Genomic DNA, 461,373 nt, shown 5'->3' with positions numbered 1-461,373 from the left:
TCCTATGTCCTTTCTTCTATCGTCTCGGAGAGCGAGCAAAAGGAGATTTTTGAATACTGGAAGCATGATCCGGTGCTGCTGGAACGCAACCAGTTCATCTCGGACATCTATCAGGAGTTCCGCGATGCGCCGTCCAAGGAGACTTTTTTCCGGGCGATGGTGGCTGATTTGATTCTGGAGGGAATTTTCTTTTATAGTACATTTGCCTTCTTCTATAACCTGGCCCGTGACCAGAAAATGATGGCGACCAGCCAGATGATCTCCTACATTCAGCGTGACGAGAATCAGCACTGCTACTTCTTCGCCGAAGTGTTCAAGCAGCTGCTGGTGGATTTCCCTGAGCTGAACACCAAAGAAAATATGGATTATGTCTACCGCACCATTGACCGCGCTGTAGAGCTCGAAACGAACTGGGGCTATTACACGCTGACCAACGTGCGCGGCATTGATATGAACGAACTGAGCGACTACATCAAATACACAGCCAACAAGCGTCTGACCCTCATGGGCCTGGAAAAAGCCTACAGCGGCGTAGACGTTAACTGCATGCCATGGATCAAGCCCTTCTCCGACGAAGCGCTGAACGCGACCAAAACCGACTTTTTCGAAGCCAAGTCCCGCAACTACGGCAAGGTTGGCGACGACAACGGGTTCGACGATTTGTAAGGTGCTGTGCCGGCATTTTCTGCAGCAGATCCGTCCGGTTTCAGCATAGAAAAGCAATCTGTTGCATTTCCTGCAGCAGATTTTCGCCAAAAGGCACTTTTGAGGCGTATCCGCTACATTCTGCTTCACAGAATGCAATAGAACTAATTAGTGCGGACCCAAGCTGGACCTTGATGTTGACGCTGAAGATCCGCACAGCCTATTTTAGGCTCCTGACTCTTCACTTCACCTCAACACACAACCACATATAAATTCTTACATTTGCAAAAAGCCCCTTACCGCCGGAGTCCCGGCAGTAAAGGGCTTTTCTGATGTTATCGCCAAGCAACCTCAAGCGCGCTTCTTAACTTGCTACTCTGCAGATTTACGCGCTGCCTTATGCGACGTCTCTTCCGCCAGCTCCGCAAGGACGCTGTCCAGGCGCAGCCTGAGTTCGCCGGCAAGTTCGACGGCACCCTGGTCATTGCGCACAGCCTGGGAGTCCACCGCATACACGCCGCCCAGGATATGGCGCGCCCCCAGTACGGACAGCACCGGCTTTAGTGCATATTCAATGGTAAGCAGATGTGCCAGACTGCCGCCCATAAAGAGGGGAAGCAGGATTTTGCCGGCCAGCCCTTTTTCCGGAATCAGATCCAGGAAGGTCTTCAGGACCCCTGTATAAGAAGCTTTGTATACCGGGCTGACCACGATTACTGCATCGGCTTCAGCTACAAGGCCGTTAGCCTTGACGATGGCTTCACTTTCGAACTTGGTATGGATCAGATCCTCCGCCGGGAGTTCGGCCACATTGATCCGCTCCACTTCGAATCCGCGCCCGCGCAGATCGGCCTCGGCATATTCAATGACTGCATTCACCCGCGAGACCAGGGATGGTGTTCCGTTGATGACAACTATTTTAGCCATTTTTCCACCTCTTCCGTTCGTTATCCACAATACGCTCCCGCCGCTTCTACGGCAAAAATCCTTTAAATTAGTAATAATCCTATCAGAGCGCAGGGATTATTGTCAAACGTATCCGGCCCCTTGCGTCCGGCAGCTTCCTAAGCTATAATAAGCGGCAATACTACATCCCGATCAGGCCAATGACCGGCATCCAACCGTGAGGCGTCTGCGACCGGAGCAATTCTGTTGTTCCCTAAGTTTACCGGGTTTCGCCCGTTACCGCGAAGTCCAAAGAGGGCCTGGTCCTGCTGTGATTTCAGAGGATTCGGTCAACCTGGGTGGCACCGCGAGCTGACGCTCCTCGTCCCATGGATGAGGGCGTTTTTTGTATTTTTATAGGACAAAAAGGAGCGAAGCGGCATGCTGGACATGAACTGGATCAGGGACAATGAGGAACTTATGAGAAACACAGCGGCGTGGAAAAAGGTGGACTTCCGGCTGGAGGATCTGCTGGAATGGGACGATAAACGGCGGGAGCTGCGCCGGGAAACCGAGCTGCGGCGTGCGGAGCGCAACGGGCTGACGAAGGAGGTCGAGCGCCTGCTCCGCCAGGGAGAGGCCGCGGCCGGAGAAGCAGCCAAGGCGCAGGTGCGGGAGATCAACGCTCAGCTTACAATGCTGGAAGCGGATCTCAACGAAGCAGAGCAGCGCTGCGGCGAGCTGCTGCTGCTTGCGCCCAATCCGGTATCGGCGGACACGCCAATCGGCGCCGATGACAGCGGGAACGTGGAGCTGCGGCGAAGCGGCACTCTGCCGGACTTCGGCTTCACGCCGCGTGATCATGTGGAGCTTGGCGAGCTCCACAACATCATCGATATTCCGCGCGGCGTCAAAGCCGGAGGACCGCGCAGCTACGTGCTGAAGGGCGCGGGGCTGTACCTGCACCTCGCCGTGCAGCGGCTGGCGCTGGATGTGCTGGCAGAGCGCGGCTTCACCGTGATGGACGTGCCGGTTATTGTCCGCCCGGAGGCGCTGGAGCGGACCGGCTTTTTTCCCGGCGGGATGGATCAGACCTATGAGCTGAACGGAGAAAAGCGCTGGCTGGCCGGAACCTCGGAGGTGTCGCTCGTCTCACTCTACAGCGATGAAATCGTCGAGGCGGATACGCCGCTGCGGCTGGCCGGCATGTCGGCCTGCTTCCGCCGCGAGGTCGGCTCGGCAGGCCGCGATGTGCGCGGCCTGTACCGGGTGCACCAGTTCTCGAAGATCGAACAGGTTGTAATCTGCAAGAGTGATCCGGCAGTCTCGGAGCAGCTGCTGCAGGAGATTCTGGCGAATGCCGAGCAGATTCTCCGGCTGCTGGAGCTGCCCTACCGCGTAGTGGCCGTCTGCAGCGGGGATATGTCGCTGAAGACGCACAAGCAATACGACATTGAGACCTGGATGCCCAGCCGGGGGGCGTATGGGGAGACCCATTCGGCTTCGAATCTGCTGGATTTTCAGGCCCGCCGTTCGGGCATCCGCTTCCGCGATGAGAACGGCCGGCTGCAATATTGCCACACCCTGAACAATACCGCAGTAGCCACACCGCGGATTCTGATTCCGCTGCTGGAGAATCACCAGCAGGAAGATGGTTCGATCTATATTCCGAAGGCGCTGCGCAAATATATGGACGGGCAGGAATTTCTTCACGCTGCGGTGACAGCAGCGGAATAATGGACCGTTTAAGATTAAAACATCTGACACGATAACCTTTCATGTATCCTCACAGAAAGCTATAAAACTATGAATTTGCCTATTCAGCCGCTGCTTCGGCCTGAGCAGGAGAAGTTCATAGTTTTTTTGTGCATTATGACAAATTTCCTTGTAAATTGATGTTAATCAGCCATTGTTTACTATATATTTACGTTAGACAATCTCTCATTTAATCTGCAAATGATAGATTGGGAGAAGGCTACAACAATATCGTATCTAGAGAGGAGAAGATGGTATCAAATGAACATTCCCTCAAGGCGAACAAAATGGTGGTCGGCAGCGCTCTCATTTGTGCTGATTACCGGTATGGCCCTGCCTGCAGCCCGAGCGGCTTCAGCGGCAGCGGATAACAGCGCTCCCGTGATCTCCCAGGTGTACGGCGGCGGAGGCAACTCTGGAGCTAAATACAAAAATGACTTCATCGAGCTGTACAACCCTACGGATACAGATATTGATTTGACCGGCTGGAAAGTAAGGTACGCTTCCGCCTCAGGCTCTTTTGGTGATAACGCCAAATTCTTCACCCCGCTCAGCGGAAGTATTCCTGCTGGCGGATATTTTCTGATTCAGGAAGCCGCCGGCACCGGAGGCAGTGACGCTCTTCCGGCTCCCAATCTAATCGCCGAAGGCGATGCCGTTATTGCTATGGGAGGTACGAACGGCAAGGTCGAACTGCTCGATGCTTCCGGAACCCGGGCCGATCTGGTCGGCTACGGATCAGCCGGCGAATATGAAGGCACCCCGGGTATCGAAGGGTCGGGGCCGGCCCCGGCCCTCTCCAACACTACCGCAGCCGTACGCAAGTCCTCTTCCCTGCTCCCTGACGGCAACCGCGGACTGGATACGGACAGGAACCTGTCCGACTTTGCAGTACAGGCACCGGAACCCCGCAGCTCCGGTACGGACAGCACCAAGGCTCCGGCAGTCTCTGCTTCCATCGCCTCCGGGCAGACGGTGCCTAAGGGCACGAAGCTTTCCCTGAGCACAACCAGTGTAACGGCAAGCGTATATTATAGTGTGTACGTGGACGGCAGCACCAGTGCTGTGGAAGACTTTGCTTTGTACAAGACTCCGATTCTGCTCCAGGACGATACCGTACTGATTAAAGCTTATTCTGCGGAAGAAGGCAAAACGGACAGCGGCATCTCCCAATTCAGCTATACCACCAAGGAAGCCATCAGCGGACTGACGATCCCCAAGATTCAGGGCACCGTCCAATCCTCGACCTATGCAGGGCAGCTTGTGAAGGATGTGGCGGGGATTGTCACATACACGAGCGGCAGCACGTTCTACATTCAGACCGCAACGCCAGACAGCGATCCCCGGACCTCCGAGGCGATTATGGTCTACCTGCCGGGCAACAAGGTGAAAGCAGCCGATTCCGTTCTTGTGGATGGCTGGGTTAAGGAATATAAAGAAAGCGGATATGCAGATGCCACTGATCTGCTGACCACTGAAATTGCGGCGACTCAGGCAACCGTGTTGTCCAGCAATAACCCGCTCCCTGCACCCACGGTTATTGGAACGGGCGGGCGCGCAATTCCGGCCACTACGATTTCTGCAGGGCTGGACAAAGAGCTTGACCCGGCCAAATATGCGCTCGATTTCTATGAGAGTCTGGAGGGCATGCGCGTTCAGCTCAACACCCCGAAGATTATCGGGCCTTTCGATTATGAAATTCCGGTTACTGTGAACAACGGCGCCAGTACAACCGAAGTCTCTTCACCTGCGGGCGGTCTGGTACTCACTGGAGCAGACTTCAATCCCCAGCGTATTCTGATCGCCGCCCAGCCGGGCACGCCGGTTCGAACGGGACAGGTATTTAAAGGAAACATCACTGGTGTCCTCGGGTATGACTACGGCAATTTCAAGGTGCATCCGGAAGGCGCTCTGCCGGAGGTCGACAAAGGAACCTCTATCGAGCGGGAGACGACCCCTTTGAAAGCCGGAGCTGATAAATTGACGGTAGCTTCCTTTAACGTGGAAAACTTCTCTTTAAAAAGCGGTTCCACCAAAATCGAGAATATTGCCAAGGCCATCGTGACTAATCTGAACACACCGGATATCCTCGGCCTTCTGGAAGTTCAGGACAATGACGGTGATACTAACTCTGGAACCGTTGATGCCGCGGACAGCTATAAAGCGCTGATTGATGCCATTAAGAAACAGGGCGGTCCAACCTATGCTTTTACCGATATCGCTCCTGTGAATAATATGGACGGCGGTGCGCCGGGCGGGAATATCCGTGCCGGATTTATCTACAACACTGAACGCGTGCAGCTGGCGGAAGGCACTAAGGGTGATGCCACCACTGCGGTGGCCTATACCAAGGATGGCGGACTCAGCCTGAATCCTGGGCGCATTGATCCAACCAATCCCGCGTTCGCCAATTCCCGCAAACCGCTTGCAGCAGAATTTATTTTCAATAATAAAAAGGTAATGGTCATTGCCAACCACTTCAACTCCAAGACGGGAGACTCCGCACTTTACGGCGGCATCCAGCCTCCGGTTCTGCCAAGTGAAGCCCAGCGGGCGGAAATTGCTACAGTCGTGAAAGGTTTCGTTTCCGATGTGCTGGCCAAGAATCCCGACGCAAATCTTGTTGTGCTTGGCGATCTGAACGATTTCCAGTTCTCCAATACTTTGAAAATACTAAAAGGCAGCGCCCTGACCAACCTGATTGACACCCTGCCCTTGGGAGAGCGTTACTCCTACGTATACCAGGGCAATTCCCAGACGCTGGATCATATGCTGGTCAACAATAAGCTGGCGACAAGATCGGCACTGGACATTGTGCACATCAATGCCGACTTTGATGAGAAAGAAGGACGCGTGAGCGATCATGATCCGCTGCTGACGCAAATTGATTTTGGCACCGAAAATTTCAATCTGCGTGTCCTGCATACCAACGATACGCATGGCCACCTGGAGAATATCACCAAGCGGACCTCCGCCATCAGCAGTGAACGGACAGGCAACACGGTTCTGCTGGATGCAGGCGATGTTTTCTCCGGCACTCTGTATTTTACACAGTTCAAGGGGCAGGCTGACATCGAGTTCATGAACAACATCGGCTATGACGCGATGACGTTCGGCAACCATGAGTTCGATCTGAACGCCAAGGAGCCGGAGGTGCTGAAGAATTTTGTCACCGCTGCAAAGTTCCCGTTCACCAGCGCAAATATTGACTTTACGACAAAGGGAAGCGAACTGGCTGAACTCTATCACGATGCCATCGGCACGCTTGAAACCGACGAGACCAAGAGCACCGCGAAAGACGGCCATATTTATCCTTCTGTTATTAAGGATGTGTATGGTGAAAAGGTCGGCATCTTCGGCCTGACCACTGAGGATACCGTTGGGCTGTCCTCGCCGGGAGATCAAATCAGCTTCAAGGACCATGTGGAAAGCGCCAAAAAAACAGTAGCTATGCTGGAGGCGCAGGGCATCAACAAAATTATCGCCGTCACCCACCTGGGCTACACTGTAGATCAGGATTTGGCAAAGGCTGTGCCGGGAATTGACATCATCGTGGGCGGTCATTCGCATACGAAGATCGATAATCCCCCGGCCCCAATCGTCAATGCCGGCACCGGCAAAAATGTGCTGATCGTACAGACCGGTGAATACAGCCAGTTCCTTGGTGAACTGAATGTAACATTTGACAAAGACGGCGAAATTCTTGCTTACAACGGCAAGCTGCTTGACGTCAATCTGTTCGGCGAGGACAGCACGGCCAAAAAACTGCTTGCTCCCTATGATGCCAAACTTGCCATCGTACGCAACACTGTCGTCGGCTACTCGGACGTCGATCTTTATACTAACCGCATGATCGACGGCAAGTCCGTCCGGGTCGTGCGCCAGGAAGAAACGCCAATCGGCAACATGATTGCCGACAGCATCGCGGAGAAAGTCAGAGAGCTGATGCCAAACTTCGTATCGGCAACAGACCTCGCTTCCATCAAGGGTGTTGTCGCTATCCAGAATGGCGGCGGCATCCGCGCAGCCATCGACAAAGGTGACATTACGATGGGCGAAGTGCTGACCACGCTGCCGTTCGGCAACAGTCTGGCCGCTCTCAAAGTAACCGGTGCGGAAATCATCTCCTCCCTGGAGAACTCGGTCAGCGGACTAAGCTCGGATCAGGGCCGGTTTGCACAGGTTTCCGGGATGAAATATACGTATGATTCCACGAAGAAACCGGAAATTGTAGATTCGCTGACCGGTCAGGTAACCCAGGCCGGAGAACGCATAGTATCTGTGGAGATCCGGCAGACGGACGGTTCTTATCTGCCGATTGATCCGAATGCCTACTATCTCCTGTCCACGAACTCCTTCATGGCCGGGGGCGGTGACTTCTACCGCGCACTGGCCGGAGCTAAAGCAGACGGGCGGTATTATGAGCTGGGTCTTCCGGATTTTGAGGTTCTCTTATCTTATCTGAAGCTGCACCATGCAATTAACAGCAAGGTTGAGGGCCGGATTACCGATCTGAAGGGCACAACTCCTGGCCCTACACCGACACCTTCAACAACACCGACGCCGACTCCGACAGCAACGCCGACTCCGACTCCCACTTCGACTAGCCCATCGGGAGGAGGTGGCGGCACACCGGCAACGGCCGCACCAACGCCAACGCCTGGGGCAACCGCCTCTGCGCTGGCTCCGCCGCAGGTGACGACGATCACCGCAGCAGATCTGACCAGCAAGCTGGCGGCCCTGCCTGGCGGAACCAGTGAGCTGGTGATCCCGCTCAACGCTTCAAGCGGCGGAGCGCAGGTGGTGCTTCCGGGCAGCGTGCTTATGCAGCAGGCAGCTTCGAACCCGGCTGCCGTCCTTACGTTCACGGTACCTGGGGAGCTTCCTACTCACTTCCACTCCGTGTACTGAACGGAACGGCGCTGGCCGCCCAACTCGGCACCAGCGATTTCACTGTAACCGTGTCCCTGCTGCAGGCAAGTGCTTCAACACTCAGCAGCCTGAATCAGGCTCTTGCGGCCCAGGGCGGCCCGCTTACCCTGGCTGCACCCGTGATGGAGTTTACAGTTACAGCACAGGCTGGAAGCAGCAGCGTTTCGCTGAACAATTTCGGCAGCACCTATGTGAAGCGGACCCTTATTGCACCAGGAGTGCTGAACCCGCAGGGTTCGACCGCTGTTTCGTTTGATCCGGCCACCGGCAAGCTGTCCTTCGTACCTTCGGTCTTCACCGGTAAGCCTGACGGAACCACCGAAGTTACGATCAAACGCAACAGCAACAGCTTTTACACCGTTGTGAAATCGGGCAGGACGTTCGGGGATATTACCGGGCACTGGGCCAAAGCCTCCATTGATCTGCTGGCCTCCAAGCTGATTATTACCGGTACGAGCGCTACCGCATTCCAGCCGTCGCAAATGGTGACCCGCGCGGAATTCGCGGCGCTGATTACCCGCTCCCTCGGACTTGCGTCCATGAGCAGCGGAGTCACCTTCAGTGATGTGGGGGCCAGTGCCTGGTATACGGATGCTGTGAAGACAGCCGCCGCCGCAGGCCTCATTACAGGCTATACCGACGGAAGCTTCAAGCCGGCCAGTCCGATTACCCGCCAGGAGATGGCCGCAATTATGGCCAAAGCCATGAAGTTTACGGGCAAATCCCTGAATGCCGGGCCTGCAGCATTGGCCAAATTCAGCGATGCTTCCGTCATTCCGGCCTGGTCCCGGGAGGCCATCGCCGGGATTGCTGCTGAAGGCATCATTCAGGGCAGACCGGACGGCTCGTTCGCACCACAGGCGCTGGCTACCCGGGCGGAAGCAGCAACGATGCTGGAGAAGACCCTAAAGTCGCTTCAATTTATCAATTAACCCTATCGGAGCTTAGAGCCCCTGCGAGGCAGGAAGCTCATCGTTAATGAAACAAAACGGCTGCACCATCCTTCACAGGACAGTGCAGCCGTTTTAGTTTTAAGATCGCTTAAAAATCTTGTAAACTGTGATTGCCAGGGTGAGAAGTCAGGTCCTGTCCCCCATTCCCCGGTCCCCCCTGCTTGGATCTGCCCCGTTTCGGTAACAACCCTAAGTGGAAAAAGTAAACCTAAATCTTCCTTCTACCCTTTCCCCGCAAACGTTAGTTGGAAAAAGGGTACCTAATCCGACCAATTTCCCCGCCCACCCGTGAATAAGCCCAAATTAACTCTACTTTTTCCCACTATTCCTTTTTCAGGAGGTTTTTCCGTTTATTTAAGTGTACTATTTCCACTTCACTTACCTGCGGCTACCTGTGATCCCCCGGCGGCTTATGCGCCAGTGGACCATAGTTTTATTTTTCGGAATATGGTTCGACATCCTTGATATCATCAATTAGTTCGTTTATAATAAAACAAAATTAAGTTCTATATTTATAGAACAAAATATTCAGATCACCGGTAATGGTGGGCTGCTTCGACTAGCACCCGCCGCAGTATATGAATTCCGCCTTTAGCTCCCCTAACGCCTGCATGGCGCAATCATAAGGAAACGAGGAACGCACATGGATTATAAGATAGAAGTGGATTTTGCCCCTATGTATGAATGCTTCACCAGTTTAACTGCTTTCCTGGGCAAGCAGAATCATAACGCTCTGGAGTCCGGCAAGCTCTGGGTTAAGGAGGTTCAGAAGAGATTTACCACGGCCCAGCTTCGGAACATGCAGGAGTTCTCCAGGGAAAATGCCGATTTCACGCTCAACCCATACATTTGGAGCTGCCCTGGTGACCGTTCAGTATCCGGTTTCCTGGATTGGTTCGACGGCCTCTCTCCGGGAGAATTGTTCGAAATTACCGCACGCTTCGGATCAACGGTTCCGTCCAACCTCACCGATATGCGCAGCCAAGCCTCCGGGGTTCTGCGGGAATGGAATGAACGGTACTTCCGGGACATCAATCCTGCTATTTTAGACTCGCTGAGCCGGGAGGCAGACTTCAGACGGGCCGGATTGAACGGCACCAATGCTTTGGAGGTCTACGAACAGGCGACACAGGGAATGCGGCTGCATCCCAGCGAACAATTGAAGCAGATCATACTGATCCCGCAGTACCATGCCCGCCCGCTGGTCACCTCTTCGTTATATGATGAATTTGTGTTTACCAGCTATGCCTGTGACGCGCTGCCTCCGGAGGAGGGGCGGCCCGCTCCTTCGCTGCTGCGGCTAACCCGGGCGCTCTCGGACGAGACACGGCTTTACATTCTCCGTCTGCTGGCCGGGAAGCAGCTGGGGTTCACTGAAATCGTCCGGCAGGTTGGCCTGTCCAAAAGCACGATCCACTACCATCTCATCACGCTGCGCTCGGCTGGATTGGTCATTGTCCATACCAGCGGCAAAAGCGCGTCCTACAGCCTGCGCCTGGATGCCCTGAACAATCTGCCGCAGCAGATTGCAGATTATATGGAGAAGTGAGCAGGAGCAGACGACAAAGCGCTAAAAGAGCAATCCCCCGGATGAGCCGCCGTTTACCACTTAGCCGCTTAGCGGTTATGTCCCCTTTATGGTCTGAGCGCCTGGCGCGGGGATTACGTGAAAAAGGAGTGAATTCCCTATGCTGAAACGCAGCTATTATGGTTTGCTGTCCACGATTTCCCTGAGCGCCTTCGGAGATGCCTTTGGCCTGCTGGCGATGGAGTGGCTGGTCTACGAGCTGACCGGCTCCAAGCTGGCCATGGGCGCGCTGGCACTCAGCTCCGGTATCCCGGAGCTGGCGCTGCGCTTAATCGGCTCGCCGCTGTCGGACCGGCTGCCCCGCGTACGCTTCATGGCCTGCCTGGCCGCCGTCCGGCTGCTGGCCATTGCCCTGCCGCTGGGCATGGGCCTCGCCGGCCAGCTTCAGCTCTGGCATTTGTTCGCCGCAGCCGGGCTTAGCGGCGCCTGCGCCGCGCTGTTCATGCCCACGGCGATGGCCGTGATCCCCGGCGTCGCGGACAGCCGGAAGCTGGTGCGCGCCTTCGCCGTCATCGACGGCTGCAAGGGCGCGGCAGCGCTGCTCGGGCCTGCGCTGGCCGGTGTGATCACTGCGGCCAGCGGAGCGCTGCCGGCCCTCGGCATCAATATGCTGTGCTACACCGCCGCCATTGCCACGCTGCTGTGCCTGCCGAAGCTGCCCAAGCCGGATGCAGCTCCAGGCAGCTTCTCCCTCACCGCATATATGCGTGAAATTGCGGAAGGCTTCACCTTTTACAAGCAGTTCCCGGCAATGTTTACTATTATGCTCATGGCTTCGGTCAGCAATCTGAGCTCCATCGCCGTCTGGACGATGATGGTTCCCTATGTGCGCGAGGTGCTTCACCGCGATGCCGCAGCCATGGGCACGCTCACCACAGCTTCAGCACTGGGAACGCTGGTTGGGCTTGGCGTGATCTCCCTGCTGGGCGAGATTACACACAGGCGCCTGGTCATGCTCGGCAGTCTGGGCACCATCGGAATCATTACATCCATATGGGGGCTGGTCCCCAGCTTCCCCTTCGCGCTTGCCGCCGTATTTGTATCCGGTGCCCTGGGACCCTTCTTCGGATCGTTAAGCTCCTCCCTGCACGGGCGTCTGGTTCCCGGAAATCTCCAGGGACGGGTGAATTCCATCCGGTTTCTGATTGGCGGCAGCCTGACGCCCTTAGGCGCTTTTGCCGGAGGGGCCATTGCCGAGGCCTACGGCATCTCTGCCCTGTTTCTCGCCGCAGGACTGCTGCCGGCTGTATTTGCCGGAACCGCCCTGCTTCTCCCCGGCCTCCGGATGCTCGATGGCGACCTGTCAATGCTTGAAGCCAGACATTTGCCGGACAGCAGGCCGCCCGCCGCAGCTCCAGCCGTTTTAGCCAAAAGGTAACCCCGCCGCCACGGGGCCACAGGATCTGACTTGATCCGCCCAGCATTCGGGACGATCCATATTCCCCACACCAAACAGGCGATACCCGTGTCATTGGAGTATCGCCTAACAGGCTGAGCTTTTTAAGCAACCAGGGTTATTTAGGACTAATCAAATAGTTCGTCTTCCGTGCTTCTCACATAATGGCTTGTGTCCCCGTGCAGCAGGATCTCTGCCATCCCGTCCGTAAAATCAATCCTGCACAAGCAGGTAGGATAAATATAGGGCAAATCCCATAGCTTCTCCATGGCCCTCTCTTCAAAATAAGCCATCAGCACTTTAATAACCACCGTATGGGTAACAATCAGGATGCGCTGCCCCTCATGTGCGGCCACAATTTCCTGCAGCTTATCCAGCGCACGCTTCTGCCACCGGCAAAGCTCTCGCTGCCTTCCACCCTGAATTCCTCCGGGTCCTTCCAAAAATTAAAGTACTGCACCGGGTCCCTGGCTTCGAGCTCGCCGGAGTCGCATCCTTCCCAGACCCCCATGCCGATTTCCTTGAATTCATCGCAGGCAGTTAGCGGGATGTCCCGCTCCCCCCGGATAATCTCCGCCGTCCGGTATGCCCTTGGGCTTGAGCTTGAGTATACGATATCCAGCGGCTCCTTTTGCAGCCCCGCGTTCAGCCACTGTGCCTGCTGCACGCCAAGCGGCGTAAGCGGTGAATCGAGATGCCCCTGCATCCGCTTCTGTACATTCCATTCTGTCTGACCGTGCCGGGTTATAAATACTGTTGTTGCAGTCAAGAGTCCACACTCCTTTTATAGTCCATCCTATAAGGTATCAGTCACATTTGGTCTCCCTAATTTCAAAAAGCTGCCCGTAACTGCGCTGAAGAGCTGCTCTTCCCAGCCGCAGCCTGATTCATTACTCCCGCCTCTGCTCCAGCCACTTCACCGCATAGTCCACGATCTCCCGCTGCGGAATGAGCTGGGCGTCTGCTGCGGCAACTTTTCCATATGTAATCTGTCCCGTCTCTTGTCCAAAGTCCCTGCCAATGGCGGCAAAATCATCCGAATTCCAGTTATAGTCCCTGAACTCTACCCATTGCCTGGCCCCGTCAACCAGCATGGGCGCTCCCGCAGTTACTTCCTGCTTCCCGGCATACTCCGCCCGGTATTCGGCCAGATGCAGCGAGGTATTGCTGAGGCTGTCTATGCCGAGCAGCAGTACGCTTCCTTTCAGATCATAGATCCGGGCCAGAGGCGATTGTTCACCAAAAGCGTACTCCAGCGCATGTCCATCGATAATCTCATCCCTGTGCCTGCCCCAGGCGGCAAAAGAGCTTATCGGATGACTGCTGCGCTTCACACCTTTTTGCTTGCGGAAGGTTTCGGGAATCACGCCCATCCCCCGCAGCAGCGTAAGGTCCGGGTCATAGGCCGGCATATGTTCCCGGATGCCCTGCCACCATGCTTCCGGAACCGGCGGGTTGCTCCAGCCTGACGGATCGGTCAGGTCCGAGGACTGGGTCGGCATCACCAATGTCCCTTCAGCCCCAAGCACCTGCTCCAGCGCCAGAATAACCGCCACCGGCCCGCCTGCCACCCACTGCCCCAGCGATTTGAAGGACGAATGCAGCAGCAGCGTCATCCCCTCCTGCACCCCCAGCTTCCGCAAATCCGCAGCCAGCGACTCTACAGTAATTAAATCCCCTTGAACTTCTTCCACTAGATCGTTTCACCTCAACTTCCATACCTGTGAATCTACTCCTCTGCAATTTGAGAGGATAGGTGGAATTTCTCCCACTAATTCTTCTCATAACAAACTTCATCCGCATTTAGTGGGAATTAGTCCACTTAAATTCTCTGTAATCATTAAAATACCTCCAAATTCGCTGTTCGCAGAAAATTTAAGCTCCCTTTTTCCACCTAATTCAAAAAAAGAGCCTAATTCCGTCAAATTAGTTCTACTAATTCCCACTAACAAAAAGTTACTTAAAGTAACAGCCGATTTCCAGAGGCGAAGCGGACATTATTCCGTGCCAAAGAGGTATCTAGATTCGGCGAGTTCCCCACCGTCAGCAGCGTCCCCCTGGCCTCAACCAAGCCCTGGCGGCCCCGGCTTCTTACAATTCCTTATCTCCCATTCGTCCCGAGTCACGCTCCAGCAGCAGCTTGGCGCGGTATTCGCCGGGGGAGATGCCTTCCAGCTCCTTGAATACACGGGCGAACTGCTTGCTGTTCTCGAAGCCGACTGCTTCGGAGACACCGGCCAGCTTGATGCGGTTCTCGGAGAGCAGCGCTTTGGCGTGGCGGATGCGGACTCTTTTGAGATACAGTACAAAGCTCTCTCCGGTGTAGGCTTTGAAGGCCTCACTGAAATAAGAATAATTAAGCGACACATAGTTGCTGACCATCGCCATATTCAGCGGACGGGCATAATTCGCCTCAATATAGGCCAGCGCTTCCTCCATATCGGTATGCTCGGTGTGAGCGGATCTAATTCCTATAATATATTCGTTCACCGTAATGAGCAAATGCTCAAGTGTCCGGTAATAGTCGTGAAAATGGCGGAAATTATACAGATTGCCGACTGTGCGGTACAGCTTCAGCACCTCTACCGAAGCCTCCCCGTGCAAGCGGAAAACTTCGTCCAGCACCCGTTCATTGATGCTCCGGCCCACATGCTCAAGATACGCCAAATCCAAATGCTGCAAATGCTCCAGCTGAAAAATAGCGCCCAGCAAGCTTTTGATTTCCTTCTCGCGTTCGGTCCCGAGCATGTTCAGCAGCTTGCGCAGCTCCTCCTCCGGCGCCGGAAACTGCAGCCGCCCTTCGCGCAGATCCGCATAGTCTATGAAGCTGGCCTGTGGCGGAAGAAAGGTATACTGCAGTGCGCGGCAAGCTTCCTTGTATCCGGTACGGAAACCGGCCGGATTCAGGACTTCGCCGCCGATGCCAAGAAGCAGCTCCTGCAGGCCCTTTGCCGCAGCCTGCCGGGCCAGCTCCCGGAATGCCTCCTTGCCGCTTCCGACCAGGACCAGCTTTCCTTCCCAGTCCGTCAGAATCTCAGTAAAACGTCCGGAGAGCGGTCCGCTCATCCGCTCAATCAGCCCTTGCACTTCCCCCGGCTTCATCCGCGTCCCGTCGTTATAATAGAAGTTCAACACTCCAACCGTAAAAGGAACCGGCAGCTGTTCCAGTTCCTGCTGCTGCTCCAGCGACGGCTCCACAGGCTCCTGCATCAGCAGACCGCGCAGCCGGGCGGTCCGCAGCTCCCGGCGGTAGCCCTCAGCCTCCTGCGCAAGCCTCCGGGAGCTGGACTCCTGCTCCTTCCACTCCCGGCTGATCTGCTCCAGAACCCCGAACAGCTCCTCGCGCCGGATCGGCTTCAGCAGATAATCCTTAACGCGGTAGCGGATCGCGCTTTTGGCATACTCAAAATCATCGTAGCCGCTTAAGATCACGACCGCCGGCCCTTCACTGCCGGGCTCCGCTTCTGCGGACAGCCGCTCCAGCAGCGTAATGCCATCCATCACCGGCATGCGGATGTCGGTAATAATGATATCTCTGCGTTCCTGCTGATACAGCGCGAGCGCCTCTGCACCATTCCCCGCGAGCGCGATGCTGTAGCGGGACGGGTATTCCCGCTCAATCATGGCCTGCAAGCCCTGGCGGATCATCTTTTCATCATCTATAATCAGCAGCTTCTTCATGTCTGTCTATCCCCTGTCAAAAGAACTTTGGGCAGCGTCATGAACACTGTCGTCCATTCCCCCGCTTGACTCTGCACTTCCAGCCCGTAGGCCTCCCCGTAGAACAGCTGCAGCCGCTGATGCACATTCCGGAGCCCTATGCCTCCCCCTCTGTAACCGCCAGTTGAAGAACCTGAAGCATCTGCCCCCGGCTCCTCCTTGGCATATATGGAGCTGTGCAGCTCCGTCAGCCGTTCCGGAGTCAGCCCGAACCCGTTATCGCGGATAGCGATAAAGATATCCCCATCGGCCTCCGAGATCTGGATGCGGATCGAGCGGTTCTGAAGCTCTTCCTCTCCCGCTGCCCAGGCGTGCTTCACGCTGTTCTCCACCACGGGCTGCAGCGACATCTTCAGCACCTCCAGCTCCAGATAAGGAGCAGCGACCTCCAGTTCCAGTAGAATCGGGTACTCAAACCGGATATTCATCACTTCAATGTAATTCTCGATATGGCGGATCTCATCCCGCAGCTTCACATACTCCCCTGACCATTTAAAGTTATAGCGCATCATGCCGCCAAGCGAAGTCAGCGCATCGGAGATGCCCCGCTGATTCTCGATTTCGGCCAGCATTTTAATATTTTCCAGGGTGTTATAGAGAAAATGGGCATCGATCTGGTTATGCAGCGTCCGCAGCTCGGCCTCCTTGGAGAGAGCCTCCTTGTTCACAGCCTGGGCTACCAGCGTATTAATCGTGTTCATCAGCTTGGAGAAATGATGGGCCAGCTCCCCGACTTCCCCGCCTCCGCGGATGCTGAACCCCGTATACGCTTCCCCTCTCCGCGCTTTTTTCATCGTCTCGGTCAGCCGGCGCAGATTCTTCAGGATAAAGGCATTCAGCACATAGGCAATAGCTGTAACCAGAACAATAAAGCCGATATTGAGTCCGATAATCAGATTCCGGGTATGCGATATATCCTTCATAACCCCTTCCATGGACACCACATTGACCAGTGAAGCACCGATCTCCGTCAGCGGGGTATGAATCAGCAGAAAAGAGTTGCCCTTCTCCTTATAGTGGATATCCCACTCCCCGGTCTCCGCATACTGCCGCAGGCGTCCGGCAATTGCTCCGGTCAGCTGCGGATTCCCCTGCACAAAAGAATTGTCGGCACGGGTAAACAACTGCAGATCTTCGCCCGCGATGAACATCTGCGACTGGTTGTCGCGCACATCGGTATAGGTTTTCGGCGTGAACCGGCTAAGCAGCATATCCACCTGGATCATCCCGACATGATGGCCGGCCGGTATGCTGATCTCGCGCAATAAAGAGACCTTTGGCTGCCCCTTCGGGGATCGCCTGAATAACGCTGCATGAGATCAGGGTCTTCATTTTGAAAAGACCACAGCTCCTGCCCCTCCAGCTTTAGGGCTTCTTGGAACCATGGCTCCATGGATACCCGTTCCTCCCGGAAAATAATCGGCCAGAGCTCGTGAACCTCCCCGCTTCCTGAATAAAGGCGCAAATGCTCAATATTGGGATTGTTGATTTGGATTCTGCTCAGATTCACAAAGGTCGTCGTATTGAAATCAATCAGTTCTCCGAGGGAGGGATCATGCTCATTGAGCAGATAATTCTGGACCGCCTTGTCGGAATAAGCCATCTGCGCCGCCCGCTCCATGGCTTCGATCTGGTTGAGAATATGCAGCTTTTCCATTTGCAGCAAATAGCTGTTTTTGTCCACGGCATCGCGGACATACGTATTGTTGATCGATTTGTAGGAATAGAGGGAGACCAGCAGACACGGGCCCAGAATAATAAAAATATAGGCCGCCACCAGCCGGCTTTGCAGCGATCTTCGTCCCCACCAATAATTGAAGGAGCTCCATAATGCCCCTGTTTGTTTGCGTATGCTCACCTGTGTCCTGTACACCTCACCCGACGTACATCCTTATATTTGAAGAAAATAACCCAAAAGCCCGCGGTCAGCGGGCAATTGGGCATCTGTATAGAAGTTACATTCCGAGTTTCTTTTTGTTCTCTTCATATTTCGTCTGGCGGTAAGCGTCGAAGGTCGCCTGGCCTTCCTTTTCCTTCTTCGCCAGATAGTCGCTCCAGAGCTTATCGAACTCGGCATCGGAGGACGCCATCAGCAGCTTCGGCAGCGTTTTACCGCGCAGGTTTTTGAGCTTGGTGGCAATTATGCCTTCAGGCGAGTTGCCCGTAGGATCAATTTGCTGGAATTCTGAAGTGTTTTTAGTTTTACCGCGGGTCCAGTCTTCCAGCTGTTTGAACGGCTCAACAGACTTCGGCGCCCATTGGTCGGTGATATTCGTATTTTGCAGCATCCAGAACGTGAAGGACGAACCGTATTTCTTGTCAAATGCCGAGCGGTCCTTGTTCATCAGATCAAAGGCTTCCGGAAGAAACTGGTCTTTGCCATCAATTGTATCATAGCTGACCCCTTTTTCGCCCAGGTAAAGATCCTTATTGCCTTCTTCACTGTTCAGGTAGCTGAGGAATTTAATGGCACGGGCTTTGTCCTTAACATCCTTGGAGATCAGGGTTACAGTCCAGCCGGCGATGCTCGGGCCGTTCAGCGCCGGAGGGTCCAGCTTGGTATTCGCAGGTCCGTCTATAGCGATATAGGTTTGTTCAGGATTCTTTTGGAAAATAGTACCGAGCTGGGAAGCAAAGTCCGTCCGTTGATAGAGCATGGCGAAATAACGGCCTTGCGCAATCTTTTCTTCCATTTGGGCACGTTTGTCGATAAAGATATCCTTGGCCAGCAGTCCGTCCTGGTTGGCCTGGCGGAGCGTTTTCATCCAGCGTACATATTCAGGATCGGTTTCGCGGTCATACACTTTGCCGTCCTTTTCCCAAGGAATGTTCAGGAAGTTCTGAATATAGCCTTCCAGCGAGTCGTTGCCGTTCTCAGTGAACTCATGCAGACCGAGCGGAATAATCGGCTGGCCGTTGATCTCAGGGTATTTCTCTTTCGCCATTTTCAGCGCGTTCAGGAAACCCTCTGGTGTGCGCATATCTGGACTTCCAATCGCTTCGTAAATATCCTTGCGGACCACAAAGGTCTGGTTGGAGACATAGTTATCGCCGTATTTTTTATAATCGGCCGGTGAGGAGGAGGAGTTCGGGTAACCGTATACATTGCCGTCCGGCTGCGTATACCAGCCCAGCTTGTCGGCATCCGACACCTTGAAGAAGTAAGGATCATATTCTTCAGCCAGCTTGTTCAGCGGCAGGACCAGCTCGCCTTCGATCATCTTCTTGATCGCGTCTTCCCAGAAGCCCAGCGTAATGAAGTCAGGCAGCTTGCCGGAAGCAATCAGCGTGTTGAGCTTCTCATTCTCATTCCCTGCGGGAACGATGAAGTTGAGATTCACACCGGTCTTTTTCGTTATATATTGGGAGGTAGGATCTACACCCCATTTATTCGGAAACCAGGCGAAGTTCAGATACCAGTCGAACGTAATCGGTGAGGTGTCGCTTTTCCAGCCCGGCTCATCCGCCGAGACTGCTGACGCAGCCGGTTCTGCCGGTGCTTTGGTAGCCTCAGCCGCATTGGTTGCGCCTCCCGTGTTATCCTTGCCATTGTTTCCGGCATTATTGCCGCTTGAACAGCCCGTTGCCGAGAATGCCAGCATCAGCCCCAAGAGCAGCAGCACCATTGCTTTTGGCTTGCGTTTCATGCCCATGCTTATTTACCCCTTTTCTAAGATTGTAGTAAATTATAAGCTCAACTCCGTCACCCGCATGTGTCCGGGCGCCGGAGGAGTTACCTGGTTGTACCTTCGTTTGGCTCCAAGGCCAAACCTCAGCCCTTGATTGAGCCTATCATCATGCCTTTCACGAAATAGCGCTGCAGGAACGGATAAACGAACACAATCGGGAGCGTGGTGACTACCATCGTCGCCAGTTTGATGGACTGCGAGGTCACGCTTTTGGTAAGACTGCTGCCCTGGACGGCCACCATCATCTGGTTGGAGCTGGACTGGGCCACCACCCGGAACAGATAGGTCTGAATCGGCTGCAGATCCGGATTGTTGACGTAGATAATGCCGGCAAAATAATCATTCCACTGATACACCCCATGAAAGAGGGCAATGGTAGCAATAACCGGCATGGATACCGGAAGCACAACCCGGAGGAAGATGGACCAGTCATTGGCTCCGTCAATCCGCGCGGCCTCCTCCAGCCCCTCGGGAATCTCCCGGAAGAAGGTCATGAAGATAATGAGATCGAAGAAGCTGAACATTACCGGAATGATATAGACCAGGAAGTTATCCAGCAGATGCAGGTCCCTGTTCAGCAGAAAGGTCGGGATCAGTCCACCGTTGAAGAATAAGGTAATCGTGCCAAGCAGGATATAAAACTTGCCGCCGATCAGCCCTTTGCGTGAGAGCGCATAAGCCACCATCGCCGTGAAGAACACATGCACGAATACCCCCAGTACCGTCTTGGCTACGGTAACTCCCATGGCCTGCATGATGCCGGGGCTTGCGAACACCGCATCGAAATTCTTCAGGCTGAACACGCGCGGCCACCAGTATATCCCGCCCTGCATGGCGTCATTTCCGTCATTGAAGGCATTGACCAGCACGTACCAGATCGGGTAGAGCGTCAGGAAACAGACACACAGCATAATCAGATTATTGGCGATATCGAACAGGGCCTCGCCCTTCGTCTTGCGTTTGAGAGCAAACATGTTAAGTCCTCCTTGTCTAGAACAGCGACGTGTCGTTGATTTTTTTGGATACCTGATTGGCAATCAGCAGCAGAATCAGTGCAATGACCGCCTTGATCAGAGTGACCGCCGCAGAGTAGGAGAAGCGGTTCGAGACAATCCCTGTATAGTAGATATAGTAGTCGATTACGTTGCTGGCGCTGTCGTTAAGAGAGTTGCGCAGGACCAGAATCTGGTCAAAGTTGGAGTTCAGCACACCGCTGACTGCCAGAATGAACAGGATGCTGATTGTCGATTTAATCGCCGGCAGGGTGACAAACCACATTTTCTGAAAACGTCCGGCTCCGTCGATGGTCGCGGCTTCATACATTTCGGGGAAACCCCGGAGATCGCTGCCAGGTAGATAATTGCAGACCAGCCAAGCTCCTTCCAGATATCGGAGGATATAATGATCGTCCAGAAATAGCTGGGCTCGGCGAGATACGTAATCGGCTGATCGATCAGGTGGAGCGACAGCAGAATATTGTTCACAATCCCCACATCCGCCAGCCAGGTGGCGAGAATTCCGCCCAGCACTACCCACGAGAGGAAATGCGGCAGATATGAGATCGTCTGGATCGCTTTCTTGTACCTTAAGGAACGGATCTCGTTCAGAAAAAGGGCGAAAATAATCGGCAGCGGAAATCCGATCAACAGCTTGATTAAGCTGATGCCCAACGTATTCTTGATAACATTGACCAAATCCTCGTCATCCAGGAACTCCCTGAAATGCTCCAGCCCCACCCACGGTGCTTCGGCAATGGATCTTACGATGTTGTACTCTTTGAAAGAAATAATCAGCCCATACATCGGAATATAGTTGAAAATGATCATCCAGACCACGCCGAGCAGGGCCATCGTCTGTAGATGCCGCTGGGCCAGAAGCCGCCTCCACAGCGGGCTTTTTGGACCTGAACCGGTTTCGATTTTTGGCGAAAGAAGCGGTTTCATCGCCGGATTTGCTTCTGTGCTGCTTTTGTTCTCCATCATATGGCCTCCAAAATCCATCTCTGTTTTTACTTTGAAGCGCTTACAGCTCTATGTGCTTATTGTATAGGCTTTCAGTCGGGGGTGTAAGGTCTGAGATTTCGTATTTGGGGGCTGATTTTTCGGCTATAGGATTTGAAAAAAGGTGCGGCTGGGTCGGTGAATTCCGTGACTCCGGGGAATGTTTGGACTTCCGGCCGCTGTTATGTTTGGATTTCTTGGATTTGGAACCACTACTCGTGGTAGAAATCCAAACATAAAGGCGGACGCATTCGCTCCTCCAGTTCCAAACTTCCCCTCCACCACTCCCACCTTTTCAGCTTGGATTTTAAGTTCAAATGATATAGAAAATCAGGCGGGAGAGTAAGGGGCAAGGGGAGGGCTGTGCAGCCTCCCCTTGCCTTTTGACTTACTCCCTTGGCCATACTCCCTTGACCTTACTCCCCTTGACCCTCCCGCAGCGGTTCTGGTCCCTGACCCACGCATCTTCCTAAGTGGAAAAAGGATCACTAATTCGTGAGATTCAGCTTCCAGATCATCGTATGTGGGAAAAAGTAGACTTAATCCAAGCCCCAAAACAAAAAATTGAGTAAGTAGAGCAAATTAAGCATACTTTTTCCACCTAAATGCCCAAAAACCTCAAAACCGCACAAATTAAGCTCCCTTTTTCCACCTATATAGAGTGAACTTAAGATCTTTACATTAGGGACTTCGTCGGGACTACGGAGAATGTTTGGACTTCCGGCCGCTGCCCATCTGCAGATTTCTTGATTAATCCCGCTGTTCGCGGTGGAAATCCGCAGACAAAGGCGGACGCATTCGCTCCGTAAGTATCCAAACTTCCCCTCCATCCCTTTTCCCTTTTGTTAGTTTTTCAAGTTCACTCTATATAGCTCTGAGATTTAAGGGGTTGGCCGGTTTGAACAAATTGGTTGGTGAAGTTCTGGAGATAATCGAAGGATACCTCATGCCAATCAATTTCCGAGCCACCCGTCAAACGGGTGGCTCGGAAATTGCATAAAGAGGTGCATGTAAGATTAATTTAAGATTCACGAAAGACAGCTGAAAGATTGAAGGAATATCTTTGATTCATACGTCAAACCAAAAAAGAGACAAGATCAGGAGAAGAGGTAAAGAGAAATGAAAGAAACGACTTGCACTAAAATTCAAATCCTAATAATCATACTGTTGATGGTCGCGGGCAGCGTACTGCCCTTGCTGCAACCGGAAAAGGCCCATGCGGAAGCAGCTCCACATGCTGTAGACACGGCCCGGATTGATACTTTTGTTGAATCGATGCTGGAGAAACTGGATTTTCCCGGCATGGCGGTCGGCATTGTGAAGGGAGACCAGATCATTTACACCAAGGGATATGGACATTCGGGTCCGGATGGACAGCCTGTTACACCGCAAACGCCCTTTATTCTGGGCTCCAGCTCTAAATCGTTTACGGCGCTGGCCATCATGCAGCTGGTTGAGCAAGGAAAGATTGATCTAAATGCACCAGTGCAGCGTTATTTGCCGGAATTTGAGCTTGAAGACAAGGAAGCGTCCAAAACCATTCGGGTCCGGCATTTGTTGAATCATAGCAGCGGAATATCCACTTTTCATGGCCGGACAGCTTTTACCAACACGTCATCTACTATTGATGAACTCATACATGGGCTAAAAAACACACCCTTAACCGAGCCGGTTGGAACAAAGCATCAATATTCTAATGCCAATTACGATATACTGGGCGGAATTATTCAGGCCGTTTCCGGCGAGTCTTATGCAGAATATATACAGGACCACGTGTATTCTCCTCTGGACATGAAGAACAGCTATACATCTACACCTGAGGCGAAAAAACACGGATTGGCCACAGGCTACAAGTCCATCTTTGGTTTTATGGCCCCTTTTGAGCAGCCGGATAACCCGTCTATGCTCGCATCCGCTTATCTGATTTCAAGCGCAGAAGATATGAGCCATTATTTAGTTGCTCAACTCAATGGCGGAAAGTTCCACGATATCAGCGTGGCTGCCACGGAAAGTGTTGCACAAATGCATCAGCCGGCCATAAAAGACCCTGCCACCGGCGGTGAATATGGCATGGGCTGGGAAATCGCTCATGGTGTTGTTCAGCATGCGGGTGATGTTGAAAGCTTTCACGCCGATATGAAGCTGGACGGGGACATAGGTGTTGTGGTATTAATGAATGCCCATGATTATGCGGTCCGCGCCTTTAAGCTAGGCATGGTTGCGGACGGAATTCTTGCAATTATGCATGGACGGGAGCCGGTGGATGATGCGGGAAGCATTACCGGCACCTATATTCTGATTGATGTGATTAGTGCGGCAGTGATGATTATGCTGGGAGTGTCGGTTTTTAATCTGTTTAAACGCAAGAAAAGCTTTAGACTTACCCCGCTGCGAATCATCCTGTTCGCGTTCTGTCTGGTTTTGTTTAATGTAGTGCTGCCAATTGCTGTTTTATACGGCTTTAGTCATACCTTTGCTCCATGGAGTGTGGTGTTCTCCTTTTTGCCCGGACTTGGACATCTCGCGTTTGTCCTGAGTATTCTTTCGCTCGTGATTGGGGCTGCCAAGCTGATTGTACTGGTGCATAATCTGCGTCTGCACAGAATGAAGGAGAGCGGGAACACGATGTGAAATTCCACTAAGCATTCCCGCATTACTTCTATTCCAGCACCGCCCGGATTTCGGCAATGTCCCCCCGGCGCAGCGCCTCAGCCTCAGCACCGCGCAGCAGTGCTCCGGATATACGGCTTACGGTGCCGTCACAGTAGGCCAGCGTCAGACTCTGGATTAACGCCCCTCCCTGACCGAAGGTGTCCAGATGGCGGGGGTTGTGGTAAGTTACCTTGGTATGGCCCAGGAAGGTGAAGGACACCTCTCCCTGCTGATCAAACAGCCAGCCTGGGAGCGCCGGTGCTAAGGACACGGCCAATTCTCCGTCAATGACCGAGAACACATGGCTTCCGGCCATCATCGTCCGCCACATGCTCAGGAACTCTGCGGTAGAACCGCTAAGTCTGGCGACGAAACCTCTTCCATGTGTCCCCGGGTCCGGATTGCCGCCTGTAGCGATGAAGGAGGAATTCTCCAGCGTGCTCCGCCCATAGACTGCCGGGTCCAGGAAGGGGATGAGCGAGGTTTTCAGCTCCCCGTAGAATTCCTCATAGAGCCCCGCCTTCAGAAGCTCCAGCAGATATTTGTAGGACATATGCAGAAAGTTCGACTCCCGCTCCAGCCAGCCCGGTGTGAACGCCCGCATCCGCCCAATTTCATTGGATTCTTTGTCCAGGGAGACTGAAGTGCGGTACATCGACGTGACCGGATCATACAGCTCTGTTTGCTTGATCCGGTTATAGATATCCCGCGCCTCGCCCGGGCTGTCGAGCGTTTTCAGCCAGCGGGCCGGCCCTTCCAGGAAGTGCGGCAGCGCAAAGGCTTCGAACTCCTCCACCACCGCTTTGGGCAATCCATAGCCGCTAATTACCGGCTGTCCGTTCTCATCGGTCACCGCCTGAAACCGCGTCGCCTCAAAGCGGAAATAGGTCGGAACCAATCCCCCGCCCATTTCTACAGCAAGGCCGATACCGGTATCAAGCTTGCGCAGGAACCGGCCAAGCGCCTCACGAATCTCCGTAAGGGCTACCGGCTGTTCCTCCCCGTTGATGCCGAAGCGTATACGTTCGCGGTAGAATTCACGTGCGGATGCTACGGTGTGCCAATAGTCAAACTGCGCAATCTCCCCGGCCAGTATGGCGGTTGTGGCGCTATGCACCTGCTCAAGCAGCAGAGACATTTCGACCGGAAGTTTGACGGCTGATTCCGCAGCTTCGGCTCCGTTCCCGCGGTTCTCCAGAACCTCCAGCAGAAAGACAATCATCCGCTTCAGCTCGAACGTCTCGCTCATGCCTGAACCGAATAACCCCGGCAGGCCGTTCATGGCGTCGTTCCAGCCCGGCTTGTTGCCCTCCATTTCCACGCCCATGCCATACGGGTCGAGCGTAGCAAATTTGTTCAGCGTGAGAGACAGCATCTTCACGAACAGACTGGTGCGGTAGATGTCTCCGTGACCGCCTTCCGTACGGAGCCAGTGCGTCTCCGAAGCCTTCCGCTTCAGCCGGTGCAGCTTCTCTTCATCCTCCAGCAGGGCACCATATTGCCGGACCTTGCCGTCACTCAGCACATATTTCTCACTGCGCGGCAGCACATAGGCCGGGCTGTCATAGAACGAATAAGTGTCGTCTCCGAAGAGCAGCTCCTGTCTGCGTTCAGGGAAAATATCCAGATACCCCTCCACCAGATCGAGGTTGTAGGTCCAATGATCAGACCAGAAGCCTTCCCCGAAGGCGGCTTCGATGTTCTGCTGCGACAGGGCCAGCACTCCGCTCAGGAATTCCTGCTCGCCTGCCTTCAGCGTGACACCATGGTCGGCAATGTAATTGATCAGCCGTCCGGGAGTGAACCGGCCTGCACAGAGCTTCACCAGCTCCTCCTGGTGATCGGCAGCCGCCGTGTGAATCCATTCCGCAAGCTGCGGCGCCTTACCCGGCAGGATTTCAAAGGTTGTTCCCTGCACACTCAGCGGATTGTAGCCATCCGCCTGGATCAGGCTGTAGAACATCTTGATATTGAAGCTGCCGACCCGGGGATTGAAGAATACATCATTGCGCCGGTTCTGGTTCATGTCGCGGAAGTTCCCGTTTCCCTGGGAGTAATATTCCGGTGCCAGCGAGAAAAAGTTGTAGTCACGCTCCATGTCCCCATGCTTGCGCGAGAAGAGATGCACGACAAAGCCTTCTCCCCCGTTGTCGAAGATGAATGGATAGCCGCCGCGCAGGAAATTGTCCAGATAGGACTGCCGGCAGTAGGCATCAAATATAGGCGAGGCGGTACGGGTTGCAATGTCATCCGTCAGCCCGTCGGTCAGGCTTGCCGCCTCCAGGGCTTTGGACGTAATATATTCATCACGGCAGAGGGCTTCCGCTTTCCGGTTGATTTTATCGATGTCGTTCACATGCCCGATAATGGTGTTCAGGATAAGCTTGCCGCCCGGAGCGAGGGGCCGCGCCACGCCGCTGAAGCCGCAGGGAACCTTGTTGACGGGGTATTGGGGCTGTGCAAGCAGCTCTGCCAGCTGCAGACCGGCAAAACGCTCCGGAAAACCAAGCGAAGTATTGCCTCCGAACACCGTCTCGAAGTCCACAACCGGAGCCAGCCGCTCGCCTTCTGCCGTAAACGACAGATAGAAATGTCCGCTGCGGATTTCGCTGACCTGCGCATCATCATTCGTGCTGGAGCGCAGCTTGTAGAACGGAATTCCGTTCTCCAGATTGTACACCTCCATCCAGCTGCGCAGCAGATTGCCGATCTCCTTATATCCGCTGTTCTCCACACCGTACGGCAGGATCTCCGGCAGACCGTCCAGCATTTCAAGCTCAAGCTCCCGGCCTCCAATATTCTCAAGCTCCACACGCCGGACCAGTGCCGCATAGTCATCACCAGGCAAATTGAAGTAGTGGACGGTTATCTTAAGTCCATGCCCGGCGTGGGATTCCTCGATGGTCAGCCCGTTCGGCAGAATCGTCATCTTGCGTTTCGCCCCGGGATCAGGCCGCGCCGACTGGAACGGCTCATACATTTCCGGGACACCCTTTATCTTGATAAACGTCCGGAAGCCGGAAGAGGCAACGTTCTTATAGGAGATGTTCGCCGGGGAAAATTCCATGATCGGCGAGTTTTTGTCGCGCACCCCAAAGCTGCAAATCCCCTGGCCCCGGTTGACATAAAAGGTCCACATCGGAATCCCCTTCAGTCCCGCAAGCCCGGGCAAAAAACTGGCAAAGGGCTTCCCCTCATGAAACTGCTCGATCACAAATGTACCGGAATCAAAATAATAATGGCTCATAAACCTGCCTCCTTAATCTTATGGCTGTTCCTATAAAACCCGCATAACCCAGAAGTGCCCTAACGTATTTAAGAAATGACATGTGTTGCAATAGAGTGCGGCGGCAGCTCGCATTCGGCCAGCTCATCCCCCAGTCCCAGAGTTGCGCTGCGCACATTCTCCCCCTCATTCATAAGCACTACAGCGAGACTGCCGTCCGGATTTCGGAAGGCGGTGGACAGCACACCCTCAGCAGCAGATTCCAGTCCGATGCGCACAGCCCCGGGAGCTATAAATTTGCTGAAATGCCCGATGTAGTAATAGGAGCTGTTGTAATGCACCTCATCGGAAGTCGTATCGGCAATCACCGGAGCATCACAGAAATTGCCCACATGGTTCGGCCCTCCGGTCTCGTCAAGCACCAGGTTCCAATCCAGATAGCCTTCCGTCCAGGCGTTTAAATCACCGATCATATTCCGCCCGTAACGTTCACCGGTGAACCATTCGCCCAGCCGCACACCGCCCTCCTGGCAGCCTTCCGTGAACAGCAGATGCTTTTCCGGGAAAACCTCATGCACCCTGGCCACCTTGTCGAACTCCTCGCCGCCATACCAGTGAATGCCTGTGCCCCAGACATACCGGGCCGCCTCGGGATCGGACAACACCGTCGAAGCGCGTTCGACCATGATATCGCGGTTGTGGTCCCAAATAACGATGTTCACATCCGCCATTCCCGCCTCATGCATTACAGGGCCCAGATGGTTTTTGACAAAATCCCGCTCCTCCTCTGCGCTGTACACACAGGAATCCCAGGTCTGAACAGCTGCCGGCTCATTCTGTACCGAGACAGCCCAGACCGGTATGCCCTCCCTGCGGTAAGCTTCAATAAATTTCGTGTAATACCGCGCCCATACATTCGCGTATTCCGGCTTCAGCGAACCGCCATGGTTCATCTCACCGTTGGTCTTCATCCAGGCCGGAGGACTCAGGGGAAGCCAGCATCGTAAGCGGGCCGCCTTTGACGTCCATTGCGTCTTTAATCAGCGGAATCACCCACTGATGGTCATGGGAAATATCAAAGGTCGCCAGCGCTGAATCTCCATCCTGCACATAGGTATAATTGCCGAGCGCGAAATCACAGCTATGGATGTGCACACGTCCCATGCTGTAGTTCAGTCCTTCCTCCGGGTGAAAATAACGCCGGATCACCTCTGCCCGTTTCCCGGGGCTCATCCGTGACAGCGTGTAGGCCGCAGCTTCGGTAAAAGCGCCGCCAAACCCAAGCATTTGCTGGAACTCCCGTTCCGGCAGCAGCTGCACATCGGCCTTCTCCCCGGTGCTGCGGGCTCTGAAAACAATTCCTTCTCTCGGGCTTAGACGCTCCCCCGTATCCTTGGCGGTAATCACTGTACGAGCTTTTGTCATTTCAGCCATCTCCTTTATTCTATATATCATAATCGAAACCGGTTTCGATTATTTCGAAAAAAATGCGCGCCCGGCAGAACCGTCTTATTCTCTGCCCGGCGGCGCGCAGGAGTCCCGCACAACCACTTCAACAGGAAGCATCAGCGCTTCCTTGTCTTGCCCTTTGCCGTCGATGGAGGCGATCAGAATCTCAGCCGCCCGTGTCCCGAGCATCTCCGTATCCTGCCGGATGGTTGTAAGCGCGGGGGATACATACGCAGCAAGCTCGATATCATCATAGCCCATCACCGAAATATCTGACGGAACGGACAATTCTTTGTCTTTGGCTGCCATCACCGCGCCAAGCGCCAGCAGGTCACCCGAAGCAAATACAGCCGTCGGACACTCCGGCAGTTCAAGCAGCTTCAGCATTGCATCATAGCCGCTTTCTCTGGAGAAAAAAGCGCCCTCGGCAATATAGCCGTCCGGCACGTCAAGGCCCAGCTCCTCCATGGCCGTTATGTACCCCAGTTCACGCTCGCTTCCCGGAAAGGAGTTCCCGCCTCCGGAAATGTGGGCGATTTTCCGGTGCCCCAAGGATGCCAGGTAATTGACCGCCAGCAGTGCTCCCGCCCTGTTATCCGAGCAGACTGTATGGGACTGCGGCGTATTATAATCCAGAATAACCGTGGGAATATCACTTTCCAGCAGTTCCAGGAAATAAGGGTCGTTGTAATCGGACAGGAACACTACAACCCCGTCCACCCCGCGAATCCGGCAATTCTCCAGATAACCACTCTGCTTGCCGCCGACATCCTTGGAAATGAACATCAGCGCATAACCTTTGGCTACCGCAACCTGCTTGAAGCTCTCAATCACCGCGCTGAAAAATGGATGGCGGATACCCGCCCCGGTCCCCTCAACAAACAGCACACCGATGGTCCATGACTTCTTGGTCGTCAGGGTACGGGCATGCGCGTTGGGCAGGTACCCCATTTCCTGCGCCGTCCTGAGAATTTCCTGGCGTGTCTTCTCCCGCACATCGGAATAATTGTTGAACGCCTTGGAAACCGTGGTTGGCGAGTAGCCGGTTTTTTTGGCAATATCATAAATCGTTGTCAATCCGGTTCACTCCCGCCGGCCCACAATGAAAGCCCTTTTATATTCACTGCCATTCTAACGCCTTTGGGCGCTGCCGTCCAGCACAAAATATCTCTGCACCGAAGGCAGCAGCGTAACAATCTGTATTAGCATTCCAAGGCTCATATAGCAAATATGGATCAAAGAAACGGTGTTCAGCATATACGTCTGGACCATGACCCAAATAATCTGCCCGAAGCCGATGTACAGGGAGAGGGACCATGCGCTATGCAGCGTTTTGAACGGAGTCAGCGCAGCCGCCCATGTCCACTGCGGTTTCTTGACCAGGCCATACAGCACCAGCAAGGGCAGCAAGCCAAAGATCACCAGCAGCAGCAAGCCCGGGACTACAAAATTCACAAAAGGAGATCTTTCCAGTATAGAAGCTGGCATTCCGATCATTTCTCCGCTGGGATCGGCCAGCAGCGTCAGCCCTCCCGCTATCGCTCCAAACCCCAAAAAAGCCTGAAGAATATACAAACAAATGACGGCCCCCGGCCTCTTCTTATGTTTCTCCATTCCTGCTCCCCCATTCTCGAAAAAAGATAGCATGGAGCGTCCCATGATCCTCATCCGTAAGCCTCATAAGTAAAGTTTACAGGTTTTCCCGCCTGCCTACCAAGACAGATGTCACAAATCAGGAGACAATCTGCTTATGCCGGCCGCTGTGTGAACCCCTGCGCTTTGCGCTATACTAGAGTTACCAAAAAAGAAGGGAATGGACTGGCGTGCTGCATGCGTCCTTCCAAATACGCTTATGACCGATACCAATCTGCCATTATCCAAACAATGTGCTTACTGCAAGCAATATAAACCGCTCACCGAATTCCGCAGACGCACGGGCAAGCGCTCCAAGGGCCAGTCGCGCCGGGGCGCCTGCCGGGAATGCCGCAAGCTGCGCGAGGCCGGGAATGCCCAGATGCAGCTGCAAGTAAAAGGGGCCCCGGCCTTCAAGGAAGCCAAGACGCCACATACCTCAACCGGAAGCAAGGGGAAGACGCGTCCGCGCGCAGCCGATCCCCGGTGGAAGGCTCCGCAGCTGCGGGGTCCGAAGCCTGATCCGCAGGATGCCTCGGCCCTGGTTCCGTCCGCCAAAGGTATGATTCTGATGCGCGGCCACAGCGACAAGGGCCGCCGCTGGCATCAGGAAATTGATCTTGAGCTTGCAGTGACGCTCGTCAAAGAGCATGCCGCGGTGGTGGTGAACCGCCGTACGATCCGCCGCCTGTACAGTAACAAGGATTTCCGGGCCTACATTCTAACGAGGGACAATTATACCTGCCATTTCTGCGGCCTGTACGGCGACACCATTGACCATCTGCTGCCGCGGGCCAAAGGCGGCCACACCACGCCGGACAATTGCGTCTGCGCTTGTAATCTATGCAACCAGACCAAGGCCGACCAGTATGTGGAGGAATTTATGGGCCGGTAACCCGCGGGAAGAGCGGATCAGCCGGCGGCTCTATCAACAACGGCATTTCTGCCGTTGTTTCTGCCTAATTCCTCCGACGGTGCTCCAACAACAGCATTTCTGCCGTTGTCGAAGCCCAAGCAGTAAAAAAGCGCACCCGGTCCGGGAAATGCTGTTCCAGAGACCAGCACCCTGAGCCGGGAGCGCTTTTGAAATTACGTAATATGCTTAACCCGTCCGACTTGACCGTCAGCCAGCCGTACCTTGATCCCGTGCGGATGGCGGGGCGAGTTGGTGAGAATGTCTTTGACAACCCCATGTGTGAGTTTGCCTGTAGCCTGGTCCTGCTTCAGCACAATATCCACCTCAAGTCCGGGGCGGATATCCGCTCTAACTTGCCCGTTCATGATGCACTCCCCCTTTCTTAAGTTATAATGGAGTTACTATTACGGATTACGGATAAGGATGAGACAACAATGGCCTTCGGAATTAACAGAGAAGAATTGACCCGTTGGAAACAGGCGGTTACCGCAGGTGAGATTGCTTTCCTGACCCATTACTGGCTGGACCCCCGCTTCCCGGGGATGACTACAGTAACCAAAGTCGGCTGCAGCAACCTGTCCCGTCTAAAAAGCTGGTGCGAGCAGCATGGGCTGCCTTCCCAGTACATTCATAACCGCAGGCCCTTCCCGCATTTCGATCTTATGGGACCGAAGCAGCCGGAAATCCTCCGGCAGGAAGGGCAGTGGGAGCAGCTTGAAAGATTCCATCTGCTCTAACCCGAGGATCAGCAAAAATATGCCGATGCCCGAAATCATAAAGACTGCGGGCTATTTTTTGCTGCGCAGATCCTTCATAATCTTCCGTCCGGTCGGGGTCTGGGCCAGTCCGCCCCCGGCTGTCTCCCGGTGCTTCTCGGGCATGGCCGAGCCAACCTCCAGCATGACTTTGATAACCTCGTCGGATGGAATCACGCTGCGCACCCCGGCCAGCGCCATATCGGCGGCGGCCAGCGCCGTAACTGCACCGAAGCCGTTGCGCACGATGCAGGGAATTTCCACAAGTCCGCCTACAGGATCACAGATTAGTCCAAGTGTATTTTTGAGCGCGAGGCCAACGGCATGAATGGCCTGTGCCGGCGTGCCGCCGCGCAGCTCGGTGAGTGCTCCCGCCGCCATCCCGATGGCTGAACCGACTTCGGCCTGGCAGCCTCCCTCCGCTCCGGAAACAAATGAATTATTGGCAATAACATACCCTATGGCACCTGCAGCGAAGAGGCCGGATACCATGTAGTCATCCTCCCAGCCGAAACGCTCCTGGCAGCTCAAAAACACGCCGGGAATAATTCCGCAGGAGCCTGCTGTCGGCGTGGCAATAATGCGGCCCATCGATGCATTGACCTCCGATACAGCCAGCGCATAAGCCATGGCCTGGCCGGCAGGTCCGCCCAGACAAGGCTCATCTGCGGCATTATAAGACGCAACCCGCTGGGCATCCAGGCCCGTCAGACCACTGCGCGAGGTCGTATCCTCTGTCATGCCGCGGTGTACAGCTTCCTTCATAACCCCGTAATACTGGCTCATGGTGGCGAATTCCTGTTCCTTGGAACGACCGGACTCCCCGCTCTGCTCCTCCAGCATCAACGCGCCGATGCCCATTCCCCGCTCCTCACATAATACAGCCAGCTGGCTTAAGGTTTGAAAATTCATGGTGTGTTGTCCTTCCCTTTTTGTTCTTGCGCGGATTCATTCAGATCCACCACTTTGACAGATTTGACGGCAGACAGAGCCCTCAGCTCATGCAGCAGCCCCGGCGTTGCCGCCTCATCCAGCTCCAGCACCGTAAGTGCCGCACCGCTGCGGTTTTTACGGTCCAGCGACATGTGTCCAATATTGAACTGGCCTTTGCGCATCACATCTGTAACACTGGCCAGCACCCCAAGGTAGTCCATATGATGAATCAGCACCGTCGGATACATTCCTGTAAGCTTTACTCCAAAGCCGTCAATATCCACAATTTCAATATTTCCGCCGCCGATAGATATTCCTGTAAGTGTCAGTTCGGTCCCTGTCTGCGCACCAACCAGATGCAAGCGTACCGTATTGGGATGAGGAAACAAGCCCGTTCCTTGACCGAAAGAAATCTCCATCCCGGCCTCGGCTGCCAGTTCTATGGAATCAGGCAGACGGGAATCATCCGTAGCGAAATTCAGCAGGCCCCCGGCAATCGCCCGGTCGGTCCCATGCCCTTGATACGTAGCGGCAAAAGAACCGAAGAAAGTCACCTCGGCCTCACGCGCCGGCTCACCCAGCACCTGCCGGGCAGCCCTTCCGATCCTTGCTGCACCTGCTGTATGCGAACTGGAGGGTCCGACCATGGCCGGGCCAATAATTGAGAATACATCTTTGAACCGCATTGTTCAGACCTCCACCTATCAAAATTCGACAACATACTTTTCCATTATATTATACTGCAGCTGCGTAAAAGCTACACCATTACATTGTCTGTTACTTAAAAGGTGTTGCTGGAGAACAGGACAATACCGTCCCGCTCCTCCCAGCCGATGCGTGTCCAGAAGCTGCGGCCGAGGGCATTGCCCTCAATGACCATCAAATGGCATTTTTCGATCCCTTCCTGAAGCAGACTGGCCAAGCAGCGGGATACCAGCTCACGGCCAACGCCTTGGCCGCGGCCGTCTTCGCTGACAGCAACATGATACATATACCCTCTGCGTCCGTCATGCCCGCACATTGCAGTACCGGCAAGCGTCTTGTCCCCGTTCTCCGCTACCTGGCTCATTCCCGGATTGCGCTCCAGATAGCGGAGTATTTCTTCCCGGGAGTCCGCCCCGCTGAGGTTCATCCCCTCGGTATTCTCCCATAACCGGTAGGCGGCTTCGTAATCATCGGCAGTCATTGGTCTGTAATTCATGGTTTTCTCTCCAATTCGGTTGTTTTATATGTAGGGTTGAGCCCGTCTGCACACAGCATTGAATTCCTCCGGATTAAGCCTGCCAAGCGCCAGCATTTCTTCATAAGGGTCACCTTCGAGCTTCAGCAGCTTGGCAAACGCAGGCTCTGTCTTCATTCCGCCCGACTTCAGGGAGCGGACATTCTCTGCGAAGCCGGGTCCAAGCAGCCTCAATATCCGCCCCTCCACCTGCATATGCAGCCAGGCATTCTGTTTCTCCGTGGCCAAGGGCTGGCCAAACAGCTCAATCGGCCAACCGCCCGCCGAAAAATTAATTTTGGTACGGACAACCCCCTCCACTGTACCGGTCACCGCATAAAAGCCCTCCAACTGGCCGAAATGACACCGGGCCGTTTCGATAAAGCGCCGGGGTTCCCGCACCTCACAAATAATATCCAGGTCACTGCCTTCCACCTGAATCCCCAAGGGCACTGTTCCTGCCAGCCGCGGATGATATTCTGCCAGCAGCTCCATGATGCGCAGCTTGCGCAATAACTTCCAGACCTCTTTCAATACTGCATTGCCCGCTTCATCCTCTCCATGGCTCAGACCGCTGTCCATTTCCGGCATACTTCACCTCCTGTCTAAACTAATCGGACTCATCCTGCTTATGGAGTGGCCTACGTTGGAAAAAATATCACTAATCCGGCTTACACAGCTTACAGTGCATCTTATGTTGGAAAAAGTACCACTAATTCGACTAAAAGTGACTCCGTAAGGGATGAATATGCACGAATTAGGGGTACAAAATCCAACTAAAACCTTTTGCAGCCAGGATTTCAGCGAATTAGTTTTACTTTTTCCACTTAGCCCTAGCATCTGATGAGCCTCTTGGTGCTCCCAGGCTTATATGCATATCCGACGCAGACACGGGCTGCGTAACGGGGGGCAGGAGGAGGCGCACGCTTTTCTGGGCGCATGCATAAAAATATACAGAATCACAGAATGCACCTGAGGAGTGTCGCTAATGAATCCTGTATATCCCTATTACGGAGAGCGTACGGTCTGCCGCGTGCAGCCTATTTCCTTTCCCCCGCAGCATCAGGACCGCCAGCCGGGACTGGAGAGTCTGATGCAGCCCCGGCCAATCAGCGAAAACCCCGACAGCCGCGGCAGCGGAAAGCTGAACGGCAAGGTTGCGCTGATTACCGGCGGAGACAGCGGGATCGGGAAAGCCGCTGCGATTGCTTTTGCCAAAGAAGGCGCGGATGTCGCCATTGCCTACCTCTACGAGGCGTCCGATGCCGAAACCACACAGCGGCGTATTGAAGAGCTGGGACAGCGCTGCCTGCGGATTCAGACCGACTTGCGGTGTAAAGCAAACTGTACCCAGGCGGTGGAGCATACCGTGCGGACCTTCGGCAAACTGGATATCCTGGTCAACAATCACGGGGTACAGTATCCGCAGCAGAGCCTCCTGGATATCTCCGAGGAGCAGTTGTACGAGACGTACCGCACGAATATTTTTCCGTTCTTCTTCCTGACGCAGGCCGCGCTGCCGCATCTGCGCACAGGGGCTTCCATCATTAACACCGCATCCATAACCGCATACCAAGGCCATAAGGAGCTCATTGATTATTCATCCACCAAAGGCGCTATTGTCACGTTCACCCGCTCCCTCGCCCTGTCGCTTGCCGACAGCGGAATCCGGGTCAACAGCGTGGCTCCCGGTCCGGTGTGGACCCCGCTGATTCCGTCCAGCTTCTCCGCCGAAGAAGTCAGTGTGTTCGGTACCGATACCCCCTTCAAGCGGGCCGCCCAGCCCTATGAGCTGGCTGGAGCCTACGTCTATTTGGCCGGACCCGATTCCACTTACGTTACCGGAACCTGCATTCATGTTAACGGAGGGGACATGGTGACCAGCTGACCGGCCGCCGTGTTCGCTTCCCTGAAAGGATGTTATTCATGAACAAATTGAAGGATTACGATCTTCCATCCGTGAGGCTTAGTGCAGGGATGTATGCCCTGACGAAGCTGTCTGCTGCCGGGCTGACATTTATGCTGGTCTCCCTTGCTATGCTCGCATTCCCGCATACCGGTGGTGTACCGGAAGGCTGGCCGACCTCGGTGCCTTATGCCATCTATGCCTACGGACTGCCGGCCGCGCTGGTATCCGATGCCCTGCTGCGCATATTCCGCTTCACTTCGCTCCCACCGGCCCTTGTGCTGTACGCGGCCTGCGGTTATGGCGCTGGCGTATGGCTGGCCGCAGAGCAGGGCGGGGACGCTGTGGCCTGCGGGATCGCCGGGATTTTCGCATTGCTGCTGTTCCGGCTTGCGCAGCTGGCCGGAGAACGGCAGCCGCTCCTGCTTCCGGTATTCGCCCTGTTTGTCCCGCTGATCTGCCTGGTGCTGTTCTGACCTGCGCTTATAGCGCAAGAACTGCCGCTTAGCTGCGTTGTGTATTGCGGACCAAGGGTCAGGTAGAATGCAACGTTGCACCTCATAAGTATAACAGCGCCCTGTCCCGCCCGGCTCAGAGCGCCTCAATGATATCTCCGGCGATCAATGCCGACGGATCATGGCGCTGGCGGGCAGCCCGTTCACCGGCCAGGCCGTGCAGATAGACGCCAAAGGCCGCTGCCTGCGCAGCATTGAGCCCTTGTGCAAGCAATCCCGCAATGATGCCGGTCAGCACATCGCCCGCACCGCCGGTTCCCATGCCCGGATGGCCTGTGATATTCACATAAGCCTCTCCTTCAGGCGTTGCGACCACCGTATGGGCCCCCTTCAGTACAAGGGTTACCCCATGCTCCCGGGCATAAGCCAGCGCCAAGCCGATCCGGTCCCGCTGCACCTCAGCCGTGGATATTCCAGCCAGCCGGGCCATTTCCCCCGGATGGGGCGTCAGGATCACCGGATGGCGGCGGCTTGTCCAGGAGCTGTAATCACTGTCGGCCAGAATGTTTAGCGCATCGGCATCGATAACCAGTGGGGCAGCAATGCCTTCCCACAGCGCCCGCAGCCATTCCTGATCGTCCGCAAACCGTCCAAGCCCCGGCCCCACTGCAGTGACATCTCTGCCGGTGCTTAGCCGCAGCACTTCAGCGGCAGTCCCGGCGCTCCAGGTGCCATTCTCCCCGCCGGCCGCTGCCAGCATCAGCTCCGGAACTGCGCCGATGACATGGGGCATCAGCATCGCAGGCAGCGCCCAGGTCACCAGGCCGCAGCCTGCGCGCAGGGCGGCGCGGGCTGCCAGCAGACCCGCCCCGCTCATGCTAAGGCTTCCCGCTGCCAGCAGGACATGCCCGTAGGTGCCCTTGTGGCCCTCGGGCGAACGGCGGCGCGACACGTCGACCTGCAGACGTGTCCGCAGCACCTCCGGCGTCAGCAGGCTGGCCGGGACGCCGCCCTCCCGGGCCAAGGCAGCAGGGATGCCGATGGAGCGGACCACCACCTGCCCGGCGTTGCCCGCGCCGGGATATTGCAGCAGCCCGCGTTTGAGGAACGCGAGGCAGACCGTCACTGCCGCATGAATGCAAGGCTCATGCGCCTGGCCCGTGTCCGCATCCAGCCCGCTGGGGATGTCTGCGGACACAATGGGTTTGCCGCTGCTGTTCGCGGCGGCAATCAGCTCCGCATAGGCACCGCGCGGGCGCCCGCGCTGCCGGTGCCGAGCAGCGCATCCACGATGCCGCTGCATGCGGCAAAGTCCACCCGGTCCCGGCCGTAGACTACGGCGGGCAGGCCCAGGGCTGCAGCGGCATCGCGCTGCAGGGCGGCTTCGCCGGCCAGCGACTCCGGCGCGGCCGCGTACACCAGCGTGACGGCGATGCCCGCCTCACGCAGGTACCGGGCGGCGGCAAGACCGTCGCCGCCGTTATTGCCCTTGCCGGCGAGGACAAGCCAATGCCCCGCGTCGGCATGCCCCAAGGCCAGCGCGCTATCCCCGCTGACCGTGAAGCCCGGCGGCTTGATCCCCGGGCCGCCGCCAATCCCAGCCGTCCCGGCTGCTTCTGTCCCCGTATCCCCCGGGGCCTTCCGGCAGACCCGCTCCGGCTGCGGCACAGCTTAATGATCTCCTCCGCAATGGCCCGTCCGGCATTCTCCATCAGCGCCACCGCCGGAATTCCCAGCCGTTCTATCGTTTCACGGTCCAGCTTCCGCATTTCCTCTGCAGTAACCACGTACATCTCGTTCCCTCCCTGCATGATCAGATTACTATATGAATTGCAGTTCTGTTATGGCAACACGATTAAATCACTCTTCGGTGAGCGCGTCAACACCCGGCTTGCGTCCGTTCCAACCAGAACATCACCTCTATCCGGACTCCTCCAATACCGGGCAGGTATAAGCCCGGTTCAACGGTCATGAACGTATTTCCAGCGAATTCGGATCAAGCCGGTAGCTGATGTAAGGCGCTTATGTTCTCTATAATCAAGGCTTTGCGCATCCCCAATACCCGCTCCGCCAGTTAGCATCCCAGAATCCCAAAATTTCTTGTCGGCAACGCTTTAAGTGGAAAAAGGTACACTAATTTGCCGGAGTACTCTATCCCCAGACAGATGAAGTGGAAAAAGGGGCACTAATTCAGCTCATTTCGCCATTGTTTAAGAAAAGTGGCCCAATTAAGTTTACTTTTTCCACTTAAATCTCAGTATTTATAAATTTTCGAAAAAATAAGTTCCCTTTTTCCAACTAGCACCTGCGAAGAAACCGGCCTTCGCCGCCCCAACAACGGTATTTCTACCGTTGCTCGTTACAAATTCATAAATCATAACCACCCGTCCAACGGGTGGTTTGCTCTGAGGCTATAAGCCTCTGGTGCCGGCTAGCGTCTAAAGGCGCTGGCTTTCACTTCGTTCAAGCCACTATGCCTTTGCCTCTTTTGCCTACCCCTGAAGGGGTGCTTGGACTACCAGCTACCCCTTAAAGGGGTTTTCATACTCTTTCACACTCAGCTTATCCAGTGCAATATCGTGACTTTCCTGCTCCTGGATATACTTTTTAATCGTTGCTTCATTGAGACCTACCGTGCTTACATAGTACCCTTCTGCCCAAAAATGGCGATTCCCGTACTTATACTTCAAGTTTGCATGCTTATCGAAGATCATGAGCGCACTTTTCCCTTTCAGATATCCCATAAAACTCGAGACGCTCATTTTCGGTGGAATACTCACCAACATATGAATATGATCGGGCATGAGGTGTCCTTCGATAATCTCTACTCCTTTGTAGCCACAGAGTTGCTTTAGGATATCTCGGATACTTTCTTTGTATTGATTGTAGATCACCTTTCGTCTATACTTTGGGGTGAATACGATATGGTACTTGCACATCCACTTGGGTTGTGCCATGCCTTCTCTGGCTTGTCCCACAAAAACCACCTTCTCCTTTCGTTAGACATAGTAGCTTGAACACTCCTATTATAACGATCGCATCAGGTGGTTTTTTGCTATAAGCATCACTACACCACCCGCATAGCAGGTGGTTTTTTGTTTCGCACGCTTCGCGTACTCAACTGGCTAAAGCCACTAATAAGGGGTAAGCTTCGCTTCCCCCAAAACATATAAATCCTTATATTCCCAAAAAAACAGCGATTCTCCGGGTAATGGAGAATCGCTGTTTTTTGGTCTTGTTACATTGTTTAGTATCCCACCGTAAACCGGGTCCGGCTGAAGTTTCCTTCCTCCAGCTCATCAATGACGGCTACGGCAAAATCCTCCACGCTGATGCTGCTGTCTCCGTTCTCATCCACCACCAGGCGGTCCAGGCCGATGCGGAACTGTCCGGTCCGGCGGCCGGGGCGGATCACGGCAGGCGGACTGAGATACGTGTAGTCCAATGAAGAAGCGCTATAGATTTCATAGGCATGTCCATGCGCCTCCGCCAGCGGCCGGAACTTCCCGGGGAACCCCGGCGTATCCATCAGCCGCTCGCCTGACTCCGTTTTCAGCGTGCCCGCTCCGCCAATCACCAGCAGCCGCTCCAGGCCTGCAGCCTGCATGCCCTCCAGCAGACTCTCCGCCGCACGCAGCAGGTCGTTCTCCCGCCCGGCTGCGGGACCAAACGCACTGATCACTTCTTCATGCCCGCGTACCGCCTCAGCTACCGTCGCCGGGTCCAAAATATCTGCTGTAGTGACGTGCAGGCGCTCATGTTCCAGCTCCAGTGAAGCCGGATTGCGGACCGCTGCAGTGACCTCATGTTTTCTTTTTAGCGCTTCCTGCACAATGGCTCTGCCGATTGTTCCCGTTGCTCCAAAAACCACAATATCCATACCAGCAACCCTCACTTTCTCCAGTTGTATGTCTATTTCACATTCTCTTCAATAACGTCGTGGGACATTCCTCAGCACCGCGAGAGCATTCTCTGCGAATCAGGCATGCTGCTTTTTCTTGCTACAATATACTGCAATTGTTGCCTGCATTGCTGTTACCAATATATACGACGGCACCGCTGCCAAGCAAGAGAGTTCCAGCCGATACACAACATGATGAAACATTATCCATTGTTGAACGTACAATGACTCAAAGCCGCTGTTCTTTTGCAGCCGGAATATTCTATGCCCTTATTCTGGGGTAAACTGTGGAATAGGATCATAATATTATGCCGAAAGGTTGGGTGAAGTCATCATGACTCCAATAGGGAAGTTGTTCAAATGGGGTACATTTGCTTATGAGGCTTTTCTGGCGCTGCCGTTCATCGGGGGAGCTTTTGTTGTTGCGAATGCCTGGGCGCCGCTGGGTGTTGCGTTCCTGCTGCACGCAGTAGCCGTAGTACTGCTGTTGAGAGAGCGTGGACCTATCGTCGGCAACGTAGTCGGGATTGTCACTTCGGTAGTCGCTTTGATTCCTTTTGTCGGCTGGATTATGCACGCTGTGACCGCAATCATTCTGCTCATTGAGGGAATATCCGCCTCGCGGCGCACACCACGCTACTAGCGGGAAAGCTCAAAAATAACAAAAGAAGGAGTCCCCTCACCAGCCATGATAAAAGGATTATACGAAGCACATTTGCCAGTAAGCAATCTGGAATTTAGAATTAAACGGCTGCGCCGTCCTTCACTGGACAGCGCAGCCGTTTGGGATTTATGGGTTTATGGTTGCCTGTTCCCCATCCTAGCGGGGCAAATTACAGTATCTATCCTGAAATAAGGCATGGATGTCTATTGAATAATCTGCATACTTCCGCGTTTTATTTTATGGCTTCTTTTTAAGCAATTCCAAAGCCCGGTTCATCACCGGGTCCTTGCCGGCATCAATATCGGCTTGCTTGATCATGATCTTTTCGTCCGGCGGCAGGCCGCGCTGCTCGTAATTAGTGCCGTCAGGCGATGTATAACGTTCGTTGCTCAGGGAGAATAACTGTTTGTTCGGCAACAGTCTAAGCAGCATGTCCGAAAAGTATCCGCACGTCTTTTCCCCGATAACCTTTACTTTGTCCAATGCTTTTAAGGCCATCGTCCCTGTCTCGCCGGCGCTTACCGTTAACGGACTGGTCAGCACCACAATATTATCAGCTGAAAACTGCTTTGCTCCCGGTTCGATATATACCTGCGTAGGCTTGGAGAATTGCTCGTATCCGCCTGTTCGGACCTGTTTGGCATACGCCAGCTTGCGTTTCTCGGCAAACAAGCCGGCTATTTTCAACCCGAAGAAGTCCTCGCCCCCCTCATTAAAGCGCATATCGATTATAAAGTTGCGGCAGTTCGCCAGATCCTGCACCATTTCCGCCAGTGCTTGGTCAATTTTCTGCGGATCGGACTCGTCAAAACCAATCAGCTTGATGTAAGCGCCGCCGCTTTTCGTTTGGCCATAAACAATACGCCCGTCGAGCTTGCTCTTTACCGCCCCTTTGATATATCCGTCTTCGACGTTTCGTTGCATCGACTTCGAATTGGCTGAGAAAAATTCCTCCCGCTCAACTTTGGACTTGGAGAAGATCATACCCTTTTTACCGAATATGACGCTGTGTCCGTCGTTCAGCTTTTGGAACATTTGCGTCAAAATATCCTCCAGTTCCTTCTCGGAGGTAGCGGCGCCAACTTTGGGCCGATACTCTTTGTACACCTCTTTCCAATTCACTTTGACGAGCGGAAAGAAACTGAAATTCTCTTCAAAGGATTGCCAGAATACTTCAAAATTTTGCACGGGATCATTGCTGAATCCGTTATACTTCACCTTGGGAAGATTATCAATCCGTTTGAAATGCTGCACGTATCCCAAGCCATCGGTCAAGCTGCCGTTAACGAAGCGGCCCATCGGAAATCGCGGGGCATTAAATTGCTCCTGGGATTTGGTGTTGTCGTAAATTTCATTAATATAAATGTCGCCGTTGTTCTCGATATTTCCTTTCCCGAACGGTACCAAGCTGTCCTTGGTGTAGCTGTAGACCTTAACGGATTGGCCTTCTATTTCGAATATATGGCCATACCCTTCCGATTGCCAAAGCTGGCGCTCGGCGGCTGCGGTTGCGGGGGGCGGCTGCTTCCGGTTCTCCTTCGCCTGGACATAGGTTCCCGACATGCTGAATGTCAGGAGGGTCAAGATGGCAATCAATACTTTCATTTCTGGTCCTCCTTCTGATCAAAAAATACAAAATTGGCTTTTCGAGGATAGTATAAAGCCCGAATTTGTCCTCAGTTTGAACAGAGGATTACAATTCGGGCTTTGTATCTTCGAGGGGAAGTGTGATCGAGAAGGAGGTTCCGCTCCCCAATCTGCTGGACACTTCGATTTTTCCATGATGAAGATCGACAATCCGCTTCACGATGGAAAGACCGATTCCGTTGCCGCTAATATTGCGTTTTCTCGCTGTATCCACTTTGTAGAACGGTTTGAAAATTTGGCTGATTTCCTCCTCAGGCATGCCGATTCCATTGTCCGTCATTCGGACGACTGCGCTTTCGCCTTTCTTGAAGGACTCCACCATTATCTTTCCATGATCGGCGGTAAATTTGATGCAATTGCCAAGCAGGTTGTTCCACACCTGATTCATCCTGTCTTCATCCGCTACAATGGTTATCGGCTCCAGCATAAGCTGCATATCCAGATTGCGGGCAGACCATTGCGGTTCCAGGCGAATGACAGCTTTGCGCAGTTGCTCGTCGAGACGAAACTTTTGCAGGTCGGGCTTTGCATGCTCGTGCTCCAGGCTGGTCAATTCCAGCAGATCGTCGCACAGCCGGGACAGCCTGTCGCTCTCCTCGTCGATAATATTCAGCATCTGCATACGGGTTTTCCCGTCCATGGACTTGATCTTCAGCACACGGGTATATCCTTTGATCGACGTTAGAGGAGATTGGATTTCGTGGGATACATCGGAAACAAACCGCCGACGGAGCATATCCAGCTTTCCCAGCTCAGCCGCCATCGCGTTAAAGCTTAGGGTAAGCTGTCCAATTTCGTCGCGACGTTTGGTAGACAGGCCAACGTTAAAATCGCCCCTGGCCATTCTTTGCGTTGCATGGGTCAGCTTCCGCAGGGGCCTGACCATATACCGCGCAGCGATCAACACCAGAATACTTCCCAAACCGAGAGTAAACAGCTGCTGATACCGGATCAAGGAATCGATTTCGTCGAGGAAAAAAACGGTCTGGGTCGTAACCAACAAGACGTGCGGCGAACCATTCAGCGCAAAAGGCAGGCCAACCGTAATCTCGTCATCCTCGCTGGACCCGTTGCGATAAATTTTGTTTTGCTTGAGCACTTGCTGCAGATACGGTTGATCCTTCTGCCGGTCTGGAGCAGCGCTCCCAGGGTTCAGCAGCGTTCCCGAGCTGTCATAAAACCGTATCTTATAAAAGGGCATAGAATTGCTTACTTCCGCGAAAGCCTTCGCATCCTTCGGAGCCAATTTCTTATATAATTGAATGATCATTTGGGCATTGCCAATCATCTTCTCTTCCACGATCGCTCCAATATGGCTTTTGTAGAAATAGCTTTGAACGAAAAAACCCGAGAGCAGGCTGACTATGACAACCCCCAGAAACGTCAACACGACGCGGGCATAGAGTGAGTTAATCACGATACACCTCCAGACGGTAGCCCATGCCGCGCATCGTTACGATGCGGAAATCTTCGGCATACTGCTCGAACTTGTCGCGCAGACGTTTGACATGCGTGTCCACGGTGCGTTCATCCCCATTGAACGCGTAACCCCAGATGTCGCGGATCAGCATGTCGCGCGTAAAAATTTGCCCGGGATAACTGGCCAGTTTGTAAAGCAGCTCAAATTCTTTTAAAGGAAGAGTCCATTCCCCGCCCGTATCGAAAAAGTGAACCTGGTAGCTCGTTTTATCGAGAATGACTCGACCGAGCTTCACGATATGGGAGGTAGCGATCCGATACCTTTTGAGCAGCGCCTTGACCCGCATGACCATCTCCATCGGATCAAAAGGTTTGGTCAAATAATCGTCCGTCCCCAACCGGAAGCCTTTGACTTTGTCCAGCGACTCCTTTTTGGCCGTGACCATCAGCATCGGCTTGTCCCCGGCCTCCCGCAGCTTTCTGCACAGCTCCCAACCGTCCATGCCGGGCATCATAATATCCAAAATGATTAAATCAACGGAATGATGCAAGTAATAATCCCAGGCTTCGAGACCATCCGTTTTCTCTACGACGTCCATACCTTCGTCTCTTAATAACAGCCCTGCCAGTTGGCGGACAAAGACGTCGTCATCCACTACCATAATCGTCGGCAATGTTCATTCACCTCGCACTAACTTTCCCTGCCATGAGAAAAGCATCTATTCGAAGCCCGCTCCGTGAGGTTTGTTTATTCTAATTTCGACGGTGTGGAAATGAATTCCTTTAGTATATATAGATAAAACAGAGCATGAGAACTAACGGTAAGTGAACTTCATGTACCTTTAGTGTAACTTATTAATATGGAGCCGATATGAAAAAAAAGACGACACTCATTCAAGTTTCGAATGAAATATCGTCTTTTTGCTGGTTATCACTGGACGAGAGGGCGTTACTCCTTCATCAGCTATAATTTTGCATAACTGCTTTGGCTTACAGCGCTTCGTTTCCTTAAGTATTCTATCGGGTTTAATTTCGACTTGAGTCCGATTGCAGATATAAGGGCCGTACGCTTCACCCTCGTCCCGCAGAACGGGAATCGGTCCGCCGGCTTCCGGCCTCTCCACTATAACGTGCATTTGCAGTGCTGTTCTCAAAGCGCTTGCGCTCGGTCCGCTCCATCTGCACAATTTGCCCTTCATGCACCACGATGTGCAGGGAACCGAATTCCATATTGTCCAAAAGCTCCGCAATCCGCGCAAGCCATACCTCATCCACTTTCAGTGGCTTAGCCATTCTCCAGCCTCCCTTTCCCCGGACAGGGGATTCTCCACCAATCCCGTCTTAACCAACCTGTATACTATGGTTTAACTTAGCATGGAATCAAAAGGGCTGTCAATGCGCACTTTTGCGTGTAAGCCAGCTTTTTACGATCATCGTTACCAAAGCGAGCAGCAGCAGCAGCGAAGCAACGCCGAAGGAAGCCGAGAACTGATATTCGTTATACAAAATTTCAACATGCAGCGGCAGCGTGTTCGTCTCCCCGCGAATATGCCCGGATACAACGGATACTGCACCGAACTCTCCCATCGCCCGCGCATTGCAGAGGATAATTCCGTACAACAGCCCCCATTTGATATTCGGCAGCGTTACGCGCCAGAAAATCTGCCAGCCATGAGCCCCGAGGGTAATCGCCGCTTCCTCCTCCTGCGTGCCCTGGTCCTCCATCAGCGGAATCAGCTCGCGGGCCACAAAAGGAAAGGTCACAAACAATGTGGCGAGCACGATGCCCGGAAGGGCAAAAACAATCTTAATGTCATGGGCGCTGAGCCAGGACCCGAACCAGCCGTTCGAGCCGAAGACAAGCACAAAGATCAGCCCGCCGATGACCGGCGATACGGCAAAAGGCAGGTCAATCAGCGTAATCAGAAACCCTTTGCCGCGAAAACGGAACTTGGTCACCACCCAAGCGGCCATCACCCCGAACAGGGTATTCAGCGGCACGGTGATTGCAGCAACCAGCAGCGTCAGCCGCAGTGCTGAAGCGGCATCAGGATCGGTCAGCGCCGCCAGGAAGACATCCCAGCCCCGCTTCAGCGCTTCTGTCAGCACCACGATCAGCGGCAGTGCGATCAGCCCGAACAGCACAAGACCAGCCGCTGCGACCAGCAGCCACTTCACGGCAGAGGATTCCGTGGTTGCAGGGGAAGCTGCACTCCGGCGCGGTCTGGGTGCAGCCATAGGGACAGTACCAGCCATAATTTTACCTCCTGAATTATTGGTCTGCTTACCGCGAAGTCTTGCGGGCCCAGCGCTGCAGCGTGTTAATGACAAGCAGCATCAGGAAAGAGATCAACAGCAGCAGCAGTGCTACTGCGGTCGCCCCGGCATAATCAAACTGCTCCAGCTTCGACATGATAAGCAGCGGAGCAATCTCTGTGCGCATCGGCATATTGCCGGAGATGAATACCACGGACCCGTATTCCCCGATCCCCCGGGCAAACGCCAGCGCAAAGCCGGTAAGCAGCGGCGGGATCAGCTCCGGGATCACGATGCTGCGGAAGGTCCGCCAGCGTCCCGCTCCCAGCGTTGCCGAAGCCTCCTCCATATCCCGGTCCAAGTCCTCCAGCACCGGCTGAACGGTACGGACGACAAAGGGAATGCCGATGAACATCAGCGCAAGCGTAATGCCCAGCGGTGTGAAGGCGATCTTAAGCCCCAACGGCTCCAGCAGCGAGCCGATCCAGCCATTTTGCGAATACAGCGCCGTCAGGGAAACACCTGCTACAGCTGTCGGGAGCGCGAACGGCAGATCGATCAGGGCGTCGAATATCCTTTTGCCCGGAAACTCATAGCGCACCAGCACCCAAGCCAGCAGCAGTCCCAGAAAAGCATCGGCTAAGGCTGCCATTGCCGCAGTGCTCAAGCTGACCCGGTACGAAGCCAGGACGCGCGGGTCCGTCGCGATATCCCAGAATTTGGCCCAGCTCAGTCCCGTCGAATTAAATAACAGTGCCGATAGCGGCAGCAATACGACAAGACTCAGATAGAGCACGCTGTAGCCCATCGTAAGCCCGAAGCCCGGCAGCACCTTGCCCCGCACTGGAGCCGTAATAGTGACATTCATTGACCTGTTCATCCCTTTCCCGCCTTCGGCTAATGGGCCGATCAGCCTCCATACACAAACTGTTTACAGCAAATCCTGCCGCTCTTCTCCGGATGTCAGCCGTTTGGATTATTATTTGGCGCCAGGCACATAAATTTTGTCGAAAATCCCGCCGTCATTGAAATGCTTCTCCTGGGTTTCTTTCCAGGTTCCGAATTTATCTGCGAGTGTGAACAGCTTGATCTCAGGGAATTTGTCCTTATATTCCTCTTTCACGCTCTCCAGGGTCGGACGGTAGTAGTTGTCGGCAGCGATTTTTTGCCCCTCTTCGGTGTAGAGATACTTCAGGTAGGCTTCGGCTGCCTCACGGGTGCCTCTTTTGTCCACGACCTTGTCTACTACAGCCACCGGCGGTTCGGCCAGAATGCTCTCGGACGGGTTGACGATTTCGAATTTGTCGGGGCCCAGCTCCTTGATCGACAGGTAGGCTTCATTCTCCCAGGCAATCAGCACATCGCCGATTCCCCGCTCTACAAAGGTTGTGGTCGCCCCGCGCGCTCCGGTATCCAGCACGGGCACGTGCTTGAACAGCTCCTGGACAAATTCCTGCGCTTTGGCTTCATCATTGTTGTTGTGGTCAAGCGCATAGCCCCAGGCGGCAAGATAGTTCCAGCGTGCCCCTCCGGAGGTTTTCGGATTCGGCGTGATGACTTCCACCCCTTCTTTCAGCAGATCCGGCCAGTCCTTGATGCCTTTGGGGTTGCCTTTGCGTACCAGGAACACAATCGTCGAGGTGTATGGGGAGCTGTTATGCTCGAATTTGCTTTCCCAGCCTTCATTGATCAGCCCCTTGTCCTTCAGTGCGTCAATGTCGTAGCCTAGGGCAAGAGTGACCACATCCGCTTCCAGGCCTTCCTGCACCGCCCGGCTTTCGGCGCCGGAACCGCCATGCGACTGTTTGACCGTAACCTTCTGGCCCGTTTCTTTCTCCCAATAGGCGGAGAACGCCTTGTTATAATTCTCGTACAGCTCGCGTGTCGGGTCGTAGGATACATTCAGCAGCTCTACCGGATCTTTTGCCGGAGCCTTGGCAGCTTCTGCTGTTGCAGCCGCATTGCTTGCTGCCGGTGCATCTGTTGCTGGGGCCGCCCCATTGCCTGAATTGTTATTGCCGCAAGCCGCAAGACCTGCTGTCAATAATAATGCGAATCCCGTGATTAGTCCCTTTTTGATCCCTTTTTTCATCACAGCCACTCCCCTGTTATTGTCTCTTGACACCCCATGAAGTTCCCGTCAGTCAGCATTGTTGTCTTTCAGCAAAAAATAGACGGAGGAAGGCCCACTTGTGGCAGGTCAAACCGGTCCTGTGGACACGTGTCTGCGAGCTATAGCGGGCGTTCCTCCGTCTGTACGGTAAGAACTTATTCAATTATTCCTACCCATTTAGTAGGTTATAAAGATATAATACTGAAACCTCTGCACCCTGTCAAACCTTTTTTTCAAAATAGCGAAAAGTCTTTTTCAGCCGGCGTGACGGCAGCATGTGACGGCTGTTCCTGCAAAAATCACTTGTTATTACGGCGCCAAAGTAATATTATTGCTACATCTTACAGGTCAAAAAATAGGTTAAAAAACAGGTTGAAAACATAGGCTGAAACATGTGAAATCAGCGCAATTACCGGGGGAGACAATCATGGGAATGAATCTGGAATATGTGCCTGTACCTGCACCCGCGCCGCAGCGGCCACGGCTGCACAAGCGTATCCTTTGGGAGCTGGCAAGGCGCATTCTGGACACTTACCGCTACGATACACAACTATGGCGGACGGCGCTTGCCGGCCCCTGGTTGATATGCTTTTTGGTGTTTGCCGCAGCTGTTCTGGGCATCCCTACCGGACTCGGAACTGCCGCCGATGTGATGCTGGCCACCTGTGCGGCAACCCTGGTCCTGGCTTGTGCCGGAAATATTCTGGCCGTACTGCTGGCCCTGTCCGGGCTGCGCATCCCGCGCCTCTATGCGGGCTCTTTATTGAGCGCTTCAGGAGCTGTCCTGCTAGTCTTCTATTATGCCGATCTGGAGCTTGAAGCCGCAGCCGCCGTTGCTGGAATTGCCGCCCTCCTCGGCGGCCTGGGCGGTCTGGCCATCGGGCTGCTGCGCAGGCGCCGGTTCACCATGGGCCTGCTGCTTGCAGCCGTCGTGCTCGCGTCTCCGCTCGCCCTCTCTACCCGGGGCAATGGCGACACCTCACCGGAGGCGAGCGTATCAAACGGAGGCCCGGCTCCCATCGATGCCGAAAATCCGGGGGAGCCGGGGAACTATACTTACCGCAGCTTCACCTATGGCAGCGGCCAGGATCTTCACCGGTCCGAGTATGGCGATGAGGCTGAGCTTACCACTGCTACGGTGGATGCCTCTGCTTACATTACAAGCTGGCCCAAGCTGCGCACCTTATTCTGGGGTTTTGATCACAGCTCCCTTCCTGTAAACGCCCGGGTCTGGATGCCTGACGGTGAAGGACCTTACCCGCTCGTGCTGATGGTGCACGGCAACCATATGATGGAGGATTATTCCGAGGGGGGGTATGCCTACCTGGGCGAACAGCTGGCCAGCCGGGGTTTTATCGCGGTGTCTCTTGATGAGAACTTTCTGAACTATTCCGCCTGGTCGGGCATTCCGGATAATGATTTCAAGGTGCGGACCTGGATGATTCTGAAGCATCTGCAGCAGATCGGCATTTTTGCGGAGCAATCCGGCAACCCTTTCTATCAGAAGGTGGATTATAGCCGGACCGCCCTGCTCGGACACAGCCGGGGCGGGCAGGCCGTAGCTATGGCTGCGGATGCCGGCCGCTGGTTCAAGAATGACCCTGCTCTTGCCGCCGCCGCACAGTTTCACATCGCTTCAGTTATCGCACTCGCCCCTACGGACAAAGCCATTGATAACCAGCAGGCCCGGCTGGAGGATGTCAATTACCTGACCCTTCAGGGTGCCCGCGATGGCGATGTGCATGATTTTTACGGTGACCGGCAGTATATCCGTTCTTCTTTTACAGGAGCTGCTTCGTCCTTCAAAAGCTCGCTTTATATTGCCGATGCCAACCACAGCCAGTTCAATACCAGCTGGGGGCTGTACGACCAGTCGCTGCCGGCGGGATTGTTTCTGGACCGAACGGATATTATGGACGGGGTCGCGCAGCGGCAAATCGCCAAGGTCTATGTCACCGCCTTTCTGGAGGCTACCCTGGACGGGAAGGAAGTCTACCAGGATCTGTTCCGCGATTACCGCAGCGGATTGCAGTGGCTTCCCGGCACCGCATACTATAACCGGTTCCAGAGCGGCGGCGATATCGTTGTAGCCACCTTTGATGAGGACCGCAACAAGAACACCGTCACCGGCGGAACCGCGGAAGCAGCGGGTCTAGCCTGGAGGGAGGAGGTCGCCAAGGACCGGGAATCCAAGAGCAAAGCTACTTATGGGCTGGTGCTGGAGCACAGTACAAAGGGCGGCGGAGAGGGTTATTACAGCATCAAGCTGAAGAATAGCATCACCAGCGGGCTTGCCGAGTCTGGTGCTGCCGGATTAACCTTCTCGATGGCTAACCGCAATGCCGACAGCAAGGATACGCCGGATGCGGTACAAGCGGCGGCCTCCCCCGGTGTGGAAGTCGAACTGAAGGACAGCAATCATGCAACAGCCCGTCTTTCGCTGAATGAAGTGATGGGCATTCTGCCCCTGCCGCAGACCCGGTTCACACTCCTCCCCTGGCTTGAGGAGCGGATGAGCGACGGCAAATACGGCGATCTCTCGGAAGCTGTATTTCAGACCTACGAGCTGCCTTTTGAACGTTTTATTGAAGTAGAGCCCGGGCTTGACCCGGATAAACTGAGTGAAATCACCTTCTACCTGCAGGGAGAGGGCGATAAAATTATGCTGGATGATATCGGCTTCTACCTTAAAGGCATCAGTATGGAAGGGTCCAAGCAAACCGCTATTATACAATGAATAGAAAGATAACTTCATTCGAAAGCAAAAAACGGCTGAGCAGTCCTTAACTGGACCTCAAGCCGTTTTGTTTTTTGGCAGGCGCTCAATAACTTGAACTTGAAGGAGATCAGATTCAGGCCGGGAGATTCTATTGCATTTTCTGCAGCAGATTCCCCCTATAATCCAGCGAACAGAAGGCGCTTCTGGGTTACAACGGCTTCAGGCAGACCGGTGATGTGAGATCCAGCTCATTGCCGGTAGGGATGAGCCTGCCGGTCTCGCTGTCGATTCTGAAGGAGACAATATTATCACTGTTCTGGTTGGCCGCAAGCAGCATCCCCCCGATAATGGCGAAATTGCGCGGCGTCCGGCCTCCGGAGATGACCCAATCCTGCGCTTCCAGCAGACCCGTGGACGGGTCGATATGGAACAGCGCAATGCTGTCATGCCCGCGGTTGGAGGCGTACAGGAAACGGCCGCACGGCGATACATGAATGTCGGCGGCAGTATCATCGCTGCCGGCGGCATAATGCTCCGGAAGGGAGCTGATGCTCTGCAGAATTTTCAGATCAGCGGACTGCTCATCATTCGCGAACACAGTGATTGTACTGTTCAGCTCATTGATCAGGTACAGCCATTGTCCTGACGGGTGTCCGGCCAGATGGCGGGGACCCGAACCTGGCGGAAGCAGAACTTCGCGGCGGGTAGCCAGCTTGCCGTCTTCCACACGGTAGAATACAATCTGATCCAGCCCCAGATCGCAGACAAGCACATGCTGTCCGGACCGGTCAGGAATGACCGAATGGGGATGCGGCGCTTCCTGCCGGTCTTCACGCAGTCCGGACCCCTCATGCTTGACCTGGGCGGACATTTCCTGAAGCGAGCCATCGGCATTCACCGGAAAGATGTTAACGTTGCCTCCCGAATAGTTGGAGACAAATATGTAATCCTCTTGCGGGGAAATCGACACGTAACACGGAGCGCCGCCATCCGTTGGTCTGCTTCCCAGAAGGCGCAGCGCTTTGCTTCCGGGCTCAATGGCGTATGCATAGACCTCGCCTTGATCCTTCTCACTTACGGCATACAGCACAGTCCCTGCGCTGTTCACTGCCAGGTAGGACGGATTCTCAATCCCCTTCGTACTGTTCAGGATTCTCATTTCCCCCGTATCCTTATTCAAAGCCCCCAGGATAATCGCATTTTGATCAACACTGTTGTAGGTACCTGCATAAAATAGAACTTCATTAGGCTGTTGCATGGGCAGCGGCTCCTTCTATTGTATATTGGCGCGTAGTATTACTTACTTCATATATACCCTTAAGTTAAAGGAATACACCTCAGGGTTCCGCACTTTTTTCACTATAACATGTTTATGTACCCGCTACCTCACTAGGTTTAAACAGCATATTTTGGGACATACTTGAATACTAATTATAAGGCTGCCGACAATATTTGACACCTGGTTTAAACGTCCGGCATGAGGTTAATAGTAACCATCGAAGATAACAAAACATAAAGGAGCTGAAGCACAATGAGTTTTCTGTGGATGTTGATTGTTGGTGGCGTCATTGGTTGGTTGGCCGGTCTGATTATGGGCAGAGATATTCCGGGCGGTGTTATCGGCAACATTATCGCCGGTATTCTCGGTTCTTGGCTCGGCGGCATGCTGCTGGGAAGCTGGGGGCCTAAGATCAGCGATTTCTATGTTTTCCCGTCACTTATCGGTGCGATCGTCCTGATCTTTATCGTTAGCCTGATCCTCCGTTCGGTTGGCGGACGCAGCCGTTCTTAAGAACTAACCTTATATACAACCAGACCTGCCCAGCAGGGCTGGCATCTACACCCGCCAAGGCCTTCCTTGGCGGGTTTCTTGCGGCTGGAGCTATGGCTTTCGGAGAAGCAGCTGCGCAATTCCCGCTGAGACGGCTTCAATGTTTTGCCTTCTTTTTTCTGCTATAATGGAAAAATAAGTGACACAAATCACAGAGAGGAAAGTGAATCATGGGCAATATCAACCCTTCACTTTTGCATGTCGGTTCCACTCTGGGGGCTGTATTCATGGCGCTGATGGTCATTTTCATCCGCCTGAAGGCCAGTGCGCGCCCGGTGACGATCCGCAAAATATGGATTCCCCCGCTGGGCATGTCCACCGGTTTTGCCATGTTTGTTGTTCCCGAGGTCAGATTCCCCTGGTGGTGGGCGGTTGCGGCTTTTCTGGTCGGCTGGTTTATTTTTGCCTACCCGCTGATCCGCAGCACCAAGTTTGAAGCAAGGGAAGGCCTGATTTATGCCCGGCGCTCCAAAAGCTTTGCCTTCATCCTGCTTGGGCTGCTGCTGATCCGCACGGTGCTGCATGAGTTTATCAATCAATATGTATCCATTCCGCAGTCAGGCGGGCTTTTTTTCATATTGGCCTTCGGCATGATCCTGCACTGGAGAGTATTTATGTATAAGCGTTACATCCGGATGGTTCCACCGCACGCCCATACCCCTGAGCCCGGGACTGACAATATCATCTAAATGGTACAACAACCCTGCAAAGTGGGGCTATTGCCTGGAAGCTGATTCAGACACTTTGCAGGAACCCCAATCTCATTGTCATCTTATATTCCCCCTTTTCCCCTAATGTGCATATACTACTAGTAATCCGCCTAGTTATTTCTAACCTCCCATGTCACTTTTGACCAAAATTGCACGGATCGGCCAGTTTTTTTGCGTCTGATGTCAGGTAACTTGCGATGAAATCGGTTAGAATATAAGCATACTTTTAGAGAGTGGGGACAAGACAATTGAAAAGTAAATCAAGAAAAGTGGCGATCGTCGGCTCGGGAATGGTCGGTTCCAGCTGTGCCTATTCCATGGTCAATCAGGCTATATGCGACGAAATCATGATGATTGACCGCACTTATGACCGCGCCATGGCACAAGCGCTTGATCTCTCGCACTGCATGGATTTCACCGGAACACGCACCAAGGTATATGCCGGCACCTCCAGCGATTGCGCCGGAATGGACGTTGTCATTCTGACAGCAGGCGCCAATCCCAAGCCGGGACAGAGCAGACTGGATGTTCTTGATGCTGCGGCTGTGATCACCAAGGACATTGTTACCGAAATTATGGCCGGAGGGTTTGACGGCATCTTCGTGATCGCCGCTAATCCTGTTGATATTGTCACCTATATGGTATGGAAAATTTCCGGCCTGCCCCGCCACAGAGTCATCGGCACCGGAACCTCTATTGACTCATCGCGGCTGAAGACGCTGCTGTCAGAGGTCTTTACCATCGATCCCCGCAGTGTCAACGGCTATGCGCTCGGCGAACACGGCGAGTCCCAATTCGTTGCCTGGTCCCATGTGACCATCGGCGGCAAACCGATTCTGCAGATCATGGAGCAGCACCGGGAACGGTTCAGCACACTGGATCTGGAAGACATCGCCCGCAAAACCAAGGATGCCGGCTGGGAGATTTTTACGCGTAAGGGCTCAACGCATTTTGGCATCGGCAGCGCGCTGGCCTACATCACCCGCTCCATCCTGAATGACGAGCACAAAATCATTGCCGTCTCCGCCATATTGGACGGGGAATACGGCCAAAGCGGCGTATGCGCCGGAGCACCGGCAATCATCGGCAGGGGCGGCATACAGGAACTGCTGGAGCTGAACCTGAGTGCAGAGGAATCCAAGAAGCTTGAGGCCTCCTGCAGCATTATCCGCCAGGGCATTGAAAGCCTGCACCTCAAGTAGAAACGGTCTAGCATAATAGAAAACACCCCTCAACTACACACACGGCAGTGTGCAGCGCCCAGGGGTGTTTTTGTATCTTTTAAGTAAGCTTAGCGGAATTTCTCAATCTCGCCTTTCAGCGTGGACATCATCTCATTGAGGGATTTCGCCGAGTCGACCACCTTTTTCATAAGCTCCATTTGTTCTGAAGAGGCGAAGGATACCGCCTGGGCATTCTCCGCCGAATCCTTGGCAATGGTCAGCATATCAGAGACAGAAGCTGTGATTTCCTCAGTTCCCGCAGACATTTCCTCGTTGATGGCGGAAACGTCCTGGATCTGCATTGAAACTTCACGGATAGAGGAACGGATATGTTCAAAGGATATCCCCACATTTTTCATTTTGCCCATGCCGTCGCCAATCTCGGCGATGCTCTTTTCCATGGACTGGGCAGCATTGGTTGTGGAGGCCTGAATCTGCTTGATCAGATCGACAATATCAACAATCGAGGCATTGGTGCGTTCAGCCAGCTTCTTCACTTCATTCGCCACGACGCCGAAGCCCCGTCCATGCTCACCTGCGCGGGCCGCTTCTATTGAAGCGTTGAGCGACAGCAGCCCGGTCTGATTAGCGATCTCGGAGATGACATCGATGATTTGTCCGATATGTTCGGATTGCTGCGTCAGGGTCTGGATCAGATCAGCAGTTTGGCCTGCGGTTGTCGTGATGACCGTCATTTGTTCAAGAGTAGATTGAATCTCCAGATAGCCGTTTTGAACCTCTGCACTTACCGTTTCCGCCTGATCGGACACACTTACGGAGGATTCCGCGATTCGCTGCAGTCCCACAGCCATTTCTTCGGTAGCGCGGGCCGACTGCTCTGATCCCTTGAACTGGTCTTCCATGCCCTGCGCCACCTCCTGGATGACGGTAGCAATTTCAGCAGAGGTATTGGAGGAATGGTTGGCGTATTCCAGCAGCCCTTCAGCGGCGGCAGCTACCTGCAGCACAGTGGCGTCAATCGTACCGACAATTCCGGACAGTGAACTGACTGTATCATTGATGCTTTTGCTCATCTGGCCGATTTCATCCCCCGAACGGACTTCCACCCTTTCACTCAGATGGCCTTCGGCCACTCTTTTCATGACACCGGAGATCGCCACAAGCGGCTTAACCGCCATACGGGTAAGATAGAGTGAAATCAAGGTCACCAGCAGGATGATACCGATGATTAACAGGGTAGCCAAGCGCTGGGCCGCATTCACTTTGGCAAAAATCTCGCTTTTCGGCACATTGATCATCAGCTTCCAATCCGTACCGGGAATGGTCTTGTAATATGTAATAATTGTCTTTCCGTCTTCACCTGTATAGGTCTCCGAACCGCTTTCGCGGCTGAGCATGGCGGTGACAGCCTTCTTCAGTTCCGGCTCCTTGGCATAGTCCGCCATATTCTTACCGATCCGGCTCATATCGGAATACGCGTAATAATCCCCTTTGCCGGAGACTACATAGCCGTAGCCGCTCTCAGCCACATGGATACTTTTACTCATCTCATTTAAGATATCGGGTGTAACCGAAAACGCAATTGCTCCGCTGAATTGCTGCTTCTTGTCCACTACAGGAACGATCAGCGGAATGATGTATTTTTTGAGCGGCTCCAGGTACGACATATCTCCCAATGCCGGCGCCAGGGATTCCTTGGCTTTTAAGAAGTAAGCAGATTTCGCCATATCGGCCGTCAGGTTCATCGTATTGGTCAGCAAACCATCTTTGTTAATGACACTGTAGCCTTCCGATTGGTTATCGCTCTCTTCAAGGATCTTAACCACCGGAAAAATACTTTGCGGCTGCGCGGTGTCGAACTCCGGATGCTGCGCAATAAGCTCCTGCACGGCCGAGGTCCGGCTTTTCAACCACTCATCGATGCGCGAGGTGTTCATCTCTAGTATTTTAGTGGCCAGCTCTTCGCTGTTCGACCGGGTCACACCGCCAAAATACTGCACGAAAAAGATGGTCGTCCCCAGTAAAGGCACAATGGCAATGGCAAGAATCACAAGCGACCATTTGGTCTGAACAGATGCTGATTTTCTTTCTTTTGCTTTCATTTTCATTTTTTCCGGTACATCTGACTTATCCACTATAGTTCCCCCCAGCAAAACTGATAATGATCTTCCATATGCTGTAAATCTATAGTGTTATATCGGCAATAACAGACAAGTAGCATTAGTTCCATCATAAAAAATAAGCCTCAAGACCCACATTATGGGATCACGAGTGCTTATTTTTTTCGTATTATATATTTGCTTGCCGTGACTATTGCCCAAGGTTCACACGGATTTGGGAACCTGCAGGGCCCGGACGCTGTTCAGTACCGCAAGCACGGTCACACCCACATCCGAGAAGACGGCCTCCCACATCGTGGCAATCCCGAAAGCTCCCAGCAGCAGGAATAATGCCTTCACCGCCAGGGCAAAAATAATATTCTGCCAGACGATGGTCCGCGTGCGCTTGGCAATGCTGACCGCTGTGGCGATTTTCGACGGTTCATCCGTCATAATTACGATATCTGCCGCTTCAATCGCCGCATCCGAGCCCAGCCCGCCCATAGCAATGCCGACATCCGCCCGGGCCAGCACCGGAGTATCATTAATCCCGTCGCCGACAAAAATAATCTTCTCCCGCTGTGATTTTTCCCGCTCCAGCTTCTCGATGGCTTCGACCTTGTGCTGCGGCAGCAGTTCAGCGTGAATTTCCTCAATCCCCAGCTGCTGCCCAACGGCTTCCGCAACCGGGGAGGCATCGCCCGTCAGCATGACGGTTCTGTGAATTCCAAGCCGCCCAAGTGCCTGAACCGCCTGAAGGGAATCCTCTTTCACTTCATCAGCAATGACCAGATAACCCGCATACTGCTTATCAATGGCAATATGGACCACTGTTCCGTTCTGCTCCGGGGTCCGGCTGGCAATGCCTTCACGCGCCATCAACCGTGCGTTCCCGGCCAGTACCGCCTTGCCCTCCACCATAACGGCAATGCCGTGGCCGGATATTTCGTTGTAGTCCGCTATAGCACCGCCGGGAATTTCTTTGCCGTAGGCCGCCCGGATCGACTCCGCAATCGGATGGCTGGAGTGGCTCTCGGCATACGCAGCAGTCCGCAGCAGATCGTCCTCTTTAAAGCCCTCTGAAGGGTAGGTCCCCGTTACCTTGAATTCGCCTTTGGTGAGCGTTCCGGTCTTATCAAACACAACCACCTTAACATCGTTCAAGGCCTCCAGGAAGTTGCTGCCTTTGACGAGAATACCGCTTTTGGAGGCTGCGCCAATGCCGCCGAAGAAGCCAAGCGGTATCGAAACGACCAGCGCGCAAGGGCAGGAGATGACGAGAAATACCAGCGCCCGGTAGATCCAGTCCGAGAAAGTGGCTCCGCTCAGCACGAGCGGAGGGATTACAGCCAGCAGGAGCGCGGTGATAACCACTACAGGTGTGTAGCCTCTGGCAAACTTGGTGATAAAATTCTCTGTTTTTGCCTTATTGTTGGAGGCGTTCTGCACCAGCTCCAGGATTTTGGAGACGGCTGATTCCCCAAATGTCTCAGTAACCTCAATCGTAACCACACCATTGCGGTTAATAAATCCGCTCAGCACCTTGCTGCCCGGTTCAGCTGCACGCGGAACCGATTCCCCGGTCAGCGCCGAGGTATCCATCATTGCGCTGCCTTCAAGTATGGTTCCATCCAGCGGCACCTTCTCCCCGGTTTGACCACAATATGATCGCCAATCGCTACTTCTTCCGGCGCAACACGTCTTCAGATTGCCGGCTTCCTTCAAATTAGCAAACTCGGGCGGATATCCATCAGTGCCGTGATGGAGCGGCGGGAACGGTTGACAGCCATCCCCTGGAACAGCTCGCCAACCTGATAGAACAGCATGACGGCTACGCCTTCGGGGTATTCTCCAATAGCGAAGGCCCCTATCGTTGCGAGTGCCATCAGGAAGTTCTCGTCGAAAACCTGGCCCCGGACGATGTTCCGGGCAGCAGACCAGACGACCTCGCCGCCAACAATCAGATAAGCGGCCAGGAAAATCAGCAGCTCCGGGATTCCGCTGACCGGCAGGAACATTCCGGCTGCTGCAAGGATGCCTCCGGCTCCCAGGCGCAGCAGGATGCGGCGGGTTTCACCTTCCCCATGTTCGTGGCTGTGCCCGTGCGCGTCAGCATGAGCATGGACTTCGTGGCTGTGCCCGTGCACATCGGCGAGAGCATGGGCTTCATGGCTGTGCCCGTGCGCATCGGCATGGGCATGGGCTTCATGGCTGTGCCCGTGCGCATCACCGTGAGCATGAGCTTCGTGGCTGTGGCTGTGCCCGTGCGCATCGGCATGAGCATGGGCTTCGCGGCTGTGCCCGTGCTGCGGGCCGGCGCCTGGCTGCGGGTTCCTGCGCAACCCTGCCGGCTTCACTTCCTTAACCTTCACGTGAGGTTCAAGGATGTTCACCGTCCGCCGGGCTTCGGCGGACACTGCCTCGGCATCGGCTGCCGCAGTTTCCAGGGTCATCATCTTCATCGTGAAATTCACCGAGCAGGACGTTACTCCTTCGATTTTCTTGACCTTATTTTCGATTTTCATGGCGCAGTTGGCACAGTCCAGTCCTTCGAGCATCCACTGGCGTCTCACATTTCCTTGAACCACATTCAAAACACCCATCTCCCTTGTTCAAACCTATATATGAGTATTTGTTCATATGTTTACTTACACACATTATATGCCCCCCAATCTTGAAGTGTCAATGCGAAAACAGCATTGTTTTCCAATTTGTTCACAAGCAGGAGCTGCCCTGCCTCGTAACTGGAGTAGAAGCTTTATTGGATCTTCAGGCTGCAGCCCTCCTATACCAGACGCCATCACCGTACACCCGGTGCATATTCATTGGCTCCTGAAGCACCCTGTAGTTATGATGAATAAAAGGCAGCCTCTGTTCGCGCACCGCAGGTTAGCTGGTAAAATATCAACAATTCCTCCCCCTGGTTCCTCAAATAGTAGGTAATATAAACTGAATTTAAGAATGATGTCCGGCTGATGGACAAAAGCCTAGTGAATCAAGAAGTTCGTCCATGCTGCGGGTTGGATTCTTAAGTTCACTCTATATAGTTGGAAAAAGTATCACTAATCCCGCTCGCTTGACCCCTGGATGGGAGTTAGGTGGAAAAAGTACCACTAATCCGGCCGAATATGCCCACATGAAGGCAATTGTCTCGAATTAAGTGAACAAATTCCCACTAAAACCCTTGAAAACCCTAAATTCCGGGAAATTAGTTACACTTTTTCCACTTAGCACCTTCCCCATAACCACAATAAGTTCCATAAACTCACAGCTTGTCCGCTTCAACTCGTACAGGTATACGTTTCCGCGTGAAGGAGAAGGATAATTTACGTCGCAAAGCTTTTACGCCGCAAGACTCTGACTTCATAATTATTGAGAATCGTACAAGAACACCCCTCGGAGCTATAATAACGTACAGTTGCAGATAACTTGTCCCTTGTAATCTGCTTTCATCTCGTTTAATATTAACATATGAGCAATCATTCATATGTTTTTCGCGAAAAGGGGGCATTTTTATGAATAAACACAGCCGTCAAGGGCATATCCACGAGCTTAATGAGCAACATGAGCACCACAAGCATAATGAGCATCATGAACACCATGAGCTTAACGAGCACCATGGAAAGCAGAAGCATAATGAGAAGCATGTACATAATGACGGGCACGGGCACGGACACGGGCACAGCCATTCCGGTCATTCCCACACGCATTCCCACACACACTCCCACGCGCCCAATAACAAAAAAGGACTGCTGATCGCCCTGATCATTACCGGAGGCATTATGTTCCTCGAATTCTTCGGCGGATTAGTTACCGGCAGTCTGGCTCTGCTCTCGGACTCCGGGCATATGCTGAGCGACACTGCCTCATTGGCCTTAAGTCTTGTGGCAATGATTTTTGCCGTCAAACCGCCTTCATTGAAAAATTCCTACGGCTACTACCGGTTCGAAATTATGGCTGCATTATTCAACGGTGTTACGCTGTTTGTGATTGCCGGATTCATCATCTGGGAGGCCTGGCAGCGGTTTTTTGAACCACCGGCAGTGGCAAGCGGCACTATGATGATCATAGCGGCTGTAGGGCTTTTAGCTAATCTGATCAGCGCCTGGTCCCTTATGCGTAAAAGCGATACCAAAGAGAACATCAACATACGCAGCGCCTATCTGCATATCATGGGTGATGCCCTCGGCTCCGTCGGTGCCCTGCTGGCAGGGTTAATCATGAATTTGTTCTCCTGGTATGTTGCCGATCCAATCATTAGCGTACTGGTAGCTTTGCTTATCCTTAGAGGCGCCTGGGGGGTTCTGAAGCAGGCCTTCCATATTCTGATGGAGGGGACGCCGGTTTCCGTCAATACCAATGATATCAAAGCAGCCTTATTAAGCATCGATGGGGTTGAAGGTGTCCATGACCTGCATGTCTGGACCATCACATCCGGATTTGATGCACTTAGCGGACATCTGCTGATCAAGGATCACGCTGACCCCCATAGCATACTCCAGCAGGCGATTAATGTAGTGGAGGATCATTTTGCGATACAGCATACAACGCTGCAGATCGAGAATTCTTCCCTGAAACACGGGGAGCTGCGGGTGTAGGATTAACATAAAAATGGACAACCGGCAAGCTCCGGTTATCCTGTACTGTCAAAGGCTGCCCCTCAAGCAATCGGGGGCAGCCTTTTTTTATCTATTCATGCCGGATATGCTCATGTGTCTGCAGGAAAATCTGCTCCACATGCGCGTCGTTCAGCGAATAATACACGGTTTTGCCTTCCTTGCGGCGTTTCACGATCCGCAGATTGCGCAGATAGCGGAGCTGGTGGGATACCGCCGACTGCCCCATATCCAGGATGGATGACAAATCGTGCACACACAGCTCTCTTTGCGACAGGGCATAAATCATCCGTACCCTTGTCGGATCACCCAAGGCCTTGAACATCTCCGCCATTTTGTCCGTTGTCCCGCGGTCAGGCAGGATCAACGCCATAGATTCCGGTTCAAGCTCTGAACCGTTGCATGTATTGTCGCATTCTTCCAGTGCTGCTGGCTCCATGCTCCCGCCCTCCTCCATCTGTTCACCCGGCTTCACCACCCGGTTAATCGAAGCTTCTACGATTAATTATAACAAAACTTCACCTGATGTCCATGGAACAGCCGGGGATGGGAAGAGTTGCAAGCAGCAGCGTTGTCAGGCTTAGACAGCTTTACGCCGGAAGGAGAGCAGGCCGACGGCCAAAAATAAAATCAAACTGCCCAGTACAACGGTCATCAAGCTCTCCAGCGGTAAATTGAAGGCTCCAAAGCGGTCCTCCCCAAAGGGAGACATGGCCAGCATAGGCTGAAGCCAGGGATAATACGGCCCGTACGTGGCAGAATTGGCAATCAGCATATTCGGCATGGTCAGGCTCACATTCAGCGCGAGCGGAGCCCCGAAGCTGCTCCAGCTCTGGGATATCGCCAGCTGCAGCGCAGCCAGCGGCATGCAGGCCAGCCAGCCGCCGAAGATGCTTGCAAGGAACATCGTCCAGGGAATCGGCACATCTACACCACGCAGCGCGCCCACACCAAGCACCGCAGCAAAAAACAGCAGCTGCACAGCAGCCAGCAGCGCCATAATCATGGAATATTTGGCAAGATATACGGAAGTACGCGTAACCGGCAGGGCCAGCAGCTGCTTCCAGCCGCCGTCGGCATGCTCTGCCCGGCAGATCAGCGCAGCAAAAACCCCTGACAGCACCGGCAGAAAGAACATGGCATGAAACAGCGACATCACACTAAGCAGAACTTCCCAGGTAACCGGCTGCCCCCCTTCCTGCATATTGGCAAGCGCTCCAATGGGTATTGCCACCGCCGGGCTCCCTATAATCAGCACCCAGACATAAGATCTGGACATTTTGAGTCTTTCTGCGGACAAAACTCTCCAGAAGCTCCTCATGATCAGTTCACATCCTTTCGCGCAAAATGCACAGCGCCAGGCAGCAGCATGAGCAGACCCAGCAGCAGTCCCGCGCCGCTGAACAGCCAAGGCCGTGAAGTGCTCCAGGCGAGGGCAGGCCAGGACAAAGGAACCCATTCGGACAGGAACGTCGAGAAGAGGCTCAACAGTGACAAGGTCAGGCCAAGCGATACAGGCAGCGTCTGGTTGCGGCTCGACAGGGAGAGCCACAGCTGCAGAGCGATCACAGGCAGGGCGGCGGCATAAGAAGCAAAGCCAATCCGCAGCACATCCGCATAGGGAACCGGCTGTGAACCAAAACCAAGCAGCAGACCCAAAACTACCGTTCCTGCAGACAAGAGCGCGCAGGAGACGGCGACAAGCAGCAGACAGATCAGCAGCTTGGCCATGAATACTGCGGTCCGGGAGATGGGCAGGGCCAGCAGCTGCTTCCAGGAGCTCGTCTGATGCTCCACATTCGCCAGCAGCGAGCAGACCAGCGTTCCTCCCAGATACAGCGCCACGGGTACAAAGTCGGCCAGGTTAGACAGCAGTCCGCCCCACAGGTCGGATTGATACTCTCCTGTCAGATAATCATAGCGCATGCCGAAGTTCAGCCCCTGCATGGCAAGGAGTCCCACCGGGCCGAGGAAGACCAGGAACCATAAGCCTTTGCCGCGGATTTTCAGCCAATCCGCCGAAAGGGAACGCCACATCATACGGATTGGCCTCCTTCGACGACCTGAAGGAAGAATTCCTCCAGCGATTGTCTGTGTTCCTCCACGCGGTAGATGGCATGGCCGTTTTCGACCAGTTCCTTGATCAATAGCGCCACCCGGACATCGCTCATCCGAGGCAGGGTGATGCGTCCTTCCTGCAATGTGCCTCCGCAGCCCCTCCGGTTGGCCAGAATCAGCGCTTCTTCCGGCTCCGACACGGCAAGGCGCAAATCTCCGGCCGCCTGCTGCTGCAGTTGGGTGATCGTGTCCTGATACACCATCCTGCCGGCACGGATAATGCCGACCGTTCCAGCCATTTGCTCAATTTCACTAAGGAGATGGCTGGATACCAGGACCGTAATCCCCTCTTCCACGGGAAGCCGCTTAATCAGCGAGCGGATCTCCTGAATGCCTGACGGGTCCAGTCCATTGGTAGGCTCGTCCAGAATCAGCAGCTCGGGGCTGCCGAGCAGTGCGGCGGCGATGCCAAGCCGCTGCTTCATACCCAGGGAGAAGCCCTTCACCGGACGCTTTTCTTCACCTGTTAAGGACACAATATCCAGCACTTCAGCGATTCGGGACTTTGGCACATTCAGGATGCGGCGGATCGCCTCCAGATTATCCAAGGCGCTCAAATGCCCGTAATAGGAAGGCGATTCTACAAGCGAACCGACTTTGCGCAGGATTTGCAGCTTATTCCGTTTCAGATCCTGGCCGAAAATGTTAATGCTTCCCGAAGTCGGCTTAATCAGCCCCAGCAGCATGCGGATGGTGGTTGTTTTGCCCGCACCGTTGGGCCCAAGGAAGCCGTAGATTTCCCCTTTGCCTATATTCAGATTCAATTGCTCCACCGCAGCCCGGCCACGGTATTCCTTCAATAAATCTCTCGTTTCTATCACTGTTTGCGTCATTTTCTTCACCTCGGTAACCAGCATATCGTTCCAAGGTTAAAAGCACGGCGCAGCCAAGTTTAAGTTTTGTTTAAATTTCCATGCGGCAAACTTAGGATTACTATAGTAGTGCCTTGCTTGGTGCTGTCCACCTTCCATCCCAGCTCCATCCGCTTCAGCAGCAGATCAACAATCGATAAGCCCAGGCCTGCCCCTTTGGAGTCGGAGCCGCTGCCCAGGCCCTGGCCGCGGTCGCGGATGACGATGACGCGTTCGCCCTCCCTGTCCTCCACGGCCACTCCCACATATAGTCCGCTCCGCGCATGGCGGACTATATTCTGGAACAGATTATCCAGGATGCGGCGGAACCAGCTCTCATCCACGTACCAATGCAGCGGCTCCCCCTCCAGATCAATCTCAATCCGGAACCCTTCCTTCTCCCACAGCGGATACCACGCCGCAGCACTTTCCCTGAGCAGACGCAGGATGTCCTTGCGCTCCGGTTTCAGGGTCATCCGTCCGCTGCTGAGCAGATTGTAGGACAGCAGATTTTCGATCAGCACACCGAGGTTTTCAATCCGTTCATCCATCAGTTTCACGGATTCCCATCCCCGCCCGCTCAGCTGCTCCTTGCCAAGAATATGCAAGTGGCTGCGGATCACAGTGAGGGGGTCCGCAGATCATGCGACAGATCGGAGACAAGACGCTTCCGCAGCCCCTCTTCCTCCGCTTCACGCGCCCGGCTGGCGGCAAGCTCGGTTACCATGGTATTAAAGGCCGTCTCCAAACGGCCAATCTCATCGGGCTTGCCCGGATCAATCAATTGCGGCACACCGTCTTTTCTGGTGAAGGCCATGGCTGTCTCCAGCCGCAGCAGTCTTTTGCGGATTTGGATAAAGAACAGCAGCGAAACAACCATGAAGCCTGTAAAAAGCACAAACATCACCAGCGTAAATCTTAAACTCATACCGTCGAAATAATGCCGCTCTATGAGGGCGTCGGGAATTTGCATGACCATAAAACCTTCTCCGGCTTCAGCACGGTCCCCCACAAAAGCGACAATATTCATTGGCTTTGGATTATACGCCATGCTTTTTTTCATGAAGGAAATCGCCTGTGCAGCAGTCCACACCGGTGGGATAGGGCGCCGTTCATTCTGCTGCCAAAGCTGCGGATCAGCAGACTCCAGCGACAGCCGGGTTCGCCCCTCTCCATCGACCCAAAACATCGCAGCCAGGCTGTAGGCGGAGCTTAACGCCCTTAGCCGGTTATTAATTCTCTCAGGGGAGCTGCCAAGCAAACCTTCCGCTTCCTTATGCCAGATTTCTTCCAGTTCCGAAATGTCTTGATACTTCTCATATTCCTTCGGCACCTCTTCCTGCACCGTATTCAGAGTCAGTGGAATGATCACCAGCACAGCGGGAATGAACAGCAGCGCCGTAATAATAATCAGCAGGTAACGTGAGAGGAGTGAAGCGTGCAGCTTGCGTAAAGAGCCCGGTTGTCTCATGCTCTCACCCGGTAGCCGATTCCCCGGACCGTCTCAATAATCTCAGGAGCAGCCGGATCAAGCTCTAGCTTCTCACGCAGATACCGGATGTGTACCATCAGCGTCTTGTCGCCTTCTATGTAGCTTTCTCCCCAGACCGCCTCATAGATCTGCTCCTTCGTCAGTATTTGGCCGAGATGGCGCAGCAGATAGGAGAAAATCTGAAACTGCTTGCCGGTAAGCAAAATTTCTTTGCCGCTGGCTGCCTCTATAATCCGGTTGTCCCCTTCGTACACCATCAGATGCTTCAGCTTCAACGGGATGGACAGGACAGCACCCGTCCGTCTTAACAGTACTTCGATCCGCGCCGCCAGCTCATCCGGGTGAAAAGGCTTAGTCAGATAATCATCAGCGAACTCCAGGCCCTGAAGCTTGTCATCGATGGAAGTCCGCGCGGACAGCATCAGGACCGGCAGGTTCGGATACGCCCGCTTCAGCCGCTGGCCGACAGTGAAGCCATCCAGCCCGGGCAGCATGACGTCCAGAATGACCAGCTGGCAGCCCGCCGCAGCCTCTACAGCACCCTCCCCGCTCTCCAGCCAGCGGACAGCATATTCCCGCTCCCGCAGATCGGCGGAAACGGCGCTTCCGATCTCCCGGTCATCTTCAATATACAGCAAGGTAACACTCATATAAGTCAAATCCTTTCCGTGATTCTGGAAAAAGCAAAAAATGGCTCCGACGTCCTTTGGGAGCCTCCGATTTTCGCCTACCGGGTACTTATGTTTCTACTAGAAATTTATACTGCTCCTGGCGGTAGGATTCCAGACAGCTTATGCTTACGATGCGGGCTTTCCTGTGGTTAATTTCCTATTCAACAAGTCCAACAAGAAATCCCCGGGACGGCACGGATACCAACTGCGCACCCGGGAATGAATATTCCCGGCTTTATTTAATGTCCACCGGTCAACCGGAGAACCATCAATGCAGCTCATGGATCACCCCAGGCTCATGTTGGGGTCAGTACTGCAGCGCAAGTATACCATGATTTCCCGTAAGCCAGCCACGGCCCAGAAACTAAAATCAGGACATGCGTTGTTGACCACCTAGTCCTCCTGCAGCCTATGTCAGTAGCCTAATTTCCTAAACGCTAAAAAAGCCATCCCGGAACCGTGAGGTCCAAAGATGGCTATAAGGTACCCGAAGAGGGTGTTAACCATAAATAAGGGGTTCGTTCACCTTCTTCCCCTATTTGCCGGAAACGGCGGCCGAACCTTCCCAGACCCCATGCTGCTGGTCCTTGCCCATATACTCAATCCGTGTCGGCTGCAGCTCAAGGATCACATAGTCGGGGTCATCAGGACCCTTGAACCATTTCTCCAGCTCTGTGTTCCATACTTGGGAACGGAGGCCTTCATTTTGGGTCACGGCAACGGTGGCTTCGACTTCAAGCACATCCTTGCCGCCGCCCTGTTCATATCCAAGCAGCAGAAAAGCATTCGGATTATTCCGCAGCTCCTCTACCTTATGCGTTTTGCGGTTGGTAGCCAAATAAATCTGAAGTCCGTCATGAAATACCGCCATATAACGCACCTTAGGTTTGTTGCCGGCTTCTATCGTGCCGAAGGACCCGAACTTGTTGTCATCCAGTGTCTTGATGATCGTCTGCTCCAGCTCTCTGTTATCCATTGACGATATAGCTCCTTTCTAATCTTGTGAATATAAGTTGATATATCCACGCCCGCAGTTTGGATTTATGATAAACACGTTGCTTATAATAGTGTACCCGTACTGAGGGTATTGAATCCCGCGTCCAGCCATAAATCCATAACCGAAAGGAACCCCGGGACTTGGCCGCTTTTGCAGCTCCGCTGTTCCTGCTTAGCGTGGCAGCCTGGAAATTAGGGTAATATAGACCGTGTAATTATCCTGTGTATAAGGGTGGAACCGATAATGCCTGAACTTAACCCGGCAGAGGCCGAACCAACACTACATACCGCGCTGCTGCAGTTTATTTTCCCCTTCTCCCTGAAAGAGGGTGAGGACATGAATCTAATCCGGCAATTGGCGCAGGATGGCTTCACCCGGTTTTTTCTTAATAACAAAGAGCTGGAGGACGCTTATTACGGCGAAGGCTACTGCGTATCCCATGAAAAAATGGAGCGCAGCTACCTCCCGTTTGCCGCCCATGTGCTGTTCCCGCAGGAGAAGGACAGGGATTCCTTCCGCCGTTTTTCCCGGGTCAACGATCTGTCCTGCAGGCTGGATATGCCCGCGCAGTCCGTTCATTTTCAGGTCCTCTCTACAGATGTGTTCATCTGTCCTTTCGAGCTGGGCTTCCTGACCATCAGAATCCGTATAGAGGAAGAGGTTCTCCCCTTCAGTATTGCCCTGGAATTCGCTGACCGCTTCCGCACGCTGGAGGATGTCTCCTACCAGGACAAACAGACCACTATTCATTGCCATGACAGGTCCTTTAAGCAAGTAGAGGATTTTGTGTTCCGGCATCTGGCGCGCGGGCTGGAGCCTTTTCTGGACCCTTCGGAAATCAATGGGGCGTATTTCGAAACCCTGCCGTTTTTTGTGGATGAACGGATGCTGGTTCAAGCCTTTTACGGTTTTGACCGGCGGGAGGAAGCGGAGGGGATCAGCGAGGCGCTGCGTTACCGGGCTTCCCAGCTGGACGGCCTGACTCCGGAAGGCAAGCCCCTCATCAGCGCCAGTGATCCCGGTTATATTGAGGATTACTGCCGTGAGCATTCCTACAGCCGCTGGGGACCGGATACCTACTACATGACGAATGAGCAGACATTCTGCTGCCTGAGCCGGGCTGAACCCGGAATTGCCACCCAGCTTGTGAACCAGATGTATGGGGAATACTATTACGGGCTGCTGCTGAGTATTTTTCACAAAATAGTACTGCTGAAGCTGGCCAACATGCATTCCCGTCTGCGGATCAACCATGATTATGACGAGATTGAGAAGCTGATTTTTCTGATCAACAAGTTTTCGGCCAAATTTTATTTTCTGGAGCTGATTTCGCAGTCCCAGGGGAGGGAGATTTTTTTCAGCTCCGCAAGGTTTACGGCAATGACGCCCTGTTTGAAGAGGTCAAAATGACCCTGAATGACCTGTTTCAATATCAGGAGAAATTCCAGGCCAAACGCCGGGATACGCTGCTGATGATCCTGACGGTGTTCACGGTAGTCAGCGGTATTTATGGCATGAACCAGGTAATCGAAGACCTTAAGGGCAAGATTGAATGGAGCAAGATGCTGGAGTACTCTCCCTTTGAATATCTGGCGCTGTTCGTCGCCTTAACGGGCATTGCCGTCAGTATCGGCCTGAGCCTGAAGCAGCTGTGGAGCGGAATCCGCAGCCGCCGCAGAAAAAGATATCAGGGGCATGACTGACTGTCTAGAACAAAATCACCCTGGCGGGTGAATAGCTACACGGGGCTTATGGCCGCAGGGATTCCCAACCACTCCAAAATCAACGGGGCATGCTGAAGACGGATCGCCCTATTCCTTCACGATCGATCCGCAGCCGTTACGGACAGGAAAGCCGTTATTAATAGAAGATTCGTCTATTCCGCAGGACTACGGACAGAGATGCCTTTATTTGTCCCTTTCCCCTTCATTCCAGGCTCATTCGAACGAAATAACGACTCCTGAGTCCGTAACTGCTGAAAAAGTAAGGGTTTTGGCAAAATAAGGGCTCCTCTGTCCGCTTCAGTCCACGAATGGAGCCCAATCCTCCTGCATCGCTTGTATCCTCTGAGGCTTCCAAGATATCCACATTTCTTTACACTGTATAATTTCCTTTACAATTAAATAAGGGGAAGTCGCTTCCCCCAAAACATATAATTCTTATCTTTCAATAAAAGAGCCGCACACTACAGCAGGCTCTCCAGCTCCCGGCACGCTTCCGCATACGCAGGGGCAAGCTTCGGCAGCACCCGTGCAGCCGGTTCATATTCGCCCTCTCTGGCATGGCGCTCAACCGCCGCGCACAAATGGGCGAAGTACTTCGCTCCAATGCTCAGGCTGCCCGATTTCAGCCCGTGGGCCACGGCCCCCATCTCAGGAAGGTCCCTGGCAGCAAATGCTGTCTCCAGGGCCGCCAGCCGGAGCGGCGTGTCATTCTTGAACATCTCCACCAGCGCCTGAAGCAGCTGCGGCGCCTCTTCCCCGTCCATTTCCCGGATTCCGGAAATCGTATCCGCATCCAGCACCGGGATATAAGGCCCGGGGCTGAACCATCTGCCCAGAAGCTGCCTCAGCCGCTCCAGGTTCAACGGCTTAACCGCCCAGTCATCCAGACCCGCCTGGAAAAACTGTGCCCGGCTCTCCTCCGATCCATCCCCGGTCACCCCGATGATGGGAACTCTCGGCTTTGTCCCGGACGACTCCAGCTGCCGGATTCTGCGGACCGCTTCCCCTCCATTCATGCCGGGAAGCCTGCTGTCCATCAGAATAAGTCCGTACTCGCCCTGCTGCCAGGCTTCGATAGCCTCCTTGCCGCTGCTGACCAGCTGCACATTCGTAATGCCCAGCTTCTTCAACTGAAGCAGCAAAAGGGTGCTGTTCAGTCCGTTGTCTTCTGCAACCAGCACCGGCTGCGCGCTGAAGCGGGGCTCAGGCAATACCGCTTCGTCCGCGGGAGATGATTCCTTCAAACTTAGCGTTTTATCCAGGGCAACCTCAAACCGGAAGGTGGAGCCCCGGCCAGGGGCGCTGTCCACTGTAATCGTTCCGCCCATCAGCTCCACCAGGGACTTGCAGATAGACAAACCAAGCCCCGTGCCCTCCACTGCCATTGCCGGCTCGCTGCTGATCTGTGAATAGGGCCGGAACAGCGCAGCCTGATCCTTCAGTGAAATGCCGATGCCCTCATCCCTGACCGCGAAGCAGAGGTGCTGCCGGGCCGCATCCTCTTGAACCAGGCTCACAGTCACTTCCACTTCGCCGTTCTGTGTGAACTTCAGTCCATTTCCCACCAGATTGATGAGTACCTGAAGAATTTTCGATGAATCCCCGTTTAGGGTATGGTCTACACTGTCCGCAACCTGCCATTTCAGAACATTCCCGCGCTTCGCGGCAGCCGTAGAGAGCAGCCGGACCACGTGCTCAAGCAGGTCACGCAGGTTGAACGGTGTCTTCTCCAGCTCCATTCTGCTGGCTTCAATCTTCGAGATATCCAGCAGGTTGTTGATCATCTGCAGCAGGTATTGCGCGGATTCCCGGATGACTTCCAGATGAGCCCGCTGCCCGTCCGTCGCCCCCTCAGCCTCCAGAAGCTCAGTCATTCCCAGAATGCCGTTCATCGGCGTGCGGATTTCATGGCTAATTGTAGCCAGAAACAGGCTTTTCGCGCGGTTGGCCCGCTCCGCCTCCTCCTTCATCTCCTTAAGGCCGGCGCTCTTCTTCGCAAGCAGCCGGTGCATCGTAATTAATTCATTATTCATCGCGGAGAATTCTGCGAGGGTCTGTTCTTCCCTCTGCTGCCCCTGGATCAATTGATGCGAGAGCTGCTCAATTGTTTCCCTCAGTTTCCTGACTTCCTGCTCGTCGTCGGCCATTTCCATATCCCGCCTTTTGTAAGTTCTCTGGGTGCTAGTTTTGGGAAATCAGCTGTGACGCCACCTCCAGCGCCCCTTTGGCGTCCGGGGCATAGCCGTCGGCTCCAACCTTTTCCCATAATGTTCTGTCAATATTAAACGGCATTCCGCCGACTAGAATTTTTATGCGGTCCAGCCCGGCATGCGTGCGGATCGAGGCAATCAGACGCCGGACCTCCGACACATGATAAGTCATGGTAACCGAGACGGCCAGGAGATCGGCAGGCTGCTCTTTTAAATAGCGGATCAGTCCCTCAGCAGGCATATTGGAGCCCAGATAGCAGGTGTTCCAGCCCTCCATTTCGAAGAAATCAGCGAGCATCCGCAGCCCGATTTCATGCAGCTCCTCGCCCACACCGACCGCTACCAGCGTTTTGCCGCCTTTCTGTGCGGCCTGAATCCAACGCGGATAGAGCTGGGAGATGATGCTCTGGGTACAGGCTGTACAGTAGTGCTCCTGGGCTACAGTGATGCGGCCAAGCTGCCATAGGCGGCCGATCTCATACTGGCTGTTCTGGAAAAGATGCAGATAGAGGTCACGGATAGGCACACCGTCCTCATGCAGCCCCAGCACGAACTCCGAAGCCTTACGGCGCTCCCCGGCCAGAAGCAGCTTCAGGTACTCCTCTGCCTCGCGGTAATAGGGCTTTTCCGGCTGAAGAAAGGTAGGCAGGCTTTCCTCTCCGCGCGTATGGTGAAGCCCCATGTCAAGATAGCTTAAAATCAGCTCTTTTTCCGGCGTTTCCACCTGAGAGCTTATAGCCTCCTTCATCAGATCCAAATTAATCTGCAGATCCTCGGCCGTAATCTTATACTGGGCGAGCAGCACCTTCAGCCATATAATATAGTTTATAAATAAAAGCGGGCTATCCAGCGCCACACTTTGGGCCAGATACCGGAAATGATATAGAGAATCCTGTTTGGTTCTTGCTACTCCCGAAGGGCCGAATCTTTGCCGCAGCTCGGGCTGCCGCTCATACTGACGTAAAGTGACTTCTTCCGCCAACTGCTCTGCTAGCGCCTTCAGCCGTTCCCCGGCATTTTGCTGGTCAGCGAACATAGGGTCACTCCTTTTTCTGAAACGGAATTGTAGAGCCTTGTCCGTATTATAACATAAGGCCAGGTTACCCCGGCGGGCCTGGACGTTCTTGGCAGATTGCCGCCATTTTGGCAGGCGGCTACTGGACAACCCCGCAGGCGACAGCTATAATACACCGTAAGAACACAGCAATACCCATAACTTCATAGTACCAGGGGGGCTGGAATTGGCCGGCTGAGAGTGTATCCCGCGAAGATACTGACCCTTATACCTGATCTGGATAATGCCAGCGTAGGAATCATCACCCGCTATTCAGCCCAATTGGCCTAGGCGGTCACCTAACGCAACTGCAGGCGTCCCGATCTCCGGGGCGCTTTTTTTGGTATGGACATCATCAGAATTTGGAAGACTGGGGAGAGCTGGAAGGAGAGAAGAAATGGGAGTCAAAAAAACACTAATGCTCTGCATCAGCTGCATGCTGGTCATCGTAATGGCCGGCTGCGGCAGCAATAATGCAAATTCCGGGGGAATAGCACTGCTCCATCCGGAGACAGCACCGCCGCGCCTGAGGCTACCGCCTCAGCGACGGACGCTCCAAAAGAGCTGACCAAGATTAAGGTCGCTCTGGACTGGACGCCGAACACCAACCATACCGGCCTCTATGCAGCCAAGGAGCTGGGATATTATGAGGAGGAAGGCCTCGATGTAGAAATTGTGCAGCCCGGTGCAGCCGGAGCCGACACGATGGTCACCTCAGGCGAAGCCGCTTTTGGCATCAGTGCCCAGGAGGCGCTGACACTGGCCCGGCTGCAGGATGTGCCGCTCGTCTCGATTGCTGCCATCATCCAGCATAATACCTCGGGTTTTGCCGCTCCGAAGGACCGCAATATCAAGACGCCCAAAGACTTCGAAGGCAAAACCTACGGCGGCTGGGGCTCTCCCGCAGAAGAAGCGGCGATGAAAGCAATCATGGACCCTGAAGGCGGCGATGTCAAAAAGGTAAAGCTGGTCAATATCGGAGAAGCCGATTTCTTCACCGCCGTGAAACGCGACATCGATTTTGCGTGGATTTTCTACGCATGGACCGGCATCGAAGCCGAACTGCGCGGGGAGCCGGTTGACATGCTGTATTTGAAGGATTACGCGCCGCAGCTGGATTACTACACACCGGTTCTGACCACCAGCGAAAAGGAAATTGCCGAGCATCCGGAACTGGTGAAGGCTTTCCTTGCGGCTACAACCAAAGGCTATCAATATGCAATCGACAAGCCGGAAGAAGCTGCCGCTCTCCTCTCCAAGGCTGTACCGGACCTCGATCCCAAGCTGGTCCTCGCCAGCCAGAAATGGCTGAGCCCGAAATATAAAGACGATGCCGCCCGCTGGGGAGAGCAAAAAGCAGAGGTCTGGAAGAATTACGCCGACTGGATGTACGGCCTGAAGCTGCTGGACAAACCGCTGGATGCCGCTTCAGCGTTCACCAATGATTATTTGCCGCAAGGCCAGTAATTGTACTGTGCAAATCCTACAAACTACAATACCAAACCTGAAAGGATCTGATTGACATGGCCAATACCCTGCTCAGCATTCAAGTCATCCCTAAAACTCCGAACAACGAGGATTCCATTCCTTATGTAGATAAGGCCATTGAGGTGATTCAGCAATCCGGTGTCAAACACCAGGTCAACCCGCTCGAAACCACGATGGAAGGTGAACTGAGCGAACTGCTCGAAGTGGTGCGCCACATGCATGAGGCACTGATCGCATCCGGCAGCCCCAGCGTCATCTCACAGATCAAGATCGCCCATAACCCGAACGGAATCAGCATGGACAAGCTGACGGAAAAATACCGGCCGTGAGATCGTACTGGAACCAAATCTGGCCGCCCCTTGTGGCGGTCATCTTTTTCTGGGAGCCTGGCAATTGGCGGTTTCCGTGTTCCATGTGCCTTCCTGGATGCTGCCAAGCCCCGGCGATATCGCCCGTGAATCCCGGGGCAACGCCTCTGGCATTTGGGCGCATACGGCTGCCACGCTGCGGCTGACCCTGATCGGCTTTCCTGTCGGCACAGGAGTGGGCCTGATTGTGGCTCTGGTGCTGCATTTAGTGCCCTGGCTGAAAAGAGCGCTGTACCCGCTGCTGATTCTCAGCCAGAATGTGCCATCGATTGCCCTCGGGCCGCTGCTGATCATCTGGTTCGGGTTCGGGCTGCTGCCCAAAATCGTACTCATCACACTTGTCTGCTTCTTCCCGGTTGCCGTCGCCGCCATGGGCGGGCTGGCCCAAAGCGACCGGATCATGATGAATTATATGAAAATGGCCGGGGCCAACCAATGGCAGATCTTCACTAAGCTGGAGCTGCCCGGCTCCCTGCCCTCCCTGTTTTCGGGCCTGAAAATCTCCGCGACCTACGCGGTCATGGGCGCGGTGGTCGCGGAGTGGATCGGCGCGGACAAGGGCATCGGCTACTACATGCTGCTGCAGAAGGCCTCCTACCGCACAGACCGGATGTTCGTCGCCATTGTAATTATTGTGCTTCTTAGTCTGGTGCTGTTCGCCCTGATCGCACTGCTGGAAAAGTGGCTGGTCCGCTGGAAGCCGCGCAAGGCCTCTTGATACAGGCTGAACATTACGTTACAGATGCTAAAGATTGAACGATTTAGGCTCTCTGGAAAGGGGTGGATAATCATGACTCGTACTACGGATGCCAGGCGCGAAGGAGCAACCAGCTCAGGTGCTGACGGCAGTCCAGAATGGAACGCCGGGGAACGGATCTCATCCGGGCAATTGGCCGGTGCTGGCGGGGGTCAGGCTGAGGGGGAGCAGGCTGGTGCTGCTCAGGAAGCCGGACCCGGCGGCGGCCGGACTGAGGGGACGGCTGGTGCTGCTTGGAAGGCCGGACCCGGTGGCGGCCAGACTGAGGCAGAGCAGGCTGGAGCGGCCCGCATGGCCGAAGCACCGCCCGCGCTGGAAGTGAACGGCGTAACCAAAGCTTTCTTCCACCGCCGCCGTGAAACCCTGGTGCTGGACCAGGTCTCGCTCAAGGTGGAGCCGCAGGAATTCGTCTCCATCGTCGGCCCCTCCGGCTGCGGCAAAAGTACCCTGTTCCACATTATCGGCGGCCTGGAGCAGCCCGATGCCGGAACCATAAGCATGAACGGCAAGCCGGTCACCGGACAGCGGGGCGAAATCAGCTATATGCCCCAGCAGCCCGCGCTGTTCCCGTGGCGGACCATCGAAGACAACGTCCTGCTCGCGGGTGAGCTGAAGGGCGAGCCGCGGGCTGAAGCGCGGGCCGCCGCCCGCCATTGGCTGGACAAGGTCGGCCTTGGCGGGTTCGAACGCGCCTACCCGCATATGCTGTCTGGCGGCATGCAGCAGCGGGCTGCTTTTCTGCGGGCGCTGCTGGCGCCGCAGGAACTGATGCTGCTGGACGAGCCGTTCAGCGCGCTGGATGCGCTGACGCGCAGCGAAATGCAGCGCTGGCTGCTGGAGCTGTGGGAGGAGAACCGCCGCTCCGTGCTGTTCATTACCCATAATATCGAGGAGGCGCTGCTCCTCTCCAGCCGCATCTACGTCTTTTCCGGACGTCCCGGCTCCGTCCTGCATACCGTCGGGGTTCCCTTCCCGCGTCCGCGCCGCGAGGAAATTACGGAATCCCCCGAATTCCTGCAGCTGAAACGCCAGTTATCCCAATGGATGCGCGAGGAGCAGGCCAAGGTTGCCAAGGCTGTCAAGACTGCCAAGTAAGACTGCGCCATTGCAGGCGGTAGCTCCCGCAGTTTGAAATTGGGCTGCTAGGCACAGCTGCAATAAACAGGCCCGGTTGCCCTTTATATAGGGTAGCCGGGCCTGTTTTTCTATACTTTGTCAGCATTTAGTGGGAAAAAGTATACTTAAATCTGCGCATAACAAGCATAGTTGATCATTAGTGGGAATTAGTATAACTAATTTGGCTCCCGAAGCCCATTCGATGGTCAATAGCCTGAATTAGGTGGAGAAAATCCCACTAAATCCTAAAAACACGCAAATTCCAGCTATTTAAGTGTACAAATTCCAACTAACTTCTCCCACATTCACTTTTCTCCTACTCCCCCGCCGATTTTGAGCCTCCACACTTCCCGACTTTGTGACTCCCAGCTTTACTTGCCTTCCAAGTTCCACACTCCGACTTTCTGACTCCCGGGTTTCCCATTTCTCACACTTCTAGATCCAGCCCTTCTCCTCCGCCAACCGCACGGCTTCAATGCGGCTCTTCACTTCCAGCTTGTTCAGAATCTCGGATATGTAGTTGCGGACCGTACCATAGGAGAGGTGCAGCACAGCTGCGATCTCCCCGGCGCTCTGGCCGCTGCCGGCCAGCTTCAGGATCTCCCGCTCCCGGTCAGACAACGGGTTTTCTTCCCGCAGGCTGCCGAAGACAAGCTCGGGAGACACCTCCCGGTGGCCGTCCATCACCCGGCGGATCGCATCCGCCAGCTTGTCTACCGGCTCGTCCTTCAGCAAATACCCTTGAATCCCGGCCTTCACACCGCGCTCCAAATAGCCCGGACGGGCAAAGGTGGTCAATATAATGACTTTGGTGGCGGAGCCTTTAGCCTTCAAGGTTTCCGCTACCTCCAGCCCGCTTTTATAAGGCATTTCGATGTCCATCAGGCATACATCCGGCTGAAGCCGCTCAATGACAGCCAGCGCCTCCGAGCCGTCTCCGGCTTCTCCTGCCACTTCAATATCATCCTCCAGATCCAGCAGCGAAGCCATCGCCCCGCGCAGCAGGCGCTGATCCTCGGCAATCACGACGCGTATCATGCGGTCACCCCATCCTTTCTTTCCTTGACTACTCTCGGGATGGCTACAGCCAAGACTGTCCCCCCTTTTCGCCTGAACTCAGCTTCAAAGAGCCGTCAATCAATGACAGCCGCTCTGCCATCCCTTTCATTCCGTTGCCTTCGCTCCGGCCATGGCCTTCCTGCTCCTGCGGATGCAGTCCAACCCCGTTGTCCTCAATGGAAATCTGCACTTCTCCCTCTGTCAACGCAAGGGCAATGCGGCACCGGTCCGCTCCACTATGCTTCACAATATTGGTCACAGCCTCCTTGATGCAGAGACTTAGAATATTCTGAGTGAGGTCTGATACACCCTCCAGTGCAGCATCCCCCTCAATCTCCATGGCTATGTCGGCTGTACGCAGCATCTCCCCCACTTCCGCCAGCTCTTCAGCTACGGATACGGCCCGCATCTCCGACACCAGCTCACGGACCTGGCGCAGCGCCGCGCGTGAAATCCGCTGGATCTCCCTGGCCTCGGCCTGCGTGCGTCCGGCATCCTTGGCGGCCAGCTTTTCCACCAGCTGGCTCTTGAGGGTGATCAGCGACAACGTGTGCCCCAGCGTATCATGCAGGTCCCGGGCAATCCGCATCCGCTCCTCACGTTTAACCAGCTCCTTGATGACCTCATTGGCCTGGTCAAGCTCTTTTTCCAGCATTCTCTTGCGCTGCAGTGAGCGTATGCCGAACGGGGAGATCAGCATAATAATCATGAACGGGTACAGGAACAGCAGATCTTCCAGAGCCATTCCCCAGGTAGCCGTAATCAGCAGGACAAGCACCAAGGCCGCAAAAACAGCATAAGCCATTTTAAAATGCTTCTCTCCTGTGTACCAGCCGATGAAATTCGCGGTAAAGAAGCCCATAAACAGGTCATAAGGCGTATAGGCTGCACTTAGAATTACAATAATCAGCATCTGCACAGCCAGCCACAGCGTAAAAGCTCTGCCGGTGGCCCAATACAGCTGCCGGTAGGTCACGGCGAACAGGGCCAGCACCGCTGCGCCAAGCACCAGCTTGATTCCATGCTCCTCTTGCAGATTGATGACCGGGAACAATAAATATATGAGCCACATATAAGGGAAAAAGCCGAATCTTTGCGGAAACAACCGGAACTGCCTGCGCGCCATAGTAGATTACACCGCTTCCTGTTTTTTTCGGATATAGACCGATAGTAACATAAAGACAGCCAAGTATCCGAGTAAAATCAGGATATTGCTCCATTGCGGATAACCCCCGCCAACAATTTTCCAAGCCCCCTCACCGTAATTATAGGAAGGCAGCCAATGGCCGATCTGCTGCATCACCTTTGGCAGAATCTCAAGCGGCATCCACATGCCTCCGGCAACCGCCAGCCCCATATAGAGCACGTTGCTGACACCGCTCGCCGTATCGACCCGTTTCATGAAGCCCACCAATGTGCCAAGCGCGAGAAAAGGCAGAGAGCCCGCCAGAATCCACAATCCGCTCAGCACCCATTGTCCAGGGGTCAGCGCTACACCGTTAATCAGATATCCCGCCACAAAAATGCAGAGCACCGAAAATAGGTGCATAAGGGTCTGGCCGAACATTTTACCGGCAAAATAGACGGAAGACGGCAGCGGGGTAATGCGGATAAATGTGTTCCAGCCCTGTGTCCGCTCCTGGACCAGCCGGATGCCCAGCGTCATTATAGCGGACCCCATTACACTGAAGGCAGCCATGGACATGAGGTAGTGCTCCTGCCACTCTGATACATCATCCGCCCCTGTATTCACTACTCTGGTGAAGATGAAATAGAACAGGATCGGCATCAATAAAGACCAGAATACATAATAGGGATTGCGGAATATCCGCAGCATCTCCGCTTTACACTGCATGGCAATAAGTCTCATCATTTCATATCCTCCTCGTGGTTGCGGGTCAATTGTTCGAACGCCTCATCCAAGCTTCCCTGGTGGATGCGCACATTTTTCACGGCAAGTCCGCCTGTAAAAATCGCCCGGAGCGCCTCGTCCGTATTATCTGTTCCCACATGGATACGGCCGTCCTTGTCATAGCAGTCTATAACGGGCGCCAGCTCAAGCAGCTGTCCGCGCAGCGTCGCCGCATCTCCGTCCGGCAGGAAGGACAGCGACTGCTTAACCATTCTTGCTTTGATCTCTTCCGGGCTGCCATCCGCTACAAGCGACCCCTGGCTGAACAACAGAATCCGGTCGGCAATCTCCTCAGCCTCCTGCAGATAATGGGTGGTGAACAATATGGTTGTTCCCCCGCAGCCAGCTCCCGCACCGTGTCCCAGAAGTGCCGCCGGGCCGTGGTATCCAGGCCGACCGTCGGTTCGTCCAGGAACAGCAGCTGCGGATTTCCCGCCAGCGCCAGCGCAAAGGCCAGGCTGCGCTTCTGGCCGCCCGAGAGCTTCTCGGCGTAGCGGTTCAGATCAGCCGGAGCGAGCCCTGTCGCCCTGACCAGAAATTCCATATCCATCGGCTGCGGGTAGTAACTGCGGATCAGAGCAATGATCTCGCGGACCTTCAGCCGGTCCATTACGCTCACCTCCTGCAGCATGGCCCCGCTGCGCTCCCGTACCTTCACATCCTTTGGAGAAAGTCCGAATACCTTCACCGTGCCTTCCGTGGGCGCAAGCAGCCCCAGCAGCATCGACAGCATGGTTGTCTTGCCGGCGCCGTTTGGCCCGAGTACTGCTGTAATGGAACCTTTGCCGATGGTGAAGCTGATGCCGTCGACCGCCTTTTTATCATTAAAGATCTTGCTGACCCTGTTCATTTCAATCACATGGCTCATGTCTGATTCCTCCGTCACCGTATGTTTTTGCTGTACTTCCATGGTATTAAAGAACGGAAGATGACATCAGTATGGACTGTCATTTTTTTCGGGTGACAACTGTCACCTGAATTTCATTTCCGGACTTTTGCAACCGCGATTCCCTTAAAAGCGCATCAAAAAAAGCCTTCCTGCCGGCGCCCAGCGCTGACAGAAAGGCTTACACCATCCGGCCTTATTTCTGCATAAATCCCTTTTGCAGCAAAAACTCCTTCATCTGCAGGCGTGAAGGCTGGGCAAGACGCCCCGCCATCATCTCGGACCAAGGTGTATCCTTCTGCCCCCTGGTCCGCTCCCGCATGTAATCCCGGGTGACCTCATCATAGACCTTAACCTGCTCTACAGAGGCCTCCGCCTGATAGCCGTTATGATGCAGCACCGCCTGAAGCGGAAGACGCGGGCGGATGCCGTTCACTCCGGCGGGATAACCCAGGCACATGCCGAAAACCGGATAGACCAGCTCAGGCAGGCCCAGCAGCTCCGACAGCTCTGCGATATTATTGCGCACCCCGCCAATATACACGATGCCAAGGCCCAGCGATTCCGCCGCAACCGCCGCATTCTGCGCAGCAAGCGCCACATCGACGGTAGCCACGATCAGATTTTCTGTGGACCCCTCATAGGAAGCAGCCCCCTGCAGGTGCGGGCCGCTGATCTCCCGCAGCCGGTACAGATCGGCACACCAAACCAGGAACACCGGGCACTGTTCAATATAGGCCTGATTCCCGGACAGCTTAGACAGCTGCGCTTTCAGATCCGGCTCCGTCACGGCAATAACCGTGTAGGCCTGGACATTGCTTGAAGTGGACGCCATCTGGCCTGCCCCGATAATAGCTGCCAGCTGCTCATCACTCACGGGCTTGTCCTGAAACTGGCGGACGGAGGTGTGGCGGTTCAACAGCTCAAGGGTTTCGTTATTCGGTTTCACAATAGGTTCGCCTCTCTTTTGTCAGTTATAGGCATATTATGAACATAAATGAGTGTTCAGACAACAGGGACAGCCCGCTCTACCACCCGCTCCCCCGTGCCGTCTCCTGGACAATGGCCCTGACACCTTCATCAATCTGATCCAGCCGGGTGCGGGAAATGCTGATGCGCAGGAACTTTTCCCGGTTCCGGTAACCGGATAGATAGAATCCATTGCCGGACACGGCGCTGATTCCCCGCTCCGCCAGCCGCTTGACCAGCCGTTCCAAATTCACGGTTACCGGCAGCTTGAATTGCAGATACACGCCCGAGCTGGACGCTGACACCTCAATCAGGCCTTCCGAATTGTGGCGCGCAAGTGCCTCATATACCGCTTGGATTCTTTCTGCGTACATAGCTTTTATTTTGTGCCTATGGTGCCCGTACATGCCATTCTTAATGTACACCTCAAGCGCTGCCTGGGATAACAACGAGGTGTCCGTATATCCTTTATAGGCCCGGAAGGCCTCCAGCAGCGGTTCCGGCACCACAGCCGCACCCAGCCGGAGACCCGGAAAAATGATTTTGGAGAAGCTTTTCAGATAAACGGTATGTGAGGTCTGGTCATACGCAAATATAGGATCAAAACGCTGCTCGGCACCCAGATCGGCCATGTAATCATCCTCCACGATGTACACATCGTATTTGCCGGCTAGTCTGGCAATGGCTTTCCGCTCCTCTGTGCTGTAAGACGTTCCAAGCGGGTTATGATATCTGGGCATGGTATAGAAAAATTTAAACCTGCCGCTTGCGAATTGCGCCTCCAGCTCCCGCAGGTCAATGCCGGCTGCCGAACGGGCGATCCCGCTCACGGGCAGTCCCTCCGCCTCCAGATACCGGAGATAAATATCATAGCCCGGCTGTTCAACCAGGATCTCCGTCCGGCCGTTCGGAAACGGCATTCTCGCCAAAATCTCCAGTGCCTGCTGGATACCCGAAGTGATGATGATCCGCTCCACCTTGGCAAAAACCTGATACTCCGCCAGATGCGACACCAGCGTATGCCGCAGCGTATCCAGTCCCAGCGCATCACCATAGGTGAACAGGTGGTACTTGTACCGGTCAATCGCTTTGTTAAGGCAATGCTGGAAGTCCAAATACGGAAATACATTCAAATCCGGTGAAGCCGAGGCAAAATCAACTATTCCGCTGCCCCCGCCAGGTCCCGGCTCTTCTGACTGTTCCACCATGTAATAGCCGCTCTGCGGAATCGTATAAATCGCGTGTGTTCTCTCCAGCTCCCCATAAGCCCGCAAAACGGTGCTGACACTGCAGCCGTAGAATTCTGCGGCACTGCGCACGGAAGGCAGCTTTTGCCCCGGGCTGTACTGTCCTCCCTTGATCCGCTTCTCCATATCGGATAGGACCTCAAGATACTTCTTCACGGCACGCCTCCCCTCGCCTTCCTCACAGGATTTGCTGTATATATTATCATTGTTCTTGTTCAACCATTATACAGGAATCAGCAAACTGTACCGGTACAGTAACGGAAAACTGGTATTGTTGGGCTGCGGATTTCCCTTTAATTTTAAAATAACAGATAAGACGTTTATACGATCCTGTCATGTTCACACAAAGGGGAGATGCACCTATGCAGAAACAAGGGCTTAAAGTAGCTTATATCTTTGCCGTACTCAATGCGGTTATTATCGGATTCTCATTTTTGTTCACCAAAGTGGCGCTTGGCCATGCCGGGCCGCTTGATACGCTAACCTACCGCTTCGCCGCCTCGTTTGCGGTGATGTCGGTCCCGGTCGCCTTCGGCTGGGTCAAAGTCTCCTACCGGGGCAAGCCCATTGGCCGGGCGCTGCTGCTGGCAGCAATGTACCCGCTCGGATTCTTCACCCTTCAGGTCTTCGGACTCCAGCACGCCACCTCTGCCGAGGGAGGGATTCTTTATTCGTTTACTCCGGTCGTGACGATGATCATCGCCTCTGTATTCTTGAAGGAGACAACGACCCTGCTGCAAAAGCTATGTATTTTCCTGTCAGTATTTGGCGTTGTGTTTATCTTTGTGATGAAAGGGAGCAGCATCCAGCTGTCCAATATGACCGGGATCGTGCTGTTGTTCCTGACTTGTCTGGCTTTTGCCGGGTACAGCGTGCTGGCCCGTTCGCTCTCCAGGCACTTCAGCCCCGCTGAGCTTAGCTACCTGTTGATGGGGATTGGCTTCGCCACATTCCTGATCCTTTCGCTCACCGGACATGCGGCCAGCGGAACTCTCGGCGATTTTCTAAGCCCGCTCAAGAGCGGCACCTTTATCCTGTCTGCCGTATACCTCGGGGTCATAGCATCCCTGGTCACCACCCTGACCTCAACCTATATTTTGTCCAAAATCGAAGCTTCCCTCATGAGTGTGTTCAGCAATCTTTCGACCATCGTCTCCATTGCAGCCGGAGCGATCTTCCTCGGTGAAGAGATCACAGTGTATCACTGGTTCGGATCATTCCTGATTATAGCAGGGGTAATCGGCACGAACCGACTGGGCCGGAAAAAGGCAGAAGCCAGACCCGGCGGTGACCGGTCGGTGCCTGTAAGCAGGTGAGGAGCTGCTTCAATCATGGAGTATATACGCTCATGCAGAGCAGAAAAGCCTAAGTCCTGAAACTGCCGGACAGAGGAAGGCCTGTTCTACAGCTCAAGAATCGTTGGTATCCAAAAAAGAGTTGTCCCGCATCCTTCCCGGCTGCAGAACAACTCTTTTTCGATAATTGCGGGTTACGATTGCCCGGTGATGATCTGCTCCGCGAGTGATACCAGAGCTTCCTTCGTAAACTTCCCTCCGAAGACGGAAATTATATAACTAATATTGGTACTGGAGTCTATCCATTCCAGGCGTTGTTCACCCTGACTGTTGTTGACCACCGTAGAGTTAGCTGTCTTATACTTTAGCGCATCCCCAGTCTTGTAGGTCAGCTCCTGCCCCTCCACCGACAGCTTCTCCGGCTCGGCCAGGGATGGGGCATATTCTATACTGGGGTCCGGTGTCCCGGCAGGCGCGGCAATCATGGACAGAAATGCTCCGGCTTGCTGAGAGCCCGGACTTCCCTGGTAAGTCAGAGTGACACTCCAGCGTTTGTCGGTCATTTTTTTAACAAATACCGTTTTGCCGGAAGCTTTGCCCTCCTCTACAATCTGCTTGCTCAGCTTCTGTCCTTCAATTGACCAGGTCTGCGGTGTATACACACCCAGATATGCAGTTTGGAATTGAAAGTCGTCAGGCGCTTGCTCCAGTTGCAGGAAAGGGGTCTTGAGGACTTGCGCCTTCTGTACATATTCCTGGTAATTTTTAAAAGGCAGGCCGTACGTGAATGCCCGATAAGAAAATCCGCCAGGATTATACTTTTTATCGTTCACATACACATAATATATTTCTTCGGGATTCTTCTTCTGAAGCTGAATCGCATCAACCTGGGCCTGGATCTTCTTCGTGGTCTGCTGTGTGCTGGCCGCAGCCGCGGATTTCGTTGAGGACTTGCTGCCGGATGCCGCACTGGCAGAACCGTAAGCAGAACCGAGCAGCAGCCCTAGGCTGGCCAAAGCAATAGCTGACTTTTGAAATCTCATCGTATATTCTCTCCTTCAGGGCGTGAGGCCCGTTCTAAAATAGGATAACGAGTTGTTTCTCGGCCGAGAGATACCTCTTTAGTACCCGTTACATACATATACAACAATTCATCTCTTGTTATCGGGACATCATGCGTCATTATTTTTTTTTTGCAGCATGTCATAATGGAGCGGATTTACGGCACTTCCGGTTGAAGGATTATCGGATAAATCCTTGCCGCCCAGAAAAATCCCCATTTCTCCCGGTAACAGCTGCTGTTCCACCCACTTTGCGCCCTCCTGATATTTCCGGGTTTTCACATCCTCTTTCGGCTGAACTACCCCCGGCTGCACCGGCGTCTCCTTCAGATAAATGCGAAATTGGGTAACCGGGCCTTCAATCTCTTCATAATCCTTCACGGTATAAGGAATATCTGCCGTCTGATTGTGATTATCAGCATAGAGGAGCTGCTTCATAAGCGTATGTGCATGGGAATCAAAAAGGAGTTGTCCCGCATCCTTCCCGGCTGCGGAACAACTCTTTTTCGATAATTGCGGGTTACGATTGCCCGGTGATGATCTGCTCTGCGAGTGATACCAGTGCTTTCTTTGTAATCTTCCCTTTAGAGACATAAATAGTATAACTTATCTTGGTTCGGGAATCTGTCCATTCCAGATACTGCGCATCCTGGCTGTTGTTAACCGCCGGAGAACTGGCTTTTTTATACTTAAGCGCATCTCCGGCCTTGTAAGTCAGGTCCTGCCCCTCCACCGACAGCTTCTCCGGCTCGGCCAGGGATGGGACGTATTCTATACTGGGGTCCGGTGTCCCGGCAGGCGCGGCAATGATGGACAGAAATACCCCGGCTTGCCGGGAACCCTCGCTGCCATGGTAAGTCAAGGTCACACTCCAGCGCTTGTCGGTCATTTTTTTGACAAATACCGTTTTGCCGGATGCTTTTCCTTCCGCTACAATCTGCTTGCTCAGCTTCTGTCCTTCAATAGAATCAGGTTTCGGATTATAAGCGCTCAGATACGCGGACATGAATTGAAAGTCTTCGGGCGCTTGCTCCAGTTGCAGGAAAGGGGTCTTGAGGACCTGTGCCTTCTGTACATATTCCTGGTAATTTTTAAAAGGCAGGCCGTACGAGAACGCCTGATACGAAACTCCGCCAGGATTATACTTTTTATCGTTCACGTACACATAATAAATTTCCCCGGGCTTCTTGGTCTGAAGTCGGATCGCGTCAACCTGGGCCTGGATCTTCTTCGTGGTCTGCCGGGTGCTGGCCGCAGCCGCGGATTTCGTTGAGGACTTGCTGCCGGATGCCGCACTGGCAGAACCGTAAGCAGAACCGAGCAGCAGCCCTAGGCTGGCCAAAGCAATAGCTGACTTTTGAAATTTCATCGTTTTTTCTCTCCTCCCGGGCGTAAGGCCCGTTCTAAAATAGGATAATGAGTTACATACATATACAACAATTTATCTCTTGTTATCGGGACATCATGCGTCATTATTTTTTGCTTTGCAGCATGCTGGCTGCCACATTGATCAATTCCTGCTGGGACAGAGGGCTGTCCCTGCTGTCGGACAGGGAATAATAAGCACCCTGACCCTGTACCGAATCTAACCAGACCAATCGTTGTGTATATTTATGACCGCCCTCCGCCAACGGCTTCATATAAATCATTTCTTTCCCTGCTACCACAACATTCTCGCATTTCTCCAAATCATTTGTGTTGAATTGGACCGTACCCAGCCGAAGAAGAGCCTTGGCCTGGATATTGATGCTCTGGCCTTCTGTGTTGGTGTATGACACCTTGACCGAGCTCGACCCGGCCGCATGGAATCTCTTCCATACCAGCTTATAGCCCTCTCCCAAGTCTTTAGCCTTCATTACTGACATTTCCTCTTTTAGCTGGAGATACGCCTCGGCTCTGCTTCCAGACTTGTCTCCGGAAGTAGTTTTGGACGGATTGGCCAGCAGCAGGGCAATATCCGTTTCAGGAAAAATCTCTCCACCGCTGAATGCATAACCTTTGGGTACATATGTGGGTTCGGGAAGTAACGGAGCCCCCAATTCCGTCTGGTTGGCTCTGAAGTCAGAGTAACTGTCATAATGGAGCGGATTTACGGCATTTCCGGTTGAAGGATTATCGGATAAATCCTTGCCGACCAGAAAAATCCCCGTTTCTCCCGGTAACAGCTGCTGTTCCACCCACTTTTCGGCCTCCTGATATTTCCGGGTTTTCACATCCTCTTCCGGCTGCACCACCCCCGGCTGCACCGGCGTCTCCTTCAGCTGAATGCGAAATTGGGTAACCGGGTCTTCAATCTCTTCATAATCCTTCACGGTGTAAGGAATATCTGCCGTCTGATTGTGAATATCAGCATACCAGTAATATGTGGCTCCCAAGACAAGTACAGCCAGCAGTGAAGCGGATGCTGCCAGTATTCTGCCGTAGGATACCGGCCTTTTGCGGGCGGCGCTGGCCGGGGATTCATTCACGTGCTGCATCATCCCGGGGAATTCCCGGGCGTCCGGAGGAACTGCATCAGCCGCGCCGTTTCCATATTTCTCTGTGATGAGGTTCATCACCCGTTGCCGGACATCAATAGCCTCGACATCACCTGATGCATCGTAGCTTCTCAGATTTTGTTCTTCTGCAGTGTGCTGGCTTTTGTGCATTCCCCTTCCTCCTTTTCTGATAACTCCATGAATGCTTTCAGCTTGTGCCTGATCCGCCCGTACCGTTTCTTGACCGCTTCCATGTTCTTCCCCAGAATCTCACCGATCTCCTCAAAGGATTTATCCTCAAAAATACGCAGAATCAGCAAATTCCGCTCTTCCACCGTTAGCATTTCAAGTGCCGAGGCGAGCGGTTCACTGAACATGGTGTCCTCTGCTGCCCGTTCGGCGCTCTCTGCCGCAACCTCCCGGCCAAACAGGCGGCTGACCTGCTGCTGCAGCTTGCGCCTGCGCAGCAGATTCAGACAATGGTTATAGGCAATTTTGTACAGCCAAGAGGTGAAGCTTCCCTTGGGCTGATAATACCTGACCTTTTCGAACACCTTAAGCATGATATCCTGCACCGCATCCTCGGCTTCTTCCCGGTTGCTTAACAACCGCAGGCAATACTTATAAATCCGGTTCTGATAAGTATCGATAATATCCGCAAATATGTAGACCTCGCCCGCTTGTATCCTTGCGATTTTCGTTTCAATGCTCTCTATAGAATTCACGGATTGCCTCCTTCCACCCCTTCACCAGATATAACACTTACGCTCCTGAAATCGGGACATGGACCGGGCCTAACGCTCATATTCCCTGGAATGCATGGAACATTCAGAACAAAACGGCTGCGCTGTCCTTACAAGGATGGCACCCGCTTCAGCGAGAAATAGAAGTAATTTAGAGCCGAAGCATATAAATTTTATTTGAACAAAATCACCCTAGCGGGTAAATAAGGGTCCTTAAGGTTACGAAATCCGCATTGTTGTATAACATGCAGGATTTTCGTCCATTTGGTGAAGCCGCGCCCACATTTGTTGTACAATTCACAAGATTTTTGTCCGTTTAGCGTACTTAGGACACAGATTGTTGTAGATCGTACAAGATGTCCACCCATTCGGCCTGCTTAAGAGGCACTTTGTTGTATTCCGTGCAGATTTTCGAGAGTTAACCCTTTAGAGGAACACTTTAGGGAACCCTTTATGTATCCTTCAGCAATTCCAAGTGGAAAAAGGATAACTAATTTGCTCAAACACCCTGTTCTCCGCAGGCTAAGTGGAAAAAGGGTAACTAATTTGCCCGAACACCCTGTTCTCCGCAGTTTAAGTGGAAAAAGGGCAACTAATTTAGCACATCTCGCCCTTTATCAGGAAATATGGCCCAATTAAGCTCCCTTTTTCCACTTAAATCTCACAATTGTTGATTTCCGAGAGAAATAAGCTCCCTTTACTGTTCACCTGCTTCTTAGCCAGCGTTAGTTGGAAAAAGGCGATCGAATCCGGCTGATTTCCACCCTTTTGAGTGAATTTGCTTAGCGAACAGTATACAAAATTCTGGCGTAATATTTTCAGAACAAAATCACCCTGGCAGGTAAATAACAACACGGGGCTTACGGCCGCAAAGATTCCCCACCGCTCCAAAATCAACGGGCCATGCTCCTGAAGACGGATCGTTGTACTATAGGCAGGCTTAGCGTCTTTTGGCTTGCTTAGAGCTCATATTGTTATACCACATGCACAACGCCCGCCCAGAAGTCCGTTAAGACATGCATTGTGGGCCGTATGATTATGGTGTGGGTCCTTCTGCGGACACGCTGAGCTCTCTTCACGATTGATCCGCAGCCGTTGCGGACAGGAAAGCCGTTATCGAAAGAAGATTTGTCTATTCCGCAGGACAACGGACGGAGATGCCTCTATTTGTCCCTTTCCCTTTTATTCCAGGCTCCATCGAACGATATAACGGCTCCTGAGTCCATATCCGCTGAAAAAACAAGGTTTTTGGCAAAATAAGGGCTCCTCTGTCTCCACTGTCCGCTTTTGTCCGCTTCAGTCCGCGGATGGAACCCAACCCTCCTGCATCGCTTATATCCTCTGACGCTTCCAAGATCTCCGCATTTTTTGACATTGTATAATTTCCTATACAACAAGTAGAAACGGCTACACCGTCCTAATTAAGTGCTTATGCTTCCGAAGCAGCGATACAGAGTATCGCTTTCAGGTACCCGTTTCAGCGGGAAATAGAAGGATAATTTATAGCGTGAAGCATATAAATGCTTATATTTTAAAAAAAGCCAAGCTCCGTAAAACAGGAGACTTGGCGTGCATATTCCAATTACAGCTTCACCCGCTGCAGCCGCAGCGCGTTCAGGACTACAGAGACAGAGCTGAAGGCCATGGCTGCCCCGGCCAGCCATGGGGCCAGGAAACCCAGAGCGGCGATCGGGATGCCAATCGTATTGTAGGCAAGCGCCCAGAACAGATTCTGCTTGATATTCCGCATCGTTCTGCGGCTCATCATGACCGCATCAGGGATGCTCATGAGGTCACCGCGCATCAGCGTGATGTCCGCCGCTTCCATCGCGACGTCGGTACCGGTGCCGATGGCCATCCCGGTATCTGCTATCGCCAGGGCAGGCGCATCGTTGATGCCGTCGCCGACCATGGCTACCTTGACTCCGCCGCTCTGCAATCTGCGGATTTCCGCAGCCTTGCCCTCCGGCAGCACCTCGGCTAGTACTGTCCGGATACCGGCCTGCTCCGCAATGGCCTGGGCTGTGATCCGGTTGTCTCCGGTGATCATCACCACTTCAATGCCCATGTCATGCAGCTTGGCTACCGCTGCCCGCGAGGTTTCCTTGATGGTGTCGGCAACCGCTACTACCCCGGCGATCACGCCCTCCACAGACACAAGCATCGCAGTTTTGCCTTCCTGCTCCAGCTTCGTCATGAGGGGCGCCCATGGTCCAGGCTCCGCACCGCCTTCCTCCATCATCCTGCGGGTGCCTACACTTACGGTCTGCCCGCCGACAACTGCGGTGATCCCGCGGCCCGGCACGGCCCGGAACTCCCCGGCTTCCGGCAGCTCAAGACCTCTGGCGGCGGCACCGGCAACAATCGCATCAGCCAGCGGATGCTCCGAGAGCTTCTCTGCAGCCGCCGTAAGGGCCAGCAGGCGGTTCTCTGCGGTCTCTTTGCCATGCGCTGCAATGCCGGTGGTCGTCAGAATGTCCGTCAGCACCGGCTTGCCGCTCGTAACGGTACCTGTTTTATCCAGCACGACCACTTGAATCCCCTGCGCCGCTTCCAGATGCTCTCCGCCCTTGAACAAAATCCCGAACTCCGCCGCACGCCCCGATCCGGCCATAATCGAGGTCGGCGTAGCCAGACCAAGTGCGCATGGGCAGGCAATGACCAGCACGGCAATAGCCTTCTCCAGCGCCTCGGCAAACTGGCCGGGAGCGCCCCAGATGAACCAGATCACAAAGGTCACAGCGGCAATCCCAACAACAATCGGCACAAAAATGCCGGAAATCACATCGGCGATCCGCTGAATCGGCGCTTTGGAGCCCTGCGCTTCCTCAACGACTCTAATGATCTGCGCAAGCGCGGTTTCCCGGCCTACCTTGCGCGCTTTAATCCGCAGCATGCCGTTTTTGTTCAATGTCGCCCCGATTACAGAGTCCCCCGGTTTTTTCTCCACCGGAATGCTCTCTCCGGTCAGCATGGATTCATCCACGGAGGACAGCCCTTCGACAACCTCCCCATCGACGGGGACCTTCGTTCCCGGCTTCACCAGCACGATGTCGCCCGGAATGACTTCCTCTACCGGGATGCTAAGCTCGGCACCGTCACGAACGACCAGCGCGGTCTTGGCCTGCAAGCCCATCAGGCTGCGGATGGCATCGGAGGAACGGCCTTTCGCCAGGGCTTCGAACCATTTGCCGACCAGAATCAGCGTAATCAGAATGGCGCTGGTCTCATAATACATGTCTACCGTATGGCTCATTCCGTTCATGCTCAAAGAGTCAATGGTCAGATACAGACTGTAGAAATAGGCTGCTGAGGTGCCGAGCACCACCAGGACGTCCATGTTGGCACTGCCGTTCCTCACTGCTTTATAGGCGCTGATATAGAATTGCCAGCCGATAATGAACTGCACCGGTGTAGCCAGTGCCAGCTGGAACCACGGGTTCATCAGCAGCTCCGGCGTCCAGATCCAGTCCGTAAAGGAGAAATGGCCCGCCATCGCCCAGAGCAGCGGAAACGAGAGGATCGCTGAAATTATCCATTTGTTCCGCTTGTGCCGGATCTCCTGCCCGCGCTGATCGGCTTGCTCCTTGCGGTCCTGCTTCAGCGTTGCCTTATAGCCGATACTGCTGACCTTCTCCATAATCTCGGACACGCCAATGCTCCCTGGCGCGTACTCCACATGCGCCGTTTCCAGCGCCAGATTTACATTCACTGCCGCAATGCCGGGTGTGCGCCCCAGCACCTTCTCAATCCGTGCGGAACAAGCCGCACAGGTCATGCCCGAAATATCAAAATCCGCCGATTCCTTGCGGGTATCATAGCCCAGCGAACGGATCTTCTCCTCGATCTGCGGCACGCCTGCAACAGCAGGGTCATACCCGACGGTCGCCTGCTCCAGCGCCAGATTTACATTGGCCTTCGACACGCCCTCCATGCGGGAGAGCCCTTTTTCAATCCGTGCTGCGCAAGCAGAACAGGTCATCCCTGTAATCTGCAGTGTAGTCTGCTGCAGTGGGGTTTCCGCTGTCTTTTCCATATCCTCCACCTCCATACCCCCTTGGGGTATAATGTTTTGTAAAAGAAAGGGCATTGGCGCCTCTGAAATCACAAGGATTCCCCGCTCCAAGCCCTTATATGCGCAGTTCCAATCAGACTACGTCGTAGCCCTGATCTTCAATGGCCGCTTTGATCGTGCTGAGGCTCACTTTGTTCTCATCATAATCTACAGCTACCGTCTTGGCCTGCAGATCCACCTTCGCTGCGGCACCCACACCGCTTACCGCCTTCTCTACCGCACTGACACAATGACCGCAGGACATTCCTTCTACATTCAACGTTACATTAGACATTGATTAACCCTCCTAAAAGTTTTATGGAGCATCGCTTCGGAAGCATCTGCTTAGTTTAATGGAACACTTCCTTCGGAAGCAGCCCCTTAAGGTTGTCAGCTTAGCTTCCTTGCCTTATTTCATCAGCTTGTTGACCGTGACCAGCAGCTCGTCGATTACCTCATGCTCCCCGGCCTCGATCCGCTCAATAATACAGCTCTTCATGTGCCCTTCCAGCAGCAGCTTGCCGACACTGTTCAGGGCAGCCTGGACCGCCGCCAGCTGGTTGAGCACATCATCGCAGTAGGTATCGCGCTCGATCATCCCCTTAACGCCGCGGATCTGGCCTTCAATCCGGTTGAGCCGGGTGGTAAGCCCGCTCTTGAATTCCGCTGAATGGTGACTTTTGCGTACGCCGGGAGCAGAGGTATGACAATCGTCTCCGCAGGAATGCCCCGCGTGCTCTTTCTCATTGGTAGACACAGGAATCAGCCTCCTCAACATCAATATAATATACCCCCCATGGGTATGTCAATACTTTCGTTCTCTTTTCCGCACTTTCCCGAACATCCACTACATTTGTCATGATTTAGCAGGAGTTTCTTTTCAGAAAGCGAATGTATACCTTAAAGGCTCCTTTGAACCCGCCTAATGAAATTCCAGTAATTTCGGATAAGCAGGCATACTCCATTACGACGCAAAGGAGGGGCAGCGTTGTTCAGACGGATAAACAGCGGCTTCTTGCACAACAGAGGACACTTGTACTCCTTTATCATATGCTTGATCGGGCTAGGCTTGTTTGTTATTTACAGTGAAGATTCTTTTCTGCATTTCTCATCTTCTGCCTGGGGCTGGATTACCGCCATGGCGGGAGCGGCTGTGATCCTGACCGTCTTCACCTTTCAGCTTCCCCCGCAAGGAAACGGGCTGTCACTCGACTCCTCCGTTTATTTAGCCTGCATTTTTATTTTTGGGCTCTCCTTCACCCTTATGGTACTGCTGCTTAGCTCCCTGGTGCTGCTGTTCCTGGAATGGGGCAGTAAGGTGGGGAAGCACATCAATAACTTTGCCATTTATTGCATCATGATTGCTTCGGCTTCATTTATCTTTACCGCCCTGGGCGGGGTGCAGGGACCGCTGCTCAGCAGCCGCCTGGAAGCTTATGTAAGCGCTATGGCTGTATATTTTATCCTCAATACCCTGCTGATCGGCTTCTATGTATTACGTTGTTTTCCACAAAAATCTGTACAATACCCTCAAAGGGATGCTTACTGACACCATCCTCGCCTATGCCTGTACGCTGGTGCTGTCGCTGGTCTTGACGATTCTGCTGTACCATAATCACATGGTTGGCCTGGGCCTGTTCCTGTGCCTCAGCATTCTCATTTCCTATTCCTTCAAGCGGCTGTTCAGCATGTACCGTGATATTGAGGAACGCATCAACCGCGACCCGCGAACGGGCCTGTTCACCCATAGTTATTTTGAGCAGGCGCTGGAAGAGGAGATGAGCAGCTCAAAGATCAGCGGCACCGCCCTCTCCCTGGCGATGATCGATATCGATGATTTCAAAAAGTACAATGATCACTTCGGCCATCTCAAGGGGGACGGGCTGATCGTTTTTTTGGCGGAGCTGCTGAAAAGGGAGACGGAGAACACGAATATTATTGTGTCCCGCTATGGCGGGGAAGAATTCACACTGCTGATGCCGGGCTATGATGCTGCAGCGGCCAGAAACTTCATGGAGTCCCTGCGCAGAACCCTTAACCATTCCCGTTTTGAAGGGAGTGAAATTTTCCCCCAGGGCTGTCTGGCCTTCTCTGCCGGCATCGCCGCGTACCAGCCGGATGTCCATTTCAAATCAGAGCTTGTAGACCATGCCGACCAGGCGCTCTATTATGCCAAAAAACAAGGCAAAAACCTCGTTCATACCTATGGCAGCCAGTCTCTGCTGGAGCAGGATATCGATTTCAGCCAGGATGTGCGCGATATTGAGCAGCAGCTGAACCTGTTTATGTACAAGGACCTGGAGACCTTCAAGCACTCCAAACGCGTCTTCCGCTATGCGATGGACATCAGCGAGCTACTGAATCTGGACACCCTCTCTAAAAGGCAGTTTACACTTGGCGCACTCATTCATGACATCGGCAAGCTGGAGATCCCCTGGGGAATTCTGAATAAAAAGGACAAGCTGTCGCTGGAGGAATGGGAAATGGTCAAATGGCATGTCACCTGGGGCAAGGAAATGGCGCTGACCAACGAAAAATTCAAGGATTTGGCCCCCGATATCGAGCTGCACCACGAGCGCTATGACGGCAAAGGTTATCCCTACGGCTTCAAAGGCGATGAAATCCCCCGGCTATGCCGCATGCTGACCATCATCGACTCCTTCGACGCAATGACCACCGAACGGCCCTATCAGCCGACCAAATCGTTCAAAGAAGCTGTTGTTGAGCTTCGCGCCTGTGCCGGAAGCCAGTTTGACCCTGAGCTAACCGAGCTTTTTATCCGATATATTGAAAAAAGAGAGGTGTGCGGAAGCGAAGCGGCAATCTAAGCGATACAGTGCTTGTATTTACCTCCACATGCACATTTATGATTCAGCTCCTTTTTTGGAGCTCAGTTTAGTAAACCGCAAATGAAACTTATTCTATCACAGCCCCCCATTGAGTGCATTCTTACAAACACTTAAACGGCTGTATATTAGTACTCACAAGGCAAGAAATCTCTCGGAAATAAAATCCATTAATTGGGATAATATGTTATACTTTTTTATAATAAATCCCCCATTGAATGGAGTTCCCCTTAATGGACGAATGGTTATTCTTGCTTCAGCAGAACATAGACGATTTGGATATTGAATTACAGAAGAAGGTGTACCACGAGTTTTATCAAACAGTGTACAAAGATGCATTTTATCTAACCCGCGACCATACTGCGACAGAAGACATTGTTCAAGACGCCTTTATAAAAATAGCTGTACAAGGACATAAAGCAAAATATGATTCCCATCTGTCTGCATGGGTGAAGCAGATCGCAAGAAATACAGCACTAGATTGGCTTAGAAACAATAAAAAATATCTACACTGTATTAGTGATAGTTATATGGAACTAACCAGTAATGAGGTTGCAGTTTCCCAGGTAGTCGAGATTACACAACGCAATCAATTACTCTATCAAAGCATCGAAGAGCTAAAACCCAATTACCGTGCATTACTGTACATGTATTATATTGAGGAAAAAAGCTATAAGGAAATTTGTGATGAACTAAATCTTTCAGAACAAGTTGTCACCCAGCGACTGGCTAGAGCGCGTAAAAAGTTACTCAAACATTTTTCAGGAAAGTGGAACGATCATGATAAATAAATCCAATAAAAAACGAAGCGCTGCCCACCCTATTTTTAGGTTGTAGCAGCGCTTATATTTAGATATAATAGTAACTTTTAAGGGGCGGCAATAATTGTGATTCCCGTGAGATTTAAATCGTTATATGTCGTCCAAATTGGCTCATAAACTTTGTAGGTTCCTGCGGGAATGGGGCTTCCTGTACTCGAAAGAGTTACCACCCCAGTATGAGTTCCTGCCAAATCAAAAGTCCAACCTTGCAAAGAATTATCATAAGCAAAGTCAGTTAGGATGGGTCCCCCACTATCACCTCCCATGGAAGAATATCCAGTAGCTAGAACTTCATTATGTTTATATCCATAACCGTGATCTCCCCAATAAATATCAACATTCGCGTATGAGATTGTACCCGATGTAGTTGTCCCGCTATTTGCGCCCCTTAAATATATAGTGTCGCCAGGTGTGTCACTTGTGTAGACGCCAGTAATCATTGCCATATCTGTAGACGAAGGATAAGGTACCCTTGACCGTCCAGTGTAATTTGAATTTAAAGTTATATATCCAGCATCGGAAGATGCATTCGAACCGTCTCCAGCAGATGTAGTTCTAAAAGTATAATCGCCAATAGTAGCGGTATTCCATGTAGGCTGATACCAAGCACTGACTGTTCCTGAGGGTTGGCAATGACCAGATGTAACTAACACTTCTTGATTACTTTGATTTATGCCAAAATATCCTGCGGTACAAATACTATATTCATATGAATTTTCAGCTACTTCATGATAATTCCCACCAATTTTAGATCCCATTGGGAATTGAGATCCATAGTGAGTATCATCCGTTTCTACAGTAAGAGCTGAATCAGGCAAAGTAGTAAACTCTAACATAGCCGATTGGTTAATAAGCGATGAAACTTTTTCTTCGTCTACAATTGCATCTTCATCAAACGCAATAATTAGCTTGTTATTTTCCACATCGGGAATGAGTGCACGAATCGTCCCTGGTTCAACATTTTTTTCAATAGTTTCTTTTGCATTCTCAATATCAGCCCAAGAAAATTCCACAACTTCAAATTCAACTTTATCCTGACTTTTCACCGATTCTCGAACCAGTTTTTTCAAAGATTCGGATTCCTCAGTAATTTGAACGACTACCGTTCCCTTATCCGCGTCATAGTAATACCCCGAGAATTGAGTAGGGGAATTTTGAATTAGCTTTTTAATGGAGGGAATATCTCGTTTGATCCTTAGTTTTTCAGCATAACTATCCAGAAGAACCGTGTCGCTCAGTTTATCAAGGGATGAATTTACCTGCAAAGGGTACGGCGTTTCATTTACATTGTTTTTTTGAGTAATTTCCGCAATTTCTGAAATGCTGCCTTTAATAATTTTTCTTTGATAGTTATTTTCCAAATTTCCGGCAGCGCTAATACTCGAACTGAAAATTAAGGACGCTGTTATTACAAAGGAACTTATTAAAACTCCGGCTTTCACTTTGTCTTCACCCTTCTCTCATTGAGAATTTTTACCATACCAAAATTTATTAAAGAAAATGAAGAGAAACTTAATCTTTATCCTCCTTTCGTGAATTCACCTCTTGTTTTTGAAACGAACTGCTATTTATATAACGTTGCAACCCACCTTTTTCTAACGCTTTTTTTTCAAAAATATACCAAAATTATTTTTTTCAAAACTAAATGATGGAATTTATACTCTCTTGAAACAAATTCCAATTTACGTCGTCTGATTATTATGGAGGTGTTTATAATTGAAAAAACATTTAGTTCTCGTAGTCCTTATGATTACGCTTGGCTGTCAGCCCTTGTATTCAGACCAATCCACTGCGGAAAGCACAGGAGCAGATTCTACAATGACCAATATTGAGAAAGCGCCTTTTTCTGCCTATATTTCTGTTCCGCAAAAAGTCCAAACCAACAAGGAATTTAAAATTAAAGCTGATTTTAAAGTGAACGCAGAACAAAAACTGACCATTACGAGCAGGGACAAAATGTTTGTTTATTTGATCAAGGATAGCAATGGAAAGCAAATCAACACATATGCTATTTCGGATGTTGGAAAGAATCGGACATTCTCAGGAGAAGCTACTATCTCAGAGACGTACAGCTATAAATTTAAGGAACCTGGCATTTATGAGATATCGGCGATTGCTGAATTCACGGTAAATATAGACAAAGGCAGCAAGGAATATAAAATTGAAACCGATCCCCAAATAATCGAAGTTACAAGAGATTTTAAAGTCGACTAATTAGTTTTCAATTATCAAATCCCTCCTATCTGTATCCAAGAAGCACGAGTGCAACTAGAACCCATTACACTTAGGAGGGTCTAGCTCTATAAATATTGATTATTTCTTCCAACGGGACTCCCCGCTTTATCCACTCCATTGGCTGCCGTAAGGCTTATCGGTAATGTGACACTCTGCTTGTCGATGTTCTGCGAGAAGTGGTGATCTAAATACCTGCCGTATCTGTTCAGTGAAATCCTCAAGCATAAAAAACACCTCGTATCGAATATTAATATCCTTCAGGAATGGTTACGTGCCATATCCGGTAAATCTCCCCCACTTGAATATTCATCAATTCTCTTGTTAAATTCGCTAGAGAATCTTTTAAATATTAGAAAAACAATGCTTGCCACCCTATTCAAATTTGACTATAATGAGGCTCACGAAACTTTTTCAGAAGGAGTCTGCAAACATGCATAGTAAAGAAAGCAACCTTAAGCTTGTAGTTGTCGGCTTGCTGCTGGGTATCCTTATGTCCGCTATGGACAATACCATTGTAGCTTCAGCTATGGGCACCATCGTTTCCGATCTGGGCGGACTCGATAAAATCGTCTGGGTGACCTCGGCCTATATGGTCATGGTTATGGCCGGAACGCCGATCTTCGGCAAACTGTCCGATATGTATGGCCGGAAGCGGTTTTTTATCTTTGGCCTGATTGTATTCCTGGCCGGCTCCGCCCTGTGCGGAACGACAACCAGCATCACCCAGCTCAGTATCTACCGGGCGATTCAAGGGATTGGCGGAGGCGCGCTAATGCCGATTGCCTTCACCATTATGTTCGATATCTATCCCCGGAAAAAAGAGGTAAGCTGACCGGACTCTTCGGCGCGGTCTTTGGCATTTCCAGCGTGGTAGGTCCTCTTCTCGGCGCTTACATTACCGACTATGTTGGCTGGCAGTGGGTGTTCTATATCAACCTGCCCATTGGCGTTATCGCGTTTATTCTGGTCACCCTGTCCTACAAGGAATCCGTCACCCACTCCAAGCAGCGTATTGACTGGGGCGGCGCCTTCACGCTGGTGGGGGCAGTGATCTGCCTTATGTTTGCCCTGGAGCTGGGCGGCAATCAATATGCCTGGGATTCAGCGCAAATTATGGGCTTGTTCGGCGGCTTTGCCGTGCTGCTGATTGTTTTTCTGTTCATTGAACGGGTCGCGCCTGAGGCGGTCATTTCCTTCGCCATGTTCCGCAACCGGCTGTTCGCCACCAGCAGTATTCTGGCGCTGTTCTATGGCTCTGCCTTTATCGTTGCCACCGTTTATATCCCGATTTACGTGCAGGGGGTTTACGGCGGCTCCGCTACCAACTCGGGTCTTGTTCTCATGCCCATGATGATCGGGTCGGTCATCGGCAGCCAGACCGGGGGACTGCTGACCACCAAGACCAGCTTCCGCAATATCATGCTGCTGTCTGCTGTCTGCTTCGTGGCCGGGGTATTCTCTTTGAGCACGCTGGCCCCGGATACCTCCCGGCTGATGCTGAATATGTTCATGGCCCTGACAGGCTTTGGCGTAGGCTTCTCCTTCTCCGTGCTCAGCATGTCCTCGATCCATCATTTCGACATGCGCCAGCGCGGCTCCGCCACTTCAACCAGCACCTTCATGCGGTCGCTGGGCATGACGCTCGGCATTACGATCTTTGGCATTATTCAGCGCAACAGCTTCACAAATGGATTGAGCGACGCCTTCGGCGCAGGTGCCGACACCTCATCGTTCGGTGATCCGCGCGCGGCTCTGACTCCTGAAGCCAGAGCCCAGATTCCGGCTCCTGTGCTGGAGAAAATCACCAATGCATTGTCCGGCTCGATTGCCCATACCTTTCTGTGGGCGCTGGTTCCCGCTGTGCTGGGATTTGTGTTTGTCCTCCTGATGCCGGGCGACCGTCTTACGGTTCACAGCAAAAAACAGCAGCCGGCCGGTGGGCAGAGGTAACAAGCCATGTCCATGAAAATGGTAATTCTCGGCCTGCTGCTGGAACGGAACATGCATCCTTATGAGATTAAGCTGGTGATGAAGGAACGCGCCATGGACCAGATGATGAAGCTGCAAATGGGGTCCTTATACTATGCCGTGGACAAGCTGGCCGGGGAAGGTCACATTGAAGCCGTTGAGGTCATCCACAGCAGCGACCGGCCGGACAAGACCATCTACCGCATTACGGATAAAGGCAAGACCGTGTTCGAGCAGCTCGTGCTGCAGCAGGTCAAAAAACGATCTGATCTTCCATCCGTTCTACACCACACTTGCGTTCTCACGGCATATCGATCAGAGCAAGGTGGAAAAGCTCCTGGAAGAGCGGATTCGCGAAACCGAACACCAGGTGAACTATGCCTATCAGGTCTATGAGGAGCATATTGCCATTGTTCCACGCTCGGTACTGCATGCGATGTACGGCAGATACGAGCATAGCCTGACCGAGTTGAACTGGCTGAAGCGTCTCTACGAGGACGTGTCAGCACGAAAGCTGAATGATATCGGCAAACCGCTTGATCTCTAGCCTAGCGGCATTGCCGTTTTTGACCCGGATGGCATCACTTTACCATAAGAAAAATACACGTATGTATGGAATGGGGCCCCCTGAGGGCCTTTTTCCTGTTTACAGGGGAGAGAATCCGTTTATTAAAGAGCAAACTACCGGAAACCGGCCGGCTTGCCAGTGACCGCACAGCCCAGGTTTCCAGACCTTTTCAGAAAGCGAGGCGAAGACGCATGGACAAAGACAACAAGCTCCAAGGAGACAAGCGGGATCATCCCGAGCAGTACCCTACAGAGAACCCCAGTCTGTTCGATCTGGATGAAAGCGAGCGCAATGTTGATCCCATTCCGATGGAGGATTTGAACCTGGAGAAACAGGAGGAAAAAGACAAGGAGAGCACCAAACACCGCTCCTCCAGTGACAAGAAGTACCATACTGGATTCTAAAAATGTACAATACTCTTTGAGCTGCAATTCTGTTGTCACGCAGGGAATGGTACGACCTATACGTCAGCTCGCGCGGCGAGAAGCTGCCTTAATGTCAAGCATGTCTCTTGACGATGGCCCGGCTCTCTCAATGAGGGCTGGGTTTTCTGTGTTAGTGGCGGATTCCTCTCCATGATGGGGGAGGGATCTAAGGATGTTGTACAACCCAGCGGCTGCACCGTTCCTCACTGGGCAGCGCAGCCGTCTTGGATTATAGATTCAGACGGCCTGGCCACCCTTTTATCGGATGGACTGGTCTTTCGCCCAGACCACACAGTTCGCCTAGTCGCTTAGTTCGCTAAGTTCGTTTAGTCCGCCTAGTTCGCTTAGCTTGCCCAGTCCTCCAAGGCCCCCAGTTCCCCAGGCCCAAGTGGAAAAAGTAAACCTAATTTCCCATCATCCAGCCTTCCCGCAAGTGCTAGGTGGAAAAAGGATAACTAATTTGGAAAATCGGCGCCTTTACCGCCGAATTTGCTTAAATTAACTATACTTTTTCCCACTATTCCCTCGTGGGGAAGCTTTTTCATCCATTTTAAGTGGACTTATTCCACTTCAATCTGTTCGGCTAAGCATTATAGGTTTGGTCTTTTTCTTATACTTGCCCTATTGTCCCGGTTAGCGGCCGTTCATCCCTGGGCCGTGGGACGGATAATAACCTCGCTTACATCAACATCCTCCGGCTGCTCGATGGCATACGCGACCGCCCGGGCAATGGCGTCCGCCGGCATCGCGATCTCATCCCGGGATTCCTCCAGCCTGGCCTTGATTTCCGGATTTGTCATGGATTCCGCAAAGTTCGTCCGGGTCATGCCCGGCGAAATAATGGTCACGCGCAGCTTGTCGCCAGCCTCCTGGCGCAGGCCCTCAGAGATGGCGCGCACAGCAAACTTCGTACCGGCATACACGGCCATGTTCGGCACAACGCGAAATGCTGCGGTAGAAGCCGTGTTGACGAAATGCCCGAAGCCCTGCTTGCGGAACACCGGCAGCGCAGCCGCAATTCCGTACAGTACCCCTTTTACATTGATATCGATCATATCCTCCCAATCCTGAACGCGCAGCTCATCAAGGGGAGAAATCGGCATCACGCCGGCATTGTTAATTAGAACATCGAGCTTGCCGTACCGCTCACAGGCCAGATTAACTAGACCCTGCACGTCGTCACGGAACCTCACATCTGTAACTGTATATGCAGCTTCACCGCCTGAATCCGCGATGCGGGCTGCCAGCGCCTCCAGCCGTCCGGCTCCACGCGCTCCCAGCACAACCTTCGCTCCCCGCTCTGCGAGAAGGAGCGCTGCTGCTTCGCCTATCCCACTGCTTGCCCCCGTAATCGCTATAACCTTGCCTTCGATTCCTGACATTAGATTCTTTTCGCCCCTCTCTGAGATTTGTCCGTTCTGCCCATCCTTGGTTCCCGGTGAACCCGCTGCGTATCCTGCTGTGCCTTCCACATTCATATCCGAATCCCTCTTTCGCTTGCTTATTAACCACAGTCAGTGCTGCAGCTTACTTCTTCATTATGGGGATTTTCCATGGGCCGGAGGTAGATCATTCATGTTCAATCCTTGCCTAATCCTGCCCCTGGTGGTTACACTATGCTCATAGGACTGTACGGAAAGGAGGAGCACAGAACCATGAGCCTATCCATCATCAACCCATCGATTTCAGCGTATCAGCATGAACTGGCGTTACGGATTCAACGTCACACCCCTTCAGATGGGGTACATCCTTCGGCTGTGCCTTCACTTTTTTCAGACGCTCCTCTTATGTGCTGGAGCCAAGGCATTCCATTAACGCCCCCTCCCTATGCATTATCGTGCAAGGTTCCAAAACAGCCACCGTAGGCAATGAAAGCTATACCTATGATCCGGCCAGCTATCTGGTCACTCCTGTTCATCTGCCCATTATCGGTAAAATCACAGAGGCATCGCCGCAAGCGCCTTATCTCAGCCTTCAGTTGAATTTCACCCCGGATATCATTCTGGATATCGTCAAGGGGAACCCGCCGCAATGGGATGGAAAAACAGGCCGTGGGATTATCGTGAGCAAGTCCACTCCTTCGCTGCTGGATGCCGTCCTCCGGCTGGTCAAACTTGCGGATACCCCCGAAGATATTCCGATCCTCGCACCGCTGATCACCCGCGAGGTTCTTTATAGAGTGCTGCAAGGCGAGCAGGGAGCGTCCATCACACAGTTTGCCTTTACCGGCAGCCATGCCTACCGCATCTCCGAGGCAATCCAGCTGATCAACCGCGACTATGCCAAGCCGCTTCTGATTGAAGATCTGGCAAAGGAAGTCCACCTGAGCCCTTCAGCCCTGCACAAGCATTTCAAAAAGGTCACCGCCATGACCCCGCTCCAGTATCAAAAGGCTATACGGCTGCAAGTCGCCCGCCGCTTGCTGCTTGCAGAGTTTTTGGACGCCGCTGATGCGGGCTACCGCGTCGGTTACGAGAGCCCCTCCCAGTTCAGCCGGGAATACGCCCGCATGTTTGGACTCCCGCCCATCCGCGATGTCAAGCATTTGCGCGGCTCCATCAATGGTCCGGCTACTTAAAGCGACTTATGTCTCTCTTTCGGCCCTGCCGCCCATTTCTGGCCAAATCAAAGGTACTTTTACCTCTCATTTGGCCCTGTCGGCCTCCGGCCCCCTGCCTCTCCCTGATTCCATTCCTCCCCCTGCGCCCTCCAGATGTTCCTCATCAGACAGACCTCCTCTCTTCTCCCTCATTCTTAATCAAGAACATTTTTTTAAAAAACAGCGATATTACCAGATATCCGCAGATAACCAATAATATATGATCTTTATTGCGAACATTTAGACGAAATTAGCATTTTTCTTTTCTCTGGTCGGCAGTGTATGATTTCCTTACGAAATCGTTCTTAATTAAGAACGAATATAACGAATATGATTCTTAGGAAGCTATGAGAGGGGGCCCCGCCTCTGTACCCCAGATCCGCCAAACGGCGTAAACGAAAAAACCATAAAAAAGGTCTTCGCATCCTGCAATCCGGAGTGGCCGTATCCGTTCTGCTCCTGTACACCTCCGGCCAGATAGGCAGTACTTACGGAGGGTTTAGCAGTACCGCAGAGACAGCGGGTACCATTGGCTTTTGCAAGGTATTCCCCGAATCCGTCAAGCAGCTGCTCAATGAGCTGAAAGATCATCTCAATGCGGCTGCAGCTCTAAAGGCATCTTTGAAAAGTTACACTCCACAAGCAGGCGTTCCGGGCATTTCCGGAGTGGAGTCCATGTCTTTGGAGGAGCTTGAGATAGCAGAACAGGAGATTTCAAGACAGATGGCGGAGCTTCAGTCAGATCTGAACGCCATCAATGAGCAAACGGCGGCTAACAACGAGATTTGGAATGGAATTCATGCAGAGATCAGTGCGGCGGCTGCAGTCCTGGTGCAGATTGGAGGATATATGATCGATCTGGATCCAAATTGTCTGGAAATCAAGGATGAGCAATTCTTTAACGAGCTGCAGAGCAGTGTAAGCCAAGGCGGCGTGCTCTCCGAATCCTTCAGTGCTTCCATAACCGGAACTGTCAGCTACCTGAGGGCTATTCAGATCAACGCGGCTCCATCCCCGTCAACGGTTAACGAAGCTGTTTACAACCAACTTCATTTTAATGCGGAAGAACCCCTGCAGTCCTTACCGATCCTGACTCCATTTATCCAGCCTCCGGGAGATTTGTCCAATGAGCTGATTTCATCCTACGGGCAGTTGGAGACCGAGCTGAACAGTGCCAGGGAGGCAGTAACCGCAGATATATCAGGGCTTCAGCTCCAGCAGCAGCTTCTCAGCCAGACCCGGAGCAAGCGGCTGGAAGAGCTTGAGAAAGCCCGTCAGGAAGCCTTGGAAAAGGCCAAAAAGGATGAAGAAGCAAAACTCGGCCATGAGAAGCAGCAAAAGGAAATGGAAGAGAAAGCCCAGGCCGAACCAAAAGCCACACCGCAAGCCTCACCTGGGGCCACACCTGCGAGCACACCGGAAGCTGCACCTAAACCAACTCCTATAGCCACACCGGAAGCCTCACCGGAAGCCATTCCTGAGCCTGAGGCAATACATGCCGGAGCTTCTGGAGAACCTGCAGCCAGCACCACTCCGGCACCAGCCGCCGATAACCCAATCACAACTCCGGATGGAGACGTGATCAATACACCTGACCAAGAACCACAGGCAGCAGAGACTCCGGTTCCGGGTCCGGACACGACCGCATTGCCTTCGGAACCATAACTCATTAAAGGTGGAAACTGACATGCTTATCAAAAAAATACTCAGCCATACATTATCCGCAGTGATGGTTTTGATTTTCGTGGTGCTGGCAGCAGCCGTAGTAGTATCCAGAGCCTCGGGGGTGAGCCTGCCCTTTTCGGCTACGAAATCAAAACGGTGCTGTCCGGTTCAATGGAACCTGGCATTCAGACCGGCTCCATAGTCGCCTTAAAGCCTGGAGGAGATATGACCCGCTTCAAAAAGGGCGATGTCATTACCTTCATGAGCGAGGACAACATTCTGATCACTCACCGCATTGTCGATGCTTCTGCAAAAAATGCTGCGGGAGAAGTGGTCTATCGTACAAAAGGCGATAACAATGATGCTGTCGATATGACGCCTGTCAGTTCGGGGAATGTTGTAGCCGAGTATACCGGTGTCACCGTTCCTTATATAGGATATGCCATGAATTTTGCCGCCTCCAAAGCCGGCAGTGTGGTCCTGATGATTGTGCCCGGACTGCTGCTCCTGCTCTATGCACTCTACAGCTCTTGGAAGGCGCTGACCGCCCTTGAGAAAAAAACACCGCGCTCCCCCAAACGCCGCCGGGAACTGACATACAGTCCTGAACAGATTGTCCGCTTCCGCCTACGAAACGGAAGATACAATAATTCATTTATCAACAGCTACACAAATCAGAGGAGGAATTCGAATATGGGTATCAAAAAAACATTGGGTCTTGGCATCGCATCGGCAGCACTCGGTTTGTCCTTGATTGGCGGAGGGACCTTCGCATACTTTAGTGATACTGCAACAAGTACGGCTACCTTCGCAGCAGGCACACTGGATCTGAACTCCGATCCTTCCGTAATCGTGGATATCCAAAACCTGAAACCGGGCGACACCGTAACCAAAACTTTTAAGCTTAAAAATGACGGAACCTTAGATATCGGCTCGATTCTGCTGAAAACCACCACTGAGGTTACAGATACCCTCGGCGACAACAACGGTGTCGATCTCAGCAAATTCATCAAGGTTAAATTTCTGAAGAACAACGATAAAGGAACGATTCTCTCACCGGAAGTTGTGGTGTATGAAACTACACTGGACGCCCTGAAGGGTCAAACCCCGGATCTGGTCAACAATACCGGATGGGATCAAATTCTCACTGAAGCTGACGGCATCAAAGCACAGAGCAGCGACAGCTTTACGGTCAAGTTCGAATTCGTGGATACTGGCGAAGCACAAAACTATTTCCAAAAGGATAAGCTGAAGCTGACCTGGAATTTCGAAGCCAAACAAGGCCCCAAAAAGGATTACTAATTCATAGCGGACTGCATTTTCTGAAGCAGCCTATCCTGATTCCGGATCCGGAAGCAGATTAGGCTGTTTTCCCTTGTACCAATGATTTTTGTCCGTTGTAAGGAAATTTGTTATACTGACAAGTGGAAACGGCTCTGCGTCTTACGGGCGGCACCCGTTTCGGCGAGAAATATGAGGATGATTATTGGCGTTAACCGTAAAATCCTTATATTTTAACAAAAAGTACGGAGGGGCGTTGTAATCGTGCCGGATAATATGGGAAGTCGCATCCACCATCTCCGTCTGGAAAAAGGCTGGTCCTTATCCGAACTGGCGGACAAGGCTGATGTTGCGAAATCATACTTAAGCAATGTAGAAAGAAATATCCAATCCAACCCCTCAATCCAATTTATCGAAAAAATCGCTGACGCGCTCCAGGTTTCCATCCACAGTCTGCTCTATGGCGAACCTTCGGATGCTGATGAATCCTCCCTGGACGGCGAATGGTTCCGGCTTGTTCAGGAAGCCATGGCCTCAGGTATAAGCAAGAGGGAATTCAAAGAGTTTCTCGATTACCAAAAATGGCGGCTGGAGCAGAAGGATCAATAATGGCGGTCGTCCGCAGGCTCCAGCGATACAGAAAAGGGCACAGCTTATGATTGCTGTGCCCTTTTCTGTATGTATTTCCATCATAATAAACGCCTCTACATCGCCTGCAATGCTGTTTTTTCGTTTAAAAACCGGCGGATTTCATCCGCCTCGATCCCTGCCTTCTTGGCCGACATCAGCAAATACACCCATTCTAAATCCAGATCACCCGTCAGCAGTTCTCCGTCATTCCCCTGGTTGGACTTATCCAAGAATATCTCCTCCTAGAAATTATGCGTCCCCAGGCAGTCCGGCCGTCGTAGTAGCTGCAGCATCTCTACAGTAGACCCGAGACTTTGTGTCCCTGCCTTTCGGCAGGTTTACCCTTTACTGGACCCTTTACATGAAAGGATCTGGTTAGAAACCATGAAACCGTTATCCGCAATAACATTATACAAGATCTTACACGAAAAGTGTGTCGTTATTTGGAAAATTTTTTATGCTAAGTAGTGCAAAAGAATAGCTTTTTTTGCTAACCTTTGTCCAAAAAATATGTCTTAAGGAGCTGTTGATGAACATTTCCGGTTTATACATAGGTCATTGTTACTGGTTGAACCGGCTGCAAATCCTGATTCTGCAACCAATATCCGTTCTTCATCATTTCCGGACTGAATCATGCCGTTTTGCGAACGGATTCCCCGAAAGTATGAATTGATTACACGTCTTGAAAGTAGCACAATAAGATGTGAAATGAAACCGTAAACATCGCAGCTCCACTGGGCGCTCAAGCCACATGCGGCCACGTGGAGTTCATCCGTTAGGAGGATGTATTCATGGCAGTTAAAGAGCCCTATAACGAATCCATTTGGAGTAAGTATCACGGCCCCAATCTGGGCTATATTCAAGAGAAATATGAGCAATTCGTTAAAGATCCCTCTTCAGTAGAACATCATTACCGTGATCTATTTACTGTTTCCGGCCCTCCTCCGCTTGCTCCGGATGCCGTACCGGCCCCGCAGCCGGCTCTTTCGGGAGGCACCGAGTGGCTGAGAAAGGCCGTAAGAGCTTCCAAGCTAATCGCCAATATTCGTATATATGGCCATATGGCCGCCAATATTGATCCGCTTGAGCAGGGGAATAACCCTATGGCGAAATGGCTGGATTATGAAACCTATGATCTCACCCGCGAGGACCTGATCGCTATGCCCGCCTCGCTGATCTGGGAGAATGCGCCGGCGGATGTTCATACCGCCTGGGACGCGGTTCACCGGATGCTCCGGGCTTATACGCAGACTATCGCCTACGAATTCGGGCATGTGCACGACGAACAGGAGCTGCGCTGGCTGAACAGCCAGGCAGAGTCCACAAGCTCTCCGGCCCCTCTGAATAATGCCGAGCGCAAGGAGCTGCTGAACCGCCTGATCCAGGTAGAGCAGTTCGAGACCTTCCTGCATAAAACCTTTGTCGGCCAAAAACGCTTCAGCCTGGAAGGCAATGATGCGCTGGTGCCTATGCTGGACGAGATTGTCCGTGCCGCCGCACATGATGGTGCGGAACATATCCTGATGGGTATGGCCCACCGCGGACGCCTGAATGTGCTGGCTCATATTCTCGGAAAGCCCTACGATATTATTTTCTCGGAATTTCATCATTCTCCCAACAAGGAGCTGTTCCCTTCCGAAGGCTCCATGGGCATTAACTACGGCTGGACGGGTGACGTGAAATACCATCTGGGCGCAGACCGTGCCGTGCGCGAAGGCGAGACTGTCCGCACCCGCATTACACTGGCGAACAACCCGAGCCATCTGGAATTCGTCAACCCGGTTGTTGAAGGTTTTGCCCGCGCAGCTCAAGAGGACCGGAATTCTCCGGGACTGCCGCAGCTCGACACGAACAAGGCCATGGCTGTGCTGATGCACGGGGATGCTGCTTTTCCTGGTGAAGGCATTGTCGCAGAAACGCTCAACATCGGCAAACTTAAAGGGTATTCCAATGGCGGTACCGTGCATATTATCGTCAATAACCGGATCGGATTCACCACTGAAAGTGAAGATTCCCGTTCCACCCATTATGCCAGCGATCTGGCCAAAGGCTATGAAATTCCGATCGTCCACGTGAATGCCGATGATCCGGAGGCCTGCATCGCCGCCGTCCGTCTGGCCAGCGCTTACCGCAGCCAGTTCAAGAAGGATTTCGTCATTGACCTGATCGGCTACCGCCGCCACGGCCATAATGAAATGGACGATCCGGAGACTACCCAGCCGATTGTATACGGCAAAGTGCGCAACCACCCTACTGTGTACCGGGTCTATGCAGAACGCCTGCAGCGGGACAATATCATCACGGCAGATGATGTGAAGCAGATGAACCTTGAAGCGGAGAAAGTGCTGCAGCAAGCCTACGAACTGATGAAGGATGGCAAGCACAAAAACGGTGAAACCAAGACCTCCGTTCCGGTACAGAGTGAAGCCTCCCAGCCGCAATCTACGGCAGTGCAGCTGGAACAGCTGCAGAGAATCAACCGCGAGCTCCTGACAGTACCGGACGGCTTCAAGGTCTATCCGAAGCTGGAGCGGATTCTGCAGCGCCGCAAGGATGCGCTGAATGACGGGGAACGGATCGACTGGGCCCTGGCCGAGACACTGGCCTTTGCCACCATCCTGAAGGATGGCACACCGATCCGGTTAAGCGGCCAGGATTCCCAGCGCGGCACCTTTGCGCACCGCCATCTGGTGCTGCACGACAGCGAGACGGGCGGATTGTTCTCCCCGCTGCACCAGCTTAGCGATGCCAAAGCTTCCTTCGGGGTGTACAACAGTCCGCTCTCGGAGGCCTCGGTACTTGGCTACGAATACGGCTACAATGTTTTCGCACCCGAAACCCTCGTGATCTGGGAAGCACAGTATGGCGACTTCGCCAATGCCGCACAGGTAATCTTTGACCAGTTCATTGCTGCCGGGCGCGCCAAATGGACGCAGCGCAGCAATCTGACGATCCTGCTGCCGCATGGCTATGAAGGGCAGGGGCCTGAGCATTCCAGCGCGCGGCTGGAGCGGTATTTGCAGCTCTCCGCAGAGGAGAACTGGACCGTGGCGAACCTAAGCTCCGCCGCACAATATTTCCACCTGCTGCGCCGCCAGGCCGCCTTGTGCGGCAAGAGCGATGCCCGCCCGCTCGTGATCATGGCCCCCAAGAGCCTGATCCGCAACCCGCGCAGCACTTCCTCCGGAGCCGAGCTGGCTTCGGGCGAATTCCAGCCTGTACTGCCAGAACCGCTTCTCGGCGGCAACCCCGGCGGAGTCAAACGGCTGGTGGTGTGCAGCGGCAAGGTGACTCTGGATCTGCAGACCGAGCTGGAGGCTGGCAAAGACCAGGACTGGTCGTGGCTGCATATCCTCCGCCTGGAGCAGCTGTATCCTTTCCCTGAACGGGAACTGGCTGCGCACTTGAGTGCATTGGGCTCGCTTACAGAAATCGTATGGGTGCAGGAAGAACCGAAGAACATGGGCGGCTGGAGTTATGCCGAGCCCCGGCTGCGGGCCATCGCTCCGCAGAACGTCAAGGTGCAGTATATCGGCCGTCCGGAGCGGTCCAGCCCGGCCAGCGGTTATGCTGACGTGCATACTTTTGAACAGCGTCGTATAGTTACAGAAGCCCTGAAATTGAATTCGCAAGTACAAGCGGCTGTACCGTCTTCCCGCTAGAGGGCGGTGTCACGATAATGAAACTATTCTATTTGGGGAGGTAACGGCCTGTGTCCGAAATTAAAGTACCCGATTTGGGCGAATCCATTTCCGAAGGAACCATCTACAAGTGGCTGGTAAAAGAAGGCGACACGGTCGGCCAGGGGGATGTGCTGGCTGAGCTGGAGACCGACAAGGTCAACCTGGAGATCAGTGCGGAGGAGGACGGCGTCATCTCCTCCATCCTGCGCCAGGCCGGCGAGAATGTGGCCGTCGGCGAAGCGATCGGCATCATCGGCAGCGGCGCCGGCACGGCAGGCGCTGCAGCACCGCAGGCCGCTGACGGCGGCAAGCCGGAAGCGGCGGCTGTGGGCAGCGACGCGCCAGCCGCTGCTGCGCCGGTTGTTCCCGCCGCACCGGAAGGAGCGGCGGCAGGCACTGCGGCCCTGGCTTCGCCGGGGGCGCGCAAGCTTGCGCGGGAGCGGGGCATCGACCTCGGCGAGGTCAGCGCCCGCGACCCTATCGGCCGGATTGCTGCGGCCGATGTGAAGGACCACGGCGCAGCCCGGCCGGAGGCCGCTGCGCCAAGCGCTCCGCCGGCGGCAGTGAGGCCGGCTCCGGCGAAGCCTGCGGCGGCGGGCTCTGCGCCGCAGGAGGACGGCAAAGCCGTCGAGCGCAAGCGCATGTCGCGCAGACGGCTGACCATCGCGAGCCGCCTCGTCGAGGCGCAGCAGACTGCGGCGATGCTGACCACCTTCAACGAGGTGGACATGACCGCAATCCTCGACCTCCGCAAGCGCCGCAAGGATGCCTTCAAAGAGAAGCATGATGTCGGACTCGGCTTCATGTCCTTCTTCACCAAGGCCGTGATCGGTGCGCTCAAAGCCTATCCGCTGCTAAACGCTGAGATCGACGGCGAGGATCTCCTGATCAAGAAATACTACGACATCGGCATTGCCGTGTCTGCCAAGGAAGGCCTCGTGGTGCCGGTTGTCCGCGACGCGGACCGCCTGAGCTTCCCGGAAATTGAGCGGCAGATCGGCGAGCTGGCCTCCAAGGCCCGCGCCAACACGCTCAGCCTTCCGGAGCTGCAGGGCGGCACCTTCACCATCACCAATGGCGGGGTATTCGGATCGCTCATGTCGACACCGATCCTCAACACCCCGCAGGTCGGCATTCTCGGCATGCACAAGATCCAGCTCCGTCCTATCGCCCTGGACGAAGAAAGAACCGTCAACCGTCCGATGATGTACATCGCGCTGTCCTATGATCACCGCATTGTAGACGGCTCCGAAGCGGTAAGCTTCCTGGTAAAGGTCAAGGAGCTGCTGGAAGATCCTGAAGCTCTGCTGCTGGAAGGGTAGCTTTGCGACACAAAATATAGGGATAATCTCATCAAAGAGGGATACAAGGACAGTTGTAATGTCCTTGTATCCCTCTCGCTCTATAACAACATTACCTACTGTTTTCGCAGGAACTCCTTATGGCGAAATCTCCCACACAATTATACCGAGCTAAAAGTTAAATGGAATTTCTCTACCTAATTTGCCAAAATCCGCACCGCAGAGAGGATTAGTGGGAATTTCTCCACCTAATCCAGGCAATTTAGCCCCATACGGCCACTTTTAGCTGAATTAGTGGTACTTTTTCCCACTAAATTTATTTTCAGATCGGCTGGGCCCGGATTAGTGATACTTTTTCCACTTAAACGGAGTGAGCTACGTAGCCAAAGTTAGATACATGGACTTCTTGGTTAGGCCAGGCGAATAGTCCCCGAAGCTCTCATGCTCAAGTTCAGCTGGAATAATCCCGCAGCCGCAGTTCTCCACATCCCCATCGATTAAAATAGACACTCCCGACGATCGATCTAGAACCACATGCCAACAGGCGGCTCCTCTTCATTTCCCTACTAGCTCTTCCTCTTTCTCTCCTCTTCCTGCTCCTCCTCTCATTGTCTGCCCTCCATCCTTTTTTATCTCTTATTCCCTTTGCCTCCTCCCTAATCCCTAATTAACGCCTAACGCCATGCTGCCCCTCGCAGATGAATTTATTTAAAATTTGTTCCTTGACTTTGAGCATACTCCAAGTAGTACATTCATGGCAGGTGGCCACCGTAATTTGAAAAAGGAAAAGGGGACATAGGGAATGACACAACCAACAACCATTCTGATCACTGGTGCAAATAAAGGCATTGGCTACGAGACGGCCCGGCAGCTCGGAGTCCTCGGGCATAGAATTCTGATCGGCTCACGGGATGAGCGGCGGGGCGGCGAAGCTGCAGCCGCTTTGGAAAAGGAAGGCATCTCTGCACACTTTGTCCAGCTTGATCTGCAGGATCAAAATAGTATTGCAGCCGCATCGCAGACTATTGCTAAGGATTACTCATGCCTGGATGTTCTAATTAACAATGCGGGCATCTCCCTTGGAGGCGGCGCTGCTCCAAGCCAGTTGCCGATGAATGACCTTAGAGCAACGTTCGAAACCAACTTTTTCGGTACGATTGCCGTAACTAAGGCTATGCTTCCACTGCTCTTGCAATCTCCTGCAGGCCGGATTGTTAACATGTCCAGCGGCCTGGGGTCCTTGACCTTCAACAGCGATCCCGATCACGAGCATGTACAGTTTAATCTGCTTGCCTATAATAGCTCCAAAGCAGCCGTTAACATGGCTACTGTTGCTTTTGCCAAGGAATTCAAGGATACTGCGCTGAAAATCAATTCGGCCGATCCCGGCTTTACCGCAACCGATCTCAATGGCTTCACCGGCCAACGCACCGTACAACAAGGGGCGGGCATTGCCGTACGTCTGGCTACACTGGATGCAGACGGGCCGACAGGAGGATTTTTTGATGAGAATGGAGAAGTTCCTTGGTAACATTACTCAAGGAGGTTTCCATGGATATCACCACGCAGGACATTCCGGAGACCGTCACTTCCATCAGCCAAGCTGCTGAACTGACCGGCCTGACTGAGGATACGATACGTTATTATGAGCGCATTGGTCTGCTGCCCTATGCTGACCGTAAACCTAACGGCCATAGGCAATACAGCAAGGACCAGATTCTCGGCATCCGTTTTCTGCTGCGCCTGAAAGCTACCGGGATGACCCTGGAAGAAATGCGGCATTATCTGGAACTGACCCACCAGGGGGATAGCACCCTATCTGAACGATATACTCTGTTAGAGGCCCACAATGACCAAATCGCCCGCGAGATCGCTAAGCTTCAAGAGACTCAAGAGGTTATCCGCTATAAGCTCCGCCACTTCCGCGAGCTGGCAGAGAATCCGAATACGGATTCTTACGACTGTGAAGTACCGGGAGACAGCGGGCAGTAAGATGCACAGGAGAGGTGTTCCACCGCTGAGTGCAAAAGAAGGTCTAAATAAACGTCCCCGGCTTTCCGCGCTTGTGGAAGTCGGGGATGTTTTATGCTTATATGTCTATAGCTCTATAAGTTTAGGACATTGCTGCGCTCTGTCTCCATGAGGCGATCCATGAGGCGATCCATGAGCCCCCTACAACCCGCCCTTTATCAACTCTCCCGCCAGCTTCAGCAGCTGCTCTTTGGTCAATATCCGGTCCCCATAAGTGGTAAGCCTATAATACGCATCCTGCGCTTCGTTGTACCAGTTCAGATAATGGTAGCTGAAACCCGGCTTGATATCCGGCCTGTCCACATGATTGTAGACTATATCCCGGCCTTCTGCCTTGAGCTTCTCCGGCTTATTTCCCGGCTCCTGATATACCTGCACTTCGCCCCCATGAAGCAGGGTGGCACTAAGATCGATAAAAGCTCCTTGCCTGGTATATTTCACCTGCACACCTCCCGCTTCAGTCCAAGGTACCGCCTTCATGAACAGATTCCGCTTCTGATCCTGTTTCGCCTCGTCAATCAGCCCGCTTAATGTCTGACGGTAGAACGGGCTGCTGTTCAGCTCTGCCTTTGTAGGATATCTGGGATACATTGTGCCATATTTAAAAGCATACTCTCCGGCTGTCCCGGGGAGCACAACAGGCGAGTTCTTCCGTTTCATCTGTTCGAGAAAAGCGGAATAGTCTGTTATCCGCTGCTCCTTGTAGGCAAACTGCAGCAGGCTGCCCGTTCCCTCAGAGAGCGGCTCCCCTCTGAAATAATAGGCAATCTGCTCACCCGGCTTGGCAAAATCCATCAGCTTCCACTCATACTTGTAACGGGCAGCAACCCCCTGCGGCTTCAGGTCGGGCGCAAAATGCTGAACCTTGACCTTACCCGCTTTATTGCGGATCTGAATATATTCTGAGGCCGCGTAAGCTGTGACTGTGATCATCAGCAGCAGAATCAGCATGCTTAAGGTTGCAGCTGTTTTGTTTGCAAACCTCAATGGGCTTCGCTTCGGCACCCGCTCCAGCCCATTTACGCGGGCCATCACCTGCCCGGTCACCTCAATCCTCGGCAGCTGCTCCCCGCAGGCCGCTTCAATCCTTATATCTTGGTACTCATGGCCGATTCCTTCCCGTCCCATGAAATCCCCTCCTCCGCTTCCATGCTAGCTCTTACTTTCCGCTTAATGCGCTCCATCCGCTTGTGCAGCGCATTGGGGCTGCTGTTCAGGATCTCGCCCATCTCCTGAAAGGTCAGCTCCTCGAACACGCGCAGCACAAGAATGTTCCGTTCCTCCAGTGACAGCTGCGCAAGTGCCGCTGATAATGCCGGACTGTACAGCCGCTTGTCCATCAACTGCTCCGGCCCCGCCGATACAGCCTCAGGCCGGAAGAAGCGCATAATCCGCGTTTGCAGCTGCCGCCTGCGCAGCAGATTCAGGCAGTGATTCCAGGCGATACGGTACAGCCAGGCCGAGAAGCTCACGCTAGGCTTATAACGCCGCAAAGACTGGTACGCCTTTACCAGAATGTCCTGCACGGCATCCTCGGCATCCTGCCTGTTCCCCAGAAGGCGGCAGCAATACCGGTAAACCGGCTGCTGAAAAGCAGCAACAATCCATCTGTACTGCTCTGTCTCCCCCTTCTGAACCCTGATAATTACAGCTTCGACTTCCTTCACATCAGGTACATGCTCCTGCAACGTTGCCAGCACCTCCTTTAGCTTGTATATCTCTATAACAATCGGCAGCCGTAAAAAGTGCCTTCGCCGAAACATTTTTTTGGGAACCTATATAGCTGAGTAATTCTGTACGACAATATCTGAATCGTAGGCTTCACCGCCAAACGTATAAGCTTTACCCATCAAAGAAGCTTTGCTTGTGAAAATAGGCTCAGGGCGCTTAACGCACCTAATCATCCAGCATAATTGATAGTTCAATCTATCTAGTTTTCTTCTGTACATCATTTCGCAGGGGCAGCCCCGCTGTCCTTCCATAAGCCTGTATTATATCGGCGCAGGCAGTAAAAAGAGATACCCTCCCCCGTCACGGTGGTCTGGATATCTCTTTTTCGAATACTATTCTCTTTGTCTAGAATGTACTTTCAAGCCGGTATAAATCTATAAGACGAGGCCATAGTTCTTGGCGTGATTGGCAAGGCCGAAGAAATCGCCAACAATCGCCGGGAACGCCATAATGTTGCCCCCGAAACAGAAGGCAATGGTTTGCGATGGCAGTAACCAGAAGTTCCTGCAATTCCTTTTACAATACCCCTCCTTGCAGATTCAGTCTTATAATAAGAGAACCTGGGGAATAAACCCAGATTGTTCTGTAAAACCGATCTATATTATGGAGGTGTTGATTTGCGGATACATCATGAATTGGACCTGCTGCGGGTGGTAAAAGAAGACCGCTGGATGATGAACATCCTGGCCGCTGTGAGGGATTTGCATTTGCCGGACTCCTGGGTCTGCGCCGGTTTTGTGCGTTCCAAAGTGTGGGATGTGCAGCACGGTTTTACCGAAAGAACCCCCTTAGGGGATGTGGATGTAATCTATTACGACCCCGAAGATATCTGTGAGGAAGTGGAAAAATCCTGGGAAGCGCAGCTGCGGAATGCGGCTCCCTCTGTCCCCTGGTCAGTCAAAAATCAAGCAAGAATGCATACAGTTAACGGCCTTGCGCCATACTCCTCATCCACAGACGGCATGTCCAAATTCCCTGAAACGGCAACCGCGCTGGGCCTTGCCATGGATGAGCATGGAGAGCTTAGGCTAGCCGCTCCGCATGGGGTTTCGGATGCGCTGGAGCTGACCGTCCGCCCGTCGCCGCACTTCAGGGCAAATCCGCAGCTGCATCCTATCTATGAGGCACGGGTTGCCGGGAAGAACTGGCAGGCCGTCTGGGATCAGCTGCAGGTGCTTTCCGTACGGGGGAATTAATCCAAAAGACAAGAGCAGCACATCGTTGATAACACTGCTATATAGAGTGAACTTAAGATATTTACATTAGGGACTTCGTCGGGACTACGGAGAATGTTTGGACTTCCGGCCGCTGTTGTCTGCAGATTTCTTGATTATTACCGCTGTTTGCGGTGGAAATCCGCAGACAAAGGCGGACGCTACCGCTCCTCCAGTTCCAAACTTCCCCTCCATCCCTTTTCCCTTTTGTTAATTTTTCATGTTCGCTTTATATAGGTGGAAAAAGGAAACTTATTTCTCCCCAAACAAACATTCGTGAGGTTTTAGTGGAAAAAAGGAACTTAATCAGGCCATATTACCCTGTCAGGAGCGAAATGAGCTGAATTAGTGATACTTTTTCCACTTGGCTACCGGGACGCAGGGATACTCGAGCAAATTAGTGATACTTTTTCCACCTAACGGAGCCGGAAGATACGAACGCTTCTTACACAAACTTCCTGACGCTGCCAACAGACTTTTTAAAAACGGCATTTCTGCCGTTTATTCTTAAAAATCTCTTATCCTAACAATTCCCCTTACATAGAAAGCCCACCGCCGTCCGCGAAAAAAGCCGTCTCATCGTAGATAATTCTACTCTGAGACAGCTCTTCATGTTCCTCACCGTTGCTTAAGCCGCAGGCTTCGTCTTACCCCAGCATTCCCCGCGCAATCCACACTCCGGCCGCTCCGGCCTGGGCCAGGCCGCGGGTGATGCCCGCGCCGTCACCGCCACAGTAGAGGCCTGAAATTTCAGTTTCCAGGTTCTCCGTAAGCTTCGGACGGGCCGAGTAGAATTTGGCCTCCACGCCATAAAACAGCGTATGTTCGGAGGCGATGCCCGGAGTGACTTTTTCCAGGGCCTCCACCATTTCGATCAGGCTCTTCATTGTATTATAAGGCAGCACCAGCCCGAGATCGCCGGGCACCGCTTCCTTCAGCGTAGGCTCCAGAAAGCCTTCTTTAATCCGGGTTTCGGTGGAGCGCCGTCCGCGCAGGATATCCCCGTATTTCTGTACAATGACCCCTCCGCTGGACAAATCATTGGCCCGCTTGCAGATTTCCCGGGCGTATTCATTCGGCTTGTCAAAAGGCTCCGTGAAGGTATGCGAGACCAGCAGCGCAAAGTTGGTATTCATGGAACCCAGCGCAGGGTCCTTGTAGGAATGGCCGTTGGCCGCCATCACGCCGCTGTGGTTCTCAACAACAACATGTCCGGAAGGATTGCTGCAAAAGGTGCGGACTCGCGTGCCTACAGATGTATTAAAAATAAACTTGCCTTCATAGAGATGCTCATTAATCTCTCTCATGACGACATCCGAGGTTTCCACCCTTACACCTACATCGACCTGATTGTTGTACATCTTGAGCCGGCGCTTCTTCAGCACATCCGTCAGCCAAGCAGACCCGTCGCGCCCCGGTGCGATCATCACTTTGTCCGCCGCATAGCTCTCGCCATTCTTCAGTGTAATGCCCGTAACCCGGTGCTTGCCCTCTTCCTTAACCGTAACAATATCCTGAACCTCAGTTTTGAACAGCATATCCATCCGTACCCGCAAATATTCGTATATGGACTTCAGGATTTCCAGGTTTTGCTCTGTGCCGAGATGACGCACCTGCGCCCGCAGCAGCTTAAGCCCGGCGGCGTATCCCCGCTGCTCGATGCCACGGATGCTCTCGGTGGTCGGATCGGTAATTACCGGTGTGGCCCCATGCTCCAGATTGATGGCATCTACATATTGGATCAGCTCCAGCACTTTGGAGGGTGCCAGATAATCTGTCATCCAGCCGCCAAATTCAGTGGTGATATTGAACTTCCCGTCGCTGTATGCGCCCGCTCCCCCAAAACCGGCGGTAATCGAACACGCAGGCAGACAGCCGGCGAATTCCTTGCGTCCCGAGGCCGGAGGGCAGAGTTTGATTTTCTCCTCCAGAATCGGGCAATTGCGCCGATATATATCATGGCCTTTATCTACCAGCAGCACCTTAAGCTCAGGGGCCTTGCGCGTCAATTCATAGCAGGCGAAAATTCCAGCCGGTCCTGCACCCACGACAATCACATCATATTTACTCATTGGTTTCTCTGTTCCTCCCAGGAAGAAACGGTATCGCTGTCCTTTATTTAAGCTGAACTTTAGTTTTACATTGTGGGTATAGACGTCACTGCGGGGAATGTTTGGACTTCCAGCCGCTGTTGTCCCCAGATTTCTTAAATTGAACCGCCTTTAGCGGTTGAAATCCGGTGACAAAGGCGGACGCTACCGCTCTTCCAGTTCCAAACTTCCCCTCCGCACTTCTACCCTTTTATGAATTTTTAAGTTCAACTTATCTAGCAAGGCCTCGTCCGTTTCTGCGATCATAATAGTTCTTGCAGAACGCAGCACAAAAAATCCCGACCACTTCATAGGTATGCCAAATGCACCCTATTCGTAGCCAGGAATTTACGGTTCCCTGTAGAGACCCCCAAACCTTATCTTTGAGGATATACGAACAGCTAATCATTGTTTGTTGAGCCACTTGAAATATTACAGAACATAGACGAATGTGTCAAGGAGGTTCAGCTCCCATAATTCGTGTTTTGCTCGCGTTATACATGATAACTATCTATACAATGCTAAACAATAGCCAAAACACGAACATTTTTCCCGGAGCATACCTTGTGTCATTCTTTGGAGGAAAAGCGTGATTATTGTCGAATATATAGATATATTGCCACTGGAAAAGAGGAACATCTTATGCATATCCCACCGCCTGCTCCTCGCCAAACGTATTGGAACCGCATGATCCTCAATGCTTTCTGGCTGGTACTGCTTGTCCATCTGCTCACTCAGACCGTTATCTGTTTGTCCATGCAGGGGGATTGTCCCGAGTTATCGGGCAAAAGCTACCTGATTGGCAATGTACTGCTTCCCGACATTATGATACTGGGAACCCTGCTTGTACTTGAGGCCATTTATAAACGGCGCCCCCTGTTATCGGAAATTTCCAATGTTGCCGCAAGCCATTTGATCGCGATAGTGATGATCTTAAATTTAAGTGATGTTTTCTATGTGAAGCCGCTTATCATGCTAATCCCTTTGCTGGTATCCATGCTCTATTTGAGAAGCACCTATTTGAAGGCCACTTCCATTTTATGTGTGACGTACATGATCCTGCTGCTGCTGGAACCTTCGGTCTCTGACAATAGCTTGCGCGTCCAGAATATGATCATCGCATTCATCTTGACCGGAACTGCACTTGCGGGTTTTGCCCTCATTGCCCGGGGCGTGATCTGATGCAGTCTCTGGAGAGCTCGCTGAAATCGGAGCAGGATTTGCGCATCCAGAATATCATCATGGACCGCCTGTCGAAGGTTGATCCTTTGACCGAACTGTATAACCACAAGACCTTTCACGAATATCTGGGCTGGCTGATTGAGCATCAGCAGAGCAATCCTTTTCCCATGCAGCTGGCGGTGCTGGACATCGATAACTTCAAAAAAGTAAATGATCAGTACGGGCACTGGGTCGGAGACATTGTGCTGAGACAGGTTGCCGGGATCGTGCTGAAGCATATCGGCGCAGATGATTTCGCCGCCAGGTATGGGGGCGAAGAATTCGTTGTGATTCTCACCGCCAAACCGCTGGAGGATTCCCGCAGGATCATGACGCAAATTCTGCACGGCATTGCCGCATTGCCTGTTGCCGAGATGGATGGAAACTCCGTAACCGTCAGCATTGGCATGCATGACTATGCCGGAACAGACTCCAAAAGCTCTACCTTTCAGCAGGCGGACGATGCGCTGTACGAGGCTAAAAAAACAGGAAAAAATAAAATTGTCGTTGCCTGATCCAGGCCGCTTACAGAGCCGCCAAAACCAAAACAGGCCTCAGAGCGGATATGCTCTGGGGTCTGTTTGGTACGGCAATTTTATTCTGACGGTATTACTGTGAATACCCCGGCCCATGACGTCTCTGCGGCTCCAGCAGTTCAATGACTCCACGCTGCGGTACTGGGCGGCTAATCAGATAGCCCTGCACCTTGTCACAATCCGCTTCCTTAAGGAACGCCAATTGGTCGGCATCCTCCACTCCCTCTGCAACAACCTCCAGTCCCATTTTATGTCCCAGAATAATAATGGTCTGCACAAAGGACTGGCTGTACACCTGGTCTGCCAGAGAGTCGATAAAGATTTTATCCATTTTGAGTGTGGAGATCGGCAGCTGCTGCAAATAGCTTAGGGAAGAGTAGCCTGTCCCAAAATCATCGAGAGCGATGCGGATTCCGCGCGATTTCAGAAATTCCAGCTTGCTTACTGTGTTTTCAAAAGATTCCATAAAGATAGACTCGGTAATTTCAAGCTCCAGGCAATTTGGCGCAAGCCCGCTTTCCTCCAGACTGTCCAGCACAATATCCACAAAGTCATCCTGCAGCAGTTGAATAATGGAGATATTCACTGAAATTTTGTAGGGAAGGCCTGTGCGGTCATTCATGCTTTTCATAAAAGCGGAGGCTTCTCTAAGCACCCACTCCCCGATATAAATGATAAGTCTGGAGTCTTCGGCAATTTTGATAAAGGAAAGCGGAGACACAAAGCCCAGCACCGGACTGTTCCAGCGGATCAGCGCTTCGAAGCCCGTAATGAGCCCCGTCTTGATCTCCACCTGCGGCTGGTAATGCAGCTCAAATTCATTGTTGTTCATTGCACTGCGCAGATGCTTCTCAATGTTCATCCGTTCATTAAATAACATGTGCATGGACTTGTCGTAAACCACAAAGGTGTTTTTCCCTTCCTCCTTGGCCCTGTACATGGCAACATCGGCATTCATCAGGATTTCCTCCGTAGTCTCCCCGTCTTCAGGGTAGAAGGAGATTCCGATACTCACGGAAATATACAGGTTGCTCTCGCCGATCAGAAACGATCTGCGGAAGGAGCGGAGGATACTCTCCGCCAGATTCAGCACCTCTGCGCGGTCTTCCACGTCTTTGATAAACACCACAAATTCATCCCCGCCAAGCCGGGACAGCATGTCCCCCTCGCGCATAACCGACTGCAGCCTTTCACTGGCCTGGCGGATCAGAATATCGCCCGACTTGTGGCCCAGGGTGTCATTGATATATTTGAAATTATCAGTATCCACGAACAGAAGCGCCGCTTTCCCTCCCGGACGGTGGAAATAACTCTCCATAGTGTCCAGCAGAAGGATGCGGTTGGGCAGGCTGCTGAGTGAATCCATATACGCCAAACGGTGCATATTTTTTGATTCTCCAGCAGCATATCGTATTGACCTACAAGCTCCTCCTGCGTGGCTGTCAACTGCTCATAGGTAGCCTCCAGTTCCTGGTAGCTGTTGCCCAGCTGGAACTCAGCCTGCTTGCGTTTGCTGATATCGATTAGGGAACCCAGGAACAGCACAACTTTGTCCTTGGGGTCTACAATCGCCTTGCCGCGCACTTCAAACCAGACATAACGGTCGTCCTTGGTGCGCATGCGGTACTCTATTTCATAGATCGGCGTCAATCCGGCCAGATGCTCCTGGCGCGCCTGGCGGGCCGGTTCTTGATCATCGGGATGAATAATGCTGAGAACACCGCCTTCAAACGAGTTGATCTCCTCCTTCGTATATCCCATCACCTCATACCAGCGTTCCGGCAGATTGTACATGCCGCTCTCCCAATCCAGCTCCCACATGTAGGCGCCGGACCCTTCGGATGCCAGCCGGAAGCGGCGTTCACTGGCTGCCAGCTTGTTGAACTGCTCCTGCAATTCCTCTTCAGTGGCCGCAAGCTCTTCGTAGGTAGCCTCCAGCTCCTGGTAGCTGAGCTGCAGCTTGAGCTCATTCTGCTTGCATTCTTCAACGTCCATCCCGACCAATACGAAGATATCCTCCGCCTGCGTGTCCATCCCCTGAATAAGGGTAGTCCGGAAGGAGAAGTACCGCGCTTCAGGTGAATGGTCCGGAAGCTTCAGCTCCACATTGCTGACATAATCCTGGTAGACGGCTCTGACAAGCAGCTCTCTAAGCGCTGCGGCCCCGCCGGAGAGGCCGGGGATCTCATCGAGGTTTGCACCGAGCACATCCTTCTCTTTCAGTCCTGTCATGCTTGCCGCATACTGGTTGAACCGTATAACCCGCTTATCGGCATGCACCGCCCATACGATCATCCCGCTATGCTCAATCACTTCCCTGAAAAACGCCTGTTCCGAATGAATGGTCCGCCGAAGATGCCTGATGTATATTCTGAGGGCAGCGATCACTGTGACCAAGAGAAATAGACCGATGACAATGCCGGAGATCACCCGGCCGCGGATCATTGATGTGTAATTCTCGGAATGGGTGAAAAAATATTGCTGATACAGCTCTTCAAAAGCCCCCGACCGCTGAAGCCGGTCAAGCCGGGCATTTATGTAAGTGACTAGCTGAGGTTCGGACTTGCTGATGCCGTAGGCCACATCCTGGGGGTACAAATTACTCAATCTGCGGACAATATTGCCGGTCAGGCCCTGTTCAACGATTAAGTAGTCCACCACCTCCTGATTCTCAAAGAGCAGGTCAATCTCGCCCTTCTTCAGGGCTTCCAGCGCTTGCGGTACTGTTGCATACTGTATGTATTGGGAAACATCTGTTTGACTGCGCAGCACGGTCTCGGAATATTGTTTCTTCCCTACGCCGACTTTATAATTTTTCAGGGTGCTTAGCTTGATCTCTTCTTGGAGCGCCTGCCGGGAGTATACGGAGATATAGCTTTTGAACACGGGCTTGGAGAACAGGGTGTCCTTCTTGCGTTCCTCTGTTACGGCCATAAGGCCTGTAGTATCAATCTCTCCCCGGGTCAGCCGTTTGTATGTTCCCTCCCATTCGCCCGTACTGTAATGAATTAAATACGACTGCTTCTCAAAAATCATACTCGTCAGGTCTATATCGAAGCCGGTCAGGTATCCGTTCTGAAGGTACTTGTATGGCGGATAACCCAGTTCAGCCTGATATCGTATTTCCTGTCTTTCGGCGTGAGCGGATGCAGGGGGCGCGAGCATGAACACAATGCTAATCAGAAGCAAGAGTTGACACCGCTTCATCGCAATTCTCCTTTTTCAAGAAATCAGCTAACAGCACTTATAACAAGCTTTATTCGACAAAAAATGGTATGTTTCCTGCAAGCGGTCCCTCTAAGGGTGATAAAATATGCAAAATCTGCCGATAAATATTTATTCAAAAAACGGATATCCTTTTATTTTTTATATTGCTTTTTAGGTAAAAAGTGTGGATAATAACAGTAAAGGTTGATAATGATTATCATTATTGGAGAAATTCAATTCTACCCTTCACTATATTGAAATAAAGGAGACTGAACACCCATGAACGCAGCCACTACCCGGACAGCATTGAAGGTTGACGATTACCTGGATCTGCTCAATCTTGCTGTAAAAGTTGGAGATTTGAAATGGCAAAAGGAAATCAAATCCAGGTTACAATATATACTCTGTCTGCAAACCAGATAGCACTTATGCAGTTACGCCGCACTTCCCGGTCAGGGAAGGCGGCTTTTTTAATGGCGCAGGGCCAGAAATAGGCCTTAGGATGTTTAATGATATAATGTAACAAGCAGCATAATATACAAGCAAATAGTCTACCTGCAGATCGGAGCGTGCCAGCTTGAAAAAAACCTTTGTCTTGTTTCTGATGTTCAGCCTGCTATGGATGCCTGATATGTACGCGGCGGGAATTCCCGCCCGGCAAGGAATAGTTACCGATGAGGCCAGCCTGCTCACGAAGCAGGAGGCAGCCGCTATTGCAGCAATTGCTAAGGGAGACCGTTATACCATCCAGGTGCTGACTGTCGATTCTCTGGATGGGGCCGAGTCCGGGGCCTATGCCACTGACGTCTATGATTCCTGGGGCCTGACTCCGCGGGATGTTCTCCTTCTGATTTCTGCCGGAGACCAGAGGGTTGAACTGAACTTCAACAATCCGGGCCTGCAGGGATATATCAACTCCTGGTCTCAAGCCCAAGGTGGAGCTTTGGATACCGCAGCCATCACGGGGATGCTGGATACGTATTTTAATCCTTATGCCCGGGAAGGGGATTTCGCCGGGGGAATCCGTTCCATGATTCAGAAGCTGCACTCCTTCGGCGGCACTGGCAGCGGTACGGCTTCGGGCGGCGGCACGGCCGGTGCCACAGACAGCGGCGCAGCAGGCAGCAGCAGCTCAGGCCCCGGGCTGCTGAAGATGGCCGGCATTGTCATTGGAATAGCGCTGCTGGCATTCGTGCTGTATGTGCTGTTCACCGGCCTGCGCAGACGGGGGCAGCTCCGCAGCCAGCAGGAGCAGCTGGCTGGCTTGCTGGTCCGGGCGAACCGGGCGCTGGAATCCCTGCAGCCGTTCCAGGGAATTGTCCAAGGCAAGACGGGGGAAATGGTCGAGGGAATCTCCAAGCGGCTGGCTGCACAGCTGGTGGAGATCTCCGCATTGCAGAGCAGCCAAAGCTCGCAGCCTCCCTTCTACCGTCTGAAGGCGCTCCGGGCTGCCAGCTCACAGCTGCAGCAGACTGAGACAGCGTTCCGCTCCACGCTGGAGGAAGAAGAGCAGCGCATTGCCGTAATCAGTGATGCGGACCGCAACGTTAAGCAGCAGATTACCGAACTGAAGAAGGAAGCGCCTGAACTGAACCTCCAGCTTCAGAGTGCAGTCAAGGAGACCGGCTATGAGCTGCAGGAAATTGCTGAGGATCTGAAAGAGCTGGCTGAAGAGACCGCCAAAGCGGATGAGCTGGAGCTGTTCGACCCGATAGCCGCACAGGATATGACCGGGGAGGCGCAGGAGAAGCAGGCGCAGATCGAGCAGGATCTGCAGGATGTCGATACGTATGATGACAAATTGAATGGCTTTCCCGGCGTTCTGGCGGCTGCCCGCAGCACCATTGCGGCATTGATCGAACAGCATTCCCTTCACAATATGAAGGTCAAGCCTTACGAGAATCTGGAGCAGGCCTCCGCAGCTGCGGCAACACTCGAAGCTCCCCTGCGCAGCGGAGACATGGATGAGGTGCGCAAAATCGCCGCCCGCATGGATACCCTGCTGGGCGATGCCATTGCCATGACAGAGCGCCAGGCCCTGATCCGCCAGAACAACCTGAGGGATCTGGATACGGTCCGCAGCGGTTGGAGCGGGCTGTCTCAGCGGCGCAATGAGCTGCACAGCCGGATCGCCGAAGCCCGCAGCCGGTTTGCGGAACACCATCTGGCCCCGCTTGAGGAGGTGCTGGAGACTGCGGGAACACAGCTCCGCCAGGGGGCGGGAGAAGTTCCGCAGATCGAGACCTGGACCAGTGACCAGCGGGGGAATATGACAATGCCCGCAATAGCCTGGACCAGCTGCTCAAGCTTCAGGAGGAAACCGCCCGGAAGTTCGACAATGCCGGGGAGAGCCTCGATATGCTGAGCCAGCGCCTGGCTAACGTCACCCGGCTCCTGTCTGAAGGACAGGAGCGCGTAGACGCGGCCCAGCGGCGGCTGCAGAGCAAGGGAATCGCCTCCAGAAGCCAATTCCAGCTCTCCCTGCTCCCTGAGTATGGTGAACTGGAGCAGCTGCTTTCCCTCCAGCCTTATAACCTGGATGAGCTGGAAGCGGCTGCACATGCCTACGAATCCCAAATTTCCTCCTTCGTGGAGGAAGCGAACCGGCTCATACGCCAGAAGGAAGAAGAGGAGCGCCTGGCACAGCTGGCCATCCTGCGGGAGCAGCAGCGCCGGGAGCAGGCGCGCAAGCGCGCCTCCTCTTCGGGCGGCTTCGGCGGCGGCAGATCATCCGGCGGTTCCTCTTGGGGAGGCGGCGGCCGCTCGTCCGGCGGGTCATCCTGGGGCGGCGGCGGCGGCAAATCCGGCAGAAATTCCTCCGGCGGCTCCAAGTGGTAGACAGCGAAATATATATGCAAAATGCCTCCGGCCCAGAATAACTGGCCGGAGGCATTTTTGCCTTGAACTTTTTTTCTCTTTTTATTCGTCTTTTCAGAAATAACCAGAAATATCCAGAAAAACAAAGAAAATGAAAGAACAACTCCATTATGTGAGTATACAAGGCCTTACACATATTGATATGTAAATTTTTGTATTTATTTGAACATTGAGTAAAATAAACATTAGCCTTACGATTGATCTGTTAATAAATTCCATAAAAGGACGAAGGAAGGCGATCAAACCGTAACGCCCGCTCTCTCATGCACCATGATCTATTACCCGCATGTAAGCATGTAAAGGTTTCTTAAACACAATGAAAGGAATGTGAGATTTTGTGAAAAAAGTTGCATTGGTGAGCCCATTAAGAACTGCTGTGGGTTCTTTTAACAACGGACTTTCAACATTAAACGCTCCAGAATTGGGAGCAAACGTGATGACGGCCTGCCTTCAGCAAAGCCGCTTAGAGCCTGCATTGATTGATCAAATTTATTTAGGAAATGTCCTTCAAGCGGGCACTGGCCAAAACCCTGCCAGACAGGCGGCCCTAAAAGCCGGCATCCCCATTGATGTACCTGCATCAACAATAAACACGGTTTGCGGTTCAGGGCTTCATGCCGTCGCTTTAGCTTACAACTCTATTTTGGCAGAACAAGGCAGCGTCCTCCTGGCTGGAGGCATGGAGAGCATGTCGAACGCCCCTTATGTGCTAAAGAATGCACGAAATGGCTACAAGCTTGGCAACGGTGAATTGATAGACAGCGTGGTAGCCGACGGCCTTACATGTCCCATCAATAAATATCATATGGGAATTACCGCAGAAAACATTGCTGCGAAATATAACATTTCAAGACTTGAGCAGGATGAATTTGCCTATGGAAGCCAGCTCAAGGCCAGGGAAGCCAAAAACAAGCAGGTTTTTGCAGAGCAGATTGTTCCCGTTTTGACCAAAACCAAAAAAGCAGAGATTTGGTTCTCGGAAGACGAACATGTAAGAGCAGATACAAGCAAAGAAAAGCTTTCTAATCTAAAACCTGTATTTAAGGAAAACGGATCAGTTACTGCCGGAAATGCCTCGGGGATCAATGATGGAGCGGCGGCTGTACTTGTTATGTCGGAAGACAAATGCAAGGAGCATGCGGTACAACCGTTGGCCTATATCAAGGGTTATTCCCTTGTTGGCGTTGACCCTGCATATATGGGGATGGGTCCGGTGAAGGCCATTTCGTCACTTCTTAAGGAACAGGGAATTCCTCTTGATGCCATCGATCTGTTTGAGATTAATGAAGCCTTCGCTGCACAAGCATTAGCGGTATTGAAAGAGCTGGGGATCAACCCGGAGAAGGTGAATGTCAATGGCGGCGCTATCGCGATTGGACATCCTGTCGGTGCAAGCGGAGCCAGAATATTGGTTACGCTCGTGCATGAAATGGTACGAAGATCTTCACGTTACGGCATAGCCTCATTATGCATTGGAACGGGTATGGGAATCGCGATGCTGGTTGAGAATGCACTCATCTAATACTCATCTAAAGGAAAGGGAGATTAAGATTGTTATGAATCCAAAAGAGGTTCTTTCACTGCAGTCCATGCCTGCGGCCAGCGCTAGTTACGGTCGCCCCCTTACCGTTTCATCGACCGGGAATTTTTTATAATTACCTATGAATCCGACCCCGCTGCGATTAGACAGGCGGTCCCGGAACCTCTTCAGCCGGATGGAAGCAATACCGTTTCCTATGAATGGATCAAGATGCCTGATTCATCCGGTTTAGGAAGCTATGAGGAGAGCGGTATTGTCATCCCGTGTACCTTTCAGGGGGAACCCTGCAATTTTGTTGCCCAAATGTATTTGGATAACGCGCCTGCTATTCTTGGAGGACGTGAAATTTGGGGGTTCCCCAAAAAATGGGCAAATCCCCGCCTGAGTGTTGAAGGTACGGAGACGCTGACCGGTACATTACATTATAACCATGTCCTCGTGGCCATGGGAACCATGCCTTTCAAACATAACATTCTCGACGAAAAGGACACGGCTGCAGCCATCGCCAAAACCCAAGTGAATTTAAAATTAATTCCCGATGTGGATGGTACCCCTAAAATTGCCCAGCTAGTAGCGTACAATCTCGAGAATATTACAGTAAAAGGCGCCTGGTCAGGGCCGGCCCGGTTAAACCTGATCCCCCATGTCAATGCTCCTGTAGCAGATTTGCCCGTTAAGGCTTATATCGGCGGCAAACATTTTATTGCCGATTTAACGCTGCCATACGCAAGAGTCATTCATGATTATCTCCAATAAACTTAGTTTTTTCAAAAAAAAAAAAAAAAATGTACAAGGAGTCAGAAACCATGAATAACAAATTAATCTCCGCAGAAGACGCCGTTAAGAAGGTCAAAGACGGAGACACGGTGATGGTCGGCGGTTTTCTGGCCGGAGGCCACCCGGAACAGCTCGTGCGGGCGCTTGTCGAGACCCATTCGGCCGGTAATCTCACCATTATTTCCAATGATACAGGCACCACGGAATTATCTATATATAAGCTTGTAAAAAGCGGCAGAGTCAAGCGGATTTATGCATCCTATATCGGCTCCAATCCGGAAACGGGAAGGCTCCTTATGACCAAAGAAGCTGAGGTCAACCTCTTCCCTCAAGGCACGTTAGCTGAAAAAATACGTGCAGGAGGTGCGGGCCTGGGCGGTGTTTTAACACCTGTAGGTGTAGGTACCATTGTAGAGGAAGACAAAAGGAAAGTAGATATTGACGGAAGGGAATATCTGCTCGAACTGCCGCTCAAAGCGGACGTGGCGCTAATCAGAGCCCATAAGGCAGATGAAGCGGGGAATCTTGTGATCAACGGCTCCTCACGCAACTTCAATTTCGTTATGGCTATGGCGGCAGATTATGTAGTTGCCCAGACAGACGAATATGTAAAGCTCGGGGAGATTGATCCCAATCATGTCAACGTACCGGGAATATTTATCGATGCCATTGTAAAGGTAGGGGATATGCATGAATAACCGGGAATTTATTGTCAGAAGAATCGCCCAGGAATTCAAAGACGGCGATGTGGTTAACCTGGGCATTGGCTTGCCTACCATGGCGGTAGACTATATTCCGGATAATGTTCATATTATGCTCCAGGCTGAGAACGGAATCCTCGGTGTTGGCCCCAAAGCCGCAAAGGAACAAGAAAATATCGATTGTATCGATTCTGGCGGAAGTTATGTTACAACAATGAGCGGAGCTTGCTATTTTGACAGTGCGCTTTCCTTCTCCATCATCCGTGGAGGGCATGTGGACATCACCGTTTTGGGTGCCCTGGAGGTGGATAAGAACGGCAACCTTGCTAGCTGGATGATTCCAGGAAAAAAAGTGCCGGGCATGGGGGGAGCCATGGATTTGGTGGTCGGGGCCAAACGTGTTATTGTAGCCATGGACCATGTGAACAAAAATGGGGAACCAAAAATATTAGAAAATTGCAAGCTGCCCCTGACTGCTGTAAATGTGGTGAAAACCATTGTAACCGAAATGGCTGTCATCGATGTGATTCCGGGCACAGGGCTGATGCTGCAGGAAATTGCGCCGGGCTTGTCGGTGGAAGACGTTCAAAAGGCAACCGGGGCAAAACTGTTGGTCTCGCCAAACTTAAAGCCCATTGCCGTCTAAATAAAACGTAACCTCCGGTATAACGCTAATTCCAAACACTGCCGTCCTGCAAAACAAGCCCGCTCTCCCAAATCCGGGGGAGCGGGCTTGTTTTGTCTTCGGTTTAATGCGTATCCTTGGGTTCGTCATGCCGCTCATCCAGAAAGGGCTTGTTCACATAATAATACATCACACCCATCAGCACGCCTCCACCGATCAGATTCCCGAGCGTGACTGGCACCAGATTGTGCACCACACCGCCCCAGGATATCGTACCGGGATGATCCAGCACGAGGGCAATCGCAAACGTACACATATTGGCGATACTGTGCTCATAACCGGAAATAAAAAAGCAGAAGACGAACAGAACCATGGCGAACATTTTGGCTCCATCGCTTTTCATCGACATTGGAACAAAAAAGGCCAGACATACCAGCCAATTACACAGAATCGCGCGGAAGAACAGCTGCATTGCCGGGGCTTCCATCTTGTGGGCCACCACGTTCAACAGGAATCCGTTCACACTGGAGTCATAGAACAATCCTGTTAAAAAAATCAGCAGCGCAAAGGCTGTGGCCCCGAGAATATTGCCGATGTAGCTGATGACCCACATCCGCACCACCTCGGTCCACTGCAGCTTGCGTCTTAAGGCGGCATATGTGTAATAAAAGGTATCTCCGGTGAACAAATCGCCTCCACCGTACGAGATCAAAATGATGGCTGCGCCGAACGTAATGGCAGCCATCGGATACGTCATCGGTGAATGCTCCATGTAGAAGAAATTGCCGGTCTTAAACGCTACAATGACGCCGAATCCAATAAACATACTGGCCAGCATTGCCCGGGCGATGTAACGGAAAATACTTTGCTGATAGATCTTCTGTTTCTTTAGAGCTAATTTCTCAACCTGCAGCAGTGCCTCGTTCTCCATGTGACCTCCGATTCAGCTCATATTTTCAGCGGTGTGAGGCTAAGTGCAGCCTCCGGGTTATTATACCCAATAAACCGCTGGAAATTGCTTGAACCACGGACTGCCTAAAAATTGTGGAGATTTCACTGGAGAACCCCGCCCTTGCCGATTCAGCTGTCATTGCCCGGATCGTTCAGCTTGACAATCGCTTCTGCCTTCTCACTGCTGGCTACGACGATAAGCACCAGTACCAAACACCCCAGAATCATCCCGCTTATCCTCACTTCCTCCATATGCCGTCTCAGTGACAACTTATGTGGAGGACCAGGGGATTATGAGTGGGAAGGCCGGATTCTTAATTCAGGAAGCTGCTAAGCTCGCTGTCGCTGCCGGCCTGCTTCAAGGCCTGCGGCTGCGAGGTTTCATTGAGCCCGAGGCGGTTGTTCAGCTGCGTGTTGATGGCTGTCATTTTGGACGTATAATCCTGGCAGCTCTCAATAATCCGGCGGTTGGACTGTTCGGAAGTATCCAGGGCGCTCAAGAGATCGCCAATGGCCTGATTAACCGCCTCAAGCGACATAGAAGGCTTGGAGAGCAGCTCCGTCGTTTTCTCCGTAGTGGTACGCAGCAGACGCGCATTTTCCTTGAATTGATCCTCGATGGTCTTATTTGTCGCTTCCACCGCAGAGATGACATTCTCCTGATCCGCCAGGGACATGGCAATCATCGCCGAGACGGTAATCAGGTTCGAAGTCTTATCAATCGCGTTGTTTACGGAATCGATCAGCTTGTCGTTGTTGTCATTGATGATATCCGTAGCGGCAATCGCCTGGTTGTAGAGGAGAATCATTTCCGTCATGGACTGGATACGGACCATTACCTTGCGCAGGCCGCGCTCCAGGTACGCCTTGCGGAACTCATTCTCCGGCTTGGCGATTTCAACCTCGAACAGCTCCTTCAGCTTGTTGCCGAAGGCGATTTTGGTCTGCAGGTTGTAAATCTCCTCCATGGAGGTGCGTTTGAGCTGCCGCATATTGACGATGCTTTCTTCCAGTGTATCCCGGCCGTCACGCAGCCCCGTTACGATGGCATCGATGTTGGTGCGGACCGACTGATACTTGTATACATAATTCTTGAGCGGGCTCTTGCGCAGCATTTTGCCAAAAAAGCTGACGTTCTTGCTCTGCTGAAGCGTCTCGCACTCATTGCGCAGCTTCATAATCATGTTCGGCACTTCCACCCGTTTGCCGGACATCAGATCATTCACCGGGCGGTCCAGCAGCTTCAGGGTTTGCCCTGCCTTCTCCTGCGTCTTCACTCCCAGCTTGCCGATATCATCCATCAAGGAATCCAGGGCAACGGTATCCGTTTTGGCGACCTTCTCGATCAGCTGCGAGGCTTCTTCAACAACCTTCTGCTCATCTTCTTTTTTGAGCTCAATCAACTGCGTGGACATGGGTTTCCCTCCTCCTATAATTCGGAACTGCTGTACCGCTGATGAATCAGTTCCGCCTTGGTCTGAAGTTCCATCAGGTCTTTATGCTCGATCGTTGAGGCGATTTCCGATATCTTGGAATCAACATCCCGCAGGCCGTTCAGCAGCATTCTCCGGTTTCTTGTTTTGGCTTCTCCGCCCAGGCGCAGAAACGGATTGATCACACCATTAAGATCCTTAAGCACCAGCCTGCGGACCGTATGGTTAATCTCGCCGTTGCTCAGCTCCTGCAGCAGCGGAATTACGCGCTGGAGCCTGGCGAACAGCGCCAGCGACTTCTCGACAATCTCATTGTCGAGCGTATCCTTCTGCCCTTCGGAGATGATCATATCCTCCAAAATGCTCAAATACTCCACTACCGGAGCGAACTCCGCGCTGACCTCAGCGCTTCCCTGCCCGGCGGGAGCCTGTCCTCCGGCAGCAGCGGCTCCGCTTGCGGAACCGCCCCGCTCCGGGCTGCCCGCTGCGGGAGACAGGGCGGGTGCTTCCTGCTCCTGGCCGGCAGGAAGCACCTCTGCCGGCAGATTGATGCGGTTCCGCCCCCCGCCGATCACCGCTGCACCAGCACCGGCCACCGGCAGCAGCAGAGAGATTAGCTCGGGTACAAAAGCGCTCGTCACCAAAGCAACTACATAACCGGCTCCAGCGTACAACAATACTTTCCATTTCAAATGAATTGTTCTCACCTCTTGTGAGCGGGCCTATGAACTGCTGCCGCTCAGGTTCACGGCATCCGTGACCACGGACTCGCCGTCTATTCTCATAATCAGCGGCTGCTCAACATGGCTGGCCAGCACATTGCCGGCGAATTCCGCTGGCTGCACCTCGCCGCCCAGCGCGCTTTTGACCGCCAGATAAGGGAAATTAATTCCGGACAGGCAGGAGATATGCAGTCCCCGGACATCCGGGGATTAATCTCCAGCAGCTTCGGAACCCCGCCGCTGTATTTCATTTGGATATTGAAATTGAAGGGAATGCGGTAAACCTCGGCCACCCGGGAAGCGATATCCTCCAGCTCCGGGATATGCTCCATCAGCCGCAGGCGCCCGCCCGCCTTGCGGCGCGGCACCGCCGCCAGCAGTCTGCCGTTCTCGTCGGCCAGGCAATCAATGCTGTACTCAAAGCCTTCGAGAAGCTCCATCACCATCAGATTCGGAAAAGAATCCACACTGGAGAGTATGCGGCGGGCTTCCTCAAAAGATATGTACGGCGTAACATGGCCGAAAAGATCCTGCAATGGATTGCGGTCATTATTAATAATACGGAAGCCCAGCCCGCCTTCGGTTTCGGTCGGCTTGAAGCAGACCTGATGTCCCCGGGCTGCAAGATCCTCGTAAGCCGCCTGGAATTGCTCCGCTGTGCTGACCACATGGTAATCCGGGATCGTCATGATTCCGGTTTCTTGGACACTCTCATAGAACTTGCCCTTGTCCATAATCTTCTCCAGCAGGTCCAGATCACGGCAGACCAGCACTTTCGTGCCTACGGCGTCAAACATAGAGACATGTAAGGCAATATCCAGCATGTGCAGATGAGGGATAAAAATATCGATCTCATTGCTGCGGCAGAAGTCTACACAGAATTGCACATATTCAATTCCTTCAAGCTCAGGCTCCGTTCCGGCAACATCAGCGCCCTGCAGCGACATATGCCGGATATCCGGATGGGTGGCAAAGATTTGAACAGGGATGCCATCCTCGTTATTGCGGATGAGGTTCATATAATGAAAAGCCACGGAAAACCAGCGGTTAAAATAGATGTTTACCTTTTTCATTGTGGCCCAACTCCTAGTGCTGCCAAATTATTATACACCCTCTGTACATATTCCATAATCTCATCCCCGGCCAATACACCGGCCTGCTTCGTAAAGGGATACGCTAATTTTACTAGACCTGCCTGCTGTTCGGCAAATATTTCTCCATGGCAAGGAGCGATCGCGTAATCGGCGCTTGCCAGCAGACTCTTGTCCAGCAGAGAGTCGCCTGACGCAACCATTGGCCCGGAATCGACTGTGCGCCGCACATGGAGGATTGCATCGCTTTTATTAACCGCCTCCGGAACCACATACAGCTTGCGGCCTTGAAGTGAAACCTTCCATCCCCATCCGTTCAGCTGCTCTGCCATCCGTGTAATTTCATCCATAGGCAGCAAATCACGATGAACAACAAACGTGTAGAACAGCCCGTCGCAATACCGCTCACTGATAATCCATTCGGTCCGGACCACCGACCGCACCAGTCTCCCGGCTTCCTCAGCCGGAGCAGAGCCCCGTTCCACCAGTCTGCCTATAGAAGCCCGCCACTCCTGATCCACTACTCCATTCACCAGTATATTTCCGCCATTGCTCGTAACTGCGTAATCCGGAATGACTGTCTCCTGGAACAGATTAATTCTCCTGTACTGTGCCACGGTACGTGTAGTTACCGGCATAAAAATAATTTTGGCTGCAAGTTCCTTAAGAAGCTCCAGGGCATGCTGTGAAATATAGGAGGCCGTCTTCCCGTCGATAACCTCCGCCGGAACAAGGCCCGGAGAATCCTCGGGAATACCAAGTGCACCGGGAGAGTAGATCAGTGTCCGGTCCAAATCGCTGGCATAGATCATTCGCCCCCTCCCTTCAGCGGCTTGATAATCCCGCAGCAGGAATACGTAAGGCCAGGGAAAACCTCCACCGGAACGCCACGGTCCTCCGCCAGCAGTAGAATATGGCGCAGATTCGGATTATCCATAGTATCGACAAGAATTTTCCAGGGTACTCTGCGGAGCAGCACGCGGGTGGTCTCGCCGACCCCGGGCTTCACCAGATTAATATCCGCTATGCCGAACGTTTCCTGAATCTTCTGAATATCACGCAGGCCCTGCCAGGTAATCTCAGGGGAGAGACCAGCATTCCCGCAGCGATAGCCACAGCCTCTTCACTGACTGAAGGATAATACGGTGTAATGGCATCGATAAACACATTGGAGAGGTCTGCTTCCAGCCACTTCCTGTAGAACTTTGCCCCATGGAATTCATCAGGCCCGACGAGGTCGTCCCGCAGAACGGTGCGGCTCATCAGGCCGGACACGGTGGAGTTCAAACACGCGCTCGGAATCAGATAATCTTCCCGGGTGCCAAAGGTACCCGAGCAACGACCCGGATCGGCAAGCACTGCCAGATCATCGCTAAGCACAATTCCATATTTCTTATACATGTTGCGGCAAGCTTCAATTAATACCCGACGGATAGCTCCTTTGCCTGTCCAGCCGTCGATAAATTGCAGCTTCGCATCCGTTCCATGCTGCTGCAGTATATAAAGGATAGCGTTCTCATCGATGCCTTTGCCCCGGATAATCGATATGCTGTAATGAGGCAGCTCCACCCCGTAACGTTCAGAGATATAACGTTTAATCAGAACACCAATGGGAGTGCCCGCTCTTGCCAGGGATACAAGCACTGTACTCTCGGTCCCCCGCTGAGCCACAATCATTTCGGAGACAATAGCGACTTCCAGTGCCACCTTCTCCGCCGATTGCTGAAGCGTCTCATGGAACAGCTCAACATACTGCGCGGTCGGCTGATATTCAACAGGAAGCATTTCAGAATAATGCACACCGGACTGGATGGCTGCTTCCCGCTCTGTGGTCCCGCGCTCCAAATGCACATCACTGAGATCCTTAAGCAAAAACGTAACATCAGACGGGGGATAGCTGCCAAGCGCCACAGGCGGGGCAATTTTTTTATTCATGATGTTATCCAGATCTGTTCCCTTCATCCGGTCAACCCTCCCTCTTCCGAATCAGAGGCCAGGACGACGAGATGCACCTTGCTCCCCGCCAGCCGTTTCAGAATGTCCGTCATCGGTTCAATCCTCCGGCGGGGCACGTCACGCTCAAGAAGCACAAAAATCTCATCATACTGGCCGGGTTCGACATTGTAGATATAATTGGTAATCCCCGGGTCCACTGCTGACGGATAGGCAGCCGCGCAGTGGACGCCGTAATCCGAACGCCGATCGGGATGGATCGGGCTGCGGGTGGAGGACTGGTACCTGACCCCTTCGCCCATCTCCGCCGCAATTCTCATCGGCAGATACATGAACTCGCCGACTCCAAGGACGAGTGCTGTTCGCCCTTCACGCAGCCCGCGAAGCTGTGCAGCCGCCTGTGCAATCCCTTGATCCAATTGCTTGTTATCCTGCGACTCTAACCCGAACCGTCCGCTATGCTTCAGATAGGGTGACGGGTTGATCTCCCCAGAGGAATCAGCGGAGGTCACATTCAGCCGTTCCAGGCCATCCTGCACATAGGTGAGGATCACCGGGGCTTCAACGGCAATGGAAGGCTTTCCCCCAGTCTCCACCAGGCTCAGCTGAGGCGTGCCTTTTACTTCAATTGTCCCCTGCAGCAGACTTAAAGCCCTGATGCGGATACCCAGCTCCTGCTCCAGATCACGGTACGCCTGAATGTTGGCGCTGCTGCGCCAATCGAGAAGGGAGGCAACCACATATTCCTTGCGCGGGAACTTGGACTGGATGTCACGAATGGTATTGATCGCTGTATTGCCGGTAGTAATTTCATCATCTACCAATACAACAGGCTCTTCCCCGGACAGCAGCTCAGCATTCAGGGCATAGCATAAATGATCAACCGCATGCGAATGCTCTTCTTCAAAGCTGACCACCGATACAAGCTCCGGTATGTCTTCACGGGTAGTATGAATATAGGATGCATCCTTGGCAAACATGTGGTACATGCTGTGGCCCAGGGCCGTTGCCGTCTCGGCAAAACCGATGAACAGAACACGCTCCGGGAGCACCAGCCGGGCACCCAGCAGATCACGGTAAGCCGCCTCTGCATGCTCCGGATGAATCAGTCCGTGAACGGCTTGATTTAGCAGCTTGTCCATCCGCCCGCCGTCCGCTGCCTCTCCGCCCATCTCTTGATAGAGCAGCAGTGCCAGCGCGGCACCGCTGAGCAGCGGAGTATACGGATGGACAGGGATGTGCTTCCCGAGCACTTTGCTGACAAAAAGAAATGAGCGTTTCTTGTTAATCCGTGCCGCCATCGCGAACAAGGCATGGACCGGAATATGAAAAGGGTTGGAGGTTTCAGTAACCGTAACCTGCAGGTTCTCAACAATATTAAACGTGTGTGTATTCGTTCTCGGGCAATAATCCGACAAAATGCTGTTGTTCATGTAACACCCCGTATATTTGAGATCGTAGTAAGACACGTTTCGCCCAGTTCAAATGGGGCTTAATTTCATTCATCTTGTTGTAATACTCGCTTTTGAACACACCGCGGCTGCCGTCATTGCTCCCGACAATACTTAAGGCGTCCACATATTCCTCATGCATCACCGTATACATGGCCTGCACAGGTCTCAGGTGGGAGGGATGAATGATCGTCTTGCCGACAATCCCGTTCTCCTTATCCAAAAGCACCTCACGGAAGAGCCCGTCCATTGCGCTGGTAATATAGTGGTTGCGGATTTCGCGGCCCTGCTTGCCATAGGTGTCCTCAAAAGGGGTCTGCCGGAGCTGCGGACGCAATACCCGGTGTCCCTTATTAGCGAAATATTCCCATACCGGTCCCGAGATGACATAACCCTCATCCACCCGGCCGAACACATTGATAATATCGGAGATGCAGTCACGGATCGGTGTCAGATCATAAATGCTGATATCCGGACTGCGCCGCAGCCCGAACAGACTGGAGAAATCCGTCGCTCCGATGCGGACATTCAGTACATACTCACGATATTCATTCAACAAATCGCGGATGCCCAGCAGCGTGTCGAGCCGGCTTTCCCGGTAGATGACCGGTGCACTCTCCAGGATCGGCATGCCGTACAGCACAGGAGCCGAATAGCTGCGGGAGCTGTTATAATCCGCTATCGCCTCGAAGTATTCCGCTCCGTTCTCCAAGGTGAATTTGGGAAATACAAAGCCGGTCAGCATGGTAATTAAGGTGCCCAGCCGGAAAATCAGCTGCTGCAGCTGCTCCGGATTGCGCACACGGACAAACAGCAGCGGGAGACTATTCCTTAGATCCGGCTCATTGTCAGCATAGGCCGAGAGGAACGCAAGATGTCTCACAATAGATTCCTCGGCAAAATCAACTTCACCGTCGCCGATGGCATCCTCCAGATCCATGATTACTGTTACCAATCCCGAAGACTTAAGCTTCAAAATATCTTCAGCGACACTGGGACGGGTAGCCGGCATATATAGGGCCGCTCCAACGGCATACGCCAGGAGCTCCTTATCTGTAGCAGGGTTAAATGAGACAGGCGGAGAGTAGAATAAGGACATTTCTTGTTCTTTGGTCAGGTAATCGAAGTATCTCAAGGCCTTTCCCCCTTATCGGTTCACGAAGAAGCACTGCAAAAACGAATAACCTCTCCTTATAGAGAGCAGTAGAACCGGCTGCGCCGTCCTCTCGGGGACGGCATCCGGCTTTCTCAAATACAAGCAAAGGCCATGCTATTATCTATACGATTACCAGGCAGAGGAGATCCACCTTCCCTGTGGACGTCTCCTTTGCCTATAAAACTCCGACTGGCACCGGGACTGCCGCTTCAGTTAAACCTTACGGTTAGCCTCTCTTTTTTCTTGCCGGAGCTGTACAAGATTGTTCCCACAAAGACCGCAATCAGAATAGTGAAGAACACCACATGGGACATTTCATAGCCAAAGGCTCCAGCCAGCATCTTGCCGGCAATAATAGCGATCAGCAGAAACGCCGTCTGCTCCAGTTCAGGGAATCTGGCAATGAGCTTCAGGAACAGCTGGGCCACACCGCGCATCATCAATACGCCGAGTATACCGCCCAGGAAAAGTACCCAGACCTTATCGCTAAGTCCGAAGGCGGCCACCACGCTGTCAATACTGAAGGCAATATCCATTAACTCCACCATCAGCACCGTCCGCCAAAAAGAGGTGCCTTTGTTCTCTGTGTGGTCTTCCTCGCCGCCGCCTTTAAACAATCCTTTGTAAGCGATGTAGAAGAGATAGAGCGCACCCAGAACTTTAACGAGCGTAAACTTAATCAGGAATGTCCCGAGGCCAATAGCCAGGAATCTGAATAAATACGCACCCAGAATCCCGTAGAACAACGCCTTCTTTTGCTGCTCTTTGGGTAAATGCTTGACCATAACCGCCAGTACGAGTGCATTGTCTGCGGAGAGCAGGCCTTCCAGCAGCACCAGACTTCCAATGATTCCCCAGCTTACAGGGTCAGAGAGAGTGCCTGCAATATCGCTCCACGAGAAGAAGTGCCCGTAGTTATCACTTATACTCCTAAAAAAATCGCTGAACCAGTCCATTCCATCTTGCCTCCGGTAAAATAGTTTATTTACTGCCTGCTACCCACTGCAGGCCCCATCCATATGCCTGGTCCATTTCGCGATGCCCGCTGAAATATTGCACGAGCCTTTCAATACTGAACGTTTCATTCCCGACATTCTGAACCATGGCTATGGCGCACATGCCCTTCCGGTTGTTATGCTCGTCCAGATGGACAATAATATCCGGCCCGCCGCCTTGAGTTATGGTAACTACACCATCTGCCTCGGACCAATGGGTAACACCTTTGTAGATAAAAGCAAAAATTAAAATTCTTTGGATTTCCGCAACCTTACTCCCGTTTATACGCAAGTTTTCTCCAGAGGTTACGGAGCCTGTCCGGTCATCTCCATCCAGCATCACAAAGGGCGGCTGCTGAAAATGGCCAAAAGCATTGCCAAGCGCCTGCACAACGCCCTTTTGGCCATTTTTGAGTTCATAGAGACAGGCAAGATCCAGATCCACGCCGCCCTTGCGGCTGAACAGCCCGCCGCCCTGCTTCTGATTCCAGTTAAGGTTGACCAGCACTTCACCCAGACCGGCAGCAGACTTCTTCAAGTTAATGGAATCGCCTTTTTTCTTCAGCTCTATCTTCTTCAGATTAAGATTCAGCGGCGCAGAGGAAGAAATCTCCTGCCGTCCGGAAGAAGACGCAGCAGATTCAGCCGTCGGCTGGATCACCGGTATCACCGGTGCCTCTGTTTGCGCCCCCTTCCGTTCTGTCATCTCCGTCTTAGGTGGAGCCGGGGGCGGCTCCTCTGACACCTCAATTCCATAGTTGCTGCAGAGCGCCTGCAGCCCGCCGTCAAAACCCGCCACAATGGCGCTGAACTTCCATTCACCGCTGTATCTATATAATTCTCCTACTACAACAGCCGTTTCTACGGAGAATTGACTTCCAAGATTACATCGCAGGATTTCCGAGCCTGTCGCCTGATTCAGAATCCGGCAATGAGCTTCACTCATTTGCCCGAAGCTTTGCTTGCGGTTGTCGCCGTCATAAAGTGTAAGCGTAAGTGCGATTCTCATGATGTCCGGGGGAATCTTGTCCAGTTCGATTTCGAACTGCCTGAGGCCCCCTGAAGCCTGGCCCGGCACGTCCTTATACCGGATATAAGATGTAGACGGATTATTATAAAAGATCAGGTCATCATCCCCGCGCACCTTGCCCTCAGAACCGAGCAGGAACGCAGAGGCGTCAATTTCCATCGAAGAAGGGGCATGCCAGGCGATCTCTGCAATCATGCGATGGAGTCCCGGATTGCCTTTGGTCAGGTCTGCTTTCTGCCCTTTAACCACTTGAGTGCTCATTTTTACGCCACCTTTTGAGAAGCATAAATTTTCTAATATTTATAAAAAGGGCAGGATCGCTAAGATCCCGCCTTTGAAGCTACTATTGCGCGTCAAGTCCGTAGTTCCTGCACAAGGCACTAAGGCCGCCGGCAAACCCGCTTCCCACCGCCTGAAACTTCCAATCTGCACCATGGCGGTAGAATTCACAGAATACAACGGCCGTTTCTGTTGAGAAATCCTCACCCAGGTCAAACCGCAGAATCTCACGGTCACTGGAAGCATCCACGACACGCACAAATGCATTGGAGACTTGTCCAAAGTTCTGGACTCTTGCCTCATAATCATAAATGGTTACTGTAATGCCGATACGCTGAATATTTGCGGGAACCTTGCTGAAATCCACAAGGATCTGCTCATCATCCCCATCGCCTTCCCCTGTACGGTTATCCCCCGTATGGGTTACAGATCCGGTGCCGCCGGAAGGATTATTGTAAAAGACAAAGTCATCCTCACCTTTGGCTTTGCCATCCTCATGGAGCAAAAATGCAGATGCATCCAAGTCAAAATCCTTGCCGCCGCTATATTTGTTCGTATCCCAGCCGAGTCCCACAACTACCTTCGTCAGACCCGGATTGGTCTTGGTAAGATCAATCCGCTGTCCTTTGGAAAGACTGATCGTCACTGGTAACAACCTTCTTTCGTGAATAGTTTCATTTATCGGAAGCCGCAGGCTTTATTGCAGCCCGTAATCACGGGTCAAGCCGGCAAGACCGTCCTTGTAGCCGCTGCCGATGGCATTGAATTTCCATTCTGCGCCGTTGCGGTACAGCTCGCCTACCACTACGCCAGTTTCAATGGAGAAGTCTTCACCCAGGTCAAACCGGATCAATTCTTCGCTGTTCGCATCATTTACAATACGCACATAAGAGCGGGAGACTTGTCCAAAGTTCTGGCTTCTCGCCTCAGCTTCATAGATGGTAATGGTAAATGCCACTTTATCAACGTCTGCCGGAATGTTCGACAGATCCACTTGAATTTGCTCATCGTCCCCGTCGCCTTCGCCTGTGCGGTTGTCACCGGTGTGTATAACGGAACCGTTCTCGTTCTGCTTGTTGTTGAAGAAAATGAAGTTGCTCTCTTTATCGACTTTACCGCTGGCATTGGTCAAAAAGACGGAAACGTCCAAGTCGAAATCTTTACCGCCGTCGTATTTATTGGTATCCCAGCCGAGACCGACTGTGATTTTGGACAGACCCGGATTTGTTTTGGTCAGATCGATTTTTTGCCCTTTGGATAAATTAATCGCCATGAATAGAAACCTCTTTTCTTATATTGGAATTAGATGTAGCGTTCAGCCAATTGGTTGATATGTGCTGCGTGTGCTCCCTCACCGATGGCGGCAAATTTCCATTCTTCGCCATGCCGGTAGAGCTCTCCGCAGATCAATGCAGTAAAACCTGTGTAATTGTCCGTCAGGTTGAACTTGACCAGTTCACTGTTGCCTGACGCGTTCACAATCCGGATGTACGCCGATTTAATCATTCCGAAGTCCTGCTTGCGGTTCACGGCATCATAGATATTGACTACGACCAGAACCTTGTGCACATCGGCAGGAATCGCCTTCAGATTTACCTTAATCTGCTCGTCGTCCCCGTCTCCTTCACCTGTCAGGTTATCCCCGGAATGGACAACAGAGCTGTTCGCATTCTGCTTGTTGTGGAAGCAGACCAGATTCAGCTTGTTGGTCAGCTTGCCATTTTCGTTCAAGAGCAATGCCGAGGCATCGCAGTCTACGTTCGCCTGCTTCTTGACACCGAAGAATCCGCGTGCCGGCTCAGCGGGGTCCCAGCCAAGCCCTACAATGACATTGGACAGTCCGGCATTTCCTTTCGTTAAATCAATCTTTTGACCTTTTACCAAATTAATACCAGCCAAATTTACGTACCTCCGTTTCGAAAAGAATCGCAGCTAAAAGTCTAACTTATGGGTGTTATACCAGTGATACGACACAGAAGCAATTACGTTTCATCCGTTTCCCAGTAAATTTCAATCCGGGGTTACAGGCTGAATTCGCTTGGGCTGAGTCCCAGCACGCTGCAAATATTCCGTACCACTGCTTTTTCCTGCTCGTCAAAATCGCCGTCAGCCGCACCGATAGCAGAACATACGCCTACAATAACACGTCCGATTTCCGGTTTGCTGCTGAACTTGGCGATGGCTTTCAGCGCTTCCTGTTTGCCGATCTCCGGAGAAAATTCGAAATTGCTGACATAGAAATTGAACTGGGCAATGACATCTCTCATGTCAAAAACCTTCAATTCGTTGCTGAGATTCATGTACCCGGCCATTTTGTTTTTTTCGGTTTCCTCAATTTTGCCGTCGGCTGCGGCAACCAGGGCGCAGCCCGCGACAACAGCGTTCATGAAATCTTTATTTTTGAACTTTTTCACCTGTTCAGTCAGTCCGTTTTTTGTTGTGTTCAACCAATTTTTAAATGTGCTCATCGTATTCTCCTTCTATCATTGTAAGTTATGATAAACAAAAGATATCCCCGAGCCTCCTCTCAGCCGTTTCGACAAATATTTACTTAATGTTCCATCTCGTAATCCTTCCCCCTCTAATATAACCGATTAATCGCCAAGATTCTACTTTGCCAGGATTTCACAACACCTTGGATAAAAAAGCCCGGGTACGCTCATGCGACGGATGGCCGAACAATTGCTCGGGATGACCCTCCTCGACAACTGTCCCCTGCTCCATAAACAGCACTCGGTCCCCCACTTCGCGGGCAAATCCCATCTCATGGGTAACTACTACCATAGTCATCCCTTCACGGGCCAGTTCCTTCATTACCGCAAGCACCTCACCGACCATTTCCGGATCAAGCGCAGAGGTAGGCTCATCAAACAGCATGATCTTCGGCTCCATCGCCAGCGCACGGGCAATGGCCACCCGCTGGGCTTGACCGCCGGAGAGCGAAGCCGGATACGCCTCGGCTTTTTCGCTTAAACCGACCTTATCCAGCAGCTCCAGCGCCTTCCGGCGCGCCTGCTCCGCCGGCCATTTGCGGACCCGGACCGGGGCGAGCATGATGTTCTCGATCACTTTTTTGTGGGGGAACAGATTGAACTGCTGAAAAACCATGCCAAGCTCTGTGCGGATATCGTTAATCCTGGTGCTTTTGGCCATTAGGGATGTGCCCTCAATCATGATGTCGCCCTCTTGCGGCTGCTCCAGAAGATTCAGGCAGCGCAGAAAGGTTGATTTGCCCGAACCCGAAGGTCCGATCACCACCACAACCTCCCTGGTGTGAATATCGACGTTAATATCGGTCAGCACCTTGTGTGCTCCAAATGATTTATGCAGATGCCGAACTGAGATCATAGGCTCCATGTGCGGTTACACCTTCCGTTCAATATAATTAAGCAGCTTGCTGAGCGAGTAAGTAAGAATGAAATAAATAAGTGCAGCGGTCAAATACGGTTCCCATATCCGCAAATACTGGCCTTTCATCGTGTTGCTCCAGTACATAATCTCCGGGGCGGCAATCAGCGCGAGCAGCGAGGAATCCTTTACCAGAACGATAAATTCATTGCCGAACGCAGGCACCATCCGTTTAACCGCCTGCGGCAGAATGATAAACCGCATCGCCTGAGCTCTGGTCATCCCCAGTGACACCGCTGCCTCCCGCTGCCCCGGGTCAATCGACTGGATACCCGCCCGGAAGATCTCGGCTGAATAGGCCGCTGAGTTCAGAGAGAGCGCAACAAACGAGGTCATCAGAACATTAGTGCTGCCGTAAAAGGCGGGGATCACCCCGAAGTGGACAATCAAAATCTGCACATACAAGGGAGTCCCGCGAAAAAAGTTGATGTAACAATGAAACGGCCAGCGGAAATACGCTTTTGGAGCCATTTTGCCAAAGCCGATACCCAGCCCCAGGATGGAGCCGAAGATAATCGAGACGATAGATACACCGATTGTAAAGGCCGTACCCCTGAGCAATACCGGCAGATAATGAGCTATGATGTCAAACCTGATATCCATAGAACTCTTCCCTTCTCTTCTGCTTGTTTCTGTCTCTCTATTTCATAAAAAGAAGCATGCGCAATAGCAATCATTACGCATGCTTAGTTGTTCCTGCGCTTACTCCGCGTTCAAAAGGGTCTGGGTATCCGGCTCTTCACCGAACCAGGCTTTGTAGATTTCGGTATATTTGCCGTTCTCGATAATTTTTTTGATCGCCGGGTCCAGCTTGGCCTTCCATTCACTGCCCTTCGGATACAGGATGCCGTAATATTCAGAACCGAAGTTCTCTTTGTCGATGATCCCCGTCAGCTTCTCATTCGGGTTGTTCTTGATGTATTCATTCACGATGGCGATATCCGCAACCACCGCATCCGCTCCCCCGCTGTTCAGCTCCATCAGGGCCACCGCATTGCTGTCAAAACGCTTCAGGTTGCCGTTGTCCACCCCCATAATTCCGCTCATCAAATCATCCGCCGTAGTCGCCGCCTGCACGGCAACCTTCTTGTCCTTCAGGTCAAGCGCATTCTTGATATCGCTGCCTTCCTTAACCATAATCATGTTGGTGGATTCAAAATAAGGAATGGAATAATCATAAGTCTCCTTACGTTCATCTGTAATGGACACCGAAGATAACCCGGCCTGGTATTCCGTGCCCTGCTTCACGCTGGACAGCATGGTATCCCAGCCTGTGTTCGTAACCGTGTAATCGATGCCCGCTTCTTCCATAACCGCCTTGATGAAATCAATGTCGAAGCCCTTAATCTTATCGGTATCCATATACTCCATCGGCGCATAACTCGCGTCGCTGGCGAACTTGATCGTCTCCCCGCCGGCACTGCCGCTCCCCGCCTTATTGCTGGAGCCGGAGCCGCAGCCTGCCATTGCAAACACCAAAAACGCCACAAAAGCTGACATCACCCATTTCTTTTTCATCCCCATTTCCAATCCCCCTACTGATTTGTAAGATAACTTAAGGAGATTTTATCAGATTAAAGCAGTGATGACAATTAACTTTTCGTGTATATGTTATGTTATATAACATGTTATTGCTGGATTGTAACAATTAATGTTTCGTCTAAGTACCGCAAAAAAGAACAAAACGGCCGCGCCGCCCCCACGGGACAGTGCAGCCGTTTCAGATTCTAGGATTAGGTTGCCTGATGACCCTGTAATCTGCTCACGCCAGGCGAAGCGCTCTTTTCCCCATTCGCCCGGCCTCCCTACTTGAACCGTAACCAAATCATGTGGAAAAAGTGAACTTAAGTTCCCCCTTCCCGCTTCGCAGGAAGTGCTAGTTGGAAAAAGGTTAACTCGTTTGCCCCAGCACCCTGTTCTCCGCACATTAAGTGGAAAAAGGTACACTAATTCAGCTCATTTCGCCCTTGGCGGGGTAATATAGCCTAAATAAGTTTCTTTTTTCCACTTAAATCTCGAGATTGTTGATTTCCGGGAATAATAAGTTCCCTTTTCCAACTAGAGCTTGCTCACCGGCTCTTCTCAAGCTCTAGTTGGAATTAGGATATCTAGACCGACTGATCCCTCAACTTTATAGTTTCCAAGATAAGGCCAAACCGACCCTTCGACGCTCTAACAACGGTATTTCTGCCGTTGTTCGTTACAAATTCGTCCAAAGGTGTTTATCCCCAACTTTATGCATAATTTACCCGCTAGCGGAAGTAATCATAGTTTCCTATATAACTAAAAAGGCACCGCCGGAAGAGGGGCATCCTCCTGGCGGTGCCTTTGCGGTTCCCAAATGGGTTCTAATGGTCTTGCTGCTTGCTTATTCTTAAAACGTTAAATCTCCGTCATACGATGCGATCATCCGGTACAGCTCCGGCCGCCGGTCGCGGAAGATTCCCCACTCAATCCGGCCAACCTCCAATGCGTCAAGATCGAATTCGCTGACCAGTACAGTCTGCTCATCCCGTCCGGCTTCAACGATCTTGTTGCCCTGCGGGCCAGCGATAAATGAGGAGCCGTAAAAGTTAATGCTGGACTCCTCATCCGTTTCTTCTCCGATCCGGTTCGAGGCTACAACAGGAATCAGATTCGCTGCCGCATGGCCCAGCATGCAGGTCTGCCAGTGGTCTTTGGAATCAATCGAGCCGTCCTGCGGCTCCGAGCCAATGGCCGTAGGGTAGAACAAAATTTCCGCACCCATCAGGCTCATTACCCGCGCTGCCTCCGGATACCATTGATCCCAGCAGACGCCTACGCCGATTTTGGCATACCGGGTGTTCCACACCTTAAATCCGGTATCCCCGGGATTGAAGTAGAACTTCTCTTCATAGCCAGGGCCATCCGGGATATGGCTTTTGCGGTACTTGCCCAGCACCGTGCCATCCGCATCAATCACGGCTAAGGAGTTGTAACGGGCATAGTTTTTCTTTTCATAAAAACTGATCGGCAGCACCACTTGCAGCTCCTTAGCGATGGCTTGGAAGTGGTTCACCGCTTTGTTGTGCTCAAGCTCGGTGGCATAAGCATAATAATCGGATTTCTCCTTCTGGCAGAAATATGGGGTTTCAAACAGCTCCTGCAGCAGAATAATCTGCGCACCTTGGGCTGCAGCTTCTCTAACCAGTGTTTCCGCCTTGCGGATATTTTCATCAATGTCGCCCGAACAGCTCATTTGCGTCGCGGCTACTTTTACGTTTCTCACGGTTCTGTCCTCCTTGCATTAAATAGATGATCTCCCGGCAGGCATCTGCTGGGTGGTGCAGTGTACATTGCCGCCTTCACCAATTACGGCCATTCCGTTCACTGTACGGATTCTGCGGTCCGGGAACAGTGCAGCAAGCTTCTCTTCGGCAAGCGCATCCGTCTCGGCGGCAGCGCCTCCGAACACCGGCAGGATAATCCCGCCGTTCACAAAATAAAAGTTCAAATAGCTGAGCGTCAGACGGCTGCCGTCATAGTCGGTACGAGGCGGCTGCTGGATGGTGACAATCTCCAGCTTCCGGCCTTTGGCATCCACGGCATTCTCCAGAATATGCAGATTCTCCTGCGTAATCTCATAATTCTCGTCCTGCGGATCATCGCAGACCTGGATGATTACCTTCCCGGGCGCAGCGAAGCAGGCAATATTGTCAACATGACCGTCCGTTTCATCCCCGCTTAGGCCGCGCTTCAACCAGATGATGGCCTCTGTGCCTGTATATTTACGCACGTATTCTTCAATTTCTTCCCGGTCCAGCTCCGGGTTGCGGTTTTTGTTCAGCAGACATTCCTCGGTCGTAATGAGCGTTCCATCACCGTCCGTATGGATTGAGCCGCCTTCCATGACCAGCGGAGCATCGTAACGGGTAACCTGGACCTGCTCCAGAATCTGCGGAGCCACCTCATCATCAAGATCCCAAGGCGAATATTTGCCGCCCCAGGCATTGAATTTCCAGTTCACGCCTGCAAGGGCGCCATCCGCACCCTTCACAAAAGTCGGGCCGTTGTCACGCAGCCAGGCATCATTATGCCGGATCGGCAGCAATGTAACGTTGTCTCCCAGAGCCAGCTTCTCTATCTGCTCCAGCTCTTCGGGATTAACTATCACGGTTACCGGCTCGAACTCGGCAATGGCCCGGATAATCTCGGCATAGCCGGCGCTCACCGCTGCATAATTATCCGGAAATACCATGGAAGCCTGGACTGGCCAGGAAATAAATGTGCGTTCATGTTCGCCCCATTCCGGCGGCATTGTATAGTTTAAATCTTTGGGATACATTCTTATAATTACCTCTGCTATTCATATTTGGAGCGGGGAAAGCCGTCCCCGGAAAAGCTCCTTACCCATCATACAATAATATGGAGGTGCGCTCAATTGCCGGACAATCAAAATCCCCCTGGGAAAATCAAGGGGGATTAGGGCCAGGCTATACTTTACAGCCGAATCTGCTTCACTATCTTTCCTGCAAAATCCTTGATGATGAATTCTCCATTCTCCAGGATCGCGTAAGAGTTGGGATTGTTCTCTTTTGGCAGCGAGATCGAGCCGGGATTCAGCACCGTGATGCCTTCTTTGACATCAGCTACCGGGAGATGGGTGTGCCCTTGGATGAAAACATCACCCGGCGCAAGCGGGGGCAGATTGTCGATGCTGAAGCCATGCCCGTGGGTGGCATAGATCTTCCGGCCTTCATGAAGGATCAGCACATAGTCGCCCATCATCGGGAACTGCAGCAGCATCTGATCGACCTCGGCGTCACAGTTGCCGCGCACGGCCACCAGCGATTTGCCATAGGCATTCAGCTTGGCGGCGACTCCCTGGGGATCATAACCATCCGGCAGCGGATTCCTTGGCCCGTGGTACAGGAAGTCGCCGAGCACAACAAGCGTATGCGGCTGCTCCTCCTCCGCCTTTGCCAAAGCCTGCTCCAGCCAATGCAGCGATCCGTGGATATCCGAAATGAACATCAGTTTCATGATCCATTCTCCTTTTATGTGAACTATGTATCTATTTATCTTAACCTGCAAGGGACCGGAAACGCAAAGCGGACGCCCCGTGAGGCGTCCTGAACTACAGGTTCTTATCCAGCATGACTTAAGGCAAATTCGAGGAACCCGTGAGGAACCGGTCCACTTCCCGTGCAGCCTGCCGCCCTTCGTTAATCGCCCATACCACAAGGCTCTGGCCGCGCCGGATATCCCCTGCGGCAAACACACCTTCTACATTAGTAGCCTGTGTTCCGAACTCCGCTTTGGCGTTGGAGCGCTCGTCACGCTCCACTCCAAGCTGGCCGAGCACTGTCTCTTCCGGTCCGGTGAATCCCAGGGCGAGCAATACAAGCTGCGCTTTGATGACTTCTTCACTGCCCGGAACCTCAACCGGCACCATCCGGCCCTGCTCATTCCGGCTCCATTCAATACGCACAGTATGCAGCTCCTGCACATGTCCGCCATCGTCTCCAACAAAACGTTTCGTGTTCACCAGATACCGGCGCGGATCTTCATGATACAGCGAAGCCGCCTCCTGCTGGCCGTAGTCAACCTTCAGCACTTTCGGCCATTCCGGCCAAGGGTTGCCCGCCTGGCGGGTAAGCGGAGACTGCGGCATAATCTCCAGCTGGATCACACTGCGGCAGCCGTGGCGGATGGAAGTCGCCACACAGTCCGTGCCTGTATCCCCGCCGCCAATGACGACCACATCTTTGCCGGCCGCCGAGATATATTCGCCGTCTGCGAGACCCGAGTCGAGCAGGCTCTTCGTATTCAGCGTCAGGAACTCCATCGCCTGATGAATGCCCCGCAGCCCGCGCCCTTCCAGCGCCAGATCACGCGCCTGCGTGGAGCCGCCGCAGAGCACCACTGCATCATGCTCCTCCTTCAGCTGCGATGCGGGAATATCTCTGCCGATTTCGGTACGGGTAACAAAGGTAATGCCTTCTGCCGCCAGCAGATCCACGCGGCGCTGTACAGTCTTTTTGTCGAGCTTCATGTTCGGGATTCCGTAAGTCAGCAGGCCGCCGATGCGGTCCGCACGTTCATATACGGTTACACTGTGTCCCGCCTTGTTCAGCTGTGCGGCACAAGCAAGGCCTGCCGGGCCGGAGCCGACGATGGCGACCTTTTTGCCCGTACGGGTGAGCGGCGGCTGGGGAACAATCCAGCCTTCCTCAAAACCTCTGTCCACTATGGCTTTTTCAATCGATTTGATGGTGACCGGCTTGCCGTTCATTCCCACGGTACATGCGCCTTCGCAAGGCGCAGGACAGACACGTCCGGTAAACTCCGGAAAGTTATTCGTCTTGTGCAGCCGTTTCAGGGCTACCTCCCAGTTGCCGCGGTATACCATATCATTCCATTCCGGAATAAGATTATGCAGCGGACAGCCGGAAGCCATCCCCGAGAGCAGACGCCCTACATGGCAGAACGGCGTACCGCAATCCATGCAGCGTGCGCCCTGCTCCCGTAGCTTCTCCTCATCCATCGGCTGCGCAAATTCATTCCAGTTCTTAATCCGTTCCAAAGGCTCGCACTCCGCAGGAGTCTGCCGCTGATATTCGAGAAATCCTGTTGCTTTACCCATACCTGTCATCCTCCGAGTCTCTCTGATTGGCCGCCGTATATTTAAAGGCGGCATTCTTGCCCCATCCGGCTCCAAAAAGACAGTACTCTCTGTCACCGATTGATCATTTGTCACTGTAAAGCAGCAAAGCAAAAAGCTGTGAGAAGGCGGATTGCCGCCTGAAATGCCTTCATATTATCATCTATCCTCTACAGCCTAAATGAGTAATGTCACATTTTTTAAATAAAATTCCGGGAATGGGCAAAGCTATTCAATACTCTATTTTTCCTTGGCTGCATGACGTATAGAGTGGATCACACTCAGCAGAATCGCGGTTACTGGGAACACGATCCAATAAACACTCCAGATCCCGAAAACAAAACCGCTGATCAGGAAAATGAAAATGGACAGCGGCCGGATAATGGCTCCAGCGCTGCCCATCATGACCCGGTTCTCCTCTTACTTTTCCCGGGTGTATTCCCCCTCTTTAAGCAGAAAGCTGAAGCTCTCCTTGATGTTTCCATAGTATATGAACAGAAAAACAGCCACGGCAATCATTGCGAGTAAAAGGACCGCGCCATAACCGGAAGAATCGTTATTGATGAGAGACTCCGCAATGACCGGAACGGGACTTAATACACACAGGCATACGCCCATCACCAGGGACAAATTATACGTAGAGGCATATGCACTGCTCCGCTGCTGAATCTCGGACCGCAAATGTTGCGGCAGGTTAAAGCCTTTGTTCAAATACTTATATTTCTCCAGCATCATGCCGCTGAATATGAATAGTCCAACCGCCAGAGCCACCAGTATAAGCAAAGCAACCACACCTAGGATTCCTGCAGCGTCTTCCGAAAGGATTCCTTGTAGAAAACCGGTCTCAGCCAGGACAACGAGCAGAATCAGCAGCGCAGGCCCTATGAGGCACAGCATCCCACCAATCCCTATCATGAACCCCGCTTTTTTCTTGGCAACCATGTAGCCCCAGGTATCCTCGGGTGCAAGCGCGGAAAGATTGTTTTCCTCGTCTTCAACCGTAATTTCAAGCTCTTCCATCAGTTCATCAATGTTGCCAAACTCGGAGATCACGATGCCAATGGCTTCATTTTCGGTTTTGCCTTCTTCCTTGAGCTCATGATACTTCTCCTCCATGCTCGCCAGCAGGTCCTGCTTAATCCCCTCCATCTGCACGGTCTTGGGGAGCGCGGCAAACATATTGTTTAAATAACTGTTGATAGTGTCCATTCCTGATCACAGCTCCTTAATAAATTTGTTTACAACTTCCTGGGTAATCAGCCACTCCGCACATTTCTCATGGTAATAGGCCAGCCCCTCCGGAGTGATGCGGTAGTAGGTGCGCCGCTTCCCGAGTGTCCCGTCCTTATAAAAAGAGCTGATGTACCCGTTCTTCTCCAGCCGGGTAAACGCTGAATAAAGGGTGGTTTCCTTCATAATATATTTCTCATCCGACAGCTTCCTGATATTCTTGGCGATCTCGTAACCATAGGATTCTCCGTCCAATAGCATGTATAAAATAAATGTATCGTTGTATCCGCGGATCACATCGCTGCTGATCAATGACCTTCCTCCCTACTTCATCTGTCGTACTACATCTGTCGTAGTAATTGCATTGTAGCATAATTACTACGACAGGTGTAGTATTAATTTTGGAAAAATGAGCCTGTTTTTTACAGTAAAAAAGACTGTCCCGTGGGCAGATGACTCTACCCATAAGACAGTCCTTATATTCTTCGCTCACGTGATTCCGGCCTTAGTTAGGCTAAGCCCGAACAGCCAGTACAACCATTCCTATCCCCTTAACAGTCAGCCGCCCGTCTGTATGGAACTCCGCCAGCTCTTCGCCCAGCAGCGGCTCCCAGCCTCCCAGCGGCGGCAGCGCAAGCGTTGACCCCTCCAGATTGGTATTGTAGACGACGTACAGATGCTGCGCCTCATCGCCGCCGGCATGCTCCCGAAGGGTATAGGCTATGACACCCGCAGGCGCCTTCTCAAAAAACAGCTTCGCGCGGATTTCTTCCGCACTGCGCAGTCGAAAAGCAGGATGTGCCCGGCGCAGCGCGATGAGCTTTTTCATGTAAGTAACATCGTCCGCATACGCTGCACAGCGCTCCCAGTCCAGCCAATTGATGTCGACCGGTGACCTGAAGCTGTTCTCCACCCCATCTTTGGTGCGCAGAAATTCCTGTCCGGCATGAAGGAACGGAATTCCCTGGCTCGTCAGGACCATCGCGGAGGCCAGACGGTGCATCGCCCGGTGCTGTCCGTTGCTGGCTCCTGGGGAGGACAGGACGATTTTATCCCACAGGGTATGGTTGTCGTGGCACTCCATATAGTTCACGCATTGCTGGGGTTCATCGGCAAATTGGCCGGTTGTCTGTCCGTACACCACTCCCCCGGTAATTCCTGTCTTTACCGCCTGCTCCAGTCCCGATCTGCCGCCGATAAAGCCGGGGTCATCCGGCAGGAAAATGTTGCCCTTCACCGCATCCCGGTAACCATCGTTGAATTGTCCGATCCCCGGCAGCGCATCTGCATTGCTCTGATTAGCCAGCCGTTCCATGGCAAGCTCAGTCTCCATAATCCAACCCTCGCCGATAGTCATGATCGAAGGGTCGATTTCGTCCAGCCGTCTGCGGATTTCCGCCATTGTATCAATATCAATCAGGCCCATCAGATCAAAACGGAAGCCATCCAAGTGATATTCCCTGGCCCAGTAGAGCACCGAATCCACAATAAAACGGGACATCATTATACGCTCCGAAGCCGTATCGTTGCCGCAGCCCGAGCCGTTGGAAAGACTGCCATCCCGCTTATAGCGCAGATAGTAGCCGGGAACCAGCTTGGTGAAATTCACACGGTACCCGTCATAGACATGGTTGTAGACCACATCCATGATCACGCGCAGACCCCGGTCATGCAGCGCCTGGATCATGGTTTTGAGCTCGGTAATGCGCAGGCCCGGCAGGTAGGGGTCTGTTGCATAAGAGCCCTCCGGCGCGTTGAAATTCTTCGGATCATACCCCCAGTTAAAATGGGGCTGATCCAGCTTGGTCTCGTCCACGCTCTCTGTGGAGTAGTCGTAGATAGGCAGCAGCTGAATATGCGTCACCCCAAGATCGGCGATATGATCCAGTCCGGTCAGTATCCCCCCGGCCCCCGTGTTCCGCTTTCGGCTAGACCCAGATATTGCCCTTTGTGGGCAATCCCGCTGGCCGGATGAATGGACAAATCCCGCAGGTGAAGCTCATAAATAACCGCGTCTACAGGATGAGCCAGCGGCGGGGCAGCCGACGGCAGCTTATCCTCAGCCCACCGCTCCGGGTCCGTCTTGCGCAGGTCAATAATCGCCGCTCTATCCCCATTTACACCGACAGCCCGGGCATAAGGGTCCGCCGCTTCATTCCACTGCTCCCCGATACGCACGCGGTAGGTGTACAGCTTGCCTTCCAGATCACCGGAAACCGTCAGTCTCCAGGTCCCCCGCACCTCGCGGACCATAGGCAGGCGGCGGCCGGCAGTCTGCTGCCAGGAGTCATACAGCACAACCTCCGCCTCCTGGGCGGTAGGCGCCCACAGACAAAATGCTGAGCAGGCCGGTGTATAAGCGAGGCCAAGGTCATCTCCGTCATAGCTGAACAGCATGTCAAAATCCTGGTCGAATACAGAAACCCCGCTGGTAGCTGCAGGATCTCCAAAGTAGATAGGTTCTTCCATTTCCCTTTGTACTGACATCCAATTATCCCCTTTTCCCCTTATTAATTGGATATTATACCCTGATCAACAAGTTTGCGCAAACGTTTGTACTTAGAGGTCTATATGCAAAGCTACCATGGTGAGAATGCTCCGGTTGGGCAAATAAGGAATCCGGCGTTCCCGGCCGGGGGTAAACCCTCCATTCTTATGGCGCATGCCATTATCCTGGACAATCAGCACAGGTCCCGTTGCCGCATCTGCCACATCGTAACCGCTTCCCAGCACCCAATGATAATCATAGGCATAGCTTCCCCTCCAGCGGAGGCTGAACCATTTGTCGAACTTCACCGCTACCGGGCGCTTCGCGTCAATCTCGGCTTGGTACCTCTGCATATTATTAAAAAGGGATACCGAAAACGGCTTGCGGTTCTCATGCGGAAGAGCAGCTCCCAGGTAATCCTGCAGCCCTTTGACAAAACCGCGCGCACTCATCCCCCATGGAGTCCCTCCGTGATGACTGTATATATAATTGATATGCGCCGCCTTGGATTGGAAATGACCTGCTCCAGGAATTAAGCTGCAGCCTCTCCGCGTGTGCCAATATTCCATTAAGGCGGCCATGGTCGCCGGGCCGCAGGCAGAGCCGGGCGAAAATACGCCCGGCTCCCACTGTGTGTACGGCTCCACATTCAGACGAATTCCCGTTTGTTCCTCTCTCATAACGATATCTTTTCCATCCGCTCCCGGAGTATCCGTTCGATGTCAGAGGAGAGAAACGGCTTGCTCACGAAGTCTTCCATGCCTACAGCCAGGCACCGCTCCCGATCCTCCGGCCTGGCATATGCGGTTACCGCAACGATGAACGGCTGGTGGTTCGGCGGTGCCTGCTCCCTGATGCCCGCAGCCGCTGTCAGCCCGCTCATCACCGGCATTTGCACATCCATGAAGACCAGATCATACGGCTGCCGGAGAACGGCCTGCAGCGCCTGCTGGCCGTTCTCGGCAAGATCCGCCCGATACCCCCGCTTCTCCAGCATCGTCAGTATAAGCTTCTGATTGACGGGATGGTCTTCCGCCACCAGAATCCGCAGGGGCCCATACTTCGCTTCAGGCAGCCCGGGGCTGAGTCCTCCGGCAGGCAATAAACTACCGCTCCCCGCCTGTTGCAAATGATTCCGGACCGCATAGGCAGCAGTATTTCCACCGCTATCCGGCGTATATAAATCTTCTGGCGGCTCATGATCCTCCGCCCCGTTCTCTTCCCATTCCCCACCGGGGTCGATAGGAAGCGTAAAGAAGAATTTTGATCCTTTTCCTTCTACACTCTCTACCCCAATCGCACCGCCCATTAGCTCGACAAGGCGTTTGCAGATCGCAAGTCCCAGGCCTGTCCCCCCATACTTGCGGTTAATCGACGGATGCAGCTGGGAAAAGGATTGGAAGAGCTGCGGCTGCTTTTCGGAGGGAATACCGATTCCGGTATCCTGCACACTGAACTTCAGGCTGAGCTTCTTCGCATTCGGGCAAAATTCTGTTTCTACGCCAATCGAGACTTGTCCTTCCTCGGTAAACTTGACGGCATTGCTCACCAAATTAACGAGCACCTGACGCAAACGGTCCGCGTCGCCCATAATCAGCTCCGGCACATCTTCCGCTATGCGGCTGGACAGCAGGATATTTTTTTCCTTCGCTTTGGGGGAGAACAGTTCGGTAACAATGCCCATCACGGACTCCACACTCACCGGCTCATGCATAAGGGTCATTTTACCGGCTTCGATTTTGCTGAAATCCAGAATCTCATTGAGAATATACAGCAGGGAAGAGCTGCTCTGGCTGATGATCTCCGCATAACCGCGCTGCTCCTCATTAAGGTCCGTTTCAGCCAGTAAATCCGTCATGCCAATAATCCCGTTCATCGGGGTCCGCAACTCGTGGCTCATCACCGCCAGGAACTCCGATTTGGCCTGGTCCGCCTTCTCGGCAGACTCCTTCGCACGGATAATTTCCTGTTCATCGGTAATATCCCGGAATACCACAACCGCACCTTTGCGCTCTCCTTTGTCAAACAGAGGTGTTGCCTGATATTCAGCAAGAAAACTTGAGCCGTCTTTGCGCCACAACACCGCATCCATGCTCCGCTGGGACTCACCTGCCTGAATAACCCGGATCAGAGGGGAAGCTTCCATCCGGTAATGAACAGCGTCAGACGCCGTTTGCCCGATATGGTTCAGATAGGAGCGGCCCATAATTTCGTCCTGCTCAAACCCCAGCATATGTGCACCAGCCGGATTGATGAACGTGATCCTTCCCTCGGTATCCAGTCCGAATATGCCTTCCGACACCGCATTCAGAATCAGCGTGTATTCATTGCTCAGCTTCTCGATTTGCTCGGTATACCTGATGCGCTCGGTGATGTCGCGGGAAATCCCATACACCCCCACTACCTGCTTGTCTACGATGATTGGAATGTTGAGAGTATTGATTTCGACGAGATGGCCATCTTTATGGATCAGTGTCAGATCATAGCTCTGCGGCTCTCCCTGGCTGGCCAGTTTGAAATGATGCAGAGTCTTCTCAATATCCTTCTCATGCACAATGGGTCCAAAATACATTCCGATCAGCTCATCAAGAGTATATCCTGTCAGTTCCTCCAGATTGGCATTGGCCGTCAAATAATCCCCGTTCAGATTCATGGAGTAGACTGCTGACGGATTATACTCGAAAAGGGACTTGTAGCGCTGCTCGCTTTCTCTAAGCTGCTGTTCCATCTGACGCCGCTCGGTAATATCCTGCATCATGCCGATAAGCTGCACCGGCTTGCCGGTAGGGCCGCGCGTAACATCCCATTGAATGTTTACCGTAAGCAGCGTTGCGTCAGGAAGAACCAGACGGTAGGAGGATTCACCGGACTCCCCCTTTTTCACCGCCCGTTCAACTCCCGCTTTCAGCAGCTCCAGGTCGTCCGGATGAACCAGAGACAAAAAGGTTTCGTATTTTACATCCGTCCCCGTGCTATAGTGCAGCATACGCTGCAGTTCCTCCGAAAACACCAATCTGCCTTTGGATAAATCCCACACCCATGAACCAATCTTCGCCACACGCTGGGCAGCAGCCAGAGCCTCCTCATTCTGCTTGCGGCTGGTCACATTGCGCCCGATACCCATGATCCGCACGATTTCATTATTTTCATCATGGATTACATGAAAGGAGGTCTCGAACCACAAATAATGTCCGTCTTTATGGCGCAGGCGGCGGATATAGGTTTTGTTCTCCAGCAGACCTTGGGACTGGTCCATCCCTTCAACATCATCAGGATGGTAGAACTCCAGCCTGTTCCTGCCAACCATCTCCTCTGGCGCAAAGCCGATCTGCAGCTGTGAGGAAGGAGATATGAAGCTCAGCGTTCCATCGGGCAGGGTGAAGGAAATCATCGTCTGGTCATCTTTTATAAATAAATCATACAGATCACGGCTGTCCACAGTCAGCTGATCCGCGATTTTGCGGTCGGTAATATCCTGGGCGTAGACAATAATATGTGAACAAGCTTGTCCCGCCGCAGCCTTCACGAACGTGAGCAGGAGCCACACCGTGCGGCCGGAGCGGGTTAGAAATTTCTTCTCTTTGACCAGAGAACGCTCCGGGGAGGAGGCAAGCTCGCCGATAAGAAGATTGATGTCTATTTGCTGAATCCCCTCCTGCTGGGCAACAGTGTTGTGCAGCAGGCCACCGGCCAGAAACTCCTGTTCGCTGCAGCCGATCGTATAGCAAAAAGCGGGATTCACCTTCAGCCACTTTCCCTCTTGAGACAGTACTCCCGTTCCAAGCGGAGACATCAGGAATGCATAATCCAAAAGCTCCCTGTTATCCTCATCCAATTCAGCCAGGCCTCCTTCACACGAGCCGCTGCTTTTGCAGACTCTCTGTTATCTATTACCCCAGTATACGCTAAGAGAAGTGTGGAAAGAAATGAACAGGCCTGTTTCAGATCAGAAAAATTTAAAATTGAAAATATTGACGGATATAGGAGATTCATCTATAGTCTAGATAAATATTTATTCGTGTCCTGTTGCGCTGGAAGCACCCGTAACGAAGGCTTATTTTGCCTTTGCTGCGGGTGCTTTTTTGTCTTTTCATACAGGCTTGCGGATGTAAAAAAAGGAGGAGAATGATGACTACCCTTAAGACTTCTGTTCTGACACTTCTATCGCTGTTGCTTCTAACGTTGGCCCTGGCAGGCAAAGCGGCTGCTTCCGGGACGGAGCTGACCCCTTCAATCCAGGCCGCTTTTGATTTGACAGCCGCCGTTGCGGATTCATCCTCAAGAAGCAAGCTGAACAGCCAGTATAGCGAGCTATCCGCATTATCAGCACAATATAACAGCAGAGAAGAACAAATCCGGAAGCTTCATGAGAGTAATGCGCAGTCACTCCTGACGGTGAAGGAGAAGATCAAGAACATTGATCAAGACACCGTGACCCGGCTAACCGCAGTCGTTGCCAGCACCAAGGCCCGGTACCAGCCGCTGTTTGACCAATACAGTGCGCTTAACAAGCGTATATCCCTGCTTAGGGGAATGCGGGACAAATCCTTGAATTCCGTGCTGCGCGCCCAGTCTGATGCCATGAAAATTGTCGTCCAGATGGCCCGCCAGGACATCCGCGACCAAGAGGCCCGGCTAAAGGCCGCCAAAGAAACCCGGACCAGGAAAATAGCCGCGGCGCGCAAAACCCTTGCCGGGATCAATAGTCCGCAGACGTCGATCAAATCCCAGAAAAGTGTGATCTCTTCCCTGAACAAGCGCTTGTCTGCAGATTGGAGCGGCTTCAAATCGGCCATCCGCAAGCAAAATCCATCCCTGACCAGCCTGTCCCTGAATTCATTGCTCTCCGGTCACCGGCAAATTGCAGCCAGCAAGCAGAAGATCATCGAACTGGAACAAAAGGTTGCCGGTGTAATCGCCGCGGCTTCGAAGCAAATCACCTGATCCTTCTCATGAATGTGTCTTCCCCTGCCCGGCGGCATATGTTAGGTAAGAGGCTACAGCTATGGGGTGAAGGAGGCATATACCTATGCATATCTGCATGATTGCACCGGAACAGTTTCCGGTGCCGGGAGACGGCTCTGTGGAAATCTGCATCTGGGCGATTGCCAGAAAACTGGCCCGGCGGCATAAAGTAACTATCGTGAGCAGAAAGGCTCCCGGGCTTCCTGACACCGATGAACAAGAGCAGGTGCGTATCGTGCGCCTGGTCTCAGGTACGCCTGCACGTTATCTTGCATCGGTTCTGGACTATCTTGAAACAGAGCATTTCGATGTTATACAAGTCGATAACCGGCCGCTCCTGATGTCCTCCGTCAAGCGCCGGCATCCATACACGCCAGTTGTCCTGTTCCTTCATTCCCTGACTTTTGTCCCTGCTGAATCGAGAATTGCACGCAGCCTGGCGAGAGCCAATCTTATTGCTGTCAACAGCCGCTCCCTGCAGCGCAAGCTCGCCCGCCGCTTTCCCGGCCTGGGCGGAATCATCCGTGTCGTGCCGCTCGGCGCCGATTTAAGCCGGTTCTCTCCGGCAGAGCTGCCGGAGAAGCAGCAAATGCGCCGGCTGTACCGCCTGTCTCCGGTATTCACTGTGCTGTTCGTCGGCCGGGTTATTCCGCGCAAAGGCGTTCCTGTGCTGATTAGAGCCATGCGCCTGCTTCATAAACGCTTGCCGGCCCAGTTGATTATCGCCGGCCACGGCAAGCCGCTGTACATCCGGCAGCTTAAAGCCATGGCCCGGCGCCTGGGAGTCCGGGCTGTTTTTATCGGCAAGATCGCCCATGAGGATATTCACGATCTGTACCATGCAGCCGACGTTTTTGTCTGCCCGTCCCAGCGGCATGAGTCCTTCGGGCTGGTCAATGTAGAAGCCATGGCCTCCGGACTGCCCGTCATCGCCTCGAACAACGGCGGCATCCGGGAGATTATTGTATCGGGCCATAATGGATATCTGGTGCAGCGGTACCGCGAAGCGTCACCGTTCGCCAAAGCCCTGCTGCAGCTCGGCCGCGATCCGCAGCTTACAGCCAGAATCGGACTGCAGGGACGGAGGGACGCGCTGCAGAATTTCGGGTGGCAGCATACGGCAGCGGCATTGGAAGAGCTGTACCGTTTTCTTTTGCTGAATTAACAGAATGCTGTGCTGCCGCCCGCTTCTGTTCTATGCGACACTATGTACAATGGAATTTGTGACCTTATTCGCAGGATGCAGCTATAGTTAATATTATACTCAAATTGTAAGCGTTGCCATTAAGCGAATAGGTCACCACTAAGGCCACCCAGACATTGGCAACCCCCTACAACACATTATTCGCTGTAGAAAGGGTGCATCGTTATGTTAATGATCAAAGCTATAGTTAGACCCGAGAAAGCGGATGCAGTCATGGCTGAACTGCTGCTTGCCGGCTTTCCCTCCATCAGCAAAATGGATTTGCTCGGCCGCGGCAAACAAAAGGGAATTCAGGTCGGAACCAATCATTATAATCAAATCTCCAAGAAGCTGCTGATGATTGTCATCAATGACGATGAGAAAGAAGATGTCATCAGCATTATTATGAGAACAGCAAGAACCGGTGAGCAGGGCTCCTTCGGTGACGGCAAAATCTTCGTGCTGCCTGTGCAGGAAGCCTATACGATCAGCAACGGTAAAAGCCAACTGTAAAGCTCTTAACTATATTCGGTAAGCAACTGACAAACAGAAACGGCTGCGCTATCCTTCCGTGGACAGCGCAGCCGTTTTGAATGTTGGGGTTGAGATGACTCAGAATCTCTGGTCCAAGAGGAACCGCTTGCTGATTCCAGGTTGCCGCCGCTCTTACTGTTCAAAACAACTGGAATACCGTAAGCACCAGACCTACGACAAAACCGCATACCGCACCGTTGACCCGGATCCACTGCAGATCTTTGCCCACTTTATCCTCCAGCATATTCACCAGACTGGCATCATCCATCAAATCCAGGTTCTCCTTGACCAGAAGCCCCACCCGGTAATGGTTGGCTTCGACGAAGCTGATCAGAGAAGCACGGATGCGTTCTTCCCATTCCTGTATCCACTGCTGCTCCTTGCCGATACGGCGGGCCAGCATGGCATACAGCCCAAACAGCTTGCGTCCGCCCGCAGACCGCTCTTCTTCCAGCCAGGCAACCGCCTTGCCCCGGAAATGCTCAAGCTGCTCCCGCAGGAACGACGCAGCAGCTTCGCTCTGAAGCTCGTTCAGCCCCCACTCCTTAATGGCAGCGATCCGCGATTCATCATTCACCATCTGGAAGATGGCCACCCGGATTTCCCGGATAATCTCCTCGCGGTAAGGGCTGTCTTCGCTGCGGAAATCGTTGATCCCGGATTGCACCATGCCTTGCAGCATTCCCCCAGCATCTCGGCGTCCACGAAGCCGACGAAAGCCTGAAAAGCCATCCCCTTCAAGCCGCCAAGCTTCACTTCGGCCAGCTTCTCACTGGCGATCTTGCCCAGCATCGCCCGGGTCTCAGGACGTTCCACCCAGCCAGAGATCCCTTCAAGCGCGAAATCCAGAGCCGCGACATCCTTTCCGTCATTCATAAGCTTGGTGACGATCGTATCCACGGCCGTTCCAAGCTTGGCTTCACGGATATAGCCGGCTGCAACCGACTGGATATAAGGTACCGCCTGTTCCACCGGCAGCTTCTGCACGAAGGCGCTGACCTGCTCCAGCATTTCGGCTCTCGCTTTTTTGCGGGCGAACAGCCGCGTCAGCATGGTGCTGCCCAGCGACACTATGCGGATTTTGCGCAGCTTGTTCTCAATGCTCGCCTTATTCAGGAGCTCGTTCTCCATCGCAGAGATCAGGGACTGAATAATTTTGTCCCGGTTCTTCAAGAGCAGGGAGGTATGCGGGATCGGCAGCCCCAGCGGATGGCGGAACAACGCAGTCACGGCAAACCAGTCCGCGATCCCCCCGACCAGTCCGGCCTCAAAGCCCCCCCTCAGCAGAACAACTGCCAGATTTTCCGGCAAAAATAGTGTAATGAGAAAACCGCAGGCCATCATCGCCAGCGAAATCGTAGCTAAATTTCTGGATTTCATTTCAATCACAGTTCCCCCTAAAAGTATTGTGAGCATTGCTTTCTGATGCTGTAGTCATAATTAGATGCATGCTAAGTGGTCCGCCTTATATTGTACCACGGCGGAACTCTTTTCTGAAAATTCTCCCCTCTCACAGCAAACAGCCTGAAATAAGGGGTGTAAATGGATTTTTAGTTTTCAGAGAATTAATGATAAGATACAAGCAATAATTTCATCGGCCTTGCAGAGACCAGCCCCAAGCTATATAATGATGAACTTAAAAATCCATAAAAGGGTAGAAGTGCGGAGGGGAAGTTTGGAACTGGAAGAGCGAATGCGTCCGCCTTTGTCACCGGATTTCAACCGCGAAAGGCGGTTAATCAAGAAATCTGGGGACAACAGCGGCTGGAAGTCCAAACATTCCCCGCAGTTACGACCATACCACTCAATGTAAAACTAAAGTTTATAGCTTATATTGAAAAGGAGAACTTCAACATGCTGATTGCATTGGATATGGACGGAACACTGCTGAATGAGGAGGGCAAGATCAGCCCGGAAAACCGCGAGGCCATTGTGCACGCCCAGAGCCTGGGCCACATCGTGATTATCGCTACTGGCCGCTCTTACATGGATGCGGAACGGCAGCTCCGGCTGGTGGATCTGGAATGCCCTGTGGTCAGTCTGAACGGAGCGGTAGTGACGCTGCCTGACCGGACGCTGGCAGCAAGCAAGCCGCTGAATAAGGAGGATATCATTCCGGCTCTACGCTGGATGAGCGGGATTCCTGAACTGTATTATGAGGTATACACCGAAGATAACGTATATGTGGAGCTTGACAAACGGGTGCGGCTGGAGAAGCTGTCCGAGCTTAACGATGAAGATGTACCCGGGGAGCTCCGCTGGCTGCTGAAAGCTATGATCGACAAGCAGTTCCAGCAGGCTTCTGTCACCTATGTAGAGAGCATGGAGGAGATTTGGAGCAAAGACAAGTATGTAATTTTTAAAACGCTGGCTTTTTCGCTGAACCGGGAGCTGCTGAAGGAAGCCTCCACACGGTTCGCGGCAATCCCCGGACTGATTATTACTGCCTCGCATGTAAACAATATCGAGATCAACCATAAGGATGCCAATAAAGGCTCGGGTGTGGGAATGCTGGCGGCACATTACGGCATTCCTGCCGAACAGGTCGCTGTGATGGGCGACAGCTATAATGATCTGCCGATGTTTGAAATAGCCGGCTACCGAATTGCCATGGAGAACGCCGCACCGATTCTAAAAGAAGCGGCCGACTTTGTAACGGGGAATCATGCGGAGAATGGTGTAGCTGAGGGTTTGCGGCATCTTTTGGAGAAAAGAAAAGGACAGTGAAGCGAAGTCACTTAACGTTTGCCTGCCCCAAACTTGACAAAGCAATATATTGCGCCTATGTTCACTGCCAGCAGGATCAAAAGGACCCACTGCTGCGTCGTAGTCAGCGTTGTGAGAATTGGAATAAACACAATCTCCCACCCTCCTTATCAAAAGATTAATATACAGATCAACAAACTGTTTTTTGGGAGCTGTACTGATTAAGCAGATGATCCAAAGCAACAGATTGTTCGATAACTTTGGGATGCGTTAAGAAGCCATACTTTTTCAGCGCCTGATGCAGCTTCTCCCTGGCGTTTTCTACATGAAGCAGCACCATCTTCTCATTATTATGCATAGTTCCACCCCCTTCATGTAATATTTTAGTACAAGCTGTCAAAATGCGGAATTTTGCTAAAGTGAAAATAATAGTTAGACCCCGCAATGGTAGGGGCAAAAGAAAAGAACCGATTAACTCCGGTTCTTCTAAATATGTTACTTCCTAATTATCGTGAAATGGATACTCCCTACTTAGCCCCCAGCACCATGAGTCATATAACTTTTTGTACAAACTTGTTTGTTCCTGCAATGCTACCGAGCGGTATTTTTCGAATAACCCTACACACCTAACTATATTGTAATCATTTCTCATTCTAACAGATGATTCCAAACTATCCATTAAGTAATAAAACCCAATCTCAAATCTTTCATGTCCCAAATAATATGTAGCTAATTCAATATGTAAGTGTGTGTATCTGTCATCGGTTATCTGCTGATTAAATTTCCCCAAACGGCTGTGCTGTTCTCTACATGATAGATGGCTGTTAAACTTCAGAAGAATATCATCGACGTTAGCCTCATAGCGGTTAGCAGCCTGCATAATCTTGAATAGCGCGGGGAAAATTTCGTTTTCTCGTGATTCTACATAGTTTACGTATTCCGGTAAAACTTCCAGTTCCCCGGACATTAAGCGATATAAATAGGTATTGGCTGTCCCCCACTCCTTAAATTGTTCTATAACCCGGCTTTCCTCTTCACTCACCGGATTCTCAATCCAATTTATATCCACGTAAAGTGACGCATAGTATATAGCCTTCTGATAATCCCCACATTCATCACAAACTAATGACTTCAATAAATAAGCATATAGAATGTAATAGATAAGTGGTCGCGTTGGTTGCTTTTGGTTTTTATTTTTATTCCAATATTTGTAATAAATATCCGACTTCTGCCCCAGCCGCTCTGCCATCTCATCTACTTTGTCCCAACGATGCCTCGAGGCGAATACATCCGCCAAATGCTTAAGTGCATCTAATTGATCCGCTTCATCCAACCGCTCTACATAAGACTCAAACTGATTGGCTAAGCGTAAATTTTCATCCTGGTCTTCACACAAACCAATTCTAAACAACCGGTATTGGCACAACGCGAGCCGCTCGGAATGCTGATACTTCTCGCTTTCCGCTACACATTCATACAACAGCGCTGCAGCCGCCGAATTTCCTTGGGCATAGAGTTCCTCCGCCGTATCAAACAGTGCGGGCAGATACTGCAGCTTATCTGTAACAATCCGAACCACACGATGAATCGAATCCAGCTTACCTAGTTCCGCACAACGCTGGAGCAGCGGCCCCACACGCCTCCAGTCCGAGGAACCGTCAACGATGTAATTATCTATGTACAGGTCGTAATAATAGCCTTCGGCAAGCCCCATGGCCCTGGTAACCCGGTCCAGTTGCTGCATAGCAATAGGACGGCGTCCGTGGAGCATATTGCTGAGCGTTCCGGAATGAATGCCTGACCGTTCGGCAAATTGTGAAATTGACAGGCCTTCTCTCCTTATATATTCCTCCATCTCCGCCAATATCGTCAGTGCAGGCTCCATTTCGCGACCACCTTTCACACTTAAACCCAGTAACTAGAATAATATTCCTATTATTATACAGAATATAACAGCGGTCAATACTCACTATCGGACTTTTTGAACACTCTGGTGACTCTGCCGGGGGACAATCTATAATATGTTAAAATGTTGGTATATTGAGGATTGTAAACCAGACTAACATAGGGGGAATCACAAGTTGAATATGTATCCTGGGATTGCCCAGTTATATCATAACCGTCTGCTGCGGACGGAGCTGGAATGCGAGGCTTTTGATCAGGCGCTGGAGGGGTTGGCCGGAGACATGGAGGATGCGGTGATCCATCAAATCTTCTACGTTTTTGACGATGACACCGAGCAGGAGGAGGTTATGTTCGGACTTGTCCATTTCGTGGAAAGCTACCAGATGGAGATGTACCTTACCCAGTTGCTGGAGTCGCTGCCGGACATGCTGGAGAATGCACGCAACTGGGCCATTGTGCTGAACCGGAGAATCCTTGAGGATGACCTCTGCCGTAGAGAGTACGCCGATATCGCTGCAGGCATGACGCCAAGGATCAAGAGATCGCTGGCTTTTCTGCTGGAGGAAATCAAAGAGGACAACCCGAGGTTATACGAGCACAAGGTCAATGCTGTCCTTGGACAAATGGAATGAAGACCCCCTCCAGCCTGGTTGAACCAGTCAGCGGAGCTTGAAGGTTTTTACGATTTTTGGCACATCGTCATTCACCATGCTGGACAGGATGCGGATGGGTCTGCCGTATCTTTTGTAATCATAGTCATCGCCTTTGGCATTCAGGAACTCTTCAGGCAGCTCGCTGGGAAGCGCATAGGCATAAATCCGTCCATTGCGCACAGCCATCCGGATGATCGGGGACTCATCATAGCCCTCCTCTATCCACTTCTTCAACGTCATCCGGTACACCAGCAAAGTGAGCGCCGATTCATAAATCTTCCCTTTGTATTTAAAAAGGAAATACACAGCGTACTCCGCATCATCCAGCTGCCGGGAGCTTCTTCTAATCACTGTGTAGCATTTCCATCTGCGGGGGAGCCTGATGCTGAAGCCATACTTGGAGTTACGGTAGAGCAGTGTTCTGGGCGAACCTGCGCGGGGAACGGAACGGTTCCTTTGTACAGCCGGTTTTTTGATCCGGGCAATAGGCTTCATCACAAACACACCTTTCCGGGAATGAATTTCAGTACATACGTATATTAGTCAGAATATTCATACACCCAGGAGTGTGACACCAAAAACATGAATAGTATTGTTTAGATTACGGGACAGCGGCGCGAGCGGGATGGTATAGTATAGATCGGCTAAAATTTAATTTTATCCTGCAACGAAACAAACGAAGGTGAATCCATCCAATGAACAAGCTTTTATTTCACAATATACCGCTCGGGGCTACCGGCGAACGCATTCCGCAGGCGAAGGTCGCTTCTGCCCGGACAAGCCGCGAAATGGTGAAGCCCGGAGACTCCGATGCGGCTTACTTCCGCAGGCTGGAGGAAGGCGGTATTCTGCTCAACTCCCCGCAGATCGCGGCAGTTCGGCATCATCAAGGCCCATTGCTGACACTGGCGGGGGCAGGCTCCGGCAAAACCTCGGTACTGATCTGCAGAACCGGGTATTTGCTGTCCGTCCGGGGCATCTCCCCAAGCCAGCTGCTGCTGCTGACGTTCTCCAACAAAGCGGCGGCGGAGATGCGTGAACGGATTGCCCAGCTGCCAGGCGTCCGCGAGAGCGATGCCGCGCGCCTGCAGGCGCGCACGTTCCATTCTTTTTCTCTATTTCCTGCGCCGTCAGGGTCTTCAGCAGGAAATCTTCAATGAGACGCGCCGCCAGCACATTCTGCTGAAGCAGATTATGCGCGAGCTGGGTCTGCCTAAGGATGCCTATCCGCCGGAAACCCTGCTTGCTCTGCTCTCCACCTGCAAGATGAATCTGGGCGAGCCGGAGAAGCTGCCGGAAACCTCACCCGCCGAGAAGGAAATGAAGGCGGTCCTGCTGCTGTATGAGCAATGGAAGACCGACAATTTCAAAATCGACTTCGACGATGTGCTGCTGATCGCCTACCGCATGCTGCGGGAGAAACCTGCACTTTTGCTGGAGCTGCAGATGAGATTTCTGTACGTGATGGTCGATGAGTTTCAGGATACCAATGCATTGCAGTATGAGCTTGTCAAAATGATCGCCCACCCGCAGCATAATCTGATGGTGGTCGGGGACGATGACCAGACGATCTATTCCTTCAACGGAGCCCGCAGCGAGTTCATTCTGGAGTTCGAGAAGCTGTATCCGGGCGCACGGGTTATCACGCTGGATATCAATTACCGTTCCGGCCCCGCAATTGTCGGCCTCGGCAATGGCATTATCCGCCACAATATGCGGAGGCGGGCCAAAACGCTGCAAGCGGCCCAAGGCAGCGGCCGCCAGCCCCGGTACCTGCGCCCGCAGACGGCGGACGAGGAAGCCGAACAAATCGTAGAGCATATCTTGAGCGAGGTAGCCAGCGGGGCTAGATCATACAGCGATTTCGCCCTGCTCTACCGTGCTTCCAGCAGCAACCGGGCCCTGCTGGAGCGGCTGCTCCTCCGCGATGTCCCCTACGTCGATTACGGAGAAGGCCAACTGCTCTACGAGCATTGGCTGATCTCTCCGGTATTGGATCATCTGCGTTTGTCACTGAACCGGCGGAACTTCGCGGCAATGGAGAATATCCTGCCGACCCTATATCTGAACCGGGAAAAGGGCATGAACCACATCCGCCGGATGGAGGCCGTCCAGCCCAAGCAGGGCCCGCTGATCCACCTGCTGTCTCTGCCGGGAATGGAGGACTTCAAAAGCGGGAAATTGCGTGAACGGCTGGAGCTGATCCGGGGTCTGATCCGGCTGACACCGGTGCAGGCGATCCGCCAGATCCGCTCAAGCTTCTATGACTATTTCATCGAAGCCAATGAACGGCATCAGGCCACTCTCCACCGGGAAATGCTGAAAGAAATGCTTGATGAGCTGGAAGCCTCGGCGGAACGGTTTGACAGCCTCCCGTCGTTTCTGGAGTTCATCGGTAATGTGACCGAACGCAACGAGCTAAGCCGCCAGCCGGGACTAAAAGAACAGGGGAACCGGGTTGCCCTAATGACAATTCATAAGTCGAAGGGGCTGGAGTTCCCGGTTGTTTTTCTGATCGGTGCGTCAGAAGGCATCCTTCCCCACAGTTCCGCACTGGAAGGTGAGCGGTTAAAGGACCGGAAGACATCCCCTCCACCAGGCGCACGGGACAACAAAGTCATTGCAGGCAATACCGCGGGCCTCGCTGCACTTGAAGAGGAGCGGAGGCTGGCTTATGTGGCCGTGACCAGAGCCCGCGAAGAGCTGTTCATCAGCTCCCCGGCACGGCACCGGGGCAAAAAAGCAGAAGTCTCCAGATTTATGCTGTCCGCCTTCCGTTCTGCGGTGCCAGCGGCTCCGGCTTCTATAGCTGCTAACAGAATCCCGGCGGCAGTGCGGCACACTTCCGCCAGTTCCTCCAGGGGAAAACACACACTGTCCCCATCTGGAAGTGCACCGGCGGCAGCTGTCCGGGCTGGACGCGCATGAAGGCAGGGGGAGCCGAGGATCACCTGTCCTCCAAGCCCTGCCCGCTCTGCAGCTCTCCGATGGAGAAGAGCATGCGGGAGGTCCCGGTATGATCTTGCCGGAGGTAAGTGCGGAGGGACACCGGGTCTGATGGACATTACTCTAATAGATATGTCGCTGGGCATGTCATTGGATAGGTTATTGGATAGGTTATTGGAGAGGCATGAGATTAGTTGACCGGGGGTACTCCTAAGTCACTCTGCCAGCACTTTGCAGGTTCATGCACAGCCAACTGTAAATGATGCGGACAGGAGATCCGTTACCTGTGGCGGATCAGGCGGCCCGGCGGTCCGGCAGGCCAGACGGACACAGATTCTGCTAAATAGCCTATCTCCCTATGCCTTGTATTGCATCAGTTCCTAAAAGACAAAAAAGACCGTTGCCATTATGGTCAAGCCCCTATTTTGTAGACACTGAAAAAAGACCCTAGGCTGTAAGCTGCTTCCGGTACTCCACCGGAGGCAGCTTATTTAGTCTTCGTTGCGGTCGATACTGGTTGTAAAATTGAATATAGGCTTCAATTCGTCTTTGTGCCTCGTCCAGATTTCGGATATCATAAGGGTAGAGCCCTTCCGTTTTGAGATGCGAGAAGAAGCTCTCCATGGAGGCATTGTCATAACAATTTCCTCGGCGGGACATGCTGATTCGGGCGCCAACCTTTGGCAGCATGTCATGGTATGCATGAGACGTGTATTGGAATCCCTGGTCGCTGTGAACGATCAGTCCGGTCACGTCTTTTGTCTTGTTAAAGGCTTTCTCAAAGGTCTGTAGAACCAGTGGATTGTCATTTTTCTGACTCATGTGGTAGGCTACAATTTCATTGTTAAACAAATCTTTCACCGCAGAAAGATAGAGCCACGATTCTCCCACCCGGTATTGAGTCACATCGGTAACCCATTTTTGGTTAGGAGCATCCGCCTTGAAATCTCGCTTCAGTAAGTTTTTAGCGACTCGCCCTCCGTCCGAAGATGCGTAATTACAGCGATGTTTTCGCCTTATTCGTGACCGGATTCCAAGTACCTGCATGAGCCGTAGCACCTTCTTATGATTCATCCAGACTCCATGATCCTGCAGCAAGAATAACTGGATCTGTCGGTATCCGTAAACTCCGTTGTAGTGCTCGTAAACCTTCTTCACAAGTTCTCTATCTTCTCGGTCCCGATCGAATGCTTTGCGCTTTAGAAAGGCGTAATATCCGCTTCTGGAGACCCCAAACACTTTGCACAAATGACGAACCGGATATTCACTTGAGGCTCTCTCAATCGTTACATACCGCTCTGTTTCATCTCCTGCATCCAGATTTCCAAGCACTTTTTTAGCATTTCGTTCTCCTGTTTGAGCCATTTGACCTGTCTTTCTTGATCCACATATTGTTCTCGCCGTCCTCGCTGGTCCACAAGTCCGAACTCTCCCAGTTCCCGGTATTTCCTCATCCATGTTTTCAACCGATGTCTGTCTGTAATTTCGAACTTCTCCATAATTTTACGATAGGTCCAACCTTCGACCATATGAAGACGTATTGCCTCCAGCTTTGTTTCATAAGAATACGTTTTAGACTTCTTTCCTTTAATCGCTGGCATAAAAAATGCACCCCCTAGAATTCATCGGATAAACCAGGGGTTTATTCCAATGTCTATTCTAAGGGGTGCACTTCATTATAGCAGCGGTCTTTTTTGTATGGTATAGAAACTGCCCAGGGCGCCCGATCCGGCACCGGCAAAACATACTATACGGGCCTTTTTTTCAGGTCCAGGCCCATAGAAAACCATCGCGGTCCCAGGCGATTCTCCCGCCATGCAGCTTGCGGAAAGCCTTCTTCACATCCTTGGACAAGGAGGCGTTCCCGTTCTCATTTACAAACACAAACTGCTCTCCAAAGTTGGCCTTCACATATTCTATCGCGGCAGTTTGGTACAAGGTTCCCGTAAAACGGATCTCCTTAACCATCCATTCCGCTACCTCTTGTGCGGTTGCTTCCATCCAGGTACTGCTCCTTCCTGTAAATCCCTCTACAATGCCCTCTCATTATATCATGAACACGGCCCGATTCGAGAAACATCCGAATCGGGCCGTATTATGGCTTGTCTGGACTAATGCCGGAGTTTAAGCCTGGTATGTATTATGATTGGATACCTGACGCGGTTTTTGTGCTGCGGTTACCATGAGCAGAATGCCGGTGATCAGATGCAGAATCCATCCCAAGAATGGGATCCACGCCAGCGCGGAAGTCACAATTCCGAGCACTGAACCGTAAAACGGTTCTTTATTCTTGGCCGATAGGACCAACGTTACGGCATGAAGAATAAAAGTTAATCCCAGTACGGTGTACCAGCTTCCGATCACAATTGCAGCACCAAGAATCGGAATAGCTAAAAGAATCTCAAATGCACCTGTAATCCACTTCAAAGCTCTCGAACTACTCACAAGCAAGCCCCCTAATCGTTGATATACTTAAGATTATACAAAATCATCCCGTAGATAGATATACATTTTTTTGTATTAAAACATTAAAATTGCATCTATGCCAAACTATTTGATTCTGTCCCTTTTGCAGCTTCCTCTTGCCTCGGGATCGCCGGAACAATAGGCGGCAACCCCTCTTTAGTCATCGCCGCTGAAGGCTGAATGCCAAGGCAATAGCACATTAACGGAGCAAGCCGCAGCTGAGGCAGCGCCTGGATTTCTTGTTCCGGCGACAGTACCTTTTCCCCAAAGGCATATAAAGGCACATGCCGCTCCGCCGGTGTGACCCCGCCATGGCAGCCGTTCGCATTCATCCCATGATCCGCAGTGACCAGCACCGTATAGCCCTGCTCCATCCACTGCGGAAGCAGCGTGGCGAGCAAGCCGTCTACCCGGCGGACCGCCATCTCATACTCCTTGCTTTCCCCGCCGTGGCGATGCCCGGCATCGTCGATATTCATTGTATGAATATACAGGAAATGCGGATCGTAGGCGGCCCGCAAATATTCAGCATCCGCGAATACATGGCTGTCCGGGTAATGATCCTCGAAATAAAAGCTGCCGTGCTGAATCGGCTTCAGTACATTGTGCTGGTGCCGGTCAGCAACCGGATGAAAAGGAGCCGAGCTGTACAGCTCGCTGACCCAGTGATATGCGGCAGCCGCCGTACGCAAATTAGCGGCAACGGCAAGATGGAACACACTTTGCTCACGGCTCAGTCTGACTATATGATTGGCGGTAATTCCATTTCTCGATACCGGTATGCCTGTCAGCAGCACCTCATAGAGAGGACGTGACAGACTTGGCAGCTCTGACTGCACTTTGTAGCACGACAGTTGTCCCTGCTCCACCAGATGCTCCATGTACCCCAGATACTTGCGGGCAGCGTCATAGCGCAGCCCGTCGAGCACAACCACAATAAGCTTGTTAGCTGTTTCCGTCATGAATATCTCCGCCCTCCATAGCATCTTAGCTCGCTGTAGACCATACGCTTGCAGTGGCTCTTACCCTGAAATTCTCATTCCACAACCAGTAACCGCAAATTGCTCCTGTACACAAAATAGTTATGGACTGGATTCACGGTTTGCCCCACTCTTAGCCTGCCTTAACGCACAAGCTGCTTCTATGCCCCTTCCTGCTCCAGATGCAGCAGATGGGCAGGATCAAGCAGTAGGGTCACACGATCCCCTTCCCGCACCCGCAGCCAGCGGCCGTCATTCAGCAGGTCTACCGTAAGATGAACGCCTTCAGCCACGACAGCAGCGCGGATGATATTCCCCAGGATCGACACGGCCTGGACCTGTCCGCGCACATCCATCATGCCATCCGCATCATCCTGGATCGCTTCACCTTCGGCCAGCAGGGTCACCGCCTCGGGGCGGATGGCGAAACGGTCGGAGCGGCTGTCAATTCTGCGGAACAGCTTGAGCGCCTCCGCCCGGTTGAAGACATTGTAGCTGCCCATGAACCGGGCGGCAAATTCCGTGCGCGGCGCAGTATAGAGCTGCTCCGGCGAGCCTTCCTGAACCATCCGCCCCTGGTTCATGATGCAGATCCGGTCCGAGAGGATCAGCGCTTCCTCCTGGTCGTGGGTGACGAACAGCGTCGTCATGCCGAGCCGCCGCTGGATATCGCGGATTTCCGCGCGCAGATTCTTGCGGATTTTGGCATCGAGCGCGCTGAGCGGTTCGTCCAGCAGCAGCAGCTTGGGCTGGACAGCCAGCGAGCGGGCCAGCGCCACCCGCTGCTGCTGTCCGCCGGACAGCGACTGCGGATAGACATCGCGCTTGTCTTCGAGATCGACCAGCGCCAGCAGCTCTTCGCACCGGCTGCGCCGGGCGGCCGGAGCAACGCCGCGCATACGCATCCCATATTCCACATTCTGACGGACCGTCAGATTGGGGAACAGCGCATAGGACTGGAACACCATGCCTACATCCCTGCTGCGCGGCGGCAGCTTCGTCAGCTCCTTGTCTGCGAGCAGAATGCTGCCGCTGTCCAGCTCGGTCAGTCCGGCGATGCAGCGCAGGAGCGTGCTTTTGCCGCAGCCTGAAGGGCCCAGCAGCGTAACAAGCTCCCCTTCGCCAATATTTAGATCGACGCCAGCCAGCACCGGGACATCGCCAAACCTTTTACGGATGCCTTGCAGCTTCAGATAATCGTTCATTTCCGTAGCCCTCCCTATATAAATTGGACTTTTGATTTTCATATTAGGTCTCCGCACTTTACCTTTTTATATAAGAAGCCTTACTTCGCCTGCCCCTTAATCTTCATCCCCAGCTTCATCAGCACCGCTGACAGCAGCAGAATAAATACAAAATAGGAGATCGCTATCGCACTGGCCAAATGTCCGCTTTCACCGACCCGCCGGAACAAATAGACCTGAATCGTCTGGATGTGCCCCCCGACCAGCATGTTCGTCAGCACGAACTCCCCAAACAGCACGGAGAAGGACAGCAGCGCAGAGACCATAACCCCCGGCCAGATGTTCGGCAGAATCACATTTACAAAAGCGGACCGTCTTCTGGCCCCGAGCAGCTCGGCGGCGTTCAGCAGCTCTACGGCGGATACACTGAGCAGACTGTTGCGGATGCCCTGATACATATAAGGCAGTATGACCACAAAATAGGCCCCGACCAGCAAATAAGCGGTCCCGGAAATGTCGAAGGGGCCGGAGGAATAAGCGCGGATGAGGCCCACTGCCGCCACCACTCCCGGCACCGCATAAGGCAGAACGACAATCCCCTTCATGAAGCTCTCCCAGCGCGGGAAATACACTGTAATTACAAAAACGGCCGGCAGCATAACGGCGAGACTGAGCAGCACGCTGATTATACACAGATATAGTGAAGTCCACAGCGCCTCCAGAAAACGGATATCCTGGAACATGCCGCGGAACCAGCTTAATGTCCAGCTGCGGGGAAGCAGCGTATTCTGCCAATCCTGGGCAAAAGCGTACAGCCCCGTTGCCAGCAGCGGCAGCAGCAGATAAATCATGAGCAGGAGCATGAAGGTACGCGGGGCAACCCCCGCCTTACGTATATTCATTGTCCTGCCTCCTCCCGGACAGCGGGCCAGCGCCGTCTGAATAAACCGCTGCTGCGCTCCCGCCTGGCCGGACTTCTGCCGCCGAACCCTTCCATCCGCCGCACCATCCGCTGATTCAGAAACACCGCCAGCAGCGTGCTCAGTGCCAGCAGAACCGCCAGGGTACTGCCCATCTGCGGCTGGGTCACCACATCACCGGCGACCAGCGAGCCGATGCGGACGGCCAGCAGATTATAGTTGCCGCCAACCAGCGCATAGGCGGTGGCATAGGCTCCCATGGCATTGGCGAAGAGAATGCCGAGCGTTCCGAAGATCGCCGGAGAGAGCACGGGCAGCCCGACCGTTTTCCAGAACTGCCAGGACCCTGCTCCCAGCAAAGCTGCCGCCTCCCTCCATTGCTCCCTGATGCCGTAGAATGCCGGGTACAGCAGCAGTAAAGCCAGCGGAATCTGGAAATAGACATAGACCAGAATCAGCCCGGACCAGCTGTACAGATTGAAGCCGTCAAACACGTTCCAGCCCCACTGCTTGAACAGCAGCGTGAACACGCCATTGTTGCCCAGCAGAATGATATAGGCAAAGGCCAGCGGGACGCCGGCAAAGTTCGAGGTCATATTGGACAGCATCAGCAGCCGGTCCCGCACCGCAGGGGCAAAGCGCGTGATGCAATACGCGCACACAAGCCCCACTGCCAGCCCAATCAGGCTGGAGAAGACGGATATCAGCAGGCTGTTCTTGATCGCCTGCAGATAATAGGCACTGCTCAGGGCATGCCGATAGTTGTCCAGCGTGAAGCCCGCTCCGTCTGCATGGCGGAAGCTGCCCGTCAGCATGGAAAAGACGGGCACTACCTGAAACGCCAGCACCATCAGCACGAATGGAGCCAGGGCCAGGATCAGGCCGCGTTGTCTCTGTTTCATCCTGCATGTTCCTCTCGTATGGAATAGCAAGCGGGCGCCTTTAGGCTACAGCTAAGGCGCCCCTTCATCTCTTCTATAACCCGCTTCCAGAAGCGGTTAGTTCAAATGCACAAGCACGCGCTCCTGCCACAGCTGCGGAAGGCTCTTCGCGGTTTCTTCCCATACTTTATAGTCGCCAACCGGCTTGGCGTTGACATATTCCTCTTTCGGTAGCAGCTTGGCGGCTACATCCTCCGGCAGCTTCACACTGTCACGGATCGGACGGGCGTAGCCTTTGGCCAGATTAATCTGGCCTTCGTCGCTGAGAATGTACTCACGCGTCAGCTTGGCGGCATTCGGGTGTGGAGCCCATTTGTTAATGACCGTCGCATAGCCGCTCACCACGCTGCCTTCCTTCGGAATCGCCACGTCAAATCCACTCTTGTCGATCTGATCCTTATAGTTCAGCGCGTTGAAATCCCACAGCAGCGTTACTTCCACTTCGCCCTTCTCAATGTTCGCGAGTGAAGCCTCGGCATTGGAGAGACGGCCCTTCTTCGCGAGCTCCTCAAAAAACGCAATCCCCGGCTCAATATTCGACTCATCTCCGCCAAAAGCAACCGCTGCAGCAAGCACAGCCATCTGCGCCTGCGCCGCCTTGGTAACATCGCCAACGATGATTTTATAGCTGCCGTTCTTCAGATCCTCCCAGCTTTTTGGCGGGTTAGCCACAAGCTTCGTATTGGTCAGGAAGGCGATGCTTCCCTGATAGCCTACAATCCAGTTGCCGTCCTTATCCTTGGCCCAATCCGGGATCTCGTCCCAGTAGGAGGTTTTATAGGGCTGGGTTACCCCCTTATCCACCGCAACCGGACCAAAGGCAATGCCCACATCGCCGATATCCGCCGTCGGCTTATCTTTTTCCGCTTCGAATTTGGCAATCTCCTCCGCACTCGACATATCGGTATCGGTATGTGTAATTTCGTATTTAGCCGTAATATCATTCCAGGTATCCTTCCAGTTGGCCCAGGAATCCGGCATGCCTACACTGACCACAGCGCCTTCTTTGGTAGCTTCTGCTTCAATTTCGCTTAAGCTCAGCTCCTTGGCCGGGGCATTGCCGTTCCCTTCATCAGCTTTGGCTTCCGAGTTGGCACAAGCGGCAAGCAACAGGACGAGCAAGGACAACAGCAGACCCATGGACAAGAATTGCGTGAATCTCTTTTTCATGATTTCCCTATCACTCCTATTTCTGATTTGCGGGCTTCATCTCTGATCCAAGCTGGTTCTCTGCCCAACTGAAGTATAGGGGGCCACTGTTCGCCAGGCATTAAGTGCAATAGTAACATTTGTAAAATACCCCCACAAAGCGGGGCCTTTATATGGAAGCTGATCCAGGCGCTTTGCGGGAACCCCGATATCTCCTGCTATAAAAAACAACCGCCCGGACGCCGGGCAGTTGCTGTGTATCTTTATATTGAGCTTAGCTGTCCGGGCTGCATGCGCAGCTCCCTCATGAACCAGTCCAGCATTTCCGGAAAAACCTCATCCAGATAATTCATCGTACAGTGCTCCGCATCCTCCATATATTTCAGCGTCTTTTCCCCTTTGGCCCAGCTCATCATTTTATCTGCATGGGTCTTGGGCGCAGGCATCACCTCATCACGGCCCGCATGGTAAAAGAGCAGCGGCGTGCGCAGGGCCGGAGCGTCTTCAATATCATAATTGAACTGGGGAAGCGCCGCTTCCAGCGTTTCACAGCCTGTTATATAGGTAACTCCCCGCTGCCAGATCGGGTTGAGTTCCTTCAACCCCCGGATGCCGCCGATATAAACCAAACCGCTGTTGCCCACCGTACATTTCACCCGGGGATCGCGGGCTGCAGCCTCAGGCGCCAAATATCCGCCCAGGCTGAAGCCGACGAGCCCGATTCTTCCGAGGTCGATCCCGCATGGCGGCTGCTGTTCAAACCAGTCGATGACGGCCGATACCGCCTTATGGTAATCCCGGGCATCGAATTTCAGCGAACTCCACATCTCCCCCTGGCCCGGTCCGTCAAACGTAAAAAAGTTAAAGCCCTGCCGGTTGAACACCGAGCCGAAATGATGCCCTTCCGCTTCCTTAATATTATCCATGCCATTCACAAAAATAATCAGGGGTCTGCCTTCCGTATCTGCTTTTCGCAAATAGCCCGGGATGGAGACTCCACGATACGGAATATCCACCCGGACAGGCTTCTCCGTATCGCTATACAAAGAGATTGCCTGGACATAGCTGTTCCTTGCCTTTTCCTGTCCAGCTTCTTTCTGCCGGCTGTCAATAAAAAAGATATGCTGACCCGCATGGTAGCAGGCCACCGCTTCATGGAACAAGGCTCTGGCCTTACCCTCGCTGCCTTCCGCGAGCGCCTTTTCCGCTTTGCGGTACACTTCATCGCCCTCCGCTGTCCAGACCTCACACCACTTGCGCCAATCACTGACCCTCGCCACTACTCTTCTGAGTCTTCCATAATCTGTCCCAAATAATAGAAACCGGCCATACCAGCGCTGATACACTCTCTTTTCATTAAAAATAAACCGGAATGCGAATCTTTCCTTCACCGTCAGTTCCGTCATGATTGACCATTCCTTTCGCAAATTAGTAGTTATATATATAATAGCTATAACAACCATTTGTATAAAAAAATTTATTGCGCGTTCCGGCAGATTTTCTCCAAGGTATGAATGAATTGGGCTAACTCTTCATCCGGGATGTCCCGCTTAAATTGTTCATTTAACTGCTGCACATGGGGGATAAGATCAGCGAATATTTCTTGTCCCGCTGCCGTCAGATAAATCTGAAAACTCCGGCGGTCCTTGTCATGCGCTTCGCGGGCCACATATCCCTTCTTCGCCAGCACATCCAGAATACGTGTAACATTTGTTTTGTCCTTGAAGGTCCTGGCGGCAATCTCGCTCTGAATGACTCCAGGCTCCGCATACAGCACATTCAGCACGGTCCATTGCTCGAAGGTCAGATCGTAACCCTTTTCCATAAAAATGGCCAGCATCCTGCGCTTGATCAGCACCTCGCCCTTGATAATCTGGAACCCGATCAGCTCTGTATAATCAAATCCGTCAGGCATAACCTCACCGTCCTCAACATGTTGTCACAGCTATAGTAGCTGTAACAACATTTATTTGTCAAGGACCTTTGCCCGCAGATGGCAGAATTGTCACCCGCTTTATCTTCTCCGCGCCGCCACACTCACCACGCCGTAGCGATAAAGTGCCTTCCGGCCAAACCAGCCGAACAGCCGGTCTGTCGCAAAACCCATGAACCCCAGGCAGAACAGCCCGACAAAAATCCAGTCTGTACGGAAGAACAGCCGTGAATTCCAGATCAGATAGCCTACACCTTCGTTCGAAGCAATCATTTCCGCGCCGATGATGGCCATATAGGAGGTTCCCATCGCCAGCCGCACACCTGTAAAGATATAAGGAACCGTAGCCGGAACAATCACATGCAGCAGAATCTGCCACTCATTTGCCCCCATGCTTCGGGCCGAACGGATCTTATCCTCCTCCACCGACATTACACCGGTTAAAGTGTTCAATAGGACGATGAAGAAGGTCGCATACATGATCAATGCAATCTTCGACTGCTCCCCGATGCCGAACCAGACCAGGAACAGCGTAATGAAGGCAATCGGCGGAATGAAGCGGATGAAATTCAGAAACGGCTCGGCAAAAATGCGGATAACGTTCACCTTTCCAATAATCAGCCCCGCCGGAACAGCCAGCAGGCTGCCCAGCACCCAGCCGACAAGCACGCGGTAAAAGCTTATGCCGATGTACTGTATCAAAGTGCCGTCTTCAATCAGCTCCCGTCCTCCTTTTAGCGTGGCCCACGGCCCGGGAATGACATCAGGGCCATATAATAGGGCGCCAAGCTGCCAGATGCAGAATGCGGCAAGCCACAGCAGGGAGACGGACACCCATTTTTTCTCTATCCATTTCATTAATGGTCACACCCCGTTCCTATTCTTCAAAATGGCTCTGAATTTGGTTGTACAGCGCGTAAAATTCCGGTGAAGCCACATCCCGCGGGAAGGGCAGCGCATTGTCGTAGATATCGGTGATATTGGAGGAAGGGCCAACGGACATGATGCCAATGCGCTCGCCCAGCAGCAGCGCTTCCTGAATATCATGAGTCACGAAAATAACGGTCTTATGCGTCTCGCGCCAAATATGGACCAGCTCCCTCTGCATCGTCCGCCGGGTCATCGCATCAAGTGCGCCAAAGGGCTCATCCATCAGCAGAATTGCCGGATCATTCGCCAGTACCCGGGCCAGCTGCACCCGCTGCTTCATGCCGCCGGACAGTTCCTTCGGGAACTTGTCTTCATGCCCGTCCAGCCCGACCAGCCCGATATAGCGGTCCGAGATGGCCCGGCGCTCCGCTCTGGGCGTCTTCTTCATCCGCAGACCAAATTCCACATTCTCACGCACGGTAAGCCAGGGGAACAGGGAAGAGTCCGCCTGCTGAAAAACAACCGCCCGGTCCCGGCCGGGCTTATCCACCTCCACGTTGTCCACCCTCAGGTTGCCGCCGGATTTGGAGACAAAACCGGCAATCATGTTCAGCAGCGTCGATTTTCCGCAGCCGCTCGGACCGAGCAGCACGAAGAACTCACCGCCTTTGATCACCAGATTTACATCCTTGATAATGTAATGAACATCCCCGGCCGCAGATTCGCTGTAGCTTTTGCGGAGCTGCTCGATATGAATGGCATTCTGCCTGGCAGGTAAAGACATGGGGCACCTCCTAAAGTTTGGGTTATTTCGTGTACGTCACTTTATCCGGCAGCGCCTTCCTGAGCGGCTCCAGATCCAGCTTGCTGTCCAGGTCAAAATCCTGTTCGATAATGCCTGTATCGACCATATATTTCTTCTGCCCGGCAAGGCTGTCATATGCAGCCTGCGTAAATCCGACCTTCCAGGGATTGACCGGCAGGTCCTTCAGCGTGGCTTCCTTGGGCTGCTTCACTTCCTTGAACATCAGGTCGGCCACTTCCCCGGGATGCTCCTGGGCATATGCCGAAGCTTCGTCCACCGCCGCCAGAAATTGCCCGATTCCGTCAGGGTTGGCCTGCACAAAGGCATTCCCGGCCACAAGCCCCATGCCCAGCCGCACCGGGGTTTGGGACATGTCGGTCAGCTCATGCACACCTTCAAGCGCGGCCAGCTTGCCGGTCAGCGCCGAGCCGCTGAACCAGGCGGCATCCACATCGCCCTGTTTGAGTGCAATGAACGCTTCGTCGAACGCCCCCTGACCTGTCAGCGTCACATCACTCAGTGCAATGCCCTGCTCCTTCAGGTATTCATCCCACAGGTACGGCAGAAAAGTGCCGCGCATGAAGCTTAGATTCTTGCCCTTTAAATCGGCGGCCGACTTGATATCGTTCTTGACGTACAGTTTCCATACGGCTGCTGCCTGATCCGTAGCCTGGCCGGCCGAAGCAATAATGGAATACTCACCTTTGGCAACGGCGTTCAGCACGGGAAAGTCAGCGCCGAAGGCGACATCCACCTGCTTAATGAAGAGCGCATTCACACCTTCCGCCGGAGTGCCAAAGTTGACGATCTCCGCATCGATGCCATGTTTGGCGAAGATGCCTTTGTCCAGCGCGACCCGGAAGGTCGGGTTGGTATTGATGTCGGCAATTTTTATCTTTAGCGCCTTTGGCTTGCCGCTGTCCGCCCCAGAGGAAGCCGCCGCGTCCCCCCTGGAGCTGCAGCCTGAGAGAACCAGAACCAGAGATATGGATAGGAGCAGAAACGCAGAGCCGTACCATGACTTTTTCAATATTATGCACCTCTTCGTTATGGATTTTCCTGATGGCTCTAACTGGTTCTCCGGCCGCCGCCCTCATCGGCAGTAGCCACACAAGCGGCCCCCTCCATAAAAGGCAGTGTTGTCGCTACACTTACTACAGAATCCGACCCTTTCGGCGCAGCGCCCGGCACTCTGAAGGTGGATACATCAATTGGCTCAATGGCAGTTTCCTGCGGCTTCGCCAGCTGCGGCACCCAGGCGTAAGGCACCCGGTAGGAACGGTAAACCATATTCGTATTTCTGCGGTCAGTGTAAGGCGAAATATACTCCCACACCAGTTCATGCTCCGCCGTCACCTCGAACAGGCGGCCATTGGAGCCTTCGGTAATCAGTGTGTTCCCGTTCGGCAGGCGCTGCGCCGAGCTGATATACGGACTGTAGAACTTATAGGAATCGGTCGGAACAGAGAACCCTGCCTCTGCGGAGGTATACTGCCACTCGACCTCCAGTGTCACCGGATTGATCTCCAGTACCCGCGAGTGATCGCGCAGCGCGTTCTTTTGCCCAAAAGGCGAGGAGGGATTCGGGAGGCCGTATCCGCCCCAGCCGCCGTTGTCGAACACCAGCAGATTGCCTTCCCCCGGCAGTCCCTTCGGAATGATGTGGGCATGATGCTGGCCGATAATCCAGCCGATATGCTGCACTTCCGGCAATGAATAGTCCGGTCCCAGCCGCCAGACGATAGCCCCGGTGCGCTTGTCGGTAATCGCTATAATGTTCGCCTCACGTGCATCCCAGATAATGTTGTCTGGATGGAAGCGCTCATCTCCCTGATCATAGAATTTGTTCGGCCCCACATAGGAAGCCGAGTTGATATGCAGCCAGTCGCCTACGCCGCCGCCCAGATCACCGAAGGAACGCGTGTTGGGGTCCCGGAACAAGACATTGCGTGCAGCCTCGTCAAAACCCAGCTCATCAAAATGGTCACTGGCCGCCCATTCCCAGACAATTTTGCCTTCCCAGTCCACTTCGATAATTGTGTCATCCAGCAGCTGCTTGTCGGAAATCCGGGGGTTATGCAGATTTTTGTGAGCTAAAATCAGCGTTTTTCCGCTTTTAGCCGAAGGTTCAAGACCGGGAGCATAGTAGCCGACCGGATTTCCCTCCCGCTGGTAGTCGTGATGCTGGCGGGCGTACCACAGCGGCTCATAGCCCGGGTCCTCGATATGCTCATAGCTGTTGTATTTCCAGACCACATTACCGTCCCAATCGACCTGGACTAGATCGACATTGTCCTGAATGCCGAATTTCGGATCTCTTCTGCCCGTACTGCCCAGCACGTAGCCTCCGGGGAGGATTTTGGCCGGAAAGCCGATCAGCCCCTGCCACAAATGCACCTCCTTGCCGCTCATATCGATCAGCACAACCCCTTCGTCCCCCGCCTGAAATACGGTGTAACCACTCCATGCCTTGGCGGGATTATATACCGTCGCTCCTGTCGGATATACCGTCGAATGTCCCATGATCATCTCTCCTTAAAGTTTTGTAGTGTATACACCCTTGAGCCGCTTCGTACAAAACCTGCTTCAGAAACATTGGCTTAAGTTTTGTGAGCCGCTGCTTCCGTTTTCAGTGGCTTCAGTAGCTGAGATAATTTTTCTTCGCGGCTGTCCGCGGCTTCTGTTCAGGTGCCCGCAGAAGAGGGGTTTCGGCATTCTGCTGTGCCAGCTTAAGCAGGGTCTCTGAAAATCCCTCCAGATTACGGATGATCCGTTCGTAGAAACGGCTCTGCTGCTCAAGCTCCTCTTCCGTGAACCCTTCGAACAGAAGCGTAATACATCGTTCCCCAATGCTACTGTTGCGCTCCACCATCTCCCGCCCTTTCTCCGTAATGCCCATCAGCACCGTCCGCCGGTCATCCTCCTTGCGTCTGCGCACCGTATATCCGCCTGCCTCCAGCTTGTCGCTTAGCGCCGTGATGGCACCCGAGGTGAAATCCAGCTGCTCCGCAAGATCACCGAGCCGCTGCTCGCCGTCGCGGATGATCTTTTGCAGAATCAGCATGCCTGGCAAAGCAATCCCCTCCACGCTCACGCGGTCGCGTTCCTTCACAAATCTGCGCACCATTTTGCGGAACAGATAGTCGGCCTCCTGCAGCCGCTCCCACTGCTTATCATCCATGCTCTTCCCCTGCCTTCCACTCATAGACCAACTATAAAAGGCCCCCGAAATCCCCCCTGATGCGGGAAGATCCTCGGGAGCCTTTGGCGGTCCAATCAGCTCGGTTATTATTTTCGCGGTTATTATTTCACTGTTCATTTAATTAGCAGTGAAGGATTGCTGTTATCATATACCCCTTTATTCATACCTGTCAAGTGAGAATTTAACTCAGAAAGTTAACATGGTACTTATTTTCCACAGTTCAACGTTTAAGCATGAAATACATACATATACTATAAATGAGGTTCCAAAAGTTCTATTTGTTCCTTTGTTTCTGGAAATTAATATACTAAGATGGGAGTGAGGAGGTTGATTGATATGTCTAATCTTCTAAGAAATGTAAATCTGCCAAAATATACCTAACGCCACCTGCACAGCGAAGCTGAAATTACACTTGTAAAAATAAGGATGCTTATGTCTGAACTGAAGCTTCGGGAAGAGCAAATTGTCTCTCTGCTTTCTGAGGAAGCCCTTAGAAAAGTCGATGCATCGATTCTTTCGGCAGATCAGATAAATTCCTTTGACCCTACGCCCGTAACACCTAGTGTTCCGGAGTATCTTTCAGTTCGGGACGTTAGCAGGCTCACTGGTCTAGTTCCTCAAGTCATACGTCGCCATTGTGCAAACGGTAAATGGGAAGCTGAGCAGGTTGCCGGTGAGAAAAGCACATGGAGAATTAAACCTGAACCTTTCATGAAGCTTTCCAACTGGGGGACTTTTCTAAGGGGATGCAGAGAAGAACTGGAAAGCTCAAAAAAACTAGCGGATCATGCTTTGGCCCTTTGGGATGGCGAAGGTCCTGTCGACTATGGACCAAGTAAGGAGGGAGCCAACGAATAAATGTCGGCGTATCTGTTAGACTCTAATCTTTTTCGCTACACACACGATGACAATAAAGCATATCAGAAAGCGGCAAAGGAATTTTTTGCTGCTGCCAACTAGAAGCTCAGAATGGACAGTCAATCATTTTACTCAGTGCTGAAGTGAAATGCGAACTTGAAGTTCAAATGCATACCCTTAAGGACAGGGACCAGCGTATTATAAGTAGTATGCTCGAGGGATGAATGTCCCATGATCATCTCTCCTTAAATTTTTGTAGTGTATACACCCTTGAGCCGCTTCGTTCAAAACCCGCCTCAAGAACATACAGTTAAGCATTGTTAGCATACGCGTCCTTAATTTCGCATCGTACAGAACTTGCTCTTGAAGCACTGGCTTGAATTTTTTGAGTCGATGCTTCCGTTTTCAGTAGCTGAGATAATTTTTCTTCGCGCCTCCGTGCAGCTTCTACTCAGGTAATCGCGGAACAGAGATTTCGGCATTCTGCTGTGCCAGCCTAAGCAGGATCTCCGGGCCCCCCTCCAGACTGCTGATCATCCGTTCATAGAAACAGCTTTGCTGCTCAAGCTCCTCTTCCGTGAACCCCTCGAACAGCAGCGTAATACATCGTTCCCCAATGTTGCCGTTCGCTCCACCATCTCCCGCTCTTTCTCCGTAATGCCCTTCAGCACCTTCCGCCGGTCATTCTCCTTGCATCTGCACACCGTATAGCCGCCTGCCTCCAGTTTGTCGCTCAGTGCCGTGATGGCCCCCGATGTAAAATCCAGCTGCTCTGCAAGATCACCGAGCCGCTGCTCGCCGTCGCGGATGATCTTTTGCAGAATCAGCATGCCTGGCAAAGCAATCCCCTCCACGCTCACGCGGTCGCGTTCCTTCACAAATCTGCGCACCATTTTGCAGAACAGGTAGTCGGTCTCCTGCAGCCGCTCCCACTGCTTATCATCCGTGCTCTTCCCCTGCTTTCCACTCATTGACCAACTGTAAAAGGCCCCCGAAATTTTCTCTGATGCGGGAGATAATCAGGAGCCTTTTGGCGGTCAAATTAGCTCGGTTATTATTTCACTGTTCATTTAATTAGCAGTGAAGGATTGTTGTTATCTCATACCTCTTTATTCTCACCTGTAAAGCGAGAATTATAAACATCATAACTCCCCTCGGAGGTTTACCGAGCCAAGATTGCTGCATATAAAAAAATTAAACTACTAATGTAGCCAGCTTAGATATAGTTCCATGGTATCCGCTTAGCACGCCATTTATAGTACCCTTTACACTCTTAATCTCAGTGATCAAAGGGACAATCTGCCTCACCATAACAGTTCTCTTCTTTTCAACATCACATTCCAGGATATGCCTAACATTATTATGGATAATCTTTAATTTGGCATGCATCGCGCTGTTTTGTAAGTTCCCTGAACTGTAAGCCACATGTATTCACACAATCTGACTTATGGGTATGCGGCCAGGACCGAAAAAAAGGGGGCATCCTCAAGGATGCCCCAAGACCCGCTTTATCGATGTTACCTTTTAAGTTCTATCATATGCAAAAACAGTAAACATCCCCATTTTTCTGGGCAATTCAGACTATCGCCATTTCCTTCATTATCTTGATAAAACATATTTTCTCAAATCATCAAATTCAGCCTTATTGTCTTTGACCCATTGTATTTCATCTACCGGATTCACTGACTTACTTATATTCGCACTGTCTGTTACTAAGGCTGGAATAGCTGAAAATAATTCAGTTTTTCCAGACTCTATTTGATCAAGGATAAACGGTACGGCCGGAAGTCCAAGCTTTATTAAAGAAGTGATTTTATCATCGTTTGATTGATCCGAATTTGCAATAGTATCAACTTCATTTGGAATAGCATCCAACTTTACTTTCCACTTCTCGGAAAATTCATCGCCCGTAGTCCAAGTCGTTGAATCATTTTCTTTCAAATCAACTTTTGCAATTTCTTCAATCGCAATAGCATAAATATAATCAAAAAGACCACTGCCTTCACTATCATCAATTTTCTTTTCAAGCACAGGGAAAGCCTTGTATCCAATTTTTACTATATCGTTATACTCTGGGCTATCTTTAATATAATCATAAGGATTACTGCTTAAAGACAGCTTTGTCTTATTATTAATTTCTGTTTGTATTTGTTGAGCAAGTATGTTAGTGCTTTCATCAATTTGTTTTTCAACAGATGCATTTGCATTTTTAGGATACAAAGCAAACAGAGCAGTAGCGGTAAAACCAAGAGTAAACATTCCTATAATTAGCTTTTTCATTGTATCACCTCCATACTAAGTTAATTGTATTTTTGCAATGCTGACCCATATACATAATTGCTGTAAGGGTCCCATCCGAGTGACTGTAATCTTTCCCAGCCTCCCCATTTTGCATTTGAATAATTCGCATCCGCTACTCTAGAGAAGTGTGTTATATTACTAGTCGATGTACCGTATGCAATTATTTTTACATTCGATGGTGTTGAAGAATATGGATACGGGTTGTACATTTGTGAGGTCATATAGTTATTCGCTTGTTGTAACGTTGGATTAGATCCTCCCCAAGGCCATACCCAATGGTTAGTATCACCTAATGCATACCCTAAACAATTATACGCGTCTGTAGCAGCCGCCAAATAATAATAGTTTCCAGATGTTTTTACCATGGCCTCATACTCTGATTTTGGTGCATAAAAGTGACTCTCATAACCCGCAAATGCTGTTAAGCTCCCAGCACCAAAAACTGAAATCGCGATAAGTCCAGAAACTATACTTTTATTAATCTTCATTTAATCACCTTCCCTTTCATACAATATTTTTTCTAATAATTGGATTATAAACCATATCGTTAACAAAAAGTGTTGTTTCTTGATTTTATTGTGAATATTTTGTTAAAAAAACCAGAAAATATCCACCCTAAAAGAAGGCTTACGATAAATTTTCATGCCTGCCCGTTAAGACAGCCTTACAACATACGTAATAAACTGATACACATTATCCTTCAGCACTGAAACAGAAGCCAGCAGCTTCTTGCCCGAGGGGCTCCAGCGGAGCTGGTCAGCTACCTCAATGTCATTCAGCACCGGCGTCTGCTCCCCGGTCTCCACTTCAGTAATGAACAGGCCGTCCTGGTCCTCGGCAGCGCTTGCGGCAGTGGTTGCATAAGCCAGCTTGCGGCCGTCCGGCGACCAGCTGGTCCCGAAGATCTGCTGGGCCGCCGCCAGCCGGGACTGCTCGCTGCCTTCACTGTCGCAGAGCAGCAGCACCATTTCTCCAGGTTTCACCCGTTCGACAATCGCCAGCCTGCTGCCGTCCGGTGACGGAATAAGCCACAGCACATTTTTTTCAACACCTTGGTCTGCTTGGTTTCCGTGTCATAAGCACTCAACTGGCTGTCTTCCCCTGTGACATATAGAATCCGGCCGCCGGTTTGAACCACCTCATGGACATAAGGGACCCCGGTCTTCAACACCGTTTCCTGCTTCCCGTTCACGTCCGCTTTTACGATGGTCCCCTCCATATCCGGATAGATCACATGCTCATTGTCCGCCCAGCTCCCTTCCTCGCTTCTGAACTCCGCATCGCTTACCTTCACGGACACTCCCGTGGCCAGATTCATAATGAAGCCAAGACCGGTAGCGTCATAGAGCTCTTTGTAAAAAAGCTGCTTCTTGTCCGGAGACAGCTGGGCGGCGCCGTAATTTTTCTCCCCCTCCTGCAGCGGCGTTTCGTTGCCCGAAGAGAGCGTACGGAGATAGAGATTATGCGGGTAACGATCCTGTCCTTCCACTGTCTGCGGGGAGAGATTGCGGTTTTCCTTATCCACCACGATCGTATCCTCACCGGCAAAATCCGTCCCGCGAACGCCCTCAATCTTGTCGATGCCCTCCAGCTTCAGCTTCGTGTAGACCGATTCGCTGGTGTTGTCTATGACTGTGATTTTCTGGCCGGATTTCTCGACCGTCTGCCGTGTTCCGGTATTCTCCGGACTACAGGCAGCCATGGATAGCAGAACCGCACTGCACAACAGAATCATGCCCGTTTTTCTAAGCCTGAGCCTTTTATTCGAATTCATAGATGGTTCCCCCCAGGTTGTGTTGCTCCCAGCATACCGGATGCTTATTTCCAAACAACTCACCGAATGTTTCCAAGTTGTAAACTTAAGCTCTTCAGGACATGACGGGAAAAGACAGTTGAAACGCTGTTCCCTCACCGTCCGGCTCCAGCAGTTCAATGGTTCCGTTCTGCTTCTCCACCAGATTGCGGACGAGGGACAGCCCCAGTCCCGTACCGCCCGATTGTCTGGAGCGGTCGCGGTTAACCGTATAGAAAGGCTCGAAGATTTTGTCTCTGGACGCTGCCGGAATGCCAATGCCGGAATCTCTGACGGTGATCCAGACCCGGTGATCCCTGACCCTGCCATGAAGATGCACCGTCCCTTGCAGGACGTTATATTTGATCGCATTATCCAGCAGGTTGATGAAGATATGCATGAAGCTTTCTTTATCGATCCAGATATGCGCAGGCTCGGCATCCAGTGTAATCTTCAACCCATACCGCTCCGCCTTGCCCTTCATGCGGCTGCAGATATCCTGCAGTACGTCCGCTACCTCCAGCAGCTCGGCCTGGGACTCAAAATCATATTTTTCCAGCGCCGTCAGCTGCAGCACCTTCTCCACCATTTCATAGAGCCGCTGGGTCTCCTTGGCAATGCTGAGCTTAGCGTCGGACAGCAGCTTGGGATCATCATCGTACATATTCAAGAGGTCGACATAAGCCTTGATCGAAGTCAGCGGCGTCTTAAATTCATGGCTGATATTGCCGATGTACTGCTTCTGCTGCTGCTCCAGCGCCTGCAGCTTCTGCACAGCGAGCTGCAGCTTGCGCTGCTCCTCATCCTTCGCGGCAATGCTGCTGTCGATCTCCCGGCTCATGAAGTAGATGCCTTCGGCCAGCTCGCCCAGCTCATCCTTCCGCTTCACTGGCGGAGCAGAGATGTATTCGGCGCGGCGGATCGATTCCGCCGCCTTCTTCAGCCGCCCGATCGCCGCGGCGGCCTTGTTGAAATACAGGTAGCCGCCAATGAAGCTCAGGACCAGGACAGCGGCGCCTGTGGTCAGGAAGAGATTCAGCAGCGTCCGCTGAAAGCTCCGGGCATCCTGCAGCGGATACTCCAGCTGCACTACCCCCATCTGCTGCTCCGGCCCTTGCAGCGGGGCCAGATAGAGCAGGGTATCGCCTGAGCTCTGGTAGGCGATTTTGTTCTGCAGCGCATAGGCCAGTGCATCAGCAGGATTCCCTGCCGCCGGTCCTTCCCTCTGCAGGGATGTCCCTACCTGCTGTCCTTTGGTGTCGTACAGCGTCACCTGCAGCCCGGTGAATCCGGCCAGCTCTGCGGCCAGCGCTTTCCCGCGCTGCTGCATGAAGGCCTGCGGTGTAAGGCGGGTGCCGGTATAATACGTCTGTTTAACCCGCAAATTGACTGTTTTGACATGCTGGGCAAGTAGGCCCTCGATCTGTGCCTGCTGGTTCAGCCCGACTCCGCGCAGCACAAAATAGCTCAAAATGCCAACCGATAAAATAAGCAACACCGCCAGGAACAGGCTGAATTTCAGCTTGATGCTGATCCTCATGCGAAGCTGCCCGCCGGAACGGCCTTATAGCCGACCCCATAGACGGTCTGGAGGATATTCTGGTAGGGCTCGCCCAGCTTTTTGCGCAGCCGCTGGATGTGGATATCCACCGTGCGGGTACCTCCGGCATAGTCCATCTCCCAGACCTGATCCAGCAGCTCTTCGCGCATATAGACACGCTGCGGATGGGAGAGCAGCAGGAGCAGCAGGTCGAATTCCTTCGGTGTCAGGTCCAATTGCTCCTCCCCAAGCTGGACGGACCGCCGTTCTGCGTGAACCCGCAGCGCACCGTATTCGATCAGCTCGCTTTTGACCTCGGCCGTATTCTTGTCCAGCCTGCGCAGCAGCGCCTTCACCCGGGCCAGCAGCTCGCGGATCTCAAACGGCTTGGTCATGTAATCGTCCGCGCCCAGCTCCAGGCCGACGATTTTATCAACGATGTCATTTTTGACGGTAAGCAGTATGATTCCGATGTCATCACGGTCCTCCAGCTTGCGGCACACATCATAGCCATTCAGCTTCGGCATCATCACATCCAGCACCATCACATTCGGATGAAAAACCTGCGCTTTGGCAAGCGCCTCCTCGCCGTCCCCGGCGGTATCCACCTCATAGCCTTCACGCCGGAGGGCGTAGGCAATCGCATTTACAATCCCCGGCTCATCATCAACTACCAGCACTTTTTTGGTCATTTGAGGTTCACCTCTTCCGCTTGCGGTTATTTATTTCATGGCCCAGAGAATCACCGGTGAACTCATGCTCCCCAAGTTAATCTATGGCCCCAAGAGCCTTTTACCCTGCTTGTTCTTGATAAAAATCATACCGGAAAGCCGTACATTCCAGACGTACCTAGCGCTGAAAAGTTCCCGTTGGCTAAAAATAGTTGAGCCCTTCTCCTGATCATAAACGTAGTAGCGGGGAGAGAGTTATTCTTTAGGTTATCTTAAAGAACCGTTAAGCTTAACCTCAGCTTTGCCGGTTAGAATGAAATTAAGCCTAAAGCTCCTAACTGCCGTAACTAATGACCCTGACCGATATAATATAATTCGAAAAGAGGATGAGTGATGAATATTAAACGAGTGATGATTGTCGGGACAATGATTGTAGCCATCTCCTTTGGAGGGACTGCCTGGGGCAAGCCCGCCGTCAATGCGAGTCCAGTCGCCAAATGGTCTGCTACCAGTGTAGCCGATAAAGATGATTTATTGAAAGCATTGAATCAGTCCTCCGATGAGGAACTGTATGATGCGCTGTATGACGGCAAATCTCTAATGGATATCGCCGAAGAGAGCGGCGGGAATATTGCAAGCGTCATTGATTTGCAGGTGAGCCAGCTCACAGAGCAGTTGGATCAGCGCCTCGCAAGCGGCAGCATTACCCCCCAACAATATGCCGCGCAAAAGGCTGAACTGAAGGAGATCGTAACACAAAGTGTGATGACCTCGTTCGGCTGACAGAGGGTACATACACTCTACACATTATAGTGTCTGGAAAAACAGGCTGTCCTCTCCGCAGAATATCTGCTTCAGGGGACAGCCTGTTTGCTGCCAGCGGCGGGCCTGGGCGGGGGCCGCAGGGCGGGCGGCGGGGTCAACAACGGCATTTTTGCCGTTGTTTCACGCCCGGCGGCCCCGGCGGAGCCAACAACGGCATTTCTGCTGTTGTTTCAAGCCTGACGGCTCGCAACGGCACCTACAACGGCATTTTTGCCGTTGTTTCACGCCCTGCAGCTCGCGACGGAGTCAACAACGGCATTTTTGCCGTTGTTTCACGCCCGACGGCTCGCGACGGAGCCAACAACGGCACTTTTGCCGTTGTTTCACGCCCTGCAGCTCGCGGCGGAGCTAACAACGGCATTTCTGCCGTTGTTCCACGCCCGGCGGCCTGCCGGCGGCGGCGCCATCCCTTTTGCCCGGCTACGGCTTAAAAGTCCGCTTCACTGAACCGCTGCCCTCATCGGCTCTATCTCCACCTCGGCCCCGCATACCACTTGAAGCCCATGGACTCCATGCGGCTAACCGCTTAAGACGGATAACTGATCAACTGAAATCCTCCCATTGTCTTTTGTCTGCCACGATAATTCTTATATCCAGAGGAACTAAAAAAAGCGGCATTCAAACTAGAATCAGCCGGAATGTCACTTTTAATAGTGTACTAAACTAAATTTGCTATGTCTTGGCGGCCTACACTTCCGGCTTCTCCCGGGTAATATCCAGAATATCAAGGAAAAAGACGAAAATGGGAATACCGAGAATCAACCCCCATACGCCGATATAATGCTCGGAGAACAGCAGCACGATAAAGGTGTAGAACATGGGCAGGTTCATTTTGGAGGACATCAGCTTCGGATTCAGGAAGTAGCCTTCCATGAAATGCAGCACGGCAATCAGTCCCAGCACATAGAGCGTCATCGCCAGTCCGCCGATATTGTACGCGATAATACATAGAGGAATCAGTGAAATCACGAACCCTACGACCGGAATCAGGCTGAGCAGGAAGATCATAATCGACAGCGCGAACAGATACGGGAACGGCTCAAAAAAGAGTCCAAGTATCCATAAGCCGATTACTGTAAACATTGTGTTGAACAAGGCAATGAGAATCTGTGCTTCAATAACCTTGCCGAAAGAAGAGATGAATTTCTTGCCGAAGTACTCCAGTTCCACATAGAACCAGGAAATCTTGCTGTCTCTCAGGCGGGAGGTGAAGCTCACAATGCGGTTTTTCTCCAGAATGAAGACAAAGCTCAGAATGGTTGCTAAAACGAAGGTGGTCCCCCAGTTGCTGATTTTGAGCACATACCCAATGCCATGGGTCACATAGGACTCATAGTTCAAATCCTTCAGCTGATTGAATATGTATTGAGTAATTTCGTTCTGCGGGAGATCATCAGGGGTTAGAGTGGTCAGAAAATCAGTTAATTGCTTAATCTGCGTAAACACCTTGGGCAGATATTTGACGAGCGCCAGCACGATCATCGTAATTAGAGCAAGGTATAAAACAACAATAATAACCTTGCTGTTCACCTTGACATATTTGCCGATCCGCTTGGACAGCAGCACCTGAAAGCTGTTCATCACATAAGCAATCAGAAACGTCAGCAGCACCAGATTGAGCATATCCCGGATACTGTACAGCAGCAGTGCAATCAGCGCCAGAATCAAAAAGCGCCGGATTGTTAAATTGGCATAATAACGCTTAAACACATCCATTATTCCTCTGTTCCTCTCTATTCGCTTGCGATTAGGACTTTATATACAGTCTACAGTACCGAAATCACTTATAGCAACTGGAAGCCCCGGCAAATCTGCGAAAATACAAACTTTATGTCGGACATGCCGATGTCTGCCTTATGTGTGCTATAATGTGTGGAAAAAATGGAGGCATCCAGTATGGGCAAAATTATCTGTATCACCGGCGCTTCATCCGGCATCGGCCTCTCCTCGGCCCTGAAATTCGCCAAGGAAGGCTGGACCGTCTATGCCGGAACCCGCAACCTGGAGCGTGATCAGGAGCGGTACCGCGAAGTGGAGCATCTGACATTCGTAGAGCTGGAAGTCACGAAACCTGAGAGCATTCAGCGGGTCATCGGCCAGATTGAGCAGGAGCAAGACAAGCTCGATGTGCTGTTCTGCAACGCCGGATTCGGGTACCTCAGAGCGCTCGGGCAAGCCCCGGTAGAGGATATTCACCGCGTGTTCGACACCAATGTCTATGGCGTCATGCATACGATCCGGGCGGCGCTTCCGCTGCTGCGCAAGACCGGCTGCGGGCATATTGTTGCCACCTCCAGTGTAGGCGGACTAGTGGGCCAGCCCATGAATGAGATCTACTGTGCGAGCAAGTTCGCACTGGAAGGCCTCCTTGAAAGTATGGCTACATATTACAAGCCACAGTTCAATATTGACATCTCCCTGCTTGAGCCAGGCGCTATCGCGACGGAATTCAACAACACCGTGCTTGGGCATGTATCCGAAACCGGAGGAATACTCGATGACGAATACAAACCGGTCATTGAGGCATACACCCAGGCATTCCTCCAGCGCAATGTCGAGCCTCAGACGGCAGATTCTGTAGCCGAAGTCATGTGGAACCTCGTGCATATGGAGCCCAAGCCGCTCCGCATCCGCACTTCGGAACAGGCGGAGAACTTCGTCTCCCGCAAAGTAAGCACAGACCCTACTGGTCTGGAGGGTGTGCTCAGCACCCGCAAAATCCAGTTGAATATGTAAGGGCGGTGCGAACGCAGACGAATCGGGGTATGGATATCCGCAGCGGTGGCAGACGAAGCACGACAGGAAGCCCGGTACCGGGGCTGTAGTCTAACGCTACCCAGGCCGCACGTACTCTTTCGGGCTGGGCCATGAGCACCGATTGCAGAGGATGTCACCGCAACGGTTCCCGAGAGATGGCGGCCTGACCCACTGTAGCGCTGCCTTCGGCAGAGCCGGCAGTTTCACCGGTTCCACAGAGCTCCCGCTCCAGGAGTTCCTGATTGCTGCGGTGAAATTTACGCATATTGCGGGGAAGGCACAGCCCGCTATAAGGCGGTCTGCCGCAGCCTGGTCCCCGGCTGCGACAGCTGCCCGCAGGCTGCGGATGTAGCCCAGTCCCGCTACCCTGCGGCACTCGATCTCCAGCAGACTCTCGGCCGCCTCCCCATGTCCGGGGATCAGCAGCGGAACAGGATGCCGGGCTATGATCTGCTCCACGCTGTCCAGAGTAGCTTCATAGGCAGTGCTGCTGTCATAAATATAAGGAAACTCCACATCCGATAAATAGTCTCCGGCAATGAACAGTCCGTGTGAATCCACCACCGTAAACAAACCGTCATCAGTATGACCGGGTGCAATATAACCCGTAAGCCGCAGCTCCCCAAATACCATCTCCTGACCATCCCGCTCCATAATATGATCCACTATAGGGTAGGCAATGGCATAAGGCCTTCTCAGGTAGTAACCATCATCAAAGGCGCGAATCTCTTCCAGAATCGTTTCCCGCGCTTCCAGGCTTTTGTCTGCAAAACCTCTGCTTGCAATAATCTCCGCCTCCGGGAAGGCCCCATACCCGATAATATGATCAAAATCAGAATGAGTGAACAGCAGCAGCAGACGTTTTCCGCCAAGGATGCCGCTGACATATTGACGAATCTCCTCTACCTCGCGCGGCAGCCAGCAAGGATCAACGACCAGCACATGTTCAGCACTCTCAATAACCAGTGAATTGGTCTCGTAAAGCTCACTCTGGAACAAGGTAATTTCACTGCGCTTCCACTTCAGCACTTCGTTCCCCCCTTGTCTTTTAACTGTTACCCCGAACTGCATCCCCCTATTGAAACTGCGAACCTGAAGTGGAAAAAGGAAACCTAAATCGGGCAACTTCCAGCCGACAAGAGCTATAGTGGGAAAAAGTAGAACTAATTTGCTTCAAATGACCCATATTAGCTGAAATCCCCTGAAATAGGTGGAGAAAATCCCACTCAGAACCTCTGCAACGGCAAATTCAAATGAATTAGTTATACTAATTCCACTTAATCCCGCCCGGCTTCTAACAGTCCTTCCGCTTTTCCGTTTCTTATCATACGTCTATTGTACGGTGTGCGTTTCAGACGGTAACAGATTTACACAGCCAACTTACGGCTAACAACAGAACTAATATACAGCCAATCGCCGAGCCAACATACAGCCACAACAAAATCAACATATAACCAACGGACACAACCTGTTGCCCAAGACTACAACGGAGAAACCGCCAGCGGTAAACCAGTACCAGGAAAGACCTACACTTCCCTGCGCAAAAACTGCCCCGCTGGCGCAAAGCCGGCGGGGCAGTTCATCTTCACATTCAATTATCTCCGGATAGGTTCAATCCGGTATACGCCAGTGCCATCTGTGCCCGAAGGGCCGCCTGTAATCCGCCAGCCGAAGGAGAGCACGGATTCCAGTCTTTTATGCTCAGGCTCAGTCAATGTCACTTCCGCCGCTTCCTTGCCTTCCTCCAGCTCCAGCCCGGCCTCCTTGCCGAGGGCAACGAAAATCCAGCTGCGGATGCCGCGAATCGTATTGTACTTGATCTGGTAGCCTTGCGTCACCGCCTGCCGGAACACTTCCGGCTGCTCACCCGCAAGATGGGTCAGCTGGGCATAATCAAACTGGTATTCACTCTCATCTACCGGCAGCTCGCCTGCCTCTACTCTGCGGAGCAGTTCCTCATCGGACCAGCCGAGGGAGCGGAGTGATTCTACCAGCAGCGCATCCCACTGCGACAGCTTTACCTTGCTTAGCGTCTCTGTCATTTCAAAACCTCCCATTTTACCTTCTCTTTCGTCCCTGTCATCTCAAAACCTCCCACTATGGTTGTGCATGGTGCGGCTATGCTTAGTGACCAGCCACATAGTAACCGGGCTTTACTTCCTTGAGCACTGCCTGGGATTGTACATTGGTGCTGATTAAGCTCAGCCGAGAGCCACACTCAGTCAACAGCCACATAGTGGCCGGGGCTAACTTCCCTGAGCGCTGCCCGGGCATCCGCACCTCCGGAATAACCTTCCAGCCTGATTCTCCGGCTGCCCTTGTGCGGGTCAGTCTCCAGTATAGAGGACAGCAATGTTTTGGTGTAGGGATGAAGCGGATTGTCGTACAATTCATCGCTGTCCGCCACCTCAACCAGGCGTCCGGCATACATGACGCCGATGCGGTCCGAAATATGCCGGACCATCGACAGGTCATGGGCAATGAACAGATAAGTCAGTCCGAACTCCGACTGCAGATCCTCCAGCATATTAACAACCTGGGCCTGAACAGACACATCCAGTGCCGAAATCGGCTCGTCGCAGACGACAAATTCCGGCCGGACCGATAATGCCCGCGCAATGGAGATGCGCTGGCGCTGCCCGCCGCTGAACTCATGGGGAAAACGGTACAGATGCTCTCTCTTCAGTCCTACCCGTTCCAAAAGCGCCGCCGCCGCTTCCTTGCGCTCTTCCCCTGGTAGATGCCGTGGATTTTCATCGGCTCGCTGATCAGCTCCAGCACATTCAGACTCGGATTCAGCGAAGAATACGGGTCCTGAAAGATCGATTGAATGCGGCGGCGGAAAGGCTTCAGCCCCTTCTCCCCAGCTTGCCGAGCGGCTGTCCATCGAAGAACACTTCTCCGCCAGTATAGTCGTACAGCCGGAGCAGGCAGCGCCCGACCGTAGACTTCCCGCTGCCGGATTCGCCCACCAGCCCGAAGGTTTCCCCTTGGCGGATCTGGAAGCTTACGCCATCGACTGCTTTTACTACAGCAGTATCGCGTCCGCGCAGATCCTTGCCTTTGGAGAAGTGCTTCTGGAGGTTATTCACATCCACCAATACTTTGCTCTCACTCACCGGAAGTCCTCCCCTCGGCATATGCCGCCGCCTGATTCTGCGTACCCTCGGCCAGCCAGCACATGGAGCGGTGGCCTGCAGCGTGCTCTACGACAGGCGGGCGTTCACTGCAGCGGCCAAAAGCATGGGGGCAGCGCTCCATGAACGGACAGCCGGGCGGCGGGTCGAGCAGATCGGGCGGTGTGCCTTCAATCGGAATCAGCCGCTCGCGCGAGCCTCCGCCGCGCTTCGGAATGGAGCGCAGCAGGCCTTGGGTATACGGATGCTGAGGCCGGTAGAAGATATCCTCTACCGTACCCTCCTCCATAATCAGCCCGCCGTACATGACAATCACGCGGGTGCAGACCTGCGCCACCACTCCGAGATCATGCGTAATCAGCGCAATCGCCGTTTCGGAATTTTCTTTGAGCTCCTTGAACAGGTCCAGAATCTGTGCCTGTATCGTGGCATCCAGCGCCGTTGTCGGCTCATCGGCAATGAGCAGCTCCGGCTGGCAGGACAGCGCCATGGCGATCATTACCCGCTGCCGCATTCCGCCGCTGAATTCATGCGGATACTGCTTCAGCCGCTGCTCCGGGTGCTGGATGCCTACCTGGCGCAGCAGCCTGGCCGCTTCGGCAAACGCCGCTTCTTTGTTCAGCCCGCGGTGCCTGCGGATGACCTCCGTCAATTGCTGGCCGATTTTTTTTACCGGATTCAGCGAGGTCATCGGGTCTTGAAAAACCATCGCGATCCGGTTGCCGCGCAGACTCCGCCACGCTTTCTCTGAAAGTCCGGTCAGACTCTCGCCGCGAAACCCGATATTCCCGGCTGTTATGCGGCCCGGAGGGGTAATCAGCGACATGATCGCTTTGGCCGTGACGCTTTTGCCGCTGCCGGATTCCCCGACAATACCTACCGTTTCACCGGCATCTATATGAAAGCTGACCCCCGGACGGCCTGGTTCTCCCCATCCCGGGTCGCGAACGAAACCTGTAAATTCTCTACAGACAGCAGCCGCTTTGTCATGATGTCTTCACTCTCCCTATCTCCGCATCAGCTTCGGTTCAAAGCCGACACGCAAAATGTCACCCAGCACATTAAAACTCAGCACAGTCAGCAGGATCAAAAGACCCGGAAACAGCGCCAGATAAGGCGCCTGGGCAATATAGCCCTGGGCGCTGTTCAGCATGCTGCCCCAGGTCGCATCCGGCGGCTGCACCCCGAAGCCGAGAAAGCTCAGCGACGATTCCATCATAATCGCCGAAGCGATATTGTTGGTCGCACCTACGATAATGACCGGCACCAGGCCGGGAAGAATATGCCGCCAGATAATGCCGGAGGCACTTTGGCCTGAGGCTTTGGCGTACAGCACATATTCGCGTTCCTTGATCGTCATGGTCTCGGCCCGGACGACCCGGGCTACGTTCATCCACATCAGGAGGGCAATAATAATGATAATGTTGCCGACGCTTGGCTTCAAATACACGCTGAGCAGCAGCAGAATCAGAAAGGACGGGATCGACAGGACCACATCCACCATCCGCATCAGCAGATTATCCAGCCAGCCGCCAAAGTAGCCGCTGAGTACACCAATCGTTACTCCAATCCCGGTTGCCACGATCATTGAAGCGAAGCCGACCAAGAGGGAGATGCGCCCGCCATACAGCGCCCTCGCCAGATAATCGCGGCCATAGTCGTCCGTTCCGAACCAGTGTCCGGCACCGGGCGGCGTGAGCCGGGCCATGGCGTCCATCGCATTCGGATCATAGCCGGACAGAAAGGCAAACACTGCCCCAAGCGTGAAGACTGCCAGAATCAGCACAGCGGCGGCACCCAGACCGTTGGCAAACAGCTCGTCTTTTACATTTTTCCATTTACTGCGGTTCATGAGGTCACCCCTTAAGTTTGATTCGTGGGTCTACGAAGCTGTAAAGTATATCCGCCGCCATATTGCCAAAAATCAGCATCAGCGAAGAGAACAGGGTAATCCCCATGATCACCGGGTAATCCATTCCCTTGACCGCCGTCATGCCCAGCGAGCCAATGCCCGGCCAGGAAAAAACCGTCTCCGTCACGATGGCGCCCGCCACCAGATCGCCCATGGACATCCCCAGCAGCGTAATGACCGGAAGCAGCACATGCTTCATGACATGGCGGAACAGGATCGTCGACTTTTTGGAGCCGAAGGCATACTGAATCTGCACATACTCCTCCTTCAGCTGCCCAATCGTACTGGAACGGATATAGCGCAGATACCCGGCGAGGAACCCAAAAGCCAGCACCGAGCAGGGCAAAATCCCATGCTTCAGCACATCCGCTGCGGATTCCACACCAATCGTGCGCATTCCCATGCTGGGAAGCAGGTGCAGCTTGATGGCGAACAGATATATCAGCAGAATCGCCAGCCAGAATAAAGGAATGGAGATGCCGACATAGGAAATAAAATTAATCAGCTTGTCGGCCCAGCGGTTGCGGTTCGCACCGGCAATCAGGCCGAGCGGAACCGCCAGCAGTACAGCCAGCGCAATTGCGCTGCCCATCAGACCGGCTGTTGCCGGCAGACGCTCCAGAATTTGCCCGAGCACAGGCTGGTGATTAACCAGGGAATACCCGAAGTTCCCTTTAGCCATTTCTTTCAGCCAGATAAAATATTGAATATAGGCCGGTTTGTCCAGTCCCAGGTTATGACGGATACGCTCAATGTCATCCGCATGCATATTCGGTGTAACAAAAGACAGCACCGGATCTCCCGGCGCCAGCTTGATCATGGTAAAGCACACTACCGACACAAAAAACAGCATCGGCAGTGTTTGCAGCAATCTTCGGACGATGAGTTGTCTCATACGCAGCTTCTCCCGCTCTTGATCGGCAAAAAATAAGCCGGGCGGCCCAGCTTATTTTTTCCCGCACTTATTTTCCCCGCGCTTATTTCTGGTAGATCTTGGACAGGTCTTCGAAAATAACAACAGGCTTCAGCACCGCTTCTTCAAGACCGCCATAGTTCTTGGATACAGCGACAACGGTTTTGGTATAAGCAATTGGATAGATCGGCGCATCCTGGGCGACGAGCTCCTGCGCTTTTTTGTAAATTTCCGCACGTTTGGCTGTGTCGGCTTCACCCGCACCTTCATTCAGCAGCTTGTCGACTTCCGGGTTTGCATAATGCGAATAGTTCGAAGACGCTCCGGAGGTGAACAGAATGCGGTAAGCATCCGGATCATAGCCCATAATATAGCCGGTCAGGGCCAGTTCATAATCGGTGGATTTCAGGTCGATGAACTTCTGCACCCAGGCAGAGGAATCCATATTCTGCAGTTCAACCTCCACGCCGATTGCCTTCAGCTTCTGCTGCACGTACAGCGAGATGGCTTCCTGCGCCTTGTTGCCGCTCTGTACGATAAATCTCAGCTTCAGATTGCTGACTCCTGCCGATTGCAGCAGTTCTTTGGCCTTGGCTGGATCATTATCGTAGGTAGGCACATCGTTAGTGAAGTATAGTGCATCCGGGGTCAGGAAAGACTTGGCCGGATCGGCATATTCGCCCGAAGTGTAGGCGGTCTGAATAATTTCATCACGGCTGAGCGCCAGTGACAGGGCTTGACGGACTTCTTTTTTGGCCAGGGCACCGGTATCACTGTTCGCATTGAACATGAGATAGGACAAGCGCCCTTCGGCGTAAGGCAGGATTTCAAAGTTGTTGGTAGCTTGAATGGTGCTTACATCCTTCGGATCCAGGTACTGCACGTTAATCTCGCCATTCTGCAGGGCCAGGTTCGCGGCATTCGTATCCTTGGCAATCCGGTAAGTGACCGAATCCAGGTGCGGCTTGCCGCCGAAGTAGTTGTCGAAACGTTCCAGCGTCAGATATTCGCCTGCCTTGTATTCTTTGAATTTGAAGGGACCGGAGCCCACCGGAGCAGCATTTTTGGTGCTTTTCTCAATATCAGCCTCGTTCTCAAAAATATGCTTGGGAATCGGAGTTACCTGCACCAGCGTAGCTTCAAAGGCCGGGCTGACCTGCGGCAGCTTGAATTCCACAGTGAGATCGTCCACCTTCGTGGCTGTGACCGGTTTGTCGTTAATCAGGAAGTTGGCCCGCAGGAAGCTGTTCTGCTTCTCATCCAGAATCTTCTCGATCGTGAACACTACGTCATCGGCTGTAAGCTTCTCCCCGTCATGCCAGGTAAGTCCGCTCTTCAGCTTCAATGTATAGGTAAGATTATCGGCAGATGGTGTCAGGCTGTCCGCCAGATAAAAGGTTTTCTTCCCATTGTTGACCTGGAACAGCGGCGCGTACAGCGCCTGGTCAATGGTCAGGCTGACACGGTCGCCCGCATAATTCGGATTGAGCACTACCGGATCGGCTGCAACTCCGATAATCAGGCTTCCTCCATCTTTCGGCCCTTCGCCCGCAGCCGGCTGCTGTGATTCCGCAGGTGTACCGCTTGCTGCCGGTGATGCTGCGTTATTCCCCCGGAGCATGCACTAATCAAAAATGTTAACAATACTATAGCTATAACCCCAGATAACCCTCTACGCATATCTCTCTCCTCCATTGTCTATGAGCAGCTTCACTCTTTGTTTTTGAATTATATATCGGAATACTAGGAATTACAATGGTTTGGAATTAACATAACTGTAACAGGCAGGAAACCGGCCTGCGGGCCCTTAGAGGCCTTCCACTCCCATGGGCGGTGCTAAACAACCTTCCACCCGCAGACCCAATCTTTTACCGGATTCCCGCTAAAATAAGGGTTAGTCCAGTACTTCTGTAAATATATTGAATACATATAAACATTACACCTCTTTGTACTGGAGTGGACCATAATGAGCGAGAGCAAGAAGCGGGTGCTGATCGGCAGCCCGATTCACCAAAAGCCGCAGATTCTGCAGGAGTTCCTGGACTCCCTGCTGCGCTTGCGGCGCGAGGGTCTGGAACTGAATTTCTATCTGATCGATGACAACGACGAGGAAGAATCCAGCCGCCTGCTCGGTACCTTCGCAGCCAGCGGAAATGAAGTCTTCCTCCAATCCTCCGGGCTTCATGATGCCTATATCCGCAACGATACCACCCATTTCTGGAATTCGAACCTGGTCTGGAAGGTGGCGGGCTTCAAAAACCTGATGATCCGGCGGGCCGAAGCCTTCGGCTACGATTACCTGTTCCTGATCGATTCCGATCTGATTCTGCATCCGGACACCCTCCTGCATCTGATCGGAACCGGCAGGGATATTGTTTCCGAGGTGTTCTGGACACAGTGGCAACCGGGAACTATACTGCAGCCTCAGGTCTGGATGCATGATGAATACAATCAATGGGATGCAGAGCCGGGCGAACAGCTCAGCCAGGAAGAGATCAATCGCAGATTCCATGCATTCCTGGCCAAACTGCAGGTGCCGGGCATTTATGAGGTCGGCGGGCTGGGTGCCTGCACCCTGATCAGCAGCCGGGCCATTGCTTCAGGCGCAAGCTATGACCGGATCCGCAATATCTCTTATTGGGGCGAGGACCGCCACTTCTGCATCCGTGCCGCCGCTCTGGGTATCCCGCTGTATGTGGATACCCATTATCCCGCACTGCACCTGTACAGAGACAGCGACCTTGACAAGGTGCCGGATTTCATCCGGCTCACGACGGAGGCTGAGGCCCGGCAGCGCCTGAGCAAGGACCCGCTGCAGCAAGAGGAGACAGGCGGCCAAAAAGCCGGCCGGGCCGCGGCTGAATTTGCCGCAGCTTTTACAGAGCGGGGCACTCCCCCCGGCCGAAGCTGACCTTAACCATGGTGGCCAAAAATGAAGGCCGGCGCTTCCTGCGGCAGGTTCTGCAGATGCACCGCAAGTACATCGACGAGGCCGTTATCATTGACGATGGCAGCACCGATGACACGGCTGATATCTGCCGCGAGGTTCTGCAGGGTATTCCGCTGCGCCTTGTGCGCAACAGCGTCTCCAAGTTCAGCAATGAAGCCGAGCTGCGCAGGCAGCAGTGGGAGGAGGTTGTGAAGAGCGATCCTGAATGGATTCTCAATCTGGATGCGGATGAGATTTTTGAAGACAGGTTTGCCAGTGATATCGACAGCCTGCTTCGTGAAGAGAGCTGTGACCTGTTCTGCTTCCGGCTGTACGATTTCTGGGACGACCGGCATTACCGTGAAGATGAGTACTGGCGCTCCCATCTGCGGTACCGGCCTTTTCTGCTCCGCTACCGTGAAGATTTCAACTTTGCGTGGAATGATCTTCCGCAGCATTGCGGGCGGCTGCCGGAGAATATTTTTGAGCTTCCCCATCTGTTAAGCAATCTGCGGCTGAAGCATCTGGGGTGGTCCAAGGCGGAATACCGGCTGGATAAATATCTGCGCTATATGCTGCATGATCCCGATGGGCAATACGGCTGGAAAGAGCAATATATGTCCATTCTTGATCCGCATCCAAATTTGGTTCCTTGGACAGAGTGAACGGTGGTATAATGAGCCTCATGCGGTTTGACCCTTAATCCGGCGCACTTAAACTTCAGGAGGTACATTTTGAAAGCTGACCTGTCTCTTAATTCCGCTTCATCCAAACGCAATTATACGCTGCAGCTGCTGACCGTATTCATCGGCTTTCTGGTCTTCGGCTTTTCTGAAAATATCAAAGGTCCTGCCATTCCGCGCATCCAGAGCGATCTGCGGCTTGATGAGATGCAGCTGGGCACTCTGCTGTCCCTGAACTCCCTTGGGTATCTGCTGGCGTGCACGTTTACCGCCCTGCTGATCCGCAAGATCGGCATCAAGGCAGTCAGCCTGCTCTCCTTCGGTTCCATGGCCATATCCGGTGTGTTCATCTTCCTCTCCCATAGCTATCCGGCGCTGTCAGGATCTTTTTTCCTGATGTATATCGGCAATGGTATGCTGGAGATCGGGCTCGCCGTGCTCGGGACAAGAATCTTTGTAAAAAATACGGGAACCATGATGAACCTGTCCCATTTTTTCTACGGCCTCAGCTCAACAGTTGCTCCGCTGCTCTCTTCCGGATTGATGACCGTGACGGTATTCGGCCACCTGCTGGATTGGCGCGGCGTGTACCTGCTTATTCTCATGCTGTCGGTGATTCCGATGCTTCCGGCTTTTCTCGGCAAATTTCCGGGGACACCACCCTGTCGGAGCATCGTATCCCCTCTCGTCGATCTCCCGTGATCCCGTAATTTGGCTGATGGTCGCCATACTATCCTTCGGTGTCATTTCGGAACTGGCCGTTGGCGGCTGGCTGGTCAATTTCCTGGAAAAAGCCTACGGCTGGGAAACGCCGGCTGCTGCCGGCATGCTGTCTGCGTTCTTTCTCTGCTTCACGCTCGCCCGGCTTGTGCTCGGCCCTCTGACGGACAAGATCGGTTTTGCATTGTCGCTGATTCTGTTCTCTGCCTTCACGGGCATCTGCACCTTCGCTGCGATCCTGGCAGGAGAACCCGGAGCTGTCCTGTTTGCCGTCGCCGGCCTCGGCATTGCGCCGATCTACCCGACAGTTATGGCGCTGATCGCCGACCGCTACCGCAATGGAAGTGATACGGCAATCACCTTCGTTGTCACCCTTATCGGTGTAGCCAGCGTGCTGGGCAATTACTTCATCGGTGCGATCACTGAGTGGATCAAGCAGGTGTTCTCCTCCGGACAAGAGGACGGCATCGGGCTGCTGCGCGGACTGCAGGCTGGCTACAGCTTCATTGGGCTATGCGCCCTGCTATGTTCCCTTTCGGCTTATCTGCTGTACCGCCATTTGAAGACAAGAGGCCAGCTGATGTAGGCAGTTGATAGCTTAATGGACACAAGTAGAAACGGCTACGCCGTCCTTTTACAGGACGGTATCGTTTCAGCGAGAAATATAAGGATAATTTATTACGTGAAGCATATAAACTCTTATATTTAAATAAATAAGCGCCCCGGCCTTACGGCTTGCGGGCGCTTGTTGGTGTGGAGCATATACCCCTTACGAGAGGGCTTAGTTAGCCGTCTAACTGTCTTCCGTATAATTATTTCGGCTCTGAAAGTGCAGCCTTTTAGGGTGCGTTATTGCACAGAACCAAGTGCCTCCGCAGACTTCGGATGTGTAATCGATACAGAGAGTTCCCCTCCCGCTTCGTTGACCTCCATCACTGAGCCTTCTTCCGCCTCACCGGCGATCAGTGCGCGCGCAACACGGGTCTCCAGACTACGCTGGATGAACCGTTTCAGCGGTCTTGCGCCGTATACCGGATCAAAGCCTTCCCTGGCGATAAAACGTACCGCCGCTTCGCTAAGCGCAAGGCCAACGCCGCGCTCAGCCAGACGCACGCGCAGTCCGTCCACCAATTTGACAACAATCTGTTCAATCTCATCCAGTTGGAGCGGCTTGAACATCACAATGTCGTCCACACGGTTCAGAAACTCCGGCCGGAAATGGCCGCTCAGCTCCTTCATGACCCGGTCCTTGACCGCATTCGTAAGCTCCCCGTTGTCATCGGTCCCCTGGATAAGATGCGGCGAGCCGATGTTCGAGGTCATGATGATAATCGTATTCTTGAAGTCTACCATCCGGCCCTGTGAATCGGTCAGCCGTCCGTCATCCAGCAGTTGCAGGAGGATGTTGAACACATCAGAATGGGCCTTTTCCACCTCGTCCAGCAGCACCACGGTATATGGCTGGCGGCGTACCGCTTCGGTGAGCTGGCCGCCTTCCTCATAGCCGACATAACCAGGAGGCGCACCGACGAGACGGGAAACGCTGTGCTTCTCCATATACTCCGACATATCAATGCGGATCATGCCGTCTTCGCGGTCAAAGAGCGATACGGCCAACGCTTTCGCCAGCTCCGTCTTACCTACCCCGGTCGGGCCCAGGAACAGGAATGAGCCAATCGGCCGGTTCGGGTCCTTGATGCCCGCTCTCGCCCGGAGCACAGCATCGGCTACCAGCCGGACAGCCTCCTCCTGCCCGACTACCCGCTCATGCAGCGTATCCTCCAGCCGCAGCAGCTTATCCCGCTCGCCTTCCACGAGTCTGCTTACAGGCACTCCCGTCCAGCGGGACACGATGTCCGCAATTTCCTCTTCGGTCACAGCTTCTCGCAGCAGCCGGCTCTCCTGATCCTGCGACGCCGCCTCCTCCGCTGCCTTGAGCTGCCGCTCCAGATCGGGGATAATGCCGTAGCTCAGCTCGGCAGATTTATTAAGATCGTAAACCTCCTGGGCATCTACCAGGTCCTTGCGGGCCTGTTCCAGCTTCTTTTTCAGCTCACGCAGACCCTGAATGGCCGACTTTTCCTTCTCCCAGCGCGCCGTCATGCCCAGGTGCTTTTCCTTGAGATCGGCCAGCTCACGCTGCAGGGTTTCCAGCCGGCGCTTGCTGGCGTCGTCGGTTTCTTTTTTGAGCGCCGCTTCTTCGATCTCCATCTGCATCAGGCGGCGGGTCACTTCATCCATCTCGCCCGGCATGGAATCAATCTCCGTACGGATCATCGCACAGGCTTCATCGACCAGGTCAATCGCCTTATCCGGTAAAAACCGGTCCGTAATATACCGGTTCGACAATACACCGGCGGCCACGAGTGCGCTGTCATGGATTTTCACCCCGTGATGGACCTCGAAACGTTCCTTCAATCCGCGCAAAATCGAGATCGTATCCTCCACATCCGGCTCGCTGACCAGCACCTGCTGGAAGCGGCGTTCCAGCGCCGGGTCCTTCTCAATATATTTGCGGTATTCATCCAGCGTCGTCGCACCGATACAGTGCAGCTCGCCGCGCGCCAGCATAGGCTTCAGCATATTGCCTGCATCCATCGCGCCTTCCGTTTTGCCCGCGCCGACAATCGTATGCAGCTCATCGATGAAGAGGATGATCCGTCCGTCGCTTTCGCGGATTTCCTTCAGCACCGCCTGCAGCCGCTCCTCAAATTCACCCCGGTACTTGGCCCCGGCGATCAGCGCGCTCATATCCAGCGAAAAAATCGTCTTATCCTTCAGCCCCTCCGGCACATCCTTGCGGACTATCCGGTGGGCGAGCCCTTCGACAATCGCTGTCTTCCCTACGCCGGGCTCCCCGATCAGCACCGGGTTGTTCTTCGTTTTGCGGGAGAGAATGCGGATCACCCGGCGGATCTCTCCATCGCGCCCAATGACGGGATCAATCTTGCCCGCCCGAACCTCGGCCACCAGATCGCGGCCGTATTTCTCCAGCACCTCATAGGTCACTTCCGGCTCACGGCTGGTCACACGCTGATGCCCGCGGATCTCCGCAAGCACCTCCAGCAGCTTGTCGCGCGTCACGCCACGGCTGGTAAACAGCCCGCGCAGCTCCCGGTTCCCGCTGCTGGAATCGGACACCATCGCCAGCACAGCATGCTCCACCGCCACAAATTCATCCTGCATCTGCGCGGCTTCCTTCTCCGCCTGCTCCAGCACAGCGATCAGCGACGGCGATGCATACCGCCGCATTGTCCCTGCCCCGGAGCCGCTGACGCTAGGCTTCCGCTGCAGCAGTGCCTCCGTACCCTGCAGCAGCTCGGGTACGGGTATATTCATCTTCTGCAGCAAACGCGGCAGAAGACCCTCATGCTGCTGGAGCAGCGCCTTGAGCAGATGGAGATTGTCAATCTCCTGATGCCCGGCGGCCGCTGCCAGCGACTGCGCTGCGGCAACCGCCTCCTGCAGCTTTTGTGTTAATTTGTTGAAGTCCATCTCCTTCATCACCTTTCAGTATTTTGCTTGTTCGCCGGCGCTTGGGCGGCCGCCCGCGCCGATGGCAGGCCTGTTTGGGCGGCTGCCGGGCGCCTAACAACGGCATTTTTGCCGTTGTTTCCGCCGATCACGGCTGCGCCGCGCCTAACAACGGCATTTCTGCCGTTGTTTCCGCCGATCACGGCTGCGCCGCGCCTAACAACGGCATTTCTGCCGTTGTTTCCGCCGATCACGGCTGCGCCGCGCCCAACAACGGCACTTCTGCCGTTGTTTCCGCCGATCACGGCCTCGTTGCGCCTAACAACGGCACTTTTGCCGTTGTTTCGCCGATCACGGCCTCGTTGAGCCTAACAACGGCATTTTTGCCGTTGTTTCCGCCGATTACGGCCTCGTTGAGCCTAACAACGGCACTTTTGCCGTTGTTTCCGCCGATCACGGCCTCGTTGAGCCTAACAACGGCATTTCTGCCGTTGTTTCAACCCATCAATAGCCGCCTGTGGCGAATCAAGGTTACTTTTACCTCTCATTTCCTCCCATCGCCCGCCTACACCGAATTCAAAGGTACTTTTACCTCTGATTTCCTCCTATCGCCCGCCTGCGGGACGCCCAACAACGGCACTTCTGCCGTTGTTTCCGTCAAGTCCCGCCGGGCTCGCGCCCGCCCGGCGCTTAGCCCATCGCGGCTCTGCGCCGCGAAGCTCCCGGGCCCTTCCGTCTGGGCCCGGCCTGGAAACTGCCAGCTTCGGCCAGCTGGCGGTACAGCTTTTTCTCCGCCTCGGTCAGCCCGGCTGGAATCACAATCTCTACCGCGAACAGAATGTCTCCGTTCGCGCCATTCGGGCGCTTCAGCCCCTTGCCGGAGAGGCGCAGCGTTTGACCGCCCGCCATCCCGGCCGGGACCTTCAGCTTCACGCTGCTGCCGTCCGGCAGCGGAACCTTGGCTTCGCCGCCGAGCACGCCCTGCCAAGGCGCAATCTCCACAGTGCCGTACAGATCTCCGCCGTCCGGTTCGTAAATGTTATGCGGCAGCAGATGCAGGGAGATCAGCAGATCACCGTCTTGCCCCGCCCCATTCCCGCTGCTGCCGGGAATCCGGATAACCGTCCCCTCAGCAGAACGCGGCGGAATGCTGACGTTCACATCCTTACCGCCCACCTGGACCCGGATGCTGCCGCCTTTATATGCTTGCTCCAGTGAGATCTCAAGCTGCGCCTGCATCGTGCTGCGGGCCTCGCCGAATGGGCTGCCGCTGCCCGAAAAGAAATCAAATCCCGCCCGGTCCGCCGCACCCCGGCTGCCAAAAAACATTCCAAACAAATCATCATCAGGAATACTCCCGCCGAAGGAGGAGCTTCCGCCCCACCCCGCGCCAAAGGACGAATCCCCATACGCCGACGAAGATGCTCCGCTGCGCCGGGTTCCGCCCCTGGCTGCGCCGCCGAAGCCGTAGCGGAGCTCCTCATCATAGGCTTTTCTTTTCTCATTATTGCCCAGCACCTCATACGCTTCTGCCGCTTCCTTGAACTTGGCCTCCGCCTCCGGTGCTTTATTAACATCGGGATGCCACTTCTTGGCAAGCTTCTGGTAGGCTTTTTTAATTTCCTGTTTAGAGGCCTTTTCCCCTACACCCAAAGCTTCGTAATAGTTTGCCGCCAACGGTATCTCCTCCTTTCATAAGCTGAGCCGTATCATCCATCTGTTCTTTATTATTTATTACCCTGTTTTCCGGCCTGATTAAATCGCTGCTTCCGTGGAATCTGCTGCAATACAGATAAATTTCAATTCCGTAAAAAGGCGCACCATAGCCGGAATCCCCACTACAATGCGCCTGTATGATGGTGCTATATGAAAAGCCCGGTGAATCCGCTGTTCCTGCAGGGATCTTAGAGGGAACGGCGCTGGCCGCCGGCCCGGGAAACCCTTTTACCAGCCGATCCAGCCGGACTTGAACCTCCGCTTCTACACTGCGGCGATGCAGCAACGCGCTCCGCTTCCCCCGGAGGCCTGCCGCATAGCGCCGCATTAGCCAAATTCCTGTTTATTGAAGCTTGTAATGAAGCTTTTATTGAAGCTGCTCTCCGGAAGAACCATTATCCTGAATCTCAATGCGTTTGCCTAACGACTTCTGCTGTTTCGGTACGGAGAGGGTCAGCAAACCGTCCTTCAGCGAAGCGCGGATTCCATCCTCGGCAACATCCTGCACATAGAACCGGCGGACATACTCCCCATACCGGCGTTCTCTGCGCACCACCTGATGGTCCTTGTTTTCCTCACTGTTGTCTTCCTTGCGTACCGCTTTGATCGTCAAATAAGGGCTGGCGTAATCGATGTCGATTTCTTCTTTTTGAAGCCGGGCAGTTCGGCCTCAATCAGATACGCCTGCTCGTTCTCTCGGATATCCGTACGGAAGGACATCGTGGAGCTTTTAATGGGTGCAAAAAAATCATCATTGAACACTTCATTCAGGGACTTGGCCAGCACACCAAAAGCATCATCTCTTCGTTTTCCAAAAGGAACCAAATCAAACATTGTACATTCTCCTCTCATTTGACTTTGACTTTATTTGACCTATGGCTTCATTATAGCCCCCCTCCTGGGGAAGACAAAACCTGTATAAGCCGAAAAACCGGGAAAATCCGGCATTTCAGCTCATTTTTTAAACCAAATTTTAGTGTTTTTCACTTTTTGACCTTATTTGACCTTCGTGGATATGTAGCGCTCCCGGTACTCGTTCTCAAGCATGCTCATCATTATCACATCATGGTACTCATGGTTATAGAAAAGCGTCTGGCGCCGCACACCCTCCCGGACAAAACCAATGGACTCGTACACATGCGCTGCGCGTTTATTATATGCGTAAACCTCGAGTTCAATCCGGTGCAGATTCAGAATTCCGAAGCCGTAATCAAGCAGCAGCAGCAGCGCTTCCCGGCCATAACCTTTTCCCTGATGGGCTTCGTCTCCAATAGCGATCCGCAGATTTGCTGTACGGTTATTGCGGTCCATATCCTGAATGGCGATGTCCCCGATGGTCTCATCGGTGTCCTTAAGGGCGATCAGCAGCAGCACCCCGCTGTCATCTTCCGCTTTGCGCTCAATATATGCCGCGATCTGCTCCTTCGTAATATGCTTCTGCGTTCCCGTAAGCCTGCGGGTCTCCGCATCGTAGAACATATGGTAGTACAGCTCGGCGTCTTCCCCGTTCAGCGGGCGCAGATACACCTTTTCCCCCATAACATGCCGGAGTTCCTGCTCATTCTCTTCATCCCCTGTCGTTAATGTAGCTCTATGATAAGGCAAAATTGTATACTTACAAATAGACAAAACCGTCCTTTTTCGAAGGACAGATAGGAGTTTCTATGCTGCTTGTCCCGAATCTTAGCGACACTGACAGAGTGCCTTACTACATACAGCTATATGACTATTTCAAAAAAGCGATCATCAGCGGCTCGCTCCCAACGGGCACCCGTCTGCCCTCCATCCGGATCCTGGCCGCCCAGCTTCAGCTAAGCACCACTCCGGTAGAACTGGCCTACCAGCAGCTGCTGTCCGAGGGGTTCATCGTGAGCAAGCCGCGCAGCGGATATTATGTACAGCAGGTGCATGGGCTGGGCGGAGCCGCAGCAGAGCCAGACCGCTCACCGCTTACGCTCCGGCCCATTACCCCGCGAGATTCCAGGACCTACCCGTATGATTTCCATATTTCGCGAAACGACTTCTCCCTCTTTCCAGATAAAATATGGCGCAGCCTCTATCAGGAGCAGCTGGCCAATCCCGATCTGCTGCAATATGGCGATCCGCAGGGGGAACCTGCCTTGCGGGAGAGCATCGCCGCCCATTTGCGGCAGTTCCGCGGGCTGCGCTGCACAGCAGAGCAGGTTGTGGTTGGCGGCGACCAGTATACGCTATGCTCGCTTCTGGCACTCCTGCTTCAGGAGAAGGCGATGAAGCTTGCGATTGAAAATCCGGGATACCACCTGCTTCCTGCGGCATTCCAGCGGCATGGCTTTCAGATTTTGCCCCTTCAACTGCAGGAAGACGGGCTTAACGTAACGCAGCTATACGCAAGCGGAGCTAATGCCGTATACCTCTCGCCTTCCCACCAGTTCCCCCGGGGGATGGTGATGCCCATTGCGAAGCGGCTGGCGCTCCTGGATTGGGCCCGGACGAACAGCGGCTATATTATAGAGGATGATTATGACGGTGAGTTCCGCTATCATGGACGGCCGATTCCCGCCCTGCAGGGACTCTTGGAAGACAGTCCGGTGATCTATATGTGCAGCTTCGCCCAATCGCTGGCCCCGGCGCTGTGTGTTCATTACATGGTGCTGCCCAAGCCGCTTGTCCCGGACTATCACCGCCTGAAAAGCGAGCTGTACCTGGAGCATTCCGCCTCCCGTCTGAATCAGATTGCGCTGCATTATTTCATGGAGAGGGGGCACTTTGCGAAGCATTTGCGGAGAATGCGTCTGGTCTACCAGAGGAAACATGATCTGCTTCTGAGCGCGATCCAGCGGAATTTCGGGGAAACCGCAGCGGTACACGGTCAAGGGGCAGGATTCCACATTCTGCTCACCCTTCACAGCGGCGGCAGTGCCCGCCAGCTCGCAGAAAAGGCCGCAGCGGCAGGTATCCGTGTTACGCCCATGTCCTATACATGGTGGAGCAGGCCAGAGCATGATGCGCCGGAATTTATTCTGGGCTTCGGCGGCATTGCCGGGGAGAGGATTGAGGAGGGCATCCGGCGCCTGGCCGGGGTGTGGAATTGTTAACTGCTAAATCTGAAAACCGGTTCTGCAAGAAATCCATAACAATGCAGAACCGGTTGTGTGTATAGATAAATCATTTCAAAATTATTATTGACTGAATGGTCCGAAAATGATAAGATGAACCCGTAAAGCAAAGGAGGTGCACAATAAGGTCCACGGCTTATTAAGAGTAACAATTTAAGGGAAGTATTATTTTTTTGATACTTTCGGACTGAATGGTCCGATAATAAATCCCACAAAATGACTGGAGGAAAATCACAATGAGTATCAGAACTGGATCAAGAAGCAATCATCTTGACTGAACGTCCGCTAAAGATAGTATAGGTGGAGTGAAAGGGGGGCCAACCCAAATGGCAAGAAGCAAGGAATTTGACACGACTCTTGTACTGCATAGGGCGATGGAAGTATTCGGACACTATGGCTACGAGGGGACATCATTGCAGATTTTACTCGATGGACTGGGTATAGCCCGCCAAAGTCTGTACGACACCTACGGTACGAAGCGGGATCTCTTTGTTAAAGCGGTAAGGCATTATGTTGATGAAAAATCTTCTGCTGTCGTCACCTACTTAGAGCGAACAGAATCTGTAAAAAAGTCGATTTCCGATATTTTTCATGAAATTGTTGCGACACTACAAGATGAAGAGCGGCGCAAGGAATGCTTTATTTTATATAGTGCGATTGATCAGGTTCCTCATGATCCCGAGATCGCAGCACTTTTTGAACAAGACCGGGTTCGATTGGAAAATGCGCTATACCAGGCTTTAGTCCGTGCCCAAAATCAAGGCGAGCTGAGTCCAGATCAGGATGTGCGTGCACTTGCGCGATATTTGTATCATGCACGGTATGCGTTGACACAAGCGGCCAAACTGACGAATGATCCTAAGACCTTGGAAGAAATTACAGCGGTAACCTTAACTGTGCTTGAGACCCATTGAAGCGTTAATCCGCTTCATTCATTTTTGTACTTTTCGGACTGAACAGTCAAATATAAGGAGGTAAACTGAATGAATTCTGTCAGATTTAAAGGATTGGCCTTATTTATTCTTGCCATCTCACAGTTAGTCATGGCTCTTGATTATACAATCATTTTTGTGGCAATGCCTTCACTTGGCAACGCACTTGGATTCTCGGCGAACCATTTGCAATGGGTGGTCAGTGCGTATTCACTTGCCTTTGGCGGATTTCTTCTCATTGGCGGCCGTTTATCGGATCTTATGGGCAGAAGGCGGATGTTTATGATTGCTATGGCTCTCTTCGGGCTAGGTTCATTACTTGGAGGCCTGGCTGAATCTCAGCTTATACTGATCCTGGCAAGAGGACTGCAGGGCCTTGGCGGAGCACTGTTATCTCCGGCAACACTGTCGCTGATCATGTCCAATTTTCACGAGGGAAGCGAGCGTAACCGTGCAATGGGAATCTGGGCATCCATGGGCGGTGTGGGGATGTCTCTGGGCTTACTTCTCGGTGGCGTCTTAACCAGCTACGTGGGATGGGAAGCCACATTCTTTGTCAATGTACCCATCGCTCTGATCGTCATTCTTCTTGCACCAGTGGTCCTCACTGAAAGCAAGGTTTCCACCGGGACCAAGCATTATGACGCTGCGGGCACAGTCTCAGTGACGGCAGGCATGCTGCTCATCGTGTATTATCTGATACAGTCTCCGGTAGAAGGCTGGCTAAGCCTTAGTACGCTGCCGTTTGTTCTTATAGGCGCTACCCTTCTTCTGGCCTTTGTTGTCATTGAAAAACGCACCAGGGAACCGCTGCTTTCCTTTCGCTTATTCCGCAATCGCAATCTGACCGGAGCAGCGTTAACCGCCTTTTTATTCTCAGCATCGTTCGGCACGCTGTATTACTTCCTGACGCTGTATACGCAAGGTGTTCTGCATTATTCCGCCATACAATCCGGCTTCAGCTTCCTGCCGCTGACACTCAGCGCCTTCCTGGGTGCCCGGCTGATTAATAAAATGCTGACGCGTGCAGGTGTGGCAGGTACGGTAGCAACCGGGATGGGGCTGGGGATTATCGGTTTCCTGCTGCTTACCCAGCTATCTGAAACCGGCTCTGCCTGGGAAATCATTCCCGGCACGATTATCATTGGCATAGGCCAAGCGCTTGTGTTCACGACGATGTTCATCGCAGGCAGTACAGGAATTGATCCTAAAGAACAGGGTGTAGCTTCCGCGGTCATTTCAACCGGCCAGCAAATTGGCGGTGCCATTGGTCTCGCTGTCATTATGGCGTTCATTACTGCAAGTCTGGGTTCGGACGCTACGTTGGAAACCATGGTTCCTGCAGATCTCAACCAGGCAATCCACACCGCTTTTATCCTCTCGGCTGTTATTACACTGCTGGGGATCATCGTTGCCTTGCTTACCCTCAAGCAAAAAAAACCTGATATGGAAAATATCACTGTAACGGCTTCCCATTAATTATCCGCTTTATTTTTTTCGAAATAAAACAAAGCAACGCTTGACCTAGAGTTCACTCTAGATATTATTCTATTCTTGCTCAAGCAGAACAATATCTAAGAGGAGTGAAGATGGATGAATTACAAGACGTTGGGCGGCACCGGTCTGCTGGTATCCGAATTCTGTCTGGGTACGATGACATTTGGCGGCAAGGACTTTCCGATGAGCGCTGTTATGGGGGCGCTGACGACGGCGCAGCTCAAAAGCTCGTAGATGAAGCGATCGAAGCAGGCATCAATTTCTTTGATACAGCTAATCAGTATGGCTTGGGGGAGTCCGAGGAGATTGTAGGCCGCGCTTTGAAAGGTAAAAGAAATGAGGTCGTACTGTCCACGAAGGTAAGGTTCCGCATGGGACCGGGCATCAATCAGGCCGGCTTATCCAGAGGCCATATCCTGGAACAAGCGGAGGCGAGTTTGCGGCGTCTTGGTACAGACTATATCGACCTGTACCAGATTCACGGATTGGACCCTTTAACCGATTGGGAGGAGACGATGCGTGCACTCGATGATCTAGTCACCAGCGGTAAAGTAAGGTATATCGGATGTTCCAATTTGCAGGGGTGGCAAATCGTAAAGGCGAACAGCATTTCCCGCCAATTGGGACTCCGCAGCTTTCATGCAACCAGTCTTATTATTCGCTTGCAGGCCGTGATATTGAGCGGGACATTATCCCTGTTGTTCAAGATCAGAAGATGGGCTTACTTGTATGGAGTCCGCTTGCAGGCGGTTTTCTCTCCGGCAAGTATTCACGGAACACACAAGGAGGGGAAGACGACCGCCGCACGAAATTCGATTTCCCCCGGTTGACCGGGAGCAGGGCTATGCGATGATTGACGTTCTGCAGGAGATCGCAGAGGAACGGGAGTCCACGGTAGCTGGAATCGCCCTGGCCTGGCTGCTGCAGCAACCGGCTGTTACGAGCATTATCGTAGGCGCCAGACGACCGGAACAGCTGCGGGACAATCTTAGGGCCAGCAATGTGGTTTTGAGTGAAGGAGAAATGACCCGGCTGGACGAAGCCAGCAAATTAAAGCCTGAATATCCACTGTGGGATCCTTAGATGTACATCGCAGACCGATATCCGGTACAACCATAGGGTGTACAGAACAGAACGGGGGCCATTTAATCGGCCTGCTCGGCCTTTTGATTCGCATACATGTTGATTTTGAAATTAATCATCTCTATATAAGACATTAGTGTATCCACCTGTGATTCTATTGCACTGCGCTGCTGACCAAGGAGATGGATGCGCTCATCAATTGTTCCGTCTCCCTCCAGGGAGAGGGCGGCGAATTCTTTCAACTGGGCAATCGACATCCCTGTCTGGCGAAGGCAGCAGATAAATTTGAACCATTCGATATGCTCGTCTTCATAGACGCGCAAGCCGCTGTCGTTCCGTTTCACGAACGGCACAATTCCTTCTTTTTCATAGTACCTTAACGTGTGAATCGATAAGTTTGTCTCTTTGGCTATCTGTCCAATGGTGTAATGCTGCTTGTGGCTCATCGGAATGTCTCCCTTCTTGAACTAATAGACGTTTGATAAAGGAATTGGTGATTTTTAACTGTATTTCACCAGCATTTCAGCAAGCAGCTCCCTAATCCTCCCGGCCAGTTCCTGCGGCTCCTGTACCTCAGCCTCGTTACATAGGCCAATCACGAACCGGGCGAAGAATGGCAGGTCTTCGCGAGGGACATCGCCTTCCAGCCAGCCGGTGCCGTCTTCGCGGATATGCAGCAAGGACGCTGACCAGAGCTCGGCCTCGCATGCCTGAACCCCCTCCTTGGTCAGCTCAATATACAACCGGGACAGTTCCTTGTCATTGGTTGGCACCCGCCCCTGCCTCTCGTCTGCTACCTGCCCAGGTTCCTTCTGCCCTTCTTGTTCAGCTCCCTGCTGGACATGATCGTAAGCTTCCCTGTTCCCCAGATGCACATGCCGCAGATCCAGCGGCGCAAGACCTGCGGTGTCAACCTTCACCGCATGCATCCGGTCGCAGCGGAACACGCGGATGCCGCCCCGCAGGAAACAATAGGCCGGGCAATACCACAGCCCATTGCTGGCATAAATACCGATCGGCTGGATGGCCCGGTCCATACGTTTGCCTTTCGTTTCATAATCAATCTGCAGCACTTTCTGTCCTGTGGCGGCTTCCAGCAGAATAGCGAGATATGGAAACTCTGCCTGTCTGGCGGGGGTTACGAAATCAATCCGGTGCTTCATCTCGTCAATACGGTCGCGGACATCCCCGGACATATAATGATAAAACTTCTGCAATGCGGCTACAGACTCTTCCTTGAAGGGCAGGTAGTTGTAGTGGCGCAAGGCATGGCTGGCAAAAAAGATCGCCACCGCTTCCTCCTCCGTAAACGCAATCGGCGGGAGGATTCTTTCGTTCAACACCTGGTAGCCGCCATGCGGCCCCACTTCGGAATAGAGCGGAACACCCAGCTCCCCAAGCTCCTGCAAATCCCTGAGGATGGTCCGCGGGGACACGCCGAACTCCCCTGCCAGCTCTTTTACAGTGAACTTTCGCTTGCGGTTGACGGTCATCATCAGATCCAGCAGCCGTTTGGATTTTGACATATCATAGCTCCAATAATTTTATTTGTGACAATACTTGTCACTATTATACTCTACAATGAACTCATAGCCCAGCTTTAGCGGGCAAATTCAACAGCAGGGAGAGATTGGAATATGACATTACAGCTGAACCCTTTTATACTGCTCGACGGCCATGCACAGCAGGCGATTGAATTTTATCAGGAGGTGCTGGGAGCGAAGCTGCTCTTCAAGCAAACCGCCGGAGAAGGGCCGCAGAAGCCCGATGCACCGATGTCAGAGGAAGCCAAGGCACGCATTGCCCATTCTGTGCTGCGTGTGGGGGAAACGGATTTCTTTGTGGCTGATCTGGAGGAGGGACAGGCGCTGCTTCCGGGCAATGGCATCAACATCTGCATCACGGCTGACAATACCGCAGAGGCTGAGCAGCTGTACCACTCTTTACAAAAAGGCGGTCAAGTCGAGATCGAGCTGGGTCCCACATACTTCAGCCCCGCTTACGGCATGGTCACCGACAAGTTCGGGGTAGCCTTTCAGGTAGTCGCGAAGCGGGGAAGATGAGTACCTAAAGTGAGGTTTTAGGCTTGATGCAGATTCCGCTGCTCAAGCCTTTTCTCCTGTTCCAGGTTAGTTTAGATCGAGGTCAATAAGGTCATGCTTCATTGGCCCTCGCCTGCTTCAAGTCTGCCAATGCCTGCACATTCCGGGCCGTAATGGAGGCAACGCCAAGATCGGCGTAATGCTCCATAAGCTGCGTTTCGTTCACGGTCCAGACATACACGGGCAGCCCGGAAGCACGGGCGCGCTCCATAAACCAGGGAGTCACAACTTCATGATAAATGTTGATTCCAAAACAGGAAGCCTCCAGTGCCTCCCGGCAGGTCTGTTCCACCGCAAACTCATAAGGCAAGGTTCTGAAAAGCCGGATGTCTGCATTAAGCAGCTTTCTGAGCTGAGGCTGTCTGCGCTGTGCCAACAGGGCACGCTCCCTTTCGCAGCCTGACAGAAAGACCTGTTCCAGCATGCCTAAGCTATGGACCAGTTCTGCAGCAGCGTCCACGGCTTCATCCACTTTCAGATCGAGATTGGCAATGGTTCCGGTCGGCTTGATTAGCCGCAGCATCTCTTCCAGCGTGCTGAAGGTCATGCTGCCCTGCTTGCCGGCATAATCTACTGCGACCTCCACATTTTTCAGCTCGGTAAAATTCGTCTCTGAGATGCTGATGCTCCGCCCCGCTGCCGTGGTCCAGATATCATCATGGGCCAGTATGGCAATTCCGTCTTTCGTCACCCGTACATCGTCCTCAACGATATCCGCTCCAAGCTCAATCCCCATCCGCACGGCGTCCAGGGTATTGTCCAGCGTCTCCATGCAGCCGGTATGCGCTGTTATGAACGGGAAGGGTTTCCTTCCTTCTGCCTCCATTCTGATCCCTCGCCTTCTTGTTGGATAAATTCTTTATTCAATCGAAATATATGGCATTCGTAAACGCAATCAGCGTTCTCACACCCTGAATAACACCCCACAGCTCGGCGCGCATCCACAGCAAGCCTTGAACGGAGATTTCAGCATGAAGCGGAAACTGCTCCGGCATCGCGGCCTGCTCGGACAATACGCCTAAATTGCTCTTCAGACTGACCGTATATGACTGCTCCGGCAAATGCCAATGCTCATGGCGGGAGGTGAAATCTACCAGAACTTTAACAGACGCCCGCCGTTCTCTTTCGTCGGAGCTACTTATTGCATCACCGATTTGATACACTTCCCCGTTCACATCCACTTCGAGATCAAGCCTGGGTCCCAAGGTGACGGAAGCCCGGCCGGAGGACAACGCTGCTATCGCCCGTTCAGTAAAAGGCGCTTCCCCTTCTTGAATCCGCAAGTAGGTCACGGATAAGGGAGCATCCGTCTGCTCCTGGAAATGCCAGTCCCTTCCCGAAGTAGCGGCAAGCCGGAACCCCTCGTTCAATTTGTCCGTCCACAGCCGGTAAGCACGGATGTTGTTCTTCTTCACCGGGGCAAAGGTCGTGGACCAGACCTCGATATAATCGATCTCGTTCCAGTCGCGGATCTCAAACTCCCAGAAACAGCCCGTACACATCGGACCGCCCGGACGGAAAGGATGAGCCATGCCGGCAAGGCCGCCCTGCTCATGAACCCGGGCCAGTCCGGCATGGATATCTCCCGGCCCCACCCTCCGCCAATCCTGGTAATCCTTGACCCCGATTGTAACCATGTGCCCGAAGAACGTGGTCCATTCCATACCCGGGATAATCAACAGGCCGGTTTCACGTTCTATCTGTTCTTTGTGCACCAGTCCTGCCATCGTATTGTGGTCGGTCAGGGCAATACAGTCAAAACCAAGCGCTTTGGCTCCCAAAGCCAGCTCGTTCAAAGACTGCCTGCCATCACTGTGGAACGTATGTGTATGAAGCTCACAGGCTATCCAGGTCATTGCGCCGCCTCCTCTTCCTGCCAGATTTGCAGCGAATATTCACAGTAATCGGTTACGATGGCATGCAGGCTTAAGGTAACCTCCCACATTCCCGCCACGATATCCCCGCAGACAAGACCGGGAGAGGCTTCATGTCTGGAAATATAGAGAAACTGTTCCGGATCATGCCGGTGCGCAGCACCAAGATGCCCATTGGGACTGTCAACCGAGACCGTAATCAGATTGTTTAGCGGCAAATACGATTTAAAGTGCGCTTTGGCCTGTGCTATGGTTTCTTCTTCAAAATAGAGATCAATACTGCGTTCGATCAAAGCCCGCGCTTTCTCCAAATCTTCCAGCTGCTTGGGTCCGTACCAAAAATCGATCCCTAGCCGCCCTCCCGCCGAAGCCAGAAAGAACCGGTGGATAATATGCGATCTCGAGCTTGCAGACGTCACTCTGCCCCGTACATCCACGAATGTCGTTTTCATGACCGCCGCATCCCTTCCTCTTTAATCATGGAAAGGACGTAGAAGTATCCGATAAACGAGCATAACAGGAAGGTGAAGAAGGCCAAGGCTGCAGCAAGCTGACGGTCCTGGAAAACACCGAAGACCTGCTCCATAGACACGCCGAGCATTTGTGGAGCATTGGGACCCACCAGATATGGCGCTGTAAAGGAACCGATCACACCCATAAACACGAAGGTGACCGCCACCAGCAGTGTCTTATAGGTCAATGGAAGAATTAATCTCCAGAAAATCCGGAGCCGTCCTGCGCCTACATCCTTGGCGCTTTCAATAACGGAATCCGGCACGGACGATAACGCGGAGCCCAGCAGCATCGTCGTAAACGGGATATTGAACCATAAATTTGCAATAATGATACCCTTCATGTCGTAAATTATCCGCGGAAGGCTGTCCTGCCCCAGATGGTACAAAATCCGCGCCGCCCAGCCATGATTGCCGAGCAGCTGCATCAGGCCGTAAGTAGTAATCACGGTAGGAATAAAGATCGGAATCATGTACATCCGGCGGATCCAGCGCACAGCAAAGCCGTTATTGAAACGCATATAGACCGCGAGAACATAACTGATAGCCAGTACAAGCAGGGAAGAAATCACGGTGATCTCAAGAGTGAAAATGATGTTGGAGCGCATCAGCTTGTCCGTAAACAAAAATTTATAATTGGACAGGTCGTAGCCGCCCCCATCATTCGTGAGGCTTTCCTTCAAAGAGCCTATAATAGGCAGGACGACGATAAACACCAGAATTAGAAAGGAAGGGAGCACCAGGGAAATCCCCAGCAGCCCCCTTTTTGCCTGTCTGCTCATTGGGCAGCAACTTCACTTTGCCATCTTTGATTGATATCCTTGCCCAGATCCCCAAGGCTGAATGTCCGGTAGCCTTCGGACACGCCTTTGAAGGAGTCCTGGATGTCTTGCGGCATATTGGACAGCTTAATGCCCGGGAAGCCCTGCATTTTATTCACAACCTCTGCCTGCGCTTCAGGCGATAGCGTGAAATCGAGGAATTTGTACACCGCGTCTTTTTTGTCAGAAAGCTTAGGCACCATCAGATAAGTAGGGCCGCCATTAAAGCCTGGCGTCACCTGCTGCATTTTGGTGGAAGCCGGCAGCTGCCCCTTGGCGATCTGGTCCAAAACCATATCCGACCAGGCAGGAATCATGTCTACTTCGCCGCTGGCGAGCAGGTCGAGTGTTCCCTGGTTTTTCTTCGGATAAATTCCTTTTCCGTATACATATTTACCCAGGTCCTTCAGCAGATCAAAGCCTTGCGTCCACTGGCTCTCAATGCTTGGATCGGAGTTGTGGATGGCCTCTTCCGGCAGAAATTTGTAGATTGACGTAATCACAAACGAGCTGCCTGAACCGCCGGTAGACGGATCATTGTAAGCGAACTTCTCCGGATTGGCACGAATCCAGTCGTAAAGCTCGTCCAGTGTTTGCGGAGGCGCAGTAACTTTATCGCTGTTATAAGCGAGGACTACCGCAGACGAACGGTAAGGAACGGCCAGGTTGGATACGTCTTTCATGGTTTGCTGGTCAACGTTATTCAAGTTAGCAATCGGACCGGCACTGAGCGAATCCCACAGATCATCATTTTTGCCTTTAGTTACGTCATCAATTGAACTTTCATAGAGATCAACACCGCCCGAGCCTTTGCCCGCCTGCTTGGCAGCCATGATTTTATCATAGGTAGGCTGAGCGGCTGTACCGGAAGCAACATAGACCGGGTTAACCTTAATATCCGGGTTCTTCGCTTCAAACATCGGAATCAGCGTTTTCCATAAATCATCCACATTTTGCGAACCCGTATAATAAAAAGTGAACTCTGTCGATGAAGCGGCTGGAGCTGAAGTGGAATTTCCGCCCCCGTCCGCAGCGGATTCGGCCTTTTTATCAGAGCCGCAGCCAGCCAGCACAGCACCCGCCAGAACCAGACCTGCCGTCAGGGATAGAGCCTTTTTCTTATTCAACATACACAAATGCCTCCTCAGGATTTATGAATTTATAAAAGTCTTGGAAATGGATTTATACTTGCGGATACGCCAAAATTTTCGAGAACTGGACGGAAATCCCTTGACCCTGCTGCAGTTTCTTAACCTTGTCACGGGCCATGAAGGCCCGGATCACGCCATGATTCCGGATGTCGGCAGAAACCTCGGCATAATGCCCAAGCACCATAATTTGTTTAATGATTCCATGAAGCCCGCTTCCTGCTGAGCTCTCCAATACAATATCCTCGGGCCGAACCGCTACAGTGACTTCGCCTGTAAGGCCTGCGGCATTGGGAAAGTGAAGCGAACCTACTTGAATGCCCTCTTCAGTGATCACCCCCTTCATAAAATTCATTTTCCCGATAAATTGAGCGACGTATAAGGATTTCGGCTCGTCGTAAATTTCCTGCGGTGTTGCAATTTGCTCGATCTGTCCATGGTTCATGACTACGATCCGGTCGGAAATGGATAATGCCTCCTCCTGGTCATGGGTGACAAACACCATCGTCAGTCCAAGCTCAGCCTGGATCTCCCGAAGCTCCTCACGCATCTCGTGACGCAGCTTGGCGTCCAGGGCGGAGAATGGCTCATCGAGCAGCAGGACCGCCGGCTTCAGCAGCAGCGATCTCGCCACCGCAATACGCTGCTGCTGTCCGCCTGACAGCTGCCCGGGATATTTTTTCTCCGAGCCGGGCAGCCGGACCAGCTCAAGCACCTCTGAAATTGCTTTATCGCGTTCGGCCTTCCGGATTTTCCTGATCTTGAGGCCAAAGGCCAAATTCTCATAAACCGTCATATGCGGCCATAAATTATAGCCTTGAAACACCATGGATGTCGGCCGCTTCTCCGGGGGAGCGCTCAAGACGCTTTTTCCCTCGATCATGATGTCGCCGGAGTCCGGGTCCAGGAACCCGCCGACGCTGCGGAGCACCGTCGTTTTACCGCAGCCGGAAGGGCCAAGCAGGGTGATCATCTCTCCTTTCTTCACATCCAGTGAAATATCAGTGACACCGTCGCCAGTTTTGTAACGTTTCGTCAGTTTCTGTATCGATAAATGAGCCTTCATAATGACCTCCTGTCAAAGTGACTGCGGAATTACGCCTGTTATTTCATCTGGAACCCGCTCGACAAAACATCTGCGCTGACGAATTTCTGAGCGGCGAGCAGCAGAATCAAGGTCGGGGCTGTCAAAATAATGGAGAACACTGCGCCGGCATAAGCGGGATAATCCGTGATAATGCCATACATAACCACGGGCATTGTTCTGAAATTAGGCACCCCTACAAGATAGGTCCCCTGCGCTTCATCCAATGAGCTGAGGAAGGTAAAGATTGATGCGACAATGATTCCCGGCATCGCCAGCGGAAGAGTAATGCTGCGGAATACGCGGAACGGGCTTGCTCCCACATCCCTTGCCGATTCTTCCTGGGCCTTATGGACATTCCGGAAGGAAGCGGTGGGAATCCAGGTCATGTACATCAGCACGTTGATAATATGGATGAGCACCACTCCCAGCAGGGTGTTCATCAGACCGATTTTGTAGAACAATACAGCGATCGAAACATATAGACCCATTTTGGGAAAAGCGTGTGTCAGCAGGAATGAGAACAGGAAGAAACGGCTGAGCGGGAACCGGATCCGTGCGAATGCATAAGCTGCAGGAACGCACAACAGGATCGACACGGCGGTGACGATAGCAGCAATGCCGAATGAAAGCCCAATTGACTCGGCAATTCCGTCCCGGGACAGCACAAAGGACCACCATTTCAGCGACCACTCCCGGGGAAGCGGGTCCGGATAACTCCAATTTCCGGTGAACGCCAGGATCGCCAGATTTAACAAAGGCCCCATAAAGAAAATCACGAAGGCGGCCAGCAACAAAAACTCGATGATTTTTTTGGGCCAACAGCTTTTAAATACCATCTCATTCAAGCGTTTCTCCTCTCGGCATCGGCATCACGCCGTTATTAGAAGCGTCGGGTGGAGTCGCGGATCACCAGCTGTGGTTCCAGCTCGACCGCTGTTTCCTCTACCGGCTCATGCCGGATCAGCTTGTCCAGCATCACGCAGGCCAACCTTCCCATCTTCTCGGTATCAACTCTCACCGTAGTCAGTGAGGGTGTGAGAATGGATGCAACATCATTATCATCGAAGCCCATAACAGCCACCTGCCCGGGAACACTAACGGAATGCTCCATAAGAAACTTCATCCCCCCAGTGCGATCATATCGTTGGTGCCAAAAACCGCAGTGTACGCCCGGCTTTGGAAATGCTCCCAATGCTCTTTCATCATCCGATAGCCCTCTTCAAAGGTTGATGACAGCAGATAAGCAATATCGGATTCGCCAAACTCTGCCCTTTGCCCGTTCATATAGGCACGGAAGCCCTCCAGCCGGAGATGATGGCTCCGGTGGGACTGCGGTCCGGCGAGCATGAATATCCGCCGGTGCCCGAGCCCGCACAAATGCCGGGCGGCTTCCAGGCCTCCGTTCTGGTCGCGGTTGACGATATGAATGACACCGGGAACATCCGTAGACCCGTTCACCATGATGTACGGAACGCCAAATTTGCCGATGTGGTCGATTACATTCTGTTCAAGACGGCTGATCAGGATCAGCCCATCCACCCTTTTCTCCAGCATAAAGTCAGCAGAGCGCAGCGACATCTCATGATCGGTAGTCACAAATACCGAATAGTTCATGGAGGAAGCCGACGCAAGGATGGCATCCAGTATTTTTCCGTAAAAAGGATGCGACGCAACAGGATACTCCCGCCGATAGATCAGTACGCCGATATTGTGTGTCCGCTGCGAAACCATCGCCCGCGCAACCGCATTGGGTTTGTACTGAAGCTCCTGAATGACTTTAAGCACTTTGTCTCTTGCTTCCTGGCTTGCATATCCGCTGCCCGAAATTACCCGGGAAACTGTAGATTTGGATACACCAGACAGCTGCGCAATCTCTTTGATATTTCTCACGGATTACCCTCGCTTTCTCTGTGAGACCGTTCCCATATGAGATCGTTCCCACATCAAACAGATTAACTACTGAATGTAAGTCCGGTATTAATAAAAAGGTTCAATTTCGTAAAGCATTTTTTTGGGTTTTACGTAATTCTTAAAGAAATACGCTGAGCTTTTTGCAAAAATAAAAAAGACGACTCTTCATCCGGAATTCAGAATGAACGTCGTCTTTTTGCTGTATTTATTTTTAGCTGCACTACATATCATCAGTAGACATATGCTCATGGATATTTGTAACATTTTGGATACCGAAGTCAAGATTTCTTGTCATGTATCTGTTAAAGAAACCAGGATCAATTCCCGTCATTTGATGAAAGAATGCAACTTCGGCTTTCCAGTCGTCCTCAATCATTTGACGAATATCCACAAGCCCCCGCTTCGAAACGAGATCAATAATGGATTTGACCTTCATTGGTTTCTGAATCGGAATGATTTTATCCAGCGGCTCCCTTTCCAAATATTTCTTCCGATGCATTGCCGCGTAAAAATTCCGGTGATTTCTGGGTTCCATAAGTCCTAGCTGAGTCGCCCTATACCCTAACACCTGCAACGAAGTTTTCCATTTCTTTTTCAGATCCAGATAATCATCCGGATTCGTGAGATGAACAATATCCTTCATATCAACGGCAAATTTATCTTCCGGCAGCAACAATGCTCCGGCAAACAGATTCGCTTCATATTTTTATAGTTTCAAAGGATTTTACTGGGCGAATCCAGAGAAGCACTTAAGAATGCATTCACATCATCGGCTATTTTCTTATAGTGTGTCCAATGCAGATAATGATGCCCTTTTAATACGATAAGTTGGTGGGTGCGTACATTCTTGAGCTGTTCTTCATAGAAGGTGATATTGGACTTGCCGTCTTCAGTTACCTTATCTATCTTGGGCGTAAAGATTATTACAGGCAAATTGGGCGAAAAGGTCATTTCTTTCGTTGCGTTGATGTTATGCTCCATTTCTTTGGCTTCATTAACTACATCTTTATTGTACGCATTCCAGGCGGTAATCATTTTGGTCAGCTTGATGTTCTCATCAGAATACGTGCCTTCGTCCGCCTTCGGCAGGAAATCTGACGGATTGATATAAGTTGCAAGTCTGGCTATACCGCTTGGTGCAATCAGGCTCATATATGCAGGGATCGCCGGTACAGATTCCTTGAAGTACTCCACTGCCTGCGGAAGGGTGATATCAATTCCTGCAATCGCTTCGATTTCATCGGGAAATTTATTGGCATAATATACACTGTAGATGCCGGATGCAGAGTGGGACAAAAGCGTGTATGGGCCCGGGATGTCCGCTTGCTGCAACGCGCTGCGAAGTTCCCCGACGATGTTGTCCACAGTCCGCTTTTCATTGGTCCGATCACTCCAGCCATACCCGAAGGGCTCTACGACTACCACTTTATTTTGTTTGGCCAACTCATTAAGCAAAGGTTCGTAATCCAGCACAGGTGCGGCTGTGCCCAGCCCGGGTACCATTACAATTGTGCGGCCCTTTGTTCCCTTCGTGTACACATGCATTTTTTTGCCCTTCACTTCAACATACTGGCCCCATGCCGGATATTGCTTATGCTCATACATTGTCATTATGCCGTTACCCGACATAACTATAAGCAGGACTGCGACTACAAACAGCATGATGTTCCTGATTATTTTCAGCCACTTGAACTTTTTCTTCATTTTCATAGAATGAATAGCCCCTTTACCCAATGATGGATGAATGAAGATGATTGCTTTCATACCCTCTCTTCATTACTTCATTGTAAGGGGCTTAGTTTAAATGCCGGGGCAGGGGCTGTTTAAATTTTGTTTAAAATAAGTTTGCTTGCGGCAATGCCTATTTCAGAGGAATTTTGATTTCCAGCTGCTTGTAATAATTTTTAATTACGTTTCCCTTGGCATCCAGCTTATATAACCCTTGGTTGCCCTTTTCAAACACCGCTTGATAGGGTCTGATTATTAGAAATTCTGCGTCTGGGCGGATCGCCCCGTACAATAAATCTTCAAAAATAGTATCCTTAATAGTATCCTTGGTATATGCATCAGAATCCCTTGCGATCATGTCCAACTCATTTCCCAGGTTATCATAAATGTCATATCCTATATGATGGGCTTGCTCGGGTACTCCTTTTACCGCCAATGCAATACGCACAGAATTCTCTCCTGCAGCGATTCGGGTGGTTCCGATTTGAAATTGGCTGTCTGCCTTTGGAGCAGGCGGCTGAATGTTGCGCACCACTCCTTCCTGCTTAAAAGGAAGCTTCAGTACGTACGGCTCTTGTACACCTTGAAGCTTGACATTCACGCTGATTTCAGAGCCAGCAGCCAGGCCTGCCTGTTGTTCTTCATTTAACCATCCGATTGGTAATACAACAACCGCTTTGTTGATATCCCCATCCTTGCTCCAGCGCGGGAACTTCAACTCAATCCCTCCCGGTTGAGTTATCTTGGCATCTATATCCACTATTGTCCCTTCTGCAATATAAGGTTTGCCTTTAGCATTTAAGGTTATTCCTGCGAAATTTCCTGAATACAGGGTTCCCTCACGGCTCAGATTGAGTTTAATATAATTTCCGTCAAACTGTGCATTGCCTTTCAAAGTAAGCTCATCGTGTGAATCCGAGGCTTCCGGTGTATTCAGGAAAGCTTCGGCGGCCGGTTGAACCCCGGATGCATAGGTGGCAGCCGGCATTCCCAGCACTCCAAGCCATACAGCAGCACTTACAATTACAGCCAATTTCATTGTCTTTTTTCTCATGATATCCATCTCCTAATTTTTTTATTGAACTGGCACGTTGATCTCCAAACCGTTAATATAATGCTTCACCGGGTTCCCTGAGCTATCTGTTTTGAACAGCCCATGCTTTTTCCCGGGTCCTTTAATTCATTATAATAGGCCCGGATGGTGAGCATATTTGGGTGTTTGCCGAACGGCTCTGTAAGCAAATCCACATTACGCGACCTATCGGAAGACAGGAAACCTGATTGATGTGTACTTTCCAGCACCTGTCCCTGTTCATCCATTACTTCAAAGTCCGTTAGTTCAAAAGCTCTGCGATTTCCGTCTGCCTCTTGTTCAAGCGTGAGTGACAGACGGGTCGTTAACGGACTGTATTCCAGCTTTTGCAGCGTCAGACTCCATCCATCTGCCTGTACGCGTATACCAGGGGTGTCAATTATGTTTTCTGTAACCCTCCGTGCAGGAATTTGGAGAATGAACGGTTCATCAATACCTTCTAAGCCAATGATTAAGGTCAGTACAAACTGGTCAGGAAAGGGTTTGGTCGAGATACCCAAATTCGAAGAATCCACCAGCTCAAAAATAGCTGTATTATCCTCCTCCCCCCTATCCAGCTTAGATACGGCACAGCTTCCCAATGGCCAGCTGCAAACTCCTCCAGCGGAACCCCGTCGATCAATACTTTTGCAGATGAAATTGTGCCTTTCTCCTGAAAAAGCTTCCCATCCGGGCCCACTGTAACTCCGGTCAGCTTATCGCCCAGCCCTTCCCCTTCACGCTTCACTGAGAATGCCAAACGGTTGCCGTCAAATACAGCCTCTTCGGCAGATAAGGTGATCCCTTCATGAGTATCACTGCTGTTTGGACGGGAAATCAGACCCAAACTCTGGGCGGCCTGCAGCCCCAGATCATCTGCCCGTTCAAAAATACCGCCTACCCACGGAAGCTGCTTCAGCGCATTGGCTAACGCTGGCGGATAGATTGCCGTCAGCATAACACTGAGCAATATTGCCGCTGCTACAGCCGCAATTTTTGGATATATTTTTCTTTTCTTTTTCTTCACGCCAGAATCCTGGACGATTGTGGCGAGCGATGCATAAATTGAATCCTGCCGCGTTCGCAGTAAAGGAGGAAGCTCCTGTGTATTAGCTTTTCTTAGCTCCCTGAGCTGCTTTTCTAAATTTTCATTACTCATGAGCAAGACCCTCCTCCCGCACAGGCTGTATCTGTTCGGATAACAATCGGCGTGCGCGGTGAAGCCGTGCCCTGACCGCCCCTTCGGAGATGCCAAGCACACCCGCAATCTGCTTAATGGATAAATCCTCATAGTAGAAAAGCACGATAGCCAGCCGCAGGGATTCGTCCAGCCTATTAATGCAGCTTTGCAAGTCCACGCTCCCTGAATCTTCAAAATGTGCATAGGAAGCGGCCGTTTCCTCGGGAATCTCCGCCACAGCCACAGTTCGCTCACGCATACGGAGCAACTGATTGCATTCATTAATCAGGATGCGGATCACCCAGGTTTTGAAAAACTTGGGCTGCTTAAGGCTCGCGAGTCCTTTATACACCTTCAGTGTCGTTTCCTGAAGCGCATCCGCGCAATCTTCATCTTGTGTCAGAATGGTTTTGGCTAATCGGTACAACTGTGATTCCAGTTGTCTAAAAAGACGGATAAACGCTTCGTGGTCGCCTTTCTGCGCCTTTTTGATATCCAGTTCGTTGTCCAGCAAATGATTCTTCCTCCTTGAGGGCCCTCTATATAATTAGATGGGCAAGACATCCAAAAAGTTATTTTCAAGGAAAAAAAACTGAAAATCGGCAGAAAGTTTAGTCATCCGTCCTGTAAAAACATACAAGCCATGACCCCTGCTGCTGCAGGAACCATGGCTTGTATGCTGATATGGTGTACTCATTCATAAAGCTTTAATACAGCGCCCGCCACAAATAGAATGTGGCGTAAGCCTCCCAGCCGCGCCAAGGCTCTGCCAGCTTCAGCAGCTCTGCCGGGGTAGGCTTCCGGTCCATGCCGGTCAGAAATTTGACCGCATTCTGCAGCCCGACATCTCCCACCGGGAAGGCTGTGGTGTCATCCAGACAGCGCATCCTCACATACTGCGAGGTCCATGGACCGATACCGCGGATCTGCAGCAGACGCTGCTCGGCGGCGTCCGGGGACGGCAGCGCCAGCAGCGCTTCGCGGCTTAAGCCGCCGCTGGCTATAAGCGCGGCCACGTCCAGCACTGTCCGCGCTTTGCTGCGGGTCAGCTGCAGGGCGTACAGCTCCTCCGGCTGCACATCTGCGAACACTTCCGGGCCGGGGAATGCATAATAGACATCCCCTTCCCATTCCAGCGATCCGCCGTAGGCAGCGGTCAGCTGCTGCTTCAGCCTGTAGGCAAAAGCCAGATTCACCTGCTGTCCCAGAATGGCCCAGCATAGCGCCTCGAACAGATCGGGAATGCCGACGATCCGCAGCCCCTTATGCTGCTCAGCAAGCGGTGCCAGCAGCGGGTCAGCTTGCGCCAGATGGTAGAATGGCGCCAGATCGCGGTCCAGATCGAACCATTCCCGGATATAGCGGGCCAGCCATTCTGCCGCCTCTGGACCGGGAATGTCTCCGTGCAGCAGTGTTACGTGCATTCTGTTCCCCGCGGGAACTGTCAGCTTGATAAGCAGCGGCTGGTTATCCAGATTGAAATAACGGGTCACTCCCTCCTGATCCGTCCGGTACAGGCATTCAAGCGGCGAGCGGTTCAGGTACTCCAGGCAGACCCCGAAGTCGAAAAACTCCGGCAGCGGCAGCTCAAAAAGCAAATCGTTCATGGCCCGCCGCCCCCACATGATTAATGCCTTCCAGTGCAAGCAGCTCCTGCTTCAGCTTGAGCCCTCCCCGGTATCCGGTCAATGTGCCATTCGTGCCAATGACCCGGTGACAAGGCAGAATGACCGGCAGCGGATTCTGTCCGTTGGCTGTCCCTACGGCGCGCATGGCTTGCGGTCTGCCAATTCTCCCGGCAAGCTCCCGGTAGGTAATGACTTCACCGTGCGCAATGGTGGCCAGTCCCTTCCAGACCTCCTGCTGAAACGGAGTGCCCCAGATATCCAGCGGGATATCCTTGAAGCTGACCGCTGCTCCCCCGAAATAGCTCTCCATTTCCCGGGTAATTCCAAGCTGCATGAACACCGTCTGATCTTCCTGATAACGGTGCCGTGGAGCATAGGTGTTCAGCCACTTCCCTTCAGGCAGACGCTCTTCTAACCCGAAAGATATACGGACCAGGCCCTTCTCACTGGCCCACAGGGTCCAGTCCCGGTTCCCCAGGTTCAGGGTATGACGATAAATCGTAATTTCACTCATGATAAATCCCTCCTTTGAATTGGGCACGATATTCTGTCGGCGGCAGACCGGTCTTCCGCGTGAACCATGCGGTAAAGTGGGATGGCCCGCGAAAGCTTACCGCTTGTCCCACCTCGGCAACCGCAAGCTCCGTATCTGCGAGCAGCGCACATGCTTTCTCCATGCGCAGCTGATCGAGCCGCCCGGCGGGCGACCGCCCGGTGACCCGCTTATAGGTGCGCTGCAGATGGAACGGGCTGACCCTCAGCCATCCGGCAAGCATCTCCAATGTCACCTTCTGCCCGAACTGCGCCTCCATCAGCCGGTCTGCCTCGGCCGCAAGCACCGCGTCCGGGCGCAGCACGCCGCCTTCCTCCGGGCGGCATCTTTTGCAGGGCCTGAACCCGGCGGCTACCGCCTGCTCCAAGGATTCATAAAAAACCACATTGCCCGCCTTCGGCGTTCTCGCCCGGCAGGAGGGGCGGCAGACAATATGTGTCGTCAGCACCGCAGTATAATATACACCATCATAGGTCGGTTCGCGCCGCACAACGGATTCGTAGATCTGTTCGAATAATGCCTGGTCCATCGGTAATCACCTCATACCGCCAGTATATACGATTCAATATGCCTTATGCAGCCCTTTGGAACAGGAGAGCAAGATTACGACAGTGCAAAAAAATTGCATTCCGCCCGGTCACCAGCCGTCCGGGAGGTGCAATCAGTTGCCCGGCAGAACCAGTGATGCGCCCTGCCTTCCCCTATTAATGAGAAAATTCCTAATTATACTAAAAGCCCCTCCTTCACCGATATGACGGTGGTTAGAGGGGCTAAATTCATGAGGGAATTCTTCTATAAAACGTATAATTTACGTTGTTACACGAATATATTATATTGCAGTTTTCTGAGTTTTAATATCCATGGGTCCGCCCTCTACGGGCGGTTTTTTCTTTTTCATATAGTCTGAATAATACGCTGTAACGACCGGAACCAGGATGGAGGTCACGATTACCGAGGCTGCCACAAGCGCAGTTGCCGATTCGGCGGCTGGCAGGAATTCCGGCTTCATGTTGGCTACCAGCATCGGGTTCGCTACAGCAGCTCCGGCTGTACTCGAGGCGGCAAGTCCGGCAGTTCCGTTGCCCTTTCCAATGAATTTGTCCGCCAGAATCAGCGGCACACCTGTAATAATAATGACAACAACCCCCAGCAGAATACCGAGCAGGCCTGTATCTGCAATTACACCCAGGTCGATCGAGCTGCCCAGTGCGAACCCGAAGAAGGGAATGAGTGTCTGTGTAGCTTTGCCGAAATAAGCGCGCAGATCATGGTCCAGGTTACCCAACAGGAAGCCGATCAGGAAAGGAAGCACAGCGCCTACAAACAGATGCGGTTCGAATACGGCTGCTCCGGTGCTGCCCAGAATCAGCATGGTTACGAGCGGCCCGGATTCCAGTGACATCAGTACAAATGCGCCAGATTCCTCCTTGGTGCCATATTGCTGCATAATGGAAGCGTACAGGCCGCCGTTGGTCATATCCATTGCGGAAATGATCGCCAGAACAGATAATCCGGCAAAAAATCCGCTTTGCACACCGCCCTCAGGCAGAAACTGAATGGCAATCAGGGCTACTACCCAGGCTACGGCAATCTTGGTCAAGACGAGTGTACCGGATTTACGGATGACCGTTCCGGTTGCTCTGACATCAATCGCAGCGCCCATACAGAAGAACCAGACGGCCAGAATAGGTACAGTACCCGTCATAAGGCCTTTGGTGAAGCCGCCAAAGTACTCGCCCGCATTTGGAAAAGCCGTGTGGATGATAGCTCCAAGAAATAATGGAACCAGCATCATACCGCCGGGAATCTTATCTAAGGTCTGTTTGATTTTCATGTGATTGATCATACCTTTCTCCACTTAATTTTTGCATAAAATCAATATTTTGCATATTATAGGCGCAGCAAATCAGCCCCACGAGCCAGGCTGTCCACTACAGTATGCCAACCTGCGGGCAGCTCTCTCTGAGAAAAAATTTGCTTGACTGCGCTTTCACGTCACTTGCGGCTGAGTCCGAGCTCCGGAATCATTTTGGCGAAGGTATCATCGCTTTCTTTCAATTGCCGCGAGAAGGCTTTGCCGTCCTTAACCAGCAGTCCAAGTCCATTTACGTTCATATACTCACGGAAGGCCTTGTCTTCGGTTCCCTTGATAAATGCCCCGGCGAGTATATCCGCAATCGCATCCGGTGTATCCTTTGGTACAGCAAGTCCTCGCCATGTACCCGTGAAATTCACATGTATTCCGGTCTGCTCCTCCAGAGTGGGAACACCCGGCAGCGCATCAGAGCGCTTGTCGGCGTTAACCGCCAGTGTCCGCAGCTTTCCTTCATCCACATACTTTTTCACTTCGGCGGGACTCACAGGCACCGCATCCACAAAACCGTCCATTAAAGCGGAGACGGCAGGCCCTGCACCTTCAAAGGGGATATGTGCAAACTTCACACCTGTTTCCCGTTCCAGCGTTATGGCCGCTAAATGCCAAATGCTCCCCGTTCCTGCGTTTCCCATTTTCAATTCCCCTGGATGCGCTTTCGCAAAGCCGAGAAATTCATTCACAGTCTGCCACGGCGCGCCTTGCCTTACGGTAATGGCGGAAGGATCAAAATTGGTTTGAGCGATGGGTTTGAATTTCTCATAGGTAATCGGCAGCAAGCCCAGATGCGGAAGGATGGTCAATTCGGCCGGCAAAAAGGTTACCGTGTATCCGTCACCCTTGGCGCCCGCGCCTTCCATCAGCCCGACGGAGCCTCCCCCGCCTGTCCGGTTGACAACGATAACCGGCTGTCCCAGAACCTTCTCTGCCGCTTTGGCTAATGCCCTTGCGGTTGCATCGGTTCCTCCGCCTGCAGCGTACGGCACAATTAATGTGATCGGCTTCCCGGGGAAATCAGCGTTATCCCCCTTGTGGCTGCGATCGTCCGTTATGCGGCTTCCAATAAAAAGGAGGATGACCACAGCCAGCAGCGATGCTGTCCAGATTCCTATTCGCATTCCCCGTTTCAAAAGCATCCCTCTTCTCTTTATTAAGAATACCGAGCTGCTGGCCGGAACCTGCAAACCCTGCCGTTAGCTCTTGCGCCCCACCCCGAATTTCTAGACATCAGCTCCTGTGCTTCATTGCTGTGAAAGTTTTCTCAAGTAGAACTTTATCGTATCCGGGGAGGTCCTACAATCATATTATCTTATTCTGAATCCTCAGAAACGCCGGAACGGCGCGGTTTTGGCCGATCTGCATATCCGCTGGCATATTTGCTGCTCTCCCGGAACTTGCCCGGTGTTGTCGATTTGATTTTGCGGAAGGCCCGGATGAAGCTGTTCTCATTCTGGTACCCCACCTGCAGGGCGATGTCGGCAATTTTCAGGCCGCTATCCTGCAAAAGCCCACAGGCTTTATCAATTCTCAGGTTGGTGAGGTAGTCATATACCGTTGATCCAGTCTCTTCCTTGAAGATCGTGCTGACCGAGGATACCCCCATATTGACATGGGCTGCGATATCCTGAAGTCCGATATTCTCCTGCAAGTGGCTCTTCATATACGCAATCAGATTCTGCACAAGCAGATATTCCTTCGACTGCCGGTGCGCTCCCAGCACATCAGCCATATGAATGACAATGCGGCACAGCATATCCTCAATTTCAGCAAGATCCATGGTTGTCACCTGATGCCAGGTGTAATCCGCAAGCTCAGCGGGAAGCGGATAACCTCCGGCTGTAGCAATACTCATAATCTCCTCCAGCAGATCATTGATGGAGCGGAAGACCTTTTGCGGCTGTATGCCCAGTTTGCGTATATCGCCCGTTCCTCTGCGAACCCGCTCCAGGGCTGTCTCGCCATCCGATGACTTCAGCGCGTGCAGCACCTCCTGCCTCCAGGCCTCATCCGCAGCGCCGACGCTTTCGGTATATCTGCTCTCCGCTTCCGGGTAAGCATGAACCAGGCTGTACCCCTCATACAGTCGGCAGGACAAGGCGTGCATGGATTCATCGTAGGAGCGGGCTGCCTGCGCAACGCCTGAAGCCGCACTTCCCGCACCGATGGACACAGAGATCTTCAGCACCTCCTGCAGGAGAACGACCAGTCTGACCGCTTCCTCCTTAAGATCCCTCTCTTCCTGTTCCCGGGGCTGAAGCAGCACGGCCAGACTGTCCCTCTGCGGAGCAGTGGTCACGACTCTCCAGGCGGGCTCGAAATATTCGAGTACAATATTGTTCATCGCATATTTCAGCAGCATCTGATCCTCTTCGACAAAAGACGCTGCCCACTGCGAATAGCGGTCAATGGATATGATCAGCAGCTGGAAGGAACCCTCCCGCCAATCGGAAAAGTAATGCTCCCATTTGGTCCGCATTTCCTGCGTGCCCATGCTCCGGCTGATCAGATCATTTACGTATTTGGACCGCAGCTCCGGCAGACTCCAATCCGCGACCAGCGATTTGCTCTGGAAATCACCCACCAGCTTGCCGATCACCGGCTCCAGATCATACAGATTGCCGTGACCGGCTGCCGCCATATCCGGAGTCAACAGCTTGTTGATCCGTTTCAAAGGCCGGAAGGCCGCGAAATTGTAATAATAAATGGCCGAGCACCCTACAGCGATGGAAATCAGTGACAGCATGAGCATCATATTGCGTGCTGTGGTCACATTTTTGAGCAGCTGCTCCATGGGAACCAGGGAAAGCATACGCCAGCCGGTCACATTGGAGAAGGTCTGGTTGGCCATGTAGGCCTTGCCTTCAATCTTCACGTGGGCAAAAGGGCTTACATCAATCTCCTTCAGCACCTTGTCCATTTCCGCAAGGGGAAACGGGAGGTTCAGTTTGGGATAGATCAATTCGCCTTCCAGATCGTACACAAACTGATAGCTGGACAAATGGCTGTACATTTTGGAGAACAGCATGTCGTAATCCAGATCAATCCATACCGCTCCCGCAACCTCCCCCTTCCGGACGATCGGACGGGCTAATGAGAGCAGCTCCGTAGCGCTGAGCCGGGGGTCGGTGCCGGTATACACTCTTCTTTTAATCAGCAGCGGCTTCTCCTTAATCTGCCCAATCCACGGGGTCCAGGCATGCTCCGGCGCTTTCTCCCAGGAGGCCTTGTAGCCATAACCGCTCGAAATCACGGAATGATCCTTGAATTTGATCACGCTGATGGCATGAATATCCGGCTCTGTAACAAGCGTTTTCAGTACATCCTGCAGCCCGGCGGCGGACCCCGCATCTTCAGTGTCTGCATTAATGTATTTCAGGACAGCCTGGTGAAAGGATAAATCCACCGCTTTATTGTCCGACTCCCGGAATGCCCTGTTGGTGACATCCAGATTGATCTGGAGCAGTTCAATATTCGGTGTGTTCAGCTCCGTATCGAGTGCATTCCGGTACTCTCTGTAGGAGAACAGGCCAATCAGTATAATCAGCAGCGACACACTGACGGTCAGCATCAGGATCAGCCGGTTTTGTTTGTTGTTCAGCAAATATTTCAATTTGAAGCGCAGCATTGGTATTGCTTCATCCTTCCGCAGGGTCTCTGGTTCCAGACCATAGAGTAGCATGTTCCGTCCATACTTCAATATGGAGCATATCATACTCTTTAAGATTTTAAACGTTTAGAGTGAAGAACCTGATAAATGATATAATAGTAGGGTTCAAACAGATCTTTAGTACAGGAGATTAACCCAAATGCAGCCGAGAATAATGATAAACGATGCCGAATGGGATAAGCTCATTTCGGATGTGGCTTACTATTTTGAGGACCTGACCCTCAAGCGGGGATTTCAATATTATAAACAGAACCGTGTCCGGTCGTTTCGGATGATCTCGTCCCGGAGAGTGATGGCGGTTGTCGAGGGCAGAGAGGATTACGCTGTCAGTATGGAGCTGGACAGCTTGACGGATAGCCACTGCGATTGCCCCGTACAGGGACCCTGCAAGCATATGGCGGCTGTGCTGATGAGTGTTGCCGAGGCGCAGGAACGGTCCGTGAATATGCTGGCCAATGCCAAGGCCGTCATCGACCGGAAGAAGGCAGAGGCGCTGGAGGCTTCCTCTGCTGCCGGCGTTTCCGGCAGCCGCCGGGAACAGGCGATGAAGCTCGCCGGGCTGATTCCCGGGGCAACGGTAGCCGAGTGGCGTGACTACATGGCGCTGCTCACCGCGCCGCTGGCGCAGACTGTGCGCAATCCGCAATATGCTGAACGGGCGCTGTCCGCCATTGCGCAGGCGAAGGCCGACCTCCCGCCTGCCGCTGAACTGCTGTTCCAGCTTAATGCCCATCTGTTCATCCTGGAGAGTCTGATTACACCCGGCGGCCAGCATAACGCAGGAGCCCTCTCTTCTCCAGGCTATGCGCTGGGATATTACACGGCTATTGCCGTCTCTGAGCTTCAAGAGGCGATTATCCGCTTGATGAAGCGCAGCCTGCCGCTCGCCTCAGAGCCGGAGGCATGGCCGAGGCTCAAGGATACGCTGGCTTATGTGCAGCTTGAGATGCTGACGGAATCGCGCGACCGTCTGCGGGAGCAGCCTTATTTCTCCTTCTGCTACGATCAGCTCTGGCAGCGCTGGATTGCCCCGAACGCCAGCGATCCGGCGCTCTATCTGGAGGAGCTTGAAGCGCTCCGTGACCGTGCCGGCGGGCTGGGCGCTGCTATTAACCGTTCGGCGCTGCTGCTGGCTGAGAGCCGGATGTACTTCTACCTGAGCGACGACAAAGCCGCCTGGGAACGGCTGGCTGCCGCTTCCGAACGGCCGGGCCTGCATCCGGACGAGCTGCTCGGCTGCCTGGAGCCGCTCGCCGAAGCCGGACACTGGTCCCGTCTTGCGGCCTGGCTTGAAACGACAGGACCTCTGCTGAACAGCCGCTTATATAATCTGCACAGCTATGCCGGATACTGGGAAGAAGTGGTCCGCCGCCTGCCGGAGGCGGAACCCCAAATGTGGAGCACGCTGTCCGCGATGCTTCCGCTCTCAGGCGGCATCTATGAAGACAAGCTGCTGGACCACGGCAAGTGGCGGGACTGGATGGACTATCAGCTGTCCTCCGGCAAGGTGCCTTCAGACTTCCGGGTCAGCGACCTGCAGCCGGTGGAGAAACATGCGCCGGAGCTGCTGCTGCCGTTCTACCATCAGGCAGCGGAACGGTTCGTGCTGGAGAAGAACCGCCACAGCTATAAGGCCGCTGTTAAGCTATTGAAGCGTCTTGCCAAGTTGTATAAGAAGATGAAGCGCGAGGAGCGGTGGGGAGAATTTCTGGACGCCTTCACCACCCGGCACAGCCGGCTTCGCGCGCTGCAGGAGGAGCTGCGGAAAGGAAAGCTGATTCCATGAGTATGCATACGCGAACTATTACCGTCCAGCTGGCCTTGAGCCAATATGGCGATGCCCTGATCTACGGCATCAACGAACGGGATGACTATGTCTCCGGCCTGCTGCTGAAGCAGCAGCTGTTTGCCTGGCATGAAGAATCCTTCTATGGCACGGAATTAACTACCCAGAACGCCGACGGCGTGGAGCTGGTCATTCTGCCCGCCGAGCAGGTGATCCCGTTCTTCGCAGAAATGAAGGTGCTCCAACACATTGGATGGAGCTGGGAGGGCAATGCTGCACTCGTGACCGCACTGGCCCCGGTTCTGGCCGCGCTGCTGGATGAGAAGCAGTATGTTCCCAGCTTCTCCGCGTTCCGCGAAGGCCAGCTGCGGTGGGACTGGGACGGCCAGGCGCTTGCGGGCGCCGCCCGCAGCAGCCGCACCGCTGCGGAAGCGCTGCGCGGGCTGCAGGAGCGCAGCACGCTTGCCGAAGGGCTGCAGGCCGCCTTCTCGGCGGCGGTCTTTCAGCGCTATTACAGCACGGAAGCCGAGGCGGGCGACCTGCGGAGCGAATTTCCGCTGCTGTTCAGCCGCAGCGGGCTGGCGGCCGCCGGGATGGACGCGGACAGCTGGCTGATGTCCATCGGCTGGAAGGCGGACTCCGCGCCGTTCCGCCCCGCGCTGCAGCTGCTGGAGCCGGACGGGGACTCGTCCTGGCGGCTGCAGCTGCTGCTGCAGGACAAGCGCGACGAATCCGCGCTTGTGCCGCTGCGGCTCTCGGACGACGGCGAGCCGCATGGGCGCTGGCCCGCGCCGTGGGCGGAGCACGTCCGCGAGCGGGCGGCCGGGTGGCTGTCGCGCCTGCGGGACAGCCTGCCCGGCGGGCACATTGGCCGCGGGCGCGATGTGCTTGGGGAACCGCTTAGCGACGAGGTCGCGTGGCGGTTCCTTACGGTCGACAGCCGGCGCCTGCTGGAGGCCGGCTGGCAGGTGCTGCTGCCGGCGTGGTGGGAAGCCGCCAGCCGCAAAAAGCCGCGCCTGCGCGCCAAGATCAGCTCCGGCGAGGGCAGCCGCGGAGGCCGGTCGCTGTTCGGGCTGGATGCGCTGGTCGACTTCGACTGGCGCATCTCCATCGGCGACGCCGACCTCTCCGAGGCGGAGTTCGCCGAGCTGGTCGCGCGCGGCGAGCGGCTCGTGAAGTTCAGGGGCCAGTGGATTCCCCTGGACCCCGCCCTCCTGGCCCAGATTCAGCGGGCCATGGCCGGAATGGACAAGTCGCAGGGCTTGTCCTTCCAGGATGTGCTGCAGCTGCATCTGCTGGGCAGCAGCGAAGATGAAGCCGCTGAAGCTGCGGCGGAGCAGGCTGAAGAGGACGCGGCGCGCTTCCGGCTGGAGGTGGAGCTGAACGCGCATCTGGTCAAGCTGATCGGCCAGCTCGGGCAGCGTGACCGGTGGCCGCAGCCCGCTGTGCCAACGGGGCTGCACGCTGAGCTGAGAAGCTACCAGCAGGAGGGCTTTGCCTGGCTGGCCTTCCTGCGCCGTTTCGGCCTGGGGGCCGTACTGGCCGACGACATGGGCCTGGGCAAAACCGTGCAGCTCATTGCCTATCTGCTCCATTTGAAGGAGCTGGAGGAGGCAGCCGAAGCTGACCCCGCTGCCGGCAGGGTGCGGCAGACGGAACCGCCCGGCTGGCCTTCCCTGATCATCTGTCCGACCTCGGTGCTCGGCAACTGGCAGAAGGAGCTGCAGCGGTTTGCCCCTTCCCTGAAGGTGATGCTGCACTATGGAAGCAAACGGCTGGACGCCGGCTACTTCTACGGCGCAGCTTCTCAGGCGGATGTGGTCCTGACCTCGTACGCCACGGCTGCGCTCGACCAGGAGCTGCTCAAGCAATTCACCTGGGCAGCGGTCTGCCTGGATGAAGCACAGAACATCAAAAATGCCGGGACCAAGCAGTCCTCGGCTGTGCGCAGCTTCCCGGCGCTGCACCGGATCGCGCTGACGGGAACACCGATCGAGAACAGGCTCTCGGAGCTGTGGTCGATCTATGACTTCATCACCCCGGGATACCTCGGCAGCGCCAAATCCTTTCAGGACCGGTTCGCAAATGCTATAGAGAAGGAACGGGATGCGAAGCGGACGGCGGATCTGCAGAAGATGGTTAAGCCGTTCATGCTGCGCCGCAAGAAAAAAGACCCGGCGATCCAGCTCGATCTTCCGGACAAAAACGAGATGAAAACCTATGTCCACCTCACGGCTGAACAGGCAGCCCTGTATGACCAGAACGTCAACGGCCTTCTGGAACGGATGCAAAAGCTGGAAGGGATTGAACGCAAAGGGGCTATTCTGGCCGCACTGACCAGTCTTAAGCAGCTCTGTGATCATCCGCTGCTGCTAAGCAAGGATACTTTGCCCGAGGGAGAACCGGAGGGCCGGGTCGATACCGCTGCCCTGATTGAGCGGTCGGCAAAATTGGAGCGGCTGCTCGCCATGGTGCGTGAGCTGCGCGAGGAGAATGAGCGCTGCCTGATCTTCACCCAATATGTCGGCATGGGCAGGATGCTGCAGGCCGTGCTGTCCCAGGAGCTGCAGGAACCCGTGCTGTATCTGAACGGCAGCACGCCCAAAAGCGCACGCGACCGCATGATAGAGCAATTCCAGACCCCTGCGCCTCCACAGGGGGAAGTCCCGCCGGCTGGCGGCCGGACGCAGTCTGGTCAGCCCAATGTGTTCATTCTCTCACTGAAGGCGGGAGGGGTCGGCCTGAACCTGACCGCTGCCAATCATGTCTTCCACTTCGACCGCTGGTGGAATCCGGCTGTAGAGAATCAGGCGACGGACCGCGCGTACCGGATGGGCCAGACCAAGGATGTGCAAGTGCACAAGTTCATCTCCCTGGGGACGCTGGAGGAAAAAATTGACGAAATGCTGGAGAGCAAGCAGCAGCTCAGCGATGATGTGATCGCAAGCTCTGAAAGCTGGATTACCGAGCTGTCCACCGATGCCCTGAAGGATCTGTTCACACTGCGGAGGGAGTGGGTAGGCTGACCGGCTTGATTTCAGCAGCAACAGCCTCCGGAATTACGATCGCAGTGTTTCTGCGGTAGCTGATAAGCGCAAAGTCGGACGCAGTGACGGCGATATTTCCCGGAATTCCGAGGTGATCCTGCTGACCTCAAGCTGCTCCAGCGCAACCTGCGACAAGACACCTGCACTATCCACAAGGAAAATCTGGATCTGCGTCTGCTCCTGGGAGTATACGGCATTGAACTGAAAATAAGTCTGGGTAATATTATAGATTTTGGTTACTACCTCCCGGTAATTCACTTCAAATAATTCCTGGACAGCTTTGGACGATCCGTTGTTGACCGCTTTTATGATTACCTGGCTAATGATGCCCAGCCCCCTGGTGGGTCTGCTGGTTAATGTGTTAGTCGTTAAATAAGGCACAGTTCATCCTCCTTCTAGTAATGTCGTTCTTATATCGTATGCGCCATGATTTAGAAGTTAGTAGATAAAACGGCAGATTGGCGGCATGGCAGCGCATTCGGACGCTCCCTGAAATGGAGCAAGTTGCCAGCTTCCGGCAGATGTGTTAGAATCAACGTAACTTTTGAAGAACGGAGGGTTGCGTGTGATAGACTATATCCGGATTCGCACTTTACGCGGCTAAGCTAATTTTATAGCGCTAAAGCTCTGCCCCGTGCAGAGGACTCAGGATAGGTCTATCTATTTTTGAAGGCAGCCCACAGCTTGAACCAACCGTCCGGCGGACAGATCGTCACGCCGGCATCGCCTTTAGGAATACTTGCAGCTCCATCAGGCAATAACAATGAACCGCTCCGCAGGCAGGTGCAGCAGCTTGCTGTTCTGCCGGGCCGCCGTATTTTTTTGCATACATTCATTGTTGCTATGGAAATGCCGAAGAAGGGACTTGGGGAATGTAGATTCCTCCGGTGGCCCTATTCTGTTGTCCTCTATTGATACTGTTAGCACAGGCAGACGGCCTGTGCTTTTTTATGTCCAATTTTACTCGTGGAGGTTGATTAATATATGGAAACTGTACATCAAAAGGCAGTGATTGTCGGTGTTCAGCTGCAGAGTGACAAGGATTTCGCTTATTCCATGGAAGAGCTGCGCAATCTGGCGGCCGCCTGTGAGCTTGAGGTGGTCGGTGAGCTGAGCCAGAAATCCAGCCGCATTAACCCGGCGCATTATATCGGTACAGGCAAAATCGGGGAGCTGGAAGCCCTGTTGGAAGCGCTGGAGGCACCGATTGTTATTTTTAATGATGAGCTTTCCCCTTCCCAGATCCGCAATCTGGAATCGGCGCTGGACCGTCAGGTCATTGACCGGACCGTGCTGATTCTGAATATATTTGCCGAACGTGCCAAAACGAAGGAGGCTCAGCTCCAGGTGGAGGTGGCACAGCTGCAGTATATGCTCCCCCGGCTGGCCGGAATGCGCGAGTCCCTCGGCAGACAAGGCGGCGGAGCGGGACTGAAAAATCGCGGTGCCGGGGAAACCAAGCTGGAGCTGGACCGGCGCCGAATCGAGGAACGCATCACGGCACTGCAGCTGGAGCTGCAGACTCAAGTAGCCCGGCGGCAGGTCCAGCGCAAGCAGCGGCGCAAAAACGAGGTACCCGTAGTCTGTCTCGTCGGTTATACCAATACCGGCAAGTCCAGCTTAATGAACACCATAATGGAAACCTACCACCCGGATCTCAAAAAGGGGTGTTGGCCAAGGATATGCTGTTCGCCACATTGGAAACCTCAGTGCGCAGCATTGAGCTGCCTGACCGTAAAACCTTTTTGTTGACCGACACAGTCGGTTTTGTCAGCCAGCTGCCCCATCATCTGGTCAAGGCCTTCCGCTCTACGCTCGAAGAGGTTACCGAGGCTGACCTGCTGATTCATGTAGCCGACATTTCCGATCCGCAGGTGGGCCAGCATATCGCTGTTACGGAGGAAACCCTGAAGGCTCTGGGCGCGGACGGAATCCCGGCAATTAAGGCTTATAACAAAGCTGACCTGACGGAATTGCCTTATCCTGTAGTAAAGGAGAATACTGTCACTCTCTCCGCTAAGCAGGAAAGCGGAATCGCCGAGCTGATTGGCCTGGTCCGGCAGCATGTCTTCAATGATTATATCCAGTGCGAAATACTGGTGCCGTTCGACCGCGGCAGCGTGGTTTCCTACTTCAATGATCACGCCGATGTGCAGGAGGTCAGCTATGAAGAACAGGGCACACGCCTGAAGCTGGAATGCCGGGCCGCCGATTATGAGCGGTTCAAAAGCGATTTTGTTGTGATCTCTCAGTAGGTGAGAGCACGCTTGAATTCCCCATTGCCCCGGCCCAACTTGTCCATCTAACCGGAAGCAGCAAAAGAAGGCAGGGTAACTCCCGGCCCTCTTTGCTGCTTTATTTTTTTGCGACGACTGCACCGGCAGCAGTGCTACTCCGCTTGACCAGGGCGCAGACGAAGCGAGAAGGCTTCCGCTTCTTCTCCGCTGGCGCTCACCCGCAACCTGCCCTCTGCCACCTCTATTTGCGGACCGGAGCTTCCCGGGGCCTGCTCCATATCCAAAGAAAAAACCATTGCCGCTTGCTGAAGAGCATGAAGGTCTATGCGTTTGCGCGGGCCGGAGTACAGAATCAGTTCCACCAGAATCCGGTCCCCTGTCTCATGAACCTCCCAGGTCCAGTCGCGGCCCGCACCTGCGTGCCCCGTAAACGCTGCAAACCATGTCGTAAGCACACAGTGCGCCTCACCGATCCGAATGGAAGCCCCTTCTGCCGTGGACTTGGCAACCACTCCCTTAAGCTGTCCTCCGATCTCCAGCCGCAGCCGTAAGTCTTCAGCCTCGATTGCGCCGCCTGTAAGATCCAGATTGGGATGGGTATCCCCTCCGTCTGTGATGAAGTCAATGCCGAACAGCACCTGCCCCTGTTCCTGCTTCGACTTGAAGCGGGCCGAGCAAAAGTCATAGCCATCGTGCAGGCACCGGAGCTGCATATAAACAGGAAGGCCGTTGTTATCCGCATAGACCAGCAGCGGCCGCCTCTGATTCCACAGATCACTATTTGTAAAAGATCCGATGCTGATCCGGGGCGTCATATAAGTAACGGCCCATTTGCCGGTGCCGTCCGTCTCATCGCCTTCATAGAGCTGCCTGATTTCTTGTGTACGCGCAACGCTGAAGGCCTTCAGGCAGGCTGCCGGACACTCGAAGCCGCTTTTGTACCATTCCTCTTCGTACGGCAGCTCTTCCCAACTGAAAAACATCACTGTCCCCCGGGTAGCCACCTGCAAAAAAGCCTTGCTCTGATTATTCAGGAGCGTCTCATAAGAGCGGGAATGCGGGCCGGACCACTGCCCGGTCGCCGGGTGGTAATAGCCCGCCACCGTCCTCCAGGTCAGATCAATCAACTCTCTGGTGAGCCCGCGCACCTGGTCATCCCTGGTTTCGGAATGCAGCTTGGATAACTCCAGGATGGCGATGTACGTATAGACCGGGCTGTTATATTCCTGAAAAGCGCCGCGTTTCATCGTATAGTCATACAACTTCTGCAGACGCTTCAACCCATAGTCCGCGAAATCCCCGCGTCCCAACTGCTCCCCTGCAATTCTGGTGACGAAGGCCCCCAGAATTGCAATATTAGTGTAATCCGGCCCGACGTTCCGCTTGATAATGGCCTCACAGGCATAGCTAACGGAGCCGGCAACGGCCTTGCGCAGGGCCTCCGGGAACCTGCTCCCATGGCGCTTGAGAGCCTGAACCAGGCGGCTGCCGCAGAAGTCCGCCCAGTTCCAGTCGGGCGGCGCCATTTGTGCCAGCGGTTCTTCATAGAACCAGGGCCAGATCCCAAAGGTATCCTGGCTGCGGTCCGTATCCTGAAGAGACACCACCTGGGCGATAATCCCGAAGGCCCGCGGCTCATGCTCGGCAAGCTCTGTATCCAGCAGCCCGAGCGCATACGACAGCGAATCCCGGGTAGAATGGATGAATTCGACACCCCGCAGCGCGGTATGATAACCCGGGCTGCTGAACGGCGACTGAAGCATGCGGAGCTCCGGATTGTAGCGGGACCCGAGTGACTGCATTTTGCGGATCAGCATCCGCTGATGATCTATGGCTTCATGTTTATTTAGCTGTTCGGCCGTTTTCTTCACGATGATCTTCCTTTCCTCAAGGTAAGGGGAATCCAATCCCGCTTTTCATGCCGGACGTGTACCCGATAACAGATCCGGCGCCTGCGTGAACAGCTGCATCACCAGCCCCTGTCCATACAGCGTAGGGTAGGTTTCGATGGTATTGTAAGCATCTGCCGAGGGCATGACGGGCGTCCCGCCGGATACCCCTTGCACTTCTCCGTTCTCCGCGATGAGCGGAAGAATGCCTTGAACGGTCTGCCGGGCACCATCCAGATAAGAGGAATCCAGCAGGCCCTGCTCCACGCCTTTGATGAACCCGCAGGCTATTCCCGCACTGCCTGAAGTCTCCTGAACAAAATCCGGTCTGTTCAAGACCGTATGCCATAACCCATCCTCCGCCTGACAAGACCGCAGCCCTGCGGCGAGCAAGCGGTACCGGCTGTACAGCTCTTCGGGAATCGCAACCACCTCTCTAAGCTCCGCTACAATCTGGGGAACGGCCAGGGTAATCCATGCATTGGCGCGCGCCCAATGGGCTGCCGACATATGATTGCCCGCCCGGCTGTTCCAGCCGTGGTACAGCAGTCCCGACCCGGGGTCCTGCAGCAATTGCAGATGCAGCAGCGTCTGCTGGACTGCAGCATCCGCCAGCCGGGACTCTCCCGTCAGCCCGCCCAGGCGCGCCAGGAACAAAACCGCCATGTAGACTGTATCCGCCCATACCTGCTCCGGGAAATCCACATTTTCCGTTACGGTATGCTCCAACGCGCCCTCACGCGTGACCGGAGCAGCGTCCAGCATCCAATCGGCGGTGGACATGGCCTTTTGCAGAAACCATGGGTCCCCTGTCTGGCGGTACAGCTCCGGAAAGAGCGCAAAGGGGGCCAATGAATTAATAACTTTTGCCCCTTCGGCCTTGCGTTTATTGCGGTTCACCCACTGCAGCAGGTAATCCAGAACTTCCCCCGCCCGCTGGCTGTGGCGTACTCCATCAACGAAATCACGCCGACCCCCGGCACCCAGTCCCAGTGGTCGATGTCCATTCCCCAGTGTCCCTTATGCTCCTCCAAAATCATGTATCGAAACAATAGATCCAGCGTCTCCGCAAGCTTCCGCTCAGTGTTCATGATGATGAAGCCCCCTTAAGTCCGGAGAACCTTCCAGTAGGTCCGCCTTCACCGGAGACTGCCCCTGAAAGGGCACCTCTCCGAACAACGCTTTCACCGTAAGCTCCACCGTCTCTTCATGCAGCGAATAGGCATTAATTAGCGCATCCAGAAACGGCATATCCTGCAGCAAATATGGCGTGGCAAAAGAAATTCCAATCGGACGGATGGTCTCCGCATGCTGCATCGCCCAGATCGCTTTAGCCGCCTCGCCCACCGGCCGGGCTGTATTCATCATGCCGTGCAGAGGCAGAAAATAAGGCGCAAACGCAGCATCCCAGCGAATCCCCGACAGCTCCCATTTGCGCAGCGTGCCCAGCGGCTCAAATTCATCGAGGATATCCACCTGTAACCCTCTCGCCCGTAAAAGCTCCACAAAGACATTCATCCGCTCATACTTGCGGCCTTCCGTCACTTTGTTCAGGAGAACCACCAGCACCCGGCGGGTGGTCTGAGGGTTAAGCGGCAGGATACCGCCACGATTGCGGACAAGCGTAATGCAGCGCTCCGCAATCGTCCGGCTCAGCTGTCTGGCTTCCAGGTCAAGCTTTGGCGGTAGCCGGTCATTCAGCAGCGGAACCGCTTGCGGGTCCCTGCCCTTTTGATCCACCCGGTGTACCCCAAGCAGGGCTTTCAGCTCCAGCACCCGGCGGACACTGGCATCCAGCCGTTCCATACGGACGGTCCCTTCACTGACTGCCCGCTCCATGAGCCCGAAATATTCCACACCCGGCCACAGCAGCACATCCGTACCGCAGTTGAAGCAGTCCACCATCCGTTTCTCATAACTGCCCCAGGCCAGAAATCCGCCCATATCCAGCGCATCCGACAGCACCACGCCTGCAAAGCCCATACGCTCCCGCAGCAGTCCTGTGGTGATGCGTTCCGACACCGTTGCCGGTACAGGCTTCTCTTCCTGCGTACCCCCCTCCAGCCAGGGAAGGGCAATATGCCCGGTCATATACGACAGGACACCCTGATCAATCATATGCTGTGACACTTGCCCGTAAGCCGCGAACCACTCTTCCTCAGACAAGCCGTTGATGGTGGTCACAATATGCTGGTCCCGATAGTCCACCCCGTCTCCCGGAAAATGCTTGGCACATGCTGCCAGGCCATGGTCCTGCATCCCCCGCATGACTGCGCCCGCCAGCCTGGCCGCCCGTTTCGCGTCATCCCCCAGGCAGCGCGTAGTAATTACAGGATTCATCCAGTTCAGCAAAAGGTCCGTCCCGGGTGCCAGCGCCCAGGTAAAACCCGCCGCCCGCCCTTCCAGTGCTGTAAATTTGCCGTATTCGTAGGCCAGGGCCTCATCGTCGGCAGCAGCCAGCCCAAGGAGCGGCGGGAATGCGGTCAGGCTCTTCACCGCCGACCCCGCACCAAACTCCAGATCGCCGGAGAACAGCAACGGATATTTGCTGATCCGCTGCAGCTGCTCCGCCCAATCCCGGTACTCCTCCGCCTTGCCCGCCGCCTTCTGAATCACCTCTCCGCCGATAAAAAAGCTCCCTACTGGATACGTTTTCAAATATGCCGTAAGCGCCTGCTCATCGTTACCCTTGAAGGGCAGCCGCCCCGCATGATCCTGCATCGTTTGCCCAATCTTTTCCCGCAGGCTCATGGACGCGAACGTGCGCTCTACCCAATCCTGCTCTTCCCTTGTCAGCGGCCTTTGCATGTGTGAATTCCTCCTGATAAGTTTTCGATCCCCTAAAGGCGTTTCGATCCCCCTAAATCCCCCTTAGCCAAGGGGGACCCCAAGGGCCCCGGCCCTCTGGACACCCGGATAGCTGGCGGAGGCGGGGGTGTTGTGCTCCCGGGCTGCTGTGTGCGGAGAGCGCTTCACCCCTGCGGGGACGCTTTGGCTGTAACCCGCCTGCTGCAAAAGGCAAGGGAACGCTTCGCTCCCCCCAAACATCCCAAAGCAAAGGGACGCTTCGCTTCCCCCAAACATCCCAAGACAAGGGGACGCTTCGCTCCCCCCAAACATCCCAAGGCAAGGGGACAATTTGCTCCCCCTAAAACTTTCACTGTCTTAAGTGTACCCGGCAGACGGCAGCGACTAAATAAGGTCAGCTATAATAAAAGTTCGAAATCCTATTGGATTTTCGATCCCCCTAAATCCCCCTTAGCCAAGGGGGACCCCAAGGGCCCCAGCCCTCTGGACACCCGGATGGCTGATGTAGGCAGAGGTGTGAGCTCCTGGGCTAATATGTGCAGAGAGCGCTTCACCCCTGCGGGGACGCTTTGGCTGTAACCCGCCTGCCGGAAAGTATGGGTACGCTTCGCTCCCCACCAAACCATAAAAGCATGGGTACGCTCCGCTCCCCACCAAACCGTAAAAGCATGGGTACGCTCCGCTCCCCACCAAACCGCAAAGACATGGGCTAGCTTCGCTCCCCACCAATCGTACAGGCATGGGCCAGCTGCGCTGCCCCAAAACGGCAACAGCAGCACAATTAGCTGCTCAGCTCCATCTATTGCAAAACGTACAGCAGATTTGCTGATTTCGTGTCTGAAATATCAATCTGCTGTATTTTGTGCAATAGAAATTCTGAAAACAGCCTTATCTCAGCTTCCCTGCCATATTCTGCTGCACAAAGTGCAATCAAATCCAATTCCAGCCCCCTGGGATCAAAATTCTGTTGCAGGAAATACATTAGAATGGTGAAACGCCGTCCGTTGACAGCGCCCTTATGTAAATCCCCGCCGCCGCACTTCACAAAGCAGGCGGCGGGATACTGCTGCAGACTATGCGCTCCAATCTCAAGCCCTGTTAGGGCAAGCCGATACTCAATGTCTCACTTAATTTGTTGTTCTCCTTGTTCATTTCCTCATACCGCCAGATATCGTTCACGAAGAAGCCGATGGTGAAATCGCCGATGGTGGGAACTGCCCACCTTGGCGTGCCTTGGGCGCTGCTGTTGGCGGTCAGGGTAATCTCTTCTCCCGGCTGGATCACGGTGTTGTTCGTATCCGTCCAGGAGACCACTCCGCCGTTGACGGAAAAAGCGCCGCCGGTTATTTGCCCAAGCCCCGTAGAGGTGTTCAGCGGCGTTGGACGCACTCCGATGTTTTTTACCTTGGCCCAGAAAATTAAGGAATCACCGAGCTGCGGAGTGGTGTGCGAAGATGGGGTGCCGTCGCTATTAACGATGTTCCAGCCGATATCTGTAACGGTCAGGTCCGGAAGCGGGGCGGGAAGTATGGGTTCATAGCTCTCGAACTCGAACCCATGGACCATCACCAGCCCGTCGGTCCCTCTGACCTCAATCCGGTGCAGGCCATACTCCAGACCGGTAAGCTCATAGACAATTTTGTTGTCTCCCTCCAGACCAGCCTGGGGAATAACTATCGTCTCCCTATACTGCCCGTCGACGTAGACATCGGCGCTGCCCATATCACTTTTGACATCTGATCTCCAGCGGACCCCGATGCCCTTGAAATTGAACACTGCCGTGGCGTCAGGCGCATAGGTCACGTGAGATACACCATTGGAAGCTGTCGTGAAGCCGGTATAGTCGATATAAGGATGATCGTGCTCCACGGTATACCAGGCCGAGACAGGAACATAAGCCCCTTCCTCAAGCTTGAAATAATCAAGATTTGCGCCGTTCCCGGCGGAGGTGAAGCTAATCATGTTATACCCCGGCTGAAGCGTAATGCCGTACTGTCTCGCGGTAAAGTTAGAGTTCCAGCTTCCGGTGGAAGGCAGGGTCACAGTTGTTTGTTTTACGCCGTTGATCAGAATATTTTTCTTCGATTCCTGATTGGAAGCGTATGCAATAGTTAACGTATAGCTTCCGCCGTTCTCCGAATAGAACCCTTGAACGGTCAAACCTCCGGCATGGGTCTGCTCCACCACTCTTCCCCCTGAAGCGATGCTGTAGTGGCCGATTTTGAGCGGCGCGGCAAAAGCGGTGGCTTCCGCCTCGAATTTGGCCGGGTCTCCGGGTACATGCGGCGTGATCGGCATCGGCAGGGTAGTTGCAGATACGGCTGTGCTTAAAGGCGAGATGTTGCCGGAATCATCCACAGCCTGAATCCTATAGCTGTATACAGTTTCAGGCGCTACAGTGTAGTCGTTATAAAAGGTAATCCGGCCCGGAATCGTCATTACCGGTTCTGTTCCACCGTCACGGTATACATTGTAAGTTACAACGCTGTCGTTGTCCGTTGCGGCATTCCAGGTTACTTTGACCTGCTCATGGCTCACCGCCACTGCTGCCGGACTGGTTGGAGCGGAGGGTGCCTCTGTCTCCAGCTCATCCAGAATATACTGGACGGTTTCGCCTGCGCCGAGGGTTACTGTAAGCGTAAGATCCGGCGTTGCCGTAAGCTGGACACTGGAGTGGGCGGCGGCATAGGTATCGCCGGGGCCAAACCGCTCTCCGGTATATTCGCCGCACTCCGGCATCTTGACCCGGACCTGCATCGTCACCGGACCGGTTTCAAAGTTCACAAAATTCAGCAGAATTTTATCTGCAGAAGCTCCTATAGCTGAGGTGCCCAGCGCCGAGGTGTCCACCGCCCGGAAATACGTTTTTTTCCCGTTCAGGTCCGATGGATTCAGAACCTCGTAGCTGAGCGGACGCCCATGGGTGGCGTATGCGGCGGCCAGCCTGCGGAACGTCTTCAGTCTAGTCTCGCCCGGTTCGTTGGTATTGGCTGCTACAGCCGCCGTATCCTCGAAGCGATGGGTATTCCAGTTGATGCCGGAATCGAACAAGCCGAATTCAGTGCCGTCATTGAAGAAGGCCGCATGCTGCATAATATGGTCGACATAGCCGATATTCCCGCGCAGCTCCCGGTCAAAAGCGGAAGCGAACCTGTGGGCATACGTACCATATTTCGTATTGTCGGAATGGTTGTCGTTGCTGCCAGTTTCACTCATCGCCATTTCTTTGCCGAAGCCCTCATCCGCTTCCCCGTACACCTGCAGATTCTCATACAGGCTGCCGCCCGGCAGCGGCTGTACGCCGGTTCCGCCATAGCTGTGTCCGTTCGTCACATCTGAAAGCGCTTCAATCTCTTCGCGCTGGGCAGCATCCCGCTCCCACCCGTCAGGAATTCCGTTATAGGGCCAATAGGCCCAGCCGGGTGCCACAATTTTGAGATAGGGCTGGTTGTTAGTCTGACGTTCCTGATCCATCAGCTCATGGATTGCCAGCACAGATTGCTGGGACCACCTGAACAAGCCAGGCTCGTTGCCCGATTCCGCGTACTGGTACAAATCCCCGAACTTACTGACAAACCCGGAGTAATAGCTCCTTAACGCCGTGCTGACCGTTCCACCCACCAGATCGGCATTGTTCTTCCAGTTGCCCCCGATGATATTCACCATTGGTTCCAGATTCAGATCACGCAGCGTCTCGAGATAGTTCCGGCCCTGCGGGTCCCAGCCTGCGCTCGTATCCGACCAGAAGGAGGCGCGCATCCAGTTGCCGCTGTAGGCGATGCCCATCCATTTGGTCATTGGCGCCAGATGGCGGATCGCATTTTCGTCATATCTGAAGGTTGCTGCAGCCAGCGTGGTTCCCAAATGCACATACCGTCCATGAATCGGCTCCTCCGCCTGTTCTTCGAGGGACTTCAGCTTGAAATAGTCCCACTCGAACCATAAATATTGGTCACCGTCATATCCTGGAGCTTGCGGGTCCGCATACAAGCCGCGGTCAACCACAAGTTCAAGTTCGTTTTGACCAGCCTGCAGTTGTTCTTTCGGGATATACAGCCTGTAGGTTTCCTTCCACGTATTCTCCAGGGCGGCTTCTCCGTTATTCAGACCTGTAATTTGAATGAGTCCGCTCATGAGGCTATTGGTGAATACGGCAAGCTGGGGAATCGCTGTGCTTGCGTCAATTACCTTGAAGCTGAATTCCACTCCATGCTCAGGAACTGCCGCTAAGTCAAAGGTAAGGTTCACCGTTCCATTGACATCGGCCTTCATTCCTTTGGAGACTGAATTCCAGCTGCCAGCGGGCAGAGGCAAGGTAAGATTGCTGTACACATTATTGTAAACTGTAAATTCGGCTGAGCTATTGTCCGCAGTCCCCACCTGCCATAGCAAGCCGGGCGGGTCATAGGTGGCGGTTGCAACCGTCCCGGGCAGCAGAGCTGCGGAAACCGGACGGGTAACCGGACCTTCGGTTTTTGCATGCTTTGAGGTCATTGAAATCTCCTGCTTGACTGCCGCTGTGCCCGGAGGATCAGCGGATACAATACGCCCGCCCGGCATCAGAACCGTCGTACATAACAGGGTAAGCAGTACAGCTGTTTTTTTAATCATTCGCACATTAACACCCTCTTCTATTAGAATAGAAACAGGGCCCCCAATTGCTAATTCGGCGAATAGGAATACCCGACGCCCAGGCAAGCGGCCGCAGCAAGCTGAAGTTAAGAATCAGGGGGTGGCCGAACTTTACCGGGAATCGGGTCTGCTAATCATTCAACATCTTATTTGGCGGCCAAAAACGCATCCATTTGTGACTGAATTTCGCTTATGACAGCATCCAGTCCAGCGGCCTTCAGCTTGCTGTTCATTTCCTTCAGGATGGGCTCAGGGTCTTTTTCCCCGGAATACAGGGTATTCTTATACTGCTTCGTAATGTTGATCAGCGCGCCGATCTGCGACTGCACCTTGGTCGAGTCAAACACAAAGCCGATCACCGGGGACACCTTGGAGTTTTTGTTCCAGTCGGTATAGAGCTGTACCCGTTTCGGGTCTTCGTCCTTGTTCAGATAGTTCAGCAGCACATTCCCGATCATCCAGGAGGATACCGAGTTATACCCGCTGTCCGGAATAAATTCAACCGTATTGTCGCCTACCTTTTTATAATGCTTGCCTTCAATGCCGAAGGTTAACAGGTTATACAGGACCGGATCGGTATGAATCAGGTTCATGAACATCATGGCCCGCTCAGGGTTTTTGGAGGTTCTGGAGATGGCGAGCATGGAGCCCTGCAGGCTTTTGGTGCTGACCTGTACCGGCAGAAGGGTTTTGATGACCATCGGCTTCTCGGCGAGACGGGTCCAGTCATTGGTAGAGGTTGGATTCATATTGCCGTAAGTGAACCAGGCTTTGCCGCTTTTTACCGCATCCTTCAGCTCGGTTTTGTCGGTAGCCCCGTTCTTGTTGATATAACCCGCTTTGTACCATTCGCGGATCAGTTTCAGCCGTGCCAGAATTTCCGGGGTGTCATATTCGTTAAAAACCTTCATCGTCTTATAATCGAGCAGTGTCGGAATTTCATTGCTGCCATCGAGGTCCTCGCTGTCCGGGTACACGGTGAACCAGTTCAGGCTGTCGGTATGATTCATGAACAGCGGTGTGATGGCCGGCTCCTTCTCTTTAATCGTCTTCAGCATTGGTTCAATATCCTCGAGCTTCTTGATGCTGTTCACATCGAACCCATACTTGTCGACAATTGCCTTATCAAAAGCAAACCCTACCGACTGGCCCAGCTCCTTCTCGGTTGGAACCGCATACAAATGTCCATTGACGGTAGCCGCCTGCAGGTAAGCCGGGTTAATCTGTGCCTTGGTCTCTTTGGCATAGGTGTCCAGCAGTTCCTCCAGCGGCAGATAAGCGCCTTTGGCGGCGTTGGTCATAAAGTTCCAGGTGTAGACCATGTCGAATACTTCGCCGGACTGGATCATCAGGTTCACTTTGTCTGCCGGTTTATCCCAGCTGAGCTGGTTGATCTTGATTGTGGCGTTAATCTTATCCTTCAGATATTCATTGATCGCCTGCTCGACGGAGGCCACATCCTTATCCGGTCCGCCGGGCAGATACAGCGACAGCTCCACCTGTTCCAGCTCATTCGTCTTTTCGGTGGCTACTGCCTTATCCGAAGCAGCCGGTGCAGCGGTGCTGTCGGCCTGCGTCCCCGTCGGGGCAACCTCATTATTGCTGTTGTTTCCGCCGCACCCGCTTAACGATAGTCCGATCAATAGCACAAGTGAAAGCAGTAGACCCGTTCCCTTTTTTCCCGCCATATCTTGTTTTCCTCCCCTAGATGAATCAATATATGCTAAACCGGTGGAATCCGAGGTTAGCCTTTAATAGAACCCAGCGTCAGGCCTTTGATAAAATACCGCTGAAAAAACGGATATGCCAGCACTATCGGACCAATGCCGATCAGCGCCATGGCCATGCGGATGGTTTCGCCCGGCAGTTTGGCCAGCTCAGTAGCCGAGCCCTGAATCAAAGCCCTGTTGCGGCTCAGGTAGTCCGCCTGGGAGATCATTTTGTACATCAGGTATTGCAGGGAATAAAGATCAGTATCCGTGATGAAGATCATGCTGTTGAACCAGTCGTTCCAGTAATGCAGGGTGTTGAACAAGCCAATCGTCGCAAATACCGGCAGCGACAACGGGAATACAATCCGGAAGAAGGTCCGCAGCTCACCGGCACCGTCAATTTTGGAGGCCTCAATCAGCGCAGGCGGCACACTCATCTGGAAATAGGTTTTCATAATCAGCACATTGAACGGGGACAGCAGCATCGGAACGATGAGGGCCCATATTGAGTTTTTGAGATCGAGTACCTGGGTGTAGACCATGTACCAGGGCACCAGCCCGCCGCCGAACAGCATCGTGAAAAAAATCAGGAAGGCAAAGAAGCCTCTGTACTTGAAATCAGCCCGCGAAATCGGATACGCATACAGGGAAGAGATAAATACGCTGAGCAGAGTGCCGGCAACGGTGACGAAGATAGACACGCCGTAGGCTTTTACAATGACAGTATAGTCTTTAAAAATATAGGCATATGCCTCCAGACTGAGCTTCTCCGGGATAAACTGATACCCGTTCAACACAATCGAATCGTAGTCGGTAATCGAAATCATGAACACCAGCACAATCGGCAGCAGGCAGGTGATCGACAGGATGATAAAAATAATATGGAGTATAATATTCGTCGGCCGGGATATTTCATTGTTGGTCACTGGTTCCATCCTCCTTTCTTTTTAGAAAACAGCCTGGTCCTTGTCGACCTTGCGCACGATCCAGTTCGAGCCGAGGACAAGGAAGAAGCCGACGATGGATTGGTATAGTCCGGCTGCGGCGGACATGCCAAGATTGCCCATGTTGATCAATGCGTTATAGACGTAGGTGTCAATGACGAGCGTTGTCGGATACAGTGCCCCGGAGTTCAGTGTAGTCTGGTAAAACAGTCCGAAGTCCGAGCGGAAAATGCCGCCGATGGCAAGAATGGTTGTGATGATGATGACCGGACGGATGAGCGGGATCGTAATATGGAGAATCTGCTTCCACTTGCTGGCTCCATCGATTAGCGCCGCTTCATAATACTCGCTGTCAATGCCGATAATTGCCGCAAGATAGATTACGCAGCCATACCCCACCCCTTTCCAGAGGTTGATCAGCGGCAGAATAAACGGCCAATATTTCGGCTCCGAGTACCAGTTCAGCTCATTCAGCCCGAACATCGCCAGGATTCCTTTGTTAATGAAACCGTATTCAACGTTTAGAAAAGCGAATACAAGATAGCTCACTACCACCATCGACAGGAAATACGGAAAGAACATAACGCTCTGATAAAATTTGGCGGCCAGCTTGTTTTTCAGCTCATTCAGGGCAATCGCGATGGACACGGCAATCACCAGATTGAGAATAATAAACACGAAATTGTACAGCACCGTGTTGCGGGTGATGATCCAGGCGTCCGAGGTAGCGAACAGAAATTTGAAATTATCCAGCCCCACCCACGGGCTTCCGAGAATCCCGTCGACATAGTTAATATTTTTGAAGGCAATGATGATCCCGAACATCGGCAGGTAGTTGTTAATGAGCAGGAAAACTACACCCGGCAGCAGCATCAGCAGCAGCACCTTGTGCCTCAGCAAATGCCGCAGCATGGAGCTTCTTTTCGGATGTAACCGCACTGGCAGATGCAGCCTGGTGTCCAGCGCGTTTCTTTTTTCATGAGTGATCATCGCCTACGCCTCCTGATTTCTTCAGCAGTCTCTCTCTTCCATGCTTTAAGTGTAGCCGGAGAACGGCAGATGCTAAATAAGGCCATCTATAATAAAAGTTCGATAATCTACAGAGTTTGGAGACTGCAGCTTTCAGGACCAAAGCGACCTCCGATGCTTGAACAACAGCATTTCTGCCGTTGTTTCCAGGCAAGCCACTTTTTAGCTCTTCAACAACGGCATTTCTGCCGTTATTTCCAGGCAAACCACTACTAAACCGGATAATTTGAGCCTCAAGCAACCCTTAGTGGGAAAAAGTACCACTAATAAGCCCATTTTTCCTCATCTACGCCAGATTTCCCGGAAATAAGTCTACTAATTCCCACTAAACCTCGCTGCAGAGCGATTTTTCTTAGAATAGTTTTACTTTTTCCACCTAATCCTCGCCTGCCCGGACGGTTCGACGATTCGACGATTGCAGTCCAGCGGTTTGACGGTTCAACGATTCACTGATTTAGCAGTTCAGCAGTTCAACAGACCGCTCACCGCTTAGAGTATTCGATTCCAAAGCAAAAAGACCGTTCCTAAACCGTACGGCCTTTAGAAACAGTCCTTTCCTTTAACTAATGCAACGGTTGTTCCCCCTCGCGGCCGCACCTTGCACGAATGGCAATGGTCCAGCCCTCTCCCCTGTTCTTATTCCTGCCCGGCGTTCAAGCGGCTCTTCAGGCTTTTGGCCTTCAGCGGGGAACGGGGATTGAAGTCCGGATAGATGTACTCTTCATGCTTGAACGAATATCCGGTTGCGGCGATGTCCAGCATCTGGTTCAGACGGTCACTTTCCGCACGGAGTCCTTCGCCTGCACCTACCCCGCCGGAAAGGATCTGCAGGTAGAGCTGCATCCGGGGCCGGTCTCCAGAGTCACGCGGCTCAACCGAAACGGTGTTCGGATCGTACTGATCCATAATCTGTGGAGAGAGCGGGTAAATAGATTCCTCTGCAGTAGGGTAAAACTCCTTAAAATGGCCCAGACCGGGAACCTGGCCCGGCAGGTCCGTGATGCCGTCTACCACAGGCAGCGCCAATGCCTGCTGGAACAGAATGTTCAGGAAGGCTTCCGACTGAAGGAACTTCCATACCTTCACTGCCGCTTCCTGATCCGGGGCACTGCTATTCACCGCCAGCGGCGAATGCGGAATCACCATGAGCGCCCCGCTGCCCCGGCTGGCTGAAGATGTCACGGGCGGCAAAGCCACGCCCCAGTCATCCTTTGGCATATATTCCTGCAATTTCACATAATCTTTGCTGGTTGCATACATCATACCGATGTTGCCGTCGGCAAATTGCCTGAGCGCACTGTCCCGCTTCAGCAGGGTCTCCCCGGGATACAGGCTGCTCTCGGCCTTCATGTCCAGCAGCAGCTGCAGCCAGGGAGCGTACACGCTGAGATCATAACGTCCGGTCCGGTAGTTATACAGATAGACCCCGCTGTACGTATTGGACATCTCCAGCCCCGTCTGCAAGCTGTCCTGGCTGTCTCCCGCTGCCAGCGCAAAGCCGTATTTATTCACGCCAACCCCGGCCCGGCTGATCCTGGCAGCAGCCTGCTTCACTTCCGCGAAGGTAACGGGGGGCTGCTCGGGGTCCAGACCGACACTGCGGAACAGCTGCTTGTTATAGATAAGCCGGACCGTCTCAATACTGGAGGGCATGAAGTAGACTCCTCCCTTGAACAGGGAACTGTGGGCATAATCCCGGGCCCACTCCGGAAATCTGTTCAGATCAGCGGGGCCTAAGTAGGAGTTCAAATTGGTCAGATACCCTTTGTTCACATAAGTAGCCAGCCAGCCGTTATCCACGCTGAACACATCCGGCCCCTGACCTGAAGTCATCAGCATGTTGAGCATGTCATTGTAAGTATCCGCAGACAGGTTGACCATTACAATTTCAATATGATCGGGATTGCTTTCGTTGAATTGCCGGATCGCGTTTTTTACCTCCAGGTTCTCCGTCCAGTCGTTTAGCGCAATCCGGACCTGAATCTTGGGGGCAGCCTTAGGTACCGGTTCCGGACTAAACTCCACCAGCAGCGGACGGTCATAAGCCAGGGCATACACAATAAGCCCGCATAGACTCAGGCCAATGATATAGAATAGCAGCCGTTTCATCCTTCACCTCCTGCGTTGACAGCGTGGCGCACCCGTTTTACAATGTATACCATCTATTGATTGATATTTTCCATTAATCCCTAGTAAATGGCAAGCGAATTATCCGCAGAACTGAGGGGGGTTCAGATGAAGAAATTATTTGATACTCTGTCCAAAACCCTCTTCCTGTACAACTTCAGTATTCGCAGCAGGCTTATCCTCTACTTCCTCTTTCTCGTCCTTTTGCCAACCACAATCATCTCCGTAACGGTATATAACAAATCAGCCGATATTATCACCCGCAATGTCCATACATCGATCGAAAACAACCTGAACCTGGTTCAGGACAATCTGGCCCAGCGCTTTGCCGCTGCGGATAACGCCATGATCTCGCTGTATCTCAATACAGAGTTCGCTGACCTGATCTCCTCCAACCGTCCGACGGACAGTACAGGAATCATCAATGAACTGGCCGCGCTGAACAAGATTCTGGAGACCTTCTCCGGCAGCGGAACAGCGGGCGGCAGCTTTGTCCCTATGCTATATATGCTGAACCGCCCGGAATATACACAGTATAATTTCTCCAGACGGGTGTTCAATATCGATCTGATTTCACTGAAGCCGTGGTACCTCGGCATTCCGGCTAGATCCGATTTCACCGTGGTCGGACTCAGTTCCCTGGACGCCAGGTTCACCCTTAAATTTGCGAAGCGCCTGTTCGGCATCCGCCATGCCCAGCTTCCCTATGTCGGGCTGCTGACCATCGATATTCCAGTGACGGAGTTCGATAATCTGCTGGACCATTACAAGCCCACGGCGGGCAGCCGGATTTATATCGCCGACCAGACCGGGACGATTGCAATCAGCCCGGACGCAGCACTTATTGGACAGAATATCAGCACACAGGACTATTACAGCCAAATGAAGACCGCTGAAGGCGGCGGCGGTACCTTCCATTCCTTCCGCCAGGTGATCCAGGGGGACAACATGCTGGTCTCCTACATCAAAATACCTGAAACGGGCTGGACGATCCTCTCTTTCTCACCTGTTAAAGAGCTTAATGGAGAACTGGCTTCATTCCAGCGTGTCATGTATATCGCCATCAGCATCTGTATGCTCATCTCGCTTATGATGGCCCTGCTGCTGTCGGAAAATATCTCGGCCCCCATCCGCAAATTCATCCAGTCGATGTCCCATGCCGAAAGCGGGAACTTCAACATTATTATCCGCTACCGGCGCAAGGACGAATTCTCCTATTTGTTCAACCGCTATAATAAGCTGCTCCAGCAGATCAAAGCACTCATCGACAAACTCTATGTTACGGAGCTGCGCAAAAAAGAAGCCGAGCTCAAAACACTTCAAGCCCAGATCAATCCGCATTTCCTCTATAACACACTGGATTCGATCAACTGGATTGCGATCAATCATGACATTCCCGAGATCAGCAATATGGTTACCTCGCTGTCCGATTTCTTCCGGTACAGCCTGAGCAAAGGCCGGAATATCATCCCGCTGCGCGATGAACTGCGGCAGGTGGACAGCTACCTGCAAATTCAGCAGTTCCGCTTCCAGGATAAGCTGGAATACGAGCTGGAGGAGACAGACCCCAAGGTGCTGGAGGAATGCCTGGTGGTCAAGCTCAGTCTTCAGCCGCTGGTGGAGAATGCCATTATCCACGGAATACAGAAGCGGCGGGGCAAGGGCAAAATCCGAATCCGCGTGAAGCGGTCCCAGGATATCCTCTCTGTGTCGGTGTTTGACGATGGAGTGGGTGCAGATCCGGAGCGGCTGAACCAGCTGCTGACCGATAAGCAGCCAGGCAATGAGTCTTACGGCATACGCAATGTGCATACCAGAATCCAGCAATTTTTTGGCGAGGCCTATGGCATCCGTTATTATGCCAATGCCGAAGACCAGCGCGGCCTCTTGGCCGTGGTCCGGTTTCCGGTCGTGACTACATGGAACGAGGTGATGGAAGATGCTGACGATGATCGTGGCCGATGATGAGCCGTTTATCCGCAGAAGTCTGATCCAGGTGTTCAACTGGCAGGAGGAGTTCGGCATCGAGATTATTGGAGAAGCCTCGGACGGACAGGAGGCCTATGAATTATGTATGGAGCTGCAGCCGGACATTCTTTTTACGGATATTATGATGCCCATGCTGGGGGGCCTGGAAGTGGCCGAGAAGCTGAAGGCCGGGCAATGCCGGACCCGCATCATTATTATCAGCGGAGCCCAGGATTTCTCCTACGCTCAAAGTGCGCTGAAGGTGAATGCCGAGGGGTATATACTGAAGCCCGTCAAATTGCCCGAATTACGGGAGGTCTTTCAGGAAGTCGTCTCCCGGCTCCGCGGGGAGAAAGACCAGCAGATGAATGTGGAACAGCTGCGCAGGCAAGTGCAGACCCATATGCCGCTGATCCGCGAGAAATTTCTTCAGAACTGGGCTGCAGGGCTGTACCGGGATGAAGGGGAGCTGTGGGAGAAGATCGGCTATTTCCAGCTTCCCTTCAAGCCAGGAGATGTCCTGACGGCAGGCGTGCTGCAGTTGGATGATTATCAGAGCGCGGTCGACAAATTTTCGGAGGATGATAAGCAGCTGCTGTATTTTTCCATTCAGAATATCATCAGCGAATGTCTGGAGCACCCGCCCGGGGAGTCTCTTTTGCCGCCAGTGAAAATGAGTTTATGATCATCTTCGGCCCGGACGAGGGCGTTTCCCCCGGCGGCGGCACCATCACAGGCTTCTGTGAAAAGATCATCGGCAGCATTCACAAGTATCTGCGGCTGGATGCTTCCATTGGGGTCGGCAGAGCCTGCACCCGCGTAAGCGAACTGGAGGACTCTTATAAAGATGCGCTGGCTGCGCTGGTGCATACCTTTTATACCGGCAGCCGCTCCATTCTTCACATCAGGGATATCCAGCCCGGTACGGAGACCCTGCAAAGCGCCTTTTTTTACAAATTCCATGCCCGGCTGATGAATGAGCTGAAGGCAGGGCATACCGGGCAGGTGATGGAACTTCTGGAGAAGCTGTTCGACCGGCTGGCCGCCCCCAAGCTGCAAATTGATTATGTGCAGAGCATCTGTGCCGAGATGATTTTCACCTCTGCAAGAGCCCTCTATGAGCTGGATGAGGATATTGAACTGGTGCTGCAGGACCGGCTGACGATTATGGATACACTTTACAGGCATAAGAATTTATCCGGGCTGAAGACTTATGTGCTTTCTCTTTTTTATGATCTTAGCGCCTATATGGCCGGCAAAAACAGCTCCAGGAACAGCAAAACCATCAACAGAATCAGAGCTATTGTCCAGGAAGGCTACGCCCAAGAGCTGTCCATTGCCCGGATCGCCGAGGAGGTTTTTTTGACTCCCAACTACATCAGCCTTATTTTCAAAAAAGAAACCGGCGAAACGCTGACGGACTACATCACCAGAATCCGCATCGACAAGGCCAAGGAGCTGCTCAGCACCACGGATCTTAAGGTCATGGAAATCTCTGAGCTTGTCGGTTACGAGAACCCTCATTATTTCAGCACTGTTTTCAAAAAGTCCGTCGGTGTGCATCCGCTCAAATACCGGTCGGGCAAGTAGCAGACCAGAAGAATGAACCCTTGCACTTCCGGGCAAGTTAAGGCAAAGACAGCAAGGGAGTGAGTCCGCATGGCGAGAAGAAGCAGAAGATATGCAGTGCCAGGGGTAGCGCAGGGAATGCAGACACTTAAGGCCAATGTAATGAAAAATGAAGGCTACAGGGTTGATCCGGACCGGCCGGATGACGTCAAATATGAAGTGGCCAAGGAGCTTGGCATCCCTCTGCAGCCAGGCAACAACGGGGCGCTGACCACAGAATCGGCAGGCCAGGTCGGCGGTAAAATCGGCGGTTCCATGGTCCGGGAAATGATCCGCCTGGCCCAGGAGCAGCTGGCGAATACAGAGCAGCAGTCCAGATAATTCAGGGCGGAGCCAACGCTCCGTCTCCTATTTGATGACGTAGGATTTAACCCCGATTCTGGAGAAAATCTTATTCCTTCCATCATCGTTTCTCTTCAGAGGCACGGCAGACCGGCTGGCCAGAGTCTGTATATAAGCAAAATCCGGGTGCAGCGCTTCATCCGTAAGATAGGCTGATGTCCGGCTGCCCGGAACTCTTTCACGGTTAAGCGATGCAATCATGGCGTTTGCACTTTTGATCCCCAGCCCGTGCCCATAATAGCTGTCATTGCCGAGCATTACCGCATTTTCACCCTGCCATTCCGGCTTATCCGGGTCATGGTCAGGGTTTTTGAAGTATACGACGTCTCCGGGCTCCATTTCCGAGGGATCAAACGTAGTGATCATCCGCAGGTTGCTGTCATAGTTCCAGTCCCACAGGAACAGATCGGTGAAATGCCGGTTAAACGCATCCTCCCCAATCATATCAATCGTTGCCTTGTAGAAAATCATGACCATCGCCATGGCACATTCGAAAGCATACAGCCGCCCATTTACAAAAATATCGTTAATTGCTGCCGAAGGGGTGACGTCGCTCCGCTGCTGGAACCCTCCATTCGCGGTGCGAATCCAATATTTCGGGTTGCAGCGTGAATCTTTAAATGTGGAAAAATCCGTGCCCCCAACACTCATCGCCTTGGCTGTTTCAATGATCCGTTCCCTCATACTCCGTTCGAATCCCGAGTCAGGACTCCCATATCCATAGGCCACTATCCATTTCCCCTTTCTTGTCACAATAGATAGGTTATTGTACGTGTCGGGCCTCCGGTTGGTGCGCAGCAGTTTGGGTACAGTCATTTTCCTTCCTGAAACCAGCCGTTGAGCTGGGCGGTCTCCTCCGTCAGAATATCCAGATAGACCGAGGTGCGGTAATCGGTTTCCTTGAGGCTCCGGCCCGTAATCTCAGCAATCCGGTTCAGCCGGTACATCAAAGTGTTGGTGTGGATATGCAGAAAGGCCGCAGCTTCCTTGAGATTGCCGTTCAGCGTCAGATACACAGCGATGGTTTTGAGAAAATCGCTTTTATGCTCGCGGTCATGCGCTTTCAGCGGATAGAGCAGCCGGCTTTTGCGCGTCCGGCTCCGCTTCTGCTCCATTATAGCCGGAATGTACGCCCAAAAACCGATTTCCTCATACAGCAGCAGGTGGCGGGCATGATAGGGCAGCAGTTTTTTGACCTCCAGGATGGTCAGAGCTTCCCGGTATGCAGCGGCAGCAGAGAGGTATTCCCGGTAGCCGGGACTGCAGCCCGCCGTCAGAACACAGCTTTCGCTTTGGCCAAGCTCTTGAATCAGCTTGTGTACGAACGAAGACAGCAGCTCCGGCTCCTCCACCGGGAACACAAAGGAGAACAGGAGAATCAGCCGGTTATGCTCGGCGGTCAGAAACAGCAGCCGCTGGTTGGCATCCGTTTCCGCCAGCTGGCGGAAACGCTGTATGAAACGTTCGTCGATGGTCTTGTCACTCTCCAGCACCCCGATATAATAGCTCTCCGGCAAAAGGATCGAGAAGCCTTCAGCCTCCTGGCGGATACGCGGCTCCGTTTCGTAGTGGGAGGTCAGCAGCTTCCAGAAAAAATCCTCATGCGCCTTCTCCTGCCTGATCTTCCAGCCGCGCTGCTTCAGCAGGTAGCGGCCGGCAATCCCGGCAGCCTTCTCGACCACGCGCTCGGCATGTCCCTCGGCCAGATTGCCTCTGTCCACGACCCAGATATAGCCGAGGATCTCCTGATGATGCCGGATGCACATCGCCAGCCTTGGACCCAGCCCCACTTCCATGACCGCCGGGATGCGGATGGGATGCGCGGTGTTCTCAAGCTGGTGCATCACACCTTTTTTGCGCAGGCCGATGATGACCGTGTTCGGCACCCGTTTGCCGATAATGGTGGAGATGCGCGCAGGATCGCTCTCGAACTGATGAGAGCTGTATCCGATCACGTGATGATTGCTGTCCTCAATCGTCACCTGCGACTGCAGCGACTCGCTGAGGGTATCCGCCAGGGATTCCATACTGTCAAAAAAACGATCAAATGATGGCTCAGAATCTGTCATTGTCCCCACCCCAACCTGAAAATAGCCGAAATGTTGTACTACTCGTACTATAAGTGATTTCATTATATCCCGCAGCATGGCGGCTGACTATAGGGTGGCGTGTTAGAGGAAGGTTATGACGTCTAATACAAAAAAACAGCCCGGCTGATCGCTCCCGGACTGCTGCAATTATTGTTCCCCTCTGTTCTCTCTGCTTCTGTCTGTGGCCGGCTCGCTTGCTCTAGATCAGGGTGAAGCCCTGCTCTAATGCTTGCTCTACTGTGTAGTACTCTTCCCCAAGAGCCTCTGCCACGGCCCGGCAGGTGATTCTGCCATTGGCTACGTTGACGCCGCTCTTCAGGCCGGCATTGTCTTCAATCGCCTTGAACACGCCCTTATTGGCAATTTGCAGCGCATAAGGTACCGTAACGTTGGTTAGAGCCATGGTCGAGGTCTTCGCTACAGCGCCCGGCATGTTGGCTACCGAGTAATGCAGTACGCCATATTTCTCGAAGACAGGATGGTCATGTGTGGTTACCCGGTCGATGGTTTCCACAATGCCGCCTTGGTCAATCGCTACGTCAACAATAACCGAGCCCGGCTTCATTGTCTTGACCATCTCTTCAGTAACCAGCTTCGGCGCTTTCGCACCGGGGATCAGCACTGCGCCTACCAGCAGATCCGCTTCGGCCACAGCCCTGGCAATGTTGTAAGGATTGGAGATCAGCGTGCTAATCTGTGCGCCAAAAATATCATCCAGCTGGCGGAGTCTGTCCGCGCTGAGATCAACAATCGTCACTTCGGCACCCAATCCGATCGCCATCTTGGCTGCGTTCGTGCCGACTACGCCGCCGCCGATAATGCTGACCTTGCCTCTGCTGACGCCGGGAACACCGGAGAGCAGGATGCCCTGGCCGCCGTAGTTCTTCTGCAGGAACTGGGCGCCGAGCTGCACGGACATCCGTCCTGCCACTTCACTCATGGGTGTGAGCAGCGGGAGTGTCCGTCCGTCCACAACCGTTTCATATCCGATGGCGAAGACGCCGTTGTCCTTCAGTGCGGAAGCCAGCGTTGGCTCCGGTGCCAGGTGCAGGTAGGTGAAGAGGATCAGTCCCGGACGAAAGTAGCTGTATTCGCTTTCCAGCGGCTCTTTGACCTTCATGACCATCTCAGCGGCAGCCCATACCGCAGAGGCTTCAGTGATCAGCTCAGCACCGGCTGCAGCATACTCTTCATTCAGGAATCCGCTGCCCGTTCCGGCTCCGGCTTCCACCAGCACTTGATGTCCATCGGCTACCAGACTTACGACTCCTGCAGGTGTAATGGCGACACGGTTTTCATTATTTTTAATTTCCTTGGGTACTCCAATAATCATGGCTCATCGCTCCTGTCTAATGCGTTTGTCCTTATGTAAAGAATGATAACACATGAATTCCTTTTTCATTTTGGGTAAAAAGAAAAATTTTATCTGCCATGATTGTGTTTTAACACAATGGAGGGTGTGAAAACCCTATGCAACCCTATGTGTAACCGCTCACCCGGCAGGGGGATCTGACAAACCATCATCAAACCAACAAAAAGACACCGTCTCCGGTGTCCTTTTCAGCGGGATCTTACATAACATATGTTAAAATCAACTTCTATATTCACAGGTATAATTCCCCATACACTCAAGGATTAATGTTATGTTTCATGACTTATATTGCTTGGCTAATATACTAAGTACCGTTTCCAGGACAACATTAACCCCCTGCTCGCATTCCTCATCTGAGGTCAGCTCTTCCTCGCAGTGGCTTTTGCCGTTGGCGCTGGGTACAAAGATCATGGCCGATGGCAGAAAACCAGCCACAAACTGGGCGTCATGCCCCGCTCCGCTGGCCATTTTTTTGCTGCTGTAGCCCAGTGCCGAAACCGCCTGTTCCACCAATGCGCAGATTGCGGGATCAAACCACACCGTGTCCCGGCCCCACAGCCTGGTCTTTGCGACGGTACAGCCCAGCATCTCTTCAGGCAGGCCATTTATGATCTCTTCCACCGTGCGCACAATGTCCATATCCTTATGTCTGGCTTCAACAGTGAAAATCACCTTATTCGGGATTACCGTATGAATGTTAGGCAGCACGTTCATGCGGCCCATCGTGAAGACCAGCTCCGAATCCAGCACGCCCAGCTTGCTGCGCAGCTCCGCAATCAGTTCGGTCGCGGCAAAAAGGGCATCCTTCCGCATATCCATCGGCGTCGTTCCGGCGTGGTCTGATTCGCCCGTCACCTCAAGCTCATAGCAGGCCATGCCCACGACGCAATCGACCAGGCCGATGGAGAGGTTTTCTTTTTCCAGCACAGGTCCCTGTTCGATATGCAGCTCCAGATAGGCCGTTGCTTCCTTGATCCGGTTCGCAGCATCCCCCGCATACCCGCTCGCTTCCAGCGCTTCCGCAAAGGTCGTCCCTTCCGGGTCCTTCTTCTTCAGCATCTCTGCCCTGTCGAACTTGCCGGACAACACGCCGGAGGCCATCATTGAAGGCTCGAACCGCGCGCCTTCCTCATTCGTAAAGTTCATCACCGTCACCGGCAGCCGGGGCTTGATGCCATAGTCAACCAGGGTGCGCACCACTTCCAGTCCGGCAATGACTCCAAGCACCCCATCGAAGCGGCCACCCTTTCGGACTGTGTCCAAATGCGAGCCAATCACCACAGGCGGCCCCGCTTCCGTTCCTTCGAGTGTGGCATACATCGTTCCCATGTCATCGACTTTTACCGACATCCCCAGCTCTTCACAACACGCAGCGAAATAATTCCGCACCTTCACATCCTGCTCGGACAGCGACAGCCGGGTTACCCCATTGTTTTCCGTACGCCCAAAACCGGCAAAGGCCTCAATCGTATCCTTCAATCTCCCGCCGTTCACGAATATTTGCTTAACCTGCATGGCCCTATCCCTCCGTTTCGAACGCTCGCTACCGCTCCTACAGTTCCAAACTTCCCCTCCGTCACTCTCACCCATCCGCCCGCTTTAAGTTCGTTTTATATAGAGCTCACTGCTTTCTATATATGTTATACCAATCCCGGGGATTTTCATTTTACACTCTGTAATAATTATTTTTGGGAATTGTTCACGGTATGTTACAACGGTTCCGCTGAAGTCTGTTAGAATATGAGCTGTCAGCAAGGAAAACGGGCTGGCTATATATTGTGAAAGGGGAGTTGTCTTATGAACACGATTTTGCGCAGCGGCTCAGCCCGGGCTGAGATCAGCAGCCTCGGAGCGGAGCTTGTCAGCTTCACCAAAAACGATACTGGCACCGAATATATCTGGAGCGGGGACGCCGCCTATTGGACAGGCCGTTCGCCGGTGCTGTTCCCGATTATTGGCGCTGTCCGAAACGGCGAGATCAAGGTTGACGGACAAACGTATAAGCTTGCCAATCACGGCTTCGCCAGACGCAGCGAATTTACAGTAGCCGAAGCGGACGAGTCCCGTGCGGTCTTCCTGCTCACCAGCAGCGGGCATACCCTGTCCAGCTATCCGTTCCAATTCAACCTGTATATTACATACACGCTGAATGAAAGCACCCTTAAGCTGGAATACCGGGTGGAGAACACCGATGGACAGAACATCTTCTTTCAGCTTGGCACACACCCTGCCTTCAACTGCCCGCTGGATGAGAACGGAAGCTTCAGCGATTATGTACTTGAGTTCTCCGAGAACGAAACGCTGGATCGGGAATTCCTGAATAGTGCCGGACTGCGGATCAGCGGCCGGTCGGAGGCAGTGCTGAGCGGTGAGCGCATTCTTCCGTTAACCCATGAAATGTTCAAGGACGACGCGCTGGTCTTCCAGAATGTAGCCTCCCGGACGATCACACTGAAAAGCAAGCTCACCGAAAAAAGCGTCGCCGTATCCTTCGAAGGCTTCCCCGATCTCGGCATCTGGCAGAAGCCGAATGCGCCTTTTTTGTGCATCGAACCTTGGCAGGGATTTGCAGACAGCGATAGATTCCAGGGTGAGCTTCCGGAAAAAGAAGGTATTGTCTCCCTGGCGCCAGGGGATAATTTCACCAGCTCCTTGACTATAAAAATTGATTAACGGGCGCACCCGCCACCACACTTTTCCAACCTGTGAATAAGACAAAGAAGGCCGTCAGTCACCTGTCAGGGGCTGCGGCCTTCTTTGTCTTCATATAATCTTATTGGCTAAGCGTTTCTCCACCTTCGTTCCTCACTGTGAACGTGTGGTCAATGGAAGCTTCCTCAATTTCATTATAAGCCCAATTTGCCGCCGGTACGTCAGGCCAGCTTGGGGTTGCGGCACCGTATAATGGTCCGCGTCCGAATAGACGATTGACAACCTTTACGGCCTCAGCACGTGTCAGGTTACCGCCTGGACGGTACGTACCATCCTCATATCCGTTAATAATACCCGCCTTGCTTGCAGCTTCAATGTCTTTGGCAGCCCAGTGGCCAGCCGTATCCTTGAATCCGCCGCCGGATGTTGCAGCTGTAATGTCCAACTTCTTATATCTTGATGCAATGGCGGCCATCTCACCGCGGCTGATTGGGGCATCCGGCAGGAACCGGCCTTTTTCGTTGCCCTGCATCAAGCCCGCCTCTTTGACAAATTCAATGGCGCCTTTCGCCCAGTGTCTGTCCCTCACATCCGGATAGGAGGAGACAGCCGGCACTGCGGATGCATCATAGCCGAGGTTTCTTGCCAGTATTGCAGCCATTTCCGCACGGGTAATCGAATGGTTCGGCTTGAAGGTTCCATCTGAATAGCCGGTAATGAAGGCTTTGTGATGGTTCTGGTTCTGCTGCAGCAGCTGTGCTGCCTCTGTTGCCGCCAAATACTGCTCCCAGCCTTCCATGTTCAGAATGGTGAATGTACTGAATTTGTCTACATTGAATTGCAGGCCAAGTTCGCCCGGCTTGTAATCAACAATTTTCGCCTTCTTCAGCTCTTTATCACCATCACTATGCTCGATAAAGATCACCAGATTGGACAGGAAGTCTTCTCTCTCCGGGAGAGTGGCCGGCAGCTGCACGTCACGCAAAGGAAGCGTAATTGTAACCGGTCTGCTCTGCATATTGGTTTCAATAGTCATCGGACGGGCCACAACATCAATTTGTTTGTCTGCTGCTATTTCTCTGACAATCCGCTCAATTCTGGCCCGGTCTTCGACCTCTTTGCGCAGCGACTGGTCTTTAATTGGCACAACATGGAAGAATAGGTCTTCTGTGAAAGTATCCAATGATGACTGTGCTATAAGAATTCTTACGTTATCTGTGAAAATCTCCAGGTTCACATTAGAATCACCGAGTGTCTTAATCGCATCTTTTGGAACATTCACATTAATATCCGCAACCTGATCCTTCTCGTCCGGGATCATGATCCGGGCCGTATTATCCAAGGCTCCGGTGATTTTCCGGACAACCTCATCCACCCGGTCCGTTGTGAAGTTGACCACATCATGCAGAATCCCGCCTGAATCCTTAGTGCGTTGAATGACCGTCTCCGCCAATACAGAGCCTAGACCCAACTGTCCGGATTCCACCTTCACAGTAATTCGCTCGGTCAACGCTGTCGCAGTTGGTGTGACAGGGTCCGGTGTGGCCGGTGCCGGTGTGGCTGGTGTTTCTGTTGGCGTTGCCGTTGGTGTTTCTGTTGGCTTCTCCGTTGGCTTCTCCGTTGGCTTCTCTGTTGGTTTCTCCGTTGGCTTCTCTGTTGGTTTCTCCGTTGGCTTCTCTGTTGGTTTCTCCGTTGGTTTCTCTGTTGGTTTTACCGTCGGTGCCGGTGTAGCCGGTGTAACTGGTGTGGGTGCCGGTGTTTCCGTCGGTTCTGCCGTTGGTACTGGTGTTTCCGTCGGTTCTGCCGTTGGTACTGGTGTTTCTGTTGGTTCCACCGTTGGCGTTGCCGATGGTCCTGCCGTCGGTGTTGCCGATGGATCTGTCGACGGCGTTGCCGATGGTTCTGCCGTCGGCGTTGCCGATGGTTCTGTTGACGGTGTTGCTGTTGGCGTCACGGTCGGTGTTGGTGTTGGTGTTGGTGTTGCCGTTGGCGTTACCGTCGGTGTTGGTGTAGCTGTAGGCTTGGCCTTAATAACCTTAACCGTGTAGATCTTTACCGTCCCGTCCTCCGCAGTGACCAAAATATCAAATACATTATCCCCTTCAACCAGATGGTTCAGAGCGGCTCCGTCTCTGCCAATGATTTGGCTTCCCGCTTTTGTATCAGCCACTACCGGGTTCAGGGCGATAGAATCCACGTCATTTTCTACCTCTACCGTATACTCGGAAACAGCTGGATCAAAGGCGGGGTCCAAAGCTCCGGCATTGACGCTGATATTGTTCAAATCAGCATTGGAAGAGCGTGATTTCCGGGTGATTTCCACCTCATATACACTTTCTGTCTTACCATCCTGAGCTGTAACCTTTAAGTTTACAGTATTTAGCCCTTCTGCTAATTTGACAAGCATCGGGTTATCTACTGTGACACCATTTACAGTTAACCGCGCATTTATGTCTCCTTTTAGCGCATCCAGTTCTACCTGATCCACTCCATAAGGTACGGACAAGGAATACTTGAAGATTCCCGCTGAAAACCCGGGGTCCAGGATCTCCGTTCCAGTCACAGAGCTGACGGTCAAATCCTTAAGAGAGGAATCCTTCGGCAGAATGGCACGATTCACAGTAACTGTATAGGTCATTTGGGTGCTCGCATCAGCAGCCGTAACCTGTACTGTAATTTGATTTGTTCCCTCATCCAGGGCCACAGTGTTTCCAGTGACACCAGTGGAGGCTCCATTCTTTTTCAGGACATAGGTTGCCGCCTCATGATTCGTCACAATTGAAAAATCCATGCTGCTTACACTATTGTCCACATTGACCGAATAATCACTGATCCCTGGCTGGAAACCCGGTGTTAGTTCGCCAGGGGTAATTCTCATCTCTAAAAGCGCAGCATCTGTGCTTGGATTTCGCACGAGATTAATGGTGTATACCTTCATGCTTCCATCTTGGGCCGTGACATTGACTTCAATCACATTTAATCCTGTAGTCAAAGGCACAGCATTCAGATCTTCGATCCAAACTCCATTCACTGATACGGAGGTGCTTGCATTTGCATCGTCAACAACCGCATTCAGCTTAGCTGCTGAAACCGAATCCTCCACAGTGCCATTGTAACTGAGAGTACCCATAACAGGCGTAAGGGAGATCGCATTATCCGATAAATCAGTCATCGTGAGCTCAAGCAAATTCGCATTGGACGAAGCCGCGCGAACGATGGTTACCGTATATTCCTTGATAGTTACTTTGTCAGCGGCCGTAACGGCTATTGTAACTACATTTTCACCTACAGCCAAAGGAACCGGCACACCGCCTGCGGACTGGACTCCGTTGATTGTATAAGTGGCCTGTTCGTCACTTGTAGCCGCCGTAACAGCCATGCTGTCAATATTATTGGCGACATATTCGAAATAGGTCGAAGTTGTGCGGTCAAATCCGCCGGACAGCGGCTTGCCGGACAAGGTGATATTGATTAAATCCGCATCGGAAGATGCCTTGCGGACAATCGTCAGTACGTAATTCTTCGCAGTTACACCATCTTCCGCTTGGACAAGAACATTGAACTCGTTAACCCCTACCTGCAGATCGACCCATCTTGGCTGAGCGTTAGGTGTCACGTTGCCGTTCAGACTAACTGTTGCATGAACGTCCTCGGGTGTTGGAGTTACCGCAAGCTCAGACACTTGGTTGTCCACAGTAACGGCATACCGGGTCTGGTTCTTGTCATAAGCAGGGTCGAGCTGGCCGTCTGAAAGAACCAGGCTGGACAGGTCCGCATTGGATGAAGCTTTTCTGATAATATTTACAAGGGTTGTTTTCTCACGTACGCCACTCTGCGAGACAACAACGATCATAACTGTGTTCATGCCGACATTCAGGTTTTTGGTGTAGGCTGTATCATCGATATGCACATTCCCGTCTACAGACAGGCTTGCCGCAGCATCAAGCAGCTTCGGAGTGATTTCCAGGGACGAAACCTCATTCGGAACCTCAACCGAATACCCGGTAGCATCGTTATTAAACACAGGCGACAATGTCCCTGATGAGACAGTCAAGCCCGAAAGATCGGCCACATCCGAAGGTGCACGCAGAATGAACAGACTGTAAGACTTCTTGGTCACTCCATCCTGTGCCGTTACCTCAATCAGATACTTGTTATTGCCTGCTGCAAGATTGGTTATGGAGAAAGGAGTGCCGCTAGGGTGATCCACACCATTCACCTTAATGCTTGCACCTTCAGCGGCTGTCGGAGTAAATTCCGCAGCCGTTACAGCGTTGGCCACAGCCATCGTATAATCCGGCTGATTGGTGTCAAAGACTGGCGACAGCCCATCCGGCGAAGCGGTCAGATTAGTCAGACTGGCATCACCAGACAGCTTCCTTACAACCGTAATAGTATAGGTTTTTGCCGTCTTTCCGTCTTCTGCAGTAACCACTACCGAAATTACATTTTTTCCATAGGCCAGGCTGACATTCCCTGTAGCTGCGGCGGATTCGGCCGAGCCGATGCCTGTTCCGTTTAGTGTTGCTGCCGCAAACATACTGGACTTGATAACATCCACTTTTATCGAGCTTACATTGTTCTCGATGGTGGCAGTATAATTGCCTGTATTGCTGCTGTAGCCTGGAGACAGGGCTATGGCTTGTCCGGTGTCTGAGCTAAATACGGAAAGCCCATTTGACGCAGCCAGATTGGCATCATTCTCCGGATAGCGGATCACATCCAGCACATATTCCTTGGAGTTGGTTGAATATTTATCGGCTACTTTTATCTTTACCGCCTTATATACACCCACTGGCAGGCCGCTGACCGTAAACGCCGGGTAGGTTCCCGATACGGTTATCCCAGAGCCATTGTCGGCGTAGGCCATCACATTCACATCAGCGGGATTCACCGCCCCTACATTAATATTGATGCTGTTGTTCGGATTGTTTCCGCTTTTGTTGGGAACATGCACTTTATTATAGACAATCCCTCTGCTAAAGGCAGGGGCCATTACCCCTACAGCAGGCGCAATGAATTTCAGATCAAATTTACCGGCCACTACACTCAGCAAAAAGCTGCTGGTACTCGAAGTCATTCCATCACTTACGGTGACTTTGATGGTGGAGGTGCCTGTCATATTTGCCGCCGGGGTCAGATTAATGCTTCTTTCCGGGCCTTCACCTGAAAATGTGATGTTGGCGTTCGGCAAAAGCGACGTATTCGATGAGGTTGCACTAAGCGTCAGCACGTCGCCGGCATCAACATCCGTCACCTTAAACGGCTTGGATACAGGTGTGTTCACGGGTGTCACCACGTTGGAGTTAAAACCTGTCCCGGACAGCCATTTGCCGCTGATGATATTTCCGTTTCTTTGGCCCGCGGAGGAGTCCTTGGCTACAGCCCCATCGTCAGGATTATTGAACTTATAGTTGACCATCAGATTAGTTTCGGTGCCAGTAAGACTTGTGTTCATCTGGCTCTCAATCTCCGCCTGGGTCTTTGCCTTATTCCAGATACGGTAATCTCTCATGCCGCCAACATAATTGGCATCCTGGGACCATGTGCTCTCACCAATAAAATTGTAGGGTCTCGGCATATTGAAATTCGCGGAGCTGCCTTTGGCCATATCTGTGAGATCCATAAAGCCGCTGCCTTTCAAAATCCCGTTCCAATAGATATAGGCCTTTTTCTCCACAGCATTATAAACAGCGGCTACGTGTACCCATTGGTTCAACGGCAGCTGCTCCGAGGTTCTCACCAGATATGACTTCACTCTGGGACCCTTTTGCGGCAAGGCTTCAAGCGCTATTCTTCCTGAGGTTCCTTCAAATGTAAGATGAAGATTAAAATTATCAGGGCCGTACGAGGTATCAAAAATACGGGCCCACGTTGGAGCACTGCTGGCATTTACCCAAGTTTCGATGGTAAGGGAATTGGAGTATATATTCAAATCCGGAATGGTAACATATCCTTTGCCATCAAAATCAAGATAGGTGCTGCCGCTAAGCTCAGAAATATAAGGTTTATCATTAACCGGTGTAACTTCAATCTGCGCAGCTTGTTCCGATTCACTATAACTTGCGGCATCTCCGGCATATTCAGCATTTACATTTACATAATTACTGCTGTACTCCCCTGAAGAAAGCCATCCCCGATACCGGATTTGTGCGGTTCCGTTCCAATCCTTCTTTGGTACAAAACGGATCATCACATCCCTGCCGAACACTGCAATCTTGCCGGGATCCGGTGCCACAATGGACAACCAGAAGTTCCCTCCTGCGCTGTACTGCCATTGTCCGTTGGTATTATCTACTTCGGTAATGCCAATCCCGTTACTGTTAATGACTGAAACCGATTGCCCGGCAGGCTCCAGCGTGTCCTCCATTACTGTATCGAATGGGCCTGATGTCTGTGCTTGCGCAATGTACGGTATACCGTAAAAATTACTAACGATCAGGATCAAAATTAATGCCACGATCAAATGTCTTGAACCCTTTTTGAATTTCACAAATTCAGCCCCATTTTTCTAAGATGTCCATCCTGTTTACCCTTGACTTTTGCGTCCCTCCCTGGATTTGTATGAAAAAATGCCTATATTTACTGTATCGGATTTTTGCGCACTGCAGTTTATGTCGAATTTATAGAATTTTATGTTAATTATCAAAAAAAACTATTACTAATTACTCAAAGAAAACCTCCGCCTGGTCCCAGAACCACTTAATCATCAAAATCCAGGCCTTTGACCCGCCGAACCGTGGCTGCCAATAAGTAAACTAAAGTAGTATATACAACCTTTCTCTGCCAATAGTAAGCTTAAGTTAGCTTATAATCCCAGGTTATCATACCAAATATAGAATGGGAGAAATGGATAAGGGAGTGGAGTATATGCAAGGATTGTCAGTGGTTATCTGCACGAGGAATCGGGTACAGGACCTGACACGGTGCATTCATTCTATCACCAAACAGGACATAGGCCGGACCTCCCCCATCGAGGTTATCATTATAGATGACGGCGACATACCCAAAGAAATTCTAAGCGAATTCGAAACGTTATTGACCGCATGCGGTTATTCTTTTATTTATCACAGCAAGACGGACCGGGGATTATGGCTGTCACGGATCAAGGCGGTGGAACTGTCCACGATGGATAAGATCCTCTTCCTTGACGATGACGTTGAAATCCCCGGACATTATCTGTCCACATTGATCCAAACCTACCTCGACTATCCAAACTGCGCAGGGGTTGGCGGTATTGCCATCGGGATGAGCAACAGCTTCCTTGGCACAATCCGCTGTCTGCTGTCCTTCCAGCAATCTCTATCGAGCGGCAAGCTCTCTCTAAGCGGCCAAGCAGGCTCCATGTACAATTGGCATAAGGCGAGGAAGATCTTCAAGACCGAATTCCAGCACGGCTGCAACATGTCGTTCAAGAAGGAGGCCATTAAGGATCTGGGACCCGTGCCCTGGCTCAAAAGCTACAGCGTCGGCGAAGACATTCTGATGTCACGCATCGCCCAAAAATCCGGCCCCCTCTACATCAATCCCGAACTGAAGCTTCTGCATCACGAGTCACCGGCCTCCAGGGACAACCTTGAAGACGTGGCTTATACCCGGGTGCTGAACCATGTGTATCTGCTGAAGGACAAGAAATCAGGGCCTATCGGATATCTTGCTCTTGTCTGGACCACACTTTATCTCATCCTCCGGGAACAGCCCAAAAAGAATGTCGCGGCCATCAAAGGCTACAAAAAAGGACTGAAAGAAATCTTCTCCAGACAGACTGCGGGATAACCGATCACTACTTCAGGAAGGGAGTGGCCGCATGAGCCTAAGCATTGTAGTTCCCATGTACAATTTAGAACATTATGTCGAGCCCTTGCTGAATTCACTCCTGAATCAGAGCGAGAAACGGTTCGAGCTGATTCTGGTGGATGACGGCTCCAGGGACCGTACGGCCCAGGTTGCGGAAGAGATGCTCGCGCGCCACCCCATTCTGAAGGCGAAGCTGATCCGGACGGCCAATGGCGGGGTGAGTGCCGCCAGAAATACAGGGCTGGCCGCCGCTAGCGGCGACTATGTGCTGTTTCTGGACGGTGATGATTACGCGGACAGCAGTCTGGTGCAGCGGGTAGAGTCCTCTACTGCCGGCGGAAGGACGGACATTCTCTGCTGGGGCTATAATCTGGTCCGTGAGGACGGATCAACGATCGTGAGTTTCACTTCAGCATCTTCCGATACTACGGGAAGTGAAGCGCTGAAGAATATTTTTGTGCATAAAACCTTGCGGATCTGGACCGGCAGCATTGCCTTCAAGCGCACCTTCCTGCTGGAAAACGGCATCTCATATACCGAGCGCTGCGTGAACGGAGAGGACCAGGAGTTCATCTACAAAGCGTTAGCCAGGGCCTCCCGGGTCATTTCCATCCCTGATGTGCTGTCCTATTATCTCCAGCGGACCTCATCGATTACGGGAACGTACAATGTGAACAAATTCGATGTCGTCGCCGCCTTCAAACGGGTGGCTGAGTATTTCAGCGCCCATCCCTTCCATGAGGTTCACACGATATCGGATCTTTTGCTGAACCGCGAAATGACCGAGAACTACTTTTACAATCTCAAGACCTGCCTGAACGGCACGAGCGGCATCAGCACCCGCAGGCTGCTTCATGATATCGAACTCGCCTATCCCGGTGTGAATCAGGAAATGCTGGCGATCATGCGGAATTATCAGGGGGATGACCGGCAGCTCGCCTTTCAGATCAAAGCCTTCTTAATTTCTCCGGCCCTGTACGGGAGGCTGATTCATCTGGACCGCAGCTGGCTGCAGTTCAAACAGAAGCTCAAAGCCGTGATCAGCAGAAAGGAAATTAAGATATGAAGAAAAAAATGATGATCTACGCATACACTGAATTTAATCTCGGCGATGATCTGTTTATCAAGGTCCTGTGCGAACGCTACCCCGATACCCAGTTCCTGCTGATTGCCCCGCGGCTGTATAAAGTGGTCTTCAAGGATCTCGGCAATCTAAAGGTCTATGCCTCCGACTCCGTGCTGTTCCGGGGGATCAACTATTTCTTCCGCAAGCTGAAGCTGCATCCGAATTTCATGCAGAAGTTTCTGGTGGATCAGGGAGACGGCACTGTGCATATTGGCGGGTCGATTTTTATGCAGGGGGAGCAATGGGCCGAATACGTGGCGAATAACGAAAACCTGCGCAACAAAAGCAAACCGTATTATCTGATGGGCGCCAACTTCGGCCCCTTTACCGATAAGGCTTATTATGAGGAACACCGGCGGATCTTCAAGGAATATACCGACATCTCGTTCAGAGAGCAGTATTCCTATGATTTGTTCAAGGATATGGGCAACGTCCGAATGGCCCCGGACATTATTTTTCAGCTCCAGTATGATCAGGCCGCAGGAAAAGCTCCGGAAGGGAAGTATATCGCCATCTCGGTGATCAAGCCTTCCTCCAAAGCCCTGAGCGGTTTTGACAACCTCTATTATGAAAAAATGAAAGATGTTGCAATCCATTTCATTCAGCAGGGCTATGCCGTGCATTTTCTGTCGTTCTGCCAGCATGAAGGGGACCAGGAAGCGATCGGGCAGATTCTCGGCCTCATTCCGGCAGGGCTGCAGCGTGAGACACAGGTCCACTTTTATAAGACGGATATCGCTGAGATTCTCGATGCATTGGCAGGTGCAAGCTTCATTGTTGCTTCCCGCTTCCATGCGATGATTCTCGGCTGGGTGTTCGGCAAGCCGGTGTTTCCGGTAGCGTACAGCAGCAAAATGATCAACGTCATGCAGGATGCACATTTTCACGGGCAATATACGGATTTCGCGCATCTGAACGAGGTGACCCCCGAGCAGGTGTATGAGAGCATGGCTCTGAACAGCCTGGATGTGACGCTGCAGGCGAACCAGGCGGAGAAGCATTTTGAGCAGCTCGATGCCTACCTCTCGCCGGCACCGCTTGTGGAAGGGAGAAGAAGTTATGAAAGCTAAACGCAGTATGCTGAACCTGGGCTTTGGACTTACGAGCCAGGTCATCACCATTATTCTCGGCTTCTTCATCCCCCGGCTGATCATGGTCAATTACGGCTCCGAGGCTAATGGTCTGATCGCGTCGATCGTGCAGATCATCAGCTACTTCGCCCTGTTGGAAGCCGGTGTCGGCGCAGCTTCGCTGCAGGCCCTGTATAAGCCGGTGGCCAAAAATGACTACAATCATATCAATTCGATTCTCGCCGCCACCTCCAGCTACTACAAAAAAACCGGGATCTACTATTTCATCTCGGTCGTTCTGCTGGCGGTCATCTACCCGCTGGTGATCCATTCGGAGATCAACAAGCTGAGCATTATGGCCATTATTCTATTCTCGGGCCTGGGCGGGGCAATCAATTATTACTACCAGGGGAAATTCAGGGTTCTGCTGATCGCCGAGGGCAAAAGCTATATTGAAACCTCTATCGTTACGATTGCGAACATTCTAAACAACGTGGTGCGGATCATTCTGCTGCTGCAGGGTGTAGACATTATTGCCGTACAGGCGTCCTTCTTCGTGCTGACGGTCCTGCAGATCGTCGCCTTCCATATCTATGCAAAGCGGAATTACAAATGGATTGATCTCACCCGGAAACCGGACTTTGAAGCCATCGGACAAAAAAACTCGGTCATGGTGCACGAGATTTCCTATCTGATCTTCCGCAACACCGATGTGCTGATCCTGACGATCTTCACCAACCTGAAGGTGGTCAGCATCTACGTCATGTATAATATGATCTTCACGATTGTCGACAACATTGTCCAGACCGTCAACGGAAGCATCAAGGCGGCACTGGGTCAGAGCTATCATGAGGGCAAAGAGGCTTTTGTCAAATTCTACGATGCGTATGAGGTCTACTTCATGGGCCTGATCTTCTCCATTCTGACGGTGGTGTACATTCTCATTCTGCCGTTCATGCGGCTCTATACAGCCGGGGTCAACGACGTGGACTATATTAACTTCTGGCTGCCGATTCTGTTCGTAGTCATCAAGCTCCTGACCAATGCCCGCACATCGTCCAACAATCTGATCACGATTGCCGGACATTTCCGGAACACCCAGTTCCGTTCGATTATGGAGTCAGCCATCAACCTGGGCGCTTCGATTATCTTCGTCCTGTTCTTCGGGATCTACGGTGTGCTGATGGGGACCATCGCGGCGCTGCTGTACCGCTCTATTGATATTGTGGTTTACGCCAGCCGTGTACTGCTGGAGCGCAGCCCCTGGGTGACCTTCCGCAGATGGCTGATCAATGTCGCCGTGTTCGCGGCTATTGTCTTTATCACCACCAAGCTCGACCTCAGCATCACTTCGTATACCGCCGTCATTCTATGGGGCGTAGTGCTTGGCCTGGTGATACTGCCCATTTACTACATCGTCGGCTCTCTGATGGAACGCGAGGTTTTCCTCTACGCGTGGGGCTACGCCAAACGCTTCAGAACGAAGCTGAAGCTCAAGCGCAGCAAGGTTACAGCGAGCCAGACGTAGGATAGCTGGTTGTGGGGACACCTGCGCCCCATCCTCCTAATCCTCAGTTAAGTGGAAAAAGGGAACTTAATTTTTCGTTTTCAGCGCTTTTTTGAGATTTAAGTGGAAAAAGTAACCTTAATTCCTGCCATATCGCCAAAACTAGCCTATTTGCGCTGATTTAGGTGTACTTTTTCCACTTCGCATTTACAGCCCCCCTGCTCCGGCGAAATTAAGTGTAGAAAATCCCACTAATCCAATCCATAGGCGGAGACAGATTACTCTAAATAAACAGCTGGACGATTGCAGAATTGAAATTTTCAGCGAAAAGGGAGCTTAGCTCCATAAAACTTTGAGGAGGTCTATTTATGGCTCACAGCGAGGAACTGCACCAGGCCGGATACCGCCTGCTGAACCAGCTCAACGAAGATATACAGCATCCGCCCGCCGGGGCGCTGTCCAGCGAAGAGCTTATACGGAGATGCAGGGACAACATTGGCAGCGAAGCCGGCGCCGGGGTCAGGGAGAACCTCGAAAATCTGGCCGGGGTGATTGAGGCCTACCTGTCGCAGCGGGCATCGGAGGACGCACTGGATTATTACTTGTCCCGGCAATTCAACATTCAGGCCGTGAATATTCTTGAATTGATGAAGGGTCTTGCCGGGTTGAGAGCGGACCGCGGAGAGCAGGAAATTCTTTTTCCTTCATCTGCCGACCCTTCTACCCTTCCCAAGGTCAGTGTAATTATCACTACTTATAATAGAAAAGAATTCCTGCACCAGGCCGTTCAGAGCATCCTGCAGCAGGATTACCCCCATAAAGAGATCACGGTGATTGACGACTGCTCCAGCGATGGCACCGCAGAACTCATGAGCCGGAGTTTCGGCGATGATCCGCGTGTGATTTTCATGCAGAACGAGACTAACCAGGGACCGGGCCATAATCGGCGCAAGGCTCTTGAAGCCCATGGCGACGGAGAGTATACGCTTTTCCTGGATGATGATGATTATCTGATTGACCGCAGCTATTTCAGCAAAGCTGTCTATTTTCACCAGCAGCACCCGGAGATCGCTTTTGTGGCCGCGAATGTGTTCCTGGAGTATTCCAAGACGGAACAGCTGAAACCGTCCAGCCTGCGCTTAAGCCGGATTATCCCAAAGGAGGCCTATTTCAAGAATTTTGAACAAAAAGGCTATCCCAAACCAGCTTCTACCCTGACGGCTATCTTCAAAAGAGACACGCTGATGAAAATGGACATCCTGAACATGAACATGGTCAATGACGCCTCCATCTACCTGCGCGCCCTGCTGATCGGGGATGCCGGGTTTATCGACACCTTTGCCGGAGTGTACCGGATTCATGGAAACAATATTACGTTTAACCTCAGCCAGTCCTTCCTGATCGAGAATCTGGAGGAGAAGCGGCTGATCCGCAACATGGCCATCGAACGCTACGGCTACAGCAAGACAGAAATGAACGAATGGTTCAACCACAACGTGTATGACACCATTTCGTACTACCTGATGAATTCCGCCAAAAGCCACACCGACTTCAAGTCCATGTACAGCTGGGCCAGCGACCACTGCCCTAAGGCTTACAGCCAATTGAAGCGCCAGTTCCGCACCAAGCTGATGAAAAAGCAGCTCCTGCGCGTGTCGTTTGTCCGGGCATTGCTGAACCGGTAGATTAATACCCATATCCATCGGATAAAGTAAAAAGACACCTCACAATAGGTGTCTTTTGTTTTACCATCATATTGAAATAGTATATACGTCCACTTGGTGTAATTGAAACATTCGTCGATAAAAAGCTGAACATCCCCAAGGAAAGAACCTTGCGGACCTCAGATTCCTTACGGAAAGTGTATTGAAGCAAGTTATCGAACCTGATAACCAGAAGAATGGTAAATACAGGTCTGCCTTGTGGGACTTAGAGAAGCGATATCCAAAATATGTACTCAAAAAAAACGAAGGGCGAGCTGCAATACTCTCCCCCATAAACAAGCGGCACAGCTAACGTACCGCTTGTTTGCCCCCATCCTCACGCCTCCTTCAGCAGTCGATCCAGCAGCCCGAATGCCGCTTCCAGCTTCGCCTTGGGAATGCTGCTGTACAAATCTCCAATGTTCAATTCGTAAGCACAGGAAAACTCGCCGGTTTCCTTCAGACGCGGGGTAAATCCGACACCGGTCTCTTCGCTGACTGTGATCAGAGCCGGTTCGACCTGCTCCCTGGGCAGGGCAAAATGCACATGGAACATATTCGACACCGGCACTTCCGGCAGGGTGACAACCTTATGGCAGGCGTTGAACCGCTCCGCAAGCTCCTTAGCGTCCGTATAATATTGCCCCATCTTATCCACCCTCTGCTGGTAATAGTACCTGGAAGGAATGATGTATGGATACAGGCTGATCAGGTCGCCGCCATGCCGCCGTTTCCAAATCTTCGATTCCCCGGTAAAATCCGCGCTTCCTGCAAGAACAGCCCCGGCGATTCCGCCAATGCCTTTATAAAAAGAAATATATACGCTGTCGAACAGGCTGCAGACTTCAGCGGCGGTTTTGCCGTAGTACGGCAGCGCTTCAAACAAGCGCGCACCGTCCAGATGCAGCATAATACCCTGCCCGCGGCAATAGGCGGATATCGCTTCAAGCTCCGCATATTCCGGCAGCTGTCCGCCAATCTCGCGCTGGGGCAGCTCCAGCAGGAGGCAGGCGATCCCGGCACCCATGTTTTGTACATCTTCGAGTGTAATCAGACGATCTTTATCCGCGAGCAGCAGCGGCTGCAGGTGATGCAGTTCTTTTAACCCATCCTGCTCATGAATTTCCAAGTGGCACAGCGGATGGTACGCTACGCGTCTGCTACCCTTGCGGTCACTCCAGATTCTAAGCGCAATCTGCTGCGCCATCGTGCCGCTGGGAAAAAACACAGCCGCCTCCTTCCCCAGCACCTCCGCCATCTCCGCCTGAAATTCCTCGATCACTTCCCCTGCACCGTACATATCACTGGCCACATGGTCTCCGGCCCCGGCAAAAGCCTCCTTCAGCACCCGGACCTCCCGTTTGCCGTGGCCCGCCAGCTGCACAGGTGCGGCATTAAAAGCTGCCGATAACGATTTACTCTCATCCCTTAATGTTTTGCTGATATCCATGCTCTACTTCTCCTCCCCAACCTGCCTGCGTCTAACCAATCTGAGAAAATTATATCATTTTCTGCCGCAAATCCTCTTTTTTTCGAAAGTTCACGTTTTGTCCCTGCTGTTCAGATGAAATTAATGCACCGCTGTGCTACAATATTGGAATTGCAAAGGCAATCGCTTAGGGAGGTTTATTATAACACCATGCTCATTATTGGTATCGCCGGCGGGACCGGCTCCGGCAAAACGACGGTAGCGCGCTCCGTCATTGACCGTTTGGGAACAGATAAAGTGACGTTCATATCTCAGGATAACTATTATAAAGACCATTCGTACCTCAGCTTCGAAGAACGCGGAGCGATCAATTATGATCACCCGCTTGCTTTTGACAACGGGCTGCTGATCGAGCATTTGGATTGCCTCAAGGCCGGACAGGCTGCCTATGCCCCGGTGTATGATTTCACTATTCATGCCCGCTCTACCGACAAAACCGTTGAACTGCTGCCGAACAACATCGTCATCGTGGAAGGGCTGCATGTCCTCTCCGACGAGCAGCTCCGCGAGCAGCTTAATATTAAGGTTTTTGTCGATACGGACCCGGATGTGCGCATCCTCCGCCGTGTGCTGCGGGATATCGAAGAGCGCGGACGGACCATCCGTTCCATTCATACCCAGTATTTAACCACGGTCAAACCGATGCATGAGGCTTTTATTGAGCCATCCAAGAAATACGCCGACCTGATTATCCCCGAAGGCGGGCAGAATGAAGTGGGCATCCAACTGCTGTCCGTGCTCACCGAGAAATATCTGTCGGGCGACCATCAGTGGACTGGCAAATAAGGGGACAAGTTTAGTCAAGGCTGCCGGGAGCTCCCGGCGGCTTTTTTGGTGTGAACCAAGAGCCGTTAACTTTGATATAATTGGGATAAACATCACAGAGGGAAAGTGGTTTCATCATGACGCTGATGGACGAGCTTGTTGTCGTATATTTGAGTCATTCCTCCGAACATTTGCATATCAAACGGAACCGGACCCGGAGGGGAAGCTGGTTGATGCACTCAATGGATACAAGCCTTTCCGGAGCTTTAAAGATGTGCTCTATGAACTTGATCTCTGGGATGAATGGAACGCCTTTGAGGAGGAACATGCAGTGAAAGCCACCCAAGAATGGCTGGCGGAAGAGAACTTGGATTACAGCACTTTAGACAAAAAGTATTCTTCCCTGCATCTATAAACCCCGCTTGAATAGGAGTGAACGGTACATGAACCTGGCTGATCTGAACAGAAACATTAGCAGTGTGATTATGGCAAGAGGAGAGCACTGCCTCCGCTCCGGGTATGTGGAGTCCGTACGTGAGCTGAAGCCCGGTCTCTACCGGGCACGAGTCGCCGGAACCGAGCTTTACGAAGTGCTGGTGCAGCTTGGAGAACAGGATAAGGTGCTTTCATCCTCATGCAGTTGTCCATATGATATGGATGCAATCTGCAAACATCAGGCCGCAGTGCTGATGTATCTGAGGGACCATTTGCAGGAAAATGCCAGCCCCGCCGGATTCGAATCAGCCCCGGCTGCAAGTCTGCAGCAGATGCTGGAAATGAAGGACAAAAGCGAGCTGGTCTCCCTGCTCTTATCCCTGGCACTGGCTTCGGAACAGACTGAGCAGATAATCCGGATCTACTTATCCGATGCTCAGAACAGTGATGGAATTGGAGACTATCGGGATTTGATCCGCTCTTATATTGACCTGTATGCGGACAAGCATGGGTTTGTGGGCTGGGGAAAAGTGGACAAGGCTCTGCAGGGCGCCGAACTGGTCGCTGCCAAAGCAGTTCAGGTCTTTGAAGAAAATAATCCGCTCCAGGCGGTGCGAATCAACCTGTGCATCCTTGAAGAAATGCTGGAACTTCTTCAAGCCTCCGATGATTCGGACGGCACCGTGGGCGGCATGATTGAGGACAGTCTGGATCGTATCTTTGAGGTTGCACAGCTAGGAGAGCAGTTGCCGCCAGAGACTGTAGAGACGCTGTTTCATCTGGTGCTGGACATGACGCAGCATCCGGAGATTGACGGATGGCCGGACTGGCAGCTTGATTTGCTCCGATGTGCTAACGAGCTGGCCGTTTCAGAGGAATTGCAAGCGTTGTGGGATGAACAAGCTGAGCTGTTAGGTCAAAGCTCCGATTCAGGCTCCTGGAGCAGTCAGTACTTCGCGTCGGGCGTGGCTGAAATCCGTCTGGAACAGCTAAATAAGCAGGACAGTGGTGAAGAATTGCAGGATTATCTGTACAACAACCTGCAATACTCCTCCTTCCGCGAGCAAGCTATCCGTCTTGCGCTCGACGCCGCCCGGTATGATGAAGCGATTCGCTTAGCTGAAGAAGGGGAAGCGCTGGATAATGCGAACCATTTGCCAGGGCTTGTTAAGAAATGGAAGGAGCTGCGGTATGAAGCCTATAAGTTGTCGGGGGATGCACTGGCTCAGCGGGATCTCGGCATGGAGCTGCTATGTGATGGAGATTTGTCCTACTATCCTGCCGTTAAATCTGCATATCCGGCTGCGGAGTGGCCGCCAATCTATAACGTGATATTGGACAGACTGGAGCAGGACTGGTCGTGGGATAATGTATATACGAAGCTCTTGATACAGGAGAAAGAATTCGACCGGCTGCTGAAGTATGTGCACAAGCATCCAAGGGAGATTGAAGCATATTATCCGCATCTTCTGGCCGACCACCTTCAGGAGGTGGTCGCCATTTTCCAGTCTTATATCAAGCAGTCAGCTGCTGAATCTTCTACGCGCAACCACTACCGGCAGGTCTGCGGGACCATCCGGAAGCTCCGCAAAGCCGCCGGTTCCGCGACTGCTGAGCTGGCCGCGCATTCACTCCTGGCCGCTTACCCCAACCGGCCGGCCTTTAAGGATGAGCTGACCAAGCTGCTGGAGAGCTTTTGAGCAAACTTCAATCTGGGCGAAACGCGTTGAAGCAGCTATCCGGCGCACCCGGAGGCTCCAGTGCTGAAACAACGGCATTTTTGCCGTTATTTTCTCCTGCTTCAGCCTCGACGCTCCTAACAACGGCATTTCTGCCGTTGTTTCCTCCTGCTTCGGCCTCGGCGCTCCTAACAACGGCATTTCTGCCGTTGTTTCCCCTGCTTCGGCCTCGGCGTACCCAACAACGGCATTTCTGCCGTTGTTTCCTCCAGCAGACCGTTCACGGCGGAATCAGAGGTACTTTTACCTCTCATTTCATCCAGCAGCCCATTTGTAACCAAATCAGAGGTACTTTTACCTCTCATTTCCTGCTCCAACATCGGCGCACCCAACAACGGTATTTCCCCGTTGTTTCCCCCTGCTTCAGCCTAAGCAGATACATGTAACTCCCCAACTCCCCGTTCCATCCTACAACAGCATATTAAACACAGCACACAGCCCATCAAATGTAATATTAACTAACACGAAAGATTAAATTTCCACCTTAAAAACCCAAAATTAACCTATAAATTTTATAATACGTCACATTTCTTTACTGATAGCGCTTTATAATTTAAATTGGGGGTTGATTATTTTCAGGCCATCCTCTATGATATTCTCATCAGGTTGATTACAAAGTTTAAACGATTAAACTTTTAAATCTGATTATAAATTATATCCCCTTGTTTACTCCATATTACAATGTTTATTTATCATAAAAGTTAAAGCGCTTATACTTTATAACATGAAGGGCTGGTGTGTAAGTGATTAAGAGTGAGAGCAGGCGGCAGACGTTCTATATGTATATGTTCATCTCTCCGTGGCTAGTCGGTTTTCTGGTATTCGCCTTGTATCCTATCCTTTCGTCGCTGTATTACAGCTTCACCGATTATGACATCATTCACCCGCCAAAGTTCATCGGACTCGCCAATTACACAGAGATGTTCCAGGGCGAGCTGTTCTGGAAATCGGTCACGGTTACCCTGAGGTACACCCTCCTCAGTGTGCCGATACAGCTGCTGCTGGGTCTTGGCTTCGCCCTGCTGCTGCATCAGACGATCCCGCTGCGCGGATTTTTCCGCACGGCGATGTATTTTCCGAGCATGGTGTCCGGGGTAGCCATGTCGCTCCTCTGGTACTGGATCTTCAACCCGCAGATCGGCCTCTTCAACTACATGCTCTCCTGGTTCGGCATCCATGGCCCTTCCTGGCTGATGAACCCGGACACAGCGCTGTATGCCTTGATCATCATGTCCTTTTGGACCGCCGGTTCAGGCATGATCCTTTTCCTGGCCGGACTGCAGGGTGTGCCCGCCAGCCTGATCGAAGCCGCCAACCTTGACGGAGCCGGGCGGTTCAGGATTTTCCTGAATATCACCCTGCCGATGATCTCGCCGGTGCTGCTGTTCCAGCTCATTATGGGTCTGATTGATTCGTTTCAGGTGTTCACCCAGGCCTTCGTCATGACGCAAGGCGGTCCGAACTACTCTACCTGGTTCTATGTCTACAATCTTTACACCAGTGCCTTCAAGGAATACCGGGCGGGTTACTCCTCTGCTCTGGCGTGGGTGCTGCTGATCGTCGTCATGATATTCACGGCCATTATTATGAAGCTGTCGAACCGTTATGTGCACTATGAAGGAGGCGGACGCCGATGAGCATTGTCCGAACAGCCAACCACCGCCCTGCCGCTTCCGCACACCGCCGGAGAATCGATCCCGTGAAGGCAGCCAGCTTCATCACACTGCTGATCACCACCTTTCTAATGCTGCTGCCGCTGTTCTTCATGGTCTCCACTTCGCTGAAATCGAAGAAGGAGATGCTGAAGTTTCCGCCGACCTTTCTGCCTGAGAGCTGGGCGTGGAGCAACTACCGGGATATCTTTGATACGTTGCAGTTCGGCACACTCTACAAGAACAGCCTCATCATCGCCGTGCTGACGGTCATCGGTACCCTGATCTCCTCGGGGCTGGTCGCTTACGGATTCGCCCGGTTCAGAGGCAGAGGCAATCAGTTCCTGTTCGTCCTGGTGCTCAGCACTATGATGCTGCCGTATCCGGCGATTATGATTCCGCAGTTCGTGCTCTTCTCCCACATGAACTGGATTGATACTTTCCTGCCGCTGATCGTGCCCGCGTTCTTCGGCTCGGCGTACAACATTTTCCTGCTGCGGCAGTTCTTCTCCACCCTGCCCGAGGAATTGTTCGATGCCGGGCGGATCGACGGCTGCGGCGAGCTGCGGATGTGGTGGAAGATCGCCCTGCCGCTGTCGGCCCCGGCACTGGCAACTGTTGCGATTTTTGCTTTTATCTACAGCTGGAATGACCTGCTTACGCCTGTGCTCTACTTAAGCTCGTCGGAGAAGTTCACGCTGCCGGTCGGCATGGCTTCCCTTACCTCGTCGCGGTTCCGCATTCCGCCCTGGCATCTCCTGATGGTTGCTTCCGTGCTGGCGATGCTGCCTATCGTTACCTTGTTCGCGCTTGCCCAGAAGCAATTCGTTGAAGGCATTGTACTAACCGGCATCAAGTAATTACCGCCCTAATCCGGCGGTTCAATACGACTTGAAATCATGGAGGGAATAGCTGATGAACAACCGTAACCGAAAAACAACCGCCCTGCTGCTTGCAGCCGGTCTTACCGCAATGGCGGCCTTATCCGGCTGCAGCGGAGGCAAATCGGCGGGCAATGTGGCTGAAGGAACTAATGGTGCAGCAAATAACGGCGGCTCCGGGGAACAAGTAACGATCACACACTACACTATCGATTCCGAGGACCGCACGTTTATTGAGAAGCTGATTCCCGACTTTGAGAAGGAACATCCGAACATCCAGGTCAAGGTAGAAAAAGCGCCCTACGAGCAGTTTGACAGCAAGCTGCAGACACTGATCGCCGGAGGCAAATCGCCGGATGTCACGAGCCATTACGGATATGGCGGTTTTGCCGAATATTACAATAAAGACATGCTGCTTGATTTGACCGATCTGATTAAGGAAGACGGGTTCAAGCCGGAGGATTACCACATTCCTGACAACCTCATGAAAATCTATACCGTCAAGGACCGTACCTACGGCATTCCGGTCAACATGTATGTCACCTTGATGCTCTACAACAAAGACATGTTCGATGCGGCGAAGCTCTCCTACCCGCCAAGCGATTACGAGGACAAAAGCTGGACCTTTGACAAGATGGTCGAAGAAGCTAAGAAAATGACCCTGGTCTCTGATGATATTGCCAAAACCCAGTACGGTGTGGACTTCACCTGGGCCGAACGCGATATGCGGCCGCTTTATTTTGGAGCTGAGCCTTATTCTGAAGACACCTGGTCGAACGGGGGCGTGCCTTCCGAAACTCATTTCGACTCTCCCGAGGTGATTGCAGCTTATCACAAGCTGTTCGATCTGATATTCAAGGATAAAGTCTCACCGACCTCCGAGTGGAGCAAAAGCGTAGCCGGTCAGAACGGAGATCCCTTTGTCGCAGGTAAAATCGGCATGTCCATCGGCGGCTCATGGAACCTGGCGGGAGCGAATGATTTTCCATTCAAAATTGGTGTAGCCGCTGTTCCCTGGGGAGGCAATGACAAGGTGCGCAGCACGCTGTTCGTCGATCCGCTGATGATTCTGAAGGACTCCAAGCATCCGAAGGAAGCGTTTGAATGGATTAAATATCTGGTAACCACCGAGGTCCAGGAGAAGTCCATCGAGCTGAGCGGCGGCAATCCGCCGGTCAATACCGAAGCCGCGGAAGCGTATTATAAGCATTTTGAAGGCATTGATCCGCAGGATGTGAAAAAGGTCTACGAGGGCGCGGTTAAATACGGCTTCGAATCCTACAACCATCTGATCACCAACTACTCGCAGATCAACGACATGTTCATCAACGAGCTGCAGCCGGTCGAAACCGGGCATAAGACACTGGAAGAGGTTATGCCGGTGATCCAGAAGAAAGTGACCGAGATTATTAAAAGATAAGTCCCTGCGTTTAGCGGATATCCGGCAAGCCCTGTATACTGAAGGTAAGGTTAGATTCGGAAAATCCGCTGTAAGGAGCGTTTGAGATGAAAGTAAGTATTTTTGATGTAGCCAAAAAATCCGGGTTATCCGTGGTCACGGTATCCCGGGTCATCAACGGCGCAGGTTCGGTCCGCGAGAAAAACCGCCAGAAGGTGCTGGAGGCCATCAAAGAGCTGGATTACCGCCCCAATGCGGCGGCCCGCAGCCTGGCCAGCGGCAAGACCGGCATCATTGGCCTGATCGTTACTACGCTGCAGGACTCCTTTTTCGATGCGGTGGTCAAAGAGCTGAATGAGGTGCTGGCGCTGCATGGATATTTTCTGGCCATTTCCATTTCTACCGGCATCGATTCCGACGAGAACCACTACCTGATCCAGGAGGACCGGGTGGATGGTCTAATTCTGCTCTCGCCGATGCAGGAGGACAATTATATTGTAGAGCTGAAACGGCGGGGCATCCCCTATGTGCTGATCGATAACCAGCAGCCGGAGAATGACAGCTATTCGATCACCATTGACAATGTAAAAGGCGGGTATGCCGCAGCCTGCCACCTGCTGGAGCTGGGGCATACCTCTATCGCCCATCTCTGCGGACAGGAGATGTTCCGCAGTACCCGGGAACGGCGCACGGGATTTCTGAAGGCGCTTGAGGAACAAGGGCTGGCTCCCTTCGAAGTTGTTCATGGCGATTTCGAAATCGCCCAAGGCTACAATACGGCAAAACGCTGGCTGGCCGAGGGTAAACTGCCCACGGCCGTATTTACCGGCGATGACAATATCGCCCTTGGGGTGATCAATGCCCTGATGGAGGCCGGTGTCCGCATCCCGGAAGAGGTATCCATCGTCGGCTATGACGATCACTACATCGCCTCGCAGCTTCGCCCGCATCTGACGACCCTGCGCCAGCCGGCGGACAAGATAGGGATGGCCGCTGCCGATATGCTGCTGAAGCGCATAGGCGGGACCATGAAGCGCGGTGCCAACGTAAAGATCGACCCTGAGCTGATTGTGCGGGAATCTACCTCGTCCAGGTAGACCTTTGCTCCACAAGAAGTAATTCAGGATGTGAATGCTAACAAAACTTAGCGTGTGCTTTGGAAGCGGGTTTAGCGAAGTATATTAAGGAAACGTGGACTACAAAACTTTAGGAGTGACGACCATTGGCTTACTATATGGGCATCGATGGCGGAGGAAGCAAAACCTACGCCCTGCTCTGCGATGAGCACGGCAATGTGCTCGGCAAAGGCAGGAGCGGCAACGGCAACCACCAGACGGGAGCCCGCCGGGCCGCAGCCAGCATCAGCGCGGCGGCCTTCGCGGCGCTTGCGGAAGCCGGACTTCAGCTCAGCGATATAAGACACGCTTACCTGGGACTTGCCGGTGCTGACCGCAAGACCGATTACGATATCCTCCATCCGATGATCCGCAGCATCGGATTTATGCATTATACGATCAGCGGCGACCCGATGATCGGCCTGCGGGCGGGCACGAGCCGCCCCTACGGGGTTGCCCTGATCTGCGGCACCGGCACGAACGCCGCCGGGCGCAGCCGCGAGGGCCGGCATTATCAATGCGGCGGCTTTGATTACATGTACGGCGATTTCGGCGGCGGCGGAGCGCTGAACATCGAAGTATTCCGCACCGTGCTCCGGGCCTGGGACGGGCGCGAGGCGCCCACTCTGCTAACAGAACCGCTCCTGAAGCTGCTCGGCTATGCACAGGTGGAGGATATGTTCAATGACTTCCTCGATCACGGGAAGTCTGTGCCGCTGGATGCCGCCCGCCTGCTGTTCCCGGCAGCGGCTGAAGGCGATGCCGCCGCGCTGGCCATTCTGCACCGCCAGGGCGTGGAGCTGGGCAAAGCTGCTGCTGCCGTCATCCATCGGCTGGGCATGGAAACCGATGTGTTTGATGTGGTCCTGGCCGGAAGCCTGCTCACCCGGGGCGACCGGGGCTGGATCCGCGGCCCGATTGAGCAGGCGGTTCACCATGCGGCCCCGAACGCTTCGGTAGTCACCTTAACCACGGAGCCTGTCGTCGGTGCCGTATGGTCGGCACTGGAGGAAGACGGCCTTATCGTAACTAACGAGATTCATGAGAAAATGCGTGTGTTTCAGGATTTCGAAGCAATTCCCACCACAACCAGACAGGAGTGATTTATCTTGGCAGCTAACCAAGGTCTCAAAATCGCCGTCATCGGCGGCGGCTCTTCCTATACCCCCGAACTTGTCGAAGGCTTCATTCTTCATCACAAAGAGCTTCCCGTCCGCGAGCTATGGCTTGCAGACATTGAGCCGGGCCTGCGCAAGCTGAATATTGTCGGCAGTCTCGCGAAGCGCATGGTAGAAAAATCCGGACTTCCGATCGAGGTCCACCTGACCACGGACCGCCGCAAGGCGATTGAGGGCGCCGATTTCGTCAGCACCCAGATTCGGGTCGGCATGCTGGATGCCCGTGGCCGTGATGAGTCGATCCCGCTGAAATACGGTGTGATCGGTCAGGAAACGACCGGCCCGGGCGGAATGCTGAAGGCGCTGCGCACGATCCCTGTCATCCTGGATATCTGCCGGGATATCGAAGAGCTGGCCCCGAATGCCTGGCTGCTCAATTTCACCAATCCGGCGGGTATGGTTACCGAGGCCGTACTGCGGTATTCGAACGTCAAAAGTATAGGGCTGTGCAACGCCCCGATCGGACTGATCAAGCAGGTATCCGCCAAATACAATGCTACGCCTGACCGGATCTATGCCGAATTCGTCGGCCTGAACCATCTGCATTGGATTACCCGCATTGATGTAGAGGGCGAAGACAAACTGGATGAGATGCTGGCGGATACTGCAGGCTACAGCGCAAAGAATGTTCCGGCCCGGGAATGGAATCCCGAGTTCCTGCAATCCTTACGCGCTCTACCCTCCTACTACCTGAAATACTTCTACATGACCGATGCCATGCTCGCAGAGCAAACGGAATCCTTCAAGCAAGGCGGCAACCGCGCCGAGGTCGTCAAACGCGTAGAGGAAGAACTGTTCGAAATCTACGGCAACCCGGAGCTGAGCGAGAAGCCGAAGCAGCTGGAACAGCGCGGGGGAGCTTTTTATTCCGAGGCCGCAGTCAATCTGATGCGTTCCCTGCACAATGGCACGAACGATATCCAGACGCTGAATGTCGCGAACCGCGGAATCCTTGATTTTCTGCCGGAGGATGCCAGCATAGAAGTCAATTGTGTCGTGACCAAGACCGGACCGCTCCCGCTGCCGCTGACCAAGATCCCGCCTATGGCCAAAGGCCTGATCCATGCCGTCAAAACCTATGAGCAGCTCGCGATTGACGCCGCCGTGACCGGGGACCGCAGTCTGGCCATCCAGGCGCTGGCGCATCATCCGCTGGTGCCTTCCGTGGAAGTGACCATCGCCATGCTGGACGAAATGCTGGAAGCCAACAGGGAGTATTTGCCGAACTTTTTTGCCAAGGAAACCGCCGGGACACCGGCACAATAAATTTCAGCAAGCAGAACCGGCTTCGCTATATTAACGCGGTTTTTGAATTGAAGAATCGTCATCTTTTGAAAAATATGTTTTAGACTGATCCATTAAAAGAAATAGCGGCGGACCAAGACTTGAAAAATAAAGTCTTAGACTGCCGCTGTTGTCATTCAACTAACGTTCCTCGTAGCTTAATATCGCGGCACATAAATATGGCCAGTATCAATATCAATCACGTAATCTGACCTTACCCCCTCCTCATATTTTGAGGGTAGTCTCTCAAAGCTAAAAAGCCTACAAAAGATATCTGAAAATCCAACTATGTTAGTGCAATGGGTTTTGGTAACTTTAACCTATTGAATTAGTTCCTCAATAGAACATTTCTTGCCAACAACAAGTGCATTCTCGAAATAACCATCAATTTCAACTATCACTTTCACCACCGCCGGTTGCTAACCAGCATCTGAGCTCAAGGGTAACTGGCACATAAAATTATGGACAGCCTTCGACTTGTTTAACTAAGGTTTCCCGATAGCCTTAACCGTTATTTACGGTACGGTTCACCGCGCTGCCTGTAACGGCAAGTTTTAAGGCCATCCTTGCTAGGATGGCCTTTTTGGGTCTAACTTTGTTCAGCTATCGTACCCGTTAGCCAACCCATCAAAATGACTCCTCAGGTACCTTCAACTTTATTAGATAGCACCTGCATCTCTTGCCGAATAAAATGACGGGTAAATCGGCCGATAATTTAATTCTTCTCTGATCCGTGTGGTATCAACGACCATATCCCATGGATCATAAGCCTGCTGCAGTGCGTCTGGCGTAAATTCACTATGATGAAGCATGGCCAATTCCGCAGCGGAGATCGGCGCATCGTCAGCAACATTGTAGATCCGGCCATCAATTCCTGGTGTGGAAGCGGCGAGCATCAGGGCTTGAGCTACATCCGCATGGTGTGCCATATGCATTCGTTTGGCTGGATTCCAATTGCGCATATACGGAAGAAATTCCTGGATATGAGGGTCCTGATCACCATAGACAAAAGGAAGCCGTACTATACGCAGTCCCAGTCCCTGTTCGCGATGAAGCTGCAGCAGAGCCGTTTCGGCAGCGGCTTTGGTTTGAGGATATGCAAAGACAGGACTAAGCTCGTCATCTTCACGGTTGGGTCTTGAACGATTCCCGGAGCCGTATACATTATTGGTACTGGCAAAAACAAATTTTGGCACTTCCGCCTGCAACGCAGCGCGTGCTAGGGCTATACTGCCATCGAGGTTTGAGATTTTGGCGGTATTCTCGTCCACCCCACGGAACTGAGCTGCCAAGTGAATCACAGCAGCAGTGCCCTGGAGAGCGTCAACATAATCCTCCGGCTGCAAAAGATCGCATTCAATAAGTTCAGCTCCCTGCTGATGAAGCCAATCCGCCTTTGCAGCGTCCCTAACCAACACTTTAACGTGATGACCCCGCTGTAACATACGCGGAACAAAACGGCTTCCTACTTTTCCTGTGGCACCTGTTACAAAAATGTTCATTGTTCAAATCCTCCTAAGTTTTTAGAAGCTATAATGGCAGTATAATAGAACGCGCAAGTAGCAACCTTCCTGCGTTTATCGTATGATTGAAAGTGTCAGGATAAGGAGGAGTTTGAATGGAAGAAATTCCTTCCAGAAAGTCGTTAGGTGAATTTTTGCGCTCGCGCCGGGAACGTCCTCTTCCTGATGGACAACAAGCTGGGATCAGGCATAAAGGATTGGGAAGCCAAAAGACAAATCATGATCGCACGCTTTCGTGCGGATTACGGACACTTCCCGAATGATCCGGGGTTCAAGGAGCTTATTGAGGAATTTATGCAGAAAAGCCGGCTGTTTCGCGAGAGCTGGCCGATGCATGACGTTCAGGTCGTAACCGATTGCCACAAACGGTGGTACGATCCTCGTATCGGAGAGATGGAGTTTGAACATGTGACCCTGCAGCCGCCGACCCATCCGGATCTGAAGATCATGATTTATACAGCTTCAGCAGATACTGCTTTACGTCTGGGAAGTTTAGTGAGCAATCAGGAGTGTTGATCAGTCACTTGAGACTTGCATTCACTCTAGAACCGTAGAACCAAGACCCCTTTCGAGGGGTCATTTTCTTTTTTGGTGGTCTGTAGATTGAGAATCAACAAAACGGAGCAGGAAGTGAACACCGCACGATTAGCTTGGTTAAGAGCTAATCGTGCCTTTTCGGTGAAGACTCTTACGGAGAGTAGTTGGTTACGACTAACCACAGTGGCTTGCAAAAACTATAGTTTACCGGAGTATGAAGGCCATTATATGAATGAACTTCCTGACTTAGCTGTTGACTATATTGAATCAGTGCACGATAAATTTTACTCGATGGTCTCTTTCATAACCTCTGCACCGCGATTTACACGAGCTTGAATCTCAGGAGTGAGATGCTCTGGAAGGAAATCGGCTATCCAAAGGAGCTTAGTGCCGCTATCGCCATGAGGAAATTCTTGAAATATTTGTAAACATTACAATATTTACAATCGCTATTACTATTCTATTATATCCTTGAGTTCTTTTAAATCTATATTTATCCGATCATCTATTGGGTTAAAAACATTGAATTGATTTAGTTTTCCACATCGCTTATCTTGTAATACAAAAAACTTGCCCCTACTTATGATACGGTTCACCGTACTAGCTGAAGGGGCAAGTTATTGATCCTGATCGGACTAATGTATACTCTCCTGGACACCCTAGATAGGGACCCTGATTTGAAAGCTTTCACCTGGATGGACCATTGTCCTCGGTGATTAACTCCAGGTACGCCCGGACCGGAAGGAAGATGTGATTCGTTTTGTGCGAGGGGGATGGTTCTCTGAAAGCACAAAAATTCCGGGCTTTAAGTAGTCCTGTTTGATTTACGCACTACTCACCGCCATCTTCTCCCCCTGCCTTCTTCCGCCACTCCCGCGGGGTCATGCCCGTTAGCTTGCTGAAGATTTTACTGAAATAGCGGCTGTCCGGGTATCCAACCATTTCAGCGATGAAAGCGATCTTGTACTGTTGGTTCGTAAGCAGGATTTTGGCGTTCTCAATGCGGACCCGTTCCAGATATTCGGACTGATTCTCGTGAAATACCTGTTTGAAGCGGCGGGAGACATATTCACGGCTCAGGAAGAACTGGCTTGCGATTTCCTGGAGCGACAGATCGTGCATATAGTTAAGGTCAATGTACTGCTTGATCGAATGGATGACGTTGTATTCCCGGATTCGGGAATCTTTCAGAACCTCGGCGATTTCCAGACAAGCATTCGTCCACTCCCTCTGCCATTCCTCCAACGATAGACGGCCGTCTGTGCCGATCGGAAACAGCCACTGGGAGGGGGTCCGGGCGGATTCGCCTGCGGCCCGGTCCGTATCCTGCAGCAAATGGCTGCGGAGCAGTTCAAATTCATACCGCCAGTACTTCAACTGTTCCCAGGTCACGGCATGCAGTTGTCCAATCGCCTGTATCCAATTGGCGACGGCGCCCTTGATCTGCCGTTGCTCCGCTTTGTGAATAGCGGCCGAAATCGAGCTGCTGTAATCGGCCAAGACGATTCTTTTGTCGGAGGTGGGGGCAGGAATGTTGTCATAACTGTGAATCCAGGTGCTCGGTCCCAGAAAGGAAACGGAAAGAGCTGTCTGCAGCATCTGCTGAAATCCGGTGTGAATGTCCTGCGGGAAGGAGACCCTGGAGCTGCAGGCAAAATGAAAGCGTGCTCCAAGCACACGGTACAGCGCCTCATTGATGGCTGTCAGCTTCCTGCTGTTGCCCCCAAAATCACCAGTCAGCAGCAGAAGGATGCCATAATTGGGATCTGCATGCTTGAAGGCATATCCATTCCTGGAAGGACCGATAACCTCATTACAGATGTTAAGCATTAAGAAATACAGCAGGTCAATATTCCTTCCGAATTTCTCCAGTACAATGCGCGGCAGCGGATCAGAGATCAGCATCACGAGCTGGCATTCCCGAACGGCGGACCACTCGAAGGATGCCTGAAGCTCATCAGCGACGATAGAGTAGCCCTCCTGCTGTGAGACAACGCCTGACAGCATTTTGTCCCAATACATAGGCAGTGTTTTGTTGATCTCGACATCCCTGCGGATATTCAGCCGCCGCGCTTCATCATCTTTCAGCCACGTATCCACCGCATTGCGGAGTGCTTCGAGCAGTTCATTACGGTTAATCGGCTTAAGCAAGTAGTCAAGTCCGCCGTGCCTCATCGTCTTGCGGATATAGGTGTAGTCGTCATAGCCGCTGATCACAATCCTCTTCGATTCAGGCGCATGTTCCCCGATCCATTGCAGAAGCGTCAGGCCGTCCACATTGGGCATTTTCATATCCGTAAAAATAATCTCCGGCTGCTCACTCCGAATCAGTTCCATAGCCGCTGCCCCGTCGCAAGCTTCAATCACATCGGTGATCTGAAAATCTTCCCACTGGACCAGAAGCCGGATTGAATCTCTTACATCGGTCTCATCATCCACGATCAGTACTTTCATAGAGCCTGCCGTCCTTTCGTTGCGGGATTCTGATAACTACATAAAAGCCCGAAGGCTGGACCTGTCCTATGGATACCCCGGCCTCGTCGTTAAAGAACAAAGAGAGTCTTGAGATCACATTGATCAGACCGATACTGCCCCCACCGTACCTCCGGAAGCTTCTCGCTTCATGCGCTGCTTCAACCGCTCCAGGTTCTCCGGTGTAATGCCAAGCCCGTTATCTCGGATTGAAAGAGTCAGCCCATCTTCGCCGCTTTCCAGCTTAATCTCTATTTCGGCATTTTGCATCGTTTCAAAACCATGCTTGAAGCAGTTTTCTACAAGAGGCTGCAGGATCATTTTGGGTACAAGCAGTTCCAGAGCGGAAGGTTCGGCAATGTCAATGGAGCAGTGCAGGCGTTCCTTGAACCGCTGCTTCTGCAGTTCCAGATAGGCCTCCACATGAGCAATCTCTTTGGCAAGAGGGACAACGGACTCCTCGGTATTCATAGTGTAGTGCATCATTAGCCCGAGCGAGGAGGTCAGCTCATAAATCTTGGGCACCTTGTTGTGCAAGGCCACAGATCCGATGGACTGCAATGTATTAAAGATAAAATGCGGATTGATCTGAGCCTGAAGCGCCTTCAGCTGGTTATCCTTGTTGGCAAGCTCCAGCCGGAGTTCTCGCATGATCAGATTGTCGATCGTATCGACCATATTCTTGATCGCGCTGCCAAGAACACCGACCTCATCGCTGCGTTCCGAATCCACATCAAACTGCAGTTTCCCCAATTTGATCCGCCGGATCGACTCGGTCAATTTCTTGATCGGGGTGGTTAGCTTAAGCGACACGTACAGCGTTGCCGCAATCGAAATGACCAGAAAGCTTATCAGGACAAGCACATTCATACGAAGCACGCGTGACGCGTTGTTGTATAGATAGCTGTCTGGAATCTGCTTGGCTACAATCCAGGTCCGCCCGAACAGCTCAAATCTCTCGAATACGACAATCCCTTGGAAGCCGCCGTTCTCATGCCAGTAAAAATGGCCGGAGCCATAGCTGTAGCGGGCATGCTCCAGCCAGGCATAGGACGGTTTTTGCCCAATCCGGCTTTCCTCGGAGGCATAAATGACGGTACCGGTATCATCCAGCAGATAGATGTTTTCTTCTCCCTTGTCATAAAGCATGTTCATGATATTACGAAAGCCGTCAAGCTTGAAGTCGATGGATACTATGCCGACCCTCTCTTTAAGCGGCGCGCGATAGATCGGACGATGAATGGTAAAAACCGTGTTGGACGGGCTGTAGGGGAATTCCTCCATGCCGTAATTATGCGATTGGTGGGTCGGCTCCAGATAGGGATCATTTTTGTCCACGGGCTGAAGGAAGTGGCCGTCAAGACCGGCGTTGCCCGCCGCCCGCTTCAGATAGCCGTTGATCAGCAGCCAGGATTGATCGGTCAGGTCGGAGTAGAGATATACCTGCTGAATATCCTTGGCCGACTGTTCAATGGCATGAAGACCGGAGTAAATATTAATCTCGACCAAAAAATCGCTATAGCCCCGAATCAGGATATTATAGAGGCTATTTGGCATTTGAATATTGTTATATACGTACAGGGAAATGCTGTTCATCCCGCTGAGCAGATTGCTCAAGCTCGTAGTCCCTTGTCGTACCGTGCTTGAATTTTCCCGGATAGCGTCTTCTCTTAACGAGTGCTTGGTATAGAAGTAGGAAATCAGGATAGATGCGGTGATCGGCAGGAGGATAGCGACCATCAGAAACATGCTCAACTTATAGCGGATGCTGCGGCGGAATTTCATGGCGGTCCCCCTCGCTCTACGAATTGGTTAACAGTCTAGCACCGCCTTGCAGTAAGGTCAATAGGAGGACTCGGTGCTGAAATGGATATATGACCCATATCACGATTTTACACATTTTTGATCAATTACGGCTGTTTTTCGCTTGTATAGCTGCAGCTATACTGATAGTGTAAAGCGCTTACAAGAAAAACAAAACAGGGAGGTTATGGTATGAAACGATTTTGGTCCTTATTCTTGACCGGCTCCTTAACCATCGCGGTTGCACTGTCTGGTTGCTCCGGTAATGGCTCCAGGGCAAACGAGACGACGTCCGGAACCAAGGATGCCGGCAACGCAGGAAAGGATGAGATTACCCTCTACACCATTCAATCCACGAATCCTAAATTTCAGGATTGGCTCAAAGAAGCCGAGGAAAAGAGTGGTGTGAAGATCAACTGGGTCGCCGCGCCGACCGATTCGGATACCCGCCAGCAGAAGGTATCGACGATACTTTCCTCGGGTGACAATACCGTTGACATTCTTGAGATCAATGATGAAATGGCAACCTCTTTTAAAAATGCCGGTTGGCTGGAGCCGCTGCAGGATACGGTCCTGACCGATGATGTCCTGAATCAGCTGCCGCAGGGCTATATGAAGGATATGCTCACCTCAAGCAAAGGTGATCTGATCGGCGTCCCAAGCTATACCGGTTATCTTGGCCTATGGGTCGATCAGAAGAAGCTCGAAGCCGCAGGCATGACTTCCATTAACAACGAAGAAGACTTTGTGAAATTTCTGAAAGCGACGACCAAAGACGGTCAGTATGGATACGGCGGCTCCTGGGAAAAGACGTATGTCTTCAACGAAATCGCGACCTTTGTCAATCTGTTCGGGGGCGATTACTTTGACTGGAGCAATGAAGGCAGCCGCAAGGCGGTCAAATTCATGTACGACATGGCCAATACCTGGAAGGTCACGCCGGTGGATCAAATTGCAGACAAATATGAACAGATGAACCAGAAGTTCATCGACGGCAAATATGCTTCCGTCTTCATGTGGGGAACCGGTACGGATTACAAGCAGGCGAACCGCTACGGTGAAGATCAGATCCATATGATCAATATGCCGGAATTTGCGAAACGGAGCATCTTCACGGATTCCTGGAGCTATGTTCTGAACTCAGCTTCCAAGAACAAGGATGCTGCCATCAAGTTCCTGAAATATGCCGCCAGCGAAGACGGTGAATTAAACGGCTGGAAGAACTTTGACCGCTATCCGGCCAGAGCGGATGTCGCGGCCAAAGAAGAGGTTGCCGGAGACATCAAGACTATTTACAACGAGATCCAATCGACCAACGAAGTGCATGGGCGTCCGATGCTGCCGCAAACGATGGAGTTTATCTCCGAGATGGGAACGCTTTTTCAGAACTACATCCAAGACAAAATTACGCTGGACGATTTCTGCAAAAAGGCACAGGAAGCCGTTGAACGTTACAAATAATCAGGGCCATTTCCCGGCAGCACAAGCAGGTGGATCTGTAGTTTCCTGCTTGTGCCGCCCGTATTCTACGGATATGGCCATCCTGCGAGGAAGGTGCGTTTTATGTATGCCAGCAAAAAATATTGGATGATTGCCTGGATTCTTGTACTGCCGGCGCTGCTGATCCGGATCTTCACGACCATATATCCCATTATCGAAACCTTCCATATCAGTTTGTTTGAGGTCAAACTGCTGCAGGGCATCCGAAAGTTTGTCGGCTTGGATAACTATCTTCAGCTTTTCCACGATTCAAAAATGATTACCTCTATCCGGTTTACGGCCATTTTCGTCGTGGGATCGATGATTGGCCATATTGTGCTTGGAATCATCCTGGCGTTAATTCTCAATATGAAATTCAGAGGACAAAAAGCGCTCCGAACCATCGTACTGCTTCCCTGGGCCATGCCGATGGTCGTGATCGCGATGGCGTCCAAATGGGCATTCAACAACGAGTATGGCCTGATCAATGACTTTATCCGTCGGTTCGCCCCTTCCTTCAATCTGGATTGGTTAATCTATACCAATACAGCCCGAAGCGCCGTAATCGCCGTGGACCTATGGAAGGACCTGCCCTTTTTCGCCATTCTGGTGTTAGCCGGTCTGCAATTCATCTCTTCGGACATGTATGAGGCCGCCAAAATTGACGGGGCCGGAAGCATCCGCTCCTTTTTCAGCATCACACTTCCGCTTATTTCCAGAAACATTCTGATGCTCAGCATATTCTTCACCATGTGGCGCATTACTTCCTTTGATGTTGTATACGCGATGACAAGCGGCGGCCCGGGTGAGAGCACCGCACTTATTGCCTACCGGGTAACCACCGAAGCGTTTACGAATCTGAATACCGGCTACGCCGCTTCGATTGCCGTCGTGCTATTCCTGGTGATGGCTGTACTCAGCGGGCTCAGTATGTCGGCAGCCAAACGCGTAGACTATTAAGGAGCGATATCCTATGATCCCCAAAAATTCCAGATCTGTGCCGCTGACCCTGATCATATGGGGATTGGCTGCCATTGTCGCATTTCTTATTCTTTTTCCGCTGTGGTGGATCTTTATATCATCCATTACACCGGCCGGAGAGCTATTCTCCAAACCGGTCAAGTACTGGCCGGCCCATCCGACCTTGGACAGCTACCGTTATCTGATCAAGAATGTGGGCCTATTACCCAAAATAGGGAATACCGCAATTATTGTGGGGCTCTCCATCCTGATTGGTATGATAATCTCCGTCATGGCTGCCTTCAGTTTTGCCCGTTTCCGCACCAGAGGATTATCCATTGCCGTCGGTTTCCTGCTGGCCTCCATGCTTATTCCCGATGTGGTGACCGCGCGGCCGCTGTATGACTTTCTGCGCAGTGTTCATTTATACGACACGTATACGGGCCTGATTATCCTGTATATCAGCGGTATTCTTCCATTCACCGTCCTGATTCTGCAAAACTATCTGAATGATATTCCGGTCTCCATAGAGGAATCCGCCTCCATTGACGGCTGCGGTTTTTTTCAGTCGATGTTCTATGTTACGATTCCGCTCCTGAGACCAGCGCTTGCAACAGTATGTATCGTCAACTTTATTACCTGCCTGAACAACTTTTTTACACCGCTGTTCTATTCCAATGGCATCTCTGTGCTCTCAACAGCAATTACACAGCTGCCTCTTAGAGACAATATGTACGCGGTGCCCTGGGATCTGGTTAGTGCTATGGGCTGGATCATCATTCTGCCCATCATTATATTCGTCGCCATCTTCCAGAGACAGATCATGGAAGGCATTATGGCCGGCGGCGTCAAAGGCTGATTATCGAGAGGAGAAGAACAAATGAATATGAACCCGTTTCAGGGAGGACTCGCGTCGCTCCCTCTGATCAAGACCGGCAGAAGCCGGGCCATCAACGCAGAGAATCCGCACGGTGAAAAAGGAAAAGGAGGGATGGCCTCCGGCCCTCTTGGCCCCTCCCGCAAAGGCTCACCCTGTATCCGGGACGTGGCGCCCGGAACGACGGTAACGCTGGCCGAGATCAGCGGCCCTGGCATTATCGAACACATCTGGATTACGGTGACCGATCATACCGAGGCGGATACGTTTGTTCTGCGCGATCTGGTGCTGCGCATGTATTGGGACGGTGAAACGGAGCCTTCCGTTGAGAGCCCCCTGGGCGATTTCTTCTGCAATGGCTTCGGGAGAGGCTGTACCGTCAACTCCCAGCCGATGGTGGTAAATCCGACAAGAGGATTCAACTGTTATTTTCCGATGCCGTTCCGGAGCCAAGCAAGAATTGAAATCGAGAACCAGCACGAAGCGTCAATTCCTGCCTTCTTCTATCAGATTGATTATTGCCTGCATGACGAGCTGCCTGATGATACGGCCTACTTTCACGCGCAATGGAAGCGGCAGCGGATCACGGATAAAGCGGAGGATTATATCCTTCTCGACAACGTCAAAGGCCGCGGCCAATACGTCGGAACCTACATGGCACTTACCACACTGGAACGCTATTGGTGGGGAGAGGGCGAGGTCAAGATGTATATCGACGGCGACCGGGAGTATCCGACCATCTGCGGCACCGGCACTGAAGATTATTTCGGCGGTGCCTGGAGCTTTGCGACTCAAAGGGACGGGAAGACGATCGAGAACACGTACTGCACGCCATACATGGGCTATCCCTACTATTCCAGCCATGACGAGGCCGTCCATAATCTGTACCACAATGACGATGTGCCGCCCATGCGGGGATTTTACCGTTGGCATATTCTGGATCCCATCCGGTTTCAGGAGGATCTGAAAGTTACAATTCAGCAGATCGGGGTATACAAGAAGGGGCTTTTCGAACGCCAGGATGACGTGGCAACGGTCGCCTATTGGTATCAAACCGAGCCGCATCAGCCTTTCACCCCGCTGATGGGCAAGGAGGAACGCTGGCCGCGCTAATAAGCGTGATGGCAGGAACAACGGCTTATTTCCTCTTTGGAAGATGGAGTTTATACTGGATGTGCAGCCATCTTGATTGACGAAGGGATATGCCATGAAGCTTAAATACATGACCTTGACTGCCCTTTTGCTGGTCCTGGCCGTTATTGGCACGGCGTGCCGGGGGAGCAATAACCAAATTGTGAATGGCTCCGGCCCGGCAAGTGCCACCGCAGAGCCGGCCCCTGCTCTAAAGATCTTCAATTTCAAGGTCGAAATGGCCGAACAGCTGGACACCCTGGTCAAACGGTATCAGGAAGAGACCGGCGTGAACATTGAAGTTGATACATGCGGCGGCGGCTGTGATTATAGTGCGGGACTCAAAACAAAGTTCAACTCCGGTGACAAGCCCGACATTTTTTTGTGGCAGGCTATACCGATCTCGAGTTGTGGCAGGAGTATTTGGAAGATCTGTCCGATCAGCCATGGGTGGGCGATATGCTTGATTTGGCCAAGCCGGCTATTACAAAGGACGGAAAGATTTACGGTATGCCGCTCGCCCTGGAGGGCTGGGGCTTCATTTATAACAAGGACCTGTTCCGCCAAGCCGGCATCAATTCCACACCAGCCACGCTGACGCAGCTGCGGGAAGCGGCCGACAAGCTTAGGGCGGCCGGCATCCGTCCTTTTGAGAATGGCTATGCAGAGTGGTGGATTCTGGGGAATCATCTGCTCAACACCGCATTCTCCCAGCAGCCAGAGCCGGTCGCATTTATTGAACGGTTGAAGAATGGCCGCGCCAGTCTGACGGACAATATGATATTTAAGGAATGGACGAGCCTGATAGATTTGACCGTCGAGTACGGCCAGCCCAATCCGCTGCAGACGGATTATTACACACAGGTTGCCAACTTTGCGAACGGACGTGCCGCCATGATGCAGCAGGGAACCTGGACGCAGCTTCAGATCGACAAGCTCCACCCGAACCTCAATATCGGATTCCTGCCGATGCCTATCAACGATGATGCCAAGGCCATGAACAAGCTTCCTGTTGGCGTTGCGAATTATTGGGTGGTGCTGAAGAACTCAAGAACAGAGGAAGAAGCCAAAGCCTTTCTACGGTGGCTCGTTTCTTCCGGCACCGGCCAGGCGTTCATCGTGGATGATGCCAAGCTCATTCCGGCGTTCCGAAGCATTCCGGCAACCGAAGCTCAGCTTGGTCCCTTGTCTGGGGAGATTCTGTCCTATATCAAGGAAGGTAAGACACTCCCCTGGTTATGGCAGCTGTACCCCGGCTACGAAGCGAACACCTGGCAAATGGCCACGCAGATCCAGTCTTATATCGGCAAGAAGATCGGGAAAGAAAAAATGCTTCAGGAATTCCAGAACATCTGGGACGACATGTCGGCAAAAGAAGCAAGCGAATAGCAGGGCTGCAGAAGGGAGATTAACAGTTGTTCATAGCTGCTAATTTCCCTTTTTGTACCTTTTTAATACTTTTCCGAGCAAGAACTTGGGGTCATGTTCTTTTATGTTAAGCTGAACGATTAGCAAGGAAGACAGCGATATACGGGTCAGCAATACGAAAATCATTTCCACGATTCTTTCAAATCCTGAAAATAGCCACCAAGCTTAACCGGGGCATTATCAAAGAAATACTTTTCACCATAACACTCTGTACGCGGAATACCCCAATCGCAGAGTCTGCCGTCCGGGCATTTATGTACGCCCTAATCTGACCGTTGCCGCTGTTGGTTTCGTTCCCGCTATCCTATCGCCAGAACCATCCCTTTGGCTACCTACACAATCTCTTTATTAAAATGTCCTCTTGTGTCTGTTTCCTGATTGAAGACAGCATTATTCATTGAGCCATTTAATTTGCCTGAGGCCATATGAATGACTTTCACAACCTGTTCTTTAGATTCAACTGTGAAGTTTAATCTGAGCGCCTCGATTCCTTTGATGTTTGGTAGCTCATCTATAAGATTAAGTGTCTTCCCATTAAGGAGAGTCGTTGTACAATCCTCATGGGAAAGGATAGGGAACGTCCCGTGCTCATCTTTTAACTCATAGCTCTTCGTTTTGCAAACTCTGCATTGATTCATTCTTCTCATCGGACAATATTTGGTGAACATCAAAGGAGTCTTTCCATATACAATCATTCCCAGTGCAGGATAGCCGTCATTTTCTTTATAATAGGCAATCATTAAATCTTCAATTTGGCTCTTATTCAATTCATAGGATAAAGTGACTCGTTTTGCACCTAATTTATATAATTCATAGCAACTAAGAAGCCCAAGTCTTCACTTTATGATGATGATGCGGCGAGAAGTTATCGAGGATGATATACAGTCGCTCCGTGCGGGGAAATCGCCGACGAAGCACATCAAAAAAACGAAGAATATCTTGGTGTTTCTTCGTTTTTGAGGCATGCCCGTAAAGTTTGTCAGTCTTCAGATCGAAAGCAGCGAGCAAGTGCTTAACCCCATGAGGACGGGTATAGGTTGCACGTAACCGAGACGGTTTGCGCTGCTGGAACCAGCCTTTTCCTCGATAAGGTTGAAGCGACAAAGGGCCAAACTCATCGACACAAATCACACGCCCGTCTACCGGAGGACTGTCGTATAGCTCTTCGATTCGGTTTTTTTAGATTCAAATTCCAGATCGTTTGAAGCTTTCCAGGTTTTCGTATTTTGGTAGGTGATTTTGGCTTCGTTCAAGATGACCCGAAGCGTTTCAATGGAAATGGAAGCTACGATTTTTCGTTCTTCTACCGCTTGCTTGAGCTTAGAAAGGGACCAGTTCGTAAATGGGTAGCCTGCAACTTTGGGCGGGATTTGGGCAGGCTCAATGATGTTCGCACGTATTCGGCATACCATTCATCGGTTTAATCAGGAAGGAATGGCTTCACTTAAGCCCAAATATGGAGGAGGACGACCGCCTATATTTACGGAAGACGTATCTGTTGTCTTATCCATTAGTTCATACTCCTTACGGCACGAACCCACACATCTTCCGCGATTTGCGCATCGATAGCCGATTAGCTACACAAACGGATGGATCGCAAATTTATACTTCACTGCTTAACCAGAACGGTTAATTCACCTTCAAACACCTTCTCATCCCTCTGGTTGAACGTTGACAGCCATACAGTAACGCTCCCTGTTCCGTTCTTTTTTTCTTTTAGCCCAGTCACTTCAACAACGGTATGCAATTCATCCTCTGGATACACGGGTTTTATAAATTTCAGATGATTCATAGCCGTTCCGGCAATGATATCCTCCCCATAACTCCCGGTTTCAACCCAGAGCTTAAAGGTGACCGCCATCGTTTGTATTCCTGAAGCGATAATTCCACTAAATCTCCCTTGCTTCGCCTTTTCCTCATCCAAATGCATATACTGCGGGTCAAACTCTGCTGCAAAACTCGTAATGCTCTCTTTAGTTATGGTTATAGACTTGGTTGTAAACACCTGTCCGGCATAAAATTCATGAAACCTCATTAAAACACCTCTTAGCTGATTTGATATGTTCGGTTACCGGCTTTGGATTACACCTCCGGGACTATCCCCGGTTCTGCTTCCGGTATTGCAGCGGCGAACGTCCGGTGATTCCCTTGAATACCCGCCCGAAATGGGCGATGCTGTCGAACCCCGTCTCCCGGGCGATCCGGGTCATTCTCCAATCCGTTGTCCGGAGCAGGGCTTTCGTCTCGCGGATGCGGACATAATTCAGATACTCGATCACTGTAAACCCTGTCGTCTGCTTGAACGTCCGGCACAAATACGTAGAGCTGATGAAAAAATGCTCGGCAATGCCTCCAAGTGTCAGCCTGTCGCCATAATGGGCATCCATATATTCAATAATGCCGTAGACCCGGTGCTGCGCCTCACTTTGCTCGGGAATCACCACCGCCGGCTTCGCTTTACGGATGCGGTCCAGCCGGATCAGCAGTTGAAGCAGCAGCGTCTGCAGATACGGCCTGCTCCACAGCGCTTCCTCCCGCTGCTCCTGCAGCATCGCCTGGAACAGATCCGCAATCCCCCCTGCTCATGGGCGTTGGGCCGGAGCAAAAAGCTCTCTCCCTGGAACATCTCCGCCAAGTCCGGCACAATATCTGCCGCAGGCTTCAGGAACAGGTCATCAAAATTGACCAGAATCCGCTCATGCCGCGAGCGGTTGCGGCTGGTTGTACGGTGCAGCTGATTTTTGTTGATGAAGACCAGATCGCCTGCCTGCAGGGCATAAATCCGGTTATGGATATAATAATGCCGCTCCCCGGACAGCAAATAATAGATTTCATAGGAATCATGGAAATGATCAGTATCCATATTGAAATTACCGGACCGCCTAAGCTGCTCCACCTGAAAAAAAGGCTCCACACCGCACCACCCATCGAGGATAAAATATGCATACTTTGATCTATATCGGACTAAATAACGCTCACTTTTCGCATTTTCTATACTATAAAATAGAATCAAATCCAAGTAAATGGAGTGATCCCCTTGTCCAAAAAGAAATATGCCATCGTCGGCACCGGCGGCCGGGCCGAGTTTTTTTACGGCGCGCTTGTTACCGTTTACAACGAAACCTCCGAGCTGGCAGCCTTCTGTGATGTCAATCAGACGCGGATGAATTTCGCTAACCATATGCTGGCAGACAAATACGGCTACCATGAGGTGCCTACCTACAAGGCTGAGAATTTCGACCTGATGATTGAAGAGACCCGGCCTGACTTCGTACTGGTAACGACCATTGACCGCACGCATCACAAATATATTATCCGGGCTATGGAGCTGGGCTGTGATGTCATTTCCGAGAAGCCCATGACCATTGACGAGGAGAAATGCCAGCAGATTTTTGATGCCATTGAACGCACCGGCAAAAACCTGCGGGTAACCTTCAACTACCGTTACGCACCGCATAACACAAAAATCCGCGAGATTATAATGGACGGCGTGCTGGGCGAAATCCTGTCCGTCAATTTCGAGTGGCTGCTGAACACCCAGCATGGAGCGGATTATTTCCGCAGATGGCACCGGGACAAACGGAACAGCGGCGGCCTGCTGGTGCATAAATCGACGCATCACTTCGACCTGATGAACTTCTGGCTGGCTTCGCAGCCGGATACAGTCTTCGCCATGGGCGATCTGCGGTTCTACGGTAAGGAAAATGCAGAGAAAAGAGGTATCACCGAATTCTATCAGCGTGCTTATGGCAGCAAGGCTGCCGAGAATGACCCCTTCGCACTCCATCTGGACCGCAACGAGCACCTGAAAAGCATGTATCTGGACGCCGAGCATGAAGACGGGTATCAGCGCGACCAAAGTGTGTTCGGCGACAATATCAGCATCGAGGATACCATGAATGTAATGGTCAAATACAAGAATAAGACCGTTATGAACTATTCGCTGAACGCTTATATGCCTTGGGAAGGCTTCATTATCGTCTTCAACGGTACCGAAGGCCGTATGGAGGTTCGCATCACCGAACAATCCTACGTCAATTCCGGCGGCAAAAAAGAAAATGAAGGCGCACTGGAGGGGGTCAACATTACCATCTACCCGCACTTCAAGGAGCCTTATCGCGTCCAGTTCGAAAGCAGTGCAGGCGGCCATGGGGGCGGTGACCCGGTGCTGCTGCGCGACATTTTCGACAAGAAACAGGAGGACCGCTTTGGCCGTGCAGCCTCGCACAAGGATGGGGCCATGTCGATTATGACCGGGATTGCGGCCAACCGCTCCATGCGTACCGGCCAGCCGGTAAAGGTGGATGACATCTGGAAAAGGTAACAGGCAAAAACGGTCTTAAAAAACAAAAAAAGACGTGCCTTCCTGCCAGGAGCGGAGAGCACGCCTTTTTTTATGAAGCATACAGATTACCGCTACAGCAAATCACTCAATAGATCCTGTTTAAGCTTCTGTAAAAATTGCAATTGCACTTCACATTGCTCATACATATTCTCGAAAATCAACAGTACATTCTTTGAAACCTCGTAATACTTCTCCTTTTCTTTCTGTCCCGCTTTCATTTCATCGTATATAGTCTGGATCGCCTGCTGCTGTACCTCCAACGCTCCAATGATCTCTTCTTTCGGCGCTTCATCCATGAACGTAAGAACTGTATACAAAGCGGACGGGAAAACAACGGAAGCTTTCTTAAACGAGCTAATCAACATGCTGTTAAATTCATGCTTCCCCTTGGAGGTGATGGAATAAATGGCTTTTGAGCGATTGCCCGTTTGCTCAAGCTTTTCCAGACGGACTAATTCATCTTTGTCCAGTTTTCTTAGGGCATGGTAGATAGACGCAGGCTGCACGTATGCCCATTTATCTGTTTGTGCAGATATCATCTTTTGTTGAATCTCATAGCCGGACATTGATCCATATTTTAATAATAGTCCAAGTACCATTACATCAGTCATGATCTTCGCTCCGCTCAAATAGTAAATTCATAGTACTAAAAATATAGTATTAATGATTACATTCAATTCTATATTTGAACTTTTCATCTGTAAAGAAAATTCATTACAGATCCGCCCATTCGCCCCACTTTACACAATATGGGTTAGTTGCTATAATACAATCGTAAATCGAATACTAAATGTTTAGTATTCTATATTTATTATTATACATTTAGTAACAATTGGGCAGACGGGAATAGTTTAATCACATTTTCAACCAACAAAGCGAAAGAAGGTCTTATTATGAACAAGATCACCCAAACCAAACAAAAAGCAGCTCTGTTCGTCGTCGGGATAGCGATTTTTTTGGATATGCTGATTTATGGGCTGGTGGTGCCCATTCTTCCGAAATATGCAAGCGCCCTTGGGGCTTCCCAGACCGAAATCGGCTTGCTCTTTGGGAGCTACGCAATTGCATTGTTCATCGCGACACCTATATTTGGAGCTTTATCAGACCGGATTGGGCGACGCGGCCCTATGCTGTGGGGATTGCTTGGATTGGCTGCAGCTACACTATTGTTTGCATTTGCCGAAGAATATTGGATGCTTATAGCAGCAAGAGCCCTGCAAGGACTTGCCGCAGCGATCACCTGGACATCCGGATTAGCCATACTTGCCGATCTTTACCCTTCCGAAGAGCGCGGCAAAGCCATGGGGCTGGCCTTGTCAGGTCAGGCTGCCGGAATCCTTCTTGGGCCTAGCTTAGGGGGCTGGATGTATCAGTTAGGCGGTTACAAACTTCCTTTCCTCTTTGCCGCAGTTCTGGCTGTAGCTGATGGAATGCTTAGAATCTTTCTGTTACGTGATTTACCTGAAAGAAAATCGGGGACGTTCCTCTCATCTTTCGGTTTGCTGCGCAACCGCAGTCTGCTGCTAATCAGTGGTGTCGTTATAATTGGTTCGGCTATACCCAGTGTATTGGAGCCTACCCTGCCGCTGCATTTGCAGGAGAAATTCAACGCGGAGCCGGGTTTTATCGGAATGTTATTCGCTATTCCTACATTATCCTATGCGCTCGCCACCCCTTGGATCGGCAAGTTATCCAGCAGGATCGGGTATAAAAAAGCTGTGCTGATCGGACTTGCAGTAGTTGCCATAAGTCTGCCGCTCTCCGCTCTGCCCGATTCCATGTGGATGCAGGCCGCTTCTCTGGTACTGCTGGGAATCAGTATGGGTATGGTTCTTGCGCCTTGTCTTCCTGCACTTGCAGACATTTCAGAACAAAGCGGACTTCCTTCCTATGGAATTACCTTTGCCATCTATAACACAGCCTACTCATTCGGAATGATTGTAGGACCAGTGACCAGCAGCGTGCTGACCGATGCCATCGGGCTGAAGCTTTCCTATCTCTCTGTAGGTTGTGCCGCACTTTTGTATATGTTCATCATGCTTCCAAGTTTCCGGAAAACTGAGGTTACCCGGTTAAACAGCAAAGCTCAGGACCGGTAATGGAATTTAACCCTTGCCTTAAATAACCTTATGCTGAACCCACTTCTCCCCGAGAAAACGCCGGAGGAAGATGAAGCCGCGTACGCCCCATTCACAGTTCATGGCCAGCCATATCCCGATAATGCCCATATTCAGCACGATGCCGAGAATGTAGCCCAGTACAACGCGGAACAGCCACATGGACAGCATGGATACAACGGAGGTGAACTTGGAATCACCCGCTGCCCGAAGCGCGGAAGGAGTAATAAAGCTGACCGACCACAGCGGGATCTGGGCAATGGAGTTAATGAGAAAAACAATGAAGATATCCCGGACAATCTCCTCCGGCGGATGAAACAGCGATACCAGCGGATGAAATACCGGGAAGATCAGCAGCGCCATCAGCGCAAAGGAGGCGGAAGACAGCCATAGAAAGGATTTGACGAATTTGCGCGCATCCTTCGTATTCCGGCTGCCCATACATTGGCCGACGACGGTAATCAGGGTCAGCGACAACGCATTGGCCGGAATCTGCATCACCCCGGCGAGTGAGGAAGAGATTGCATTCGTGGCAATCGCATAGGTGCCGAGGCTGACAATGAAGATTTGCGTCAGAATCTTGCCGCCGTTGAAGAACATCTGCTCCGCCGCAAACGGCAGGCCGATGAACATGATTCTTTTGATCATGGTCCAGTTGAGGGCCAGCAGGTCCCGGATCTTCACCCGCAGGCTGCTATCCAGCCGGAACATGTAGATCAGCGAGCAGACCGCCGCCAGATACCGGGAGGCATTGATCGCAATGGTCATCCCGAACACCCCCATATGCAGGCCGTTGATGAACACAAAGTTCAGCAGCACATACGAAAAGTTCATAATCAGTGAGAGTACGAGCGAGACCCGGGTCCGTCCGATGCCGCGCAGCGCGCCGCATACTGCCTCCATCACAGCAATCCCCAGATAGGACAGGCTGCTCCCGATCAGATACGTGCGGGCGTTCGACATGACCTCCGGCGAAGCCGCGCCGAACAGCAAATGCAGCAGGGGGCCGTGGAACACAATGCCAAACAAGCCGATGGCAAAGGCCATCAGCGATACGGAGGATACGGCTCCTGCAGCGGCTTTGGAGACCATTAGCTCGTTTCCGCTGCCTTTATATTGCGCTACAACAACAGTACCTCCCGTTGACACGGCAATGAACACACTGATCAGAAAAATATTCAGCGAATCTATCATATTCACCGCACTGATCGCTGCCACTCCGGAAGAGCTGATCATCGCTGTGTTCACAACGTTCAGTCCTACCACAAAGGCCTGGTCTACTAATATAGGAAGAAATAACGATATAATTTGACGGTAGTCAATGGATTCTCCGGAAAAATACTTATCGAGAAACAGGCGGCCCTGCTTCACATTCACCTTTGGCTCTAGCATAGTTTCACTTCTTTATATTAGAATTTGGGCCTCGCTATTCTAACATATGAGCTGCATAAGTCAAGGCGAATCATGTTTTTGGCCCGTTTTATTCATTGTTCATAGCCATCATCTGCGGCCGGTTGAAGAAAAAAGCTTCTGCACTGCCCGGATGAGCAGTACAGAAGCTTCCTTTGTTATGATGCGGTCGAGAGGACTCGAACCTCCACGGTATTGCTACCACACGGACCTGAACCGTGCGCGTCTGCCAATTCCGCCACGACCGCAAATTAAGAAATGCAACACAAGAAGTAATATATCATGATTTCGGATTAAGGGCAAGAGGTTTTTTAGAAGAAGTTTCAGAAACTACAACATCACGCGGGTCTCTGCTAATGAAAATATGTTTCATGTCCATCTGTTTTAGCATATGCCCCCATTCAGATGAATATTATATTAAAAAACTCCTATAGTAGAAGGTGTTGGCCTTGTTTGTTCCCTAAAACAAACAAGACTTCTACATAGGAGTTTTTACTTTGATTAACTGCTAATTGGTCTACTAAGTGAATAAGTTATACAGGCACATAAACTTTTCCAGTAATATTAACTGGACCAGTTAGGGTGATATCTCCCTGGAGATCATCAGGGTTTGAGGCAAACACTTGAATTCCATGAAACCCTACGGATACATTGGTAAGAATGGTCTGGAACGTTGTGGTCATTTCAAGCGGTTCATCTTCATCATTTGAAATAGACTCTTGCTCAGCACTACCAACAACGACTCCATCCATAAGGACTTGAAGGAAGAGTTTGGGTTGATCTGGTGGTGTAGCAAAAACGTTTGTTACCTGCCAACCTACTGTAGTAGTAAGTTCTACAAAGTTGGTTGCTGCTGGAACATTAATTCCAAATTGTAATATCAAACTTGGTGTTGCAGTGATTGGAACAATAACACCATTGTCCAGGTTGGTCTGGATGCTTCTACCGAATTCAACTAAGGTCTGTGCCATATTTTCACCTCCACTCATTTTATAAAACATCATATGGCTTTTTTTATTTTATGTTTGTGGCAATATCCTATTAACTAAAAAAATATCAAATTTACAAGGGAGGAAGAAAATGAAAATTTTATTCATTACTTCAGGTTTTAGGGCAGTTTATTACTTTTTTGAACAAAGTATAGTAGAAGCCTTTCAGAATGCAGGTCACGATTGTGAACCTTTTACCCTAAATATGGGTTTAAATGCATTACAACTTATGAAAGAATCTTTACAGCCAGATCTTATTGTAGCAATGGGCGGTTTGAAAATTTCCAAGCCTATACTGGAATTCTTAAAGCAAACCAAAGTAAAGTCGGCCATTTGGATGACGGAAGATCCTTATTATATGGATTGGACCATTCCGCTGATCACTTATTTTGACTACATTTTTACCATCGATCAAGCTGCATTAGAACAATATAAAAGACTCGGGCATCCACACGTATATCATCTTCCTCTGGGAACAGATCCAGCAATGTATCGTTCCACACCGGTCTCTGAAGAGTTTACAAGTGATATTTGTTTAGTAGGAGTACCCTATAGCAATCGGATTGAGCTTATTGAATTCTTGTTACAGAGAACAGACTATCAAATTCAAATCGTTGGGAGAGGGTGGGGCAAGTATAATAATGAATGGACCAAAAATTTATATCGGGGTTTAGATTTAGTGAATGCTTGGGTAAGGCCTGAAACCGTTGTGAATTATTATAATGGTTCTAAAATTGTTTTAAATATCCACCGCCCTTCCCATGAGAAATACAATAAAAACCGTATGGGTATTATTGCTAAAAGTATCAACAATCGTACCTTTGATGCTGCCAGTTGTGAAGCATTTCAACTTATTGATTCTAAAGAAGAGCTGGTAAATCATTTTGAGGAAGGAAAGGAAATTGTTTCTTTTGAAGATAAGCATGATTTACTTGAGAAGATTCATTATTATATTGCACACGACGAAGAACGCAAACGGATGGCCAAAAAAGCAAGACAACGCGTGTTGACTTCACACACCTTTCAACATCGAATCGATCATTTGCTGATGAAGGTTCAATCTTAAATTGCCGTAACTACGGCGAATGTTTTGGACATCCAGCCGCTGTTGTCTCCGGATTTCCTGATTTATACCGCTTCTAGCGGATAAAATCCGGAGACAGCATATGCTTCCGATGCGAGCTTTCCTTCGGAAAGCTTTCGGGCGGACGCTTTCGCTCTTCCAGTTCAAAAATCCCCACCTCCCCCCGTGACTTTGACTTCCATCAGTCCTTCTTCATCTTCGTTTTGTGTATTATTTTCCAACTGCCATCAACTCCTGACTATGTGTAGAAGCAAGCTGAATCAACTGCCGCACATGTTCATCTACCAGGCTAAATTTAGTCTTATATCCTATTACGTTTTGATTATCAATACATAGTATGAAAGTATACAGCACTAGGGGGGGCGATATTGATTGACAAGGGTATCCATAATCATGACTAGTTACAATAAGCCTGTTATATCACGAAGTCCATTCAATCCATTTTAACTGAAAAATAATGTAATTATAAGTAAAAAAATGTAGAAAGAAGGAAGGTTTTAGAATTGGAGAAGAACTCACCATATTCTAATTTAAAAGAAAAATTAATTTCTCTAAAGGCTAAAGTTGGCGTAATTGGACTTGGCTATGTAGGGATGCCATTAGCAATTGAATTATCAAAAAAAGGTTACCAAGTTTATGGAATTGATATTAATGTAGAAAAAATCAGTAGATTAAAGAACATGGATTTCTATATTTCAGGAGTAAATAAAGAAGATTTACACGAAGTGATAAACAGTAAAAAATTTATTCCTACAAATGATTTTTCAGTAATTTCATCTTTGGATTCTATTAACATTTGTGTTCCTACTCCTTTAACAAAGGATGACATCCCGGATATGTCGTATATAAATTCAGTAGTTGAAGAAATAAAACAATATATGCATAAAGAATTACTCATTATTTTAGAAAGTACTACTTATCCGGGTACAACAGAGGAATTGATCGAATATGAATTGACAAAAAAAGGATATAAAGCTGGTGAGGATTATTTTCTTTGTTTTTCCCCAGAAAGAGTAGATCCTGGTAATGGCAAATATAATACAAAAAACATACCAAAAGTAATTGGAGGAAAAACACAATTATGTACTGAAATAGCAACCTTGTTATATAAGGATGCCATTCAATCACTTGTGACTGTTTCTTCCCCTAAGATAGCCGAAATGAGTAAGCTTTTAGAAAATACATTTCGCAGTGTGAATATTGCATTTATTAATGAAATGGCGATGTTATGCGAAAAATTAGAAATAAATATATGGGAAGTAATTAAAGCAGCGAGTACAAAACCCTTTGGTTTTATGCCATTTTCTCCTGGCCCTGGTATTGGAGGACACTGCATTCCTCTTGACCCTATGTACTTATCGTGGAAAGCAAGAGAATTAAACTTTTATAGCCGTTTCATTGAATTAGCACATGAAATAAATCATTATATGCCGGAGTATGTGTTAAATAAGGTTGAAATAGCACTTAATAATGTTAATAAATCTGTCAGAAACTCTAAAATATTATTACTAGGCATGGCGTATAAGCCGAATATTGATGATTTACGGGAATCTCCTAGTCTTTCTATCTATCATACATTAAAAGAAATGGGCGCTTTAGTTGAATACAATGATCCTTATGCAACCCAGTTTACAGATAATGAAGGAAATATTGTACATTCAATTGAATTGGATCATCAAAATCTTCGTAATTTTGACTGTATTATCTTATTAACAAACCATAATGTTTATAACTACCAAGAGATTTCGGAAAATTCTAACTTAATTATAGATACAAGAAATGCCTTTAAAAATATAGATACACCTAACATTGTAAGGATCGGAGATTCTCCCCAGGTTGCTGAGCTTCATTCAGCATAACAGGTACCTGCTCAGAACTTTTGCGTTAGCAGACGCTGTGTAAGTGGTACACTTTTAGATTAGCAAACACACTGGAGGTATTTACTAATGGAGCAAAACAAAATAATATATCAATCTGATGTAGGTACTTCAGTCGGTCAAATTAATAAAAATAAAGTTGTCGTTTATACTGCTATCACAGCTAATTATGACAATCTTTATGAACCCCGGTATAAATCCGATAAATTTGATTATGTATGCTTTACTGACAATCCGGATATAAAGTCAAATTTTTGGAAAATAATACCACTACCACATCATAATCTTGATTCGACAAGAAAGGCAAGATATGTAAAAATACTACCTCACTTGTTTTTTCAAGACTATAACTACAGTGTATGGGTAGATGCAAATATTACTATCGTTGGAGATCTATACGAGTTGCTGCAAAGTTATTTGAAGGAATCTTCTCTTGTCTTTTTTAGGCACTCTGATGGAAGAAACTGTATATATCAAGAAGCAGAAGCTTGCATACGGAGAAACAAAGATGACAAAAATGTCATTCTTGCCCAAGCTGAAAGATATGAAAAGAGAGATATCCAGAAAATAATGGTCTTATTTCTACTGGAGTAATTTTAAGGAGACACAAGGATCCAAAAATTATAGAAACAATGGACGCTTGGTGGAATGAAGTTGAAAACTTCAGTAAAAGAGATCAGATGAGCTTTAATTATATCGCTTGGAAGTATAATACCCCTTTTTCTATTCTCGATGACTATATTAGGGATAATAAATACTTCAAATGGAGAATTCACGATCATCAGACAAATCAAAAAAAATCTTTGATCTAATGTCAATACGAAGTATTAAAGTCACGAAGAATGAATATTTCGGTGGGATAGAGCCATTGAGTTAATAAGTGAGAGCCACGCGATGTTTATAAAGAGAGCCACCGGGGGAGGGGCTCTCTAAGCGAAAGTGACTGTTACTTGCTGAGTCCTTTCCGTTTCCGCATGGAATCCAAGATGGTGTCGGCAATAGCTAAGTCGGTTCAAAGAAAAAGGGTGATATTAAAATGAGGTTCAGTGGTAGCGATAAATTAACAATTCAATCCATATTTAAGGAAGTAAAGAATAACTTCACATATGAATTCTGGGTTAAGCCTGAAGCAGCTCATAAAATTAGAAAAGAGTCAGTTATAGGTGCTTCAGGTATTTCAGATCAAAGGTATGTTATTGCGGCTGGTTATGGGGGCGATAATGAGTATGCTGGAACAGGAGTGTCAGTAGGGACGAATGGTGTTTCAGTTTTTGAACATACAGCAAATCATCTGCCAGCTACTTTAGTATATGAAACAAGTATTACTGACTGGACTCACATTGCAATTGTTTATCGTGATAAAACCCCATATCTTTTTATTAATGGTGAGATTAGAAAAATGGGTTTGAAAAGCCTGAAAACAAATGTTTTTGCCTCAGGGATAATCGGGGGTCTGAGTAATTACGGTTTTTTTATTGGTGAAATTACTAATGTTAGAATTTGGGATTATGCTAGAACAAGGAGACAAATTTACGAGAATATGAATAATGGAATGACTGAAAAAGAACCGGGCTTAATAAGTTTAATTTTAGAAGAAGACAGACTGAATAAGCAAAATCTAATAAGTAATGATGAACGTAATGAAACTAATACTGAAGAAATTGATGTAATCATTTGTGTGCATAATGCTTTAGAGGAAGTAAAAGTATGTCTCGAGTCATTAATTGCTAAGAGAACATTAACCTTTAATATTATTATAGTTGATGATGGCAGTAACAAGGAAACAAGTAGATTTTTAAGGGCTTATGCTGAAGTCTATAATTGTAAGCTTATTAGAAATGATTATGCACAAGGATATACAATTGCCGCTAATATAGGGTTGCTGGCATCATCTTCTAAATATTGTGTGTTACTTAATAGTGATACAATCGTTACACTTCGCTGGTTAGAAAAGCTAATTGCATGTATGGAATCTGAGAAAGCTGTAGGTATAGCAGGTCCTCTTTCCAATGCAGCTTCTTGGCAATCCGTACCAAAATTGTTTGAACAAAATGATTGGGCAAAAAATTCACTCCCAGAAAAAATGAACTTGGAACAAATGTCAAATTTAGTGGAAAACCAGTCAGATAAATGTTATCCAGAAGTTCCACTTTTAAATGGATTTTGTTTAATGGTTAAAAGAGAGGTTATAGATAAAATTGGTTATTTTGATCAGGAGACTTTTTCGGAAGGATATGGCGAAGAAAATGATTATTGTATCCGAGCAAAAAATGCTGGCTTCAAACTAAAAGTAGCCGATGATTGTTACGTGTATCATTATAAATCTAGTAGTTACACGAGTGACCAAAAAAAATTGTTAAAAAAACAAGCAGATAAGCTAATTTGCAGAAAGTATTCCAGTAAAATAATAAGAGATTGTATGACAGCTTTAAAAGAAAATAAGGAACTAAACACTTTGAGGAAAAAAGTTGAAAATGCGATAGAAAACGGTGAAAAGTTAAAAAGAAGTAATATCTCGATTTTATTTATTTTGCCAACAAAAGGAGGAGATGGGGGATCACACTCAGTTGTACAGGAAACAATGGGACTTCGTACATTGAATGTAAATGCAAAAATAGCCAACAATCTTAACTATAAGATTCCATTTTCTGAACAATACTTAAATTTTGATGAATTTTGTGTTTATTATAGAAATCAAGATGAATTAATTCGCCTTTCTCAACACTTCGACATCGTAGTAGCTACCGTATTTACAACGGTGAAAATGTTAAAAAACATCATCGAATGTCACCCCTATATAAAACCCTCCTACTATATACAAGATTATGAACCATTGATGTTTGATAAAGATCATCATTGGTATAAAGAAGCGATAGAATCTTATACATTAATTCCAAATAATAATGCTTTTGCCAAAACGAATTGGATCCGTAATATAATAAAAGAAAATCATGGAATTGAGGTTTATAAAATTGCTCCGAGTTTAGACAACATGCTTTTTAAACCTGCAGTGACAATAAATAATAGTAAAAAAGATGTTGTTCATATTGTGGCAATGGTCAGGCCAAAAACTCCTCGAAGATCGCCTAAAGAAACAATGAATGTGTTGAAAGCGATAAAAGAAAAATATAATTCAAAAATAGAAATTTCTATATTTGGTTGCTCTGATAATGAATTGAACTCTTTAAATGTTCCTTTGAATTTTGATTTTAAAAATCAGGGGATACTCCATAGGGAACAAGTTGCAGAGCTTTTACAAGACTCCGATATTTTTATTGATTTATCAACTTATCAAGCTTTTGGACGTTCAGGATTAGAGGCAATGGCAATTGGTTGCTCTACTATCCTTCCAAAGATAGGAGGAATATATGAATATGCGGTGCATGGATACAACAGTTTTTTAGTTGATACTGCTAATAATGAAGAGGTTATTCATTTTATAAGTTATTTAGTAGAAAATAAAAGTATAAGAAATAAATTTTTCTTAAATGGAATAGAAACTGCTAAAAATTATTCGATAGAAAAAGCAAGTCTTTCGCTTTATCAATTTTTCGATAATATGTTAAATAATAAAGAAAAGGGAATTGACAGAATACACATAAGTCAATTCCCTAATTCATGTCCACTTGATTGTAATATTGATTATACCAGGTTATAAATTTGTTGATACCGTCGTCAATTGATGTATTTGGTTTAAAGCCTACATCTTCAAATAAATTTTTTATGTCAGCATAGGTTTGGTACACATCCCCAGCTTGCATTGGATAATATTTTTTAATCGCTTTTTTACCAGTTGAATGTTCAATCGCTTGAATTAAATCTATTAATCTTTCAGGTTTATTATTCCCAATATTATAAACCTTGTAGGGTAAGGTTTTATTAAATATTGCAGGAGAGTTTTCTATAAGTCTAGTGACACCTTCAACAATATCATCAATATAAGTAAAATCCCGGTACATATCTCCATTATTAAATACTTTTATCATTTTATCTTCAATAATAGCCTTTGTAAAAGAGTAATATGCCATATCAGGTCTTCCATACGGACCATAAACTGTGAAGAAACGCAATCCGGTTGCAGGTATTTTATAAAGGTGACTATAAGTATGTGCCATTAGTTCATTAGACTTTTTTGTAGCTGCATATAAACTAACTGGTTGATCAACCATGTCTTCTGTTGAAAATGGTATCTTTTGATTAGAACCATACACAGAACTTGAGGAAGCATAAAGCAGGTGGCTTACTTTGTGGTATCTACACATCTCGAGAATATTGAAGAATCCTACAATATTGGATTGTATATAAACATGTGGTTTCTCAATGCTATATCTTACACCTGCTTGTGCCGCCAGGTTGATTACTACATCAATGTTGTTTTTTGAAAACAAGTTTTCAAGATAGTCCCTGTCAATTAAATCTGCTTTATGGAAAGTGAAATGATCAAATTTCTTCAATATGTTTAAACGGCTAAGTTTAAGGTTCACGTCATAATAATCGTTCATGTTGTCATATCCTATTACTTTGCAACCCATGCTCAATAACTTTTTGGAAAGGTGCATACCAATAAAGCCGGCTGCACCTGTAACAAGATATGTTTTTGTGCTATCTACAGGTTTTAAATTCATTTTACACACCTACACCATAGTATTTAAATCCTTTTCCAGTTAATTCTTGTTTATCGTAAATATTTCTAAAATCAAAGAAATACTTTCCACTATTTAGTTCATCATATTTATCAAAATCCAGGTTTCTGAATTCATTCCATTCAGTGAGAATCAAAGTAGCATCCGTATTTGTAATAGCCTCGTAAGTTTCTTCACACCAAATCAGGTTATCTTTTATATCATGAAGACGCCATGTACCTTCTTCACGTCCTTTTGGATCATATACCTTTAGCTTTATACCATACTTCACTAATTCTGGTAAGATGACTAATGAAGGTGCTTCCCTCATATCATCTGTATTAGGTTTAAAAGTAATCCCTAGAACCGCTATGGTTTTTCCCTCAACTTCACCCAGAGCATCCACGATCTTATCTACCATTTTAAGCTTTTGTCTTTCATTAGCTTTTATAGTAGCTTCTATTAAAGAGAGATGTTCACCGCTATCTTGGGCAATTTTAACGAGAGATCTGGTATCCTTTGGAAAACAGCTTCCTCCATAACCAGGACCTGCATGTAAAAATTTGGGGAGATGCGTCCGTCCTTTCCCATTGCTTTAGCTACTTTTTGAACGTCAGCCCCCACCTTTTCACAAAGATTAGCTACTTCATTAATAAAGGTAATTTTCATGGCAAGAAAGGCATTTGATGCGTACTTAATGATTTCTGCCGTTTCAATGTTCGTTATGACAAAAGGAGTTTCATTGATATATAGGACTCGATATACTTCTTTCATTAGATTGACAGCTTTTTCATTTTCAGCACCGATAACTACTCTATCGGGATGAGTAAAGTCTCTAACTGCAGATCCCTCTCTTAAAAATTCAGGGTTTGAAACTACGTCGAAAGTATAGTTTACCCCTCTTTCGTTTAGAGCATCTTGCACCAGTGACTTGACTTTTTGTCCTGTTCCTACGGGTACAGTCGACTTATTGACAATCACCTTATATCCATTCATGTAAGTAGCTATACTCTCGGCAACAGTAAGAACATATTGAAGATCAGCACTTCCGTCATCTGCTGGCGGTGTTCCAACCGCAATGATGATAATGTCATTTTTTTCTACAGCATCCTGGATATTAGTTGTAAAATATAGTCGTTTATAATAATAATTTTTTTCGACCATTGTTTCTAATTCTGGCTCATATATGGGAATAATACCTTGTTTTAAACGAGCAATTTTGTTTTGATCAATATCAACACATGTAACTTTATGGCCAAAGTCTGACAGGATTGCTCCCGACACTAAACCAACATAACCTGTACCTACTACGGCAATTCTGGACATTAATTACACCTCTTATATACCTTTTAAGTAGTAGAGATTTAATATCTGATCAAACTTTTTTGCTACAGCATTATAATTGTAGTTCTCTAAAATATAAGGCTGTATCTCACTTAAATACTTTTGTCTTTGTTCCTCATCACTAAGGATGGAAAGAGCCTTTTGTAATTCATTTTCATTTTCGACAATGGCATAATCTAACTTGAACTTACGAAGTAACTCAGAATAAGCAGCAGAATTTGATACAATTGTGGGAATACCATTTGCAATCGTCACTAGCAATCTGTTATTGCTCTTTTGTTTTTCCAAACTATCGTGAGACAAAAAGCATAGACTATAACGCTTTAGATTATTAATAAATCCTTCATATTTCCATTCTATTAACTCAACATTGTCTAATTTAATTTCTTTATTGCCTATAACACCTATTGAATATTTAGGTTGCGCGGATATATAATCAATTGCCCACATTGCTGATTCTAAATTACCTAGTTGGTGATTACCAAACCAAACTACTTTTCCGTTAAACGGTGAAAGGGAAGGGTTCAATTGTTCAACATAATCGATACCATCATTCAAAATGCAACAAGGTTTACCTAGCTTCAATTCCTCTATCCGCGCTTTTTGAGTTTCATTTGCAACAGTAATTAAATCAGCTTGCTGCGCAACTTGGTTAAATGATTCTCTGGCATCATCGTACTGCCGTCCTACCACATCATAGATGAGAAAGACCTTTCGTTTCTTTTTTTGATCTAGAATTTTTATTAAATTTTCTTGTGAAGCGGATTGATTCACAACAATAATGTCAGCATTCTCCGGATCATCAAGATTAGCTATATACTTGTTGGGAAATAACTTTTGAAGATGATCTATTAGATATAAAGCCCGAAGTCTTGATGTGGCATTTTTTATAAAAGGCCTTCTTTTGGGGATAAATGTTATCTTAATCGGATTTTTTTCCACTTTTACTCCCCTTCCAAAATAGTCTCATATAATAATATGCGTTAAATTTTGTTATGCTTAATTAAAATGCCTAAACGGTCTGCAAAATATATTCAAGAAAAGGCAGGAAGGATGTGTGCATACGCCGATTCTTATGGGGACGGATGGTTCGATCAGCATCTGGACGGAACTGGAGGACATGGAACGGTTTGACCCCAATGAAGGAAGCAAGGCGTTTTTATCTTGTAGGGGGGGACGAGTGGACGCGTTCAGCTAATGGTAATGCATCGTCCGATCGCAAGAAAATCGTGCTCGCAGGGGCTCCGTGTCAAATCATGGGGCTAATTCTTTGAAACAAAAGGTTTTTATGAATTATTTTTATGTTTATACCCAATGATATAGGGATTTATACGAATTTGTTGGCCAATTTTGATTTCATTTGCAGTGATTCCCAATTTCCACAGACAAAACACTAGAGAACACTGATCTCGTTCGCTTCCAGTAGCGATTTCGTTCCACCAAAGTTCATTCAATTGGTTTATTTTTTCCGTGTTTTTTCTAATAATAAATCCACTCTCAAATAATCCATAATCACGAGGAAATCCTTCATTTAGATACTTTATTTTTACACGGTCCGCAATTTCGGTGCTTACTTTGTTGACTTTTAAACAGTGTTCTAATTCTTGATAGGTGCAGTTTCGTCTTGGATGCTTGTATAAGGCAATATCTTGGCCCTCTAGACATTCCACTATCATCTCATAAATATCTTTTGCTTTTAATTTAAAATTTGCATCCAAATAAATGCTCAGGTCATGTTCTGGTAGAAATTTATGAGATAACAATTTGGTTAAACGAGCCATTTTTCTTGGGCTTTCAAATTGTTTTTCCAATACTTTAATCGTCCAATTTTCAGACTTTATGCTCGGGTCATCCGTAAACAGAATATAATCCACACTTTTATCTATACATAAGGGTTCTTTAACGGAATCATGATTACCAAATAATGAAGTATAAACAACTACCTTCATAGTATGCCCTCCTCGAGTCTATTAGCGAATGATCGCTTAAGATAACTACGTACCACATAATGTCCAAAAGAGGATGGGACGGGTTGTTCGAAAATAGCTGCAGTAGTTGTCCAGGACCGTAAACCCGTCAAGGCCACGAAGCGTTCATTTAGCCTTGACGGGTGTTTTCAAATAGAAGAAATCGGCAGCCACCCCATTGGACTGCTTAATCCTCGAGAGTCCTCACATATTTTTCTATTATGTTGCTAATATATTTGTGATCCACGTTATCATAACAAGGAAGAGTTACGGTATTTTTTTCAAGATATTTTGCAATTGGCTGAACACTATTATACTTGTTCTTATAATAAGTTGTATTGCTCAGGCAATACGTTCCTATTGTGGATTCAATTCCATTTTCCGTTAAATAAGCGATTAAATGATCTCTATTCATCCCTTCGGGAACCATAAAAACGAGGGATTGAATATTATGAATCACATTGTCCAGCGAATTTTGCCTTTTAAAACCTAAAAGATGGAGTCTCTTTTTATACTCGTCAGCTATACTGTTCCTACTTTTCACAATTGATTCTAATTTATTTAATTGTTTTATTCCCATTGCTGCTTGAAGCTCCGATAGTCTGTAATTATATCCATAATTAATGAAGTCAGCCATTCCATCTCGGACAATCGCTCCATGGTTTAATTTAACACTCATAATTTCCGCGATTTCTTTCTTATTGGTTGTAATCACTCCTCCTTCGCCAGTCGTAAGCAATTTCCGGGGATGAAAACTAAAACAGGTAAGATCTGCGATTTTACCTACGTTGACTCCATTTTCACTGCTCCCGATGGCACAAGCAGCATCTTCAATCAACGGTATTTGATGTTCTTCACATATCCCTTTTATTTTAGATATTCCGCTTGGGTTTCCGAACGCATCCACGAATATGACTGCTTTTGTTTTTTGGGTTATTTTCCTTTCTAGTTCTTCCGATTTCATATTGAAAGTATCCTGATCCACATCCGCAAAAATTGGCATCGCTCCGATATCCTCTACAACATTTACGGTTGCCGGAAAAGAAAAGTCGGATACGATCACCTCGTCTCCCAATCCTATTCCGAGTGATTTTAAGCACATTGTCAATGCTGTAGTCGCAGAGGTGGTCAGGAAGGCATGATCGACTCCTAAATAAGTTTTTATTTCCTGTAAGAATTTGTTTACATATTCTCCTTTGGTAAAAGTTCCAGATTCAAATATTCTTTTGAAATCTTCTTCAACTTCTTGAAAGGTAATATAAGGTTTTATTAATTTTATCATTTAAGAACATTCCTCTTGTTATATATTTCTTTATACCATCGCACCGTTTTTAATAACCCTTCATCAAAATCCACTAAATTAAAATTAATCATCGACTTGATCTTTTGATTGCCTGCATGATGACAGGCTACATCTGCCGGTCGACAATCTTTATATAAAATAGGACCTTTATAATTGAGGATTTTTGATATTTTTAAGATAATTTCTTTAATTGCAATGTGATTACCGGCTGCAATATTTACACAATCTCCACGTTTAATCACATCATAAACCTTGATTATAGAATCGATTGTATCTACTACATAAATATAGTCTCTACTTTGTAGACCGGTTCCATGGATTTCCGGAGCATCACCATTTAACAATTTCATAATCGTTGCAGGAATCACTCCTGATAGAGGGCCTTCATAATTTTGCCTAGGACCATAATTATTAAAGGGTCTGACGATAAACGCATCCAGACCGAACATGTTAACATAACTGTGTAACATGGTGTCAGCAGCGGCCTTGCCTGCAGCATAGGCCGTAGTTGGAAGTATCGGATGCTGTTCATCCATCGGCTCATATTGTGCGCTGCCATAAACCTCAGATGATGAAAAGTGACAGAGTGTTTTAAATGCTCCTTTTCTCTGTAACTCAAGCAGATTATTTAAAACGATCACATTTGTCATATAGGCATTCGATGGATTGATAAAGGAATAATTCAATGCCTTGGTGGCACAGTTGAAAACAATATCAATCTTATGTTTTTCAATTATATATTCCAGAGAGCCTTTTAATTCGGCATCATCTACATATAAGACCATTCCCTTGGACAATGCGTCTGATAAGTTTTCTCTGTTTCCTAAAAACATATTGTCAACAACTATGACTTGTTTCGCTTCATTCATCATTAATTGTTCTACCAAGTGACTCCCTATAAATCCCGCACCGCCGGTAATTAATATCGTGCTATTTTTTATTTTAGGCCTCATAGTCCACCTCCACTTGTTACTTGTTCCCCTCGATGTATGCTCTAATCATCTGTGCGACTTCCAAGGCTTTGGATGCTTCTTCAGGTCCTACAATGGAACATTGCTTCATTCGAATGGATTGCACAAAATGATCGATTTCAGCAAAAAGGGGTTCAGTGTTGGGAACGATGATCTTTTCAACTATACTTTCTTGTCGGTAGGATAGATTTTTTTCTATAACAGAATCCACTTTTTGACAGATAAATAACTCTTTGGTCATATAGTCAGATTTGATCAACCGATCTCTTTCGGTGATCGTCAACGTCCTTACTTTTTCCTGAGATAAGCGGTTGGCTACCAGATTTGCTATGACCCCATTTTTGAAAGTAAGCACAGCATTAGCCACATCCATCTGCCCAGATTCCGTCAGGCTATAACCTACCGCAGAAAGGCTTTGAATCGGACTTCCGACCAAACTTAAGACAATATCAATGTCATGGATCATAAGGTCAAAAATAACATCTATGTCAATCACTCGGTTGAGGGCCCCTAATCGCCTCGTTTCAATGGAAATCATTTTGGGGCGATTAATAATTTTGTTTAGCTGTTGAATTACCGGATTGAATCTTTCCACATGCCCTACCTGAACAATGACATTCTTAGCCTTGATTAATGGTTTGATTTGTTCCGCCTCTTTCATCGAACTGACGAATGGTTTCTCAACCAAAACATGTTTTCCTTCCTGCAATGCCTGTTGGATGAAAGTGAAATGTAAACTGGTTGGAACAGAAATGATTACTGCATCCACTTTTTTTAATAATTCACTAAATGACGAAAAAGGACAAACATCGTACTCCTTAGCTATTTCCAGGCACCGTTTCATATCGTTATCATAAACACCAACAAAATGGACATTTTTCATCTTATCCAGGGTTCGGCAATGATTCATGCCCATAATTCCGACTCCGGCTACCCCAATATTAATTAATTCCATTACTATCACCCTTAAATTCTTTAATTGAGGATATTACATAATCTTGTTCGTATTCTTTTAACGTTGGATAAAGCGGCAGGGCCAGGATTTTTTCCGAAACCTTTTCTGCTATTGGAAAGTCTCCTTTTTGATAATGGAGTCCATGGAAGGCAGGCTGAAGATGAAGGGGTAGGGGATAATAGATGCCTGTAGCAATTTTTCTATGGTTTAGGTATGAGGCTAATTCGTCGCGATTGTCTGTTTCAATGCTGTATTGGTTAAAGACGTGTTCCCGATTCTTCACCGTAATAGGGGTTTTAACCAAACCTATCAATTTTTCTGAGTAGCGGTTCGCAATTTCTCTCCTTTTTTGATTCCAATCATCTAGTCTCTTCAATTTCACTTCTAATATGGCTGCTTGGATTTCATCTAACCGACTGTTTAAACCGATATCAGAATGTACATATTTTTTTTCGCTTCCATGATTTCTCAATACTTTAATTTTTTCATATAAATCCTTATCACTCGTTACTACCATACCTCCATCTCCATATGTTCCAAGATTTTTGGAAGGGAAAAACGAAAAACAACCTGTATCACCAAATGATCCTACTTTTTTTCCATTAAAAGTGGCTCCGATGGATTGGCATGCATCCTCAATAACCTTTAAACGATATTTTTTCGCTATTTCCATAATCTTTTCCATATCTGCCGATTGTCCAAAAAGGTGTACAACCATAATTGCTTTCGTTTTTTTTGTTATCGCTTGTTCAATCAAAGCGGGGTTCATATTATACGTTATGGGATCAATATCGACGAAAACAGGCTTTGCCCCGACACGAGCAATAACCTCTGCTGTGGCAAAGAAGGTAAAGGGGGGAGTAATGACTTCATCTCCATTCCCAATAGACATGGCTTCCAATGAAAGAAGGAGTGCATCTGTCCCATTCGCAACCCCAATGCCATAAGAGGTCCCTACGTATTCGGATAACAATTTTTCAATTTGCTTTCCTTTATTCCCTAGAACATAGGATCCACTTTCCAGAACTTCATGAACTGACTTCTGTATCTCATCCTTTACACTCTCGTATTCCGCCTTCAAATCCAATTGAGGTATCATTTGTTTTCAATCCTTTACAAGGTATTTTCATCCGGTACTTTTCTTGCCGGGTTTCCTACAACTGTCTCAAAATCCGGCACATTTTTTGTCACAACGGCCCCTGCACCAACCACAGTATTCTTACCTATAATGATGGCAGGTAACAATGATGCATTATTCCCTATTTTTGCTCCTTCCTTAATGTAAGGACCTCTCAATGTAAATTCTTTTGCTCCCATATATTTATCATTGGACATGGAAACGCATGGACCAATGAAGACGTGATCTTCAATCGTAGTATCTGCCGTAACATAAGCTAAGGTTTGGATGGTGCAATGCGAACCAATTGATGTATTTAATTCAACCATGGCACCTCGACCTATGACAGTATTCGCTCCAATCCGTACTTTTTCACGGATACTTGCTTGATCCCCAATGAATGCATCTTCAGAGATTACAGTTCCCGTGTAAATCGAAACATGATTTCCTATTTTGACATTAGATTTGATCTCAAGTGGAGGTAAAGTAGTCTCCGTTTTTCGCATATTTGCATTTCCACCGGGATAAACCCCGATAATACAGTGAGATCCTATCGTTACGTTATCCCCAATTTGGGTATTTCCCAAAATAGCCGTATGATGCCCGATAGAAACGTTTTTTCCTAATACGACACCCTCCTGAATTACGACCAGTTCACCTATATTTGCATTCTCTCTAAATCTATCAATCATTTGCATCCCCTCTTTTTGGTATCAAATTAGAAAAAAATTGTAACTCCACTTTCTTATATCAATTGTGAGTACCTAAGATACCCTTAATCATATTTACTAACTCTAAGGCACGTACCGTCGCTGAATGTTTTGTATGAACCATTCTATAACCTTCATTTGCCATCTTTGCCCGTTCTTGATCATGGGTTAAATAGAACTCAATCTTTTCCAAAAAATTCTTTTCATTAATAGAGGCAAAGTGTACATCCGGTATAAATCCTATATCCTCTAGCTCTTTTAAGGGTGGCGCAAGCAAAAGAGTGTTGCAAGCCGGAACTTCAAAATACTTTGCTAATGGATAATGGAAGGTTGAATCACATGTTAAAAATAATTTTGCTCGATTAATTTCCTTAGCATATTTTTCTCCTATAATAATATTTTTCCTGGTTTCATCCTGGTTTTCGTAACCAGGGTGTGGATGATAAACAAAAAAAGGCTTTTCTATTAAAGCATCATACATGATTTTTCTTAACGGATAATACCTCCTTGCTACCCCCATCATTAAACAATCGATGTCTTTAGGTAACCCATAATCTTTAAAGACCTCTTCATTGGCAAAGTGAGGCAGCCACCTCATTCTTTGGAGATATTTGGGATACCTATTTATAAAGTAATCTCGACAAAGTGTAAAAATATATGGAACATGATTCTGCTCAATAAAAAGGATACGTTCTTGCACGAGTCGATGAAGATCATACATAAAAACACCGAATGGGATATTAAGAGAGGAGAGTCCGGTGATGACGGGAGAACGATTGTCAACCGGATCATTGATCAATATAAAATCCGGCCTAAACCTGATATGATTCAGGATATTTTGAATATCCCCTGGCTCACTCCATAGCACTAAATCGATTACCTTAGACAATGCCTGAGAGAGATAATATGGATGTCTTTCCGTCTTTTTGGAAAAATCACGGCTAATATATAATATCTTGAGTTTTTCCATTAGCTACTCCTTTCAAATTAGTCAATACAATCAACTCATGAAAAATCCATCTACAAGTTTCAAAATTATATTATGCATTGGATGTTTAACATTCCATAGACTTGAATGGAATTTCCGATTAAACACATTTTTAATGTCTCATACATTAATATAACTAATCGACTTTCAAGGAGTGTGTAATAATGACAATCAGACCAATTGTTATCTTAGGTACAGGTGGAAACTGTATTGATATTTTGGATACAATAAATGACATTAATGCTATTCAATTAAAATATGAATGTGTCGGATTTCTTGATGATAACCCAGATCATTGGGGACAAAGGATTGCAGGGTTACCCATTCTTGGCCCGCTTCCCACTGCCAAAGATCTTCCTCCATCGCATTTTATTGTGAACGGTATAGGAAGTCCTCGAAATTTTTGGGAAAAAGAATCTATTATAGCAAAGACGAAAGTCGGTATCGAAAAATTCGAAACTATTATTCATCCTACTGCCCATATATCAAAAATGTCTGATATTGGTCGGGGGACGGTTATTTTCCAGAATGTCACGATTACATCGAATGTTAAAATTGGTGATCATGTAATCATCCTTCCAAATACAGTGATAAGTCACGATGATATTATCGGCGATTACTCCTGTATTGCTGGTGGAGTTTGTATTTCCGGTGTTGTTTCAATTGGTAAATCATGCTATATAGGAACAAATAGCTCAATAAAACAAAATGTATCAATAGGTGATTTTTCACTTGTTGGGATGAATAGTGCCGTTTTGCGTGATGTTCCGAAAAACAATGTAGTTGTTGGTAACCCAGCAAAATTTTTAAGATATACCCGCTGATGTGGCCGGGGGGGGGGGGGGGGGGGGGATACAATCAGTAGCCTTTTCTTTCAAATTAAGTGACAATGATTAAATTTGAGACATAAGTTAATTGAGGATGTGAGTGGAAAATCTCAAATCCTAGGAACGAGTGAGTAAACAAGAGCATTTATTATTTTATAGTGGGAGGAAAGGATGGGATATAATTTTGTTAAAAATAGTTAGCGTAATTGACCAGATCGGTTCAGATATAGATTATTTAGCTAATGGTTTATTGCCCTATATGGATCGCTATGATTACCAAGTTTTCGATGTACATCCTACAACCCCAAGTACTTCTCAACTTATGCGATTCGAAAAATACGGTAAGGATGCAGACATTATTGATTTTCAACATCCTCATATTGCGCTTTTGCTATTAAACAGGTATTCCTGGCTTTCAGAAAAGAAAAAAATATTAACCAACCATATTCCTGATTATCTAAATAACAGTCAATATAGCATGTTTGATAAAGTAGTCACTTCAAATAAAACAATGCAAAGAAGAATACCGGGCAGCGTGTTTATTCCTTTAACAGTGGATACTAATTTCTGGACTTTTAATGACAAGTGGACGAATAATAAAAATTTGATTATGGTTACCGATGAAATAAAGCAAGAAAAGGGAGTTTTTGAAGTAGCAGTTGCATGCCGTAACCTTGGGCTAAACCTTTTATTGGTTGGTCGAAAATCGGATGAAAGCTATTTAAGTAAAGTGTTAGAAACTGGACGTGTTACTTACCGACAAGAGATGAGTAAGGAAGAACTTCAACAATTGTATTATCAATCTACCTTATTCGTTTGTAACTCGGATGAAAGTGAGATTGGACCTGTTTCAATATTAGAGGCCATGATCTCTGGGGTGCCAATTCTTTCCCGTTCAGTCGGACATGTGCCAGAACTTAACAAAAAGAATAGTATTCGATTATTAGAGTCTCCATTAAATGATGTCGCTTCATTGACAAATGCTATTGAGAATCTTCTGAGCAACGAGCAAGAGCTCTTAGTTATGCGCGAGAGAGCTTGGCAAATTGGCTCAAAGCAAGCAGACGAACGCAGAGCATACAATTATCAAAAGCTTTACAGTTCCCTTTTTCCTGGAACCCCAGTCTCTGTAATTGTAACAATTTATGAATATCATCATACAATACTTAATTGTTTACAATCTATTGCTGCCCAAGATTATATTAATAAAGAGTTAATTATCTGTGATGACAATCCGAATAGTGAAAATCAGTCAGTAATAGAGGAATTTGCACGTTCAGTCTCTTTTCCAGTTGTATATCGAAACACATCCCGAAAGGAAAATGATTATGGGCTAGCTAGAGCTCGTAATGTAGGGATAATAGAGGCAAGTGGTGATATTTTAGTGTTTTGCGATCAGCGTATAAGTATGCATTCCAATGCTATTAGTGAATTTGTCAAAAATCTAATGCCTAAAAAATGGTTATTTGGCACAAAAGGAACAATAAAAGGATTTGTTGAGAACTTCTCCTGTGTTTACCGAAATGATCTAATAAGAGCTGGCATGTTCTGTGAGCGTGTTGATGAATATGGTGGGGCAACACAAGAAATATTTAAACGCACTCATTCACAGAGGTTTAAGCATGAACTAATTCCAACTGCTAATTCAACTTTTATTGTTGAATCATTAAGTCTTTCAAAAAGACGTCTAGAAATTATTAAAATGCGAAATCGCTTATATAGAATGAACTTTTAGCCTTTAAAAGGGAGGAAAAAATAGAGGTAGAGGTGAGATTATTGGAAAGTGGTAATTTAAACAGATCACATACTATAGATGTAATAGTCTGTGTATATAACGCGTTGGAGTATGTCAAATTGTGCTTAGAATCCTTGATAGCAAAAAAAACCATTCCATTCAATTTAATCATTGTGGATAGTGGGAGTGAAAAAGAAACAAAAGACTATTTAGCTTCTTTCGCAAGGAAATATGATTGTAAATTAAAAACTAATAACTCAAAGACTGATTACACAATTGCATCAAATCAAGGACTGAAATTGTCTACATCAAAATATTGTGTGTTATTAAATAGTGACACAATTGTATCTATTCATTGGTTAGAAAAACTGATGGATTGTATGGAATCTGAAAGCAGTACAGGAATTGTTGGACCTTTATCAAATTCGGCCAGCTATCAGTCAGTACCTAAGGATGTTAATGGAAATGGAGGCACGGTAAACGAATTGGACAAATTAGGAGGTAAAGAGCTAACCATTGAACAAATGGCATATTTTATAGAACAACAATCAAAAAGAATATTTCCAGTTGTTAATCAAGTGAATGGGTTTTGTTATATGATTAACCGTTCCGTCATTGAAAAAATAGGTGATCAGGATGAAATAAACTTTCCTTGCTATGGGGGAGAGGATGATTATTGTATTCGGGCAGTCAATGCAGGGTTTAAACTAAAGGTTGCCGATGATTGCTATATTTATCATTATAAATCCAAAAGTTATAATACTGAAGAAAAAAACGAGAAAAGGAAAAATGCAGGGAGACTTCTACGGGAAAAACATACACCAACAATTGTTAAACATCATTACACTGAAATAAAAAATAACATTGAACTTGCAAGAATAAGGGAAGAAATTGATCTAGCGCTAATTAATAGCAGTTGTATGTATGATTACAATAGGGCTATTATGCTTATCTGCTCTGACCCGGAAAAAAACAGCAACCTTGAAACGATGATAAAAGAAACAAAAAGAATGTATAGAGATAATATACTTCTAAAATTGGCTGTACCTTTTCTTTTTAAAGAATATCTTACAAAAATATATCCACATCAAGCGGTTCATTTTATATTTTACGAAAATAAAAGTGAATTGATTCGAATTAGTCAGCATTTTGATACCGTAATTGCCGCTGATTTAAAAGCTAATGATACTTTACGGCAAATTGCAGCAAATTATGACCATATTAAAGATGTTTATTATACCGTAGAAAAACATTGAATTTTGAGAAACCCTTGATGTTGCTTGCTACAAGATTGCCTCCTTCGAAAATAATGATATCCCTTTATTAAGAAAAGTCGCATCCAAAGGAAAGCCGATGATTATTTCAACAGGGATGGCTTCACTTGGTGAAATCTTCATACGATTCCCTATTTAAGAGATGTATTTCATTGTCAGGTTGGTTTATCAGACCATACATTGGGAGTTGGAGCAGCTGTTGCAAGTGTTCCACTTGGCAGCACAGTCATTGAAAAGCATTTTACACTTAACCGTGATGAAGGTGGAGTTGATTCTGCTTTTTCTTTGGAGCCTGAAGAATTTGCTGCACTTGTGAGAGAAACGGATACAGCCTGGAAATCATTGGGTGGAGTTTCAATCGGCCCCACAAAGGAGGAAGAACATTCACTTCAATTCAGACGCTCGATTTATATTTCTAAGGATATAAAGGCTGGCGAAGTACTGACATTGGAAAATATAAAAGTGATTCGTCCGGGATTTGGGTTAGATCCAAAATACTACGATTTGCTCTTAGGAAAACAAATTAAAAGAGATCTAAAAATTGGAACTCCATTAAGCTGGGAGCAGTTATTGTAATAATGTTTGAATAATGATTCCTATATAAGTTGAACTTTAGTTTTACATTGTGGGATATGGTCGTCACTGCAGGGAATGTTTGGACTTCCAGCCGCTGTTGTCCCCAGATTTCTTGATTTGAACCGCCTTTAGCGGTTGAAATCTGGTGACAAAGGCGGACGCATTCGCTCTTCCAGTTCCAAACTTCCCCTCCGCACTTCTTCCCTTTTATGAATTCTTTAAGTTCAACTTATATAGATCAACCTACAGTTGCATCTTTATCCTTCTGCCCAACCGCTAATCCATGTTCTTTTAAGAGGATGGAATTATAATAGACCTACGACGTCGAATTGAATCTTGGGAGATGTAATATGATCAGCAGCGAACAAGTGGGCAAGCGGATTGCCAGACTCCGGAAAGAAAAACACATGTCACAGGAACAACTGGCGGAACAGTTAAATGTCAGCGCCCAGGCGGTTTCAAAATGGGAAACCGGTAAATCATTGCCTGAAACCTCTAGTCTTCCACTATTGTCCAGCCTATTGGGCCACTCTATAGACAGCATATTGCTGCCCCAGAAGCTGGTCGTTCTTAGCGCAGTTTATACCGATGGTCAAGCGGCATATGATGTCACCCATTTTGTTAATCAACTTATTGTCGGCAACAGATTGAATCTTGTGGTCAACAAGTTAACTTTTCCAGAGTCCATCAAGAGCGACCGCCTGAAGCTGCTGCTCCTGAAATATGAGACTCCTTCTGGAGTCTATGCCACTTATGTGTTTAATGACGATCTGCTTACCATTGATCTTCATTCCACAGGCTATGCTTCCAGCCCAAGCGAGCTTGATATCGTATTCGCCGCCTACGGCAATGAACAGGCAAACCGCAATGTATTAAACAAAATAAAACATTATGAGTTTTTTCAATGGAAACAGCTCACTGCCAGTCATAAGCTTTTTCCAAGTCTGATCGACAACAATGGTAACGATTATCTGCTGCTCCTATATCTGAACGAGGAGGGCATTCATGCGGTAAGCTGCGCGGAAGGTGAACAGATCCACTATACTCCAGATCGGACCCGGCTTTTCCGAACGGAATCTCCTCATGAGCATTGCATTGTAGAGGGGGTAGGTCGGCTGGGCTTTGGCAGAGGGATGGACTGCTCCTGGGCAGGGGCACTTCTTTTGTCACTGACAGCAAGAGGAGTAGATACCACCTACGAGCAGATTATGGGAGTGTCGGGAGCGTGCTGGAGAATTGCTTTTACAGCTATGTGGGACTACAGCTCGACGGATGCACTTGTGGCCTATAACTACTCCGATCCGGCGTTTAACGCCTATGGGCTAACCGCCATTTGGGCCAACAATCTGAATCCCGAGGAGCGCAGATTGGAAAAGCACAACATCTTGGAGAGCATCCGCAATCATCAGCTTCCTATAGCCATCAACCTGCGGGTCGCCCCTGAGTGGGGAGTGATCACCGGCTATTTGGATGCTGGCGGCACTCTGCTGTGCCGCAGTTATTTTGACGATGAAACCTTTGAGAAGCTTCGCAATGATCCGGAGTTTCTGGAATACATGAAAGTCAGCAAGGGTTATCTGAACGTGGACAATTGGCCTTACATGCTTGTCCGTATAGGCAACCAGGAGAATATCCCGTCAGCATTGGATAATCTGTATGCTTCGTTCAGAATTAGGGTGGATTCGATGAATACCGCCGGGAATGGAGACTACAGCCTTGGTTACAGGGCTTTTGAGGTCTGGCAGGATGGGCTTTTGGATGATGCCTGGTATAAGAACGCAAGCGACAAGGACTTTGCGCGCAGGCTGGGGGTGAACCACTTCTGCATGATGGGATTAACCGATGCCCGAAGAAGCGCTGCGGCTTATCTGCAAGAATCTCTACCGCTGCTGGGGAACCGTCCTGGATATACAGCTCTGTCCGAACTGGCGGAATTATACGCACAGATCGCTGCGTTACTTGCAGGATATTATAATTGCATGACTGACCCGGCTTCCGTTAAATCGGACATCTCCAGACAGTTATGGACCCGAGAACAGCGGGAACAGCAAGCCAAACTGCTTCAGACAGTTGCAGCCTTGGAGCTTCGGGGAGAGGCGCTTGCACAGGCAGTCTTGCAACATTAGCCGAAAAAATGTGGGGTAATTAAAGAGAAGCGCAGGAGCGCTTCTCTTTTTTCAAGCATACTACCGTTGGGCTCTGCACCCTACCCCAGCTTCTTCACCGGCCGCAGCACCGCATACCCGTATCCCTCCGGAAAATGACGCTGATAATCCTGCTTGGTATCCTCATCCCACTGATAGCCCATGCTTTCCGGATTATAATTCCAGGCCACCTGCTCTACGATCTGCATCACTTCACCGTTGTCCTTCAGATAATCGAACGGCGGGTGGAAGAAGACCAGATACTCGGATTCAGGAATATCTCTGACCTCCATTCCCTCCGGGATCTCCCCGTTATAGTCAGCCGCCACAGGGATTCCATACAGGTACCCTTTTCGCCCGTTCTGGTAGAACCAGCCCGCCGTTTGGCCAATTTGTCCGGGCAGCGTATGATGGGACATACTTTCCAGCGTTCCCGACACCTCGTCGCAATCATGGCCGTGCTCCCAGAACCGGCCGTAATTGTTCACCTCCGCATCCCAGATCCCAATGAACTTATGGGCCGGTATGAACTCGACCTTGATTTCCGCTTCCTGCAAATGAACCTGTCTCATCTTATCCCGCTCCTTGATTAGATAGTGATAAGGGGAGAACACTTCCGGGCGAATCGCGAGCGGAATGGGCCTGGGTGCCTTCCGGTAAGCATGAGGCGAAATCTTAAAAGCTTTCACAAACGCCCGTGAGAACGCTTCCTGTGACGAAAAGCCGAACTTCAAGGCAATGTCCAGAATCCGGGCGTCCGTGTCCCGCAGTTCGAGAGCGGCGCGGCTGATTCTTCGCTGCCAGATGTAGTCCCGCAGCGTCATCCCGGTCAGCGAGTGAAACTGCTTCGTGCAGTAATATGGCGAGTAGCCAAGCTGCTCTGACATTTTCAGAAGTGAAGGCACTGTGGCAAGATCCCTGTCGACCCAATCTACCATGAGCTGAACCATCTCATTCCATTCGTACATGTCGTGTTCCCTCCTTTCTCTATTGATCTTAGCAGAGCCGGCTGTTGCAGTTTTGACTTGAATTGCAGTGCTTTAGCTCTTAATTCTATATAGGGCCTCTCTTCCCCTTCTCGGGGTAGTACCAGCATCGTTGTCACCAAGTGCAGGCAATGGTTATATGTTAAAAATTTAAAAAGGTAACCATCCCAAGATTAGGAGGTTTACCCTATTTGGTGTCTTCTATTTCAAGAACTGGCGTATCGTATGCCGGTTCTTTTTTATATGGTGCTGCCTTTATGCATGACTGCTTGATGGGAGCGCAACAACGCAGAGCGGACATGATGCCTCCATGCCTTCCCTGATCTTTCTAGATATGACTTTGACCTTAGCTCTATTAATGATAAAATATAGAACATTTGTTCTTATTTTTTTGGAAATTGGTTGTAAAACACTGTTTCATCTCTCTTTATTAAGTAGGAGCAATCTCTTCATTAGGAAAGGGGGGGCTTATATTGAATAAGGATGAGGTAAATCGTCGTTTTATCAGGTATGTGGCCAATCTTATTCACTATAACTCTATCAATTATGACAAAAAGAGACGAATGAAGGACAGCCGATTCCCGCTGACTTTAGACAACGATGAAAACCTAGAATCTGTCTTACTTACTGTTCATGATTCAGAATCTGTGCCACCAAATTTAAAAGATCACATTACGGATCACTCACTTTATCAAGCTTATGAATCCCTCTCAGCACAACAACAACAGATTTTATCTTTTGCTTACGTACAAGGACTAAATGACAAGGAAATAGCCAGAATATTGGGAGTATCCCAACAAAATGTCTCGAAACACCGCTTAAAAGCTCTAACTAAATTGCGCAGCTTAATAACGGAAGGAGGATGAATGATGACGGAGGGTGACATTGCTACTTTTATTGCTAATTTAGGCTTCCCGATTGCAATTACTTTGTATCTACTTATTCGTTTTGAAAAAAAAATATCGGATCTAAGCGATGCCATTAATGGCTTGAAGAATGAAATACAAAAAAACGTAAAGCGGTGATTTTATGTTGGCCGAACTTTTAGTACAAGCACAGCAACACCACGATCAGGGGGCAACACTACATATCCTAGAATCTTTCACACCAAAGATCAAAGCCTCCTTGCGACAAGTCCCCGCCGATCATCGGGATGATTTAAAACAGGAACTCTATGTCAAAATGATTGAGGTGATACAAACTTTTGATAGTAGTGAATTGAAATAAAATTTGGAGAGTGGTTGTAAATAAAGAGACTCATCTCTCTTTATATATATGTGAAGGCAATACGGCATTGCAGAAAACTTGGGGATGGTGCTCTGGCTATGATTCCTCCTTATTGTTCTTCTACTAAAAATAATTTCAGGAGTGATTATTATGAATCTAGGAACCGGTGGATCAACCCTTATCAAAAAGCATGAGGGATTTTCCTTGAAATTTTATGGAGATCCTGCTGGGTATCCAACAGTTGGATGGGGGCATCTGATAACAAGGACTAAAACATATACTAAAAATACATCAGGTAATCCAAAAACGTCTCTTCTAACCCAAGCAGAAGCTAATGCTCTATCAAGCTCTTTAAATCTAGGTTATACTTCACCAATTTCTCAGGCTAAGGCAAAGACTTTTTTTGCTGAAGATACTGCAGAGGCTGTAGCGGCCGTAAATAAAGTAGTACCTCCTACAGGTCATAAATTTTCACAATCTCAGTTTGATGCACTTGTTTCACTCACTTTTAATGGAGGTCCTAAGGTGCTAGAAACCAATGATGTAAAAGCTATGCTTGCCAATCCGCATATATATCCAACTTTTAGTGGTCCACTTTCAGCAAGTCAAATTGATGCTTGTTCAAGACTAGTCAGCAAAGCATTTTCATATGAAATAAAGCTACAAAGACGAAGAAATGAAGAAGCAACTTTATTTTGTAAAGGCATGAAGTATACTCACAAATATCCAGTATATACACTATAGTTTAATCGTTTTACGACATAAACAAGAAAGGTCAGCCTAAAGAGGCTGACCTTTCTTGTTTAAAAAATTATATTCACAAGCATTTTCAGAATCGCATTCATTTAATCAGTAATTTTTTTAAGCTCAAAGATAGTTGCCTCTGATGACAAGATAAGCCTATCGTTATTAACAACAAAAAAACCTACACTTACAGGTATGCTCATTTTTGTAGAGGGGTCACTTATATCTATTGCCTTTACTTCATCATTTATCTTTAAGTCTGGGATATCTATTTTATAAAATCTATAAAAAGAGTCAGAGTTATAGCATGCCGCTGTAATCTGATATAATGGATTTTTTAGTTCATATTGATATTTCTTATAGTTTTTAAGTCCTTTTGATGAAAAAAAGTCTTTTTTGATTATAATTTCATCTCCAATAAATTTTTGCCCTGTTGGATATTCAGAAGCATCATTATATGAATTTGCAAATCCTAAAAGCTTCTCAACTTTCCAAGTTCCATAGAAATATTTCTCAGTTTCACTATCCAAATTTATACTTTCTGTATCACAATATTCGGATGTGTTTTTTGGAATAATAGACTCTTCCGTTTCAGGTTTAGGCTCACTAGAAGTATTGGGATTTGATGTCTTTTCAACATTTCCACAAGCCGATGCTAACATCAACATTATCATAATACAAGCCAATATTGTTTTTTTCATATCTCACACTCCTACTCTGAATTAATTTCTTTATTTTCCGATGCTTTTATCAGTTTTGCCTCAGTATTTTTTTCAACACTATATACCCCTTTCATCTACCTAGCAGAAATTATATCAGAGCAATTGAAGCGATGAATGACATAAAATTAACATTATTTATGAATAAGGTTAACTTTATGTTATCTAAATCACAAACAACAATACGCCCGAATTGAACCTACCCAAGTCATACAAAACGAGTACAACAAGGTTATCAACAAATTTTCAATCTAACTCGTATGCTTGCACTTGGTGACAGTGACGCTGGTATTCCTCCCTAAAAAATCTTCCCATTCGCACAAACCGCACCTCATCCCCTGAGTAATATAGGAGTAAATAGTACAACGAGGTGAATAGCAAATGGGACAGCCAACTAAGATCCGCAAGCGGGCCAAGGCGCTGAAGGGCCGGCCAGTCTGCATTACACTTCATGACGGACGTTCGTATGTAGGTTATATCACCGGGGTGGAAAAGGAAGCGCTGATTCTCTCCAGACCCTATACAACTACAACCCGGAAATCCGGCAGGAAACCGTCCAACCGTAAGCAGAAAGCTGAAGTTTCCTCGTTCATGCCGCTTCTCGGCTCACTCTTGGGAGGTTCGGGAGCAGGTGCAGGCGGAGGCATAGCGTCGGGGCTTAGCGGCGGCTTGCGCTTCCTGGGATTTATCCAAAAGGCGATGCCGGTGATGAAGATGGGCTACGGTATGATCAAAACCATCCGGCCCTTTTTTAACGGTCTGAAGGGGCTTATGGGAACCGGCGGATAAGCTTGTAGCCCAGATGAACAAAAACACAAAAGACACCCCTGCAGGTGTCTTTTTGGTCTGCGTCTGTAACTATGGACCGATCCGCTTATCTTTTGACCACCTGAAAGTTATCCTCAATCAGCAGCCAGTTCTGCGGAAATGGAAGCCCCAGCTTCCAGTAGCTGATTCCCCGGAGGCCCAGCTCCTTCAGCAGCGTGAATTTGGCCTGAATCGACCGTGCATCCTCAAACCAGACCTTGTGGGGCTTGCCGGCATCGTCGGTATAGTCAAAATGCGGCGCCTGATCCTTATAGTCGTACTGGATCGCAGCGTTCCTGGTTCTGGCCAGATCAATCGCCGCCTGGGGACTTATTGCCTTGGCATAGGGTCCGCCGGCAACATAAGGCAACGTCCAGTCATAGCCGTAGAGGTTCTGCCCCATCATGATTTTGGAGCCCGGCATTTCACTCAAGGCATATTCCAGTACCCTGCGTACAGGTCCGATCGGCGAGACCGGCATCGGCGGCCCTCCGCTATACCCCCACTCATACGTCATAATGATCACAAAATCTGCAACCTCGCCATGCACCTTATAATCATGGGCAGTGTACCAGGCACCTGTCTGGGTTCTGCTGGTCTTAGGAGCCAGAGCAGTTGACAGCAGGAACCCCTCCTGATGAATCCGGCCCGCTGCTTTGCGCAGAAAAGCATTGTACGCCTCGCGGTCCTCCGGACGGAGAAATTCAAAGTCAAAGTGGATGTCCCGGAAGCCCAGCTCCTTCGCGGTGCTGATGATGTTTTCCAGCAAACGGTTCTGAACAGCCTGGTCATTTAAAATAATCCGCCCCAGTTCGGAGCTGAACTGGGCATTCTCCAGATTAGTCACGACCATCATCAAAGTTACCCGGTGTTGTGCGGCAGTCGAGACCAGATCATCTAGGGGCGGCGCCTCAAGAGAGCCGTCCCGCTGCACCCGGAAGCTGAAGGGAGCCAGATAGGTGAGATGTGGGGCAGCTTCTGCGGCAGCATTCTGCAGGCTCTGGGACACTTCCCCTCTTGGCTCTATGTAGGCGTTGATTTCGGCCTTCCGCTTCGGCCCAGGCGGAATATATAAGCGAAGCCCTATCTGCAGTGGCTGATTCAACGACAACTGATTGCTTGCAGCCAAATCACTCATGCCTACACCAAACCTGCGTGCGATAGTATAGAAGCTGTCCCCTGGCTGCACCCAGTAATACATACCTGTTATAGGAATCACCAGCGTTTGTCCAACCACCAGCATGCCGGGTGCGGACAGTTGATTCGCTTCACTAATCTCATCTGCGGTTACCCCATAGGCCTGTGCGATGCCGTACAGCGATTGGCCTGCTTGCACAACATGAATTTGCATAGTACCACCCTCTCCGAATCCTTGAATGACCCTATTACAATTTATTCGGCTGAACGGGAGGGTATGCGGCTAGGGTCGAGTGACTCTCCACACGGCCCTTCCCCTAAAAAGACCGCCCCTCTTCAAGGGGCGGTCTACACACACACTATTCACGTTGTCGGCAGATGGGTGCATCCAGCCTAATACAGGCCGGAGCCGCCCTGCCCGTCGTTCGGAGCCAACGTTTATGGCGTTGGCATGCCGCCGTTGGCATTTAGCGTTTCACCGCTGATGTAGCTCGACTCTTGGCTGGCCAGGAACACATAGGCCGGAGCCATTTCGGCCGGCTGGCCCGGGCGGCCAAGCGGGGTCTTGGCTCCGAAGTCCTTCAGCACCTCCGCCGGTTGTCCGCCGGATACCTGGAGCGGCGTCCATACCGGGCCAGGGGCTACAACGTTGACCCGGATACCCTTGCCGGCAACCTGCTGCGCGAGAGACTTGCTGAACGTATTGATCGCAGCTTTTGTTGTCGCGTAATCCAGCAGAATCGGTGAAGGCTCATAAGCCTGAATCGAAGAGGTGTTGATAATCGTGCTGCCCGGCTTCATATGCTTAAGCGCCGCTTTGCACAGCCAGAACAGTCCGTAGACATTGGTTTTGAATGTGGCATCGAACTGCTCTGTGGTAAGGTCGGCAATCTCCGGGACAAACTGCTGCATGCCTGCAATATTCGCCAGAATATCAATGCCTCCCAGCTTCTCCACAGCGGCAGCCACGAGCTGTTCACTGTATTTCTCATCCTTCAGATCACCCGGCACGGCGACTGCGGTGCGGCCAGCTTCCTGAACTAGCTTAATCACTTCCTGAGCATCCTTCTCTTCCTCAGGCATATAAGAGAGAACCACATCCGCACCTTCCCGGGCAAAAGCAACCGCCACCGCGCGGCCAATTCCGCTGTCCGCTCCGGTAACAATCGCCTTGCGTCCGGCAAGACGCCCGGTTCCGCGGTACGTATCCTGTCCCGCATCCGGCAGCGGGTTCATTTCCTGTTCAAGGCCCGGAGGGTTCTGCTGCTGCTCAAATTCCGGGCCAGCCTTTGTGTACTGCTTGACCGGGTCCTGCATCTTGTATTGGTCAGTCATCTTATGTTTCCTCCTCTTGAATTAAAATGTTGAATTGGTTCCGTCTAGGGTGCCCCTACTCCTTGTAATGTAACCGGGTTGTTCCCGCTCTAAACATAGCTTTTCTCTCCGGCCACTCCATAAACGGCAAGAAGACACCTCCTTAAGGTGCCTTCTTGCCAGCCTATATATGGTAGCAGCACTCTACGTCTGCCTCGATATTCTCGCTTCCACAAACTCCTTGATTCTCTGGACCGTGACTTCCGGGTCCATATTTTGAATTAAAAACTCCGATTCCCTTTTATAGACTACTTGCTCCGTATAATTTCCCAAGTATTCATCTATCAGGTCAAACGGAGCTGCTTCCCGTTCCAGCCGCAGCTGGATATCCTTCTTCGTCACGTATATAAAAACCCGCAAGGCATTCTCACCGTATTTTTCCCGGAATGCCCGGACGCCTTCATGATTCACCACAATAATGACAGCATTATGCTGTTCAAGCCCTTTCACGAGCTCAAGTTCTGCAATGCCATAGCGCCCCCGCTCCAAATGGACGGACTGGATGAACGCATGCTTATCGGCCATTGCCTGGAAGTCACCCTCAGAGATGAAATGATAATGCTCCCCGTCCCGCTCTTGAGAACGAATCGCACGCGTAGTATAGGGGATGACATAAGGGATTCCAAGAGCGGTACTAAGCTGTTTGGCCGTGCGCTTCCGCCCTGCACCGCTTGTTCCGGTTATGATAATGATTTGGGGACCGAAGGTTTCTGCCGGCGTCTCTGCATGCTGGTCCACACTCTCCTGCTTGGCCACCGATGCTTTGGATGTTCTCAGCCAGTTCCACATTGCCTCTCCCGTATGCCTGCCGGAGAATTCACCAGCGGCACCGGGATTCACCTCCTTCACATGCAAGCTATACCTAGCTAATTCGACAAATATCTCCAAATCCCTCCGGCTCCAAAAATAAAGACGACCTCGCTGTAAAAGCGAGGCCGTCTTTTTATCCATGCTGATTAACTTAACTCTTGAATATGCTGCTGCACTTGCACTACAATAATTTGAATTCAATCCAGTCCATCTGCAGGCCCGGCTTAACGAAATCCAGTTTCATTTCATACAGGCCGGCTTCCAGCCGAACCTTCACCAGCTTCTGTCTGATCCATCTGCCGTCCGTACCGTTCGTCTGAATAGTGGCCAGCATCTGACCGTTCAAGGTCACATTGCATGCACTTTGTGCCAATTCCGTTTCAGTGCTCATGATGCCCACGATAATCCGGTACTCACCCGCTTGTTCCACTCTGATAACGGTCGATCCAGCTGCATCAGGCTTCACCTGTGCATTCTGGGCCAGCGACTGTGCCTGCTCAGCCGAAAGGGCGGGATTCGCCTTGAAGCTCTCGACGGTCTCCTCGCTCACATGCGGTCTTGAGAATACCGGCGCATTCATGATGAACCGGCAGATATTCATGGCAGAGCGCTGAAGTTCGCCCCGGGTCAGCGTGCCATTATCCAGCGAGTCCAGGGTATTGTCATCATAGGCGTTGACTTCGGAGCCATAGTTGCTTACAACCATGTACAGGTCATTTTGCGCACGGACCATCCAGTTCGTATTCTTGCGGTCTGCGGGACCTCCATCCACAACATCATTCATGATGGCCCACCAGTCGGTCATCACAATACCCTGAAAACCCCATTCGCCGCGAAGAATTGTAGTGTTCAGATCATAGTTCGAAGCAGCCCAATGCCCGTTAACCGGATTATAGGAGGTCATGACCGAGTTCGCGCCGCCCTCTTTTACCGCAATCTCAAAGCCCTTCAGATAAATCTCACGGACAGCCCGTTCAGATACGATAGCATCCACCTTGCTGCGGTGCTTCTCCTGGTTGTTGCAGGCAAAGTGCTTGAGGGTGGCATTCGAGCCGCCTTTCATAATCCCGCGCGTGCACGCTGCTGCAAATACTCCGGAAATCAGCGGGTCCTCCGAAAAATACTCAAAGTTACGTCCATTAAGCGGACTGCGGCGGATATTCAGTCCCGGTCCGAGCAAAGTGTCTACACCGTTTCTGACCAGTTCCCGGCCTTCCATGACATACAGCTCTTCAACCAGCTCTGCATTCCAGGTGGCTGCAAGCAGTGTTCCGATTGGAACCTGAGTCGCCTTGTGTCCGCTGTCCATCCGAATCCCGGAAGGGCCGTCTGCCGTACAAGCTACCGGAATGCCGTAGTTGAATAATTGGTCGCTGACTCCGCCAAAAGCGGAAGCCGTCCCCGGTGTAACCAGCGGACTGCTCATCCCTTCCCCTCTGACAATGACTGCCAGGTCCTGGTCGCTCAGTTGGGCGATGAAGGTAGTCATGTCTACTTTTCCATCATGCACATCTCTTAAGGTATAGCCTTGATTGCCGGTCTGTTCAAGCGTTGCGGGCAGATTCTGCTCAATCCGCTCTTTCAGCGAAACCTTGCGCGTCGGTACGTCAACATAGAGCAGTTCATAGGAACCGTCTTCCTTCCGGGCGCCCGGCTTCATCCGCGTAAAGCTTTCGGTTGGCGCCAGCGCTTCCTGCAGCTGTTCGACTACCTCCAGAGCTTCCAGCACATAACCTTTGTGTCCTTCTACCTGCACTTCAACCAACTTCTTGATGCTGCTTCCCGCATAAATACGGTAGGTCCCCGCTTCCAGCACATAAGCAGAAGGATGCCCGGTCACACCGGCGTCATCATAAGAGGCCATCGAATGAACCGGGAAGCTCACAAGGAGGCGCTGCGACCCGCCCGGCTGGAGGACCCCCGTTTTGCCGAATGCCGCCAGCACTTTGGCCGGTTGTCCCAGCTTGCCTTGCGGTGCTTCGTAATAGACCTGGACAACCTCTTTTCCGGCATAAACGGTTCCTGTATTGGTTACGTTCACCGCGATTTCAGCATATTTTTTACCGTCCCGGCTGACCAGCCTGGCTTCTTCCGGCTCGATATGGAAGGTGGTATAAGATATCCCGTAGCCGAACTCGAAGTGAACTTTTTCCGGACAGAAGGTTTCAAAATAACGGTAGCCCACATAGATATCTTCCTGATAAAAGTTTTTGAACTCATTGCCGTAATTTGCAGTTGAAGGATAATCGTTGATGGAATACGCGATGGTATCGGTTAATTTACCGCTTGGCGTCACTTCTCCGGACAGCACGTCGGCAATGGCATTGCCCCCCTCCATCCCGCCGTGCCAGGAATAAAGCACACAAGGAATAGGATGCGCATAGCTGGTATCGTTCAGCCAGCTCATATCCATAATATTCGACACATTCAGCACGACGATGGTCTGCTCAAAATAAGCCGTTACCTGCTTCAGCATCGTCTGCTCGTCCGCGGTTAACTGGTAGCTTCCCGGCGCATCGGCATTATCCTGATCTTCCCCTGCTGTGCGTCCGATGATAATAATCGCCTTATCCGACTTGCTTCTGGCCTGGGCTACCAGCTCATCGGTCAGAGGCATTTCCTTCTGGTGCCACGGCTCTGCCGCCCAGGCTCCGCCGCCGTTGTCAAAAGGATTGTGCTCAATCCACTTCTCATAAACCGCCGCCAGCTCTTCGTTGACAGCAAGGTTCTTTTTGCTTCGCAGCCCATCCAGCAGGTTGGTTGTGTAGGAGACATGCACACTCCCGCCCGAACCTGTGCCGCTGCGATAATAATTCACCTGGGTTCTGCCAAACACCGAAACGGTCTCCCCGTTCCGCAGCGGAAGCACCTGACCTTCATTGCTCAGCAGCACCGCGCCTTCTGCACCTACAGTCCGGCTGAATTCTGCAAAACCCTCTAATGGAACTCCTAAATTCTGTGTAGTCAATTTCGTTTCCTCCTGATTGTCATTTACCTATCCAGTGCAGGTTCTTTAGAAAGGGGCTTGCCCCTTCCGAAATTTCTAAGATTTTCCGAACCCGTGCATATCTACTACTATAAAGAATCCCCTTTCAAGAATCAAAGGGGCGGTATGACCATTTAAATGTATCAAATAAGCTATTACTACTGCCGCAGCCGTAAATCTGACCGCTGCTGCGGGCCAGAATTTTTTATTTCCTCCTCTGCTTCATCATCCGGTTATACATCACCAGCGCGGCAATAATCATGCCGATCATCGCAACACTGCTTGCTGAATCCGGTGACATTCCAAACATGAGACATACGCTGTTCACCAAAGTTCTCGTAAGCAGCGCAACCATAATCAGCATCAACGGACGCCAAATATTATACCCTCTCATCCCCTTAACACTCCCAATCTATTATTTATGACAACTGATAATGTTTATTCTCCTAGCTATTAGTTGCTATTATAGCATAAGAAGGAATGCGCATACATTTTTGCAAAAAAGCCCGGCATCACCTCCTCCATCTATCTTTGACAAGAACACATGTTCGGTATATAATTCCCAATATGAGGGGGATTCTGTATGGATATGATGGAGAAACTGGAAATTTTAACGGCTTCGGCCAAATATGATGTCGCCTGCACCTCCAGCGGCTCCGAGCGTAAAAACCAGGCCGGCGGCCTGGGCAATGCGGTCAGCATGGGGATTTGCCACAGCTTTGCTGCAGATGGGCGCTGTATTTCACTGCTTAAAGTGCTGATGACCAACGGCTGCATATACGACTGCGCTTATTGTGTGAACCGTAAATCGAACCAGACACGCCGGGCTGCATTGACACCGGAGGAACTCGCAGATCTGACCATGCAATTTTACCGCCGCAATTACATAGAAGGCCTGTTTCTTAGCTCCGGGATTATGCGGAGTCCCGATTATACAACCGAGCAAATGATTGCCGCTCTTGAGCTCCTGAGGAACACTTACCACTTCCGGGGTTATATCCATGTGAAGGCGATTCCCGGCACAGATGATGTGCTGCTGTCCAGACTCGGCTTGCTGGCTGACCGCATGAGCGTCAATATCGAGCTGCCTTCCCAGGAAAGTCTCGGCCGGCTGGCTCCCGACAAAAGCAAGAGCTCTATTCTGAAGCCTATGTCCCTGATTAAGGAAAAGATTAACGAGAACCGCTCGGATCTCGTCAAATATAACCACGCCCCCCGCTTCGCTCCCGCCGGCCAGAGCACCCAGATGATTGTAGGGGCCACGCCTGACACGGACTTCCGTATCCTGACCCTCACCGAAGGGCTTTACCGGAAGTATGGCTTGAAGCGCGTTTTTTTCTCTGCCTATACCCCTGTTGTGGAGCATTCTCTCCTGCCCGCTCTAGACACCAAACCGCCGCTCCTGCGGGAGCACCGCCTTTATCAGGCCGATTGGCTGCTGCGCTTCTACGGCTTTCAGGCGGGGGAGTTACTGGATGAAGCTGCGCCTAATTTTAATCCCCTGCTGGACCCCAAATGCAGCTGGGCGGTGAACCACCGGGAACAATTCCCGGTTGAAATCAACCGTGCTGCGTATGAACAGCTGCTGCGGGTGCCTGGAATCGGCGTAAGGAGCGCACAGCGGATTGTTAAGGCGCGCCGGGCCGGAGCACTGGATTTCGCTGCCCTGAAGAAGCTTGGCGTGGTACTCAAACGCGCACAATTTTTCATTACCTGCAAAGGAAAAATGCTGGAGGGCCTGAAGGTAAGTGAACACACTCTGCTGCGTTCACTGATGTCCGGACAGGAGCTTGCTGCGTTAGAGCCGCCGCAGTACGAGCAGCTCACCCTCTTCGACGACTCCGATCTGGCAGCATTGCCGGCGGCAGGGGCCGCGGTGCATAAGAGAGGAGACTGGCCTTAATGTTTAAGCCGGCTGCGTTGGCCTATACCTATGACGGCAGCTTTGAAGGCCTGCTGTGCTGCGTGTTCGAGAGCTATCAATGGAAGGAAACCCCGCTTGCCATCCATTCGGACGGGGAAGAACAAGGCCTGCTGCTGGAATCGAAATGGATTGCTACCGACAGCAGCAGAGCAGACCGGGTGCTGAAATCGCTCCCGCTGCGCATCTGTCCTGAGGCAGAGGAACTCGTGCGCCTGGGATTCTGGTCATGCACGCCGGACAGGGAGCTGCTGCTGCTGAATTTTCTATACCTCGGCTTCACCCATGGCCGCAAGGTAATGAACATGCTTGCTGACGATACGGTGAATACCCTGCATAAGGCGGTTCAACAGCTCCGGCGGGAGGCACATCTGTACCTGGGTTTTGTGCGCTTTTCCGTGTACGGTCCGGTTATGGCGGCGGTCATTGAGCCCAAGGGATTCGTACTGCCCGTCATTCAGGATCATTTCTGCGACCGCTTCTACGGCGAAAGCTTCATGATTTACGACAAAACCCACCGCGTGGCCCTTATCCACCAGCCCGGACAGCAGGCCATTATTCCGCTCGAGGAATGGATACCGCCGGAGCCGGATGCTGCGGAGGAAGAATACCGCCGCCTATGGAAGGGGTTCTATAACGCCATCGGCATCCGCGAGCGCAAGAACGACCGGCTGCGGTCCTCGCTGATGCCCAAGCGGTACTGGAAGCACCTTACGGAGATGAAGGGCAGCACAACAGCAGCAAGTGGCGGTAAGTTAACAGGCAGCAGCAAGAAGCTGGAAGAAAGGTCGCTCCGGCTGGGAGATGGAGATGGTCCATTCCAAAGCTGATTTCATCAGAACAGTCATAATCCACCACATCACATTGGGAGATGCTGAGGATGAATGAGCCGGGTTTGGAGAAAGCGATGGATACTCTACAATATTTGAGCCAGGATTCAGACGCCAGACGATTGTATGAGGCCAGGCAGTAGTATTTACATGATGAAGCTTCCATGATTGAAGGGGCGAAGTCAGCGGGTATTATAAAACCATTTAACCGGCAATGAATTATAGACCGCATTATTCTATAGTGATACATTTATATTTGGAATAAACCTCTATACCGGAAAGGATTGATGTACATGGGGATGTTCAACATTTAGTGTTAGAAACCAGTAGACTGCTATTGAGACGGTACAAACAAGAGGACGCGGAATTCATATTCCAGGTAGTTAGCCAACGTAAGATTGCAGAGACCACAATTATGATCCCCCATCCATATCCAAGGCAGACCGTTGATTGGTGGATAAACTATGTAGATGGGAATTTTGATGAGGGTAAGGCATATGAATTGGGCTTGTTCAGAAAAGACTCTCCTAACAATTATGTAGGGAATTGCGGATTAATCAGTGTGTCAAAAGAACATAACAACGGTGAACTGGGATTTTTTATTCATCCAGAGTATTGGAATACGGGTCTTGCCACGGAAGCCTGCCAAGCTTTGATTGATTTCGGGTTCATGAACCTGGGTCTTGAAAGAATACATGGAAGATGCATGTCGAAAAACATCGGTTCTAAAAGGGTTATGGAAAAGTCAGGATTAGTTGTTGAAGGACTTGCGAGAAATGAAGTTTTGAAATGGGGCAAATACGAAGACGTTTGTCACTTAGGAATCATTCGTTCCGAGTGGTTGAATAGCAAGTCATAAAAGAAGAGGGGCGAAAGCTCCTCTTTACTATTTTTCAATACTCAACTGTTAATCTATCCCATCACATCTCCTCATACACAGCCGGGTCCTGATTCCACAACCGGCCGTCTTCCCTGCTGAGTCCAGAGATTGCCTGCAGCTCCGCTTCCGACAATTGGAAATCGAAGATATCCAGGTTCTCCTTCTGGTGTTCTATAGAACTCGCTCGGGGGATCGGAATCGCGCCAAGCTGAATATGCCAACGCAGTATCACCTGGGTAGGCGTTTTGCCATGAGCTGCAGCAATACTTCCAATCGCTTCATTCTTCAGCATATCGTGACCACAGCCCAGCGGGCTCCACGACTCGGTGACAATGCCGTGTTCAGCATCTTTGGCACGCTGGTGCTCCTGATTAAGCCAAGGATGCAGCTCCACCTGGTTGATGCTCGGAGCGACACCCGTCTCCTTAATTAAGCGTTCATTATGCTCCGGCAGGAAATTGCAGACCCCGATGGAACGGATATAGCCCCGCTTCTTCGCCTCGATCATTGCCTGCCAGGCTTCCACATACAAATCCACCTTGGGATTGGGCCAATGGGTCAGATACAGATCGTAGTAATCCAGACCGCCTCTATATAATGATTCCTCAATCGTTTCAAGCGCTTCCTGGTAAGCGTGATGACGCCCCGGCAGCTTCGAGCAGATCAGCAGTTCTTCTCTCGGCACCGGGCTTTGACGGACCGCTTGTCCCACAGCCCCTTCGTTCTCATAGTTGAACGCCGAATCAATCAGACGATGAAATCCTCTTGCTCATTCTGAGAACCTCCTTCACCTGTTTCATATTAAAATAGCACTTCTCCACGGAGTAATCAAAACTCTTAGACCTCAGGAGATACCACATGCACAACGCTTGCCCGGAAGTCAGTTAAGACTTGCATTGGGCGCCGTATGATTATGGTGTGGGTCATTCTGCGGACACGGTGAGCTCCCTTCACGATCGATCCGCAGCCGTTGCGGACAGGAAAGCCGTTATTGAATGAAGATTCGTCCATTTCGCAGGACAACGGACTGAGATGACTCTATTTGTCCTTTTCCCCTTTATTCTGGGCTCCATCGGACGATATAACGGCACCTGAGTCCGTAACTGCTGAAAAAGTAAGATCTTTGGCAAAATAAGGGCTCCTCAGTCCACTTCCGTCCGCGAATGGAGCCCAATCCTCCTGCGTCGCTTATATTCTCTAAGGCTTCCAGGATATCCGCATTTTCTGACACTGTATAATTTCCTATACAATCAAAAAGGATGCCCCGGCAGCCATTTTCATGACGTTTCAGGACATCCCTATAATAGACCTTTATGCCTTTAGTTCAAAGCCTTCCATACCCAGTTCTCTACCTCTGGCAGGTCGATGCCTTCTTCACGGATATATTGGTTGTGCTTCTTCACCATCGCATCCATTTCGTCCGCGATCGCTTGATATTTACCGGCATCCGGCAGGCTTAGTACAGCTTCCTTCGCCAGGTCGAAGCGGTCCATCTGATTCAGCACACGCATATCAAATGGTGTGGTAATATCGCCGTTCTCACGATACCCGTGCACATGCAGGTTATGGTTGTGGCGGTCGAAGAACAGATCCTTGATCAGACCTTCATAGCCATGGAATGCGAAGATGACCGGTTTATCCTTTGTGAAAAATTGATCAAACTCAGCGTCAGATAAACCGCGCGGGTCCAGCTTCTGGCTTCTCAGCTTCAAAAGATCAACCACGTTGATATAGCGGATTTTCAGGCCAGGCAGCTTTTCATGCAGGATGGAAATGGCAGCCAGGCTCTCCATGGTAGGCTCAGTACCGGACGAAGCAATAACCACATCAGGCTCTTCACCCTTGCAGGTGCTTGCCCAGTCGATGATTTTCAGTCCTTTGTCCACCAGCTCTTGGGCTTCATCAGCCGAGAACCATTGCGGGCGCGGATGTTTGGAGGACACAATCAGGTTGATCTTTTGACGGTCATTTAAGATCGTATCGAAGACAGCCAGCAGGGTATTGGCATCCGCCGGCAAATATTCACGGATAAATTCCGGTTTCTTGTCTGCCAAGTGGCCGAGCAAGCCCGGGTCCTGGTGAGTGTAGCCATTATGGTCCTGCTGGAACACTGTCGATGTTGCGATGACATTCAGGGACGGAATATCCGCACGCCAGCTTTGGTCTGTTGCTTTGCGCAGCCATTTGAAGTGCTGGGTAATCATCGAGTCCACTACACGCAGGAACGCTTCATAGCTTGCGAAGAAACCGTGACGGCCTGTCAATACGTAACCTTCCAGGAATCCTTCGGCCTGATGCTCGGATAACTGCGAATCAATCACCCGGCCATAAGGAGCGAGGAATTCATCGTGCGGTTCCTTGATTTCATCCATCCATTGGCGTTTGGTCACTTCAAACACAGGACCCAGGCGGTTCGACATCGTTTCATCCGGTCCGAAAATTCTGAAGTTGCGGTTCTCTTCGTTGAGCGTTACAACCTCTTTCAGGTATTTGCCCAGCACCGCCATATCTTGTGCAATCACTTGCCCGGGAACGGAGTTATCGAGTGTATAGCTGCGGAAATTGGGTTTGTGCAGGTCTTTAATCAGGTGGCCGGCGTTCGTTACAGGATTCATTCCCATACGTCTGTCGCCAACAGGCAGGATTTCAGCCAGGTCCGTGTTCAAACGGCCATTCTGGTCGAATAATTCTTCCGGTCTGTAGCTGTTCAGCCAATCGAGCAGTGCAGGAGCGTGCTTCATGTTCTTTTGATCCACTGGAATCGGAACCTGGTGGGCACGGAACGAGCCTTCGTTCGGCACTTTATCCCATTCCTTCGGACCGGTCCAGCCTTTAGGGGTACGGAACACAAGCATCGGCCATACCGGGCGGGTGGTGTCATTGTTTTCACGCGCGTTCTTCTGGATTGCTGCAATTCGCTCGATGATGGTGTCCAGAACCTTCGCCATTTCCGGGTGCATCAGTTCAGGATTGTCACCTTCTACAAAAAACGGCTCCCAGCCCATGCCTGTGAAATAAGCGGTTAACTCCTCTTTCGACATCCGGGACAGAACAGTCGGGTTGCTGATCTTGAAGCCATTCAAATGCAGAATCGGCAGCACTGCGCCGTCTGTAATCGGATTGATGAACCGGTTGGAGAGCCAGGAAGCCGCCAGCGGTCCGGTTTCAGCTTCACCATCACCCACAACCACGGCAGAGATCAGATCCGGGTTATCCAGAATCGCACCCACGCTGTGGGACAGGGAGTAGCCGAGCTCTCCGCCTTCATGAATTGACCCTGGAGTTTCCGGAGCCGCATGTGATGCCACACCGCCAGGGAAGGAGAATTGCTTGAACAATTTTTTGAGGCCAGGGATATCCTGCGTGATTTCCGGGTAGATTTCGGTGTAGCTTCCATCCAGATAGGAGTTGGATACCATAACCTGGCCGCCATGGCCCGGACCTTCAACATAGAACATATCCAGATCATATTTGCAAATCACGCGGTTCAGATGGGCATAAATAAAGTTCTGGCCGGGAATGGTTCCCCAGTGTCCAATAGGCTTAACCTTGACATCTGCATCCTTCAAAGGTTCTCTTAACAACGGGTTATCTTTTAAATATAGCTGTCCTACCGATATGTAGTTAGTTGCACGCCAGTAAGCGTCGAGTTTGGCCAAGTACGTTTTTGATGAATAATCCACAGGCAGAGTTGACAATCCCATTTCAATCCACTCCTAATCCATTTTTCTTTTTCCTGAACCTAATTACTTCCACAAGTACATCATACCTCTGGGTTTATAAAATTCAATCATTTTAACAATTGATACGGTCCAATTTTGTGAAATTTTGAACATAGTATGAAAATCAGAGCAATACTTTGTAAAAAAGATTTTATTTTATGCAAATTGTAATTATATTCTATTCAATATTTAGGAAAAAAAGCCTTAAGCGCACTGGATGTTCTGGACAACCTCATTCTAAATACGGTATTATTCTGGTGGAATTTATCTGCAAATATGGAACGAAAACAACCCACCTATCCACTGCCATCAGGAAGGAGAACAGAATAAAACAGTGAAAACATCATTTATGCCCTCCCGCTTCCGCAATCCGGTAATACTTACAATCATAGGACTCCTCACTCTTACCATAATCGGCATGATTATTTGGGCAGGACTCGGCTTATTCTTTGCCAAAAGCGGACACTTTTATCAAAAGGGTATCATCCGGGCCTTAAATTCAACCTATCAATCTAAATTTGTAATCGTGTCTAAAGAAGGACGGAATGATGACGGGTTTCAGGTGTTCAAAGCGTCACCGGCGAATGACCGCAGCCTGGTATTTACGGTAAGCCGGGTCAACGGCCACGTTGATGGCGGCCTTCCGCTATGGAGACAGCTCAGCGACAATTATGAAGAAACCGCACAAATAAAGTATTACCCTCTACTGGTCAAGAAGCATTTTGGAATCGAGTTACAGGATATTCCTATGTCAGTTTATTGGGGGACCGATTCATCCCGTGAGATATCCGATGAAAATTTCATAGTGGTGACCAGAGCGAATCTGGACGACATGGCCTCCAGAGCCAAAGCATTCTTCAGTGAAGCGGAAAGCCATCGACTAAAAAAACTGTTTTTCCGCTTTGAGGATGACATGAGCTTACCCTCCGAAGATGCAGGCACAGAGCCCCAGCGGTTCGAAATGCCGGGCTTTGAGTTCAAAGTAGGAGAGCACTGGAAAAAGGGTTCCGGGCTTTGAGTGAAATGGAATTCAAACAGAAGATGGTAAGCCAGATTGGAGGGGGGATTGCCAAACGGGTGGCCTACGCTTTTGATGCGGAATATCCGGATACGGACGGGAGCTTCGCTATAAAGTTTAAGGAGAATGACCTGAACAACTTTGAAGCCAATGTGTCCGCCCACACGGTGACGGCAGAGAAAAGGGAAGAAGCGCTTGCTGAAATTTATGAGTGCTATACCAAGGCGATTACGTTTGTCCCTAAGCTGCCTCTTAACATGACTGCCCTTAACCTGAGGTACGAAACCAACAAGGAGACAGAGACAGTAACCCTTAAAAGAGAAGAGTTAAGTAAAGTGAGCAGTCTGGCTGCCATGAAAGAGCTGTTTAAGCATTCCCTTAAAACAGTGAATCCGCGTTAACCTGACACTTTAATTAATGAGCAGACCAAAAAAAAGACCGGGAAATCCCCGGTCTTTTCGTTATTGAACAGATACAAACGTATTAAATTTTAGATATTTGTAATGAAACCGCATATGCGAGAATTCGAAGGGCGTGCCATTATCCAGGAAGAATATTCCCTCCATAATCCCCACAGGTTCATTTTCCTGCAGATGGAGCAGCTCTTGATCATGAGTCCCGGACGGCTCGGCAAAAATGGATAAAAAGGATTTGGTCACCGCCAGATTCCGCGACTCCTCCAAATAATGAAAGATTGAGCCTTCGATAATCGTCTGGTCCAGATTCTGGACAATTTTGATCGGAATGTAGCCCGTTTCGATCATAAACGGCTCGTCATCGAACAGGCGCAGGCGGATAATTTTGTATACAAAATCATGGGGCTGCAAAAACAAATCCCGCTGCAGCTCTTCCGTAGGCCGGATCACCTCGAAATTCAGCACTTTGACCTTAGGCTTTTTGCCATCCATCTGAAAGTTGTCGGTAACCCCCAGATTAGTACCCTCGTAGTTAAAGATCGATTCATTTTTTATGTATAACGGGTTGATAAAGGTGCCTGAGCCCCTTTTTTTAAAAATAATTCCCGAATTCTCCATCTTCATCAGCGCACGTTTGATCGAACTGCGGCTCACCTGGTATGTGTCGCTAAGGCTGCGCTCATCCGGCAACCTCATATCGGCAAACTGTCCCGCAAAGATCTTCATTTTGAGGTCATCAATAATTTGCTTATAGACAAATTGGCTCATGGGGTACTCCTTTTTGAAATCTATACAGAACTAAACATTCACGATTAAATATATCATAATTAGGACAGGGTTCATACCGGACGGACGAAATAGAACGTTTTCCTACAAATGCGGCTCGTGTAAGCGTCTTTATTGTAAAGTTATGTTCCATATACTCTGTTATTTTGTTACTTCTGGCCGTTTTCCTGATCTGCTATTCTTGATTTGTAAGCGGTAGTACAAAGTTCATAAGGGAGGTTGTCGCTTTTGAAAAAGAAAACATGGCTTGCGGGGATGACATCGCTCGTTCTTCTCACAGGGCTGCTGGCAGGATGTTCCGGCAACGGTAACGGCAATAGCAGCTCTTCTGCTCCCAATAATGAAAGCGCTGGCACAAATGCTTCTGGATCATCCAAAGGCACGGTTACGCTAAAAATGTGGGGCGGAGTTCCGCCTGAGTCGGGACCGCAAGAGGTTATCGATAATTGGAATAAGGCACATCCCGAGACTCAGGTGGAATACGTCCGCTTCGTCAATGATGATGACGGAAATCTCAAGCTCGATACAGCCATGGTTACCGGGCAGGATGTAGATTTATTCGTGAACTATACGGTCTCCCATGCGGCCAAACGGGTAGAATCCAATCTGGCGCTCGACCTCAGCTCATTCACTGATTACAATATTGATGAAAAAATGGGCAGTGACGCGGAAGGCTGGAAGATTAACGGCAAATATTACGGTGTTCCCACGACAAAAAGCGCGTTCTTCATTGCACTGAACAAAGATGCCCTTGACGCTGCGGGCCTGCCGGTTCCGAAGGACTGGACCTGGGACGAGCTGCGGGAATACGCGAAAAAACTGAAGGTAGGCGACAAATACGGATTCATTCAGAATATGGAACCGTTCGTGGACCCTATTGATTCTGTGCTGTCGCAGGAGGGCTACACCAAAGCGGACGGTACTTCTAATCTGGATCATCCCCTCGTCCGGAAATGGCTGGAAACGCTGAATGGCATGATGCAGGAGGACAAGACCACCCCGCCGCTTGGTGAACAATTGACTTCCAAAATGCCGGTTGAACAGGTATTCCTGAGCGGTGAAGTGCCTATGCTCAACATCGGGGCCTGGCTGCTGCGCAGTTCGAACAATTTCACGGACTTCCCGCGCGATTTCAAGATTGCCTTCGCCCAGGTTCCCCGGCTTGCAGACAGCGCAGACCAATATGTGACCCGCGGAGGCCTGGGAGACTATATCTCCATTAACGCCAATTCCAAAAAACAAGAAGCAGCCTGGGAATTCCTGAAATGGTACTCCGACGGCGGCATGGCGCCAATGGCTGCCGGGGAAGACTGCCGGCATCCAAGGATGCGAACCAGGACGATGCTCTGAACAGCCTCCTCAGTGACAAACGCGACACCTATGACCTGGATTCACTCATGTATGTCATGTTCGATGACAAGACGCCGACTTATGTCCGCAGTCTGCCGCAGGAAGTCATGGATCTGCGTTCCCAGGAGTACGAGAAGTACTTCCTTGGTTCACAGTCGCTGGATCAGACCATCAACGCCATGGTGGCCCGGCATGATAATTTTTTGAAGCAAAAGAAATAAAGAGGGGATGTTTGTTCGCCGTTTTGTAACTGTGCAGTGCAGCCGTATCCGATTCTATATAAAGTGAACTTGAAAAACTAACAAAAGGGAAAAGGGATGGAGGGGAAGTTTGGAACTGTAGGAGCGAAAGCGTCCGCCTTTGTCTGCGGATTTCCACCGCGAACAGCGGTAACAATCAAGAAATCTGCAGACAACAGCGGCCGGAAGTCCAAACATTCTCCGTAGTCCCGACGAAGTCCCTAATGTAAATATCTTAAGTTCACTCTATATAGCATTAGTTGGAAAAAGGTTAGCTAATTTGCTTGGGTCCCCGATAGTTGATTTTCCGGAAAAACAAGTTCCGCAGGGCGGCTTCGAATAGAACAAATCTTTGTATTTCCCCTCCCCAACCTCCCCTTCCTGCAACAAAACCATACAATTTTAAATATTGCGTTTGCAGCTTTTTTAATATGCTATAATCTAGGCAACACCCACAACGTATTGGAGGTCGCATCCGTGTGTCAAAACTAATGCGTTTACTGATTCCCCAAAAGCTGAAATACCGCTTGTTCGCAGCCTTTGTTTTTTTGATTCTGCTGCCCTTCTGTGCTCTGAATTTATACAACTATCAGCGGATCGAAAGCCTGGTTCAGAAAAAAATCAGCCAGCAGAGCCACTATCAGCTGGAGCAGATGTACCGGACACTGGAGGATCAGATCAGCATCGCCTTCAAAACCCTAATCTTCCTCAAGCAGGATGAGACGGTAAAATCCGTATTGACCCATCCCGAACAGCAAAGCGGGCTTGAAAACAAAAGGCGGATCGAGAACATTTTCAAAAATCTGAATAACAGCTTCTTTCTCTATAATCCTTCGGTTTATTTTATGATTCTCGATTTATATGAAAGCGCATACACCTCGTACCCGCCAAGAGAGTCTCTGATTTACAAGGATTTGCGCGAGAATCCCGGGTTTGACCGGAAACTGATGAATCCCAGCTCGTATCATTGGGTTCCCAATGACAGCAACTATGTGCTGAGGGATGTGTCGACCAGTGCCTACCTGTTGTCCTTGTACGCTTATCTGGAGAATACGCAGAACAAGCCTTACGGCATGGCCCGGATCAGCATTGACTATTCCTATTGGCTGCAGTCCATTCACAAGCAATCGGATCTTCAGCAGCAATACTTTATAATCTCGCACACGGGGGAGGATATTTCCCAGTCGGTTCCCAAGAGCAGTTTGCCGGAGCAGGTCAAGGCCAGAATCGCGGAGCATCCGCAGCAGCAATATTTTATCGACAAAGCTTCTAATTCTCTGATCAATTATATCTATGTGGAATCCCTGGACTGGTACATCGTCAACCGCATCCCGCAGTCCGTGTTGTTTGTGGAGATTGAGGAGCTGAAGCGGCAGTACTTTATCACTTTTTTTGCGCTGATGGGCATTTTTCTGATGATGACCTTCGTCATTGCTACAACGATTACCCGCCCGCTGTCCCACCTGCAGAACAAGATGAAGGCTGCTGTACAGAAAAGTCTGAAGATCCGGCTGCCGGAGCACAAATTCAGAGGTGAAATTCTGGATCTCACCCGGACCTTCAATACTATGCTGGATGACACCAACCTGCTGATTCAGAAGCTGAAGACGGAAGAGCGGCAGAAGGAAGCCGTCCATTTTCAAATGCTGCTGGCCCAGACCAATCCCCACTTTCTGCTGAATACGCTGAATACCATCAAATGGATCGCCATCCGGGAGCAGAATGAGGACATCACCAATATGACCCTTTCCCTCGGCAAGCTGCTGGAGGCCAGTCTGAATACCGATAAGGATCTGATCTATCTAAAAGATGAAATCGGGCTGGTGCAGGCCTATGTCCATATTCAGCAGGTCCGGTACCGCCATAAATTCGAGGTCACCTGTGAGTATGATGAAGATATTCTGTACGCGCTGGTCCCCAAGCTCAGCCTGCAGCCGCTTGTAGAAAACGCCATTATTCACGGGATCGGACCGCTGCCGGGCAACGGCTTAATTGAAATTAAAGTATACCGGGAGGGGCCCGGCACGCTCATTGTTGAGATTAAGGATAACGGAGTGGGCATCGAGCAATCCAAGCTCAAACGTACCGAACGCAGGCGTCCGGGCATCGGGCTCAGCAACATTGAGGAGCGGCTGCGGCTCCTGTTCCGGGAGGAAGGCTCTATGGACATCCTCTCCTCCGATCAAGGCGTAACGGTCCGGTTCACCCTTCCTTTCCTGTTATCCACACCTTATGGCACGGAACATCCGGCTTAATACATCCTATACACCGGGAGGTAATCATTCATGTGGAAAGTATTGCTGGTTGAAGATGAAGTCTTTGTACGGGAGTCAGTGCGGGAGATCATTGCCTGGGAAGAACTGGGTTTCACGGTTAGCGGAGAGGCAGGAAATGGCGCAGAGGCCCTTGATATCATCCGGCGGGACGTACCGGACCTGGTGATTACAGATATTATTATGCCTGAAATGGACGGCGTCGAGCTGCTTAGAAGAACCAGGGAAGAAGGCTATAGCTCCCGTTTTGTAATGCTCACTTGCATGAGCGATTTCGAATATGTCCGGCAGGCGATGGAATACGGGGCTTCGAATTACATTTTGAAGCTGTCCATGAGTGTGAATTCACTGCGGGAGACACTGCGTAAAATCAGCAATGAGCTGCTGAAGGACGGAGAGAAGCGTGACAGTAGTCCTGACCTGGTGCAGGCGAAGACCGGAGCCGATGACCGGAACGCCAAAGCGCTGCCGCCGCTGCTTCATGAGGAAGTCACCTCCCATCCGGAGATCCAGAAAATTCTGCAGTATATCCATGCCCATTACCCGGAGGATATTACCGTGAAGTCGATGTCCCAGTATGTCATGATGGGCGAAAATTATGTCAGCACCTTGTTCAAAAAGAAAACCGGGCACACGCTGATCCATTACCTGCACCAGGTGCGCGTGAATCAGGCGATTCAGTATCTGTGCCATTCCGACCTGCCCGTATATGAGATCGGCAACCGGGTCGGCTTCGTTAACGATAATTATTTTATCAAAATATTCAAGCGCCTGACCGCACAAACGCCAAGCCAGTACAGGCAGAACAACAGAAGCAAACCCGAACCCGTAACCATCTGAATCTTGATTTCGCCCGGCTGTACAGCAGCGGCTTTCCCTAACAGGAAGGCCGCTGTTTTGGTGTGCGGATAGAACAACGAATAGAACAAAACTACGGATGAGCCGTGCAGCCGCCTGGCGCAAATGTATACTTCTGTAGCATGAAGTCGGGGGTTTTGTTCCTTAACCGCTTTCATTCCCCTTGTTATGCTTGACATGAGGAAGCAAACGAGCGAAGAGGAGTGAATGATGTGAAAACATCTTGGATGAAACGGCAGCAGCATCTGGGCTATCTGTTTATCGGGCCTAATATGATTGGCGTGATTCTATTTTTTATTATACCTGCCATCTATTCCTTCTATCTGATGTTCACAGACTACAAGTTTATGAGTCCCGACACAAAGTTTGTAGGCCTGGACAACATTCAAAGAATGCTGGGCGATGAAGTATTCTATATTGCCATCAAGAACACCCTGATGTTCCTGTTGTCCGTACCTGTATCCATTGGACTTGCCTTCATTGTAGCAGTAGTTCTTAACCGTTCTGTATATTTGAAAAAACTGCTGCGGGCGCTGTATTTCATGCCCTACATTACCAGCGGGGTGGCCGTTGCCTTTGTCTGGATGCTGCTGTTCCAGCCGAATAACGGCCCTATCAACGGTATCCTGCGGGCAATTGGCATTGCCAATCCTCCCGGATGGCTGTCTACCATGGAATCTTCCATGTACGCCGTTGATATCATCTGGATCTGGTTCATGCTCGGCTACAATATGATCATCTATCTGGCTGCGCTGCAGGAGGTATCCGGTGAACTGCTGGAAGCAGCCAAAATCGACGGGGCCCGCACCTGGCAGACCGTCCGCAGCATCCTGTGGCCCCTGGTCAGTCCCACGACCTTCCTGCTGCTGATTACCGGACTCATTATGTCGATTAAGCAGTTCGGGATTATTCAGGCGATCACGCAGGGCGGACCGGGGAACAGCACCACCGTATTGTCCCTGTTTATTTACCAGAATGCCTTCCGTTACTACGAAATGGGCTATGCGTCCGCCGTATCCTGGGCGCTGTTCGTGATCATCATGATCTTCACCGTCGTCCAATGGCTCGGTCAAAAACGCTGGGTTCACTACTAAAGGAGGAGCGGCCATGAATAAAGCTGTGTTCAATAAAAGTCTTATCACGCTTGTGATGCTGTTCCTGAGCATTGTGATGATCGTTCCGTTCCTCTGGATGATCAGCACCTCGTTCAAGACCCCGGCTGAAGTATTCCAATATCCGATCCAATGGATTCCCGTCCACTTCAACTGGAGCCATCATGTGAAGGTATGGACGGGAGAAAATAGTTTCATGCTCTATTATTTAAATTCCCTTAAAGTTTCAGTGCTTAGCACCATTGGTGCAGTCACACTCTCCTCACTCGCCGCCTATGGCTTCGCACGGATTCAGTTCAGAGGGCGGGATACCATGTTCATGGTGTATCTGTCCATGATGATGGTGCCGCCTCAGGTGCTGTTCGTGCCCAAATTCATCATGTTCGACTGGGCTGGCATCTACAACACCCACTGGGCGCTTATTCTGCCGGGGTTTTTCACCATCTTCGGGGTCTTCATGATGCGGCAGTTTTTCCTCTCTGTGCCTTATGAGATTTCGGAGGCTGCGTTTATTGATGGAGCCGGCCACTTCCGGATCTTCTCCCGGATTATTCTGCCCATGGCCAAACCATCCATCGCTACTCTGGCCATCATCGACTTCTCCTGGCACTGGAATGATTACGAGAACGCCCTGGTCTTTCTAATCGATCATGACCTGTTCACCGTACCGCTAGGTCTGCAGAACTTCATTCTGGAGAACAACGTGGACTACAACGGCATGATGGCCGCTGCCACCGCCGGGATTATCCCGATGATTATCGTCTTCCTGATTGGCCAGAAATACATTATTGAGGGTGTGGCCAGTTCGGCGGTAAAGGGCTGAATATCAGGCTGCCGGGCGATCATCCGCAGGCACAGCCTGTGTACCTGCCAAAATGGATTTTATGCTTTTTTACAGCCTTCTGTAGTTGTTGGGTCAGCTGGATAGTATAATAGATCCAACTGCAATTCATTTCAGATCCAGAAGGCGAAGGTTGACTTAAAGACATGCTGGGAACCCTAAAAAAGCCGTTTATCGCTATCGTTGTTTTTATAGTATTCATCACCGCTGTCCGCTTAGTATGGACGAACTATCTGACGACTACGGATTATGCAAAAGCTCCGGCCGCCCAAGACGGCGTCCTGGACCTGCGGAATTTCAGCTTTACCGGACACCAGACGCTGCAGCTGAAGGGGGAGTGGACCTTTTACCCCTCTGTTCTGCTGGTTTCCGGTGCAGGCAGCGGTAACGGCAACGCTCCGGCAGCCCAAGCGGAAAAGGTATTCGTACCCGATTTGTGGGACGGATATTTCCCGCAGGATAGCTCAGCGTTCCATTATGGAACTTACCGCTTGCAAATCAGGCTGGATCAAGAGACGAAACAAACCTTCGCCATGAAAATATCCAGAATAGGCAATGCCTCATCGGTGTATGTGAACGGTCAATTGCTGGCCTCCTCCGGGCACCCGTCCTCCGATCCCGGCAAACATCAGGCGCAAAATGTTCCTTATACCGTAACCATTCCTGCCGGGAGCGCCACGCTGGATCTGGTCATTGAGGTATCCCATAATGCCGGCAAAGGGGGAATCGAAAGAGCGATCCGCTTCGGTACGGTCGATGCCATTCAACAACGGAATTCCCTGCTGACCGGACTGCAGCTGCTGCTCTGCGTCATTCTTTTCATAAATGCTCTATACGGCATAATCCTGCGTCTCTTGAGCTCCAACAAAGGGTTAAGCTACTTTGCTTTTTTTATGATTTTCACTCTGTTCAGCGTACTTATTTCCGATGACAGGCTGCTCTTCCAATGGTTCCATATGGGCGATGCCTGGGAGATCAAGATTGTGTATCTCACTTATATCGGTGTCAATGCCTTCATGTGCCTATTGATCAACAGCCTGTTTCCTTCCCGCGCCCCTAAAGTGACAATGCACATTATAGCCTTTTGCTGGACTCTATATGCCCTGTTTATCCTGATATCCCCATCATCGTATATTCAGGCTACATCCAAACTATTGCTTGTACTCGGCCTCACCTCGGTCATTCTGGGCGGCCATATCCTCCGCAGAGCCATTCAGCAAAAAGAGGATGTCATCTTCCTGCTGCTTGCCTGTATCGGCATAGGAATCAATATTCTGTGGTCGGCATTCATGCACCTTTCACCCGAGAATGAACTCATCCATTATCCGTTTGACCTGATTTTCGCCCTGCTTGCCTTTGCGGCGTTCTGGTTCAAACGATTCTTCCATGCGATCGATCAGTCGTTGCTGCTGGCCGGGAAGCTGCAGCTTGAAGATAAACGGAAGGATGAATTTCTGGTCAATACCTCGCATGAACTGCGCAATCCGCTGCAGGGGATCTCAACGATGCTGCAGGTGATCCTGGATGATCAGGCCCATCCGGTTCACCCGAAGCAGCAGGAACGTGTGGAGATCATTAAAAAGGTCAGCAGCCGGATGAGCTTTATGCTGGACGATTTGATCGACATCACCCGCCTGAAAGAACAAACGGTTCCGCTTGAGCTTAAGCCGGTGCGGCTGCAGTCGGTTGTCTCCGGTGTGCTGGACATGATTAAAGTCATGCTGAATGGAAAGCCGGTCCAGCTGCGGGCAGACATTGAGGATACCTTCCCTGCCGTTCAGGCCGATGAACAGCGGGTGATCCAAATCCTGTTCAATTTACTGCATAATGCAGTGAAATTTACGGATAAAGGCTTCATCACCGTCCGTGCTGTGAGAAAGGGGCCTATGGCCGAGGTGCAGGTGGAGGATACCGGGATCGGAATTCCCGAAGAAGCACTGCTCCAGATTTTTCATCCCTATGAGCAGGCGGACAACCATTTCAAACGGGCCAGCGGCGGTTTTGGCCTCGGGCTGAGTATTTGCAGACAATTAGTGGAGCTTCATGGGGGAACGATCACTGCGGAATCGTCTTTGGGCGAAAGAACCCTCTTCCGGTTCACGCTGCCATTAGGGGACGGCAATCCTGGGGAAGAAGGCCTTCATCCGTTATCCCTTACGAACTTATCCGTGCCTTTGGACGAGATTGCGGCTGCAGCGGAACCACCTGTTGATCGGGCCATCTTCCCTAATGAATCCGGAGCACCTGCATGCAGGATTTTGATTGTGGATGACGATGCGGTGAATCTGAATGTGCTTGCCCAAATGCTGGGAACGGAAGGGTATATGATCGACGCTGTAACAAGCGCGGAACTGGCGCTGGCGGAAACCAAGCGGCAACGGTACGATCTTGTCATTACGGATGTCATGATGCCGCATATGTCCGGTTACGAGCTGACAGAGCTCATCCGCGAGCGGTTCAATATTTCGGAACTGCCGATCCTCCTGTTAACGGCCAGAGTCCGGACGGAGGATATCTTGACCGGATTCCGGGCAGGGGCCAATGACTATGTCAAAAAGCCTGTAGATGCCTGGGAGTTAAAGACCCGGGTGCACGCATTGACCCAGCTGAAGACCTCCATCGACGACCGTCTGCGGATGGAGAGCGCATGGCTGCAGTCGCAAATCCAGCCTCACTTTCTGTTCAACACTTTGAACTCCATTGCCGCATTGGGCATGATTGATTTCAATAAAATGCAGACCTTGCTCGATGAATTCAGCAATTACCTGCGCCTAAGCTTTGATTTCAAGAACGCGTCTCCACTTTTCCCGCTTGAGCATGAGCTTTCTCTCATCCGTTCCTATGTCTATATCGAAAAGGAACGTTTCGGCAGCCGGTTAACAGTGGTGTGGAATATCGAAAGCGGGATTGATATCCTCATTCCGCCCTTGTCGATCCAGCCTCTGGTTGAGAATGCCATCAAGCATGGGCTCCTCAGCCGAAACCGGGGCGGAACCGTATCGGTTAACGTCCATAGGTTAGCCGAAATGGTTGACATTTCAATCATCGACGACGGAGGCGGAATGGACAAGGATTACCTGAGCCAGCTCCTGACCCATTCGAACCGGTCTTCCAGCCGAAGCGGCATCGGCCTTATCAATATTAACCGCCGATTGATGCAGCAGTTCGGCACAGGCCTGGATATTCAAAGCTCGCTGGACCAGGGAACCTGTGTCAGCTTTCAGATTCCATACCAAAAAGGATGAATCCCCGGATTCATCCTTTTTGCCGTTTCTTTTCCCAATCCTTATACCATTTCACGATCTCCTGGTTTGGCTTCTCGGACAGCTCCGCTTCCATAATCGTCTCCAGCAGCGCATACTGCCTTTGCACCAGAAAATGAAATCCCATCCTGTCGCAGATTTTCAAATATAATAATTGCGCCTGTTCTTCTAACGGATAGCGGGTGCAAATATGCTCAATATGCTTGAAGGCCTGTTCAAGCTCTTCGCTCTTCACATACCAATGAACCAGGTTCTGCTTCAGCCGGATCCACTGCAGCTGGAATCTCTGTCTTTCCAGCTCTGCCCACACATAGTCATACCCTTCCAGATATTCGCTCTTGAACAATTTCAGGATGCGTTCATATTCAGACACCGTGTCCTTGGAGAGCTCCATGCCGGCCTTAACAAAGCGGTCAAACTCGTCGACGTCCAGATAGATCCCTTCCAGCTTCAGCAGATAGCCGTCGGCCGTATTTTGAAGAAGAATCCGTTCTCTACTAAAGGGCTCAAGCATTCTTCGGATATGATAAACAGCGGTATATAACTGCGAGTAGGCTCTGTTCAGATCAAAATCGGCCCAAAGCAATTCGATTAAAGTTGCTTTGCTGACCACTTTGCCGCGATGATGAAGAAGATAAAAAAAGATTTCCTGCGCTTTCGCCGTTCTCCATTGAAGCGGTGCACGCTCCTGCGTTCCTTCATATATCCTGAATTCGTCGAACATTAAAAACTTCCAACTTTTGGATTTTGCTGTTGAAGAAGCCGCTATCCCGGCCTTCAGATGTGAATTCAATCTCTGAACCGTAAGACTGAGACGGTCCGGATGAACCGGTTTCAGCACATAATCGAGCGCATTGAGCTCAAACGCTTTAATCGCATATTCATCATATGCCGTGACAAATACAACCTGCAGACTAGGCTTGTGTTCCAACAGCATTTCAGCCAGCTCGATCCCGTTCAGCTCCGGAATATGGATATCCAGAAATACGATATCGATATCCGTCTCTTCCACCATTTGTTTCCCCTGAAGCGGGTCGGTATATTTGCCGGCAATTTCAAAATCGCCGAGCATCAGCAGCTGGTGCTCCAAATATTTCAACGCCAATTCTTCATCGTCAATCAGGATTGCTTTCATTCGGATCTCCTTCACAACGGGTAAATCGGTACAACCGTATGTTCATTATACTTCAAATTGTAATGATTTGGGGGTTGAAGGAAAATAACCTCTCCTTCAACCCCCATGGTTTATTCTGAGACCAGTTGTTCCTTCTGTTCACCGTCAATCCGGTACTGATGATCAATCACGGCTTCCTGGATATCCCGGTATGCCCAATGGCTGCCGGAAACATCCGGGAACTTGATGGCATCTGCTCCATACAACGGACCCCGGTCAAACATCTGATTAACCATTACTACAGCTTCAGCCCGGGTCAGATAGGCATTCGGTTTGAAGCTGCCGTCAGGGTATCCCTTGAATAGGCCAGCCGTCAGGTTGGCTTCGATCACCGATTGCGCCCAGTGTCCGGCCGTATCGTTGAAGCTGGACTTGCCGTCTGCCGATACCGCAAGTTTCATGTAATTGGCGGCAACGGCTGCCATCTCTGCTCTCGTGATCGGCGCAGCCGCCCGGAACTGTCCGTTCGGATCGCCCTTCATAATACCCTGTGCGTTAACAAAAGCGATGGCTCTTGCAGAATAATGCCGTACAGCCACATCCCCGAAAGGAAGACTGCCAACAGCCGCATTGGCATCGTACCCCAGATTTCTGGCGATCATAAGCGCCATCTGTGCACGCGTTACTTGTTCGTCCGGCTTGAATTCGCCGTCCGGGAATCCGACGATGTACGCTCCGTGTGAAGCGGCAGCCTGATTATTGAAGTTGATGATTGTAAAGGTGCTGAACTTCGTTACGGAGAATTCCAGCCCAAGCAATCCCTCTTTGTAGGTGACGGCCTTACCTTTTACGACTGCTTTCTGGCCGTCGGTATGCTCGATGAAAATGCCCAGCTGCGCCAGGAACGCATTGCACTCCGCTTCATTCGCAGGCAGTTTCACATCTTTAAGCGGCAGGATCAGGGTTACGGCCCGGCTGGACAAGTTCGTTTCGATGGTCATCGGTCTGGCGACCACTTCAATTTTATTGTTTCCCGCCACTTCGCGGACAACGGCCTCGAGTGTAGCCCTCTTTTCGATTTCATTCCGCTCCGTTGCAGATTTTACCGGCACGAGCCGGAAATAGAAGTCCTGTGCGATTCCGTCCAGAGAAGCGTTCGGAATGCGGATAATAGCATTTTCTGTATACATTTCAAGCACGATGCCGTTCTCTTTAAGCAACTTGGCTGTCTCCACCGGAATTTGGACATTTACTTCGCCGACTTTGTCTGCCGCATCCGGAATGACCACACGGGCGATGCTTTGTCCCGTCTCTTTCGCTTTCTTTACCGCTTCCTCTGCCTTATCCTTGGTAAAACGCACCAGGTCTGTTATCGTTCCATCATTGCGGGTCGTCCGCTGGACCGGCACTTTAGTGATGCCAGCCGCAGTTGCTCCACCGATGGCCACATCCACTTCAATGACTTCGGTTTTGGTTTTGTCTGGAGCAGGGACGTAGCCTCCGCCGCTGGAAGGCTCCTGTGAAACTCTGCCTGCGCGGACCACCTGAATCTGATATTGTCCCAGCTTAACGCCTGGATGCTTCGCATCGACAATATCCACTTGGATGATATTCAGTCCTTCCTGCAGTGGAAGCTTGCTCCAGTCTCCGCCAGGAACCTCCACTCCGTTCAGGCTTACTTTAACCAGCGTGTTATCATTTCCTGTCGGGGCGAGGTTCAAAGCGATGCTATCCGTTTCGTTAGGCACGGACGCCTTATATCCACCCGATACATCCGGTTGGAAAACCGGAGTCAGCGGAACCGCCTTATCCCCGACAGCCAATCCCAGACCGTTCTTAGGCAGCTTGCCTTCGTCTGCGATATATTTGGAATCGTCGCCAAGGTCAATCCCCGGCTGCAGTCCCGTAAGCGGGTTATTCTCATTGCCCTTCTCAGTGACATTGCCGAGTTTAGGATCGTAGCTCAATAGGCCGCCCTTATGATCAGCCGGGATTGAAACGATAAGTTCATTGCCGTGAATCTCAAAAGGCTCCTTAAGCGGCACTCCGCCGTAAGTGAATCCGGCCAGACTGGTGAAGTCGTTGACCGGCTTGTTGAACACCAGCTTCAGCTTGCCCTCTTCAGGATAAGCGGCAATGAGCCGGAGCGGAATAATATCATTTTCCTTCGTTATGCCAGCCTGATTGCCGGCATTAATCGGCCGCAGCTCGTTCAGGATGTTCCCTTCAGCAGTAACACCTCCGGCTGCATCATCGTACTCCACGATCAATGCATCGTCCGGACCGAGCGCTTCCTCCAGAACGACTTCCGCTTTATTGCCTTGTATAGATTTTACAGCCACCACTTTGCGTCCATCAATTTTGAGTCCGGCAAAATCAGCCTCGTTAAGCACAGCGCCGACATTCTGATTGAATGTCAGAACTGCCTGAGCCGGATTCTTGTCGTCAACCGCTACATGAGTCAACTGGAGCTGCGGAACGGTAAACGGCACAAGCTTTGTTTCCGTTCTCACTTCATCGCCGAACGTCTTGCTGGAAGTCACTGCAATGTGATACGATCCCGGCGCAAGTGGACCCGGCAGTTTAGTATCCCATGTGTATACGGCATCGGAAACGGTAATACCCACCTCCAGGTCGAACAGATAGGCATCGGGATGAGCATCCACATTATAGACGCTGGCCGTTACCGTAGAATCCAGTGCAGTCTGTCCAGACACGGGCACCGGGAAGTCGGCTCCATAGACCTCTATACCGGAAGCAGGCTCCTGAATCTGCAAAGAATCACCGAATGGCCCGTTTGCGATAAGCGTAAAATCCGTAACCGGCGTCTTTTCGGGCCCCTGTGCCTCTATCGCGGATTGTCCGGAATCATATTCGATTCTTACCACAGGATCATTGGTCAAGGGGCTCGCCAGGGTCAGGATGATGATCCGGGGATCTTTGTCCGATACTACAGCATGCGTAACATCAACCAATCTTCCGTCCAGTGTAACTCTGAAGTCGTCCGTAGTATCCGCGTCGTCTGCATTGAACTTGACCGGTTTGTCAAAAACAACCGATACCTGATTGTTCGTTCCCTCTATATAGCTGGCGCTGTTAGCTACTGGCGGCTGCTTGACCAGCCCGTCAATCGCATCCGCAAGACTCTTGCGGGCAGCCGCAATCTCTTCAGGGGAGGCATGCTCGTCTTCAAGGACGGCTGTGGCTGCATCCGATGCTGCTTTCAGTACCGCCAGAGACTCCTTCGTATAGACCGGCGGAGCAAGGTCGAGATAGCCTTGTGCTGTGCCGATATCCTGTTTCAGCGGCGTATTGTCCACCAGCGTGATGGTTGTGTTGATGCTGGTAGCTGCATCGCCTTCCATGCCGCCGTATTCAACGAGATAGGCATCCACCTTGTTGTCGCTTGCATAATCGTTCCACTTGCCGTTCGCAAAGATATGCATCACATGCTCGTAAGTGTAGTCATTGGGTTCTCCGGCGTCCCAGTTATTGTGCATGGTCTTGTTGCTGCCGAGACCATAAGTTGCATTCGTGACCGTAGCGGTATCATTAATGCCGCCTTGAGCAATATAGCCTTTGTAGAAGGGAAGCCCGAATTGGCCGCCGTACTGCAGTTTCCCTTCCGGTCCTGTCACCCAACGCCAATCGCCATAGCCAATACCGCTGCTCTGCAAGGTGGAAACACGCGTTGTGGCTTTTCCGTTTGCATCTTCAGCCCGATCCACATCTTTACCGCCAATCCAGCCAATCCCCTGTGCCTTTTCGGCAATAAAGGCGTTTTCTTCCGGGCCGGTAATCGTCGCCAGATACCCTTGGCGTCCATAATAGGTCCGCAGCTCGGCATTCGCCCGGGCTTCCGGCCATCCGATGTCGGTATCCGTTACATATTCATAGAAATGGCCATTTTTAGCGAAAGCGAGGACGGGGCCAAGGCCGAAGGTTACGCTGCGTTCTCCAGCAGACGTGAATTTAAGTTTGGCATTTTCCAATACCGTCTGATAGACCCCAATGCTTGCATTGCCCGTTAATATATAAACGCCGTTTCCCTTGCTGGAGTTAACCGTAATTCCCGTACCTGCCGTTTCAAACGTGATCACATCTCCCGTCTGAAATCCGTTAATGACAACAGTGGCACCAGTCATCATCTCACCGGCATTCCCGGTAATAAAGAGTTCCGGGAAAGTTAAGTTTACAGCTCCGCTTTCCTTATTAAAACTCCGGTACTTTTCCGAAGTGAAAATCTGCTCCGATCCGTCATTTCCAATGGCCGCATGGGCCGCTGGTCCGGGAATCGCTAAGTTAACAGCAACCAGCGCAAATGACAAAGAGGTTGCCAGACTGCGGGACCATCTTTTGTTCTGTTTCTTTGATGTTGTCATCTTTTTCTGTACTCCTCATCTAATATACTGTTATTTGATCAGCCGACACTTCAAATCCTGATGTACTGCCTTCTTATACCGGTGATTTCCTCCCTTCCGATGCAGCCGTTCACCAAATTGTGCTAAACGGATACAGCTGGTTTGTGTATAATAATCTCTTGGTTCTAATAGTAGCTGACGGACCTCTACATTAACTCTACAAATCTCCTTCTTTTTCTACAAAATTCTTGCCGCTGCCCCGGATACCGCGCAGAGTTTGGAACGACGGGGTCGCCCGCGGAGCGTGGCACACAGTTTGTGACAATATCACCCTGGCGGGTGAGTTACAATCGCGGCTAATGCGGACAGGAAAACTGTTAGCTGGGGGAGAATTTCTCCATTCAGCAGGGCAAACGGACTGGGATTGTTATACCAGCTATCAATTTAGCATTTAGTCTGCTTGCCCATTTAGCCCGCTCATAACTTCCTAACAACAAGAAAGGGGTATCCCAGCAGCCCTTTGATATGCTCCCCATATAGTAGACAGGTGAAATAATAAAAACCTGTTACTGTATGGGGAGCATTTTTATGGAACAAAAGAAGTTTACAGCGTTCGAAAAATTAACGATCCTCCAAGAAATTAAAGAGGGATTTATCGGAGTAAAGGCTGCAGCCCGAAAGTTCGGAGTAACCAAGAACTCTATTATGAAATGGCGGCGACGGTATGAGTTGTACGGTTACGAGGGGCTAGACGTTCGGACTCATAACCGTACATATTCTGAGGAGCTCAAACTCCAAGCGGTTAGGGATTATCTTGAGGGGGAATTGTCGCAAAGCCAAATCATCTACAAGTATAAGATTGCAAGCACTACCCAACTCGCCAACTGGATTAAGAAGTATAATAGTCATAGCAACAGCTTAACCGCTAATTCAGGAGGAACTAGAGGGATGACCAAAGGACGGATAACGACATGGCAGGAGCGGATCGACATTGTGCTGTACTGTCTTGCCAATGGACAAGATTATACGAAGGCGGCAAGCCATTTCAAGGTGTCCTACCAGCAAACATATAGTTGGGTGAAGAAGTACCAGGCCGGCGGAGAAGAGGCTCTGCGGGACGGCAGAGGGCGTACGAAAGCGCCGGAAGAGCTGACGGATGCAGAACGCTACAAGCTGGCCATGAAGAAGCTGGAATACGAGAACGAACGGCTCCGTGCGGAGAATGCTTTTCTAAAAAAGTTAGAGGAACTCGAAAGGAGGGGACATTAAGTTCCGTTCGTCAAGAGAATATCTACCTGGCCATCCAGGCTGTTCAGCAAGAGGAGTCCTGCTCTATTCAGCTTTTGTGTGAGATTGCAGGCATTTCGCGGTCAAGTTATTACAAGTGGCTAAACCGCAAACCGAGCCGCCGAGAAGTCCACAACGAGAAGCTCATGCAAGAGATGCTCTGCTTGTACGAAAAGGTGGAACGCATCTATGGATACCGCCAACTGGCCCTGCATTTGCGCAGGCAGATAGGCAAACCCATTAATACGAAACGAGTGTACCGTCTCATGAAGATCCAAGGCATCCAGTCGGTCATTCGTAGAAGGCGGAAGAAGTACGTAGGCTCTACGCCTCAGCAGGTCGCAGAGAATGTGCTGAACCGTGAATTCCATGCCGAAGCGCCAAACCAAAAATGGGTTACGGATGTCACGGAATTCAAGTATGGAAACGGAAAGAAGGCATATTTGAGCGCCATATTAGACCTATACGATAAGTCCATTGTTTCCTATGTGCTAGGGCATTCCAATAATAACGCACTGGTTTTTGAGACCTTTGAGCTCGCCGTACAAGCGGCACCTCAAAGTCATCCCCTACTCCACAGCGACCGTGGGTTTCAGTATACTTCCTTGAAGTTCAAGGAGATGTTAGACGAAACAGAAATGAAGCAAAGTATGTCCCGAGTAGGCTGCTGTATTGATAATGGACCGATGGAGTCCTTCTGGGGGACACTGAAATGTGAGAAGTATTACTTGGATACCTACCGGACCTTTGAAGAGCTCCAAAAAGATATTGATGCCTACATTCACTTTTACAATAACGAGCGGTTACAGGCAAAACTAAACGGCCTTAGTCCCATTGAATTCAGGACCAAGGCCGCTTAAAATACTTTTATTTTTTGTACTGTCTACTTGACGGGGTGCAGTTCACTTTGGCTTTTGAGACACCCCTTTGTACCTATTCAAAACCCTTTCGGAATAACGCTGCCGCAGCGAATGCTACCGCTCGTACCAATACCCCGGGATTCCCCGTTCCAGGCGCTGTTAAAAGATCGAGATTGCATTGCTGTCCCGGTTGAGATTTGTGTGGGATCGGGTTATAGCTCCCTTGGGAGCTTACGCTGAAGTCCGCTGCGCCGCTGTAAAGCGTCTAGGTACAGCTTACTGTATATTAAGGGAAAGAAAAAGACACCCTTCGGGGTGTCTTTGGCTTTTACCATGGGCAGTCTTTTACGAATCATTTACTCATTTTTTGCAGGCAAATGATGTTGTTATTCACACTGATCACCGTGAGATTATCATTTACGGCAATGATATCCGGGTAGGAGAGTTGACTGCTGTTCACCGACAGTGTAAATCGGGGCTTCCCGTTATAATCCAATGAATACACATTGCCGTTGTTGGCGCCGAAGTATACATTACCTTTATTATCTGTCGTGAAGCTTCCTGTAAAAAGACCTATTCCAGCAGCCTTTTCATATTTACTTAATGAATATTTCCACTTCTGCTTCCCTGTCTTGAAATCCTTATCCGTAATGCTCCCCTCATCGTCATCTAATACGTAATAGCCCCCGTGCTCATCTTTGTCAATAATATCTGAGTAACTTACCGGTTCACTCTGGATTTGATTATAATCCGCAACCCGCAGAATCTTGCCGCTCAGATCAAGGGTAGCCTCGACTTTCTCAAAATCAGCAATAATGTTGCCTTTGGAATCCGTGTAGAGCTGCTCTATATCTTTGACATCCAGAACACCGTTCTTGAAAGGAATCGTGGTGAGACGCCAATTCGTTGATCCGTCTTTTTTAATGGATTTCAACCCTTCATCTGTGAGCACTATGTAATTTCCTTTATTATCCCCCGCCTGAAAAAGATCAAATAAAGATCCATCCTCAAAGTGGGATACTACCCGCAGCTTAATATCATGAAAAGTGGTTACTTCGCCTGAACTGTCAATACGGGAAATGTCCGTTTGATATACCGTTGAGGACAAACGCTCGACATCATCATATGAAACCTTATAATATGTACCGTCTGCTCCCAGCAAAGGAGTAAGCTCACCCTGCCAATCACTTGGATGCCTCCAGACAACCTTTCCTGTTGCGGCGTTGATTGCGAAGATTTCTTCAACACTCTGGGCATAGACCAGTCCATTCGGCCCCTTGTACAAACTGTACATTTGATAAGGGCTCTTATCGGTGAGGGACCATTTCATTTCATATTCGGCAGCATTTTTTAAAATGATATTGTTGCTCTGGTCGTTCTTAACAGACAGCTTCCGGGTCACATCCAACGGATTCTTGACTGCGGCCGCGCCCATTGTAAAGATCATAATTAAACTCAGCATTCCTAATGTGATTATTCCCTTTTTCATCCGGCACCCCTAATATGGTTAAATATTGAAATCCCTACTATTATAAATGGTTTATCTGACAATCTCATTTATTTTTATACTTGCAAAAAAGTATAAAGGACCCCATCAGTCCTGAAACCCGGATATTCATGTCACGTACATACAAATGGAAAACATTACATCACCAGGGGGAAATAAAAATTGGAGAAAAAAATTGTTATTGGTCTGATCATTGCTTTTGCAGCACTAACGGGCTGCAGCTCGGACAAAAATACGGCAGAGCCAGCGGCCTCTTCTGCAGCGGTTTCGACGGAATCACAGCCATCAGCGAGTCCTACAGAAGCGCCTACAGCAGCACCCAAGAAACTATCTGACACAGAAAAGGTAGCTCTCGACTACGTCAATACTTTTTTGAATGGTTCGGATATGGAAGCCAAAAAGAACTTTATTACCGAGAACGTTTATCCGGATGCCCAGCCACTCTTTCAGATGGCCCAGTCGATTGAAACCCCGGATGACCACAAGCTCAAAAATCCACAGGTTCTCGAATCAGTGGATTATGCAGATGAGAAAGGCATGAAGGTTGAAGCTGTCTTAGTTCAGGGAGAGGAAGGCTCTAATCCCAAAAGCGAGCTGATTGTCCTTATCAATAACAAGAAAGTTCTATGGGCGACGGATTCATCTGACAAAGAAACGTTTAGCAAGGTAAGAAGCGCCTTCAAAGAACCCACCCCGGAAGCTTCATTAGCTGCAAATGCACCGGCCCCGAGTGACATGTTAAGGGAAATCGAAAATTATGTGATCTCCGATGTATGGAACGATGGGTTCGTGGACATCAGTTGGTATATCAGCAGCGGCACCAGCAGCACCGGGGAGAGTATGGATGTCGATTTTACCGTTGAGCAGTTAGCCAAGACCATGGACAAGAAGAAGGAATACGACAGCTATATAGCGGGTCTGGGTGCAGAGTATGATTCTCTAAAAAAGTGTGGACCAAGCTTTCCACAGAAATTGACCATCTACACGGGCTAATTCAGAAAAATCCGCCCAAAGCCAACGACACCACCGCAAACTTCGATACGGGCATTTTCAATCAGTACATGGATGCCTTTAAGAAAGAAGTAGACGCTGTGACTAAATAAAGGCTTGCTTAAAAACGCAGTCCGTCCGTCTTGGGAGGTATGCATTTGCTCATAAAAAAAGGCAGGGCCCCGGTTTCTGAAGGCCTTGCCTTTCCCTATTTTACCTTCTGGCCACTTACTCGATCATGCCCTTCGTAGCCTGGTACATATTTGCCGTGTACTCGTCCACTTCATCCCGGGACATGCGCAAGCGGTCCACAGAAGTCCCGTATCCGATCTCTTGTTTTCCCTCTTCCAAGCCTCTAAAGATCCCATCTGCGAAGGCATCCAAAGGCTCCCCGTGCGTATGCAGTCCCGCGCCGCCCAATTCCGTATTCACTGCCGGAGGGGCTACTTCAATGACTTCTACAGATGTCTCGGACAGCTGGTGTCTCAGGCTCATCGTAAAGGAGTGCAGCGCCGCTTTGGTTGCGGAATAGATCGGAGCGATGGCAAACGGCGTAAAAGCGAGACCGGAGGTCACGTTGATAATCGCGGCCTTCTCTTTTTCTGCAAAAAATGGAGCAAACAGCAGAGCGAGATGGAAAGGCGCGTCAAGGTTAGTGTTGATTTCTTGATTGAAGTAGCTCCAATTGTGCTTGGCGTCCACTTTTAGCACATTGAACCGTTGCTGAGTTCCGGCATTGTTCACTAGCACATTGACTTCCGGATAGTTTGCGGTAACCCAATCAAACATGGCTATGCGCTCGGACTCTTCGCTTATGTCGCATACACGGGTGATCAGGCCGGGGAATTTGTCCTGCGCATTTCGAAGCACATCTTCACGTCGTCCACACACAATCACCTGATTCCCTGCCTGAATAAACCGCTCGGCAAAAGCCAGCCCAATTCCGGTACTCCCGCCAGTAATGAGTATAGTGTTTCCTGACAGCTTCATGAGCCTTCCTCTTTTCTAAGATCTATTTTTTCTGCAAACGCGTGAGATACCGGTCAATTTTCACATCAATGCCTTGCAAGGCGTCTGTCATGGACGCAATTTCATCCAGCACCGCCTGCTTGTGTTTCGTCATCATCTCAAGCCGGAGCTCCGTGGTGCTATCCCCTTCAATGACCCAAGCTATATATTGCCTGATATCGTGGATGGGCATGTGTGTCTGCTTCAAGCGAAGCACCGTTTCAAGCAGCGCCATCTGCATTTCCGAGAATAACCGCCTGCCGGCAGCATCACGCTCCATCAGCGGCAACAAGCCTTGCTTCTCATAATACCTCAACGTGGATTCTGGAATATGATAGGCGGCCGCAGCCTCCCCAATCGTTACATATTTCATTTTGAAGGCCTCCAAACTAATCTTTCATGTCGACAGTATTAGCTTACGGCTTAAAGTATGGTTTAAGTCAACAGGAAAATGAAGATTACAGGTAAAAAGGCTATTTCGGAAACCTTAAAAATCTGGGCATTGCTAACCTTAGCCGTCGACTAGAATTTCTATCATCATCGCGGAGCCAGCCTTGAACCCACATACAAACGCAGCTGTCATCTCCATCCCCTGAGCTTGAGAATACAGCTCCAATAAAGACTCCAGCTCCTCAAACTCCCCTGAGGATAGTTTCTGCTTCCAAGTTTCTAAGGATTGGGTGATTTGCCTGTTGATCGGACGATAATTGGGGTCTTTGGAGATAATGTCCTCGTTAGGGAATAAGCTGCCGTGGTATAGGGATTCAAGAATGCTGGGCATGGGAGCCTCCTTTTTAAAATTCGGGATTGAAATGATATAATTCAGCGTAGCATATTTGCAAAGTGTATGTGGTACGCTTGTGCGTAATCTGCGAGTTGGAGAAAAAAGAGCACCCGCTGAATTGGATGCTCTCTATTTATTCACTTTCTCAAATTATTAATCTCCTGTTCCGTTAATCTTCCCAGCATAGAAGCTTCATCATGCAAGTACTTCTGTCTGGCCTCATACAACCTTCTGGCATCCGAATCCTGACTCAAATATTGTAGGGTATTCATTGCCTTCTCTAAACCCGGTTCATTCATCTTCAGCACCTCCCAATATGATGTTTCCACCTTTTAGAAACGTTTTATTACTGAAAAAAATACAAATATTAAAACTTTATAGACCTGATTTCATCTTCACTCAGACCAGTTGCTTTAGCGACAGCCGCATAATCCATTCCCATCGCCAACAAATTTCGAGCGACCTGTAGCTTGCCCTCAATTATCCCGGCAGACTTCGCTCCCTCAATCATGGAAGCTTCATCATGCAAATACTTCTGTCTGGCCTCATACAACCGTCTGGCATCCGAATCCTGACTCAAATATTGCAGGGTATCCATCGCTTTTTCCAAACCCGGTTCATTCATCTTCAGCACCTCCCAGTATGATGTATCGGTACCTTTCAGAAACAACAGCCAATTGATCAGCCCGCCTTCGGTTGGAACGCTACGTTCATCCAGCTTTGGCAGTTCCAGAAAGTGGACCTCAATGTCATCGATCAAGGGCAACCCTGTCCGATCCTCCCTCAGATGAAACACATTATGGTACTGATTGTTCTTCAGGAATGAATAGTTCAGAATGTTAATCGTCACGCATTTCTTCAACTCTGGGTATTTGTCACCTTCACTGAGTTGACTGGCGTATCGCTTGCTCCAATAAAACAGCGTTCGTTTCTCTATATCGTACTTATTGAAAAGCTGCATCTCAATATCAATCATTTTTCCTTCAGAGGTCTTGGCGTAAACATCAAAGATGGACTGTTTGTCGAGGGGATCGTCTTTATCCGTATAGGGATTCATTAGGATGATCTCGGTCAGCGGCGGCTCGCCAGCTTCGGTGAAAATACGGTTAAGAAACGCCAGCAGTACATCCTTATTGTTTTCGCTGCCAAATATCCGTTTGAATACAAAATCCACACGCGGGTCCAGCAAATCCATCGGCATCAGCTCCATTCTTTATTAGTATAGCACTTTTCAAGGGTTCTGAACCTTGCAAAGATGCGCAAAGCACAACAGCTTTTTAACCATCATATATAGCCCAAAGCAGCCGCTAAAATCAAAAAAAGACACCGATACCCAGAATCTGCTGCACTTGCAGCTGTAACGTATACGTTATACCAGGCTTGACTGGGGACGTGCAAAACAAAAAAAAGCACCCCTCAAGGTGTCTTCTACTTTACTATATATCGAGCCGAGTGGAATCGAGCTCTGTCCAAAGATAACGGCACATAAGTTTCTACGAGCCACAGTTTTGCTGCCCACGCCTCTCCTAATGAAAAAAGGGGTGTCCCTAAGCCATTCTATGGCTTTTGGGGCACCCACCTCTGAACAAGTGTGAATACATTGGCCCTTACTTATTGGAGATTAAAGTAAAAGAAAGAGTTATCATAGTCGTCCTTGTTATTAAGCTGAATGGTTAGGTAGTTTGCCGAACCCTTAGTTACTGGTACGATTACAAGGCCTTCTGCAGTGTAGTTGTAAGTTTGACCCGATACAAGTTTTTTACCATCCGTTGCTTCATCGAGAGCATCATCCAAGGAACCAGTGAAACCATAATCCGTCACCCCAATAATACTGTTTCCGTCTGAAGTTTTCGAACCCCACAGTGCTGGTAGTAAGGCAACCGAAACGTAAGTGTTTTCGTGTTTAGTATCTGAGATGAGCTTACCGTTCTTCAGAATAATTTTTACTTTAGCCAATTTGTACTCAATCAAGGAGTTTGCTTCTGGTTCTTTGAAACCAAGGGCTGCGATTTCACTTCTTGTGACTGACTTTACCGAGGTTACTGAAACAGTATAGTTCCCGGTGTACGCAAGACCGTCATAACTGTAGGGATCATCAAATGAAACAGACTTGCCAACTGGAATTGCAGAACCAAAGGTTTTACCATTGCTAGTCGATGGTGTTGATGGAGTTGATGGAGTTGCCGGTGCAGATGTGGCTGCTGGAGCCGATGTTGCTGCCGGTGCCGATGCCGTACTATCATCATTGTAAGGAATACCGCTATCACCTGAACTATTAATAGAAATTGTTGAAGAGTTTGCATCAAAATCGACCTCTGCTCCAAGAGCTTCTGATACCGCTCTTAAAGGAACATATGTAGAACCGCTATATACTAAAGCGGATAAGTTATTACCAGACTGATCTTTTGGAGTCCACTTGGAACCATCAAGAACAAACTTTATGTTGTGGTTTAACTTCGCTTTGATCGCTTCAATACCAGTTCCTGCAAATGCCCCTACTGAACCAAACAGTAGACCTGAAATTACAATCGTTGAAACAAAAACAGATTTCCTCATTTTAACTATTTTCATCCTCAAAATCCCCCTACAAATTTATTTGATGTTGCATGTACTACCATTTCTTGTTTCTCTCAACAACCTTTAGGAGGTCACTAAAATGTCTGCATGAAAAATAGAACTAGATTTACATTATTTTACACGCCAACATTAATAATTATATAATTTCATAAGTAACTCTGTCTATTGTGTATATCACTGTAACGCTGGCTGCTTATTAGATTAAATAGTCTACGTTTCGGCACTTCAACCCTAAAGATAGTACCCATGCCGGGCGCAAACAAAAAAGCGGCCGCTACAGGCCGCTTCTCCGATGCTAGATATAATACAAATTCACTAATCTACCGCTTAGACCCCAGCACAGATGAAGCCTGATTTCGGCCGTAAGCTAATGAGAATATGATTCCACCAAGGATCACAGCCGCAATAAAGACTAGCATCAAGTTGCTGTATAGAAATGCGGCAGTGTCCGTTACAGTTGGGATGAGCGGGAATTTCAGCCAAGACATCGTCAACAAACCTCCTGCATAGCTAACCCCGATCCCTTCAGCTAAGAAGCAGGCAAAGTTCAGGAAACTCATACCGGAGCCTGATTCATCCGAACTCAGTGCTTCCGCAACACTGGTGGACACGACAGTTTTTACAAACGAAAGCCCGCCAAATGTCAGCACCATTGTTGTAGAAATAAGCCATGGCGTCCGGTCGACAAACAATGAAATGCTCAGGAAACTTACGACAAGCATGAATAATCCTACTAGCATCGTAAAAAAACATCCCCGCTTATCGACCAATAGGCCACTAACGAATCCGAACAATAACACGCTGATGGTCCCGGGAAAGAGAACGGCGCTTCCAATAAGGCTGGTCGGCATATGGTACACATCTTTCATCATGTAAGGGACCGTTGAAATATAACCAGCCACCGTTCCTAACAATACGCCTCCCGTAAGCACCCCAGCCAAAAACTTTTTCCGTCTTAACAAGGAGGGTTCGATGAAAGGTTGCTTCGCACGCCGAATACGCTGCAGGAATCCGAAGAAACACAGCACACTTATAGCCAGGTACCCCCACTGGTACATGGATGTGAATAACATGAACATTACAATTCCAACGGATAGCAGACTAGCGCCTAGAACATCAAACTTCCCTTTTTTTGAAGATTCATCCGGGAGCACATGAAGAAAAAACGGAAGTGTGAGCAGTGTCATCATCGGCAGTATAAATAAGTAAGACCAATGGATATAGTCAGCAATGACCCCTCCAACCGCAGGTCCGATTCCTTCACTAAAGGCTACCATTGATCCAATCATCCCAAACGCTTTTCCTTTATTATTCGGCTCGATATAGCGGGCTACAAAGACCATGATCAGCGCCGGAACCGCAGATGCTCCTGCTCCTTGAATAAAGCGTGCAATGAGCACAACAAGAAACCATTTATGAAATACTATACCGATCAAAGATCCCGTAAAGTATGTTAACAGGCCGGATAACAGCAGTTTTTTGGTACCGTACAAATCCGAGATTTTCCCATACAAAGCCGATCCTACAGCAAATGAGATCATAAAGCTTGTATTTACCCAATTCGCCGCCGAAGGTCTAATGTCAAATTGTCTGGCGATATCCGGCAAAGAAACATTAAATACCGTCTCGTTGAACACGCTGAAAAAAGCAAGGATGCTGAGCCAAACCATCGATTTCGAAACACTGCTTGAATTTGTTTTTGTCACCTGGGGGTCCCCCTCTAAATCAAGGGAAATCGCGCAGTTTACAGGGCCAATGATGCGGTTCCCCTAACTCTTGTGCCCTCTTTTGCTTATATACCTCATGGTGATGCCTCCCTTTCATAATTTTCTGCATTGTAGCATGTATACTCATTTTCAGATAGATAAAAAACAGTTAGAACATTACATCACAATGTCATAACTCTAAGTTCAGCCTCTCCCTTAGCATCGATATAAGTTCCTTTGCAGACTCAATGGCTTGTTCCAATGAATAGACTAACCGGTCTGTCACTGAAATAATATCTTCATGCTCTTCTGGTGTGTCGAGCACTTCCTTAATATTAAGATTAGTCCACCTCATGTGCTCTGCCTGATTCATCAACCGGAGGATTGCACTTATCGAATAATGCGCCGTCCTTAAGGTCCGAATCATTTTCAACCGTTTTATTTCATTTTCTGTATATACACGGGACCCATTAGAAAGTCTATGGACTGTTATTAATCCATTACGTTCCCAATTCCGGACAACTTCAGTTGAGAGGTCCAAGACCAGAGCAGTCTCTTTGCGTGTATACGTTTGAGCTGATGCAGATTTTATTCCACATACCCACTGTTCCGAAAGTTCAATAGCTTCCAGCGCCCGGCTATATTCTTTTTCCAGATGGGACAAATATGCATGTGCATATTCCAGTGCTTGAGTAAAATCCGCTTTGCCGCTAACTTCAACAATGGCTCTGGCCTTTGCCCGGATGAGCCCTTGAACAATTTCACAACGGAAAGCGGTTCTGGCTATTTTTAGCTGAAATAAATGCAAGCCGGAATACATACGGTAGCCATTCACACCTCTCGGAACAGCTGAGATATATCCCCATTCTTCATAAATCCGTACAGTGTTGGGATGTACCCCAACCATTGCTGCAATTTCTTTGGTCCGGTACATCCCTCAACCCTACTTCCACTTAAAAAATTTGAATGCCCCAATCAGGCTGATCCCAGTAACAATGCCCAAGATCAAAAACGGCACCGTCATCCCCTCTGTTTCTCTGCCTATACTTACTAGCTTTAATAAATGAATCCCATGAGACAAGGGTAATATATCCATTATCCATTGAACGAAGCGTGGCATCACTTCATATGGAATGGTCGCACCTGAGAACAATAACATCGTAAAATACGCAATAGAACTCCACATATTAGCTGCCTTTTGATCAGGTACAACACTGCCGATAAAAGCGCCAATACTGTACATGGCTAAAATAACAAAGGCATATACGCTCAAAAATATTGGCCAGGAGCCTGCTATTTGATAATCAAAAAATAAATAATATACGAGAGTAACCCCCATAAATGAAACAAGGGCAGAGGAAAGCTGAATTATACCTTGGGCGAATAAAATCTGTAAAGGTGATACCGGTGTCACCTGGAACCGTTTCAGAATACCCCGATGCCGATAATCAGCAATGGTTAATGGCAGACCCATTACACCCGTTGCAAGCACACCAATCGTTATAACGGCTGCGTAAGATAATTCAAAATCAGATGAACCTGCAGATGCATCTCTACTAAGCACGTAACCAAACAAGGCCGCCAAAATGACCGGAAAGCATATACCGAAAATTAGAATATCAATGCCTTTCCATACCAGCTTACCTTCTATCTTTAAGAGCGTAAACATTGTACTCATCCCCAGTCCTCCTCGCCGGCAAAATGTAAATAGGCGTCTTCAAGCGTTGTTTTCCCGCTAGCGGCTAACGCTTCCTGAATGGTGCCATGAAACACGGTTTGACCCTCACGCAAAATTAATATCTCATCACATAACGCTTCAACCTCATCCATGTAATGTGATGTTAGAACAATTGCCAAACCACTTTCCTTCATTGTTACGAGCTGTTTCCACAGCATACGACGCGCCTTTGTATCAAGCCCTGTTGTCAGTTCATCTAAAAACACAAGTTTCGGTTCAGGAATTAGGGCGAGGAGTACGGCCAGTCGCTGACGCTCCCCACCAGAAAGTAATTTAACTGGTTGCTGTTCCTTTTCTGCCAACCCAAAGGTTTGTAGTAAAGCAGGTAAATCCGCCGTTTTTTTATAGAGTGATTGCCACTGTGCACATGCGTCGGAAACGGTTAGTTTATCCTGGAAATGGGTTTCTTGAAACTGCACCCCTACGTGCTCAAATATCTCCTTCCGGTTGCGTATTGGCGATTTACCCACGATAACAAGCTCATCATAAGTGCTCTTTTCAATACCAAGCACTGCAGCAATGGTTGAAGACTTTCCTGCCCCGTTCGCCCCTAGTAATCCAAATGCTTGTCCCGGCTTTACTTCAAAGCTAATGAGATCGACAGCCTTTTTCTGACCGTATGTAACCGTCAAATTCCCAACCTTTAATACCATGCTCTAACCTCCTAAATAAATCTTAGGACGTCAGTATAACAAATGATCTATAGGGTGGTGTCTTACTGGAGGGTTTGATAGCTATCGTGAAATTGATTTTCTTAACCTATTGGGTATTGGGATATGCCTTATGGACTCCAAGGGATGATATAGCAGCATCCACGGGCCTGAAAAACGCATAACTCCCTTGATTTTTTGACGGTAATCCGGTTTATAACAATGGATCGGACACTTCGCACAAGCCGTTTTCCCTTCACCGAATTTGCAGTGGGATAGTCTTTTCATAGCGTACTCATTTAAGTTCCGGCATTCCTCACAGAGCTCTTTTTCACGATGTTTTTTCTTACAATATAGACGAATCATTTTTGCGACAATCTCTTTTTCCTTCCGAATTTTAGGGCCATCGTTCAACTGCTGATCCGCATCTGTTCTCATATAATGAAGCCTCCCTGCTCAATTGCACTTGATTCTGCCTTCGCTCAATATGTAAGGGATTCGTTGGATGGTTGGGATATTCCTTCAAGGGTATGCAAAAGGAGAATCGAATGAATTTTATCTTCGCAAAGGCTATTTCGGAAAAAATAAACAGGCATACCGTCAAGGCGGCATACCTGCTTGGGGAATTATTCAACTAGGTTTTTCTCACTAATCAACATCGAAATTCTCATTGTGACCTAACATCCTTGCTTAATAACCTAATTTCTTCTTCGGTCAATTCGGTAAGTTTAACCACGAAATCCACTTCATGCCCCATTGCCAGGAGCTTCCGAGCCATTTCTCTTTTTTCCCGAACCGCACCTTCCACAATGCCCTCTGATCTGGCTCCTTCCATTCGCGACACCTCATCACGCAAATACTTCATCCGGGCCTCGTATTCCATCCGTGTAGCGGCATCTTGACTCAGAAATTCCAGTGTATCCATTGCCTTTTTTAACATCGGTTCATTCATTGTCAACGCCTCCCAATTTGGTTTATCGACGCCTTTCAGGAACAAACCAATTTATCAATCCGCCCGAAACCGGAACGGCCTGCTCCTCCAGCTTTGTTAACTCCATGACATGGATTTCCAGATCGTTGTTAAGTGGATAACATTATTTGCAGGTCTAAAGATATAAATCTCTAAGCCTCCCCGGTTTCACAAATTTTCCATAAGCACTGCTGAGAAAAGGAAGGTTATAGTTGCTGAGAACAAGAATTAAGTTAAGATGCTAAATTCCGCGAAGTGAGTTGATGAGCATGAGCGACAAGATGGTAGCTGTCTTAAGAAGGCAGTTTGAACCGACAGTAGAAATGTTGAAGAATCTTATCGAAGTATGTCCTGATGACTTTTGGATGGATGCCAAGCAAAAATACTGGAAGCATATTTTTCATGCTACCACCGGTATGAAATTTTGGTTTAGGCAGCAGAAGGAGGAAGAATTCAAAATACCTGACTTCGGTAAGGATGTAACAGAAGACCTGGATAAGGAGTGCTCTGACTACCCTACTAAAGAGGAAATGACAAAGTACGTAGAGGATATATTGAATGTGGCCCGGAAGTTTTTGGATGAACTTACTGACGGCAAATTATTGGAACCATGTGTACTATACGAAGAAATAACTAAAACTGATGTCATCCTCATGCAGATCCGCCATGTCCAACATCATATAGGTTATTGCAACAACATATTGAAATCGAATCACCTGGAAGCAGCAAAGTGGCTATGATAACGTTAGTGATCGAAATTAGCTTCTTTACAATGAGGAGTGTTATTCCATATGGTTTATGAATTCGATAGTGAGATACAGCTGCTGGAAGGTAAAATGAAATGGAAAGTAGTTTATTTCCCATATACGGTAAGAGAGTTATTCAATACTAATGGTAAAGTATCTATTCAAATCTCCGTTGACGGGCACGAGTTTGACCATACGTTGTTACCATCCAAGAACGGGCATTATTTTGTTTATAATGAATTTATTCGAAGAGCCGTACAAAAAGAGCTCGGTGATAGACTCCATGTAATACTTAAGAAATGTGAGCACAGCCGTAATATTGTTGTGCCGGATTACATTACTAAAAACCTCGAAGAGCACCACATTTTAGATACATTCCTAACGCAGCCTGATTATATTAAGCGAGAGCAGATTAATTATATTGAACTCGCTAAAAAGGAAGAAACAAAGAATAGACGAATACTAGCTCTAATTGATAAACTTAAAGATTAGTTCAATAAACCAATGGCAGGTTTTAAAACCAACAACCTTTAACAGCGCTTACACAAAAAAAACGACGAGAATTTTATCCCTCATCGCTTTTTGCATTTGTATAGGCTGACTCTTCGCTGGTCTTTGTGAACTGGGTGAGCTTCACCAGTTGTTACTCTTTAAGACCTGTCAGACGGATTTTATTTAGTTCCTCTGCGGTTATTGATCCGGATTTGTACAGATTCATATACTCCTGAGAAACGCTTTGATTAAAAATCAACAGATCATCCGTATTAATTGTCACCGGAATTCCAAAATCATAGAGCTTGCGAATTGGATGTCTGCCGTAATTCTCTGCCACACCAAGCATAATATTGCTTGTTGGACAGACATTTAATTGAATATTATGATCGGACAGCCACCTCATAATCTGAGGCGAGCGGGCTGCCGCGATCCCATGGTGGACCTCTTGAAGCTCCAGTTCCTCAACGGCCTCCCTGACATCATCAGCAGCTCCAAATTCCCCCACGTGAGCTTTTAGAATCAGGCCCGCTGAATTTGCGGCTCTGTAGATGGATTTGAAGCATGCAATGGGCTGAGCAAATTCATTACCGCAAATATCGATAGACCGAAACCACCGGAAAGCCAATAGTTCATCCATCCGTCCGTAAACTTCATCAATATTGCAGGCCCGATCCAAAGCCAGTTCCGGTAGAAATCGAGTTTCAGGTGCAAAACTGCGATGAAGATCATTAATTATCCGCGAAAAATGTTCCATCCCTCCCAATGAATCAATCTCATCGATCCCGAAGCTTAACGCCAATTTCTCTATGTGATCCCCGGCCGCCTGAACAAAGGAAGCCTCGATACGTTTCAAATAGCCATGAATACCGGGACAATGGCATTTTATATGTTCATCAAACCACTTCTGCATTCCATGCAAAGATTGAAAGGGTTTTGAAGGCGGCTGAATTTGAATGTTGGCCCATTCACCGATATATTGAATGGTCCCACCGCGTCCGGCGTGATTATGCAAATCGCTTTTCGGAATGGTTTGCAGCTTCGTAAGAGAATCATTTATCAAGCTGTCCATAAATGTTTGTTTTATAGAGAACTCCTCCAGGCCGGCTGACACCCTAACAACTCCTTTAAGAGATATTGGAATAATATATAGCAATACTCCCACACCACGAAATCACTGTCAAAGCATTTTGTCAGACAGGCGTTTCTGCGGGAAATATAAGGATGATTTGTGGCGTGAAACATGAAAAAGAGACACCGGTTAAGGTGTCTCTGCTGAACCTCCATATTGGACCAGCCACATCCATTTTTTATTCTTGATCCTTGGCTTCCAGCATCCTGAGCAGAACCGTGACCGTTTCCGCTCTCGTCGCGGCATTTTTCGGGAAGAAGCTGTTGTTGCCCTTACCCTGCATGATCCCCAGCTTCTTCATCTCGGCTGCCGCTCCGACAGCCCAGACCGGTATGTCGCGGTCATCCGCGAAGCCGGCGGAACGGGCATCGGGTACGAGGTTTAATGCTCTCGCCAGCATTACGGCCATTTCCGATCTCGTCATGGGCGCATCTGGGCGGAAGTTACTGTTCTTATCGCCCTGGATAAGACCCAAGCTTACGGCTCGGGCAACGGCTGTCCGGGCCCACTGCCCAATACGGTCCGCGTCCTTGAAGGACAGGACTGCTTCTTCATTCTGAAGCTTCAGCGCTTTCGCGAGCATCACCGCGAATTCAGCGCGCGTCACCGTGCGATCGGGGCGGAACGAACCGTCCGTATAACCTGTGATAATTCCCTTCTTTTCTGCTTCCAGGATATTGGCTTCGGCCCAATGACCGCCAATATCCGCAAAGGCATGGCCGGGGACCGGAATGGCCGGCGTTACCGGACCATCTTTTGGATCATCCTTCGGAACATTAGGTGTTACCGGCGGAGTCACGGGAGCTCCTCCTCCCGAATTGCCTCCGCTTCCCTCACTTCCGCCGTTTGAACGCTCGTTTACGGAAACGTTTATTTTCCCCGTAACGGACGGATTCGCGGTTAAGACGGCCGTAATCGTCACTTCTCCGGCTGCGGATGGTGCCGTCAAGACCGTGCTGAACCGGCCGTTCGCGTCCGTTACTGCTTTAGCAGTTTGGATGCTGCCCGACGAAGCCGCGACTTCGACCTCCACGCCGGAGACCGGAAGATTGTCGCCGTCGTAGACGATTCCACCAATGGACACGTTGTCTCCGACCGTCACAGCAGACGGCGTCGCCTGAAGTTCAATTAGAACGGGTACTTGTATAGCCTTAATTACGGAAACGGTAATCGTATCCGTTACCGTCGGACTCGCGGTCAAGGCTGCCGTAATCGTCACTTCTCCGGCAGCAGACGGCGCTGTAAAGACCGTGCTGAACCGGCCGTTCGCATCCGTTACAACTTTAGCAGTTTTGATGCTGCCTGACGAAGCCGCGATTTCGACCTCCACGCCCGGGACCGGTAGATCGCCGCTGTCGTAGACGACTCCCGTCACGGACACGTTGTCTCCGACCATCACGGCAGACGGTGCCTCCTGGAGTTCGATCCGGGCGGGCACTTGTACGACCCCATCTACGTAAACGGCAGTCGTCCCTCTCACGGACGGATTCGCGGTCAAGACTGCCGTAATCGTCACTTCTCCGGCAGCAGACGGCGCTGTAAAGACCGTGCTGAACCGGCCGTTCGCGTCCGTTACTGCTTTAGCAGTTTCGATGCTGCCCGATGCAGCCGCGATCTCAACCTCTACGCCGGAGACCGGAAGATCGTCGCCGTCGTAGACGGCTCCCGTAACGGACACTTTGCCTCCGGATGTCACGGAAGACGGCGTTGCTTGAAGTTCAATTCGGGCGGGCACTTGTACGACCGGGTTCACGGACACGGTAACCGTATCCGTCACGGACGGACTTGCAGGGAGGACGACCGCGATCGTCACGTCTCCGGCTGCGGACGGCGCCGTAAAGACCGTGCTGAACCGGCCGTTCGTGTCCGTTACTGCTTTAGCTGTTTCGATACTGCCCGATGCAGCCGCGATTTCGACCTCCACACCGGGGACCGGAAGGTCGCCGCCGTCGTAGACGACTCCCGTCACGGACACTTTACTTCCAACCGTCACGGAAGACGGTGTTGCTTGAAGTTCGATCCGGGCGGGAACCTTTTGTACGTTCTCTGTACCATACACTTTAAATTCCCAGAGCGAGTAGCCGTACGTGGTCGCTCTTTTCGTGCCATACATCCGGACATATCTTGCATTCACCGGTTCGAAGGAGATATCGTCGATGTCGCCGTCTCCGGTTGCGGTGCTGTAGACTGTCGTCCAGTCCGCCGTGTTGTCGGAAACCTGGATTTGGTACTCCTTCCCATAGGCACTTTCCCAATGCAGCATGACCTTCGCAATGGGCTGGCTGGTGCCAAGATCGACGTAAATCCACTGCGGATCGGCATAGTTAGATCCCCAACGGGTCGTCAATGAGCCATCGACCGCATTCCCGGGCGACACGTCGGCGGCTCTGGCCGAGCTTGCCGTTACCGGCTTGCCTTCGGCGAGATTGGGTGCCAACGCTTCATATACGTTAAATTCAGCGAGCGAGTAGCCGTCTCCGGTTCCCTGCTGAACCCCCAGCATCCGGACGAACCTGGCACTGACCTTGCCGAAAGAAATGTCGTCGATTCCGCCGTCCCCCATGGAAGTTGTATAGACGTCCGTCCAGGTGACAGCATCGTCGGATACTTGAATTTTATAGCTTTTCCCGTACGCCTTCTCCCAATTTAGCCTAACTTTATTGATCGTATATTGATCTTGCAGATCAACATAAATCCATTCTTTGTCTGAAGCGTTTGAACTCCAATAGGAACTTCTGTATAGATCCGTAGCATTCGAGGCAAATTGCTTGCCTTGGCTGGAGGAAGCGGTCGCGCCTTTACTGTAAGCGAGATCGAACCCGCTGTCGTCGCTAGCGGTACCCTCGTTTAGGGTCATGCTTCGGCCGGTAAAAGTATCCTTGCCTAATCTATAGGTTGTCGTGGTCTTTTCTCCGTCCCGGTTCAGCGTTACGTTCACTGTAATCCCCGGGGTTTCGGGATTAGCGACCGAGATGCGGGCAGGTGTCACGGATTCGTCAATGATCACCATGGACGGATTATCAACGGTGACCGTCAAGCCGTCCCTTACCGTCACCGTCCCTGGTTGATAGAACAGCAATTCCGCGATGCCAAGAGAATTATGCCGGACAGCCTGAACCGATGGTGTATTCGAAAGAATACGGATCGGGTTCCCGCTCGCGTAGCTGCCGACCTCTTCGGGGGTTTTGTTTGGCAATACGATGTACTGATAGGAAGCGTCTGCCGGTTTCACGCCATGATCGAGCCAAATCGAAAAAATCGGCTTCGTGATCGGCTCCGTTGAACTTCCTGTGATGACGTCGCTCCATTGTCCGGTCTTCGTCTCCCGCTTCACTTGAAAATCCGTCGGATTCGGGAAAACATAGCCGACCTTATCATTATAGGCCCAGCGCCCGTTAGCTTGCTTCGTTCCGTCCGCCATTACCTCGCCGTCTACGAGCACATCGCCTACCGCCAGACTTTGGTTCAATGTCGTGTGGACCGGTGCGGCATTCGTCGAAGCGATGCCTGCGCCTAGCGCCACCATCTCATCATCGAAAAAAAAGTAGCCTTTTTTGCCGCTTGTACTCAGCTTGTTAAAATCAAACGCGGTGGCTCCATAACGCTCATTGGTCACGCCGCCTACAAACGTTTTGGGATTGTTGAAATTCCCATCCTTCGTAGGTACGTACGGAGCCGTCGTGCCAGGAACATGAGCCCAGTCCATCAGCGGGTACACGGGTCTGTATTCGTCGCCGGTTCTCTGAATGGCAGTGGCTCCTTGCGGTGTCCAGTACAACAGGTTATATCCGCTGGGATTAATGGTTCTCCATTCGCCGCCTTTGACCGTTTTGGAAGACATCTTGACCGTAATTCCATAATCATTTCGCATATGGGAGGAGACCAGCGTCTGCCATTGCGTTATGTTGTTGGCGTCCAGTCCGTTGCTCGTGTTCGTGCCGAAGCTGCGGATATTGTCAAGAAAACTCTTAAACTCCCCAGCCCGCTTCGGATTGGCCACCTGCATCCACTGCAGCGGGTCTTCATAGAAGGTCAAAGCCGCGCTCGCATAATCCGGCCAATCGGGTCCATTCATCCCCATACCCAGATCAGCAACATCGCCTCTCACGAGATACCTGGTGCCGTCCAGCAGGTAGGACGATAAGGAATCAATCGCCGCCTCACTGTAAGAGAAAGCGGTATCCGAGGTAATGTACGCCCAGAATGACATATCTCTGGCAAAGCTTCTTCCATAGCCCGTCGTATAATTCGTTTTGCCATGCATAAAAAAGGACATATCCGACTGGATTCCCGTCACAGTCGTCGTCACATTCGACAGCACGTTAAACGCTTCCACAGCGTTCCGGACGTTTTGGGCATCCTCCAGCAATAAGCCGCGGATCATATAATTTTGATTGTACCAGGACGAGTTGGCTCCATCGACAGTGTGCGGGCTGCTGTCTAACGTGCCGATAATATTGGAAACTTGCTCTGCAGTTAAATAGCCTTCACATAAAAGCGCGATTTTTCCCAATCTTAATTGTTTGCCGATTCCGGTCTCCCACCAGTTGGTTGAAGTCGGTTTTACCGTAAACCAATAGTCCAGCCCCTTTTGAATACCTCCTAACAGGGTTTCATTATGATAGTATGGACCATTCGGGTCAGCAAACGCCTGGGCCATCGACTGCATCCGGTCTAATGCAAGGTAGGGCGACCAGGCTCTCCCGTTGGCGCTGGAGGTTGTACTCGCGTAATCTACATCCCCCCAGCTTCCATTAGCATTTTGACTGGATAAGTAAGTGCCAGCCTGTGATTTGAAGGTCCATTCGACCCGGCCGTTCGTTCCGTCGTTTATGATATCTTTGGAGACGTAAAAATCAACAATCCGGTTTTTCATCAATTTCATTTCAGCAATCTCTTGCGAAGCGTCCGCCGTCCCGGAAGTGCTCGCCGATGCAGGCGAATATAACCATATGGACGATATCATTGAACAAACCATAACAAGACATGTCCACCTCATTACAAACCTTTGCTTTTTGTCACCCATGCACATGCGCTCCTTTGCTCATCTAAACTTAAATCGTTGTTGATAGCGCTTTCCTTTTTATGGATTGAAGAAGGCAGTTCACACTGCCTTCAACCTTTTACAAAAGCGTATTATATATATCCTCTAGCGGTATGTCCGCCACTGCCATCACTTCGTCCGCGGCACCATAATACATGCGGACCGTTTGATCCAGCAGCAGGGCTCCGCACGAAAACACGACCTTGCCGAAAAATCCATTCACCTCATAGGCAGCTTCCGGCTCCAATACGGGTACACGGGATCTTGCGATCACCTTGGCAGGGTTATCCAAATCAAGCAGCACCGCGCCCATACAATAGCGATGCTTGCTGTCCGCTCCGTGGTACAGCGCAAGCCAGCCGCGTTCGGTTCGAATCGGAACCGCCCCGCCGCCCATACGGGCCGAATCCCAGCCTTGTTCGCTTAGCCCCATCAGGAAGCGATGGTTCCCCCAATGGTCGAGATCGGGCGATTCGGCGATCCACATCTCGGGTGAGCCGAACGACTTCGGCACCGGACGGTGCAAAGCGTAGTATTTGCCGTTAATTTTATCCGGGAAGATCATGACATCCTTATTTTCGGGAGCCAGCATAAGTCCGCGGCGCTTGAATGTCCGAAAATCCCGGGTCTCCGCCAGGCCGGCGCCAACGCCGCGGGCGGAGGCAGAGCTGTAAGTGATATAATAGATGTCTCCGATTTGGGTCACGCGCGGATCTTCAATTCCCCACGCTTCCAGAGCGTGCTCCGGAAACAAGGCCGGCTGCGGCTCGACGTCGAAATGAATGCCGTCTTTGCTTCGCGCCACCCGGAGATGGGATAAGGATGTGAGCATGACCGTTTGTCCGTCCCTTGCTATGAAGCGCGAGTCGGAGAAATCATACCCCGGATCGGTCTTGTCGTAGCGCTCTACAAGGACATCGGTACCCGCTTCATTCAGCCGGGGGACGAGCACTTCGTCCGCCCGGTCCGATAACGGCGCTTCCGCAATGCGCAGTAAAAGGATAATTTCATCCCTAAACTGCGCAACGCCTGCATTAAACACACCCAGCACTCGAAAGTCGGGGCGGGAGGGGGCAACGTCCTCGATCCGTATAACAGGATTTTGCGCGCTGCGTTTTATGTTCATGTGAAATACCTCTTTCAGTATTTTTAGTGCTGTTATTTACCGGATGTGACGGCGTCGATTTGCGCCTGAATTTCATCGATCACTTTTTGTCCGCCGAGGCTCGCCATTTTTTTCTCCAGCGTCTTCTTGCCTTGATCGGCAGGCAGCACGCCTTGGCTAAGCGGCAGGAAGATCGAATCGTGAAGCGGAGTAATTTTGGCATATTCCGTCTTCACCTTTTCAGCGTTAAAGTTGAAGCCCGCCGTTGGACTAAGCGTGAAATTGGCCGGGTTGGTGGAGAAGTCGAACCACTTCTTGTCATCCTTCATCATCGTGTCCGGCGTACGGTTCAACGTTGGCCGCCAGGTCAGCACATAGCCCGGGAATGAATATTTGGACAGCACCTTATAGCTCGAATCGCCGACAGGTTCCCAGTCCTTCCCTTGAATGCCGTATTCCATCAAATCGTGGTTTTCCTTAATGGACATCCAATTGACTACGTCCAGAGCTAAATCGGCGTGCTGCGATGAAGCCGGGATGCACAGGAAATTCCATTGCTGGAAAGCGGTATACGGCTTGGCCTTATCACCGTTCGGAATGAAAATCTCAAGCTTGTCGCTGCCGTCTTGCAGCATTTCCGAATATTTCAATCCTTCCACACCATCCGCCGCATAATAGGTGGCCGCATATTTGCCTTGCTTGAACAGTGTTTCTGCATTTTGCTCCTGCGCGATATTTTTGGAAATGATGCCGTCCTTGTAGTATTTGGTGACGCGTTCATAACCATCGGCAATCATCGGGCTTGCCCATTGACCGACTACTTTCTTGTCCTTAGTTGAATATGCGAACATGTTGACACCGATTTCGAGCACTTCATCGAGCGCCAGATTAGCGGAGTCGCTCAGGATAAACGGAAGTTTATCGGCTTTGATGCCGTTAAGGACGAAGGGCTTGACATCCTTCTCGTTTTCCTTGACCGTATACAAAAATTTCTCCAGATCGTCGAGCGTTTTCAACTCGGGAAGTCCGTATTTCTCGCGCAAATCTTTGCGGATCAGAAGGCCATATAGCTGGCCTTGGGTGGTACCAAGCGGAATCCCCATAATTTTTCCTTCGAATTTGTTATATTCCCACATTTCATCGGGAATGGATGCTTTTAGCTCCGGACGTTTGGCCACCTCGGCATCCAGTTCCTTTAAAGAATTGCCGTCGATCATCTGATTCATGGATAACCACGGGGCATCCAAATACATATCGAAGTCTTCCCCGGCAGACATCTTCACCGATACCGCATTCCCGTAATCGGACCACGGCAGGAAATTGATATTCAAGGCCGCTCCAACGTTGTCCTTTTTCAATTTGTCGTTGACCGCCTGCAGCACATCGTCAAAGCCTACCGGTTTATCCCCCGGAAAATAAGCCTTCAACGTCACCGTTTCCTTCGGTGCAGGTGCAGCGCTTTCCGCATTCGCTCCAGAACTCCCCTCATTGCCGCCAGTCTTCGTATTGCCTCCGCCGCAGCCGGCCAACATCAGTGACGATACCAATACCGCTGTCGTCGTCGTGCCAAACCATTTTTTTAACCTCATTCCGTTACCCTCCCATATCTATGGAAAAAAATCTATGATTAACCGGGCTGATCCGGTTAATGCCGGAAATCCTCGTTTACCCTTTTACAGCTCCTACCGTTAGACCTTTGACGAAATACTTCTGAAGCATGGGATACAGCAAGACAATCGGGCCGATCGTCAGCACGGTTGTCGCCATCCGCACGCCATAGGTCGGCGGCGTTACAGCAATGGCTGCTGAGGCGGGAATGAGATTTTTGGCGGCTTCCATATTGGACACCATCCGGCGCAGAATCAGCTGCAGCGGGAATAACTTCTCATTATCCACGAACATCAACCCCATAAACCAGTCATTCCAGTAGTTCAGAGCATAGAAGAGACCCACAGAAGCCAGAATCGGCTTCGAGATCGGGATCATAATTTGAAAGAAAACTCTCATTTCATTCGCTCCGTCTATTCTTGCAGCTTCCTCCAATTCCTCGGGAATTGTGCGGAAGAAACTGACAAGCAAAAAGACAAGGAACGGCTGGCATAACATAGTTAAAACGAGCACCCAGATAGTATTCTGCAAATGCAGCCACTGACTGACTACAATATAAAATGGAATGATACCTCCGGAAAAAAGCATAGGCAAGTAGCAAAAAAACAGAAAAGGTGTTTGCAGGACATTCCGTTTGTTAGCCAGAGAATAGCCGAGCATTGCGGAAATGCACAACGCGCTTAATGCGCCTACAACGGTGATAAAAATCGTGACCGCATAGCCGTTGAACAGCACATCCGATTGCAAAACCGCCTTATAAGCGTCCAGTGATAATTTTTGCGGAAATAAAGTATAGCCGTGCGCAATCAGTTCCTCCTCGTCCGTAAAAGAGCCGATAATCATCAGCAGAAAAGGAAACAGACAAAATAAGGTGAACAACAAAATGAACGTATGGGCAAATGCCGTAAAAGTTCGATCCGCAGCGCTCTGTTTCTGTCTCATAGTATTCTCCTAGAATAAAGCAGATTCTTTAGACACCCGTCGGGTTACCCAGTTGGCGGTAATGACGAAGATCAGACCCATAATCGACTGGAACAGGCCCACCGCCGAAGACATGCCGAAGTCATGCAGCTGTCTCATGGAGCGGAATACGAAGGTGTCAATAACGTCGGTAGTCGGATACAGCATGGAGTTATCTCCAATGATCGCATAGATCATGGCAAAATCCCCGTTGAAAATCTTGCCTACGGCCAGCAAAGTCATGATCATGATGGTAGGAACGAGCAGCGGCAGCGTAATGCGCAGCACAATCTGCAGCTTGGATGCCCCGTCAATCCGGGCAGCCTCGTACAAATCCTCCGATATGCCGGTAATCGCAGCCAGAAAAATAATCGAAAGATAACCGGCTCCTTGCCACACACGGATAACCGTCAGAATGTAAGGCCAGAGCTTCGACTCAAACATCCAGTTGACCGGTTCCAAGCCGATATATTGCAGCCAGGTATTGATCATCGGCTCTTCCCCGCCGAATAAGGATTGGACAATCATTCCTACCACAATCCAGGACATAAAATAAGGAAGGAAAATGAGCGATTGCGAAATTCGTTTGAAATACTTATTGCGGATTTCATTGAACATAAGAGCAATTAAAATTGCAGCCACTGTAGTAAACAAAATGAACAGTATGTTCAACACCAGCGTGTTGCGCAGAATGACCCAGAAATCATCCGAAGTAAAAAAATAATCGAAGTTTTTAAAACCGACCCAATCGCTTCCCGTAATTCCTTTGGCAAAATTATAGTCCTTGAAGGCGATCATAATCCCGTATATGGGAAAATAACTGAACACGAGAAAAAACAGCAGCCCCGGCACGGCCATAGCATAAAGAAAAGGATTTTGAACAATATGCTTCAGCTTGGACCGTTTACTTGCGTTAAGTTGGTATTGCATCTTTTTATCTCCCCCTTTCATCAAGACCGGCAATCGCATCAGCGTCCCGTTATCTATGCCGTTAACTTACCAAGCCCTTGCTGCAACGGCAATTCCGAAAAGCTCCAATTCCTCCTGCAAGCGCAGTTTTACGAACTTCCTAAAAACAACACTATTTCGAAAATAAACGATTCTGAAGACGGAAATGCCCGGTATGCTATAATTAATCTACAATTTATGAGCTCGACAGTTATGATTACGGAGGTTCCAGACCAATGAAATTCAGACATCCACTCCTCGCATCGCTGAAGAGGCATCCTACTTATATGAAGCTCATTTTTTATTTTGTCAGTGCAAACGTTCTGGTGCTGGGCATATCTTTTGCGCTGCTCTATTGGCAGTCTTCCAAAACGCTTCTGGAAGAGATCGGCGATCATTCCGAATCCTTGCTGGTGAACAGCGCCCAAAACACGGCGCGACTGATGGAATGGGCGCTGGAATTCAGCTTCTCCTCCAGCAATGACAGCACCCTTAAGGTATATGCCCTTTCGGATCAATACAGCGATTTTGAAACGTTCGAGGTGTGGAGCCGGCTTATGGACATTAAGAACGCCAATCCGGCTATCGATTCGGTATACCTCATCAACGATTACACGAATACGGTAGTCGATTCAAGACTTGGATTAAATGATGCGGCAGCTTTCTACGATCAGGACATCATTGAGCGTTTACGGGATCCGGTTACAGCGAACCACAGCGTTCTCATTCCAAGAACCTTGTCCCTCCCTCTTACCGGGAATAAGCCCAAAGAGGTGACGACCATCATAAGATTTTACGAAAAAGGCAGTTCCATCTCCGCTTTCGTTATGAATGTAGATACCGATAATCTCATGACCCTGCTTCAGAACAATTCGAATTATGCCAACAGGTCGGTTACAGTTCTGAATGACCGGGATGAGACGGTGTATAGCAGCACTTCTTTGAATCGGGAACAAATTGCGGAGCTCAGAAACCACGGGAGTAAGGGAGAAAGCGGATGGAAGCTCTTTCAGCCCCGAACTCAGGGAGAACAGCTAATGGTTTACGCAAGCGCCTCCATCAAAGGAATCCAGGATTGGACCTTTATCGAAACGATACCAAAGTCTGTCATTTTGGGAAAAATCACTGTTCTTCGCAACACAAGCCTGTTCTTGTTCTTCGCCCTGTTCGTAGCATCCTTGACCGTTATCGTTCTGATTTCCAAACGGGTGTACTCGCCTATTCAAGAACTGATTAGCAGGGTGATGCGGCAGCATCAAGCTGAAAAGCCCGGCCAAGGACATAGCGCAAATGAACTTGACTACTTATCCGATGTGTTTATAGCCCAACGTAATCAGATTAATGAACTGACCGAGCAATGGCGGCTGAATAAATTTTTGGGCAGAGAGAGGTTTTTACGGGATTTTCTCGGGGAGACCTACCATTCAGCAGAGGAAATAGGTTCTCAATTTCTAGAATGGGGAATTGATCTGCCAAAAGATCAGCTGTCGGTGGCCATCTTCCGGATCGACCTCTTCTCGGAATTTTCGGAGACCTACTCGGAGAAGGACCGGCGTCTGCTCCGATTTGCAATGTCCAATATTATTCAAGAGTCGCTGCAATCGTCCAAGCACAAGCTGCAAACGGTGGACATGGGGGACGATCACGTGGCAGTTGTCTTATCCGCCCCATTGTCCGAAGAATATGCGAAGAAGCTGCAGGTATCCCAACAGTTAATAGAACAGTATTTGTCAGTGGGAACGACTGCCGCTTGGGGCAGGACGCTGCCCAGCCTGACCGACATGCATGAGATATATATGGAGACGTATGAACTGACGCAGGAGCGGTTCCGATTCGGACACAGAGCGCTCATCGTGAAAGCATGGCTGCCCGACGCGCCCGGAGAACTGTATCATCTGCCAGTGAACAAAGAGCGGCAGATCGCTCAGGCTCTTCCCAAGGGGAATGCAGATACGGTTCTGGAAGTCATACGCTCAGCCGTAGGCAAGCTGCGAGGCATGCCCTATTTTGAATGTAAAATGTCGTTGATTACCTTGTTTATGGATATACGCCGGCTCATGCAAGAGCACTCCGGCCAGCCGCTGCCCAGTTCATGGGGGCTGACTTCCATCGAGAAACAGATCATTCAGCAGGAGACGATGGAAAACGTGGTGCCATGGATAGAAGCATTGGTAACCAAGACGCTCGAAGACATTGTGGCTGCCCGCAGTCTGTCCAAAAACGTGGCCCTGATCGAGCAGGCGGACCGGTTCATTGAAGAACAATTAACCGATCCGAACTTGTCCGCAAAAATGCTGGCCGATCATTTGGGATTGTCCGTGAATTATTTCCGCAGTTTGTATAAAGCGGAGACAAACCAGTCCATTACGGACAAGATATCGGAGAAGCGCCTAAGTTTCATATGTCAGGAGTTACTTGCCTCCGACTCGCCGATTGAGCCCATCGTCCAAAATTCCGGATTTTCGTCGCTGAACACGTTTTATTCCATCTTCAAAAAGGTATATGGAATGACACCGGCCCAATACCGGAAGAAGCATAGAAATGGCGATACAATAGAGAATATATAGATAATCTGGATGCCAGTGAACTCGGCATCAATGGGGCTTTGATGCAGCGCCGGGGTGCGTCTCCAGAACCCGGACAAGCTATGAATGGTTATGCTTCAAAAGCCCGGCCGTGAGGTCGGGCTTTTCAAATATGCCAAGGAGCTCTGGACAGAGAAGCAGTGCTAATGTGCGCCTAATATCTCCCTCGCCATTTGAATGGTCTCCTCATCGGGTGGCTTGATATGGACAAGAGGGTATTTCAAACCAAGCTGTTCGTACTTGTACTTTCCCATTTCGTGATAAGGCAGGACCTCAACCCGTTCTACATTGCGCAAGGTTTTAATAAAGTCGGCCAGCTTCCGAAGATCCGATTCATCATCAGTCAGTCCGGGAACCAGGACATGTCTGATCCAGACGGGGATATTAGTTTCTGAGAGAAAACGGGCAAAGTCGAGAATATGATCGTTGGGCTTACCGGTTAGGTCGAGATGCTTTTGCGGGTCGATCTGCTTCAGGTCAAGCAGAACGAGGTCGGTATGCTGCATCAACATCTGCAGCGTCTCAAAGAAATGGCCGCGACGGCTAAAGCAGCCGCCTGAAGAATCGATTGCAGTGTGAATACCGAGTTCTCGTTTTAAAGCCCGGAAAAGAGTAAGAAGAAAATCAGCCTGCAATAGGGGCTCTCCGCCACTAACCGTTACTCCGCCCCGGAAAACTGCAGGAAGGGGAGATATCCGCGAATTTCCTCAACTAATTCCTGAACCGTTACCAGTTGGCCCTTCCCAATCGTCCAGGTATCGGGGTTGTGGCAATATTGGCAGCGCAGTAAGCACCCCTGCATAAAAATAACGAACCGGATCCCCGGGCCATCTACCATACCGGATGTTTCAATGGAATGAATGCGGCCTTCGTGCTGCTCCATAACGCTTCCCCCGTCAGATTTTTTCGTGAAAGGTTCTGTTGATGACATCAAGCTGCTGCTCTCTCGTCAGTTTGATGAAATTAACCGCATAGCCTGACACTCGTATCGTGAGCTGCGGATACTCCTCCGGATGCTCCATCGCATCAAGCAAGGTTTTGGTGTCAAACACATTAATATTAAGATGATGGCCATCCTTGGCTGTATACCCGTCAAGCAGCGCGGTCAGATTACGGACCCGATCCTCTTCGTTCTTCCCAAGAGCGCCAGGAATAATCGAGAACGTATTCGATATGCCATCCAAAGCGTACTCATAAGGAAGCTTCGCTACGGAGGCCAATGAAGCAATCGCACCTTTCCGGTCCCTTCCGTGCATCGGGTTCGCTCCCGGGGCAAATGGCTCGCCCTTTTTTCTCCCATCCGGGGTGTTCCCGGTCAACTTACCATATACCACATTGGATGTGATGGTCAGCACCGACATCGTGGTCCTAGCCTGTCTGTAGGTGGAGTGTTTCTTAAGCTTGCGGTAGAACCGTTTGACGAGATCTACCGCAATCTCATCCGCGCGGTTATCGTTATTTCCGTAAGCAGGATATTCGCCTTCAATTATATAGTCGACAGCAAGACCGTTCTCATCCCGGACTGGCCGAACATCTGCATATTTAATGGCACTGAGCGAGTCGGTTACGACCGAAAGACCCGCAATCCCGGTTGCCATGGTCCGCATCGTTTCCTGATCATGAAGCGCCATCTCGATACGTTCATAACAATATTTATCATGCATGTAGTGAATTACATTCAAGGTGTCAATATAGAGTTCCGCAAGCCATTCCATCACGTGGTCGAAAGCGGGCATCACTTCGTCAAAGTCCAGCTTGTCCGACAGAATCGGCCGCAATGGCGGGGTTATCTGCACCTTCATCTGCTCATCCATCCCGCCGTTAATCGCATACAGCAGTGCTTTTGCCAGATTCGCCCGAGCACCGAAATACTGCATCTGCTTGCCGATCCGCATTGCGGACACACAGCAGGCAATCCCGTAATCATCGCCAAAATAAGTCCGCATTAAATCATCATTCTCATATTGAAGAGAACTGGTCTGAATCGTCATGCGTGCACAATATTCCTTGAACTTCTGAGGGAGACGGGTGGACCAGAGTACGGTCAAATTCGGTTCCGGCGATGGACCAAGCGTCTCGAGCGTATGCAAGAACCGGTAAGTATTCTTGGTGACTAACGGACGACCATCCAGGCCGATGCCTCCGAGGGACTCGGTGACCCATGTCGGATCGCCGCTGAACAGTGCGTTATATTCCGGCGTCCTTGCGAACTTTACCATACGCAGCTTCATGACAAAATGATCGACGAGCTCCTGCGCCCCTTGCTCCGTCAGCCTCTGCTCCTTCAGGTCACGCGCTATATAGATGTCCAGAAAGGTGGAGGTGCGGCCAAGACTCATTGCAGCCCCGTTCTGCTCCTTGATCGCGGCAAGATACCCGAAGTACAGCCATTGAAAAGCTTCCTGCGCGGTCTCCGCCGGTTTGGTAATATCGAATCCGTAGCTGGCCGCCATCTGCTTCAGCTCCGTAAGGGCACGCAGCTGCTCCGCGATTTCTTCACGTGCCCGAATTACATCTTCAGTCATCGTGCGTTCGTCGAAGAAGGAGAGCTCCTCTTTTTTGCTTTTGGCTAGAAAATCCGTGCCATATAAGGCAACTCGCCGGTAATCGCCGATAATCCGTCCCCGGCCATACGCATCGGGGAGCCCTGTAATAATGCCGGCTTTTCTGGCTAGACTCATGGCAGGTGAATAGCCGTCAAATACACCTTGATTATGAGTTTTCCGGTAGGTGGAGAAAATATGCTCGATTTCCGGATCCAGCTCATAACCGTAAGATTCACAAGCATTCTTAGCCATTCGGATCCCGCCGTAAGGTTGAAGGGCCCGCTTGAACGGCTTCTCCGTTTGAATACCCACGATGACCTCAAGCTCCTTATTCAAATAGCCGGGGCCATGGGAAATAATACTGGAAACCACTTCTGTATCCATATCCAGAACTCCGCCTTGATCACGTTCTTGCTTCGCGAGCTCCATGAATTGTTCCCAGAGCTGTTGCGTGGCTTCCGTGGAACCAGCCAGAAAAGACGCATCTCCTTCATAAGGCTCGTAGTTGAGTTGAATAAACTGGCGGACATCAATCTCTTCCTGCCAGCTTCCTGATTTAAAGTCTTCCCATGCCTTCATCGTGACATTTCCTCCTTTATTACTTTGCCATGGGTTTATGGGCTGTACTTAGTATGATCCGTCTTGACTAATCTAAAGGAGGTACATCAATGGATACTATGGAGGATATCGCCATTTTTACACAAGACCTAAACGGTAGAGACTGGAAACGGGGATAATAACACGAATACAGGTAAAACTGTGTTTGTTAAAAAGGCTTGTTTTGATTTTGCAACCTGAATCAAGCAGCACCAGTAGATGCCAGGGAGGGGAAAAATGATGGCTGTCAAACAAAGCCAGGCAGAAAATAACGAAAGCATCACCGTTAAAAAGGTTACCGCCCAGGAAGAGGTCAACCGTCTGGTTGCACGTGCCCGGGATTCGCAAGAAGCGTACCTTTCCATGAATCAGGAACAGATTGACCGCATTGTACAAGCAATGGCACTCGCCGGACTGGACAAGCATATGCTGCTTGCCAAGATGGCCGTGGAAGAGACCGGACGCGGGGTGTACGAAGATAAAATCACTAAGAACCTTTTTGCCTCAGAGTATATTTATAACAGTATCAAACATAACAAAACCGTCGGAATTATTGAGGAAAATCTTTATGAGAATTATCAGCGGGTAGCGGAACCTGTTGGCATTATCGCAGGCGTAACACCTGTTACGAATCCGACCTCCACAACGATCTTTAAAACACTGATTGCCACGAAGACGCGAAATCCGATTATCTTTGCTTTTCATCCTTCCGCGCAGAAATGCAGCAGCGAATCGGCAAAAACACTGCTGGATGCAGCATTAGCAGAAGGAGCCCCGCCACACTGTGTACAGTGGATCGAGAATCCGTCGCTGGAAGCGACGCAGCTGCTCATGAACCATCCGGATGTAGCTCTGGTCCTGGCCACAGGCGGCTCCGCCATGGTAAAGGCCGCCTATAGCACAGGCAAACCGGCACTTGGCGTCGGACCCGGAAATGTACCTTGCTTTATTGAAAAAACAGCCGATCTCAGACAAGCGGTCACCGATCTTATTCTTTCCAAAACATTCGATAACGGGATGATCTGCGCTTCCGAGCAAGCCCTCATCATTGAGGAACCGGTGTATGATCAGGTTCGCCAAATGATGATAGATAACGGGTGCTACTTTTTAGATAAAACGGAAACAGAGGCAGTCTCGAGTCTCGTGATCACCGGGGAGAAATGTGCAGTTAATGGCGCTATTGTCGGTCAGCCTGCTTACAAAATTGCCGAGATGGCCGGTCTTCAGCTTCCTGAGCATACGAAAGTTCTTGTTGCCGAATTGGAGGGCGTAGGAACGGACTTCCCGCTGTCTGCTGAGAAGCTGAGCCCGGTTCTGGCATGCTATAAAGTAACCTCTGCCGAACAAGGCATTGACCGTGCAGCGGAAATCGTCGCATTTGGCGGTTTGGGACACTCTTCTGTCGTTCACTCTAAGGACAATAAAGTGATTGAGGCCTTCGCGGAACGGTTACAGACCGGACGTGTGATTGTCAATTCTCCTTCAACACAAGGGGCTATCGGCGATATTTACAACACCAATTTACCGTCACTTACCTTAGGCTGCGGATCCTACGGCAAAAACTCAACCACCTCCAATGTAACTGCAGTTAACCTGGTCAATATCAAACGTGTCGCCTACCGGAGGGTGAATATGCAGTGGTTCAAAATTCCGCCCAAGATCTATTTTGAAAAAGGGTCCACGCAGTATCTCGAGAAAATGCCTAACATCTCCAAGGTGCTTATTGTTACTGACGCCATGATGGTTAAGCTCGGATATGTGGAAAAAATCGAATATTACTTGCGAAAACGAACCGAGCCAGTTTCTGTTGAGATCTTTGCGGATGTCGAGCCCGATCCGTCCGTAGAGACGGTTGAACGCGGAACCCGCATGATGGAGAACTTCCAGCCGGACTGCATCATTGCACTGGGGCGGCTCACCCATGGACGCGGCGAAGGCGATGTGGTTATTTTACGAATACCCGGATACCAGCTTCCATTCGATCAAACAAAAGTTCCTGGATATCCGTAAACGGGTCTACAAATATCCGCGATTAGGCATCAAAGCCCAATTCGTCGCGATTCCAACAACCTCAGGAACAGGCTCGGAGGTAACTTCATTTGCGGTAATCACGGATAAAAAAGAAGGACATACGAAATATCCGCTGGCGGATTATGAACTGACGCCGGATGTGGCGATCATTGATCCGGAGCTTGTTTATTCCCTGCCAAAAACGGCGGTCGCAGACACCGGGATGGACGTGCTGACGCATGCTATTGAAGCCTACGTTTCCGTCATGGCCAGTGACTATACCGATGGACTTGCGCTGCATGCCATAAGGCTCGTATTCCAGTACCTGGAGAAATCATTCCATACGGCGGACCCGGTTGCCCGTGAGAAAATGCATAATGCCTCAACGATCGCAGGGATGGCTTTCGCCAATGCCTTCCTCGGTATCAACCACAGCCTGGCGCATAAATGGGGCGGTGAATACCATACGGCGCACGGGCGTACGAACGCAATTCTGATGCCGCATGTTATCCGTTATAATGCCACGAAGCCGTCAAAATTTGCATCGTTCCCGAAATATAACTATTTCATCGCCGATGAACGTTATGCAGAAATCGCGAGAATGCTGGGAATGGAAGCACGCACCACCGAAGAGGGGGTTAACAGCTTGATTATAGCTATCCGCAAGCTGAACCAATCGCTTGGCATTCCTGAGAAATTCCAGGATCTTGGCTTCGCTCCGTCCGATTTCGAATCAAAGGTCGATTATTTGGCCGACCGCGCCTTCGAGGACCAGTGCACCACAGCCAATCCCCGCATGCCGCTAGTCAAAGAGCTTGCAGACATTTACCGGAATGCGTTCTACGGCAGATTTTAATACATTTGTTAAATAAGCTTCTCCTTAGAATGGTTGCACGAGACAACCCTTTAACAAGGAGAGGCTTTTTGTACGAAAGGTATGTTCAAAACAGCCTCTGAAATAAAAAAAGACACCGATTAAGGTGTCTTCACTGATACGGAGCCGAGGGAGTCGAACCCCTGTCCGAAGATAACAGCATATAGGTTTCTACGAGTGTAGTTACAGTTTTGATGTCAAATTGACTAATATCCAGAGACAATCGCTGCGGACCAGGCAGGTACATTCTCAACACAATAAACCATGTTGTTATGCTTTATTTCTGCAACAATTGTAGGTTCATAAGTATTATCAATGATAATAACTTGATCTGCAATGGCCAAAGCTGGCGTTAGATTCTGTAAAGATTGGCCGTACCTCCAGCGGATATCTTCTTCAGCAATCCAATGACCCCCCTGCTCCACACGTGAGGCAACACGATCTATATGCATTTGCACATCCTGAAGCCCAATATAATACATAACAATCCCATAGCCGTTTTCTTTAGCAATTTGCATATGCTTCAGCACAAATGTACCTGACAACGTCGTTTCGACAGCAAAAGGTTGAGCTTGTTTAATGAGCGAGCGAATTCTTTTCACTGCTTCTCTTCCGGCAGAGAGGTCGGCACCTCTCGGGTTATCCGGCTTTAGTTCTCGGGCTATTTGATCAGGATCAACCAATTCACCTAACCAGCTCTTCATCTGCATGCTGAGTGTACTTTTTCCAGCCCCGTTAGTGCCGGCAAATACCGTCATTACGGGTCTTGTCTCAATCATGGTAGGCAAACTCTTGTCTCTTGCCGGCCGAGTCATAAACAATTTCGAACTTATTGCCTTCCGCATCCTCACGAACCCTTTTGTTATTCTTTATATAGTAAATGGATGCTCCCGACTCTTTGGCCTGCTTACGTGCATATTGATTAGCCTTTTTGAGTATTTCTTGGAGTTGCTTGCGATCCACAGTCATTAGGACTAACCTCCGATTCGAATTTGGCTTTATTATAACATACCAAAAAGCCACCAACCAGAATACTGGTTAATGGCTTCTTTACTTACTCCATATGGAGCCGAGGGGAGTCGAACCCCTGTCCGAAGATAACGGCACATAAGCTTCTACGATTGATGTCACCCTAGAAGCCCCCCGTAGCCGGGTCCTCTTCGGGTCAGCCTGATTATTCTCTTCTGCTGACCCCAGGCGGAGACCAGACAGCTTATCCCACTACTTGTTCGAAGCATTAATCTCCTGCTCTGTTAATCCAGTAGCTTTCCAATAGTAGCTACATCTATGTTCATTTCAAGCATATTCTTTGCAACTTCCTTTATACCTGCCAATTTAGCACTTCCCAGCATAGAGGCCTCATCATGCAAATACTTCTGTCCGGCCTCATACAACCGTCTGGTCTCTGAATCCTGACCCAAATATTGCAGGGTATCCATCACCTTCTCCAATCCCGGTTCATTCATCTTCAGCACCTCCCAGTGTGATGTATCGGCACCTTTTAGAAACAACAGCCAATTGATGAGTCCGCCTTCAGACGGAACACTACGTTCATCCAGCTTCTGCAGCTCCAGGAAATGTACCTCAATGTCATCAATTAAGGATATCCCTGTACGGTTTTCCCGTAGATCAAATACGTTATGATATTAATCAAGAGTAGATCGTAAATGATCGAATTAATCTTCTTACTTGCAACGTTCGGATTAGTACTGTATAGTTCTAGTCATGACAAAGGTAAAATTAATGAATCAAAAACGTGTGATTGAAGTCGCGGCAACATTATTTTTAGAAAAGGGATTTGCTTATACAAGCATGGATGAATTAGTACGTGTAAGCAAAGTGTCCAAATCTAATGTGTATTATCACTTCGCTGATAAGGAAGAATTGTTAGCAGGGGTCGTTGATTATTGGATTGAAACGTATGAGCGTGCAATTGATCAAATACTTTCTCAGAACCAATTATCAGTTGAAGATCGTGTCCAGATGTTTTTAAAGCATTTATCGCAGGAAGTTCAGTCAAGAGGGTATAAGGGGAGCTGTCCATTTATTACTCTTTATATTCAAAGTCCTGCACAAGCTACGCACATAAAAGAAAAAATAGGTCTCTTTTTTACAGGATTACAAATGAAAATCTCTCTATTACTAAAACAAGGAGCAGAAAAAGGCGAGTTTAGAAATACGATTCATATTGACGAGGTAGCGGCACTTTTTATAACGAATCTTGAAGGAGCACTGTTTCTTTCAGAGACATTGAAGGATGCAACGGTTATCACGAAAACAGCCAACCACTTTTTCAACTTGCTTCGATAAGAGAAGCATTTTTTTTACACAAAATTAGTACCATTTAGTACTAAAAAGGAGAGCGGATGATGTGAGGACCATATTTTTAACAGGTGGAACAGGCTTTATTGGGAGGCAAATCGTGGAGGAGCTTCTTAAAGAGGATGTTATGATTTTTCTTTTAGTGAGATCGAAAAGTAAAGCAACACGTGCTTTTCAGGAAAAAGGTATTTTAAACGAGGCAGCCATGCACTTTATTGAAGGTGATTTGACGAAAACAGATTTAGGTTTAAGTGATGAAGATAAGGATAGGGTATTGAACACGGATGTTATTATTCACGCAGGTGGACAAATGGATATTCAAGCGACAACGCAAGAGGCAACCTCTGTATTTTTAAACGGTGCCAAGCATATCAGTGAATTCGCTAAAAGTATCCATCAATTGAAGGGTTTGCAGCAATTTATTCATGTAGTCGGATATATGACCCCCTTTGATGATCATAATAGCAAGGTTGCGATTGATGTGTTTAAAGAAGGGCACGACTATTTGAAAATAAAAAATCCTTATGAAAGAACAAAATTTTTAGCAGATCTTTATATTCGCCAGCAGGCATCCGCAATAGGCTATCCGCTTTCTGTGATTAATCCACCAACTGTAGTCGGCAGCAGTAAAACAGGGAGTACGGAGCAAGTAGCAGGCTTAGGCTTGCTTGTGGAGAGTATGCGAAGAGGGCTGATGCCAGTTATTCCTGGAGGCAAGGGGTATAAATTACCGCTTATTTCAAACGATGAGCTAGCGAAGTTTATTGTTCAGGTTGTTAAGCTGGAGCAATCGTCTATTCAAACATATACACTTGTTCAAGACAAACCGCTTGATCCGGATATATCTGAATTATTAGGTGTTATGTCAGAAAGTATGAATATGGCAGCACCTAAAATCTCTGTGCCCATTCGCTTCATGAAGGCACTTATGAAAAGTGGGATAAGTAAAATAACACAAATTCCATCTGATGGACTGAACTTTATTACAAATAGAAAGTTTCCAAATGATTTATCGAAAAAAATCATGGGAGAAGATTGGTTTAATAAGACGAGTGTTATGAATTTTTTTCCAGTCGTAGTAGCAGATTTGGATTATCGCTTGATGTATCAAAATGACCAGCATAATCATGCATTTGAACGAACATTAATCGGAAACACTGTGATTTATCATATACAAGGAGAGGGTAGGCCATTTATTTTATTCCACGGTTTGTTGAGTGATGGAGAGGATTTATTTCCTTTAGGACTAGAGCTTCATGAAAAAACTGGTCAACCCGTATGGATTCCAGATCTTCCAGGTTTAGGACGTTCCCCTTTTAAGCGAGAGAAAAATCTTCTGGATCTCTATTTGAATATAGTGAATGAGTTATTAGGAAAAGCTACTAATGGCGCACATTGGATTGGCCATTCCTTCGGAGCGGTTATTCTGCTGGAAGCGTTAGTGCGAGAGTACATAGATACGAAGAATACTATTACTTTACTTCAGCCACCTGTTGCGAAAAAAAATTCTAAATCGTTTAATGCTCCTCCATTTATGAACAAATGGGCATTGAAGTTAGCAACTGCTAATTCATTAGAACGTTATTTAATTGGTAAGGGTCTGTTTGAAAACACGGAGAGCATTCCGAAACATTATATTGCAAAAGTACTCAGCAGCTTTACTTCGCCTAGAATTTTAAATACAACTCTTCAGCTCAACCGTTTTCTATTGAAAGACTATCAGGGTGATTTCACCAAAGTACCAAGGTATAATCTTCATATTATTTGGGGAGATCAAGATAGACGCTATTCTGCTCCATTTCATCTTGGTAAGGTTGATGTTGTTCCATATGGTCATCATTTTCCTCTTAACCATCCAAGGGAAACGGCTTCCTATATACTATGAAATTAATATCTTAATAAGCAAGGCACTTGGAAAAAGCAAATATGAGTTTAATATGGTGATGCAATCATATATGTTAACCCTGAATATGCCGGGCTTTGTCCGGACTTGCTTCAATATGCAGAGAGTACCTTTGCCGGTACAGATGATAACGGGAATGCGTATTTAAACATTTTTAAGTAAAAGTAATGCGAAGCAGCGAGCAAGTGAATACCTGTGTAACCCCGCAATTCAGCTGACGGAAAACGATAAATTTAAAACAGTGGTAGTCTGGGACTTCTTTTCTCCTCCTGGGCTGCCGCTTTTTTATTATTGAGTCAGTCTCTAACACTTTATTTCTTAACACTGGTTACGTGGCGGCCAAAATCTTCTGTCTCCGTATAAGCTCAGTGAAACCAACTGTATCCATTAACAGCAAGCCCCAGATACCGCAGCATAGCAAGCTCTTTAACTACCGCGTATAATCCAAAACAGCCACAGAAATGAAAAAAGACACCCGATAAGGTGTCTTATACTTTACTCCATATGGAGCCGAGGGGAGTCGAACCCCTGTCCGAAGATAACGGCACATAAGTTTCTACGAGTGTAGTCACAGTTTTGATGTCACCCGAGTATCGCCCCGTAACCGGCTATACGTTGGGTCAGCCTGATTATCTTCTTCTGCTGACCCCAGGCGGAGACCAGACAGCGTATCCCACTACTTGTTAGCCCCTATCCCTGTCACATGGGCGATGCAGGGTAGAAGCACGCTCACAGGTTATTAAGCTGCGAAAGCGTAGTTGTTTTGTTGTTTGCCGTTTAATAGGCTTTAGCGTTGATGAAGCGGACGCGTCCCCACTACTCGCTGCTCATGCTCGAACTACCCCCGTCGAATCCAAGAACGGCCCCTCATTAGAAAAGGGCGCTTCGGATCAGCGGATCTTCCAGCAAGAGAGATCCAGACAGCCTCTGTCCTAGAGGACTGTCACGAAGCAAAAATCTTACTTACACAGTATAGCACATTTATCAACACTTTAACACGTAGGTTAAAGGAATTGAAGGGCAGATCTGGAACGGCAGGAAGCGCCGGGTAATCGGCTTATCTGGCGATCTTTTGCTTCTCGCGCAGCGCGCGCTGGATGTCGCGTTGAGCATCTTTTTTGGCGGCGGTGTCGCGTTTGTCGTATTGCTTCTTCCCCTTACCAAGGCCGATCAGCAGCTTCGCATAGCCATTGCGCACATAGATCTTCAGCGGCACTATCGAATAGCCTTCCTGCTTGGACTGGCCGAGCAGCTTGTGAATCTGCACCTTATGCATCAGCAGCTTGCGTGTGCGCGTCGGATCAGAAGGGTTATTGCGGTTCCCCTGTTCAAAAGGGCTGATGTGCATATTGTGCACATGAATTTCACCGTTCCGAATGGTGGCAAACGCATCGCCAATGTTAGCACGGCCGTTACGCAGCGACTTGATTTCGGTGCCGGTCAGCACCAAGCCCGCTTCATAAGTGTCCTCGATAAAATAATCATGGGAAGCCTTTTTGTTCTGGGCGAGCACTTTCCCGTCTGCTTTTTTACCCATGAAAGTCACCCCTTGCATCGAATGTCCCGTTTGAACAGAGTCAAACGTCAGATCTATATTGTACCAAAAGCGCTTACGCTTACGCAAGAAAGGATGATCCACCGAACCGAACAGAAGCTACCAAGTGGAAAAAGGATCACTAATTTGCTTGAGCATCCCAGTCTCCGCAGCCTAAGTTGGAAAAAGGATCACTAATTCAGCTCATTTCACTCCTGACGAAGGAATATGGCCAAATTAAGTTTCCTTTTTCCACTTAAACCTCACAATTGTTGATTCTGGGGAGAAATAAGTTCCCTTTTTCCAACTAACACTGCTTACCTGCTTTTTCGCTAGCGCCCAGTTGGAGAAAGGCGGTCGAAGCGGACTGTTTTCACCCTTTTGAGTGAACTCGCTCAGTTTACATCTACTTATCCCCAACTTTATACACATCTTATCCACAAGAAGGGGGAATCATAATTCCCCAGAAATAAGGGGAACCTTCGCTTCCCTCAAACATATATAACTCTGTCAAAAAAGCACTGCTCCCTCACACAGGAAGCAGCGCCTCTTATTGTACCCGGTTTACTCTTGTGTTTTTTTCTTCTTCTTGCGGCGGCCGCTGCCCTCAGGATTGCCGCTCTTGTCGCTCCGCTCCACGTTGCCCGGCGTTACGGAAGGGCTGATGAAGACGCCGCCCTTTTTCTTCTTTTTGCGGCGGCTCTTGCCTCCGCCGCCGTTGGCCGCTGCCCCGCTGCCGAGATCCTCGCGGCTGCGGAACCGCGTGCTGGCGTCCACGCCGCGCAGCTCGCTGATCTGCTCGCCGGCAGGGGCGCCATAGCCGCCCTTGCCGGAGCCGAAGCCGAAGCTGATGCCGCGTCCCCCGGCACCGCCTCCGGCCTCACCGCCGCGGCCACGCCCGCCGCTGCGGTCCCGCTCCCGCGGCGCGCCGGCACCGCCAGCCTCGCCGCGGTTCACGGCCGCGAAGGCCCGGCGCGCTGCCTCTGCCGGGCCGCCGCCCCCGCGCTTGCCGCGGCCGCCAGCCGGCGCACCGCCGCTGGCTTCCTCCGCTGCGTGGGGCGCTTCTCCGGCGCGTGCTGCCGCGCCGGACTTGCCCTTGCCGGCGTGTGCAGCGCCGCCGGCCTTCCCCGGCCCGCTGCGCTGCCGGGCTTGCCTTTCCCGCCGGCTTTGGCTCCCAGCGGCTTGGCGAAGCCGCCGCCAGCACGGCCACCCTTGCCTCCGCGCCCGCCGTAGCTGCGGTGTTCACCCGCCGCACGCGGCTTCATGTCGACCAGCTCAAAGTCAATCGTGTGGTCGTCCATGTTGACCTTGGCCACCCGGATCTTCACCTCGTCGCCAATGCGGAACACCTTCGAGGTGCGCTCGCCAATGAGCGCCATATGAGCTTCGTCGAAGTGGTAATAATCATCGCTCAGCGCACTGAGGCGGATTAAGCCTTCGACGGTATTTTCCAGCTCGATGAACATCCCGAAGCTGGTCACGCTACTGACCATGGCGTCGAATTCCTCGCCAACCTTGTCCTGCATGAACTCAGCCTTCTTAAGCTGCTCCGTATCCCGTTCAGCCTCTACCGCCACACGCTCGCGCTCCGAGGACTGCTGGGCGATCTCCGGCATCCGGCTGGCGAGATATTCATGGCGTTTCTCCGTCAGCGCTCCGCCGTTCTCAATAACCTCCCGCATGACACGGTGAATCACGAGGTCGGGATAACGCCGGATCGGCGAGGTGAAATGGGAATAAAATTCCGCCGCCAGCCCGAAGTGGCCTGTGCTCTCCGCATCATATTTCGCCTGCTTCATGGAGCGCAGCATCATGGTACTGATGACGGTCTGTTCCTTCGTCCCCTGAATCTGCTCCAGCAGATCCTGCAGCGCGCGCGGATGCACCGAATTGCCCCGGCCTTTGACATGATAGCCAAAGTTCGCCGCAAAAGCCATGAAGTTCTGCAGCTTCTCCGGGTCCGGATCTTCGTGAATCCGGTACAGGAACGGAACCTTTAGCCAGTGGAAATGCTCTGCAACCGTCTCGTTCGCCGCCAGCATGAACTCCTCGATAATCTGCTCAGCCACGGAACGCTCGCGTTTCACGATATCTATCGCTTTGCCGTTCTCATCGACGATAATCTTGCTCTCTTCGAAGTCGAAATCAACCGCGCCGCGCCGCATCCGCGCATCGCGCAGCTTCATGGCAAGCTCTTTCATCAGGCGGAAATCCTCAATCAGCGGACTGTAGCGCTCCAGCAGCTCGGGGTCTTCATCTTCGACGATTTTGCGGACATCGGAGTAAGTCATTCTTTCTTTGGTGCAGATTACGCTCGTAAAGACATCATGCTTCACGACCTTCATATGCTCGTCGAATTCCATCTCACAGGACATCGTCAGCCGGTCCACCTTGGGATTCAAGCTGCAGATACCGTTCGACAGGCGGTGCGGCAGCATCGGGATTACCCGGTCCACCAGATAAACGCTGCAGCCGCGGTCAAAAGCTTCTTTATCGAGCTCAGAGCCTTCACGCACATAATAGCCAACGTCGGCAATATGCACGCCCAGCTTGTAGTGCCCGTTCTCCAGACGCGACACGTTCACCGCATCATCCAGATCCTTGGCGTCCGCACCGTCAATGGTGACAATGTTCAGTCCGCGCAGATCACGGCGGCCCTGCTGAATGATCTCTTCCTCTGTAATGGAATCTGGAGCCTGCTCCGCTTCACGCATCACTTCAGCCGGAAAAGCCTCCGGGAGCTGATGCTTCCGGATCACCGACAGAATATCTACACCCGGGTCATCCTTATGACCAAGGATCTCAATGATTTCCCCCTCAGCCGCAGCCCTGCCTTCCGGGTAATTTACAATGCGGACAACAACCTTCTCACCGTCCACCGCACCCTTGAAGGATTGCTTCGGAATAAAAATATCCCGGTTAATCCGCTTATCATCCGGCAGCACAAAACCATACGTCTCCAGGCTCTGGAACACACCTACGGTCTGCAGCACCCCTCTTTTGACGATCCGCACAACTTCGCCTTCCATACGCCCGCCGGACGGGCTTCGCGAGGTAATGCGCACCAGAACGATATCGCCGTTCATCGCACCCTTCAGATCATTGGCATTCATATAAATATCGGGATGAGCGCGGTCATCGGGAATCAGAAAAGCAAACCCCTTCGCATGAGCCTGTACACGCCCGCGCACCAAATCCATGCGCTCCGGTACCCCATAGCGGGCATTGCGGGTCAGTATCATTCTTCCATCCTGCTCAAGTGCGAGCAGCAATTGCTCGAACGCTTTGAACGACTCGCTGTCCTCTATCGCGAAATGGCTCACCAGTTCTTCATAAGTAAGCGGCTTATAAGCGGTCTCCCGCATGAAATTCAGTAATTCTTCCTGTGTTATCAACTTCGTCACCTCGGCCCTCCGCAGCATTTCGTATGCCACTGGCATATATGTATGTCTTGTCCCGTTATGCCTGTGCGTATTCCAGTAAATTTTACCTATATATACTCATACCCTAGTATACACGAAATCAATCCCGGGCATCCCTCTAATGATCAACCGGAGATTAACGGAACACAAAATGTACTGATCCAAAACAAAAAAGCCCCTGCCCCATTCCATTCAGAACAGAGCAAAGGCTTAATGTACGCTATCTAGTCAACCAGGACAGCCACCAGAATTGACATAATAAAAAATCCTGCTGCCAGTCCAACTGTTACACGCTGCAGTACGAGTTCCATACCACGTGCTTTTGTCTTACCAAAGAGATGCTCAGCACCGCCGGAGATGGCACCGGAAAGACCTGCGCTTTTCCCTTTCTGCAGAAGAACGACCGCAATTAGACCGACGGAAAAAATCAGGAGCAATACTTTCAAAAAGATATCCATTCACTTCCACCTCCTACGTCCAAGCATCACTATCTATGCTAATTTAGGTTTTACGTTTCATAAACAGCATTTTAATTTTATCATAGCCATGATACGAATACAACTGTACAAATCGGGTTCTCCTTATAACTTTAGCTTATTTCTTAGGTTTGTCTCCTGAACGAGCCCAGAAACAGCAATAGCAGCATGGAGATCACAATCACAGGCACGGAAAAGAAGGCATACGCCATTCCCTCCCACCCTCCAATTACGGAAAAGCTGCAGACCAGCAAAATTCCACCGCCTATCAACCCTACCAGCCCTGGATAAAAAATGAAGCTCTTCATCTGGCCTCCCCTTCGTGACAGCAACCAGCTGATCAGCACCAGGAGCATTCCTGCCCCTATGCCGGATATAATTGCGTTCATCATCCCACCCCTTCCAGTTATCTACTATTATAGAATACCTTCTCAGCGTATAGGATGCAAAAAAGAGCCTGCCGATACGGCAGACTCTTTAGAAGACTTAGCTCAAAAGCAATTATCTTTTGAGGTTGTAGAAGGATTTCAGGCCGTTGTATTGAGCCAATTCACCCAGTTCATCTTCGATGCGAAGCAATTGGTTGTATTTAGCGATACGGTCTGTACGGGAAGGAGCACCTGTTTTGATCTGGCCGGCATTGGTAGCCACTGCGATATCAGCGATAGTGCTGTCTTCGGACTCACCGGAACGGTGGGAGACTACAGCCGTGTAGCCAGCGCGTTTTGCCATTTCAATAGCATCAAACGTTTCAGTCAAAGTACCGATTTGGTTAACTTTGATCAGAATGGAGTTACCAATGCCTTCTTCGATCCCTTTGTTCAGACGTTCAGTGTTGGTTACGAACAGGTCATCCCCAACGAGCTGGATTCTGTTGCCCAATTTTTCAGTGAGCAGTTTCCAGCCTTCCCAGTCATCTTCGGAGCAGCCATCTTCGATGGTGATGATTGGGTATTTGTCAGCCCAGGAAGTGAGCAGGTCAACGAATTCAGCCGGAGTGAAGGATTTGCCTTCGCCTTCCAGGTGGTACTTACCGTCTTTGAAGAACTCGGTAGAAGCAACGTCCATACCCAGGAATACATCAACGCCTGGTTTGTAGCCGGCTTTTTCGATAGCTTCCATGATGGAGGACAGTGCATCTTCATTGGAAGTGAAGTTAGGAGCAAATCCGCCTTCGTCGCCAACTGCAGTGTTCAGGCCTTTGCCTTTAAGAACGGATTTCAGCGCATGGAAGATTTCAGCGCCTGTACGCAGAGCTTCTTTGAAGCTAGGTGCGCCAACCGGCAGAACCATGAACTCTTGTACGTCAACGTTGTTGTCGGCATGAGCGCCGCCGTTAACGATGTTCATCATTGGAACTGGAAGCTGTTTCGCGTTGAATCCGCCCAGGTATACATACAAAGGCACATCCAGAGCTGCTGCTGCAGCGCGGGCTACGGCCATGGATACTGCCAGAATTGCGTTCGCACCCAGTTTGCCTTTGTTGTGAGTGCCATCCAGGGTGATCATCAGTTTGTCGATGCCCAGCTGATCCAGAGCGTCCATACCGATTACTTCCGGAGCGATGATTTCGTTCACGTTCTCAACAGCTTTCAGAACGCCTTTGCCCAGGTAGCGGTTTTTGTCATCGTCGCGAAGCTCTACAGCTTCGTGAGCGCCAGTGGAAGCGCCGGAAGGAACGATTGCGCGGCCTTTAGCACCGGATTCCAGATAAACGTCAACCTCTACAGTAGGGTTACCACGGGAGTCGAGGACTTCGCGAGCGTACACATCAGAAATAATAGTCATGTAAGTTAATCTCCTTTTAACATGGGTTATAGTCTTGCAGGTACTGCCGGTTACTGCCTATTTGCGGCTGGCAATCATGGATTGGCCGGTCATTTCCGCAGGCTGCGGAAGTCCCATCAGATCCAGGATCGTCGGTGCCACATCTGCGAGAATGCCGGATTCACGCAGCACAACATTTTCAGTCGTTACGATGAAAGGAACCGGGTTGGTGGTGTGAGCCGTGAACGGTCGTCCCTGCTCATCAAACACCATATCCGCGTTGCCGTGGTCGGCAATGATGATGGCAACGCCGCCTTTGGCAACTACGGCATCCACAACCTTGCCCACACATTCATCCGTAACTTCTACAGCCTTGATGGTTGGTTCCAGCATACCGGAGTGTCCTACCATGTCAGGGTTCGCAAAGTTAAGGATAATGGCATCCTGTCTGTCTGCTTCGATTTCCGCTACGCAGGCCGCCGCCACTTCGTAGGCGCTCATCTCTGGCTTAAGATCATAGGTTGCCACTTTCGGGGAATTGATCAGGATGCGGGTTTCGCCTGGAAGCTCCTCATCACGTCCGCCGCTGAAGAAGAAGGTTACGTGCGGATACTTTTCGGTTTCCGCGATGCGCAGCTGCTTCTTATTCTGCTGTACAAGCACTTCACCCAGCGTATTGTCCAGGTTCTTCGGCGAGTACGCCACGTAGCCTTGAACCGTTTCACTGAAGGTAGTCAAACATACAAAATGCAGGTTTTGCGGGAACAAAGGACCCCGGTCGAAGCCGCGGAAATCCGAGTTTGTGAATACCTGCGACAACTGGATGGCACGGTCCGGGCGGAAGTTGAGGAACACGACGGAATCGCCGCTCTCTACTGTCGCTGTCGGTTTGCCTTCGCTGTCCACAATCACGCTAGGCTCAACAAATTCATCGTACACAGAGTTTTGGTAGGATGCAGTGATCGCCTGCAGCGCATCGGTATATTGCGGTCCTTCGCCGTAAACCATTGCGCGGTAAGCCTTCTCTACACGTTCCCAGCGCTTGTCACGGTCCATTGCGAAATAACGTCCGGATACTGTAGCGATTTTGCCTACGCCTACTTCCTCAATCTTGGCGATCAGATCCTTAATGAACTTCTGTCCGCTGTCAGGAGGTACATCGCGTCCATCCATGAAAGCATGGATATACACATCGTGCATATCTTCTTTCTTGGCCAGATCGAGCATGGCAAACAAATGATTGATATGGCTATGTACCCCTCCGTCGGATACCAGCGCATACAGGTGAAGCTTCTTGCCGGTTGACTTGGCGCTTCTTACAGCGGCAACCAGAGTTTCGTTCTCAAAGAATTCCCCTTCACGAATCGACTTGTCAATACGGGTCAGGTCCTGATACACGATCCGGCCGGCTCCGATGTTAAGGTGACCCACTTCGGAGTTGCCCATCTGTCCTTCCGGCAGACCCACAGCTTCGCCGCAAGCGGTGAGCGTGGTGTTCGGATACTGCTTCAGGTAACGGTCATAGTTCGGCTTGTTGGCTTGGGCAACAGCGTTGCCTTCAGTCGTATTGCGCAGACCGAAACCATCCATGATGATCAAAGCAACGGGTTTGGGTGCTGACATCCTTACTTCGCCCCCTCAACCAATGAAACGAACGAAGCAGGCTGCAGGCTGGCACCGCCGACGAGCGCGCCGTCGATGTCGCTTTGACTCATGTACTCCGTAACATTCTCCGGCTTCACACTGCCGCCGTATTGGATACGAACCGCTTCAGCCGTCGCTTGATCGTACAGGTCTTTTACAAGTGTACGGATATAGGCGATAACTTCGTTAGCATCCTGTGAAGTGGAGGATTTGCCGGTTCCGATAGCCCAGATAGGCTCATAGGCAATGACTACACTTGCAGCCTGCTCAGCGCTAAGGCCGGCAAAAGCGCCTTCGGTTTGAACTTTGCAGACAGCTTTCGTCTGGTCGGCTTCACGCTCTTCGAGCTTTTCGCCTACGCAGACAATTGGAGTAATGCCGTGGCGGAATGCCGCATGCATCTTCTTGTTCACGATTTCGTCCGTTTCGCCAAAGTATGCACGGCGTTCGGAGTGGCCGATAATAACATAATCTACGCCAAGGTCCTTCAGCATTACGCCGCTGATTTCGCCTGTGTAAGCTCCGTTATCTTCGAAGTGCAGGTTCTGTGCACCGATCTTGATGCTGGTACCCTTTGCCGCTGCAACCAGTGCAGGCAGGTTCGTAAATGGCGCGCAGATTACGGTCTCTACGCCTTCCACTTCGGCCCGGCCTTTGACTTCAGCGAAAAAGCCCTCCGCTTCGGAAACTGTTTTGAACATCTTCCAGTTACCGGCGATAATAGGTGTTCTGCTCATAGTAATGAAATGCCTCCTTCTACCTTCTACGTCTTACTTGTCGTTCAGTGCTTCTACGCCAGGGAGCGCTTTGCCTTCCATGAACTCGAGTGATGCGCCGCCGCCAGTGGAGATGTGATCCATTTGGTCAGCCAGGTGGAATTTCTCTGCTGCTGCTGCGGAATCGCCGCCGCCAATTACAGTGTAGCCTTCTGTAGTCGCGCAAGCCTTGGCTACAGCGAGTGTACCTTCGGCAAAAATATCGATTTCGAATACGCCCATCGGTCCGTTCCAAACCACCAGTTTGGAGTTTTTGATGATGTCGGCATAAATTTCACGAGTTTTAGGACCGATGTCCAGACCTTCCCAGCCAGCCGGGATATCCGTTACATCAACCACTTTGGTGTTGGCATCCGCACCGAACTTGTCAGCTACAACAACGTCAACCGGAAGCACGAAGTTTTTGCCCAGTTTTTTGGCCTTCTCGATAAATCCGAGAGCCGCATCGATCTTATCGTTGTCTACCAGCGAGTTTCCGATTTCGTAGCCTTGAGCTTTGGTGAACGTGTAGGACAGGCCGCCGCCGATCAGAACGTTGTCAGCCAGAGTCAGCAGGTTGTCGATAACGTCAATTTTGTCTTTCACTTTAGAGCCGCCGATGATGGCAGTGAAAGGACGTTCCGGATTGGAAAGAGCTTTGCCCAGAACATTCAGTTCTTTCTCCATCAGCAGGCCCGATACAGCCGGCAGGAAGTGAGCGATGCCTTCTGTGGAAGCATGTGCACGGTGAGCCGCGCCGAATGCATCATTAACGAACAGGTCAGCCAGTTCCGCGAACTGCTTAGCCAGTTCAGGATCGTTCTTTTCTTCGCCCGGATAGAAACGGACATTCTCAAGCACAAGCACATCGCCGTCTTTCAGTTCAGCGATTTTTGCTTTTACGGCTTCGCCGATTGCTTCATCAGCCTTAGCCACCGGTTTGCCGAGCAGCTCGGACAGACGCACAGCAGCAACAGTAAGGCGCATGGAATCTACGAATTGGCCTTTAGGACGGCCCATGTGACTGGCCAGAATGACCTTTGCACCGTTCTCAATCAGGTATTTAATCGTTGGAAGGGTTTCGCGGATACGGGTATCATCAGTGATCTTGCCGTCTTCCACTGGCACGTTGAAATCGACACGCACGAATACGCGTTTGCCTTTTACTTCTACATCACGGACACTTTTTTTGTTCATGATTACTTTTCCTCCACACCCAAAATTGGTCATTCACGAATCCATTTAGAAAGAGCGGAAACAAGGAACTTCTGTTTCCGCTCTATAGATGCCGCTTATGGGAAATCGGTATTACTTAGCCAGCTTAGCGAAGTGTTCCAAAGTGCGAACGAGCTGTGCAGTGTAGGACATTTCATTGTCGTACCAAGCAACAGTTTTAACCAGTTGTTTGTCGCCAACAGTCATAACCTTAGTCTGTGTAGCATCGAACAGGGAACCGAAAGTCATACCCTTGATGTCGGAAGATACGATTTCATCTTCAGTGTAGCCATAAGTGTCTGGGTCGGAAGCTGCTTTCATCGCTGCGTTCAGTTCTTCAACAGTAACGTTCTTTTCAAGAACAGTAACCAGCTCAGTCAGGGAACCAGTAGCTACAGGCACACGTTGTGCTGCGCCGTCCAGCTTGCCTTTCAGTGCAGGAATTACCAGACCGATAGCTTTGGCAGCACCGGTAGTGTTAGGAACGATGTTCTCAGCAGCAGCGCGGGCGCGTCTGAAGTCGCCTTTAGCGTGTGGAGCATCCAGTGTGTTCTGGTCGCCGGTGTAAGCGTGGATAGTAGTCATCAAGCCTTCAACGATTCCGAACTTGTCGTTCAGGACTTTTGCCATTGGAGCCAGGCAGTTAGTTGTGCAAGATGCGCCGGAGATAACAGTTTCAGTACCATCCAGTACGTCATGGTTAACGTTGTATACAACGGTCTTCATGTCGCCGGTAGCTGGAGCGGAGATTACTACTTTTTTAGCTCCGCCTTTCAGGTGCTTCTCAGCTGCTTCTTTAGTTGTGAAGAAACCTGTGCACTCCAGAACGATGTCAACGCCGAGGTCACCCCAAGGCAGTTCTTCCGGGTTGCGGTTCGCCAGAACCTTAACTTCTTTGCCGTTCACTTTGAAGAAGCCGTCATGTACTTCAACTTCTCCCTGGAATTTACCTTGAGTTGTATCATATTTAAGCAAATGAGCAAGCATCTTAGCATCAGTCAAGTCGTTGATGGCTACCACTTCGATACCTTCTACATTTTGAATACGGCGGAATGCAAGGCGTCCAATACGTCCAAAACCGTTAATACCAACTTTTACACTCATTGAATAGTTCCTCCTAGATTTCGTTTTATTTATTCAAGACAAGCCGTTAAGCTTGTCAAGACAACAATGTTAAGTATAATGCATAATACCTTGACTTGCCCCCCATATATTGGGAACTATAGGACCGTATGGTTCTGATTATCAATTTCCTTGCCGATTTCGACAGCAGCCGCCTCATCGGTAACGAGGATATCCTCCTGCCCAAAGCGCAGCATCGCATGAATTGCTTTTGCCTTGCGTTTGCCGCCAGCAATACCGATAACCACTTCGGTGCGGATAATATCTTCCAGGCGGAGCCCCATAGTCAGCATGGTATGGACAACCTGACCCTCTTCGTTAAAATAATAGCCGAACGATTCGGCAACCGCTCCTTCTTCCTGGATTTCAGCGATGGTTGCCTCATCCAGCTTACGGCGGCGGGTCATTTCCATGGCATCTCCAATACCATGCACAATAATACGCGATCTGCGGATGATTTGCACGATCTCCCCTATGTTGAAGTCGAGCGCCAATGACTGGTACGCATCTTCACTTAGTAAATCAGGTACATGGAGGAGGCGGTAATTGGCTCCAATCCTCTTGGCCATTGTTGAAGCAATCGTATTGGCCTGAATTTCCATGCTCTCACCCAGCCCTCCACGTGCCGGGACAACCCAGGCATTCTTGTAGGAAAGGGGGATTGGTAGTGTGAGCTGGTCCGCCATTTCAGCGAGTGTCGAACCCCCTGTAACGGCAACAGTATCTTCGGAACGCAGTACGCCGAGCAATGCTTTGGCGCCCGCGCGTCCCAGTTCACGCTTGGTGAACGGCGACGTTTCGCAATCACCGGGTACAACAATAACTTTGTTCAGACCATACGTTGTACGAATTTTCTCCTCCAGATCATCCAGGCCAAACAGGCTCTTGGCGATGGGCTCCAGCAGGTCAAGCAGTCTGCGTCCGGCATCGCTTACGCGCATGCCTACGCTCTCGATCTCAATGAGCCCTTGCGATTTCAGAAGATCCGTCTCGGCGCGCAGTACCCGCTCGGTCATATCAAGCGAAGCGGCCAGCGTTCTGCGCCCAATAATATCGGACAGCATGATCTGATGCAGAATCGTGTAACGTCTCTTAAGGGTTTCCATGAGATCAGGCAGAAGCTGCTTTTGGATTTCTAATAAATTACGCATGCTTTCACTCCTGCAACTTCGTCTTCCTCTTATTCCCTTGTCCATGGTCTTAAAACGTCCCGGGTTAACTTTTTAAGTCCCACCCATATTCTACCCAAATATTACGCGGAGTGCAAGTCTTCCGAGAGTATAATTCTCAACCTCTTTTCATCTTATACATCTGCCGCATGAAGGAAGGTCCTGAAAGCCCTGCAATTTGCATACATAAATCCGCTCCAAAACTAGATACCAAAGGAGGGCCTGAAGAAGATATTTTTGCAACAGCCAGAATTATTCCGTTGCAATTGAGCCATAAATAGATTATAATAATTTTTGTTGCGCCCGTGGTCCAATGGATATGACGTAGGCCTCCGAAGCCTGAGATCCAAGTTCGATTCTTGGCGGGCGCGCCATTAATTTCTTTTTTGTACATAATTTAGCAATGCTCACTTATAGTATTTAACCAAAGAGCCGCTGGTTGGCTCTTTTTTTATTAACTAAGTTTGACTTTCTTTGACTTTTTGTTTGAATTTGTTTATCATGTGGTTATTACGGTAACAGTAACAATGAACACATTCGAAGAACCAATTCAAGGAGGTTTTCCACGTGAGTTATATTCCTATGGTAGTAGAACAGAGCAACCGCGGCGAGCGCGCTTATGACATCTATTCCCGCCTGCTGAAGGACCGCATCATTTTCCTCGGAACGGAGGTTAATGACGTGGTAGCCAATTCCATCATTGCACAAATGCTCTTCCTGGCTGCCGAGGATCCGGATAAGGACATTCACCTGTATGTGAACAGCCCTGGCGGTTCCATTACAGCCGGAATGGCTATATTTGATACAATGCAGTACATCAAACCGGATGTTTCCACGATTTGTGTGGGCATGGCCGCTTCCATGGGAGCCTTCCTGCTGAATGCCGGTGCCAAGGGCAAACGCTTCGCGCTGCCAAACAGTGAAATTATGATTCACCAGCCGCTGGGCGGTGCTCAAGGACAGGCTACGGACATCGAAATCCGCGCCCGCCGTATCCTTAAGCTTCGCGACAAGCTGAACCATATCCTGGCAGAACGTACCGGCCAGCCGCTGGAACGCATCGAGAAGGATACAGACCGCGACTACTTTATGAGTGCTGTTGATGCAGCGGAATATGGTATTGTCGATAAGGTTATCGAAAAGACGCTTCCTTCAGGCGTCTAAAATCCAAGCAAACACAAGAAGAGGCTGCCCGGACCAATGGTCCGGTGCAGCCTCTTCTGTGTTTGCTTAACTGTATGTCATCCCAGCCGCCCGTAACCCAGAGAATCCAGCTTACCGGCGATTACACGGTAACCTCGCCCATTGGGATGCACATGATCCAGGGACAGCAGGCTGCGCTCATTGCCGGCAAACTCATGATAGATGGAGGCAAACCCGCATACACCGCTGCTGTAGCCCGCAGCAAAGGCGTTAAACTGGCGCACCCAGTCTGTCGCTTCCGTTAGCTGAGGATAGGGATTATAAAGCCCTACTATACGGATGATACAGGGCTGTCGGCTGCCGTACTTCAATTGCCGGAGCGAACCCATAATCCCACCGAAATTTCTTTTGCATTCGCGGAGCGCCCTTGCCAGCGCAGGAGACAGATCACCCGGACGAAATGACACAGCTTTGGCTGCCTTGATCAGATCGTTCCCGCCAATCGACAAAGTAATGATCTCTGCATTCCGGATGGACTGGCGGAATATGGGGTCACTGCCCAGACGCTGCTCCAGCGCAGCCGTAGTTAATCCATTGATGCCAAGATTCATAGCGCCTACGGGCTCGCGCAACCGCCCCTCAGCCATTCTGCGGTACACCGGCACAAATCCGTTGCCAGGCAGCGCCCCGAATCCGGTCGTTAAGGAATCGCCAATGGCCGTGTACTGATAGCTCATCTCTTCTTTCCTCCCCGCAATAAGCTGGTTTCTCTTTCAGCTTATGAACAGGAAAGGCATTAGGTAACCGGAAGGTGTCCATACACGGCATCTGCGGAGCGGGCTAATCTGCCCTTTTATCACAAATTGTTCTATTTCAGTCCAGCGAACGGGCTGCTGCCGGACGGCAGCAATTCCTTAAAGGTGAACTCAAACTGAGGGAACCCGGCCGCATATGCAGTGTATTCATAGAGCTGGAAGAAGACGACCATTTTCCCGTCTTTCACATAAAAGTTCTTCTCCGTGTTAAGGCCGTTGAAACCGCCCAGGTAGCCGCCGTCCGCCTTAATCAGCTTGGACAGCTTGGCATTTAGCTCTTTTTTATAGTTAGGGTTGGCCTTCAGCACATCCCCGATCAGCAGACGTTTGCCATCCTTCAGAGAGAAGGTAAACGCATTGCGGTAGGTCATACCATGAGCCCCTCCGTTGTACTCGTAGTGCTGCGTAATAAGGCTTAGGATGCCGTCCTGGTTGTAAGTAATCACGTATCCGCCGTCATATTCATAGGGCCGGTCATCTGAAGGTTTGTTCGCAATTTCTTTTTCCGCTTCGGCTGCAAACTTGGTAAAGGTCTGCTTGATCGTGTCATTGATTGTTTTCTGCGCCGCGGCATTGGCCAGTCCGGACACCTGCGGGTAGTCCAGCTTGACCGGTGCGTCTTTATGGTCCTTGACGATGCTCTCCGTCTTGATGGTGATCGCATTTTGCGGTTTGCTGACCACATTCAGCCGGCCCGAAGCCGCATTCCAATCCCCTTTGTATCCCAGAAAATCGCTGATCAGATCAAATGGAACAAACAAGCGGTTATTGATGTTTTTGCCCTCATACTCATTCAGATAAAAGTTATTGACCGAGATGGAGTTCTCGTATTCAGAGACTGTCAGCTTAACCTTAGCTGTTCCTTTGCCGATCGTATAGGCTTTTTCCGCTTTATCGTAGGTTAAAGGCATGCCGAGGGAATCCCGCAGAAACGTAACCGGAACCCAGACTTTACCCTCACGGACCATACCGGTCTGCGGGGTAATCGTCCCGTTCACCTTCAGCACAACCAGGGATTGACCGGCTTTGGACTGTACCGCCTGTACCGCTGCTGCTGCAGCCTGACCGGCCTCTGCGGGCAACAGCCCTCCACCGAGTAAAACTCCTGCTGCCACAATGCCTGCGCCCCATTTACGGGCCTGCTTCTTCTTCATGTTCTTCATAATAGTATCCCCTTCCGCTGGTATGTTGATAGCCTTGATGTGATTTCCATAATATCGAAGCGACAGCTTGCTTGCTGCCCCCATTCACTCTTCCCATTATAAAGACATTAGAGATGGCGGTTGTTACAAAGCCCCTTACAATATTTTAAGCTTCGCCGGTGATTCCAGGTCTGCTTATTACATTTCTTTAAACAAAATGAGAGATTTCGCAACCATTCGCAGCCAAAAAATAAAAAGAGGCACTGCTCTCCGCTGTGCCCAGCAGAAGAAGCGCCTCTTGACGAGTTTTGTTTATTTCAGCTCATACATTACGCTAAGCTGGGTTGAGACTCTGACTTCCCCGGGTTCAACGTAGGTGCCTCCGGCAGCATCTGCCGATGATTTGGCCATCGCCGCATTCTCCATATAGACGACCGGGTTATTGCCGTCATCGCTCTGTGTGACCGCAATCACCTGTCCCAGGCTCCGTTTGGCTGCTTTGGCAATAACTCCGGCTTTTGCATCCGCATTTGCCATGGCTTTCTCAATCACCTGCGCTTCTAAGGCGGAAGGATTTTCGATTGCAAACTGGGTATTTCCGATGTTGTTCGCTCCTGCCGCGGAAGCCGCATCGAGCAGCTGTCCGACCTTGTTCAGATCACGATAGGTGACCTTCAGCGAATGCTGGGCAATATACCCTTTGATCTGCTGACCCTCTTTTTCATTATAAGTGTAGTTCGGCTGCACGATGAATTGTGTGCTCTGAATGTCCTTGTCTGCAATGCCCCAAGTCGTCTTCAGCAATGCTGAAATCTTACTGATCTTGCCTCCAATGATCTTCTGTGCTTCTTCCGCTGATGCTGCCGTAGCGTTAACCCCAATCGACAGATAAACGACATCCGGCTTGAGCGAGAGTTCACCCTTGCCGATGACACTCACAACATTTCTCTGGACATCCTCGGCGGCGTAAGCCTTTTCAGGACCTTGAATCACTCCACCCAAAGCCATACCTCCAATCATCAAACTTCCTGCCAGCATTACTGCTCCGAGCTTTTTACTCCATGCCTTCATGTTTGCCATCCCCTTTCGTTAATTGAAATTGTTGTTATGTACCCTCTAGACGGAGTGGCTTGCCAAAAGTTGCATAGCGTTAATGGGTTGCGTAAAAAAATTAATTAAAAAAAGCCCCAAAGGGCTTTTTGTCATACCATTTTAAAAGTACGGTCCTGCAACAATTACTGGTTCTCAAGCTCTTCTTTGCTGACAAGACTTGTCAAAGCGGTTACAGCTTGATCCGCATCGGCGCCATCCGCGCTGATAAAAATCTCCGTGCCGGAACTGATCGCCAGGCTCATAATACCCATGATGCTTTTAGCGTTCACTTTTTTATCGTCTTTTTCAACGAATATCTCCGACGAGAATTTGTTAGCTTCCTGCACGAACAATGCTGCCGGCCGAGCGTGAAGACCCGTCTTCAACCGTACAACTACCGGGTGCTTTGTCATGAAACGCTTACCCCCTATTTGAGATCTGCCCAAAAATTTCACATTAATTTTATAATATTATATCATTATAACCTCAACCGCACTAGAAAAAAATATTCAGCCGCCCCGGACCTTATCCGCCAGCTCGTCAATTTTGCGCAGACGGTGGTTTACTCCCGATTTACTTACCGTACCCTTCAGCATTTCGCCGACTTCCTTAAGGTTAATATCCGGGTGTGCCAGTCTGATCTCGGCTACCTCGCGCAGCTTATCCGGCAGGCTTTCCAGTCCCACTTCACGCTGCAGCAGCTTGATGTTCTCGATCTGACGCACCGCCGCGCTGATGGTCTTGTTGAGGTTCGCCGTTTCGCAGTTGACGATCCGGTTGACGGAATTGCGCATATCGCGCATAATCCGCACATCCTCGAACTTGAACAACGCTTGATGGGCACCGATCAGACTCAGGAACTCGATAATCTTCTCGCCTTCCTTGATGTACAGAATGAAGCCTTTTTTACGCTCGATGCAGCGGGCATTCAGATGAAACTCACCCGCCAGCTCCACCAGAGCCTTGCAGTGCTCCTCATACATCGAAGCGATCTCCAGATGGTAGGAAGACCCTTCCGGATTGTTGACCGAACCTCCAGCCATAAATGCCCCGCGCAGATAAGCGCGCTTGCAGCAGTTCTTGCCGATAATCTCCGGATCGATCCCATCGGTGAAGATGAAGCCCTCGGAGACGATCCGCAAGTCCTTAAGGATCTCCTGGACACGGCTTGGAATTCGGACGATATAGACGTTATTCTTCTTCAAACGCATTTTTTTACGCACGAGCAGCTCGATATGGACCTGGTAATATTTCTTAAGTAAAGAATATACCCGCCTTGCAATCGCGGCGTTCTCCGTCGAAATGTCGAGAACTACCTTTTTGCTTGAAAGCTGCACGGAACCGTTCATCCGGATCAGCGCGGACATCTCCGCTTTCTCGCAGCAAGGCTGGCTCTCCACCATCGTCAGCTCTTTTTTGGTAAGGGCCGCAAAAGACAAGGGGCTCACCTCTTTCATGTTCCTAAATGAACTTATCTGGAAGTCCAGTCCTGCACAAGCTGGTAAATATGATGACTGAGCTTATCTGTATCATGCCTCAGATAGGTCTTGAATAATACCAGCTTGTCAGCAATAACCTTATACCCGTTGCCATCCACGATCTCACGGTCAAGCTGTACCGGACGGGCACCCTTTTCCGCATACTTGACCTGCACCTGCTCGGGAATTTCCCCGTCGTTCACGATCACATAATCGAATAAATGCAATCCAACATGGTCATAGACAGCCTGAAGGTGGTCGCTGACGGTATAGTTGTCCGTTTCTCCGGGCTGGGTCATCACGTTGCAGACAAAAATTTTGATCGCATCCGAGGCTACAATGGCCTCCGCCAGCTTAGGTACAAGCAGATTGGGCAGGATGCTCGTATACAGGCTGCCCGGACCGCACAGGATGGCGTCGGCATTGCGGATCGCCTCCAGGGCCTCCGGCAGCGGCTCAACATCCTCCGGCTCCAGGAAGACCCGTTTGATGACACCGCCGGCTTCCGGAATTTTGGACTCGCCGGTGATAATGGAGCCGTCGGCCATCTCGGCATGCAGCACTACGGCTTCACCGGCAGCAGGCAGCACCCGGCCGCGCACGGCGAATAACCGGCTAAGCTCCCGGACTGCAGTAACGAAATCGCCGGAAATATCCGTAAGCGCCGCCAGAATCAGATTCCCCAGGCTGTGCCCGGCTAACCCTTCACCGCTGCTGAAGCGGTATCTCATGATCTGGGCCATAAGCGGTTCTACATCAGCCATTGCTGTCAGTACATTGCGGATATCGCCGGGGGCGGCATTTGCAGTTCACTGCGCAGTATGCCGGAACTTCCCCCGTCATCCGCCACAGTCACTATCGCTGTAATATCAAGCGGCTTTTCCTTCAAACCGCGAAGCATAACAGACAACCCCGTACCCCCACCCATGACGACGATACGCGGACGCTGTCCTTGTTCTTCAGCCACTATTGATCCCTTCTCTCTTAATGCCGATCACGCTCGGAATCCCGGTGGCTGACCGCTACCGCTTCCGTCTCGCTAACCCCCAGCATCTTGCCCAGATATTCGGATATCGCCACAGAGCGGTGTTTGCCGCCTGTGCAGCCAATGCCGATAATAATCTGGGACTTGCCTTCTTTCCGGTATTGCGGAATCAGGAAATGAAGCATATCCAGCAGTTTGGTCAGAAATACCTGTGTTTCCGGCCATTTCATTACATAATCGTATACTTCGCTGTCCTGGCCCGTCTTAGGCCGCAGCTGATCCACATAATGCGGATTAGGCAAAAAGCGGACATCAAACACGAGGTCTGCGTCGATCGGAATCCCGTATTTGAAGCCAAACGAGGTAATGTTGACGGAAAGGGTGCTTTTGCCCAAATGGGAAAAGCGTGAGACGATCCTTTCCTTCAGCTGAACCGGCTTCATGCTGCTGGTATCCAAACACAGGGTAGCTGAATTCTTCAGCTCCTCCAGCATTTGGCGTTCCAGACGGATGCCGTCAAGCGGCATGCCTTTGGGTGCCAGCGGGTGATGCCGCCGGCTCTCCTTATAGCGCTGTACCAGTACGGAATCCGTTGCATCCAGGAACAGAATTTCGAAGCCGATCGTAGACTCATCCTTGATATAGGATAGCGATTCCGACAAAGCTGTGAAAAACTCTCTGCCGCGCAAATCGATAACGAGCGCCACCTTGGCAATTTTCCCTTTCGACTGCTCTATCAGCTCGGCGAACTTGGGAATCAGCACCGGCGGCAAATTATCCACACAGAAGAATCCGAGATCTTCCAGGCTCTGCACAGCAATTGTCTTGCCTGCACCTGACATGCCCGTAATAATAATCAGGGTGGCTCCACCGGGCGGTGATTGTTCCAATTCGGTCATCGAAGCGCCCCCTCCCTATCCATAGTATATGAATAATTCCAGCTGCTTAAGAACGCAGCAAAAGACCTGCGGCACCGATAATACCCGCATCATTTCCCAGCTCGGCAGGCACGATTGTCACACCGGTCTGCAGCGGGGCCGGAGCCAGCTTGGCGAACACGCGGCGGACCTCGTCAAAGAGAATGTCTCCGGCTTTGGAAACACCGCCGCCGATGATAAACACTTCGGGATTCAGCACCGCTGCAACAGCAGCCATGGATTTGCCCAGATAGAAGGCAGCACGGTTCACAATCCGCAGAGCCACTTCGTCTCCGGCCTTAGCCGCATCAAATACCTCTTTGGCTGCGATCTTCTCTACCATGGACAGCGAGGTGCGGTCGCCGCGGCTTACAGCATCATTAGCCATGCGGATAATACCCGTAGCAGAGGAAACCGTTTCCAGGCAGCCCATATTGCCACAGCCGCATTGAATAGCTTCCAGGTCAGGCACAACAGAAATATGCCCAAGCTCGCCGGCAAGTCCTGCAAACCCTTGATACACCTTGCCGTTAATAATAATTCCGCCGCCGACACCGGTGCCCAGCGTGTAGCACACACAGTTCTCCACACCGCGTCCCGCGCCGCTCCAGGCCTCGCCCAGCGCAGCCACATTGGCGTCATTGTCTATTTTGACTGGCTTGTTCAAACGACCTTCCAGAATGGATCGGATCGGCACATCTCTAAAACCTATGTTAGGCGCAAGGATGATAATTCCTTCACGAATATTCGTAAACCCGGCCAGGCCCGCTCCTACACCGGCAAGCTGATCCCAAGAGTACGGGGAGTCCTCCACAATCTGACGCACATACTTTTCGATATTATCGATGACGGCATCGACGCCATCCGCAGTCCCCGTAGGCCCCTCATAGGTATGCAGCAGGTTCCCTTCGGCATTGCAGATTCCAACCTTAATCGTGGTTCCACCTAAGTCAACGCCAACGTAGATACTTTCAGACATGTAACAAGCCACCTTTTTCTATGCTAAAATAGTTAATCCTACGTACCCACTATAATAGAAGGTACCCCTGCGGTCAAGGAAAGGCGGCACACCCGGGCATATAAGGCGGCTGGTATTTTTTTATGCAAAAAGAAACGGCTTGGCCGTCCTCCAAAAGAGGCGGCTTCCGTTTCTCCAGACGTTTGAACTATGCGCTATTCCGACAAAATCCGTTTTTGCCCCTCCAGTGCGCGGATCGGCGCGATATTCTGGGTGAATTCAAGCGTGCCCATGTATTGTCCCGCTTCATCACGGACAGCGAAATAACGGATGTAAATAAATTTATCTTTGATGGCAATCCAGAAATCCTCAGCATCCTTGCGGCCTGCCTTGAAATCGGCCAATAGCTTTTCTACCACGTGCACGCTTTGCGGCGGATGGCAGTTCTGCACGGTGCGTCCAATGACCGCCTTGGTGCGGGCAAAAATACGCTCTTTGCCATGCGAGAAGTAGCGGACTACGTCATTTTCGTCAATAAACGTCAGGTCGACCGGCAAATGGTTCAGCACTGTTTCCAGCTGATGCAGCGACAACAGGCCCGTTTCGAAGCGGATAAAGCCCTGAGGAGCCACTCCCCCTCCTGCGCTGGCGCTGCCGCGCCTTCCGGTTCCGGGGCACGTTCAGGAATCCATTCCTGCTCGGGCGCAGCCAGGCAGAAGCCGATTTCATCGCTTTCGCGGGCGATTTTGACCCATTCATCCTCAGTCAGCTTATCGAGCGCCATCGGCAGCAGGATGTTTTCTTCCTTAAAGATCATTTCATTTACTTCCTGAATAATGTTCGCCAGCAGAGCACCAAGCTCCTCGGCTTCCCCGTTGTAAGAACTGAGCGCGGCTTTGGCCTGCTTAATCATGCTGCGGATACCGTCATCCACTCCCCACATCACCTTGGTGGGACCATAGATGCCGTATTTCTCAAGATAGGGAAACAGCAGATTCTCTTTGCGGCTGTAGTGCTTGTCGAGATCGAGCAGCAGGCTCAGATCCTCCAGCAGCTTGAACCTTATCTCCTCCGTGCCGCTTCTTAGGAATTTATCGGTATGCAGCTGGAGGCGGAAGTTCACAAGACGTTCAATCTCGCGGTTCTCCAGCTTGAAGGTGTGTACGGGATGCCCCGGCTGTTCCTCCGGTTTATTGGACCGGTGAATCTCCTGGATCGACCCTTTGAAAATGGCCGTGTGCACAGAGCACAGGCGCTGCACCTCCTCTACAGGAATCCCCTCTTCCGTCATCAGTGAATGCTCCATAGCCGAAATTTCCGCTACCGTAACATCGCCTACCGCTTCTGCAAAACGCGCCTTGACTTCCTCCACACTTTTTCCGGCATGCAGCTCCTTGATAATTTCCCTAAGCATGGCTTGGCGGCGTGTCTGCTCGGGAACATCCACTTCCCGGTTGTTGATCAGTTCGCTCATAGTACTCTCTCCTCTATTCAATAATCTCGAAGCCATGGCGTTCAAAAGCTTGCCGGACGATTTCGCGATTCATTTTCTTCATTGTGATTCCTTTGGACAGGGTCATGAACCGGCCTGCCGTCTGCAGCATGCCTGGCTTGGTGATATCGCGGAACCCCAGCTCCACCATAATATCTACGACCTCCGGATAACGGCTGACCAGCTCAAATATGGACTCATCCATGTTAAGGCTTTTGCTCATTGCGCTCTCCTCCTGCAGCTTAACCTCGGGCTAATTGATAACCTTTCTCAACATCAGCTTAGCATAGGGCATAGAGCCGGATTGTGATTGCAATCACAAATTCACAAACTTAATTAAGCTGCCAAATGATTGAATTGCCACGTGGATACGGAATGACATGTATATAGAAAAAAGCTGCCCCTCCGCATGTTATAGCGTCGGAAACAGCCTCTCGGAAAGGTTGCTGCAGGTTATAGCATTCTGCTCAGCCTGGACGAATTGCGGATATCGTGCGAGATCCGCATGCTGCAGAATTTGGGGCCGCACATCGAGCAGAAATGCGCTGTTTTGGCGCCTTCCGCCGGAAGCGTCTCATCATGGTACTCCAGCGCGCGTTCCGGGTCCAGCGACAAGTGGAACTGGTCACGCCACCGGAACTCGAACCGCGCCTTGGAGAGTGCGTTGTCCCGATCCTGCGCGCCCGGATGCCCCTTGGCCAAGTCAGCGGCATGTGCAGCGATTTTGTAAGTAATGACACCTTCACGCACATCGTTCTTGTTCGGCAGGCCCAGATGCTCCTTCGGGGTAACGTAGCAGAGCATTGCTGTCCCGAACCAGCCGATCATCGCCGCACCGATTGCCGATGTAATATGGTCATAGCCGGGGGCAATATCCGTGGTCAGCGGGCCGAGTGTGTAAAAAGGCGCTTCCCGGCAAAGCTCCAGCTGCTTATCCATATTCTCCTTGATCTTGTGCATCGGCACATGGCCTGGACCTTCCACCATCACCTGAACGTCATGCTTCCAGGCCAGCGCCGTCAGCTCCCCCAGCGTCTCCAGTTCAGCAAACTGGGCCTCATCATTGGCATCGGCGATGGAGCCCGGGCGGAGTCCGTCTCCCAGGGAAAAGGCGACATCATAGGTTTTCATAATCTCGCAAATCTCCTCAAAATGCGTATATAAAAAGTTCTCCTGGTCATGGGCAAGGCACCAGGCCGCCATAATGGAACCCCCCCGTGAGACAATTCCTGTCATTCTGCCGGCCGTAAGGGGAATATAGCGCTTCAGCACCCCGGCATGAATGGTGAAGTAATCCACGCCTTGCTCCGCCTGTTCAATGAGCGTGTCGCGGTACAGCTCCCAGGTCAAATCCTCAGCGATTCCTTTTACCTTCTCCAGCGCCTGATAGATGGGCACTGTACCGATTGGAACCGGCGAGTTGCGGATAATCCATTCGCGGGTGGCATGGATTTTTGCACCGGTGGAGAGGTCCATAATCGTATCGGCTCCCCAGCGTGTTGCCCACCTCATCTTCTCCACTTCTTCATCGATGGATGAAGATACGGCAGAATTTCCAATGTTCGCATTGATCTTGACCAGGAAATTACGCCCGATGATCATCGGCTCACTCTCGGGATGGTTGAGATTGGAAGGAATAATGGCCCGGCCTGCCGCGACCTCGTCCCTTACAAATTCAGGCCGGGTGTTCTCACGGATGGCGATATACTCCATCTCCGGTGTAATGATCCCCTGCCGCGCATAGTGCAGCTGGGTGACATTGCGGCCCTCACGCGCTCTTAACGGGCGCCGCTTCAAGCCGGCAAAGCCTTCTTCCGGCAACCCGTCCACAGTCCTTCCGTTATCCCTGGGCTGCACGGCTCTCCCGGCGTATTCTTCCGAATCTCCGCGTTCCGCAATCCAGCATAACCGGTGCGGCGGAAGGCCCCTGCGGATATCGGTCTCTTGTCCGTCGTCCGTATAAATCCCGCTGGTATCATAGACACGCAGCGGCGCATTGTCCGAATCTCCCGCCACGCCCTCAGTCCGGCTAAGACAGATTTCACGCATCGGAACCTGAATGTCCGGGCGTGAGCCCTCTACATACACCTTCCGGCTCGCGGGGAATCCTGAAAGATTAACCTCTTCCTTCTTTACTGAATCTGACATTCTTATCTCCTCCTCTATGCCCTATGAGCAATATGCAGATAAGATAATCACGCAGCAAGCAGAAACGGCTGCACCGTCCTTGCATAAGGAGGGTACCGTTTCAGCGAGAATTAATAAGGATAACTTATAGCGCCAAGTCTATAAATTCTTATAATTCAAAAAGCCGCTCCACCTGGAGCGGCTTTATTCAGGAACAGCCAAAGAAGGCTGCGCTAAAAAAGGTCCGACTCCACTTTCCTACGCTGGTATGATCCAGATCAGGTTCAAGGGTCCGGGAATCAGTTATCCCGTCTCAGCCTATTCAGGCTCCCCTAGTGGGTATCTTATCTAAGTAAATACAATTTACATGGATTGGTATTTTGTGTCAACTAAAAATTTTGCTGACTGAGCGCCTCCGTTACTTATCCAGCGTTTCGCTCCAGTCATGCACCATCGAGCCTTCCAGATATTTCTCGGCATCCATGGCAGCCATGCAGCCGGTCCCGGCAGCCGAGATCGCCTGGCGGTAACGGGTATCCTGCACATCGCCGCAAGCAAACACGCCCGGAATGTTAGTTTCTGTTGTACCCGGATTCACAACGATATAGCCGTTAGCATCGGTAGTGATCTGGCCACCCAGGAAGGCCGTGTTCGGTGTATGGCCGATAGCGACAAATACGCCGTCCGCTTCCACAAGCTCTTCAGCCCCCGTCTCATTGTTGCGGACCTTCAGTCCCTTCACCCCGGTATCCCCGATGGCGACTTCAAGCGGCGTACGGTTCAGTGCCCACGCCACCTTGCTGTTCTCCCGTGCGCGGTCCTGCATGATCTTCGAAGCGCGCAGCTCCGAACGGCGGTGGACCAGGGTCACGCTGGAAGCGAACCGCGTCAGGAAGCTCGCTTCCTCCATGGCGGAGTCGCCGCCGCCGACCACTACAATCTTTTTGCCGCGGAAGAAGAACCCGTCGCAAGTAGCGCAGGTGCTGACTCCGCGTCCGACATTATCCTGCTCTCCCGGGATGCCCAGGTATCTCGCCGAAGCCCCGGTCGAAATAATTACGGTCTCTGCTTCCAGCACACCCAAACCATCCACGGTTATCTTAAACGGGCGCTGCGAGAAGTCCACAGCCTCCACCCAGCCATTCTTAAATTGAGCCCCAAAGCGCTCTGCCTGCTTGCGCATGTTATCCATCAGATCCGGACCCAGGATGCCGTCAGGAAAACCAGGGAAGTTCTCTACCTCTGTCGTTGTAGTCAATTGTCCTCCGGGCTGCAGGCCTTCAATAACAAGGGGGCTGAGATTGGCACGTGCCAGGTAAATCGCGGCAGTCAGTCCTGCCGGGCCTGTTCCGATTACAATGGTTTTGTACATGAGTATATCCTCCTTAGGGTCAGATATTTTCTGTAAAAGGCGGCAAAATGTCACCTGCCGCCCCGTCCTGCGGGAACCCGCAGACTTGATGAATACGCCGCGCGTACCGGCTTACCATCGAAACCGAAACGCTGTAGCACTGGGCAGCCTCACGATAGGTAAGCGGATAGCCATGCAGCTTGGCGGTTAAATATTCCAGAGCTGCACACCAGCCTGCAGTATGCCTAAACAAGGGAACATCCGGGTAGAGACGGCTGATGAACTGCTTCCAGAGGAGCTCGGCATCCTTCTTCAGAAGGGCATCATAACGCCGGTCCATCACGGCAGCCGTCTGGTCAATAACCCGCTGCCAGTCCTCTTTCCATTCCGGCAGCCCCTTATACCCTGGCACAGCCGATTCCTGAACGGCATTCTGGATCGCGCTCTCCTCCGGCCTGCCGCCGATCAGCCGCTGCAGGCCGAGAAGCGCACTCTCCTGAAGCGGCTCCTGCTCCCCGACTCCCTTAAGCACCTCGGACAGTTCATCATCCCCGATCCAGCGGAGCGCCTCTGTCACCTGAAGCTTCGTACTTGCATCGCCGTAACGCAGCGCCCAGAAGAACGAAGCGCGCAGCAGCGGATTATTCCGCATCTCTTCCGAGAAGCTGTCCATGTTGTTCTTCCACTGCTTGAGCTGCTCCTGAAATGGCAGCTGATAATTATAGCTTACCGGAGGCAGCGGCCGGCCCTCGGCCTGTGCCAGCTGAAGCTGGGACAGGAAAAACCTTGGTACTGCTGATTCCGGGTCCAGCTTCGCGGCCAGCTGCCAGCAGCGTACCGCCTCACGCTCAAGCCCGCTGTTGCTTGCCGCCGCCGCACAGTAATGGTACAAGCTGGCATCGCCACCGACCTCTTCATCCTTTAACAGGCGGCGGAAGTGCCCGTAGGCCGTTCTGTGCTTGCCCAGAATCCCCATCGTTGTAGCCATTTTGAATACATGCTCCTGATGAAAAGGCACTGTGGCTTCCAGCATGCGCACCAGCCCCGCCAGCTGCTCCCGGTCGCCCGCATACTGCAGGAAAATAGCCATGTTGCACAATGCATGCAGGTTGCCCGGGTCCTGCGCAAGCACTTCGCCAAGGCATTCCTTGGCTTTGGCAAAGCGGCCCATGTAGAAATAGGCAAGAGCCAGATTGTTATGCGCCGCGAGAAAATCGGGGATGTTCTGTACAATTTCTTCAAGCAGCGTGACTGCTTGCGGAAACTTCCCTTCTTCGAGCAGGCTGCGTGCTCTGTCGTGCTCCACTACACCTTCCCGGCTGCGGATCCGGACCAGCGGGGCCGGACGATTCAGCTCATATTGCAGCAGCTCCATCAGTTCTTCGGACTCGGCTATGAACTCTCCGTTCGCATCCTCCTGAAGATAGGTGATCAGACTGCGCTCGGCCTCTTCAAAGCTTTCCATATTTGCATAGTTATTAGCCATATAGAAGTAGCATTCCGTCATAGAGGGGTCAACTTCCTCCAGAACATGGGTCAGGATGTCGTTGGACGCCTCATATTTCCCCATCTCGGATAATATACCCGCCATATTGCAATGATTCACCGGGTTTTCCGGTTCATATTCAACAGCTTTGCGAAAATTCTTCAATGCCTTATCATATTGAAAGCGGTCCAATGACCGTACGGCTCTTTCAAAGAAAAAATTGGCATCCAGAGTAACGGGAATCACGTTGCCATTCTCCACGTCATTCTCTGAAGTTCTCTCAATCATGGAAGCAAGGCACCTCCCTTTGTAAGCTTCCTTATCCTCACGAAAAATAGGAGAGCGGCGGTAAATCTCTGCCTTGGCTCCCATTTAAGTGCCGTCGTTACCATTTATGGTCCCGACTGTCTCCAAACAGTATACCACAGTTGACTGGGGGATTCTCAAGCTCAGAAGGAAGTCTCCAGGAGGTAAAAGCTTGAAAAACCATCCCAACCCACCCGGCAAGATTGATTCACCCGCCCGCTTCTTGTCTTTCCATAAAGAAGACGCAGGAACCTAAATTCCCGCGTCTCTGAACAGCTTGTCAATGGAACCGCCTTCGATAATAATGCGTGTGGCTTCAGCCAGCATAGGCGCTACGGAGAGCACAGTGAAACGGCTGGAATGATCATCCGGCAGCGCAATAGAGTCGGTAACGACAATTTCATCTATATTAGGGTGAACCATACGGCTCAAGGCGTCTCCGGAAAAAAGACCATGGGTGGCACAAACGATGCTGTTCCTGGCTCCCCGCTCCTTCAGGCCTTCCACCACATTCACAATCGTCGTTCCCGTATCAATCAGATCCTCGATAATGATTGGCGTCCGTCCTTCTACATCGCCAATCACATGCGTAATCACCGATTCGTTGTGAGCCGGGCGTTTCTTGATCATAATGGCAAACGGCGAATCCAGACGGCTGGCCAGCTTCTCGGCCATGGAGGCACGGCCCGCATCCGGTGACACAACCACCAGGTCGGACAAGCCCTTCACCTTCAGATATCCGCTAATCAGATCAAGTGCCGTCAAGTGATCCACCGGAATGTTGAAAAAGCCTTGAATCGCCGCCGCATGCAGATCAATCGTAATCACACGGGTGGCTCCTGCGGTCGTAAGCACATCTGCCACCATCTTGGCTGAAATCGGCTCGCGCGGCGCAGATTTCCGCTCCTGCCGGGCATAGCCGTAATAAGGCACGATAATATTAACCGTTCTCGCCGATGCGCGTTTGGCGGCATCGATCATGACCAGCAGCTCTACGAACAGCTCATTTATGGGATGAGCGAGGGATTGCACCAAAAATACGTCACAGTTCCGGATGCTCTCTTCATAATGCACATAAATCTCGCCGCTCTTGAAGCGGGTCAGCTTAATCTGGCCCAACGGGGCACCCAGACGCTCCGCAATATCTGCGGCCAGCTTCGGATTCGACGAACCGGAAAAAATACGCAATTGATGATGATGCATAGTACCCTCCTGGGGATCAAAATTTATAGTTCAAACGGGACCAATGTGCGGACACGCCCCTCAAACACGGCCAGCCTGCGGAAGCCTGTGCGCCACAGCAGGCTGCGCGCTTCCTGCAAGCCGTCTCCCAGCTTCAAGGGATCATGGGCGTCAGAGCCAAGGGTGAGCGGGATGCCCAGCTCCAGCGCCTGCTGGAGCACATGCTCCGCGGGGAACATCTCCGCGCAGGGCTTGGTAAGCCCTGAAGCGTTGAGTTCCATCGCTATGCCGCTGCCGGCTATTGCCTTCAGCGTTTCCAGCTCCAGCGCCCGCACTTCGGCCTTGCCCTCCTGGGTCTGTGGACCGTAGCCAAACCGTTTGATAACATCCATATGTCCTATAATATCATATAATCCCGATAACGCCGACTTCTGCACCGCATCATAATACCGGCGGTAGACCTCCATCACATCCCGGCCTTCCCAGCCTCCAGTCTGGCGAAAGTCCGTGATATCCCATTCTCCGAGAAAATGCACCGACCCGATCAGATAGTCCCACGGATACGGTGACAAAAGCTCGCGGATTTGCTCCTCATACCCTTCGATATAATCGGCTTCCAGCCCGACTCGCAGCTCAATTCTCCCGCGATAGCGCTCTTTCAGATTCAAACATTCTTCAACGTAACGGGGAAGCTCAGACAGCGGCATAGCCATCTCAGGATAGTAGCTCTCGGGGTCCACATGGATAAGCGGCAGGTGGTCCGACAGTCCGAGCTGCTCCAGTCCCAGTTCAATCCCCCGCTGAACATATTCTTCTAATGTCCCTACCGCATGACCGCATCGTTCATGGTGGGTATGATAATCAATACGCATGCTGAAGGCTCCTTTCTAATCGCGGCGGGGCCGTTCATGGCGGAGGCTCAGCTCATCCATAATCTCATCCAGCGGAAGCTTGCGCTCCTGGAGCAGCACCAGCAGATGATAGATCAGGTCGCTGACTTCGAGGCGCAGCTCGGCATTATCTTTATTTTTGGCAGCGATGATCGTTTCGGAAGCTTCTTCGCCTACTTTTTTGAGAATCTTGTCAACGCCCTTGTCGAACAGGTATGTGGTATATGCCCCTTCGGGCCGCTCTGCCTCCCGCTCGGCAATCACCTGTTCCAGTTCCCCCAGCACCGCAAACCGTGCACTGTCGTTCAGCCCTGGCCGGGCAGAAACTGCTCCCTGGCTTCCCTTAGCCCTTTTCGCCGCTTCAGGATTGCTCAGCGGAAGCTCGCGGAAGAAACAGGAGGTTTCTCCTGTATGACATGCCGGTCCTTCCGGTACCACCTTCACCAGCAGCGTATCGCTGTCGCAGTCATAATGAATCGAAGTAATGGCCTGGGTATTGCCCGAGGTCCCTCCCTTATGCCACAGCTCGCCGCGCGAACGGCTCCAGAACCAGGTCTGTCCGCTCTCCAGCGAGAGCTGCAGCGATTCTTTGTTCATATAGGCAAACATTAAGACTTCCAGGCTGTCCGCATCCTGCACTACGGCAGGCAGCAGTCCGGACTCATTCCAGCGTATGCCCTCCAGCACCTCTTGCCGGCTTAAGGCTTTGTTTTGTTCGGCTTCGCTCATCGGATCTCTACCCCTTTTTGCTTCAGATCTGCTTTCAAATCAGGAATGGCAATCTCTTTATAGTGAAAAATCGTCGCCGCCAGTCCCGCATCGGCTTTGCCTTCGGTAAATACATCATAAAAATGCTCCATCTTTCCCGCTCCCCCGGAGGCAATTACAGGAATGGTGAGCAGGTCGCTGACCGCTGCGGTCAGCTTCAGATCGAAGCCGTCCTTGGTGCCGTCCGCATCCATGCTGGTCAGCAGAATTTCGCCCGCTCCCAGCTTCTCGGCCTCCTTGGCCCAGGCCAGCGCACGGATTCCGGTAGGCTTGCGTCCGCCGTGCGTGTATACTTCCCATTCGCCCCATGCCTCATTATATTTGGCATCCATCGCCACTACAATGCACTGGGCACCGAAACGGCGCGCTCCTTCAAGAATGAGCTGCGGATTGTTGACCGCTGCGGTATTGATGCCGATTTTGTCCGCACCGGCACGCAGGATGCGCTTCATATCCTCCGGCGTGGAGATCCCTCCGCCTACCGTGAACGGAATGGCGATTTCACCGGCGGTCTGCCGCACAACTTCCACCATCGTGGCCCGGCCTTCGACAGAAGCGGAAATATCGAGAAACACAAGCTCATCTGCGCCCTCCCGGTCATACAGTGCCGCCAGCTCCACCGGATCCCCGGCATCGCGCAGATTCACAAAATTCACGCCTTTGACTACCCGCCCGTCCTTCACATCCAGACAGGGAATGATGCGTTTGGCTAACATGAAATAACCCCTTTCCATAGTTTTCGAGTGAAAACCTTTTTTGATCCAACCCTGTCGATCCCTTGAGAGATTCGATCGCCAAAGAGATTTCGATTCTCTGAGAGATTCGATCCCCCTAAGAGTTTTCGATCCCCCTAAGAGTTTTCGATCCCCCTGAAGAGTTTTCGATCCCCCTAAGAGATTTCGATCCCCCTAAATCCCCCTTAGCCAAGGGGGACCCCAAGGGCCCCGGCCCTCTGGACACCCGGACGGCTGGCGTGGGCGGGGGTTGTGCGTTCCCGGGCGACTGTGAGCTATAGAGCGCTAACCCCTGCGGGGCCGCTTCAACGGCAGAGCACCTGCAAGGGTAAAACAACTGCTAAAGGCATTACAACTGCAAAGGCATTACAACTGCAAAGGCATTACAACTGCAAAGGCATTACAACTGCAAAGGCATTACAACTGCAAAGGCATTACAACTGCAAAGGCATTACACCTTTAAGGGCAAAACACCTTTAAAATGGGTTGAACTGGAGATTTTGAAAGTTTGGGGAACGCAATACAGTTCATCAGGAACTAAAGCTAAGTGGAAAAAGTAAAACTAATTTGCTGAAATTCCGGCTACAGCAGGTTTTAGTTGGATTTTGTACACCTAATTCATGCATATTTATCCTATACAGCCGCTTTTAGCCGAATTAGTGGTACTTTTTCCAACATAGCCTTCTCCATAAGCCATATGATCTCGATTAGTGATACTTTTTCCAACATAGGTTACTCCATAAGCCGAATAAGCCCGATTGTGACCCCTTTTCCCACTAGGGTGACTGCTCTGTTCATAATCAAAAAAACAAGTACCAGCTCAAAAACACTCGTTCAAACCGAAAAACAAACCTTCGTGTTCCACGTTTTGGCCCCTAGCGGGTCGGCGGCTCGCACCGCCTGCGAAATGATAAAAGTAAGGGTACGCCTAACTGCATCTGTGTGAGCATTAAACTAACTTTAACTCCGGCTTGAGCGTCAACCTCAACACGATTGCACTTTGTACAACAAATGACACATAAATCAACCAAAAAATCCAAACTACTGCACTCTGTACAGCAGAATCGAGCCAAAACGGCAATTTAGACCAGATTCTCCGAAATCAATTGCACGAAATACAGCAGGAGGCGATCAAACGCATAACAGTTAGCTTTCTATTGCAGAAAGTGCAATCATTTCATAAGCGACTATAGCTAACCAACATGACCTTGAGGGCCTAACTGCATAACGTACAATTATTTACTCGGCTTTTAGGCAGTCCATTAGTTTAAATGTATTTCGTACAACTAAATTTCGGCAATCTCCCGCACATGGTCTATCCACCTATTTATAGCTGTACGAAATGCAATTAAAGTTCCTTTCAGACCCTTTCAACTGAAATTAAATGTACGAAATACAGTTAAGCTTCCCACGATATCCAGAAGGTAAGAGAACACAAGTAGCTCCTGAATATATCCGGAAAATTCATGCGGGTAGCGGGTAGGTGAACATCGCGGCGCTCTGCAGCCCTATAACCTCTGCCTACTTGCTGTCCAGCGCCTGAAGCGCTTCGGCCAGATCAATATTGCCGGTGTACAACGCTTTGCCGACAATTGCGCCGCCGATACCGCTGCCGCTATGTACGCTCAGACGCAGCAGGTCGTCGAGACTCGTTACACCGCCCGAAGCGATAACGGTTTTGCCGCTGGTGGCAGCCATGGACAGGATACCCTCAATGTTGGGTCCCTGCATCATACCGTCGCGTGAGATGTCGGTGTAGATGAAAGTTTCGGCCCCTTTGGCGGCCAGCTCCTTGGCCAAATCCTCCGCCCGCACCTCGGAGGTGTTCAGCCAGCCATGAGTGGCTACATAACCACCCCGGGCATCAATGCCGATCGCAACCTTGTCACCGTATTTGGCAAGCACAGCCTCTGTGAACGCATGATCGTTAATAGCCGCAGTACCGATAATGACCCGGCTGACGCCGAGGCCCAGCAGCTTCTCCACATCCGCAAGCGTACGGAGCCCTCCGCCAACCTGCACAGGGACGCCTGCGTTTTTGGCAATCGTCCCGATGATGGCATCATTCACCGGATGTCCGGCTTTGGCCCCGTCCAAATCGACGAGATGAATAAATTTCCCGCCCTGCTCTTCCCACGATTTGGCCACGCTCACCGGGCTGTCATTGTATATGGTTTCCTGATTGTAGTCACCTTGCTGTAGTCTGACGCATTTCCCGTCCCGGATATCAATTGCCGGATATACGATAAAAGAAGACATGTGGCGCTCCCACTTTCGTTACAATATAGTTATAGCGGGCTTACGCCCGCGGACCCTTCAGTTTCAAGAAATTGCCCAGCAGCTTCATCCCCAGCTCTCCGCTTTTCTCCGGATGAAACTGCATGCCGTACACATTCTCCCGGCCTACAATAGCTGTAACCGGATGCCCGTAATCTGTGACAGCAAGCAGATCGCTCTGCTGTGCCATAATGGCATGGAAGGAATGGACAAAATATACATGCCCTGCTTCAAGCCCCGTGAACAGCGGACTCTGCGGCTGCAGAAAGTCCAGCCTGTTCCAGCCCATATGCGGCACTTTGTAGCCCTCACGGGGAGCAAAACGCACCACCGAGCCAGGCAGAAGATTTAAGCCTTCATGAGTGCCGTATTCTTCGCTGCTGCTGAACAGCAGCTGCATGCCGAGGCATATCCCCAGCAAAGGCTGTCCTGAGGCCGCGGCTTCTTGGACCACAGCATCCAGCCCGCTCTCCCGCAGATGCTCCATCGCATCGCCAAACGCACCAACTCCCGGCAGAATGACGCTATCGGCAGCCAGAATCTTCCCGGCCTTCCCCGTCACAAGACTTTTATACCCGAGTCGTTCCACCGCCTTGCTGACACTATGCAGATTGCCCATGCCGTAATCGACGATTGCAACGGTCATCCTACAGCACTCCCTTCGTGGAAGGCACACCCTTCACGCGCGGGTCAATCAGTGTGGCTTCATCCAGCGCCCGTCCCAGCGCCTTGAATACCGCTTCGATCATATGATGAGTATTGGAGCCGTAGTGTACGATTACGTGCAGCGTAATCCGTGCTTCCAGCGCGAATTTCCACAGAAATTCATGCACCAGCTCTGTTGAAAAGCTGCCCACCTGTTGTGAAGGATACGTTGCCCGGTACTCAAAATGCGGCCGGTTGCTGATGTCGATGACCACCTGGGCCAGCGCCTCATCCATAGGGATGAAGACATTGGCGTATCGTTTGATGCCTTTTTTGTCACCCAGCGCTTCACGGAACGCCTGGCCCAGACAGATGCCAATGTCTTCTACGGTGTGGTGGTCATCAATGTCGATGTCGCCCCGCGCCTGCACAGACAGATCGAACTGGCCGTGCTTCGTGAATAAATTCAGCATATGATTCAGAAACGGTACATCCGTCTCCAGCTCCGAGACCCCGCTGCCATCCACGGCCAGGGACAGCTTAATATCCGTTTCATTAGTTTTGCGGCTGAGTCCAGCCTTGCGCACAGCTCCAGCCTCGTTGTTACTTTCCATTCCCGTCTCCACCCTTCGCTTCGTTCTGTAGTCGGATCTCTATTGCCCGTGCATGGCCTTCCAGCCCTTCGCGGCGGGCCAGTTCTATAATCGTCGCCCCGTCCTGCAGCAGTGCTTCTTTGCTGTAATAGATCAGGCTGGATTTCTTAATGAAGTCATCCACATCCACCGGCGACGAGAACCGCGCTGTACCGTTGGTCGGAATAATATGGTTCGGACCGGCAAAATAATCCCCCACCGGCTCCGAGCTGTACGGTCCCAGGAATACAGCCCCGGCATTCTCGATGCTGCCGAGCAGGCCCATCGGGTCCTCCGTGACAATCTCCAGATGCTCCGGCGCCAGCCGGTTCACTACGGAGATTCCCTCTGCCAGCGACTCCACGACGATGATCGCGCCGTAGTTGTCTACGGAGGCGCGGGCGATGGCCTCGCGCGGAAGCTCCTGCAGCTGCCGTTCCACTTCGGCAGCGACTGCCTCCGCCAGGCGCTGCGATGGCGTGACCAGGATGGCCGAGGCCATCTCGTCGTGCTCGGCCTGCGAGAGCAGGTCGGCCGCGACGTAGGCGGCCTCGGCGGTATCGTCGGCGAGCACGACGATCTCGCTCGGTCCGGCGATGCTGTCAATGTCGACAGCGCCGTAGACCTCGCGTTTGGCCAGGGCCACGTAGATGTTCCCTGGCCCGCAGATCTTATCGACCGGCGCGATGGACGCCGTGCCGAACGCCAGTGCGGCGATCGCCTGCGCGCCGCCCACGCGGTAGATCTCGTTCACGCCGGCTTCGGCGGCGGCCACGAGAATGTAAGGATCGATGCCCTCCGTGCCGCCCGTCGACGGCGGAGTGACCATCACGATCTCCGGAACACCGGCGATCTGGGCCGGAATGACGTTCATCAGCACCGAGGACGGATAGGCCGCCTTGCCGCCGGGAACATAGACGCCCACGCGTTTCAGCGGGCGGATGATCTGGCCGAGGATCGTGCCGTCCGGCTGCAGATCCATCCAGGAATTGCGTTTCTGCCGGGCATGAAACGCCCGGATATTGGCTGCGGCGGCGCGGATCGCCGTCACGAAGGATTCCTCCACCCGGCCATACGCCGCCTGAAGCTCCTCCTCCGTCACACGCAGCCCGGCAGCCGTGAGCGCCGCACCGTCAAAACGTTCCGTATACCGGAGCAGTGCGGCATCGCCTTCCTGTTTGATATCGGCCACGATTTCCTTCACAGCCTTATTCTGCTCCGGCGTTCCGTATTCCACTTCACGCTGAAGCTTAAATTCCTTACTCGATTGAACCTTCACCGCTGCTTCCCCCTTTTGCTCCTTAGCGCTCTACTCCGCCTGTTGCCAGTCCCGGTCCGGTGATAACCGCCTGCAGGCGGTCGCACAGCTGCTGAATCTCTTCATTCTTCATCCGGTAGCTTACACGGTTGGCCACAAGCCGGCTCGTAATCTCGAAGATGCTCTTCATCTCCACCAGTCCGTTATCCTTCAGCGTCTGTCCGGTCTCCACCATATCGACGATGCGGTCGGCAAGGCCGATCAGCGGCGCAAGCTCAATGGAGCCGTTCAGCTTCACAACCTCCACCTGCTGCCCCTGTTCGCGGAAATAACGCGAGGCCACATTCGGGTATTTTGTCGCCACCCGCTGCTGAATGCCCGGCTGCCAGTTCGGCAGGCCGATAATCGACATCCGGCAGCGCGCAATTCCCAAATCCAGCAGCTCGTAGACGTCGCGGTTCTCCTCCAGCAGCACATCCTTGCCCACAATGCCGATATCTGCTACTCCATATTCCACATAAGTCGGCACATCCACCGGCTTGGCCAGGATGAACTCCATTCCCGCTTCCGGCAAGGATATCACCAGCTTGCGCGACTCTTCGCCATCCGGCGGAATCGGCAGTCCCGCTTGGCGGAACAGCTCCGCCGCTTTATTGTAAATCCGCCCTTTCGGCATGGCCACCTTCAATATCTGCGACATGATCATAGACCTCCATTTCCATATCCTTGCCTGCTTATAGGCCGAATCTGATTGCTGCTCGGCACTTCATTCTGTAATCTTGTTCACCCTCTTCTTAGCCATGCTCGCTGACAAAAGACACAAACGTATAAATCTCCCCGTACTTGTCGCCCTCCGCTTCAACCGTATCCGTGTCCAGACGCTTCACCGTTTTGAGATCGCCGGGCTCTGCCGCCAGCCGCGTCACTACCACATGCCCTTCAGCCCGCAGCCGCGCCGCCTCCGCCAGGCCTTCTTTGCGCCTTGGAGCGTCATACTGGATCAGAATCGGCAGCTCTTCCTCTTCCGGCACACCGGATACACCGTCCAGAATACGGTTCGTCTTCAAGGAGAAGCCCGTCGAAGGAACCGGGCGTCCGAACTGCTGCAGCAGATTGTCATAACGTCCGCCGCTGCATACCGGAAATCCCAGCTCCGAGGCGTAGCCCTCGAAGGTCATGCCTGTATAATAGGAGAAGTCGCCAATCATCGTCAGGTCAATCAGCACATGCTGTGAAACCCCGTATGACACCAGCACTTCCCACACCTTGCATAGATGCTCAATGGAGGCCCGGGCCAGCGGATGACTGCTGAGCTCAAGCGCCTGGCCGCAGATTTCCTTGCCTCCCCGCAGCCGCAGCAGCCCGTCCAGCTCATTCTTCTGCGCCTCGGACAGCTCCAGACGCCGCAGCGTCTCGCGGAACGCCACATAATCGCGGTTCAGCAGATGGCTCTTAAGCTCTTCCTGTGCGTCAGGAAGACCGGCAACCGCCTCTTGGAACAGCCCGTCAAGGAAGCCGACATGCCCCATGGCGATTTTGAAAGACTTCACACCGGCTGCCTGCAGCGAGGAAATTGCCAGCGCCACAACCTCGGCATCCGCCTCCGGTGAATCGTCTCCGACCAGCTCAACCCCGGTCTGAAAAATTCCGCCTCCCGCCCCGCTTCCTCCTCAATCGCCCGGAACACGTTGGCGTGATAAGATAAGCGGAGCGGCAGCGGCTCATCTTTTAACAGAGAAGAAACCACTCGCGCCACCGGCGCTGTCATCTCGGAGCGCAGCACCAGGGCCTGCCCGCGGTTGTTAAGCAATTTATAGAGCTTCTGGTCCGATGTGGAGCTGGCCACGCCGACCGTATCGTAGTATTCCAAAGTGGGCGTAATCATCTGCCGGTACCCCCAGCGGCTCATGCAGTGCAGCACATCCTTCTCAATCTTGCGCAGCTTGGCCACTGCACGCGGGAGATAGTCACGCACGCCGGCCGGCTTCTCAAATCCCTTGGGTTTGGACATCTTCATTGGTCACCTCATCAGATATCTTCAATAATGTAGACGAACACTTTATTATGGTAAAGTGGTAGCAAAGTAAAGCAGTGGCAATATCGTATCACGGACCATCCTTTACGTCAATTAACCTTTGCTATATAGAATAGCATTAATTGCTTACATATAGAGTGAAGTTAAGATTTTTATATATTGTGCCTTCATTCACCTGAATATGAACCGCTTACATAATTACTCTTTACAAAGTATAACCGCAGTAGTAAGATACAAACTAACTTGTATACAAGTACACAAGTTAATCACTATATTTTGTTAAGGAGTGAACGGCATTGAAATTGGGTATGATCGGACTGGGCAAGATGGGTTACAACCTGGCACTGAACCTGCTGAACCATGGGCATGATCTTGTGGTAAGCGATATCAATCCGCAAAGGGGACTGCAATTGGCTGAGCACGGGGCGCTTCCCGCTTCATCCCTGGAGGATATGGTCACGAAGCTGGAGCATCCCAGAATTCTATGGGTCATGGTTCCGGCCGGAGAGATCGTAACAGGAGTTATTGACACCCTTGCCGGGCTGCTTGAAGCAGGCGATATCATCATCGACGGCGGGAATTCCCATTATAAAGAATCCATCGTGCGCGCAGGGAAGCTGCGTGATCGGGGCATTTATTTATTCGACGCCGGCACATCCGGGGGAACGGAAGGCGCAGAGCATGGTGCTTGTTTCATGGTTGGCGGTGATGCTCAAGTATTCACAGTAATTGAGCCCTTATTCCGCGATCTGGCAGTGGAGCGGGGTTATCTCTACTCGGGGAAAGCGGCAGCGGCCATTTTCTGAAAATGATCCACAACGGCATTGAGTACGGGATGATGCAGTCGATTGCCGAGGGCTTTGAGCTGCTGGAGAAAAGCAGTTTTGACTATAACTATGAGAATGTCGCACAATTGTGGTCAAACGGCTCTGTAATCCGCGGCTGGCTGATGGAGCTTGCGCAGAATGCTTTTGCCAAAGATCCGAAGCTCTCCGGAATCCGCGGGGTGATGCACAGCTCCGGAGAAGGAAAATGGACGGTCCAAACCGCTCTTGATCTTGAAACCAGCACACCGGTTATTGCCCTGTCGCTTCTGATGCGGTACCGTTCCCTGGAGGACGATACATTCCATGGCAAAGTAGTCGCCGCCCTCCGCAATGAATTCGGCGGCCACGCCGTTGTGCAGGGGGAACAATAACCTCATAACTGCAAAATGAGCTCCGTGCAGGACAAAATGCATGTTAAACTGATGGAACCGTGAAGACATTGTATGCTAAAATTAAGGGAATGCCAGGACTTAGCTTACAACTAATCACATAGAGGAGTCGTTTTTCATGCATTATCCTGCCACTTGGCTGCAAGGAGCCTCCCTTGGAGAATCGATTGCCTGTGAACTCAGGCTGCAAATTATTAATGAACACATCAAACCGGGCGAGGTGCTTTCCGAGAACCGGATTGCTGCCGATTTTGGCACCAGCCGTTCTCCTGTCCGGGAAGCGCTTAAATCCTTGTCTGGCGAGGGATTGATCCGTCTGGAAAGAATGGGGGCCGTAGTGGTGGGCCTGAATATCAAGGACGTCAAAGAGTTGTATGATGTACGGTACCTCATCGAGAGTTTCGCCCAGCAAAGACTGGCTGTTAATATACAGGATGCCTTAATCCAGCAGCTTGAACAATCCATCGACAAGATGAAGCTGGCCGTCAAACACAATGATTATGTGGAATTTGCGCTCCAGGACTTTTCTTTTCACGAAGCTATTGTCACAGAAGCCAATCATACCCGGATTCTTCACTTGTGGAACAGTATCCGCTACATCGTGATGACTGTCATTCTGATTACTACAGAAAAAGGCTTCACCCTCGGGGAAGCACGCATGAATTGGGTGGCAGATAAACACCGGACGGTTGTAGAGGCCCTTCGTTCAGGAGATCCTGAGACTATTCACAAGGTGGTTCAGGAGTATTTCGCCGACTCTGGAGAAACGCTGATTCGCAGCCTTCCCTGAATACTCTTCTTTCAGCAAAGGCCCGCCTTTGTTTCAATTATGTTGTCGACAAGTATACAAATGGATCATTTTATTGAAAGCGCTCAATCTGGTTATCCTACAACTTAAGCTATTGGCTACACGTGAAACCACCATAGGAGGACACGTTCACTATGGATAGTTTATTTGGACTTAGTCATAATGCGACAATGCTTATCTGGACATTGCTTTTCATTGTTTTTCTGGTTATGCTTATCGCCAGATTTTTGAAGTTGGCTTAATTCTGCTGATCCCCGTCGTCTTTATGGTGGCACGCAAAACAAAAATGCCGCTCCTGCAAATCGGAATCCCGATTCTGGCCGGCTTGTCCACCATTCTGTATTCTATTATTGTAGGTCTGCCCACGGCGATTATTGCCGGACCGTTATTCGGTAAATTCATAGGCAAACGGATATGCGTGGAGCCTCCCAGAGAGCTGGCTGAGCAATTTGCCGCCAAAAGCGTCCGGAAACTCCCCGGCTTCTGGATGATCAAAGAATTTTTCGGCATGTCTGTCGTACAGACCTTAAAATCATGGACGGTGATGGAAACCATTCTGTCCGTAGTGGGTTTAACCTTCATCATGATTCTCAGCATCTTTGTCTAAAGCACTGCCAATACCTTATACTTTTTACATCTCTAGCATATCAGGATAGCGGAACGGGGCGGCTGCAGGTACCCGGCCCGCTTTCCTTATTTTCATCAGAAAGAAGGTCTGAGAATTGGGCACATCCTATATGATCGGCGTCGATATTGGAACTACAAGCACAAAGGCTGTTCTCTTTGAGGAAAATGGCAGAATCACCGCTCAAGCGAATCAGGGCTACCCGCTGCACACCCCTTCACCTTCGGTAGCAGAGCAGGACCCGGAGCAAATCCTAAGCGCTGTATTTCATACTATTTCAACGGTAATGAAGGACAGTGCCGTACATCCGGATTCCGTTCTTTTTCTGTCATTCAGCTCCGCCATGCACAGTGTGATTGCTGTAGACCGTACAGGCAATCCTCTGACGCCCTGCATTACCTGGGCAGATAACCGCAGCGCCGCCTGTGCCGCCCGCCTGCGGGACGAACTGGGCGGCCATGAGCTGTATCTGCGTACAGGTACGCCCATCCACCCCATGTCTCCCCTCACGAAGCTGATGTGGCTGGGCGAGGAACAGCCGGAGCTGTTCCGCCAGACAGACAAATTCATTTCCATCAAAGAATATATCTTCGCCAAGCTTTTCGGTGAATACGTCATAGACTATTCCATTGCCTCTTCCACAGGCATGTTCAATTTGCAGCAGCTCGACTGGGATGCTGAAGCTCTGCATATTGCCGGCATTACTGCAGAGCGTCTCTCCAAACCTGTTCCCACCACCCGGATCATGCAGGGGCTGCTGCCGGGGATGGCTGAGCAGCTCGGACTGCTGCCGTCTACACCTTTTATTGTAGGAGCCACCGACGGTGTACTCTCCAATCTTGGTGTCGGCGCCATTAAGCCGGGGGTCGTCGCTGCCACAATCGGCACCAGCGGAGCCATCCGCACGGTCGTGGACCGTCCGCTTACCGATCCCAAGGGACGGATCTTCTGTTATGCCCTGACCGAGAAGCACTGGGTCATCGGCGGCCCGGTGAACAATGGCGGCCTGCTCTTCCGCTGGGTCCGGGATGAGTTCGCCGCCTCCGAGGTTGAGACAGCGAAGCGCCTTGGCATTGACCCCTATGAGGTGCTGACGCGGATTGCCGAGCAGGTGCCGCCGGGCAGCAATGGCCTGCTCTTTCATCCCTACCTGACCGGAGAACGCGCACCGCTGTGGAATCCCGATGCCCGGGGCTCCTTTTTCGGGCTGACGATGAATCACCACAAGGAGCATATGATCCGCTCCGTGCTGGAGGGAGTCATCTTCAATATGTACACCGTACTGCTGGCCATGGAGGAGCAGATCGGGCGGCCTGCCAAAATTCATGCCACCGGCGGCTTTGCCCGCTCCTCACTGTGGCGGCAGATGATGGCCGATATTTTCGACCAGGAGGTTGTCATTCCGGAGAGCTTCGAAAGCTCTTGTCTGGGCGCGGTCGTGCTTGGCCTTTACGCGACCGGACGCACAGACTCCTTTGACATTGTATTCAGCATGATCGGCTCTACCCATCAGCATCAGCCGGTGAAGGAGCACGCCCGTGTCTACAAGCAGCTGCTGCCCATCTATATCTCCCTATTCCGCAGCCTGGAGAGCCAGTATCAGGCCATCGCCGAATTTCAGCGGGAGCAGGCCGGGGAATAAGAATCCGGCTGCTTCCGTCCTTATACAAAACGCCGACCAAACCGCAAAATTGCGGGCAAGTCGGCGCTTTTTTAAAATATAAGAATTTCTATGCTTCACGCTACAAATTATCCTTCTATTTCTCGCTGAAACGGGTACCGTCCTAATAAGGACGGCGTAGCCGTTTCTACTTGTTCATATGATTTCATCTTGTACTTAAGCTATAGGGCTACTTTCTTCAGCGGCTTCTGCGGTCCGGAGCCAAAGGCCACCCAGGCCGGCTTCACATACCGGAAGACCACGGCTACAACGAGCCAGGAGCCTAGCAATGCTACGAGCCATCCACCGGCAATGGCTGCCGTATACGCAAGTGAACCCCCGTGAAACGGAAGCTTTCTGTATAAGAACAGCAGTGCCGGATGAAGCAGATAGATCCCAAAAGAACAGGCACCGATAGAGATCAGCATACGGCTCAGCACACGCCGGCCTGTGCCATACAGCAGGAATGACAGCTGCAGCAGCACAATGCAGGAGAGCAGCGCATGAAGATTGGAGAAGCCCTCATACCACAGGCTGTTAATCACCGTTTTCTTCGTGTAGCTGTTGAACCATAGTTCCACATGTATAATCCCGGCAGCAGCCCATAGTACCCACAGCGCAATCCACCCGGGTCCTTTACCCGAAAGCCAACCCTCACGCGAAAGAATCAGCCATCGTTTCAAGGTTCCATAATAAACTGCAATGGCCGCCCCGAGCAGAAAGTAAGAGAAGTAGGTAATAGACAGACTCCCTTTGGACAGGTGCCAGTATCCATGATTCGTCATATATTTGTTCAGCAGCACGAATCCCCATTGCAGCAGCAGCCCGATCAGCGGGGCCCAGGCTGCAAGCCGCCGGACCTTTTGCAGACACCATAACATAAGCGGGAACAGCACATAGAACTGGATAATGATAATAATATAGTACAGATGCGTATACGCTGTCCCGGTAAGCAGATATTTGCCAAGCTTGTGGGCCATCTCATCCAGAGGCAGGTTCCAGGTATGGCCTGCGGTCATTTTCAGGATAAAGTACATGAGCGAAAACACAACATAAGGCACAATAATATAAATCAGTCTTCGGCTATAGAACTTTCCCAGTGTTTTTCCCGTTAACGGCCGGTCGATATAATTGTAGAACAGCACGAATCCGCTCAAAAAGACGAACGACGGCACAGCAAACTGGCTGAACTTGTTAATAAACAGAAACGGATGGAACATCGAGGTGTCCAGTGTCTCCGCGAGTGTGCGTGAAGTGGCATGTATAGCAATCACCGCAAAAATCGCAATTGCCCGAAATATATCCAGCTGTGGAATTCTTTCCTTTTGTCCCATTCCATTTCCTCCTGTATAACTGCGCACCTAAGGTGCCTTTTTCAAAAATAATCAAACCTGCATTACGCCCCATATGCAGAATACGCGCCTACCCTTTAAGTATAACAGCTTCACTCGCGTTGCTGAACACTGAAAGGTTGCTTAATCTTTGACTATTTTTGTTGCCAAAACAAAGCCCCGCAGCTCCTGCGTGAGTGCACGCAACCATACTGCAGGGCAGTCTTTCACATAACATCATTATCTTCGGTGGCATCCCTATCATTCCTGGCCGACGGACGCAGCTCCCTAAGCGGGTTGCCCCCGACAAAGGAACCTGCCGCCACATCCTTGTGCACTACTGATCCGGCCGCTATAACTGCTCCATCTCCGATGATTACGCCAGGAAGAATCGTCGTATTGGCACCAATCAGTACATTTTCGCCGATAATGACTTCACCCAGCCGGTATTCCTTGATCAGGTATTCATGGGCCAAAATTGTGGTATTATAGCCGATCACAGAGTTTTCGCCCACCGTAATCTTTTCCGGGAAAAATACATCTACCATCGCCATCAGCCCAAACGCAGTGTGCTTGCCCACCTTCATGCCCAGGACGTTACGGTATATCCAGTTCTTAACCGGCAGAATCGGACAATAACGGGCAATCTGTATAAAGATAAAATTACGCACACCTTTCCACGGGCTGACCGTGCGGTAGATGTACCAAAGGGAGTTGTGCCCTTCCACGGGATAGCGGGTTACTCTTCTCACGGTTCCATCGTCCCCTGGTCCACGATACCGAAGATGTCCTTCATATCATGGATGATATAATCGGGCTCATATTTGCGCAGTACGTCTTCACCTTTTAGCGACCAGGCTACCGCAGCTACACGGACCCCAGCCGCTTTGGCGGACTGGATATCGACAGGGCTGTCTCCAACCATCAGTGTTCTCCGCGGGTCAACGCCGAGGTTGCTGACAGCCTTCAGAACCGGCTCTGCGTGAGGCTTTGGCTGAACTACATCGTTAACTGTCACGATGGTCTCCATGTACTTCAGCAGATCGAACATCTCCAGCGCCTTGATTGTGGTTGGACGAATCTTGGTCGT

Annotated in this window: 377 protein-coding genes, 2 tRNA genes, 1 other RNA gene, 43 pseudogenes and 4 riboswitches (2 of these 427 running past the window's edge); of the genes and pseudogenes, 148 read left to right on the top strand and 275 right to left on the bottom strand. The window is 51.0% G+C overall.

Features of this window, described 5'->3' with window-relative positions:
- A protein-coding gene (locus JI735_RS11390; RefSeq protein WP_020425684.1) for a ribonucleotide-diphosphate reductase subunit beta crosses the window boundary here: on the top strand, positions 1-666 show its 3' portion. 366 nt of this gene lie to the left of the window's left edge; only the last 666 of its 1,032 coding nucleotides appear in the window; its start codon lies off the left edge, out of view; it ends in the stop codon at positions 664-666.
- A gap of 351 nt (positions 667-1,017) precedes the next feature.
- On the opposite strand, the gene ssuE is transcribed toward JI735_RS11390, so the two are convergent.
- Entirely contained in the window at positions 1,018-1,572 is a 555-nt protein-coding gene (gene ssuE / locus JI735_RS11385; protein ID WP_039838914.1) for an NADPH-dependent FMN reductase, read from the bottom strand.
- 399 nt (positions 1,573-1,971) lie between these two features.
- Between ssuE and serS the strand changes: the two genes are divergently transcribed.
- From serS to JI735_RS11360, 5 genes are all read left to right on the top strand, one after another.
- Positions 1,972-3,267 carry a serine--tRNA ligase gene (gene serS / locus JI735_RS11380; protein ID WP_202677393.1) on the top strand — a complete coding sequence of 432 codons (1,296 nt, stop codon included), beginning with the start codon at positions 1,972-1,974 and terminating at the stop codon, positions 3,265-3,267.
- Between the two features lie 279 nt (positions 3,268-3,546).
- Positions 3,547-8,196: a 5'-nucleotidase C-terminal domain-containing protein gene (locus tag JI735_RS11375; protein WP_202677392.1), complete on the top strand. Its 4,650-nt coding sequence runs from the start codon at positions 3,547-3,549 to the stop codon at positions 8,194-8,196.
- A gap of 50 nt (positions 8,197-8,246) precedes the next feature.
- Positions 8,247-9,149, top strand: a complete 903-nt coding sequence (locus tag JI735_RS11370; RefSeq protein WP_202677391.1) for an S-layer homology domain-containing protein — start codon at positions 8,247-8,249, stop codon at positions 9,147-9,149.
- Between the two features lie 664 nt (positions 9,150-9,813).
- Positions 9,814-10,719: an ArsR/SmtB family transcription factor gene (locus JI735_RS11365; protein WP_039838904.1), complete on the top strand. Its 906-nt coding sequence runs from the start codon at positions 9,814-9,816 to the stop codon at positions 10,717-10,719.
- A gap of 139 nt (positions 10,720-10,858) precedes the next feature.
- A complete protein-coding gene (locus tag JI735_RS11360) occupies positions 10,859-12,136 on the top strand; it encodes an MFS transporter (protein WP_202677390.1) in 1,278 nt (425 codons plus the stop codon).
- Between the two features lie 146 nt (positions 12,137-12,282).
- Here JI735_RS11360 and JI735_RS11355 read toward each other — a convergent pair.
- From JI735_RS11355 to JI735_RS11325, 8 genes and pseudogenes are all read right to left on the bottom strand, one after another.
- Positions 12,283-12,860 (bottom strand): annotated as a pseudogene (locus JI735_RS11355) (histidine phosphatase family protein).
- Between the two features lie 184 nt (positions 12,861-13,044).
- Positions 13,045-13,848, bottom strand: a complete 804-nt coding sequence (locus JI735_RS11350) for an AAC(3) family N-acetyltransferase (protein ID WP_039838899.1) — start codon at positions 13,846-13,848, stop codon at positions 13,045-13,047.
- Positions 13,849-14,245: 397 nt separating this feature from the next.
- Entirely contained in the window at positions 14,246-15,835 is a 1,590-nt protein-coding gene (locus JI735_RS11345) for a response regulator (protein ID WP_039838897.1), read from the bottom strand.
- Complete coding sequence (locus JI735_RS11340) at positions 15,832-17,100, bottom strand: sensor histidine kinase (RefSeq protein WP_233476349.1); 1,269 nt, start codon at positions 17,098-17,100, stop codon at positions 15,832-15,834. The genes JI735_RS11345 and JI735_RS11340 overlap by 4 nt, the downstream gene beginning before the upstream one ends.
- Positions 17,097-17,732, bottom strand: a complete 636-nt coding sequence (locus JI735_RS35575) for a cache domain-containing protein (RefSeq protein WP_233476348.1) — start codon at positions 17,730-17,732, stop codon at positions 17,097-17,099. The genes JI735_RS11340 and JI735_RS35575 overlap by 4 nt, the downstream gene beginning before the upstream one ends.
- Positions 17,733-17,829: 97 nt before the next feature.
- Positions 17,830-19,527: a type 2 periplasmic-binding domain-containing protein gene (locus JI735_RS11335; RefSeq protein ID WP_039838895.1), complete on the bottom strand. Its 1,698-nt coding sequence runs from the start codon at positions 19,525-19,527 to the stop codon at positions 17,830-17,832.
- A gap of 119 nt (positions 19,528-19,646) precedes the next feature.
- Entirely contained in the window at positions 19,647-20,537 is an 891-nt protein-coding gene (locus tag JI735_RS11330) for a carbohydrate ABC transporter permease (RefSeq protein ID WP_020426428.1), read from the bottom strand.
- Between the two features lie 16 nt (positions 20,538-20,553).
- Positions 20,554-21,506 (bottom strand): annotated as a pseudogene (locus tag JI735_RS11325) (ABC transporter permease).
- Positions 21,507-22,682: 1,176 nt separating this feature from the next.
- On the opposite strand from JI735_RS11325, the gene JI735_RS11320 reads away from it, so the two are divergent.
- Positions 22,683-24,194: a serine hydrolase gene (locus tag JI735_RS11320; RefSeq protein WP_039834363.1), complete on the top strand. Its 1,512-nt coding sequence runs from the start codon at positions 22,683-22,685 to the stop codon at positions 24,192-24,194.
- Between the two features lie 28 nt (positions 24,195-24,222).
- Here the strand turns inward: JI735_RS11320 and JI735_RS11315 are convergent, their stop codons facing one another.
- The 5 genes and pseudogenes from JI735_RS11315 to JI735_RS11300 all read right to left on the bottom strand — a co-directional run bounded on the left by JI735_RS11315 (position 24,223) and on the right by JI735_RS11300 (position 30,504).
- A complete protein-coding gene (locus JI735_RS11315; protein WP_039834362.1) occupies positions 24,223-27,462 on the bottom strand; it encodes a hypothetical protein in 3,240 nt (1,079 codons plus the stop codon).
- A gap of 68 nt (positions 27,463-27,530) precedes the next feature.
- Positions 27,531-27,686: a glycoside hydrolase family 30 beta sandwich domain-containing protein gene (locus JI735_RS37285; RefSeq protein WP_325175621.1), complete on the bottom strand. Its 156-nt coding sequence runs from the start codon at positions 27,684-27,686 to the stop codon at positions 27,531-27,533.
- A 105-nt stretch (positions 27,687-27,791) separates the two neighbouring features.
- Positions 27,792-28,674 (bottom strand): annotated as a pseudogene (locus tag JI735_RS11310) (glycoside hydrolase family 30 protein); the annotation flags it as partial.
- Positions 28,675-28,950: 276 nt separating this feature from the next.
- Positions 28,951-29,967: a LacI family DNA-binding transcriptional regulator gene (locus JI735_RS11305; RefSeq protein WP_039834361.1), complete on the bottom strand. Its 1,017-nt coding sequence runs from the start codon at positions 29,965-29,967 to the stop codon at positions 28,951-28,953.
- 54 nt (positions 29,968-30,021) lie between these two features.
- Positions 30,022-30,504 (bottom strand): hypothetical protein, encoded by a 483-nt coding sequence (locus tag JI735_RS11300; RefSeq protein ID WP_039834366.1) that lies wholly within the window; start codon positions 30,502-30,504, stop codon positions 30,022-30,024.
- A 238-nt stretch (positions 30,505-30,742) separates the two neighbouring features.
- Between JI735_RS11300 and JI735_RS11295 the strand changes: the two genes are divergently transcribed.
- The gene (locus JI735_RS11295; RefSeq protein ID WP_051051661.1) at positions 30,743-31,417 is read left to right on the top strand and encodes an HNH endonuclease; all 675 of its coding nucleotides are present in this window, start codon (positions 30,743-30,745) and stop codon (positions 31,415-31,417) included.
- Positions 31,418-31,611: 194 nt separating this feature from the next.
- Here JI735_RS11295 and JI735_RS11290 read toward each other — a convergent pair whose 3' ends face one another.
- Positions 31,612-31,803 (bottom strand): YwbE family protein, encoded by a 192-nt coding sequence (locus tag JI735_RS11290; RefSeq protein ID WP_039834360.1) that lies wholly within the window; start codon positions 31,801-31,803, stop codon positions 31,612-31,614.
- A gap of 69 nt (positions 31,804-31,872) precedes the next feature.
- On the opposite strand from JI735_RS11290, the gene JI735_RS11285 reads away from it, so the two are divergent.
- Positions 31,873-32,175: a hypothetical protein gene (locus JI735_RS11285; RefSeq protein ID WP_039834359.1), complete on the top strand. Its 303-nt coding sequence runs from the start codon at positions 31,873-31,875 to the stop codon at positions 32,173-32,175.
- 51 nt (positions 32,176-32,226) lie between these two features.
- On the opposite strand, the gene sdaAA is transcribed toward JI735_RS11285, so the two are convergent.
- The 4 genes from sdaAA to JI735_RS11265 form a co-directional block, all read right to left on the bottom strand.
- Positions 32,227-33,105 (bottom strand): L-serine ammonia-lyase, iron-sulfur-dependent, subunit alpha, encoded by an 879-nt coding sequence (gene sdaAA / locus JI735_RS11280; RefSeq protein ID WP_202677388.1) that lies wholly within the window; start codon positions 33,103-33,105, stop codon positions 32,227-32,229.
- Positions 33,102-33,812 carry an L-serine ammonia-lyase, iron-sulfur-dependent subunit beta gene (gene sdaAB, locus JI735_RS11275; RefSeq protein ID WP_039834356.1) on the bottom strand — a complete coding sequence of 237 codons (711 nt, stop codon included), beginning with the start codon at positions 33,810-33,812 and terminating at the stop codon, positions 33,102-33,104. Before sdaAB ends, sdaAA begins: the two co-directional genes overlap by 4 nt.
- 95 nt (positions 33,813-33,907) lie before the next feature.
- Positions 33,908-34,327, bottom strand: coding sequence for a GNAT family N-acetyltransferase (locus JI735_RS11270; RefSeq protein ID WP_039834354.1), 420 nt, complete (start codon positions 34,325-34,327; stop codon positions 33,908-33,910).
- A 24-nt stretch (positions 34,328-34,351) separates the two neighbouring features.
- The gene (locus JI735_RS11265; protein WP_051051660.1) at positions 34,352-34,936 is read right to left on the bottom strand and encodes a DUF4269 domain-containing protein; all 585 of its coding nucleotides are present in this window, start codon (positions 34,934-34,936) and stop codon (positions 34,352-34,354) included.
- 397 nt (positions 34,937-35,333) lie between these two features.
- Between JI735_RS11265 and JI735_RS11260 the strand changes: the two genes are divergently transcribed.
- Both JI735_RS11260 and JI735_RS11255 read left to right on the top strand, forming a co-directional pair.
- A complete protein-coding gene (locus JI735_RS11260) occupies positions 35,334-36,233 on the top strand; it encodes an SDR family oxidoreductase (RefSeq protein ID WP_039834352.1) in 900 nt (299 codons plus the stop codon).
- 38 nt (positions 36,234-36,271) lie between these two features.
- Positions 36,272-36,727 (top strand): hypothetical protein, encoded by a 456-nt coding sequence (locus tag JI735_RS11255; RefSeq protein WP_046501068.1) that lies wholly within the window; start codon positions 36,272-36,274, stop codon positions 36,725-36,727.
- Positions 36,728-36,842: 115 nt separating this feature from the next.
- Here the strand turns inward: JI735_RS11255 and JI735_RS37770 are convergent, their stop codons facing one another.
- The 5 genes and pseudogenes from JI735_RS37770 to JI735_RS11240 all read right to left on the bottom strand — a co-directional run bounded on the left by JI735_RS37770 (position 36,843) and on the right by JI735_RS11240 (position 40,586).
- Positions 36,843-37,658 (bottom strand): NAD(P)H-hydrate dehydratase, encoded by an 816-nt coding sequence (locus JI735_RS37770; protein WP_411830116.1) that lies wholly within the window; start codon positions 37,656-37,658, stop codon positions 36,843-36,845.
- A 201-nt stretch (positions 37,659-37,859) separates the two neighbouring features.
- Positions 37,860-38,374, bottom strand: a pseudogene (locus tag JI735_RS37765) (NAD(P)H-hydrate epimerase); the annotation flags it as partial.
- Positions 38,375-38,547: 173 nt separating this feature from the next.
- Positions 38,548-38,690 (bottom strand): annotated as a pseudogene (locus JI735_RS37760) (M24 family metallopeptidase); the annotation flags it as partial.
- A 538-nt stretch (positions 38,691-39,228) separates the two neighbouring features.
- Positions 39,229-39,663 (bottom strand): IS200/IS605 family transposase, encoded by a 435-nt coding sequence (gene tnpA, locus JI735_RS11245; protein WP_202677613.1) that lies wholly within the window; start codon positions 39,661-39,663, stop codon positions 39,229-39,231.
- Positions 39,664-39,953: 290 nt separating this feature from the next.
- Entirely contained in the window at positions 39,954-40,586 is a 633-nt protein-coding gene (locus JI735_RS11240) for an NAD(P)-dependent oxidoreductase (RefSeq protein WP_039838948.1), read from the bottom strand.
- Between the two features lie 355 nt (positions 40,587-40,941).
- Between JI735_RS11240 and JI735_RS11235 the strand changes: the two genes are divergently transcribed.
- Positions 40,942-41,250, top strand: a complete 309-nt coding sequence (locus tag JI735_RS11235) for a hypothetical protein (protein WP_025707393.1) — start codon at positions 40,942-40,944, stop codon at positions 41,248-41,250.
- Between the two features lie 258 nt (positions 41,251-41,508).
- On the opposite strand, the gene JI735_RS11230 is transcribed toward JI735_RS11235, so the two are convergent.
- The 7 genes from JI735_RS11230 to JI735_RS11200 all read right to left on the bottom strand — a co-directional run bounded on the left by JI735_RS11230 (position 41,509) and on the right by JI735_RS11200 (position 48,685).
- Positions 41,509-42,876 (bottom strand): S41 family peptidase, encoded by a 1,368-nt coding sequence (locus JI735_RS11230; protein WP_039838949.1) that lies wholly within the window; start codon positions 42,874-42,876, stop codon positions 41,509-41,511.
- An 88-nt stretch (positions 42,877-42,964) separates the two neighbouring features.
- Positions 42,965-44,335, bottom strand: coding sequence for a sensor histidine kinase (locus tag JI735_RS11225; protein ID WP_039838951.1), 1,371 nt, complete (start codon positions 44,333-44,335; stop codon positions 42,965-42,967).
- A complete protein-coding gene (locus JI735_RS11220; protein WP_039838952.1) occupies positions 44,328-45,011 on the bottom strand; it encodes a response regulator transcription factor in 684 nt (227 codons plus the stop codon). The genes JI735_RS11225 and JI735_RS11220 overlap by 8 nt, the downstream gene beginning before the upstream one ends.
- A 397-nt stretch (positions 45,012-45,408) precedes the next feature.
- On the bottom strand, positions 45,409-45,630 hold the full coding sequence (locus tag JI735_RS11215; RefSeq protein ID WP_020426589.1) for a YezD family protein: 222 nt from the start codon (positions 45,628-45,630) through the stop codon (positions 45,409-45,411).
- A 99-nt stretch (positions 45,631-45,729) separates the two neighbouring features.
- Positions 45,730-46,593, bottom strand: coding sequence for a sulfate ABC transporter permease subunit CysW (gene cysW / locus JI735_RS11210; RefSeq protein ID WP_039838953.1), 864 nt, complete (start codon positions 46,591-46,593; stop codon positions 45,730-45,732).
- Between the two features lie 28 nt (positions 46,594-46,621).
- The gene (cysT, locus tag JI735_RS11205) at positions 46,622-47,473 is read right to left on the bottom strand and encodes a sulfate ABC transporter permease subunit CysT (RefSeq protein WP_233476347.1); all 852 of its coding nucleotides are present in this window, start codon (positions 47,471-47,473) and stop codon (positions 46,622-46,624) included.
- Between the two features lie 99 nt (positions 47,474-47,572).
- Positions 47,573-48,685, bottom strand: a complete 1,113-nt coding sequence (locus tag JI735_RS11200; protein ID WP_202677387.1) for a sulfate ABC transporter substrate-binding protein — start codon at positions 48,683-48,685, stop codon at positions 47,573-47,575.
- A 448-nt stretch (positions 48,686-49,133) separates the two neighbouring features.
- Between JI735_RS11200 and JI735_RS11195 the strand changes: the two genes are divergently transcribed.
- Positions 49,134-51,443: an alpha/beta hydrolase family protein gene (locus JI735_RS11195; protein WP_202677386.1), complete on the top strand. Its 2,310-nt coding sequence runs from the start codon at positions 49,134-49,136 to the stop codon at positions 51,441-51,443.
- 190 nt (positions 51,444-51,633) lie between these two features.
- Here the strand turns inward: JI735_RS11195 and JI735_RS11190 are convergent, their stop codons facing one another.
- Positions 51,634-52,683 (bottom strand): lactonase family protein, encoded by a 1,050-nt coding sequence (locus JI735_RS11190; protein ID WP_039838957.1) that lies wholly within the window; start codon positions 52,681-52,683, stop codon positions 51,634-51,636.
- Positions 52,684-52,956: 273 nt separating this feature from the next.
- On the opposite strand from JI735_RS11190, the gene JI735_RS11185 reads away from it, so the two are divergent.
- The 3 genes from JI735_RS11185 (at position 52,957) to JI735_RS11175 (ending at position 55,168) form a co-directional block, all read left to right on the top strand.
- Positions 52,957-53,217: a GlsB/YeaQ/YmgE family stress response membrane protein gene (locus JI735_RS11185; protein WP_020426595.1), complete on the top strand. Its 261-nt coding sequence runs from the start codon at positions 52,957-52,959 to the stop codon at positions 53,215-53,217.
- 209 nt (positions 53,218-53,426) lie between these two features.
- Entirely contained in the window at positions 53,427-53,945 is a 519-nt protein-coding gene (locus JI735_RS11180) for a CcdC family protein (protein WP_051052272.1), read from the top strand.
- 269 nt (positions 53,946-54,214) lie between these two features.
- Positions 54,215-55,168 carry an L-lactate dehydrogenase gene (locus JI735_RS11175; protein ID WP_039838958.1) on the top strand — a complete coding sequence of 318 codons (954 nt, stop codon included), beginning with the start codon at positions 54,215-54,217 and terminating at the stop codon, positions 55,166-55,168.
- An 89-nt stretch (positions 55,169-55,257) separates the two neighbouring features.
- Here the strand turns inward: JI735_RS11175 and JI735_RS11170 are convergent, their stop codons facing one another.
- Both JI735_RS11170 and JI735_RS11165 read right to left on the bottom strand, forming a co-directional pair.
- Complete coding sequence (locus JI735_RS11170; RefSeq protein ID WP_083886944.1) at positions 55,258-57,285, bottom strand: methyl-accepting chemotaxis protein; 2,028 nt, start codon at positions 57,283-57,285, stop codon at positions 55,258-55,260.
- Positions 57,286-57,474: 189 nt separating this feature from the next.
- Positions 57,475-59,852: pseudogene (locus tag JI735_RS11165) on the bottom strand (heavy metal translocating P-type ATPase).
- A gap of 912 nt (positions 59,853-60,764) precedes the next feature.
- On the opposite strand from JI735_RS11165, the gene JI735_RS11160 reads away from it, so the two are divergent.
- On the top strand, positions 60,765-61,847 hold the full coding sequence (locus JI735_RS11160) for a cation diffusion facilitator family transporter (protein ID WP_083886945.1): 1,083 nt from the start codon (positions 60,765-60,767) through the stop codon (positions 61,845-61,847).
- A gap of 91 nt (positions 61,848-61,938) precedes the next feature.
- Here JI735_RS11160 and JI735_RS11155 read toward each other — a convergent pair whose 3' ends face one another.
- The 8 genes from JI735_RS11155 to JI735_RS11120 form a co-directional block, all read right to left on the bottom strand.
- Positions 61,939-62,304, bottom strand: a complete 366-nt coding sequence (locus tag JI735_RS11155; RefSeq protein ID WP_025705626.1) for an ArsR/SmtB family transcription factor — start codon at positions 62,302-62,304, stop codon at positions 61,939-61,941.
- A gap of 141 nt (positions 62,305-62,445) precedes the next feature.
- Positions 62,446-63,186, bottom strand: coding sequence for an ABC transporter permease (locus JI735_RS11150; protein WP_039838969.1), 741 nt, complete (start codon positions 63,184-63,186; stop codon positions 62,446-62,448).
- A 2-nt stretch (positions 63,187-63,188) separates the two neighbouring features.
- Positions 63,189-63,905 carry an ABC transporter permease gene (locus tag JI735_RS11145; protein WP_039838972.1) on the bottom strand — a complete coding sequence of 239 codons (717 nt, stop codon included), beginning with the start codon at positions 63,903-63,905 and terminating at the stop codon, positions 63,189-63,191.
- Positions 63,902-64,816 (bottom strand): ABC transporter ATP-binding protein, encoded by a 915-nt coding sequence (locus JI735_RS11140; RefSeq protein ID WP_202677637.1) that lies wholly within the window; start codon positions 64,814-64,816, stop codon positions 63,902-63,904. Before JI735_RS11140 ends, JI735_RS11145 begins: the two co-directional genes overlap by 4 nt.
- A gap of 59 nt (positions 64,817-64,875) precedes the next feature.
- Positions 64,876-65,457, bottom strand: a complete 582-nt coding sequence (locus JI735_RS11135; protein WP_202677385.1) for a sensor histidine kinase — start codon at positions 65,455-65,457, stop codon at positions 64,876-64,878.
- The gene (locus JI735_RS11130) at positions 65,454-66,305 is read right to left on the bottom strand and encodes a HAMP domain-containing histidine kinase (RefSeq protein ID WP_202677384.1); all 852 of its coding nucleotides are present in this window, start codon (positions 66,303-66,305) and stop codon (positions 65,454-65,456) included. The genes JI735_RS11135 and JI735_RS11130 overlap by 4 nt, the downstream gene beginning before the upstream one ends.
- Complete coding sequence (locus JI735_RS11125; protein ID WP_039838979.1) at positions 66,302-66,976, bottom strand: response regulator transcription factor; 675 nt, start codon at positions 66,974-66,976, stop codon at positions 66,302-66,304. Before JI735_RS11125 ends, JI735_RS11130 begins: the two co-directional genes overlap by 4 nt.
- Positions 66,977-67,532: 556 nt before the next feature.
- Entirely contained in the window at positions 67,533-67,973 is a 441-nt protein-coding gene (locus tag JI735_RS11120; protein ID WP_039838981.1) for a pyridoxamine 5'-phosphate oxidase family protein, read from the bottom strand.
- Positions 67,974-68,237: 264 nt separating this feature from the next.
- On the opposite strand from JI735_RS11120, the gene JI735_RS11115 reads away from it, so the two are divergent.
- Both JI735_RS11115 and JI735_RS35570 read left to right on the top strand, forming a co-directional pair.
- On the top strand, positions 68,238-69,404 hold the full coding sequence (locus tag JI735_RS11115; protein WP_233476346.1) for a hypothetical protein: 1,167 nt from the start codon (positions 68,238-68,240) through the stop codon (positions 69,402-69,404).
- A complete protein-coding gene (locus JI735_RS35570; RefSeq protein ID WP_233476345.1) occupies positions 69,401-69,697 on the top strand; it encodes a hypothetical protein in 297 nt (98 codons plus the stop codon). Before JI735_RS11115 ends, JI735_RS35570 begins: the two co-directional genes overlap by 4 nt.
- 482 nt (positions 69,698-70,179) lie before the next feature.
- On the opposite strand, the gene JI735_RS11110 is transcribed toward JI735_RS35570, so the two are convergent.
- On the bottom strand, positions 70,180-71,865 hold the full coding sequence (locus JI735_RS11110) for an ATP-binding protein (RefSeq protein WP_051052276.1): 1,686 nt from the start codon (positions 71,863-71,865) through the stop codon (positions 70,180-70,182).
- A gap of 34 nt (positions 71,866-71,899) precedes the next feature.
- Positions 71,900-72,964: a cobalamin B12-binding domain-containing protein gene (locus JI735_RS11105; RefSeq protein ID WP_039838985.1), complete on the bottom strand. Its 1,065-nt coding sequence runs from the start codon at positions 72,962-72,964 to the stop codon at positions 71,900-71,902.
- Positions 72,965-73,146: 182 nt separating this feature from the next.
- Positions 73,147-73,258, top strand: a riboswitch (TPP riboswitch).
- 121 nt (positions 73,259-73,379) lie between these two features.
- On the opposite strand from JI735_RS11105, the gene JI735_RS37755 reads away from it, so the two are divergent.
- From JI735_RS37755 to JI735_RS11085, 5 genes and pseudogenes are all read left to right on the top strand, one after another.
- Positions 73,380-73,550, top strand: a complete 171-nt coding sequence (locus JI735_RS37755; RefSeq protein ID WP_411830093.1) for a hypothetical protein — start codon at positions 73,380-73,382, stop codon at positions 73,548-73,550.
- Positions 73,493-74,449: pseudogene (locus JI735_RS11100) on the top strand (ABC transporter substrate-binding protein); the annotation flags it as partial. The gene JI735_RS37755 and the pseudogene JI735_RS11100, both read left to right, overlap by 58 nt.
- A gap of 56 nt (positions 74,450-74,505) precedes the next feature.
- A complete protein-coding gene (locus JI735_RS11095; RefSeq protein ID WP_039838992.1) occupies positions 74,506-74,799 on the top strand; it encodes a thiamine-binding protein in 294 nt (97 codons plus the stop codon).
- Positions 74,796-75,556: pseudogene (locus JI735_RS11090) on the top strand (ABC transporter permease). Before JI735_RS11095 ends, JI735_RS11090 begins: the two are co-directional and overlap by 4 nt.
- A gap of 330 nt (positions 75,557-75,886) precedes the next feature.
- Entirely contained in the window at positions 75,887-76,690 is an 804-nt protein-coding gene (locus tag JI735_RS11085) for an ABC transporter ATP-binding protein (RefSeq protein WP_202677635.1), read from the top strand.
- A 456-nt stretch (positions 76,691-77,146) separates the two neighbouring features.
- Here the strand turns inward: JI735_RS11085 and JI735_RS11080 are convergent, their stop codons facing one another.
- From JI735_RS11080 to JI735_RS11055, 6 genes and pseudogenes are all read right to left on the bottom strand, one after another.
- Entirely contained in the window at positions 77,147-77,749 is a 603-nt protein-coding gene (locus JI735_RS11080) for a response regulator transcription factor (RefSeq protein ID WP_039839002.1), read from the bottom strand.
- Between the two features lie 43 nt (positions 77,750-77,792).
- Positions 77,793-78,842, bottom strand: coding sequence for a sensor histidine kinase (locus JI735_RS11075; RefSeq protein WP_325175600.1), 1,050 nt, complete (start codon positions 78,840-78,842; stop codon positions 77,793-77,795).
- Positions 78,843-78,902: 60 nt separating this feature from the next.
- Complete coding sequence (locus JI735_RS11070) at positions 78,903-79,640, bottom strand: ABC transporter permease (protein WP_039839012.1); 738 nt, start codon at positions 79,638-79,640, stop codon at positions 78,903-78,905.
- Positions 79,640-80,550 (bottom strand): annotated as a pseudogene (locus tag JI735_RS11065) (ABC transporter ATP-binding protein). Before JI735_RS11065 ends, JI735_RS11070 begins: the two are co-directional and overlap by 1 nt.
- 214 nt (positions 80,551-80,764) lie before the next feature.
- Complete coding sequence (nfsA, locus tag JI735_RS11060) at positions 80,765-81,517, bottom strand: oxygen-insensitive NADPH nitroreductase (RefSeq protein ID WP_039839008.1); 753 nt, start codon at positions 81,515-81,517, stop codon at positions 80,765-80,767.
- A gap of 79 nt (positions 81,518-81,596) precedes the next feature.
- Positions 81,597-82,940 carry an aminotransferase-like domain-containing protein gene (locus JI735_RS11055; RefSeq protein ID WP_202677383.1) on the bottom strand — a complete coding sequence of 448 codons (1,344 nt, stop codon included), beginning with the start codon at positions 82,938-82,940 and terminating at the stop codon, positions 81,597-81,599.
- A gap of 206 nt (positions 82,941-83,146) precedes the next feature.
- On the opposite strand from JI735_RS11055, the gene JI735_RS11050 reads away from it, so the two are divergent.
- Entirely contained in the window at positions 83,147-84,100 is a 954-nt protein-coding gene (locus tag JI735_RS11050) for a DMT family transporter (protein ID WP_039839016.1), read from the top strand.
- Positions 84,101-84,273: 173 nt separating this feature from the next.
- On the opposite strand, the gene JI735_RS11045 is transcribed toward JI735_RS11050, so the two are convergent.
- The 8 genes from JI735_RS11045 to JI735_RS11010 form a co-directional block, all read right to left on the bottom strand.
- Positions 84,274-85,122, bottom strand: a complete 849-nt coding sequence (locus JI735_RS11045) for a hypothetical protein (RefSeq protein ID WP_202677382.1) — start codon at positions 85,120-85,122, stop codon at positions 84,274-84,276.
- A gap of 129 nt (positions 85,123-85,251) precedes the next feature.
- The gene (locus tag JI735_RS11040) at positions 85,252-85,578 is read right to left on the bottom strand and encodes a hypothetical protein (RefSeq protein ID WP_157771360.1); all 327 of its coding nucleotides are present in this window, start codon (positions 85,576-85,578) and stop codon (positions 85,252-85,254) included.
- An 82-nt stretch (positions 85,579-85,660) separates the two neighbouring features.
- Positions 85,661-86,509, bottom strand: a complete 849-nt coding sequence (locus tag JI735_RS11035) for a hypothetical protein (RefSeq protein WP_202677381.1) — start codon at positions 86,507-86,509, stop codon at positions 85,661-85,663.
- Between the two features lie 103 nt (positions 86,510-86,612).
- Positions 86,613-87,788 (bottom strand): hypothetical protein, encoded by a 1,176-nt coding sequence (locus tag JI735_RS11030; protein ID WP_039833585.1) that lies wholly within the window; start codon positions 87,786-87,788, stop codon positions 86,613-86,615.
- Positions 87,749-88,342 carry an RNA polymerase sigma factor gene (locus tag JI735_RS11025; protein ID WP_411830092.1) on the bottom strand — a complete coding sequence of 198 codons (594 nt, stop codon included), beginning with the start codon at positions 88,340-88,342 and terminating at the stop codon, positions 87,749-87,751. The genes JI735_RS11030 and JI735_RS11025 overlap by 40 nt, the downstream gene beginning before the upstream one ends.
- Positions 88,343-89,942: 1,600 nt before the next feature.
- Positions 89,943-92,396 carry a heavy metal translocating P-type ATPase gene (locus tag JI735_RS11020; protein ID WP_202677380.1) on the bottom strand — a complete coding sequence of 818 codons (2,454 nt, stop codon included), beginning with the start codon at positions 92,394-92,396 and terminating at the stop codon, positions 89,943-89,945.
- 112 nt (positions 92,397-92,508) lie between these two features.
- Positions 92,509-92,709 (bottom strand): copper ion binding protein, encoded by a 201-nt coding sequence (locus JI735_RS11015; protein ID WP_020427222.1) that lies wholly within the window; start codon positions 92,707-92,709, stop codon positions 92,509-92,511.
- Between the two features lie 114 nt (positions 92,710-92,823).
- Complete coding sequence (locus JI735_RS11010) at positions 92,824-93,192, bottom strand: metal-sensitive transcriptional regulator (protein ID WP_039786745.1); 369 nt, start codon at positions 93,190-93,192, stop codon at positions 92,824-92,826.
- 486 nt (positions 93,193-93,678) lie between these two features.
- Between JI735_RS11010 and JI735_RS11005 the strand changes: the two are divergent.
- Together JI735_RS11005 and JI735_RS11000 are read left to right on the top strand one after the other, a co-directional pair.
- Positions 93,679-95,242, top strand: a pseudogene (locus tag JI735_RS11005) (bifunctional diguanylate cyclase/phosphohydrolase).
- A 251-nt stretch (positions 95,243-95,493) separates the two neighbouring features.
- Entirely contained in the window at positions 95,494-96,051 is a 558-nt protein-coding gene (locus JI735_RS11000) for an RNA polymerase sigma factor (protein ID WP_039832370.1), read from the top strand.
- Between the two features lie 77 nt (positions 96,052-96,128).
- Here JI735_RS11000 and JI735_RS10995 read toward each other — a convergent pair whose 3' ends face one another.
- Positions 96,129-97,523 carry a chymotrypsin family serine protease gene (locus JI735_RS10995; protein ID WP_039832369.1) on the bottom strand — a complete coding sequence of 465 codons (1,395 nt, stop codon included), beginning with the start codon at positions 97,521-97,523 and terminating at the stop codon, positions 96,129-96,131.
- A gap of 274 nt (positions 97,524-97,797) precedes the next feature.
- Here JI735_RS10995 and JI735_RS10990 point away from each other — a divergent pair, with 274 nt between their 5' ends.
- The 5 genes and pseudogenes from JI735_RS10990 to JI735_RS10975 all read left to right on the top strand — a co-directional run bounded on the left by JI735_RS10990 (position 97,798) and on the right by JI735_RS10975 (position 101,256).
- Positions 97,798-98,295: a hypothetical protein gene (locus JI735_RS10990; protein ID WP_157771222.1), complete on the top strand. Its 498-nt coding sequence runs from the start codon at positions 97,798-97,800 to the stop codon at positions 98,293-98,295.
- 451 nt (positions 98,296-98,746) lie between these two features.
- Positions 98,747-100,266 (top strand): annotated as a pseudogene (locus JI735_RS10985) (MDR family MFS transporter).
- Positions 100,267-100,272: 6 nt separating this feature from the next.
- On the top strand, positions 100,273-100,680 hold the full coding sequence (locus tag JI735_RS10980) for a PadR family transcriptional regulator (RefSeq protein WP_233476344.1): 408 nt from the start codon (positions 100,273-100,275) through the stop codon (positions 100,678-100,680).
- On the top strand, positions 100,655-100,831 hold the full coding sequence (locus JI735_RS35565) for a hypothetical protein (protein WP_233476343.1): 177 nt from the start codon (positions 100,655-100,657) through the stop codon (positions 100,829-100,831). The genes JI735_RS10980 and JI735_RS35565 overlap by 26 nt, the downstream gene beginning before the upstream one ends.
- Before the next feature lie 212 nt (positions 100,832-101,043).
- Entirely contained in the window at positions 101,044-101,256 is a 213-nt protein-coding gene (locus JI735_RS10975; RefSeq protein WP_039832372.1) for a hypothetical protein, read from the top strand.
- A gap of 665 nt (positions 101,257-101,921) precedes the next feature.
- Here JI735_RS10975 and JI735_RS10970 read toward each other — a convergent pair.
- Positions 101,922-102,659, bottom strand: coding sequence for an SDR family oxidoreductase (locus JI735_RS10970; protein ID WP_039832371.1), 738 nt, complete (start codon positions 102,657-102,659; stop codon positions 101,922-101,924).
- Between the two features lie 273 nt (positions 102,660-102,932).
- Between JI735_RS10970 and JI735_RS10965 the strand changes: the two are divergent.
- From JI735_RS10965 to JI735_RS10945, 6 genes and pseudogenes are all read left to right on the top strand, one after another.
- Positions 102,933-103,855 (top strand): annotated as a pseudogene (locus tag JI735_RS10965) (AraC family transcriptional regulator).
- A 459-nt stretch (positions 103,856-104,314) separates the two neighbouring features.
- A complete protein-coding gene (locus tag JI735_RS10960; protein WP_039833362.1) occupies positions 104,315-105,541 on the top strand; it encodes a hypothetical protein in 1,227 nt (408 codons plus the stop codon).
- A gap of 22 nt (positions 105,542-105,563) precedes the next feature.
- Complete coding sequence (locus JI735_RS37280) at positions 105,564-105,743, top strand: hypothetical protein (RefSeq protein WP_325175599.1); 180 nt, start codon at positions 105,564-105,566, stop codon at positions 105,741-105,743.
- Positions 105,698-106,054, top strand: a pseudogene (locus JI735_RS37275) (signal peptidase I); the annotation flags it as partial. The gene JI735_RS37280 and the pseudogene JI735_RS37275, both read left to right, overlap by 46 nt.
- Positions 106,055-106,234: 180 nt before the next feature.
- Positions 106,235-106,843 (top strand): TasA family protein, encoded by a 609-nt coding sequence (locus JI735_RS10950; RefSeq protein ID WP_039833364.1) that lies wholly within the window; start codon positions 106,235-106,237, stop codon positions 106,841-106,843.
- A 255-nt stretch (positions 106,844-107,098) separates the two neighbouring features.
- Entirely contained in the window at positions 107,099-107,431 is a 333-nt protein-coding gene (locus JI735_RS10945; RefSeq protein WP_036706095.1) for a helix-turn-helix domain-containing protein, read from the top strand.
- Between the two features lie 95 nt (positions 107,432-107,526).
- Here JI735_RS10945 and JI735_RS10940 read toward each other — a convergent pair whose 3' ends face one another.
- A complete protein-coding gene (locus JI735_RS10940) occupies positions 107,527-107,682 on the bottom strand; it encodes an anti-repressor SinI family protein (RefSeq protein ID WP_020427233.1) in 156 nt (51 codons plus the stop codon).
- Between the two features lie 29 nt (positions 107,683-107,711).
- Positions 107,712-107,805: riboswitch (cyclic di-GMP riboswitch) on the bottom strand.
- Between the two features lie 438 nt (positions 107,806-108,243).
- On the opposite strand from JI735_RS10940, the gene JI735_RS10935 reads away from it, so the two are divergent.
- Complete coding sequence (locus JI735_RS10935; protein ID WP_202677379.1) at positions 108,244-111,114, top strand: 2-oxoglutarate dehydrogenase E1 component; 2,871 nt, start codon at positions 108,244-108,246, stop codon at positions 111,112-111,114.
- A 50-nt stretch (positions 111,115-111,164) separates the two neighbouring features.
- Entirely contained in the window at positions 111,165-112,457 is a 1,293-nt protein-coding gene (gene odhB / locus JI735_RS10930; protein ID WP_202677378.1) for a 2-oxoglutarate dehydrogenase complex dihydrolipoyllysine-residue succinyltransferase, read from the top strand.
- 354 nt (positions 112,458-112,811) lie between these two features.
- Here odhB and JI735_RS10925 read toward each other — a convergent pair whose 3' ends face one another.
- The gene (locus JI735_RS10925; RefSeq protein ID WP_157771344.1) at positions 112,812-112,970 is read right to left on the bottom strand and encodes a hypothetical protein; all 159 of its coding nucleotides are present in this window, start codon (positions 112,968-112,970) and stop codon (positions 112,812-112,814) included.
- Between the two features lie 268 nt (positions 112,971-113,238).
- Here JI735_RS10925 and JI735_RS10920 point away from each other — a divergent pair, with 268 nt between their 5' ends.
- Positions 113,239-113,967, top strand: coding sequence for an SDR family oxidoreductase (locus JI735_RS10920; protein WP_202677377.1), 729 nt, complete (start codon positions 113,239-113,241; stop codon positions 113,965-113,967).
- 20 nt (positions 113,968-113,987) lie between these two features.
- Positions 113,988-114,428: a MerR family transcriptional regulator gene (locus tag JI735_RS10915; RefSeq protein WP_039834880.1), complete on the top strand. Its 441-nt coding sequence runs from the start codon at positions 113,988-113,990 to the stop codon at positions 114,426-114,428.
- A 180-nt stretch (positions 114,429-114,608) separates the two neighbouring features.
- On the opposite strand, the gene JI735_RS10910 is transcribed toward JI735_RS10915, so the two are convergent.
- Positions 114,609-115,595 (bottom strand): hypothetical protein, encoded by a 987-nt coding sequence (locus JI735_RS10910; RefSeq protein WP_039834881.1) that lies wholly within the window; start codon positions 115,593-115,595, stop codon positions 114,609-114,611.
- Entirely contained in the window at positions 115,556-116,155 is a 600-nt protein-coding gene (locus JI735_RS10905) for an RNA polymerase sigma factor (protein WP_233476342.1), read from the bottom strand. The genes JI735_RS10910 and JI735_RS10905 overlap by 40 nt, the downstream gene beginning before the upstream one ends.
- A gap of 660 nt (positions 116,156-116,815) precedes the next feature.
- On the opposite strand from JI735_RS10905, the gene JI735_RS10900 reads away from it, so the two are divergent.
- Positions 116,816-117,394 carry a nucleotidyltransferase family protein gene (locus JI735_RS10900; RefSeq protein WP_039834882.1) on the top strand — a complete coding sequence of 193 codons (579 nt, stop codon included), beginning with the start codon at positions 116,816-116,818 and terminating at the stop codon, positions 117,392-117,394.
- 665 nt (positions 117,395-118,059) lie between these two features.
- Here the strand turns inward: JI735_RS10900 and JI735_RS10895 are convergent.
- Positions 118,060-119,484, bottom strand: coding sequence for an NAD(P)/FAD-dependent oxidoreductase (locus JI735_RS10895; protein ID WP_039834883.1), 1,425 nt, complete (start codon positions 119,482-119,484; stop codon positions 118,060-118,062).
- Between the two features lie 335 nt (positions 119,485-119,819).
- Positions 119,820-119,919: riboswitch (purine riboswitch) on the bottom strand.
- 225 nt (positions 119,920-120,144) lie between these two features.
- On the opposite strand from JI735_RS10895, the gene JI735_RS10890 reads away from it, so the two are divergent.
- A complete protein-coding gene (locus JI735_RS10890) occupies positions 120,145-120,684 on the top strand; it encodes a hypothetical protein (RefSeq protein ID WP_202677376.1) in 540 nt (179 codons plus the stop codon).
- Positions 120,684-121,238, top strand: a complete 555-nt coding sequence (locus JI735_RS10885; protein WP_202677375.1) for a GGDEF domain-containing protein — start codon at positions 120,684-120,686, stop codon at positions 121,236-121,238. Before JI735_RS10890 ends, JI735_RS10885 begins: the two co-directional genes overlap by 1 nt.
- Before the next feature lie 94 nt (positions 121,239-121,332).
- On the opposite strand, the gene JI735_RS35560 is transcribed toward JI735_RS10885, so the two are convergent.
- The 3 genes and pseudogenes from JI735_RS35560 to JI735_RS35550 form a co-directional block, all read right to left on the bottom strand.
- Positions 121,333-122,199, bottom strand: coding sequence for a putative bifunctional diguanylate cyclase/phosphodiesterase (locus JI735_RS35560; RefSeq protein ID WP_411830115.1), 867 nt, complete (start codon positions 122,197-122,199; stop codon positions 121,333-121,335).
- Positions 122,200-122,217: 18 nt separating this feature from the next.
- A pseudogene (locus JI735_RS35555) lies at positions 122,218-122,580 on the bottom strand (diguanylate cyclase domain-containing protein); the annotation flags it as partial.
- Positions 122,466-124,424: a PAS domain S-box protein gene (locus JI735_RS35550; RefSeq protein WP_233476462.1), complete on the bottom strand. Its 1,959-nt coding sequence runs from the start codon at positions 124,422-124,424 to the stop codon at positions 122,466-122,468. The pseudogene JI735_RS35555 and the gene JI735_RS35550, both read right to left, overlap by 115 nt.
- Positions 124,425-124,745: 321 nt before the next feature.
- Between JI735_RS35550 and JI735_RS10865 the strand changes: the two genes are divergently transcribed.
- The 7 genes from JI735_RS10865 to JI735_RS10835 all read left to right on the top strand — a co-directional run bounded on the left by JI735_RS10865 (position 124,746) and on the right by JI735_RS10835 (position 131,007).
- Positions 124,746-124,889: a hypothetical protein gene (locus JI735_RS10865; RefSeq protein ID WP_167330798.1), complete on the top strand. Its 144-nt coding sequence runs from the start codon at positions 124,746-124,748 to the stop codon at positions 124,887-124,889.
- Between the two features lie 154 nt (positions 124,890-125,043).
- The gene (locus JI735_RS10860) at positions 125,044-126,831 is read left to right on the top strand and encodes a TPM domain-containing protein (RefSeq protein WP_202677373.1); all 1,788 of its coding nucleotides are present in this window, start codon (positions 125,044-125,046) and stop codon (positions 126,829-126,831) included.
- The gene (locus tag JI735_RS10855) at positions 126,825-127,304 is read left to right on the top strand and encodes a hypothetical protein (protein ID WP_202677372.1); all 480 of its coding nucleotides are present in this window, start codon (positions 126,825-126,827) and stop codon (positions 127,302-127,304) included. The genes JI735_RS10860 and JI735_RS10855 overlap by 7 nt, the downstream gene beginning before the upstream one ends.
- Positions 127,305-127,680: 376 nt before the next feature.
- On the top strand, positions 127,681-128,865 hold the full coding sequence (locus tag JI735_RS10850; protein WP_039834885.1) for an acetyl-CoA C-acetyltransferase: 1,185 nt from the start codon (positions 127,681-127,683) through the stop codon (positions 128,863-128,865).
- Positions 128,866-128,976: 111 nt separating this feature from the next.
- Entirely contained in the window at positions 128,977-129,639 is a 663-nt protein-coding gene (locus JI735_RS10845) for an acetoacetate decarboxylase (RefSeq protein ID WP_325175620.1), read from the top strand.
- Positions 129,640-129,689: 50 nt separating this feature from the next.
- Positions 129,690-130,358 carry a CoA transferase subunit A gene (locus JI735_RS10840; protein WP_039834887.1) on the top strand — a complete coding sequence of 223 codons (669 nt, stop codon included), beginning with the start codon at positions 129,690-129,692 and terminating at the stop codon, positions 130,356-130,358.
- Positions 130,351-131,007: a 3-oxoacid CoA-transferase subunit B gene (locus JI735_RS10835; RefSeq protein ID WP_039834888.1), complete on the top strand. Its 657-nt coding sequence runs from the start codon at positions 130,351-130,353 to the stop codon at positions 131,005-131,007. Before JI735_RS10840 ends, JI735_RS10835 begins: the two co-directional genes overlap by 8 nt.
- A gap of 103 nt (positions 131,008-131,110) precedes the next feature.
- Here JI735_RS10835 and JI735_RS10830 read toward each other — a convergent pair whose 3' ends face one another.
- From JI735_RS10830 to JI735_RS10705, 28 genes and pseudogenes are all read right to left on the bottom strand, one after another.
- Complete coding sequence (locus tag JI735_RS10830; RefSeq protein ID WP_039834889.1) at positions 131,111-131,917, bottom strand: formate/nitrite transporter family protein; 807 nt, start codon at positions 131,915-131,917, stop codon at positions 131,111-131,113.
- A gap of 334 nt (positions 131,918-132,251) precedes the next feature.
- A complete protein-coding gene (locus tag JI735_RS10825; RefSeq protein WP_039834890.1) occupies positions 132,252-133,352 on the bottom strand; it encodes a toxic anion resistance protein in 1,101 nt (366 codons plus the stop codon).
- 14 nt (positions 133,353-133,366) lie between these two features.
- Positions 133,367-134,068 carry a hypothetical protein gene (locus JI735_RS10820; RefSeq protein ID WP_202677634.1) on the bottom strand — a complete coding sequence of 234 codons (702 nt, stop codon included), beginning with the start codon at positions 134,066-134,068 and terminating at the stop codon, positions 133,367-133,369.
- 24 nt (positions 134,069-134,092) lie between these two features.
- Positions 134,093-135,165: pseudogene (locus JI735_RS10815) on the bottom strand (ATP-grasp domain-containing protein).
- Complete coding sequence (locus JI735_RS10810) at positions 135,162-135,995, bottom strand: HAD family hydrolase (protein ID WP_039834896.1); 834 nt, start codon at positions 135,993-135,995, stop codon at positions 135,162-135,164. Before JI735_RS10810 ends, JI735_RS10815 begins: the two are co-directional and overlap by 4 nt.
- A pseudogene (locus tag JI735_RS10805) lies at positions 135,992-137,145 on the bottom strand (cysteine protease StiP family protein). Before JI735_RS10805 ends, JI735_RS10810 begins: the two are co-directional and overlap by 4 nt.
- Positions 137,142-138,437, bottom strand: a complete 1,296-nt coding sequence (locus JI735_RS10800; protein ID WP_039834906.1) for a phosphoribosyltransferase family protein — start codon at positions 138,435-138,437, stop codon at positions 137,142-137,144. Before JI735_RS10800 ends, JI735_RS10805 begins: the two are co-directional and overlap by 4 nt.
- Before the next feature lie 76 nt (positions 138,438-138,513).
- Positions 138,514-139,722 (bottom strand): HpcH/HpaI aldolase/citrate lyase family protein, encoded by a 1,209-nt coding sequence (locus JI735_RS10795; protein WP_233476341.1) that lies wholly within the window; start codon positions 139,720-139,722, stop codon positions 138,514-138,516.
- A 230-nt stretch (positions 139,723-139,952) separates the two neighbouring features.
- Positions 139,953-140,699, bottom strand: coding sequence for a TerC family protein (locus JI735_RS10790; RefSeq protein ID WP_202677371.1), 747 nt, complete (start codon positions 140,697-140,699; stop codon positions 139,953-139,955).
- A 25-nt stretch (positions 140,700-140,724) separates the two neighbouring features.
- On the bottom strand, positions 140,725-142,029 hold the full coding sequence (locus JI735_RS10785; protein WP_039834898.1) for a TerD family protein: 1,305 nt from the start codon (positions 142,027-142,029) through the stop codon (positions 140,725-140,727).
- Between the two features lie 82 nt (positions 142,030-142,111).
- Positions 142,112-142,693 (bottom strand): TerD family protein, encoded by a 582-nt coding sequence (locus JI735_RS10780; RefSeq protein ID WP_025709035.1) that lies wholly within the window; start codon positions 142,691-142,693, stop codon positions 142,112-142,114.
- 51 nt (positions 142,694-142,744) lie between these two features.
- A complete protein-coding gene (locus JI735_RS10775; RefSeq protein WP_039834899.1) occupies positions 142,745-143,320 on the bottom strand; it encodes a TerD family protein in 576 nt (191 codons plus the stop codon).
- A gap of 29 nt (positions 143,321-143,349) precedes the next feature.
- A complete protein-coding gene (locus JI735_RS10770) occupies positions 143,350-143,946 on the bottom strand; it encodes a TerD family protein (protein ID WP_039834900.1) in 597 nt (198 codons plus the stop codon).
- A gap of 122 nt (positions 143,947-144,068) precedes the next feature.
- Positions 144,069-144,515: a tellurite resistance TerB family protein gene (locus tag JI735_RS10765; protein WP_039834901.1), complete on the bottom strand. Its 447-nt coding sequence runs from the start codon at positions 144,513-144,515 to the stop codon at positions 144,069-144,071.
- A gap of 157 nt (positions 144,516-144,672) precedes the next feature.
- A complete protein-coding gene (locus tag JI735_RS10760) occupies positions 144,673-145,395 on the bottom strand; it encodes an amino acid ABC transporter ATP-binding protein (protein WP_039834909.1) in 723 nt (240 codons plus the stop codon).
- 15 nt (positions 145,396-145,410) lie between these two features.
- On the bottom strand, positions 145,411-146,058 hold the full coding sequence (locus JI735_RS10755; RefSeq protein ID WP_039834902.1) for an amino acid ABC transporter permease: 648 nt from the start codon (positions 146,056-146,058) through the stop codon (positions 145,411-145,413).
- A gap of 99 nt (positions 146,059-146,157) precedes the next feature.
- On the bottom strand, positions 146,158-146,979 hold the full coding sequence (locus JI735_RS10750; RefSeq protein WP_083886605.1) for a transporter substrate-binding domain-containing protein: 822 nt from the start codon (positions 146,977-146,979) through the stop codon (positions 146,158-146,160).
- Between the two features lie 850 nt (positions 146,980-147,829).
- Positions 147,830-148,705 carry an N-carbamoylputrescine amidase gene (aguB, locus tag JI735_RS10745; protein ID WP_039834903.1) on the bottom strand — a complete coding sequence of 292 codons (876 nt, stop codon included), beginning with the start codon at positions 148,703-148,705 and terminating at the stop codon, positions 147,830-147,832.
- An 18-nt stretch (positions 148,706-148,723) separates the two neighbouring features.
- Complete coding sequence (locus tag JI735_RS10740; protein WP_039834904.1) at positions 148,724-149,761, bottom strand: agmatine deiminase family protein; 1,038 nt, start codon at positions 149,759-149,761, stop codon at positions 148,724-148,726.
- Between the two features lie 155 nt (positions 149,762-149,916).
- Positions 149,917-150,459, bottom strand: coding sequence for a phosphodiesterase (gene yfcE, locus JI735_RS10735; RefSeq protein ID WP_039834905.1), 543 nt, complete (start codon positions 150,457-150,459; stop codon positions 149,917-149,919).
- A 118-nt stretch (positions 150,460-150,577) separates the two neighbouring features.
- A complete protein-coding gene (locus JI735_RS10730; RefSeq protein WP_060862855.1) occupies positions 150,578-152,062 on the bottom strand; it encodes a glutamate synthase subunit beta in 1,485 nt (494 codons plus the stop codon).
- Positions 152,063-152,320: 258 nt separating this feature from the next.
- On the bottom strand, positions 152,321-152,485 hold the full coding sequence (locus JI735_RS35545; protein ID WP_233181377.1) for a hypothetical protein: 165 nt from the start codon (positions 152,483-152,485) through the stop codon (positions 152,321-152,323).
- A 15-nt stretch (positions 152,486-152,500) separates the two neighbouring features.
- On the bottom strand, positions 152,501-153,289 hold the full coding sequence (locus JI735_RS10725) for a permease prefix domain 1-containing protein (protein ID WP_233181376.1): 789 nt from the start codon (positions 153,287-153,289) through the stop codon (positions 152,501-152,503).
- Between the two features lie 6 nt (positions 153,290-153,295).
- Positions 153,296-153,622: a PadR family transcriptional regulator gene (locus tag JI735_RS10720; RefSeq protein ID WP_039834913.1), complete on the bottom strand. Its 327-nt coding sequence runs from the start codon at positions 153,620-153,622 to the stop codon at positions 153,296-153,298.
- Between the two features lie 202 nt (positions 153,623-153,824).
- Complete coding sequence (gene pulA / locus JI735_RS10715; protein WP_325175619.1) at positions 153,825-155,189, bottom strand: type I pullulanase; 1,365 nt, start codon at positions 155,187-155,189, stop codon at positions 153,825-153,827.
- Between the two features lie 14 nt (positions 155,190-155,203).
- On the bottom strand, positions 155,204-155,797 hold the full coding sequence (locus JI735_RS37270) for a hypothetical protein (RefSeq protein WP_325175598.1): 594 nt from the start codon (positions 155,795-155,797) through the stop codon (positions 155,204-155,206).
- Between the two features lie 72 nt (positions 155,798-155,869).
- Entirely contained in the window at positions 155,870-156,478 is a 609-nt protein-coding gene (locus JI735_RS10710; protein WP_051051716.1) for a C39 family peptidase, read from the bottom strand.
- The gene (locus tag JI735_RS10705; protein WP_051051717.1) at positions 156,475-159,633 is read right to left on the bottom strand and encodes a PAS domain S-box protein; all 3,159 of its coding nucleotides are present in this window, start codon (positions 159,631-159,633) and stop codon (positions 156,475-156,477) included. Before JI735_RS10705 ends, JI735_RS10710 begins: the two co-directional genes overlap by 4 nt.
- Before the next feature lie 293 nt (positions 159,634-159,926).
- Here JI735_RS10705 and JI735_RS10700 point away from each other — a divergent pair, with 293 nt between their 5' ends.
- The 3 genes from JI735_RS10700 (at position 159,927) to JI735_RS10690 (ending at position 162,459) form a co-directional block, all read left to right on the top strand.
- The gene (locus tag JI735_RS10700) at positions 159,927-160,742 is read left to right on the top strand and encodes a hypothetical protein (protein WP_039834915.1); all 816 of its coding nucleotides are present in this window, start codon (positions 159,927-159,929) and stop codon (positions 160,740-160,742) included.
- Positions 160,743-160,827: 85 nt separating this feature from the next.
- The gene (locus JI735_RS10695) at positions 160,828-161,928 is read left to right on the top strand and encodes a glycosyltransferase family 4 protein (RefSeq protein ID WP_039834916.1); all 1,101 of its coding nucleotides are present in this window, start codon (positions 160,828-160,830) and stop codon (positions 161,926-161,928) included.
- A 204-nt stretch (positions 161,929-162,132) separates the two neighbouring features.
- Positions 162,133-162,459, top strand: a complete 327-nt coding sequence (locus JI735_RS10690) for a P-II family nitrogen regulator (protein WP_020433554.1) — start codon at positions 162,133-162,135, stop codon at positions 162,457-162,459.
- A 160-nt stretch (positions 162,460-162,619) separates the two neighbouring features.
- Here JI735_RS10690 and JI735_RS36875 read toward each other — a convergent pair whose 3' ends face one another.
- Together JI735_RS36875 and JI735_RS36870 are read right to left on the bottom strand one after the other, a co-directional pair.
- Positions 162,620-163,150 carry a DUF445 family protein gene (locus JI735_RS36875; protein ID WP_267919211.1) on the bottom strand — a complete coding sequence of 177 codons (531 nt, stop codon included), beginning with the start codon at positions 163,148-163,150 and terminating at the stop codon, positions 162,620-162,622.
- The gene (locus JI735_RS36870; protein WP_267919210.1) at positions 163,054-163,860 is read right to left on the bottom strand and encodes a DUF445 family protein; all 807 of its coding nucleotides are present in this window, start codon (positions 163,858-163,860) and stop codon (positions 163,054-163,056) included. Before JI735_RS36870 ends, JI735_RS36875 begins: the two co-directional genes overlap by 97 nt.
- 474 nt (positions 163,861-164,334) lie before the next feature.
- On the opposite strand from JI735_RS36870, the gene JI735_RS10680 reads away from it, so the two are divergent.
- Positions 164,335-165,207, top strand: coding sequence for a Cof-type HAD-IIB family hydrolase (locus JI735_RS10680; protein ID WP_039834918.1), 873 nt, complete (start codon positions 164,335-164,337; stop codon positions 165,205-165,207).
- A gap of 169 nt (positions 165,208-165,376) precedes the next feature.
- Here JI735_RS10680 and JI735_RS10675 read toward each other — a convergent pair whose 3' ends face one another.
- Both JI735_RS10675 and JI735_RS10670 read right to left on the bottom strand, forming a co-directional pair.
- A complete protein-coding gene (locus JI735_RS10675) occupies positions 165,377-165,544 on the bottom strand; it encodes an aspartyl-phosphate phosphatase Spo0E family protein (protein WP_082727044.1) in 168 nt (55 codons plus the stop codon).
- Between the two features lie 144 nt (positions 165,545-165,688).
- Positions 165,689-167,071 carry a helix-turn-helix domain-containing protein gene (locus JI735_RS10670; protein WP_233476340.1) on the bottom strand — a complete coding sequence of 461 codons (1,383 nt, stop codon included), beginning with the start codon at positions 167,069-167,071 and terminating at the stop codon, positions 165,689-165,691.
- Positions 167,072-167,273: 202 nt separating this feature from the next.
- Here JI735_RS10670 and JI735_RS10665 point away from each other — a divergent pair, with 202 nt between their 5' ends.
- Positions 167,274-167,723: an Imm30 family immunity protein gene (locus JI735_RS10665; RefSeq protein ID WP_039834923.1), complete on the top strand. Its 450-nt coding sequence runs from the start codon at positions 167,274-167,276 to the stop codon at positions 167,721-167,723.
- A gap of 27 nt (positions 167,724-167,750) precedes the next feature.
- Here the strand turns inward: JI735_RS10665 and JI735_RS10660 are convergent, their stop codons facing one another.
- A complete protein-coding gene (locus JI735_RS10660; protein WP_051051719.1) occupies positions 167,751-168,239 on the bottom strand; it encodes a hypothetical protein in 489 nt (162 codons plus the stop codon).
- A 200-nt stretch (positions 168,240-168,439) separates the two neighbouring features.
- Between JI735_RS10660 and JI735_RS37265 the strand changes: the two genes are divergently transcribed.
- The 3 genes from JI735_RS37265 to JI735_RS37260 are packed head-to-tail and all read left to right on the top strand — an operon-like array spanning position 168,440 to position 170,764.
- The gene (locus JI735_RS37265) at positions 168,440-168,904 is read left to right on the top strand and encodes a UvrD-helicase domain-containing protein (protein ID WP_325175597.1); all 465 of its coding nucleotides are present in this window, start codon (positions 168,440-168,442) and stop codon (positions 168,902-168,904) included.
- Complete coding sequence (locus JI735_RS10655; protein WP_325175618.1) at positions 168,789-170,672, top strand: ATP-dependent helicase; 1,884 nt, start codon at positions 168,789-168,791, stop codon at positions 170,670-170,672. Before JI735_RS37265 ends, JI735_RS10655 begins: the two co-directional genes overlap by 116 nt.
- Complete coding sequence (locus JI735_RS37260; RefSeq protein WP_325175596.1) at positions 170,669-170,764, top strand: hypothetical protein; 96 nt, start codon at positions 170,669-170,671, stop codon at positions 170,762-170,764. Before JI735_RS10655 ends, JI735_RS37260 begins: the two co-directional genes overlap by 4 nt.
- Positions 170,765-171,137: 373 nt before the next feature.
- Here JI735_RS37260 and JI735_RS10650 read toward each other — a convergent pair whose 3' ends face one another.
- The 16 genes from JI735_RS10650 to JI735_RS10575 all read right to left on the bottom strand — a co-directional run bounded on the left by JI735_RS10650 (position 171,138) and on the right by JI735_RS10575 (position 185,119).
- Positions 171,138-172,055, bottom strand: a complete 918-nt coding sequence (locus JI735_RS10650; protein WP_233181315.1) for an IS3 family transposase — start codon at positions 172,053-172,055, stop codon at positions 171,138-171,140.
- Positions 171,977-172,291: a helix-turn-helix domain-containing protein gene (locus JI735_RS10645; RefSeq protein WP_039832618.1), complete on the bottom strand. Its 315-nt coding sequence runs from the start codon at positions 172,289-172,291 to the stop codon at positions 171,977-171,979. The genes JI735_RS10650 and JI735_RS10645 overlap by 79 nt, the downstream gene beginning before the upstream one ends.
- Before the next feature lie 163 nt (positions 172,292-172,454).
- Positions 172,455-172,691: a DUF6953 family protein gene (locus tag JI735_RS10640; protein ID WP_020433541.1), complete on the bottom strand. Its 237-nt coding sequence runs from the start codon at positions 172,689-172,691 to the stop codon at positions 172,455-172,457.
- A gap of 123 nt (positions 172,692-172,814) precedes the next feature.
- Positions 172,815-173,135: a hypothetical protein gene (locus JI735_RS10635; RefSeq protein ID WP_039832273.1), complete on the bottom strand. Its 321-nt coding sequence runs from the start codon at positions 173,133-173,135 to the stop codon at positions 172,815-172,817.
- A 95-nt stretch (positions 173,136-173,230) separates the two neighbouring features.
- Entirely contained in the window at positions 173,231-174,118 is an 888-nt protein-coding gene (locus JI735_RS10630; protein ID WP_039832274.1) for an alkaline phosphatase family protein, read from the bottom strand.
- A 179-nt stretch (positions 174,119-174,297) separates the two neighbouring features.
- Positions 174,298-175,341, bottom strand: a complete 1,044-nt coding sequence (locus JI735_RS10625) for an ABC transporter ATP-binding protein (RefSeq protein WP_020433539.1) — start codon at positions 175,339-175,341, stop codon at positions 174,298-174,300.
- Between the two features lie 80 nt (positions 175,342-175,421).
- A complete protein-coding gene (locus tag JI735_RS10620) occupies positions 175,422-176,222 on the bottom strand; it encodes an ABC transporter permease (RefSeq protein ID WP_202677370.1) in 801 nt (266 codons plus the stop codon).
- A complete protein-coding gene (locus JI735_RS10615) occupies positions 176,219-177,142 on the bottom strand; it encodes an ABC transporter permease (RefSeq protein WP_202677369.1) in 924 nt (307 codons plus the stop codon). The genes JI735_RS10620 and JI735_RS10615 overlap by 4 nt, the downstream gene beginning before the upstream one ends.
- Positions 177,143-177,238: 96 nt before the next feature.
- Positions 177,239-178,351: an ABC transporter substrate-binding protein gene (locus JI735_RS10610; RefSeq protein ID WP_039832278.1), complete on the bottom strand. Its 1,113-nt coding sequence runs from the start codon at positions 178,349-178,351 to the stop codon at positions 177,239-177,241.
- Positions 178,352-178,593: 242 nt separating this feature from the next.
- Entirely contained in the window at positions 178,594-179,736 is a 1,143-nt protein-coding gene (locus JI735_RS10605) for an alpha/beta hydrolase family protein (RefSeq protein WP_202677368.1), read from the bottom strand.
- 71 nt (positions 179,737-179,807) lie between these two features.
- Positions 179,808-180,245: a MarR family winged helix-turn-helix transcriptional regulator gene (locus tag JI735_RS10600; protein ID WP_039832282.1), complete on the bottom strand. Its 438-nt coding sequence runs from the start codon at positions 180,243-180,245 to the stop codon at positions 179,808-179,810.
- 99 nt (positions 180,246-180,344) lie between these two features.
- On the bottom strand, positions 180,345-181,121 hold the full coding sequence (locus JI735_RS10595) for an ABC transporter permease (RefSeq protein WP_039832283.1): 777 nt from the start codon (positions 181,119-181,121) through the stop codon (positions 180,345-180,347).
- 19 nt (positions 181,122-181,140) lie between these two features.
- Complete coding sequence (locus JI735_RS10590; RefSeq protein WP_039832284.1) at positions 181,141-181,917, bottom strand: ABC transporter ATP-binding protein; 777 nt, start codon at positions 181,915-181,917, stop codon at positions 181,141-181,143.
- A gap of 22 nt (positions 181,918-181,939) precedes the next feature.
- A complete protein-coding gene (locus JI735_RS10585) occupies positions 181,940-182,968 on the bottom strand; it encodes an ABC transporter substrate-binding protein (RefSeq protein WP_039832285.1) in 1,029 nt (342 codons plus the stop codon).
- Between the two features lie 38 nt (positions 182,969-183,006).
- Positions 183,007-184,461, bottom strand: coding sequence for an aryl-sulfate sulfotransferase (locus JI735_RS10580; protein ID WP_202677367.1), 1,455 nt, complete (start codon positions 184,459-184,461; stop codon positions 183,007-183,009).
- 115 nt (positions 184,462-184,576) lie between these two features.
- A complete protein-coding gene (locus JI735_RS10575) occupies positions 184,577-185,119 on the bottom strand; it encodes a MarR family winged helix-turn-helix transcriptional regulator (protein ID WP_039832289.1) in 543 nt (180 codons plus the stop codon).
- 453 nt (positions 185,120-185,572) lie between these two features.
- Here JI735_RS10575 and JI735_RS10570 point away from each other — a divergent pair, with 453 nt between their 5' ends.
- A complete protein-coding gene (locus tag JI735_RS10570; protein WP_039832290.1) occupies positions 185,573-185,998 on the top strand; it encodes a hypothetical protein in 426 nt (141 codons plus the stop codon).
- Between the two features lie 533 nt (positions 185,999-186,531).
- Here JI735_RS10570 and JI735_RS10565 read toward each other — a convergent pair.
- The 7 genes from JI735_RS10565 to JI735_RS10540 form a co-directional block, all read right to left on the bottom strand.
- Positions 186,532-186,969, bottom strand: a complete 438-nt coding sequence (locus JI735_RS10565) for a MarR family winged helix-turn-helix transcriptional regulator (RefSeq protein ID WP_233476339.1) — start codon at positions 186,967-186,969, stop codon at positions 186,532-186,534.
- Between the two features lie 628 nt (positions 186,970-187,597).
- A complete protein-coding gene (locus tag JI735_RS10560; protein WP_051051325.1) occupies positions 187,598-188,278 on the bottom strand; it encodes a hypothetical protein in 681 nt (226 codons plus the stop codon).
- Positions 188,279-188,298: 20 nt separating this feature from the next.
- Positions 188,299-188,787: a DUF7689 domain-containing protein gene (locus JI735_RS10555; RefSeq protein ID WP_157771217.1), complete on the bottom strand. Its 489-nt coding sequence runs from the start codon at positions 188,785-188,787 to the stop codon at positions 188,299-188,301.
- A 165-nt stretch (positions 188,788-188,952) separates the two neighbouring features.
- Positions 188,953-189,336 carry a TolB family protein gene (locus JI735_RS35540; protein WP_233476338.1) on the bottom strand — a complete coding sequence of 128 codons (384 nt, stop codon included), beginning with the start codon at positions 189,334-189,336 and terminating at the stop codon, positions 188,953-188,955.
- On the bottom strand, positions 189,279-190,073 hold the full coding sequence (locus tag JI735_RS10550) for a TolB family protein (RefSeq protein WP_233476337.1): 795 nt from the start codon (positions 190,071-190,073) through the stop codon (positions 189,279-189,281). Before JI735_RS10550 ends, JI735_RS35540 begins: the two co-directional genes overlap by 58 nt.
- A 94-nt stretch (positions 190,074-190,167) precedes the next feature.
- Positions 190,168-191,631, bottom strand: a complete 1,464-nt coding sequence (locus JI735_RS10545) for a sensor histidine kinase (protein ID WP_039832292.1) — start codon at positions 191,629-191,631, stop codon at positions 190,168-190,170.
- On the bottom strand, positions 191,628-192,323 hold the full coding sequence (locus JI735_RS10540) for a response regulator transcription factor (RefSeq protein ID WP_039832293.1): 696 nt from the start codon (positions 192,321-192,323) through the stop codon (positions 191,628-191,630). The genes JI735_RS10545 and JI735_RS10540 overlap by 4 nt, the downstream gene beginning before the upstream one ends.
- 372 nt (positions 192,324-192,695) lie before the next feature.
- On the opposite strand from JI735_RS10540, the gene JI735_RS10535 reads away from it, so the two are divergent.
- Together JI735_RS10535 and JI735_RS35535 are read left to right on the top strand one after the other, a co-directional pair.
- Positions 192,696-193,085, top strand: a complete 390-nt coding sequence (locus JI735_RS10535; protein WP_039832294.1) for an SHOCT domain-containing protein — start codon at positions 192,696-192,698, stop codon at positions 193,083-193,085.
- Between the two features lie 29 nt (positions 193,086-193,114).
- Complete coding sequence (locus JI735_RS35535) at positions 193,115-193,558, top strand: hypothetical protein (RefSeq protein WP_233476336.1); 444 nt, start codon at positions 193,115-193,117, stop codon at positions 193,556-193,558.
- 256 nt (positions 193,559-193,814) lie between these two features.
- Here JI735_RS35535 and JI735_RS10525 read toward each other — a convergent pair whose 3' ends face one another.
- A complete protein-coding gene (locus tag JI735_RS10525; protein ID WP_051051328.1) occupies positions 193,815-194,843 on the bottom strand; it encodes an AI-2E family transporter in 1,029 nt (342 codons plus the stop codon).
- 180 nt (positions 194,844-195,023) lie between these two features.
- On the opposite strand from JI735_RS10525, the gene JI735_RS10520 reads away from it, so the two are divergent.
- Entirely contained in the window at positions 195,024-195,863 is an 840-nt protein-coding gene (locus tag JI735_RS10520; protein ID WP_039832297.1) for an SDR family oxidoreductase, read from the top strand.
- Positions 195,864-195,959: 96 nt separating this feature from the next.
- Here JI735_RS10520 and JI735_RS10515 read toward each other — a convergent pair whose 3' ends face one another.
- From JI735_RS10515 to JI735_RS10485, 7 genes and pseudogenes are all read right to left on the bottom strand, one after another.
- Complete coding sequence (locus JI735_RS10515; protein WP_233476335.1) at positions 195,960-196,913, bottom strand: MBL fold metallo-hydrolase; 954 nt, start codon at positions 196,911-196,913, stop codon at positions 195,960-195,962.
- 566 nt (positions 196,914-197,479) lie between these two features.
- Positions 197,480-197,926 carry a hypothetical protein gene (locus tag JI735_RS10510; protein ID WP_039832298.1) on the bottom strand — a complete coding sequence of 149 codons (447 nt, stop codon included), beginning with the start codon at positions 197,924-197,926 and terminating at the stop codon, positions 197,480-197,482.
- A 176-nt stretch (positions 197,927-198,102) separates the two neighbouring features.
- Positions 198,103-199,024: pseudogene (locus JI735_RS36865) on the bottom strand (ABC transporter ATP-binding protein).
- Positions 198,996-200,011 (bottom strand): annotated as a pseudogene (locus JI735_RS10500) (ABC transporter ATP-binding protein). Before JI735_RS10500 ends, JI735_RS36865 begins: the two co-directional pseudogenes overlap by 29 nt.
- A 16-nt stretch (positions 200,012-200,027) precedes the next feature.
- Positions 200,028-200,873 carry an ABC transporter permease gene (locus tag JI735_RS10495; protein ID WP_202677365.1) on the bottom strand — a complete coding sequence of 282 codons (846 nt, stop codon included), beginning with the start codon at positions 200,871-200,873 and terminating at the stop codon, positions 200,028-200,030.
- A 4-nt stretch (positions 200,874-200,877) separates the two neighbouring features.
- Complete coding sequence (locus tag JI735_RS10490) at positions 200,878-201,828, bottom strand: ABC transporter permease (RefSeq protein ID WP_039832308.1); 951 nt, start codon at positions 201,826-201,828, stop codon at positions 200,878-200,880.
- A gap of 82 nt (positions 201,829-201,910) precedes the next feature.
- Positions 201,911-203,526: pseudogene (locus JI735_RS10485) on the bottom strand (ABC transporter substrate-binding protein).
- 286 nt (positions 203,527-203,812) lie between these two features.
- On the opposite strand from JI735_RS10485, the gene JI735_RS10480 reads away from it, so the two are divergent.
- The 3 genes and pseudogenes from JI735_RS10480 (at position 203,813) to JI735_RS10470 (ending at position 206,764) form a co-directional block, all read left to right on the top strand.
- Positions 203,813-204,757, top strand: a complete 945-nt coding sequence (locus tag JI735_RS10480) for a glycosyltransferase family 2 protein (RefSeq protein ID WP_202677364.1) — start codon at positions 203,813-203,815, stop codon at positions 204,755-204,757.
- Between the two features lie 8 nt (positions 204,758-204,765).
- The gene (locus tag JI735_RS10475) at positions 204,766-205,440 is read left to right on the top strand and encodes a glycosyltransferase (RefSeq protein ID WP_202677363.1); all 675 of its coding nucleotides are present in this window, start codon (positions 204,766-204,768) and stop codon (positions 205,438-205,440) included.
- Between the two features lie 81 nt (positions 205,441-205,521).
- A pseudogene (locus JI735_RS10470) lies at positions 205,522-206,764 on the top strand (MFS transporter).
- A 263-nt stretch (positions 206,765-207,027) separates the two neighbouring features.
- Here JI735_RS10470 and clpB read toward each other — a convergent pair.
- The 5 genes and pseudogenes from clpB to JI735_RS10445 form a co-directional block, all read right to left on the bottom strand.
- The gene (gene clpB, locus JI735_RS10465; protein WP_202677362.1) at positions 207,028-209,673 is read right to left on the bottom strand and encodes an ATP-dependent chaperone ClpB; all 2,646 of its coding nucleotides are present in this window, start codon (positions 209,671-209,673) and stop codon (positions 207,028-207,030) included.
- Positions 209,674-209,681: 8 nt separating this feature from the next.
- Positions 209,682-209,957 (bottom strand): hypothetical protein, encoded by a 276-nt coding sequence (locus JI735_RS10460; protein ID WP_202677361.1) that lies wholly within the window; start codon positions 209,955-209,957, stop codon positions 209,682-209,684.
- Positions 209,958-210,342: 385 nt separating this feature from the next.
- On the bottom strand, positions 210,343-211,329 hold the full coding sequence (locus tag JI735_RS10455) for a DnaJ C-terminal domain-containing protein (RefSeq protein WP_039832316.1): 987 nt from the start codon (positions 211,327-211,329) through the stop codon (positions 210,343-210,345).
- Positions 211,330-211,735: 406 nt separating this feature from the next.
- A pseudogene (locus tag JI735_RS10450) lies at positions 211,736-212,202 on the bottom strand (Hsp20/alpha crystallin family protein).
- Positions 212,203-212,364: 162 nt separating this feature from the next.
- Positions 212,365-212,907, bottom strand: a complete 543-nt coding sequence (locus tag JI735_RS10445; RefSeq protein WP_202677360.1) for a GNAT family N-acetyltransferase — start codon at positions 212,905-212,907, stop codon at positions 212,365-212,367.
- 125 nt (positions 212,908-213,032) lie between these two features.
- Between JI735_RS10445 and pdxR the strand changes: the two genes are divergently transcribed.
- The 6 genes and pseudogenes from pdxR to JI735_RS36855 all read left to right on the top strand — a co-directional run bounded on the left by pdxR (position 213,033) and on the right by JI735_RS36855 (position 217,978).
- Positions 213,033-214,445: a MocR-like pyridoxine biosynthesis transcription factor PdxR gene (pdxR, locus tag JI735_RS10440; RefSeq protein ID WP_039832320.1), complete on the top strand. Its 1,413-nt coding sequence runs from the start codon at positions 213,033-213,035 to the stop codon at positions 214,443-214,445.
- Positions 214,446-214,792: 347 nt separating this feature from the next.
- Positions 214,793-215,380 (top strand): TetR/AcrR family transcriptional regulator, encoded by a 588-nt coding sequence (locus JI735_RS10435; protein WP_039832321.1) that lies wholly within the window; start codon positions 214,793-214,795, stop codon positions 215,378-215,380.
- A gap of 69 nt (positions 215,381-215,449) precedes the next feature.
- Positions 215,450-216,877: an MFS transporter gene (locus JI735_RS10430; protein ID WP_039832322.1), complete on the top strand. Its 1,428-nt coding sequence runs from the start codon at positions 215,450-215,452 to the stop codon at positions 216,875-216,877.
- 114 nt (positions 216,878-216,991) lie between these two features.
- Complete coding sequence (locus tag JI735_RS35520) at positions 216,992-217,129, top strand: hypothetical protein (protein WP_233476553.1); 138 nt, start codon at positions 216,992-216,994, stop codon at positions 217,127-217,129.
- An 8-nt stretch (positions 217,130-217,137) separates the two neighbouring features.
- Positions 217,138-217,437: pseudogene (locus JI735_RS36860) on the top strand (aldo/keto reductase); the annotation flags it as partial.
- Between the two features lie 23 nt (positions 217,438-217,460).
- Positions 217,461-217,978 (top strand): annotated as a pseudogene (locus JI735_RS36855) (aldo/keto reductase).
- A gap of 62 nt (positions 217,979-218,040) precedes the next feature.
- On the opposite strand, the gene JI735_RS10415 reads toward JI735_RS36855, so the two are convergent.
- Both JI735_RS10415 and JI735_RS10410 read right to left on the bottom strand, forming a co-directional pair.
- Positions 218,041-218,424 (bottom strand): MerR family transcriptional regulator, encoded by a 384-nt coding sequence (locus JI735_RS10415; protein ID WP_039832323.1) that lies wholly within the window; start codon positions 218,422-218,424, stop codon positions 218,041-218,043.
- A gap of 54 nt (positions 218,425-218,478) precedes the next feature.
- Positions 218,479-219,504: a helix-turn-helix transcriptional regulator gene (locus JI735_RS10410; RefSeq protein ID WP_039832324.1), complete on the bottom strand. Its 1,026-nt coding sequence runs from the start codon at positions 219,502-219,504 to the stop codon at positions 218,479-218,481.
- Between the two features lie 111 nt (positions 219,505-219,615).
- Here JI735_RS10410 and JI735_RS10405 point away from each other — a divergent pair, with 111 nt between their 5' ends.
- Positions 219,616-220,041 carry a VOC family protein gene (locus JI735_RS10405; protein ID WP_039832325.1) on the top strand — a complete coding sequence of 142 codons (426 nt, stop codon included), beginning with the start codon at positions 219,616-219,618 and terminating at the stop codon, positions 220,039-220,041.
- Between the two features lie 91 nt (positions 220,042-220,132).
- Here JI735_RS10405 and JI735_RS10400 read toward each other — a convergent pair whose 3' ends face one another.
- The 20 genes and pseudogenes from JI735_RS10400 to JI735_RS10305 all read right to left on the bottom strand — a co-directional run bounded on the left by JI735_RS10400 (position 220,133) and on the right by JI735_RS10305 (position 239,092).
- On the bottom strand, positions 220,133-220,906 hold the full coding sequence (locus tag JI735_RS10400) for a glycerophosphodiester phosphodiesterase (RefSeq protein ID WP_039832326.1): 774 nt from the start codon (positions 220,904-220,906) through the stop codon (positions 220,133-220,135).
- A 37-nt stretch (positions 220,907-220,943) separates the two neighbouring features.
- Positions 220,944-221,936, bottom strand: a complete 993-nt coding sequence (locus tag JI735_RS10395; RefSeq protein ID WP_039832327.1) for a CehA/McbA family metallohydrolase — start codon at positions 221,934-221,936, stop codon at positions 220,944-220,946.
- Positions 221,933-222,406 carry a hypothetical protein gene (locus tag JI735_RS10390; protein WP_039832328.1) on the bottom strand — a complete coding sequence of 158 codons (474 nt, stop codon included), beginning with the start codon at positions 222,404-222,406 and terminating at the stop codon, positions 221,933-221,935. Before JI735_RS10390 ends, JI735_RS10395 begins: the two co-directional genes overlap by 4 nt.
- Positions 222,403-223,248, bottom strand: a complete 846-nt coding sequence (locus tag JI735_RS10385) for an ABC transporter permease (protein ID WP_039832329.1) — start codon at positions 223,246-223,248, stop codon at positions 222,403-222,405. Before JI735_RS10385 ends, JI735_RS10390 begins: the two co-directional genes overlap by 4 nt.
- Entirely contained in the window at positions 223,245-224,417 is a 1,173-nt protein-coding gene (locus JI735_RS10380; protein ID WP_039832330.1) for an extracellular solute-binding protein, read from the bottom strand. The genes JI735_RS10385 and JI735_RS10380 overlap by 4 nt, the downstream gene beginning before the upstream one ends.
- A 52-nt stretch (positions 224,418-224,469) precedes the next feature.
- Positions 224,470-225,501, bottom strand: coding sequence for an ABC transporter ATP-binding protein (locus JI735_RS10375; protein ID WP_039832331.1), 1,032 nt, complete (start codon positions 225,499-225,501; stop codon positions 224,470-224,472).
- Positions 225,502-225,539: 38 nt separating this feature from the next.
- Positions 225,540-226,363, bottom strand: a pseudogene (locus JI735_RS10370) (ABC transporter permease).
- Positions 226,364-226,402: 39 nt separating this feature from the next.
- Positions 226,403-227,412 (bottom strand): annotated as a pseudogene (locus tag JI735_RS10365) (LacI family DNA-binding transcriptional regulator).
- A 241-nt stretch (positions 227,413-227,653) separates the two neighbouring features.
- Positions 227,654-228,133 (bottom strand): annotated as a pseudogene (locus tag JI735_RS10360) (ImmA/IrrE family metallo-endopeptidase); the annotation flags it as partial.
- Positions 228,134-228,147: 14 nt separating this feature from the next.
- The gene (locus JI735_RS10355; RefSeq protein WP_039832334.1) at positions 228,148-229,143 is read right to left on the bottom strand and encodes an alpha/beta fold hydrolase; all 996 of its coding nucleotides are present in this window, start codon (positions 229,141-229,143) and stop codon (positions 228,148-228,150) included.
- A 151-nt stretch (positions 229,144-229,294) separates the two neighbouring features.
- Positions 229,295-230,224, bottom strand: coding sequence for a hypothetical protein (locus JI735_RS10350; protein WP_202677357.1), 930 nt, complete (start codon positions 230,222-230,224; stop codon positions 229,295-229,297).
- 56 nt (positions 230,225-230,280) lie between these two features.
- Positions 230,281-230,769, bottom strand: coding sequence for a DUF5643 domain-containing protein (locus JI735_RS10345; RefSeq protein ID WP_202677356.1), 489 nt, complete (start codon positions 230,767-230,769; stop codon positions 230,281-230,283).
- Complete coding sequence (locus tag JI735_RS10340; RefSeq protein ID WP_202677355.1) at positions 230,712-231,392, bottom strand: DUF4179 domain-containing protein; 681 nt, start codon at positions 231,390-231,392, stop codon at positions 230,712-230,714. Before JI735_RS10340 ends, JI735_RS10345 begins: the two co-directional genes overlap by 58 nt.
- Positions 231,385-231,927 (bottom strand): sigma-70 family RNA polymerase sigma factor, encoded by a 543-nt coding sequence (locus JI735_RS10335; RefSeq protein WP_051051330.1) that lies wholly within the window; start codon positions 231,925-231,927, stop codon positions 231,385-231,387. The genes JI735_RS10340 and JI735_RS10335 overlap by 8 nt, the downstream gene beginning before the upstream one ends.
- A gap of 193 nt (positions 231,928-232,120) precedes the next feature.
- Complete coding sequence (locus JI735_RS10330; RefSeq protein ID WP_039832337.1) at positions 232,121-233,020, bottom strand: DNA-3-methyladenine glycosylase family protein; 900 nt, start codon at positions 233,018-233,020, stop codon at positions 232,121-232,123.
- Entirely contained in the window at positions 233,001-233,555 is a 555-nt protein-coding gene (locus JI735_RS10325; RefSeq protein WP_020433465.1) for a methylated-DNA--[protein]-cysteine S-methyltransferase, read from the bottom strand. Before JI735_RS10325 ends, JI735_RS10330 begins: the two co-directional genes overlap by 20 nt.
- Positions 233,548-234,123 carry a bifunctional transcriptional activator/DNA repair enzyme AdaA gene (locus JI735_RS10320; protein ID WP_039832338.1) on the bottom strand — a complete coding sequence of 192 codons (576 nt, stop codon included), beginning with the start codon at positions 234,121-234,123 and terminating at the stop codon, positions 233,548-233,550. The genes JI735_RS10325 and JI735_RS10320 overlap by 8 nt, the downstream gene beginning before the upstream one ends.
- Positions 234,124-234,423: 300 nt before the next feature.
- Positions 234,424-235,428, bottom strand: coding sequence for a 2-keto-3-deoxygluconate transporter (kdgT, locus tag JI735_RS10315; protein ID WP_039832343.1), 1,005 nt, complete (start codon positions 235,426-235,428; stop codon positions 234,424-234,426).
- A 161-nt stretch (positions 235,429-235,589) separates the two neighbouring features.
- The gene (locus JI735_RS10310) at positions 235,590-236,603 is read right to left on the bottom strand and encodes a tripartite tricarboxylate transporter substrate binding protein (RefSeq protein ID WP_039832339.1); all 1,014 of its coding nucleotides are present in this window, start codon (positions 236,601-236,603) and stop codon (positions 235,590-235,592) included.
- A gap of 173 nt (positions 236,604-236,776) precedes the next feature.
- A complete protein-coding gene (locus JI735_RS10305; protein ID WP_202677354.1) occupies positions 236,777-239,092 on the bottom strand; it encodes a helix-turn-helix domain-containing protein in 2,316 nt (771 codons plus the stop codon).
- A gap of 181 nt (positions 239,093-239,273) precedes the next feature.
- Here JI735_RS10305 and JI735_RS10300 point away from each other — a divergent pair, with 181 nt between their 5' ends.
- Complete coding sequence (locus tag JI735_RS10300; protein ID WP_202677353.1) at positions 239,274-240,920, top strand: SWIM zinc finger family protein; 1,647 nt, start codon at positions 239,274-239,276, stop codon at positions 240,918-240,920.
- Positions 240,917-243,946, top strand: coding sequence for a DEAD/DEAH box helicase (locus JI735_RS10295; RefSeq protein ID WP_202677352.1), 3,030 nt, complete (start codon positions 240,917-240,919; stop codon positions 243,944-243,946). Before JI735_RS10300 ends, JI735_RS10295 begins: the two co-directional genes overlap by 4 nt.
- Before the next feature lie 33 nt (positions 243,947-243,979).
- Here the strand turns inward: JI735_RS10295 and JI735_RS10290 are convergent, their stop codons facing one another.
- Positions 243,980-244,348, bottom strand: coding sequence for a hypothetical protein (locus tag JI735_RS10290; RefSeq protein ID WP_039838720.1), 369 nt, complete (start codon positions 244,346-244,348; stop codon positions 243,980-243,982).
- A 603-nt stretch (positions 244,349-244,951) separates the two neighbouring features.
- Here JI735_RS10290 and hflX point away from each other — a divergent pair.
- Positions 244,952-246,222: pseudogene (gene hflX / locus JI735_RS10280) on the top strand (GTPase HflX).
- 134 nt (positions 246,223-246,356) lie between these two features.
- Here hflX and JI735_RS10275 read toward each other — a convergent pair.
- From JI735_RS10275 to JI735_RS10230, 11 genes are all read right to left on the bottom strand, one after another.
- On the bottom strand, positions 246,357-248,075 hold the full coding sequence (locus JI735_RS10275) for a DUF8769 domain-containing protein (RefSeq protein ID WP_039838724.1): 1,719 nt from the start codon (positions 248,073-248,075) through the stop codon (positions 246,357-246,359).
- A 45-nt stretch (positions 248,076-248,120) separates the two neighbouring features.
- Positions 248,121-248,993: a glycoside hydrolase family 88 protein gene (locus tag JI735_RS10270; RefSeq protein WP_233476333.1), complete on the bottom strand. Its 873-nt coding sequence runs from the start codon at positions 248,991-248,993 to the stop codon at positions 248,121-248,123.
- Positions 248,990-249,184 carry a hypothetical protein gene (locus tag JI735_RS35515; protein WP_233476332.1) on the bottom strand — a complete coding sequence of 65 codons (195 nt, stop codon included), beginning with the start codon at positions 249,182-249,184 and terminating at the stop codon, positions 248,990-248,992. Before JI735_RS35515 ends, JI735_RS10270 begins: the two co-directional genes overlap by 4 nt.
- Complete coding sequence (locus JI735_RS10265) at positions 249,174-250,901, bottom strand: glycoside hydrolase family 3 protein (RefSeq protein ID WP_202677351.1); 1,728 nt, start codon at positions 250,899-250,901, stop codon at positions 249,174-249,176. Before JI735_RS10265 ends, JI735_RS35515 begins: the two co-directional genes overlap by 11 nt.
- Positions 250,902-251,320: 419 nt before the next feature.
- Complete coding sequence (locus JI735_RS10260) at positions 251,321-251,680, bottom strand: hypothetical protein (protein ID WP_039838728.1); 360 nt, start codon at positions 251,678-251,680, stop codon at positions 251,321-251,323.
- Positions 251,681-251,700: 20 nt separating this feature from the next.
- Positions 251,701-251,946 carry a hypothetical protein gene (locus JI735_RS10255; RefSeq protein ID WP_039838729.1) on the bottom strand — a complete coding sequence of 82 codons (246 nt, stop codon included), beginning with the start codon at positions 251,944-251,946 and terminating at the stop codon, positions 251,701-251,703.
- A gap of 53 nt (positions 251,947-251,999) precedes the next feature.
- Entirely contained in the window at positions 252,000-255,512 is a 3,513-nt protein-coding gene (locus tag JI735_RS10250; protein ID WP_202677350.1) for a carbohydrate-binding domain-containing protein, read from the bottom strand.
- Positions 255,513-255,679: 167 nt separating this feature from the next.
- Positions 255,680-257,221, bottom strand: coding sequence for an ABC transporter substrate-binding protein (locus JI735_RS10245; RefSeq protein ID WP_202677349.1), 1,542 nt, complete (start codon positions 257,219-257,221; stop codon positions 255,680-255,682).
- Between the two features lie 56 nt (positions 257,222-257,277).
- Complete coding sequence (locus JI735_RS10240) at positions 257,278-258,180, bottom strand: carbohydrate ABC transporter permease (protein WP_039838733.1); 903 nt, start codon at positions 258,178-258,180, stop codon at positions 257,278-257,280.
- A gap of 12 nt (positions 258,181-258,192) precedes the next feature.
- Positions 258,193-259,179, bottom strand: coding sequence for an ABC transporter permease (locus tag JI735_RS10235; protein WP_039838734.1), 987 nt, complete (start codon positions 259,177-259,179; stop codon positions 258,193-258,195).
- Between the two features lie 675 nt (positions 259,180-259,854).
- The gene (locus JI735_RS10230) at positions 259,855-261,327 is read right to left on the bottom strand and encodes an ABC transporter substrate-binding protein (RefSeq protein ID WP_039838735.1); all 1,473 of its coding nucleotides are present in this window, start codon (positions 261,325-261,327) and stop codon (positions 259,855-259,857) included.
- 126 nt (positions 261,328-261,453) lie between these two features.
- On the opposite strand from JI735_RS10230, the gene JI735_RS10225 reads away from it, so the two are divergent.
- The 4 genes from JI735_RS10225 to JI735_RS10210 all read left to right on the top strand — a co-directional run bounded on the left by JI735_RS10225 (position 261,454) and on the right by JI735_RS10210 (position 265,263).
- On the top strand, positions 261,454-263,310 hold the full coding sequence (locus JI735_RS10225; protein ID WP_039838736.1) for a cache domain-containing sensor histidine kinase: 1,857 nt from the start codon (positions 261,454-261,456) through the stop codon (positions 263,308-263,310).
- Positions 263,285-263,998: a response regulator gene (locus tag JI735_RS10220; RefSeq protein WP_202677348.1), complete on the top strand. Its 714-nt coding sequence runs from the start codon at positions 263,285-263,287 to the stop codon at positions 263,996-263,998. The genes JI735_RS10225 and JI735_RS10220 overlap by 26 nt, the downstream gene beginning before the upstream one ends.
- Positions 263,941-264,903 carry a helix-turn-helix domain-containing protein gene (locus JI735_RS10215; protein ID WP_202677347.1) on the top strand — a complete coding sequence of 321 codons (963 nt, stop codon included), beginning with the start codon at positions 263,941-263,943 and terminating at the stop codon, positions 264,901-264,903. Before JI735_RS10220 ends, JI735_RS10215 begins: the two co-directional genes overlap by 58 nt.
- Positions 264,904-264,972: 69 nt before the next feature.
- Complete coding sequence (locus tag JI735_RS10210) at positions 264,973-265,263, top strand: alpha/beta-type small acid-soluble spore protein (RefSeq protein ID WP_039838738.1); 291 nt, start codon at positions 264,973-264,975, stop codon at positions 265,261-265,263.
- Between the two features lie 27 nt (positions 265,264-265,290).
- On the opposite strand, the gene JI735_RS10205 is transcribed toward JI735_RS10210, so the two are convergent.
- The 4 genes from JI735_RS10205 to JI735_RS10190 all read right to left on the bottom strand — a co-directional run bounded on the left by JI735_RS10205 (position 265,291) and on the right by JI735_RS10190 (position 270,261).
- Complete coding sequence (locus JI735_RS10205) at positions 265,291-266,100, bottom strand: protein-glutamine gamma-glutamyltransferase (RefSeq protein ID WP_233181298.1); 810 nt, start codon at positions 266,098-266,100, stop codon at positions 265,291-265,293.
- Complete coding sequence (locus tag JI735_RS10200) at positions 266,097-267,353, bottom strand: PucR family transcriptional regulator (protein WP_039838740.1); 1,257 nt, start codon at positions 267,351-267,353, stop codon at positions 266,097-266,099. Before JI735_RS10200 ends, JI735_RS10205 begins: the two co-directional genes overlap by 4 nt.
- 220 nt (positions 267,354-267,573) lie before the next feature.
- Positions 267,574-268,707: an alanine dehydrogenase gene (gene ald / locus JI735_RS10195; protein ID WP_039838741.1), complete on the bottom strand. Its 1,134-nt coding sequence runs from the start codon at positions 268,705-268,707 to the stop codon at positions 267,574-267,576.
- A 315-nt stretch (positions 268,708-269,022) separates the two neighbouring features.
- The gene (locus JI735_RS10190; RefSeq protein ID WP_039838742.1) at positions 269,023-270,261 is read right to left on the bottom strand and encodes a Zn-dependent hydrolase; all 1,239 of its coding nucleotides are present in this window, start codon (positions 270,259-270,261) and stop codon (positions 269,023-269,025) included.
- A gap of 282 nt (positions 270,262-270,543) precedes the next feature.
- Between JI735_RS10190 and JI735_RS10185 the strand changes: the two genes are divergently transcribed.
- Positions 270,544-271,419: an aldose 1-epimerase family protein gene (locus JI735_RS10185; protein WP_039838743.1), complete on the top strand. Its 876-nt coding sequence runs from the start codon at positions 270,544-270,546 to the stop codon at positions 271,417-271,419.
- 100 nt (positions 271,420-271,519) lie between these two features.
- Here the strand turns inward: JI735_RS10185 and JI735_RS10180 are convergent, their stop codons facing one another.
- Positions 271,520-277,891: a cadherin-like beta sandwich domain-containing protein gene (locus JI735_RS10180; RefSeq protein WP_202677346.1), complete on the bottom strand. Its 6,372-nt coding sequence runs from the start codon at positions 277,889-277,891 to the stop codon at positions 271,520-271,522.
- Positions 277,892-278,268: 377 nt separating this feature from the next.
- Here JI735_RS10180 and JI735_RS10175 point away from each other — a divergent pair, with 377 nt between their 5' ends.
- The 5 genes from JI735_RS10175 (at position 278,269) to JI735_RS10155 (ending at position 284,583) form a co-directional block, all read left to right on the top strand.
- Positions 278,269-279,174 (top strand): glycosyltransferase family A protein, encoded by a 906-nt coding sequence (locus tag JI735_RS10175; RefSeq protein WP_039785882.1) that lies wholly within the window; start codon positions 278,269-278,271, stop codon positions 279,172-279,174.
- Positions 279,175-279,205: 31 nt separating this feature from the next.
- Positions 279,206-280,261 (top strand): glycosyltransferase family 2 protein, encoded by a 1,056-nt coding sequence (locus JI735_RS10170; RefSeq protein ID WP_233476331.1) that lies wholly within the window; start codon positions 279,206-279,208, stop codon positions 280,259-280,261.
- On the top strand, positions 280,258-281,391 hold the full coding sequence (locus JI735_RS10165; protein WP_039838747.1) for a polysaccharide pyruvyl transferase family protein: 1,134 nt from the start codon (positions 280,258-280,260) through the stop codon (positions 281,389-281,391). The genes JI735_RS10170 and JI735_RS10165 overlap by 4 nt, the downstream gene beginning before the upstream one ends.
- Entirely contained in the window at positions 281,381-282,919 is a 1,539-nt protein-coding gene (locus JI735_RS10160) for a lipopolysaccharide biosynthesis protein (RefSeq protein WP_039838748.1), read from the top strand. Before JI735_RS10165 ends, JI735_RS10160 begins: the two co-directional genes overlap by 11 nt.
- 347 nt (positions 282,920-283,266) lie before the next feature.
- Positions 283,267-284,583 (top strand): glycosyltransferase family 2 protein, encoded by a 1,317-nt coding sequence (locus JI735_RS10155; RefSeq protein WP_051052251.1) that lies wholly within the window; start codon positions 283,267-283,269, stop codon positions 284,581-284,583.
- Between the two features lie 355 nt (positions 284,584-284,938).
- Here the strand turns inward: JI735_RS10155 and JI735_RS10150 are convergent, their stop codons facing one another.
- A complete protein-coding gene (locus JI735_RS10150) occupies positions 284,939-286,051 on the bottom strand; it encodes a threonine aldolase family protein (RefSeq protein ID WP_039838749.1) in 1,113 nt (370 codons plus the stop codon).
- 189 nt (positions 286,052-286,240) lie between these two features.
- Between JI735_RS10150 and udk the strand changes: the two genes are divergently transcribed.
- Genes udk through JI735_RS10135 form a run of 3 tightly spaced genes read left to right on the top strand, consistent with a single transcriptional unit; the run spans position 286,241 to position 288,990 of the window.
- Positions 286,241-286,876 carry a uridine kinase gene (gene udk, locus JI735_RS10145; protein WP_020426511.1) on the top strand — a complete coding sequence of 212 codons (636 nt, stop codon included), beginning with the start codon at positions 286,241-286,243 and terminating at the stop codon, positions 286,874-286,876.
- Positions 286,800-287,270 (top strand): UPF0158 family protein, encoded by a 471-nt coding sequence (locus tag JI735_RS10140; protein ID WP_083886933.1) that lies wholly within the window; start codon positions 286,800-286,802, stop codon positions 287,268-287,270. Before udk ends, JI735_RS10140 begins: the two co-directional genes overlap by 77 nt.
- 28 nt (positions 287,271-287,298) lie before the next feature.
- Complete coding sequence (locus tag JI735_RS10135; RefSeq protein ID WP_039838750.1) at positions 287,299-288,990, top strand: SWIM zinc finger family protein; 1,692 nt, start codon at positions 287,299-287,301, stop codon at positions 288,988-288,990.
- A gap of 167 nt (positions 288,991-289,157) precedes the next feature.
- On the opposite strand, the gene JI735_RS35510 is transcribed toward JI735_RS10135, so the two are convergent.
- Positions 289,158-289,334 (bottom strand): hypothetical protein, encoded by a 177-nt coding sequence (locus JI735_RS35510; RefSeq protein WP_233476330.1) that lies wholly within the window; start codon positions 289,332-289,334, stop codon positions 289,158-289,160.
- Positions 289,335-289,808: 474 nt separating this feature from the next.
- Here JI735_RS35510 and JI735_RS10130 point away from each other — a divergent pair, with 474 nt between their 5' ends.
- From JI735_RS10130 to JI735_RS10105, 6 genes are all read left to right on the top strand, one after another.
- Positions 289,809-290,666, top strand: coding sequence for a carbohydrate ABC transporter permease (locus tag JI735_RS10130; RefSeq protein ID WP_051052252.1), 858 nt, complete (start codon positions 289,809-289,811; stop codon positions 290,664-290,666).
- The gene (locus tag JI735_RS10125; RefSeq protein ID WP_039838752.1) at positions 290,663-291,541 is read left to right on the top strand and encodes a carbohydrate ABC transporter permease; all 879 of its coding nucleotides are present in this window, start codon (positions 290,663-290,665) and stop codon (positions 291,539-291,541) included. Before JI735_RS10130 ends, JI735_RS10125 begins: the two co-directional genes overlap by 4 nt.
- 55 nt (positions 291,542-291,596) lie before the next feature.
- Entirely contained in the window at positions 291,597-292,982 is a 1,386-nt protein-coding gene (locus tag JI735_RS10120) for an ABC transporter substrate-binding protein (protein WP_202677344.1), read from the top strand.
- An 86-nt stretch (positions 292,983-293,068) separates the two neighbouring features.
- Positions 293,069-294,058 (top strand): LacI family DNA-binding transcriptional regulator, encoded by a 990-nt coding sequence (locus JI735_RS10115; RefSeq protein WP_039838756.1) that lies wholly within the window; start codon positions 293,069-293,071, stop codon positions 294,056-294,058.
- 125 nt (positions 294,059-294,183) lie between these two features.
- A complete protein-coding gene (locus JI735_RS10110) occupies positions 294,184-295,179 on the top strand; it encodes an N-acetylglucosamine kinase (protein ID WP_202677343.1) in 996 nt (331 codons plus the stop codon).
- 6 nt (positions 295,180-295,185) lie between these two features.
- Positions 295,186-296,520 carry a 6-phospho-beta-glucosidase gene (locus tag JI735_RS10105; RefSeq protein ID WP_039832410.1) on the top strand — a complete coding sequence of 445 codons (1,335 nt, stop codon included), beginning with the start codon at positions 295,186-295,188 and terminating at the stop codon, positions 296,518-296,520.
- A gap of 677 nt (positions 296,521-297,197) precedes the next feature.
- Here JI735_RS10105 and JI735_RS10100 read toward each other — a convergent pair.
- Entirely contained in the window at positions 297,198-298,040 is an 843-nt protein-coding gene (locus JI735_RS10100) for an NAD-dependent epimerase/dehydratase family protein (protein WP_039832411.1), read from the bottom strand.
- 147 nt (positions 298,041-298,187) lie between these two features.
- Here JI735_RS10100 and JI735_RS10095 point away from each other — a divergent pair, with 147 nt between their 5' ends.
- On the top strand, positions 298,188-298,577 hold the full coding sequence (locus tag JI735_RS10095; protein WP_233476329.1) for an MmyB family transcriptional regulator: 390 nt from the start codon (positions 298,188-298,190) through the stop codon (positions 298,575-298,577).
- An 852-nt stretch (positions 298,578-299,429) separates the two neighbouring features.
- Here the strand turns inward: JI735_RS10095 and JI735_RS10090 are convergent.
- Together JI735_RS10090 and JI735_RS10085 are read right to left on the bottom strand one after the other, a co-directional pair.
- The gene (locus JI735_RS10090) at positions 299,430-301,052 is read right to left on the bottom strand and encodes a response regulator transcription factor (RefSeq protein ID WP_039832377.1); all 1,623 of its coding nucleotides are present in this window, start codon (positions 301,050-301,052) and stop codon (positions 299,430-299,432) included.
- Positions 301,053-301,175: 123 nt separating this feature from the next.
- Positions 301,176-302,855 (bottom strand): sensor histidine kinase, encoded by a 1,680-nt coding sequence (locus JI735_RS10085; protein ID WP_202677342.1) that lies wholly within the window; start codon positions 302,853-302,855, stop codon positions 301,176-301,178.
- A gap of 210 nt (positions 302,856-303,065) precedes the next feature.
- Here JI735_RS10085 and JI735_RS10080 point away from each other — a divergent pair, with 210 nt between their 5' ends.
- From JI735_RS10080 to JI735_RS10060, 5 genes are all read left to right on the top strand, one after another.
- On the top strand, positions 303,066-304,334 hold the full coding sequence (locus JI735_RS10080; RefSeq protein ID WP_039832380.1) for a sugar ABC transporter substrate-binding protein: 1,269 nt from the start codon (positions 303,066-303,068) through the stop codon (positions 304,332-304,334).
- Between the two features lie 102 nt (positions 304,335-304,436).
- Positions 304,437-305,312: a carbohydrate ABC transporter permease gene (locus JI735_RS10075; RefSeq protein WP_039832381.1), complete on the top strand. Its 876-nt coding sequence runs from the start codon at positions 304,437-304,439 to the stop codon at positions 305,310-305,312.
- A gap of 13 nt (positions 305,313-305,325) precedes the next feature.
- Positions 305,326-306,171, top strand: a complete 846-nt coding sequence (locus JI735_RS10070; protein ID WP_039832382.1) for a carbohydrate ABC transporter permease — start codon at positions 305,326-305,328, stop codon at positions 306,169-306,171.
- 21 nt (positions 306,172-306,192) lie between these two features.
- On the top strand, positions 306,193-307,302 hold the full coding sequence (locus JI735_RS10065) for a glycoside hydrolase family 172 protein (RefSeq protein ID WP_325175595.1): 1,110 nt from the start codon (positions 306,193-306,195) through the stop codon (positions 307,300-307,302).
- Positions 307,303-307,704: 402 nt separating this feature from the next.
- Entirely contained in the window at positions 307,705-308,709 is a 1,005-nt protein-coding gene (locus JI735_RS10060; protein WP_233476328.1) for an ABC transporter substrate-binding protein, read from the top strand.
- Positions 308,710-309,080: 371 nt separating this feature from the next.
- Here the strand turns inward: JI735_RS10060 and JI735_RS10055 are convergent.
- The 6 genes and pseudogenes from JI735_RS10055 to JI735_RS37250 all read right to left on the bottom strand — a co-directional run.
- Positions 309,081-309,545, bottom strand: a pseudogene (locus tag JI735_RS10055) (U32 family peptidase); the annotation flags it as partial.
- Positions 309,546-309,567: 22 nt separating this feature from the next.
- Positions 309,568-309,879: a transposase gene (locus tag JI735_RS37750; RefSeq protein WP_202677341.1), complete on the bottom strand. Its 312-nt coding sequence runs from the start codon at positions 309,877-309,879 to the stop codon at positions 309,568-309,570.
- A gap of 8 nt (positions 309,880-309,887) precedes the next feature.
- Positions 309,888-310,160, bottom strand: a complete 273-nt coding sequence (locus tag JI735_RS10045; RefSeq protein WP_051051334.1) for a hypothetical protein — start codon at positions 310,158-310,160, stop codon at positions 309,888-309,890.
- A gap of 197 nt (positions 310,161-310,357) precedes the next feature.
- A complete protein-coding gene (locus tag JI735_RS10040; protein ID WP_039832384.1) occupies positions 310,358-310,783 on the bottom strand; it encodes a MaoC family dehydratase in 426 nt (141 codons plus the stop codon).
- A 61-nt stretch (positions 310,784-310,844) separates the two neighbouring features.
- On the bottom strand, positions 310,845-311,300 hold the full coding sequence (locus JI735_RS37255) for a helix-turn-helix transcriptional regulator (RefSeq protein WP_325175594.1): 456 nt from the start codon (positions 311,298-311,300) through the stop codon (positions 310,845-310,847).
- Entirely contained in the window at positions 311,228-311,662 is a 435-nt protein-coding gene (locus JI735_RS37250; RefSeq protein ID WP_325175593.1) for an AraC family ligand binding domain-containing protein, read from the bottom strand. The genes JI735_RS37255 and JI735_RS37250 overlap by 73 nt, the downstream gene beginning before the upstream one ends.
- A gap of 123 nt (positions 311,663-311,785) precedes the next feature.
- Here JI735_RS37250 and JI735_RS10030 point away from each other — a divergent pair, with 123 nt between their 5' ends.
- A complete protein-coding gene (locus tag JI735_RS10030; protein WP_039832385.1) occupies positions 311,786-313,072 on the top strand; it encodes a Gfo/Idh/MocA family oxidoreductase in 1,287 nt (428 codons plus the stop codon).
- A gap of 92 nt (positions 313,073-313,164) precedes the next feature.
- Here the strand turns inward: JI735_RS10030 and JI735_RS10025 are convergent, their stop codons facing one another.
- Positions 313,165-313,704, bottom strand: coding sequence for a PadR family transcriptional regulator (locus JI735_RS10025; RefSeq protein ID WP_039832386.1), 540 nt, complete (start codon positions 313,702-313,704; stop codon positions 313,165-313,167).
- A 282-nt stretch (positions 313,705-313,986) separates the two neighbouring features.
- Here JI735_RS10025 and JI735_RS10020 point away from each other — a divergent pair, with 282 nt between their 5' ends.
- Positions 313,987-315,192 (top strand): MFS transporter, encoded by a 1,206-nt coding sequence (locus tag JI735_RS10020; RefSeq protein WP_039832387.1) that lies wholly within the window; start codon positions 313,987-313,989, stop codon positions 315,190-315,192.
- Between the two features lie 18 nt (positions 315,193-315,210).
- On the opposite strand, the gene JI735_RS10015 is transcribed toward JI735_RS10020, so the two are convergent.
- From JI735_RS10015 to JI735_RS10005, 3 genes are all read right to left on the bottom strand, one after another.
- Positions 315,211-316,602: an MATE family efflux transporter gene (locus JI735_RS10015; RefSeq protein WP_039832388.1), complete on the bottom strand. Its 1,392-nt coding sequence runs from the start codon at positions 316,600-316,602 to the stop codon at positions 315,211-315,213.
- A 182-nt stretch (positions 316,603-316,784) separates the two neighbouring features.
- A tRNA-Leu gene (locus JI735_RS10010) sits at positions 316,785-316,868 on the bottom strand.
- A 285-nt stretch (positions 316,869-317,153) separates the two neighbouring features.
- Positions 317,154-317,591 carry a hypothetical protein gene (locus JI735_RS10005; protein ID WP_039832389.1) on the bottom strand — a complete coding sequence of 146 codons (438 nt, stop codon included), beginning with the start codon at positions 317,589-317,591 and terminating at the stop codon, positions 317,154-317,156.
- Positions 317,592-317,700: 109 nt separating this feature from the next.
- Between JI735_RS10005 and JI735_RS10000 the strand changes: the two genes are divergently transcribed.
- From JI735_RS10000 to JI735_RS09980, 5 genes are all read left to right on the top strand, one after another.
- Complete coding sequence (locus tag JI735_RS10000) at positions 317,701-318,675, top strand: CgeB family protein (protein WP_039832390.1); 975 nt, start codon at positions 317,701-317,703, stop codon at positions 318,673-318,675.
- Between the two features lie 521 nt (positions 318,676-319,196).
- The gene (locus tag JI735_RS09995; RefSeq protein WP_202677340.1) at positions 319,197-320,552 is read left to right on the top strand and encodes a nucleotide sugar dehydrogenase; all 1,356 of its coding nucleotides are present in this window, start codon (positions 319,197-319,199) and stop codon (positions 320,550-320,552) included.
- An 87-nt stretch (positions 320,553-320,639) separates the two neighbouring features.
- Positions 320,640-321,164 (top strand): glycosyltransferase domain-containing protein, encoded by a 525-nt coding sequence (locus JI735_RS09990; protein ID WP_202677339.1) that lies wholly within the window; start codon positions 320,640-320,642, stop codon positions 321,162-321,164.
- A 38-nt stretch (positions 321,165-321,202) separates the two neighbouring features.
- Positions 321,203-321,382, top strand: coding sequence for a glycosyltransferase domain-containing protein (locus JI735_RS37745; RefSeq protein ID WP_411830085.1), 180 nt, complete (start codon positions 321,203-321,205; stop codon positions 321,380-321,382).
- A 224-nt stretch (positions 321,383-321,606) separates the two neighbouring features.
- Entirely contained in the window at positions 321,607-324,228 is a 2,622-nt protein-coding gene (locus tag JI735_RS09980) for a glycosyltransferase (RefSeq protein ID WP_202677338.1), read from the top strand.
- Here JI735_RS09980 and JI735_RS09975 read toward each other — a convergent pair.
- From JI735_RS09975 to JI735_RS09965, 4 genes and pseudogenes are all read right to left on the bottom strand, one after another.
- Positions 324,182-325,195 carry a GDP-mannose 4,6-dehydratase gene (locus JI735_RS09975; protein ID WP_039832392.1) on the bottom strand — a complete coding sequence of 338 codons (1,014 nt, stop codon included), beginning with the start codon at positions 325,193-325,195 and terminating at the stop codon, positions 324,182-324,184. The genes JI735_RS09980 and JI735_RS09975 overlap by 47 nt on opposite strands.
- A gap of 1 nt (position 325,196) precedes the next feature.
- Positions 325,197-325,613: a UDP-glucose/GDP-mannose dehydrogenase family protein gene (locus JI735_RS35505; RefSeq protein ID WP_233476459.1), complete on the bottom strand. Its 417-nt coding sequence runs from the start codon at positions 325,611-325,613 to the stop codon at positions 325,197-325,199.
- Between the two features lie 75 nt (positions 325,614-325,688).
- Positions 325,689-326,518 (bottom strand): annotated as a pseudogene (locus JI735_RS35500) (UDP-glucose dehydrogenase family protein); the annotation flags it as partial.
- A 12-nt stretch (positions 326,519-326,530) separates the two neighbouring features.
- Complete coding sequence (locus JI735_RS09965; RefSeq protein ID WP_039832394.1) at positions 326,531-327,478, bottom strand: glycosyltransferase; 948 nt, start codon at positions 327,476-327,478, stop codon at positions 326,531-326,533.
- A gap of 115 nt (positions 327,479-327,593) precedes the next feature.
- Between JI735_RS09965 and JI735_RS09960 the strand changes: the two genes are divergently transcribed.
- Positions 327,594-327,734: a hypothetical protein gene (locus JI735_RS09960; protein ID WP_202677337.1), complete on the top strand. Its 141-nt coding sequence runs from the start codon at positions 327,594-327,596 to the stop codon at positions 327,732-327,734.
- Between the two features lie 88 nt (positions 327,735-327,822).
- On the opposite strand, the gene JI735_RS09955 is transcribed toward JI735_RS09960, so the two are convergent.
- The 7 genes from JI735_RS09955 to JI735_RS09925 all read right to left on the bottom strand — a co-directional run bounded on the left by JI735_RS09955 (position 327,823) and on the right by JI735_RS09925 (position 334,529).
- Positions 327,823-328,485 (bottom strand): glycosyltransferase domain-containing protein, encoded by a 663-nt coding sequence (locus JI735_RS09955; protein ID WP_039832395.1) that lies wholly within the window; start codon positions 328,483-328,485, stop codon positions 327,823-327,825.
- Between the two features lie 205 nt (positions 328,486-328,690).
- Complete coding sequence (locus tag JI735_RS09950) at positions 328,691-329,785, bottom strand: DegT/DnrJ/EryC1/StrS family aminotransferase (protein ID WP_039832396.1); 1,095 nt, start codon at positions 329,783-329,785, stop codon at positions 328,691-328,693.
- On the bottom strand, positions 329,782-330,759 hold the full coding sequence (locus tag JI735_RS09945) for an NAD-dependent epimerase/dehydratase family protein (RefSeq protein WP_039832397.1): 978 nt from the start codon (positions 330,757-330,759) through the stop codon (positions 329,782-329,784). Before JI735_RS09945 ends, JI735_RS09950 begins: the two co-directional genes overlap by 4 nt.
- 16 nt (positions 330,760-330,775) lie before the next feature.
- Positions 330,776-331,732: a Gfo/Idh/MocA family protein gene (locus JI735_RS09940; protein WP_039832398.1), complete on the bottom strand. Its 957-nt coding sequence runs from the start codon at positions 331,730-331,732 to the stop codon at positions 330,776-330,778.
- The gene (locus JI735_RS09935) at positions 331,719-332,831 is read right to left on the bottom strand and encodes a DegT/DnrJ/EryC1/StrS family aminotransferase (RefSeq protein ID WP_039832399.1); all 1,113 of its coding nucleotides are present in this window, start codon (positions 332,829-332,831) and stop codon (positions 331,719-331,721) included. The genes JI735_RS09940 and JI735_RS09935 overlap by 14 nt, the downstream gene beginning before the upstream one ends.
- Before the next feature lie 14 nt (positions 332,832-332,845).
- The gene (locus JI735_RS09930; RefSeq protein ID WP_039832400.1) at positions 332,846-333,541 is read right to left on the bottom strand and encodes an acyltransferase; all 696 of its coding nucleotides are present in this window, start codon (positions 333,539-333,541) and stop codon (positions 332,846-332,848) included.
- Between the two features lie 58 nt (positions 333,542-333,599).
- Entirely contained in the window at positions 333,600-334,529 is a 930-nt protein-coding gene (locus JI735_RS09925) for a glycosyltransferase family protein (RefSeq protein ID WP_039832401.1), read from the bottom strand.
- Between the two features lie 182 nt (positions 334,530-334,711).
- On the opposite strand from JI735_RS09925, the gene JI735_RS09920 reads away from it, so the two are divergent.
- The 5 genes and pseudogenes from JI735_RS09920 (at position 334,712) to JI735_RS09900 (ending at position 341,085) form a co-directional block, all read left to right on the top strand.
- Positions 334,712-335,371 (top strand): acetyltransferase, encoded by a 660-nt coding sequence (locus JI735_RS09920; RefSeq protein ID WP_039832402.1) that lies wholly within the window; start codon positions 334,712-334,714, stop codon positions 335,369-335,371.
- 130 nt (positions 335,372-335,501) lie between these two features.
- Positions 335,502-337,109 (top strand): glycosyltransferase, encoded by a 1,608-nt coding sequence (locus tag JI735_RS09915; RefSeq protein ID WP_157771274.1) that lies wholly within the window; start codon positions 335,502-335,504, stop codon positions 337,107-337,109.
- Between the two features lie 32 nt (positions 337,110-337,141).
- Positions 337,142-338,365: a glycosyltransferase family 2 protein gene (locus JI735_RS09910; protein ID WP_157771275.1), complete on the top strand. Its 1,224-nt coding sequence runs from the start codon at positions 337,142-337,144 to the stop codon at positions 338,363-338,365.
- Positions 338,366-338,372: 7 nt separating this feature from the next.
- Positions 338,373-338,959 (top strand): annotated as a pseudogene (locus JI735_RS09905) (N-acetylneuraminate synthase family protein); the annotation flags it as partial.
- 350 nt (positions 338,960-339,309) lie between these two features.
- Complete coding sequence (locus tag JI735_RS09900) at positions 339,310-341,085, top strand: helix-turn-helix domain-containing protein (RefSeq protein ID WP_051051485.1); 1,776 nt, start codon at positions 339,310-339,312, stop codon at positions 341,083-341,085.
- Between the two features lie 80 nt (positions 341,086-341,165).
- Here the strand turns inward: JI735_RS09900 and JI735_RS09895 are convergent, their stop codons facing one another.
- Positions 341,166-342,071: an AraC family transcriptional regulator gene (locus JI735_RS09895; RefSeq protein WP_039832967.1), complete on the bottom strand. Its 906-nt coding sequence runs from the start codon at positions 342,069-342,071 to the stop codon at positions 341,166-341,168.
- 491 nt (positions 342,072-342,562) lie between these two features.
- On the opposite strand from JI735_RS09895, the gene JI735_RS09890 reads away from it, so the two are divergent.
- The 4 genes from JI735_RS09890 to JI735_RS09875 all read left to right on the top strand — a co-directional run bounded on the left by JI735_RS09890 (position 342,563) and on the right by JI735_RS09875 (position 344,060).
- Positions 342,563-342,955: a sigma-70 family RNA polymerase sigma factor gene (locus tag JI735_RS09890; RefSeq protein ID WP_039832968.1), complete on the top strand. Its 393-nt coding sequence runs from the start codon at positions 342,563-342,565 to the stop codon at positions 342,953-342,955.
- Between the two features lie 3 nt (positions 342,956-342,958).
- Positions 342,959-343,114 carry a YvrJ family protein gene (locus JI735_RS09885; protein WP_074100083.1) on the top strand — a complete coding sequence of 52 codons (156 nt, stop codon included), beginning with the start codon at positions 342,959-342,961 and terminating at the stop codon, positions 343,112-343,114.
- 4 nt (positions 343,115-343,118) lie between these two features.
- Positions 343,119-343,316 (top strand): helix-turn-helix domain-containing protein, encoded by a 198-nt coding sequence (locus JI735_RS09880; RefSeq protein WP_039832969.1) that lies wholly within the window; start codon positions 343,119-343,121, stop codon positions 343,314-343,316.
- Between the two features lie 150 nt (positions 343,317-343,466).
- On the top strand, positions 343,467-344,060 hold the full coding sequence (locus tag JI735_RS09875) for a lysozyme (RefSeq protein ID WP_039832970.1): 594 nt from the start codon (positions 343,467-343,469) through the stop codon (positions 344,058-344,060).
- Positions 344,061-344,161: 101 nt separating this feature from the next.
- Here the strand turns inward: JI735_RS09875 and JI735_RS09870 are convergent, their stop codons facing one another.
- A complete protein-coding gene (locus JI735_RS09870; RefSeq protein WP_039832971.1) occupies positions 344,162-344,761 on the bottom strand; it encodes a hypothetical protein in 600 nt (199 codons plus the stop codon).
- 399 nt (positions 344,762-345,160) lie between these two features.
- Between JI735_RS09870 and JI735_RS09865 the strand changes: the two genes are divergently transcribed.
- Complete coding sequence (locus tag JI735_RS09865) at positions 345,161-345,568, top strand: LSm family protein (RefSeq protein WP_039832972.1); 408 nt, start codon at positions 345,161-345,163, stop codon at positions 345,566-345,568.
- An 85-nt stretch (positions 345,569-345,653) separates the two neighbouring features.
- On the opposite strand, the gene JI735_RS09860 is transcribed toward JI735_RS09865, so the two are convergent.
- The 5 genes from JI735_RS09860 to JI735_RS09840 form a co-directional block, all read right to left on the bottom strand.
- Positions 345,654-346,937 (bottom strand): glycoside hydrolase family 18 protein, encoded by a 1,284-nt coding sequence (locus tag JI735_RS09860; protein WP_039832973.1) that lies wholly within the window; start codon positions 346,935-346,937, stop codon positions 345,654-345,656.
- Positions 346,938-347,161: 224 nt separating this feature from the next.
- Positions 347,162-348,040 carry an SDR family oxidoreductase gene (locus JI735_RS09855; protein WP_233476458.1) on the bottom strand — a complete coding sequence of 293 codons (879 nt, stop codon included), beginning with the start codon at positions 348,038-348,040 and terminating at the stop codon, positions 347,162-347,164.
- Between the two features lie 201 nt (positions 348,041-348,241).
- Positions 348,242-348,946 carry a guanylate kinase gene (locus JI735_RS09850; protein WP_233476326.1) on the bottom strand — a complete coding sequence of 235 codons (705 nt, stop codon included), beginning with the start codon at positions 348,944-348,946 and terminating at the stop codon, positions 348,242-348,244.
- 142 nt (positions 348,947-349,088) lie between these two features.
- The gene (locus JI735_RS09845; RefSeq protein WP_039832975.1) at positions 349,089-351,875 is read right to left on the bottom strand and encodes a glycoside hydrolase family 3 C-terminal domain-containing protein; all 2,787 of its coding nucleotides are present in this window, start codon (positions 351,873-351,875) and stop codon (positions 349,089-349,091) included.
- Between the two features lie 223 nt (positions 351,876-352,098).
- The gene (locus tag JI735_RS09840; RefSeq protein ID WP_020427553.1) at positions 352,099-352,287 is read right to left on the bottom strand and encodes a hypothetical protein; all 189 of its coding nucleotides are present in this window, start codon (positions 352,285-352,287) and stop codon (positions 352,099-352,101) included.
- A gap of 189 nt (positions 352,288-352,476) precedes the next feature.
- Between JI735_RS09840 and JI735_RS09835 the strand changes: the two genes are divergently transcribed.
- The 4 genes and pseudogenes from JI735_RS09835 to JI735_RS09825 all read left to right on the top strand — a co-directional run bounded on the left by JI735_RS09835 (position 352,477) and on the right by JI735_RS09825 (position 355,503).
- Positions 352,477-353,796: a putative DNA modification/repair radical SAM protein gene (locus JI735_RS09835; RefSeq protein ID WP_039832976.1), complete on the top strand. Its 1,320-nt coding sequence runs from the start codon at positions 352,477-352,479 to the stop codon at positions 353,794-353,796.
- Positions 353,796-354,644 (top strand): TIGR03915 family putative DNA repair protein, encoded by an 849-nt coding sequence (locus tag JI735_RS09830; protein ID WP_039832977.1) that lies wholly within the window; start codon positions 353,796-353,798, stop codon positions 354,642-354,644. Before JI735_RS09835 ends, JI735_RS09830 begins: the two co-directional genes overlap by 1 nt.
- A gap of 29 nt (positions 354,645-354,673) precedes the next feature.
- Positions 354,674-354,784, top strand: a pseudogene (locus JI735_RS38120) (Rpn family recombination-promoting nuclease/putative transposase); the annotation flags it as partial.
- A 197-nt stretch (positions 354,785-354,981) separates the two neighbouring features.
- Positions 354,982-355,503, top strand: a complete 522-nt coding sequence (locus tag JI735_RS09825) for a GNAT family N-acetyltransferase (RefSeq protein ID WP_233476325.1) — start codon at positions 354,982-354,984, stop codon at positions 355,501-355,503.
- Between the two features lie 61 nt (positions 355,504-355,564).
- Here the strand turns inward: JI735_RS09825 and JI735_RS09820 are convergent.
- Together JI735_RS09820 and JI735_RS09815 are read right to left on the bottom strand one after the other, a co-directional pair.
- Positions 355,565-356,281 (bottom strand): annotated as a pseudogene (locus JI735_RS09820) (aldo/keto reductase); the annotation flags it as partial.
- A 562-nt stretch (positions 356,282-356,843) separates the two neighbouring features.
- The gene (locus tag JI735_RS09815; protein WP_039832641.1) at positions 356,844-359,228 is read right to left on the bottom strand and encodes a phosphoketolase family protein; all 2,385 of its coding nucleotides are present in this window, start codon (positions 359,226-359,228) and stop codon (positions 356,844-356,846) included.
- Positions 359,229-359,772: 544 nt separating this feature from the next.
- Here JI735_RS09815 and JI735_RS09810 point away from each other — a divergent pair.
- Complete coding sequence (locus tag JI735_RS09810; RefSeq protein ID WP_233476324.1) at positions 359,773-360,264, top strand: hypothetical protein; 492 nt, start codon at positions 359,773-359,775, stop codon at positions 360,262-360,264.
- Positions 360,261-360,665 carry a hypothetical protein gene (locus JI735_RS09805; protein ID WP_202677335.1) on the top strand — a complete coding sequence of 135 codons (405 nt, stop codon included), beginning with the start codon at positions 360,261-360,263 and terminating at the stop codon, positions 360,663-360,665. Before JI735_RS09810 ends, JI735_RS09805 begins: the two co-directional genes overlap by 4 nt.
- 60 nt (positions 360,666-360,725) lie before the next feature.
- Here the strand turns inward: JI735_RS09805 and JI735_RS09800 are convergent, their stop codons facing one another.
- Positions 360,726-361,448 (bottom strand): GntR family transcriptional regulator, encoded by a 723-nt coding sequence (locus JI735_RS09800; protein WP_039832639.1) that lies wholly within the window; start codon positions 361,446-361,448, stop codon positions 360,726-360,728.
- Positions 361,449-361,694: 246 nt separating this feature from the next.
- Between JI735_RS09800 and JI735_RS09795 the strand changes: the two genes are divergently transcribed.
- The 7 genes from JI735_RS09795 (at position 361,695) to JI735_RS09770 (ending at position 371,384) form a co-directional block, all read left to right on the top strand.
- On the top strand, positions 361,695-362,816 hold the full coding sequence (locus JI735_RS09795) for an ABC transporter substrate-binding protein (RefSeq protein WP_233476323.1): 1,122 nt from the start codon (positions 361,695-361,697) through the stop codon (positions 362,814-362,816).
- Positions 362,732-363,037: a hypothetical protein gene (locus tag JI735_RS35495; RefSeq protein ID WP_233476322.1), complete on the top strand. Its 306-nt coding sequence runs from the start codon at positions 362,732-362,734 to the stop codon at positions 363,035-363,037. The genes JI735_RS09795 and JI735_RS35495 overlap by 85 nt, the downstream gene beginning before the upstream one ends.
- 497 nt (positions 363,038-363,534) lie before the next feature.
- Positions 363,535-365,310, top strand: coding sequence for a sensor histidine kinase (locus JI735_RS09790; protein ID WP_085979221.1), 1,776 nt, complete (start codon positions 363,535-363,537; stop codon positions 365,308-365,310).
- 30 nt (positions 365,311-365,340) lie between these two features.
- Positions 365,341-366,168: a response regulator gene (locus JI735_RS09785; protein ID WP_039832716.1), complete on the top strand. Its 828-nt coding sequence runs from the start codon at positions 365,341-365,343 to the stop codon at positions 366,166-366,168.
- A 230-nt stretch (positions 366,169-366,398) separates the two neighbouring features.
- Positions 366,399-367,280, top strand: a complete 882-nt coding sequence (locus JI735_RS09780) for a carbohydrate ABC transporter permease (protein ID WP_039832717.1) — start codon at positions 366,399-366,401, stop codon at positions 367,278-367,280.
- A gap of 13 nt (positions 367,281-367,293) precedes the next feature.
- Entirely contained in the window at positions 367,294-368,121 is an 828-nt protein-coding gene (locus JI735_RS09775) for a carbohydrate ABC transporter permease (protein WP_039832718.1), read from the top strand.
- 164 nt (positions 368,122-368,285) lie between these two features.
- On the top strand, positions 368,286-371,384 hold the full coding sequence (locus JI735_RS09770; protein WP_039832719.1) for a hybrid sensor histidine kinase/response regulator: 3,099 nt from the start codon (positions 368,286-368,288) through the stop codon (positions 371,382-371,384).
- A 10-nt stretch (positions 371,385-371,394) separates the two neighbouring features.
- On the opposite strand, the gene JI735_RS09765 is transcribed toward JI735_RS09770, so the two are convergent.
- The gene (locus tag JI735_RS09765) at positions 371,395-372,537 is read right to left on the bottom strand and encodes a response regulator (protein ID WP_039832720.1); all 1,143 of its coding nucleotides are present in this window, start codon (positions 372,535-372,537) and stop codon (positions 371,395-371,397) included.
- Positions 372,538-372,647: 110 nt separating this feature from the next.
- Entirely contained in the window at positions 372,648-376,898 is a 4,251-nt protein-coding gene (locus JI735_RS09760) for an S-layer homology domain-containing protein (RefSeq protein ID WP_051051422.1), read from the bottom strand.
- A gap of 567 nt (positions 376,899-377,465) precedes the next feature.
- On the opposite strand from JI735_RS09760, the gene JI735_RS09755 reads away from it, so the two are divergent.
- A protein-coding gene (locus JI735_RS09755; RefSeq protein ID WP_085979244.1) for an IS3 family transposase occupies positions 377,466-379,024 on the top strand; the annotation gives its coding sequence in 2 pieces (ribosomal slippage) (positions 377,466-378,099 and positions 378,099-379,024; 1,560 coding nt in all).
- Between the two features lie 352 nt (positions 379,025-379,376).
- Here JI735_RS09755 and JI735_RS09750 read toward each other — a convergent pair.
- A complete protein-coding gene (locus tag JI735_RS09750) occupies positions 379,377-380,471 on the bottom strand; it encodes an outer membrane protein assembly factor BamB family protein (protein ID WP_233476321.1) in 1,095 nt (364 codons plus the stop codon).
- Positions 380,472-380,693: 222 nt separating this feature from the next.
- Between JI735_RS09750 and JI735_RS09745 the strand changes: the two genes are divergently transcribed.
- Positions 380,694-381,524: a hypothetical protein gene (locus JI735_RS09745; protein WP_202677334.1), complete on the top strand. Its 831-nt coding sequence runs from the start codon at positions 380,694-380,696 to the stop codon at positions 381,522-381,524.
- A gap of 225 nt (positions 381,525-381,749) precedes the next feature.
- Here JI735_RS09745 and JI735_RS09740 read toward each other — a convergent pair whose 3' ends face one another.
- From JI735_RS09740 to JI735_RS09685, 12 genes and pseudogenes are all read right to left on the bottom strand, one after another.
- Entirely contained in the window at positions 381,750-382,511 is a 762-nt protein-coding gene (locus JI735_RS09740) for an SDR family oxidoreductase (protein ID WP_039834572.1), read from the bottom strand.
- 22 nt (positions 382,512-382,533) lie between these two features.
- A complete protein-coding gene (locus tag JI735_RS09735; RefSeq protein ID WP_039834573.1) occupies positions 382,534-382,902 on the bottom strand; it encodes a MerR family transcriptional regulator in 369 nt (122 codons plus the stop codon).
- Positions 382,903-383,040: 138 nt separating this feature from the next.
- Positions 383,041-383,310, bottom strand: coding sequence for a DUF6809 family protein (locus tag JI735_RS09730; RefSeq protein ID WP_039834574.1), 270 nt, complete (start codon positions 383,308-383,310; stop codon positions 383,041-383,043).
- 164 nt (positions 383,311-383,474) lie between these two features.
- Positions 383,475-383,639, bottom strand: a pseudogene (locus JI735_RS09725) (Rpn family recombination-promoting nuclease/putative transposase); the annotation flags it as partial.
- Positions 383,640-383,680: 41 nt separating this feature from the next.
- Positions 383,681-384,523, bottom strand: a complete 843-nt coding sequence (locus tag JI735_RS09720; RefSeq protein ID WP_202677333.1) for an Rpn family recombination-promoting nuclease/putative transposase — start codon at positions 384,521-384,523, stop codon at positions 383,681-383,683.
- A 401-nt stretch (positions 384,524-384,924) separates the two neighbouring features.
- Entirely contained in the window at positions 384,925-385,884 is a 960-nt protein-coding gene (locus JI735_RS09715) for a stalk domain-containing protein (RefSeq protein ID WP_202677332.1), read from the bottom strand.
- 326 nt (positions 385,885-386,210) lie between these two features.
- Positions 386,211-387,560, bottom strand: a complete 1,350-nt coding sequence (locus JI735_RS09710; protein ID WP_051051499.1) for an MFS transporter — start codon at positions 387,558-387,560, stop codon at positions 386,211-386,213.
- Positions 387,561-387,786: 226 nt separating this feature from the next.
- Positions 387,787-388,530 (bottom strand): MerR family transcriptional regulator, encoded by a 744-nt coding sequence (locus JI735_RS09705; RefSeq protein WP_039833005.1) that lies wholly within the window; start codon positions 388,528-388,530, stop codon positions 387,787-387,789.
- Positions 388,531-388,539: 9 nt separating this feature from the next.
- On the bottom strand, positions 388,540-389,274 hold the full coding sequence (locus JI735_RS09700) for an ABC transporter permease (protein WP_039833006.1): 735 nt from the start codon (positions 389,272-389,274) through the stop codon (positions 388,540-388,542).
- Positions 389,271-389,987, bottom strand: coding sequence for an ABC transporter ATP-binding protein (locus tag JI735_RS09695; protein WP_039833007.1), 717 nt, complete (start codon positions 389,985-389,987; stop codon positions 389,271-389,273). Before JI735_RS09695 ends, JI735_RS09700 begins: the two co-directional genes overlap by 4 nt.
- 81 nt (positions 389,988-390,068) lie before the next feature.
- Complete coding sequence (locus tag JI735_RS09690) at positions 390,069-390,422, bottom strand: nitrous oxide-stimulated promoter family protein (protein ID WP_020426490.1); 354 nt, start codon at positions 390,420-390,422, stop codon at positions 390,069-390,071.
- A gap of 229 nt (positions 390,423-390,651) precedes the next feature.
- Positions 390,652-390,936, bottom strand: a complete 285-nt coding sequence (locus JI735_RS09685) for an Rpn family recombination-promoting nuclease/putative transposase (protein WP_039833008.1) — start codon at positions 390,934-390,936, stop codon at positions 390,652-390,654.
- Between the two features lie 287 nt (positions 390,937-391,223).
- Between JI735_RS09685 and JI735_RS09680 the strand changes: the two genes are divergently transcribed.
- Together JI735_RS09680 and JI735_RS09675 are read left to right on the top strand one after the other, a co-directional pair.
- Positions 391,224-391,694: a DinB family protein gene (locus JI735_RS09680; RefSeq protein ID WP_039833009.1), complete on the top strand. Its 471-nt coding sequence runs from the start codon at positions 391,224-391,226 to the stop codon at positions 391,692-391,694.
- 51 nt (positions 391,695-391,745) lie between these two features.
- Positions 391,746-392,192 (top strand): YdeI/OmpD-associated family protein, encoded by a 447-nt coding sequence (locus tag JI735_RS09675; protein ID WP_039833010.1) that lies wholly within the window; start codon positions 391,746-391,748, stop codon positions 392,190-392,192.
- 151 nt (positions 392,193-392,343) lie between these two features.
- Here JI735_RS09675 and JI735_RS09670 read toward each other — a convergent pair whose 3' ends face one another.
- The 6 genes from JI735_RS09670 to JI735_RS09645 form a co-directional block, all read right to left on the bottom strand.
- Complete coding sequence (locus JI735_RS09670; protein WP_202677331.1) at positions 392,344-393,306, bottom strand: amidohydrolase family protein; 963 nt, start codon at positions 393,304-393,306, stop codon at positions 392,344-392,346.
- A 196-nt stretch (positions 393,307-393,502) separates the two neighbouring features.
- A complete protein-coding gene (locus JI735_RS09665) occupies positions 393,503-398,209 on the bottom strand; it encodes a polysaccharide lyase family 8 super-sandwich domain-containing protein (RefSeq protein ID WP_202677330.1) in 4,707 nt (1,568 codons plus the stop codon).
- 238 nt (positions 398,210-398,447) lie between these two features.
- Positions 398,448-399,494, bottom strand: a complete 1,047-nt coding sequence (locus JI735_RS09660; protein ID WP_039832212.1) for a glycoside hydrolase family 130 protein — start codon at positions 399,492-399,494, stop codon at positions 398,448-398,450.
- A gap of 32 nt (positions 399,495-399,526) precedes the next feature.
- Positions 399,527-401,062 carry an extracellular solute-binding protein gene (locus JI735_RS09655; RefSeq protein ID WP_039832213.1) on the bottom strand — a complete coding sequence of 512 codons (1,536 nt, stop codon included), beginning with the start codon at positions 401,060-401,062 and terminating at the stop codon, positions 399,527-399,529.
- Positions 401,063-401,138: 76 nt separating this feature from the next.
- On the bottom strand, positions 401,139-402,023 hold the full coding sequence (locus JI735_RS09650; RefSeq protein ID WP_039832215.1) for a carbohydrate ABC transporter permease: 885 nt from the start codon (positions 402,021-402,023) through the stop codon (positions 401,139-401,141).
- A gap of 9 nt (positions 402,024-402,032) precedes the next feature.
- Complete coding sequence (locus JI735_RS09645; protein WP_039832216.1) at positions 402,033-402,971, bottom strand: ABC transporter permease; 939 nt, start codon at positions 402,969-402,971, stop codon at positions 402,033-402,035.
- Positions 402,972-403,276: 305 nt separating this feature from the next.
- On the opposite strand from JI735_RS09645, the gene JI735_RS09640 reads away from it, so the two are divergent.
- On the top strand, positions 403,277-405,556 hold the full coding sequence (locus JI735_RS09640) for an AraC family transcriptional regulator (protein ID WP_039832217.1): 2,280 nt from the start codon (positions 403,277-403,279) through the stop codon (positions 405,554-405,556).
- Positions 405,557-405,564: 8 nt separating this feature from the next.
- Positions 405,565-405,651, top strand: a pseudogene (locus tag JI735_RS35490) (VOC family protein); the annotation flags it as partial.
- A 66-nt stretch (positions 405,652-405,717) separates the two neighbouring features.
- Here JI735_RS35490 and pflA read toward each other — a convergent pair.
- Together pflA and pflB are read right to left on the bottom strand one after the other, a co-directional pair.
- Positions 405,718-406,457: pseudogene (gene pflA, locus JI735_RS09635) on the bottom strand (pyruvate formate-lyase-activating protein).
- A gap of 13 nt (positions 406,458-406,470) precedes the next feature.
- Complete coding sequence (pflB, locus tag JI735_RS09630; protein ID WP_039832219.1) at positions 406,471-408,699, bottom strand: formate C-acetyltransferase; 2,229 nt, start codon at positions 408,697-408,699, stop codon at positions 406,471-406,473.
- Positions 408,700-408,957: 258 nt separating this feature from the next.
- Between pflB and adhE the strand changes: the two are divergent.
- Positions 408,958-411,583, top strand: a pseudogene (adhE, locus tag JI735_RS09625) (bifunctional acetaldehyde-CoA/alcohol dehydrogenase).
- Positions 411,584-411,807: 224 nt separating this feature from the next.
- Here adhE and JI735_RS09620 read toward each other — a convergent pair.
- The 3 genes and pseudogenes from JI735_RS09620 to JI735_RS09610 all read right to left on the bottom strand — a co-directional run.
- A complete protein-coding gene (locus JI735_RS09620) occupies positions 411,808-412,380 on the bottom strand; it encodes an ATPase (RefSeq protein ID WP_039835467.1) in 573 nt (190 codons plus the stop codon).
- Positions 412,373-412,570, bottom strand: coding sequence for a hypothetical protein (locus JI735_RS09615; protein ID WP_020430878.1), 198 nt, complete (start codon positions 412,568-412,570; stop codon positions 412,373-412,375). Before JI735_RS09615 ends, JI735_RS09620 begins: the two co-directional genes overlap by 8 nt.
- Before the next feature lie 252 nt (positions 412,571-412,822).
- A pseudogene (locus tag JI735_RS09610) lies at positions 412,823-413,247 on the bottom strand (Rpn family recombination-promoting nuclease/putative transposase); the annotation flags it as partial.
- A 97-nt stretch (positions 413,248-413,344) separates the two neighbouring features.
- Here JI735_RS09610 and JI735_RS09605 point away from each other — a divergent pair.
- Complete coding sequence (locus JI735_RS09605) at positions 413,345-413,911, top strand: TetR/AcrR family transcriptional regulator (protein ID WP_039833925.1); 567 nt, start codon at positions 413,345-413,347, stop codon at positions 413,909-413,911.
- Positions 413,912-413,972: 61 nt separating this feature from the next.
- The gene (locus JI735_RS09600; RefSeq protein ID WP_039833926.1) at positions 413,973-415,808 is read left to right on the top strand and encodes an alpha/beta fold hydrolase; all 1,836 of its coding nucleotides are present in this window, start codon (positions 413,973-413,975) and stop codon (positions 415,806-415,808) included.
- A 520-nt stretch (positions 415,809-416,328) separates the two neighbouring features.
- On the opposite strand, the gene ssrA is transcribed toward JI735_RS09600, so the two are convergent.
- The 11 genes and pseudogenes from ssrA to JI735_RS09545 all read right to left on the bottom strand — a co-directional run bounded on the left by ssrA (position 416,329) and on the right by JI735_RS09545 (position 428,912).
- Positions 416,329-416,693: a transfer-messenger RNA gene (ssrA, locus tag JI735_RS09595) on the bottom strand.
- A 190-nt stretch (positions 416,694-416,883) separates the two neighbouring features.
- Positions 416,884-417,363: an SsrA-binding protein SmpB gene (smpB, locus tag JI735_RS09590; protein ID WP_020427771.1), complete on the bottom strand. Its 480-nt coding sequence runs from the start codon at positions 417,361-417,363 to the stop codon at positions 416,884-416,886.
- 561 nt (positions 417,364-417,924) lie between these two features.
- Positions 417,925-420,755, bottom strand: a pseudogene (gene rnr, locus JI735_RS09585) (ribonuclease R).
- 251 nt (positions 420,756-421,006) lie between these two features.
- The gene (gene secG, locus JI735_RS09580) at positions 421,007-421,240 is read right to left on the bottom strand and encodes a preprotein translocase subunit SecG (protein ID WP_020425581.1); all 234 of its coding nucleotides are present in this window, start codon (positions 421,238-421,240) and stop codon (positions 421,007-421,009) included.
- 143 nt (positions 421,241-421,383) lie between these two features.
- Positions 421,384-421,647, bottom strand: a complete 264-nt coding sequence (locus tag JI735_RS09575) for a YesK family protein (protein WP_202677329.1) — start codon at positions 421,645-421,647, stop codon at positions 421,384-421,386.
- A gap of 112 nt (positions 421,648-421,759) precedes the next feature.
- On the bottom strand, positions 421,760-423,046 hold the full coding sequence (gene eno / locus JI735_RS09570) for a phosphopyruvate hydratase (protein WP_039833581.1): 1,287 nt from the start codon (positions 423,044-423,046) through the stop codon (positions 421,760-421,762).
- 57 nt (positions 423,047-423,103) lie between these two features.
- Positions 423,104-424,648, bottom strand: coding sequence for a 2,3-bisphosphoglycerate-independent phosphoglycerate mutase (gpmI, locus tag JI735_RS09565; protein WP_039833580.1), 1,545 nt, complete (start codon positions 424,646-424,648; stop codon positions 423,104-423,106).
- 2 nt (positions 424,649-424,650) lie between these two features.
- On the bottom strand, positions 424,651-425,406 hold the full coding sequence (gene tpiA / locus JI735_RS09560) for a triose-phosphate isomerase (protein WP_020425585.1): 756 nt from the start codon (positions 425,404-425,406) through the stop codon (positions 424,651-424,653).
- A gap of 33 nt (positions 425,407-425,439) precedes the next feature.
- A complete protein-coding gene (locus tag JI735_RS09555; protein ID WP_020425586.1) occupies positions 425,440-426,621 on the bottom strand; it encodes a phosphoglycerate kinase in 1,182 nt (393 codons plus the stop codon).
- Between the two features lie 111 nt (positions 426,622-426,732).
- Positions 426,733-427,743: a type I glyceraldehyde-3-phosphate dehydrogenase gene (gene gap / locus JI735_RS09550; RefSeq protein WP_020425587.1), complete on the bottom strand. Its 1,011-nt coding sequence runs from the start codon at positions 427,741-427,743 to the stop codon at positions 426,733-426,735.
- Between the two features lie 116 nt (positions 427,744-427,859).
- On the bottom strand, positions 427,860-428,912 hold the full coding sequence (locus tag JI735_RS09545; protein WP_020425588.1) for a sugar-binding transcriptional regulator: 1,053 nt from the start codon (positions 428,910-428,912) through the stop codon (positions 427,860-427,862).
- A gap of 317 nt (positions 428,913-429,229) precedes the next feature.
- On the opposite strand from JI735_RS09545, the gene JI735_RS09540 reads away from it, so the two are divergent.
- Positions 429,230-429,304, top strand: a tRNA-Arg gene (locus JI735_RS09540).
- Positions 429,305-429,497: 193 nt separating this feature from the next.
- Complete coding sequence (gene clpP, locus JI735_RS09535; RefSeq protein ID WP_020425589.1) at positions 429,498-430,094, top strand: ATP-dependent Clp endopeptidase proteolytic subunit ClpP; 597 nt, start codon at positions 429,498-429,500, stop codon at positions 430,092-430,094.
- A gap of 77 nt (positions 430,095-430,171) precedes the next feature.
- Here clpP and JI735_RS09530 read toward each other — a convergent pair whose 3' ends face one another.
- The 23 genes and pseudogenes from JI735_RS09530 to JI735_RS09420 all read right to left on the bottom strand — a co-directional run bounded on the left by JI735_RS09530 (position 430,172) and on the right by JI735_RS09420 (position 454,619).
- Positions 430,172-430,810 carry a GDSL-type esterase/lipase family protein gene (locus JI735_RS09530; protein ID WP_039833575.1) on the bottom strand — a complete coding sequence of 213 codons (639 nt, stop codon included), beginning with the start codon at positions 430,808-430,810 and terminating at the stop codon, positions 430,172-430,174.
- A 131-nt stretch (positions 430,811-430,941) separates the two neighbouring features.
- Positions 430,942-432,051 (bottom strand): PdaC/SigV domain-containing protein, encoded by a 1,110-nt coding sequence (locus JI735_RS09525; RefSeq protein ID WP_167330784.1) that lies wholly within the window; start codon positions 432,049-432,051, stop codon positions 430,942-430,944.
- A 291-nt stretch (positions 432,052-432,342) separates the two neighbouring features.
- On the bottom strand, positions 432,343-433,101 hold the full coding sequence (locus JI735_RS09520; protein ID WP_039833574.1) for an SIMPL domain-containing protein: 759 nt from the start codon (positions 433,099-433,101) through the stop codon (positions 432,343-432,345).
- A 164-nt stretch (positions 433,102-433,265) separates the two neighbouring features.
- Positions 433,266-433,535 carry an HPr family phosphocarrier protein gene (locus JI735_RS09515; RefSeq protein ID WP_020425593.1) on the bottom strand — a complete coding sequence of 90 codons (270 nt, stop codon included), beginning with the start codon at positions 433,533-433,535 and terminating at the stop codon, positions 433,266-433,268.
- Between the two features lie 96 nt (positions 433,536-433,631).
- Positions 433,632-434,561 (bottom strand): DNA-binding protein WhiA, encoded by a 930-nt coding sequence (whiA, locus tag JI735_RS09510; protein ID WP_020425594.1) that lies wholly within the window; start codon positions 434,559-434,561, stop codon positions 433,632-433,634.
- 32 nt (positions 434,562-434,593) lie between these two features.
- Positions 434,594-435,528: pseudogene (locus tag JI735_RS09505) on the bottom strand (gluconeogenesis factor YvcK family protein).
- A gap of 56 nt (positions 435,529-435,584) precedes the next feature.
- Entirely contained in the window at positions 435,585-436,484 is a 900-nt protein-coding gene (rapZ, locus tag JI735_RS09500; protein WP_020425596.1) for an RNase adapter RapZ, read from the bottom strand.
- Between the two features lie 46 nt (positions 436,485-436,530).
- Positions 436,531-437,481: an ROK family glucokinase gene (locus tag JI735_RS09495; RefSeq protein ID WP_025704356.1), complete on the bottom strand. Its 951-nt coding sequence runs from the start codon at positions 437,479-437,481 to the stop codon at positions 436,531-436,533.
- 194 nt (positions 437,482-437,675) lie between these two features.
- Positions 437,676-438,934: pseudogene (locus JI735_RS09490) on the bottom strand (DUF438 domain-containing protein).
- 13 nt (positions 438,935-438,947) lie between these two features.
- Positions 438,948-439,175: a DUF1858 domain-containing protein gene (locus JI735_RS09485; RefSeq protein WP_039833572.1), complete on the bottom strand. Its 228-nt coding sequence runs from the start codon at positions 439,173-439,175 to the stop codon at positions 438,948-438,950.
- Between the two features lie 230 nt (positions 439,176-439,405).
- The gene (gene thiC, locus JI735_RS09480; protein WP_039833571.1) at positions 439,406-441,100 is read right to left on the bottom strand and encodes a phosphomethylpyrimidine synthase ThiC; all 1,695 of its coding nucleotides are present in this window, start codon (positions 441,098-441,100) and stop codon (positions 439,406-439,408) included.
- Between the two features lie 217 nt (positions 441,101-441,317).
- Positions 441,318-441,423, bottom strand: a riboswitch (TPP riboswitch).
- Between the two features lie 74 nt (positions 441,424-441,497).
- Positions 441,498-442,451, bottom strand: a complete 954-nt coding sequence (gene trxB, locus JI735_RS09475) for a thioredoxin-disulfide reductase (RefSeq protein ID WP_039833569.1) — start codon at positions 442,449-442,451, stop codon at positions 441,498-441,500.
- Positions 442,452-442,470: 19 nt separating this feature from the next.
- On the bottom strand, positions 442,471-444,204 hold the full coding sequence (locus tag JI735_RS09470) for a tetratricopeptide repeat protein (RefSeq protein WP_051051559.1): 1,734 nt from the start codon (positions 444,202-444,204) through the stop codon (positions 442,471-442,473).
- A 270-nt stretch (positions 444,205-444,474) separates the two neighbouring features.
- Positions 444,475-445,425, bottom strand: coding sequence for a ribose-phosphate diphosphokinase (locus JI735_RS09465; RefSeq protein WP_039833568.1), 951 nt, complete (start codon positions 445,423-445,425; stop codon positions 444,475-444,477).
- A 23-nt stretch (positions 445,426-445,448) separates the two neighbouring features.
- Positions 445,449-446,276, bottom strand: a complete 828-nt coding sequence (gene hisJ / locus JI735_RS09460; protein WP_039833567.1) for a histidinol-phosphatase HisJ — start codon at positions 446,274-446,276, stop codon at positions 445,449-445,451.
- 15 nt (positions 446,277-446,291) lie between these two features.
- Complete coding sequence (gene hisIE / locus JI735_RS09455; RefSeq protein WP_039833566.1) at positions 446,292-447,023, bottom strand: bifunctional phosphoribosyl-AMP cyclohydrolase/phosphoribosyl-ATP diphosphatase HisIE; 732 nt, start codon at positions 447,021-447,023, stop codon at positions 446,292-446,294.
- Positions 447,020-447,778 carry an imidazole glycerol phosphate synthase subunit HisF gene (gene hisF, locus JI735_RS09450; RefSeq protein WP_039833565.1) on the bottom strand — a complete coding sequence of 253 codons (759 nt, stop codon included), beginning with the start codon at positions 447,776-447,778 and terminating at the stop codon, positions 447,020-447,022. Before hisF ends, hisIE begins: the two co-directional genes overlap by 4 nt.
- Positions 447,779-449,317: 1,539 nt before the next feature.
- Positions 449,318-450,055 (bottom strand): 1-(5-phosphoribosyl)-5-[(5-phosphoribosylamino)methylideneamino]imidazole-4-carboxamide isomerase, encoded by a 738-nt coding sequence (gene hisA, locus JI735_RS09445; protein WP_039833564.1) that lies wholly within the window; start codon positions 450,053-450,055, stop codon positions 449,318-449,320.
- A 40-nt stretch (positions 450,056-450,095) separates the two neighbouring features.
- On the bottom strand, positions 450,096-450,719 hold the full coding sequence (hisH, locus tag JI735_RS09440; protein WP_039833563.1) for an imidazole glycerol phosphate synthase subunit HisH: 624 nt from the start codon (positions 450,717-450,719) through the stop codon (positions 450,096-450,098).
- 1 nt (position 450,720) lies between these two features.
- Complete coding sequence (gene hisB / locus JI735_RS09435; RefSeq protein WP_039833562.1) at positions 450,721-451,332, bottom strand: imidazoleglycerol-phosphate dehydratase HisB; 612 nt, start codon at positions 451,330-451,332, stop codon at positions 450,721-450,723.
- Positions 451,322-452,629: a histidinol dehydrogenase gene (hisD, locus tag JI735_RS09430; protein ID WP_039833561.1), complete on the bottom strand. Its 1,308-nt coding sequence runs from the start codon at positions 452,627-452,629 to the stop codon at positions 451,322-451,324. The genes hisB and hisD overlap by 11 nt, the downstream gene beginning before the upstream one ends.
- A 22-nt stretch (positions 452,630-452,651) precedes the next feature.
- Positions 452,652-453,308 (bottom strand): ATP phosphoribosyltransferase, encoded by a 657-nt coding sequence (gene hisG, locus JI735_RS09425; RefSeq protein ID WP_020425612.1) that lies wholly within the window; start codon positions 453,306-453,308, stop codon positions 452,652-452,654.
- 94 nt (positions 453,309-453,402) lie between these two features.
- A pseudogene (locus JI735_RS09420) lies at positions 453,403-454,619 on the bottom strand (ATP phosphoribosyltransferase regulatory subunit).
- A 320-nt stretch (positions 454,620-454,939) separates the two neighbouring features.
- On the opposite strand from JI735_RS09420, the pseudogene gnd reads away from it, so the two are divergent.
- From gnd to gntK, 4 genes and pseudogenes are all read left to right on the top strand, one after another.
- Positions 454,940-455,841: pseudogene (gene gnd / locus JI735_RS09415) on the top strand (phosphogluconate dehydrogenase (NAD(+)-dependent, decarboxylating)).
- Positions 455,842-455,977: 136 nt separating this feature from the next.
- Entirely contained in the window at positions 455,978-456,649 is a 672-nt protein-coding gene (locus JI735_RS09410; protein WP_039833559.1) for a GntR family transcriptional regulator, read from the top strand.
- Positions 456,650-456,893: 244 nt separating this feature from the next.
- Positions 456,894-457,274 (top strand): annotated as a pseudogene (locus JI735_RS09405) (GntT/GntP/DsdX family permease); the annotation flags it as partial.
- A gap of 130 nt (positions 457,275-457,404) precedes the next feature.
- The gene (gene gntK, locus JI735_RS09400; RefSeq protein WP_039833576.1) at positions 457,405-458,934 is read left to right on the top strand and encodes a gluconokinase; all 1,530 of its coding nucleotides are present in this window, start codon (positions 457,405-457,407) and stop codon (positions 458,932-458,934) included.
- Positions 458,935-459,134: 200 nt separating this feature from the next.
- Here gntK and JI735_RS09395 read toward each other — a convergent pair whose 3' ends face one another.
- From JI735_RS09395 to ppaX, 3 genes are all read right to left on the bottom strand, one after another.
- Positions 459,135-460,286: an acyltransferase gene (locus JI735_RS09395; RefSeq protein ID WP_039833048.1), complete on the bottom strand. Its 1,152-nt coding sequence runs from the start codon at positions 460,284-460,286 to the stop codon at positions 459,135-459,137.
- Between the two features lie 224 nt (positions 460,287-460,510).
- Positions 460,511-461,035, bottom strand: coding sequence for an acyltransferase (locus JI735_RS09390; RefSeq protein WP_039833049.1), 525 nt, complete (start codon positions 461,033-461,035; stop codon positions 460,511-460,513).
- On the bottom strand, positions 461,032-461,373 hold the 3' portion of the coding sequence (ppaX, locus tag JI735_RS09385; protein WP_039833050.1) for a pyrophosphatase PpaX. It continues 312 nt past the right edge of the window; only the last 342 of its 654 coding nucleotides appear in the window; the start codon falls outside the window, past its right edge — the gene reads right to left on this strand; it ends in the stop codon at positions 461,032-461,034. The genes JI735_RS09390 and ppaX overlap by 4 nt, the downstream gene beginning before the upstream one ends.

It is taken from the genome of Paenibacillus sonchi (assembly GCF_016772475.1).
In the GTDB taxonomy this organism is placed as follows: domain Bacteria; phylum Bacillota; class Bacilli; order Paenibacillales; family Paenibacillaceae; genus Paenibacillus_AQ; species Paenibacillus_AQ sonchi.
Note: the sequence above shows the minus strand (reverse complement) of the source record. Positions and strands in the feature narration are given on the sequence as shown.

Coding starts and splice junctions, on each gene's coding strand:
- JI735_RS09620 (WP_039835467.1), bottom strand. CDS start 412,380: ATGATTGAGACAAGACCCGTAATGACGGTATTTGCCGGCACTAACGGG.
- hisG (WP_020425612.1), bottom strand. CDS start 453,308: ATGTCGCAGATATTGAAGGTGGCCATGCCGAAAGGGCGGATTTACAAT.
- JI735_RS09860 (WP_039832973.1), bottom strand. CDS start 346,937: ATGCAAATTCATGTTGTGCAAGCAGGCCAATCGCTGTACGGCATCGCA.
- smpB (WP_020427771.1), bottom strand. CDS start 417,363: ATGGGTAAAAAAGCAGACGGGAAAGTGCTCGCCCAGAACAAAAAGGCT.
- JI735_RS11255 (WP_046501068.1), top strand. CDS start 36,272: ATGAACAAATTGAAGGATTACGATCTTCCATCCGTGAGGCTTAGTGCA.
- JI735_RS10080 (WP_039832380.1), top strand. CDS start 303,066: ATGAAACGATTTTGGTCCTTATTCTTGACCGGCTCCTTAACCATCGCG.
- JI735_RS10445 (WP_202677360.1), bottom strand. CDS start 212,907: ATGGGGGAAAAGGTGTATCTGCGCCCGCTGAACGGGGAAGACGCCGAG.
- eno (WP_039833581.1), bottom strand. CDS start 423,046: ATGACTATTATTTCTGATGTGTACGCTCGCGAAGTCCTCGACTCCCGT.
- JI735_RS09660 (WP_039832212.1), bottom strand. CDS start 399,494: ATGAACATAAAACGCAGCGCGCAAAATCCTGTTATACGGATCGAGGAC.
- secG (WP_020425581.1), bottom strand. CDS start 421,240: ATGGATATCTTTTTGAAAGTATTGCTCCTGATTTTTTCCGTCGGTCTA.
- JI735_RS09895 (WP_039832967.1), bottom strand. CDS start 342,071: ATGTACGAATGGAATGAGATGGTTCAGCTCATGGTAGATTGGGTCGAC.
- cysW (WP_039838953.1), bottom strand. CDS start 46,593: ATGGCTGGTACTGTCCCTATGGCTGCACCCAGACCGCGCCGGAGTGCA.
- JI735_RS10695 (WP_039834916.1), top strand. CDS start 160,828: ATGCATATCTGCATGATTGCACCGGAACAGTTTCCGGTGCCGGGAGAC.
- JI735_RS11075 (WP_325175600.1), bottom strand. CDS start 78,842: ATGTGGCTCATATATTTATTGTTCCCGGTCATCAATCTGCAAGAGGAG.
- JI735_RS10605 (WP_202677368.1), bottom strand. CDS start 179,736: ATGACGGAACTGACGGTGAAGGAAAGATTCGCATTCCGGTTTATTTTT.
- JI735_RS11295 (WP_051051661.1), top strand. CDS start 30,743: ATGACCGATACCAATCTGCCATTATCCAAACAATGTGCTTACTGCAAG.
- JI735_RS11160 (WP_083886945.1), top strand. CDS start 60,765: ATGAATAAACACAGCCGTCAAGGGCATATCCACGAGCTTAATGAGCAA.
- gap (WP_020425587.1), bottom strand. CDS start 427,743: ATGAGTGTAAAAGTTGGTATTAACGGTTTTGGACGTATTGGACGCCTT.
- JI735_RS11320 (WP_039834363.1), top strand. CDS start 22,683: ATGAAAGAAACGACTTGCACTAAAATTCAAATCCTAATAATCATACTG.
- JI735_RS10545 (WP_039832292.1), bottom strand. CDS start 191,631: ATGAGGATCAGCATCAAGCTGAAATTCAGCCTGTTCCTGGCGGTGTTG.
- JI735_RS10775 (WP_039834899.1), bottom strand. CDS start 143,320: ATGGCGATTAATTTATCCAAAGGGCAAAAAATCGATCTGACCAAAACA.
- JI735_RS37260 (WP_325175596.1), top strand. CDS start 170,669: ATGAAGGCAGGGGGAGCCGAGGATCACCTGTCCTCCAAGCCCTGCCCG.
- JI735_RS09530 (WP_039833575.1), bottom strand. CDS start 430,810: ATGAGCTATCAGTACACGGCCATTGGCGATTCCTTAACGACCGGATTC.
- JI735_RS10075 (WP_039832381.1), top strand. CDS start 304,437: ATGTATGCCAGCAAAAAATATTGGATGATTGCCTGGATTCTTGTACTG.
- JI735_RS11070 (WP_039839012.1), bottom strand. CDS start 79,640: ATGAGACTTATTGCCATGCAGTGTAAAGCGGAGATGCTGCGGATATTC.
- JI735_RS09885 (WP_074100083.1), top strand. CDS start 342,959: ATGACGGAGGGTGACATTGCTACTTTTATTGCTAATTTAGGCTTCCCG.
- JI735_RS10375 (WP_039832331.1), bottom strand. CDS start 225,501: ATGAAGGCTCATTTATCGATACAGAAACTGACGAAACGTTACAAAACT.
- JI735_RS37755 (WP_411830093.1), top strand. CDS start 73,380: ATGGGAGTCAAAAAAACACTAATGCTCTGCATCAGCTGCATGCTGGTC.
- JI735_RS35495 (WP_233476322.1), top strand. CDS start 362,732: ATGGTACTCCGACGGCGGCATGGCGCCAATGGCTGCCGGGGAAGACTG.
- clpB (WP_202677362.1), bottom strand. CDS start 209,673: ATGGACTTCAACAAATTAACACAAAAGCTGCAGGAGGCGGTTGCCGCA.
- JI735_RS11010 (WP_039786745.1), bottom strand. CDS start 93,192: ATGTTGAGGAGGCTGATTCCTGTGTCTACCAATGAGAAAGAGCACGCG.
- JI735_RS11375 (WP_202677392.1), top strand. CDS start 3,547: ATGAACATTCCCTCAAGGCGAACAAAATGGTGGTCGGCAGCGCTCTCA.
- JI735_RS10155 (WP_051052251.1), top strand. CDS start 283,267: ATGGCTCACAGCGAGGAACTGCACCAGGCCGGATACCGCCTGCTGAAC.
- JI735_RS10115 (WP_039838756.1), top strand. CDS start 293,069: ATGAAAGTAAGTATTTTTGATGTAGCCAAAAAATCCGGGTTATCCGTG.
- JI735_RS10405 (WP_039832325.1), top strand. CDS start 219,616: ATGACATTACAGCTGAACCCTTTTATACTGCTCGACGGCCATGCACAG.
- JI735_RS11105 (WP_039838985.1), bottom strand. CDS start 72,964: ATGTTCGCTGACCAGCAAAATGCCGGGGAACGGCTGAAGGCGCTAGCA.
- JI735_RS10000 (WP_039832390.1), top strand. CDS start 317,701: ATGAAAATTTTATTCATTACTTCAGGTTTTAGGGCAGTTTATTACTTT.
- ald (WP_039838741.1), bottom strand. CDS start 268,707: ATGATTATTGGAGTACCCAAGGAAATTAAAAATAATGAAAACCGTGTC.
- JI735_RS10675 (WP_082727044.1), bottom strand. CDS start 165,544: ATGCATAATAATGAGAAGATGGTGCTGCTTCATGTAGAAAACGCCAGG.
- JI735_RS10830 (WP_039834889.1), bottom strand. CDS start 131,917: ATGGAGAACGAGGCACTGCTGCAGGTTGAGAAATTAGCTCTAAAGAAA.
- JI735_RS10575 (WP_039832289.1), bottom strand. CDS start 185,119: ATGGATGATAAGCAGTGGGAGCGGCTGCAGGAGGCCGACTATCTGTTC.
- JI735_RS10305 (WP_202677354.1), bottom strand. CDS start 239,092: ATGCTGCGCTTCAAATTGAAATATTTGCTGAACAACAAACAAAACCGG.
- JI735_RS09855 (WP_233476458.1), bottom strand. CDS start 348,040: ATGCAGGACCCGGTCAAGCAGTACACAAAGGCTGGCCCGGAATTTGAG.
- JI735_RS10525 (WP_051051328.1), bottom strand. CDS start 194,843: ATGGATGTGTTTAAGCGTTATTATGCCAATTTAACAATCCGGCGCTTT.
- JI735_RS10810 (WP_039834896.1), bottom strand. CDS start 135,995: ATGATCTATGCCAGCGATTTGGACCGGACACTGATCTACTCTCCCGGT.
- JI735_RS10855 (WP_202677372.1), top strand. CDS start 126,825: ATGCTGAGCCAGCGCCTGGCTAACGTCACCCGGCTCCTGTCTGAAGGA.
- JI735_RS09920 (WP_039832402.1), top strand. CDS start 334,712: ATGACAATCAGACCAATTGTTATCTTAGGTACAGGTGGAAACTGTATT.
- JI735_RS11000 (WP_039832370.1), top strand. CDS start 95,494: ATGGACGAATGGTTATTCTTGCTTCAGCAGAACATAGACGATTTGGAT.
- JI735_RS09520 (WP_039833574.1), bottom strand. CDS start 433,101: ATGAAGGCATGGAGTAAAAAGCTCGGAGCAGTAATGCTGGCAGGAAGT.
- JI735_RS09900 (WP_051051485.1), top strand. CDS start 339,310: ATGATCAGCAGCGAACAAGTGGGCAAGCGGATTGCCAGACTCCGGAAA.
- hisB (WP_039833562.1), bottom strand. CDS start 451,332: ATGGAAAGTAACAACGAGGCTGGAGCTGTGCGCAAGGCTGGACTCAGC.
- JI735_RS10980 (WP_233476344.1), top strand. CDS start 100,273: ATGTCCATGAAAATGGTAATTCTCGGCCTGCTGCTGGAACGGAACATG.
- JI735_RS11200 (WP_202677387.1), bottom strand. CDS start 48,685: ATGAAAAAAGGGATCAAAAAGGGACTAATCACGGGATTCGCATTATTA.
- JI735_RS10490 (WP_039832308.1), bottom strand. CDS start 201,828: ATGAGACAACTCATCGTCCGAAGATTGCTGCAAACACTGCCGATGCTG.
- trxB (WP_039833569.1), bottom strand. CDS start 442,451: ATGTACAAAACCATTGTAATCGGAACAGGCCCGGCAGGACTGACTGCC.
- JI735_RS09645 (WP_039832216.1), bottom strand. CDS start 402,971: ATGCAATACCAACTTAACGCAAGTAAACGGTCCAAGCTGAAGCATATT.
- JI735_RS10620 (WP_202677370.1), bottom strand. CDS start 176,222: ATGAATATACGTAAGGCGGGGGTTGCCCCGCGTACCTTCATGCTCCTG.
- JI735_RS11080 (WP_039839002.1), bottom strand. CDS start 77,749: ATGATACGCGTCGTGATTGCCGAGGATCAGCGCCTGCTGCGCGGGGCG.
- JI735_RS10950 (WP_039833364.1), top strand. CDS start 106,235: ATGGGTATCAAAAAAACATTGGGTCTTGGCATCGCATCGGCAGCACTC.
- JI735_RS09935 (WP_039832399.1), bottom strand. CDS start 332,831: ATGATACCTCAATTGGATTTGAAGGCGGAATACGAGAGTGTAAAGGAT.
- hisIE (WP_039833566.1), bottom strand. CDS start 447,023: ATGAGCGAAGCCGAACAAAACAAAGCCTTAAGCCGGCAAGAGGTGCTG.
- JI735_RS11110 (WP_051052276.1), bottom strand. CDS start 71,865: ATGGCCGACGACGAGCAGGAAGTCAGGAAACTGAGGGAAACAATTGAG.
- JI735_RS10240 (WP_039838733.1), bottom strand. CDS start 258,180: ATGGAACCAGTGACCAACAATGAAATATCCCGGCCGACGAATATTATA.
- JI735_RS10680 (WP_039834918.1), top strand. CDS start 164,335: ATGCTGATTGCATTGGATATGGACGGAACACTGCTGAATGAGGAGGGC.
- JI735_RS09465 (WP_039833568.1), bottom strand. CDS start 445,425: ATGCATCATCATCAATTGCGTATTTTTTCCGGTTCGTCGAATCCGAAG.
- JI735_RS10750 (WP_083886605.1), bottom strand. CDS start 146,979: ATGGGGATGAAAAAGAAATGGGTGATGTCAGCTTTTGTGGCGTTTTTG.
- JI735_RS10100 (WP_039832411.1), bottom strand. CDS start 298,040: ATGAACATTTTTGTAACAGGTGCCACAGGAAAAGTAGGAAGCCGTTTT.
- JI735_RS10760 (WP_039834909.1), bottom strand. CDS start 145,395: ATGATCTCAGTTCGGCATCTGCATAAATCATTTGGAGCACACAAGGTG.
- JI735_RS10915 (WP_039834880.1), top strand. CDS start 113,988: ATGGATATCACCACGCAGGACATTCCGGAGACCGTCACTTCCATCAGC.
- hisF (WP_039833565.1), bottom strand. CDS start 447,778: ATGTTAGCCAAACGCATCATTCCCTGTCTGGATGTGAAGGACGGGCGG.
- JI735_RS09785 (WP_039832716.1), top strand. CDS start 365,341: ATGTGGAAAGTATTGCTGGTTGAAGATGAAGTCTTTGTACGGGAGTCA.
- JI735_RS10185 (WP_039838743.1), top strand. CDS start 270,544: ATGAACACGATTTTGCGCAGCGGCTCAGCCCGGGCTGAGATCAGCAGC.
- JI735_RS37270 (WP_325175598.1), bottom strand. CDS start 155,797: ATGTCAGTACAAAGGGAAATGGAAGAACCTATCTACTTTGGAGATCCT.
- JI735_RS35560 (WP_411830115.1), bottom strand. CDS start 122,199: ATGTACAGGGCCAAGGAGGAAGGGAAAAACACCTTTGTGGTTTACGAC.
- hisH (WP_039833563.1), bottom strand. CDS start 450,719: ATGACCGTTGCAATCGTCGATTACGGCATGGGCAATCTGCATAGTGTC.
- JI735_RS35550 (WP_233476462.1), bottom strand. CDS start 124,424: ATGCTCGCGCCCCCTGCATCCGCTCACGCCGAAAGACAGGAAATACGA.
- JI735_RS09665 (WP_202677330.1), bottom strand. CDS start 398,209: ATGAAATTGATGAAAAACCGGATTGTTGATTTTTACGTCTCCAAAGAT.
- JI735_RS11290 (WP_039834360.1), bottom strand. CDS start 31,803: ATGAACGGGCAAGTTAGAGCGGATATCCGCCCCGGACTTGAGGTGGAT.
- JI735_RS10380 (WP_039832330.1), bottom strand. CDS start 224,417: ATGTTGAATAAGAAAAAGGCTCTATCCCTGACGGCAGGTCTGGTTCTG.
- JI735_RS10210 (WP_039838738.1), top strand. CDS start 264,973: ATGGCGAGAAGAAGCAGAAGATATGCAGTGCCAGGGGTAGCGCAGGGA.
- JI735_RS10800 (WP_039834906.1), bottom strand. CDS start 138,437: ATGGCGGCACGGATTAACAAGAAACGCTCATTTCTTTTTGTCAGCAAA.
- JI735_RS10895 (WP_039834883.1), bottom strand. CDS start 119,484: ATGAGTAAATATGATGTGATTGTCGTGGGTGCAGGACCGGCTGGAATT.
- JI735_RS11340 (WP_233476349.1), bottom strand. CDS start 17,100: ATGATCCAGGTGGATATGCTGCTTAGCCGGTTCACGCCGAAAACCTAT.
- JI735_RS10730 (WP_060862855.1), bottom strand. CDS start 152,062: ATGGGTAAAGCAACAGGATTTCTCGAATATCAGCGGCAGACTCCTGCG.
- JI735_RS10040 (WP_039832384.1), bottom strand. CDS start 310,783: ATGAGGTTTCATGAATTTTATGCCGGACAGGTGTTTACAACCAAGTCT.
- JI735_RS36870 (WP_267919210.1), bottom strand. CDS start 163,860: ATGAAATCCAGAAATTTAGCTACGATTTCGCTGGCGATGATGGCCTGC.
- JI735_RS10300 (WP_202677353.1), top strand. CDS start 239,274: ATGCAGCCGAGAATAATGATAAACGATGCCGAATGGGATAAGCTCATT.
- JI735_RS10150 (WP_039838749.1), bottom strand. CDS start 286,051: ATGGATATCAGCAAAACATTAAGGGATGAGAGTAAATCGTTATCGGCA.
- JI735_RS10580 (WP_202677367.1), bottom strand. CDS start 184,461: ATGGGACATTCGACGGTATATCCGACAGGAGCGACGGTATATAATCCC.
- JI735_RS10235 (WP_039838734.1), bottom strand. CDS start 259,179: ATGATCACTCATGAAAAAAGAAACGCGCTGGACACCAGGCTGCATCTG.
- JI735_RS10890 (WP_202677376.1), top strand. CDS start 120,145: ATGCATATCCCACCGCCTGCTCCTCGCCAAACGTATTGGAACCGCATG.
- JI735_RS09495 (WP_025704356.1), bottom strand. CDS start 437,481: ATGTCTGAAAGTATCTACGTTGGCGTTGACTTAGGTGGAACCACGATT.
- JI735_RS10395 (WP_039832327.1), bottom strand. CDS start 221,936: ATGACCTGGATAGCCTGTGAGCTTCATACACATACGTTCCACAGTGAT.
- JI735_RS10205 (WP_233181298.1), bottom strand. CDS start 266,100: ATGACTGTACCCAAACTGCTGCGCACCAACCGGAGGCCCGACACGTAC.
- JI735_RS09705 (WP_039833005.1), bottom strand. CDS start 388,530: ATGTACCGGACCAAAGAAATTGCAGCAATGGTTGGGGTACATCCCAAC.
- JI735_RS10595 (WP_039832283.1), bottom strand. CDS start 181,121: ATGAAATGGATAGAGAAAAAATGGGTGTCCGTCTCCCTGCTGTGGCTT.
- JI735_RS11240 (WP_039838948.1), bottom strand. CDS start 40,586: ATGGATATTGTGGTTTTTGGAGCAACGGGAACAATCGGCAGAGCCATT.
- JI735_RS09650 (WP_039832215.1), bottom strand. CDS start 402,023: ATGAGACAGAAACAGAGCGCTGCGGATCGAACTTTTACGGCATTTGCC.
- JI735_RS10400 (WP_039832326.1), bottom strand. CDS start 220,906: ATGGAGGCAGAAGGAAGGAAACCCTTCCCGTTCATAACAGCGCATACC.
- JI735_RS35505 (WP_233476459.1), bottom strand. CDS start 325,613: ATGGTAGATAAGATCGTGGATGCTCTGGGTGAAGTTGAGGGAAAAACC.
- JI735_RS10120 (WP_202677344.1), top strand. CDS start 291,597: ATGAACAACCGTAACCGAAAAACAACCGCCCTGCTGCTTGCAGCCGGT.
- JI735_RS10045 (WP_051051334.1), bottom strand. CDS start 310,160: ATGGTATGCCGAATACGTGCGAACATCATTGAGCCTGCCCAAATCCCG.
- JI735_RS10835 (WP_039834888.1), top strand. CDS start 130,351: ATGAATAACCGGGAATTTATTGTCAGAAGAATCGCCCAGGAATTCAAA.
- JI735_RS09955 (WP_039832395.1), bottom strand. CDS start 328,485: ATGAAGGTAGTTGTTTATACTTCATTATTTGGTAATCATGATTCCGTT.
- JI735_RS09555 (WP_020425586.1), bottom strand. CDS start 426,621: ATGAACAAAAAAAGTGTCCGTGATGTAGAAGTAAAAGGCAAACGCGTA.
- JI735_RS09690 (WP_020426490.1), bottom strand. CDS start 390,422: ATGAGAACAGATGCGGATCAGCAGTTGAACGATGGCCCTAAAATTCGG.
- JI735_RS09990 (WP_202677339.1), top strand. CDS start 320,640: ATGGAGCAAAACAAAATAATATATCAATCTGATGTAGGTACTTCAGTC.
- JI735_RS09605 (WP_039833925.1), top strand. CDS start 413,345: ATGAATCAAAAACGTGTGATTGAAGTCGCGGCAACATTATTTTTAGAA.
- JI735_RS09880 (WP_039832969.1), top strand. CDS start 343,119: ATGTTGGCCGAACTTTTAGTACAAGCACAGCAACACCACGATCAGGGG.
- JI735_RS10340 (WP_202677355.1), bottom strand. CDS start 231,392: ATGAGTAATGAAAATTTAGAAAAGCAGCTCAGGGAGCTAAGAAAAGCT.
- JI735_RS10065 (WP_325175595.1), top strand. CDS start 306,193: ATGAATATGAACCCGTTTCAGGGAGGACTCGCGTCGCTCCCTCTGATC.
- JI735_RS09800 (WP_039832639.1), bottom strand. CDS start 361,448: ATGAGCCAATTTGTCTATAAGCAAATTATTGATGACCTCAAAATGAAG.
- JI735_RS09775 (WP_039832718.1), top strand. CDS start 367,294: ATGAATAAAGCTGTGTTCAATAAAAGTCTTATCACGCTTGTGATGCTG.
- JI735_RS11155 (WP_025705626.1), bottom strand. CDS start 62,304: ATGGAGCCAGCAGCACTGGAAGAATGCGACAATACATGCAACGGTTCA.
- JI735_RS11360 (WP_202677390.1), top strand. CDS start 10,859: ATGCTGAAACGCAGCTATTATGGTTTGCTGTCCACGATTTCCCTGAGC.
- JI735_RS10650 (WP_233181315.1), bottom strand. CDS start 172,055: ATGGCTCAAACAGGAGAACGAAATGCTAAAAAAGTGCTTGGAAATCTG.
- JI735_RS10480 (WP_202677364.1), top strand. CDS start 203,813: ATGAGCGAGAGCAAGAAGCGGGTGCTGATCGGCAGCCCGATTCACCAA.
- JI735_RS10085 (WP_202677342.1), bottom strand. CDS start 302,855: ATGAAATTCCGCCGCAGCATCCGCTATAAGTTGAGCATGTTTCTGATG.
- JI735_RS11180 (WP_051052272.1), top strand. CDS start 53,427: ATGGGCAATATCAACCCTTCACTTTTGCATGTCGGTTCCACTCTGGGG.
- JI735_RS09410 (WP_039833559.1), top strand. CDS start 455,978: ATGCATTATCCTGCCACTTGGCTGCAAGGAGCCTCCCTTGGAGAATCG.
- JI735_RS10555 (WP_157771217.1), bottom strand. CDS start 188,787: ATGAAGATTAATAAAAGTATAGTTTCTGGACTTATCGCGATTTCAGTT.
- JI735_RS10885 (WP_202677375.1), top strand. CDS start 120,684: ATGCAGTCTCTGGAGAGCTCGCTGAAATCGGAGCAGGATTTGCGCATC.
- JI735_RS10250 (WP_202677350.1), bottom strand. CDS start 255,512: ATGATTAAAAAAACAGCTGTACTGCTTACCCTGTTATGTACGACGGTT.
- JI735_RS09815 (WP_039832641.1), bottom strand. CDS start 359,228: ATGGGATTGTCAACTCTGCCTGTGGATTATTCATCAAAAACGTACTTG.
- JI735_RS10550 (WP_233476337.1), bottom strand. CDS start 190,073: ATGAATTCGAATAAAAGGCTCAGGCTTAGAAAAACGGGCATGATTCTG.
- JI735_RS37280 (WP_325175599.1), top strand. CDS start 105,564: ATGCTTATCAAAAAAATACTCAGCCATACATTATCCGCAGTGATGGTT.
- JI735_RS09865 (WP_039832972.1), top strand. CDS start 345,161: ATGGGACAGCCAACTAAGATCCGCAAGCGGGCCAAGGCGCTGAAGGGC.
- JI735_RS10020 (WP_039832387.1), top strand. CDS start 313,987: ATGAACAAGATCACCCAAACCAAACAAAAAGCAGCTCTGTTCGTCGTC.
- JI735_RS10390 (WP_039832328.1), bottom strand. CDS start 222,406: ATGAAAACGACATTCGTGGATGTACGGGGCAGAGTGACGTCTGCAAGC.
- JI735_RS09525 (WP_167330784.1), bottom strand. CDS start 432,051: ATGAAGAACATGAAGAAGAAGCAGGCCCGTAAATGGGGCGCAGGCATT.
- JI735_RS11030 (WP_039833585.1), bottom strand. CDS start 87,788: ATGCACAAAAGCCAGCACACTGCAGAAGAACAAAATCTGAGAAGCTAC.
- JI735_RS10295 (WP_202677352.1), top strand. CDS start 240,917: ATGAGTATGCATACGCGAACTATTACCGTCCAGCTGGCCTTGAGCCAA.
- JI735_RS09680 (WP_039833009.1), top strand. CDS start 391,224: ATGAGCGACAAGATGGTAGCTGTCTTAAGAAGGCAGTTTGAACCGACA.
- JI735_RS10590 (WP_039832284.1), bottom strand. CDS start 181,917: ATGTCTTTACCTGCCAGGCAGAATGCCATTCATATCGAGCAGCTCCGC.
- JI735_RS09685 (WP_039833008.1), bottom strand. CDS start 390,936: ATGAATGAACCGATGTTAAAAAAGGCAATGGATACACTGGAATTTCTG.
- JI735_RS09395 (WP_039833048.1), bottom strand. CDS start 460,286: ATGGGACAAAAGGAAAGAATTCCACAGCTGGATATATTTCGGGCAATT.
- JI735_RS11095 (WP_039838992.1), top strand. CDS start 74,506: ATGGCCAATACCCTGCTCAGCATTCAAGTCATCCCTAAAACTCCGAAC.
- JI735_RS09655 (WP_039832213.1), bottom strand. CDS start 401,062: ATGAGGTTAAAAAAATGGTTTGGCACGACGACGACAGCGGTATTGGTA.
- cysT (WP_233476347.1), bottom strand. CDS start 47,473: ATGAACAGGTCAATGAATGTCACTATTACGGCTCCAGTGCGGGGCAAG.
- JI735_RS10165 (WP_039838747.1), top strand. CDS start 280,258: ATGAAGAAAAAAATGATGATCTACGCATACACTGAATTTAATCTCGGC.
- JI735_RS11115 (WP_233476346.1), top strand. CDS start 68,238: ATGCCTGAACTTAACCCGGCAGAGGCCGAACCAACACTACATACCGCG.
- pflB (WP_039832219.1), bottom strand. CDS start 408,699: ATGAAGGCATGGGAAGACTTTAAATCAGGAAGCTGGCAGGAAGAGATT.
- JI735_RS10350 (WP_202677357.1), bottom strand. CDS start 230,224: ATGGATATCATGAGAAAAAAGACAATGAAATTGGCTGTAATTGTAAGT.
- JI735_RS11365 (WP_039838904.1), top strand. CDS start 9,814: ATGGATTATAAGATAGAAGTGGATTTTGCCCCTATGTATGAATGCTTC.
- JI735_RS10495 (WP_202677365.1), bottom strand. CDS start 200,873: ATGAACCGCAGTAAATGGAAAAATGTAAAAGACGAGCTGTTTGCCAAC.
- JI735_RS11185 (WP_020426595.1), top strand. CDS start 52,957: ATGAGTTTTCTGTGGATGTTGATTGTTGGTGGCGTCATTGGTTGGTTG.
- yfcE (WP_039834905.1), bottom strand. CDS start 150,459: ATGAAACTGATGTTCATTTCGGATATCCACGGATCGCTGCATTGGCTG.
- JI735_RS09975 (WP_039832392.1), bottom strand. CDS start 325,195: ATGAATTTAAAACCTGTAGATAGCACAAAAACATATCTTGTTACAGGT.
- JI735_RS11195 (WP_202677386.1), top strand. CDS start 49,134: ATGGGAATGAATCTGGAATATGTGCCTGTACCTGCACCCGCGCCGCAG.
- JI735_RS11335 (WP_039838895.1), bottom strand. CDS start 19,527: ATGGGCATGAAACGCAAGCCAAAAGCAATGGTGCTGCTGCTCTTGGGG.
- JI735_RS10570 (WP_039832290.1), top strand. CDS start 185,573: ATGTCTGAACTGAAGCTTCGGGAAGAGCAAATTGTCTCTCTGCTTTCT.
- JI735_RS10245 (WP_202677349.1), bottom strand. CDS start 257,221: ATGGCGGGAAAAAAGGGAACGGGTCTACTGCTTTCACTTGTGCTATTG.
- JI735_RS11270 (WP_039834354.1), bottom strand. CDS start 34,327: ATGAATTACAGACCAATGACTGCCGATGATTACGAAGCCGCCTACCGG.
- JI735_RS11015 (WP_020427222.1), bottom strand. CDS start 92,709: ATGTCTAATGTAACGTTGAATGTAGAAGGAATGTCCTGCGGTCATTGT.
- JI735_RS10215 (WP_202677347.1), top strand. CDS start 263,941: ATGTCTGGAGCACCCGCCCGGGGAGTCTCTTTTGCCGCCAGTGAAAAT.
- JI735_RS11330 (WP_020426428.1), bottom strand. CDS start 20,537: ATGTTTGCTCTCAAACGCAAGACGAAGGGCGAGGCCCTGTTCGATATC.
- JI735_RS10935 (WP_202677379.1), top strand. CDS start 108,244: ATGGCAGTTAAAGAGCCCTATAACGAATCCATTTGGAGTAAGTATCAC.
- JI735_RS10610 (WP_039832278.1), bottom strand. CDS start 178,351: ATGAAAAAGAGATTCACGCAATTCTTGTCCATGGGTCTGCTGTTGTCC.
- JI735_RS11145 (WP_039838972.1), bottom strand. CDS start 63,905: ATGATGTGGCGTTCCCTTTCGGCGGATTGGCTGAAAATCCGCGGCAAA.
- JI735_RS11130 (WP_202677384.1), bottom strand. CDS start 66,305: ATGAGACAACCGGGCTCTTTACGCAAGCTGCACGCTTCACTCCTCTCA.
- serS (WP_202677393.1), top strand. CDS start 1,972: ATGCTGGACATGAACTGGATCAGGGACAATGAGGAACTTATGAGAAAC.
- JI735_RS10600 (WP_039832282.1), bottom strand. CDS start 180,245: ATGCCTGACGGATTTGATTATACAGAGCTGATCGGGTTCCAGATTATC.
- JI735_RS09950 (WP_039832396.1), bottom strand. CDS start 329,785: ATGATAAAATTAATAAAACCTTATATTACCTTTCAAGAAGTTGAAGAA.
- udk (WP_020426511.1), top strand. CDS start 286,241: ATGCTCATTATTGGTATCGCCGGCGGGACCGGCTCCGGCAAAACGACG.
- JI735_RS10025 (WP_039832386.1), bottom strand. CDS start 313,704: ATGACTGATGTAATGGTACTTGGACTATTATTAAAATATGGATCAATG.
- JI735_RS10140 (WP_083886933.1), top strand. CDS start 286,800: ATGAAGTGGGCATCCAACTGCTGTCCGTGCTCACCGAGAAATATCTGT.
- JI735_RS10645 (WP_039832618.1), bottom strand. CDS start 172,291: ATGCCAGCGATTAAAGGAAAGAAGTCTAAAACGTATTCTTATGAAACA.
- ssuE (WP_039838914.1), bottom strand. CDS start 1,572: ATGGCTAAAATAGTTGTCATCAACGGAACACCATCCCTGGTCTCGCGG.
- JI735_RS10535 (WP_039832294.1), top strand. CDS start 192,696: ATGAATATTAAACGAGTGATGATTGTCGGGACAATGATTGTAGCCATC.
- JI735_RS10355 (WP_039832334.1), bottom strand. CDS start 229,143: ATGAAAATGAAGAAAAAGTTCAAGTGGCTGAAAATAATCAGGAACATC.
- JI735_RS10625 (WP_020433539.1), bottom strand. CDS start 175,341: ATGAACGATTATCTGAAGCTGCAAGGCATCCGTAAAAGGTTTGGCGAT.
- sdaAB (WP_039834356.1), bottom strand. CDS start 33,812: ATGCGGTTCAAAGATGTATTCTCAATTATTGGCCCGGCCATGGTCGGA.
- JI735_RS09940 (WP_039832398.1), bottom strand. CDS start 331,732: ATGGAATTAATTAATATTGGGGTAGCCGGAGTCGGAATTATGGGCATG.
- JI735_RS10170 (WP_233476331.1), top strand. CDS start 279,206: ATGAGCCTAAGCATTGTAGTTCCCATGTACAATTTAGAACATTATGTC.
- JI735_RS11315 (WP_039834362.1), bottom strand. CDS start 27,462: ATGAGCCATTATTATTTTGATTCCGGTACATTTGTGATCGAGCAGTTT.
- JI735_RS10435 (WP_039832321.1), top strand. CDS start 214,793: ATGGCAAGAAGCAAGGAATTTGACACGACTCTTGTACTGCATAGGGCG.
- JI735_RS10970 (WP_039832371.1), bottom strand. CDS start 102,659: ATGTCAGGAATCGAAGGCAAGGTTATAGCGATTACGGGGGCAAGCAGT.
- JI735_RS10755 (WP_039834902.1), bottom strand. CDS start 146,058: ATGGATATCAGGTTTGACATCATAGCTCATTATCTGCCGGTATTGCTC.
- JI735_RS09515 (WP_020425593.1), bottom strand. CDS start 433,535: ATGACAAAGCACCCGGTAGTTGTACGGTTGAAGACGGGTCTTCACGCT.
- JI735_RS09700 (WP_039833006.1), bottom strand. CDS start 389,274: ATGAGTACAATGTTTACGCTCTTAAAGATAGAAGGTAAGCTGGTATGG.
- JI735_RS11285 (WP_039834359.1), top strand. CDS start 31,873: ATGGCCTTCGGAATTAACAGAGAAGAATTGACCCGTTGGAAACAGGCG.
- JI735_RS10430 (WP_039832322.1), top strand. CDS start 215,450: ATGAATTCTGTCAGATTTAAAGGATTGGCCTTATTTATTCTTGCCATC.
- JI735_RS09840 (WP_020427553.1), bottom strand. CDS start 352,287: ATGAGAGGGTATAATATTTGGCGTCCGTTGATGCTGATTATGGTTGCG.
- JI735_RS09720 (WP_202677333.1), bottom strand. CDS start 384,523: ATGGAGCTGATGCCGATGGATTTGCTGGACCCGCGTGTGGATTTTGTA.
- JI735_RS09835 (WP_039832976.1), top strand. CDS start 352,477: ATGGATATGATGGAGAAACTGGAAATTTTAACGGCTTCGGCCAAATAT.
- JI735_RS10510 (WP_039832298.1), bottom strand. CDS start 197,926: ATGACAGAGACGCTAAGCAAGGTAAAGCTGTCGCAGTGGGATGCGCTG.
- JI735_RS09760 (WP_051051422.1), bottom strand. CDS start 376,898: ATGACAACATCAAAGAAACAGAACAAAAGATGGTCCCGCAGTCTGGCA.
- JI735_RS09710 (WP_051051499.1), bottom strand. CDS start 387,560: ATGGTTTGGCTCAGCATCCTTGCTTTTTTCAGCGTGTTCAACGAGACG.
- JI735_RS11035 (WP_202677381.1), bottom strand. CDS start 86,509: ATGAAATTTCAAAAGTCAGCTATTGCTTTGGCCAGCCTAGGGCTGCTG.
- JI735_RS10225 (WP_039838736.1), top strand. CDS start 261,454: ATGAAGAAATTATTTGATACTCTGTCCAAAACCCTCTTCCTGTACAAC.
- JI735_RS10910 (WP_039834881.1), bottom strand. CDS start 115,595: ATGGGACGGGAAGGAATCGGCCATGAGTACCAAGATATAAGGATTGAA.
- JI735_RS10005 (WP_039832389.1), bottom strand. CDS start 317,591: ATGGCACAGACCTTAGTTGAATTCGGTAGAAGCATCCAGACCAACCTG.
- JI735_RS10630 (WP_039832274.1), bottom strand. CDS start 174,118: ATGACGGAAACAGCTAACAAGCTTATTGTGGTTGTGCTCGACGGGCTG.
- JI735_RS10665 (WP_039834923.1), top strand. CDS start 167,274: ATGTATCCTGGGATTGCCCAGTTATATCATAACCGTCTGCTGCGGACG.
- JI735_RS09740 (WP_039834572.1), bottom strand. CDS start 382,511: ATGAAGCTGTCAGGAAACACTATACTCATTACTGGCGGGAGTACCGGA.
- JI735_RS09750 (WP_233476321.1), bottom strand. CDS start 380,471: ATGATCTTTACAATGGGCGCGGCCGCAGTCAAGAATCCGTTGGATGTG.
- JI735_RS11150 (WP_039838969.1), bottom strand. CDS start 63,186: ATGAGGAGCTTCTGGAGAGTTTTGTCCGCAGAAAGACTCAAAATGTCC.
- JI735_RS10415 (WP_039832323.1), bottom strand. CDS start 218,424: ATGAGCCACAAGCAGCATTACACCATTGGACAGATAGCCAAAGAGACA.
- JI735_RS10135 (WP_039838750.1), top strand. CDS start 287,299: ATGAACCTGGCTGATCTGAACAGAAACATTAGCAGTGTGATTATGGCA.
- JI735_RS10200 (WP_039838740.1), bottom strand. CDS start 267,353: ATGACAGATTCTGAGCCATCATTTGATCGTTTTTTTGACAGTATGGAA.
- JI735_RS11140 (WP_202677637.1), bottom strand. CDS start 64,816: ATGACGCAAACAGTGATAGAAACGAGAGATTTATTGAAGGAATACCGT.
- JI735_RS11045 (WP_202677382.1), bottom strand. CDS start 85,122: ATGAGATTTCAAAAGTCAGCTATTGCTTTGGCCAGCCTAGGGCTGCTG.
- JI735_RS10785 (WP_039834898.1), bottom strand. CDS start 142,029: ATGAGCACTCAAGTGGTTAAAGGGCAGAAAGCAGACCTGACCAAAGGC.
- JI735_RS10740 (WP_039834904.1), bottom strand. CDS start 149,761: ATGTATCCCAAAGATTTAAACTATACAATGCCGCCGGAATGGGGCGAA.
- JI735_RS09930 (WP_039832400.1), bottom strand. CDS start 333,541: ATGATTGATAGATTTAGAGAGAATGCAAATATAGGTGAACTGGTCGTA.
- JI735_RS11300 (WP_039834366.1), bottom strand. CDS start 30,504: ATGGAGAAACATAAGAAGAGGCCGGGGGCCGTCATTTGTTTGTATATT.
- JI735_RS09485 (WP_039833572.1), bottom strand. CDS start 439,175: ATGAGCAAAAGCCTTAACATGGATGAGTCCATATTTGAGCTGGTCAGC.
- JI735_RS09770 (WP_039832719.1), top strand. CDS start 368,286: ATGCTGGGAACCCTAAAAAAGCCGTTTATCGCTATCGTTGTTTTTATA.
- JI735_RS10220 (WP_202677348.1), top strand. CDS start 263,285: ATGCTGACGATGATCGTGGCCGATGATGAGCCGTTTATCCGCAGAAGT.
- JI735_RS10945 (WP_036706095.1), top strand. CDS start 107,099: ATGGGAAGTCGCATCCACCATCTCCGTCTGGAAAAAGGCTGGTCCTTA.
- JI735_RS09735 (WP_039834573.1), bottom strand. CDS start 382,902: ATGAAATATGTAACGATTGGGGAGGCTGCGGCCGCCTATCATATTCCA.
- JI735_RS11050 (WP_039839016.1), top strand. CDS start 83,147: ATGCAGAAACAAGGGCTTAAAGTAGCTTATATCTTTGCCGTACTCAAT.
- JI735_RS37255 (WP_325175594.1), bottom strand. CDS start 311,300: ATGCTGCAGGAGCAGCGGGAGGAAGCGCTGTGGAGCAGGCCGTATCTG.
- JI735_RS11040 (WP_157771360.1), bottom strand. CDS start 85,578: ATGAAGCAGCTCCTCTATGCTGATAATCACAATCAGACGGCAGATATT.
- JI735_RS10560 (WP_051051325.1), bottom strand. CDS start 188,278: ATGAAAAAGCTAATTATAGGAATGTTTACTCTTGGTTTTACCGCTACT.
- JI735_RS10090 (WP_039832377.1), bottom strand. CDS start 301,052: ATGAAAGTACTGATCGTGGATGATGAGACCGATGTAAGAGATTCAATC.
- JI735_RS11020 (WP_202677380.1), bottom strand. CDS start 92,396: ATGGAAAAGACAGCGGAAACCCCACTGCAGCAGACTACACTGCAGATT.
- JI735_RS11190 (WP_039838957.1), bottom strand. CDS start 52,683: ATGCAACAGCCTAATGAAGTTCTATTTTATGCAGGTACCTACAACAGT.
- JI735_RS09925 (WP_039832401.1), bottom strand. CDS start 334,529: ATGGAAAAACTCAAGATATTATATATTAGCCGTGATTTTTCCAAAAAG.
- JI735_RS09695 (WP_039833007.1), bottom strand. CDS start 389,987: ATGGTATTAAAGGTTGGGAATTTGACGGTTACATACGGTCAGAAAAAG.
- JI735_RS10700 (WP_039834915.1), top strand. CDS start 159,927: ATGACTACCCTTAAGACTTCTGTTCTGACACTTCTATCGCTGTTGCTT.
- JI735_RS10920 (WP_202677377.1), top strand. CDS start 113,239: ATGACACAACCAACAACCATTCTGATCACTGGTGCAAATAAAGGCATT.
- JI735_RS37265 (WP_325175597.1), top strand. CDS start 168,440: ATGAACAAGCTTTTATTTCACAATATACCGCTCGGGGCTACCGGCGAA.
- JI735_RS10125 (WP_039838752.1), top strand. CDS start 290,663: ATGAGCATTGTCCGAACAGCCAACCACCGCCCTGCCGCTTCCGCACAC.
- JI735_RS09545 (WP_020425588.1), bottom strand. CDS start 428,912: ATGCGTAATTTATTAGAAATCCAAAAGCAGCTTCTGCCTGATCTCATG.
- JI735_RS10330 (WP_039832337.1), bottom strand. CDS start 233,020: ATGAACGATTTGCTTTTTGAGCTGCCGCTGCCGGAGTTTTTCGACTTC.
- JI735_RS10310 (WP_039832339.1), bottom strand. CDS start 236,603: ATGCTTTTGAAACGGGGAATGCGAATAGGAATCTGGACAGCATCGCTG.
- JI735_RS35520 (WP_233476553.1), top strand. CDS start 216,992: ATGAATTACAAGACGTTGGGCGGCACCGGTCTGCTGGTATCCGAATTC.
- JI735_RS10130 (WP_051052252.1), top strand. CDS start 289,809: ATGTATATGTTCATCTCTCCGTGGCTAGTCGGTTTTCTGGTATTCGCC.
- JI735_RS35510 (WP_233476330.1), bottom strand. CDS start 289,334: ATGAGAGGTAAAAGTACCTCTGATTTGGTTACAAATGGGCTGCTGGAT.
- JI735_RS10615 (WP_202677369.1), bottom strand. CDS start 177,142: ATGAAACAGAGACAACGCGGCCTGATCCTGGCCCTGGCTCCATTCGTG.
- JI735_RS09675 (WP_039833010.1), top strand. CDS start 391,746: ATGGTTTATGAATTCGATAGTGAGATACAGCTGCTGGAAGGTAAAATG.
- JI735_RS09470 (WP_051051559.1), bottom strand. CDS start 444,204: ATGATTGAGAGAACTTCAGAGAATGACGTGGAGAATGGCAACGTGATT.
- JI735_RS10565 (WP_233476339.1), bottom strand. CDS start 186,969: ATGAGTGGAAAGCAGGGGAAGAGCACGGATGATAAGCAGTGGGAGCGG.
- JI735_RS10790 (WP_202677371.1), bottom strand. CDS start 140,699: ATGGACTGGTTCAGCGATTTTTTTAGGAGTATAAGTGATAACTACGGG.
- JI735_RS11085 (WP_202677635.1), top strand. CDS start 75,887: ATGGCCGAAGCACCGCCCGCGCTGGAAGTGAACGGCGTAACCAAAGCT.
- gpmI (WP_039833580.1), bottom strand. CDS start 424,648: ATGTCAGCACCCAAACCCGTTGCTTTGATCATCATGGATGGTTTCGGT.
- JI735_RS10160 (WP_039838748.1), top strand. CDS start 281,381: ATGAAAGCTAAACGCAGTATGCTGAACCTGGGCTTTGGACTTACGAGC.
- JI735_RS09870 (WP_039832971.1), bottom strand. CDS start 344,761: ATGAAAAAAACAATATTGGCTTGTATTATGATAATGTTGATGTTAGCA.
- JI735_RS10670 (WP_233476340.1), bottom strand. CDS start 167,071: ATGGAGCCTGCACTGACGATATTGGCGGAGATGGAGGAATATATAAGG.
- JI735_RS09615 (WP_020430878.1), bottom strand. CDS start 412,570: ATGACTGTGGATCGCAAGCAACTCCAAGAAATACTCAAAAAGGCTAAT.
- thiC (WP_039833571.1), bottom strand. CDS start 441,100: ATGTCAGATTCAGTAAAGAAGGAAGAGGTTAATCTTTCAGGATTCCCC.
- JI735_RS10070 (WP_039832382.1), top strand. CDS start 305,326: ATGATCCCCAAAAATTCCAGATCTGTGCCGCTGACCCTGATCATATGG.
- JI735_RS10520 (WP_039832297.1), top strand. CDS start 195,024: ATGGGCAAAATTATCTGTATCACCGGCGCTTCATCCGGCATCGGCCTC.
- JI735_RS11125 (WP_039838979.1), bottom strand. CDS start 66,976: ATGAGTGTTACCTTGCTGTATATTGAAGATGACCGGGAGATCGGAAGC.
- JI735_RS09945 (WP_039832397.1), bottom strand. CDS start 330,759: ATGAGGCCTAAAATAAAAAATAGCACGATATTAATTACCGGCGGTGCG.
- JI735_RS10540 (WP_039832293.1), bottom strand. CDS start 192,323: ATGACCAAAAAAGTGCTGGTAGTTGATGATGAGCCGGGGATTGTAAAT.
- JI735_RS11260 (WP_039834352.1), top strand. CDS start 35,334: ATGAATCCTGTATATCCCTATTACGGAGAGCGTACGGTCTGCCGCGTG.
- JI735_RS11345 (WP_039838897.1), bottom strand. CDS start 15,835: ATGAAGAAGCTGCTGATTATAGATGATGAAAAGATGATCCGCCAGGGC.
- JI735_RS11230 (WP_039838949.1), bottom strand. CDS start 42,876: ATGAAAGTATTGATTGCCATCTTGACCCTCCTGACATTCAGCATGTCG.
- kdgT (WP_039832343.1), bottom strand. CDS start 235,428: ATGAAAATCAAACAGACCTTAGATAAGATTCCCGGCGGTATGATGCTG.
- JI735_RS09715 (WP_202677332.1), bottom strand. CDS start 385,884: ATGAAAATAGTTAAAATGAGGAAATCTGTTTTTGTTTCAACGATTGTA.
- pdxR (WP_039832320.1), top strand. CDS start 213,033: ATGCTGCTTGTCCCGAATCTTAGCGACACTGACAGAGTGCCTTACTAC.
- JI735_RS11265 (WP_051051660.1), bottom strand. CDS start 34,936: ATGCCGGAAATGGACAGCGGTCTGAGCCATGGAGAGGATGAAGCGGGC.
- hisA (WP_039833564.1), bottom strand. CDS start 450,055: ATGTCTTCTTTTATCGTATATCCGGCAATTGATATCCGGGACGGGAAA.
- JI735_RS35545 (WP_233181377.1), bottom strand. CDS start 152,485: ATGATGGGCAGCGCTGGAGCCATTATCCGGCCGCTGTCCATTTTCATT.
- JI735_RS10410 (WP_039832324.1), bottom strand. CDS start 219,504: ATGTCAAAATCCAAACGGCTGCTGGATCTGATGATGACCGTCAACCGC.
- JI735_RS10475 (WP_202677363.1), top strand. CDS start 204,766: ATGGTGGCCAAAAATGAAGGCCGGCGCTTCCTGCGGCAGGTTCTGCAG.
- JI735_RS36875 (WP_267919211.1), bottom strand. CDS start 163,150: ATGGTGCAATCCGGGATCAACGATTTCCGCAGCGAAGACAGCCCTTAC.
- JI735_RS35515 (WP_233476332.1), bottom strand. CDS start 249,184: ATGAACACTGAGCGGAAGCTTGCGGAGACGCTGGATCTATTGTTTCGA.
- JI735_RS11120 (WP_039838981.1), bottom strand. CDS start 67,973: ATGGATAACAGAGAGCTGGAGCAGACGATCATCAAGACACTGGATGAC.
- JI735_RS10825 (WP_039834890.1), bottom strand. CDS start 133,352: ATGTCCACGCAGTTGATTGAGCTCAAAAAAGAAGATGAGCAGAAGGTT.
- JI735_RS37745 (WP_411830085.1), top strand. CDS start 321,203: ATGGACGCTTGGTGGAATGAAGTTGAAAACTTCAGTAAAAGAGATCAG.
- JI735_RS09830 (WP_039832977.1), top strand. CDS start 353,796: ATGTTTAAGCCGGCTGCGTTGGCCTATACCTATGACGGCAGCTTTGAA.
- JI735_RS10265 (WP_202677351.1), bottom strand. CDS start 250,901: ATGCAAAGGCCGCTGACAAGGGAAGAGCAGGATTGGGTAGAGCGCACG.
- JI735_RS10385 (WP_039832329.1), bottom strand. CDS start 223,248: ATGAGCAGACAGGCAAAAAGGGGGCTGCTGGGGATTTCCCTGGTGCTC.
- JI735_RS09875 (WP_039832970.1), top strand. CDS start 343,467: ATGAATCTAGGAACCGGTGGATCAACCCTTATCAAAAAGCATGAGGGA.
- JI735_RS11215 (WP_020426589.1), bottom strand. CDS start 45,630: ATGGCTAAGCCACTGAAAGTGGATGAGGTATGGCTTGCGCGGATTGCG.
- sdaAA (WP_202677388.1), bottom strand. CDS start 33,105: ATGAATTTTCAAACCTTAAGCCAGCTGGCTGTATTATGTGAGGAGCGG.
- JI735_RS10325 (WP_020433465.1), bottom strand. CDS start 233,555: ATGAGTGAAATTACGATTTATCGTCATACCCTGAACCTGGGGAACCGG.
- JI735_RS10320 (WP_039832338.1), bottom strand. CDS start 234,123: ATGGACCAGGCATTATTCGAACAGATCTACGAATCCGTTGTGCGGCGC.
- JI735_RS10660 (WP_051051719.1), bottom strand. CDS start 168,239: ATGAAGCCTATTGCCCGGATCAAAAAACCGGCTGTACAAAGGAACCGT.
- JI735_RS10840 (WP_039834887.1), top strand. CDS start 129,690: ATGAATAACAAATTAATCTCCGCAGAAGACGCCGTTAAGAAGGTCAAA.
- JI735_RS10710 (WP_051051716.1), bottom strand. CDS start 156,478: ATGAGAGAGGAACAAACGGGAATTCGTCTGAATGTGGAGCCGTACACA.
- JI735_RS10975 (WP_039832372.1), top strand. CDS start 101,044: ATGGACAAAGACAACAAGCTCCAAGGAGACAAGCGGGATCATCCCGAG.
- rapZ (WP_020425596.1), bottom strand. CDS start 436,484: ATGACCGAATTGGAACAATCACCGCCCGGTGGAGCCACCCTGATTATT.
- JI735_RS09765 (WP_039832720.1), bottom strand. CDS start 372,537: ATGAAAGCAATCCTGATTGACGATGAAGAATTGGCGTTGAAATATTTG.
- hisJ (WP_039833567.1), bottom strand. CDS start 446,276: ATGCGTATTGATTATCATACCCACCATGAACGATGCGGTCATGCGGTA.
- JI735_RS09980 (WP_202677338.1), top strand. CDS start 321,607: ATGAGGTTCAGTGGTAGCGATAAATTAACAATTCAATCCATATTTAAG.
- JI735_RS10865 (WP_167330798.1), top strand. CDS start 124,746: ATGAACGCAGCCACTACCCGGACAGCATTGAAGGTTGACGATTACCTG.
- JI735_RS35570 (WP_233476345.1), top strand. CDS start 69,401: ATGACCCTGAATGACCTGTTTCAATATCAGGAGAAATTCCAGGCCAAA.
- JI735_RS10690 (WP_020433554.1), top strand. CDS start 162,133: ATGTTAATGATCAAAGCTATAGTTAGACCCGAGAAAGCGGATGCAGTC.
- JI735_RS09640 (WP_039832217.1), top strand. CDS start 403,277: ATGAAGCTCATTTTTTATTTTGTCAGTGCAAACGTTCTGGTGCTGGGC.
- JI735_RS10725 (WP_233181376.1), bottom strand. CDS start 153,289: ATGGACACTATCAACAGTTATTTAAACAATATGTTTGCCGCGCTCCCC.
- JI735_RS10640 (WP_020433541.1), bottom strand. CDS start 172,691: ATGGAAGCAACCGCACAAGAGGTAGCGGAATGGATGGTTAAGGAGATC.
- gntK (WP_039833576.1), top strand. CDS start 457,405: ATGATCGGCGTCGATATTGGAACTACAAGCACAAAGGCTGTTCTCTTT.
- JI735_RS10230 (WP_039838735.1), bottom strand. CDS start 261,327: ATGAAACGGCTGCTATTCTATATCATTGGCCTGAGTCTATGCGGGCTT.
- JI735_RS10015 (WP_039832388.1), bottom strand. CDS start 316,602: ATGCTAGAGCCAAAGGTGAATGTGAAGCAGGGCCGCCTGTTTCTCGAT.
- tnpA (WP_202677613.1), bottom strand. CDS start 39,663: ATGGCACAACCCAAGTGGATGTGCAAGTACCATATCGTATTCACCCCA.
- JI735_RS10175 (WP_039785882.1), top strand. CDS start 278,269: ATGCAAGGATTGTCAGTGGTTATCTGCACGAGGAATCGGGTACAGGAC.
- JI735_RS09575 (WP_202677329.1), bottom strand. CDS start 421,647: ATGAACGCAATTATATCCGGCATAGGGGCAGGAATGCTCCTGGTGCTG.
- JI735_RS10190 (WP_039838742.1), bottom strand. CDS start 270,261: ATGCAGGTTAAGCAAATATTCGTGAACGGCGGGAGATTGAAGGATACG.
- JI735_RS11235 (WP_025707393.1), top strand. CDS start 40,942: ATGACTCCAATAGGGAAGTTGTTCAAATGGGGTACATTTGCTTATGAG.
- JI735_RS09730 (WP_039834574.1), bottom strand. CDS start 383,310: ATGCCCAGCATTCTTGAATCCCTATACCACGGCAGCTTATTCCCTAAC.
- tpiA (WP_020425585.1), bottom strand. CDS start 425,406: ATGAGCAGAACACCTATTATCGCCGGTAACTGGAAGATGTTCAAAACA.
- JI735_RS10765 (WP_039834901.1), bottom strand. CDS start 144,515: ATGAGCACATTTAAAAATTGGTTGAACACAACAAAAAACGGACTGACT.